Annotated in this window: 402 protein-coding genes, 21 tRNA genes, 2 rRNA genes, 12 pseudogenes, 2 riboswitches and 3 other annotated features (1 of these 442 only partly in view); of the genes and pseudogenes, 307 read left to right on the top strand and 130 right to left on the bottom strand. The window is 40.0% G+C overall.

Going from position 1 to position 428187, the window contains the following annotated elements:
• The 23 genes from AC3ISB_RS25100 to AC3ISB_RS24990 all read left to right on the top strand — a co-directional run.
• Positions 1-1749 (top strand): 23S ribosomal RNA (locus AC3ISB_RS25100); it begins 1184 nt to the left of the window's first position.
• A 118-nt stretch (positions 1750-1867) separates the two neighbouring features.
• Positions 1868-1983, top strand: a 5S ribosomal RNA gene (gene rrf, locus AC3ISB_RS25095).
• A 10-nt stretch (positions 1984-1993) separates the two neighbouring features.
• Positions 1994-2069 (top strand) — tRNA-Val (locus tag AC3ISB_RS25090).
• A gap of 10 nt (positions 2070-2079) precedes the next feature.
• A tRNA-Thr gene (locus AC3ISB_RS25085) sits at positions 2080-2155 on the top strand.
• A 20-nt stretch (positions 2156-2175) separates the two neighbouring features.
• Positions 2176-2251: transfer RNA gene (locus tag AC3ISB_RS25080), tRNA-Lys, on the top strand.
• Positions 2252-2259: 8 nt separating this feature from the next.
• Positions 2260-2341 (top strand) — tRNA-Leu (locus AC3ISB_RS25075).
• Between the two features lie 8 nt (positions 2342-2349).
• Positions 2350-2424, top strand: a tRNA-Gly gene (locus AC3ISB_RS25070).
• Positions 2425-2436: 12 nt separating this feature from the next.
• Positions 2437-2525, top strand: a tRNA-Leu gene (locus AC3ISB_RS25065).
• 9 nt (positions 2526-2534) lie between these two features.
• Positions 2535-2611 (top strand) — tRNA-Arg (locus AC3ISB_RS25060).
• Between the two features lie 11 nt (positions 2612-2622).
• Positions 2623-2699 (top strand) — tRNA-Pro (locus AC3ISB_RS25055).
• 17 nt (positions 2700-2716) lie between these two features.
• Positions 2717-2792 (top strand) — tRNA-Ala (locus AC3ISB_RS25050).
• 28 nt (positions 2793-2820) lie between these two features.
• Positions 2821-2897 (top strand) — tRNA-Met (locus AC3ISB_RS25045).
• Between the two features lie 10 nt (positions 2898-2907).
• Positions 2908-2984: transfer RNA gene (locus AC3ISB_RS25040), tRNA-Ile, on the top strand.
• A 21-nt stretch (positions 2985-3005) separates the two neighbouring features.
• A tRNA-Ser gene (locus AC3ISB_RS25035) sits at positions 3006-3098 on the top strand.
• Between the two features lie 104 nt (positions 3099-3202).
• Positions 3203-3276: transfer RNA gene (locus tag AC3ISB_RS25030), tRNA-Met, on the top strand.
• 6 nt (positions 3277-3282) lie between these two features.
• Positions 3283-3358, top strand: a tRNA-Asp gene (locus AC3ISB_RS25025).
• A gap of 23 nt (positions 3359-3381) precedes the next feature.
• Positions 3382-3457, top strand: a tRNA-Phe gene (locus AC3ISB_RS25020).
• Between the two features lie 17 nt (positions 3458-3474).
• Positions 3475-3550: transfer RNA gene (locus AC3ISB_RS25015), tRNA-His, on the top strand.
• Positions 3551-3554: 4 nt separating this feature from the next.
• Positions 3555-3628: transfer RNA gene (locus AC3ISB_RS25010), tRNA-Gly, on the top strand.
• A 5-nt stretch (positions 3629-3633) separates the two neighbouring features.
• Positions 3634-3710 (top strand) — tRNA-Ile (locus AC3ISB_RS25005).
• A 10-nt stretch (positions 3711-3720) separates the two neighbouring features.
• Positions 3721-3795 (top strand) — tRNA-Asn (locus AC3ISB_RS25000).
• Between the two features lies 1 nt (position 3796).
• Positions 3797-3887, top strand: a tRNA-Ser gene (locus tag AC3ISB_RS24995).
• Positions 3888-3890: 3 nt separating this feature from the next.
• Positions 3891-3962: transfer RNA gene (locus AC3ISB_RS24990), tRNA-Glu, on the top strand.
• Between the two features lie 41 nt (positions 3963-4003).
• Here the strand turns inward: AC3ISB_RS24990 and AC3ISB_RS24985 are convergent.
• Together AC3ISB_RS24985 and AC3ISB_RS24980 are read right to left on the bottom strand one after the other, a co-directional pair.
• Entirely contained in the window at positions 4004-4753 is a 750-nt protein-coding gene (locus AC3ISB_RS24985; protein ID WP_489274841.1) for a TraR/DksA C4-type zinc finger protein, read from the bottom strand.
• A gap of 146 nt (positions 4754-4899) precedes the next feature.
• Complete coding sequence (locus AC3ISB_RS24980; protein ID WP_489274839.1) at positions 4900-5820, bottom strand: 1,4-dihydroxy-2-naphthoate polyprenyltransferase; 921 nt, start codon at positions 5818-5820, stop codon at positions 4900-4902.
• Between the two features lie 299 nt (positions 5821-6119).
• On the opposite strand from AC3ISB_RS24980, the gene AC3ISB_RS24975 reads away from it, so the two are divergent.
• From AC3ISB_RS24975 to AC3ISB_RS24945, 7 genes are all read left to right on the top strand, one after another.
• On the top strand, positions 6120-7529 hold the full coding sequence (locus AC3ISB_RS24975) for an isochorismate synthase (RefSeq protein WP_098369233.1): 1410 nt from the start codon (positions 6120-6122) through the stop codon (positions 7527-7529).
• Complete coding sequence (gene menD, locus AC3ISB_RS24970; protein ID WP_098369234.1) at positions 7522-9273, top strand: 2-succinyl-5-enolpyruvyl-6-hydroxy-3-cyclohexene-1-carboxylic-acid synthase; 1752 nt, start codon at positions 7522-7524, stop codon at positions 9271-9273. Before AC3ISB_RS24975 ends, menD begins: the two co-directional genes overlap by 8 nt.
• Positions 9270-10091 (top strand): 2-succinyl-6-hydroxy-2,4-cyclohexadiene-1-carboxylate synthase, encoded by an 822-nt coding sequence (gene menH, locus AC3ISB_RS24965; RefSeq protein WP_489274837.1) that lies wholly within the window; start codon positions 9270-9272, stop codon positions 10089-10091. Before menD ends, menH begins: the two co-directional genes overlap by 4 nt.
• Before the next feature lie 7 nt (positions 10092-10098).
• Positions 10099-10911, top strand: coding sequence for a 1,4-dihydroxy-2-naphthoyl-CoA synthase (gene menB, locus AC3ISB_RS24960; protein WP_370662606.1), 813 nt, complete (start codon positions 10099-10101; stop codon positions 10909-10911).
• A gap of 86 nt (positions 10912-10997) precedes the next feature.
• The gene (locus tag AC3ISB_RS24955; protein WP_489274835.1) at positions 10998-12476 is read left to right on the top strand and encodes an o-succinylbenzoate--CoA ligase; all 1479 of its coding nucleotides are present in this window, start codon (positions 10998-11000) and stop codon (positions 12474-12476) included.
• The gene (menC, locus tag AC3ISB_RS24950) at positions 12473-13576 is read left to right on the top strand and encodes an o-succinylbenzoate synthase (protein ID WP_141994712.1); all 1104 of its coding nucleotides are present in this window, start codon (positions 12473-12475) and stop codon (positions 13574-13576) included. The genes AC3ISB_RS24955 and menC overlap by 4 nt, the downstream gene beginning before the upstream one ends.
• A gap of 383 nt (positions 13577-13959) precedes the next feature.
• On the top strand, positions 13960-14106 hold the full coding sequence (locus AC3ISB_RS24945; RefSeq protein WP_181762319.1) for a hypothetical protein: 147 nt from the start codon (positions 13960-13962) through the stop codon (positions 14104-14106).
• Between the two features lie 47 nt (positions 14107-14153).
• Here AC3ISB_RS24945 and AC3ISB_RS24940 read toward each other — a convergent pair whose 3' ends face one another.
• Positions 14154-14849 (bottom strand): response regulator, encoded by a 696-nt coding sequence (locus AC3ISB_RS24940; protein WP_098369238.1) that lies wholly within the window; start codon positions 14847-14849, stop codon positions 14154-14156.
• On the bottom strand, positions 14842-16452 hold the full coding sequence (locus AC3ISB_RS24935) for an ATP-binding protein (protein ID WP_489274832.1): 1611 nt from the start codon (positions 16450-16452) through the stop codon (positions 14842-14844). Before AC3ISB_RS24935 ends, AC3ISB_RS24940 begins: the two co-directional genes overlap by 8 nt.
• A 140-nt stretch (positions 16453-16592) precedes the next feature.
• Between AC3ISB_RS24935 and AC3ISB_RS24930 the strand changes: the two genes are divergently transcribed.
• Positions 16593-17657, top strand: a complete 1065-nt coding sequence (locus AC3ISB_RS24930; RefSeq protein ID WP_098369239.1) for a DctP family TRAP transporter solute-binding subunit — start codon at positions 16593-16595, stop codon at positions 17655-17657.
• Between the two features lie 63 nt (positions 17658-17720).
• On the opposite strand, the gene AC3ISB_RS24925 is transcribed toward AC3ISB_RS24930, so the two are convergent.
• The gene (locus tag AC3ISB_RS24925; RefSeq protein ID WP_144529337.1) at positions 17721-18665 is read right to left on the bottom strand and encodes a metal ABC transporter solute-binding protein, Zn/Mn family; all 945 of its coding nucleotides are present in this window, start codon (positions 18663-18665) and stop codon (positions 17721-17723) included.
• A 121-nt stretch (positions 18666-18786) separates the two neighbouring features.
• Complete coding sequence (gene yidD, locus AC3ISB_RS24920) at positions 18787-19008, bottom strand: membrane protein insertion efficiency factor YidD (RefSeq protein ID WP_377400061.1); 222 nt, start codon at positions 19006-19008, stop codon at positions 18787-18789.
• Positions 19009-19217: 209 nt separating this feature from the next.
• Here yidD and AC3ISB_RS24915 point away from each other — a divergent pair, with 209 nt between their 5' ends.
• Positions 19218-19691, top strand: coding sequence for an S-ribosylhomocysteine lyase (locus tag AC3ISB_RS24915; RefSeq protein ID WP_137019600.1), 474 nt, complete (start codon positions 19218-19220; stop codon positions 19689-19691).
• 38 nt (positions 19692-19729) lie between these two features.
• On the opposite strand, the gene ytzI is transcribed toward AC3ISB_RS24915, so the two are convergent.
• Entirely contained in the window at positions 19730-19885 is a 156-nt protein-coding gene (gene ytzI / locus AC3ISB_RS24910) for a YtzI protein (protein ID WP_098369241.1), read from the bottom strand.
• Between the two features lie 124 nt (positions 19886-20009).
• Here ytzI and AC3ISB_RS24905 point away from each other — a divergent pair, with 124 nt between their 5' ends.
• Positions 20010-20450, top strand: coding sequence for a Dps family protein (locus AC3ISB_RS24905; protein WP_098369242.1), 441 nt, complete (start codon positions 20010-20012; stop codon positions 20448-20450).
• 95 nt (positions 20451-20545) lie between these two features.
• Here the strand turns inward: AC3ISB_RS24905 and AC3ISB_RS24900 are convergent, their stop codons facing one another.
• Positions 20546-20812 carry a DUF6154 family protein gene (locus AC3ISB_RS24900; protein ID WP_370662567.1) on the bottom strand — a complete coding sequence of 89 codons (267 nt, stop codon included), beginning with the start codon at positions 20810-20812 and terminating at the stop codon, positions 20546-20548.
• Between the two features lie 226 nt (positions 20813-21038).
• Here AC3ISB_RS24900 and AC3ISB_RS24895 point away from each other — a divergent pair, with 226 nt between their 5' ends.
• Both AC3ISB_RS24895 and ytkD read left to right on the top strand, forming a co-directional pair.
• Positions 21039-21389, top strand: a complete 351-nt coding sequence (locus AC3ISB_RS24895) for a hydrolase (protein ID WP_397270710.1) — start codon at positions 21039-21041, stop codon at positions 21387-21389.
• Positions 21390-21502: 113 nt separating this feature from the next.
• Entirely contained in the window at positions 21503-21973 is a 471-nt protein-coding gene (ytkD, locus tag AC3ISB_RS24890; protein ID WP_141994708.1) for an RNA deprotection pyrophosphohydrolase, read from the top strand.
• A gap of 223 nt (positions 21974-22196) precedes the next feature.
• On the opposite strand, the gene AC3ISB_RS24885 is transcribed toward ytkD, so the two are convergent.
• Genes AC3ISB_RS24885 through AC3ISB_RS24875 form a run of 3 tightly spaced genes read right to left on the bottom strand, consistent with a single transcriptional unit; the run spans position 22197 to position 24777 of the window.
• Complete coding sequence (locus AC3ISB_RS24885) at positions 22197-22988, bottom strand: ABC transporter permease (protein WP_260398182.1); 792 nt, start codon at positions 22986-22988, stop codon at positions 22197-22199.
• The gene (locus AC3ISB_RS24880) at positions 22978-23748 is read right to left on the bottom strand and encodes an ABC transporter ATP-binding protein (RefSeq protein ID WP_098369246.1); all 771 of its coding nucleotides are present in this window, start codon (positions 23746-23748) and stop codon (positions 22978-22980) included. The genes AC3ISB_RS24885 and AC3ISB_RS24880 overlap by 11 nt, the downstream gene beginning before the upstream one ends.
• 27 nt (positions 23749-23775) lie before the next feature.
• Positions 23776-24777 (bottom strand): ABC transporter substrate-binding protein, encoded by a 1002-nt coding sequence (locus AC3ISB_RS24875; protein WP_397429092.1) that lies wholly within the window; start codon positions 24775-24777, stop codon positions 23776-23778.
• Between the two features lie 135 nt (positions 24778-24912).
• Between AC3ISB_RS24875 and AC3ISB_RS24870 the strand changes: the two genes are divergently transcribed.
• The 4 genes from AC3ISB_RS24870 to AC3ISB_RS24855 all read left to right on the top strand — a co-directional run bounded on the left by AC3ISB_RS24870 (position 24913) and on the right by AC3ISB_RS24855 (position 27534).
• Positions 24913-25704 (top strand): alpha/beta hydrolase family protein, encoded by a 792-nt coding sequence (locus AC3ISB_RS24870; RefSeq protein WP_260399859.1) that lies wholly within the window; start codon positions 24913-24915, stop codon positions 25702-25704.
• Between the two features lie 38 nt (positions 25705-25742).
• Entirely contained in the window at positions 25743-25985 is a 243-nt protein-coding gene (locus AC3ISB_RS24865; RefSeq protein WP_076370015.1) for a DUF2584 domain-containing protein, read from the top strand.
• A 272-nt stretch (positions 25986-26257) separates the two neighbouring features.
• Positions 26258-26722 (top strand): 2-thiouracil desulfurase family protein, encoded by a 465-nt coding sequence (locus AC3ISB_RS24860; RefSeq protein ID WP_480340628.1) that lies wholly within the window; start codon positions 26258-26260, stop codon positions 26720-26722.
• Between the two features lie 41 nt (positions 26723-26763).
• Positions 26764-27534: a sulfite exporter TauE/SafE family protein gene (locus AC3ISB_RS24855; protein ID WP_141994706.1), complete on the top strand. Its 771-nt coding sequence runs from the start codon at positions 26764-26766 to the stop codon at positions 27532-27534.
• Between the two features lie 167 nt (positions 27535-27701).
• Here the strand turns inward: AC3ISB_RS24855 and AC3ISB_RS24850 are convergent, their stop codons facing one another.
• Together AC3ISB_RS24850 and wecB are read right to left on the bottom strand one after the other, a co-directional pair.
• Complete coding sequence (locus AC3ISB_RS24850) at positions 27702-27890, bottom strand: Fe3+ hydroxamate ABC transporter substrate-binding protein (RefSeq protein WP_144553028.1); 189 nt, start codon at positions 27888-27890, stop codon at positions 27702-27704.
• 173 nt (positions 27891-28063) lie between these two features.
• Complete coding sequence (gene wecB, locus AC3ISB_RS24845; protein ID WP_489274828.1) at positions 28064-29206, bottom strand: non-hydrolyzing UDP-N-acetylglucosamine 2-epimerase; 1143 nt, start codon at positions 29204-29206, stop codon at positions 28064-28066.
• A 190-nt stretch (positions 29207-29396) separates the two neighbouring features.
• Between wecB and AC3ISB_RS24840 the strand changes: the two genes are divergently transcribed.
• From AC3ISB_RS24840 to AC3ISB_RS24830, 3 genes are read left to right on the top strand one after another with little or no spacing between them, the layout of a single operon-like run.
• Positions 29397-30602 (top strand): glycosyltransferase family 4 protein, encoded by a 1206-nt coding sequence (locus AC3ISB_RS24840; RefSeq protein ID WP_076370021.1) that lies wholly within the window; start codon positions 29397-29399, stop codon positions 30600-30602.
• Between the two features lie 23 nt (positions 30603-30625).
• Positions 30626-31942: a glycosyltransferase gene (locus AC3ISB_RS24835; RefSeq protein ID WP_260399860.1), complete on the top strand. Its 1317-nt coding sequence runs from the start codon at positions 30626-30628 to the stop codon at positions 31940-31942.
• Between the two features lie 41 nt (positions 31943-31983).
• Positions 31984-33285 (top strand): nucleotide sugar dehydrogenase, encoded by a 1302-nt coding sequence (locus tag AC3ISB_RS24830; protein ID WP_098369251.1) that lies wholly within the window; start codon positions 31984-31986, stop codon positions 33283-33285.
• Positions 33286-33816: 531 nt separating this feature from the next.
• Here AC3ISB_RS24830 and pckA read toward each other — a convergent pair.
• Positions 33817-35403, bottom strand: coding sequence for a phosphoenolpyruvate carboxykinase (ATP) (pckA, locus tag AC3ISB_RS24825; protein WP_377421781.1), 1587 nt, complete (start codon positions 35401-35403; stop codon positions 33817-33819).
• Between the two features lie 430 nt (positions 35404-35833).
• Positions 35834-35995, top strand: a riboswitch (SAM riboswitch).
• A gap of 164 nt (positions 35996-36159) precedes the next feature.
• Here pckA and metK point away from each other — a divergent pair.
• On the top strand, positions 36160-37353 hold the full coding sequence (gene metK / locus AC3ISB_RS24820) for a methionine adenosyltransferase (protein WP_096340908.1): 1194 nt from the start codon (positions 36160-36162) through the stop codon (positions 37351-37353).
• 136 nt (positions 37354-37489) lie between these two features.
• Complete coding sequence (locus tag AC3ISB_RS24815; protein ID WP_489274826.1) at positions 37490-37765, top strand: hypothetical protein; 276 nt, start codon at positions 37490-37492, stop codon at positions 37763-37765.
• Positions 37766-38164: 399 nt separating this feature from the next.
• Here the strand turns inward: AC3ISB_RS24815 and AC3ISB_RS24810 are convergent, their stop codons facing one another.
• On the bottom strand, positions 38165-38683 hold the full coding sequence (locus tag AC3ISB_RS24810; RefSeq protein WP_053537396.1) for a gamma carbonic anhydrase: 519 nt from the start codon (positions 38681-38683) through the stop codon (positions 38165-38167).
• A gap of 210 nt (positions 38684-38893) precedes the next feature.
• On the opposite strand from AC3ISB_RS24810, the gene AC3ISB_RS24805 reads away from it, so the two are divergent.
• Positions 38894-39697 (top strand): alpha/beta hydrolase, encoded by an 804-nt coding sequence (locus AC3ISB_RS24805; protein WP_141994995.1) that lies wholly within the window; start codon positions 38894-38896, stop codon positions 39695-39697.
• A 70-nt stretch (positions 39698-39767) separates the two neighbouring features.
• Here AC3ISB_RS24805 and AC3ISB_RS24800 read toward each other — a convergent pair whose 3' ends face one another.
• From AC3ISB_RS24800 to mnmL, 3 genes are all read right to left on the bottom strand, one after another.
• Positions 39768-40163, bottom strand: coding sequence for a hypothetical protein (locus AC3ISB_RS24800; protein WP_098369254.1), 396 nt, complete (start codon positions 40161-40163; stop codon positions 39768-39770).
• A 138-nt stretch (positions 40164-40301) separates the two neighbouring features.
• Entirely contained in the window at positions 40302-40874 is a 573-nt protein-coding gene (mnmM, locus tag AC3ISB_RS24795; protein WP_489274824.1) for a tRNA 5-(aminomethyl)-2-thiouridylate-methyltransferase MnmM, read from the bottom strand.
• A complete protein-coding gene (gene mnmL / locus AC3ISB_RS24790) occupies positions 40871-41830 on the bottom strand; it encodes a tRNA modification radical SAM protein MnmL/YtqA (RefSeq protein ID WP_141994997.1) in 960 nt (319 codons plus the stop codon). The genes mnmM and mnmL overlap by 4 nt, the downstream gene beginning before the upstream one ends.
• 168 nt (positions 41831-41998) lie before the next feature.
• On the opposite strand from mnmL, the gene AC3ISB_RS24785 reads away from it, so the two are divergent.
• The 10 genes from AC3ISB_RS24785 (at position 41999) to AC3ISB_RS24740 (ending at position 53465) form a co-directional block, all read left to right on the top strand.
• Positions 41999-42505 carry an SMI1/KNR4 family protein gene (locus AC3ISB_RS24785; protein ID WP_181762338.1) on the top strand — a complete coding sequence of 169 codons (507 nt, stop codon included), beginning with the start codon at positions 41999-42001 and terminating at the stop codon, positions 42503-42505.
• Positions 42506-42600: 95 nt separating this feature from the next.
• Entirely contained in the window at positions 42601-42864 is a 264-nt protein-coding gene (locus AC3ISB_RS24780) for a DUF2524 family protein (RefSeq protein WP_098369258.1), read from the top strand.
• Positions 42865-43019: 155 nt separating this feature from the next.
• Positions 43020-43251: a binding site (T-box leader), on the top strand.
• 54 nt (positions 43252-43305) lie between these two features.
• Positions 43306-45720: a leucine--tRNA ligase gene (leuS, locus tag AC3ISB_RS24775; protein WP_098369259.1), complete on the top strand. Its 2415-nt coding sequence runs from the start codon at positions 43306-43308 to the stop codon at positions 45718-45720.
• Between the two features lie 325 nt (positions 45721-46045).
• Entirely contained in the window at positions 46046-49213 is a 3168-nt protein-coding gene (locus AC3ISB_RS24770) for a S8 family peptidase (RefSeq protein ID WP_489274821.1), read from the top strand.
• 208 nt (positions 49214-49421) lie between these two features.
• On the top strand, positions 49422-49907 hold the full coding sequence (locus tag AC3ISB_RS24765; protein WP_489274819.1) for a DUF2712 domain-containing protein: 486 nt from the start codon (positions 49422-49424) through the stop codon (positions 49905-49907).
• Positions 49908-49977: 70 nt separating this feature from the next.
• A complete protein-coding gene (locus tag AC3ISB_RS24760) occupies positions 49978-50742 on the top strand; it encodes a DUF2705 family protein (protein ID WP_141995001.1) in 765 nt (254 codons plus the stop codon).
• Positions 50732-51463 (top strand): WxPxxD family membrane protein, encoded by a 732-nt coding sequence (locus AC3ISB_RS24755; RefSeq protein ID WP_141995002.1) that lies wholly within the window; start codon positions 50732-50734, stop codon positions 51461-51463. Before AC3ISB_RS24760 ends, AC3ISB_RS24755 begins: the two co-directional genes overlap by 11 nt.
• Entirely contained in the window at positions 51456-52178 is a 723-nt protein-coding gene (locus AC3ISB_RS24750; protein WP_489274817.1) for a DUF2705 family protein, read from the top strand. The genes AC3ISB_RS24755 and AC3ISB_RS24750 overlap by 8 nt, the downstream gene beginning before the upstream one ends.
• Before the next feature lie 11 nt (positions 52179-52189).
• Positions 52190-52831: an ATP-binding cassette domain-containing protein gene (locus AC3ISB_RS24745; protein ID WP_489274816.1), complete on the top strand. Its 642-nt coding sequence runs from the start codon at positions 52190-52192 to the stop codon at positions 52829-52831.
• A complete protein-coding gene (locus AC3ISB_RS24740) occupies positions 52818-53465 on the top strand; it encodes a hypothetical protein (protein ID WP_489274814.1) in 648 nt (215 codons plus the stop codon). Before AC3ISB_RS24745 ends, AC3ISB_RS24740 begins: the two co-directional genes overlap by 14 nt.
• Positions 53466-54105: 640 nt before the next feature.
• Here AC3ISB_RS24740 and AC3ISB_RS24735 read toward each other — a convergent pair.
• The 3 genes from AC3ISB_RS24735 to gltC all read right to left on the bottom strand — a co-directional run bounded on the left by AC3ISB_RS24735 (position 54106) and on the right by gltC (position 56337).
• A complete protein-coding gene (locus AC3ISB_RS24735; RefSeq protein ID WP_489274812.1) occupies positions 54106-54705 on the bottom strand; it encodes a hypothetical protein in 600 nt (199 codons plus the stop codon).
• Positions 54706-54834: 129 nt separating this feature from the next.
• Entirely contained in the window at positions 54835-55329 is a 495-nt protein-coding gene (locus tag AC3ISB_RS24730) for a spore coat protein (RefSeq protein WP_141995007.1), read from the bottom strand.
• A 105-nt stretch (positions 55330-55434) separates the two neighbouring features.
• Complete coding sequence (gltC, locus tag AC3ISB_RS24725) at positions 55435-56337, bottom strand: glutamate biosynthesis transcriptional regulator GltC (protein WP_098369268.1); 903 nt, start codon at positions 56335-56337, stop codon at positions 55435-55437.
• A gap of 133 nt (positions 56338-56470) precedes the next feature.
• Between gltC and gltB the strand changes: the two genes are divergently transcribed.
• On the top strand, positions 56471-61021 hold the full coding sequence (gltB, locus tag AC3ISB_RS24720; RefSeq protein ID WP_489274809.1) for a glutamate synthase large subunit: 4551 nt from the start codon (positions 56471-56473) through the stop codon (positions 61019-61021).
• Positions 61022-61037: 16 nt separating this feature from the next.
• The gene (gene gltD, locus AC3ISB_RS24715; protein ID WP_489274807.1) at positions 61038-62519 is read left to right on the top strand and encodes a glutamate synthase small subunit; all 1482 of its coding nucleotides are present in this window, start codon (positions 61038-61040) and stop codon (positions 62517-62519) included.
• Between the two features lie 182 nt (positions 62520-62701).
• Here the strand turns inward: gltD and AC3ISB_RS24710 are convergent, their stop codons facing one another.
• From AC3ISB_RS24710 to AC3ISB_RS24680, 7 genes are all read right to left on the bottom strand, one after another.
• On the bottom strand, positions 62702-62914 hold the full coding sequence (locus tag AC3ISB_RS24710; protein ID WP_489274805.1) for a hypothetical protein: 213 nt from the start codon (positions 62912-62914) through the stop codon (positions 62702-62704).
• Between the two features lie 151 nt (positions 62915-63065).
• Complete coding sequence (locus AC3ISB_RS24705; RefSeq protein ID WP_098369271.1) at positions 63066-64406, bottom strand: MmgE/PrpD family protein; 1341 nt, start codon at positions 64404-64406, stop codon at positions 63066-63068.
• Positions 64407-64411: 5 nt separating this feature from the next.
• Positions 64412-65179 (bottom strand): amino acid ABC transporter ATP-binding protein, encoded by a 768-nt coding sequence (locus AC3ISB_RS24700; protein ID WP_489274803.1) that lies wholly within the window; start codon positions 65177-65179, stop codon positions 64412-64414.
• A 4-nt stretch (positions 65180-65183) separates the two neighbouring features.
• Positions 65184-65855 (bottom strand): amino acid ABC transporter permease, encoded by a 672-nt coding sequence (locus AC3ISB_RS24695; RefSeq protein ID WP_057279163.1) that lies wholly within the window; start codon positions 65853-65855, stop codon positions 65184-65186.
• Positions 65856-65879: 24 nt separating this feature from the next.
• Complete coding sequence (locus tag AC3ISB_RS24690; protein ID WP_098369273.1) at positions 65880-66680, bottom strand: amino acid ABC transporter substrate-binding protein; 801 nt, start codon at positions 66678-66680, stop codon at positions 65880-65882.
• Between the two features lie 19 nt (positions 66681-66699).
• Complete coding sequence (locus AC3ISB_RS24685) at positions 66700-67233, bottom strand: GNAT family N-acetyltransferase (RefSeq protein WP_480340473.1); 534 nt, start codon at positions 67231-67233, stop codon at positions 66700-66702.
• 81 nt (positions 67234-67314) lie between these two features.
• Positions 67315-68643 (bottom strand): LLM class flavin-dependent oxidoreductase, encoded by a 1329-nt coding sequence (locus AC3ISB_RS24680; RefSeq protein ID WP_489274799.1) that lies wholly within the window; start codon positions 68641-68643, stop codon positions 67315-67317.
• Between the two features lie 443 nt (positions 68644-69086).
• Between AC3ISB_RS24680 and AC3ISB_RS24675 the strand changes: the two genes are divergently transcribed.
• Together AC3ISB_RS24675 and AC3ISB_RS24670 are read left to right on the top strand one after the other, a co-directional pair.
• Entirely contained in the window at positions 69087-70229 is a 1143-nt protein-coding gene (locus tag AC3ISB_RS24675; RefSeq protein ID WP_489277022.1) for an amidohydrolase, read from the top strand.
• Positions 70230-70254: 25 nt separating this feature from the next.
• Positions 70255-70683: a cytidine deaminase gene (locus tag AC3ISB_RS24670; protein WP_179890955.1), complete on the top strand. Its 429-nt coding sequence runs from the start codon at positions 70255-70257 to the stop codon at positions 70681-70683.
• A 53-nt stretch (positions 70684-70736) separates the two neighbouring features.
• On the opposite strand, the gene AC3ISB_RS24665 is transcribed toward AC3ISB_RS24670, so the two are convergent.
• The 3 genes from AC3ISB_RS24665 to AC3ISB_RS24655 all read right to left on the bottom strand — a co-directional run bounded on the left by AC3ISB_RS24665 (position 70737) and on the right by AC3ISB_RS24655 (position 72503).
• Positions 70737-71306: an MEDS domain-containing protein gene (locus tag AC3ISB_RS24665; protein WP_141994567.1), complete on the bottom strand. Its 570-nt coding sequence runs from the start codon at positions 71304-71306 to the stop codon at positions 70737-70739.
• A 145-nt stretch (positions 71307-71451) separates the two neighbouring features.
• The gene (locus tag AC3ISB_RS24660; protein WP_098369278.1) at positions 71452-72087 is read right to left on the bottom strand and encodes a FusB/FusC family EF-G-binding protein; all 636 of its coding nucleotides are present in this window, start codon (positions 72085-72087) and stop codon (positions 71452-71454) included.
• A 152-nt stretch (positions 72088-72239) separates the two neighbouring features.
• Positions 72240-72503 carry a CD3324 family protein gene (locus AC3ISB_RS24655; protein ID WP_489274796.1) on the bottom strand — a complete coding sequence of 88 codons (264 nt, stop codon included), beginning with the start codon at positions 72501-72503 and terminating at the stop codon, positions 72240-72242.
• A gap of 359 nt (positions 72504-72862) precedes the next feature.
• Between AC3ISB_RS24655 and AC3ISB_RS24650 the strand changes: the two genes are divergently transcribed.
• The gene (locus AC3ISB_RS24650) at positions 72863-73507 is read left to right on the top strand and encodes an SDR family oxidoreductase (protein ID WP_141994568.1); all 645 of its coding nucleotides are present in this window, start codon (positions 72863-72865) and stop codon (positions 73505-73507) included.
• A gap of 44 nt (positions 73508-73551) precedes the next feature.
• Here the strand turns inward: AC3ISB_RS24650 and AC3ISB_RS24645 are convergent, their stop codons facing one another.
• Positions 73552-74118 (bottom strand): sugar O-acetyltransferase, encoded by a 567-nt coding sequence (locus tag AC3ISB_RS24645; RefSeq protein WP_098369280.1) that lies wholly within the window; start codon positions 74116-74118, stop codon positions 73552-73554.
• Between the two features lie 365 nt (positions 74119-74483).
• Between AC3ISB_RS24645 and brnQ (AC3ISB_RS24640) the strand changes: the two genes are divergently transcribed.
• From brnQ (AC3ISB_RS24640) to AC3ISB_RS24625, 4 genes are all read left to right on the top strand, one after another.
• Positions 74484-75815 (top strand): branched-chain amino acid transport system II carrier protein, encoded by a 1332-nt coding sequence (gene brnQ, locus AC3ISB_RS24640; protein WP_480340476.1) that lies wholly within the window; start codon positions 74484-74486, stop codon positions 75813-75815.
• A gap of 524 nt (positions 75816-76339) precedes the next feature.
• Positions 76340-77206, top strand: coding sequence for an ATP-binding protein (locus AC3ISB_RS24635; protein WP_141994570.1), 867 nt, complete (start codon positions 76340-76342; stop codon positions 77204-77206).
• Between the two features lie 15 nt (positions 77207-77221).
• Complete coding sequence (locus AC3ISB_RS24630; RefSeq protein ID WP_480340477.1) at positions 77222-79138, top strand: vWA domain-containing protein; 1917 nt, start codon at positions 77222-77224, stop codon at positions 79136-79138.
• 216 nt (positions 79139-79354) lie between these two features.
• Positions 79355-80050, top strand: a complete 696-nt coding sequence (locus AC3ISB_RS24625) for a TrkA C-terminal domain-containing protein (RefSeq protein ID WP_489277021.1) — start codon at positions 79355-79357, stop codon at positions 80048-80050.
• Between the two features lie 52 nt (positions 80051-80102).
• Here the strand turns inward: AC3ISB_RS24625 and AC3ISB_RS24620 are convergent, their stop codons facing one another.
• Positions 80103-80222 (bottom strand): DUF4023 family protein, encoded by a 120-nt coding sequence (locus tag AC3ISB_RS24620; RefSeq protein ID WP_061465287.1) that lies wholly within the window; start codon positions 80220-80222, stop codon positions 80103-80105.
• Positions 80223-80395: 173 nt separating this feature from the next.
• On the opposite strand from AC3ISB_RS24620, the gene AC3ISB_RS24615 reads away from it, so the two are divergent.
• A complete protein-coding gene (locus AC3ISB_RS24615) occupies positions 80396-81139 on the top strand; it encodes an SDR family oxidoreductase (RefSeq protein ID WP_489274792.1) in 744 nt (247 codons plus the stop codon).
• Positions 81140-81218: 79 nt separating this feature from the next.
• Here the strand turns inward: AC3ISB_RS24615 and AC3ISB_RS24610 are convergent, their stop codons facing one another.
• A complete protein-coding gene (locus tag AC3ISB_RS24610) occupies positions 81219-82670 on the bottom strand; it encodes a YfcC family protein (protein ID WP_489274790.1) in 1452 nt (483 codons plus the stop codon).
• Between the two features lie 375 nt (positions 82671-83045).
• On the opposite strand from AC3ISB_RS24610, the gene AC3ISB_RS24605 reads away from it, so the two are divergent.
• From AC3ISB_RS24605 to eutC, 6 genes and pseudogenes are all read left to right on the top strand, one after another.
• Positions 83046-84422: a sensor histidine kinase gene (locus tag AC3ISB_RS24605; protein WP_489274788.1), complete on the top strand. Its 1377-nt coding sequence runs from the start codon at positions 83046-83048 to the stop codon at positions 84420-84422.
• Between the two features lie 9 nt (positions 84423-84431).
• Positions 84432-85016 carry an ANTAR domain-containing response regulator gene (locus AC3ISB_RS24600; protein ID WP_141994575.1) on the top strand — a complete coding sequence of 195 codons (585 nt, stop codon included), beginning with the start codon at positions 84432-84434 and terminating at the stop codon, positions 85014-85016.
• A 144-nt stretch (positions 85017-85160) separates the two neighbouring features.
• The gene (gene eutH / locus AC3ISB_RS24595) at positions 85161-86432 is read left to right on the top strand and encodes an ethanolamine utilization protein EutH (protein WP_430098506.1); all 1272 of its coding nucleotides are present in this window, start codon (positions 85161-85163) and stop codon (positions 86430-86432) included.
• A gap of 18 nt (positions 86433-86450) precedes the next feature.
• Positions 86451-87857, top strand: coding sequence for an ethanolamine ammonia-lyase reactivating factor EutA (locus AC3ISB_RS24590; protein ID WP_489274786.1), 1407 nt, complete (start codon positions 86451-86453; stop codon positions 87855-87857).
• Positions 87858-87875: 18 nt separating this feature from the next.
• On the top strand, positions 87876-89240 hold the full coding sequence (locus tag AC3ISB_RS24585; protein ID WP_489274784.1) for an ethanolamine ammonia-lyase subunit EutB: 1365 nt from the start codon (positions 87876-87878) through the stop codon (positions 89238-89240).
• Between the two features lie 32 nt (positions 89241-89272).
• Positions 89273-89998, top strand: a pseudogene (gene eutC, locus AC3ISB_RS24580) (ethanolamine ammonia-lyase subunit EutC); the annotation flags it as partial.
• Positions 89999-90734: 736 nt separating this feature from the next.
• Here eutC and AC3ISB_RS24575 read toward each other — a convergent pair.
• Positions 90735-91022, bottom strand: coding sequence for a hypothetical protein (locus tag AC3ISB_RS24575; RefSeq protein ID WP_063236593.1), 288 nt, complete (start codon positions 91020-91022; stop codon positions 90735-90737).
• A 36-nt stretch (positions 91023-91058) separates the two neighbouring features.
• Positions 91059-91946, bottom strand: coding sequence for an IS110 family RNA-guided transposase (locus AC3ISB_RS24570; RefSeq protein ID WP_489274783.1), 888 nt, complete (start codon positions 91944-91946; stop codon positions 91059-91061).
• Positions 91947-92384: 438 nt separating this feature from the next.
• On the opposite strand from AC3ISB_RS24570, the gene AC3ISB_RS24565 reads away from it, so the two are divergent.
• The 3 genes from AC3ISB_RS24565 (at position 92385) to AC3ISB_RS24555 (ending at position 93850) form a co-directional block, all read left to right on the top strand.
• Positions 92385-92825, top strand: a complete 441-nt coding sequence (locus AC3ISB_RS24565; protein ID WP_098369292.1) for a cell wall hydrolase — start codon at positions 92385-92387, stop codon at positions 92823-92825.
• Positions 92826-93076: 251 nt separating this feature from the next.
• Entirely contained in the window at positions 93077-93346 is a 270-nt protein-coding gene (locus AC3ISB_RS24560; protein ID WP_098369293.1) for a hypothetical protein, read from the top strand.
• A gap of 297 nt (positions 93347-93643) precedes the next feature.
• Entirely contained in the window at positions 93644-93850 is a 207-nt protein-coding gene (locus tag AC3ISB_RS24555) for a hypothetical protein (RefSeq protein ID WP_286178809.1), read from the top strand.
• A gap of 299 nt (positions 93851-94149) precedes the next feature.
• Here the strand turns inward: AC3ISB_RS24555 and AC3ISB_RS24550 are convergent, their stop codons facing one another.
• Positions 94150-94689 (bottom strand): ECF transporter S component, encoded by a 540-nt coding sequence (locus AC3ISB_RS24550; protein ID WP_057214942.1) that lies wholly within the window; start codon positions 94687-94689, stop codon positions 94150-94152.
• A 209-nt stretch (positions 94690-94898) separates the two neighbouring features.
• Here AC3ISB_RS24550 and AC3ISB_RS24545 point away from each other — a divergent pair, with 209 nt between their 5' ends.
• Positions 94899-95747 carry a pyridoxamine kinase gene (locus AC3ISB_RS24545; protein ID WP_057214945.1) on the top strand — a complete coding sequence of 283 codons (849 nt, stop codon included), beginning with the start codon at positions 94899-94901 and terminating at the stop codon, positions 95745-95747.
• Positions 95748-96363: 616 nt separating this feature from the next.
• Positions 96364-96513: a hypothetical protein gene (locus AC3ISB_RS24540; protein WP_048680414.1), complete on the top strand. Its 150-nt coding sequence runs from the start codon at positions 96364-96366 to the stop codon at positions 96511-96513.
• 33 nt (positions 96514-96546) lie between these two features.
• Here the strand turns inward: AC3ISB_RS24540 and AC3ISB_RS24535 are convergent, their stop codons facing one another.
• Entirely contained in the window at positions 96547-96810 is a 264-nt protein-coding gene (locus AC3ISB_RS24535; RefSeq protein ID WP_098372976.1) for a hypothetical protein, read from the bottom strand.
• A gap of 339 nt (positions 96811-97149) precedes the next feature.
• Between AC3ISB_RS24535 and AC3ISB_RS24530 the strand changes: the two genes are divergently transcribed.
• Entirely contained in the window at positions 97150-98352 is a 1203-nt protein-coding gene (locus AC3ISB_RS24530) for an IS110 family RNA-guided transposase (RefSeq protein ID WP_489274779.1), read from the top strand.
• Positions 98353-98645: 293 nt separating this feature from the next.
• On the opposite strand, the gene AC3ISB_RS24525 is transcribed toward AC3ISB_RS24530, so the two are convergent.
• The gene (locus AC3ISB_RS24525) at positions 98646-99371 is read right to left on the bottom strand and encodes a DUF4261 domain-containing protein (RefSeq protein WP_098372977.1); all 726 of its coding nucleotides are present in this window, start codon (positions 99369-99371) and stop codon (positions 98646-98648) included.
• Between the two features lie 260 nt (positions 99372-99631).
• Here AC3ISB_RS24525 and AC3ISB_RS24520 point away from each other — a divergent pair, with 260 nt between their 5' ends.
• On the top strand, positions 99632-100351 hold the full coding sequence (locus AC3ISB_RS24520) for a YebC/PmpR family DNA-binding transcriptional regulator (protein ID WP_053536610.1): 720 nt from the start codon (positions 99632-99634) through the stop codon (positions 100349-100351).
• Positions 100352-100451: 100 nt separating this feature from the next.
• Here AC3ISB_RS24520 and AC3ISB_RS24515 read toward each other — a convergent pair whose 3' ends face one another.
• Positions 100452-101858, bottom strand: a complete 1407-nt coding sequence (locus AC3ISB_RS24515; protein WP_181762311.1) for a polysaccharide deacetylase family protein — start codon at positions 101856-101858, stop codon at positions 100452-100454.
• A gap of 185 nt (positions 101859-102043) precedes the next feature.
• Here AC3ISB_RS24515 and sigV point away from each other — a divergent pair, with 185 nt between their 5' ends.
• Both sigV and rsiV read left to right on the top strand, forming a co-directional pair.
• Positions 102044-102559 carry an RNA polymerase sigma factor SigV gene (sigV, locus tag AC3ISB_RS24510; RefSeq protein ID WP_098372979.1) on the top strand — a complete coding sequence of 172 codons (516 nt, stop codon included), beginning with the start codon at positions 102044-102046 and terminating at the stop codon, positions 102557-102559.
• Positions 102544-103413, top strand: coding sequence for an anti-sigma-V factor RsiV (gene rsiV, locus AC3ISB_RS24505; RefSeq protein ID WP_489274775.1), 870 nt, complete (start codon positions 102544-102546; stop codon positions 103411-103413). The genes sigV and rsiV overlap by 16 nt, the downstream gene beginning before the upstream one ends.
• A gap of 93 nt (positions 103414-103506) precedes the next feature.
• Here rsiV and AC3ISB_RS24500 read toward each other — a convergent pair whose 3' ends face one another.
• Complete coding sequence (locus AC3ISB_RS24500) at positions 103507-103731, bottom strand: hypothetical protein (RefSeq protein WP_489274773.1); 225 nt, start codon at positions 103729-103731, stop codon at positions 103507-103509.
• A gap of 347 nt (positions 103732-104078) precedes the next feature.
• Here AC3ISB_RS24500 and AC3ISB_RS24495 point away from each other — a divergent pair, with 347 nt between their 5' ends.
• A complete protein-coding gene (locus AC3ISB_RS24495) occupies positions 104079-105572 on the top strand; it encodes a peptide MFS transporter (protein WP_430098493.1) in 1494 nt (497 codons plus the stop codon).
• Positions 105573-105813: 241 nt separating this feature from the next.
• Here the strand turns inward: AC3ISB_RS24495 and AC3ISB_RS24490 are convergent, their stop codons facing one another.
• The 4 genes from AC3ISB_RS24490 to AC3ISB_RS24475 all read right to left on the bottom strand — a co-directional run bounded on the left by AC3ISB_RS24490 (position 105814) and on the right by AC3ISB_RS24475 (position 109239).
• The gene (locus AC3ISB_RS24490) at positions 105814-106086 is read right to left on the bottom strand and encodes a YesK family protein (RefSeq protein ID WP_141994586.1); all 273 of its coding nucleotides are present in this window, start codon (positions 106084-106086) and stop codon (positions 105814-105816) included.
• A gap of 503 nt (positions 106087-106589) precedes the next feature.
• Positions 106590-107972, bottom strand: a complete 1383-nt coding sequence (gene bioA, locus AC3ISB_RS24485) for an adenosylmethionine--8-amino-7-oxononanoate transaminase (RefSeq protein ID WP_489274770.1) — start codon at positions 107970-107972, stop codon at positions 106590-106592.
• Positions 107969-108676 (bottom strand): dethiobiotin synthase, encoded by a 708-nt coding sequence (gene bioD, locus AC3ISB_RS24480; protein WP_489274768.1) that lies wholly within the window; start codon positions 108674-108676, stop codon positions 107969-107971. Before bioD ends, bioA begins: the two co-directional genes overlap by 4 nt.
• Complete coding sequence (locus AC3ISB_RS24475) at positions 108655-109239, bottom strand: biotin transporter BioY (protein WP_098372985.1); 585 nt, start codon at positions 109237-109239, stop codon at positions 108655-108657. The genes bioD and AC3ISB_RS24475 overlap by 22 nt, the downstream gene beginning before the upstream one ends.
• 380 nt (positions 109240-109619) lie before the next feature.
• Here AC3ISB_RS24475 and bioB point away from each other — a divergent pair, with 380 nt between their 5' ends.
• From bioB to AC3ISB_RS24455, 4 genes are all read left to right on the top strand, one after another.
• A complete protein-coding gene (gene bioB, locus AC3ISB_RS24470; RefSeq protein ID WP_218925128.1) occupies positions 109620-110585 on the top strand; it encodes a biotin synthase BioB in 966 nt (321 codons plus the stop codon).
• 670 nt (positions 110586-111255) lie between these two features.
• Positions 111256-111954 (top strand): polysaccharide deacetylase family protein, encoded by a 699-nt coding sequence (locus AC3ISB_RS24465; protein ID WP_141994614.1) that lies wholly within the window; start codon positions 111256-111258, stop codon positions 111952-111954.
• 17 nt (positions 111955-111971) lie between these two features.
• Positions 111972-112571 (top strand): DedA family protein, encoded by a 600-nt coding sequence (locus AC3ISB_RS24460; RefSeq protein ID WP_098372989.1) that lies wholly within the window; start codon positions 111972-111974, stop codon positions 112569-112571.
• A gap of 123 nt (positions 112572-112694) precedes the next feature.
• Positions 112695-113861: an MGDG synthase family glycosyltransferase gene (locus tag AC3ISB_RS24455; protein WP_489274765.1), complete on the top strand. Its 1167-nt coding sequence runs from the start codon at positions 112695-112697 to the stop codon at positions 113859-113861.
• A 190-nt stretch (positions 113862-114051) separates the two neighbouring features.
• On the opposite strand, the gene AC3ISB_RS24450 is transcribed toward AC3ISB_RS24455, so the two are convergent.
• A complete protein-coding gene (locus tag AC3ISB_RS24450) occupies positions 114052-114978 on the bottom strand; it encodes a substrate-binding domain-containing protein (protein WP_489274764.1) in 927 nt (308 codons plus the stop codon).
• A gap of 148 nt (positions 114979-115126) precedes the next feature.
• Here AC3ISB_RS24450 and modA point away from each other — a divergent pair, with 148 nt between their 5' ends.
• Positions 115127-115930 carry a molybdate ABC transporter substrate-binding protein gene (gene modA / locus AC3ISB_RS24445; RefSeq protein ID WP_489274763.1) on the top strand — a complete coding sequence of 268 codons (804 nt, stop codon included), beginning with the start codon at positions 115127-115129 and terminating at the stop codon, positions 115928-115930.
• Positions 115931-116161: 231 nt separating this feature from the next.
• Here modA and AC3ISB_RS24440 read toward each other — a convergent pair whose 3' ends face one another.
• Positions 116162-116944, bottom strand: a complete 783-nt coding sequence (locus AC3ISB_RS24440; protein ID WP_480340612.1) for a COG4705 family protein — start codon at positions 116942-116944, stop codon at positions 116162-116164.
• 362 nt (positions 116945-117306) lie between these two features.
• Between AC3ISB_RS24440 and AC3ISB_RS24435 the strand changes: the two genes are divergently transcribed.
• From AC3ISB_RS24435 to AC3ISB_RS24365, 15 genes and pseudogenes are all read left to right on the top strand, one after another.
• A complete protein-coding gene (locus tag AC3ISB_RS24435; RefSeq protein ID WP_452453725.1) occupies positions 117307-118005 on the top strand; it encodes a response regulator transcription factor in 699 nt (232 codons plus the stop codon).
• 3 nt (positions 118006-118008) lie between these two features.
• On the top strand, positions 118009-119370 hold the full coding sequence (locus AC3ISB_RS24430; RefSeq protein WP_480340613.1) for a sensor histidine kinase: 1362 nt from the start codon (positions 118009-118011) through the stop codon (positions 119368-119370).
• Positions 119371-119439: 69 nt separating this feature from the next.
• Positions 119440-120147: a polysaccharide deacetylase family protein gene (locus AC3ISB_RS24425; protein WP_489274759.1), complete on the top strand. Its 708-nt coding sequence runs from the start codon at positions 119440-119442 to the stop codon at positions 120145-120147.
• A gap of 19 nt (positions 120148-120166) precedes the next feature.
• Complete coding sequence (locus AC3ISB_RS24420) at positions 120167-120766, top strand: DedA family protein (RefSeq protein ID WP_489274757.1); 600 nt, start codon at positions 120167-120169, stop codon at positions 120764-120766.
• A 258-nt stretch (positions 120767-121024) separates the two neighbouring features.
• Positions 121025-122191 (top strand): MGDG synthase family glycosyltransferase, encoded by a 1167-nt coding sequence (locus AC3ISB_RS24415; RefSeq protein WP_480340616.1) that lies wholly within the window; start codon positions 121025-121027, stop codon positions 122189-122191.
• 187 nt (positions 122192-122378) lie between these two features.
• Positions 122379-122981 carry an undecaprenyl phosphate transporter UptA gene (uptA, locus tag AC3ISB_RS24410; RefSeq protein WP_480340617.1) on the top strand — a complete coding sequence of 201 codons (603 nt, stop codon included), beginning with the start codon at positions 122379-122381 and terminating at the stop codon, positions 122979-122981.
• 563 nt (positions 122982-123544) lie between these two features.
• Positions 123545-123977 (top strand): annotated as a pseudogene (locus tag AC3ISB_RS24405) (GNAT family N-acetyltransferase).
• Between the two features lie 175 nt (positions 123978-124152).
• Positions 124153-124500, top strand: a complete 348-nt coding sequence (locus AC3ISB_RS24400; protein WP_328129351.1) for a hypothetical protein — start codon at positions 124153-124155, stop codon at positions 124498-124500.
• 61 nt (positions 124501-124561) lie between these two features.
• Complete coding sequence (locus AC3ISB_RS24395; protein ID WP_098372999.1) at positions 124562-125062, top strand: hypothetical protein; 501 nt, start codon at positions 124562-124564, stop codon at positions 125060-125062.
• 111 nt (positions 125063-125173) lie between these two features.
• Positions 125174-125329, top strand: a complete 156-nt coding sequence (locus AC3ISB_RS24390) for a hypothetical protein (RefSeq protein WP_489274754.1) — start codon at positions 125174-125176, stop codon at positions 125327-125329.
• Positions 125313-126068, top strand: coding sequence for an AAA family ATPase (locus AC3ISB_RS24385; protein WP_489274752.1), 756 nt, complete (start codon positions 125313-125315; stop codon positions 126066-126068). Before AC3ISB_RS24390 ends, AC3ISB_RS24385 begins: the two co-directional genes overlap by 17 nt.
• 189 nt (positions 126069-126257) lie before the next feature.
• A complete protein-coding gene (locus tag AC3ISB_RS24380; RefSeq protein ID WP_076370154.1) occupies positions 126258-126638 on the top strand; it encodes a GntR family transcriptional regulator in 381 nt (126 codons plus the stop codon).
• Positions 126635-127321: an ABC transporter ATP-binding protein gene (locus AC3ISB_RS24375; RefSeq protein ID WP_098373004.1), complete on the top strand. Its 687-nt coding sequence runs from the start codon at positions 126635-126637 to the stop codon at positions 127319-127321. Before AC3ISB_RS24380 ends, AC3ISB_RS24375 begins: the two co-directional genes overlap by 4 nt.
• A complete protein-coding gene (locus tag AC3ISB_RS24370) occupies positions 127318-128151 on the top strand; it encodes a hypothetical protein (RefSeq protein ID WP_181762312.1) in 834 nt (277 codons plus the stop codon). Before AC3ISB_RS24375 ends, AC3ISB_RS24370 begins: the two co-directional genes overlap by 4 nt.
• Positions 128152-128179: 28 nt before the next feature.
• Positions 128180-129388: a hypothetical protein gene (locus tag AC3ISB_RS24365; protein ID WP_141994599.1), complete on the top strand. Its 1209-nt coding sequence runs from the start codon at positions 128180-128182 to the stop codon at positions 129386-129388.
• A gap of 62 nt (positions 129389-129450) precedes the next feature.
• Here AC3ISB_RS24365 and AC3ISB_RS24360 read toward each other — a convergent pair whose 3' ends face one another.
• Both AC3ISB_RS24360 and AC3ISB_RS24355 read right to left on the bottom strand, forming a co-directional pair.
• Positions 129451-130650, bottom strand: a complete 1200-nt coding sequence (locus AC3ISB_RS24360; protein WP_144529040.1) for an MFS transporter — start codon at positions 130648-130650, stop codon at positions 129451-129453.
• Between the two features lie 12 nt (positions 130651-130662).
• The gene (locus tag AC3ISB_RS24355) at positions 130663-131082 is read right to left on the bottom strand and encodes a MarR family winged helix-turn-helix transcriptional regulator (protein WP_098373071.1); all 420 of its coding nucleotides are present in this window, start codon (positions 131080-131082) and stop codon (positions 130663-130665) included.
• 778 nt (positions 131083-131860) lie between these two features.
• On the opposite strand from AC3ISB_RS24355, the pseudogene AC3ISB_RS24350 reads away from it, so the two are divergent.
• Positions 131861-132254: pseudogene (locus AC3ISB_RS24350) on the top strand (VOC family protein).
• 104 nt (positions 132255-132358) lie between these two features.
• On the opposite strand, the gene AC3ISB_RS24345 reads toward AC3ISB_RS24350, so the two are convergent.
• A complete protein-coding gene (locus tag AC3ISB_RS24345; protein ID WP_141994602.1) occupies positions 132359-133021 on the bottom strand; it encodes a DUF6944 family repetitive protein in 663 nt (220 codons plus the stop codon).
• A 130-nt stretch (positions 133022-133151) separates the two neighbouring features.
• Between AC3ISB_RS24345 and AC3ISB_RS24340 the strand changes: the two genes are divergently transcribed.
• The 3 genes from AC3ISB_RS24340 (at position 133152) to AC3ISB_RS24330 (ending at position 135440) form a co-directional block, all read left to right on the top strand.
• Positions 133152-133631, top strand: coding sequence for a DUF4306 domain-containing protein (locus AC3ISB_RS24340; protein ID WP_489274749.1), 480 nt, complete (start codon positions 133152-133154; stop codon positions 133629-133631).
• A 267-nt stretch (positions 133632-133898) separates the two neighbouring features.
• Positions 133899-134546, top strand: coding sequence for a pentapeptide repeat-containing protein (locus AC3ISB_RS24335; RefSeq protein WP_489274747.1), 648 nt, complete (start codon positions 133899-133901; stop codon positions 134544-134546).
• 207 nt (positions 134547-134753) lie between these two features.
• Positions 134754-135440, top strand: coding sequence for a VOC family protein (locus AC3ISB_RS24330; RefSeq protein WP_489274745.1), 687 nt, complete (start codon positions 134754-134756; stop codon positions 135438-135440).
• A gap of 230 nt (positions 135441-135670) precedes the next feature.
• On the opposite strand, the gene AC3ISB_RS24325 is transcribed toward AC3ISB_RS24330, so the two are convergent.
• Positions 135671-135871, bottom strand: a complete 201-nt coding sequence (locus AC3ISB_RS24325) for a nucleic acid-binding protein (RefSeq protein WP_098373010.1) — start codon at positions 135869-135871, stop codon at positions 135671-135673.
• A gap of 222 nt (positions 135872-136093) precedes the next feature.
• On the opposite strand from AC3ISB_RS24325, the gene AC3ISB_RS24320 reads away from it, so the two are divergent.
• The 9 genes from AC3ISB_RS24320 to AC3ISB_RS24280 all read left to right on the top strand — a co-directional run bounded on the left by AC3ISB_RS24320 (position 136094) and on the right by AC3ISB_RS24280 (position 144558).
• Positions 136094-137371, top strand: a complete 1278-nt coding sequence (locus tag AC3ISB_RS24320) for a family 8 glycosyl hydrolase (protein WP_489274743.1) — start codon at positions 136094-136096, stop codon at positions 137369-137371.
• A 45-nt stretch (positions 137372-137416) separates the two neighbouring features.
• Complete coding sequence (locus tag AC3ISB_RS24315) at positions 137417-137812, top strand: VOC family protein (RefSeq protein ID WP_141994605.1); 396 nt, start codon at positions 137417-137419, stop codon at positions 137810-137812.
• 322 nt (positions 137813-138134) lie between these two features.
• Positions 138135-138293, top strand: coding sequence for a hypothetical protein (locus AC3ISB_RS24310; protein ID WP_489274741.1), 159 nt, complete (start codon positions 138135-138137; stop codon positions 138291-138293).
• Between the two features lie 345 nt (positions 138294-138638).
• Complete coding sequence (locus AC3ISB_RS24305; RefSeq protein ID WP_489274739.1) at positions 138639-138839, top strand: DUF3311 domain-containing protein; 201 nt, start codon at positions 138639-138641, stop codon at positions 138837-138839.
• Complete coding sequence (locus tag AC3ISB_RS24300) at positions 138836-140311, top strand: sodium:solute symporter family protein (protein WP_141994607.1); 1476 nt, start codon at positions 138836-138838, stop codon at positions 140309-140311. Before AC3ISB_RS24305 ends, AC3ISB_RS24300 begins: the two co-directional genes overlap by 4 nt.
• A 51-nt stretch (positions 140312-140362) precedes the next feature.
• Entirely contained in the window at positions 140363-140569 is a 207-nt protein-coding gene (locus AC3ISB_RS24295; protein WP_141994608.1) for an alpha/beta fold hydrolase, read from the top strand.
• 142 nt (positions 140570-140711) lie between these two features.
• Entirely contained in the window at positions 140712-141026 is a 315-nt protein-coding gene (locus AC3ISB_RS24290; protein ID WP_048686672.1) for a thioredoxin family protein, read from the top strand.
• Between the two features lie 173 nt (positions 141027-141199).
• On the top strand, positions 141200-141706 hold the full coding sequence (locus tag AC3ISB_RS24285; protein WP_141994609.1) for an RrF2 family transcriptional regulator: 507 nt from the start codon (positions 141200-141202) through the stop codon (positions 141704-141706).
• Positions 141707-141708: 2 nt separating this feature from the next.
• Positions 141709-144558, top strand: a complete 2850-nt coding sequence (locus AC3ISB_RS24280; protein ID WP_489277019.1) for a YhgE/Pip family protein — start codon at positions 141709-141711, stop codon at positions 144556-144558.
• Positions 144559-144603: 45 nt separating this feature from the next.
• Here AC3ISB_RS24280 and AC3ISB_RS24275 read toward each other — a convergent pair whose 3' ends face one another.
• The 4 genes from AC3ISB_RS24275 to AC3ISB_RS24260 form a co-directional block, all read right to left on the bottom strand.
• The gene (locus AC3ISB_RS24275; RefSeq protein ID WP_098373017.1) at positions 144604-144975 is read right to left on the bottom strand and encodes an ArsR/SmtB family transcription factor; all 372 of its coding nucleotides are present in this window, start codon (positions 144973-144975) and stop codon (positions 144604-144606) included.
• Positions 144976-145404: an SRPBCC family protein gene (locus AC3ISB_RS24270; protein ID WP_098373018.1), complete on the bottom strand. Its 429-nt coding sequence runs from the start codon at positions 145402-145404 to the stop codon at positions 144976-144978. It lies immediately after the preceding gene.
• Positions 145405-145529: 125 nt separating this feature from the next.
• Positions 145530-145973, bottom strand: a complete 444-nt coding sequence (locus tag AC3ISB_RS24265) for a DUF6376 family protein (RefSeq protein WP_098373019.1) — start codon at positions 145971-145973, stop codon at positions 145530-145532.
• 34 nt (positions 145974-146007) lie between these two features.
• Positions 146008-146613, bottom strand: a complete 606-nt coding sequence (locus AC3ISB_RS24260) for a serine/threonine protein kinase (RefSeq protein ID WP_098373020.1) — start codon at positions 146611-146613, stop codon at positions 146008-146010.
• Positions 146614-147203: 590 nt separating this feature from the next.
• Between AC3ISB_RS24260 and AC3ISB_RS24255 the strand changes: the two genes are divergently transcribed.
• A complete protein-coding gene (locus AC3ISB_RS24255) occupies positions 147204-150299 on the top strand; it encodes an SH3 domain-containing protein (RefSeq protein WP_489274734.1) in 3096 nt (1031 codons plus the stop codon).
• A 45-nt stretch (positions 150300-150344) separates the two neighbouring features.
• Here AC3ISB_RS24255 and AC3ISB_RS24250 read toward each other — a convergent pair whose 3' ends face one another.
• Positions 150345-150779 (bottom strand): Rrf2 family transcriptional regulator, encoded by a 435-nt coding sequence (locus tag AC3ISB_RS24250; RefSeq protein ID WP_144529050.1) that lies wholly within the window; start codon positions 150777-150779, stop codon positions 150345-150347.
• Between the two features lie 310 nt (positions 150780-151089).
• On the opposite strand from AC3ISB_RS24250, the gene AC3ISB_RS24245 reads away from it, so the two are divergent.
• The 7 genes from AC3ISB_RS24245 (at position 151090) to AC3ISB_RS24215 (ending at position 161841) form a co-directional block, all read left to right on the top strand.
• On the top strand, positions 151090-151782 hold the full coding sequence (locus tag AC3ISB_RS24245) for a DsbA family protein (RefSeq protein WP_489274731.1): 693 nt from the start codon (positions 151090-151092) through the stop codon (positions 151780-151782).
• Positions 151783-151784: 2 nt separating this feature from the next.
• The gene (locus tag AC3ISB_RS24240) at positions 151785-152192 is read left to right on the top strand and encodes a disulfide oxidoreductase (RefSeq protein WP_141992527.1); all 408 of its coding nucleotides are present in this window, start codon (positions 151785-151787) and stop codon (positions 152190-152192) included.
• 939 nt (positions 152193-153131) lie between these two features.
• The gene (locus tag AC3ISB_RS24235) at positions 153132-153773 is read left to right on the top strand and encodes an NAD(P)-dependent oxidoreductase (protein ID WP_141992529.1); all 642 of its coding nucleotides are present in this window, start codon (positions 153132-153134) and stop codon (positions 153771-153773) included.
• 394 nt (positions 153774-154167) lie between these two features.
• The gene (gene galU / locus AC3ISB_RS24230) at positions 154168-155055 is read left to right on the top strand and encodes a UTP--glucose-1-phosphate uridylyltransferase GalU (RefSeq protein WP_098373027.1); all 888 of its coding nucleotides are present in this window, start codon (positions 154168-154170) and stop codon (positions 155053-155055) included.
• 155 nt (positions 155056-155210) lie between these two features.
• Positions 155211-158813 (top strand): CDP-glycerol glycerophosphotransferase family protein, encoded by a 3603-nt coding sequence (locus tag AC3ISB_RS24225; RefSeq protein WP_489274728.1) that lies wholly within the window; start codon positions 155211-155213, stop codon positions 158811-158813.
• A 103-nt stretch (positions 158814-158916) separates the two neighbouring features.
• Entirely contained in the window at positions 158917-159888 is a 972-nt protein-coding gene (galE, locus tag AC3ISB_RS24220; RefSeq protein WP_489274726.1) for a UDP-glucose 4-epimerase GalE, read from the top strand.
• A 672-nt stretch (positions 159889-160560) separates the two neighbouring features.
• On the top strand, positions 160561-161841 hold the full coding sequence (locus AC3ISB_RS24215) for a M20 family metallopeptidase (RefSeq protein ID WP_489274724.1): 1281 nt from the start codon (positions 160561-160563) through the stop codon (positions 161839-161841).
• A gap of 446 nt (positions 161842-162287) precedes the next feature.
• Here AC3ISB_RS24215 and AC3ISB_RS24210 read toward each other — a convergent pair whose 3' ends face one another.
• A complete protein-coding gene (locus AC3ISB_RS24210) occupies positions 162288-163112 on the bottom strand; it encodes an ATP-grasp domain-containing protein (protein ID WP_489274722.1) in 825 nt (274 codons plus the stop codon).
• A 64-nt stretch (positions 163113-163176) separates the two neighbouring features.
• Positions 163177-163429: a binding site (T-box leader), on the bottom strand.
• Positions 163430-163578: 149 nt separating this feature from the next.
• Here AC3ISB_RS24210 and AC3ISB_RS24205 point away from each other — a divergent pair.
• Positions 163579-164469: a PhzF family phenazine biosynthesis protein gene (locus tag AC3ISB_RS24205; RefSeq protein WP_141992534.1), complete on the top strand. Its 891-nt coding sequence runs from the start codon at positions 163579-163581 to the stop codon at positions 164467-164469.
• A 202-nt stretch (positions 164470-164671) separates the two neighbouring features.
• Here the strand turns inward: AC3ISB_RS24205 and AC3ISB_RS24200 are convergent, their stop codons facing one another.
• Complete coding sequence (locus tag AC3ISB_RS24200; RefSeq protein ID WP_098373033.1) at positions 164672-165391, bottom strand: pentapeptide repeat-containing protein; 720 nt, start codon at positions 165389-165391, stop codon at positions 164672-164674.
• 16 nt (positions 165392-165407) lie between these two features.
• Entirely contained in the window at positions 165408-165686 is a 279-nt protein-coding gene (locus AC3ISB_RS24195) for a PadR family transcriptional regulator (protein WP_370662603.1), read from the bottom strand.
• 260 nt (positions 165687-165946) lie between these two features.
• Here AC3ISB_RS24195 and AC3ISB_RS24190 point away from each other — a divergent pair, with 260 nt between their 5' ends.
• From AC3ISB_RS24190 to AC3ISB_RS24175, 4 genes are all read left to right on the top strand, one after another.
• Positions 165947-166567, top strand: coding sequence for a class I SAM-dependent methyltransferase (locus AC3ISB_RS24190; protein ID WP_489277017.1), 621 nt, complete (start codon positions 165947-165949; stop codon positions 166565-166567).
• Between the two features lie 10 nt (positions 166568-166577).
• Positions 166578-166712, top strand: a complete 135-nt coding sequence (locus tag AC3ISB_RS24185; RefSeq protein WP_339200963.1) for a hypothetical protein — start codon at positions 166578-166580, stop codon at positions 166710-166712.
• 179 nt (positions 166713-166891) lie between these two features.
• On the top strand, positions 166892-167596 hold the full coding sequence (locus AC3ISB_RS24180; protein ID WP_489274720.1) for a class I SAM-dependent methyltransferase: 705 nt from the start codon (positions 166892-166894) through the stop codon (positions 167594-167596).
• A gap of 416 nt (positions 167597-168012) precedes the next feature.
• Positions 168013-168846, top strand: coding sequence for an STAS domain-containing protein (locus AC3ISB_RS24175; protein WP_480340253.1), 834 nt, complete (start codon positions 168013-168015; stop codon positions 168844-168846).
• Positions 168847-168987: 141 nt separating this feature from the next.
• Here AC3ISB_RS24175 and AC3ISB_RS24170 read toward each other — a convergent pair whose 3' ends face one another.
• Both AC3ISB_RS24170 and AC3ISB_RS24165 read right to left on the bottom strand, forming a co-directional pair.
• Positions 168988-169644 (bottom strand): potassium channel family protein, encoded by a 657-nt coding sequence (locus tag AC3ISB_RS24170; protein ID WP_098373041.1) that lies wholly within the window; start codon positions 169642-169644, stop codon positions 168988-168990.
• 23 nt (positions 169645-169667) lie between these two features.
• Positions 169668-170999 carry a TrkH family potassium uptake protein gene (locus AC3ISB_RS24165; RefSeq protein WP_098373042.1) on the bottom strand — a complete coding sequence of 444 codons (1332 nt, stop codon included), beginning with the start codon at positions 170997-170999 and terminating at the stop codon, positions 169668-169670.
• 173 nt (positions 171000-171172) lie between these two features.
• Positions 171173-171315: riboswitch (cyclic di-AMP (ydaO/yuaA leader) on the bottom strand.
• A 331-nt stretch (positions 171316-171646) separates the two neighbouring features.
• Between AC3ISB_RS24165 and AC3ISB_RS24160 the strand changes: the two genes are divergently transcribed.
• A complete protein-coding gene (locus AC3ISB_RS24160; protein WP_076370632.1) occupies positions 171647-171838 on the top strand; it encodes a hypothetical protein in 192 nt (63 codons plus the stop codon).
• Between the two features lie 233 nt (positions 171839-172071).
• Here AC3ISB_RS24160 and AC3ISB_RS24155 read toward each other — a convergent pair whose 3' ends face one another.
• Positions 172072-172671, bottom strand: coding sequence for a TetR/AcrR family transcriptional regulator (locus AC3ISB_RS24155; protein ID WP_489274717.1), 600 nt, complete (start codon positions 172669-172671; stop codon positions 172072-172074).
• Positions 172672-172789: 118 nt separating this feature from the next.
• Here AC3ISB_RS24155 and AC3ISB_RS24150 point away from each other — a divergent pair, with 118 nt between their 5' ends.
• The 10 genes from AC3ISB_RS24150 to AC3ISB_RS24105 all read left to right on the top strand — a co-directional run bounded on the left by AC3ISB_RS24150 (position 172790) and on the right by AC3ISB_RS24105 (position 185733).
• Positions 172790-173515 (top strand): ABC transporter ATP-binding protein, encoded by a 726-nt coding sequence (locus tag AC3ISB_RS24150; RefSeq protein ID WP_098373044.1) that lies wholly within the window; start codon positions 172790-172792, stop codon positions 173513-173515.
• On the top strand, positions 173512-174528 hold the full coding sequence (locus AC3ISB_RS24145; RefSeq protein ID WP_489274716.1) for an ABC transporter permease: 1017 nt from the start codon (positions 173512-173514) through the stop codon (positions 174526-174528). Before AC3ISB_RS24150 ends, AC3ISB_RS24145 begins: the two co-directional genes overlap by 4 nt.
• 231 nt (positions 174529-174759) lie before the next feature.
• Positions 174760-175368 carry a VanZ family protein gene (locus AC3ISB_RS24140; protein ID WP_489274714.1) on the top strand — a complete coding sequence of 203 codons (609 nt, stop codon included), beginning with the start codon at positions 174760-174762 and terminating at the stop codon, positions 175366-175368.
• Between the two features lie 39 nt (positions 175369-175407).
• Positions 175408-176874 (top strand): aminoacyl-histidine dipeptidase, encoded by a 1467-nt coding sequence (locus tag AC3ISB_RS24135; RefSeq protein WP_489274712.1) that lies wholly within the window; start codon positions 175408-175410, stop codon positions 176872-176874.
• 582 nt (positions 176875-177456) lie between these two features.
• Complete coding sequence (locus AC3ISB_RS24130; RefSeq protein ID WP_489274710.1) at positions 177457-181200, top strand: glycoside hydrolase family 3 N-terminal domain-containing protein; 3744 nt, start codon at positions 177457-177459, stop codon at positions 181198-181200.
• A gap of 196 nt (positions 181201-181396) precedes the next feature.
• Positions 181397-181756 carry a PTS lactose/cellobiose transporter subunit IIA gene (locus AC3ISB_RS24125; RefSeq protein WP_141992540.1) on the top strand — a complete coding sequence of 120 codons (360 nt, stop codon included), beginning with the start codon at positions 181397-181399 and terminating at the stop codon, positions 181754-181756.
• Positions 181749-182060, top strand: a complete 312-nt coding sequence (locus AC3ISB_RS24120) for a PTS sugar transporter subunit IIB (RefSeq protein WP_098373050.1) — start codon at positions 181749-181751, stop codon at positions 182058-182060. Before AC3ISB_RS24125 ends, AC3ISB_RS24120 begins: the two co-directional genes overlap by 8 nt.
• Before the next feature lie 13 nt (positions 182061-182073).
• Positions 182074-183483, top strand: a complete 1410-nt coding sequence (locus tag AC3ISB_RS24115; protein ID WP_489274707.1) for a glycoside hydrolase family 1 protein — start codon at positions 182074-182076, stop codon at positions 183481-183483.
• A 100-nt stretch (positions 183484-183583) separates the two neighbouring features.
• A complete protein-coding gene (locus AC3ISB_RS24110; protein WP_489274706.1) occupies positions 183584-184897 on the top strand; it encodes a PTS sugar transporter subunit IIC in 1314 nt (437 codons plus the stop codon).
• Positions 184898-185028: 131 nt separating this feature from the next.
• Positions 185029-185733, top strand: coding sequence for a GntR family transcriptional regulator (locus AC3ISB_RS24105; RefSeq protein WP_141992543.1), 705 nt, complete (start codon positions 185029-185031; stop codon positions 185731-185733).
• Positions 185734-185816: 83 nt separating this feature from the next.
• Here AC3ISB_RS24105 and AC3ISB_RS24100 read toward each other — a convergent pair whose 3' ends face one another.
• Positions 185817-186365: an SMI1/KNR4 family protein gene (locus AC3ISB_RS24100; protein WP_489274703.1), complete on the bottom strand. Its 549-nt coding sequence runs from the start codon at positions 186363-186365 to the stop codon at positions 185817-185819.
• Positions 186366-186618: 253 nt separating this feature from the next.
• Here AC3ISB_RS24100 and AC3ISB_RS24095 point away from each other — a divergent pair, with 253 nt between their 5' ends.
• The gene (locus tag AC3ISB_RS24095) at positions 186619-187140 is read left to right on the top strand and encodes a hypothetical protein (RefSeq protein ID WP_141992545.1); all 522 of its coding nucleotides are present in this window, start codon (positions 186619-186621) and stop codon (positions 187138-187140) included.
• Between the two features lie 37 nt (positions 187141-187177).
• On the opposite strand, the gene AC3ISB_RS24090 is transcribed toward AC3ISB_RS24095, so the two are convergent.
• Positions 187178-187765 (bottom strand): TetR/AcrR family transcriptional regulator, encoded by a 588-nt coding sequence (locus AC3ISB_RS24090; RefSeq protein WP_489274701.1) that lies wholly within the window; start codon positions 187763-187765, stop codon positions 187178-187180.
• A 166-nt stretch (positions 187766-187931) separates the two neighbouring features.
• Here AC3ISB_RS24090 and AC3ISB_RS24085 point away from each other — a divergent pair, with 166 nt between their 5' ends.
• Positions 187932-188849 carry an ABC transporter ATP-binding protein gene (locus tag AC3ISB_RS24085; protein ID WP_489274699.1) on the top strand — a complete coding sequence of 306 codons (918 nt, stop codon included), beginning with the start codon at positions 187932-187934 and terminating at the stop codon, positions 188847-188849.
• The gene (locus AC3ISB_RS24080; RefSeq protein WP_489274697.1) at positions 188849-190453 is read left to right on the top strand and encodes an ABC transporter permease; all 1605 of its coding nucleotides are present in this window, start codon (positions 188849-188851) and stop codon (positions 190451-190453) included. Before AC3ISB_RS24085 ends, AC3ISB_RS24080 begins: the two co-directional genes overlap by 1 nt.
• A gap of 81 nt (positions 190454-190534) precedes the next feature.
• On the opposite strand, the gene AC3ISB_RS24075 is transcribed toward AC3ISB_RS24080, so the two are convergent.
• The 4 genes from AC3ISB_RS24075 to AC3ISB_RS24060 all read right to left on the bottom strand — a co-directional run bounded on the left by AC3ISB_RS24075 (position 190535) and on the right by AC3ISB_RS24060 (position 193921).
• The gene (locus AC3ISB_RS24075; RefSeq protein ID WP_144529065.1) at positions 190535-191284 is read right to left on the bottom strand and encodes a sulfite exporter TauE/SafE family protein; all 750 of its coding nucleotides are present in this window, start codon (positions 191282-191284) and stop codon (positions 190535-190537) included.
• Between the two features lie 355 nt (positions 191285-191639).
• A complete protein-coding gene (locus AC3ISB_RS24070) occupies positions 191640-192302 on the bottom strand; it encodes a methionine ABC transporter permease (RefSeq protein WP_144529066.1) in 663 nt (220 codons plus the stop codon).
• A complete protein-coding gene (locus tag AC3ISB_RS24065) occupies positions 192295-193053 on the bottom strand; it encodes a methionine ABC transporter ATP-binding protein (protein WP_098373060.1) in 759 nt (252 codons plus the stop codon). Before AC3ISB_RS24065 ends, AC3ISB_RS24070 begins: the two co-directional genes overlap by 8 nt.
• Positions 193054-193087: 34 nt before the next feature.
• Entirely contained in the window at positions 193088-193921 is an 834-nt protein-coding gene (locus tag AC3ISB_RS24060; protein WP_218925127.1) for a MetQ/NlpA family ABC transporter substrate-binding protein, read from the bottom strand.
• Positions 193922-194265: 344 nt separating this feature from the next.
• Here AC3ISB_RS24060 and AC3ISB_RS24055 point away from each other — a divergent pair, with 344 nt between their 5' ends.
• The 6 genes from AC3ISB_RS24055 (at position 194266) to AC3ISB_RS24030 (ending at position 202500) form a co-directional block, all read left to right on the top strand.
• Positions 194266-195750, top strand: coding sequence for a 4-hydroxyphenylacetate 3-hydroxylase family protein (locus AC3ISB_RS24055; RefSeq protein ID WP_144529067.1), 1485 nt, complete (start codon positions 194266-194268; stop codon positions 195748-195750).
• On the top strand, positions 195698-197134 hold the full coding sequence (locus AC3ISB_RS24050; protein WP_377414268.1) for a 4-hydroxyphenylacetate 3-hydroxylase family protein: 1437 nt from the start codon (positions 195698-195700) through the stop codon (positions 197132-197134). The genes AC3ISB_RS24055 and AC3ISB_RS24050 overlap by 53 nt, the downstream gene beginning before the upstream one ends.
• A 12-nt stretch (positions 197135-197146) precedes the next feature.
• On the top strand, positions 197147-198202 hold the full coding sequence (locus AC3ISB_RS24045; protein WP_098373062.1) for an LLM class flavin-dependent oxidoreductase: 1056 nt from the start codon (positions 197147-197149) through the stop codon (positions 198200-198202).
• A gap of 34 nt (positions 198203-198236) precedes the next feature.
• On the top strand, positions 198237-199286 hold the full coding sequence (locus tag AC3ISB_RS24040; RefSeq protein ID WP_489274693.1) for an LLM class flavin-dependent oxidoreductase: 1050 nt from the start codon (positions 198237-198239) through the stop codon (positions 199284-199286).
• A 542-nt stretch (positions 199287-199828) separates the two neighbouring features.
• Positions 199829-201241, top strand: coding sequence for a glycoside hydrolase family 18 protein (locus AC3ISB_RS24035; RefSeq protein ID WP_098373077.1), 1413 nt, complete (start codon positions 199829-199831; stop codon positions 201239-201241).
• Positions 201242-201714: 473 nt separating this feature from the next.
• Positions 201715-202500, top strand: a complete 786-nt coding sequence (locus AC3ISB_RS24030; protein ID WP_489274691.1) for a PhzF family phenazine biosynthesis protein — start codon at positions 201715-201717, stop codon at positions 202498-202500.
• A 62-nt stretch (positions 202501-202562) separates the two neighbouring features.
• Here AC3ISB_RS24030 and AC3ISB_RS24025 read toward each other — a convergent pair whose 3' ends face one another.
• Positions 202563-203147, bottom strand: coding sequence for a LysE family transporter (locus AC3ISB_RS24025; protein ID WP_480340236.1), 585 nt, complete (start codon positions 203145-203147; stop codon positions 202563-202565).
• A gap of 103 nt (positions 203148-203250) precedes the next feature.
• On the opposite strand from AC3ISB_RS24025, the gene AC3ISB_RS24020 reads away from it, so the two are divergent.
• From AC3ISB_RS24020 to AC3ISB_RS23990, 7 genes are all read left to right on the top strand, one after another.
• Positions 203251-203805 carry a helix-turn-helix domain-containing protein gene (locus tag AC3ISB_RS24020; RefSeq protein WP_098373065.1) on the top strand — a complete coding sequence of 185 codons (555 nt, stop codon included), beginning with the start codon at positions 203251-203253 and terminating at the stop codon, positions 203803-203805.
• 462 nt (positions 203806-204267) lie between these two features.
• Entirely contained in the window at positions 204268-207078 is a 2811-nt protein-coding gene (locus AC3ISB_RS24015; protein WP_489274689.1) for a bifunctional metallophosphatase/5'-nucleotidase, read from the top strand.
• A 54-nt stretch (positions 207079-207132) separates the two neighbouring features.
• Positions 207133-211464 (top strand): endonuclease, encoded by a 4332-nt coding sequence (locus tag AC3ISB_RS24010; protein ID WP_489274687.1) that lies wholly within the window; start codon positions 207133-207135, stop codon positions 211462-211464.
• 301 nt (positions 211465-211765) lie between these two features.
• The gene (gene sdaAB, locus AC3ISB_RS24005; RefSeq protein ID WP_144529073.1) at positions 211766-212428 is read left to right on the top strand and encodes an L-serine ammonia-lyase, iron-sulfur-dependent subunit beta; all 663 of its coding nucleotides are present in this window, start codon (positions 211766-211768) and stop codon (positions 212426-212428) included.
• 31 nt (positions 212429-212459) lie between these two features.
• Positions 212460-213335, top strand: a complete 876-nt coding sequence (gene sdaAA / locus AC3ISB_RS24000) for an L-serine ammonia-lyase, iron-sulfur-dependent, subunit alpha (RefSeq protein ID WP_141992553.1) — start codon at positions 212460-212462, stop codon at positions 213333-213335.
• 280 nt (positions 213336-213615) lie between these two features.
• Positions 213616-213774, top strand: a complete 159-nt coding sequence (locus AC3ISB_RS23995) for a YuzK family famiily protein (protein ID WP_472924419.1) — start codon at positions 213616-213618, stop codon at positions 213772-213774.
• A gap of 157 nt (positions 213775-213931) precedes the next feature.
• Positions 213932-214459, top strand: a complete 528-nt coding sequence (locus AC3ISB_RS23990; RefSeq protein ID WP_480340272.1) for a DinB family protein — start codon at positions 213932-213934, stop codon at positions 214457-214459.
• Between the two features lie 154 nt (positions 214460-214613).
• On the opposite strand, the gene brnQ (AC3ISB_RS23985) is transcribed toward AC3ISB_RS23990, so the two are convergent.
• Positions 214614-215954, bottom strand: a complete 1341-nt coding sequence (gene brnQ, locus AC3ISB_RS23985; protein ID WP_430099963.1) for a branched-chain amino acid transport system II carrier protein — start codon at positions 215952-215954, stop codon at positions 214614-214616.
• A gap of 296 nt (positions 215955-216250) precedes the next feature.
• Here brnQ (AC3ISB_RS23985) and AC3ISB_RS23980 point away from each other — a divergent pair, with 296 nt between their 5' ends.
• The 8 genes from AC3ISB_RS23980 (at position 216251) to AC3ISB_RS23945 (ending at position 224023) form a co-directional block, all read left to right on the top strand.
• Positions 216251-216760, top strand: a complete 510-nt coding sequence (locus tag AC3ISB_RS23980; RefSeq protein WP_480340232.1) for a hypothetical protein — start codon at positions 216251-216253, stop codon at positions 216758-216760.
• 28 nt (positions 216761-216788) lie between these two features.
• Complete coding sequence (locus tag AC3ISB_RS23975; RefSeq protein WP_480340231.1) at positions 216789-217019, top strand: hypothetical protein; 231 nt, start codon at positions 216789-216791, stop codon at positions 217017-217019.
• A 334-nt stretch (positions 217020-217353) separates the two neighbouring features.
• The gene (locus AC3ISB_RS23970) at positions 217354-218256 is read left to right on the top strand and encodes an alpha/beta hydrolase (protein ID WP_489274684.1); all 903 of its coding nucleotides are present in this window, start codon (positions 217354-217356) and stop codon (positions 218254-218256) included.
• A 140-nt stretch (positions 218257-218396) separates the two neighbouring features.
• Positions 218397-218942 carry a TetR/AcrR family transcriptional regulator gene (locus tag AC3ISB_RS23965; RefSeq protein WP_489274683.1) on the top strand — a complete coding sequence of 182 codons (546 nt, stop codon included), beginning with the start codon at positions 218397-218399 and terminating at the stop codon, positions 218940-218942.
• A 363-nt stretch (positions 218943-219305) separates the two neighbouring features.
• On the top strand, positions 219306-220244 hold the full coding sequence (gene speB, locus AC3ISB_RS23960; protein ID WP_489274681.1) for an agmatinase: 939 nt from the start codon (positions 219306-219308) through the stop codon (positions 220242-220244).
• Positions 220245-220286: 42 nt separating this feature from the next.
• A complete protein-coding gene (locus tag AC3ISB_RS23955) occupies positions 220287-221654 on the top strand; it encodes an APC family permease (RefSeq protein ID WP_489274679.1) in 1368 nt (455 codons plus the stop codon).
• Between the two features lie 43 nt (positions 221655-221697).
• Entirely contained in the window at positions 221698-223341 is a 1644-nt protein-coding gene (locus tag AC3ISB_RS23950) for an amidohydrolase (RefSeq protein WP_489274678.1), read from the top strand.
• A gap of 103 nt (positions 223342-223444) precedes the next feature.
• Complete coding sequence (locus AC3ISB_RS23945) at positions 223445-224023, top strand: TetR/AcrR family transcriptional regulator (protein WP_098373250.1); 579 nt, start codon at positions 223445-223447, stop codon at positions 224021-224023.
• 330 nt (positions 224024-224353) lie between these two features.
• On the opposite strand, the gene AC3ISB_RS23940 is transcribed toward AC3ISB_RS23945, so the two are convergent.
• Entirely contained in the window at positions 224354-224884 is a 531-nt protein-coding gene (locus tag AC3ISB_RS23940) for a PadR family transcriptional regulator (protein ID WP_141992561.1), read from the bottom strand.
• A gap of 46 nt (positions 224885-224930) precedes the next feature.
• Positions 224931-226112 carry a YhgE/Pip domain-containing protein gene (locus AC3ISB_RS23935; protein ID WP_098373248.1) on the bottom strand — a complete coding sequence of 394 codons (1182 nt, stop codon included), beginning with the start codon at positions 226110-226112 and terminating at the stop codon, positions 224931-224933.
• 798 nt (positions 226113-226910) lie between these two features.
• Here AC3ISB_RS23935 and AC3ISB_RS23930 point away from each other — a divergent pair.
• Positions 226911-227351, top strand: coding sequence for a cell wall hydrolase (locus tag AC3ISB_RS23930; protein WP_489274677.1), 441 nt, complete (start codon positions 226911-226913; stop codon positions 227349-227351).
• Positions 227352-227446: 95 nt separating this feature from the next.
• Positions 227447-227671, top strand: coding sequence for a hypothetical protein (locus AC3ISB_RS23925; RefSeq protein ID WP_489274675.1), 225 nt, complete (start codon positions 227447-227449; stop codon positions 227669-227671).
• Between the two features lie 253 nt (positions 227672-227924).
• Here the strand turns inward: AC3ISB_RS23925 and AC3ISB_RS23920 are convergent, their stop codons facing one another.
• The 3 genes and pseudogenes from AC3ISB_RS23920 to AC3ISB_RS23910 all read right to left on the bottom strand — a co-directional run bounded on the left by AC3ISB_RS23920 (position 227925) and on the right by AC3ISB_RS23910 (position 229492).
• Positions 227925-228362, bottom strand: coding sequence for a VOC family protein (locus tag AC3ISB_RS23920; protein ID WP_088085025.1), 438 nt, complete (start codon positions 228360-228362; stop codon positions 227925-227927).
• 87 nt (positions 228363-228449) lie between these two features.
• Positions 228450-228854: pseudogene (locus AC3ISB_RS23915) on the bottom strand (IS1595 family transposase); the annotation flags it as partial.
• Between the two features lie 275 nt (positions 228855-229129).
• On the bottom strand, positions 229130-229492 hold the full coding sequence (locus AC3ISB_RS23910; protein ID WP_489274672.1) for a hypothetical protein: 363 nt from the start codon (positions 229490-229492) through the stop codon (positions 229130-229132).
• Between the two features lie 367 nt (positions 229493-229859).
• On the opposite strand from AC3ISB_RS23910, the gene AC3ISB_RS23905 reads away from it, so the two are divergent.
• The 9 genes from AC3ISB_RS23905 to AC3ISB_RS23865 all read left to right on the top strand — a co-directional run bounded on the left by AC3ISB_RS23905 (position 229860) and on the right by AC3ISB_RS23865 (position 236560).
• Complete coding sequence (locus AC3ISB_RS23905; protein ID WP_141992568.1) at positions 229860-230567, top strand: DNA alkylation repair protein; 708 nt, start codon at positions 229860-229862, stop codon at positions 230565-230567.
• Between the two features lie 184 nt (positions 230568-230751).
• Positions 230752-231360 (top strand): undecaprenyl-diphosphatase, encoded by a 609-nt coding sequence (locus AC3ISB_RS23900; protein ID WP_489274670.1) that lies wholly within the window; start codon positions 230752-230754, stop codon positions 231358-231360.
• Between the two features lie 313 nt (positions 231361-231673).
• A complete protein-coding gene (locus AC3ISB_RS23895) occupies positions 231674-231940 on the top strand; it encodes a CPCC family cysteine-rich protein (RefSeq protein WP_141992570.1) in 267 nt (88 codons plus the stop codon).
• A gap of 146 nt (positions 231941-232086) precedes the next feature.
• On the top strand, positions 232087-232731 hold the full coding sequence (locus tag AC3ISB_RS23890; protein WP_489274668.1) for an HAD family hydrolase: 645 nt from the start codon (positions 232087-232089) through the stop codon (positions 232729-232731).
• A gap of 244 nt (positions 232732-232975) precedes the next feature.
• Positions 232976-233185: a hypothetical protein gene (locus tag AC3ISB_RS23885; protein ID WP_098373854.1), complete on the top strand. Its 210-nt coding sequence runs from the start codon at positions 232976-232978 to the stop codon at positions 233183-233185.
• Between the two features lie 255 nt (positions 233186-233440).
• Positions 233441-234082, top strand: coding sequence for a DUF4272 domain-containing protein (locus AC3ISB_RS23880; RefSeq protein ID WP_141992572.1), 642 nt, complete (start codon positions 233441-233443; stop codon positions 234080-234082).
• 507 nt (positions 234083-234589) lie between these two features.
• A complete protein-coding gene (locus AC3ISB_RS23875; RefSeq protein WP_076370456.1) occupies positions 234590-235387 on the top strand; it encodes a fumarylacetoacetate hydrolase family protein in 798 nt (265 codons plus the stop codon).
• A gap of 714 nt (positions 235388-236101) precedes the next feature.
• A complete protein-coding gene (locus tag AC3ISB_RS23870; RefSeq protein ID WP_056522061.1) occupies positions 236102-236305 on the top strand; it encodes a helix-turn-helix transcriptional regulator in 204 nt (67 codons plus the stop codon).
• A 48-nt stretch (positions 236306-236353) separates the two neighbouring features.
• Entirely contained in the window at positions 236354-236560 is a 207-nt protein-coding gene (locus AC3ISB_RS23865) for a hypothetical protein (protein WP_098373591.1), read from the top strand.
• Between the two features lie 365 nt (positions 236561-236925).
• Here AC3ISB_RS23865 and AC3ISB_RS23860 read toward each other — a convergent pair.
• Positions 236926-237039: pseudogene (locus tag AC3ISB_RS23860) on the bottom strand (YjcZ family sporulation protein); the annotation flags it as partial.
• Positions 237040-237440: 401 nt separating this feature from the next.
• On the opposite strand from AC3ISB_RS23860, the gene AC3ISB_RS23855 reads away from it, so the two are divergent.
• The 11 genes from AC3ISB_RS23855 to AC3ISB_RS23805 all read left to right on the top strand — a co-directional run bounded on the left by AC3ISB_RS23855 (position 237441) and on the right by AC3ISB_RS23805 (position 248282).
• Complete coding sequence (locus tag AC3ISB_RS23855) at positions 237441-237818, top strand: hypothetical protein (RefSeq protein WP_489274664.1); 378 nt, start codon at positions 237441-237443, stop codon at positions 237816-237818.
• A gap of 871 nt (positions 237819-238689) precedes the next feature.
• Positions 238690-239799: a lactonase family protein gene (locus AC3ISB_RS23850; RefSeq protein WP_489274662.1), complete on the top strand. Its 1110-nt coding sequence runs from the start codon at positions 238690-238692 to the stop codon at positions 239797-239799.
• A gap of 388 nt (positions 239800-240187) precedes the next feature.
• The gene (locus tag AC3ISB_RS23845) at positions 240188-240934 is read left to right on the top strand and encodes an alpha/beta fold hydrolase (RefSeq protein WP_489274660.1); all 747 of its coding nucleotides are present in this window, start codon (positions 240188-240190) and stop codon (positions 240932-240934) included.
• Positions 240935-241629: 695 nt separating this feature from the next.
• Entirely contained in the window at positions 241630-241983 is a 354-nt protein-coding gene (locus AC3ISB_RS23840) for a hypothetical protein (RefSeq protein ID WP_480340217.1), read from the top strand.
• 405 nt (positions 241984-242388) lie between these two features.
• Positions 242389-242736, top strand: a complete 348-nt coding sequence (locus AC3ISB_RS23835; protein ID WP_144529894.1) for a VOC family protein — start codon at positions 242389-242391, stop codon at positions 242734-242736.
• A gap of 125 nt (positions 242737-242861) precedes the next feature.
• Positions 242862-243350 (top strand): GNAT family N-acetyltransferase, encoded by a 489-nt coding sequence (locus AC3ISB_RS23830; protein WP_489274658.1) that lies wholly within the window; start codon positions 242862-242864, stop codon positions 243348-243350.
• 272 nt (positions 243351-243622) lie between these two features.
• Positions 243623-243901: an ArsR/SmtB family transcription factor gene (locus AC3ISB_RS23825; protein WP_076370470.1), complete on the top strand. Its 279-nt coding sequence runs from the start codon at positions 243623-243625 to the stop codon at positions 243899-243901.
• A 109-nt stretch (positions 243902-244010) separates the two neighbouring features.
• Positions 244011-244394, top strand: coding sequence for a VOC family protein (locus AC3ISB_RS23820; protein ID WP_098373659.1), 384 nt, complete (start codon positions 244011-244013; stop codon positions 244392-244394).
• Positions 244395-244863: 469 nt separating this feature from the next.
• Positions 244864-246126, top strand: coding sequence for a dicarboxylate/amino acid:cation symporter (locus tag AC3ISB_RS23815; RefSeq protein WP_480340216.1), 1263 nt, complete (start codon positions 244864-244866; stop codon positions 246124-246126).
• A 532-nt stretch (positions 246127-246658) separates the two neighbouring features.
• The gene (cuyB, locus tag AC3ISB_RS23810) at positions 246659-247363 is read left to right on the top strand and encodes a cysteate racemase (RefSeq protein ID WP_430100446.1); all 705 of its coding nucleotides are present in this window, start codon (positions 246659-246661) and stop codon (positions 247361-247363) included.
• A 43-nt stretch (positions 247364-247406) separates the two neighbouring features.
• Positions 247407-248282 (top strand): LysR family transcriptional regulator, encoded by an 876-nt coding sequence (locus AC3ISB_RS23805; protein ID WP_489274656.1) that lies wholly within the window; start codon positions 247407-247409, stop codon positions 248280-248282.
• A gap of 212 nt (positions 248283-248494) precedes the next feature.
• Here the strand turns inward: AC3ISB_RS23805 and AC3ISB_RS23800 are convergent, their stop codons facing one another.
• Positions 248495-249490: a zinc-dependent alcohol dehydrogenase family protein gene (locus tag AC3ISB_RS23800; protein WP_480340666.1), complete on the bottom strand. Its 996-nt coding sequence runs from the start codon at positions 249488-249490 to the stop codon at positions 248495-248497.
• Between the two features lie 264 nt (positions 249491-249754).
• On the opposite strand from AC3ISB_RS23800, the pseudogene AC3ISB_RS23795 reads away from it, so the two are divergent.
• From AC3ISB_RS23795 to AC3ISB_RS23750, 10 genes and pseudogenes are all read left to right on the top strand, one after another.
• Positions 249755-250060: pseudogene (locus AC3ISB_RS23795) on the top strand (winged helix-turn-helix transcriptional regulator).
• 398 nt (positions 250061-250458) lie between these two features.
• A complete protein-coding gene (locus AC3ISB_RS23790) occupies positions 250459-251061 on the top strand; it encodes a spermine/spermidine synthase domain-containing protein (protein WP_141993642.1) in 603 nt (200 codons plus the stop codon).
• A gap of 555 nt (positions 251062-251616) precedes the next feature.
• On the top strand, positions 251617-252141 hold the full coding sequence (locus tag AC3ISB_RS23785) for a hypothetical protein (RefSeq protein WP_141993643.1): 525 nt from the start codon (positions 251617-251619) through the stop codon (positions 252139-252141).
• Positions 252142-252210: 69 nt separating this feature from the next.
• Complete coding sequence (locus tag AC3ISB_RS23780; protein ID WP_489274653.1) at positions 252211-254190, top strand: hypothetical protein; 1980 nt, start codon at positions 252211-252213, stop codon at positions 254188-254190.
• Positions 254191-254226: 36 nt separating this feature from the next.
• The gene (locus AC3ISB_RS23775) at positions 254227-254358 is read left to right on the top strand and encodes a hypothetical protein (RefSeq protein ID WP_260398203.1); all 132 of its coding nucleotides are present in this window, start codon (positions 254227-254229) and stop codon (positions 254356-254358) included.
• 50 nt (positions 254359-254408) lie between these two features.
• Positions 254409-254600: an ArsB/NhaD family transporter gene (locus AC3ISB_RS23770; RefSeq protein WP_480340554.1), complete on the top strand. Its 192-nt coding sequence runs from the start codon at positions 254409-254411 to the stop codon at positions 254598-254600.
• A gap of 85 nt (positions 254601-254685) precedes the next feature.
• Positions 254686-255708, top strand: a complete 1023-nt coding sequence (locus tag AC3ISB_RS23765) for an ArsB/NhaD family transporter (protein ID WP_489274651.1) — start codon at positions 254686-254688, stop codon at positions 255706-255708.
• Positions 255709-255723: 15 nt separating this feature from the next.
• Complete coding sequence (locus tag AC3ISB_RS23760; RefSeq protein ID WP_489274649.1) at positions 255724-256392, top strand: DUF2642 domain-containing protein; 669 nt, start codon at positions 255724-255726, stop codon at positions 256390-256392.
• 329 nt (positions 256393-256721) lie between these two features.
• Positions 256722-258368, top strand: a complete 1647-nt coding sequence (locus AC3ISB_RS23755; protein WP_489274648.1) for a spore germination protein — start codon at positions 256722-256724, stop codon at positions 258366-258368.
• A 257-nt stretch (positions 258369-258625) separates the two neighbouring features.
• Positions 258626-259117: a GNAT family N-acetyltransferase gene (locus AC3ISB_RS23750; RefSeq protein WP_098372120.1), complete on the top strand. Its 492-nt coding sequence runs from the start codon at positions 258626-258628 to the stop codon at positions 259115-259117.
• Between the two features lie 97 nt (positions 259118-259214).
• On the opposite strand, the gene nhaC is transcribed toward AC3ISB_RS23750, so the two are convergent.
• The 3 genes from nhaC to AC3ISB_RS23735 form a co-directional block, all read right to left on the bottom strand.
• On the bottom strand, positions 259215-260666 hold the full coding sequence (gene nhaC / locus AC3ISB_RS23745; RefSeq protein WP_141993674.1) for a Na+/H+ antiporter NhaC: 1452 nt from the start codon (positions 260664-260666) through the stop codon (positions 259215-259217).
• Positions 260667-260715: 49 nt separating this feature from the next.
• The gene (locus tag AC3ISB_RS23740) at positions 260716-261882 is read right to left on the bottom strand and encodes an alanine dehydrogenase (RefSeq protein WP_489274645.1); all 1167 of its coding nucleotides are present in this window, start codon (positions 261880-261882) and stop codon (positions 260716-260718) included.
• A gap of 234 nt (positions 261883-262116) precedes the next feature.
• Positions 262117-263526, bottom strand: a complete 1410-nt coding sequence (locus AC3ISB_RS23735; protein ID WP_489274643.1) for a sigma-54 interaction domain-containing protein — start codon at positions 263524-263526, stop codon at positions 262117-262119.
• A 162-nt stretch (positions 263527-263688) separates the two neighbouring features.
• Between AC3ISB_RS23735 and AC3ISB_RS23730 the strand changes: the two genes are divergently transcribed.
• The 6 genes from AC3ISB_RS23730 to AC3ISB_RS23705 all read left to right on the top strand — a co-directional run bounded on the left by AC3ISB_RS23730 (position 263689) and on the right by AC3ISB_RS23705 (position 267878).
• Positions 263689-264129, top strand: a complete 441-nt coding sequence (locus AC3ISB_RS23730; RefSeq protein ID WP_489274642.1) for a GNAT family N-acetyltransferase — start codon at positions 263689-263691, stop codon at positions 264127-264129.
• Between the two features lie 50 nt (positions 264130-264179).
• Positions 264180-264710, top strand: a complete 531-nt coding sequence (locus tag AC3ISB_RS23725) for a PepSY-associated TM helix domain-containing protein (protein ID WP_098372114.1) — start codon at positions 264180-264182, stop codon at positions 264708-264710.
• Positions 264711-264724: 14 nt separating this feature from the next.
• Positions 264725-265147, top strand: a complete 423-nt coding sequence (gene fosM, locus AC3ISB_RS23720; RefSeq protein ID WP_489274640.1) for a FosM family fosfomycin resistance protein — start codon at positions 264725-264727, stop codon at positions 265145-265147.
• 26 nt (positions 265148-265173) lie between these two features.
• Positions 265174-265857 (top strand): aspartate/glutamate racemase family protein, encoded by a 684-nt coding sequence (locus AC3ISB_RS23715; RefSeq protein WP_489274638.1) that lies wholly within the window; start codon positions 265174-265176, stop codon positions 265855-265857.
• Between the two features lie 619 nt (positions 265858-266476).
• Entirely contained in the window at positions 266477-266674 is a 198-nt protein-coding gene (locus AC3ISB_RS23710) for a hypothetical protein (protein ID WP_480340545.1), read from the top strand.
• Between the two features lie 334 nt (positions 266675-267008).
• Positions 267009-267878 carry a DUF6843 domain-containing protein gene (locus tag AC3ISB_RS23705; protein WP_141993664.1) on the top strand — a complete coding sequence of 290 codons (870 nt, stop codon included), beginning with the start codon at positions 267009-267011 and terminating at the stop codon, positions 267876-267878.
• Between the two features lie 428 nt (positions 267879-268306).
• Here AC3ISB_RS23705 and AC3ISB_RS23700 read toward each other — a convergent pair whose 3' ends face one another.
• Entirely contained in the window at positions 268307-268441 is a 135-nt protein-coding gene (locus AC3ISB_RS23700; RefSeq protein WP_489274636.1) for a hypothetical protein, read from the bottom strand.
• A gap of 388 nt (positions 268442-268829) precedes the next feature.
• Here AC3ISB_RS23700 and AC3ISB_RS23695 point away from each other — a divergent pair, with 388 nt between their 5' ends.
• Entirely contained in the window at positions 268830-270230 is a 1401-nt protein-coding gene (locus AC3ISB_RS23695) for an MFS transporter (RefSeq protein WP_489274635.1), read from the top strand.
• A 95-nt stretch (positions 270231-270325) separates the two neighbouring features.
• Positions 270326-270418, top strand: a pseudogene (locus AC3ISB_RS23690) (amidohydrolase family protein); the annotation flags it as partial.
• A gap of 343 nt (positions 270419-270761) precedes the next feature.
• On the opposite strand, the gene AC3ISB_RS23685 reads toward AC3ISB_RS23690, so the two are convergent.
• A complete protein-coding gene (locus AC3ISB_RS23685) occupies positions 270762-273221 on the bottom strand; it encodes a SpoIID/LytB domain-containing protein (protein WP_489274633.1) in 2460 nt (819 codons plus the stop codon).
• A gap of 945 nt (positions 273222-274166) precedes the next feature.
• Here AC3ISB_RS23685 and AC3ISB_RS23680 point away from each other — a divergent pair.
• From AC3ISB_RS23680 to AC3ISB_RS23670, 3 genes are all read left to right on the top strand, one after another.
• Positions 274167-274667 (top strand): hypothetical protein, encoded by a 501-nt coding sequence (locus tag AC3ISB_RS23680; protein ID WP_489274631.1) that lies wholly within the window; start codon positions 274167-274169, stop codon positions 274665-274667.
• Positions 274668-274842: 175 nt separating this feature from the next.
• Positions 274843-275016: an anti-repressor SinI family protein gene (locus tag AC3ISB_RS23675; protein ID WP_328145900.1), complete on the top strand. Its 174-nt coding sequence runs from the start codon at positions 274843-274845 to the stop codon at positions 275014-275016.
• 933 nt (positions 275017-275949) lie between these two features.
• Positions 275950-276789 carry a tyrosine-type recombinase/integrase gene (locus AC3ISB_RS23670; RefSeq protein ID WP_098936724.1) on the top strand — a complete coding sequence of 280 codons (840 nt, stop codon included), beginning with the start codon at positions 275950-275952 and terminating at the stop codon, positions 276787-276789.
• Positions 276790-277047: 258 nt separating this feature from the next.
• On the opposite strand, the gene AC3ISB_RS23665 is transcribed toward AC3ISB_RS23670, so the two are convergent.
• Positions 277048-277665, bottom strand: coding sequence for a TetR/AcrR family transcriptional regulator (locus tag AC3ISB_RS23665; protein WP_056527673.1), 618 nt, complete (start codon positions 277663-277665; stop codon positions 277048-277050).
• 305 nt (positions 277666-277970) lie between these two features.
• Here AC3ISB_RS23665 and AC3ISB_RS23660 point away from each other — a divergent pair, with 305 nt between their 5' ends.
• Positions 277971-279665 carry a CocE/NonD family hydrolase gene (locus AC3ISB_RS23660; protein ID WP_057213747.1) on the top strand — a complete coding sequence of 565 codons (1695 nt, stop codon included), beginning with the start codon at positions 277971-277973 and terminating at the stop codon, positions 279663-279665.
• 320 nt (positions 279666-279985) lie between these two features.
• On the top strand, positions 279986-280924 hold the full coding sequence (locus tag AC3ISB_RS23655; RefSeq protein ID WP_489274628.1) for a magnesium transporter CorA family protein: 939 nt from the start codon (positions 279986-279988) through the stop codon (positions 280922-280924).
• 650 nt (positions 280925-281574) lie between these two features.
• Here AC3ISB_RS23655 and AC3ISB_RS23650 read toward each other — a convergent pair.
• Both AC3ISB_RS23650 and AC3ISB_RS23645 read right to left on the bottom strand, forming a co-directional pair.
• A complete protein-coding gene (locus tag AC3ISB_RS23650; RefSeq protein WP_489274627.1) occupies positions 281575-282717 on the bottom strand; it encodes an MFS transporter in 1143 nt (380 codons plus the stop codon).
• Positions 282718-282781: 64 nt separating this feature from the next.
• A complete protein-coding gene (locus AC3ISB_RS23645) occupies positions 282782-283378 on the bottom strand; it encodes a TetR/AcrR family transcriptional regulator (RefSeq protein WP_489274625.1) in 597 nt (198 codons plus the stop codon).
• 446 nt (positions 283379-283824) lie between these two features.
• Here AC3ISB_RS23645 and AC3ISB_RS23640 point away from each other — a divergent pair, with 446 nt between their 5' ends.
• The 4 genes from AC3ISB_RS23640 (at position 283825) to AC3ISB_RS23625 (ending at position 286671) form a co-directional block, all read left to right on the top strand.
• Positions 283825-283992, top strand: coding sequence for a hypothetical protein (locus AC3ISB_RS23640; protein ID WP_489274623.1), 168 nt, complete (start codon positions 283825-283827; stop codon positions 283990-283992).
• Between the two features lie 213 nt (positions 283993-284205).
• Complete coding sequence (locus AC3ISB_RS23635) at positions 284206-285297, top strand: GerAB/ArcD/ProY family transporter (RefSeq protein WP_489274622.1); 1092 nt, start codon at positions 284206-284208, stop codon at positions 285295-285297.
• A gap of 268 nt (positions 285298-285565) precedes the next feature.
• Positions 285566-286123, top strand: a complete 558-nt coding sequence (locus AC3ISB_RS23630; RefSeq protein WP_489274621.1) for a hypothetical protein — start codon at positions 285566-285568, stop codon at positions 286121-286123.
• A 161-nt stretch (positions 286124-286284) separates the two neighbouring features.
• Positions 286285-286671 (top strand): hypothetical protein, encoded by a 387-nt coding sequence (locus tag AC3ISB_RS23625; RefSeq protein ID WP_056529075.1) that lies wholly within the window; start codon positions 286285-286287, stop codon positions 286669-286671.
• A gap of 228 nt (positions 286672-286899) precedes the next feature.
• Here AC3ISB_RS23625 and AC3ISB_RS23620 read toward each other — a convergent pair whose 3' ends face one another.
• Both AC3ISB_RS23620 and AC3ISB_RS23615 read right to left on the bottom strand, forming a co-directional pair.
• On the bottom strand, positions 286900-287529 hold the full coding sequence (locus AC3ISB_RS23620; protein WP_056529072.1) for a YczE/YyaS/YitT family protein: 630 nt from the start codon (positions 287527-287529) through the stop codon (positions 286900-286902).
• A gap of 2 nt (positions 287530-287531) precedes the next feature.
• Positions 287532-288227 carry a YjjG family noncanonical pyrimidine nucleotidase gene (locus AC3ISB_RS23615; protein ID WP_056529069.1) on the bottom strand — a complete coding sequence of 232 codons (696 nt, stop codon included), beginning with the start codon at positions 288225-288227 and terminating at the stop codon, positions 287532-287534.
• 77 nt (positions 288228-288304) lie between these two features.
• On the opposite strand from AC3ISB_RS23615, the gene yeiL reads away from it, so the two are divergent.
• Positions 288305-288976, top strand: a complete 672-nt coding sequence (gene yeiL, locus AC3ISB_RS23610) for a transcriptional regulator YeiL (RefSeq protein WP_056529066.1) — start codon at positions 288305-288307, stop codon at positions 288974-288976.
• Positions 288977-289493: 517 nt separating this feature from the next.
• Here yeiL and AC3ISB_RS23605 read toward each other — a convergent pair.
• The 4 genes and pseudogenes from AC3ISB_RS23605 to AC3ISB_RS23590 all read right to left on the bottom strand — a co-directional run.
• Positions 289494-289610: pseudogene (locus AC3ISB_RS23605) on the bottom strand (YjcZ family sporulation protein); the annotation flags it as partial.
• Between the two features lie 309 nt (positions 289611-289919).
• The gene (locus tag AC3ISB_RS23600; protein WP_489274619.1) at positions 289920-291020 is read right to left on the bottom strand and encodes an NAD(P)H-dependent flavin oxidoreductase; all 1101 of its coding nucleotides are present in this window, start codon (positions 291018-291020) and stop codon (positions 289920-289922) included.
• 34 nt (positions 291021-291054) lie between these two features.
• Positions 291055-292257, bottom strand: coding sequence for a YbfB/YjiJ family MFS transporter (locus AC3ISB_RS23595; protein ID WP_489274617.1), 1203 nt, complete (start codon positions 292255-292257; stop codon positions 291055-291057).
• A gap of 46 nt (positions 292258-292303) precedes the next feature.
• Positions 292304-292693: a tautomerase family protein gene (locus AC3ISB_RS23590; protein WP_148357754.1), complete on the bottom strand. Its 390-nt coding sequence runs from the start codon at positions 292691-292693 to the stop codon at positions 292304-292306.
• Between the two features lie 166 nt (positions 292694-292859).
• On the opposite strand from AC3ISB_RS23590, the gene AC3ISB_RS23585 reads away from it, so the two are divergent.
• The 6 genes from AC3ISB_RS23585 to AC3ISB_RS23560 all read left to right on the top strand — a co-directional run bounded on the left by AC3ISB_RS23585 (position 292860) and on the right by AC3ISB_RS23560 (position 298192).
• Positions 292860-293750, top strand: coding sequence for a LysR family transcriptional regulator (locus tag AC3ISB_RS23585; protein ID WP_489274615.1), 891 nt, complete (start codon positions 292860-292862; stop codon positions 293748-293750).
• Positions 293751-294002: 252 nt separating this feature from the next.
• Positions 294003-294359: a DoxX family protein gene (locus AC3ISB_RS23580; RefSeq protein WP_069981781.1), complete on the top strand. Its 357-nt coding sequence runs from the start codon at positions 294003-294005 to the stop codon at positions 294357-294359.
• A gap of 30 nt (positions 294360-294389) precedes the next feature.
• Positions 294390-295157, top strand: coding sequence for a pirin family protein (locus tag AC3ISB_RS23575; protein WP_489274613.1), 768 nt, complete (start codon positions 294390-294392; stop codon positions 295155-295157).
• A gap of 44 nt (positions 295158-295201) precedes the next feature.
• Complete coding sequence (locus tag AC3ISB_RS23570; RefSeq protein WP_489274611.1) at positions 295202-295645, top strand: MarR family winged helix-turn-helix transcriptional regulator; 444 nt, start codon at positions 295202-295204, stop codon at positions 295643-295645.
• Between the two features lie 444 nt (positions 295646-296089).
• Positions 296090-297292, top strand: coding sequence for a macrolide family glycosyltransferase (locus AC3ISB_RS23565; RefSeq protein WP_489274610.1), 1203 nt, complete (start codon positions 296090-296092; stop codon positions 297290-297292).
• A 390-nt stretch (positions 297293-297682) separates the two neighbouring features.
• On the top strand, positions 297683-298192 hold the full coding sequence (locus AC3ISB_RS23560; protein ID WP_230178584.1) for a DinB family protein: 510 nt from the start codon (positions 297683-297685) through the stop codon (positions 298190-298192).
• A gap of 263 nt (positions 298193-298455) precedes the next feature.
• On the opposite strand, the gene AC3ISB_RS23555 is transcribed toward AC3ISB_RS23560, so the two are convergent.
• Together AC3ISB_RS23555 and AC3ISB_RS23550 are read right to left on the bottom strand one after the other, a co-directional pair.
• Positions 298456-298866 (bottom strand): DUF3021 domain-containing protein, encoded by a 411-nt coding sequence (locus AC3ISB_RS23555; protein ID WP_098372108.1) that lies wholly within the window; start codon positions 298864-298866, stop codon positions 298456-298458.
• A complete protein-coding gene (locus AC3ISB_RS23550; protein WP_098372107.1) occupies positions 298863-299321 on the bottom strand; it encodes a LytTR family DNA-binding domain-containing protein in 459 nt (152 codons plus the stop codon). The genes AC3ISB_RS23555 and AC3ISB_RS23550 overlap by 4 nt, the downstream gene beginning before the upstream one ends.
• A 406-nt stretch (positions 299322-299727) precedes the next feature.
• On the opposite strand from AC3ISB_RS23550, the pseudogene AC3ISB_RS23545 reads away from it, so the two are divergent.
• From AC3ISB_RS23545 to AC3ISB_RS23515, 7 genes and pseudogenes are all read left to right on the top strand, one after another.
• Positions 299728-299886: pseudogene (locus AC3ISB_RS23545) on the top strand (VOC family protein); the annotation flags it as partial.
• A gap of 206 nt (positions 299887-300092) precedes the next feature.
• Positions 300093-300464: a DoxX family protein gene (locus AC3ISB_RS23540; RefSeq protein ID WP_289321072.1), complete on the top strand. Its 372-nt coding sequence runs from the start codon at positions 300093-300095 to the stop codon at positions 300462-300464.
• A gap of 209 nt (positions 300465-300673) precedes the next feature.
• Positions 300674-300808, top strand: coding sequence for a hypothetical protein (locus AC3ISB_RS23535; protein WP_269083778.1), 135 nt, complete (start codon positions 300674-300676; stop codon positions 300806-300808).
• A gap of 470 nt (positions 300809-301278) precedes the next feature.
• Complete coding sequence (locus AC3ISB_RS23530; protein ID WP_489274606.1) at positions 301279-302157, top strand: LysR family transcriptional regulator; 879 nt, start codon at positions 301279-301281, stop codon at positions 302155-302157.
• A 108-nt stretch (positions 302158-302265) separates the two neighbouring features.
• Positions 302266-302661, top strand: a complete 396-nt coding sequence (locus AC3ISB_RS23525; RefSeq protein WP_098373771.1) for a CidA/LrgA family protein — start codon at positions 302266-302268, stop codon at positions 302659-302661.
• Positions 302637-303329, top strand: coding sequence for an LrgB family protein (locus AC3ISB_RS23520; protein ID WP_489274604.1), 693 nt, complete (start codon positions 302637-302639; stop codon positions 303327-303329). Before AC3ISB_RS23525 ends, AC3ISB_RS23520 begins: the two co-directional genes overlap by 25 nt.
• Before the next feature lie 259 nt (positions 303330-303588).
• Entirely contained in the window at positions 303589-303966 is a 378-nt protein-coding gene (locus AC3ISB_RS23515; RefSeq protein ID WP_489274602.1) for a glycosyltransferase, read from the top strand.
• A gap of 505 nt (positions 303967-304471) precedes the next feature.
• On the opposite strand, the gene AC3ISB_RS23510 is transcribed toward AC3ISB_RS23515, so the two are convergent.
• Entirely contained in the window at positions 304472-305353 is an 882-nt protein-coding gene (locus tag AC3ISB_RS23510; RefSeq protein ID WP_489274600.1) for a DMT family transporter, read from the bottom strand.
• Positions 305354-305519: 166 nt separating this feature from the next.
• Here AC3ISB_RS23510 and AC3ISB_RS23505 point away from each other — a divergent pair, with 166 nt between their 5' ends.
• From AC3ISB_RS23505 to AC3ISB_RS23480, 6 genes are all read left to right on the top strand, one after another.
• On the top strand, positions 305520-306080 hold the full coding sequence (locus tag AC3ISB_RS23505; RefSeq protein WP_063235852.1) for a helix-turn-helix domain-containing protein: 561 nt from the start codon (positions 305520-305522) through the stop codon (positions 306078-306080).
• 264 nt (positions 306081-306344) lie between these two features.
• On the top strand, positions 306345-306632 hold the full coding sequence (locus AC3ISB_RS23500; protein ID WP_489274598.1) for a type 1 glutamine amidotransferase family protein: 288 nt from the start codon (positions 306345-306347) through the stop codon (positions 306630-306632).
• Positions 306599-306979, top strand: a complete 381-nt coding sequence (locus AC3ISB_RS23495; RefSeq protein WP_489274596.1) for a Type 1 glutamine amidotransferase-like domain-containing protein — start codon at positions 306599-306601, stop codon at positions 306977-306979. Before AC3ISB_RS23500 ends, AC3ISB_RS23495 begins: the two co-directional genes overlap by 34 nt.
• 77 nt (positions 306980-307056) lie before the next feature.
• Entirely contained in the window at positions 307057-307368 is a 312-nt protein-coding gene (locus tag AC3ISB_RS23490) for a hypothetical protein (RefSeq protein ID WP_141993649.1), read from the top strand.
• Positions 307369-307406: 38 nt separating this feature from the next.
• Positions 307407-307904: an SRPBCC family protein gene (locus AC3ISB_RS23485; RefSeq protein WP_141993648.1), complete on the top strand. Its 498-nt coding sequence runs from the start codon at positions 307407-307409 to the stop codon at positions 307902-307904.
• A gap of 34 nt (positions 307905-307938) precedes the next feature.
• On the top strand, positions 307939-308358 hold the full coding sequence (locus AC3ISB_RS23480) for a VOC family protein (protein ID WP_098373419.1): 420 nt from the start codon (positions 307939-307941) through the stop codon (positions 308356-308358).
• 62 nt (positions 308359-308420) lie between these two features.
• On the opposite strand, the pseudogene AC3ISB_RS23475 reads toward AC3ISB_RS23480, so the two are convergent.
• A pseudogene (locus AC3ISB_RS23475) lies at positions 308421-308801 on the bottom strand (SDR family oxidoreductase); the annotation flags it as partial.
• A 172-nt stretch (positions 308802-308973) separates the two neighbouring features.
• Here AC3ISB_RS23475 and AC3ISB_RS23470 point away from each other — a divergent pair.
• The 5 genes from AC3ISB_RS23470 to AC3ISB_RS23450 all read left to right on the top strand — a co-directional run bounded on the left by AC3ISB_RS23470 (position 308974) and on the right by AC3ISB_RS23450 (position 312425).
• Entirely contained in the window at positions 308974-309363 is a 390-nt protein-coding gene (locus AC3ISB_RS23470) for a GNAT family N-acetyltransferase (RefSeq protein ID WP_489274593.1), read from the top strand.
• Positions 309364-310139: 776 nt separating this feature from the next.
• On the top strand, positions 310140-310403 hold the full coding sequence (locus tag AC3ISB_RS23465) for a hypothetical protein (protein WP_098373417.1): 264 nt from the start codon (positions 310140-310142) through the stop codon (positions 310401-310403).
• A gap of 61 nt (positions 310404-310464) precedes the next feature.
• Positions 310465-310680, top strand: coding sequence for a hypothetical protein (locus tag AC3ISB_RS23460; RefSeq protein WP_098373416.1), 216 nt, complete (start codon positions 310465-310467; stop codon positions 310678-310680).
• A gap of 207 nt (positions 310681-310887) precedes the next feature.
• Positions 310888-311892 carry a phosphotransferase enzyme family protein gene (locus AC3ISB_RS23455; protein ID WP_181762356.1) on the top strand — a complete coding sequence of 335 codons (1005 nt, stop codon included), beginning with the start codon at positions 310888-310890 and terminating at the stop codon, positions 311890-311892.
• An 11-nt stretch (positions 311893-311903) separates the two neighbouring features.
• Positions 311904-312425: a GNAT family N-acetyltransferase gene (locus AC3ISB_RS23450; protein WP_489274591.1), complete on the top strand. Its 522-nt coding sequence runs from the start codon at positions 311904-311906 to the stop codon at positions 312423-312425.
• A gap of 92 nt (positions 312426-312517) precedes the next feature.
• Here AC3ISB_RS23450 and AC3ISB_RS23445 read toward each other — a convergent pair whose 3' ends face one another.
• Positions 312518-313315 (bottom strand): peptidoglycan-binding protein, encoded by a 798-nt coding sequence (locus tag AC3ISB_RS23445; protein WP_480340528.1) that lies wholly within the window; start codon positions 313313-313315, stop codon positions 312518-312520.
• Positions 313316-313605: 290 nt separating this feature from the next.
• Here AC3ISB_RS23445 and AC3ISB_RS23440 point away from each other — a divergent pair, with 290 nt between their 5' ends.
• The 8 genes from AC3ISB_RS23440 (at position 313606) to AC3ISB_RS23405 (ending at position 318726) form a co-directional block, all read left to right on the top strand.
• The gene (locus AC3ISB_RS23440) at positions 313606-314259 is read left to right on the top strand and encodes an HAD family hydrolase (RefSeq protein WP_489274588.1); all 654 of its coding nucleotides are present in this window, start codon (positions 313606-313608) and stop codon (positions 314257-314259) included.
• 105 nt (positions 314260-314364) lie between these two features.
• Entirely contained in the window at positions 314365-314871 is a 507-nt protein-coding gene (locus AC3ISB_RS23435; protein ID WP_489274586.1) for a GNAT family N-acetyltransferase, read from the top strand.
• Positions 314872-314922: 51 nt separating this feature from the next.
• Positions 314923-315162 carry a hypothetical protein gene (locus tag AC3ISB_RS23430; protein ID WP_489274585.1) on the top strand — a complete coding sequence of 80 codons (240 nt, stop codon included), beginning with the start codon at positions 314923-314925 and terminating at the stop codon, positions 315160-315162.
• 363 nt (positions 315163-315525) lie between these two features.
• Positions 315526-316458, top strand: coding sequence for an ABC transporter ATP-binding protein (locus AC3ISB_RS23425; protein ID WP_489274583.1), 933 nt, complete (start codon positions 315526-315528; stop codon positions 316456-316458).
• A complete protein-coding gene (locus tag AC3ISB_RS23420) occupies positions 316455-317414 on the top strand; it encodes an ABC transporter permease (protein WP_098373408.1) in 960 nt (319 codons plus the stop codon). The genes AC3ISB_RS23425 and AC3ISB_RS23420 overlap by 4 nt, the downstream gene beginning before the upstream one ends.
• Positions 317415-317575: 161 nt before the next feature.
• Positions 317576-317728, top strand: coding sequence for a hypothetical protein (locus AC3ISB_RS23415; RefSeq protein ID WP_430100196.1), 153 nt, complete (start codon positions 317576-317578; stop codon positions 317726-317728).
• Positions 317729-317792: 64 nt separating this feature from the next.
• Complete coding sequence (locus tag AC3ISB_RS23410; protein ID WP_489274580.1) at positions 317793-318335, top strand: hypothetical protein; 543 nt, start codon at positions 317793-317795, stop codon at positions 318333-318335.
• Positions 318336-318522: 187 nt separating this feature from the next.
• Positions 318523-318726 (top strand): zinc ribbon domain-containing protein, encoded by a 204-nt coding sequence (locus AC3ISB_RS23405; RefSeq protein WP_098373407.1) that lies wholly within the window; start codon positions 318523-318525, stop codon positions 318724-318726.
• A gap of 64 nt (positions 318727-318790) precedes the next feature.
• On the opposite strand, the gene AC3ISB_RS23400 is transcribed toward AC3ISB_RS23405, so the two are convergent.
• On the bottom strand, positions 318791-319657 hold the full coding sequence (locus AC3ISB_RS23400; protein ID WP_480340646.1) for a LysR family transcriptional regulator: 867 nt from the start codon (positions 319655-319657) through the stop codon (positions 318791-318793).
• A 137-nt stretch (positions 319658-319794) separates the two neighbouring features.
• Here AC3ISB_RS23400 and AC3ISB_RS23395 point away from each other — a divergent pair, with 137 nt between their 5' ends.
• Complete coding sequence (locus tag AC3ISB_RS23395; protein WP_489274578.1) at positions 319795-320928, top strand: NADH-dependent flavin oxidoreductase; 1134 nt, start codon at positions 319795-319797, stop codon at positions 320926-320928.
• A 40-nt stretch (positions 320929-320968) separates the two neighbouring features.
• Positions 320969-321865: a DMT family transporter gene (locus tag AC3ISB_RS23390; RefSeq protein ID WP_489274576.1), complete on the top strand. Its 897-nt coding sequence runs from the start codon at positions 320969-320971 to the stop codon at positions 321863-321865.
• A gap of 31 nt (positions 321866-321896) precedes the next feature.
• Here the strand turns inward: AC3ISB_RS23390 and AC3ISB_RS23385 are convergent, their stop codons facing one another.
• Entirely contained in the window at positions 321897-323306 is a 1410-nt protein-coding gene (locus AC3ISB_RS23385; protein ID WP_489274574.1) for a LysM peptidoglycan-binding domain-containing protein, read from the bottom strand.
• Positions 323307-323836: 530 nt separating this feature from the next.
• Here AC3ISB_RS23385 and desA point away from each other — a divergent pair.
• The 3 genes from desA to argS all read left to right on the top strand — a co-directional run bounded on the left by desA (position 323837) and on the right by argS (position 327507).
• Entirely contained in the window at positions 323837-324868 is a 1032-nt protein-coding gene (gene desA, locus AC3ISB_RS23380) for a Delta(5) desaturase DesA (protein ID WP_480340649.1), read from the top strand.
• A gap of 93 nt (positions 324869-324961) precedes the next feature.
• Positions 324962-325507, top strand: coding sequence for a response regulator (locus tag AC3ISB_RS23375; RefSeq protein WP_489274571.1), 546 nt, complete (start codon positions 324962-324964; stop codon positions 325505-325507).
• Positions 325508-325574: 67 nt separating this feature from the next.
• Positions 325575-325793: a binding site (T-box leader), on the top strand.
• A 34-nt stretch (positions 325794-325827) separates the two neighbouring features.
• Positions 325828-327507 carry an arginine--tRNA ligase gene (gene argS / locus AC3ISB_RS23370; protein ID WP_489274569.1) on the top strand — a complete coding sequence of 560 codons (1680 nt, stop codon included), beginning with the start codon at positions 325828-325830 and terminating at the stop codon, positions 327505-327507.
• Positions 327508-327616: 109 nt separating this feature from the next.
• On the opposite strand, the gene AC3ISB_RS23365 is transcribed toward argS, so the two are convergent.
• From AC3ISB_RS23365 to AC3ISB_RS23350, 4 genes and pseudogenes are all read right to left on the bottom strand, one after another.
• Positions 327617-327994, bottom strand: a complete 378-nt coding sequence (locus tag AC3ISB_RS23365) for an SET domain-containing protein (RefSeq protein WP_286178904.1) — start codon at positions 327992-327994, stop codon at positions 327617-327619.
• A gap of 72 nt (positions 327995-328066) precedes the next feature.
• Positions 328067-329137: pseudogene (locus tag AC3ISB_RS23360) on the bottom strand (CotH kinase family protein); the annotation flags it as partial.
• A 698-nt stretch (positions 329138-329835) separates the two neighbouring features.
• On the bottom strand, positions 329836-331017 hold the full coding sequence (locus AC3ISB_RS23355) for an NAD(P)/FAD-dependent oxidoreductase (protein WP_377407146.1): 1182 nt from the start codon (positions 331015-331017) through the stop codon (positions 329836-329838).
• Positions 331018-331056: 39 nt separating this feature from the next.
• Positions 331057-331488, bottom strand: a complete 432-nt coding sequence (locus AC3ISB_RS23350) for a helical membrane plugin domain-containing protein (protein WP_377398718.1) — start codon at positions 331486-331488, stop codon at positions 331057-331059.
• Positions 331489-331806: 318 nt separating this feature from the next.
• On the opposite strand from AC3ISB_RS23350, the gene AC3ISB_RS23345 reads away from it, so the two are divergent.
• The 3 genes from AC3ISB_RS23345 to AC3ISB_RS23335 all read left to right on the top strand — a co-directional run bounded on the left by AC3ISB_RS23345 (position 331807) and on the right by AC3ISB_RS23335 (position 336486).
• The gene (locus AC3ISB_RS23345; protein ID WP_489274567.1) at positions 331807-331983 is read left to right on the top strand and encodes a hypothetical protein; all 177 of its coding nucleotides are present in this window, start codon (positions 331807-331809) and stop codon (positions 331981-331983) included.
• Between the two features lie 464 nt (positions 331984-332447).
• Positions 332448-334487, top strand: coding sequence for a hydantoinase/oxoprolinase family protein (locus tag AC3ISB_RS23340; protein ID WP_480339559.1), 2040 nt, complete (start codon positions 332448-332450; stop codon positions 334485-334487).
• A 16-nt stretch (positions 334488-334503) separates the two neighbouring features.
• Positions 334504-336486 carry a hydantoinase B/oxoprolinase family protein gene (locus AC3ISB_RS23335; RefSeq protein WP_480339560.1) on the top strand — a complete coding sequence of 661 codons (1983 nt, stop codon included), beginning with the start codon at positions 334504-334506 and terminating at the stop codon, positions 336484-336486.
• Between the two features lie 228 nt (positions 336487-336714).
• On the opposite strand, the gene AC3ISB_RS23330 is transcribed toward AC3ISB_RS23335, so the two are convergent.
• The gene (locus tag AC3ISB_RS23330) at positions 336715-337299 is read right to left on the bottom strand and encodes a DJ-1/PfpI family protein (RefSeq protein ID WP_489274564.1); all 585 of its coding nucleotides are present in this window, start codon (positions 337297-337299) and stop codon (positions 336715-336717) included.
• A 149-nt stretch (positions 337300-337448) separates the two neighbouring features.
• On the opposite strand from AC3ISB_RS23330, the gene AC3ISB_RS23325 reads away from it, so the two are divergent.
• Together AC3ISB_RS23325 and AC3ISB_RS23320 are read left to right on the top strand one after the other, a co-directional pair.
• Positions 337449-337880 carry an Lrp/AsnC family transcriptional regulator gene (locus AC3ISB_RS23325; protein ID WP_098373785.1) on the top strand — a complete coding sequence of 144 codons (432 nt, stop codon included), beginning with the start codon at positions 337449-337451 and terminating at the stop codon, positions 337878-337880.
• A gap of 127 nt (positions 337881-338007) precedes the next feature.
• Positions 338008-338835, top strand: a complete 828-nt coding sequence (locus AC3ISB_RS23320; RefSeq protein ID WP_480339562.1) for an STAS domain-containing protein — start codon at positions 338008-338010, stop codon at positions 338833-338835.
• A 207-nt stretch (positions 338836-339042) separates the two neighbouring features.
• On the opposite strand, the gene AC3ISB_RS23315 is transcribed toward AC3ISB_RS23320, so the two are convergent.
• Entirely contained in the window at positions 339043-339177 is a 135-nt protein-coding gene (locus tag AC3ISB_RS23315) for a hypothetical protein (protein WP_286178749.1), read from the bottom strand.
• Positions 339178-339206: 29 nt separating this feature from the next.
• Positions 339207-339731, bottom strand: a complete 525-nt coding sequence (locus AC3ISB_RS23310) for a GNAT family N-acetyltransferase (RefSeq protein WP_347940504.1) — start codon at positions 339729-339731, stop codon at positions 339207-339209.
• Between the two features lie 157 nt (positions 339732-339888).
• Here AC3ISB_RS23310 and AC3ISB_RS23305 point away from each other — a divergent pair, with 157 nt between their 5' ends.
• Both AC3ISB_RS23305 and AC3ISB_RS23300 read left to right on the top strand, forming a co-directional pair.
• Entirely contained in the window at positions 339889-340035 is a 147-nt protein-coding gene (locus AC3ISB_RS23305; protein WP_347940503.1) for a hypothetical protein, read from the top strand.
• A 115-nt stretch (positions 340036-340150) separates the two neighbouring features.
• Complete coding sequence (locus AC3ISB_RS23300) at positions 340151-341116, top strand: quinone oxidoreductase family protein (protein WP_144549202.1); 966 nt, start codon at positions 340151-340153, stop codon at positions 341114-341116.
• A gap of 397 nt (positions 341117-341513) precedes the next feature.
• On the opposite strand, the gene AC3ISB_RS23295 is transcribed toward AC3ISB_RS23300, so the two are convergent.
• Positions 341514-342905 (bottom strand): hypothetical protein, encoded by a 1392-nt coding sequence (locus AC3ISB_RS23295; RefSeq protein ID WP_480339563.1) that lies wholly within the window; start codon positions 342903-342905, stop codon positions 341514-341516.
• A 201-nt stretch (positions 342906-343106) separates the two neighbouring features.
• On the opposite strand from AC3ISB_RS23295, the gene AC3ISB_RS23290 reads away from it, so the two are divergent.
• The gene (locus tag AC3ISB_RS23290; protein WP_489274561.1) at positions 343107-344909 is read left to right on the top strand and encodes a hypothetical protein; all 1803 of its coding nucleotides are present in this window, start codon (positions 343107-343109) and stop codon (positions 344907-344909) included.
• 101 nt (positions 344910-345010) lie between these two features.
• On the opposite strand, the gene AC3ISB_RS23285 is transcribed toward AC3ISB_RS23290, so the two are convergent.
• Entirely contained in the window at positions 345011-345703 is a 693-nt protein-coding gene (locus AC3ISB_RS23285; RefSeq protein WP_339200876.1) for an FHA domain-containing protein, read from the bottom strand.
• Between the two features lie 734 nt (positions 345704-346437).
• Positions 346438-347685: a helix-turn-helix transcriptional regulator gene (locus AC3ISB_RS23280; protein ID WP_141994068.1), complete on the bottom strand. Its 1248-nt coding sequence runs from the start codon at positions 347683-347685 to the stop codon at positions 346438-346440.
• 430 nt (positions 347686-348115) lie between these two features.
• On the opposite strand from AC3ISB_RS23280, the gene AC3ISB_RS23275 reads away from it, so the two are divergent.
• Together AC3ISB_RS23275 and AC3ISB_RS23270 are read left to right on the top strand one after the other, a co-directional pair.
• Positions 348116-350917 carry a glycoside hydrolase family 3 C-terminal domain-containing protein gene (locus AC3ISB_RS23275; protein ID WP_489274559.1) on the top strand — a complete coding sequence of 934 codons (2802 nt, stop codon included), beginning with the start codon at positions 348116-348118 and terminating at the stop codon, positions 350915-350917.
• Between the two features lie 118 nt (positions 350918-351035).
• Positions 351036-352460 (top strand): glycoside hydrolase family 30 protein, encoded by a 1425-nt coding sequence (locus AC3ISB_RS23270; protein ID WP_489274558.1) that lies wholly within the window; start codon positions 351036-351038, stop codon positions 352458-352460.
• Positions 352461-352822: 362 nt separating this feature from the next.
• On the opposite strand, the pseudogene AC3ISB_RS23265 reads toward AC3ISB_RS23270, so the two are convergent.
• Positions 352823-353377: pseudogene (locus AC3ISB_RS23265) on the bottom strand (phosphotransferase family protein); the annotation flags it as partial.
• 271 nt (positions 353378-353648) lie between these two features.
• On the opposite strand from AC3ISB_RS23265, the gene AC3ISB_RS23260 reads away from it, so the two are divergent.
• From AC3ISB_RS23260 to AC3ISB_RS23235, 6 genes are all read left to right on the top strand, one after another.
• On the top strand, positions 353649-354059 hold the full coding sequence (locus AC3ISB_RS23260) for a hypothetical protein (RefSeq protein ID WP_480339565.1): 411 nt from the start codon (positions 353649-353651) through the stop codon (positions 354057-354059).
• A gap of 99 nt (positions 354060-354158) precedes the next feature.
• Positions 354159-355049, top strand: a complete 891-nt coding sequence (locus tag AC3ISB_RS23255) for an ABC transporter ATP-binding protein (protein ID WP_480339566.1) — start codon at positions 354159-354161, stop codon at positions 355047-355049.
• On the top strand, positions 355039-355827 hold the full coding sequence (locus AC3ISB_RS23250; protein ID WP_489274555.1) for a hypothetical protein: 789 nt from the start codon (positions 355039-355041) through the stop codon (positions 355825-355827). Before AC3ISB_RS23255 ends, AC3ISB_RS23250 begins: the two co-directional genes overlap by 11 nt.
• A gap of 13 nt (positions 355828-355840) precedes the next feature.
• A complete protein-coding gene (locus AC3ISB_RS23245; RefSeq protein ID WP_489274553.1) occupies positions 355841-356272 on the top strand; it encodes a hypothetical protein in 432 nt (143 codons plus the stop codon).
• Positions 356265-357023 carry an ABC transporter permease gene (locus AC3ISB_RS23240; protein ID WP_377407170.1) on the top strand — a complete coding sequence of 253 codons (759 nt, stop codon included), beginning with the start codon at positions 356265-356267 and terminating at the stop codon, positions 357021-357023. Before AC3ISB_RS23245 ends, AC3ISB_RS23240 begins: the two co-directional genes overlap by 8 nt.
• Positions 357024-357483: 460 nt before the next feature.
• Positions 357484-358941: a protein adenylyltransferase SelO gene (locus AC3ISB_RS23235; protein WP_489274550.1), complete on the top strand. Its 1458-nt coding sequence runs from the start codon at positions 357484-357486 to the stop codon at positions 358939-358941.
• An 82-nt stretch (positions 358942-359023) separates the two neighbouring features.
• Here the strand turns inward: AC3ISB_RS23235 and AC3ISB_RS23230 are convergent, their stop codons facing one another.
• On the bottom strand, positions 359024-359452 hold the full coding sequence (locus AC3ISB_RS23230) for a MarR family winged helix-turn-helix transcriptional regulator (RefSeq protein ID WP_480339570.1): 429 nt from the start codon (positions 359450-359452) through the stop codon (positions 359024-359026).
• Between the two features lie 120 nt (positions 359453-359572).
• On the opposite strand from AC3ISB_RS23230, the gene AC3ISB_RS23225 reads away from it, so the two are divergent.
• On the top strand, positions 359573-360160 hold the full coding sequence (locus tag AC3ISB_RS23225; RefSeq protein ID WP_141994074.1) for an NAD(P)H-dependent oxidoreductase: 588 nt from the start codon (positions 359573-359575) through the stop codon (positions 360158-360160).
• 572 nt (positions 360161-360732) lie between these two features.
• Here AC3ISB_RS23225 and AC3ISB_RS23220 read toward each other — a convergent pair.
• From AC3ISB_RS23220 to nikC, 7 genes are all read right to left on the bottom strand, one after another.
• Positions 360733-362061 carry a sodium:solute symporter family transporter gene (locus AC3ISB_RS23220; protein ID WP_489274548.1) on the bottom strand — a complete coding sequence of 443 codons (1329 nt, stop codon included), beginning with the start codon at positions 362059-362061 and terminating at the stop codon, positions 360733-360735.
• Between the two features lie 3 nt (positions 362062-362064).
• Positions 362065-362763 (bottom strand): response regulator transcription factor, encoded by a 699-nt coding sequence (locus AC3ISB_RS23215; RefSeq protein ID WP_098373799.1) that lies wholly within the window; start codon positions 362761-362763, stop codon positions 362065-362067.
• Positions 362760-363527: a sensor histidine kinase gene (locus AC3ISB_RS23210; RefSeq protein ID WP_283898649.1), complete on the bottom strand. Its 768-nt coding sequence runs from the start codon at positions 363525-363527 to the stop codon at positions 362760-362762. Before AC3ISB_RS23210 ends, AC3ISB_RS23215 begins: the two co-directional genes overlap by 4 nt.
• Positions 363528-363615: 88 nt before the next feature.
• Positions 363616-364605 carry an ABC transporter ATP-binding protein gene (locus AC3ISB_RS23205; protein ID WP_311625256.1) on the bottom strand — a complete coding sequence of 330 codons (990 nt, stop codon included), beginning with the start codon at positions 364603-364605 and terminating at the stop codon, positions 363616-363618.
• The gene (locus AC3ISB_RS23200; protein WP_480339572.1) at positions 364605-365627 is read right to left on the bottom strand and encodes an ABC transporter ATP-binding protein; all 1023 of its coding nucleotides are present in this window, start codon (positions 365625-365627) and stop codon (positions 364605-364607) included. Before AC3ISB_RS23200 ends, AC3ISB_RS23205 begins: the two co-directional genes overlap by 1 nt.
• A 12-nt stretch (positions 365628-365639) precedes the next feature.
• A complete protein-coding gene (gene nikB, locus AC3ISB_RS23195; RefSeq protein ID WP_144528792.1) occupies positions 365640-366560 on the bottom strand; it encodes a nickel ABC transporter permease in 921 nt (306 codons plus the stop codon).
• Between the two features lie 12 nt (positions 366561-366572).
• Positions 366573-367475, bottom strand: a complete 903-nt coding sequence (nikC, locus tag AC3ISB_RS23190) for a nickel transporter permease (RefSeq protein WP_141994079.1) — start codon at positions 367473-367475, stop codon at positions 366573-366575.
• A 210-nt stretch (positions 367476-367685) separates the two neighbouring features.
• On the opposite strand from nikC, the gene AC3ISB_RS23185 reads away from it, so the two are divergent.
• From AC3ISB_RS23185 to pdxR, 13 genes are all read left to right on the top strand, one after another.
• On the top strand, positions 367686-369242 hold the full coding sequence (locus AC3ISB_RS23185) for a glutathione ABC transporter substrate-binding protein (protein WP_489274546.1): 1557 nt from the start codon (positions 367686-367688) through the stop codon (positions 369240-369242).
• 66 nt (positions 369243-369308) lie between these two features.
• Positions 369309-370817, top strand: coding sequence for an amidohydrolase family protein (locus AC3ISB_RS23180; protein WP_141994081.1), 1509 nt, complete (start codon positions 369309-369311; stop codon positions 370815-370817).
• A gap of 1 nt (position 370818) precedes the next feature.
• Positions 370819-372318, top strand: a complete 1500-nt coding sequence (locus AC3ISB_RS23175; RefSeq protein ID WP_480339574.1) for a chlorohydrolase family protein — start codon at positions 370819-370821, stop codon at positions 372316-372318.
• 100 nt (positions 372319-372418) lie between these two features.
• A complete protein-coding gene (locus AC3ISB_RS23170) occupies positions 372419-373984 on the top strand; it encodes a glutathione ABC transporter substrate-binding protein (protein WP_489274545.1) in 1566 nt (521 codons plus the stop codon).
• A gap of 165 nt (positions 373985-374149) precedes the next feature.
• Entirely contained in the window at positions 374150-375397 is a 1248-nt protein-coding gene (locus AC3ISB_RS23165; protein WP_489274543.1) for an amidohydrolase family protein, read from the top strand.
• A gap of 24 nt (positions 375398-375421) precedes the next feature.
• Positions 375422-376672 carry an amidohydrolase family protein gene (locus tag AC3ISB_RS23160; RefSeq protein WP_489274541.1) on the top strand — a complete coding sequence of 417 codons (1251 nt, stop codon included), beginning with the start codon at positions 375422-375424 and terminating at the stop codon, positions 376670-376672.
• A gap of 28 nt (positions 376673-376700) precedes the next feature.
• Positions 376701-377948, top strand: coding sequence for an amidohydrolase (locus AC3ISB_RS23155; protein WP_489274539.1), 1248 nt, complete (start codon positions 376701-376703; stop codon positions 377946-377948).
• A gap of 457 nt (positions 377949-378405) precedes the next feature.
• Entirely contained in the window at positions 378406-379701 is a 1296-nt protein-coding gene (locus tag AC3ISB_RS23150; protein ID WP_489274537.1) for a uracil/xanthine transporter, read from the top strand.
• A 335-nt stretch (positions 379702-380036) separates the two neighbouring features.
• Complete coding sequence (locus tag AC3ISB_RS23145) at positions 380037-380312, top strand: heterocycloanthracin/sonorensin family bacteriocin (RefSeq protein ID WP_489274535.1); 276 nt, start codon at positions 380037-380039, stop codon at positions 380310-380312.
• A gap of 152 nt (positions 380313-380464) precedes the next feature.
• Positions 380465-382414: a putative thiazole-containing bacteriocin maturation protein gene (locus AC3ISB_RS23140; RefSeq protein WP_489274533.1), complete on the top strand. Its 1950-nt coding sequence runs from the start codon at positions 380465-380467 to the stop codon at positions 382412-382414.
• Positions 382411-384354, top strand: coding sequence for a TOMM precursor leader peptide-binding protein (locus AC3ISB_RS23135; protein ID WP_489274531.1), 1944 nt, complete (start codon positions 382411-382413; stop codon positions 384352-384354). The genes AC3ISB_RS23140 and AC3ISB_RS23135 overlap by 4 nt, the downstream gene beginning before the upstream one ends.
• A 23-nt stretch (positions 384355-384377) precedes the next feature.
• The gene (locus AC3ISB_RS23130; protein WP_489274529.1) at positions 384378-385943 is read left to right on the top strand and encodes a SagB family peptide dehydrogenase; all 1566 of its coding nucleotides are present in this window, start codon (positions 384378-384380) and stop codon (positions 385941-385943) included.
• A gap of 206 nt (positions 385944-386149) precedes the next feature.
• Entirely contained in the window at positions 386150-387580 is a 1431-nt protein-coding gene (gene pdxR / locus AC3ISB_RS23125) for a MocR-like pyridoxine biosynthesis transcription factor PdxR (RefSeq protein WP_480339582.1), read from the top strand.
• Positions 387581-387672: 92 nt separating this feature from the next.
• On the opposite strand, the gene AC3ISB_RS23120 is transcribed toward pdxR, so the two are convergent.
• Complete coding sequence (locus AC3ISB_RS23120) at positions 387673-387831, bottom strand: hypothetical protein (protein ID WP_489274527.1); 159 nt, start codon at positions 387829-387831, stop codon at positions 387673-387675.
• A gap of 682 nt (positions 387832-388513) precedes the next feature.
• On the opposite strand from AC3ISB_RS23120, the gene AC3ISB_RS23115 reads away from it, so the two are divergent.
• Both AC3ISB_RS23115 and AC3ISB_RS23110 read left to right on the top strand, forming a co-directional pair.
• Positions 388514-388708 (top strand): M48 family metalloprotease, encoded by a 195-nt coding sequence (locus AC3ISB_RS23115; protein ID WP_098373426.1) that lies wholly within the window; start codon positions 388514-388516, stop codon positions 388706-388708.
• Between the two features lie 299 nt (positions 388709-389007).
• Complete coding sequence (locus AC3ISB_RS23110; RefSeq protein ID WP_489274525.1) at positions 389008-389451, top strand: YfmQ family protein; 444 nt, start codon at positions 389008-389010, stop codon at positions 389449-389451.
• Between the two features lie 141 nt (positions 389452-389592).
• Here the strand turns inward: AC3ISB_RS23110 and AC3ISB_RS23105 are convergent, their stop codons facing one another.
• The 3 genes from AC3ISB_RS23105 to AC3ISB_RS23095 form a co-directional block, all read right to left on the bottom strand.
• A complete protein-coding gene (locus AC3ISB_RS23105; RefSeq protein ID WP_286178752.1) occupies positions 389593-390471 on the bottom strand; it encodes a MurR/RpiR family transcriptional regulator in 879 nt (292 codons plus the stop codon).
• A gap of 106 nt (positions 390472-390577) precedes the next feature.
• On the bottom strand, positions 390578-391270 hold the full coding sequence (locus tag AC3ISB_RS23100; protein ID WP_480339763.1) for an N-acetylmannosamine-6-phosphate 2-epimerase: 693 nt from the start codon (positions 391268-391270) through the stop codon (positions 390578-390580).
• Between the two features lie 31 nt (positions 391271-391301).
• Complete coding sequence (locus AC3ISB_RS23095) at positions 391302-392837, bottom strand: maltose/glucose-specific PTS transporter subunit IIC (protein ID WP_098373429.1); 1536 nt, start codon at positions 392835-392837, stop codon at positions 391302-391304.
• 405 nt (positions 392838-393242) lie between these two features.
• Here AC3ISB_RS23095 and AC3ISB_RS23090 point away from each other — a divergent pair, with 405 nt between their 5' ends.
• From AC3ISB_RS23090 to AC3ISB_RS23035, 12 genes are all read left to right on the top strand, one after another.
• Entirely contained in the window at positions 393243-393548 is a 306-nt protein-coding gene (locus AC3ISB_RS23090) for a DUF2294 domain-containing protein (protein ID WP_081113038.1), read from the top strand.
• Between the two features lie 192 nt (positions 393549-393740).
• A complete protein-coding gene (locus tag AC3ISB_RS23085; protein ID WP_098373430.1) occupies positions 393741-394778 on the top strand; it encodes an ABC transporter substrate-binding protein in 1038 nt (345 codons plus the stop codon).
• A gap of 21 nt (positions 394779-394799) precedes the next feature.
• Positions 394800-395729 carry a nucleoside hydrolase gene (locus tag AC3ISB_RS23080; RefSeq protein WP_098373431.1) on the top strand — a complete coding sequence of 310 codons (930 nt, stop codon included), beginning with the start codon at positions 394800-394802 and terminating at the stop codon, positions 395727-395729.
• Positions 395730-395753: 24 nt separating this feature from the next.
• Entirely contained in the window at positions 395754-396578 is an 825-nt protein-coding gene (locus AC3ISB_RS23075; protein ID WP_076372199.1) for an ABC transporter permease, read from the top strand.
• 6 nt (positions 396579-396584) lie between these two features.
• Positions 396585-397373, top strand: a complete 789-nt coding sequence (locus tag AC3ISB_RS23070; protein WP_076372201.1) for an ABC transporter permease — start codon at positions 396585-396587, stop codon at positions 397371-397373.
• 14 nt (positions 397374-397387) lie between these two features.
• Positions 397388-398452: an ABC transporter ATP-binding protein gene (locus tag AC3ISB_RS23065; RefSeq protein WP_098373432.1), complete on the top strand. Its 1065-nt coding sequence runs from the start codon at positions 397388-397390 to the stop codon at positions 398450-398452.
• A 16-nt stretch (positions 398453-398468) separates the two neighbouring features.
• Positions 398469-400184, top strand: a complete 1716-nt coding sequence (locus AC3ISB_RS23060; protein WP_339200839.1) for an adenine deaminase — start codon at positions 398469-398471, stop codon at positions 400182-400184.
• 224 nt (positions 400185-400408) lie between these two features.
• Positions 400409-400561 carry a hypothetical protein gene (locus tag AC3ISB_RS23055; RefSeq protein ID WP_155726505.1) on the top strand — a complete coding sequence of 51 codons (153 nt, stop codon included), beginning with the start codon at positions 400409-400411 and terminating at the stop codon, positions 400559-400561.
• 695 nt (positions 400562-401256) lie between these two features.
• Positions 401257-403161, top strand: coding sequence for an endonuclease MutS2 (locus tag AC3ISB_RS23050; protein ID WP_489274521.1), 1905 nt, complete (start codon positions 401257-401259; stop codon positions 403159-403161).
• A gap of 921 nt (positions 403162-404082) precedes the next feature.
• Positions 404083-404496, top strand: coding sequence for an Rrf2 family transcriptional regulator (locus tag AC3ISB_RS23045; protein WP_098373435.1), 414 nt, complete (start codon positions 404083-404085; stop codon positions 404494-404496).
• A 66-nt stretch (positions 404497-404562) separates the two neighbouring features.
• Positions 404563-405468 carry an NAD(P)/FAD-dependent oxidoreductase gene (locus AC3ISB_RS23040; RefSeq protein WP_489274518.1) on the top strand — a complete coding sequence of 302 codons (906 nt, stop codon included), beginning with the start codon at positions 404563-404565 and terminating at the stop codon, positions 405466-405468.
• 284 nt (positions 405469-405752) lie between these two features.
• Entirely contained in the window at positions 405753-406385 is a 633-nt protein-coding gene (locus AC3ISB_RS23035) for a class I SAM-dependent methyltransferase (protein ID WP_489274516.1), read from the top strand.
• A 267-nt stretch (positions 406386-406652) separates the two neighbouring features.
• Here the strand turns inward: AC3ISB_RS23035 and AC3ISB_RS23030 are convergent, their stop codons facing one another.
• On the bottom strand, positions 406653-406796 hold the full coding sequence (locus AC3ISB_RS23030; protein WP_377407248.1) for a hypothetical protein: 144 nt from the start codon (positions 406794-406796) through the stop codon (positions 406653-406655).
• Between the two features lie 36 nt (positions 406797-406832).
• On the bottom strand, positions 406833-407798 hold the full coding sequence (locus AC3ISB_RS23025) for a DMT family transporter (protein WP_489274514.1): 966 nt from the start codon (positions 407796-407798) through the stop codon (positions 406833-406835).
• A 135-nt stretch (positions 407799-407933) separates the two neighbouring features.
• On the opposite strand from AC3ISB_RS23025, the gene AC3ISB_RS23020 reads away from it, so the two are divergent.
• The 5 genes from AC3ISB_RS23020 to AC3ISB_RS23000 all read left to right on the top strand — a co-directional run bounded on the left by AC3ISB_RS23020 (position 407934) and on the right by AC3ISB_RS23000 (position 412552).
• On the top strand, positions 407934-408830 hold the full coding sequence (locus AC3ISB_RS23020) for a LysR family transcriptional regulator (RefSeq protein ID WP_141994103.1): 897 nt from the start codon (positions 407934-407936) through the stop codon (positions 408828-408830).
• 551 nt (positions 408831-409381) lie between these two features.
• On the top strand, positions 409382-409558 hold the full coding sequence (locus AC3ISB_RS23015) for a hypothetical protein (RefSeq protein ID WP_179086174.1): 177 nt from the start codon (positions 409382-409384) through the stop codon (positions 409556-409558).
• A 657-nt stretch (positions 409559-410215) separates the two neighbouring features.
• Positions 410216-410920 (top strand): hypothetical protein, encoded by a 705-nt coding sequence (locus AC3ISB_RS23010; protein WP_480339590.1) that lies wholly within the window; start codon positions 410216-410218, stop codon positions 410918-410920.
• 195 nt (positions 410921-411115) lie between these two features.
• Positions 411116-411982, top strand: coding sequence for an RNA polymerase sigma-70 factor (locus AC3ISB_RS23005; protein ID WP_489274511.1), 867 nt, complete (start codon positions 411116-411118; stop codon positions 411980-411982).
• Between the two features lie 108 nt (positions 411983-412090).
• Positions 412091-412552: a carboxymuconolactone decarboxylase family protein gene (locus tag AC3ISB_RS23000; RefSeq protein WP_489274509.1), complete on the top strand. Its 462-nt coding sequence runs from the start codon at positions 412091-412093 to the stop codon at positions 412550-412552.
• A gap of 208 nt (positions 412553-412760) precedes the next feature.
• Here the strand turns inward: AC3ISB_RS23000 and AC3ISB_RS22995 are convergent, their stop codons facing one another.
• The 3 genes from AC3ISB_RS22995 to AC3ISB_RS22985 all read right to left on the bottom strand — a co-directional run bounded on the left by AC3ISB_RS22995 (position 412761) and on the right by AC3ISB_RS22985 (position 414404).
• Complete coding sequence (locus AC3ISB_RS22995) at positions 412761-412988, bottom strand: hypothetical protein (RefSeq protein WP_489274507.1); 228 nt, start codon at positions 412986-412988, stop codon at positions 412761-412763.
• Entirely contained in the window at positions 412988-413308 is a 321-nt protein-coding gene (locus AC3ISB_RS22990; RefSeq protein WP_098373447.1) for a YbjQ family protein, read from the bottom strand. The genes AC3ISB_RS22995 and AC3ISB_RS22990 overlap by 1 nt, the downstream gene beginning before the upstream one ends.
• Positions 413309-413705: 397 nt before the next feature.
• Positions 413706-414404 carry a response regulator transcription factor gene (locus AC3ISB_RS22985; RefSeq protein WP_430099702.1) on the bottom strand — a complete coding sequence of 233 codons (699 nt, stop codon included), beginning with the start codon at positions 414402-414404 and terminating at the stop codon, positions 413706-413708.
• Between the two features lie 659 nt (positions 414405-415063).
• Between AC3ISB_RS22985 and AC3ISB_RS22980 the strand changes: the two genes are divergently transcribed.
• The 5 genes from AC3ISB_RS22980 (at position 415064) to AC3ISB_RS22960 (ending at position 421282) form a co-directional block, all read left to right on the top strand.
• The gene (locus AC3ISB_RS22980; RefSeq protein ID WP_489274505.1) at positions 415064-416179 is read left to right on the top strand and encodes a GerAB/ArcD/ProY family transporter; all 1116 of its coding nucleotides are present in this window, start codon (positions 415064-415066) and stop codon (positions 416177-416179) included.
• Positions 416180-416493: 314 nt separating this feature from the next.
• Positions 416494-418311, top strand: coding sequence for a LytS/YhcK type 5TM receptor domain-containing protein (locus AC3ISB_RS22975; RefSeq protein ID WP_489274503.1), 1818 nt, complete (start codon positions 416494-416496; stop codon positions 418309-418311).
• On the top strand, positions 418283-419029 hold the full coding sequence (locus tag AC3ISB_RS22970; RefSeq protein WP_480339594.1) for a LytR/AlgR family response regulator transcription factor: 747 nt from the start codon (positions 418283-418285) through the stop codon (positions 419027-419029). The genes AC3ISB_RS22975 and AC3ISB_RS22970 overlap by 29 nt, the downstream gene beginning before the upstream one ends.
• Positions 419030-419170: 141 nt before the next feature.
• Positions 419171-420964, top strand: coding sequence for a carbon starvation protein CstA (gene cstA / locus AC3ISB_RS22965; RefSeq protein ID WP_076372238.1), 1794 nt, complete (start codon positions 419171-419173; stop codon positions 420962-420964).
• 162 nt (positions 420965-421126) lie between these two features.
• Entirely contained in the window at positions 421127-421282 is a 156-nt protein-coding gene (locus AC3ISB_RS22960; RefSeq protein WP_065310844.1) for a DUF1540 domain-containing protein, read from the top strand.
• 331 nt (positions 421283-421613) lie between these two features.
• Here the strand turns inward: AC3ISB_RS22960 and AC3ISB_RS22955 are convergent, their stop codons facing one another.
• Together AC3ISB_RS22955 and AC3ISB_RS22950 are read right to left on the bottom strand one after the other, a co-directional pair.
• Positions 421614-422264, bottom strand: coding sequence for an O-methyltransferase (locus tag AC3ISB_RS22955; RefSeq protein ID WP_489274499.1), 651 nt, complete (start codon positions 422262-422264; stop codon positions 421614-421616).
• Complete coding sequence (locus AC3ISB_RS22950) at positions 422251-422586, bottom strand: hypothetical protein (protein ID WP_480339598.1); 336 nt, start codon at positions 422584-422586, stop codon at positions 422251-422253. Before AC3ISB_RS22950 ends, AC3ISB_RS22955 begins: the two co-directional genes overlap by 14 nt.
• A 237-nt stretch (positions 422587-422823) precedes the next feature.
• On the opposite strand from AC3ISB_RS22950, the gene AC3ISB_RS22945 reads away from it, so the two are divergent.
• Positions 422824-423384, top strand: a complete 561-nt coding sequence (locus tag AC3ISB_RS22945) for a TetR/AcrR family transcriptional regulator (RefSeq protein ID WP_489274498.1) — start codon at positions 422824-422826, stop codon at positions 423382-423384.
• Between the two features lie 36 nt (positions 423385-423420).
• Positions 423421-424776 (top strand): DHA2 family efflux MFS transporter permease subunit, encoded by a 1356-nt coding sequence (locus AC3ISB_RS22940; RefSeq protein WP_489277014.1) that lies wholly within the window; start codon positions 423421-423423, stop codon positions 424774-424776.
• A 44-nt stretch (positions 424777-424820) separates the two neighbouring features.
• Here AC3ISB_RS22940 and AC3ISB_RS22935 read toward each other — a convergent pair whose 3' ends face one another.
• Positions 424821-425264 (bottom strand): MarR family winged helix-turn-helix transcriptional regulator, encoded by a 444-nt coding sequence (locus AC3ISB_RS22935; protein ID WP_377407283.1) that lies wholly within the window; start codon positions 425262-425264, stop codon positions 424821-424823.
• Between the two features lie 132 nt (positions 425265-425396).
• Positions 425397-426488 (bottom strand): low temperature requirement protein A, encoded by a 1092-nt coding sequence (locus AC3ISB_RS22930; RefSeq protein ID WP_489274495.1) that lies wholly within the window; start codon positions 426486-426488, stop codon positions 425397-425399.
• Positions 426489-426716: 228 nt separating this feature from the next.
• Here AC3ISB_RS22930 and AC3ISB_RS22925 point away from each other — a divergent pair, with 228 nt between their 5' ends.
• Positions 426717-427277: an NADPH-dependent FMN reductase gene (locus AC3ISB_RS22925; protein ID WP_489274493.1), complete on the top strand. Its 561-nt coding sequence runs from the start codon at positions 426717-426719 to the stop codon at positions 427275-427277.
• Between the two features lie 177 nt (positions 427278-427454).
• Positions 427455-428093, top strand: coding sequence for an isochorismate family cysteine hydrolase YcaC (gene ycaC / locus AC3ISB_RS22920; RefSeq protein WP_076372250.1), 639 nt, complete (start codon positions 427455-427457; stop codon positions 428091-428093).
• The last annotated feature ends 94 nt before the right edge of the window (positions 428094-428187 follow it).

Genomic DNA, 428187 nt, shown 5'->3' with positions numbered 1-428187 from the left:
CTAAACGTATCACCGAAGCTGTGGATTGACACCATTAGGTGTCGATGGTAGGAGAGCGTTCTAAGGGCGTTGAAGTCAGACCGGAAGGACTGGTGGAGCGCTTAGAAGTGAGAATGCCGGTATGAGTAGCGAAAGAAGGGTGAGAATCCCTTCCACCGAATGCCTAAGGTTTCCTGAGGAAGGCTCGTCCGCTCAGGGTTAGTCGGGACCTAAGCCGAGGCCGAAAGGCGTAGGCGATGGACAACAGGTTGATATTCCTGTACCACCTATACATCGTTTGAATGATGGGGGGACGCAGAAGGATAGGGTAAGCGCGCTGTTGGATATGCGCGTCCAAGCAGTTAGGCCGGAAACGAGGCAAATCCCGTTTCCATTAAGGCGGAGCTGTGATGGCGAGGGAAATATAGTACCGAAGTTCCTGATTCCACGCTGCCAAGAAAAGCCTCTAGTGAGATGTAAGGTGCCCGTACCGCAAACCGACACAGGTAGGCGAGGAGAGAATCCTAAGGTGTGCGAGAGAACTCTCGTTAAGGAACTCGGCAAAATGACCCCGTAACTTCGGGAGAAGGGGTGCTTTTTAGGGTGAATAGCCCAGAAAAGCCGCAGTGAATAGGCCCAGGCGACTGTTTAGCAAAAACACAGGTCTCTGCGAAGCCGCAAGGCGAAGTATAGGGGCTGACACCTGCCCGGTGCTGGAAGGTTAAGGGGAGAGGTTAGCGCAAGCGAAGCTTTGAACCGAAGCCCCAGTAAACGGCGGCCGTAACTATAACGGTCCTAAGGTAGCGAAATTCCTTGTCGGGTAAGTTCCGACCCGCACGAAAGGTGTAACGATCTGGGCACTGTCTCAACGAGAGACTCGGTGAAATTATAGTACCTGTGAAGATGCAGGTTACCCGCGACAGGACGGAAAGACCCCGTGGAGCTTTACTGCAGCCTGATATTGAATTTTGGTACAGCTTGTACAGGATAGGTAGGAGCCTGAGAAGCCGGAGCGCTAGCTTCGGTGGAGGCGTTGGTGGGATACTACCCTGGCTGTATTGAAATTCTAACCCGCGCCCCTTATCGGGGTGGGAGACAGTGTCAGGTGGGCAGTTTGACTGGGGCGGTCGCCTCCTAAAGAGTAACGGAGGCGCCCAAAGGTTCCCTCAGAATGGTTGGAAATCATTCGTAGAGTGTAAAGGCACAAGGGAGCTTGACTGCGAGACCTACAAGTCGAGCAGGGACGAAAGTCGGGCTTAGTGATCCGGTGGTTCCGCATGGAAGGGCCATCGCTCAACGGATAAAAGCTACCCCGGGGATAACAGGCTTATCTCCCCCAAGAGTCCACATCGACGGGGAGGTTTGGCACCTCGATGTCGGCTCATCGCATCCTGGGGCTGTAGTCGGTCCCAAGGGTTGGGCTGTTCGCCCATTAAAGCGGTACGCGAGCTGGGTTCAGAACGTCGTGAGACAGTTCGGTCCCTATCCGTCGCGGGCGCAGGAAATTTGAGAGGAGCTGTCCTTAGTACGAGAGGACCGGGATGGACGCACCGCTGGTGTACCAGTTGTCTTGCCAAAGGCATAGCTGGGTAGCTACGTGCGGACGGGATAAGTGCTGAAAGCATCTAAGCATGAAGCCCCCCTCAAGATGAGATTTCCCATGGCGCAAGCTAGTAAGATCCCTGAAAGATGATCAGGTTGATAGGTCAGAGGTGGAAGCGTGGCGACATGTGGAGCTGACTGATACTAATAGATCGAGGACTTAACCAAAGCTTTAAAAAAATGAAATACCTTCTTATTATCTAGTTTTGAAGGAATGAAAATTTCTTCTTGCATTTTCTCAAAAAGACGTTATAATAATATATGTCTTGAAAAAATGTTAAAATTGTTTGGTGACGATAGCGAAGAGGTCACACCCGTTCCCATTCCGAACACGGCAGTTAAGCTCTTCAGCGCCGATGGTAGTTGGGGGTTTCCCCCTGTGAGAGTAGGACGTCGCCAAGCAGTTTCATATGGAGGATTAGCTCAGCTGGGAGAGCATCTGCCTTACAAGCAGAGGGTCGGCGGTTCGATCCCGTCATCCTCCACCATTTTACACCTGCCGGTGTAGCTCAACTGGTAGAGCAACTGACTTGTAATCAGTAGGTTGGGGGTTCAAGTCCTCTTGCCGGCACCATTTTAAGATAGTACAAGCACGAGCCATTAGCTCAGTTGGTAGAGCATCTGACTTTTAATCAGAGGGTCGAAGGTTCGAATCCTTCATGGCTCACCATTTTATATGCGGGTGTGGCGGAATTGGCAGACGCACCAGACTTAGGATCTGGCGCCGCAAGGCGTGGGGGTTCAAGTCCCTTCACCCGCATCTTTCATGCGGAAGTAGTTCAGTGGTAGAATACAACCTTGCCAAGGTTGGGGTCGCGGGTTCGAATCCCGTCTTCCGCTCCACTTTTCGTATGTGCCGGGGTGGCGGAACTGGCAGACGCACAGGACTTAAAATCCTGCGGTAGGTGACTACCGTACCGGTTCGATTCCGGTCCTCGGCACCATCATAATATGCGCCCGTAGCTCAATTGGATAGAGCATCTGACTACGAATCAGAAGGTTGTAGGTTCGACTCCCGCCGGGCGCACCATGTTTTTATTGCGGGAAGTAGCTCAGCTTGGTAGAGCACTTGGTTTGGGACCAAGGGGTCGCAGGTTCGAATCCTGTCTTCCCGACCACGTGATTTTTAATGAATGGGGCCTTAGCTCAGCTGGGAGAGCGCCTGCCTTGCACGCAGGAGGTCAGCGGTTCGATCCCGCTAGGCTCCACCATTTTTCAATCAGATACTTATATTATATTGGCGGTGTAGCTCAGCTGGCTAGAGCGTACGGTTCATACCCGTGAGGTCGGGGGTTCGATCCCCTCCGCCGCTACCAATAAATATAAGGACCTTTAGCTCAGCTGGTTAGAGCAGACGGCTCATAACCGTCCGGTCGTAGGTTCGAGTCCTACAAGGTCCACCATATTCACTTTTCAAAAGCCATGGAGGTATACCCAAGTTCGGCTGAAGGGATCGGTCTTGAAAACCGACAGGGGAGTCAAATCCCGCGGGGGTTCGAATCCCTCTACCTCCTCCATTTTTTCAAAAAAGCAACAAGTTGTTTTGAAACACCCTTACATAATGGATGTGGACAAAACGATATACACGAAAACTTGATGCAAATCGTTTCATTATTACCGTCGCGGGGTGGAGCAGTCCGGTAGCTCGTCGGGCTCATAACCCGAAGGTCGCAGGTTCAAATCCTGTCCCCGCAATTATTAGGTCCCGTGGTGTAGCGGTTAACATGCCTGCCTGTCACGCAGGAGATCGCGGGTTCGATTCCCGTCGGGACCGCCATTCTTTAAATTTGATACATATGTGGCTCAGTAGCTCAGTCGGTAGAGCAAAGGACTGAAAATCCTTGTGTCGGCGGTTCGATTCCGTCCTGAGCCACCATATTTCAAAAAATTACGGCGATTGTGGCGAAGTGGTTAACGCACCTGATTGTGGTTCAGGCATTCGTGGGTTCGATTCCCATCAGTCGCCCCATTTCGCGGGTGTAGTTTAGTGGTAAAACCTCAGCCTTCCAAGCTGATGATGAGGGTTCGATTCCCTTCACCCGCTCCAAATATGGGCCTATAGCTCAGCTGGTTAGAGCGCACGCCTGATAAGCGTGAGGTCGATGGTTCGAGTCCATTTAGGCCCACCATATTCATTGTTCCGCAGTAGCTCAGTGGTAGAGCATTCGGCTGTTAACCGAACGGTCGTAGGTTCGAGTCCTACCTGCGGAGCCATGGGGAAGTACTCAAGAGGCTGAAGAGGCGCCCCTGCTAAGGGTGTAGGTCGCGCGAGCGGCGCGAGGGTTCAAATCCCTCCTTCTCCGCCAGTTGGCCCGTTGGTCAAGCGGTTAAGACACCGCCCTTTCACGGCGGTAACACGGGTTCGAATCCCGTACGGGTCATAACAAAAAAGGAAGCATACATTCATGTATGCTTCTTTTTTTCATTTCTTTTCATTGATATAACTATCTTTTTGTTTATAGGGAATGTCTCCAAGATTGGATTCTATATTTTCTTCTTCAAGTGTATCTTCATATTCCTTTTGCTTTTTGTTCGTTATATTCACTCTATTTTTTCCTTCGATATTATTTGCGGCAAATCCTTCATAGTCTTCAGGAAACCCGTTCGTTTCATCCTCGGTTTTATAAAGGTCATTATAATTATCATGATCTCCTGTGTAATCGGATGGTGTTTCGGATGTACCGAATTTGGCAACTTCACCAAAGCTATCTTCTTTATCCACCATTTTGATTCCATGACGATTTTCAAAATGATCACCCTTGGATGGAATCAGTATTTCCTCTTCCACAGGCCGGTCTTGTGAAAGTGGCCGTTCTGGGGCGTGCTCGACACAGTAGAGGGTGCTTGGGATCGCTTCAAGCCTCTCGATGGGGATTTCCCTATTGCAGGTTTTACAATGGCCATACGAACCTTCCTCCATGGCTTTCAAAGCTTCATCGATTTTCTCCATTTCGGATTGTGCATGCTCATCGAGTGCTTGATTCCGTTCCATCTCGAATAGTTCGGTTCCTAGGTCAGCAGGATGATTATCATAGGCTGATAATTCCCCTACGGATTCGGTCTGGCTTTTCTCCAGAACGGATTGTTCATCATTTTGAATTCTATTACTTAGCTCATTTTTTTCTTGAAGCAGTTCTTTTTGAAATTTTTGCGTTTGTTGTTTCGTTGCCATATCGGATTCACTCCTTCTAAAGTCTAAATCTCATTTTATAATGGTAGGATGGTTGTATTATCTATTACCCGAATCGGGGTATAGGAAAACAATATGGAACGGATGATAGAAAAAAAGGACTGAGCGATGAGCTCAGTCCTCGGAGATTATATAAGATAGCTGATGAATAATCCAATGGCCATGAGTAAGCCAAAGAAGGTGTTCGTTTGTGCCGTGGCTTTCATTGCTGGCACCATCGTGATCGGCTGCGTTTTACCTACGAAGCCTTTGATTGCGGCCAGGGCTTTCGGGATGCTTAGGAAGGCAAGGAGGATCCACGCCGTTACGCTTCCGGTAAGGACTAGCCCAACTAGCCATAGATAAGAGAAGGCGAACATGATTGCCATGAATGTCAAGGCGTTTTTCCGACCCATGACTACCGGCATCGTTTTGCGGCCATGTGCCTTATCTCCGTCATGGTCACGTAGGTTATTGGATAAGTTGATCAATCCGACCAATATTCCACTTGGAATGGCAATTAAGATAGCTGTTGAAGAAACATCACCGGTTTGAATGAAAAAGGCGATCAGGATTATCAAAAAGCCCATGAACAATCCAGAAAAAAGTTCCCCGAATGGTGTATATGAAATGGGCAGGGGGCCGCCTGTATAAAGATAGCCGACAAGCATGCAAACCAGTCCTACTGCAGCAAGCCACCAAGATGATGCGGCACAGATATAGATTCCAACTATCAAGGCGATGGCATACATGCCAAGGGCCAAGTTCATGATTAGTTTGGGGGTCATCCCATGACGGACGATCCCGCCGCCAATGCCTACGGATTCCTCCGTATCCAAGCCTCTCTTGAAATCATAGTATTCATTGAATAAATTGGTTGCAGCTTGAATCAGGATACTTGCAATCATCATGGCAGCGAATAATAACCAATTCACTCCATCTTCCAAAAGTGCAATAACAGTTCCAAGTAAGACTGGGACAAAAGCTGCGGTTAGTGTATGTGGACGAATTAACTCCCACCAAATCTTCCAGGTCCGTTTAAGGGGAAGTCCGTCGTATTCTGTTTGCATTATTTCTCTCCTCAAAATCATTATTGGTTCTCTCGAAATTATAACAAATATTGAAATGTTGCACAAAAGGTAATCCTAATAAATACAGGAAAAGTGGGCAAGGGTGATATTTGGAATTCATGGATGGGGCATTTCCAGAATCAAGGATATTTCTCTACATTCGCTAAGATTCATATAATAAGGAAAAAAGCAGGAAAGAATCGTTTGGTAAAGGGGCGTTTTATTGACATGAGGTTCAAGGGAGGTGTATCTTTAAATAGGTTAAAAAGCTTTTAAAATGTACATTTGGGGGGATTTTTTTGGCTATCTCAGAGGAAACTGAACAGTTTCAGGGACTGGCTTCAGCTATACAAAAGGCGAAGGACTTGAATGATCAAGTTCTATTCAGTCATATTAAGAAAGTTAATTGCAACAACCCCCTTTCATTTTATCAAGCTGGAAGAGAACGGTACGCGGGTGAGCGCTTTTTCTGGGAGGACCCTGCAAAGGAAATAACCATCACCGGTTTAGGCAATGTTAAGAAACTCAAAGCGGCATCGAATGCCGAACGTTATAGAGAAGTCGAAAAGAGCTGGATCAAACTGCAGAATACTGCTGTCAAAACAGGAGTGACCGATGTAGAAGCGACAGGTCCTATACTGTTTGGGGGCTTTTCTTTTGATTATGAAACTAACAGTACACTCCTGTGGAATCAGTTCGGGGACAACCTGTTTTATATACCTGCCTTCATGCTGTCAATAGTGGGGAATCAAGCTTACTTAACGACAAACTTACTTTGTTCGCCTGATGATTCAGAAAAACTCTTCATAGATATGATAAATGAACGGGAAGCTTTCCTTTTCGAAAGCTTGGATGGCAATGGATCGGGTGCAAATTCCCTTGTTATGCAGAGGGAAGTCGAACCTGAGAAATGGAAGCGGACGGTCGAAGAGGCTGTTCAGGAAATCAAGACGACAGATCTCGACAAGATCGTTTTGGCAAGGGAGCTTAGACTTGGTTTTGAACGTTCCATCGATTCAGGGAAAGTGCTTGAACAATTGATTGCTGAGCAGCCATTAAGCTATATTTTCAGTTTGGAGGCTGGCGGTGACTGTTTTGTAGGTGCCACCCCTGAACGTTTAATTAAGAAACAGGGAAATGAAGTTTTTTCAACATGTCTTGCCGGATCGATGGGGCGAGGGAAAGATGAGCAGGAAGATGTTTGTCTTGGTGAAGAATTGCTGCATGACCAAAAGAATTTACAAGAACATCAATATGTCGTGTCGATGATATCCAATGCTTTTGATTCTGTATGCGAAAAAGTGATGGTTCCTGCCGAACCGACACTTATGAAAAACCGTCATATCCAGCATTTGTACACACCGGTCCGTGGTATATCCAAGGAAGGTGTCACGATTTTTGAATTCGTCGAGAACCTCCATCCTACACCTGCTATGGGCGGACTTCCAAAAGAAAAGGCCGTTGTCCGGATTCGGGAAATGGAAGATCTTGAACGCGGCTTTTATGCGGGTCCTTTAGGTTGGGTGGATACGTATGGAAACGGGGAATTCGCTGTAGGGATACGTTCTGCCCTAATACAGAACAATGAGGCATCCCTCTTTGCCGGATGCGGGGTAGTTGAAGATTCGACTCCCGAAAGTGAATTCCGCGAAACAGGGATTAAATTCAATCCGATGTTAAGTGCTTTAGGAGGAAATCTTAATGAATGACCGAGATGCATTGACAGCGTATGCTGCTTCATTCGTCGATGAGCTGGCACAAAATGAGGTGAAGCATGTGGTGGTGAGCCCAGGTTCACGATCCACGCCCATAGCTTTGTTGCTAGTGGAACATCCTGATATCGAAATTCATATTAATGTGGATGAGCGTTCGGCTGCTTTTTTTGCCCTTGGTTTGGCTAAGGCCTTAAAAGAACCTGTTGGACTTCTTTGTACGTCCGGTACAGCCGCAGCAAACTATTACCCGGCCGTCATTGAGGCTTTCTATTCAAGAGTGCCGCTTATTGTACTTACCGCTGACCGACCGCATGAATTGCGTGATGTCGGAGCCCCGCAGGCGATCGATCAGATACATCTTTACGGGAGACATGTAAAATGGTTTGTCGAAATGGCACTTCCTGAAAGCACGGATGGGATGATGCGGTATGCCAGAACGGTCGGTGCAAGAGCAGTGGCTACAGCGGCAGCTGGACCTGCAGGGCCTGTACATTTGAATTTCCCGCTTCGTGAACCATTGATTCCGGATCTTGAGAAAGCAAAGGAGTACAGACAAAATAAAATGACGCCTGCAGTGTTGATTGACAGTGGAGAACGGTCACTGTCCGCATCACAAATAGAAGCTGTGGCAACTACATTGTCACAAGCTAAGCAAGGTATGATCGTATGTGGCGAATTACCGCATCCAGAGATGAAGGAGGCCATCGTCGCATTAGCGGAAAAACTTGCTTTTCCTATACTGGCTGATCCCCTTTCACAGTTAAGGAGCGGAAGTCACGACAAAGCTGTCATAATTGATGCGTACGATACGTTTCTACGCGATGAAACGGCTACAGCGGCTTTCAGGCCGGAAGTGATCTTGCGTTTCGGGGCAATGCCTGTTTCTAAACCCTTATTGTTATTCATGAAAAAACAAAAACAGGCAATCACTTTGGTCGTCGATGGCGGAGCAGGCTGGCGTGAACCAGCCGGATTGGCAACGAATATGATTTACAGCGAAGAGAAAGATTTTTGTTTAAAAATTGCTGATAAAATTATTGCTTCCCCCGATGATGAATGGCTTCGCTTATGGCAGACCGTCAACGGAGCGACGAAGGATGCCCTGGCCTCCGTCAGGGATGAATCGGAGTTAAGTGAAGGCAAGCTGTTCGCCCTGCTTGCTGATATGATGCCATTGGAATCGACGCTGTTTGTCGGGAATAGCATGCCCATACGTGATTTGGATACTTTCTTTTTGAATAATGGAAAAGGAATCAAAACTATGGCAAATCGCGGTGCGAATGGAATCGATGGTGTCGTTTCAACTGCTCTTGGCGTAAGCACGGTATCGGAAAATACAGTGCTGGCAATCGGGGATTTAAGCTTTTTCCATGATATGAATGGCTTGCTTGCGGCAAAACTTCAAAAACAAAATATCACGATATTGCTGATTAATAATGATGGCGGCGGCATATTCTCCTTCTTGCCGCAGGCGAATGAGAGGGAACATTTCGAAACGCTATTCGGCACGCCTCATGGGCTTGATTTTTCCCATACTTCCCAGCTTTATGGCGGTAAATACAACAAGGTGCAAAGTTGGGATGAGTTTGAGAAGGTATTTACGGAGTCATTCGAAATGAAAGGTCTTAAAATCATCGAAGTACCGACAGAAAGAGAGTCCAATTTACAAAAGCATCGAAATTTGTGGAGCTTTGTTTCCCAGGAAATAAAAATGGTGTTAGACAGGGAAATATCATGAATATTGTCAGCAAGGATGTCAATTATGCTGTTGAAATAACGGGAAATGGAGATCCTCTTGTACTTTTACATGGATTTACGGGAAATCGGGATACATGGAAATTCCTCATTCCGCTACTGAGTGACAGGTATACCATGATAATGGTCGACATCATCGGTCATGGCATGTCTGCGTCACCAGCCGATCATCGAAGGTATGAGATGGAGCGTGTGGCTGAGGATATCAAGTATATTTTGGATGTGTTACATTTCCCGAAAGCCCATATCCTTGGATACTCGATGGGCGGAAGGCTCGGATTGGGATTTGCCTGTTTGTATCCTGAGTATGTTGATACACTGATATTGGAGAGCGCTTCACCAGGCCTATTAACAGAAGAGGAACGGGAAATCCGAAGGGAAAATGATAGGAAGCTTGCCGAACGGATTCATGTAAATGGCATGGAAGCGTTTGTGGATCGATGGGAAAACATCCCGCTATTTGAAAGTCAAAAACGGTTGTCGGCCAAAACCAGGTCGGTCATTCGGGAGCAGCGGTTGGCAAATGACCCTGCCGGCCTTTCCAATAGCCTTCTTGGTATGGGGACAGGCAGTCAGGCTTCATACTGGGAACAACTGCAAACTCTTGATTTCCCTGTGCTTCTTGTAACCGGTGAACTCGACCGTAAGTTTTGTGACATTGCGGACTCAATGAAGAGAAAGCTGAAGCGGGCTGAATGGAAAATAATAAATGATGCGGGACATGCGATTCATGTGGAAGTTGGAGAAAAGTTTGGTAAAATAATAAGTGAGTTTTTAAAGCGAAATAAAAGGAGGAATTAAGGTGACGATACAATGGGAAACAATACGTGAGTATGATGAAATTTTGTATGAAAAATATAACGGGATAGCAAAAGTGTCCATCAACCGACCACATGTACATAATGCATTCACTCCAAAAACGACAGCTGAAATGATTGATGCATTCGCAAGGGCGCGTGATGATTCAAGCATTGGTGTCATTATTTTAACGGGTGTAGGCGGCAAAGCATTCTGTTCAGGCGGAGATCAAAAAGTACGCGGAAATGGCGGATATGTAGGTGAAGATAACATTCCGCGTCTAAATGTTCTTGATTTGCAACGTTTGATTCGCGTAATTCCAAAACCGGTCGTAGCCATGGTTGCAGGATATGCAATTGGTGGCGGTAATGTCTTGAACGTGGTATGTGACTTGACGATTGCTGCTGACAATGCAATTTTCGGACAAACTGGACCGAATGTGGGAAGCTTTGATGCTGGTTATGGTTCTGGCTACCTTGCACGTATCGTGGGTCATAAAAAGGCGCGCGAAATCTGGTACCTATGCCGTCAATACAATGCACAAGAAGCATTGGATATGGGATTGGTCAACACGGTTGTACCTTTGGACGAATTGGAAACGGAAACGGTTAAATGGTGTGAAGAAATGCTTGAGAAGAGCCCGACTGCACTTCGTTTCTTGAAAGCGGCAATGAACGCTGATACGGATGGCCTTGCAGGTCTTCAACAATTGGCTGGTGACGCTACACTTTTATACTATACAACAGAAGAAGCAAAAGAAGGCCGCGATGCATTCAAAGAAAAACGCACTCCGGACTTTGGGCAATTCCCTCGTTTCCCTTAATGAAACGCGTGAATCGATGAGACTGACAGCTTGGCGGAAAATCGCCGGGCTGTTTTCTATATCAAAATGGAAGAGGGTAAGCAGCAATGGCAGAAGAAAAGTTGCCGAACTGGCTGAAAAATCGGGCGCATCTTTCACCGGATCGCCCGGCAATTGAGTTTGAAGGTCATACGTATAGCTTTCTTGAACTGCATACATTATCGGAGAAAATGGCTGGTAAGCTGGCAAGCATTGGTTTGGGCGCTGGCGATTCATGTGCGGTTTTGCTCCGTAACCATATTGATGGTGTTGTCGTTATCCATGCATTACTTTATCTCGGTGTGAAGATTGTGATGCTGAATAATAAGCTAACGGCAAAAGAGCTGTCCTGGCAGATCGGGGATAGTGAAACTGCCTTTTTGGTTTCAGAAGGCTCCTTCTCCGGCAAACTCTCTGATATTGGTGAGATTCTCCCCGAATTGAACCTTCATTTAATGGAAGAATTGCCGGATGGCACTGCTGAGATACTTCAAGAGTTTTACCTTGAGGATACCGCGACGATCATGTATACATCAGGTACGACAGGAAATCCCAAAGGGGTGATCCAAACATTCGGCAACCATTGGTGGAGTGCCGTCGGGTCTGTTCTGAACCTTGGATTGCATGAGGAGGATTCGTGGTATTGTGCGGTTCCCATCTTTCATATTAGCGGTTTATCCATCCTGATGAAAAATGTGATTTATGGCATGAAAGTCGTTTTGGCAGAACGTTTCGATGAAAGGGAGGCAAACCGGAGCATCCAGGAAAATGGCGTGACGATCATTTCGGTCGTGACGGCGATGCTGAATAGGATGGTGCAGGATATGAAGGGAACAAGCTATCCGGAAACCTTTCGCTGTTTCCTGTTGGGCGGCGGCCCTGCACCCGTCCATTTACTTGAGGTATGTAAGGAGAAAGGGATTCCCGTCTATCAATCATATGGGATGACCGAAACGTCTTCACAGATTGTGACACTGGCACCGGAGTATAGCATGACAAAAATCGGCTCGGCGGGAAAACCTTTGTTTCCTTCGCAGTTACGGATAGAGAAAGACGGAACTATGTGTGAACCGGGTGCAGTGGGCGAAATCGTGGTTTCAGGTCCGAATGTGACGAAAGGCTATTTTAATCGGGTGGACGCTACACAGCAGGCCATCACCGATGGATGGCTTTATACTGGGGACCTTGGTTATCTCGATGAGGAAGGCTTTTTATATGTGCTTGACCGACGCTCGGATTTAATCATTTCCGGCGGTGAAAATGTCTACCCGGCCGAGATTGAAAATGTCCTTAGTAAGCACCCTGATGTTTTCGAAGCGGGAGTGACGGGGACTGACGATGAAAAATGGGGACAGGTCCCACTTGCCTTTGTCGTCTTGCATCAAGGTACAGAGCTTGATGAGAGCGAACTGCTGGAATATTGCAGGGGATATTTGGCATCTTATAAAATTCCCCGGAACGTGATTTTTTGTAAGGAGCTTCCCCGGAATGGCGCAAGCAAGCTTTTGAGACGGGAACTGAAGAAGGAAATGGGGGAAGGGAAATGAAGTTATCCTCCATTTCCCTTAAGCTCATTAAGGCGCCTTTAAAGCGGTCATTCAAGACGCATCTCGAAACGGTAAGCGATCGGGAAGTGATAATTGTCGAAGCCATGGATGAAGACGGATTGATTGGATACGGGGAAGCTGTCCCTTTTACAAGTCCTTGGTATACCGAGGAAACGATCAAGACATGCTTTCATATGTTGGATGACTTCTTAATCCCGCTAACATTGGCCGGTCAGATCATGCATCCTGATGAGCTCCCGAACCTATGGAGCGGAATCAGACGGAATGCGATGGCGAAGTCAGCTTTAGAGCAGGCAATCCTCGATTTATATGCGAAGCAGAAGGGAGTCTATCTCGGACGGCTGTTTGGCGGCGAACGAAGTGAAGTGGCCGCTGGTGTAGTCGTTGCATCCAATGATATAGAAGACGCGATTCTTCAAATCGAGGATTTTTCCGGATCTGGTTATCAGCGTTATAAAATAAAAATCAATCCAGAAAATGATCTTGAGTTTTTAGGGGAAATACGTCGGGCCTATCCTGATATCCCGTTAATGGCAGATGCCAATTCAGCGTACAGTCTTGATGACATCCCACATCTTCAGAAGCTTGATGTGTTTAAGCTGATGATGATTGAGCAGCCGCTGGGACATGACGACATCGTGGAACATTCATTTTTGCAGAAACAGCTGCAGACACCCATTTGCCTTGATGAAAGCATAAATTCATTTCATGATGCCAAAAGTGCGCTGTCGCTCCAGAGCTGTGGGGTGATCAATATTAAGATGGCTAAAGTCGGCGGCTGGATGGAGGCTGTAAGAATCCATGATCTATGCCTGGGTAATGGTGTACCCGTTTGGTGCGGCGGTATGATTGAATTTGGCATATCACGTGCACATAATATCGCACTTGCCACATTAAAAGGGTTCACGATTCCCGGTGATATATCATCTTCATCTCGTTATTGGGAAGAGGATATAATCGATCCCGAAGTCATTGTTGAAAATGGCATGATCCAAGTTCCCGATAAAGCTGGAATCGGTTTTGCCATCAATGAAAAGCGGTTAAAGGAATTGACTACATATAGTAAACTGTACAAGTGAAAACATCAAAAGAGGTGCATTACCGCCTCTTTTGATCAAATATTGATAATCCTCCTTTTTACCTCCCACGGTCTATGTAACTCACCCATTTAGTATTTTTTGGACAGGAATCCCACCCTTTTGGTAAATGATTTTAATAGATAAATAACAAATATCAGTTTGAGGTTTCGATTGGCATTCCGGCTAGCCTAGGCTCTGCTGGATGCTTGTGGCGAGGCAGGCAGTCGGTCGCAACCCTAAAGATTTTAGAAAATTCATTTAAATGGCCGGATAAACCATATTTTTTTTCGGAAAATGGGGTTTTGTCTATTTTTTCTTTATTGGATTATTTTGTATAATGGAATTAAATGAATGGCAACCAAGGGAAAGGGAGGGGAGAGTGTATGAAAAAACCGTACCTAATTGCGGAAATTCTACTGAGAAGAGGCATGCCTGACTATGTTATAAAAGAAGTGACGGCTTTGCAGGAGTGCGAGCTGTTTCATTTGAAGAGAAAGTGGGGCCTCTATGACCGGAAGACAGGTGCGTAAAGAATGAAAGTAAAAAGGGAACCGTTCCGAGCCGGTCCCCATGCGTTTTAAGGTTTTTTAAGCCGGTACCTATTGACAGGGCGGCCTATGCTGCCATACTGTACGTCAAGCTGAAGGACTTCTTCGCCATGCAGGTATTCAAGATAGCGCCTTGCTGTAACTCTGGCGATACCAATCCCATCAGCCACTTCTTCTGCAGAAAGTGACCCAGGCTGGGTCTTTATGAATTTCGTCACCTGCTCAAGAGTCGCGCCATTCAATCCTTTGGGAACATCATATTTCGGACTCGCTTCAGAATGTGTTTTATTTTGAAAGAGAATTCGGTCGAGCTGGGTTTGAGAAATTTGATGGTCAGGTTCAACCTCCATCCGAAAAGCGAAGTATTGTTCCAGCGTATGTTTTAACCTATCGAATTTAAATGGCTTGATTAAATAGTCAAAAGCCCCGTTCTGCATCATTTTTCGGATCGTTTTCTGATCATTTGCCGCTGAAATGATGATGACATCCACATCAATTTGCTCTTTTCTGATTTGATAAAGTGTATCAACCCCGTTTAAAGAAGGCATGAAGATGTCCAAAATGACAAGGTCAGGATTAGACTGCCTGATTTTTACCAGACCTTCAAGCCCATTTGAAGCTGTATCAACGACTTTAAAGGCAGGCAGGCGCTCGATGAACTGTTTGTTGACCTCTTGGACCATTGGGTCGTCTTCAATTAAAAGTACACGAATTTCGTTAGTCATTTTGGTTCTCCTCTATATCGTGCATCGGAAAAGAAAGAAAAAAGCTTGTTCCTTCGTTAGGGCGTGTCGTGAATTTCATTTCGCCGTTCGCTTTTTTTACAATTTGGTCTATTAGATAAAGACCAATTCCTGATCCTTCCGCACCTTTTGTTGTAAAACCATACTCGAATATATCTTTATGAATGTCCTCGGGAATACCGGGTCCATTATCCTCAAGCACGATTTGACAATGAAGTTCATCCTGGTAGATGGATAAATAAACTTGTTTTGTTTCCTCAGAACAATGCTTTAACGCTGCGAATGAGTTTTCGATCAGGTTTCCGATTATCAAAACAAAATCGTGATGATCCAAATCAGCGGGGAAGCGGTCCAATTTCGTGTGCTTGTCCATGATGAGCTCAATTCCGAGTTCCCGTCCCAATGAGATCTTGCTTAATATCAGCCCCACTAAATTATCATCGTGAATGTGCTTCGTTAAAAACCTGGTCAATTCCTCTTGTTCTTCCGTGATTTGAAAAATGTAATGCAGCGCTTCGTCAAGATTACCTAGCTGGATCAATCCGGCTATCGTATGAAGTTTGTTCATATGTTCATGGTTTTGAACACGCAGGGCTTCAACGAATGCTTTGACACTAGTCAACTCTTCAGCTAGCTTCGTCACATCGGTGCGATCCTGGAAAATGGCCACAGCACCGATCGTTTTATCCGCAATCTTTATCGGTACCCGGTTGCTTACAATATTCCTGTTTTGAACGGAGATTTCCTGATTGAAGATGGGAGATGTCCGGTCGAGCACTTCTGGGAGACGGGTATCGTGTATAATATCATTGATATTCTTGCCTATGACTTCACCGTTGATATTGAATATTTGCTTAGCCTTTTCATTGAAAATCGTGATTGTTTCATTATTATCTATGGCGATGACCCCTTCATGCATCGCATTGAATGCGGCTGTCCTTTCAACCAACATCCGTGAAATTTCATGTGGTTCAAGTTGAAAGGTCTCTTTTTTTATCCTTTTTGCCATGAGCCATGAGCCGCATACCCCGAATAGAAGTGTAAGGACCAGGATGATCGCGATTTCGCCTTTCAGATCCTTGATTAACTCCGGTATCGTAGGCAAGATATTCCCTACAAGAACGACGCCGATTTGCTCTCTATCTTTATCAAGGATCGGGACAAAGGCGCGGACGGAAATGCCAAGTTCGCCAGCCGCCTTTGAAAGATACTCGTGCTCAGCGAACGCAGCGCTTTCATCACTGCTTTCCGAAGGGGTCCCCAATTGGCTGAACACCGGATGGGAATAACGTATATGCTGATTGTTAAGCACAACTATATAATCTGCTTGATGGATTTTCCTTAAGTTTTCAATAATCGGATTGAGCTGCGTCCATCCTTCGGGCTCACGGACCAATTTTTGTACTTCAGGGAGTTCGGCAATGGTATGGGCAGTGATCATGGATCGTTTGCCGATTTCATCTTCCCTGACCGAAACGATGTTTCCGAATATAAAAATCCCGCCTATTAGTATCGAAAAAGCGACGATTACGAATGATAGCAGGGTGATTTTAATTTGAATGGGCATATGAAAGGATTTATCCATTGTTTTTCCTCCATTACTTCTATACTTTATAGTAACAGAATTTCTATCGCTTTTCGCTATTTTTCGCGCATTGTATTACGACAGTAAAAAGCTGTGATAGAATAGTGATAATGTGAAGTGAGCGGTGAGGAGTTGTCGGTATGCGTGCATTATGGGGGTACTTATTATTAATTGGCCTGGGGCTGTTGATAGCAGTGTATATATCGTTTCAATCATTCTTTACAAGCTTCGGTTTCAATTTGCCGAAGGATGAGGAGCAGATCGGGATGAAGGATCAAATCGTGATTAAGTTCAGTCATGTCGTTGCCGAAAATACACCTAAAGGGCTAGCTGCGAACCGGTTTGCCCAACTTGTCGATGAATATACAGATCATCGGGTCAAAATTGAAGTTTATCCTAATCAGTCATTATATAGTGATCATGAAGAAATCGAAGCATTACAAGAAAACAAGGTGCAGATGATTGCTCCAACTACATCTAAAATTACGAGCATATCAAAGAAATGGATGCTATTGGACCTTCCTTACGTCTTTCCAACGGACGCTGCGTTGCAGGAAGCATTGAATGGGGAAGTGGGGGAAGAGCTGCTTAAGCAGCTGAACACCATCGATATCGAAGGACTCGCATTTTGGTCGAATAACTATAAACAGATTACAAGCAGTAAACCGATACGGCATCCAAGTGATTTTGCAGGAAAGAATTTTAGAATCATGCCAAGTGCAGTCCTGGAAAGCCAATTCAATCATTTTGGGGCGACAACTTCTGAGCTGGAGTTTAATGAAACGTTTAAAAGCCTTGAAATCAATGAAACGGACAGCCAGGAAAACACGATTTCGAATATCTATTCCAAGAAATTATATGAGGTGCAAAAATATTTAACGATCAGTGATCATGGCTATTTAGGGTATGTCGTCATGATAAACAAGCCGTTTTGGAACAAACTCCCGTTGGACATTCAACAGCAAATCCAACGGGCGATGGATGATACAACGAAATGGCTATGGATCAAATCAAATGAATTGAATCAGGAACAGCTTAAGGAAATCCAGCAAAAATCGAATATCGACATCTATAAACTGTCAGATGAAGAAAAGAAAGAATGGATGGATGAGATGACCGTCATCTATCCGGAATTCGAATCAACGATTGGAACCGAATTGATGACGAAGATGGAAAAGATCCGTGAAAAGCATTTAAAGGAATAACGAAAACACTCATTAAATAGCGGGGACAAAAAAAGAGCGGACCCAATGGGCCCGCTTTTTTTCCTATTGCAATGCAGTTTGAAGTGTCTTAACATTCTTTTCCATTAAACTGAAGTAATCTTCACCGGCTTCGATATCTTTATCCGTCAACACGGAAAGGTTATGGAGCTCAAGTGATTTCGCTCCCATTTCCTTTTGGATGATCTCGGTTAGTTTAGAACTGATATTTTGCTCAAAGATGACGTAGTTCAAGTCTTCTTCTTTAGCCATGGTTACGATTTTCCCCAGTTCCTTTTGAGAAGGTTCGTTTGAAGATGTTAGTCCTGTGACGCCAATTTGTTCCAATCCATAGCGTTCCTCCCAATAACCATATGCAGAATGGGAAACGATGATCTTATTGGTACGGCCCGACTCGATCGTCGTCGCGAATTTTTCATCAAGTGCCTCAAGCTTTTCGGAAAGCTCGTTGAAATGATTGTTGAAATATTCTTCCTGCTCCGGCATTTTTTTCGTTAATTCGTCCTTGATGGTTTTAGCCATGTCAATGGAATAGATGGGATCTAACCACAAATGCGGATTAACGCCCCCATGGTCATGACCGTCTTCTTCATGTGCATGTTCCTCTTCGTGTGCATGCTCATCAAGATGAACCGTTTCGCCCACCGCAATCGTACTGACGCCTTCTTTGCTTAGAATTGGTTCAGCCTTGGTTACAAAGCCTTCTAGATTATAGCCAATATAGAAAAATAGGTCTGACTCAGCCATTTTTACAATATCTTTTTGAGAGGGTTCGAATGAGTGTTCATCCGTTCCGGGAGGATAAACCGTCTCGACATTTACGTACTCCCCGCCAATGGCCTCCGTGAAGTACTGTAAAGGGTAAACCGTCGTATATATATTTAAGGCATCCTTGGTTTCTTCTTTACTCGATTCTCCCTTTGAGTTGCCGCAGGCTGACAGAAATACCGCAGTAACAAGGAAAAGTGAGAGCAATGCTCGGATTTTCATATGAAATGCTCCTTTATAATTCGTATTGATTACGATTTGAATGTTATGTGGTAAAAACGAAATGATTACGATTTGACTTCTGTATGATACAAAAGATTGCAAAAGAAAGCAAGGTTTTTTTCTATTGGTCCTCACTTTTTTCTTTTTTTTCAGGAACAAGGTCAATGCCCCCTGGATGAAACGGATGACATTTAAGAATCCGGATGAGTGCTAACCAGCTTCCTTTTATCGGTCCGAAACGATTGATCGCTTCCAAACCATAATGGGAACAAGTTGGGTAAAAACGGCAGGTAGGCGGTTTTAATGGAGAAATAGCAACTTGGTAAAAACGGATGATTCCCATTAATATTTTTTTCAACACAATGCTTTCATCTCTTTTCGAGTAAATTCGCTACCCTTCATTATAGCATATTTTCTAAATTTCCAATAAGGGTAAAAAAGGAATAAGTATATAGGTATTCCGATTGATATAATAAGAATTAATTTTAAAGGATGAAATATATTGTTATTCAAGGTAAAATAGAGATGACATACAATTAAGGAGTGAATTAAATGCCTTCAGTTGAAAGCTTTGAATTAGATCATAATGCTGTTAAAGCCCCATATGTTAGACATTGCGGTGTCCATAAGGTAGGAACAGACGGTGTTGTTAATAAATTTGATATCCGTTTTTGCCAGCCCAATAAACAAGCGATGAAGCCGGATACGATCCATACCCTGGAACACTTGCTTGCATTCAATATCCGTAAGCATTCCGAGCGCTACGATCATTTTGATATAATCGATATTTCGCCAATGGGATGTCAAACAGGATATTACCTTGTTGTCAGCGGTGAGCCGACAGTGACGGAAATCATCGATGTTCTTGAAGATACATTCAAGGATGCTGTTACAATTACCGAAATTCCAGCTGCAAACGAAAAACAATGCGGCCAAGCAAAATTGCATGATCTTGAAGGGGCTAAGAAATTAATGAATTTCTGGCTTGCACAAGATAAAGAAGATCTTCATAAAGTTTTCGGTTAATAAAAAAGTTCCTGTCATATTTGTGACAGGAACTTTTTTCATTTTTCGGGTTCTTCTTTTTTTCCCTCATCCTCAGGCAAAGAATCGATGGGATCGACTGTATGCTTGTAGCTGTAACCCTTTCCGATTGTTAGGACCGATAAGGCCAATACAATCAGAATCACAATAATGGATATGACTAAAACCGTAATCATACATCACAGCTCCTATCGTTCACAATTTAGATTCATTTTAGCATAAGAACCGAGTCAGAAAATGTTTCAATTTTGGAATAGAGGGAATTATAAAGGTATAACCAACTTACGGAGGTAGATATTTATGGCTCAGAAAAAATTAGGAACTTTAGTGAATAAGGAAATTGCAAACTTCAGTGTTCTTTATACGAAAATTCATAATTACCACTGGTTCGTGAATGGACCGCACTTCTTTGAACTTCACCAAAAATTGGAAGAGTTATATAAAGAAGTGACATCCAACTATGATGAATTGGCTGAAAGGTTATTGGCCATTGGTGAAAAACCGGTTGCCACCCTTAAAGAGTACATGCAATTAACGACGATCGAAGAAGCGACAGGTAATGAAAATACAGAAGATATGGTTCAAAGCGTCATCAGTGATTTTGAGAAGCTTTCCGAAGAGTTCCTGGAAATCATCGCAGTTGCCGAAGAAGAAGATCCGGTTACGGCTGATATGCTGACAGGCATGAAGAAAAGCTTAAACAAACATGCTTGGATGCTGCGAGCGTATTTAGGACATTAAGATATAGGAAATGCTCTACTTCGGTAGGGCTTTTTTTCTGGTTAAAACAATAAAAAAGGCATCCATCAAAAGAGGGACACCTGACAAGGTATGTATTAATGAATATTCCTTGGCGGAAAATGTGTAGGTTTCGTGTCGTTCAAACTATTTTGAGCGAACTTCCCTTTTAACGTTTCAATAATGTAAAGGCCCATTAAATTGGTCAGTTCTTGATCATCCATCTCTTGAAGCAATTCGAAAATTTCCTTGCGGTCAAGTTGTTCCAGAACCGCAAAAGTAAGCATATCAATATCTTCTTCATCACCAGTCATCTTATCACGGTACATATTGTATAATTCTTCAATTAACTTCAAAACTCTCACCTCACATTTATTAGAAATCCGTTATCTCTTTATATGTAGGTTATCAAAAAAACCTCTGGGTGCATATAAAAATCTTAAGGGATGCTTGGGCTTATTATATGTTTTACCCTTTGAAAGATACTTTAATCTATTATTTAACATCTTTGTTCTTCTGTAAACAAAATTTTCCATCGTATGAAGTCGGGAAATACGTGAAAAATAAGCGTAGGATATATGGAAAGGGTGGATGGATGTGTCTGAAAACAGGAAAAAATATTACATTTGGCTTCCAAATGGGCAGATAACACAAGACAGGGAAAGTTCTCCATGGAATTTCGAGATCGAGGCGACCGATAATGAAATCATCAAGTTACGTGAATTATTTGATTATAATTATTCAATAGGCGAAGAAAATTTTTACCGGGCACATGTCCCATACCTTCAATACCATTTTGACCGTGAAAATGATAAACAGGATATCACACTCCAAAAAATTTACGAAATGATTTATGCTCTAGGTACTGATGAAGGAAGACGGCATATAGAAAGCATGGGGATTTTACAGGCAAAACCAACAGACGATGGCCTCGAATATTGAGGGTCCATCGTTTTTTTGATGTGATGCAGATTCTGGCTGGATAGTGGTTTTTTTTACCCATATAATGATAGAAGGGACATAGCATTATTTCTTATATGGAGAGAAGGGGAAAAATGAAACGTTTTCTTGATAAGAACGGATATAAGGTGGAATACTCCGAGGATCCTGTCTTTGGAGAGTCTTGGCATGTTTTTGTGCTAAGCAGATATAAGGGCAGGTGGGTATTGACCAAACACAAAGAGCGGGGATTGGAGTTCCCCGGAGGAAAGCGGGAAGCAGGGGAATCGATTGAAGAAACGGCCATAAGGGAAGTGTATGAAGAAACAGGAGGCTTGGTGGGCCAGCTGCAATTTTTAGGACAATATAAAGTACATGATCCAGTGAAGCCATTCGTTAAATCAATATACTACGCTGTATTGCGTGAAGTAGAGAAGAAACAGAATTACCTGGAAACGGAGGGCCCGATCTTTTTGGAAGCATTGCCGGATGTACTCGGTGAGGAGTTTAGCTTCATCATGAAAGACGAAATTGTACCGTTGAGCTTATCAAGACTGGATGACGCCATTTTGCTGAGAAACGAGTAAATCTGCCGGAACTCACGAGTAAATGTTCGAAACTCACGAGTAAATCGCCGGAATTCACGAGTAAATCGCTGGAATTCACGAGTAAATCGCTGAAACTCACGAGTAAACGGTCGAAATTTACGAGTAAATGACCGAAACTCACGAGTAAATCGCTGAAACTCAACTAAATTCATGTTTTATCTCAGCATGAATGAAAAACTGCCGAGGGTTATCGGCAGTTTGGTTAGTCTTTGATTAATTTTCGCTCGAGCAGTTCTACTAGTTGATACATGATTGTGGCAAAGACGGCAATGATCATCAAGGCAAGCATCACAAGGGTAAAGTTGAAGACTTGAAAGCCATAAATGATGAGGTAGCCGAGTCCTTTGGCCGAAACAAGGAATTCCCCTACGATGACGCCGACCCAGGAGAGGCCGACATTCACTTTCAATGTCGAGATGATCGTTGGGAAGGAGGCGGGTAATATGGCTTCCCGAAAAGCTTGTGTTCTTGTGGCGCCAAAAGTTTGGAGTACCTTCAGGTAGTTCGGGTCGACTTCGCGAAATGCGGTGTAGACGACGATGGTGGTGATGATGATGGAGATGATCGCCCCCATCGAGATGATGGATGGAAAGCCAGGGCCGAATGCTACAATGATGATGGGGCCGAGTGCCACTTTCGGCATGGCATTTAAAATGACGAGATAGGGGTCAAGTGTTTTGGATAATCTTGGCGACCACCAAAGCAGGGATGCCAGGATCGTTCCAAGCAGTGTCCCTATGATAAAGCCGAGAACGGTCTCGAATAGCGTCACTCCGGAATGGGATAGCAGTGTTCCATCACCTAGTTTCTGTATGAAAAGATGCCATACTTTAGTTGGGGAGCTGAAGATGAGCGGATCTATCACTTCCGTTCGGGATAAAATTTCCCAACTGCTGAAAAAAACGATGAAAATCAGGATCTGATAAAAGCGGATGAGCCTGTTTTCTTTTTTTAATGAGGTTTTATATTGGTTATGAAGCTGTTCAATATTCAAGGCTCTCAAGCTCCTTCCAGATTGTTTGGAATAGCATCGGATACTGTGGATGGTTTCGTGCATGGAAAGGCGTGAGTTCACACAGTTCATCGGGCACCTTGAAGATTTTGTGCACGCTTCCCGGGTTCGCGGAAAACAGATAGATGCGGTCGCTCATTGCAATGGCTTCACCGATATCATGGGTGACGAGCACGGCTGTCTTTCCGAAGGATTTCAGGGTTTCAAAAACAAGGTCTTCCAGCTTCAGCTTCGTTTGGTAATCAAGAGCCGAAAATGGTTCATCAAGCAAAAGGATTTTTGGGTCGACCGCCAGTGTCCGTGCCAGTGCGGCCCTTTGCCTCATTCCTCCCGAGAGTTCGCGCGGATATGATTTTCCAGTGCCTCCCAATCCAACGTCACTTAAAAGTTTCAGCGTTTTTATTCTTTCAAGGCCTTCATCTTTTTTAATCAGTTTCAATCCTAATAATATATTTTCTTCTATCGTCTTCCATGGAAATAGATAATCCTGCTGCAGCATATAGCCGATTGAAAGGTCACTGTTGGCTTTCAGCGGTTTGTTTTCGAGCAGGATCTTTCCTGCAGTGGGCGGAAATAGCCCGGCGATGATGGAAAGCAGGGTGGTTTTTCCGCAGCCGCTCGGACCTAGAAAAGAGACGAATTCACCTTTTTCAATGTCGAGGGAAATGTCCGCTAGTGCGGTCGCTGCCGTCTGATTTGAAAAATAAGTATGGTGAATGTCTTGGATTTTTAAAAAGCTCATCGGACATCCTCCTTACCTTTAGCTATGCTATTTTGTGACTTCTTCAGCAAAATCGGTATTGACCAGCTCATCATGGCTTATACGTGAAGGCAGCTCGCCTGCTTCATCCATGATGTTTTGCAGATTGTTCCATTCTTCTTCATCAAGAATGGGGTCTGTGGCAAAGGATCCTTGTTCTTTGTAGCGGTTGATAACTGTTTCCATCGTCTCGATATTGGTATCTTCAAAATACGGCTGAATAACTTCGGCAATTTCGGCAGCATCATTTTCCTGAACCCAATCCTGTGCTTTCTTCAATGCCCTCGTGAATTTTTCGACAGTCTCTTTGTCTTCTTTCAAATAGCTTTCCTTAGCCATATAAACTGTATAGGGAAGATGCCCGGACTCAGTGCCGAAAGAAGCGACGATATAGCCTTTTCCTTCTTTTTCAAAAACACTGGCCGTTGGTTCGAACAGTTGAACGAAATCGCCGGTTCCGGAAGCGAAGGCAGTTGCGACATTCGCAAAATCAATATTCTGGATGAGGTTCAAATCTTTTTTCGGGTCTATGTTATGTTTTTTCAATACGAACTCGCCGGCCATTTGTGGCATTCCGCCTTTTCGCTGGCCTAGGAATGTAGAGTTTTTCAGCATATCCCAATTGAAGTTGTCAATTTTTTCACGTGAAACAAGAAACGTTCCATCCGTCTGTGTTAATTGAGCGAAGTTGATGACAGGGTCTTTCGAATCTTGTGCCTGAACGTAAATCGATGTTTCAGAGCCGACGAGAGCAATATCCGCACCATTGGACAGAAGCGCGGTCATCGTCTTGTCTCCGCCTGCCGTCGTTTTCAAATCAATGCTTAGACCCTCATCTTTAAAAAATCCCTTTTCAATCGCTACATATTGCGGTGTATAGAAAAGGGAGTGGGTCACTTCGGCAACCCTGACCTTCGTTGTTTCCTTTTCCTTGTTGCCGCATGCTCCAAGCGGGATCACCAGCATGCACAGAAGTAAAAACACGACACCTGCTTTACACCATTTTTTCAAAAGTCCTTCCTCCTTGATATATAGGTATTTTGCCTACATTATCGTATGAACAGAAGAAAAAAATGTGAATGCCTCTCAGGGGATAAAAACAAGCGGATGTTTTACAATAAGAATAAAGAGAAAGGAGAGTGGAAATTGGAGAACGGAACGATTATTTCAAAACGGCGGTTTCCATCACCGCATCCACGAATCCATCTTTATTCAGTCACATACATATCACAAGGCCTGAAGGTAAAGGGGCTTCTAGCTGAACCGGTTGATGGCGAAATACATGACGCTTTCTTATATTTACGCGGCGGGATAAAAAATGTCGGCAAGGTGAGGCCTGCAAGGATCGTGCAGTATGCTGTAGAAGGCTTCATCGTTTTTGCTCCTTTTTACCGTGGTAATCAAGGAGGGGAGGGAGATGAGGATTTTGGAGGCGAAGATAGATTCGATGCGATATCAGGATTCAATCTTCTTGAACAGCACCCCCGGGTGAACAAGGATCACATTCATATCCTCGGATTTTCCCGTGGCGGCATCATGGCGCTTTGGACTGGGATATACTGCAGGAATGCAGCGTCGATCGTCACATGGGGAGGTGTGTCGGATATGTTTTTAACATATGTCGAACGTGTCGATATGCGTCGGATGATGAAGCGGGTCATTGGCGGAACACCTAAAAAATGCCCCGAGCAGTATGAATACCGTACGCCATTGTTTGCAATTGAGGATTTGAATGTACCCGTTCTGATCATTCATGGTGAAAAAGATGACAATGTCGCCATTGAACACGCGTACCGTTTGGAAAAAAGGTTGAAAATGCACGACAAAGAGGTCGAAAGCTGGTATTTTCCTCAATTCACGCATTACTTCCCACCCGCCGTGAACAGAAAAGTAGTCGAAGATTTAACATCTTGGATGAAAAGTAAAACCGAAAAATGATAGAATGAAGTATATATTGGCAAGAGGAGGAGATACACATGGGCATGCCTATGGAGCTAAATACCATGATCGTTACAAAAGGGAACGAAACCCGTGAAGAAGAAAACATTTTTCGGCTGTCGAAAGATGGTTACAGGTTATACCCTATCGATATTCCAATCGATGTCCGCAAGACGATTCAATCTGACTCAAGCGGAACAGCCGTTATCCAAAAAATTGAATGGACAAGTGAAAAGACCATCATTACGTACCAACTACTATCACTGAACTCAACTAACTAAATAGACAAGCGCTTGCCGGGAATCGTCTCGCAGCAAGCGCTTTTTTTGATTGTGTTGCATAATTCGACCTGTGCGCCAATAATAGCACCAACGCTCCAATAATCCGACATGTGCCCAACGAAATCGGCCGTAAACTCCCATAATTCGACTTACACGCCAATATTCCAACCGACATCTTATCAGCGCGAAATCCCTTGTGGATTCAATCTTCGAAATGATTGTCATTAAAAGAATGGTAAAATGGTGTAAAGCGCATGAGGTTGGGTGATTTGATGATTTTAGTGAGTTCTTGTTTAGCGGGCCTTGATGTAAGATACAATGGTACACACAGCTTGGATGATGGAATTATGGAATTAGTGAAGGAGAAAAAGGCGATAGCGGTTTGTCCAGAGTTGCTTGGCGGTTTTTCGACACCGAGGGATCCTGCGGAGATAGTTGGCGGTGAAGGTGGGGATGTCCTTGATGGAAAAGCGAAGATCATCGAAAAGTCGGGCAGGGATGTAACGGATCTGTACATAAAGGGAGCGAATCTTACATTATTGAAAGCCCAGGAGGTAGGGGCGACGCTAGTCGTTTTGAAAGAAAATAGTCCATCCTGTGGAAGTGCCACGATTTATAATGGGGAATTCAAGGGGGAGAAGAAGGTCGGGAATGGGGTGACCGCGGCTTTGCTTAGGCGGCATGGATTCACGGTCATTTCAGAGGAAAGGTTATACGATTATCTGGATGAAAAATGAGTAAGGCATTATAGATAGTGCTTTTGAAAGAAGGGGTATACATGGAGGATATCAATCTCTATACTTTGCTATTTTTAATACTTGCGGGTTTTATTGCCGCATTCATCGATTCCGTTGTGGGCGGGGGCGGATTAATTTCCATTCCGGCTTTATTGTTCACGGGGATTTCGCCTTCAGCGGCACTTGCCACTAACAAGCTGGCGGGTACAATGGGATCTTTAACGAGTACGATTTCATTCATTCGGGCTGGAAAAGTGGATTTCAAATTCGTCATCAAGCTGTTTCCGATTACTGTGATTGGAGCGGCGTTAGGAGCATACGTTGTACATTTCGTTTCCGCAGAGATACTGAAGCCCCTCATTTTGATTTTGCTGGTCATTGTCGCGATTTATACGTTGGTAAAAAAGGATTGGGGTAAAGATGCAAAGTATAAAGGGCTGAAAAGGAAGAAAATGATTCTTTTGATAGTCATAATATTTGCGATTGGCTTTTATGATGGTTTTCTTGGACCAGGCACAGGTTCCTTTTTATTATTTTCATTTTTGATTATCGGGTTTGATTTTGTCCAGGCTGCCGGGAATGCAAGAATATTGAATTTCGGGAGCAATATTGCCGCACTTATCATTTTCTTATCTATGGGGACCGTCAATTTTGCCTATGGAATTCCGATGGGTCTGGCAATGGTCGCAGGAGCATTGGTAGGAACGAACTTCGCAATTAAGAAAGGTGCTTCCTATGTTCGGATATTATTCATTTGCGTCACGATTTTATTGATTGGAAAAAATGTCCTTAATTATTTTCATGTGTTATGATGGATGGTTTCCGCGAATGATTCCTATTAAAAATGGCCGGAGATACTAAGCGTATTTGTGGCCATTTTTACATTCATTTTGTGAAATTCAAGTCTGAGTGAACACCAAATTGATCCTTGACCTTACCTGATTTTTCATACTAATCCTCCTGTTTCGTGTCATGACTATCAATTCGGCAGGGAGATTTTATCCTCCTTATCAAAACAAACTTCGCAGATGAAGCTTCCTTCATTTTTTAAATATGCCTTTATTTCAGTCATCCCTTTACGCTTCGGATAACGCATTTTCACAAGAACGACTTCATCCCCCTTAATTTCTTTACCACATTTACCACACTTGGGATCTTCCCCGAACATCTAAACACCTCCCAGTAATTTAAAGTTATTGATCTACCCAAACTATCACATAGGTATCTAACATTTTCAAATTCAAATTAGGATTAGTTTTGTACTCATTGTTTTAATCTGGCTGAATAGAAAAAGCCTGCCGCTAACGTGACAGGCTTTTCTCATTATTCTCTTGTGCTTTTTCATAAAGGAAGGGGGGATTTCATTCCGCAATGCTTTAACAGGATTTCGACAATCCGCTGTGAAGCGAATCCATCTCCATATGGGTTGGAAGCTGTCGCCATTTTTCTATAGGCCTCTTCGCTTGTAAGCAGGTTATTGGTCAATTGATAAATTCGTTCTTCTTCAATCCCTGCCAATAAGAGAGTGCCAGCGTCGATTCCTTCCGGACGTTCTGTCGTATCGCGCAGCACGAGAACGGGAACGCCTAGTGATGGGGCTTCTTCCTGCACACCTCCGGAATCTGTCAGGATAAGATGTGATCGCGCCGCAAAATTATGGAAATCAATCACCTCTAAAGGTTCTATTATATGCAGCCTATCATTATCGTTGAAAACCTCATGAGCGATTTCGCGAACGACTGGGTTTTTATGAATGGGGAAAACAACTTGGATATCCCCGTGTTCATCAAGAAGCCGTTTCACGGAACGGAATATTCCTTCCATTGGTTTTCCGATATTTTCACGGCGGTGTACGGTCATTAATAGCATTTTATCACCATTCAACCCGGAGAGAATCGGATGAATGTAGTCTTTTTGTATCGTTGTTTTCAAGGCATCGATGACAGTGTTGCCGGTAATATGGATATAATCATTGTTTTTGTTTTCCGCTAGGAGATTTTCAGCAGCCTTCTTGGTAGGCGCAAAGTGCAAGTCAGCCAAGACTCCGGTCAACTGTCGATTCATTTCTTCAGGGAACGGTGATTGCTTATTCCAAGTACGGAGACCAGCTTCAACGTGACCAATCTGTATCTTATTATAGAAGGCGGCCAAGCTTGCGATGAAAGTTGTCGTTGTATCCCCATGAACGAGGACGATATCCGGTTTTATATCTTTCATGAGCGAACTCAATTTTTCAAGCCCTCGAGTTGTAATCTCTTCTAATGTTTGTCTATCCTTCATCATATCCAAATCGTGATCTGGCTTTATTTGAAAACATTGCAAGACTTGGTCGAGCATTTCCCTATGCTGGGCGGTGACCACCACGATGGTTTCTATTTCTTCTTGATGCTTTTTCAGTTCCAAAACGACTGGTGCCATTTTGATAGCCTCTGGTCTTGTACCAAATACGGTCATGACCTTTATACGTTGTTTAGGCATGCTCATTTCCTCCTCTTCTGAATGTCTCCCCCATTATAACGGGAAGTTCATGGGAAATATAAAAATGAAACAATAATTAACAGAATTTTTACAATATTAATAAGGACTTTATATTTCTTTAACCTTCAGTTAATATCTGGCATTTACAATATAAAGCAGGAAGCATAGCTAAGCAGAATAGAGGTGATAGGCGAATATGAAAAGCGTCCTGATGATCGTACAAAACTTTTATCCGGAAATCGGAAGTGCGGGAAATAGAATGAAAAATATATATCTCCATTTGAAAAGAAACGGATTTGAGGTAACTGTCATCACATTGAAGCCGAGTTATCCTAATCAAAGTTTATATCAAGATACAAAGTTTTGGGATGAAGAAAGCATTGAAGAAGATGTCATCAGGATTAAACCGGACAAAGTGAAGAGGTATACAAGCAATATGGGGAAGCGGTTGCTTCATTATCTTGAAGCGATGTGGCTTTTCATTTATACAATTATCCGTCTCGAAAAAAAATATGATTATGTGTTTGCCACGACCCCGCCGATCTTCCCGACATTTGCGGCGTTGATCGCCAAGAAGAAGATGAAGGCGAAACTCATTACCGATGTCAGGGATTTATGGCCGGAATCGTTGATAGGAGTTGGGGTATTCACTAATAAGTGGGTTTTGAAAATCGCTTTCTTCCTGGAAAGGAAGCTATATCGGCATTCGGATTTTATTATCATCAATAGTCCTGGTTTCAGGGATTATATCGTTGCAAAGGGAGTCAAGGAAGAGGCCATCCAATTCATCCCTAATTCGCTTACTGCGGATGAGCTGACGTTAAAGAATTTGCTTACACCCGTATCGGAAAAAGTAATCAAAGTCGTTTATGCGGGGAATATCGGACTGGCTCAGGACTTGAAAAAACTGATAGCCGTGGCTGAAAAGCTAAGGGAACATAAACGAATCGAGTTCTCGATGATTGGATATGGATACCGGATATCCGAAGTAGAGAAGGAGATAAGCTCTAGAGGGCTGACTAATATTAAGATGATTAATGCGATGAATCGAAGAGTGACCCTTCATGAAGTTTCAACGTCCCATATTGCCTATGTGAGCTTGGTTGAAAAAGAAGTCTTCAATAAGGTTTTGCCTGGTAAAATCATCGATTATATGTGTGTCGGAAAACCGATTGTCGGTGATGTGGACGGCAGGGCCAAGAAGATGCTCAAAGAGGCGAAATGCGGGTTGGTGGCAGAGAGCAGGAATGTTGATGAAATCTGTCAGCATATCTTGACCATGGCCTCAGATCCAGCTCTTCGTGAAGAACTGGGGGAAAACGGTCATCGGTATGCTAAACAACATTTTCAATGGTCTAAAAATATTAAAGGTCTCATCAATGTGATGGAGGCGTCAGGCTGAAAAATCCGGAAGTGGAGGACAACATGGCGAAGAAAGTATGTATGTTTGTGTGGAATCACTTTACAAACGATGCAAGGGTCCTAAGAGAGTGCACAGCACTTACTGAAGCGGGGTATGAAGTCGATTTAATTGCCATTCATAACTGGAAGATCAAGGATTTGCCCAAAAAGGAGAAACACCAAAATGGTTTCTCCGTCACTAGGGTGAATAACCGCTGGGAGGCTCTTCATAGGATTCTCAGGATCGTAGGCAAATTGAAGAAAAAGAAATTTGAAATCGTTCTATTGGCCTTATTGGTCTGGAATACGTTGTGGAACTTGAACTTGATCAACGGCTGGCTGGGATCGGGAATACTGTTCGGTTCCCTTGCACTCCTTGCGATGGGCACCATGATCATCACTAAAACGAAGCTGCCGACCCTATTAACAAGGAGCTATATTTTTGGTCAAATGATCTATCATGGCCGGAAAAGGAAATATGATTTTTATCATTCGAATGACTTGAATACGCTCATGCAGGGAGCGATCAGCAGTAAATGGTTGAGAAGAAAAAAGCTGATTTATGACTCGCATGAGGTACAAACGAGCAGAACGGGATATAATAGCCGAATTTACGGGATGATGGAGAAATTCCTATTAATGTTCGTCGATGAAATGATTGCCGAAAACCATACGAGAGCTAAGTATAACGAAGACTTATATGGTCTGTATCCCAAGGTGGTCCATAACTACCCGATTCCAACCAATCCTGAGGAAAGTACGGCAGTGAATTTGCATGAGCTGCTCGATTTGCCAGAGAATGAACCGATATTGTTATACCAAGGCGGCGTGCAAATGGGAAGAGGGCTAGAGCAATTGGTTGATGCTGTACCGATGATCGAAGGCGGGACGGTAGTTTTTATCGGGGATGGAAGGATCAAGGACGAATTAATGAAAAAAGTAAGCGACATGAATCTGGAGCATCGTGTGAAGTTTCTGCCGAAGGTTCCGGTCGACGAGCTGCTCCATTATACAAAAAATGCGTATTTAGGTTTTCAGATATTGAATAATGTCTGCTTTAATCACTACTCCGCATCTTCAAATAAATTGTTTGAATACATGATGAGCGGTGTGCCTGTGGTTGCCTGCAGCTTTCCTGAAATTCAAAAGGTTGTCGATACGGAAAAAATCGGTGTGTGTGTCGATTCACATGATCCAAAATCAATTGCCGAAGGCGTCAATTACTTATTGAAACATCCAGAAAAAAGGGCGGAAATGAGCAATAACTGCCTGAAGGCACGACAAAAATACAATTGGAAACAAGAGAAGGAAATCTTTATCGAAATCTATCAAACAGCCTAACAAATGTGAGTGTAGCAGAAAAATAGATAGGAGTGGTTTATATGAAACTTTGTACAATCGGACTTGGTTATATAGGACTTCCGACTTCTTTAATGTTTGCGAAACACGGTGTCGATGTTGTCGGCGTGGATATCCATCCTGAGATTATTTCCAATTTGAATAGCGGCAGGCTCCATATTGAAGAACCAGGTTTGGAAGAGGTATTGCAAGAAGTGCTTATTTCCAATAAGTTCCGAGCTGCGTTAAGTCCGGAACATGCGGATGTTTTCATTATCGCGGTGCCTACACCAAATAAAAAGGACATACACCAATCTTGTGATTTAACTCATGTCATGGATGCAACCTCCAACATTCTTCCTTTTATCAAAAAAGGGAATGTCATCATTATCGAATCGACGATTGCGCCAAGAAGCATGGATGATCATATTAAACCGATGATCGAGAGGACGGGCCTTACCATCGGAAAAGACATTTTCCTCGTTCATTGCCCGGAACGTGTTTTACCTGGAAGGATTCTTGAAGAGTTGGTTCATAATAACCGTATCGTCGGGGGCATCACGGAAACATGCTCATATAAAGGAAGTCTTGTTTATAAAACCTTCGTTCAAGGGGAGATCATTCAGACGGATGCGAAAACGGCTGAAATGTCCAAACTGATGGAAAACACCTTTAGGGATGTCAATATCGCCCTTGCGAATGAGCTGACGAAAATCTGTTTCGAGCTGGACATCAATGTTTTGGATGTCATATCGATGGCAAACAAACACCCTCGTGTCAATATACACCAACCAGGACCTGGAGTTGGCGGCCATTGTTTAGCGGTCGATCCGTATTTCGTCGTTGCAAAGGCACCAGAGTATGCGAGAATCATTAAATTGGCCCGTGATACGAACGTATCGATGCCTTATTACATCGTTAATTCCGTAAGGATGATGCTAGAGGGGATCCGGAAGCCAAAAGTAGCTGTTTTCGGTCTTGCGTACAAGGGAAATGTAGATGATATTCGTGAAAGTCCCGCCATTGATGTCGTCAATATCTTGATGGGGATGGACAACATGGATGTAGCCTTGCATGACCCTCATGTCCAATCCGGAAAGATGCCAGTCGTATCTGTGGAAGACGCTGTAAATGATGCCGACTTGATACTTGTCCTGACTGACCATGATGAATTTAAACAGATGGATTATGATAAGCTATCGAATCTCATGAGCAATAAATTGATATTGGATACACGCAATTGCATTGATGCAACTAAAACAGATGTCCCGGTGGCCAACCTGGGCAATATATATCAATACAAAACGATGTCCATGAAAAAAGCCAGGAATAAAGCGATCATCTAAAAACTTGGACAAACATCGTTAATGGAATAAGGATAAAGGGGGCGCTGACTATGACAGTGCCCTTTTTCCAATGAAGAAAAGGACCATGCAAGAGCTTGGTCCTTTCAGACTGTAGAAACGTGCCAGTTGGTTTCAGAATTCAGCTTCCTTTCCGCCGAGACTGTCCGTCTGCCAAGCCTTTCGCCGCGGGCATCTGGCGGGGTCTCGGCAAGCCCGTTATTCGACCGCAGACGCCGTCTTTCGCCATATACGGCATTAATCGACCGCAGACGCCGTGTCTTTCGCCATATACGGCATTAATCGACCGCAGACGCCGCCTTTTAGCCATATACGGCATTAATCGACCGCGGATGCCATTTTACGCCCTGCCCAGCACTATATTCGACCGTAGACGCCATTTTTCGCCCTATTTGGCTTAAAACCATGAAGAAAAACATACTCTTGTTTTAAAATCAATGTTCGGGAAGAGACATTTCTTGTCGACAAACAGAAAGGACCAAGCAAGAGCTTGGTCCTTTTGTGTAAAATTTATTAAGCTGTCGGTCCGCCAAGTTCCTCGATTTCACTTGGAACGCTTTTGAATTTCTTGAAGTTTGCACGGAATTGAGCGGCAAGGTCTGTTGCTGCTTCTTTATAAGCGGCAGGATCTGCCCAAGTCTTGATTGGTTGAAGCACTTCATCAGGAACACCAGGAACATGAAGCGGGATATCCAAACCGAAGATATCATCTTTGATCGTTTCGATGTTCGCTAATTCACCTTCAAGTGCAGCTTGTACCATTGCACGAGTGTAAGCAAGTTTCATACGGCTTCCAGTTCCGTATGCACCGCCAGTCCATCCAGTGTTGACAAGGTATACCTTTGCATTGTGCTCGTCAATTTTATCACCAAGCATCTCAGCATAGCGTGTAGCTGGAAGCGGTAAGAATGGTGAACCGAAGCAAGTGGAGAATGTAGCTTCCGGTGAAGTTACGCCTCTTTCAGTACCAGCCAATTTACTAGTGTATCCGCTTAGGAAGTGGAACATTGCCTGTTCTTTGGAAAGCTTGCTGATTGGAGGCAGAACGCCTGAAGCATCAGCTGTCAAGAAAATGATTGTATTTGGGTGTCCTGCAATACTTGGGTTCACGATGTTATCGATCGCTTGCATTTGGTAAGCAGCACGAGTGTTTTCAGTCAATGAACTGTCATCATAGTTCGCTTCACGTGTATCCGGATCAACAACAACATTTTCCAGTACGGCACCGAAACGGATCGCATCGAAAATTTGTGGTTCTTTTTCACGTGAAAGGTTGATCGTTTTAGCATAGCAGCCGCCTTCGATATTGAATACGCCGTTAGAAGACCAGCCGTGCTCGTCATCGCCAATCAGTTTACGGCTAGTGTCTGCAGACAAAGTCGTTTTGCCTGTACCGGACAGTCCGAAGAATAAAGCGACGTCCCCTTCACGTCCTACGTTAGCAGAGCAATGCATTGGAAGGATTCCAGCCTCTGGAAGTAAGTAGTTCATGATCGAGAAGATCGATTTTTTCATTTCTCCTGCATATTCCGTTCCGCCGATCAGGATGGTACGGCGTTCAAATGAAACGATGATGAAAGTTTCGGATGCAGTTCCATCAACTTCCGGGTCTGCTTTGAAGTTAGGTGCAGAAAGGATTGTGAATTCAGCTTCGTGACCTCTCAGTTCCTCTTCGTTTGGACGGATGAACAACGTATGGGCGAAAAGGTTATGCCAAGCATATTCATTAACAACACGGATAGGAAGACGTGATGATTCGTCTGCACCAGCGAAACCTTTAAAAACAAAAATCTCTTCTTTTGCTTTTAGGTAGTCAACTACTTTATTATATAGTTTATTGAACACATCTTCAGAAATAGGCTGGTTCACTGAACCCCAATCGACTTTATCTTTAACGGATGCTTCTTCAACGATATATTTATCTTTAGGTGAACGACCTGTATATTTGCCAGTTTCAGCTTTTACCGCACCGGTTGATGTTAGAACGCCTTCATTTCTGCTTAATACTTTTTCGACCAATTGAGGAACTGAAAGTTGAGTTTGCACATTGTTTCCTGTTAATAATTGGTGTAACTCATTAGAAACGTCTACAGAATTCATATATGAGATACCTTCCTTTGTTTAAGTTTTTAGATTACAATTAGTATAACACATTCATCTAATTAGTCTATACTATTTCTTTTAATTTGTGATTATTTTCAGTTGGTTGCGTTAATCATTTTAATCCGGCAGGAACCGATTCAGGATAATCGCATAAACTTTCATGAAGAAAATTTTATTTTAATAGGAAGTAAGTAAGCAATATATGTCTAAAGGGAAAGTCAGGATGTCGTTTCTTTTCGGATGCTCTTTACATTATTATTAATGGCAATTTACAACATTTCTATTCGTATTTTGCATTGTAAACCCTTCTAGGACGTTGTATCAACATGTTTTTTCAAATGAACGCCATTCTGGGTGGAAATGTTCTTTTTAGAAAAGCATTGACAAGTTCCAGCCAGATACGATAATATCTTAAATTGTACGGATTCTCTTATCCCGAGTTGGTGGAGGGACAGGCCCTTTGAAACCCAGCAACCTGCCATATTGAACTTGACTCCAAGATCGCTCGCCGAAAATAAAGCGAAGGTCTTCAAGGAATAGTGGTGATGGTGCTAACCTGAGCAAGGTAAAAACCCTTGAACGATAAGAGTGAAAGGATAGAAGACAGAATGTTAAACCTTTCCTCATTTGCCAGGGAAGGTTTTTGTGTTTTTTAGTAAGTAATTCTGTGTCTATAGTTGAAACTAATGAGGGAAACGAGTTCCGTAAAAATCAGGCTTTTGCCTGCAACATACTAACTTCCAAGGAGGAAATATGATGTCAAAGAAACGTCTATTTACTTCTGAATCTGTTACAGAGGGCCATCCGGACAAAATTTGTGACCAGATTTCAGATTCCATTTTAGATGCTATCCTAGCTAAGGATGCAAATGCACGTGTTGCGTGTGAAACTAGCGTAACTACAGGTCTTGTACTTGTTGCTGGTGAAATTACAACGTCCGCTTACGTGGATATTCCGCGTATCGTTCGTGATACGATTAAAGGAATTGGCTATACACGTGCGAAATACGGTTTCGATGCTGAAACTTGTGCCGTGTTAAGTTCCATTGATGAGCAGTCTGCCGATATCGCAGCTGGTGTCGATAAAGCATTGGAAGCTCGTGAAGGAAACATGTCAGAGGAAGAAATCGATGCAATCGGTGCAGGGGACCAAGGTCTTATGTTCGGATTTGCTTGTAATGAAACAGAAGAGCTTATGCCGCTTCCGATTTCATTGGCACATAAACTTTCATTCCGCTTAGCACAAGTTCGTAAAGATGAAACTCTTGCTTACTTACGCCCTGATGGTAAAACACAGGTAACTGTGGAATATGATGAAAATAACGTTCCTGTACGTGTTGATACGATCGTTATCTCTACACAACATGATGCAGAAATTACGCTTGAACAAATTCAAGCCGATCTAAAAGAACATGTAATCAAAGCAGTCGTTCCAGCTGAATTGATCGATGCCGATACTAAGTACTTCATCAACCCGACTGGCCGTTTCGTAATTGGCGGACCTCAAGGAGATGCTGGTCTTACTGGACGTAAAATCATCGTTGATACTTACGGCGGATATGCTCGTCACGGCGGCGGTGCATTCTCTGGTAAGGATGCTACTAAAGTTGACCGTTCTGCTGCATACGCTGCTCGTTACGTTGCGAAAAACATCGTGGCAGCCGGCCTTGCCGACAAAGCTGAAGTTCAATTGGCATACGCAATTGGTGTGGCAGAGCCAGTATCTATCTCAATTGATACGTTCGGAACTGGTACAGTTAGCGAAGAAGTCCTTGTTGACCTAGTTCGCGCTAACTTCGACCTTCGTCCAGCAGGTATCATCAAAATGCTTGACCTTCGTCGCCCGATCTACAAACAAACAGCTGCCTACGGACACTTTGGCCGTACAGATGTAGATCTTCCATGGGAACGCACGGACAAAGCAGAAACATTAAAAGCACAAGCGTAATCCATAAAAAAGGTGTCCCGCAATTAGCGGGGCACCTTTTTTATGGATTGATTTTGCCTTCTCGGGAATAATTCAAGAAATCCCAAAGAAATTCAACTTACGTGCAATACGCCGTGAGTAAGGGGCGTTTACAAGTTTGTTTGGGTCAACTACGAGTGAGTTAGAGCGGTTTACTCGTGAGTTTGTAACGTTTACTCGTGAATTAGAGCGTTTTACTGAGTTAGAGCGGTATACTCGTGAATTAGAGCCATTTACTCGTGAATTAGAGCGGTATACTCGTGATTTTGTAGCAATTACTCGTGAATTAGAGCGGTATACTCGTGAGTTAGAGCGGTTTACTCGTGAGTTTGTAGCAATTACTCGTGAATTAGAGCGGTTTACTCGTGAGTTTGAAGCTTTACTCGTGAATTAGAGCCATTTACTCGTGAGTTAGAGCGGTTTACTCGTGAGTTTGTAGCAATTACTCGTGAATTAGAGCGGTTTACTGAATTAGAGCGTTTTACTCGTGAATTAGAGCGGTTTACTCGTGAGTTAGAGCAGTTTACTCGTGAGTTTGTAGCAATTACTCGTGAGTTAGAGCGTTTTACTCGTGAAATTGAGCGGTATACTCGTGAGTTTGAAGCTTTACTCGTGAATTAGAGCCGTTTACTGAATTAGAGCGGTTTACTCGTGAATTAGAGCGGTTTACTCGTGAGTTTGTAGCAATTACTCGTGAATTAGAGCGGTTTACTCGTGAGTTAGAGCGGTTTACTCGTGAGTTAGAGTAGTTTACTCGTGAGTTTCAGTACAATACTCGTAACTTTCAGTCAATTCATTTTATTCGTTCGGCCGTTTTATAGTATTGGCCTTTTTCGGCGTATTCACGTACGATGCGTTCCATATCCTGGCGATCTTCTTCGTTGATTTCGCGAATGACTTTAGCTGGACGTCCGAATGCCAACATGTTCGGTGGTATGACTTTACCTTGGGGAACGAGACTGCCGGCACCGATGAAGGCCCCTTCGCCGATTTCGGCTTCATCTAGTACGATCGATCCCATGCCAATCAAAGCTCCTTTGCGGATTTTACAGCTATGTAAAATGACCTGATGGCCAATGGTTACTTCATCCTCGATGATCAATGGATTATTTGGGCTTTGGTGCAGGATGCTGTTATCCTGTATACTGACCTTTTTCCCAATGATGGTTGGGGATACATCACCGCGAATGACGGAATTGAACCAAATGGATGTTTCGTCGCCGATTTTGACGTCACCTGTCACGACAGCATTTTCAGCAATATAAGCGCTTTCAGCGATTTCAGGTTCTTTGCCTTTATACGGATAAATAATCATTTTCAATCATTTCCTTTCCGAAGTGAATGTTTTTATGTATTATTTTAATATACCGTATGCAAATACACTTGGCTATTTATAATAGCAATGTACAACTTGTTAGATTTCTTTTTTGTCGAAAATCACGAATATGGTTATAATTTATATATATTATTTTGACTATCATGGATCGTATACATCAAGTGAAAAGTGAAAGGGGGATTTCGTATGTGGAAATGGGAGACAGAAGGAGACGCAAAGGGCGTCATTGTCATCATTCATGGGGCAATGGAACATCACGGACGTTATAAGTGGGTAACACAAATGTGGCTTTCAGCTGGATACCATGTCGTCATGGGCGACCTTCCTGGGCAGGGTATGACAACTCGCGCCTATCGGGGACATATCGATTCCTTTGATGAGTATTTGGACGAAGTGAAAAGCTGGATAGAAGAGGCTTACGAATATTCGTTGCCGGTCTTTTTACTTGGACACAGCATGGGCGGTTTGATTTCGATACGCCTTCTTCAGGAAGAGGAATGGGACATTGCAGGGGTGATTCTTTCATCTCCATGCTTGGGCCTCGTGACGAAGCCGCGGAAGTTCCTTACAACCATCTCGCATGGTTTGAACATCGTGATGCCTATGTTCAGGGTAGATTCCGGATTGACACCTGAAATGGCGACGAGGAGTGCGGAAGTTCGTGAATCCGATAGAAACGATACATTATATATCACAAAGGTTTCGATTCGCTGGTATCGGGAGCTTGCACAGGCCATGAAGGATGCTTTTGAAGAGATTCCTGAATTTCAGGATGTGCCGCTTTTGGTCATGCAGGGCGGAGATGACCGAATCGTGAATAAGAAGGCGGTTCGTGAGTGGTTTAATTATAACTTGGCCAGTGAAAAGCAATATAAGGAATGGCCGAAGCTTTATCATGAAATCTTCAATGAACCAGAGCGTGATGATGTATTTCAATATGCGCTGAGTTTTGTTGAAAACCGTTTAAAGATATTAGGGTATGTCGTTTGATCAGTACATACTGTCACGATAAATGAAAAAGCTGCCGAAGTTAGATCTCGGCAGCTTGTTTTTATTTGGTTCAGCCTGCGTTTTTAAGCATTTCGTTCGATTTGATGACCGGTGCCCAGAAAGTAACCGGATACATAAATTGGTTTAAATGTGTAAGTTCTTTTTTATTGGATAATGCGGTCGATAGAAGATAAATGGATTTGAAGGTCAAGTCATTGGCGAATAGGTCCAAAAGCGTCGCTTTCATATTCATGATTGCTTCATGGTTTTGGGTGGAAATCATTAAATCGAGCTGTGGCAGGAACTTATCAAAATGATGATCGAATTGTTTGAGGTCCTCCATGGTTTTTTGTTTTTCTGTCAACGAGTTAAGCGAGCTGACAAAATTCCCGTATTGCTCACTTGAATCCCTTTTGATTTTTTCAGTCAGTATATCCGTCAGTATTGAAGTAGGCAAATGTTCCATCTTCTGCACCCTCTTATCTATTTTCTATCATTATAATCATTATAGACGAAAAATTCAAAAAGTTATGATTGGTAATTCTGCTGCCTGCGTGTTGGGGTTGAAAAAACACCGTTCGTATTGAACGGTGTCAAAAGTCTTTCATCTCTTTTCAATCGCGACAATGAATGGCGGATTGTTTGCTTGGTTGATGAACCCGTATTTCAGGATATGGGCTTTCTGTTGAGGGAAGTTCTCTACATAATCCATCAATGCATCCCGTTCTTCCGATCCCCCCGGATGACCATGGTAAATGACGAGGATGATGATGCCTTCAGGCGCCAGCAGTTCGAACAGCTGTTCAATGGCTGATATCGTCGTATCGGCTTGGGTGATGATTGATTTGTCTCCGCCAGGAAGGTAGCCTAGGTTGAAAATGGCACCTGTGATCTTTCCGGAATGTTCTTTCCTGATGTATTTGCTTATATGTTCATGCCCATCGTGAATGAGGGTGCAGCGCTCTTGTAAATTCTCCGCGTTCAGTTTCGCCGCTGTGGTTTGGATCGCTTCTTTCTGAATATCAAAACTATAGACATGTCCGTTTACACCTGTAAGCCCTGCAAGAAAGGCCGTATCAAAACCGTTGCCCATCGTGCCATCTATGGTTATATCCCCGGGGCGGACCGCTTTTTCCAGCAGAATCCTGGCGAATGGCAAAACTCGATCAAGCTTCATGATTGTACCTCCGTGTGATGATTTTTTCCCTGCCAGCTATTGCGGCGTTTCAATTCGGCGTCAATGGCATTCAAGACATCCCATTTATTAACGCTCCACATTGGACCGATCATCAAATCGATCGGACCGTCACCCGTAATGCGGTGAACGATCATTTCTGGAGGGATTATTTCGAGCTGGTCACATACCAGGCTGACATAATCGTCACGGTCAAGAAACTCGAGCAGGCCTTTTTCATATTGTTTGACCATCGGTGTTCCTTTTAATAGATGAAGTAAATGGATTTTTATCCCCTGCACATCGAGTTTGGCAACTTCACGGGCTGTTTCCATCATCATGCCGTAATCTTCCTGAGGAAGGCCATTGATGATATGGGAGCATATGCGGATGCCATGTTTGCGCAGTTTATCGACGCCTTCTTTGTAGCAATCGAAGTCATGGGCACGGTTGATCATCGTTGCGGTCTTTTCATGAACCGTCTGGAGACCAAGCTCCACCCAAAGGTAGGTGCGTTCGTTCAATTCCGCTAAATACTCGACTACATCATCTGGAAGGCAATCCGGGCGTGTTGCGATCGAGAGTCCGACGACACCTTCCTGGGTCAATACACTTTCATATTTCTCGCGAAGCTCTGCCACGGGTGCATGCGTATTCGTGAACGCTTGGAAATAGGCCATATATTTTCCATCTTTCCATTTATGATGCATCCGTTCGCTGATCTTCTTAAACTGGACGTCGAGGGGTTCAACCCTGTTGCCCGCAAAGTCACCAGAGCCTGAGGCACTGCAGAAGGTACAGCCGCCATGTGCGACGGTCCCATCACGGTTCGGACAGTCAAAACCGCCATCCAGGGCAACTTTAAAGACCTTATGTCCAAAATGTTCCCTCAGGTGGTAATTCCATGTATGATATCGTTTGTTATCCGTTGCATATATAAACGGGTTTGCTTGATTCAAATCAGCAACCTCCTAAATAAAATAAAGCGCAACATATATTATACAACATTCTCGCAGCTAGGTCTTTTTTTGAAAAATAAGCGTATACTGTATACTTGAAGGCTAAACATTTTGCTGCTATTTCCAGTATATCTTTGAATGACTATATCCAATCGGGAGCTGATGGACATGACCGGTCAAGTTGAAGAAGCAATTAATCAAATGAAAAAGAAATTAGCCGAAAATAATCAGGTGATCGAAGTAAATGAAGATGGGTTCATATACAAAGCCACTTGCACCTTCAATTCACCTGCTTCGGATGAACAAATTCATTCCTTTGAAAAGAAAACCGGACTGCTTCTGCCCGAGGATTATAAGGAGTTTTTAAAAATAACCAATGGATGCCGTCTGTTCGATAATGTGGAATCGGGTGGGGAAAATGATTTATACAGTCTGGATGATATTATTAATTACACATATGAAAATTCCTACGAGGGATGCTATAAAGTGGCCTGCATTTATCAAGATAATATCGTCATCGATGGGGAAGCCGTCGCTAAAGGCGATAAGGAGTATTTAATGGTAAAAGGCCATATCGATGATTTTGAAGAAGGCGAGAAACTCCATATGGGCTTTGCCGAATGGATCGAGCGGTTCATTTCACATCAAGGGGAAAAGTTTTGGGATAAAGGATGATTGCTCAAAAAAAATGATAATCCACTCGTTAATTGCTCAAACTAATGAAGATGATTCCGAATCATCCAAATGAGACGCGAAGGAGAGGGTTTGTAATGGCAACCAGACAATCCGTCGATCATTTTTTAGAGCAATGTGAAGGAGCTCTCCATTTTGCAGAGTATGAATTTAACGAAGCCTCACGGCAGGAGCATTATGATGATGAACAATTTCAAAATTCGCAGAGGTATATCGAAGAGGCATTGACGGATATGGAACGATTATACAACAGCGCTAATGCCCAACAACGGGATATGCTTACTCGGATGCAGCAGCAGTTGAATGAATTGAGGAATGAAATGATTTTACTGCGACATTAAAGGGAAGCAAGGGAGCTATGAATGAATAGCTCCCTTTTTTTGCACAATTTTTCTTGAATTCGCATATATAATGAAAAACCTGTCGATAATGTTTATGTACGGCTATTGCAATTATCGGTGAAATTGACTAGAATGAAATAAAATGCAATATTCTCATAAAGACTATGATGAGGAATAGTAGCGGTTTAAACCAGTAAAGAGAGTTGACGGGTGGTGCAAGTCAACCTGGGATGGTCGTGAACTCGCCTTGGAGTCCCGGGTGTGAAGGTGAAAAGTAATGCCTGGCGTTTCAATCCATGTTACGGATGTTTTAAGCTGGGCGGATTTTAGCTATCGCCAATGTGGGTGGTACCGCGGGAAGATATACATAATCCTCTCGTCCCTATTTTGGGATGAGGGGTTTTTTATTGTTTTTTTATACGGAAATTAGGAGGAAATCATATGAGTTTTGACCATAGAAGCATAGAAACGAAATGGCAAAAGTATTGGGAAGGCAATAAGACATTCAAAACGGGTGAAGAAAGCGGCAAACGCAAATTCTACGCCCTGGATATGTTCCCGTATCCTTCAGGGGCCGGTCTTCATGTAGGGCACCCGGAAGGTTATACGGCAAGCGATATCCTGGCACGGATGAAACGGGCGCAGGGGTATAATGTATTGCACCCGATCGGCTGGGACGCTTTTGGACTTCCTGCAGAGCAATATGCGATCGATACGGGAAATGATCCGGCTGAATTCACGGAGCACAACATCAACACGTTCCGTCGCCAAATCAAAGCCCTTGGTTTTTCTTATGACTGGGATCGCGAAATAAACACGACAGATCCCGACTATTACAAATGGACGCAATGGATCTTCTTGAAATTATATGAAAAGGGCCTTGCATATATTGATGAAGTGGCCGTTAACTGGTGTCCGGCACTTGGCACGGTATTGGCTAACGAAGAAGTCATCGATGGGAAAAGTGAGCGTGGGGGCCATCCGGTCGAGCGCCGTCCGATGAAACAGTGGATGCTTCGTATCACGGCGTATGCAGACCGCTTAATCGACGATCTGAATGATGTGGATTGGCCGGAAAACATCAAGGATATGCAGCGTAACTGGATTGGCCGTTCCGAGGGAGCAGAGGTTACATTCAATATCGATGGCTTCGATGAAACATTCACGGTGTTCACGACCCGTCCGGATACGTTATTCGGTGCAACATATGCCGTATTGGCACCTGAACATCAGTTTGTCGATAAAATTACGTCAGCTGATCAAAGGGCGGCAGTTGAGGCCTATTTAGATGAAGTGAAACATAAAAGCGACTTGGAAAGAACAGACTTGGCAAAGGATAAATCAGGCGTGTTCACGGGGGCTTATGCCATTAACCCGGTAAACGGCGAAAAAATGCCGATCTGGATTGCCGATTACGTGTTGATCAGCTACGGAACAGGAGCAATCATGGCCGTTCCTGCCCATGATGAGCGTGATTATGAATTTGCAGTCAAGTTCGACTTGCCAATCAAGGAAGTCGTAGCTGGCGGAGACGTGACAAGTGAAGCATATACAGGCGATGGACTTCATGTGAATTCGGAATTCCTTGATGGATTGAATAAAGAAGAAGCCATTACGACCATGATCAAATGGCTGGAAGAAAAAGAAATCGGAACGAAGAAAATAACATACCGCCTTCGCGATTGGTTATTCAGCCGTCAGCGTTACTGGGGTGAACCGATTCCAATCATCCATTGGGAAGACGGCACGATGTCTCCAGTGAAGGAAGAAGATCTTCCGCTGATTTTACCGAAAGCTACGGACATCAAGCCTTCAGGTACAGGCGAATCACCACTTGCGAACATATCGGAATGGGTGAATGTAACGGATGAAAACGGACGAAAAGGGCGCCGTGAGACAAACACGATGCCACAGTGGGCAGGCAGCAGCTGGTACTTCCTGCGTTATATCGATCCGGACAACAAGGAAGCACTTGCAGATCCTGAAAAATTAAAAGAATGGATGCCGGTCGACATTTATATCGGCGGCGCAGAGCATGCGGTGCTTCACTTGCTTTACGCTCGTTTCTGGCATAAATTCCTGTATGATATCGGTGTCGTGCCAACGAAGGAACCATTCCAAAACCTATTCAACCAAGGAATGATCCTTGGCGAGAATAATGAAAAAATGAGTAAATCCAAAGGGAATGTAGTGAACCCGGATGATATCGTTGAAAGCCATGGTGCCGATACACTTCGCATGTACGAAATGTTCATGGGGCCATTGGATGCTTCGATTGCCTGGTCCACAAACGGATTGGACGGTTCTCGCAGATTCCTTGACCGTATCTGGCGTTTATTGGTCAACGATGACGGTACGATCACAGATAAGATGACAGAAACGGATGACACGGGCAAGCTCGAAAAAGTCTATCATCAAACTGTTAAAAAAGTGACCGAGAACTATGAGGAATTGAAATTCAATACGGCGATTTCACAATTGATGGTATTCATTAATGATGCTTATAAAGCGGATTCGCTTCCTAAAGTATATGTCGAAGGCTTCGTAAAACTGCTTGCACCAGTTGCACCGCACATCGCCGAGGAAATTTGGTCTAAACTGGACCATTCCGAAAGCATCACATACGGAACATGGCCGGCTTTCGACGAAGCGAAGTTAGTGGATAACGAAGTCGAAATCGTCATCCAAATCAACGGAAAAGTCAAAGCGAAATTAATGGTTCCGACTGACACTACGAAAGAAAAACTGGAAGAAATCGCGATGGGTGATGATTCCATCAAAGAACAAATCGATGGGAAAACCATTCGTAAAGTGATTGCCGTACCAGGCAAATTAGTCAATATCGTCGCAAACTAAATAAAAATGATTGCAAGCTGTCCCGCATATTTTTACTGCTGGGGCAGCTTTTTTTCGCAGTCATTGGCCGGCCATAGGAAATAGGTCATGTTAGGATTTTCACCGATTTGAATCTATCGGATGTTGGCAACGACTATCGTCATGAGATGACCATCGGAACTCAAATATCTTGCTTAATTGGTACATGTGAATCATTTTTCGGCTTGATGGACAAATAAATCAAGCATTTGACATAAAAAAGGGAAAAAATTGGTTGATAAAATTTTACAGTGTGATAGTTTGGTATAGTACTGTTATTTTTTAACCAATTATTGGAGGGGAAACCGTGAAATTTAAGAATGTGAGTCGAATTACGGCGTATGTACTAATTTTTGCACTGATTTTCAGCTTGATGGTACCGCTAAATTCTCAAGCTGCACCTGCAACACCCATTGAAAATGTAAAAACGATCAAAAATGGGGACACTCTGGACGGAAAGTTTGAAAAACCGGATGTTCAATGGTATCAAATCAGTCCCACAACAGAAGAAATACAAAAGTTCTCCCATATTGAGTTCGAAGTCAATTCGGACAAAATCTTGAATATCTCCGTATATCAAGATAAAGAAAAAGCAGAAAAAGATGAGAGCAATTATATTGTCTCTTCTTATCCTGATGAAAAAGCTGTAATCGATTTCCCATATGCTTGGGAAGGCACATATTATGTTAAAGTTGAATATTTCGGCGATACGGATGATGAGGGAAATCCGATCCCGGATGCGGAAAATGTAGCTGAATACTCCATCAATGCGCATTCAGTAACATTGCCGCCATCTGCCGGGGACGAAGGGGAGGATCTCGAATCATGCCCGGTTGAAGTGAGTGTAAACGATAAGAAAACGGGAGAATCCATGTTGAAAACACTCCGCGTGTTTAGAGATGAGGTTCTCACGAAGTCGCCTGAGGGACGTACCCTTTCCTCTTTATACTATAAAGCTTCGCCATTCCTGGCTCTTCATCTTGCCGGGAATAAAACGGCAAGGGAAGCCGTTTATAATCACTTAGTCGAGGTTAAGCCCCTTATTGAGGATCTTAATGAAAATGGAGCAAGCAGTACGGCAGTCATTAGCAACAAGCAGCAAGAAGCGATTAAGGCCTTATTCAAAAAGTCGACAGACGTCGCTCCAGCCGGATTGAAAAAGGATATGGAAGCCATTGCAAAGAAAGTCAATCTTGATAAGCTTGCAGGTGAAAGAATCGTCGATATCGCAAGCAAAGCGGGAATCGAACTTCCGGCTTCGAAAAATGTAAAGAACAAATATATCGTCAAACTTAAACCAGGGAAGTCATTAAGCGCTGTCCAATCCAAGGTAAGTGGAAAAGGATATGGAACATTATCGGCACCTAAGCAACAAGAGGTTCTGTATGATGATATGTATGTAGTAGAGTTAAAGAACCAAGCTAAAATGAGCACAGCAGCACTATCCGGTATCGAAAAACTTCCAGAAGTGGAATATATCGAACCGGTAAAAACGTACAAAGCATTTTCTGCCGACATACAATCACCGTATCAATGGTCTTTAGATAATGCCGGTGGGGAGGAAGGCATAAAGGGAGCGGACATCGATAACGAAAAACTGCAGAACCTTATTAAGAAACGTAATTTAAAAGATACATTGGTAGCGGTCATCGACACAGGTGTCGATGATTCACTTGCAGATCTACAGGGTGTCGTTGAAATGGAGTCAGGTAAGAACTTCATCGATAAGAAAGAAAAAGCAATCGATGACAATGGCCATGGTACACATGTATCCGGAATCATCGCTGCCAAAGCGGATAATGGATATTCCATGCAAGGAATCAATCCAGTAGCTAAAATCATGCCTGTGAAGGTCTTGGACTCTTCAGGATTTGGAGACAATGAGAAAATTGCACTAGGCATTAAATATGCCGTGGATCATGGTGCAAAGGTCATAAACCTTAGCTTGGGCGGAGAATATAGCAGGACGATTGAATATGCCTTGAAACATGCCGCTGCCAAGAATGTAATGGTTGTCGTAGCAAGCGGTAATGATGGGATGGATGGTCTTTCTTATCCTGCATCATCTAAATACGCCATATCCGTCGGTGCAACCAATGCCCTTGATTTAGTATCCGATTATTCCAATTATGGATCGAAATTGGACATGGTCGCTCCAGGGACAGGCATCCCGAGCCTTGTGCCTAATGGGAATGTTACCTATATGGATGGAACATCAATGGCAACTCCCCATGTTGCGGCAGCTACAGCTCTGTTATTATCCGGAAACCCTGGGTTGAAAGTGAATGAAGTAAGGGAAATCCTTCATGAGACATCGGAATATGTCGCTTTTGAAGAAGAAGATAATGTAGACCCTTATGAGGACTATCAACCAGAAGATGGAGAAATCATAATCCCGGAAGAAGAACTGCCTGTCGGAAAAGATTTAGTATCTGGATATGGAAGGCTTAATGCGTACAGTGCTCTTAGTGCAGTGGATTTACAAGCTAAAGTCAACCTTGTGATGGATACGCAAACAAAGCTGACTGGTTCAGCTAAAAAAGGTTCAGTAATCGAAGTGAAAAGCGGAAACAAAACGCTTGGTAAAGGAACGGCGGCAGCTAACGGAACGTTCACCGTTACTATTCCGGTCCAAAAAGCTGCGCAGCAGCTTACTGTGAATATCTCTGATTCTTCTAAACTAGCAGTATCTTCAATCAAAGTATTCGTGAATAAGGGTGCAACCCCTAACAAACCAACTGTTAAAGCTTTGAGTGACAAAGATACGTATGTAACGGGTCAATCGCAAGCGGACATGAAAATCACGATCAAAAATAGCGCAAAAAAAGTGATTGGTTCAGGTAACACGGACAGCAAAGGGAATTTCAAAGTGAAAATCAGCAAGCAAAAGGCTGGCACAAAACTTTCAGTCACAGCTACAGACTTAGCAAAACGTGAAAGCAAGGCGGCAACCGTGACTGTTCTCGATAAAACAGCCCCAGATGCACCGAAAGTGAATGAAGTAAGCGATAAAGCTACTTCAGTAACTGGTAAAGCAGAAATCGGTTCAAGCGTAACCGTAAAGTACAGCAATAAAAACATCGGAACGGCAAAAGCTGATAGTAAGGGGAACTTCTCCATTAAAATCAGCAAGAAAAAAGCAGGGTCCGCATTATACGTCTCAGCAAAAGACAAAGCGGGCAATACAGGAAAAGCAGCAAAAGTAACGGTTAAAGATAAAACCGCTCCAGGTGCACCGAAAGTGAATGAAGTAAACGACAAAGCAACAAAAGTAACTGGTAAAGCGGAAATCGGTTCAAGCGTAACCGTGAAGTACAGCAATAAAAACATCGGAACGGCAAAAGCTGACAGTAAGGGGAACTTCTCCATCAAAATCAGCAAGAAAAAAGCAGGATCCGCATTATACGTCTCAGCAAAAGACAAAGCGGGCAATACAGGAAAAGCAACAAAAGTAACCGTTAAAAAATCTAAATAGCAGTGAAGGCCGTTTAACTTACATGTTAAACGGCTTTTTTTGTGAGAAAACGAATGAAAACACCGCTCGATGATGAGCGGTGTTTTTGCCTGTGCGTTGCCATTGCATGATTTCAGATCTGGTGTTTCGCGTTTTAATTCTGAAACTTCACATACTCGCCGTTCTTATATCATTAATCTGTTCAATAATAAATTTCAGGAGGAATTTTATGAAAAAAGGGAGAGTAATAGCAATAGGTACTATTTTAGCTTGCTCAATTGGGTTAGGAACGCTTTCGGTTGAAGCTGGGAATGAGAATTCGGGATATTCCTTTACGATTAAGAAAGAGCAAGCGAACACATCTACAGGTACAGAGTATCGCCAAACGACTACAGAACGGAATACATGGAAAGTGAGAATGTATAAATCAACAGAAGGAACTAATACGGTAACGACGTATTGGCTCGAAAAAAGCAACGGCACGAACGTATCTCCTTCAGTGAAAGCTACAGCTGGTAGCGGCGGTTTAAATAGTGGGCGCAATCATTATGTTAAAGGCAATGCAGGTGCGAATGCCGCTAATGTTAGGTTAACGGCTGAGAATAATAATGTAAGTTCTAACAGCTATTCCGTAAACGGATATTGGGATGAGGAGACAGGGAGAATATTACCTGGACAGTATAAAGAATCATACACCACGGAATATAATAAATAAAAAATGATGAGCATTGTGAAGCCACCTTGGAGGATTGTTGATTCATGGTGGCCTTATAAAGGGAGACAAAATGAATAGTTATTATTATCGATTAACAAATAATAAAAAAACAAAGTTCATCGTTTTATGTATTGTGGCGATTGTTATTATTGATATTTTTATTTTGATCGGCAATGTTTCAGAGTCATGGATCATGCCCCATCTAGCCACTTTTTTAGCGGCAAGTTCATTAGGTCATATGATGCAAATACTACTAATCTGGTTTTTGCCCATTTTTCTATTGATCATGTGCGCCGACAGCTATATTCAAGACTATAAAACAGGCTACCGTTATATCGTAGCGACCACAAAAGGGCGATATTCTTATTATAAAACGATGTTATTAGGAAATATGTCATTTTCCTTTTTAGTGATGGTTGGTTGCTTATTATTTAATATGCTCATTGCATATATGGTTTTCATGAATGGTGAATTTGACACTGGGTTGACCCCAGATTTATTTCCGGAAAATCCTTTATATACACTCGCCAACAAAATACCTTTTGTCACTAATGTGATTTATATCATCATTTTTGGATTTTTCACTAGTTTATGCGCAGGGATGGCTACCGTCCTTAGTTGGTGTTTCCCCGATATAAAGTATACGTATCCGTTAAGCTTTGTTATTTGGTTTTCACAAATTTTAGGACTGAATTATTCATTAGCAATGATCATCCAGCCTTTTAACGAAGTGACCTTGGAAGCTTTCATTTTGATTTTCTTTAAATCTACCGTTCTTTTTTTAGCGATCATCACGGTCGGGTTCATTTATAAGGTGAAACGTGATGAAGTCTAATCAAAAAAAAGTGTATGTATCACTGCTGCTTGTTCTTTTATTTGGATGTTTATGGATGACCTATAATATTCATTATTTAAAAATAAAACAGCTAGACCCAGCGTATCTATTGATCAGTGATGTAAGTGCGAGTGTAGAAGGCTATCTCTCGGTTAAAAATTTATTGATCACATATATTATTCCTTTGTTACTATTTTATCGTTTTTTTATTGAAGATGAGCATCCACACATTATCGTTCGCTTAAAATCAAGAATCGACATGTATCGGAGACGGAGCATCCAAGTTTTTATAAGTTCGTTTATCTTTGCGTTCATCATCTTAATGATTAATTTCGCAGCTGTTTTCTTATTTGATAGATTTCACTTTATATCATCAAAATATTGGAACTTATCTCTTCTTAATTTAGCCCTATTGACGTGTATATATTTCTCGATTGGCCTGCTTTATTATTTGATTTTTGATTATTCCAATTCAATCATTGCGATGGCAGCGACCTTTTGTATTTGTTTTTTCTTATATGTGATGAAGAGTCAGCTGAATATTGCTTGGGGCCCTGCCAGCTCCGCAAATGTTATCGATCCTTTATTAAGCAGCGGAATTACAGGATATTATTCGCTAATCATGATTGGAAAAGAGTTATTGCTATCAATTGTAATGATTTTACTTGGGCTATTTGCGATCGAGAAAAAAGATTTCATGTTTGGTGTTTCTGATGACTAAACGAATTTTCTTAACCATGTTGATCGTAATTTTGTTACAAATTTTATTATTTCATTATTTTGATGGCTCTAAAGCCGATCTTACGGGATATATGATCGTTAGCGGAGTTCCGATCAGTAATAAATTTGTTGTATTGGGAACATGGTATATGTTCTTTGCTGGATTGAGTTTTTTATCGTTAGGTTATTTGCGGCAGTATATTTCCGGTTATGGAATATACCTGATGATTAGGGAAAAAAGCAATGTGAAACTTGGGTTTAGAAGAATCGGGAACTTAATTAACCTTATATCTGAGTTATCTTTAATCCAACTTCTTTTCTCTATCGTATTCGCTTATATAAATAATGAGGATCAGGCCTTTTTTTATGAGGATATAAAATCATTCATCTTTATCGTAGGTCTTTATATTATGTCCAATTTTGTCCTTATTTTTATTCAAATGGCACTCGAGCTTTACTTAACGGAACAAGTATCTTTATTGTTGATAAATGTTTATGTGCTTTTTTCGGTCACTTTAGGCGGAGTTCTTTTATCAGTTCAAAAGCAGACATGGATTTTATATTTTTTGATTCCCAATTTCGGAATGTATGTAAGGGTGGATTTACCTGAATCAGCTGGATTATCGCCGGTACTTGCTTATATGGTTTTAACTGTAATAACAATCACTTTAAGTGTTTTATCATATATACGATTAAAGAAAATGGATTTAACTTAATGAGGTGCACAATGACAAAAATACAAATTAGCTCTTTAAATAAACAGATGAAGAAAAAGTCTCTCTTACATGATATTAATTATGAGTTTAGCGGCGGAAAAATATATGGTTTATATGGAAGAAATGGCTCTGGAAAAACGATGCTGCTAAGAGCTATTGCAGGGTTAATCATGCCGAGCTCAGGTGAAATTTCGATAGATGAAAAAATACTACATAAAGATATTTCATTTCCTTCTAATATCAGTGTCATTATTGAAAACACTTCCCTGTTGCACCAGTACGATGCCTATACAAATCTGAAAATATTATCAAAAATCAGGAACATCGCCACTGATGAGGATATTGAATTGGCAATAAAAAGAGTCGGTCTTGATCCTGATTCAAAAATGAAGGTAGGAAAGTTTTCGTTAGGAATGAAACAACGTTTAAGTGTCGCCCAAGCTATCTTTGAAAAACCGGATATTTTATTATTGGATGAACCAACAAATGCAATCGATGAAGAAGGCGTCACTCAAGTCTATCAAATCTTGAAAGAAGAAAAGGAGCGCGGCACACTCATCATTTTGACAAGTCATCATAAACAGGATTTAGAAATGTTAGCGGATGAATATATAAACATGGATAATGGAGGAATCGTTCTTGACACTAAATAAAAGAATGGCAGCATTAAGCTTACTCGTATTAGTAGGCGGATTCCTTATATATAAAGTGTACTTTGTTTCATCAGCAGTTAGTGCCGATAATAGAAATACGGAAAATAATGCAGCATCCTATAAGGTTTTGGAATCACAAAAAATCATTGTCGGTAAAGGTATCGATCCAGGCTATTATGATATCAAAGCCCTCGATAATGAAACGGGATTTTTTGGTGATAAAATGCACAAAAATGCCGTTTTACATGCAGTGCCCGTTCATATGAATGGGAATTTCTCGATTAAAGGAAAAATGGAATTCAGGCCTTCTGAATTTGAAAAACTAGAGAATAAGGATCAAAAAATCATCATTAAAAATCCTGGTCATTATGTGGTCGGTACAGAAATACAGGCGGGGAATTATGTACTATCAAGGACAAACGACAAAATCCGAGTGTTTGTCGATATAAAAGATGAAACGGAAACCGAAAGTTTGCAAACCATTCAATGGGAAATAGATGAAAAAGTAAAAAAGCCAATCGAAGTTGAACTGAAGAATGGGTATATCATATATATCGATAAAATGGGAAAAGATGGTTATATATCAAATGAGAGTGACCTGTTATTGGAGAGAAATAATGAGGATAGTGAGTAATTTAATGGGATTAAATACTTTAGAAAATATTAGGAATCCAGCTCAAAAATGGCGGATTCCTTTTTTGAAATGCATATACCTATGACGGGATTTTCGAGGGTCCATATATCCGCCGTTTATTTGATGTCCGAGAGAGCTTGCAATGACTACTGCTGCAAAGAGGAGGATGATTTTCTTCAATTAAATATCTTCTTTCCGGTTTTTTATTTTTAAAGATTACACCCAAATGCCTCTTCCTTCAACCCCCTTTTTATGGATGTCGAATTAATTGTGACAAACATTAAATGACCTTTTTTAACTAATGTATCAAAGATAAAGTAGCTGGTATTAATTTAGAAGTGAAAGACTTTATAGAGATGAGAATAATAAGAGGTTGTCAATTTATGGGAGTCAACCTCTTGGCGGACTCTCATTTGCTTTTGGATCGCCAAATCCACCACTTCGATCTTGAATAGCTCTTAAAGCATGAGTTTTTCTCTAGCTTGATACAGGATATATGTAATTCGTCGGGCGGCTAATTGGGATTACTGTAAGGCTAGGGAGATGACTGTAAGGGGAGGTCTTGATGCGGTAAATAGGGCGGAATGAAAAAAACAATTAAGGGGCAAGTTCGATTTAACTTGCCCCATAATTTTTCAGCTCATTTAGTGAATTCACTTCTCAGAAGATAGACGACATCGTATTTCTTCAACTCGTCCATATGGCCATCACTATCATCATAAAAATCAGTGGAAAGTGAATGTATGCCTTCATTTCCGCTTGAATAACAAATACTCGCCAATGCAAGCTTGTTGGTGCTGTTTATTTTGAGGTTCCCAGCACTGCCCCATACGCTGGACTCCATTTCACCAATGGTTTCAGGATAAGTAACTGTATCCGTACCATCGTCGTTTTGAATGCTGATGTTGAACATCGATTGATTTTGATCAGCAACCGTTTTGGAAGTCGTAAAGATGATTGTCCCATTATCTTTGATGGCAGTTGTCATGCGTCCCATTTGAGGTTCGACAAGTTTGCCAAATTCATATTTTTCGACCCAGACGGACATCTCCTCGTATGTATCATCAACATTGAAATCGATAAGAAAGGAATGTTCACTTGAATTCTCCAGGATGGCTTTTTCCCTTGCCGTCAACTCAGGAACTGAAAGGTTATTCCCGGATTTTGGCTCATTAGCCTTACAGGCGACTAACGAAAATGAGATCAGGGATAGGATGATGGATAAAAAGATCTTCTTCATGATTTTCACCTCTTGAATACTATTTGCCTAATTAAAACCAATTCTTATATATTATAACATTATAATAAAAAACGGAATCGGAACGCGGCAAAAAGGCAAGCAATCGATATGCTTGCCTTTTTGTTGCATTTAGAATGGTTGTGAAAGAGCTTTATTGGCATCATCGACGTCATTTTGAAGCAATTGGTTCAAGTCGTATGCAGGATAGAGGTTTCGTTCATAAAGGTAGTGGAATATCTTGGCATGGGTATCGATGGCTCCATATAAATGTTTCTTAAATACTTTTCGAAGGGAAGGGGTGGCTGTTTCAGTAATGGCACCTGCATAATTTTTGATGGATGATTTGGCAAAGCCAAGCAATTCCCCGGCAGCAACGGCCGATGCGTCATCCCTTGTTACATCGTCATCCCGGCCCGTCTTAGGCGTCAATGGGTAAAATTGCAGCAGCTCCATGATGTTTTGGGTAAGGGAATCGATCGTTTGCTTATATATCTTTTTTAAAATGGGGTCTTTTATTTTCGGATAAGCTTTTTTGAATTTCATAAGAGCATTGGACTGGGCGGCGACCAATTCATGAAGCTCGAGTGTTTCATGCCAAGCAAGATGTGAATGGGTGGGTTTCATGTATATTCCTCCTGAACGAATAATTGATACGTTATTCGAACAGTGGGCTATAGGTAAGTTGTCCCATCTACCTTCACATTCACAGTTTAGAAGGATCGTCATGTTTTATTGATATTGCTCGAGAACAGAGAAGAACTTCTTGGCAAATTGGTAAAAAAGTTTTTCTGATGGTGCCAAGTCCCTGTTTTTGGGAGTGATGATGCCGACAGTCCGTTTGACTTCGGGTGTATCGATCGGGATTTTGACAGTCAGTCTTGGAATGACTTCATAAAAGGTACTGTCAGGGAGCAGACTGACTCCGATTCCGGCAGATACGAGCCCTTTTATGGAATCCATGTCTTCACCTTCCGAGGCGATGTTCGGTGCGAAACCGGCCGCTTTGCACGCTTCGAGAGCGATAGTGTGAAAGATGTATCCTTTTGGAAACAAGACGAAGGGATCATTTCGCAAGTCACTTAGACGCAGACTTTTTCTTTCGGCCAATGGGTGCGTTATCGGCAGTAAAGCGGAAATGTTTTCCGTGAACAGGATATGACCTTCGATATCTGGATCGTTTGTCGGGATAGGTCCAAGGAAGGCTAATCCGATTTCGCGATTTTTGACAGCTTCCTTTAAAGAGGAATAGGATCCCTGTCTTAAGTGGAAGCCGATATTCGGCTGCTCATCTTTAAAAGCGGATATGACGGTAGGGAGTAAATGGGTGGAAAGGCTTGTCGGGAACCCGATTTTAATGCTTCCGTGTTCAGGGTCCAAAAACTCATCAATTTGATATTTGGCATATTCTATCGCCTGTATCGCCGTTTTTGCATGAATCAAGAAAATTTTACCAATTGGGGTTAGCTGGATATTACGGCCGATTTTCTCGAACAACAGAACGCCAAGCTCATCTTCCAGTCTGGAGATTTGCCGGCTGATTGCTGATTGTGCAATATGCAGGTGCTCTGCGGCCTCAGAGACGTGTTCCCTCTCGGCGACTTCAACAAAATAACGTAATTGTCGTAGTTCCATTTATTCATCCTCCTGGCATTCATCTCAAAGTGAGATAGATTCTACTAGAATTATATATTGTTTATATCGATTTGAAAACCTAGAATAAATGTAAGTGATATAACGGTGTAAGAATACGATGGGGGCGATTAATATGACATACAATCAAATACCAAAAGCACAAGGGCTCTACCATCCTGAATTTGAACATGATGCATGTGGGATCGGTTTATATGCTCATTTAAAAGGGCTTGCTACACATGACATCGTCAAACAAGGACTAAATATGCTGTGCCAATTAGATCATCGCGGCGGACAAGGCAGCGATCCCCTTACAGGAGATGGCGCAGGATTAATGGTGCAGATTCCTGATGAATATTTCAGGCTGGCATGCCCGGAAATGAACTTGCCGGCAAAAGGACGCTATGGTGTAGGCATGCTCTTTTTCTCTAACAATGATGATGAACGGAATGAAATCGAAACTCGTTTGAATGCATTTATCGAACAGGAGGGCCAAACGCTATTAGGCTGGAGAACGGTTCCAGTTGATGCAACGAAAATCGGGGAGGTCGGCAAGGAGACATGTCCGACGATCCGCCAAGTATTCATCGGGGCAAGCGTTGGGATGACAGATGATTTAGCTTTTGAGCGTAAATTGTTCATTATCAGAAAACAAGCTGAAAACTGGGCTCGTGAACGCGGCAATCGTTTTTATTTTGCCAGCCTTTCAAGTGCTACGATCGTATACAAAGGATTATTGACGCCAGAGCAGGTGGATGCTTTTTATCTTGACCTTCAACAAGAGTCTTTCGTTTCGGCTTTCGCTTTAGTGCATTCCCGCTTCAGCACGAATACTTTTCCTAGTTGGGAACGGGCACATCCAAACCGTTATCTGATCCATAATGGCGAAATCAATACGCTTAGAGGTAATGTGAATTGGATGAAAGCGCGTGAGCAGCAGTTTGTATCGGAAGCATTCGGGGATGACCTGCAAAAGGTCCTACCTATTCTGGATATAGACGGCAGTGATTCCTCGATTCTTGATAATGCACTTGAATTCTTCGTGCTTGCCGGCCGTAAACCGGCACATGCGGCGATGATGCTCATTCCTGAACCGTGGACGGAGAATCCGCATATGACGAAGGAAAAGAAGGCATTTTACGAATATCATAGCATGCTCATGGAGCCATGGGATGGTCCGACGGCCATATCCTTTACGAATGGCAAGCAAATCGGTGCCATCCTTGATCGAAATGGTTTAAGGCCGGCAAGGTATTATGTGACAAAAGATGATTACATCATTTTCTCATCCGAAGTCGGCGTGATCGATGTGGAGCCGGAGAATGTATTATATAAAGATCGTTTAAGCCCAGGCAGAATGCTTTTAATAGATTTAGAGGAAGGCCGTATTGTTTCCGATGAAGAGATCAAGTCGGAAATGGCTCAGGAAAATCCATACCAGCAATGGCTGGACGAACAGCTTGTTCAATTGCGTGACGAAGAACCTGTGCTCGAAGGGGAGCCGTTGAGTGATTTGTTATTCAGGCAAAAAGCGTTTGGATACACGTATGAAGATGTCCAAAAATATCTACTGCCGGTCATTAACGAAGGCAAAGATCCACTTGGCAGCATGGGGAATGACATTCCATTAGCGGTCTTATCAGATCGCCCGCAATCGCTATTCAACTATTTCAAGCAATCCTTTGCACAGGTAACCAACCCGCCAATCGATTCGCTTCGTGAACAGATCGTCACGTCAACGATGACATTTCTGGGTGCGGAAGGAGATTTGCTGAAACCGGATGAAACGAACAGCCGCCGCATTCAATTGGATTCACCTGTTTTGACGCCAGGTCAAATGCAGCAGTTGAAAGAAAATGCCTATCCTGAATTCAGGAGCAAAGTCATTCACACTTTATTTTCAGAAGATTTAGAGAGTGAACTCGATCGCATCTGCCGTGAAGCGGAACAAGCGATCGCTGATGGTGTCAGCCTTTTGATATTATCTGACAAGGATATGAGCAAAGAAAAAGCTGCGATTCCTTCCCTGCTGGCTGCGAGTGCCCTTCATCAAGAGCTGATCCGTCATGGGAACCGTACGAAAGTGAGCATTATCGTTGAATCGGGGGAAGCAAGGGAAGTCCATCATTATGCGTCCCTGATCGGGTATGGAGTGGATGCGATTTACCCGTACCTTGCTTATGAAACATATAAGCAGGCGGTATTGGAAGGCAGTTTGTCCATCAGCTACGAAGAGACGGTAAGGAAATATGTACGCTCGTTGACAGAAGGCATTGTAAAAGTGATGTCGAAAATGGGGATTTCAACGATTCAAAGTTATCGCGGCGCACAAATTTTCGAAGCGGTCGGAATCGGTGCTGAAGTGATCGAACGCTATTTCAGCGGTACGGCATCGCAGCTTAGCGGGATCGATTTGGAAACGATCGCAGATGAAGCGTTGATTCGTCATAGGAAAGCTGCAGTCGATTCACTTGACCAAACTCTTGAAAGCGGAAGTGATTTTCAATGGAGAAAAACAGGGGAACATCATGCTTTCAATCCTAAAACGATCCATACACTGCAATGGGCCTGCCGGAAAGGCGACTATAATTTATTTAAGCAATATTCAAACTTGGCGAATGAAGAGAGACTCGGGTTTTTAAGGAATTTATTCTCGTTCGATCAAAAACGCCAAAGCATTCCCATAGATGAAGTGGAATCCGTGGAATCCATCGTCAGCCGATTCAAAACGGGCGCGATGTCATTCGGTTCATTGAGTCAGGAAGCACATGAAACATTAGCGATTGCGATGAACCGTTTAGGCGGAAAAAGCAATAGCGGTGAAGGCGGGGAGCACCCTAGCCGTTACCAACTGGATGAAAACGGCGATGACCGCCGCAGCGGAATTAAACAAATTGCATCCGGTCGTTTTGGAGTGAAAAGCCACTACCTTGTTAATGCCGATGAACTTCAAATCAAAATGGCGCAAGGTGCAAAGCCAGGTGAAGGAGGCCAGCTGCCAGGGAACAAAGTATATCCTTGGGTCGCAGAGGTCCGTGGTTCCACACCAGGTGTCGGCCTGATTTCACCGCCTCCGCATCATGATATCTATTCGATTGAAGATCTGGCACAGCTGATCCATGATTTGAAAAATGCGAACCGTGATGCCAGGATCAGCGTCAAGCTTGTGTCAAAAGCAGGCGTAGGCACGATTGCAGCCGGTGTGGCAAAAGGAGCCGCAGATGTCATCGTTATCAGCGGGTATGATGGCGGTACGGGGGCATCACCAAAAACGAGTATCAAACATACAGGTCTTCCTTGGGAGCTGGGCCTTGCCGAAGCACACCAAACATTGATGCTGAATGGCCTGCGCAGCCGTGTAGTCCTTGAAACGGATGGAAAGCTAATGACGGGACGCGATGTGGTCATGGCAGCTATCCTTGGAGCGGAAGAATTCGGCTTTGCTACAGCACCGCTAGTGGTTCTTGGCTGTGTCATGATGCGTGCTTGCCATTTGGATACATGTCCAGTCGGGGTAGCTACTCAAAACCCTGAGCTTCGCAGCAAATTCACAGGAGATCCGGATCATGTCGTGAATTTCATGCGCTTCATCGCTGAGGAAGTGCGGGAAACGATGGCTGAGCTTGGATTTAGAACACTGGAAGAAATGGTCGGCCGCACTGATGTTTTACAAGTGAGCGAGCGGGCACAAAACCATTGGAAAGCGAAGCATCTGGACTTGACGACACTTCTTTTCCAACCGGAGGGGATACGCACGTATCAACTTCCTCAAAATCATAAAATTGATGAATCCCTGGATATCCGTGAGATTTTACCGGTTGTGGAGCCTGCTTTGAATGATCAAACCCAGGTGGATGTCAGCTTCCCGATTACAAACGTGAATCGTGTGGTCGGAACGATTGTCGGCAGTGAAGTATCCAAACGCTATGGGGAAGAAGGGTTGCCTGAAGATACGATCACACTTCGTTTTACGGGATCGGCGGGCCAGAGCTTCGGTGCGTTCATTCCTAAAGGGATGTCGATGTATTTGACAGGTGATGTCAATGACTATGTTGGGAAAGGCTTATCTGGCGGAAAGATCATTGTCACGGCACCTGCTGGCAATCAGATTGAGGCTGGGGACAATGTAATTGCCGGAAATATCGCCTTATATGGCGGAACAAGCGGCGAGGCCTACATTAATGGCCGTGCGGGAGAACGATTTGCAGTACGGAACAGTGGAGTCAACGTCGTCGTTGAAGGAATTGGAGACCATGGCTGTGAGTATATGACAGGCGGACGCGTGGTCATTCTGGGCGACGTCGGCAAAAACTTTGCGGCAGGCATGTCAGGCGGCATCGCTTATGTACTTGCTGATGATGCAAAAAAATTCAAGGCATTATGCAATGGTGAAATGATAGAATTCGAGACGCTTGATGATATGGATGATGCAAACGAGGTAAAAGAAATGCTTTACAGCCACGTTCATTATACAGAAAGTGCCAAAGCATCGTATGTTCTGGAGAACTGGGCGGATTTCGCTAAGAAATTCGTAAAAGTCATTCCGAAAGATTACAAACGGATGATCGAAAGCATCAATGAGCAGAAGCGTGCAGGGCTAACGGATGAAGAAGCGATCATGAGTGCATTTCAAGCAAATGCCGTTCAAGATAAAAAAATCACTAAACAAGCTGTGATGCAGTAAGGAAGGGGAGAGAAAGATGGGAAAAGCAACAGGATTTATGGATTACCCGCGAGAAAAACCAAAAGACCGGAATCCTCTCACTCGTTTAAGCGATTGGAGAGAATATACAGCTCCTTTCTCTGATGAAAAGTTAAGTACACAGGGAGCGCGGTGTATGGACTGCGCCACCCCTTTCTGCCATATGGGCATGGAATTGAACCGGGTCACAACAGGCTGCCCGATTCATAATCTGATCCCGGAGTGGAATGATTTGGTGTACCGCGGCAGATGGAAAGAAGCATTGGACCGTTTATCGAAAACGAATAATTTCCCTGAATTCACCGGGCGCGTCTGCCCGGCCCCTTGTGAAGGGTCTTGTACGGTAGCGATAAGCGATCCTGCCGTTACCATCAAGAACATTGAACGGAGCATCATCGACAAAGGATTTGAAAATGGCTGGATCACGCCTCGCATCCCTGAAAGCAGGACCGGCAAGAAAATTGCCATCATCGGTTCAGGCCCGGCAGGATTGGCGAGTGCCGACCAGTTGAATCAAGCAGGTCATTCGGTCACGGTTTATGAACGCTCAGACCGTGCAGGCGGGCTATTGACATACGGCATCCCGAACATGAAACTTGAAAAAGATGTCGTTGCACGCCGAATTAAATTATTGACCCAGGAAGGCATCGATTTCATTACCAATACAGAAGTAGGCAAAGATATAACTGCCGAAGAACTGCAAGATCAATATGACGCAATCATCCTTTGCACAGGTGCCCAAAAGCAGCGTGACCTGGTAATTGAAGGACGCGAGGCATCAGGCATTCACCTTGCAATGGATTACTTGACGACTTCGACTAAAAGCCTGTTGGACTCCAATTTTGAAGACGGCAAGTTTATAGACACTAAGGGGAAGGACGTCATCGTCATCGGCGGCGGGGATACAGGAGCTGACTGTGTCGCAACTGCCCTTCGCCAGGAATGTAAGAGCGTCGTACAATTCGGGAAGCATCCAATCCTTCCGACGGCACGTACATCTGATAATATGTGGCCAGCCTACCCGAATGTATTTTCCCTTGATTATGCGTATGAAGAAGCGGAAGCGAAATTCGGTGCAGATCCGCGTCAATATTCAATCCAAACAAAAAAAATCGTAGCCGATGAAAATGGCAACGTTAAAGAACTGCACACAATCTCAATGGAAAAAATCAAAGGTGAAGACGGAATGTACATTTTCAGGGAAGTTCCAGGAACTGAAAAAGTATGGCCTGCACAATTCGTTTTCATCGCAATCGGTTTTGAAGGAACCGAAATGCCGCTATTAACTCAATTTGGCGTAGAAACAGTAAATCAAAAAATTGATGCCGTCCATGGCGAATACAAAACGAATGTCGAAGGGGTTTTCGCTGCCGGAGATGCAAGGAGAGGGCAAAGCCTCATCGTTTGGGCAATCAATGAAGGCCGTGAAGTAGCGCGAGAAGTGGACCGCTACTTGATGGGCGCAACGGTATTGCCTTAATAGAAAAAAAAGAAGTGCCATATGGTGCTTCTTTTTTTATGGTGGGAAATATGGAATTCACGAGTAAATGGTCAAAACTCACGAGTAAAACACCGAAACTCACAAGTAAATGCCCCGAATTCACGAGTAAAGCGCCGAAACTCACGAGTAAATGGTCAAAACTCACGAATAAAGCGCCGAAACTAACAAGTAAGTGCACAACTCACGAGTAAAACGCCCAAACTTACGAGTAAATGCCCCGAATTCACGAGTAAAGCGCCGAAACTCACGAGTAAAGCACCGAAATTCACGAGTAAAACGCCCAAACTCACGAGTAAATGGCCGAAACTCACAAGAAAGTGCACAACTTTCACGAGTAAAGCGCCGAAATTCACGAGTAAAACGCTGAAACTCACGAGTAAAGCGCCGAAACTCACAAGTAAGTGCACAACTCACGAGTAAAACGCCAAAACCCACGTGTAAAAATACCGTATTGATGGGTATACAAATTAGGCGAGCAGTATATAAATACTGTTCGCCTAATTTACTTTCAGTCAGCTTCTATAGTCAGCTTCTATAGTCAGCTTCTTGAAGAACGCCAAGTGATGTGTGATTCAGTGCATGGACAGCTGCTATTATTTTCTCTGTCTCTACTTCATCTCCTATGGCTTTATGCAATTTTTCTATTAGCTGGGGTTTTGTTAATGGGTTTCCAGGACTTCCTTTAGGGGTATCGATTCGTTTCGATAGTACATCCCCACTCGTTGTGGTCACGGTCACAATTGTAAATCGTCCCACTGGGAGTGCTGCTTTGGAAGGCTTGATCTTTGCATCCGTCTCCCTATTTACTTTTTGAAAAGATTTTCTCCATGAATGGGGAATAGGTTTCGATTCAAAAGAAGCAAAGGTCAGGGGTTTGCCTGTAAGCGCGAGCCATACAATATACTCAATCGAAAATCTTCCTTCTTCACCGGTGGAAGGGTTATGGTGAATCAAAGCGGAATCACCATTTGGAGGAAAGCAAACACTCACCGATTCAATATCTTCTTCCGACAAATCGTACGTCTTATGTAAAAAGACAGCTGCATCAGCGCCATGTGTCGCAGCAGAACAAAAAGGGTACTGTTTAAACCATAATCCTGGTGTTACGATCCGCCATGTCTTTCCCCAATCCTCCGTCAAATCGGGAACTCCATTTTCTGCATATACCTCAAAGAATCCATTCTTATCATTCAAAAAGTCGGGGTTGCTATGTAAACCCATCCGAATCCAATCTGCGGAATCCACAGCGTTTTTAGCAGCAATCCCTACATGGAGCGGCTTTACTACAGTGCCAAATTGGAGTCGTAAACCCGCCGATTGGGTAGCGGCAAGACTCATGGTTTCAGCTATTAAGCGTGGTGAGTATTCCCGTAAATACGCAACCGCACCAGCTGCAGCTATTACGCCAAGTGTAGCTGTATTATGCCAACCTTTTGTATAATGATAAGGGTTCATTGCTTCTCCGAACCGAGCCATGATTTCCACACCAACCACATAGGCAGCTAAAAAACGTTTCCCGGTCATTTCAGGTTCTCCAACTGCTAACAAAGCAGACAAAATGACTGCGCTTGGATGACCTCGTACATCTGAATGTACATCATCATAATCTAGTAAATGAGCTTGAAAGCCATTGAAGAGTGCGGCCTGGGATCTTGTTGCATGTATGTGACTTCCAATCAAGTAACTTGTCCCATTTCCGCCTTCTTCCAAAATGATTTGCTTTAAAATCGTAATTTCCTTTTCGGATTTCGTTTGATAGGAAACAGCAAGATAATCAAGAAGTCCTTCGATTGCAGCCTGTAATACTACTTCATTTACCAACGGATTGGAATGATAAATCATTTCAGATAACCTTTCCGTGTTCATGCACTTCACTTCCTTTTTTGCCTGGCAGATCCGTCCGTTTCGTCTCCCATTTGCCGTAAAAAACGCTGAGTTCGCGGATTAAGAGAATGCTCAATCACTTGTTCTGGGGTGCCTTGTTCGATAATATGTCCGTCTGCCATGAATATGACGTGGTCAGCAACTTCCTTCGCAAATTGCATTTCGTGCGTCACGATCACCATTGTGGTATCCTCTTTCGCTAATTCCCGTATTACTTGTAAAACCTCATTAACCAATTCGGGATCTAGAGCGGAGGTAGGTTCATCGAATAAAATGGCATGTGGTTTTACAGCTAATGCTCTAGCGATACTGACACGCTGCTGTTGTCCGCCAGATAAGGTAGCGGGGTATTGGTTGGCTTGTTTTTCCAAGCCAACCCGTTTCAATAAATCCACGCCGATTTGAATGGCTTCCTCTTTTTTTACCTTTTTGCTGACAAGCAAAGCTTCAATCACGTTTTTTAAGGCCGTTTTATTTTTAAAAAGGTTATAGTGTTGGAATACCATCGCTGTTTGCTGTCTTAATTGGTACGCGTCTTTCTCTTTATATTTTTGGGTATCCAATTTTACATCCTTGATTTCGATGGTGCCGCTGTTGGGCTTTTCCAACAAGTTCAGACAGCGTAATAACGTTGATTTTCCAGAACCTGAAGGGCCAATAATGGCGACAACTTCCCCGGTTCTTATATCCAAGTCAATATCGTTCAATACTTGTTTATCATCAAAATATTTAGATAAGTTTCTTACTTTTATCATATGATCACCTTCTAAGTGGTTTGCTGAGCCAAATTTCCAGGTATTTTTGTATCCAAGAATAAAGAATAACCAATAGCCAGTAAATCAAGCCAACCACTAAATACGTCTCGAAAAAGCGCATGTTAGCGGATGCAATAATTTTTCCCTCTGCAAATAGTTCCGTAATTCCTAATGTAAAGGCAAGGGACGTTTCTTTAATCAAAGATATAAATGTATTCCCTGTTGCTGGCAATGCATTTAATGCAGCCTGTGGTAATATGATTCGCGAGTAAATCTGCACTCTTTTCATGCCAGTTGCAAGGCCCGCTTCCATCTGCCCTTTGTCCACGGAATTCAATCCAGCTCGGAAAATTTCTGCTAAATAAGAGGATTCTTTCAAACTAAATCCAATGATTGCCGCCGTCATTGCTTCCATCGTTGACAACGACGGGAATAACTGTGGTAAACCGTAATAAATGATGAATAATTGTACCAATGTTGGCATTCCTCGGAATAAAGAGATATATAAGCCTGCCAATTGTGTGATTCCAAAAATATTGCTATTTCTTATTAAGGCTACTACAAGTCCGATAATAATGGCTAAAGCCATCGAAATGATGGCTAAAACCAGAGTGATTGGAATAAATTTTGCGATTTGCAGGGAAATTTCCAACATATATTGTAAATCAAAATTCATAATGCTTTAAAACCTCCGCTATGCTTATTCGCCGGAATTCTTGGTGATGTCTTCACCAAAATATTTATTGGACAGCTTCGCTAATGTACCATCTTCTTTAAGTTTTTTGATTTCTGTCGTGAATTCATCATTTAATTTTTTGCCTTTTTCTGTTTTGGTAAATGGATACCCTACATTTTCATAGGCCACTGGATCACCGACTAGTTTTAACGGAAGATCATTTTTCTTTATTTCTGCAACCAGGATTGGGCGGGAATTGATATATCCATCTACACGGTTGTTAATGGCATCTTGCATCGCGCCATCCCGGGTTTCATAGGTTCGTATTTTGATATCGCCATTTTTATCATACTTTTCTAGGTTTGTGACATTATTAGACCCCAGCACACCGGAAACGGTTTTGCCTTTAAGATCAGCCAAACTTTTAATATCATCGTTTTTTGTGCTTGATACAATTTGTGCACCATAATAGCTATATGGCTCTGTAAAATTAAATTGCTCTTGGCGTTCTGGTGTTATAGCAACGGCATTCGCAACGGTGTCCAATTTACCTGATCCCAATTGCCCCATTATCCCACTGAAATCAGAAGTGACCCACTCTACCTTGTAACCTAAATTCTTGGCGATGAGTTCTGTAAGTTCTACGTCAAAACCTATTAATTTACCATCCTCTTGATAACCATTTGGATAGCTTTGGCCAGTGGACCCCACTTTAATTGTTTTTTGTTCGGAATCATTGGCAGCATTCTCTTGTTTTGAATTGCCACATGCCGCAAGTACTAATATGAAAAGTAAAGAGATTCCAAGGGAAAGAATTTTTTTCATCGTTATTTTCCTCCTATTATTAAGTGGTTTGATTATGTTTTTCAGTCCAAGCTTGATATTGTCCCGGATGCAAGATTTTCCTTAAATATATTGTGAGATGACCTTTGCCTAAATCTTTTTGCCCGATCTCTTCAAATCCACTTTTTTCGTACATTTCCTTTAGCCATGGATGATTATCCGCGGTTCCGAGCGTAACCGCGGGGGCTCTCAGTTGCTTCTTCAAAATTTCTTCTTCGAGCCATGACAGAACTTTTTTCCCTATGCCTTGACGCTTATATGCAGGGTTTGTAGCGAACCAGCCTATGTGTGGCAATACGAGCGGGCCAGGATTAGGGCCCCAAGGTAACCGAATCGAAACGGTCGAAATAAATGTCCCATTTTCCTCCAGAACATATACCTTATTTTCTGATATATGCTTAATCGCTTCCTCTCTCGTGGCGGTTGCCGCAGAGAAGTGAATATCCAACTCTCTTATACTCGCATAAGCATCCAATGTTAACTGGAGGAATTTATCCACATCTTCTACACGTACTTCACGAAATATTTGACTCATCTTGCGCCTCCTATACTCTATCTAGTTAATTCCTCTTCGGTTCGGTGATTCTGTCTATGAGATCAGCCAGGTGTAAGGTGTTTAAAGCTTATGGTAATATTGGTTGGCCGGTTTATCCAGGCCAAGATTCCCTCGTAATGTGTTACTTTCATATTTAGTACGGAAAATTCCTTTCGATTGCAGTTCAGGGACAACAAGTTCTACAAAATCCGTTAAAGAATCAGGCAAGAGGGCTGGCATGATATTAAAGCCGTCAGCCGCATCTCCATTCACCCAATCTTCAATCTTATCCGCAATCTGCGTTGGTGTTCCAATTGCTATATGATGTCCACGTGATCCGGCAACCCACTGATATGTCTGACGTAACGTCAAATTTTCATTGATCGCCCGTTTAACGATCAAATCATATTTACTTTGGATGCCATCTACATGTTCTGGTAGCGAAATATCAGCAAACGGAGTATCCAAAGGGATGTTCGAAAAATCCACATTTCCAAAATACCTTCCCATAACAGCCAATCCTATTTCGGGAATGATCAGCTCCTGCAATGCCTCGTACTTTTCTTGGGCTTCCTTCTCGGTCTGTCCCACAATCGGGAACAAACCTGGCATGATGCTCAAGCTGCTTTTCTCCCGATTAAAAGCGGCCAATTGACCTTTTAACTCATGGTAAAATGAGATCGCGTCCTCCTTGTTCTCCTGGGCAGTAAAGACAATCTCTGCGTGCTTTGCTGCAAGCAATTGCCCAGCGCCAGAAGAGCCTGCTTGTACAATGACCGGATGCCCCTGAGGGGAGCGGGAAATATTTAATGGTCCTTTTACATTGAAAAACTCACCTTGATGATTGATTTCATGAAACTTGCTTTCATCAATGAATTGGCCTGTTTCTTTATCGATGACCAATGTATCGTCTTCCCATGAGTCCCACAATTTCTTGGTAACTTCAACAAATTCAGTCGCCCTTTTATAACGGAGACCATGTTCTAAATGTTCTGATTTATTGAAGTTTACTGCAGTAGAGGCAAGGGACGTTGTGACTACGTTCCAGCCAGCGCGGCCGGAGGTAATATGGTCTAAAGAAGCAAATTTCCTAGCCACATTAAAGGGTTCTTCGTAAGTGGTGGAGGCCGTTGAAACCAAACCAATATTGGAAGTCGCCGAGGCTAGATAAGATAACAAGGTCAATGGCTCGAATCGAGTCAGAATATTAGGATGCGAGTCCTTTGCAACTGACAAACTATCTGCCAAGAATAATAAATCAAATAAACCTTTTTCGGCAGTCTGGGCCAACCCTTTAAAATAATCGATGCTCATATTAGCTTTCGGATTGGCGTTAGGATGTCTCCAGGAAGCAACGTGATGTCCTGTTCCGGCCAAAAATACACCAAGCTTTACTGTTTTCTTTTTCATGCGTCAATTGCTCCTTTATGTCTTCACTTTTAAACGCAGGGGATTTATAATATAAATATCCTTACTGGTTTACTATGAATTAATGCTGAAATAAAACCCGCTTCCAGTTTAGAAGAGGGTTCCTTCCGACTATATATATCCTTACTTGTTTTCTACTATAGAAATTGAATCCTTTTTTGGATTGATACGTTAATATAATATAGAAATTAAATCAAATGGTAGCATCTTATATAATAAATTGTCAATGTTAAATATTCGGAATATACACACTTATAATTTCCGGGAATTCATTGTTATGATGCTCAGGATGCGACCAAATTAGAACTCGTTCTTTACACGTTTATCAAATAGCTTATTTGATAGCTGCTTCACTTGATATTCCTTGGCTATTAGCTTTCGTTCTTTACTATTCGGATTTTTAAGGAGATGGACAACCGTTGATCATAAGCAATGTAGAATTGGAAAATTATTTATTGGAATTCAGACGCGATCTTCATATGACACCTGAATTATCAAACCAAGAATTTGAAACGACTAAAAAAATTAAAGAAGCGCTTCAATCTCAAGATATTAAGATACTTGATTTCCCATTGAAAACTGGTGTCGTAGCTGAGATAAAAGGGAGTAAGCCGGGTCCTACGATAGCACTTCGCTCCGATATTGATGCTTTACCAATTTTAGAGCAATCTGAGGTGGATTTTCCTTCAAGGCACATCGGCGTGATGCATGCATGTGGTCATGATTTTCACACTTCCGTCATTTTAGGGACTGCTTTTTTATTAAAAAAAGAAGAAAGAGATCTTTCCGGAACGATTCGTTTGATTTTTCAACCTGCGGAGGAAACGGGACATGGAGCAAGTGCTTTAATGGAAACCGGTGTGCTGGAAGATGTGGATGTGATTTTTGGCCTTCATAATGATCCGACATTGCAAGTTGGGGAGTTAGGGACAAAACATGGCGCACTGACAGCGGGAGTCGATCGCTTTGAAGTGCATGTTAAAGCAACTGGCTCACACGCGGCCAAACCGGAAGAGGGAAATGATCCTATTATCATAACAGGACATATTATCTCAACGTTGCAAACCATCATCAGCCGCAATGTGGCACCAAAAGAGTCCGCGGTTTTGAGCATCACTCAAATTCATAGCGGTTCGACGTGGAATGTTATCCCGGATAGTGCATATTTGGAAGGAACCGTCCGCACCTTCAGTAAAACTCAACGAGAGTTCATCCAGAAACGTATGAAACAAGTCCTGCACGGTATAGGTGAAACTTTTGATGCAAATGTTGAACTATCATGGCATCCTGGCCCGCCATCAGTTGATAATACGCCTGAATGGGCAGATTTGGCGCTTCAGGTTGGAGACACAGCAGGTTACACGACAAAAACCTTGGAAGCTAGCTCAATAGGGGAAGACTTCGCTTTTTACCAAGAAAAAATACCAGGTGCTTTTGTAATGATAGGGTCGGGCGGTCCATATGACCTGCATCATCCTAAGTTTATAGTAAATGAAACGGCACTTTTTCCAGCTGCGTCTTATTTCCGCTTATTGGCTTTAGAAGCGTTAAAAAAAATCCCTGAATGAAAATATTAGAAGAGAAGGAGGTCCAATCATCAAAACTTATCCATTGAACGAGTCGGATCGTGATTTAATAGAAGCTGCAAGTGCAAAAATTAGGGATCTTTACGAGGAAAATAGGCATCATGTTGGCGCTGCACTAAAAACGAGTTCAGGAAAAACCGTTGCTGCCGTACATATTGAAGCATATATTGGCCGGGTTACCGTATGTGCAGAAGCCATTGCTATCGGCAAGGCGATATCGGACGGGGAAAAGGGATTCGATACAATCGTGGCGGTTAAGCATCCCTATTCCGATGATGAAGACAGAGCTTTAAAAGTGGTTAGCCCGTGTGGGATGTGTCGGGAATTAATCTCGGATTATGCAAAAGAGTGCTTTGTCATACTGAATGTTAATGGGGAAACGGTAAAGACGAAAATCGGTGAACTGCTGCCGTATAAATACACGAGGGATTCATGATAAATGCAACGGAAACCAACACGCTTAGGAGAATTCATAAGCGTGTTGGTTTATTATTTCAAACTAGATGGCAAGTATTGTTCACAGATGATGATATCATCATCTTTTAGAACATAAGGATGTGTTTCCAACAATATGGTTTTCAGGTAGTCTGGCATCCTCTCACCTTTGTACGCACAAATTAATGGAAACGACAGCAGATTTACAGCTTCATCTACTGTTCTCTCAAAATCCTCTATGATATGCAGCGGTTCTTCCATGGTTGCCCATTCAACATGTGCCCATGATCGGAAAGAAATTTTATTTTCCACATAGTGCTGTACCGTTTTATTAAAGTATTCTTCGATTGCAGGAGGATGATAACTGCCGCTTGAACAATAGAAATCGAAGTTGTTCACAAAGTGAATGAACTCCATTTGATCTTTCGTAAACCGAGTGCTCAGTTCTTTATGAATGATGGGGTAAATACGGTCATTTTCAATAAGAATGACATAATCTCCCGCTGCGATGCCCTCTTGGATAAAATTCAAAACTTGTTTAATATAATTTTCCATTTCATTATAGGAATACAGCACATGAACGTTTTTTTTGTCTTCAAACAACTGATTCATTTTGCTTTTCAATATATCATTCCTTCTTTCATGTATCGCTTCAATTATACTTGAATTCCATAAGCAGGACAAAATGAGAATTTTTTTAACTGACGGCTTCGGTGCTTGACAAAAACAAAAAAGCAATCCTTCGCCATTGAAGGATTGCTTTTCCTAATTATTTCAGCCGCTCGATTAGGTCGGTCATTTTATCCAAAGTCGTTACGTTCTGGTTGCATTTCATACTGTCCAGACAAATATAATTACCTTTTTTTATGAATGTCCCTTGGACGGTTCCTTTTGTTTCAGACATGAACATCCCTACTTCTTCAAAGCGGCTGCATATGGCACAGATCCCTTTTTTGTTGGCAGGTTTAATGGTTCCATGCAATCCGGTGAGTTTATTATGATGGGGTGCAATGATGAATTTCTTTCCGGAACCGACATCATCCCATCCCAAGTATGAAATCTCTCTCAAATCAATGTTTTCCAACAAAGGGGCTTTTAATTTCTTTGCTTTAGGAAATAATTTTTTTATCGTTTTTTCGGTTACTTCTTTAAATGGGATTACAAATGGCTTTACCTGTAAGAGAAAGACTTCGGCTTGTGCGGGATCTTTAATGGTATCTACTGGATCCAGCAGTTGTTTTTGCTCTTCGCTCAAGGCACTGAATAAGCTTAATACTCGTTCTTTGGCGACTGTCTTCAGGGTGTTGATTACATCCTTATCGTTGGCCGTCGCGTGTCCATTTATGAGAATCTGTGTTTGGGATTTTATGAAGTTATACTGCACGCTCCTGATAAAAGGTTCCATTTTCTTCACTCCTGTTTCTGTTGCTGCGATACATATTACGTTTTTATTTACTTTACAGAAAATGCATCCTCATTAAAAGGGGGAAAACGACTAAGAAACATACTCGGCATACAAATAGCACTGATATCATTATCAGTGCTACTCATGTAATCCTATTTGGAATAAACGATTTTCTTGATGGTTTCCGCGGAGAGAAAATATTCCTCTGCTAATTGATGGATGGTATGACCGTCTTTGAATGCGTATTTTATATAGGCATTTCGGTCATCGATCAATTCCCTTGAGCCCGAACGGGTTCCCCATTTGTGATGGGCCTTTTCAGGTTTAGGGATATATATGGTTTCACCTTGCACATACTTTTGAATTTCAACGATCAGCTTTTCAGGCAAAACGGCCGTCGCTTTTACATATTTCATTTCTGCCAGCCCCTTATTCTTTTTTAAGAATGAAATAAGGTGCAAAGCCGAATATTAGAAATGATAAGGCGGGCGATTAAGTTTAGCTTAATTCAACCCCATGCAAAGTATCGCCTCCAATACTAGGCTTTGCATGAGATGCTGCAGAAGGTGGCATTAACATTCTTATTGCCATCTTTACACCTCCCCGTTATGTCCCTGAAGAACACGTATTGTTCTTATTATAAAATATATAAGGGTGGTTGCCAAACTATTTCCAATGTTAAAGATGAATCTGCGGGCTGATTGTTTGATAATGTTCTGAGTCCATGAAATAATTTGAATGGAAACCAAACTAACCATTATGGGAGCTGACCTTTATGAAAGTATTCGTAGTTGGGGCAAATGGGCAGATCGGTAAATATCTTGTAGATTTATTAAAAGATAGCCCGGAACATAGTGTACGGGCAATGGTTCGTAAAGAAGAACAAAGTAGGCATTTAGAGAAAAATGGAATTGAATCTGTCGTCGTGAGCTTAACCGGATCGGTGGAAGAGATTACGAATGCGGCAAAAGGCTGCGATGCCATCGTATTTACAGCAGGATCCGGAGGAAGCACTGGTGCTGATCAAACGCTGTTGATTGATTTGGATGGTGCTGTTAAAACGATCGAAGCGGCAGAAAACTTGGGAATCGACCGATTCATCATGGTGAGTGCTTTTCAGGCCAATAATCGCGAAAACTGGAATGAAGCCATCAAACCGTATTATGTGGCCAAGCATTATGCGGATAGGGCATTGTTACAAAGCGATTTAAATTATTCCATCATTAGGCCAGGCGGTCTGGTGAATGAACCGGGGACGGGCAAAGTGGCCGCCGCCGAAGAATTGGAAAGAGGTTCGATTGCCCGTGAAGATGTGGCTCGAACGATTTTTGCTTCTTTAACTGAAGAAAATACCTACAAGCGTTCATTTGATTTAATCTCTGGTGATACTGCAATCGCGGAAGCATTAAGGAAAATTTAACGAAAAAAAGGAGGCAGGGTCACTCAGGGGGAGTGAGCCCTGCCTTATTTAATTCCTTCAATATGCTTGATGACCTTCGCTGGGTTTCCGCCGACAACAACGCCTTCAGGAACATCCTTTGTTACGACTGCCCCTGAAGCGACAACGGAATGATTCCCTATAGTTACGCCAGGATTGATGATGGCCCCTCCGCCAATCCATACATGATCCCCGATCGTAACCGGTTTTCCGTATTCCACTCCAGAACTGCGTTCAAAGGGATCCAGCGGATGTGTGGCTGTATAGATATGCACTCCGGGAGCCAACATGCAGTCCCTGCCAATTTTCACTTCACAAACATCCAAAATGACACAATCGAAATTAGCATAAAAGTTTTCCCCGACAGAAATGTTGTAACCATAGTCACAACGGAAAGTGGGTTCAATATATACATTTAGCCCAGTGGAACCTAAAAGCTGTTTCAGCAGGGCAGTTCGTTCATCCCCTTCGCTTTCCGTTGTCTGGTTGTATAACCGGGTCAACTTTCTGGCATTTTCCCTATCTCTTACTAATTCCGGATCAGCGGCCATGTAAGGTTCCCCGCTCACCATTTTTTCTTTTTCAGTATTCATGTTAATTCCTCCTATTTTCTTGTTTTTTAGATAGTTTTAATGAATATCTGAATATTAAAATATTTTTTCTGCAAAATAAATTGCAGTACTTTTTACTCAACTTTTCCTTTGAATCTGAATGCCTCGCTCATTTTCTTAAAAAGAAGTAAGAAAAGAAAGATTTTTCCGAATAATTAATGAAATAACTTTGACAAACTTTCTGCCTGATTTTATAGTAAGGAGAGTTATGGATGATTGATAGTTTCATAAAGGTACATTTTAACAGATAGGTAGAATACGTTCGCAGTTCTTGTCACTTTTTTTACAGGAAATTGATGGACAACTCTTTTCTTCGTTAAGATAATCAACACAATGGAGGGCTCTATATGACACAGAAAGCACCACTTTCTTTTATCATTGTAACAGGGTTAATGCTTTTTGCTTTATTTTTTGGTGCAGGAAACTTAATTTTTCCTGCCATGCTCGGGCAATCCGCGGGGACTAATTTATGGTTGGCCAGTTTAGGATTCATCATTACTGGGGTGGGTTTGCCATTCATTACAATATTGGCATTTGGTTTTTCGGGAAAAAATGATGTTCAATCGCTTGCGAGCAGGGCACACCCGTTATTCGGCATCATCTTCACAGTCGTTCTTTATTTGTCTTTGGGACCGCTTTTCGCACTTCCTAGAACGGGGAGTGTATCCTATGAAATAGGGATTAAACCTTTCCTTTCTAATGATGTCGGCTTTTTACCATTGCTGATATTCACGATCATATACTTTGGAATTGCCTGTTTATTATCCATCAATCCATCAAAAATGCTGGATATCGTCGGGAAAATATTAACACCATTATTATTGATTTTCATCGGGATCCTCATTGTGGTCGCCATCATTAACCCAATGGGTGAAATCCAGTCACCAGTGGCTGATTATTCAGATAATTCTTTCTTCAAGGGATTCAAAGAAGGATATTTGACTATGGATACGCTGGCCGGATTTGCATTTGGGATCATAGTCATCAACGCAATCAAAGATAAAGGGATAACATCAAGAAAAGAAGTGTTAGGATTTTGTATGAAAGCCGGCTTAATAGCTGCCACTTTGTTGGTGATCGTTTATGCGTCTATAACTTATGTCGGGGCAACAAGTGTGGAAAAGCTCGGTCAGCTGGGTAATGGAGGAGACGTTTTGGCTCAAGCCTCGAATCATTTTTTCGGATCGGCTGGCGCTGTGTTGTTAGGGTTGATTGTGATCGCTGCATGTCTAACGACAAGCATCGGTTTGATAACGGCTTGTGCTACGTATTTCAATAAAATACTGCCTGCTGTATCGTATAAATCATATGTTGTCATTTTTTCTGTTTTTAGTGCGGCTGTTGCCAATGTAGGTTTGACCAAGCTCATTTCCATTACAGTGCCTGTGTTAACGGCTCTTTATCCCGTAGCGATCGTTTTGATTGTTCTAACATTCTTCCATTCCTTTTTCAAAGGGAAATCGGAGGTATATTTAGGAAGCTTATTATTAACGGCCATCATCAGCATAATGGATGGAATAGTGGCATCAGGCATTAAAATGGAATCTGTTTCGGACCTTTTCACTCAATACCTTCCACTATATAGTGTAGGAGTAGGATGGGTGATTCCAGCCATCATCGGCGGTGTATTGGGCTATATGATATACCTAATGAAAGGTGACCCTAAGGAAGCCTATTAAGGGTCATCAGAATGAACTTCGAATAACGTTGCCTCCAGGCACTCGCTTTCCGCGGGCGGTCCGGGAGCCTCCTCGGCGCTCTTTGCGCCTGTGGGGTCTCCCTTGGACGCGCTTTTCCCGCAAGAGTCTCGAACACCCGCTTCAATCAACTGGATTGTTTTTTAAAAAAACTGTAGTCTGGTTTCATCTCGAACCTTGATTAAGACAAGGTTACAATTTTTTTTTTTATTATTATTTTATAACCCTTATTGGATTGAAGAAATTTGCGACACTCCTGCCGAATAACTGGCTAGCCGAGACCCCACAGGCGCTTGCTTTGATGAGGCTTGGCAGACAGTCGGCGGAAAGGGAGCGGATTTCTGAATCCAAGCTGGAACGTCTTTTAAATAAAAAACTGTAGGCAAACTAGCTTTTCTTCTAGTTTGCCTGCAGTCTGGGAGCTGTCTTGATGCAGCTCCTTTTCTTAGTGTTTGTTTTTAATGGGAAAGAGCCTTAAAATGTTCAGAAAGGGGTGTAGGAACACAATGATCAATCGATTACCAATAGAAATCGCAAATATATTACAAGCAAGCAAAAAAAATCCTGCTCAATTCGAGGAATTGATCAGGAGCGGCGGATATCTGCCTCCCGAGATGGAGCTGATGGTGGATGCCATCACGGCATTAAGCATGGGGAAGAATATCCTTTTGAAGGGTCCGACAGGGGCTGGAAAGACAAAGTTTGCCGAGACATTATCGAATTTATTCAACCAGCCGATGTTCAGTGTCAACTGCTCAGTCGACTTGGATGCCGAAAGCTTATTGGGCTTTAAGACATTGGCTTACAAAGAGGAAAAACAAGTGATAGAATTCGTACCTGGACCAGTGACCAATTCGATGAATCACGGTCACTTCCTATATATAGATGAAATCAACATGGCAAAACCGGAAACTCTGCCGCTTATCAATGGTGTGCTTGATTACAGAAGGACGATAACGAATCCGTTCACGAATGAAGTCATAACGGCAAAAGATGGCTTTAATGTGATTGCTGCAATCAACGAAGGGTATGTCGGTACAGTGCCGCTGAATGAAGCGCTAAAAAATAGGTTTGTCGTAATTGAAGTTCCTTATATCGAAGGGGAGCAGTTAAAGCAATTGATAGAAACCAATACAAAGTTGAAGGATCCAAGAAGCATTGAATTGTTCGTTAAACTGTCGAGTGATTTGATAAATGCCGTGAATCAAGGGAAGGTGGCTGAAGATGCGGCATCGATCAGGGCTTTGCTTGATGCTTGCGATCTGAGTGTGTTGATCCCGCCGAAACGGGCGATTCTTCGTTCCATAGTGGATAAGTTGGACGAGGAACGGGAGCGTGAGTTTGTGAAGAACTTGGCTGACACATTATTCTAACTAGGAGAATGCCTCATGAAGTATATCCGTTTCAATGATTCAATAATAGATACGGCTCTTTTTTTACAGCTGCAGGATCTCTCGACTGTTTTATCCGGCATTCCTGAGCTGGAATTCGAATACAATTATGGTTCCTTCATTGATCTTATCGAGAATAAGGTCACAGCCAGCCATTTTTGGGAAAATGGCAATAAGGAAGTGAAGGAAGCGGGACTGAAAACGGACGTGCTCCTTAGGACGATAGGTACGCTGCATCATTCAACAATCCAGAGCATGAAGGAGTACCAGGATATCATCGGGGAAAGTTCGCTTCCGAAGTTTGCAGCCCAATTATTCGCTTTACTGGAAGACTTGCGATTGGAAGAATTGGTGAAGAAGGAAAGGCCAGGCACGAAAAAATGGTTTTCGGTAAGAGGGGCTTACCTTAAACAATATTTCGAAAGCCAATTGACGACGAATGTCACAAGAAGTTTTGCACTGGATGAATTATACTGCCTCATATATTTACTGCTTCAATCTGACAGGCCGGACCCGATTTTCCCAAGAGCCAATGTAAGGCAGCTGGAAGAACTGGAGAAACTCAAGCCGTTCATCCATTCTGTCTTTGAAGCCACTAAAACCAGTGACATCACGAGGATTTGTGAGCAAATCGTTTTCCGTGTGAACGATGGATACGAAGATACGATGAATGAATATTTCATCTTTCCCATTGCAAATGTGGAAAAGTATAAGGCAAATACCTTATTTGATGAACTGACTAGAAATGATGAACTGTTGAACGATGATACAGAAGATGCAGATGAAGAAAAAAGTGAGTTCATTGATGAAAAATTCTCGACATGGCACCGGGAGAATAAGAACGGCGAGAGTAATTCGACTTTTCTTCAATTTGAATTGGAGCAGGGAACGAAAACAAGTATGATGGGCGGAGGTGCACGGGAAGCGGAAGATGCCGACCAAGCACTGGCTTCCATCCAGGGTTCATCAGGGGAAAGTAAACAAAAGGAATACAATCAGCAGGAAACGCTGGAGAAGAAACAAACGAATATGGGCAAAAGTGGTGAACATCCATTTGGTGAAGAAAACAAAGACGTCGTTCAGGTAATTAAGGAAGCGAAAATACCAACACTTACGGAAGAGAAACGCTACCGTGAATTTGTTGCGGATATCGAACCGTTCAAGAGAAAACTCTCCAGTACAATTGAAAAGACACTGGAAAATAAAAAGAACGCACCAAGAAAAGATTTGGTTTTTGGCCGCTTATCGAAGAAATTACTGCCGCTTGTTTTTGAAGAAAATCCTCGGGTCTTTTATAAAAAGAACCAGGATTCAAATGAAATGGATGCCGTATTCACATTGCTGATCGATTGCTCCGCTTCCATGCATAACAAAATGGATGAAACGAAACGAGGGGTCGTCCTGTTTCATGAAGTACTGAAAAAATTAAAGATCCCCCACTCAATCGTTGGATTTTGGGAAGATGCAAATGAAGTGAGAGAAGGATATCAGCCGAACTACTTCCATGTGATCCAGTCCCATTCCGATTCTCTTTATCTAAACTCAGGAGCTAAAATCATGCAGCTTGAACCAGAGGAAGACAACAGGGACGGATACAGTATCAGGGTTGCCGCAATGGAATTGGAAAAAAGGCGGGAAAAGAACCGGTTCTTGCTCGTGTTTTCCGATGGTGAGCCGGCAGCAAGCGATTATGATCAAAATGGCATTGTCGATACACATCTTGCTGTTTCGGAAGCCAGGAAAAAGGGCATAGAAGTCATCGGCCTGTTTTTAGCGGATGGAGGCATCGAGGAAAGTGAAGAACTGACGATGAAAAACATCTATGGAAAAGAGCGCCTAATGATTCCGAGTGTAGCTGAATTGCCAGAGCAATTTACACCGCTGTTAAAAAAACTGCTGCTGAAGACCATATGAGAAACGAAGTTCCCCCACTCGTCATTTAAAACGGGCAAATGCATTTGATTAGAATATTAGTAAAAAACGCAATAGGATTCAATGGATCTTACTGCGTTTTTTTTTGTAATGGAAGTTATTTGAAGTAAGTGAATATATTGGTGGAAACTTGAAAGAACGAATGCGATTCTTTTGGCGGGATTAGGGTAAATCATAAATGAGGAAGTGATCGTTTTGATGAATTTACTTTTTATGTTGCTTTATTTTATAATCATCGTTCTTGTTATTGAAATATCGGTTACCTTGCTGAAATTGACTGGATTAAAAAGCACAGTGGCCAGATTTCAGGTTATCTCCATGCTGACGGGTACTGGTTTTACAACTGACGAGTCAAAATCCATCATTGATCATCCTGTTCGAAGGAAAATAAGCATGTTTTTAATTTTATTTGGTGCTTTCTCACTTGCTGTCATCATTTCATCGATCAGTACATTGCTTACGGATGATCTGCGCTTGATGGAGTTAAGCATCATTATAGGAATACTGGTGGTTCTAGTCGTATTAGTGAAATCTCCATTCCTGCATAATAGAATATCGAATAAGATGAAAAGTGAAATGTACAATCATTATGAATTATGGGAACACCCGATAGAGGAGGTCCTCTTTTTAGAAGATGAAGACGTGGTCATGGAAATCGATATTTATGAGGACTCAGAATTCATAGATGTCAAAGCCTTTGATGTCATATCACAGGGAGCGGACATCAATATCTTATTTATTGAAAGCGGAGAAGTGAAAATCAGGAAAGAGTTATATGAGTATAAAATCAAATTAGGCGATAACCTCTTTTTATATGGAAATAAAAATGAGATAGAAGACACATTCTCAAAAGAAATCGAAGAGATGAAGAAGAAAAATAGTACATCGGAGTGAAAAGAATCCCGGCCTTATATTAAGGCTGGGATTCTTTTGAAGATGGGCCTCATTAATGTTTTTTATTCGGTAATTTCTGAGCGGGATTCCCATTGCCTTGACGGCGGAAATTGCCTTCTTCCTTTTTTTGCTGCTCTTGAATGCTTTCAACAAATTCCTTAGAACTTTTCATTGAATGTACCTCCTCCGTTTATTTTCTTCTTTACTATAACCAGAAGAGGTGAAATTCATGAGTATGGGAGATAAAGGGCGACTCTAGGCTGATGGTAAAGGGAGAAAGGTGGTAAAATATGGACTGGAAGGATGTTTATTAAATCCTATCATGAAAAGAAAGAAGGGAAATGAGTGGAAAATCGGTTGGATGGAAAAGTTGCCTTGGTTACAGGTTCATCAAGAGGTATTGGTCGTGCTATAGCGGAACAGCTTGCTGATTTGGGTGCAAAAGTGGTGATCAACTATTCAGGCAGTTCTCAAAAGGCATATGAAGCGGTTGAAGGTATAAAGAAGAACGGCGGGGAAGCGGTAGCTATCCAAGCAGATATTAGCCAAGTTTCCCAAATTATAAACCTCTTCGAAGAAACGCTCCAAGCGTTCGGGAAAATCAATATTTTAGTGAACAATGCGGGACTGATGATAAATAAACCACTTTCCGAAGCAACGGAAGAAGACTTTGATAAACAGTTTGCAGTGAACGCCAAGGGGACATTCTTTGCTTGCCAACAAGCTTTGAAATATATGGAGACGGAAGGCAGGATCGTCAATATTTCAACCTCCGTAATAGGCCAGATGTTTCCTTCGTATAGTATGTATGCCGGTACAAAAGGGGCAGTTGAACAGTTCACAAGACATCTGGCAAAAGAGTTCGGCCCAAAAGGGATTACGATCAATGCAATTGCTCCAGGACCGGTTAACACAGAGCTGTTTAATGTAGGGAAATCGGAGCAGCAAATCGAAGGGATGAAAAAAATGAATGCCTTCGGACGTTTAGGTGAAACGGATGATATTGCCAATGTGGTTTCGTTTTTAGTAAGTGAACAAGCGCAGTGGGTTACGGGTCAGACGATTAGGGTCAATGGCGGATTCATTTAATTTAATTGCTTGTAATTCAACTAAAGCAACGTAATAATCCAACGTTGCTTTAGTATTTTGTAATATCTTTAATTTGAATTTAACCATTCCAGTGAATTGTTTGAGCGATGATCAAGAAAGCGCCCGATAAGATGAACCAGATAAAAAACAAGGGCAGGTAAAAGCGAACCCATTTTTGCCAGGCGACTCCTGCTAAGGCAAGGGTGGCCATGAAATAGCCAGATGTTGGATATAATATATTACCGATCCCGTCTGCCAGCTGAAAAGCTAACACGGCTGTTTGTCTTGTAACACCGATGATGTCGGCCAATGGAGCCATGATGGGCATGGTAACTAAGGCCTGACCGCTGCCGGAGGGAATTAAAAGACTACATAACATTTGTACAATGAACATGCCAAGAGCGCTAAACACAGCGGGGAAGTCGCCGACAAGATTACCGAGACTATGAACGATCGTGTCCATCACTTGACCATCCTCCATAACAACAGCGACAGCTCTTGCAACACCCACAATCATGGCACCGACCAAAACTTCTCGAAATCCGTCATTAAATCCTTCGCAAATTTCCGATAAGTTTAACCCGGCAACTAAACCGACAACGATTCCCATGATAATGAAGAGGCCTGCCATTTCCAACATAAACCAACCTTTTGCTAAAACGCCATATACGAGTAGGAACAAGAAACCGACCGTTAAAATTAATGCAATTTTCTGTTTTTTATTCACCTTATATATTTCAGATCCAGGCTTATTTAAGTATAGCGTCCGTTTGGCTTGATCCTCATCAAATACAAAACTACACTTTGGATTATTTTTAACCTTTTTAGCATACCGCATAATGTAAGCCATCCCTGCAGTAACAAAAATGATAAAAGCGATAATCCTTAGCTCGATACCGGAATATAGGGGAAGACCTGCGATTTTTTGACCTAACCCAGTGTTAATGGGGTTAAGAAAGCCTGTCATGAACCCAGCGGTAGTTGCGACTAAAGCTACAGAGACGGCAACCATAGAATCAAATCCTAAGGCAATCATTAGGGGGAGGATGACAGGTACATACACTAAACTTAATTCCTGTGTTCCAATCAAACTGCAAATAATAGCAAATACTACTGTGAGGATAGGAATTAACATCATGCTTTTTGTCGAAAATCGCCTTGCTAATCTATCCACTCCTATTTCAATAAGTCCTGTTTTCCGTAGTACTGAAAATATTCCTCCGATGATGAATGTGAAAAAAACGATCTCCCCTGCAGCTACCAAGCCTTTTGGTATAGCTGTCATGAAGTCTACTGGAGTAATAGGTGTTTGTTCAACGAGTCGATAGGAATTTGGATCAATCGTCAATCGATCCTCAGGACCTGGAATTCGCTCATAAACACCAGCAGGAACGAAATAAGTTGCGAGTGCTGCAAGGAAGATAAATACGAATAATATGACATAAATATGCGGCATATTAAACTTCTTTTTTTTGAATTTAGTCACTTCATCGATACTGACAATTTTTTTCGAATCATTTTCAAATGCCATTATTTTTCCCCCTTCATCTTTAGTTTATTAGCATGTTTATTCAGGTGTTATGTTAAGTGACATCTTATGTATCTATTTATTACATATTAATTTAATGATTATGGATTGTCATTGTTCATAATCACTAAAAATAATTTGATAAATTAGATAATATGAATAATTCGAAAATATTAGGAGATGGAAAAAATTTTGTTGAACAGAAATACAAATTAAATAAAAGGGCTAATTTAGGGATGTTTTTTTATAGGGGAATACTATTTAAATATCGCTATCTAATGTAAGAATACATCACATTAGAATATTTTGAATATTGACAAAAATAAAGGCGAAATCTATAATAATATCCATGAATAAACATTTATTGGAGTTTTGCCTATGGAACGGACAATGACTGTCCGAGAATTATGTGAGATGCATACTCATTTACTGGACAAGGATATTCAGATTCTTGAAAATCTATCAACGAATTTATCGTTAATAGCGAATTTGAATAAAGCGAATGTGTTTATCGATTGTCCGGTGCTTGAAGGGAAGCATGCCATTGTCGTCGCAGAGGCATGCGGACATTCAGTGAAATCGGTTTATGATCATCCGGTTGTCGGGAAATTTGCCTATGAGGCTTTTGAACCGGCAGTATTTTATGTATTGCGGACCGGTAAGGACATGTTCGTGAATCGGGCATTGACTCAAGAGGGAGCAATGGTCCAGCAAAGTGTCGTTCCAATCAAGGGGGAATGCAATCGGGTCATCGCCGTTTTGATCATGGAAAAGGTGATTAATGAAGAACCTGAAACTTCAAAACAGTTTGATAGGCAAGATCAACAAAATTCCTTAGTTCCTGAATTTATCGAGGAGTCCATTTTCCTGATTAATAACCAAAACCGGCTTGTCTATACGAATCCTGCTGCCATTAATCTAGTATCGGATATATGTATGACGGACTGTGTTTTAGGTGAATCCATTTTCGATTATTTTCCTGGCTTTGCCGATGTTCTTGCTTCAAAAGAGGACATTTTAATGAAGGAAATGAACATTGGTAAAAAGATTTTTCAAATAAAGAAATTCCATTTGGGCAACAAGAATTCCGATGAAACGTTCATCATCATCCGGGACCTGACAGAACTGCGGGATAAAGAGAGAGAGCTGATTAGCAAGTCAGTGGCCATTCGTGAAATTCATCATAGGGTGAAGAATAATTTGCAGACAGTCGCCAGTTTACTTCGGCTGCAAATGAGGATAGGAGCCCCTGAAGTAAGCAAGCCCCATTTATTGGTCAGTTTGAACCGGGTGTTAAGCATATCGTCGGTTTATGAAATCATTTTGGCAAGCAGTCAGGTCGATCATGTGGACCTGCTGGAGCTTATTAGGAAAATTGGCGATATGATCGTTCATACGGAGGGTCATGCCCGTCAAAGCCTGAGCATTGAATATAGTGGTGATGAGCTTCATTCCATTGATTCCGACATTGGCGTTTCTGTCGCGCTGGTTGTGAATGAGCTCATTCATAATTGTGTGAAGCATGCTTTCAAGGAAGGGACGGAAGGGAAGATTGCCGTATGCTTTCAAAAGGATGGTCCTGAATTGGAAATTCAAGTAAAGGATGATGGCATCGGATATTCACCGGCAGTGAAATCAACTTTAGGGCTGGATATCATCCGCATGACGGTGGAAAATGATTTGGATGGGGAGTTTTCGATTCATCGGATTAAAGAAGGTACCCTGGCTTCTGTAAGATTTCCATACAAGAGGTAGGTGGGAGAAGTGGTCAAGAGGATTTTGGTCGTGGAGGATGAATCGATTGTTCTGCTTGATATAACGATCATGCTCAAGGATGCAGGCTTCGATGTGGTAGGACATGCCCGTAACGGCGAGAAGGCGATTGAATTGGCACATGCACTACAGCCGGATCTCGTTTTGATGGATATCAAAATGCCAAAAATGAATGGGCTTAAGGCTAGTGATGTGATATCCAATACCTTTCAGATTCCGGTCCTGCTTTTAACTGCATTCAGCCAGCGTGAATACATTGACGAGGCGAAGCGCGCGAATATCGTCGGATATCTTGTAAAGCCAATTACGGAGGCGAATTTGATTCCGGCGGTGGAGATAGCTTTGCTGCAAGCAGCCAATACAAAGAAGCATCAGGAACGAAATGCTCAATTGGATGAAACGCTCACAAATCGTAAAGTCATTGAAAAGGCAAAAGGAATTATCATGAAAAGGAAGAATGTAACGGAAGAAACCGCTTACAATAAGCTGAGAAGGCTAAGTATGGATAAGCAGCTTTCCATGGAGACGGTGGCACGTCGAATCATTGCAAATGATCAAAAACAAGTAAATAGATGAAGCAATGGCGCTTTGATGGACCAAAATGGTTGAAGGCAGGCATTTCTGCCGAGCAACCTAAGTTTGGGCTATAAGAGGCGTCTTTTTTATACCCTTTTTTTAAGTCGATAGGCCAAAATAAATCGGAATTCAGGGGGAATATGTATGGAGATGGTTGGTAAGTTCGTTATTTATATCATTATGGTGTGTGCCGTTGTCGGTGCTATTGCATCGATTAAAGACAGTGAGCAAGGCTTGGGCAAACAGTTCATGGAAGGTTTGCATACCGTTGGCCATATATTTATCCCGGCAGCTGGAATCATGGCCTCGATCCCTTATTTATCATGGTTCATCGATAAAGTATGCGGCCCGATTTTCGCTGCGATCGGTGCAGATCCCGCCCTCGCCGCAACAACGATTTTGGCAACGGATATGGGGGGTTACCAATTAGCGGCCGAGCTGCAGCAATCATATGAAGGCTGGATCATGGCGATGATTGTTGGATTCATGTCTGGGGCAACGATTGTATTCTCGATTCCAATGGGACTTGCGATGCTGGAGAAGCGTGATCATAAATACATGGCACTTGGTGTCATGTCAGGAATCCTGACGATTCCGATTGGCGCTTTTATATCAAGCGTGCTGGTGGTGGCAACGAATTCGAAAATCCGAGAAGTGATTTCCACGAATGCGGATTCTACATATGAATTCGCGTTGAGCTATTTGAAAATTGCCCTGAATCTTTCCCCTCTTCTTATTTTTGTGGTCTTGCTCGCGCTAGGTCTTTATTTCCTGCCGGATTTGATGATCAAAGGTTTCATGTGGTTTGGAAAAATATTGGATGCCGCTATCAAACTTGTACTCGTGTTTTCAATCGTGGAAATTTTCACCGGACTGTTTTCCAATGTACTTGGTGCTTGGGGTTTCCATCCGATTATGGCCGATAAGGCAGACCAGTTCCGTGCCCTGGAAACGGCGGGGTATATCGGGATAATGCTGGCAGGTGCTTTTCCAATGATTTACCTGATTCAAAAATACGCAGGCAAACCGCTTGAAGCGATGGGCGGCAAAATCGGGCTGAGCAAAGCGGGGAGTGCAGGGATATTAGCCACGGTAGCCAATATATTAGCAATGTTCAAACTTGTTAAAGATATGCCGCCGAAGGATAAGGTCATAAACATTTCCTTCGCCGTGTGTGCGGCCTTCCTATTAGGGGATCATTTATCATTCACAGCCAACTTTCAGCCCTCCTTGATATTGCCGATCATTGTCGGCAAGCTATCTGCCGGAGCGATTGGAATCGGTCTTGCTTACTGGCTGTCCGTTCCGAAAGCTTTGGAATTGGAGGAAAAGGATCGTGAAGCAGGAATTATCGGTGTAAATGAATATAAAACGAAAAACGAGGAAGAAAACAGCAATGAAATCCAAGTGGTGTAAAACTGGGGTGTGATTTTAATGAATGAACAGGTGGAACGAATCATCAGTGCAGGAATTGATATTGGCACCAGTACGACGAAACTTGTCATCAGCGAGCTTTCGCTTAGGAATGTGGCGGGTGGCGGACAGGTGCCAAAAATTGAAATTACCGAAAAGAAAATTCTGTATCGAAGTCCCATTTTCAGGACCCCGCTTTTATCCGATACGGTAATTGATATACCTGCTGTTCAAAGAATGGTGGAAAGTGAATACCATCAAGCCGGGATCACGATCGATAACATACAAACAGGGGCTGTCATCATTACCGGGGAAACGGCAACGAAACAAAATGCAGAAGAAATGGTTTACCGGTTATCTAAAGCGGCGGGGGAATTCCTTGTAGCTGCAGCCGGTCCGGACTTGGAGGGAATCATTGCCGCCAAGGGATCGGGTGCCCATCAACATTCCATAAAGACAAGAAAGACTGTAGCGAACATAGACATTGGCGGGGGAACGGCGAATATTGCCGTATACCGTTCCGGCATGCTTTGCGGAACTTGCACACTGCATATAGGAGGCCGTTTGGTGGAGTGGGAGGGAGCGAAGGTGAAGGTTGCTCCTTCAATAGGGAAATGGCTGAAATCAAAGGGGCACTCTCCTATGAATGGTGATGGGGCAATCATTACAAATGAAATGGCGAAGGTGCTTTCGAGGTTTTTGTCTGGTTCATTCACAAAAGAAGATGAACTCCTTTTAGTGGGGAAGGAGCCATCATGGGAAGGACGAATCGATGTGTTGATGTTCTCGGGAGGTGTCAGTGATTGCATCTATCATAAAGAACGAGAGGACAAAAGCTTCCGGGATATCGGCATGATGCTTGCCGCCTCTATTAAGGAAAATGAAGAATTGGCTGCATGGGAGTGGGAACAGCCCGTTGAAACGGTTCGGGCGACTGTCCTTGGAGCAGGCGCACATACGACTGAAATAAGCGGTGCGACCATTGAGGTGAATGATTCTCATCTGCCCGTTCGCAATATCCCGGTCTATCGGGTCGATTTTCAAGGCGTGATTGATGATGTAACGGCGAGAATGGCACATGCTGTTCAGGATGCAATCACGATATACGACGCCTTGCAGGAGGGCCTGAATTTTGCCTTTTATTTAACGAATTTACCTTATCAATCATTTCGGGACATTCACCAGCTCGCAGTCGCTTTTACCGAGGCTTTGATGCAAAAACCGAATCGGCAGCAGCCTCTGATCATTGTCATGGATAGTGATTATGGGAAGGCACTTGGTCAAACCATTCTAGCGAACCAACCGGATCTGCCGGTCATCTGCATTGATCAGACAGAAGTGGAACATGGTGATTATTTAGATATAGGAAGGCTGCTGCGGACAGGGGTCGTTCCGGTTGTAGTAAAAACGCTAACCTTTCACAGTTAGGAAAAGGAGGATTATACGATGAAATTATCCACTCAATACTTTGGGGAAATCCATCAATTCAAATCGTTGAAAGAAGTCATGGCCAAAGCGAATGAAGAGAAATCAGGAGATAGGCTTGCGGGAATTGCAGCAGATTCGGTCCAAGAAAGGATTGCGGCGAAAGCGGTGCTTAGCGAATTGACCTTGGCGGACATCAGGAACTATCCCCTGCTCTCCCCGGAAGAGGATGAGGTGTCGCGGATTATAGATGGTCTCATCAATGGAACCATCTATCAATCCGTGAAGAACTGGAGCGTTGCCGAGCTGCGTGAATATATTTTGAGTGACGAAACGACCGGCGAGGATTTAAAGCGATTAAGCAGGGGATTGAATAGTGAAATGATTGCTGCGGCAGCCAAATTAATGTCGAACCTCGACCTTATCCATGCAGCCAATAAAATTGAAGTGCTCACCAAGAATAATAGCACAATCGGATACAAAGGAACGCTTGCTTCGCGCCTTCAGCCTAACCACCCTACCGACAATGTCGATGGCATGCTGGCTTCTTTAAAAGAAGGCCTCTCCTATGGAGTTGGGGATGCACTCATTGGAATCAACCCTGTCGATGATTCGGTCGAAAGCGTAAAGCGGCTGCTTCATGCGACACAGGATGTCATCCAGAAGTGGAACATCCCGACCCAAAATTGTGTGCTTGCGCACGTGACCACGCAAATTAAGGCCGTACAGCAGGGTGCGCCTGCCGATATGATTTTTCAAAGCATCGCCGGAACGGAAACGGCCAATCGCTCTTTTGGAATCAACGTACAATTGCTCGAAGAAGCTAATGAGGTCGCGAAGGCCTATGGGACCGGCACAGGTCCGCAGCATCTTTATTTTGAAACGGGGCAAGGCTCCGAGTTATCGGCTGAAGCGCATTTCGGAATCGATCAGGTGACGCTTGAAGCCAGGAACTATGGATTTGCCCGCTATTTTGATCCGTACATTGTCAATACGGTCGTCGGATTCATCGGACCTGAATATCTATATAACAGCAAGCAGGTCATCCGCGCCGGGTTAGAAGATCATTTCATGGGAAAAATGCATGGACTGCCGATGGGTGTGGATATTTGCTATACGAATCATATGAAGGCGGATCAAAATGATATCGAGGACTTGGGTGTACTTTTAGCGGCGGCTGGCGTGAATTTCATCATCGCAACTCCGATGGGGGATGACTGCATGCTAAACTATCAGTCTTTGAGTTATCACGATATAGCGACTTTAAGGCAAACGATGGATAAGCGGCCTGCCCCATTATATGAAGCCTGGTTGGAGAAGATGGGGATTATGGAGAATGGAAAATTAACGAAGCGTGCCGGTGATCCAACTATATTTAACCATTAGGAGTGGATGATATGGGAATGAATAATAAGGAAGAATTGGATGCCTTGATGGCGAAAACCCCTGCGCGGATAGGTGTGGGAAGGGCAGGGACCCGGCCGAAAACGGATTCTTGGCTAAAATTCCGTTTTGATCATGCGGCGGCCGTCGATGCTGTATATGGTGAAGTCAGTGATATTCTTTTGAAACGCTTGGATTTATTCAAGGTGAAAACGAAGGCCGCTGATAAGGAAGTCTATTTACGGCGTCCGGATTATGGCAGGAAGCTTTCGGATGAAGCAAAGCGGTTGATAGAAGCCAAATGCATAAAGGCCCCAACGGTTCAAATCATCATTTCCGATGGTTTAAGTGCCAAGGCGATCGAAGAAAATGTGGAGGATGTCTATTTATCCTTCAAACAATCTTTGGCACTGGCAGGTCTGAATACGGGTACACCTTTTTATATTGAAAAGGGCCGGGTTGCCGTGATGGATGATATCGGTGAAATCCTTGGACCTGAGGTCATTGTCCTGTTGATCGGTGAACGGCCTGGTCTAGTCAGTGCTGAATCATTGAGCGCTTATATTTGCTATAAACCACGTTTGGGCACGATTGAAGCAGAGAGGATGGTCATTTCCAACATCCATAAAGGAGGGATTCCCCCGGTTGAAGCTGGAGCGCATCTTGGCACGGTCATTCAAAAGATCCTCAAATACCAAGCGAGCGGCATGTCCCTTGTGAAGAAGGAACATGAAGAAGAAAAGCGTGAAAAACTCGGCTGAGAAATAAAGATGGAGGTGCGCATTACTCCACTCAGTTTGTAGGAAAAAGGGGGTTCGGGATGGTTCCGGATGATGATTAAGACTAGGTCGTTGGTTTCCTCTCCAGGAACTCGCCTTTCGCGGACGGTCCGGAACGCTCACATCTCGAACCATTATTTTAATACATGACTAGATTATCCTTTATGTTTTTTTACTGAAATCAACTGGAACATTTTTTTAATAGGCTCTGTTAAAGGATGTTGTTGATTTCCTTGATGAACTAACGGGGCAGGTTAGTTCATCAAGGAATTAAAGAATACCACTGTCTAATTTTTTCCTTATATGTTAAAATAAAGAAAATGAAATTATGAAAAGAAGGGTTAGTTTTGATAAAAACTGTATTTGTAGGTTTATTATCATTTATCTGTGTAAGCATAATATTTTTATCGATCGGATATTTGTTTGATTTTAAATTGTTAATGTTTAGTTTTTACGAAGAAACTTCAACAGGGTTCGAACTTGGAGGTTCAGTACTTCCTTTTATTATCGGGATAATTTGTAGCTATTTTATCGGTAATTACTATCAAAAAAAGAAAATATAATTATTAAGCTAACGGGTGCGTTAGCTGAAGATCGGAGCTGTCTATAAGGCAGCTTTTTTGTATGAAAATATATTCGTGAAAGGCCATACAAAATAAGCCCACCATATTCTAATTTTTTGAAGGACGTAAATGTGCCATGTCGTTATATTAACTGGTTATGCAGTTTGTTGTTCAGATGGAGCGATTGTATAGCCTTTCTTTTTTAGGTATTCGATCATTTTTAATTCTTTGTTATTTTGTTTTTCTTCAAGGTAATTTGAACCTAGTTCATGATAGGGTTCTCCTGTTTTTAAGATGTTGTAAGCAATCGTTAATAGTAAATGAGCAGAAGCGATTCGTCCCTTCATTTTTCCCTGCCGTTTGGTAATCCTTTTTCGATGTGAAGCAATTCGATTATTTTGCCTTGATGTAGCTAGTACACACTCTACAGCCATCGTTTTCAAAGCTTTGTTCCCTTGTGTGGTTTTACTCGTTTTTTTTTAGGGACTCACACCAGCCCAAGAGGCAAGATGTTTAGCCGACTTAAATACGGACATATCAACGCCCATCTCTGCAATAAAAGTAGCTGCGGCAGCTTTGTTCACACCAGGTATACCATCCAATAATTCTACTTCCTTACGATATGGGGACAGGAGTTGATCGATTTGTTTTTCCAATTCTTCTATGGCTTTTTCTAAATAACTCATATGTTCCCAATGGTAACGCAACATATCACGGTGATGACGGCGAATACGACCATTAATTGCACTGGCAATGTCAGTAATACTTGCTTTTGTTCGCCAATCCACCATTTTTCGAAGACCATCGGTCTCTATTTTTTCACCGTTTAGAATCGCTTCAAGGATACGGCGTCCCGATACACCAAAAATGTCTGATAATACGGATGTTAGCTTGATATTAGCATCTTGAAGAATTTTGTGAATGCGATTCTGCTCTGAAGTGCGATGATGAATCATTTTTTTTCGATAACGAGTAAGATCTCGTAAATCACGAATATCTTCCGGTGGAACAAAATTACTTTCAATAAGTCCACATCTTAGAAGCTTGGCAAGCCATTCGGCATCTTTCACATCAGTTTTGCGCCCTGGAACATTTTTGACATGTCTGGCATTGGCAAGAACAAGGTGAAAAGAACCTTCAAGTATATTCCATATTGGTTTCCAATAGACTCCGGTACTTTCCATCACAATATCGGATACCTGAAGGGTAGCTAGCCAATCACTTAAAGCCAAGAGTCCCGTTGTTGTAGTTGAAAACGTTTCAATAGAGGTTTTTGGCTTTTTATCTAATGGACCAAATAATACACAGGCTACTACTGTTTCTTGGTGTACATCTAGGCCAGCACACCGTTCAATCATTGCTTCCATAGGAGAATCACCTCAAAAAAAATTAACAATACATATGACAGGAGATTTGTTACAAAAATTTTTGTATACGTACTAGCAGTACACTAAATGGTTCTTCAATACTGTCACAACCAGTTTCTTATACAGGGTATCTTCCTTAAGATCCACCAAAAAAAGTTCAGCCTGGTTGTATTGTTATCATCCATTATCGTCAAGGAGTTAAAGGGTTAGACTCTGTTTTGAGTTTAGATTTTCGTAGTAGATGGTGGCGGCGAGGAGCGCTGCCATAGGAGTTTCTTATGGAACTAACGGGGCAGGCTAGTTGCATAAAGGGAAAAAAGAATGCAATAGTTTTCATTTTACTTAAAAGCTGTAAGTTATTATAACTAAGCATTTATATTACATAAATAATGACATGACTGTAGGATATTTTTCATACAATATTTTTGGGGTGAAAAAATGGCAAGAGCGAGTTACCGAAGTTCAGACGTTGACTTAATGGCAAGGATGATGAGAGCTGAAGCCGAAGGTGAAGGACAACAAGGAATGTTATATGTTGGAAATGTAATTGTGAATCGTCTTGTAGCTAATTGTTTAGACTTTAAAGGTTTAAGAACAATTCCACAAGTCATTTATCAAGTACAAGGAGGAAATTATTCTTTTGAAGCTGTTCAAAAAGGGAATGTATTTTATCAAAGAGCGAGAGGTATTGAAAGAAGATTAGCAGAACAGAATTTGAAGCACTGGAGACAGCATCCGGCTAGATATGCTCTTTGGTATTTTAATCCATATGCTCCATGCCCTCCAACATGGTATGATCAACCTCATACTGGTCAATTTAAAGACCATTGTTTTTATGAACCAAAACCTGGAACATGTGATAGTGTTTATAGAGGTTAAGCTTACTCTTTGAGTAAGCTTTTTTACATATTTAAAATATTTATACAATATAAAACTTTTAGTAATAGTTTTTATCTAAAAAAGTAAGATTGTGAATTATTGTACTTAAGCTAACGGGTGCGTTAGCTGAAGATCGAAGCTGTCTTTTAAGGCAGCTTTTCTTTATGAAACTAAAGGGGCAAGATAATCCAATAAAAATATACAAATTTACTATATTTGGTAAAATAGATTAAAGGAGAAGGGGGGGAATCATGAAAAAATATTTAGGGGTTATTTCGTTTGCTTTTATTATCTTAGTTATTTGTTTCTTGGCTGCAGATATAACTCGAGTAATTGAAACTGGAGTAACAACTTTTCGTGTATTAATGATATGCGGAATCATTATATCTCTCTCTTTCTCTTTTCTCAGTGAGAAAGGGATTTGGAGAAAATTAGCTCTAGGTCTCAGTATATTTGTTGGTTTATTTTACTTTATAGCCTTCGAATTAATGAGATTAGTATTCCAGGGTAATGGATTTTAAATTGTTTATTCATCTAGGTGCTTTACTTCAATAAGAGAGTTGCTTCGGCAGCTCTTTTCCTTATGGAACTATCGGGGCAGGTTAGTTCCATAAGGAGTGCTATTATAAGACCTATCGTAAAATGCCAAAAACGATGTGCATTGGTGGGCAGAATTATATCCTCTGACGTATTTATATTACCTCTCACTAAAATGCCTTACAGAGCCATTTAAGTGGTAAAACATTTCCACTTTTCAGTTTTTTATTCCAGAAAAAGTGTTATTATTTGTTAAATACATAATATGAGGCGGGATGCTTATGAATGATAAAACTCAGTTATCTTTAATTTTGCTCTTAATATCTCTGGCAATATCAATTTATTTTTGCTTTTCGGAAGGCTTATTAAGGGGTGGATATGAATTAGCTGTAGATGGTTTTGTAGTAGCCAGAGCCTTAATGATTATTTACACATTACATTTATTAGGGAAATTAGGAGATGTTATTATTAATAATAAAAAAGATTAGCTCATGGCTAATCTTTTTTTTGTTTTATAGATTGATGGATTAAATACTTCAATAAGGGAGGTTGCTGAAGCAACCTTTTTCTTAATGAACTAACAGGTGCGTTAGTTCTATAAGAAGAAGTAAAAAAAGTCGATTCCTTAACGTAGAGGAGATCGACTTTTTATCCTAGATATACCAGTATTACTTTAACAACACTTTAAATGAATCATGTTGCTGAAGAGCCTCTGACAATTAACTTTCATTCTACGTATTGTTGACTTACTTTCTATTTCAACAGAAAGCTGTGTTTTTCCGCGAATTTACTTAAAATAAGGAACCTTTTTCAAAGCCACATAAACTGGAACGGCAACGATAATTCCTAATATATTTTGAACGAGATCTCCAGGTATCGAAGCTAAAGGTGCAATCCAATTACCGTATAGAATCCCTTCACCAATATAATAAACAGCTATCATAAATGGAATGGAAACGATTGTTGCTATTACATTGAAAGCAATGCTAGTACCGTTGCGACCCTTTGACCAAGCGATTTTACCAACTATATATCCTTGCAAACCACGCGCCACAATGGTGATAGGTGCCCACAATGTCCACCCTCCAACTATATCAAATAACCCCATTCCTATCGCACCAGCAAGAGCTGCTTTTTTAGGACCAAATAAAATAGATGCAATAAAAAGCATAGCTGTTCCTAGATGAACTAACCCTCCATTTGCGGCAATTGGCAGTTTAATATTCAAAAAGAAAGTAGATAGGAACACAAGTGCAATCAACATTGCGGTAATAATTAAATCCATAGTTTTTTGACTTGACCTTGAATAACTTTGTGTATTTTGCATATCTGTAAACCTTCCTAACTAGAATTTTCCTATGATTTTAGCAAAAGACTGGTGTCTATAAAAGTGTCAATTTATTAAAAAACTATGAGGTCAGTTGATAAAAAATACAGATATTATACGTATTGAAAAGAGAGAGGAGATGACTGTTTTTAGCTGATTTATGATAAGATAAATAAAGTTTAAAGTGGATAGGCCATATGGAGGTTATTATGAAAAAAGTTGCTGTACTACAGGATTTATCATCTTTTGGAAAATGTTCATTAACAGCTGCAATTCCGGTTCTTTCGGTCATGGGCGTGCAGGCATGCCCTTTACCAACGGCCATATTGACTGCGCAAACCGGATATCCAAGTTTTTTTTGTGAAGATTTTACATCCAAAATGAAATACTTCATAGAAGAATGGAGCAAGCTTAATGTAACCTTTGATGGAATCTATACCGGCTTCGTTACTGGTGAAGAGCAAATTAATAATATTTTCCATTTTTTAGATAAATTTTATACAAAAGAAACCATTTTACTTGTTGATCCAGTAATGGGGGATATAGGAGAAGTCTATAAACTTTTTACCGATGAATTACTGGTTCTTATGAGAGAACTGGTGAAGCGTGCAGATGTCATTACACCAAATGTTACAGAGTGCTGTTTATTAACCGGATTGTCTTATGAAAAGCTGCATAGCTATTCAAACGAAGAGGACTATATTAAAGTGATAGAAGAAGCTGGGAATATGTTGCAGCAAGAAACGGGAGCTCAGGTTATCATCACTGGAATGAATCCACCTTCAGCAGATTCAGAGAAGCAGTTTATCGGAAATATGTATTTGGACGGAAGTAGAACCTTTTATAGTGCGACGCAGTATAACGGTGAAAGCTATTCAGGTACTGGTGATTTATTTGCATCTGTGATTATGGGAAGCATGATGCGTGGAGAGAACCTAGAAAAATCCGTACAGCTCGCAGTGGCATTCCTGACAGAGGCTATCAATGATTCCTCCTTGGAGCAAATTCCTAAAGTAGAAGGAGTTAACTTCGAAAAATATTTACGAATGTTATTATGAATGCTTTAAAAAATGGAGTAACAAAGTGCGTTAGCTGAAGATCGGAGCTGTCTTTAAGGCAGATTTTTCTTATGGAACTAACGGGGCAGGTTAGTTGAATAAGGTAATATTTGGATTAAGATAGATATAAGTAGAAAAGTTAATAACAAGGGGTGATTTTTTGGAGAAAAATATTGGGGATGTAGATTTTTTTTAACAAGTAGTAAAAAGACTTTGCAAAAAAAACAATATTTCCCCTCAGAAACCTAAATTTGAAATCATCGAGAACGTAATGGTTATTAGCATTAAGAACCATTTAAAAGATGGAGTAGACTTAGATTGTTTTAATATTTTAAACCTTATTTTCCGAACAATTGGACCTTTAGAAGAGAGCTGAACAAACAAGAAATAGAATTATTGAGGCTTATGCAGAGTGTCAAGGCATTTTATTTTGATTATAGCAATGAAATGAATACCATTTGGCGATGAATTATTTTACTAAGTTTTTAATGTTTTTACTGATATATGCAAAGTTAGCAGTACACTAATAAAGTAATAAGGTTTACTTCAGTAAAATAAGGTATATTATATTTGTTGAATAGATTCTCTTTAAAGACAAGAAAAGTAGGTGAAAAAAGTGGGAAAATATCAATTGGATACCAAAGGTAAGGTAGCTGTGACAAAGTTTCATGAAAAACAGAAGCCTGCCAAATTTGATAAAAAGCAGCAACTTGAAAAAATACGTGCGGAGTATTTGAAAAAGAAGCAAAAACAAACAGATAAATAATATGAACGAAAACATAGGAAGACTAAAATCTCCCTATGTTTTTCTTATTCGAAGTTCTTTTTTCAATTGATGATAGAGTTTATTATTCCCATAAATTTCAGATTCGGTGACAAAAAACTCGTCATCAGATATCCATTCCTCACTAAAAATTTCAGTAGCAGAATCAATAGACCAGCCGTTATTTTGGATACACCAGTAATCTGCAGCAGAAATTTTTAAAACATTTGGATACTCACTTGGCTTAGGCAGCTGAATAAAAAGATAAGTCTCGATCTTTTCAGCAAGATACTTTCTCAACACCCCACACTCAAAGAAAGTCAGGGAATACGTGCTTTACATCAATAAGGGAGGTTGTTGAAGCAACCTTTTCTTAATGAACTAACGGGTGCGTTCGTATTATAAGGTCGACCAGTAAAAATTACTGGTTGACCTTTTTTTAATAGAATCTATTATATCAGTAGCCAGGGTAGGACGTACGGGTGCGTGGGACTTGATCCCGTGAACTAAACTGTCCGCCCCCTACTTGTAGAAACATGTTTGAGGCTGGTTGGGACGCAGATCTCGTATAACAAGCGAAGCTATGACACTACATGGAGGACTAGGGGTACTGGTTAGTAAGTAGAGGAGGAAAAAACAATGAATCCAGTTGTTGGTTTGGATGTGGCAAAAGGAGAGAGCCAAGTTCAGGCATTTTTAGATCAATCTAAACCGTATGGGAAGAGCTTTTCAATGAAGCATATCAAAGAGGAGTTAGAGCATTTTTTAGAATTTCTAAAAGAAATTGAAGAGGTGACAGGGCAGATGCCTATGGTCATTTTAGAGTCTACAGGGCATTACCATTCTCCTGTTATTCAATACCTTGAGGAACAAGGGATTCCATATATCTTAGTAAATCCGATTATTTCTTATCAGGCAAAGAAGTCCAGCTTACGGAAGGTAAAAACGGACGCTATCGATGCGTACCAGTTGTGTGTGCTGTATTACAAAGAGGATTTAGAACCTCATAAAATTAGAGGAATTCAGCTATTAGACCTTCGGAATTTGTCCAGACAACAGGAAATCGTAACGAATATGTATGTGGAGGCTAAACTTCAGTTTCACACCATTTTAGCTCAAGTGTTTCCTGAATACCGGAAGGTTTTTGGGGATCTATATTCAAAGGTTTCTTTATTGATGTTAAAGGAATATCCTACTTCAGAGGCGGTATTAACGGCCGGAGAAAGTAGACTAGCAGAGAGTGTAATAGAGTTCTGTTCTAGCCGATCGGGTCAATGGGCATGGGAAAAAGCAAAAAAAATAATGGACTCCGCGTCTCGAAATCCATTTCAAATAAACGTGTATCAAAGTCACGTAATCAATCTTCGTATGTATATTGAGTTGCTTTTTCATTACCAGGGACACCTCTCTGAGTTGGAAGATCGTATAGTGGCCCTGGCAAATGAACTGGAAGAGTATAAGATCATCCAATCGATTCCCGGTATCGGAGAAAAAATCGCAGCCACGATTATCTCTGAAATTGGTGAAATCGATCGGTTTAATCACCCGAAAAAACTGGTTGCCTTCGCTGGAGTAGATCCAAGTGTTCACTCATCAGGTAAGTTTACGGCAACCATTAATCGTATTACGAAAAGAGGTTCGAGCAGACTACGTCATTCTCTGTATCTTGCCGTACTATGCGGCATAAGAAGTTCAAGGAACAAAAAGCTTAAAGCATTCTATGATAACAAAAAATCAGAAGGAAAACCTGCCAAAGTGTCAATCGTTGCCTGTATGAATAAGTTGCTTCATTGGATTTATGCTTTATTAAAGAGAAAAGAAACGTTCCTAGATTTAGCCTAATTAACGGTTTTGTGAAACAGAGAAAAATCCTTCCAAAAGGGTTCTGGAGGGTTATTTGGCATGGCCAAAAATAGTATATCATAAGGGAAATGAAAATATTAGAGAAAGATATTGACATCCTATTAGCTGGTTTAGTTCCATAGGATGCACTTAAGAAGACCACCAAAAGGTGGTCTCTTTTATTTGTTCAAAAATCAACATTAATCTTTTAACAAAGCCTTTAAATAAAAAAACTGCAGGCAAACTCGCTTTATGCGAATTTATCTACAGTCTGGGGGGAGCGAATCGCTCCTCTATTTACTTGTCCCTAAATTCCATAATCCTAACGGGTTGTAGAAGGGATGGTCTTCTTCATATCTAAAGTCCTGAAGGCCCGTCAATATAAAGTCGGGTGCATCTTGTTGAATGCTAAAGGTTTCGCCATTCTTAAAGAGAGGACGTTCACCTAAATGGTAATAATTAAATGTGTTAAGCAGGGCAGCCGCCTCTTTCGGACTCATCGTGTTAAGTGTCACGGCATCCGGAAGACCAAAAGCTTTCATTCCGAATGAACAATAATAATCTTCCTCTCCGATGATCGTGACAAAATGGGCATATACCGAGAGAATATCGGGGCTATGATGAAGATGCTGCCAATCTTCCTTTGAATGGGCAATTCCAGCCGTTTCTATTTTCACTGCCATTCCGCCTGCCCTTAGGATCGCTGCCCCGGCATCGATCAAATCGATAACAGTTCCGGTATCGGATACATCGGCTATTATATAAACGGTAAAGGTATGGTCATTGATCTCCTCTAATGCATTTTCCGAAAAGGCGTCTTTACTGGCGTAGGAAAAGCTTTCTTTCAAAGTGGGTTCATAATCATGGATCTCAGCCTGAAAAGTAATGTTCTTATCGCTGTTATGAAAAACATTCCCGGTTAACAGATACCCTTCGCTTTGGGAAGCGACCGTTTGAATCAATTCTGTCCGGTCCTTCCATTTACCGGGTATCCCGATGATGATTTGGTTGTCCTTCATGGATCATCTCTCCTTTCCGTTCACTTCATACTATACCAATGCTGATGTTTTCCAAAGTAATTCATATAAAATAGCGCAAGGCTCCGATAAATGCCAGTGATGGATGTGCAGGACTTTTTCAAAATTATACAATTGATGTATAATATAATCTAGTAAACGTATAGCCTATCTTCAAAGGAATTCCCCTGTTGGGTTTTCTCATAGGGCCGTATCTTAATAATCTATTCGTATATATCAATGATGAAAGAGAGTGGAATATAATGGGTCGTAAGTGGAATAACATTAAAGAAAAAAAAGCGTCAAAAGATGCTAATACTAGTCGGATTTATGCTAAGTTCGGACGGGAAATATATGTAGTGGCAAAACAAGGTGAACCAGATCCAGAGTCCAATCAGGCATTAAGGGTCGTACTTGAGCGTGCGAAAACGTACAATGTTCCAAGAGCGATCATTGACCGTGCTATTGAAAAAGCCAAAGGCGGTTCGGAAGAAAACTATGACGAACTTCGTTATGAAGGATTCGGTCCGAATGGTTCAATGGTCATCGTGGATGCATTGACAAACAACGTGAACCGGACGGCATCTGATGTGCGTGCCGCATTTGGGAAAAATGGCGGGAATATGGGAGTCAGCGGATCTGTTGCTTATATGTTCGATGCAACAGCTGTCATCGGGATTGAAGGTAAGACGGCTGATGATGTTCTTGAACTGTTAATGGAAGCGGATGTTGATGTACGAGACATCATTGAAGAAGAAGAAAGTGTCATCGTTTATGCCGAACCTGAACAATTCCATGCTGTACAACAAGCATTCAAGGATGCAGGAATCAGCGATTTTACAGTGGCCGAGCTGACGATGCTTGCCCAAAATGACCTAACCCTTCCAGAAGATGCTCAAGCACAATTCGAAAAAATGATTGATGCATTGGAAGATTTGGAAGATGTTCAACAAGTTTATCATAATGTAGATCTTGGTGAATGATAAAATGAGCAGACCTTTGCTATATGATCAAAGGTCTGCTTATTTTATTTGAAAGGAAAGAGCCTGTTTACGAATCACGAAACAGGCTCTTTCCTTTTGATTATTCTTTTATGGTGATTCCGGAAAGTTCACGGTCTTTCTGTACCTTTTCCAATTCTGAAATTGTGACCAGTTGATATCCTTGGTCATGCAGTTGCTTGATGATTTTTCCTGCAGCCTGGGCGCTAGTTTGATAGATATCATGCATTAATATGATACTGCCATCTTTGGCTTTGCTCATCACTTTGTTTACGATTTTCTTTTCATTCCGCTCTTTCCAATCTTCGGGATCTACATCCCAAAGTGTGACTTTCATATCCTCCATGAATTCACGCACATTATTGTTAATCGCTCCATATGGGGGACGGACGAGATTTGGCTCAGCACCTGTAGCTTTTTCTACAGCGTCTTGGGTCTTTTCGATTTGACTTTTGATTTTGTTCTTGCTTAAGCGCGTCAGCTGCGGATGATCCCATGAATGGTTGCCGATCTCATTTCCTTGCTGCAGCATTTTTTGCAGAACTTCCGGATAGTGCTGTACGCGGCTTCCAAGCACGAAAAACGTCGCGTGTCCATCATACTTGTTCAGGTCTTTAAGAATGGACGTGGTATAACTTGGATGCGGCCCGTCATCGAACGTCAAGGCAATGACCTTTTTTGAAGGGTCGATCCATTCATTTTGCACGGGCAGTTTGGCGACGATATGTTTCGGCTGCCATTCCTTTACACGATCCGCATTCAAATCTTGACTTTGATATGAATCTAGCAAACTATCTTTAAAAAGTTCCTTCTTGATGGCTATTGTATGGGTCTTAGTTGAATCATCAGTCTTAACGTAGAATACAAGCGTATTTTTCAAGACTGAAAAAGAATTGAAGTTGGCTGCCTTCAGTTTGTTTTCCTTTTTAATGAGACTGTTTGAAATGCCTTCTTCTTCCTTCTCCGTTAACTCTTCAAAAACAATATCGGATAAAACGGATAAATAATCAGTATCCGTGGCAAAGATGTCTTCTATGGAGAGCTTTTGCTGAGATGGAATATCATAAGTGAAGATCTGGGATCCAGACTGCTTCTTTCCTTCCACTTGCTCATATTTATCGAAGGAAATTGTAATGGTCTGTTTGCTGAAATGGAGGATCGTATAAGTGAGGTTAAGCTCGGAAGCTTTTCCATCGGATGCTTTCCATTTCTTTTCATAATCCTTAATTTCTTTCTTTATGTAGGCTTCTAGCTGCTTGTCGATATTTTCTAAATGCAGAACGGGCCTGCTGGCTGAATACCCGCCTTTCGTATTATCTTTCACATACGTTTGAATATCGGCTTCTGGGTAATTTTTATCAGTTGTATAGGCCGAAACGGTTCTTTTCTTATCAAAAGCAAGGCTTTTGATGGCTAACCCCAACGTTCCCACAGTAGCTGTTAGACAAAATAGAAAAATAAAGACTTTTTTATAATTTAATTTACTCATGATGCACTCCACCTCGATAATCATTCTACTATATAGACGCGCCAAAAGCCTTAAAAGTTTGTAAAAAATTTCATTTTTTTATATTTATATATTTCCTTGTTCATTTTCAAACTTTTATGGCTGCATAAACGTCTATCCTTAGTACCCAGGATACGTAATTTAAATGTAAGGAGCTCTTTCATGCAATGAAAAATCTAGATATGAATCAATTAATCGCGGCCCGGATAACCGAACGGCAAGAAAATTTGTACAGACTTGCTTTTTACTATGTTAAAAACCAAGAGGATGCGCTTGATATTGTACAGGAATCAATCAGGAAAGCACTGGCCTCCAGCAGCAAAATCAAAGACGCTGCTTCTATAGATAGCTGGTTATATAAGATCATCGTCCGAACGGCACTGGATGTTTTGCGGAAGAAAAAGAAACTGACCGTCGCCGATGACGAAACAATAGAATACTTACGCAGCGGTGAGGAAGATCACTATCCTGACCTGGATTTGCAAAAAGCCCTTGAAGGACTTTCGGTCAAGTACAAAACGGTAGTCGTTCTCCGTTTCTTCGAGGACCTGAAGCTGGAAGAGATAGCGGAAGTGCTGGAAGAGAACGTAAGCACGATTAAAACGAGATTATATAAAGCATTGCAACTATTGCGGATCAACATGACTGAACGGGAGGAAACGAAAAGATGGAAAAAAAACTAAAAGATCTGCGGGAAGAATATCTTAAAACACCGATACCAAAGGAATTGAATGATGTCGTTCAAGCGGCCTTGAATGAAAAGCCCAGGAAGAAGCCAAGGGTTGGCAGGAATATCCTCATGTCAGCGGCTGCAGCGATTCTGATTGTGACAGCTTCCGTAAACATCAGTCCGGCAGCGGCGAAAGCCATGAGTGAAATCCCGATAGTCGATAAGGTCATCAAAGTGATTACCTTCGTCGAATGGAAAGAAGAAGCGAATAATTCCTCGGCAGTAATCAAAACACCTGCCATATCCGGTCTGGAGAATAAACAGCTCGAAGATAGCTTGAATGAGAAATACTTATCGGAAAGCAAGCAGCTTTATAAGGAATTCACGGACTCCATGTCAAAACTGAAGGAAGGGGAAAAGGGCAATATGTCCGTGGAAAGCGGATATGTGATATTGACGGATAATGAAACGATCTTATCCGTACAGCGTTATACGGATAAGATTTCTGCTTCCAGTTCTACAGAAAGTCAATTCGATACAGTCGACAAGAAAAACGAAGTGCTATTAACACTAAATAGCTTATTTAAAGATGATCGTTATCTTCAGGTGATTAGTGAGAACATCAAAGAACAGATGAAGAGGCAGATGGCAGAAGATCCGGAAAAGATATATTGGGTCGAAGATGATGACCTTACTGCATTTAAAGGCATCGATGAAAACCAAAACTTTTATATAAACGAAGATGGCAAGCTAGTCATCGCCTTTAACAGCTATGAAGCTGCGCCGGGATATATGGGGGCCGTCGAGTTCATCATCCCGACAAAGGTGCTGTCAGACCTTCTTGTGGGCGATCAATATATCCATTAAAACGGCCTTATTTGTAATTCTTATGACGGACGGGAGTTTTTTAAAACGAGGTCCTCACAATACCCATTAAAAAGACGAACCAACGTTACTTGATCACAGTAACCTTGGCTCGTCTCTTTTTTGATCGAATTTCATCTGATCCAGCTCCAGCCTCATTTTTTTCGTCTCCATAAGAAAGTTTTCATGTTTAAGTTTTTCAAGTTCCAATTCAACTTTCAGCATATTGTGTTTGGTCTTTGACTGTTTCTCGAAATGGCTTGTCAGTATGGCGATTATAGGGATGGAAAAAATAAGCACAACAGTTATGATCCCTAGCATTATCGTGCCTCCTCATTTTTGGTTATATCTATTATACGGTGTATTTAACGGTTGAAGTTGTTTTTTTCCAAAATGGGTCTCCCCATTTTTCCGATTCTCATTGCATGTGCATGGCAAACAAAGAGATATGAAACGTAATACCATTGTTGAAGTTAGGGCAATATATCTTTGATGGCAGCTCCCTATTAGACTATATGGGGTGTTTTTAACTGCGAAATCCGGACTTTGGCTTGCATGGTGGCAACCCTCTTCTATTTATTTTGAAATTAATTATTTAAATATACTAAATATTTATTTACAACAGAGAAAATAAAAGTTATTATACAATAATAAAAGGAGGGCTAGGTATGGCAACGATAAATAAACAGAAAATTGTGGATAGTGTACCTCAAAAAGGTTTTTTTGGAAACCCTAAAGGATTATTCACCCTTTTCTTTACTGAGTTCTGGGAGCGTTTCTCCTATTATGGCATGAAGGCAATTCTTGTTTACTATATGTATTACGAAGTTTCTAAAGGGGGACTAGGTCTTGATGAACCCACAGCCCTTGCCCTTGTATCCATTTACGGATCTTTAGTATATATGTCAGGTATAATTGGCGGATGGCTTGCCGATAGGATCTTCGGGACTTCCAAAGCCGTATTTTACGGTGGTATCTTGATCATGCTCGGGCATATTGTCCTTGCTGTACCAGGCAGTCTCTCCATGTTCTTTGTTTCCATGGTACTCATTGTTCTTGGTACTGGTTTATTAAAACCGAATGTTTCAAGCATTGTCGGTGAAATTTACGCGGAAAATGACGAACGCCGGGATTCCGGTTTCAGTATATTCTATATGGGTATCAACATGGGTGCATTCCTTTCACCTTTTGTTGTCGGTACAGTCGGAATGGACTACAGCTTCCATCTTGGTTTTGGACTTGCGGCAATTGGTATGTTAATTGGACTCATCGTCTTTGTTGCAACAAAGAAAAAGAACCTGGGCCTTGCTGGAACTCTTCCTGCGAACCCATTATCACAGAATGAAAAGAAAAGCGTATTCACTAAATTGGGGATAGCTGCACTTATCATAGCTGCCATCATCGGCATCACTGCCGCTAAAGGCATCTTAACGATTCAAACCTTTATTAATCTTGTAGGTATCCTAGGGATCGTTATTCCGACCCTTTATTTCATTTTCATGTATCGCAGCCCTAAAACAACTTCTGTTGAACGTTCACGCTTGATTGCCTATATTCCTTTGTTTATAGCAGCTGTCATGTTCTGGGCGATTCAAGAGCAAGGTGCAACAATATTGGCAAGCTATGCAGACAAACGGACACAGTTGAATTTTGCTGGAATAGAAATAAACCCGGCATGGTTCCAATCTTTGAACCCTTTGTTCATCATTACCCTTGCACCAGTATTCGCATGGTTATGGATTAAACTAGGAAAGCGTCAGCCGACCATTCCTCAAAAATTCTCAATAGGCTTACTGTTCGCCGGTTTATCATTCCTGGTGATCCTGCTTCCTGTTTATTTCGGTGGATCGGACGCATTAGTCAATCCGCTATGGCTTGTACTTAGCTATTTCCTTGTAGTACTTGGAGAACTTTGTTTATCTCCTGTTGGACTTTCAGCCACTACAAAATTGGCTCCGGCCGCATTCTCGGCACAAACGATGAGCCTGTGGTTCCTGGCAAGTGCAGCAGCACAAGCACTGAACGCACAAATCGTCAGATTCTACACTCCTCAAACCGAAATGGCTTATTTTGGAGTGATCGGTATTGCTTCAATAGTCCTTGGACTGGCCCTGATGGCCTTATCACCAAAGATTCAAGGTTACATGAAAGGCATTCGCTAACACTTAGCAAGCAGTAAAAGAAAGATGACCTCCGAATTAAACGGGGTCATCTTTTTTATTATTATTTCATTCCTTCTAGCTATAGAACGAGCTGGTCCTGCTTAGCATGTATCTATTTAATATCACGGGTGGAGGGGGCAAACGCCCAACATATCCGGCTATTTTTCATTTCGGCAATTGGTCTTTTATTCGTTTTAGTCTTTGTATATATTCCTATTTTCATAGTCATTTGAATTTAACTCTATCTTTGCACACCTCTGTTTTTAATCGCAATAATTGAAGCCGCAATAGCAAAGGGAAGTAAAAAGAAAGCCAGTATTCCATATCCAGCTCCTTCAAACCCTCTAATGTTCACAAAACCAATGTAAAACAAAATAATTGAAGTTATTACGGTTAATATGCCTGGTAAAAGCCTTATAAATAAAGATAAATGTAATTTCCTAAACCACCACGCCAAAAATACTACTAACATTCCAGGGACACAAGCAACCAGGAGTGGAACTCCCAACATCATTTTGTAACCTCCTCAAATATCTTATGTAAATGATACCATAATAAGGAAGTCTTTTCTTTTTTATTTAAATAATGAAAGAGACAGCAGGGGGTAGCTGCCTTCTTCAATTTAATGTGGCTTTATAAAATAGGAAAAAACCATGAAGTATAACCTAGTCCTGTTTTAAAATCACGGTTCGGGATTAAACCATTCCGAAGTCCGCTTTGTCAACAAAAGGGTTTCTATCAAAATTTTAAAACAAAGTTGATTGGAGCGGGTGTTCGAGACTCCTGCGGGAAAAGCGCGTCCAAGGGAGACCCCACAGGCGCGTAGAGCGCCGAGGAGGCTCCCGGACCGCCCGCGGAAAGCGAGTGCCTGGAGTGGAAATCAACGTTGCGATACTCATGCCGAATAACTGGCTAGACGAGACGAGACCTCGTAGGCGCTTGCTTTGATGAGGCTTGGCCTACAGAAAGGGAAAGGAAGAAACCGGATGAGCCCTGCTCTTCCGGTTCCTTTTTGAATCAGTTTGCTGCTGGAATCAATCCTTTATGAATGGAGACTTCCTGGATGGCACGGTAGACGGTTTCGACCATGAAATCGAGTTCTTTTTCTGACATGGAAAGGATTGGCATCATCGTGATGACTGGACCAAGTTCCCGGATGATCAGGCCATTTTCCCGTGCTGTATGGATGATCCCGGAAACGACGTTCTCTTGGAGGGTGAACGTTTCTTTTGTTTCACGGTCTTTAACGATTTCCACTCCAATCATGAAGCCGCGCTGGCGAATATCGCCGACGATCGGAAGTTCGTATAGCGCTTGCAGTCTTTGTGATAGATATTTAGATCTTTTCTGGATGTCTTTAATGAGATTGCGGCTTTCCATCAGCTCGATATTCTTCAGGGCCAGTGCACAGGCTAGCTGGTTTCCTGTATAGGTGTGGCCGTGATAGAAGGTTTTATGCTCTTCCCGTTCTCCCAAGAAGGATTGAAAGATCTGCTCGTTCATGATGGTGGCTGCGAGTGGCATATATCCCCCAGTGATCCCTTTGCCCATACACATGATATCGGGGACGACATCTTCCTGTTCGCAGGCAAACATTGTACCGGTGCGACCGAATCCTACGGCCACCTCGTCACAAATTAAGAGGATATTGTACTTTTTGCATAATTGTTCGACCTCTTTCAAAAAGCCCTGGGGATGGGTTATGATGCCTGCTGCTCCCTGTACCAGCGGTTCAATGATCAATCCTGCAATTTCCTCTGATTGTTCTTGCAGTAACTTCTCCAGTTCCTTCAAGCAATGGTTTTTCACGGCTTCTTGATCCCCGTACTCAGTCATGTGATAGGCATATGGTGAAGGGGCGGAGATCCGTTGAAATAAGAGGGGCTTAAAGATTCTATGGTATAGATCCATGCCGCCCACACTCACAGCTCCGACAGTATCGCCGTGGTATGCTTCGTCAAGTGAGACGAATTTGTTTTTATTCTGATGTTTGACGGGATCGATATTCTGCCAATATTGATAAGCGACTTTAAGAGCGATTTCCACAGCGGCAGATCCCGTGTCGGAGTAGAATACTTTCGATAAAGAACCAGGAGTGATCTCTGCCAGTTTTTTTGCCAGTAAGATCGATGGTACATTCGCAGATCCAAGCAGCGTGGAGTGCGCGACTTTATTCACTTGTTCAATAAGGGCGCCGTTTAATTCCGGCTCGTTATGCCCGTGCACATTCACCCATAATGAAGCATAGCCGTCGAGGTAGCGTTTACCATCCACATCAATCAGGTAGCTGCCTTCGCCGCGCTCGATGATCAGCGGTTTACTTTCCCGATACGTTTTCATTTGCGTGAACGGATGCCATACATATTCCTTATCCCATTGTTCTAAATCCTGACTGTTCATGCTTTGAACACCTCTTTCAGTTGTTGGGTATAATTTTGATCACCAAGCAAATTAAGGATGCATTTCCTCAAGTCTTTTCTGACATCGGCCATTGTTGGGATGCAGGCGAGACCATTCAGCCCAGTCAGCTTTTCAATGGTTTCGATATTGTCTTGATGAATCCGATCTTCTGGCCGGTAATGATTATACAAAATGGTTTTCACGTTTATATGATGGACTTGGGCATAAGAATGGGTCGTCACGACATCATGAATCGCCCCTAAACCGCTTGTGGATACGAAGAGGACAGGCATGCGGCAATCCCTTATGAAATCCGCCGTCATATAGAAACCTTCCGTCCGTTCAATGAGCGGCACAGCCAATCCGCCAGCGCCCTCGACTAATACGATGTCATACATTTCCTCAAGTTCATGAACCCTTTCCACGACTTTCTTCTCATCGATTTGACTACCAGTTAATTTAATCGCCAAATGTGGGGAAGTTTCGGGCTCCAGTGTGTAAAACCCTGATTCCTTTACACCGAGCTCCTGCTCAAACCAAGATATATCCGGGTATGTATTATTTTCCTCATTGATTCCAGTTTGAAATGGCTTGAAGATCGTGACGCTTTTTCCCAATGTTTGAAGCGACAGATAGAGCGCACTCGTGACGATGGTCTTTCCAATATCCGTGCCAGTTCCGGTTATAAAGTAGGCTTGGCCCATGGATGATTCAGCTCCTTTACGTTTATATATTTTTCAATGCGCGGACGTACTTGTTGAATGATGGCAGCACATAGAATGCATAGCATTAAATCACCGGGTACAGGTAATAAGAAGCCGTAAAGAATCGTTTGGTTGATTGAAAGCGGCGTTTCCACAATCCACTTCATCGCACCATACAGCCAGATGCAGCCGAAAAAGTAAACTGTCAGCAAAGAGGCGGCATTAGCAAAGAATATGGAACGAATCGTGGAGAGGGAAAACCGGTTGATCAGCCATCCATTTACATAGGCTCCCAGTATATATCCGAGCAAATAGCCGAAAGTGGGTTTGAATATGTAGCCGAATCCCCCGCCTTCAGCAAACACGGGCACCCCGATAAGTCCGATCAGGACGTAGCATAACTGACTGAGCATCCCAAGCCGGGGCCCCAATAATGCGCCTGCCAAATAGACTGCCAGAATTTGCAGTGTGAATGGTATGTAAGGGATAGGTATCTTAATAAAGGCGCCAATGGCAGTTAACGCGGTAAAAAGGGCCACATAAGAAATCGTCCTTGCTTTCAAGTTTTCAACCTCCTTTTTAGAAATGGCTGGCAGAATGCCCACTATTAGTTTGCCTGATTCTCATTTTATATGTCAACTAATTTATATATTTAGTTAACATATAAAATGCCAGCTTTCCTAGGATTTAAAGGACAGACTAGGAAAATATTGAAAAAAGACCATTGAATAATATTTTGTATGTATGTTATTATTCAATCGATATGTTAACTTAAAATATTTAAGGTTAACATATTAAAAGTTTTATTTTGTCTTGAGTGTGCAAAATGATCCAATCCGTTCCAAGGATCAGGTAATTAATCGCGGAAGATTCATGGGAAGGAATATAGAACATTAAAAGAAAAGAGGGATTAGGTTTGGAAACATTGGTTAGGGATTGGAAGATGTTGGCGGAGAACGTTATCAAAGGATATAAAGTGACGAAGGAAGAGGCATTATCCATCGTACAAGCCCCAGACGAAGAGGTTTTGGAAATTCTGAATGCAGCCTATCTCATACGTAAGCACCATTATGGGAAAAAGGTTAAATTGAATATGATCATCAATACAAAGTCAGGATTATGTCCGGAAGATTGCGGCTACTGCTCGCAGTCAATCGTTTCGGAAGCCCCAATCGATAAATATGCTTGGCTGACTAAAGAAAAGATTGTCGAGGGAGCGCAAGAATCAATTCGTCGCAAAGCGGGTACTTATTGCATCGTTGCGTCCGGCCGACGTCCTACCAACAGGGAAATCGATCATGTCATTGAAGCGGTAAAAGAAATACGCGAAACGACGGATCTTAAAATCTGCTGCTGTTTAGGTTTCCTGAATGAGGAACATGCCGGCAAACTGGCGGAAGCAGGCGTTCATCGCTACAACCACAACTTGAATACATCACAGGAGAACTACAGCAAAATTACATCGACACATACATATGAAGACCGGGTAGATACAGTTGAAGCTGTGAAGGATGCCGGAATGTCCCCGTGTTCTGGTGCCATTTTCGGTATGGGGGAATCTGAGGCGGAAGCGGTGGAAATCGCCCTATCCTTACGAAGCCTTGATGCAGATTCCATTCCTTGTAATTTTCTTAATGCAATTGACGGAACGCCGCTTGAGGGAACTTCCGAGTTGACCCCCACTAAATGCCTGAAATTGATTTCGATGATGAGATTCGTTAATCCGAGTAAAGAAATCCGTCTGGCCGGCGGTCGTGAGGTCAATCTCCGTTCCATGCAGCCTATGGCACTTTATGCAGCCAATTCCATATTCGTCGGCGATTATTTAACGACAGCCGGTCAAGAACCCACAGCCGATTGGGGAATCATCGAAGATCTGGGATTTGAAATTGAAGAATGTGCTCTTTAATTGGATTTTTTAAAAAAAACACCCTTAGGGTGTTTTTTTCAGTTTGTCGATAAAATACTGTCTTATGAGACCCTTACTCGATTTCTGAAATGAACTGACTGTTTTTTTGAGGGTTTGTTAAAATAGAACGTTGATTTCCACTCCAGGCACTCGCTTTCCGCGGGCGGTCCGGGAGCCTCCTCGGCGCTCTTTGCGCCTGTGGGGTCTCCCTTGGACACGCTTTTCCCGCAGGAGTCTCGTACCCTTCGTTCCAATCAACTTTGTTTAAAAAATTCAGATAGAAACCCATTTTTCGACAAAAGAAGGTTCGGATTGATCTCACCCCGAACCATGATAATAAAACAAGACCAGATTATACTTAATGTTTTTTTTCTGTAACCCTTATTGGATTTCTGAAATCATCCGAACACTTTTCGTTTTCTTCGAAGTTGTCTATAGTCTGGGTGTTTTATGATTTTACTGTAAGCGGGCTATTGGTCTGTCAATCTTTACAAAAATAAAAAAATAATTGATAAGTGAAAGTAATGAAAAAAAAATGCTAAATTGTAAGGGGAGGTTTTTTAATGAATTACCTGAATACAATAACATTTGCTGCATTGTGGTAAATGATTATGATAAAGGGAAAGGATTAGTATTGGTAATATCAATAATGAGAGGATAGTTTTGTGTGATGCATATATGGCTGATTAGTTTTATTATTTTATTATTGCTATTAATCTTTTATACGATTATCCCAACGGTGGTTATTCGTGTAAGCAGTCTGGGAATAACAAAAAAAATCAATTCGAATAATGGGATTGCGCTAACTTTCGATGATGGCCCAAACCCTGAATATACAATAAAATTACTTGATCTTTTAAAAGAGTTTGAGATAAAGGCCACATTTTTTGTTGTTGGCAATAAAGTGAAAAGTAATCCTGAGATTATTAAAAGAATGAATGAAGAGGGACATACTATCGGTATCCATCATTTTCATCATGTTTCAAGTTGGGTGCTATCACCAATCCATCTACGGAAACAGTTGGAAATGACTGAAAAGGCGATAAATGAAGTTACGAATGAAAAGGTTGTTTTTTATAGACCGCCATGGGGCCATTTTAATCTATTCACCCCAATTTTCAGTAAGAAATATAGAGTGATAATGTGGTCCGGCATCTTTGGGGATTGGAAGGCCGAAAATTGCAAAAATACTCTGCTTGATCAACTGCGAAGCACTTCGACGGAAGGTTCCATCCTGTTGCTTCATGACTGTGGTGAAACCTTGGGGGCGGATAAAGAGGCACCAGGCTATATGATCGAAATGTTAAAAATTTACCTGCAGGAGAGTAAGGAAAAGGGAACACGCTTCATTACTTTAAAAGACTTATAACTAATTCTGGGGGTATTATGAATATAGATACGCTTTTACATTTTATTGATTCATATGGATACCTGATCATTTTTCTTTTTTTATTCTTCGGCATTGTGGGAGTGCCTGCTCCAGAAGAATCACTTCTATTCCTAATTGGGGTGTTGGCTGTCCAAGGTAAGCTCTCACTAGGTTTGGCAATGCTGTGTGCAATTCTCGGCGCCTTTATCGGAATGCTTGCAGCTTATGCATGCGGAAAATATGTGGGGTATCCATTTATAAATAAATATGGAAGATTCATTGGGATTACGAGTGAACGCTGGGAGAAAGCAAAGAAAAACTATACGGATAATGCACAAAAAACCTTAGTATTGGGATTTTATATTCCGGGTATAAGACAAATTAGTCCATATTTTGCAGGGATCTCATCTATACCCTTTCGGAAATACTTCCTATTTTCCCTATTAGGCACTTTACTCTGGACCGTTCCTTTTATAGTGGCCGGTTATTTTGTGGGGGATGCTTTTGATGTTAATCCTAAATATGTTCCATATTTAGGTGTTGTATTTTTAATTATTTTCGTACTATATGTTACTATCAAATACATGAAAAAGAGAAAACAAATGTCCAAAAGTTGAGTCGGCTCCTTATTATAAACCGTTGGAAATGAAAAAGGATTTGTTCAACGATATTTTAGGAGGAAGATATCATGAGCTATATATTTTCGTGTTTTCAGAATGATTTCTTAGGAGATGACACATATGAAGAAGGTTTTGTTTTTACCTCTCTTTCGAATGCAGTCGGGACATCATCAAGTTGCAGAGGCATTAATGGATATGTTAAAAAAGCATTCAAATGGGATTACTTATAAAAAAATCGATCTAATCAGTTATACCAATACTTCTTTAGAAAAAATCATTGCAAGCAGTTATCTAACATGGATCCGTTATGCGCCGGAAACCTATAATCTTGCCTATAAGAATCTGTTTTATGTGCACTCGCCAAAGGAACGGATATTTAAATGGTATCAGCAATTATTCATGAATAAACTGGAACAATTGATAGCTGAGGAAGAGCCTGATTTAATTGTGTGTACACACGGTTTCCCTTCCTACCTTTTGAGTCAGCTAAAGATAAAAGGGAAGTGCAGCACACCGGTAATAAACGTGTACACGGACTTCTTCATTAATAATGTGTGGGGAAGCGAAGGGATAGACGCCCATTTTCTTCCTAGTCAAGAAGTAAAAGAAAAGCTGATGAGCATGCGTCAAATACCAAAACAAACGATGATGGTCACTGGCATACCCGTGCACGAGGAAATCACTAAAAATGCTTCTGTTCAAAAAAACACAGAACGGCCCAAAATATTGATATCCGGAGGAAATAGCGGTCTGGGAGGGATTTTGAACTTAGGTGATGAGTTAAAGACTTCAACCGACTTTGATTATTTAGTTCTTTGCGGAAATAACAACAAGCTGTATGAAGAACTCGATACATGGAACTTACCTCATATCAAGCCATTGCCTTATATCTCCTCAAGGTCTGAAATGAATAGGCTTTATGAAGAAGTTGACGCAATCGTTACGAAACCAGGCGGTGTCACGATTAGCGAAGCATTGCGAAAAAGGCTTCCCATTTTTGTTCACTCCAGGCTTCCGGGGCAGGAGGAAATTAATCTGCAGTATTTAAAACAACAAGGACTTGTATTTAAACTTAATCAGAAAACGCCTTTTGAAAAACAATTGCTGAGTATATTGAAAGATCAGAAAAAAATGAAAAAGTGGAGCACATCCATAGAATCCTATCATAAGGAAATAGAGTTGGAGAAACCTGAGGGAATAGTGGAGGTCATGAAATTGATCCTTAACCTTAATCAAAATGGTACGCCTTCCTATCTAGCCCGACAGCCCAAACTCCTTTATAGCTGAGGTTATTGTGTTCCCCGTAAGAAAAGGCTTTTTATGCTAGTCTTCTATTTGGAATTGCCAAAGATATATGAACAGAAGAACCCGAAAAAAGGCTTCAAAGGGGGTGATTTCAAATAGAACCGTTTGAAATCATTGACCATGGCTTGATGCATACGTAACAGGAAGGCTGCTGAATCAGTAGCCTTCCTGTTTAATATGTCTCGTATATGATAGAGCCTGTCTGAGAAATATCATAATCGCCTAAAGCTTTGATTTCAGCTTGAAATGGATTCGATGATAAAATCCTCTTAACAACGTTTATGAGCTCTTCGTTTTTCGGAGATTTTAAAATAACAAGGTCATAACGTTCTGTAATTAATGGGACAAAGTCAACTCCAACGATTTTTGCAGCTTTTTCAATTCCCACACCCACATCCGCTTTCCCCGCAGAAACCGCTGAAGCCACACTTAAGTGGTTGGTCTCTTCGTTTTCATATCCCTTAAGATCTTTAGAAAATATTCTGTGAATCCTTAGCTGCTCATCAAGAAGAATTCGTGCTCCCGATCCTCTTTCCCGATTGATGATGGCCAAGTCTTTATGTTTTAAATCAGTCCAATTTGTGAGGCCAAAGGGATTTCCCTTTTTAACATATAAACCGGCTTTCCTTGAAACAAGATTAAGTAAAATATAAGGATAACCGACCAGAATCTTTTTTATATAAGGAAGATTATATTCCCCAGTATCTCCATCAAACATATGCAAACTAACGATGTCGGCATCCCCATTGTACATGGATATAAGACCGCTTAGACTTCCTGTGTTAGATCGTAATGTTTTATAGCTGGAGTGCTTTTGAATGTGCTGACCTAGTATATCCAACACCATGTCTTGCCCGCTTATGACAAGGTTAAGGGAATCCTTCACTTCGTTTCCAGGGAGTTCGGCAACAGGAGCAGGGGATTTACTGGATTTATGGTTATTAATATACAACTCCAAATCTTTTGCATCCATTCTCATCTGCCTTCCCACACGGAATACTGGGAGTTCCCCTTTTTTAACAAGATCATAAATTGTCAATTTAGATACCTTTAAAAGCTGTGCCACTTCCTCGATCGTATAGGAAAGCTCTTTTGACATGTGCATCCCTCCGTTCTTTATTGTATCTTAGAGTCCTTAAAAAAGTAAATTCACAGCAAAAAGGGCATTGATTAAAACCTTTTATACGACTTATACTAGTTATAATTAGATATAACTAATTATAACTAGTAAGGAAGGAAGAGGGACTTTGAAAAAAATATACCTTATGATTTTTTCGGTTATGATGCTTGTGATAGTGGGGGCAGGGTGTTCAAGTGATGAAGAAAAAATCGCAGAAAAGCAGACGCAACAAGCTGACGAGAAAGTGGAACTGACGATTTCGGCAGCAGCAAGTTTGCAAGATTCCTTAAATGAAATAAAGAAGTCTTTTGAAAAAGAGAATGCAAATGTGAAAGTTCATTATAACTTTGGAGCCTCTGGAGCGCTTCAGCAGCAGATATCCCAAGGAGCACCTGTTGACCTATTTTTCTCAGCTGCAGAAGATAAATTTGATAAATTAGTAGAGGAAGATCTTATTGAAGAGAAAAACGGAATCGATTTAGTCGGCAATGATCTGGTACTGGTGGTGCCAAAGGATTCCAAAAAGGGAATCGGATCACTGGAAGACCTCACTAAGGCCGCTAAAATTTCGATTGGCACTCCAGAGTCTGTACCGGCAGGGCAGTATGCGAAACAAACTTTGGAAAACATGAACCTCTTTAAAGAGGTTGAAGATCGATTGGTATATGCCAAGGATGTCCGGCAGGTGCTTACATATGTGGAAACGGGGAACGTGGACGCAGGACTTGTTTATAAAACAGATGCCTTAAGCTCAGAAAAAGTAGAAATCGTTGCAGTGGCTGATAAAGACTTGCACGATCCTATTATCTATCCGGTAGGTGTGATTAAGGAAAGTTCGCATCCTAAAGAAGCCCAACTATTTTACGAGTATCTCCAAAACAAAGATTCAAAGAAGGTTTTTGAAAAATACGGATTTGGAAATTTGAATTAATGCCGCAGTTATGTAAAATAAAGATAAATTTCATTCTATAACAAAGGCCACCAATTTGGTGGCCTTTTCTTTTGTGCGTCCGGCATGGGTGCAATCTATAGGGTGAAACCCGAATATGAAAGCTATATCAAGTAAATGTAGGAGATAGATCGGGGAAAGATTGTACTTTTTCCCAGAGGTCTGTAACCTGTTCAGTGATGGACAGCTGAATTATCAGAACTTGACCTACCTCTACTCCACAACTTTGCTCTCATCTTTTCTTGTTTTGGTCAAATAGAATACCAAGCCTAAGATAATTACGAGGAAGATCAAACTGGTTCCCGTCGTACCTAGACCAAGGCCACCCTTATCATGAGGTTGTGACAGATAGTCGCCAAGAGAGGCGCCGAGAGGACGAGTCAAGATGTAGGCAATCCAGAAGGAAAGCACTGTATTTAGTTTGAAACCGTAGTGGGCGATGGTCACCACCCCAATCAATGCCGCAAACATAAGTGCTGACTTCCAATAGCCCATGTTGAGACCTTCTGCTATGAGATCACCAGCTGCGGTACCCAAGGCGAAGGTGAACAAGATGGCCAACCAGTAGAACGCTTCTCGTTTGGACGTGTAGATAGAGTGAATGGACAGTGTCTTCTCACTCGCATACCAAGCCGCAAACGTCGCAAGCATCGCAACTGTGAAGATGATAGTTGTGGTCACCAGACTGACCCCAAGATTGTCCACGAGGTTGTCGGTAATTAGCGTGCCTACAACGCTAATCATCACTACCGTAAACCAGTAAATCCTTGGCACATACTTACTCGCTTTGAATTGGAAGAAAAGCGTTATGATCAAAAGGACACTCATGATTAAAGTTGTGTTGGTCAAGCCCAATTTCAGATTTCCAATCAGGAAGTCTGCGGCCGTCTCGCCCACAGTGGTTGCCATTATTTTGATGATCCAGAAGTAAATGATGACTTCCGGAACCTTGTTCAACATCTGACGCCCGATGGATGGGCTTTTTGTATCATTCATTTATGAATCCTCCTTATCTTCTTTTGTTTTATTTCGTTTTCGATAAAACCTTATTGGATAGTTCTTTTGTTCGATATATTCACCATATCAAGTCAACCTTAACGCAACTTGAAAAAAGGATTAAAAATCAATTAAAAGGCGAAATTAAAAGCAAAATAATGCTAAATTGTAGAAAGAGCATTTCAATAATTAGTAAAAGCGAGTAAAATGCAGGACTTTGGAGCAAATATAGAAGGGTATTGAATTATAAGCGGACGACAATTTTCTGTATTTAGGATGGAACTAATATTCCTAGCTAAATTCGATAAATACATGTGGATGTGGCTTCCTTTCCATATTGCACTCAAGTAGGAGGGTTTTAAATGAAACAGCGTATTTTGGTTGTAGAAGATGAAGTCCAGATAGCAACGATATTAAAGATAGAACTCGAGTACGAAGGGTATGAAGTGCTTGTGGCCCATACTGGTAAGGCGGGGTTGGAAGCTGCATTACAGGGGAAATTAGATTTAATACTTTTAGATGTTATGTTACCTGAGATGAATGGTATTGAAGTTTTAAGAAGAATACGAAATGAGAACACCTTACTGCCAATCATCCTATTAACAGCCCGTAATATTACGATGGATAAGGTGACGGGACTAGATCAGGGAGCCAATGACTATATAACGAAGCCTTTTGAAATCGAGGAGTTATTGGCAAGAATACGTTCTTGTATTCGTCAGAATTCAATAGCTGCCAAAGCTTCAAAAGAAGAGGAATCGATCTTATCAATTAAGGATCTATTCATTAATCTCGATACTCGGGAGGTTAACAGGGGCGATTTTTCTATAGCGTTAACCCCGAAGGAATTTGATTTACTCGTTTATTTACTATCCAATAAAAATAAAATAGTGACACGAGAAAATATCCTGATTAATGTATGGGGTTATGAGTATGAAGGGGAGACCAATGTAATCGATGTGTATATCCGTCATTTAAGAAAGAAAACGGAAGAAGGTTTTTCTGATCCGACGATTATTCAGACGGTAAGAGGAATTGGCTATACAGTAAGGGAGAATTAAGTAATGAAAATTACAACAAAAATTAACCTGATTACGACAGCTTGGATACTCTGTGTGTTGGTTGCAGTCAATGCTGTTGTATTTATTTCTTTTATGAAAATTACTGTAAATATGGAAGAGGATATATTAGTTCACAAAGCGCAAAATATTATTGCTGAAATTCAAAAGGATGATTCTCCTCAAGAGATAGAAAAAAAATTAACGACATATTTAACGAATCATTCATTTATACGGATTATTCAACCTGATTCTCAAATTAGTAGCGAAGTATCCAGTGACCCTTATTTGATTACTAAATTTAAAGGTGAATTTTCAAGCGAACAAGAATCGCAAAGAAGCACAATTAGACAAGCGAAAAAAGAAGAACAAATATTAATTGTTAGGGTACCTATTCTATCCGAAGGTAAAGTTGTTGAAACTTTAGAAATTGGTGATAGATTACTAGGACTGGAATTAGGGAAGGATGTATTACTTTCCATTCTGACATTTTGTACGCTATTAGGGGCGGGGTTATCGTTGCTAGGCGGCAGGTGGTTATCGAATGTAATTATGAGACCTATTTCCAATATGATTAATACGATGGAGGATATTGAACAAAGCGGTATACCAAAAAAAATCATCATCCAACATGAAACAAAGGATGAACTGCAAAAAATGGCTGTTACATTCAATCGGATGATGGGCAGATTGGATGCAAATTTGGATAAACAGAAACAATTTATTTCGGATGCTTCTCATGAAATAAAGACCCCGCTTACGATTATAAAAAGTTATGCTGATCTACTGCGTAGACGTCGTATACAAAACGAAGAGAAAGCATTTGATGTTATCAATGTAATTCATTCAGAGGCAACCCGTATACAGAAAATGACGGAAAGGCTGCTAGAATTAGCCGATACAGAATTGGAAAATACTTTGGATTATAAATCATTGAATGTAATAACTTTATGTCAGAACGTGTTTAATCAATTCAAAGAAGTCTATGATCGGGAAATAGATTTTCATTATCAAGAAGATTCCATTATGGTTATAGCAGATGAATTGAAGATAAAACAGGTGATCATTATCCTTTTAGATAACGCAATCAAATATAGTACAGACAAAATTGATGTGTATGTAAAGGATCAGTTAGACTCTACGGTCATTAGGGTAAAAGATTATGGGATTGGAATACCTGAGAATGAAATAGAAAATATCTTCGAACGTTTTTACCGGGTGGATAAGGCTAGAAGCCGGGAGACAGGTGGAACAGGGCTAGGTTTGTCGATAGCCAAAAATATAATGAATCAACATAATGGGGAAATTAAAGTGGTTAGTACCGATGGAAAAGGAACAGAGGTGGTATTGTCCTTACCCAAAAGGTAATCTGCTACTTGCTAAATGATTAAGAAGGCGCAAGATAATTTGCCGCTAAATACAAGAATGAGGTGTTCTGTGAGTGACATTAATATGATGATTAGCTTGAGTATCTTATTATTGCTATTTCTCGTTTATACGATTGTCCCAACGGTATTTATTCGTGTATGCGGACTGGGCATAACCAAAAATATCAAGAGGAATAATAGGATAGCCCTAACTTTTGATGATGGGCCTAACCCTGAATATACGACACAATTACTTGACCTTTTAAAAAGGTATAAGATAAAGGGTTCGTTTTTTGTTGTGGGCAGTAAAGTGAAAAATAACCCTGATATCATTAAACGAATGCATGAAGAAGGACATACAATTGGAATCCATCATTTTGATCATATTTCAAGCTGGGTCCTTTCGCCATTTCATTTAAGGAAACAGTTAGATATGACTGAAAAGGCCATAATGGAATGTACCCATGAAAAAGTCACTTTTTACAGACCTCCATGGGGCCATTTTAATATTTTTACGCAAATTGCCAGTAAGAAATTTCAAGTGATCATGTGGTCAGACATTTTCGGAGATTGGAAAGTGGAAACATGTAAAAATGACCTACTTGATCAATTGCGAAAAACGTCAACAGAAGAAGGTTCCATTCTCCTGCTCCATGATTGTGGGGAAACCTTGGGGGCGGATAAAGAAGCACCTCGATATATGATTGAAGCCTTGGAAGTTTACCTACAAGAAACAATAAAAAAGGGAACACAATTTATTACATTAAAAGACTTATAAACTGATTCGAGGGGATTTTATGAATATAGATAGTATCTTACATTTTATTGACTTATATGGCTATCTTATCATTTTTCTTTTTTTATTCATGGGCATTGTTGGAATTCCCGCCCCAGAAGAATCTCTTCTATTTCTAATCGGAGTCTTGATTGGACAAAATAAGCTCTCTTTTGGTTTAGCCATGCTGAGTGCATTTCTTGGAGCCTTTATAGGGATGCTTATCGCTTATGCATGTGGGAAATACGTTGGGTATCATTTTATAAAAAAATTTGGAAAATACGTGGGCATTACAAATGATCGCTGGGAGAAAGTACAGGGAAAGTATATGAAAAATGTCCAAAAAACAATTGTGTTTGGATTTTATCTACCAGGAATAAGACAAATTAGTCCGTATTTTGCAGGAATCAATCATATCCCCTTCTGTAAATTTCTCCTCTTTTCCCTGCTAGGCACGGTTCTCTGGACTGTCCCTTTTATAGTGGCAGGGTATTATATGGGCAATGCCTTTCATATAAATCCGGAATATGTTCCACTTTTAGGTGTCGTATTCATAGTTTTTTTATTGATATACGTTTCTATCAATTATATGAAAAAGAAAAAAAAGAATGCCCAAAAATAGGCCCACTTCGTAAGGATGATCCCCATCCCGATTGGAATAACCAGTTTCTACAATTGGTTTTCTAATCGGGCTATTTAGTTTAGAGAAGGGGACTTAAGATACCTTGAACGTATCATTAAAAATTGATTAAAAAGAAAGTTTTTAACAAAATCAGTGATATATTGTAAGAGGAAAAAAGCTCTTGAACATGCAAATAGTCTTTTTTCTTAGTATGTAATCATCGTATTAAAAGAATGATTTCTATAGGAGATGACATATATGAAGAAGATTTTGTTTTTACCTCTCTTTCGCATGCAGTCAGGACATCATCAAGTTGCAGAGGCCTTAATGGATATGTTAAAAAAACATACAAACGGAGTTACTTTGAAAAAAGTGGATCTGTTAAGTTATACAAGTAACTCTTTAGAAAAAATGATAACAACTGGGTATTTAAAATGGATCCGTTATGCACCTGAAACCTATAATCTCGCTTATAAAAACCTTTTTTACGTTTCCTTGCCGAAGGAACGTTCCTTTAAATGGTATCAATATATATTCTTGAAGAAAATGGAACAATTGATAGCGGAGGAAAAGCCAGATTTAATTGTGTGTACACACGGGTTCCCTTCCTATCTTTTAAGCCAGTTGAAAATAAAAGGGAAATGCAATATCCCAATTATCAACGTGTATACGGATTTCTTTATTAATAATGTGTGGGGAAGCAAGGAGATTGATATTCATTTTCTTCCTACCCAGGAATTGAAAGAAAAGCTAATAATCAAGAATCAAATACCGAAACATAGCATGATGGTAACTGGTATTCCTGTGCATGAGGAAATCACTAAAAGAGCCCGTGTATTAAAAAACGCAGATCGCCCCAAAATTTTAATCTCAGGAGGAAACAGTGGCCTGGGTGGGATATTGAATTTAGCTGATGAGTTAAAGAAATCAACTGACTTTGATTATTTTGTACTTTGTGGTAACAACAAAAAGCTATATGATGCAATAGATACGTGGGATTTAGCTCATATTAACCCATTACCTTATATCTCATCAAGGTCAGAAATGAACAAACTTTATGAAGAAGTGGACGCAATCGTTACGAAACCCGGCGGTGTCACCATTAGTGAAGCACTTCGAAAAAGGCTACCGATTTTTGTTCATTCAATGCTTCCAGGACAGGAGGAAATTAATCTACAGTATTTAAAAGACCATAAACTTGTATTTGAACTCAATCACAATTTATCATTTGAAAAACAAATACTCAGTATTTTAAAGGACCATAAAAAAATGGATCAGTGGGATATATCCATCGAATCTTATCAAAAGGAAATAGAGTTGGAAAAACCTGAGGGAATGGTGGAAGTAATGAAATTGATCCTTAATCTTAAACAAGCAAGTAAGCCGTCATATCTAACCAATCAGTCAAAAGTTATTTATAGCTAGGGGTAATTCAGTTCCAGTAACATGATGTTAAAATTATCTGTTCTGTATTTAATGAATCGACGGGAAGATTCGTTTAATCAGCAGCAATTTGTAGCGGGCGCCATTGGGTGATCTACAAGGGGAATTATCAACAACGGTCGAGATTTTTTTAAGAGAAAAGCTGAAAATGAAAGAGGGAAGCTGATTTATGAACGACTTTATCCAATCTATCCTACTTACACTTATGGATTATGGGTACCTTGGAATTACCCTCGGTCTTATGATTGAAATCATTCCTAGTGAAATTGTATTATCTTATGGAGGCTTTTTAGTATCCCAAGGAAACATCAGTTTTATAGGGGCGGTTATTGCCGGAACAATTGGTGGAACCATCGCTCAGATCTTTGTTTATCTAATCGGATATTATGGTGGAAGACCATTTTTAGAACGATACGGAAAGTATATTTTCATACACAAGAAACATATTGAGCTATCGGAATCCTGGTTTACTAACTATGGACCAAGTGTCATTTTTACGGCTCGGTTCATTCCGGTTGTCAGACATGCTATTTCGATACCAGCAGGGATTTCTAAAATGTCTTTAATAAAATTCACGAATTATACGCTACTAGCCGTACTTCCATGGTCTGTGCTTTTTGTATTCCTCGGGATGAAGTTAGGAAGCAATTGGGGACAGATTAATGAGATGGCCAAGCCCTATATCCAGCCAATCGCAGTAGTTGCAGTTCTTATTATTGCAGGAATGTTCATTCGCGGGTACATGAAAAAAAAGAAAAACAAAGTTTTATGAAGTTTATGGATTTAAGGAAGGGTTGTTATGAAACATAATAGGATACTTACAAAAGCCTTTATAACAACAGGAACCGAACCGATAAACGTGAAAAACTTCACAACGAATCATCGATATTGACGGTAATAGCTTTCCAAGGGGACATTCGATGGAATCAGTTGGGTTTTATAATATGAATTAATTAAAAAGACCACCAATTTGGTGGTCTTTTTTTATAATTTATGAGGAAATAGATTGGTATTTCTTCCTTTATTTTGAAACTTTATCATCCGTAATCCGTATATGATGTGAACGATAGTAGTGAAAGTGAAAAATCAACAAGGCCACATTTAAGAAAACACCATTTGAAATGGATGGGGTTAAAGGTCGTTGTTAGGTTTCCTCATAATATTAAGATTCTTTTATTTGTAAATTTGATTAAGGGAAGGAATATAGAAGCAATAGAATACTTATAAATAGTATAGAAAATGTATTAGTAATATTTTTTAATAGGACAAATATTCAAATGGCAATGGAACTACTTAACTAACATGTACTAGCCCTTAGAAAGGATGCTTTCATTCATGGAAATAAGGAAACCAACTGATTATGAACTTCAAAAGGTTGTATCACTTTCGCCACAAGCTGTTTTTGACGGCACATTAGGTGAAGTGAAGCCAACTAAACAAAAAATCAAACAACTTGTTGAACCACTGCTTGCAAAAGGGAGTTAATGTCATTGCGATAGAAGAAGATCAATTAATGTGGATTCTATTAGGAGCAAGTAAAGATCAGTTTACGGATAAGATGAATGGATTTATTTATGAACTTTTTGTAATAGAAGAATACAGAGGGAAATGTATTTCTAAGAGATTAATGGAGTCAGCAATTGATTTTCTAAAACAAGATGGGCAATCTGAAGTCCGTCTAAGTGCTTTTGCCCAGAACAAAGCTTTTAAGCTCTACGAAAAAATGGGCTTTAACATCAGAACCATTACGATGAGTTTGCCGTTATGACTCTTTCAGTGGATGTTTCGCAATAGAGGAATATGTACTTGGAGGATTCCTTAGTTGACTATGGGCTGATAATCCTGATAAAAAAGCAGATTTATTACATAAAAAAGGATAGTAATTAACCGTCCTAAAGCTTTTATCTATTAGTGTTAGACCTATTTACAGGGGGGATAAAAAAGTGAATGAAGCAATAATTAGTTTTCTTATTATTGTAATGTTGATCATTGCGTTCACATACGGTCTCATAAGACAAATACGGCAAATAGTTAGTATCAGAAAAGGAAATAAATCAGATTATGTTCATTACAAAAGAACAGTAGTTGGAAACTATCTGAGTTGCATTTCATATGCGGGTTTTCTTATTGCCTATATCTTAAATGTACTTCTTGCATCACGTATTATACCTAGTGTATTTTTTACAAGTGATAACACCAGTTTCAGTTGTTTTAGTTTTTTTGCCTTACTATTGATTGCGAAATTTGGAATTATTCCTAATGATTCAAAACAGGGGGATTTACAGAATTGATGATGTCAGAGGATGTTCAATATTCTTATGAATACAAATACGTAATTAAGAAAGAGGAAATATGAAAAAAATTCCGCTAACACTATTAATCATCGGAATATCCATTACCTTTGTCTTAAGCTTTGCCATGCCAGAGTTGGCAGGCAAAGTAAAAAACGATATAAGCTCTATGAAAATCCTATACTCCTACAGCGTTACAAAGTCATTCTTGGAACAAACCGAAGAAACAATCGAAATGGCATCTGTACCTCTGGGTAAAATAAAGACCCAAGATGTTAATATCCGCACAGATGTTCAGCTTGAAGAAACACCACTGAATATTCAGGGTGTAGTGAAGGAAAACCTAAACAAGCCAGAAGAGTACAAACACGAAGTCACCTTAACTGGCCCCGAAAAAGGGTTTACCTATCGGAAATATTATCTTACCAAAAATTACGATAAAGGAACTTACACAGTTATACGGACTAATAAAATAACTGGAAAAGAAAAGGAGTATGCCGGAACGTACTATGAACCGAGTACTCAGGATCCAATCATCGCGTGGTCACGTGACAAAAAGTAAAAAAGGTATGTGATTGATGACAGCTCTTATTACTACGCTTATTCCATTGTTACAATAGATAAAAACGATAGTCTAAAACAAGACCCCCATTCTAGGGGGATTTTTTAATTAATGAACATGATTAATATGAAAGTTGGGGGAAAAATGGAAAGACCAGTTTTGATTGAGAATTACAACCCTAATTGGGTTACTGAGTTCGAACAGGAAAAAGCAAAGATTAAGGAAGTCCTAAAGGAGAAGGTGATAACAAATGAAACTAGATTATGATTCACAGTACATCAGGGGCATCTACCTGAATAGAGACCGAATATCTTCGTATGACCATTTCCCCCTTGACCTGCCGGTTATCAAGCACCTTCAAGAAGTGGCTTTTCATCCCAGTGTTACATATGTTATCGGGGAAAATGGAATGGGAAAGTCCACTTTGCTGGAAGGCATTGCGCTTGCGTATGGCTTCAATCCGGAAGGCGGAACGTTGAATTTCAATTTTTCCAATTATGATTCACATTCCAATTTGGACGAATACCTCCGTTTGAAAAAAGGCGTGTACAAACCGAAGGATAATTTTTTCTTTAGGGCGGAAACCTTTTATAATTTAGCTACGAATATAGAGGAATTAGACAGGGAGGCATCGTTCGGTTCGAAAATCATCGATTCCTTCGGTGGAAAATCACTTCATCAGCAATCTCATGGGGAATCGTTTTTTTCAGCTTTTGTAGAACGATTTCAAGGCAATGGATTGTATATCCTCGATGAGCCTGAAGCTGCTTTGTCGCCATTGAGACAAATATCGATGCTGGCCAGGATAAATGAGCTTGTTCAACAAGGCTCCCAATTCATCATTTCCACCCATTCTCCGATCATCATGGCCTACCCGGATGCTAAAATCCTCCAAATTTCAGATGAGGGTATGAGTGAAGTGACTTTAGAGGAGTCCAATCACTATTTGCTAATGAAACAGTTTTTTGAAGATAAAGATCGGCTGCTGCATCATCTATTCGAATGAGATTTTTAGAATCTCCTTTAAAAAAACCCCGATTGCACTGCGCATTCGGGGTTTTCATTTTGTTGAAATTCATTATTGACAGTTTAAGTGTATTACGGGTATAGTACATCTATAAGGTGTATGAACCACTTAGTACATACACGTAAGACACTATGCATATCTTTTTTTAATAAATAGGGGGTGGTTTTAATGAACGTAAATACCCGGGAACCGGTATATCTGCAAGTCGTTAGGCATTTTAAAGAACAAATAGCCATTGGTAAATTCGTGGCCGGACAGGAAATTCCCTCCCGAAGAGAACTGGCGGCTACATTGAACATAAATCCTAATACTGCTCAAAAAGCGTATAAAGAAATGGAGGAACAGGGCTTGATTCATACTGAACGAAATTTTCCCAGTCAGATCACGACGAATGAAACGATTTTACAGGCTGTAAGGCAGGAATTGATTTTGGCAGCCGTCGATACGTTTGTCGATGCGATTCGTCCGATTAATGTACCAGTTGATGAACTGCTTCGTGTGGTTAAAGAAAAATACTCGGAAGAAATAAGGGAGGAGGAAGAAAAATGATAGAAGTAAAAAAGATCTCCAAGAACTATGGCCGGAAAAAGATCTTGGATAGTGTTTCATTTACAGCCAATAAAGGGGAAGTCACCTGCCTGATCGGGATAAATGGTGTCGGTAAAACGACAACACTCAAAGCGATCATGGGATTGACGCCATATAAAGGTGAAATCCTGATCGATGATCAAAAGATGACTAAGGACAGTTATGAAAAAATCACCTTCATTCCGGACGCACCGACCATGCTTCCGCAAATGACCATTAAACAGGCCATGGTTTTCATGTCGGATTTCTATACGTCCTGGAATCCGGAAAGAGCTAACCAACTGATGGGGTTTTTCAAGCTTAAAGGGGAAAATCGCATTTCGGAATTGTCAAAAGGGAATACAGCCAAGCTCAACCTGATGCTAGGTCTGTCACTTGACGTGGATTATGTACTGATGGACGAACCATTTTCGGGAATCGATATGTTTAGCCGCGAGCAAATTGCCGATGTCTTTGCGAGCCACCTTATTGAAGATAGGGGAGTCATCATCACGACCCATGAAATCGGTGATATTGAACATTTAATCGACAAGGTCATTTTATTGGATAACGGTACAGTGCTTAAAGAGTTCAATACAGAAGAAATGCGGGAAGAGGAAGGAAAATCCGTAGTCGATGTAATGAGAGAGGTGTATCAATCATGATGCGATATATAAAACTAGTGAACTTTGAAATCAATCGATTCAGTAAAATCTATATTAGCTTATTGTTGATCACCTTGGTTTCGCAATTTGCAGGAGTGATCTTCATAACGAAGAGCCTTCTTAATGATGCCAGGGAGATTATTTCAAATGAAAAACTATCGGAAGCCGCTTATATTGCCAAGTATGGAGGCATTGATTTTACCCATATCGCCAATACCCTCTTGTTTGTAGGACCGATTGCGCTTAGTGCGGTTGCCCTTATTTTTTACATTTTCCTTATTTGGTACCGTGATTGGTTTGGAAAAAATACATTCATTTATCGCTTATTGATGTTACCGACATCCAGGTTTTCGATCTTCCTTTCCAAAGCTACGGCCATCTTCCTAATGGTGTTAGGAATGATTGCTTTCCAGATCATCATTTTACCAATGGAAAATGCGCTATTTAATTCAAACGTACCGGAAGCGTTCTTGAATATGGAAATGTCAACTTCCACCATCACGAAATTCAGTCCGATTTTGGCATTGATCATCCCGAGTACCTTCACGCAATTCCTGATTTCCTATGGCATCGGTCTTATGATCATGTCGATATTATTCACGGCGATCATGTTTGAAAGGAGTTTCCGTATAAAAGGGATCATTTTGGGCTTGGTGTATTGCGGAATCGCTGCTGTGTTGTTTTTAGCTCCAGTTTTCGTAATGGAGTTTGGGGATTTCTATTTTTACCCTAATGAATTATTTGGCCTGCTGCTCGCATTGGGAATCATCGTGACGGGATCATCGGTTTGGCTTGGTTCTTGGTTATTGAAAAATCGCGTTACCGTATAACAACAACTATTAAAGGAGAGTGAACAAGGTGAAACGTTATTTATGCAGCATCATTATTGGAATGGTTGTCATCTTAAGCATCGGGACCTATTATGTCAAAGTAGCTTCCTCCGCTTCCAGCCTTCCAAAGTATACGTTCAAGACACTGGAAGGCAGTGATAAAGAGCTTGATCCGGTGATCATAAATGCTACGCTTCAAAATGGGAATTTTTATGAATCATTAAGATTTGAATCCAATACAACCACATATGCCAGTGAAAGTTCTTACTTGGAGAACTTAACTGGAGGACAAGATCATCAAATTGAAAGATTAATAAAAGAGCATCGTTCGTTTATGCGTGGCAAGGATTCGATTAGTTCTTTATATGAAGACGATGATTTTCTGGCTTACGCTTGGGTGAATAGCGAATTTACGAATAACGGGAAAATGGAAGCGGAGTTTGATATCGGTTTACTGGAGAAGAAAGACGAAGAAGAAACTTCTTTCCAAATTGAACTTCCCGATCAAGAGAGAATCATGAATGTTGATGTCAGGGATGTGCAGTTGGTCCATTCAAAACTGCAGGTGTTAACGATGATTGATGTGAATTCAAACAATGAAAAGCAAACGAAAGAAGTTCATCTGTATACGATCGATTTAGCTAATAAAAAAGTCTTGAGCGATAAAACCCTTTTATCTGAAACCTTTACTTACCCTAATCAAGTTGATTTTGAGATGCCAATTGATGTTGCTCCCTCCCGGCCAAACAACATGGTTTTAATTTCATTAATTAAAGGAGTAAATCATGAGGAGGGTCCTTATGAGGAAAAACTAAAAGAAAGCAAGCTGTTATCTTATAATTATGAAACGGAAAAATTAGAAACGGTTAAAAAAGGATCGCTTAGCCTGGACATGGCAAGATCAGGATATGCAGACGGGAAAAACCTTTATGCAGTTGAAATGAAATCAGGTAAATATCGCATTAAAACATTTGACCTCAGCAGTCAAACGTTAACGAATGATACGGAGCTTGACATAGCTGCTAATAAGGAAGAACAATATACTGCTGCCTTTAAAAACGGGCGTGTGTACTTCCTATTAAATGAAATGAATCAAGAGGGCAAATCAAGCAAGCCTGCCAAACTTCTGATAGCAGATTTAAAGACTGGAAAGACTTTATATAAAGGTGAAACAGTCATAAATAAAAAGAACAGCAAAAGTTTTGGACTTTATTTTGATGACTTGGAAATAAAATAAGGACCTATTATCAATGAAAAAAGGATATCCCCCAATGGGATATCCCTTTTTTTGATTATCATTTAAATGGAAGCCAAGTTCGTTCTGGCTGCACGTTCCTTCTTGCCGTGCAAGAAGTAGTAAAGGACGGAGGTTGCGATGACCACAACGCCCAGGATTACATAAAGTGTGCTGTAACCTGTTACTGGAATGATGAATCCGAGAATATAAGGGCCGAATCCAAGTCCTGCATCAAGCATGATAAAGAAGGTGGACGTTGCCATCCCCATTCGGTGAGGCGGTGTAAGTTTAACGGCAATCGCCTGCGAGCTTGATTGCATATTACCGAATCCAAGGCCGATGAGGAAACCAGCTGCCAGTAAAGTAAAACTATTCGTTGTGATACTTAAAAGCAGCAAGCCGATCCCGAAAAGCATGAACGCCGGATACATAATGAAGTTCGATCCTTTGCGGTCCATTAACGGTCCAGAGAAAGGACGTGATAACAATACAGCGACTGCGTAAACGACAAAGAAGAAGCTTGCTGTATTGACCAGATTGATTTCGATGGCATAGAAACTGATGAAAGAAAGGACGCTGGAATAACAGAATGCCAATAACAAAGTAATGATTGAAATGGGCAGAGCCTTAGGTTCAATGAAATTGGAAAGCTTGAATCCTTTGCTTTCCGTAACTTTTGCCGTCACTTTCAATGCCGGGACATAAAGGAAGAATGCAGTAATTAAGCTGATCACCCCTAAAGCCAGGCAGAAACTGAAAATCACTTGGAAGCTTGTATGTTGAGCCATATACAGACCGATGAAAGGACCGATTGCCGTCGCAAGTGTCGCGCTCATGCTGTAATAGCCGATGCCTTCTCCCTTTCGTGTTGCCGGGATGATCTGCGCGACGATTGTTCCTGTCGCAGTACTCGCCATCCCCATCGCCATCCCATGGATCAGGCGGTTAACAAGCAGGAAGCCAATTCCGAGGTCCACAAAATATAGAAGTGTTGTCAAAGTGAAAAAGATCAAACCTATGAATAATGTTTTCTTGCGGCCGATTGAATCAATGAAACGGCCAATGAACAGACGTCCGATTAACGTCCCGATTATAAAAATACCCGATATGAGTCCGGCTTCGCTTGTAGAAGCATCCAATTCATTAACAGCATAGATGGCAAGTGTGACCATCAGTAAATAAAAAATTAATGTGATGAAAAAATTGATGGACGAAACGATGACAAAGTCCTTCGTCCACAGTCTGGCTCTGGATTGATCCATGTTATTATCCCCTTACTTTATAATGTTATTTCTTATTTCGCCCATGATACGTATGGCTGCAAGTTGTTCCTCTTCAGTGATTCCTTTCAAGATATCCTGTTCGTATTGATCGATTGTCACGCGGACTTCGCTGTAGATCTTTTTGCCAAGCTCAGTAAGCCGCATTCTTTTCTCGCGTTTATCTTTACTGGGCACATGCTCGACATACCCCAGTTCTTCCAAGCGGGCAATGGTCCTCGTAATCGTTGGTTTTTCCACACCTTGATAATTGGCAAGCTCTACAAGCGTTGCCGAATCATAATTGAATAAGAAATGTAAAATCGACCATTGCGCCCTGTGTAAATCATGCTTGCCCAGCTGGATATTAAGATTATTTTCAAACGGACGGTACAGCAGCAAAAATTGCTGAAAGAACTTTTGGTAAGTCTCTATCAGAAACACCCCTTATACACAATATATAGTTACCTTTAGTAATTGTTACCCTCGGTAACTATAATAACAAAATAAATCCATTCTGTCCACTCGGATTTGTATTTTGTAAAATCACCAAACTCATGAGTAACGCCCATTTACAAGTAAAACGCCGAAACTTACGAGTAAAATAGCAGAATTCACGAGTAAAAGGCGGAAACTCACGAGTAAAAGCCAATTCACGAGGAAAGGCGAAAACTCACGAGTAAAAGCCAATTCACGAGGAAAGGCGAAAAATCACGAGTAAAAGCCAATTCACGAGTAAAACGTCGAAACTTACGAGTAAAACGCCAAAATTCACGAGTAAAACAGCAGAATTCACGAGTAAAACGTCGAAAACTCACGAGTAAAAGCCAATTCACGAGTAAAACGTCGAAACTCACGAGTAAAACAGCAGAATTCACGAGTAAACGCCAAACTTACGAGTAAAAGGCGTAAAACTCACGAGTAAAATAGCAGAATTCACGAGTAAAAGGCGTAAACTCACGAGTAAAGCGCCAAAATTCACGAGTAAATGCCTCAAACTCACTAGTAAAAGGCGTAAACTCACGAGTAAAACGCCAAAATTCACGAGTAAATACCTCAAACTCACTATTAGAAGGCGAAAACTCACGAGTAAAAGCCAATTCACGAGGAAAGGCGAAAAATCACGAGTAAAAGGCCCAAACTCAAGAGTAAAAGCACCAAATTCACGAGTAACGCCAATTCACGAAAAGCGATAATGAGGAGAGGAAGAGAGTTGTCAAAGGGATTTATTCATCATATTGAGCTGAATGTTTCAAATTTAAATAGGACCGTTGATTTTTGGGGCTGGTTTTTGGAGGAAATGAATTATGAGCCATTCCAGGAGTGGGAAAGCGGGAAGAGTTGGAGATTGGATGATATGTACATTGTTTTTGTACAAGCGGAAACAAGGTATCTTGACATTCCCTATCATCGGGGACAAGTGGGTCTTAACCATTTAGCCTTTCACGCCACCTCCCGTCATCAGGTTGATGAGATCACCAGGAAATTAAGGGACAGAGGAGTTACCATCCTCTATGCCGACAAGCACCCATTCGCCGGTGGGAAGGAACATTATGCTGTTTACTTTGAAGACCCAGAGGATGAAAGTTGAATTGGTGGCACCTTAAGTATTTTCGTTAGTTGGTAAGATGAAGGAAAATGGCAAAGCAACTGTACTATATGATAAATAAAAGCTAACGACATCCATCTTTAGCTAGCCCTTAATCAGGTATTAATAATTATTATATGAATAGGGATAGGAATTGCCGTTTCCATTTTTCGGATTTTCCTCATGTTTCTCTTGTTCAATGTGTTCAACCTCAAGGGTAATGGCATGAATTAATATAAATGCACCAATAACTTGAATCCAGCTACCGACCAATAGAATCTGTTCTCCAATTACACTTTTTTCGTTTAAAACGTAAATATTACCGATCGCTGCTAAAAAAGAGCCTAAAGAAATGAAGCTATTTCCTGTAATTGCAAGGGCCCTATAGGATGAATCCTCTTCAAGAAATGCACCTACTGCTTCAAAAGCTGCGCCAAGACCTTGGACTCCACTGCCAAGGGTATCTATTTTTGTTCCCTCTTCCTCAGCACCATTTAGTTCAATACTTACTCCAACTGCATTTGTACTATTACCAGCAGCCTCAAGCCAAGCACCGAAGATGGTATATATTTGTGCTAACTCCCTCTCAGGTTTAAACAGCTTAGTTCTCCCGATGGCCTGCAACGAATTTCCGAATGCTTCAATCCCATTTCCTTTTACGATTAAATCTTTCCCCTGATCGCTATGGGTGAAAGTTTGCTGGGTCTGCCCGATTGTATCAATAAGTGAACCAATACCTAGTATCCATGCTCCTGAAAGAAGGAGGTCTTCTCCACGAAATGTCATATTCCCAAACGCTCCTTAAAAGAGGTTATTTTATATTATTCATAAACCAGTGTATGTTTACATATTGCTTTAACCGGCATATTTAAACATAAACCAATTATTGGTATAATGGCAGCTGGAGGAGATGAGATTGACTTTTAATAATTTTTTGCAAATGATAATCGCTGCATTTTTCCTTTTACTTTTTTCACTTTGTACCTGGTATGAAGGAAGCGAAATTCTGGATAACCCTTGGGAATGGAAGTATTCCACGCATTTCACACAAGTAAATGATGATCATGCGATGGATGCAAATGATATTTCGAATTTCGATTATTTCGTGTATGCCGCAAAATTCAAACCGTTATTTCCATTTCTTATGGTCCTTGCAGCATCGTACTTAATCATACTTACGGGATATATCCTATTCAAAAGAAGTATTAAAAAAATGGCTCTTTTCTTGTTGGGGTTGGGTGTCCTTTTTCTGCTTTCAACTGGTTTTGTATCCAATTCCCCAACTGTGGGAGGGAATATCTTTCAAGCTTTCTTTCTGATAGGCGGTATGATGGCCATAATGGGTGCAGCGCTATATTATTTCCTGATGCCAACAGGATTACATACTGAAGTTTAAAGTTAAAAAGCTGCCGATGAGGCAGTTTTTTTTTTGCAAAATGTTGATGGAAGATGACACAAAATAACGAAAAATAATAGTCATTTTTGCGAAATTCTTAGATTGAACTTCACTGAAATATAGCTTACGGTTAGTATATTACCAGCGGTGGACCCATATCGGTTCAGACCTTTAAAATATAAATCATACCGTTTCCGGTAAAGAAGTGTGATGCAGTTGGAAAAAAGTTATCCAGTGATTGAAGAAATAAAGTGAAAAGGTGATAAGATGTCAGGCAAAATCAGAATTGAACAGCCAAAGATCCCTCAAGACTTAACTCAAACGAACTTTCAGGAAATATATTATCAAGATGAGCCTTATCTGGATTCATGTATCATATCCAATTGTACGATCGATAGAGAAAAGATGGACAAAATCGTATTATCACAGGTAGTTTTTAAAAATGTGACATTCAGCGATGTATCATTCAGGAATATCGAGCTGACGGATGTCATTTTCGATCATTGCGATTTGACAAATGCCGATTTCATGGGCGGCTCGATTCATCGGGTGGAATTCAAAGAGTCCAAACTATTAGGCATTAACCTGTCTGACGCGAGTTTAGGGAATGTCTACTTTGAGAATTGCAACTTGAATTTAAGCGCTTTTGGTTATTCCAGTTTAAAGCAAGTGAAGTTAGATCATTGCTCATTGGAAAGTGCTGATTTTTATGAGTGTAAATTCATCAAAGTGAAGTTCGAAACATGTAGATTAAATGAAGTGAACTTTTCCCGGACACCGCTCAAAGGAATTGATATTAGCAGTTCTACATTTCAAAGGCTTACCGTATCCATGGAAGATTTAAATGGATGCGAAGTTTCCCCGGACCAAGCGATAGTATTTGCAGCCATGCTGGGCCTGAAAATTAAAGAGTGAACCTTTTAAGATGAAAAAATGACTCAATGGAGCTGACACGAGTGACCACCGAATTTGGTGGTCCTTTTTGAGTTGGCATGTCGCTAATTGTTGGAGTAGTAAAAATGGGCAACGTGTATATGAATATATGATTTTGAAAAGTACGGAATGTTTGCACAAATGCAGGATTACTTTACAATATTTGTTAGGTGGAAGGGGGATTAAACGTTGATTATCAATAAGGTCACTTTGTATAGTCATGCATGGGATGAAATGCGGAATTTTTATGTTGATGTGTTAGAATTTGAGTTACTATCGCAAACTGATGATGTTTTTGAAATGAAGGCAGGGGAAAGTGTGCTTGAAATCAAAAAATATCATCACAATGAAAAGCCTTTTTATCATTTTGCCATGAACATTCCAACCAATTTATTTACTTCGGCAAAAGCATGGGCGAAATCAAAAGTGGAATTGACTATAGAAGATGATTATGACGAAGTTTATTTCAGCTATTCTGATGCACATGCTTTTTATTTTACAGACCCTTCAGGCAACATTGTCGAGTTCATATCGAGATATTCCGTATCACCCAAATCCGAAGCTAAGTATTTTTCAGCTCAAAACGTCCTGTGCATCAGTGAAATAAACATTACGACAGATGAAGTCAGGACCTTGGGAAACCAGTTGATCAGTAATGGTGTACCTGTAAGGAATGGTGAAGGAATAAGTGAAGATGGATTGAATTTCATGGGGGAACATGAAGCAGGTTCGTTTTTACTTTTAGGTCCAAGGAAACGGCGGTGGATTTTTTCGAATAAAGAGTCGGAAATCTTTCCGCTTTCGATAGTCATAAATCAGCAACTGGATATTTCAATGGATGGCAAAGGAGTTATGGAATTGAAAAAAGTGGAATGATATTTTGGTCATACACTTCATTCGACCCATTGATGTATCTCCAAACCACCATTTAATCTTATTACTGATTCAAGTATAAACTTGTTACCATTAATACCGGCTTTCTTTAAATAAGCTATGATAAAGCATAATCTGATATTTCTTCCTTAAGCGATAAGGACAAAACATAAATATATACTTGCTAACTTACTATCCTCACAAACGTCAGTTAGCTGTATATATTTATATTTTTACTTAATAAATTCTCTAAACTCATCAATATAGAAAGCTACATAACCACAATTTGGGCATACAGATGCTTTAGGGTTTGCAGAAACACTACTGAAAAGTCCTTTCTTTTGACTAATCTTTATCCCATACATTCCGCCTTGAACATTTACTTGGCAATCATCTATCATTTCAGTTTGGCACTGATTACAAATTCTTTTCATTAAAACACTCCTTTTTAAAATACTTAAGTAGAAACACTCAGAATTCGACGTTTATAATAACATAAATATCCAAAATAACTTATGATATAGTGCAATTACATAAGAAAAGTCATGTTTAATAGAGGAAGAATTGATAACATATATTTTAACAGCACCATTTTTATGTTCCTAGCCTAACATACAATAGCAGTGAATACTGCAGCATAACTCAAGGAGCCAGCCATGAAAAAAAGAAGTTTATTGATAGCATTGGGCGTGATCGTTTTTGGGATCATTGCTTCGATAGCATTGGTACCTCAAACCAAACAGAAAGAGCTTGTCGGTAAAAGGGCATTTCCTCAGCATACTGTCTATCAGGCGGGTACGATAAAACCTGACAATGTTTCACAGGAGGAGTTGGATGCTGCCGTAGCGAATTTTTATAAAGCCTGGAAAAATGAATATCTTAAGCAGCCAGCTGATGAAAATGATCAATATTATATTTTTTACAATGATAAAGGATATGCAGAGCCCAAGAATGCAGTGACCGTCTCTGAAGCGCATGGGTATGGGATGATGATAACGGCAATCATGGCAGGCAGCCAGGACAAGCATTACTTCGATGGTCTTTATCGTTTTTATAAAGCCCATGGAAGTGATAATGACCCTTCCTTAATGGCATGGCAGCAAGTTAAGGATAAGGCGGGTAAAATCATCAATACGCCAGAGGACGCCGATTCAGCAACTGATGGCGATATGGATATCGCCTATTCGTTGTTATTGGCCGATCGCCAGTGGGGAAGTGAAGGGGAAATCGACTATCTTGCCAGTGCAAAGGACATCTTGGCTGCGATCATGTCGAATGAGATAAATCGGTCGCAGTCCCTGGTTAAGCTAGGGGACTGGGTGGAAGATAAAGATGGGGTATACGGACAATCGACTCGTTCATCTGACCTTCTTCTTAATCATTTTAAGTCATTTGAGGCGGCAACCGGGACTGATGGATGGAAAGATGTAACGGATAAGGCTTATGCGGTCATTCATTCGATTTATGAGGAGAAAAGCGGCAATACAGGTCTCATGCCGGACTTCATTGTACAATCCAGGGGAGAATACCAACCGGCTCAAGCTGATTTTTTAGAAGGGGAGAATGACGGCAATTACAGCTGGAACAGCAGCAGGACCCCTTGGCGCTATACACTCGATTACTTACTGACTGGTGATGAAAGAGCCCTGCCGCAATTAAAGAAGATGAATGATTGGATTAAAGCGGAAACGGATGGCAATCCTGAAAATATCCAATCCGGCTACACGCTGAGCGGAAGAGCTGTGGAAGAAGGGAATAGTACAACCTTCGTTGCTCCATTCATGGTGAGTGCCATGGTTGATTCCTCCAACCAGCAATGGATCAACGAATTATGGGATAGGACGATACAGAAACAAGACGATGATGACTATTTTGCCAATACGATAAAATTACAGACAATGATCGTGGCTTCAGGTAACTGGTGGGCGCCGTGATTCAATGAAGAAAATTAATTAAAGAGAAACAGGAGTTTGATGAGAATGATGAAAGTCACACCTTTCTTGATGTTCGAAGGAAATGCGGAAGAAGCAATGAATTATTACACATCTTTAATCGAAGGATCGAAAATAACCAGCATGATACGGTATGGTGCCAATGAAGCAGGTACAGAGGGGAGTGTCATGCAGGCCACCTTTACCTTGAAAGATCAGGAATTTATGTGCATCGATAGCAATGTTAAGCATCAATTTACGTTTACACCTTCGTTTTCAATATTCCTTACATGTGATAGTGAAGAGGAAATTGACAGGCTTTATTCGAGCTTAGCTGATGGCGGACAAGAGCTTATGCCATTGGGTGATTATTCCTTTAGTAAGAAGTTCGGATGGATATCTGATAAATTTGGTGTTTCCTGGCAACTTACTCTCCCAATATGAATGATGTGAAAAAAGCCACTGGATAGTGGCTTTTTTTCAGTTTGTTGACCAAAGGTGTTCGTAAGGCGTGGATGGTCGAAAAATTGCAAACCATGATTTTTAAACGAGACCTGGTTGTACTACTGATTTCCACTCCAGGTACTCGCTTTCCGCGGGCGGTCCGGGAGCCTCCTCGGAGCCTTTGCGCCTGTGGGGTCTCCCTTGGACGCGCTTTTCCCGCAGGAGTCTCGCACACCCGCTCCAATCAACCTTGTTTAAAAAATCAGATAGAAGCCCTTTTTTCGACAAAAGGAGGTTCGGAAGTGTTTCAGCATGATCCATCATGTTTTTTACTGTAACCCTCACTAGATTGAAGAAATTTGCTTCACTCCTGCCGAATAACTGGCTAGCCGAGACCCCACAGTCGCTTGCTATGATGGTGCTTGGCAGACAGTCGGCGGAAAGGGAGCTGATTTCTGAAATCACCTGGAATGTTTATTAAATAAAAAAACTGAAGAGACTCTTGTTCCCTATAAGGGATGAAAAAAATTTTTACTTGTAAAATTTTTTTTACTCATTAACAAGGATTCTCCTATCAACAGCACGTTGATGCATCCTCGATAATAAGTTTTGCCCAACTGCTTTCCTTGATATATACCCCATTCACTCCGGTTATTTCTGAAAATTCCAACATTGGCATGCGGATTGCTAGATTAAAAGTAATATCACATATTGACGTCGGCAGAAAGGGGGACTATGTAACTGCGGCTACGCAGGTGATGAAGCAAAGATATCAATCTTCGTGTTACCACATTTAGTTCATATCATTAGACAAGAGGAGAATCTCATGAAACCAGTTTATTTTCTTTCTTTAATTCCTGTAATCGCCATACTTGGCGGGCCTTTTTGGGCTAATAGTATCGAACCGTATATTCTTGGCATGCCGCTATTCTTTTTCTGGAACTTTTCGTGGCTGATCTTTACCGCTTTAGTCGTTTTTATCATTTATATACTAGATCCCAAGAATAAAGAGAGGGAAGAGAAATGAATATTGCGATCATCATTATTTTCAGTTTCCTGTTGCTGTCACTTTATTTAGGGATTAGGGCAAGAAAAGGCAAGGACATGGACCTTGAACAGTGGACAGTCGGCGGACGCGGGTTCGGCCCTTTCATCATCATGATTTTACTGGCGGGAGAGATCTATTCCACCTCCACTTTCCTGGGCTCCAGCGGGTGGGCATATGGTATAGGCGGTCCGGCATTGTACGGAACGGCGTTCGCAGCATTGGGCTACCTGTTTTCTTATTGGATTTATCCTGCCATTTGGAGCTACGGAAATAAACACAAGCTCATTTCACAAGCAGACTTTTATGTTAAAAAGTACAAAAGTCCGTTATTGGGGGTACTTGTTTCAATCGTCGGTGTTTTGGCCCTGGTACCGTTTTTGGTGCTGCAATTAAAGGGTCTGGGAATCATCGTTTCGACTACTTCCTATGGTTCGATTTCCCCGACGGTCGCCGTTTGGATCGGAGCTGTTTCAGTTACCGTTTATGTGATGATTTCAGGTATCCATGGATCGGTTTGGACAGCTGTTCTCAAAGATATCATGATCGCTTTGGTCGCGTTATTTTTAGGGATTTACATTCCGCTTCATTATTTTGGCGGAATCCAGCCGATGTTCGAAGCAGTTAATGCCGTCAAGCCTGATTTCCTGACACTACCGGATATGGGGATGAGTGCTTCATGGTTTATATCCACGATCATCTTGACGACGTTAGGTTTCTATATGTGGCCGCAAACATTCGGTTCTGCATATACAGCTAAAAGTGCTAAGACATTCCGTAAAAATGCGTTCATCCTTCCGCTTTACGGAGCATTATCTGTCGGTGCGATCTTTGTCGGCTATGCCGCCATCATTAAAGTTCCTGGGTTGCAAGGGTCGGATATGGATCTTGCGCTTTTGAAGCTTTCGATCAATACCTTCGATCCTTGGTTTGTGGGGGTCATCGGGGCAGCGGGTCTATTGACCGCCCTTGTTCCAGGCTCGATGATTTTAATGAGTTCAGCGACGCTGCTTGCCAAAAACGTGTATCAGCATTTTTCTCCTTCCGCCTCGGATAAACAAATTACGACCATTGCCAAGTTGCTCGTACCTGTTCTTGCTCTCATTGCCGTGTATTTTACTTTGACAGGAGGGAATACGATCGTGGCCCTTTTATTGATGGGATACAGCATGGTGACTCAATTATTCCCATCTTTCATCGCCAGTCTCCTGCAAAAAAACTTCGTGACGAAAGAGGGTGCGTCAGCGGGCATCATTGCCGGTTTAGCCACTGTTGGGTATACAACCATAACAAGCGCTACAATTGGGACAATTTTTCCGGCATTGCCGCAGGCCATTAAAGATTTGAACATTGGTCTTGTCGCTCTCCTCATAAATGTGATTGTAATGATTGGAGTCAGTCTTATTGCAAGGAAATTTTCCAAGGATAATAAAGGTGAATTGGAAGCTGCTTGATTATTTTGGATTTTAATAAAAAGATGATCTAAAAAGAGAAGGGTCACATTAGTGGCAGGCGGCCGTCATGATTGGATCACTCCTGTAGAGGCATCCATTCTCATCGCCGAAAAGATTCCTGACAGTGAATTGATCATTTTTGAAAAAAGCTGTCATTATCTTTTCATTGATGAAAATAGGGAGTTCATTTCAAGGATTTCCTCTTTCATAAACGAGAGATTAGAACTCCAAGAAATGGCGGCTTTGCCCAAAGCATAGAAAAGGTACATGAACCGGGCAAGAGTTAGATGGATCCAAGATAAACCGTTTGTGCTGTAAAGGAATTAATTATATATTAATCCTTGAGTACATTAATTCATGGATTAAAGTATGATGATAAGAAAGCCCGGAGGAGACGATCATGAAAAATATCAATACTGAACAAGAATACCGTGAACAAATCAATCAAGAGGGACTGACGGTCGGGATTTTTACTACAACATGGTGTCCGGACTGCAAACGTTTAGACATGTTCATCGATGAGATCACTCAAGAACATCAAGACAAACAGTGGTTTACAATCGATCGTGACGAGTTCCCTGAGATTTCTGAAGAGCAAACGGTAATGGGAATTCCATCACTATTAGTATTTAAGAATGGGGAAAAGGTTGCACATCTGCACAGTGCAAATGCTAAAACTCCAGAAGCGGTCAATGAGTTTCTAAATGACCTATAAAAAACCTTGAAAGGTGAACCCCTTATTATGCTGTCATAAGGGGTTCACTTTTTTTTAGAAATTTTTTCTAGAATTAACTTGATTTCTATGATGAAACGGGTTTTAATTAGAGATACCAAATATCCATTATGGATATCAGACATCCACATAGATACTGAAAGAGGTGAACTGATTTGCAATTAACAAAAGGGGTCGAGCAAGCTATATGCATCATTGTTATCCTCTCCACCCAGGATAAAAATGTACCGCTTTCGTCTAATGAGATCAGCAGGCGATTGGAGGTGTCTCCTTCTTATTTGAAAAAAATCATAAGGAAATTGGTCGTTAAGCAGATAATCACTTCCGTTCCTGGTAATAATGGCGGCCTTACTCTTGCCAAAAGTGTAGATAAGATTAAAAACCTTGAAATTATTGAGGCGATGGAAGGCCCCATTTCGATGTTTCCGGATACGGGACTTATAGAAAAAGCGTTTAAAGATGGAGAGTATGCAGAGAAGGGGATGGACGTCCTTCGTCGGATGTTTTCTCGGGCGGATCAACTTTTGATAGAGTTCTTTTCCAGCCAGACAGTGGCAGATTTGCTGAAAGAAAGCTTTGGCACCACGGACATACCGACTCTTAATTGGAATTCAACGTCATTGAGTGATGTACTGCGTGAAAAGAAAGGTGAAATGAAGTGAACATGCTTAAACAAGAATGGAAGCTTTTCCTTACAAATCGAAAACTTGTCGGTGTCGCAATCGTTTTACTGTTCGTACCGATTATTTATGGGGGGTTATTTCTTAGTTCCGCTTGGAATCCATACGGGAATACAGGCAAATTACCTGTTGCAGTCGTGAATAAGGATGTGAAGGCGGAATATGAGGGTAAAACCTTAACAGTCGGTAATGAGCTAATCGAGAATTTAAAGGAAAATGATGATTTAGAATGGCATTTCGTAACGGAAAAAGCGGCGAAAAAAGGATTTGATGATGGTACATATTATATGGTCGTTACCATTCCTGAGGACTTTTCGAAAAATGCTGCAACCGTCATGGATGATAAGCCAAAAAAAATGAATTTGACGTATGACGTGAATCCTGGACGCAGTTTCGTTTCTGAAACGGTCGGAAAACAGGCAACGAATAATTTGAAAACGGAAATTGCCGAAAGTGTCACTAAAGAATATGCGGAAGCGATTTTCTCCCAGCTGGATGAAATCGGAGATGGATTCAATGATGCAGCAGATGGGGCATCAAAACTGGATGACGGTGCAAAAAAACTGCATGATGGAAACAAAGAAGTGACGGAAAATCTGAATAAATTAGCTTCCAGCACATTAACTTTTAAAGATGGAGCGAATAAACTTCAAATCGGCGTCGGCGAGTTTTTGGAAGGAGCCAACAAGCTTGAAAGTGGCGCGTCGGAATTAAATAAGGGAATTTCACAATATACTTCCGGTGTCGGTCAGTTACAAAAGGGTGCGGACGAACTTGCATCAGGCACAGGGGAATTAACTAATAATAGTGAAGCACTTATACAAGGTTCATCCCAACTTTCCACTGGGATCGCCAAAGTAGTTCCAGGAGCGCAAACTTTAAATACGGGATTGGCACAAGCGCAAACAGGCAGTGCGAATTTGAATGATGGGTTGAATCAATTATCACAAAATGCAAGCCAGCTGACGGACCAATCGACAGGAATTCCAAAATTGGCAGCAGGTCAGCAAAGTTTAAATGAGGGAATCAATAAACTGGCAGAAGGAGGCCAGGCGTTAAATGACGGCCTGAAAAAAATGGATGGCCAATTGCCCGCAGAAGAACAGCTGAGTCAGCTTAAGCAAGGACTGACAAGCATTCAAAGCGGTGTAAATCAATTGCAAAAAGCGGTTCCTGCAGGGAGCAGCGCGTCCGGTACCGTATCTGGCATTACTGATGACCTCAATAACAGTCAAGCGGCCTTAACGGAACTTCAATCAACAATTGCGAATAATGGTCAGAGCACGATCAATGCCGTTCAAAATACGGAAGCATTCAAAGGCATGACCAGTGAACAACAATCCGAATTAATCGGGGCCATTCAAAATGAACTTCAAAACCAAGCGGAAGCACAAAAACAAATCGCATCGACTCTTGCTGCAAGTGTATCCGACTTATCAACGCAATTAAAGGATAAAGTAATGCCTGTATTGAATGGATTAGGCCAGCTTCCAGAACAAGTGGCCAATTTAAATAATGCGGTGAATAAAGTCAATCCAAACGCCGTTTCAGCGTTAAACGGATATACGGCAATAAGGAACGCACTTGAAGAACAATTGATTCCTGGTGCAACCCAATTAAATGGCGGCTTGAATGAGGCTGTTGAAGGCAGCAATCAATTAACGGCGGCAACACAAAGTTTAAATGAACGGACACCAGAATTAGTGAAGGGAATCAACCAGTTAGCACAAGGCGGTTCCTCGTTGAATAATGGCCTATCAAAACTAACTGAGGGATCTGGTCAGCTGGTTGATGGAGTTTCACAACTTCAAGCAGGGTCAACCTCCTTTGGGGATGGTCTTGAGAAGTATGCTTTTGGTGTTAGCCAAGTTGGCGAAGGGGCAAGCAAACTTGCTAGTGGAGCCAATGAACTGAATGCCAACTCAGCTGCCTTGAACGATGGCTCATCAGCACTTGTTAAGGGCACTGAACAATTGGCAAGCAATCTGCCTACTTTAAGCAATGGAGTCATCCAGCTTGCCGATGGGGCAGGTAAGATCAATGAAGGTTCATCAGCACTTGCTGAAGGTTCCGGTAAATTGGGTGATGGCATATCCTCACTTAAAGATGGAACGGTCGAGCTATCGGAAAAACTCGGTGATGGAGCAGAAGAAATAAGTGAAAACAAAACAACCGATGATAATTACAGCATGATTGCTGAACCGACACAGGTTAAGGAACAAAAAAGCAGTGACGTGCCGAATTACGGTCATGCACTGGCTCCTTATGTATTGTCTCTTGGCTTATTTGTAGGAGCTATAGCCTTCAATATGGGATTCCCGACAGGCTTGCCTTCCACAAGGCCTACTTCAGGAGTGGCATGGTGGTTCAGTAAATTTACGGTCCTATTTATCCAAGCGACGCTTTCAGCATTAGTGTTGGATGCGATCATGATTTGGGGAATGGATTTACAGGTCGAGAACATGGGGCAATTCATTGGGGTTTCCATACTGACTTCCCTTACCTTCATGTTCATCGTCACCTTCTTGACCGTAGGATTTGGAAATCCGGGTCGTTTATTAGCGATGATATTCCTTGTATTACAGCTAGGTGCAAGTGGAGGGATGTTCCCCGTGGAACTGACCAATAACTTCTTCAGTCATGTTCACCCGTTCATACCAATGACATACTCTGTCATGGGCTTCCGTCAAGCGATGAGTACGAGCCTTGGAGCGGATGCATTGACAACGAGTATAGTGTTCCTTACTGGATGCATCATTGTCTTCAATCTACTACTATTGCTAACGATGGTCATCAGGAAGCGCAAAGAACACAATGTGGAGATGGATGTATAAACTAATGAAAAACCCCCCGGTGCAATGCGCCGGGGGTTTTCTTCATTATGATGGTTCATCCGTGTCCTTTTCTTTATCGATGACTTTCAATCCATTTTCCCCTGAATTTTCAATCACATGTTTAAGGATGGATAATTTGTTATCCCAGAATTGATCATAAAAAGAGAGCCACTGTTTCAATTCCGCTAAAGGTTCTGGCTGAAGCCGAAAGCGTTTCTCTCTGCCTACCTTCCGGCCACTGACCAATTCAGCTTCAGAAAGGATATGAAGATGCTTGGCAATCGCTGTACGGCTCATGGAAAAGTGAGAAGTGATTTTCGAAATGGGTAAATCCCCTTCAGCAAGCAATTGCAGGACCTTTCGGCGGGTTGGGTCGGCGATAGCCTGAAATACATCATGCTTTTCCGCTGCAGACACTTAGCCCTCAACAACCTTTTTAAGTTTTGCATGAACGATCTGTTCCCAGCCATGATCCATTCTATCGCGAATCACTGAGCTTTTTTCATTCGGTTTCGGAAGAATCGTTTCAGGCTCTTTCCAACCACCATGAATAAGGGTAAACTCCGTTTTGCCATCCAGTTCTTTTAAAATGAAGGAAATGAACCAACCGTCCGTATCCCAACTGAATGAAAGACGATGAGGAACATCTAACTCCGTTACCTTACAAGGAGATGGACCAAAAGGTGATTGCACATGGAACTCATGTCCCACTTTCGGTTGAAAATCATTTGGCATGAACCATGAAGCTATGCCCTCTGCAGTCGAAACTGTATCCCAAACTTGTTGGATAGGGGCTTCAAGAATAATCGTCTTCTTGATATCCTGTAGTGTATGTTGATTTTCCATACTGATTCTCCTTTTTAACTGAAAATATGAAACCAATTGGTTTTGCTTTGTTGATTATATAAAACCTTTTGGTTTCATGTCAATAATTTGTTTCAAGCGATTCGATTTTATTCATTGCAGGATGCTTAATTCCCCAATTCTTCAATTTGTTTTGCCAATCCTGTTATATTATCGATTGATTTCATTATCTCTGAATCTTCCAATGCCTTAGGGTCAATTTGGCCATTTTCAATATTATTCAGATATAATTCAATTCCATCCGAAAGCTGTTGATTCGAGCTGACGATCTTCTCATGGATGCCTTCAGCGATTTGGGGTGGTTCCGTTGCATTGAATTCTTCAATCTCCGTTTTCATCAATTCCAGTTCTTTTTCAAGATTTGCTCTTGCTTCGGCATTCGTGACGGCGTCCTGTGACAATGCAGGCACCTCATTGGAAAATTCCTTAACGGTATTTACATACTCCGTCGCATTATCTGCATACTCCAATGATGAATTGACTTCTTCTAAAGCAGAGCATCCGCTTAATGTAAGGATGGACAGCAGAGCAATGGTCATTATTTTTTTCATATATGCCTCCAATGTGATTTTTTTATAGTAAGGATCAGATGGGCAGAAATCTCTTTTTATAAATCGCTGCAATGGAATTCAGTATGAAGCTGGGGATCTTCTTCGGAAAAAATGACTTCGAATAGAAAAGGTGAAATGCACTTTTCAAGTCGTGCCACTGATTGCAGGATTTCACTTGCTTAAACCTTGCAACGTCAATGATCTTCACCTTTTTTTCGGAAGTGATGAAGATGTTTCGTAAATGGATATCCGAAGGGTTCAATCCCTCTTTCCTTGCCAATTGCAGGGCATGGTCTATCTCGGCAATGTTTTCTTCCGTTATCGGGATTCCCAATGTTAAACATTCAAAAAGAGTGTTGCCTTCAATGTGATCTATAACCAGGTAACTTACCCCCGCATCATATAGGGTTGGATAGTATTCGATGGATTGGACGGTTTTGTATATTTCAGCTTCAACTTTAGCTGTGTGAGAATGATCCGGGAAAAACACTTTTAGTGCCTTATTGGTGGAATGTATTTTGAATACATATGCGCTGCGGCCTTTTCCGATAAGTGATAAAGATGGGTCGGCATCAAGCAATATATGCTTTTTATCATCGGAAATCTTAACGCTTTGAGCTAATTCATTATAGTTCTGCATACTTTTCACCTCTATTGTGCAATTTTTCGAATCAAAAAAGACGGTATAACCGATTATTGGTCATACCGTCTTTAAAAAAATTAAAAGACCTCACCAAATAATCGGCAAGGTCTTGCAAACAACTAAAATCAGTTGCCAATAAAGCCGAGGATTCAATCCTGTACTGACGACTTTATTGTATAGCTACTCCCCTTAACAGAAGGATTCTTATAAGTTATATACAGTAATTATATAGGTTATTGCCTCGATCCGTCAAATACTAAGGATCGTGTGCTCACCTTTTATGTATATTCGGTAAATGCAGAAAGATGCTCGTCTCATAGGCATTAATTTGAGTGGTAAGTAATTATATCAATATACTTTATATTCATCATTTGCTTGCCGGGTAAGCTTCTTTGCGAATATTTCTATTTTATTACTTAAATGTCTATTAGTTTACTATTATGTTACAATCTTCTTTATCTCCCTATAGATCTAAAGGAATATGATATATTTTAGATGAATGAGCATATATGCCTATATTATTATACTGATTTTAACCGATATTTAAATAAATGTTAAAAACATAATTCTTTAGTAGGGAGAATGAGATGAAGAAATTAATTATACCAACTTTCTGTTTTGCAGTGTTGTCTACAGTTGCTTTCGAAGAAAAAATATCTGCAGCTCCACTACATGCGGAACAGGCCAGTATTGAGGACTTCATGTTTGTACATGTAAGTACCGGTTCGCTCAATATGAGAAAAGACGGGGCGGAGGATGCAAGCATAGTTGCAAAGCTGGCAAATGGCACACAGGTAACGGTGTATTCGGAGTCCAAAGGCTGGGCGAAGATCAAAGCCAATGGAAATGATGGATATGTCAGTACGAAGTATTTATCGGCAACGAAGCCAGGGACTTTAACGAAAAGTGCAGTAACGATTAAAACGACAACAAAATATGTGAATTTGAGCACAGGTTCACTGAATATGCGAAAAAACGCCAGTGATAGTGCCGGCATGGTCGCGAAGCTGACTAGGGGCACACAGGTAACGGTGTATTCGGAATCCAACGGCTGGGCGAAAGTCAAAGCCAATGGAAAAGATGGATATGTCAGTACGAAGTATCTATCGGCAACGAAGCCTGGAACGGTAACCAAAGCTGCGGCGACCGTTAAAACGACAACGAAATATGTGAATGTGAGCACAGGTTCACTTAATATGCGGAAAAGCGGGATAGAAAGTGCCAGCATAGTCGCAAAGCTGACAAGAGGCACACAGGTAACGGTGTATTCGGAGTCCAAAGGCTGGGCGAAAATCAAAGCCAATGGAAAAGAAGGATATGTCAGTACGAAGTATCTATCGGCAACGAAGCCAGGAACGGTAACCAAAGCTGCGGTAACGGTTAAAACGACAACGAAATATGTGAATGTGAGCACGGGCTCCCTCAATATGCGAAAAAGTGGAAAAGCTACCGCAAGCGTTGTCGCCATCCTTTCTAAAGGGACGAAAGTGACGGTCTATTCGGAAGCTAATGGCTGGGCGAAAATCAAAGCCAATGGTAAGGATGGATATGTCAGCGCCAAATATCTGTCTGCTTCAAAGCCAGGATCGGGAGCAACGTCAGCCACACCTGCAAAAACGACGACGAAATATGTTACGGGTTCCCTCAATATGCGAAAAAGTGGAAAAGCTACCGCAAGCATAGTCGCCATCCTTTCAAAAGGAACGAAAGTGACGGTGTATTCGGAATCCAATGGCTGGGCCAAAGTCAAAGCCAATGGAAAGGACGGGTATGTCAGCACCAAATATCTATCGATGGCAAAGCCAGGATCGGGATCAACGGCAGTAACGTCTGAAAAAACGACAACGAAATATGTAAACGTAAGCTCTGGAACGCTCAATATGAGAAAAAGCGGATCGGAAAGCGCGAGCATAGTCGCAAAGCTGTCAAAAGGAACGGAAGTGACGGTCTATTCGGAATCCAAAGGCTGGGCCAAAGTCAAAGCAAATGGAAAAGACGGCCATGTCAGTGCCAAATATCTATCGACAACAAAGCCAGGATCGGGATCAACGGCAGTAACGCCTGAAAAAACGACAACGAAATATGTAAACGTAAGCTCTACTGGAACGCTCAATATGAGAAAAAGCGGATCGGAAAGCGCGAGCATAGTCGCAAAGCTGTCAAAAGGAACGGAAGTGACGGTCTATTCGGAATCCAAAGGCTGGGCGAAAATCAAGGCCAATGGGAAGGATGGGTATGTCAGTGCTGACTTTCTTTCAACGACAAGGCCTGAAATGGACTCCAAACCATCCATACCTGAAAAAACGACAACGAAATATGTAAATGTCAGCTCGGGTTCACTGAATATGCGGAATAAGCCGTCAGAAAGTGCTTCCGTCATTGTGAAATTGGCAAGGGGTGTAGAGGTAGAAGTCATCTCGGAATCAAATGGATGGTCAAAAGTTAAAGCGTATGGCGGAGAAGGTTATGTCAGTACGCAATATCTATCAGCAACGAAGCCTGGTTCTTTACCGGGGCTGAATCCGGACGGAGAAGAAAACACGTTAGTTAAATATGTAAATGTGAATGATGGCTCCAGTCTGAATATGCGGTCACAAGCATCAGCTTCCGCTTCAATTATAGCCAAGCTTGTAAACAATACGGCCGTAACGGTGTATTCAGAATCTAATGGCTGGTCAAGAGTCACGGCCAATGGAAAAACGGGATATGTCAGTACGCAATATTTAACAGTCAAAGCACCGGAAGGTCCAGGAAGTTCGAATGGATCGATAATCAGGATCGATAAAGAGTATGATCTTACGATGGAAAAGATGGTTGAAATTCAAATGGCCGTAAATGGTCAAACGGATAAAAATTATAAAACCTACATACGTGAAGATGGATTAACTTTAATCAATTCTACAAAAGGTACGGTTAAAGGAACCGGATGGCGTGTCAGGGGCGGAGCTGGATCTAATTATTGGGTAGTCGGCCCTGTCAGCAATAATCAATCATTGAATATTAAATCAAAAGTAAAGGGCTCTGACGGATACTATTGGTATGAGGTGGACTATAACAAGACATGGGTAAATGCCAGTCCGGAAGATATAGAATATAATCTTAACCCAAATAATTTTGTGAATGATCCAGTCAAATCATTCCAATTCGTCAAGCTCTCTCAAGTCACCAACATGAACGTTTCTGAAGTGAATAATAGAATCCTTTCAGGTAAAGGGATTCTACAAGGCCAAGCTGTAACCTTCACTGCGGCAGGGGAGAAATATGGGGTCAATGAAATCTACCTGATTTCACATGCTTTGCTGGAGACCGGGAATGGCACTTCACCGTTAGCTACTGGCGTAAAGGTTAACGGGAAAACGGTCTATAATATGTATGGAGTGGGAGCATTTGACGGAACGGCGCTAAGCAGCGGCGCTCAATACGCCTATAATGCTGGCTGGTTCACTCCGGAGGCGGCCATCATAGGCGGTGCCGAATTCATCGCCAAAGGATATATCTCTGCTGGACAGGACACGCTTTACAAAATGAGATGGAATCCTACAGCCTCAGAGAAATATGGATATGCTTCACACCAGTATGCGACTGATATTGGCTGGGCAACAAAACAAGTGAAACAGATTTATAATTTGTATAGTTTACTAGATTCCTATAAATTGATGATTGAAGTTCCTAAGTATAAATAAGAAAACGGCAAAAAACACATGAGTCAGACTCATGTGTTTTTTTTGCTATAAAGTTTTATCCTTTTCCAGAATACCCCTAACGACATCTTCGATCGTTACCACTCCCAATGCCTTTTCCAAGGCAAGTTCCGCAACTGAAAAGATGGGTTCTATTGTATCTTGTATATTTCTTCCAACAGTGCATGCTGGATTAGGATTTTCATGGATTCCAAATAATTCTTTATCGGAGGCAACGTTGACAGCCTGGTAAACATCAAGCAAAGTGATATCCGATAATTCCTTGGCCAATGTTGCTCCGGCGATACCCGGACGAACGTTCACTAAGCCTGCATTCTTCAGCATGCCGGTGATTTTTCTGATTAAGGCTGGGTTGGTGTTTACACTTTTTGCAATAAAATCAGAAGTGTTAACGCCTTCTTTGTTTATTTCTAAAAGAGATAATATATGGATCCCTACGGAAAAGCGGGTACTGATGGACATCTCTTTTTTCTCTCCTTTAAAATCTCTATTCTTATATAGTATAAATTATTTAACATGTAATTCAAGTGGTTACAAGTTATAATGGCCTGCAAGAATAATATTTATCCATTAACCGTATCCTTGTCAAGTAACGCCGTTTCTGCAAAGGCAAAAATAAAAAGTATGTGTAATTGACAAACCAGCATGGTGAAACTTATATTATAACGTGTAAATGAATCAGTTACAGGTGAAAGCAACAGGAAGGGGGAATCGAAATCGGCCGCTATGGCTGGAGAAGGAATATCGACACAATTACAAGTGATGGAGGTATATGATGGCTAATAAAAAAAAGGGTAATCAAAAACAATCTTCTGCATTCACGTTTTGGATGATAGGGTTAATTGCTGTAATCATCATTGGCTTTATATTTTTGGCAAATGGGAAGGACGAAGATACAGCCGTTAATGAAATCGATTATAAATCACAGCCTTATTTGGGTGAAAAATCAGCACCTGTCCAAATAGTGGAATTTGGTGATTATAAATGTCCAGTATGTAAAACATTCGAGGAGCAATTCTTTCCTTCTATACAAAGTGAATTAATTGATACAGGAAAAGCGCAATTTTATTTCATGAATTATTCGTTCATTAACGTCGATTCAACCAGATCCGCTAAATTTGCGGAAAGTGTTTATCAGGAATTAGGAAATGATACCTTTTGGAAATTCCATGAGCTTCTGTACGATAAGCAGCCAGAGGACCTGAAATATGAAAAGGTAGATGTGTTTACGGACAAATTCTTAGAAGAAACATTGAAAGAAATCGCAAATGACAAAGATGTGAAAAAAGTAGTTTCCTCCTTTAAAGCAGGTAATTCCGAGGACCAATGGAACAAAGATATGGACTTGGCCGACGAATTGGGCGTTTCTGGAACTCCTTCCTTATTTGTCAATGGCAAGAAGTTTGAAGGAAATACAATTGATGATTTAGAGAAAATGGTTGATGATGCAGCGAAGGAGAAATAGTGATGAACAAGCCACTATTATTTTCTTGGATCCTATCGATCATCGCCACTGCCGGAAGTCTCTACTTTAGTGAGATTCTCCATTATGTACCCTGTACCTTTTGTTGGTATCAAAGGATCTTGATGTACCCGCTCGTTATTTTATTGGGCCGTGCCTTTTATGAGCAAGACCTGAAAATTTACCGATACATCCTCCCATTATCGATTTTGGGCATGTTGGTGTCAGGGTATCACTATAGTCTGCAAAAAATCCCAGCACTGAAGCATTTTGAAATGTGTCAAAGCGGTGTTCCCTGCTCAGGTGAGTATATAAATTGGCTAGGATTCATCACGATCCCGTTTTTGGCCTTTATCGCGTTTACTCTCATCACTATCTGCATGGGACTGCTAATGAAAAAGAAAAACAGCTAATTTAAGCGCACCATTCTAAAAGGAATGGTGCTTTTTTATATATATCGACGAAAAACTGCAATATATCGAAGAAAATTCAGGATATTTCTCAGGAAATAGCCATATATCGACGAAAAACCAGGATATATCTCCGGAAATTGCAAGATATCGACGAAAAACCAGGATATATCACCGGAACCTGCAATATATCGACGAAAAATCAGATATATCTCCGGAAATTGCAAGATATCGACGAAAAATCAGGATATATCTCCGAAACCTGCAATATATCGACGAAAAATCAGGATATATCTCCGGAACCTGCAATATATCGACGAAAAATCAGGATATATCTCCGGAACCTGCAATATATCGACGAAAAACCAGGATATATCACCGGAACCTGCAATATATCGACGAAAAACCAGGATATATCACCGGAACCTGTAAGATATCGACGAAAAATCAGGATATATCTCCGAAACCTGCAATATATCGGCGAAAAACCAGGATATATCTCCGGAAATTGTAAGATATCGACGAAAAACCAGGATATATCACCGGAGCCTGCAATATATCGACGAAAAACCAGGATATATCACCGGAAATTGCAAGATATCGACGAGAAAGCAGGATATATCTCCGGAACCTGCAATATATCGACGAAAAATCAGATATATCTCCGGAAACAGCAATATATCGACGAAAAATCAGGATATATCTCCGAAACCTGCAATATATCGACGAGGAAGCAGAATATATCACCGGAAACAGCAATATATCGACGAAAAACCAGGATATATCACCGGAAATTGCAATATATCGACGAAACTCGAATATATCTCCGAACTCCTCAAAATAATAAAGTTGACAAAATGGCAACCTGTAACTTATATTATTACATGTAAGCATTTAAGTTACAATTAAAGTTTCAAAAACAATATATAGGAGGAATTTAAAATGAAAATCGGTATTATTGGTGCGAGCGGAAAAGCTGGAAGTCTGATTTTAAAGGAAGCGTTGACTAGGGGACATGATGTTACGGCCATTGTCAGGGATGAAGCTAAAGTCCAAATTCAAGGAGCATCCGTACTGGAAAAAGACGTATTCGATCTGAAATCAGAAGATATTAAAGGATTCGATGTGATAGTGAATGCATTTGGCGCTGCTCCAGGGAAAGAACATCTGCATGTCGAGGCAGGAAAAATCTTGATTGAGGCTATGAAAGGGGCTCCTCAAACTAAACTGATCGTTGTTGGCGGAGCTGGAAGCCTTTTCGTTGACGAGGCAAAAACGATCCGCGTGCTGGATACGCCAGAGTTCCCTAAAGAATACTTTGCAACAGCCTATAATCAATCCAAGAACCTTGGCGATCTACAAAATGCCACAGGCATCCAATGGACGTTCATCAGTCCTTCCGCCTTCTTTGATCCGCAAGGTAATAGAACAGGTCGGTATACACTGGGTAAAGACAATCTTCTGGTAAACTCAAAGGGTGAAAGCTATGTAAGTTATGCCGATTTTGCCCTTGCAGTACTTGATGAAATTGAAAACCCGCAGCACATCAACCAACGCTTTACCGTTGTTGCCGAAGCTGAATAATTTAGTGGACGTCGCTCCTTGTGGTGACGTCCATTTTTTTACGTTGAAATGGCCGAATTATAGGCAGACCTGTTGATCGCAACAGATCCGGATGCAGACGACTCGTTAAAAACGAATGAAATGATAAGTGGAGCTAAAAAATCAGGTCCTTGGACCTACCATCTGTATAGTGAAAAAAAATAAGGCCTTTTCCTGAAATATCGGGGAATGGCTTTATTTTTAAGCGGGATATTGCATTGGATGGAAGTTTTAACTATGGGTGAATTTACAAAAGAAGGGTATTTTTTCTGTTAATATATTTACAAAAAACGAGTCTATGTTACTATAAAAAGGATGATTCAGAAAAATTTGGTGTTTTTTGTAGATTTATCTTAATATGAGGGAGTTACAAAGTATGAAAAAAGTTAAAAAGGCCATAATTCCTGCAGCGGGATTGGGAACTAGATTTTTGCCCGCAACGAAGGCAATGCCTAAAGAAATGCTGCCAATAGTCGATAAACCAACTATTCAATATATTATAGAAGAAGCTGTGAAAGCGGGAATTGAGGATATAATCATTGTCACAGGAAAGAATAAACGAGCGATAGAAGATCATTTTGATAATGCTTACGAACTAGAGAATAATTTGAGGGATAAAGGGAAATTCGATTTATTGGAGAAGGTGCAATACCCATCCAATTTAGCTAATATCCACTATATTAGGCAAAAAGAACCGAGAGGCCTTGGACATGCTGTTTGGTGTGCACGTAATTTTATTGGTGATGAGCCTTTTGCCGTCCTTTTAGGCGATGATATCGTGGAAAGTGATGTGCCCTCCCTACGTCAATTAATCAACGAATATGATGCGACAGGTTCGTCCATCATTGGAGTGCAGCCGGTAAATGAGAACGAAACACATAGATACGGCATCATTGACCCGCTTACGCAAGATGGCAGAAGATACGAAGTGAACCGTTTCGTCGAAAAACCAAAACAAGGAACGGCACCATCCAATTTAGCCATCATGGGAAGATACATCCTGACTCCGGAAATATTCGATTTCCTGGCCAAGCAGGAAACAGGAGCTGGCGGTGAAATCCAGCTAACGGATGCCATCCAAAAACTGAATGAAATCCAAAAAGTCTTCGCTTACGATTTTGAAGGAAAACGCTTTGATGTAGGTGTTGTTGATGGTTTTGTGAAAACGACCATTGAATTTGCCCTGCAACGTCCTGATTTAAGAGACGATATCATAAAAGTAATGGAAAATATCCTCGAACTGCACAAGGCAGTGGACAAATAAACTTTTACTGCCCATTCATAAACTTTTAATTTAATAGAGTAATCATTTTAAAAAATCTCCAACTATTGATCATTCATAGTTGTTATTTTGGGTTAATGAACGGCAAACATAATTTTGAATGGTGAATATAAATCGATAAAAGGGGAGCCTATTTAGTGAATAAGAAGGTAATAAAAAGAAAAGTCGATTTCCTTAAACAGCCTATCGCCAATTTCTTAATGAAGGAAAACCATCAGCGAGTAAATAGATATGCAAAGTATTATGAGAGATTAAGCGTGCAAAAAAACACAATACTATATGAGAGTCGTGATGGAAACAGTATGACTGACAGTCCATACGCGATGTTTAAATATATGCTGGAAAATCAGGACTATCAAGATTTTATGCACATTTGGTCCATCCAGGATTTCAGTGTCCTCTCAGGTGTAATGGCGAAGTATAAGGATATGCCGAATGTTCAATTTGTTCAACGTAATTCAAAGGAATATTTAAAATGGTTGGCAACGAGTGAGTATTTAATCAATAACTCCACATTCCAGTCTTTCTTCATCCCTAAAAGCGATCAAATTTACATCAATACCTGGCATGGAACGCCCCTTAAGAATATGGGCTTCGATATTCCCGGTAACCCTTCGGTCTCTCAAAACGTCGTTAGGAACTTTTTAAGTGCGGATTTCATTTTGAGCCCTAATGCCCATACTACCAACATATTTACACATAGCTATAAGTTAAATGGATTGTATAAAGGTGAAATCATAGAAGAAGGATATCCGAGGATCGATTTGACGCTGAACACGAATCCGGAGGAGTATAAGGATTATCTAAGAACGCTAGGTTTGAAAATCAGTGATGCTAAGGAAAATATTTTATATGCCCCGACTTGGAAGGGGACGAATCTGGCCAAAGTAGATAACGATCTTCTGCAAATCATTGCAGATATTAATGATTTACAAAGTCAAATCGGTGAACAATATAACCTATTCATTAAGGTGCATCCATTTTTATATAAAGAAGCTGCCAAGCATTCGGAAATCAAGGATCGACTAATACCTGACCATGTGGATACAAATGAATTGCTTGCTGCAGTCGATTTGCTTATCACGGACTATTCCAGTATCTTCTTTGATTACCTTGTTACCGATAAGCCAATTCTGTTTTACACATGGGATACGGACGTTTATGCTGAGCAAAGGGGACAATATCTCCAAAATGACGAACTCCCGGGACCGATGCTTTTTAACTCAAAAGAATTGGCACAGGCCATTAAAGATATTAAAAATGTGAAATCGAGATATTCCGAAAAATATAAAAAAATGCAGGGAAAATTCACGAACCATGAGGATGGAAAAGTAACAGAGAGAATAGTCAAAAATATTTTCAATAAGTCTACGAAACAACTGAACACAATTACCAGCCTGGATTCCGCAAAGGAAAAAATATTGATTTATCCGGGTGGATTGAGGGATAACGGAATTACATCTTCTTTCCTTAACTTAATGAATAATATTGATTACGATAAATATGATGTCAGCTGTTTTACTGCCACTCCTCACTCGCACGAGGTTTTGAAAAATATGGGCAAGGTTAATAAGAATGTACGTTTTCTATTCAAACCTGGCTTGCCTGTGTATAAATTTTTGGAAGTCTACAAAGATAAATTCATCCATAACAGAGGGGAAAGAGGGTTCTTAGGGAAGAAGCTTTACCCGGAAAATGCCTATATTAGAGAGCATGCACGTTTATTCGGTAAAACGAAGTTTGATTTTGTGATTGATTTTAGCGGTTATAGCCATTATTGGGCTAAATATCTGCTGGCGGCAGATGCAAAAAAGAAAGTTTGTTATATGCATAATGATTTGCTTTCTGATAGTGAGCGTATCATTAATGGAAAGAGACCTCACCGTATTAATCTACGAGGTATTTTTTCGGTATACAATCGATTTGATAAACTTGTAAGTGTTTCTGAGGGAACGATGGAATTAAACCGAAAGAATCTATTGGAGTATGCAGACTTCGATAAATTTGATTATGTAATGAATTCTATCAACCCGGATAAAATCCTTCAAATCGAGTCAAATGAATCTGAAGTTATCGAAAATGATGAAAAGGCATTGATCACAGAAAACTTCAAAGCAAGGGCGATATTAAGGGATGTTAAGGATAATCATGTTTGGAATACCCTTCCGGGAATTTCGAATGCCACTCAATTTCCACTGGAAGAACGATTTGAAGGTGCTGAAATCGTGATTTCGAGAAAGGCCTATGCTAATCAGAACACTTTTTACAAATTCAGCCATAACAATCAAATCATTGGCTGGATTAGTGAAGAAGCTGTGGAGCTGTTGCCAGACAGCATCATTTATGAAAAAGAAGTGGATAAAATTGCCAGGTTAGTAAGACCTCGATCAAACTATATTTGGTCGTTGCCTTATAAGGTTGAAGGAACGTACAAAATTTCTGGCAGTCATGATTTTAAAGGGATCATTGTAAACGTCGATAAGGAAGCAAAAACCCAGCATTCGATTTATAGCAGAATATCTGTAAAAGATAAGATAATAGGCTGGATAGATAATTCGGCTTTATCCATGCTTGAACATTGTACAATCAATGAAGACATGAGCTTAAATGACAAGCTGCAAATCATGATGAAAAGAAAGTATATAATATCCAGAAACTATAAAAACAATAAAAAGTTCATTGATAAGATTGAGAATAGGACGCTGAAGGAAATAAACACGGGTAATCAGAAGTACGGAAAAATAACTAATCCGGAGGAGCATACGATCTGGACGAAGGCTTATCCGAACTACAAGGCTAAAAGAGTGAGTAAGGCAATCGATTTTGAAGGGCAAATCGTCAGAATCATAAAGTATAACAGAACCAACAAAGGCGGCTATTACCTTTTCGAAATCGATAATAAGAAAATTGGCTGGTTAAATACGGGGGCATTCGAAGTCATAGAAGAGCCAATCCTGTTAAAAGAACGGGAAGTGCGCGGCACTGCCGAAATTAACTTAGGTGATTATAATATTTGGGATAAGCCTTATGGGCTTCAAGATGCCATGGTCTTGGAAAATGGGCCAAGCTTTAATGGCCGGATCGTGGAATTCGATAAAGAATCGGTTACCCAACTTGGCACTTATGCCCATATATTATTGGACGGGATATCTATAGGCTGGATCGATAAACAGGCGTTAAGCGTACAAGAGGTCCATGGATTGGAAGTGAATAATCAATTCGTTCCATATCCTGATAAAAATGATTTTAACTTTGTCAATATGGGAAGATTATCACCTGAAAAAGGCCAAGATAATTTGATTCGTGCATTCGCAGGCTTTCATGAAAAACACAAAAATAGTAAACTGTATATTTTAGGACAAGGACCTTTAAAGGAAGATTTGCAGGCAATCATTGATGAGCTGGACTTAAATCATTCCATTCATCTTTTGGGCCAGCTTGAAAATCCATTTTCGTTCATGGAAAAATGTGACTGCTTCGTTCTTTCCTCACATTATGAAGGGCAGCCTATGGTATTATTGGAGGCAATGACTTTAGGAATGAAAATCATGGCTACTGATATAGTGGCTAACCGAACCGTTTTGGAAAACGGTAAATATGGTTTACTTGTCGAAAATAGCATAGATGGACTGGAAAAGGGCTTATCTACCATGGTTAGTAATGATAATCCTAAACTAGCGAAGTTTGATTACACCCAATATAATGGATTGGCCATGGAAACCTTCAATAAATGCTTATAAAATGAGGGAGGTCCTTATAATTAGACCTCACACTAAATGCATATATAGGTTGAGAAAATTGGCAAGAATTCATTTAAGCTTAAAGTAAAAGGGGAAATTCTATATGATTTTGGTCGTTGGCGGTGCAGGATATATTGGAAGTCATCTTGTAAAAGAGTTAGTGAATACTGAAGAGGTTGTCATTCTGGATAATCTCTCAACCGGTTTTCGTTCGCTGGTCGATTCGAAGGCCATCTTGGTGGAAGGAAATTTAGGGGACGAAGCGGTCTTGAATGATATATTCCTTAAGTATCCCATTAAAGCTGTTATGCACTTTGCTGCAAATAGCTTGGTTGGGGAGTCTGTCCAAGATCCTTATAAATACTTTGAAAATAATGTAGGTGCAACTCTTACATTGTTGAATACCATGCTCAAGCATGATGTTAAGAATTTCATTTTTTCATCAACGGCAGCTACTTACGGGATACCGAATGTTGATATGATTGATGAGGATCAGCCAACCAATCCGATTAATCCATATGGCCGCTCGAAATTGATGGTAGAGCAGATCTTAGGAGACTTCGCAAAAGCATATGGACTTCATTATGTCGTCTTGCGTTACTTTAATGCGGCCGGAGCACATGCATCGGCAGAAATCGGTGAAAGCCATGATCCGGAAACACACTTGATTCCGATTATATTACAGCATTTATTAGGTCAACGTGAGAAGATTTCCGTGTTTGGTACGGACTATGACACAGAAGATGGCACTTGCATCCGTGATTATATCCATGTAACGGATTTAGCTCAAGCCCATATAATCGCGCTTCAAGCCCTTTTATCCGGAAAGAAGGATACGGCCACCTACAATCTTGGGAATGGAAAAGGATTTTCGGTTAAGGATGTAATCGACACTTGTGAAAAAGTCACGGGAGTGAAACCGACCATCGAGTATGCAGACCGTCGCCCTGGAGATCCAGCCCGTCTTGTTGCTTCGGCTAATAAGATATATGAAGAACTTGGATGGAAAGCATCGATAGATTTGGAAGAAATCATTGAAAGTGCGTGGAAATGGCATAAATCACAATTGAAATAAAGGCCCGGATAGATTAAAAGTTGTTTCAGACTGTAGACAAACTCGAAGAAAAGCGAGTTTGCCTGCAGTTTTTTTATTTGTAAAAAGGTTGCAGTTGATTTCAGAAATCCGCTCCCTTTTTGATTCTATGTTTGTTTAATTAATTATCGTTATTAAACAGACAAGTTTAGCATTAGTATTAATATCTATATAACTTTGTAAGCTCACAAATGTTTTTTAGGGGGGATAGCTTGTCCATCGAGCCTGCTTGACGGTTGCTTGATGCAACCTCTAAAACTTACAGTAGCGCCTTCGGGTAGAAGGTTCCTGAGCATAGGGGATAAGAGTGCCTTCCAGCCGTTTCAATGCTTCACCTCAGCAAGTCAAAAACCCTAAAACCAGTCAAGCATAATTAGCTAAACGGAGGTTAGGCATTACCACTACATAATCTTATATTTACTATATAAGGGTAGCTTCAGGAAAATGCGGATTTACAACGTTAAGCACATTTTCCGGACGCTACCCCTATATATCTTTGGCTCATTAAGTTTAACTATAGCATTGAACGCGACTTTAAATAACATGTATCAAATGTTTCCCCACTTTTAACCCCAGAAATATGATCTAGGAACAGCACATAGAATAGTATAGAAATACTGCAGCTAATACTGGACATGGAGGGGATGTATTTATATGAGTACCAGAATAATCCGGCAGCTGATAAGGTCAAGGCAACAGGAATTAGTCGAACTTGCTGCTTCATTTATTCGAATTCCAACTGAAAATCCATCGCCCGAGTTTATGAAGCAGTCAGCAGAAATGGGACGCCATATTAGCCGATACCTAGCAGCAAAAGGGTTCTTGATTACCGAGCACCGCCGTAGCGAAAATGCGCTGGTTACTGTGGTCTGTGATGCTCCCTTAACCAGGGTACCTGGTCCACGGCTCCTATTTTGTGGACATACAGATGTCGTACCTGCAGGCGATTGTTCACATTGGACCTTCGATCCTTTCTCAGGAGAAGTCAGAGCAGGTATGCTTTTGGGTAGGGGAGCCTCCGATATGAAAGGAGGCTTGGCATCACTGGTTTTTGTGGCTGGACTACTTCAGGAGTTCGCCCCCACTCTTAATTTGAAAGGTAGCCTAGGAGTTATTGCCTCTCCGGATGAAGAGACTGGCGGCATTGAGGTGGCCTCGCTCCTGGATCAAGGATTGATTAAGGGTGATGCTTGTCTGATTGGTGAACCAACGGACCCCCACCATCCGAATGCCGGTGAAAAGGGCAAGGCATGGATGCAGGTGATCATACCAGGTCAGACAGATCATGGCAGCCTACAACCGCTTTATGGAATCTCGGCCGTACGAAGAGGGGCAGCCGCGGTCGAAGCACTAACCAAGCTATGGGAGCTCAAGGCAACGCCTCCGGCAGAGCCTTGTCAACTTTTGTACAATACTGAGTGGCTCCTATCTCAGCGTCTAGGAAATCCCTTACTGTCACAGTTACTTTATCGTCCCTCTTACAATCCAGGTGTAATTCAGGGCGGAACAAATGTGAACGTCGTCGCAGACAAGTGTATCATTAAAGTGGATACCCGGGTTCCATTCGGTATGAAGCCCGAGTTTGTACTTGATGTCGCTAGGAATCTTGTTAGTGCTGTAGCGCCAGGTGCGGTTGTAGAGCCAATGGTACCCTGTACTAACCCGAACTGGACCTTAGAGAATCGTCCAATTGTCAGGGCCATAGAACTGGGAATCCAGAGTGTCCTTGGAATGGAGGAACCCGTCTTCAGCGTACTTTTGCTTGGTTCAAGTGATGCCAGTCACTTCCGGCGCCATGGCATTGATACCGTCCTTTACGGTCCTGGGCTGGAACACACTATCCATGGGTACGATGAGCGGGTTTCAGTGGAGAACTTAGTAGAATCTGCCGAGATATATGCTGAGGCGGCAGTCAAATATCTTAGGTCATTTTAAATCTATTTTCACTAAACTTTATGCAGGTTAATGATGCAGGGAATACTGCACGTGCTACTGTTAAGGTTCTCTTTCAAGGTGTATATGGTGGTGGTTATTGGTGGGAATATTATATACTCGTTGGTATTAATTCTTTAGTTCAATGACTAAATACTTTAATACAACTTTCATTTAACTATCTCCTTTTAGGAATTCGGTTAGTATATCAAACTTTGTTTTTCCAAATGACGGCTAAAAAGAAGAGATCGCAAACCTCGCCTGCGATTCATAAAATCGGAGCTTGCAAGTGAGATTCTTATTTGTCCATAAATAAAGTGGTGAAAGTTTAATTCTAAAACTCCACCACTCTTTTATTTTCTTCTTTGTCTTCTGTCTATTTCCAATATTTTTTCTTCTAACTTTTTTCCGCCGTTGACGCAGTTATTCGACCTACCTCGCACTTTATACTAAGCCTGAAGTGCTTTCTGTAAGGATTTTTTCATGGCTTTTACAAAATTCTGGCGTGTTTCATCGGTTAATTCCAACAGGGAAAGATAGGGGTTTAGATCTTCAAGTTCTACTAATAAAAGTTCACCTTGTTCATTCCGGCAGGCATCAACGCGTTGGATTCCCCAATCAAGATTGTTCCATTCAATAAATCGTTTAGCAAAGGCCAGATCTGCTTCAGTAGGTTTATATTCTTTTAATTCCCATCTTTTCTCTTTGTCAGGCGCATAGAGGGCATACTGAAATTCCGTATCGATAAAATAAAAAGAGACTTCATACTCAAAGTTGATAAATGGCTGCACCAATGTGTTCTTTGATTCTGAATCCATTTTATTTCCCAATTCTTCTTTCGTGGCAAATTCCAAACCGATGGAATCCGCGCCATCTTTCGGCTTAACTATATACATTTCCACATCAGGAAGTTTATTTAAGGATTCAAGTGTATCGATGGTCGGAATGACAGGGAATTGAGCATTCGTCAGTTCAATTAAGTATTCCTTCCCGTTCATATCAGCCTTTCCAACAAATGAATTGTACGTTTTCAAATAACCAGCAGCCACTCTGTTACGGAATGCTAGATACTTATCTTTAAAATTGGCGACTGGACCGGCATTTCGAAATACGATTAGGTCAAAATCCTTTTCAAACGTTTCAATGTCTTCAGGATGGCATAGTACTAATTGAAAATCTTCTCTAAGTTTCGAAGTAAGGAACAAATCCTCCTCATAATAATTTCTTCCTTTTGCTTCATAGTATAAATCTGTTACGAATAATAGTGTCTGCATTATTCCTGCACCTGCTTTTCCGTTATTTTCATTGATTATGATAAAAACAAAAAATCCCGTCTCATTAAGAGACGAGATTTTAACTCGCGGTACCACTCTTGTTTAATAAAATGCTTCGAGAGCACATTACTACCCTTTACAAACGCACAATAGTACGTTGTCCCATATAACGGGGGAAACCGGTAAAGCTTACTGAAGATTGGGCTTTACTTCTCGGGGATGATTTTCGGTTATATTCTGGACACTGGCTTTCAGCAAAGCACCAGCTCTCTTTGGAACAGAAGCTATAACGTACTCCTTCCCTTCATGGAATTTTACAATTAGATGAATTTGAGTAATTGTACAATAGTCAGAAAATAAAATCAATGGTCGTTTCACTAAGTATAGGACGAAAGAGGGATTTTGATGGAGATATAGAATTACTATTAAAAGAGAAGCACCATTCATTTAATAGGAGATGTTAGATTTGAAAATGGTAAGGGTTTTTCATTACGATGCGTTCAGTAGTAAACCGAATAAAGGAAATCCGGCAGGTGTCGTTTTAGATGCGGATGGACTGACGGAAAAGGAAATGCAGGATATAGCGCTGAAGGTGGGGTTCAATGAAACCTCTTTTCCCATGAAGTCCGATATTGCGGATCTTAGAATCCGTTATTTTACACCAGGACACGAAATGAATCTCTGCGGTCACGCGACAATGGCTACCATCCATGCACTGAAGAGCAGGGGATTATTGGATAAAGATGAGCTGATGATTGAAACAGGAGCAGGAATATTGCCAATCAAGATCCATACGACCGCGGATCAAGAGGTATACATTACGATGAAGCAGGCCGCGCCACAGTTTGAAGAGTTTAGCGGAGATAAGGTCGGCTTGGCCAGTTCCCTGGGACTTGATATAGAAGATCTGGAAAATGAATTACCTATTGTTTACGGAAGTACAGGCTTATGGACTTTACTGGTTCCGGTAAAAGAACGCGATTCATTCAAAAGGATGAAGGCGAACAATAAACTGTTTCCGCAATTATTAAAGGAAATGCCAAGAGCTTCTGTTCATCCCTTTTGCCTGGAAACGTATGATAGTGATGCCCATATGCATGCCAGGCATTTTTCCTCGCCATTTTCAGGTACGCTTGAAGACCCTGTTACGGGAACGGCTTCAGGTGTAATGGGCGCTTATTATGCAAAATACATAAAGGATGGTCTTGAAGATGAGGTGCACCTGTTAATCGAACAGGGACATGAAATCGGGAAGGATGGGAGAGTTCGCGTTACGGCTACCAAAAACCATGACATATACGATATTGAAATCACCGGGAATGCTGTCTACGTTAAAGAATTTGAAGTGGAAGTCTAAAGGTTCATGCAGAGGAGGATGGGCGGTTGAATGATAATCATATAAAAACCCTGTGCTAAGACTTTTCGTGTCTTAGCACAGGGTTCTTATTGAATCATTCTCCCATGCTCATTCCTTTTAAAACGACCGCAGTCAGAAACACGGTCACGCAAATGATTGAGGTAGATACTTACAATCGCTATCGGTAAAGTCAAACCCTCCTTTAGATGATGGTCACGCCGCTAAGATCAACCTTAGCTCCAGGTAAAAAGTTATAAGTGAGTTTATCCATCGAAGCTCCAGTAAAGTCGATTTTCTTTAAATCGGACATCCGAAATTGAACATTGATGAGTGTGGCATCGCGAAATGATGCCTTTTTCAATGAAGAACCCTCGAAAATGGTTTGTTTGAATGTTTCCTTATCAAAAATAAGACCTGATAAATTACAGCCTTTAAAATGGGTTTTATTATAAATGCAGTTCTTGAAAGTTACTCCTTTTAAATTTGCACTTTTAAATAAGGTACTGGTTAAATTGGCGTTTTCAAAGATGCAATTATTTAAGTTAGTGCTTTTAAATGTGCTGTTCGTCAGGTCGGAATGACTGAAATCAGAACGGCTTAAATCGCAGGAATTAAATTTTCCATCATGCACCGAAACCGAGCGGAAGTCGGAATCCAATAAGCGTTGCCTGGAATAGTCCATGCTTATCGCCTGCTCAAGCACATTGTATTGCAGATTGAGCGATTCCATGAGCTCTGATACTTCCCCAATCGAATCCACAGTCAGCTTATACGCTTCCTGCTCACTGGCACCATTCCTTCTATGGTCATTGTATTTTTCCAGTAAGTTTTGCAGCAGTTCTTCTTCCAATTCCTTTGCTGTTTTTGCACTTTTGTACGGGGCAAAAATGTTATGAACATGTGCATTCAGTTTTTCAATCACATTTCATCTTCCTTTCTTACAAGAGGCGCTCAAGTATTCGCTTGGCCTGCTCCCAGTCATTTTTATTTTGGATATATGTGTCTTCCCCGATCGGGGTGATTTTGTAATATTTCCTTCTCCCGCCTTGTGTGGCATCTCCCCAATAAGAGATGATGCATCCGTCCTTTTCCAGTCGTTTTAAGCTGGAATACATCGTCGCTTCCTTAATTTCATATTGCTCATCCGAATCCATATATATCAGTTTGCTGATTTCATAACCATATTTATCGCCACTTTGCAGGAGTTTTAGAATCATCGTATCTACATGTCCGCGAAGCAAGTCAGAGGATAGTTGTCGTTGAACCAAATCCTCACCTCCTTTGGTATATCTTATAGTATATTACTATGACAGTCAAGGTAATGTGTTTGAAATGAATCGCTCAGGTGTAATGTCTGCATTAAAGCGGGCAGGGAAGCGCCGCATGGAGATTAATCTTACTAATTAGCCAGATATAATATCCGCTTGAAAGGGATATTTAATGCTTTATAGAAAAAGTAAGCAAGGTGGTGGGGATGTTGAATAATTCGTGGAATAAAGTGATTTATAAGGTTTGGTCGCCGATTTATGACAAAATCTTCAATTCTTATCTCTTTTTAGATGCCAGGAAAAGAATATTTGAAGAGATGCATTTTCAAGATCATGCAAAGGTTCTGTTTGTGGGCGTAGGTACGGGGGCCGATTTGGAGGTGGTCAAGAACCTTGACCTTGAGATAACGGCGATAGACCTGTCAGCCGATATGCTAAAAAAAGCGATGGGGAAATTTGATAATACATCGATCAATTTTCTCGAGATGGATGCACAGCATATGGAATTCGATAATGAATCGTTTGACTATATAGTGGGAAGTTTGATTCTTTCCGTCGTACCTGATGCCGATGAATGCCTTCAGGAAATGATCAGGGTTTTAAAAGGCGAGGGAAAAATCATACTATTCGATAAGTTTATCTCTAAAGATGAAGTGCTTTCACTACCCAAAAAGCTTCTGAGACCCATCATAAGGTTTTTAGGAACGGATATTGGCTTGCGGTTTGAAGACTTGTTCAGTAGACATGATAAGAGTGTGAAAATTGAAGAAGATCGACCGGTCATGCTGAATGGAATGTATAGGAAGATAATCATCAGTAAACGTATGTGATGGAGGAGGCATGTTTCAGAAGTGGATCGGGAGTCAATTGAAAAATCCGAAAGGACCCCTATCCAAATTGAATAGCAATGGAAATGATACTATTCTGGAAGTCGGAATCGGAAATGGCTCCACATATCCAGATTGGCTCAAGTGAACATTCTTGGCAAAAATTAAGGTGCCGACATTTCAGAAGAGATGGTCAAAGTAGCAATGAGGAAGAATAGGGAGCGTCTGAATGCCATATGTTACGTATTTTTGATGCAGCTGTTACATAGGCACAGGCTGAAACCAGTATAATTAAATGGTGGGGTAAAATGGGAAGAGGTGAAGGTATTGTCGGAGACGATTACAACCTATGAAGATTTATTGAATATGCTGGACTCGTTATTGCGTGAGCCAACTGCATTCTGGAATGATTTTTATGAAGACCGTGAAAAGGGGGTCCCCTTTTTCGAAAATTTCCCTGATGAGAATTTGGTTACTTATTTTAATGGTGGGTTAATTGGGCCAGGAAAGGTTCTTGAGCTTGGATGCGGACCTGGGAGAAATGCCATTTACCTTGCTCAAAAGGGCTGTTCCGTTGATGCGGTGGATCTTTCGAAGGAAGCACTGGACTGGGGAAAAGAACGAGCGGCAGAAAAGAAAGTGCACGTGAACTTCATTCAAAGGAATATATTTGATTTGGATATTGATGAAGGGCAATATGACTTCGTGTATGATTCAGGTTGTTTTCACCATATTGCTCCACATCGAAGGATCAATTATTTGGAGATGGTGAAAAAGGCGTTAAGGCCTAAGGGATTGTATTCGATTACTTGTTTTGTCAAAGGCGGTATATTGGGTGGTGCAGATCTTTCAGATTGGGAAGTATATAGGCAGGGAAGCCTTAAAGGCGGATTAGGTTTTACTGAAGAAAAACTCAGAATGATCTTCAAGGAATTTGACGTGCTGGAAATACGTAAAATGAGGAAAATGGAACAATCCGATGAAACGTTTGGGGTGCAAGGCTTATGGACGGCCTTATTTATGAAAAAGTAATTCTCATAAGATGGGCGAAATGGTGATGAACGGAGGATCTGGGAGCAGGTCCTTTTTTGTTATAAAGAAAAGGGAGGATTTGTTAAAGAAATATAAAAATGGTAAACAATAATAATGAAATGCTTTTTGGGTGAACGCAGATTTACCAGAATAATAGATGTAGGTTCCTGCAAATTTTTTTAAAAAAAACAGTGGTTGTATGGTTTCAAAAACAGCTGGGAAGGTATATGGAAAGAGGGGACCATTGGGTATCAGGTCATGACATTTCATGTATTGAAGAAATTATCTTCGATGCTTACTTTGATGATATTTCAATAGCCTGACAATGCTGATTTCTGTAATTAGCTGCATTGGATTTATTGATTACTGAGACCAATTGGAATGCTATTTTATAAAAAAAATAGGTGGAGAAACTTATGCATAGAAATAAAGAACTATATTCCTTTTTATTGGGTGTGGCAGGACAATTAACTGAGGATTGGTACGCAACATTGAATAAGAACGATAAGGCGGGGGTTTATAGCTCAACCGATCTCAAAGTGATTAAAAAACTTAAGCAGCAAAATAATGAATTCCATTTACGTTTCTTTCAGGTCTTTGTTACAGAAGAGAGGGAATTCTTTAATTGGCTTGGTGATTGGATTGAAGATATCGGTCAGGATGAGCAGCATTTAAACACACCCATCTATTTTATATTGAGGGAGTTCTTTCGAACGCAAGAGCAATACCTTGATTATATTGACCGGTTTGTGGGATTGCATGGAGATAAATATACGCAGGAAGAAATAAATTCCTGGTATCGGATAGTGGTGAAGGTGTTCAGTGAAGTGATGGAGAGGTTTACGGAAGCGAATCATAGATATGCCAATAAAATCATGAAAGCCCAACAGGCAACGATCGATGAATTGAGCACTCCCATCATTTCCCTTAAAGATAACACGGCTTTGCTTCCCCTGATAGGCGATATTGACACGACTAGGGGCATGTCCTTGCTTGAAAACACATTACAAAAGTGCGCTGAAAAAAATGTCACAAGGCTTTTCATTGACCTATCGGGCGTTCATGCAATTGATGGTGCATCCGCTCACCAGCTGTCACAATTGATTGAATCCTTACATTTGATCGGTATTCAAACAACCCTTTCAGGACTTCGGCCGGAAATAGCCATGACTGCCGTTAAGCTTCATCTGCCTTTTGATAAAGTGACGATAAAGTCCACTCTTGCCCAAGCAATCAGTACGATAAAATAATACATACATATCCAGGGCATAGGGATGCTCGTTATAAATATCATCGAGAAGACCTCCATATGGCGGTCTTCTCGCATGTATAAGTGATGCTGCATTCAAATAGGTACAGGGCCCATAAAGCAAGAGCCGGAACCTGTTGGATTATTCAATATTGGCAAAGACGGCTAGATCTTCTTTATTGCCAACCACTAAAAGTATATCATTTTCATGGATATCCTGATCCGGTGAGGGGGCTATGATGATTTCTCCATTACTCACGATGGCAATGACGCTGATATTATATTTTGCCCGTAGATCAAGCTCCCTGAGGCTTTTTCCCTTCATGCTCATGGGGAGGATGATTTCCTCGATATTGTATTCTTTAGAGAGTTCTATATAGTTCAGCATGTTAGGGGACAGGAGTTGATTCGCGACCCGCTCCCCCATATCCCTCTCAGGATAGATGACCCAGTCGGCCCCGACTTTAGTGAGCACCTGACCGTGATTTTTATTAAGAGCTTTGGCAATGACCTTATCTACCCCAAGCTCTTTTAAAAGCAAGGTAGTTAAAATGCTCGATTGCATGTCATTTCCGATGGCTACGATGACACAATCGAAATTACGGATTCCGATTGATTTCAATGTCTCTTCTTCAGTCGTATCCGCCATGATAGCATGGGTAACGCTCAGTTCCGCATTCTCGACTCTTTCCTCGTTGACATCAATACCCAATACCTCTTGGCCAGCCGTATATAATCTATGGGCCACACTGGTTCCGAATCTGCCTAGACCGATCACGGCATATTGTCGTTTTCCCATCTTTTACACTCCTTCATTTATGTTTAACCAATCATGATTTTCCCTTTTGGACGTCGGAACGGATCTGGTTTGCGCCTCATAGCGATGGCAAAGGCCAAAGTCAAAGGACCCACACGGCCTGCAAACATCGTGAAAATGATGAGCATCCGGCCAACCGGTGATAATTCAGGGGTCAAACCCATTGAAAGTCCCACGGTGGCAAATGCTGAAGTGGCTTCAAATAAAATCATCAAGAAGTCACTTCCGCTTTCAGTGATGGTCAGCAGAATGGAGATGATTGAAACCATGAATACGCCAATGAATGTAACGGACAATGCTTTAAAGATCGTTTCACTCACAATGCGGTGCCGGAATAATACCACATCACCCTTTCCTTTAATCTGTGACCAAACCGTTCCGACAAGCGTTGCCAATGTAGTCGTTTTAATCCCGCCGCCAGTCGATCCGGGTGAAGCCCCGACGAACATCAAGAAAATGATGAGCAGTAATGTAGGCTGAGTTAAATCAGGGATATTCAGCGTATTGGAGCCTGCCGTCCTTGGTGATACCGATTGAAATAATGATGACAGCATTTTACCCATGAAAGATAAAGGCTGCAATGTCTTGGCATTGCCGAACTCGAATAAAAAGATTAAAATTGCGCCGGCAATCGTAAGTGCCAAGCTAGTCGTCAGAACAATCTTCGTATGTATGGATAAACGATGGGTATCACGGTATTCGTATATTTCATTCATCACGATAAAACCTATTCCGCCAAACGTGATGAGGAAGACGACCGTAAGGGTCACGAAGGGGTCCGATACATAAGGGGTCAAACTCTTGAATTCCCCCATTAAATCAAAGCCGGCATTATTGAAATTCGATATGGAATGAAAAAACCCGTAATAGATTGCTTTGCCGATTGGCATGTCAAAAGAAAAGCGAATCGATAGAATAAGGGCACCCATGCCCTCAATGATTGCCGTGAAAATTAAAAGCCGTTTCACTAACCTGACTACACCTGCCATGGATAGATTATTTAAGGATTCCTGCAAGAGTAACCTGCCTTTTAAAGAAATCTTTTTGCCTAAAAGGAAAAAGAAAAATGTCGCAAATGACATGAACCCTAAACCGCCTATCTGTATCAGTGTTAAGATGACCAACTCACCAAAAGTGGTGAAGGTCGTTCCTGTATCCACTACGACCAGTCCTGTTACACATGTAGCGGAAGTCGAGGTGAATAAAGCATCCAGAAAAGAAAGACCATTTCCATTTTCTGTGGAAATCGGCAGGGTTAATAAATAGGCCCCAATAAGTATCAGGATGGCAAAGCCTAGTACAAGTATTTTGGGCGGATCCAATAAATTTTTTTTCATTCTCAAATGATCATCCCTACCTAAAAAAATTGTGTGAAACTGTATGTGATTTTAATCATCAATCTGCTTTCAGAAATCTTTTTAAAGGCATAATAAAAAGACCAGCGAAAACTACGAACAGTTATTTTGCCACAAAAAGCGTGCAAAAAAACTCCCGAAATAGGCGGTCTTATGACCTCCTTCGCTTTAGCCGACGAAGTTAGCTGACGGGTAGGATGGCGAAAGAGCTGATCTCATCCCTTCTGCAAGGCAGAATTAACCCCAATTGATTGGGTCCTCCGTACTCAATTCCCTTGAGTTTAGGCCGAAATGCATTAAATTGATAAACGTATTCTACTCCCATCATTTAGCAGTTGTAAACCCCTAAATCGTAAAAAAATATTTCTTTAACAAGACTGAAAATTTACGTTTCATTTACATTTTAAAAACGTATTGACAAATATTAGTTAGCACATTATGATAGGTTCGATTAATCCGATTATGATAACCAGCATCGATGTACTTTATTCAATACTTTCAAGCAGAACACACTATTTGCCAATCAAAATTTGTAATATATATTATGTTTCTTTTGTAAATGATAAAGAAAAAAAGCATTGCATTCGTATTTAAAAATTCAACACATTTTATTAAAAAGGCGGGCAATTATGGAGAAGACGTTCAATAGATATGTTATTAATGCTACAGGCAAGGGTGGCCAGACATATTTAACACAATGCCAGGATAAAGATGCACTAAGGAAATGGATAGCCGATCATGAGGATCAAATCATCATGGATGAGTTAAGGATAACGGATAAGAAAAAGAATCCGTTTTTAAAATTGTTTTCCCTAAGGTAAATCAACAAAATCCTAACATCATTAGGTATTCAATTATGAAATCCCTGTGCTCTATCCGGGAACGCTGAGCGAAAAATCCATATCTTGTTTTGCTTTTAAACTCATTTATTTTAAATGAGTTTTTTTGCTATGAGCATCTCTAAGAGCAGGTATTATTCCGTTGGTGATATAGGAGCGGAAGCCAAGATGTAATCAGATTTAAAGGTATGTTGATGGAACATGCCTTTGATCGTTCATTGTATGAATGTGCGCAATTGGCTGATGAAGTTCAAGATTTGAAAATGGATTTTCGCCATTTCTTCCGCCGTCTGCTCTTCACAATTCTCCAGCCACTCCTGTATCACCCCTAAAATCGCCGATGTCATGAAGGCGTGCATATACATGCGGAATGCTTCATCTTTAGCTGCTGGATGATGGCTGATCAAACGCTCCAATAGTACTTCACCGAATACGCGCTTTATTTTTTTCGCTAAAGAAGGATCGCCCTTATCACCAAGAATGGCCCTCAAAGCGTGGGCATGCTCACTGATGAATTGAAAAATCGCTATGAAGGGCGGGTAAAGCTGTTGTTGATGAAGAGCCATAAAAGCCTCTTTCGGCAAAATGGCAGTAATGCGAGTTTGAAGTTCATTTAACAATTCCTGCTGTAAGTGATCCATCAATTCATATTTATCTGTGTAATGCAAATAGAATGTGCCCCGATTAATGTTGGCGCGCTCTGCAATTTTCTTCACTGATACATGTGAGAACCCCTCTGCTTCAACGAGTGCAATGAAATGATATTGTATCTGCATTTTCGTCTTTTGTACCATATCCTCATGAATCGATGCCATGGAATGTCTCCTTCACTGAACATTTTTCCAAATGTGTTGATTGTATTAGACCAAATGCTGCCTTAGAATGATGATACACTCAACACCGTGTTAATTAAAGAGGGAGGATGTGTGTACATTGAAAAACGCGATTTCCATTGAAGGAATTGCCAAAGGTTTTCATCAGAAAAAGGTCATTCAGCCATTGAGCCTGAATATTGAAAAAAGCGGAATTTTTGGCTTGCTAGGTCCATCCGGATGCGGAAAGACGACCTTGATTAAAATGATTGTCGGATTGATTAAGCCCGATGCGGGTAAAGTCACGGTTCTGGATCATGAAGTGCCAAATGAAGCACTGTTAATGGATGTCGGCTATATGGCACAGTCCGATGCTTTATATACAGAACTGACGGGAGCTGAAAATCTCGAATTTTTTGCGAAGCTATACCGTTTTTCGAAAAAGGAACGAAGGGAACGCATTCAATATGCAGCTGAAATCGTACAGTTGACGAATGACTTGAATGTTCGGGTTGCGCATTATTCCGGGGGAATGAAACGCCGTCTGTCACTGGCGGTTGCACTCATCCAAAATCCGGCGATTCTCATTTTGGATGAACCGACAGTAGGAATAGACCCTTTGCTGAAACAATCAATTTGGCAGGAACTTGAGCGTTTAAGTAATGAAGATCATAAGACGATTATCATCACGACGCATGTAATGGATGAAGCGGAACGATGCGATAAACTGGCGATGCTGCGTGAAGGTGAAATCATCGCGGCAGGAACCCCGGCAGCTTTAAAAACGCAATTTGCCGCGGAAACGCTTGATGATGTTTTTTTAAGGATTGGAGGTGGCCAAAAATGAGAATTGCCTCTCTAGTTACTCGAATTACACAGCAGCTGCGCCGGGATCGAAGGACACTCGCTTTATTTTTCCTGGCTCCATTGCTCATTTTAACGCTCATGTATTTTATTTTCGATACAGAAGCAAGTGATTTGAAACTCGTTGTTACAGGCAGTGATGAAACCATGGTCAAAGCATTGAAACAAGCGGATTTTCAAGTAACGGCTGCTGAGGAATTTTCACAGGAAAAAATGATTGAAAATGATTCGGATGGCTGGCTGCATATTGAAAATGGCAAAATGAAACTGACACTATTGAACGACGAACCATCACGTGCAAAGGCCATTCAAATGCAAATGATGCAGGCTTTGCAAGGGAATGAAAAAAGCACTCCTTCAATTGAGAAGCAATATGTATATGGGGATGCCAGCACAAAAGGTTTTGATACTTTCAGTCCGATGCTCGTCAGCTTTTTCGTTTTCTTCTTTGTATTTTTAATAGCGGGGATTGCGCTTTTGAAAGAGCGTACAAGTGGTACATTGGAACGGCTGCTTGCCACCCCGATTAAAAGATACGAAATTGTAGCGGGCTATGTGATCGGATATGGCTTATTTGCTCTAGTTCAAACCATAATTGTCGTCTTATATGCTGTCAATGTATTGGATATCGTCCTTGTTGGCTCCATTTGGCTCGTTTTACTGACGAATATACTGGTCGCGCTCGTTGCATTATCGCTTGGTACATTACTATCGAGTTTCGCGACATCTGAATTCCAAATGGTACAATTCATTCCGCTGGTCATCGTGCCGCAAGTATTCTTTACAGGGATTTTCCCATTGGATGGCATGTCAGACTGGCTGCAAAAAATCGGCAAGATCATGCCTCTCTATTACGCCTCGGATGCCATGAACGGCATTATGTATAAAGGCTTCACGTTCAATGAGGTATTACTGGATCTCCTCATTCTCCTTGCATTTGCAGCCGTTTTTATCACCATCAATATTATTAGTTTGAAAAAGTACCGTGCACTATGAATTTATCATTAAACAAAAAAGCGGGATTCCCGGAACATGGGGAACCTGCTTTTTTGTTTTACCGGAAGAAGGCCGAATTATCCTTCCCATCGGTTGATTTATTCGAAAAGCGTCCCCTCGACGGACGGTTTTCTACTGACAGGTTAATGCAGTATGTTGACGGGTTCTTAAAGTTGTCCTAGGATATAAGCATATGCAATGATTTGGAAAGAAATAGAAGGGGGGAGTTATATGTCTCTAAAATCGGTCATGCTTTCCCTTTTGCTGTCGCAAGCATTGTTTTTGTGCGGTTTGCCTTTTTTCCTTCAGCTCCGATTATATTTGAATCCTTTAGTAATCATCGTTGTCTGGTTTTGTATACTTCTTTTCGTTTCGTTTACGGTTCTTTTTTTTCGAGGTGAAACGGTCCGAATTCCGCGCCTTTTGTGGCAGGCAGTATTGTTTGGCTACAGTTTATCATTATTGGTTTTACTGTTCTTTCGGCCAGAAGGGCAGGTATATTCGTATAATTTGATTCCTTTTTCTACGATTCTTTTATATTTATCGAACGAAATGAACGGGCTTGTGTCATTTTATAACCTTAGCGCCAATGTGGGGCTGTTCATTCCATTCGGGCTGTATTTGTTGTCCAGGGAAGGGAAAGAGCCCTCCGCTAAAAGGAAATTGCTTTATCCATTACTTTCGATTTCGAGCATCGAAATCTGTCAGTTTGTTTTTCGGCGCGGCAGTTTGGATGTCGATGACCTTATCCTGAATATGAGTGGTGTTTATCTGGGGTACTTTCTGTATCCATTGTTCACGAGAGTAGCAGTGTTCCGTTCTGGAAAAGTAAAAGGATGAGAGGCAGTACAAATATTTTAAATGAAAGGGTGTATTTCCATGTATAGCACTTTAGAAGAATTATCGAGCCATCCGGTGTTTCATTATTTTGCAGCCATTTCCAAAATCCCGAGAGGATCGGCTAATGAAAAAGCGATCAGTGACTATCTGGTTCACTTCGCTAAGGATAGGGACCTGGAGGTGATCCAGGATGAGGCGCTGAATGTTATCATCAAAAAGCCTGCCACAATTGGATATGAAAGTGCACCTACCGTCATTATCCAGGGGCATATGGATATGGTTTGCGAAAAGAACAAGGGTACGCTTCATGATTTTGAGAAAGATCCGCTTCAATTAAGGATTGTGGGAGACATGTTGTATGCGACGGATACAACATTGGGGGCGGATAATGGAATTGCTGTTGCGTATGCTTTGGCATTATTGGATGCAAATGATATTCCGCATCCTTCTCTTGAGATAGTCATAACGACTGAAGAAGAAACGACAATGAACGGTGCTCTTGCCGTGGATCCGGCTCACTTCAAGGGAAAAATGATGATCAATATCGATTCGGAGGAAGATGGAAAGCTGCTGGTCAGCTCTGCAGGAGGAATACGCGTTCGGCAGGTCCTGCCAATCGGATGGGAATTGGCTTCTATTGTTGATGCTGTATCTTATAACATCAGGATTAAAGGGTTGAAGGGCGGACACTCCGGTATGTCCATCCATAAGGAAAGAGGGAACTCCAATAAACTTTTGGGCAGAGTATTACATGGATTAACGACAGACTTCCCTTGCTACATACAGCAAATGAACGGGGGCCTGAAAGGGAATGCAATTCCTCGTGAAGCAGAGGCAACTGTACTGATTCATGCAGAAGATGTTCAGAAGATAACGGAGAGACTCCAGCAATGGGAAAATACTTATAAAAATGAACTGCAATCTTCTGACCCTGAAGTATCGATCAGGTTTGAAAAGATTGAAACCGTTTCTTCAACCGTTTTTTCCAAAGAGACGGTGACTAAAGCCATTTCCTCCTTACTGGTAATCCCGCATGGCGTTCAAGGAATGAGCATGGGAATAGAAGGATTAGTGGAAAGTTCGACGAATCTAGGTGTCGTTACAACAAATGAAGCGGAAATGATATTCGAAAGTGAAATCAGGAGTTCGGTCAAAAGCATCAAATATAATATGGTCACGCAAGCAAAGGCGATTGCCGACATGCTTGGGTGCGAGCTATTGGTTGACGCGGATTATCCGGAATGGCCCTATAATCCTGATTCGAAACTCAAGAAATTATTTGAAGAGACATACAAAGAAAAATATCATGAAGATATTGAAATCATCGCTGTGCATGCAGGGATCGAGTGTGGGGTATTCATAGATAAGTTACCAGGATTGGATACTGTTTCAATCGGACCGGATATGTTTTCCGTACATACACCTGAAGAACACTTAAGCATCCCTTCGACCATAAACAACTGGGAATACTTTGTTTACACATTAAAGAGAATGAAGGATTTATAAACAACTGCAAGTTTGGGGAACAGGTAAAATGATAATTGAATAGATTTTGAGACATCCTATCGTAAACGATTTGATGTCTCTTTTTTTTGTTGAAATAAGGAACAGCACGAGGATATGGAACATGTTCAATTCCATAAGCCTAGGAAAAAATATAATTGAAGTTATATTAATTTTAGAAAGAGTAAGAAAGAGCCATTAAAGAGAACCAGTCTATCAAAGGCAGATATTATCCTGTTTTGTTGACTTGATCTGCAAGTGAAAAAAGCGTTTACAATTTTATGTAAACGCTTTATAATTCATTTGTACCTATAAATTCATACCAATGAATTTAATGTATACTTATCAATCTGAATTAAAAATGCCAGAATTCCCTTTAATTAAGGATGGAAGTCATTAATGAAGAGTAGCTTTTGAATTCAGAACATTCTGTTTTTTATCCGATCATCATCTTCTGAATTTTAGATTAGCAGAAACATATTTCATATCTTTCTTTAAAGGGGGTGACATGCATCTTCATTTCGTTTTGAGATTTACCTGGATCAGAAGCAAAAAGTAATTTAAATCAAATAATGGAGGAGAAAAATGAGAAAAACCATTACGATAATAATTTTGTGTATTTTTACCTTTACTTTGTTCGTCGGGAATATATCAGGGACAGTCAAGGCGAAGCAAGCAGGGAAACCATTATATATGAACGAGAAGGCACCTGATGAAGAAAGAATCAAAGATTTGTTAAAACGAATGACAATCGATGAAAAGGTCGGTCAGATGATCCAGGCTGAGCGAGCCTCAGTAACCCCAAATGATGTAAAGGAATATAAATTAGGTTCGGTATTAAGCGGGGGAGGTTCTTTTCCGGATGGAAAGGAGGAAAACAGCACCCGTGAAAAGTGGTCAAACTTAGTGGATTCATATCAATCCGGAGCTGTTTCTACCCGATTGGGCATTCCACTATTATATGGAGCAGATGCTGTCCACGGTCATAATAACGTAAAAGGCGCTACCATTTTCCCGCATAATATTGGTTTAGGTGCCACTAGGAATACAGAATTAATAGAGAAAATTGGACATGCTGCCGCATCAGAAATCAAATCTACAGGCGTGAATTGGACGTTTGCCCCGACAATGGCCAATGTCCAAAACATCCGATGGGGAAGAACGTATGAAGGGTTTGGAGAAAACTCAAAACTCGTTGCCAACATGGGTGCAGCCTATATTGACGGGCTTCAAGGCAAAAACCTTAAGAAAACGGAAAATGTTTTAGCTACCGCTAAACATTTCATTGGTGAAGGATATACAAAAGGCGGAGTCAATCAAGGTGATGTAACTGAGTATACAGAAGAAGAGATACTTAAGAATGACAAGAAGATATATGAGGAGGCTATTGAATCAGGGGCCAGAACGGTGATGGCTTCTTTTCATAGTATTGAAGGGTTGAAAATGCATGCGAACAAACGGCTGCTTACCGATGTATTGAAGAAGGATATGGGCTTTACGGGATTTGTCATTTCTGATTGGTATGGGATACAGCAAATCACGAAGGATCAAAATGGGAATGCGGTTTCCGGGTTAAAGCAGCAGATTGAAGTGGCAGTGAATGCTGGGGTCGATATGTTGATGCAGCCTGAAAACTGGAAAGAGACACTTAGGCTTACAAAAGAACTGGTGAATGAAGGTGGAATTTCAGAAAAAAGGCTAGATGATGCCGTTACACGGATTCTTCGGGTCAAGTTTGAGTCTGGTGTTTTTGAAAAACCAATGACAAATCCAAAGTTGGCTAAGTCATTTGGGTCTGAAAAGAACAGGGAAATAGCGCGTCAATCCGTCAGTGAATCTCTAGTCCTATTAAAAAATGATAAAGTGAATGGTAAACCGATTCTTTCTCAATTAAAGAAAATGGACAAAATATTTGTGGCAGGCAGAAGCGCTGATGATATCGGAAAGCAGTCGGGTGGCTGGACGATATCATGGCAAGGGAAATCAGGTGATACGACTGAGGGTACGACTATTCTAGAAGGATTAAAAGAAGTTGGTGGAAAACAAAAGAAAATCACTTATAACAAACATGGAAGAGGAGCAAAAGGAAATGATGCTGCTATCGTTGTTGTAGGTGAAGAACCATATGCAGAAACTGATGGTGATGCCACTGATCTTCATTTAAATCGAATGGATCTATTAACATTGGAGAATGTCCGCAAGGCAGATCCGAATATTCCGATCGTTGTCGTATTAGTATCCGGCCGGCCGATGATCATTACGGATGAAATGAAAGATTGGTCAGGTTTGGTTGCAGCGTGGCTTCCTGGTACTGAGGGTGCAGGAGTTGCAGATGTCTTGCTCGGTGGTGAGGAATTTTCAGGTAAATTGCCAGTCAGTTGGCCTTTCTATTTGGAAGCCTATGAAAATAGGGAAAACAAAAAGGATCATTTTATGTTTAATTATGGATATGGTCTGACGAAGAAGCAGGCCACGCCAAAGCTGCCTGAAAAACCAGAGCTCCCTGAAAAGCCTGGCTTAAAAGTACCAGGGAAAATTGAAGCAGAGGATTTTGCCGCCCAATACGGATTGCAAACGGAAAATTCATCTGAAGAGTCATTAAATATGGGGTATGCGGATGCAAGAGATTGGTTGGAGTACGAAATAAATGTTGAACAGGATGGCCTTTATCAAGCCGATTTTCGTTATGCGGCCAATCTAAGTGGTCAAACCGGGATTAATATCGTTAGCGAAGAAAAGAAGCTGCTTGGTAAGTTACGAGTCGGATCCACTGGAGGATGGCAAAATTGGGACACATCTACGGTTGATGGCGTCATCTTGAAGAAGGGTAAACAAAAGATCAAATTTGAATATATCGAGGGATCATTGAACTTAAACTGGTTCGATTTTAAGCGGGTTGGCAATATTCCGGCAACACATCCTCCGACTGAGGATGTACCCGCAGAAGTTATTAAAGCAAAGGCAGTTGAATCATGGATCACGAATGAACGGGAACCAAGTGATGTTGCTTGGTACTTTGATTCTAGGTATCAACCAGATGATAAGAAGTTATCCAAGCAGGAAAAATTGGACATCACCAAACCGGATGCATCCAATCTTACCACCATAAACATTGATCCGACCAAACAATACCAAAGCATATTGGGAATCGGTTCTTCAATGGATGAGTCGACCGTTCATAATTTGACGAAAATGTCCCCTGATAAGAGACAGGAAGTTCTCGATAAATTGATAGATCCGGATAAAGGCATCGGAATGAGCCTTATTCGAACAACGATTGGCACATCTGACTTCACGGCACAGGAATTTTATACGTATGACGACATGCCGCCAGGGAAAACGGATGTCAATCTGAAGCATTTTTCAATCCAAAAGGATATTGATTATAAGATTATTGAAACGTTAAAACAAATTAAGGAAATCAATCCGGATGTTACATTCTTTGCCTCCCCATGGAGTCCTCCAGGCTGGATGAAAACGTCTGACAGCATGATCAAAGGACAGGTGAAAGACGAATACCTGCCAATCCTGGCAAAATATTATTTGAAATACTTTCAAGCCTATAAGAAACAGGGAATCGATATAAGTGCAATGACCTTGCAAAATGAACCGATGCTGGAGATTGAGTACCCGAGTACCAATATGCCTTACAGCCAGGCAGCGGAATTAGCGGCACTCCTAAGAAAAGAGCTCGATAACAACGGTTTCAAGCATGTAAAACTTTGGGGATTTGATCATAACCCAAGTGATACAGGAGCATACGCGGAACAATTGTTAAAAGATAAGGGAGCCTATGATGCTTTAGATGGTACGGCTTTCCACGATTACGGCGGATCCTTGTCTGAAATGACTAGATTACACAACTTATTCCCACAGAAAAACGTGTATTTAACGGAGCGTGCAGTTTGGGGAACGTATGGCGCGGATCGAATTGCGCAATACATGAGAAACTGGGCGAGGAGTTATAATTCCTGGGTGGTCATGCTGGATAGCGACATTCAAACGCATCAATGGGTGGGTCAGCCGGATCCTACACTATTGATTCAAGATTCAGCAGATAGGGATAATTACTGGTTGACTCCGGAATATTATTTAACTGGGCATTTCTCCAAGTTTGTTAAGCCAGGGTTCACTCGTGTTGAAAGTGATTATGGTTCTTCGGATACGGTTACAAATGTAACATTCTTAAGTCCTGACCAAAAGACACTTGTATCTATAGTTATCAATCAATCCTATGAACCTCAAAAATTCAAGTTCATTAGCGAGGGTGAACAAATCAAGGGTGAGCTGCCGGCCAAATCCGTGGCTACTTACCAATGGCAAAGATAATGAACACCAAGATTGAAGGAAGGGGCCAATCAAAAAGATTGGCTTCCTTTGTTGCTGAATAAAAACGCAAGAAATTATTTGAATAGATAGAATATAAGCGTTTACATTTCCGTGTGTACGTTTTATACTATATTCATACCAATGAATTTGTACCAATAAATATAAATCATTCTTATGAAATGGAGGGGTATTATAGATGCCTTATACTTCTGAAGAAGATGTACAGATGATCATATTTGGCTTGATTGCTGGAGCGGGAGATGCCAAATCCAACTTTTATCAAGCGATTTCCCTTGTGCGGGACCATAAATATGAAGAAGCAGAGGAATTGATACATCAAGGGGAAGCAGCCTTAATAGAAGCACATAAAGCCCAAACTAGATTAATAACAAATGAGGCAAATGGAAACAAAACGGATATTGGCATCTTAATGATTCATGCTCAGGATCATTTAATGAATGCCATTCTAGTGAAAGAACTATTAAACAATCTAATTTCGATGCAAAAAGATATAAATGCATTAAAAGAAAAATTGGAGGGAAATGAAAATGGTTAAAATCGGTTTGTTTTGTTCGGCAGGAATGTCAACAAGTATGTTAGTGACAAAAATGAAAAAAGAAGCTCAAGCAAATAGTTTGGAAGTAGAAATCAATGCATATCCAGAATCTGAATTGGAACAGATCGCAGATTCAATTGATGTGGCTCTATTAGGACCACAAGTTAAGTTCCTTCTGTCTAAAGCAAAAGCCGTTTGCGAACCGAAATCGGTTCCTGTCGAGGTGATAAATACAATGGACTACGGCATGATGAACGGCAAGAAGGTTTTAGAAACCGCATTGAATCTAGTGAAAAAGCAATAGTGGGAGGTACAACATGAAATTTCCAAAAGACTTTTTATTCGGAGCTGCATCTGCATCATATCAAGTGGAGGGTGCCTGGAATGAAGATGGAAAAGGGCTGAGTAATTGGGACGTCTTTTCAAAGATTCCAGGTAAAACATTCGAAAATACAAACGGTGATGTAGCGATTGATCATTACCATAGATATAAAGAAGATATAAAACTAATGGCAGAAATGGGATTGGAGTCTTATAGATTTTCAGTTTCCTGGGCGCGTATCATCCCGGACGGTGACGGTGAAATAAACGAAAAAGGAATCGAATTTTACAATAATGTCATAGACGAATGCTTGAAATATGGAATCGTCCCGTTCGTTACACTATACCATTGGGATTTACCACAGAATTTAGAAGCAGACGGGGGCTGGGTGAATAAAAGAACGATACGTGCATTCGCTAAATACGCCGAGGTTTGTTTCGAGGCTTTCGGTGACAGGGTTAAACATTGGATAACTTTTAATGAAACCGTTGTATTCTGCACATTAGGATATTTGAATGGAGCCCATCCACCAGGACTTGTAAACGATCAAAAAAAATACTTTCAAGCTACTCATAATGTATTCGTGGCTCATGCTGAAGCCGTTCAAATCTATAAAAACTTAAGGCAATTCGGCGAAATTGGCATAACACATGTTTTTAACCCCGCTTTTAGCATTGACGGCAAAGAAGAAAATATTTTTGCCTCGATGCATGCGAATCACTATCAAACATTTTGGTATTATGATCCGATTTTAAAAGGGGAATATCCAAGTTATGTAGTGGATGCCTTAAAGGAAAAAGGCCTGACACCTGATTGGACAGAAGCAGAGTTGACTTTGTTGAAGGATACGGCTGATTACAATGATTTCATGGGCTTGAATTATTATCAGCCAGCAAGGGTAGCCAAAATTAATGGAACGATTGAAAGCACGAAAATTGATCGTGATAAGGCGACCGGAAAACCTGGCAACCCATCATTCGACGGTGTATACAGAACGGTCATGATGGAGGATAAAGTATATACAAAATGGGGCTGGGAAATTTCTTCTGAGGGGTTCTTGGATGGCTTAAGGATGCTGAAGGAACGTTATGGCGATGTAAAACTTTATATCACTGAAAATGGTTTAGGCGACGAAGATCCGATCATAGAAGGTGAATTTGTCGATGTCCCAAGAATCAAGTATATTGAAGAGCATTTAACAGTGATTAAAAGTGCAATAAGTGAAGGAATTAACTTAAAAGGCTATTATGCTTGGTCAGTCATTGACTTATTAAGCTGGTTAAACGGCTATAAAAAACAATACGGTTTTATTTACGTGGATCATAAAAATAATTTGGAAAGGAAGAAGAAGTTATCGTTCCATTGGTATAAGCACATTATTGAAACAAGAGGAGAAGAGCTATAACGCTTTCAGTCATCATGAAAAAGACTGACCTAATCTATTTCCAGGATAAGGTCAGTCTTACTTAGTAAGGATTATTCACTATTGACTAGGAGGGGTAGTTATGTCGCGTATTGAAAAACTATTCGAGAAAATGATGCCTGCATTCATGAAATTTTCAAATGCAAAAGCAACCGTCGCACTTAAGGATGGTTTCGTACTTACGATGCCATTGACACTTATTGGCTCCATTTTCTTATTAATAGCAAACCTGCCGATCAAGAATTGGAATGAAATCATGGCTAATTTATTTGGTGCAGATTGGATGGTGCCATTGAATCAAGTTACAGGAGCCACTTTTGACATTCTTGCTCTCATAGCCGTTTTTGGAATCGCTTACTCCTATGTGAAAACAAGCAATATTGAAGCCGTTCCAGCAGGGATAATCGGTATCATTTCATTTTTGATTCTCAGCAATTCATTTGTTGAAAGTCCTTCTGGGGAAGTGGTTGGCGGAGTCATTCCTAAAGCCTGGACAGGCGGACAAGGGATGATAACATCCATATTGGTAGGGTTGGCTGTCGGTGCGATCTACACATGGTTCATCAAAAAAAATATCAGGATCAAAATGCCGGAAAGCGTGCCATCTGGTGTTTCAAATGCCTTCTCGGCATTAGTTCCTGGATTTGTGATCATGTTATTATCGATGTTCATTTTCCTCATTTGTGATAAGATTCAAGGCGTATCAATGACTGAAATCATTTATAAAGTATTACAGATCCCCATGCAAAATCTATCAGATACATTACCTGGAATCATCATTATCATGGCATTAATCTCCATTTTCTGGTGGTTTGGATTACACGGTCCGAATATCGTGATGGGAATCATGGCACCTATTTTAACTTCAAATGCCTTGGCGAATCAAGCTGTCATAGATGCCGGTAACACGTTGGCCGTAGGCGGAAATGCAAAAATCGTTACGGTTCAGCTAGTGGATATTTACGCGAAATTCGGTGGTGCGGGCATAACATTAGGTTTAATTGCAGCAGCGCTGCTTGTCGCTAAATCACAGCAAGTGAATCAGTTATCTAAAATGTCGCTGGTTCCAGGTATATTCAATATTAATGAACCAATCATTTTCGGGCTACCCATCATATTTAACCCTTTAATGATCGTTCCATTCGTTTTGGTACCTGTCATTGCCGTATTGATGACGTATTTTTCAATTATTTTAGGGTTTATCCATCCATTTACAGCGGTACAGGTCCCGTGGACAACCCCGCCAATCATTTCAGGCTTTTTATTATCGGGATGGCAAGGGGCAGTCGTCCAACTAGCTATATTGGGTATGGCTACCGTGGTATATTTCCCATTCGTTAAAATGCTTGATAAAGTAGCGCTGGAACAAGAAACCCCAATTGAAAAAGTTAGTTGATTTAAAAAGAAACAGAGGTTTCTTTACAATCGTTATGAAATAAACTATTGTAAAGAAAACCTCTCTTTTAGTCTAAACTATTGTTCGAAAACGTTCGAAATCATTATGTATAGAGGAAGGTATATGGAAATATGGGTGTAAAGTATAGAATGGTCGTAGAACAAATGGAGAAAGAAATATTAGATGGAAAATATACATTAAATACTAAGTTACCTACTGAAGAAGAGTTGATGAAGAAGTTCGATGTCAGCAGGAATACCATAAGAAAAGCAATCAATATATTGGTTGAACAGGGTTATATATATCAAGTTCAAGGAAGCGGCATATTCCTAAGGGAATTTTCCAGACCTGGCTGTATTTCGATGAAGGATATGAATGGTTTGACCAAAGAGTTTGCAAAGGATGAAATGACAAGTAAAGTATTGAAGTTGGAATTAATAGAAGCTGATGAAAAATTGGCCGAACAAATGAAATGTAATGTGAAAACCAAAATCTATAACCTCAAACGGGTTAGGTACTTAAATGGTGAACCCATTGTAATAGAAGAGTCCTTTTTCAATAAAGACATCATTCCCATTTTAAATAAAGAAATCGCAAATGGTTCCATTTATGAATATATAGTCGAAGATTTAAAGCTGAATATTGGTTTTGCAGATAAAATCATTTCGTGTGAGAAACTAAATGACGATGATGCAAAGCTTTTGGACTTGCAACCAGGAGATCCGACTTTAATTGTTGAAAATACGGTCTTTTTAAAAGCAGGAGTCGTTTTCGATTTTTCAATTGAGAAATATAATTATACTTCCGCCAAACTATTAACATTGACCACGAATTAAAATGGGCTTTCGGGATCTGAATGGAAGAGTCGAAACAAAAAAAGAGCGACTGCATTTCTTAGCAATCGCTCTTTTTATTTATTTTACCTGGTTCTATAGTAGTTTTCAGCTGTGTATATAGGCCAGCTCCAAAACGGTACACCTTGTGAAATAATGTAGCGGTCCAAGAAGATTTCAAAATTAAGATTCAGAGAGGATAGTTCTGTAAACTCCAATATATGAAGGTAATTTGGATCCTCGGCCTTTAGTTTTTCTTTATCTAATATTAGAAAACAATCTTCCAATAAATGTCCAATCGGAATCCCCTGTTCACCTATAATCTCAAGTTCTTGAGCCTCTTTTACTTCATTTAAACTAAATAAATGAAGACCGCCCCCTATGTTAACACCGTCGTCATCGATCAATTCATATATTCTTGCCCCATTATGGAGTGTTAAGAATGCCTTATAGTCTTCAGGAAGCTTGATATTGTTTTCACTTTCAAACATTTCAACTTCAGTTGTCTTTATTGGAGCATTAAAAGAACAAGAAACGTTACCAACCTCGCCTTCGTCTGATACTGTCTTCATTTGGTCTTTCTTATTCAACAATTCTTTTAGTCCCGACAATGTATTATGTATAAAATGACTCAATTCACTAATCCCTCCATAACGAATGATTATTACTAGTTCTAATCATAATATAACAATAATTACCAATTTTATCATTGAATTATTGATATGCATCGGAAATTTCATTTAACAGAAAAAAGAAATTTATAGCGGAATTCATGAAACGGAAAACTTTGTCCATCGTATATTACATATATATGGGAAAATAAGGTGGGGTTAAGCTTCAAGAAGATTATAGATGGGAAAACTGATTAAGGGGTGAGAAGGGGAATCTATGCAAAAAAGGGTGAAAAGAAAATTATTTCATTTATATACAGGCGAATTGATGGCAACTGTGATTTTTGCTGTACTGTGGGTTTCGTTTCTGATGCAACATGATTGGACCGATTCCTACTTAACCTCATTTTCATCTGTTTATGCGTTCGTCCTGCTGGAATTTATTTTGCTTCAAGGAAGTTTATATTGGTTTCTTAAATGGAAACGGGCAAAAGAAAACGATTACGCCCATTTACCTTATACGCAATTACGGATTTTTCTATTCTTTAAAAGGGTCAACCTATTCCTTATTGCCACAGGAATAGTAGTCTTTTTTTATCAATTAAAAGCAGTTGAATCAGGAATTTATTGGTATCTATTTCTTTATGTTTTTGCCATCATCGAGCATATTAATTACTACCACTTCAGGCTTTCCTATCAAAGTCCAGATGAAATGAAAGAACTCATTCGCCAAAGAGGATTAAGGAAATCCATTTTGGCAAAGGAATTGAATGAGCTTAAAAAAGATTTTACGGTGTGAATCGATTCACACCGTTTTTTAAGTCCGCGGTTATGGTTCATTTCTTATTTTCCCCAACTATCCCATAAAATAAAATCTTCATGATATCCTCAGTCAAAGGCAGGATGCTTTGATAAACCTCTTCCCGTTGGATATATTCATTCATCGCTTTTATATAAAATAAAATCGCTTCATTGGATAAATTTGGATCAACATATCCTTGTTCCTTCCCTTGGTTAAACAGATCAATAAAGCGTGGCAGAGCCTTTTCTGTATATATTTTTTCCATGTAATTGACTCCGGAAGTGTATTCCCTCATTAAATATTGATAAAAATCTTCATGAATTTGTTTCGCAGTTTCATTCTTAGTAAACATGATTTGCTTTATTTTCTCAGGGAAAGCCATGTTGCTATTAAGTATTTGTTCAAATTCATCCAAGGCCTTATTTGTATAATGAATAAAAACCTCATGAATCAAGTTATGTTTACTTTCGAAGTAATTATATATCGTTACTTGAGATACATTTGCTTTTTTGGCTATTTCTCCAATAGAAATCTTTTGGACACCATACTCCATGAATAAAGCTAAGGCAGCCTCTAGTATATTCAGTTTTTTTTGTTCCCTGCGGCGTTGAAACCCGTCCATTTATTTCACCTCAACTTTAGTTTAATTAAAAATATGTAATAGAACAATAAAATAAGTTCATAAACTATTGTCAGGAATTATTATTTTATATATTATGAACTAAATCAATTAAAATATTTCATAATTTCTTTCGTATTTAATCCAATGAGGAAGAGGTGGATGAGGAATGTCAGTATTGAAAACAACGGATTTAACGAAAAAGTTTGGAAAGTTTACCGCTTTAAATGGGGTGAACATTGAAGTGAATAAAGGTGAGGTGTTTGGATTCATCGGTCCTAATGGTGCTGGAAAGTCAACAACGATCCGTGTGTTGCTAGGGATTTTAAAAGCGACGGATGGGGAAGCGAAGATTTTTGGTATGGATGCATGGAAAGATGCCGTTGAAATTCACAAGCGGATCGCGTATGTTCCAGGAGATGTGAACCTATGGCCCAACTTAACAGGAGGGGAAGTTATTGACCTATTTGTTGAATTACGCGGGGCAAACAATAAAAGCAGACGTGAAGAACTTATAAAAAAATTCGATTTGGATCCTTCCAAGAAATGCGGGACATATTCAAAAGGAAACCGGCAAAAGGTTGCTTTGATTGCTGCTTTCTCATCTGATGCCGACCTTTATATATTGGATGAACCAACATCAGGTTTAGATCCATTGATGGAAAGAGTTTTCCAGGAATGTGTGATGGATGCGAAAAATGAAGGAAAAAGCATATTACTTTCCAGTCACATTCTTTCTGAAGTGGAAAGATTATGCGATAAAGTGGGCATCATTCGGCAAGGACAAATAATTGAAACGGGAACATTGGATGAGTTACGTCATTTAACGAGAACAAGCTTGCTTGTCGAAACGAAGCAACCTATCCCTGCTTTAGGGAATGTAAACGGTGTTAGGGATATCGTGAAGAAAGATCAAGCACTTTCATTCCAAGTGGATACAAATGAATTGGATAATGTCATGAAGTATATAAGCCAGTTTGGAATTGTGAAATTGGAAAGCGCGCCGCCTACATTGGAAGAATTATTCATGAGCCATTATGAAGGCGAAAGGAAGACTTCTGATACTGGGGCGGGAGGTGCGTTATAATGGCGAACCAGTCCTATCATAATACAGGAAGGCTCTCCCGATTCATCGTACGGCAAGATCGGATTCGGATCCCTGTTTGGATAATTTCCCTATCGGTCCTTTCATTTATGGTTGCAATGGCATTCACCGATCTGTATCCGACTGGGATAGAAAGGCAAACCATTGCAGAAACGATGAGGAACCCTGCAATGACAGCGATGGTGGGGAAAGGTTACGGTCTGGATGACTATACAAACGGAGCGATGATGGCGCATCAAATGTTACTCTTAACTGCTATGGCTGTGGGGATAATGAGTATTTTACTTGTTACGCGCCATACACGCGCAGATGAAGAGGACGGCCGCATCGAAATGATCCGTTCTTTGCCGGCTGGCCGGTTGGCTAATTTATTTGCAACCATTTCCGTATCGTTTGGAACGAATGCATTGATCGTGATAATAACGGGTTTCGGATTGTATGCCCTGGGAATTGAAAGCATGGATTTGGAAGGTTCCCTTATGTATGGAGCAGCTTTAGGGGCAACAGGTATTTTCTTCTCGGCGATAACGGCATTATTTGCTCAGCTTACGGAGAGTGCGCGAGGTACGATTGGATATTCCATCACTGTATTGCTTCTCTCCTATCTTATTCGGGCGATTGGGGACGTTAGCAATGAAACCCTTTCCTGGTTTTCTCCATTGGGTTGGGTTTTAGGTTCAGAAGTATATGTGAAAAATTATTGGTGGCCCATCATCCTTACGATCGGTGCGGCAATCACTTTGGTTGTCCTATCTCTATATTTGAATGGCATCAGAGATTTGGAAGCTGGATTCATACCGGCTAAACCAGGCAGGAAATATGCTTCAACGTTTTTAAAAAGTCCGCTTGGCCTTGCGTTAAGGCTTCAGCGTATAGGATTAATTTCGTGGGCAGCCGGGATGTTCATTTTGGGAGCATCTTACGGTTCCGTTTTAGGTGATTTGGAATCCTTTTTTGCAAAAAATGAAATGATGGCCGAACTATTGACGCCTGTTGAAGGCTATTCGCTGACAGAACAATTTTTGACGATGTTGATGTCAGTCATCTCCATGATTTGCACCATACCGCCTTTAATGGCGATGTTAAAGCTTAAAGGGGAAGAAAAAAAGAATCGTACTGAACATTTACTGAGCCGCGCTGTATCACGTACAAGGCTTATGGGCAGCTATTTTATCATCTCCGTCATGGCCGGTTTTCTCATGATTACGCTTGCTGCAATCGGTCTTTGGGCAGTCGGGAATTCGGTGATGGATAAAGGGATTGCTTTCGGCACTTTATATAGCGCAGCAATGGTCTACCTGCCTGCAATGTGGATCATGATTGGTCTCGCTGTGCTGTTTATTGGCTTTGCACCGAAATTATCTGGCTTGACTTGGCTTTACTTGACATACTCAATCTTAGTCGTTTATTTAGGGGGAATGCTTCAATTTCCGGAATGGATGGGTAAACTAACACCATTTGGCCATATTCCGAAACTTCCTATTGAAGAGATGGACTTCATGAAGGTATTCATACTTACCATCATAGCCATAGTATTACTGACTGTTGGCTTTATCGGATATAACAAACGGGATATCCGGGGTTGACGATTCAACTATGATTCTATTAATCCTGCAAAAAGCCTGGTTTCTCGGTGTTTCAATGAGAAATCAGGCTTTTATTGGTTTTCAGCCATGGGGCAGCAATAATAGTACACCTAGCGCAATGATGATAAAGAATAAATAGCTTTCGAATTTCTTCGCAGGAATTCGCTTATTCATGAAGATTCCAAGGCCAGTCGCCAGTAATATGGCAGGAATGGAATAAACGTAGAGAATTAATGAATCGACTGTCCACAGTCCGCCTAGCGCATGCCCCATCACGACAAGGATTCCGGATATAAGAAAATGGGCTTGCAATGTTCCTCGGAATCGATCCGGACTCCATCTTCTTAAAGTTCCATAGACGACGACCGGCACCCCATTAAAGTTATATGCACTGCCAAGGACTCCCGACGCAAAACCGAACGGCCATACCCAGCCCTTCGAGGTGAGTAACGGTTTATCCACAGCCTGGAAAAGTTTTTGCTTAAGAAGGGAGTATCCTCCATATGCCATCAAAAAAACACCGAGTGCAGAAGTGATGATCATCGAAGGTGCGTAATGGAGCAAAGCGAGGCCGGCTGGTATGCCGATGACCGTTGCAAGCGCGAGCCTGATTAATACCGAACGTTCGATATGACGCCATCCGCTAACGACGGTTAGTGAGGCAACGGTAAGACCTGCCAACCCAATCAGGGAGACCGAAGTATTAAGCGGAATGTGAAGTAAGGCAAGCAAGGGCATGCTGACTATCGCTTCACCGAACCCGAACATCGTCCGCATCAAGGCGCCGATAAAGACTGCACCTACCACCAATATGATGCTGCTGATCGTCATTATTTAACCTCCTGAAGCAAAAATTCACCCTTCTGTAATTATACCATACCAATCGGGTTTGAGTTTAGTGGAACTATGTTTTGGAACAGGTTATTTCAGGCTTGGATTGCTCTCTGTGACGTGTTTGGTATGTGTTTTAATGGGGAGATACATACCGTTGTTTATGTCGCTTAGGAGTCAGAAATAGGGCTGGAAAGGCGGGTGTATATCTTGAGGTGTTGATTTATTTTACAGATTAATAGAGGTAACGAAGGATTGTTTGTTACTGGCTATACTTATTAGGTAAGCATTTTTAATTTAAAGAAAAAGTCATAGCCGTTCATTGGATTCGAACCAAGAAAGGCTATGATTGCGTTCACCTTTTATCAAGTTTAGCAGATAGATAATTTCCGGCGAATTGGACGGATTGAACAATGATGATAAGAAGGAATACGGTTGTTATCATGATGTCAGTTTGAAAACGGTAGTATCCATAACGAATGGCCAAGTCGCCAATTCCCCCGCCTCCTACGACCCCGGCAATAGCTGAATAGGATATGAAAGAAACGGCAGTAACAGTGAGGCCTAACAGGAGACCGGAACGCGCCTCTAATAATAAAACTTTGCTAATGATCTGGAAGGGAGATCCGCCCATCGCAACAGCAGCCTCAATTGTTCCTTTAGGCACCTCACGTAAAGATTGTTCAACAAGCCGAGCTAAAAACGGAATGGCCGCTATCGATAGTGGAATGGAGGCGGCTAGCGGACCTACAGATGTTCCCAATAACGTTCGTGTAAATGGAATAAGAGCAATCAATAAAATGATGAATGGGAATGAACGGACCGTGTTGATCATTGCATTTAAAACGTTATTTAAGATAGTCTGTTCGAGTAATTGTTCCTTTGAAGTCAAAAATGTAAGGAAACCAAGCGGAAGGCCCAATAAGATGGCTGCCAATATCGCTATTCCCACCATTAAAAATGTTTGGCCTACACCTAAGTAAATCTCAGGGAGTAAGGAAATGATATTATCAAACACTTACCTTCACCTCTTCAGATTCATGTTTTAATAGAATTTTACCGATTTTTGTTGTGGGTATGGTTCTATTATCCGCTAAGTTCAATTCCTCCATGATTTTCCCATTTTCCATGACCGCCACCCTATTTGCTAACCTTCGAATTACATCCATTTCATGAGTCACGATCAGGATGGTCACACCATAGGTTTCGTTTATTTTTTTTAGATAGGCCAGGATGGATTGAGTGGTTTGTGGATCAAGTGAAGAAGTGGGCTCATCACAAAGCAATACATTTGGTCTTGTGCTTATGGCACGGGCAATCGCGACTCTTTGCTTTTGTCCGCCAGAGAGCTGAGCTGGATAATGATTTGCCTTATCAGATAAATCAACGATTTGCAGGGACTCGGCAATGATTTTGGCGCGCTCATGTTTTGGTACATTGGCAAGTTCCAATGCGAGGCTGACATTTCCTTGCACCGTTCGATTTGCCAAGAGGTTGAAATGCTGGAAAACCATCCCGATTTTATTACGTGCTTCCCGAAGCTGTTTGCCAGATAAATCACTAAGGATCGAATCATTTATCGCAATCGTACCTTCCGTAGGCTTTTCTAGCAGGTTGCCCATGCGCAGTAAAGTAGATTTACCTGCCCCGCTAAAACCGATGATCCCATATATTTCATTTTCCTTAATATCAAGATTTACATGGGAAACCGCAGTGAATAATTTGTTTTTGACAGAAAAGGTTTTACAAACATTATTAAACTTTATCATTCTGAACCTCCGATCTGCATGCGTTATATATCTTTCATTTAAAATAATCAGGTCGGTGAAAGCCTTCAAACTCTTTATTGCTTTCAATCGCTTTTTGAAAGTCAGGGGATTGGTAGGCGTCAATGATTTCCTTCACGAATTGCTTGTCTTTATCTTCGGTTCTTACCGCCACAAAATTTTGGTATTCAAATGGGGGATCTTCTAAATAGATGGCAGAAGATAATTTTCGGTCGGATACCAAGATGGTATATCCATTGGCTACTGCATAATCTACATCAGGCAAGATTCGAGGAACTTGAGCCTGTTCCACCTCAACAAATGAAAATTTCACCTTTTGATCCACGATATCTTTTTTTGATACAGTCAGGGGATCGTATCCCTTTTTTAATTGAAGCCAGCCAATTTGTTCAAGCATTCTTAATGCTCGTGCCACGTTAGCGGGATCATTAGGGATTGCCACTTTTTGCCCCTCCCTCAATTCATCCTTGCTTCCATGTATGTCTGAATATAACCCCATAGGTGCTGTAGGGACTTTAATGGTTTCGGTAAGTTCCAGTTTGTTTTCATTGATGAAATTCTTGAAAAATGCAGTATGCTGAAATACATTAACATCGATTGAGCCTTCCGCTAAGGCAAAATTTGGTTGGTTCGGGTCACTGATTTCCACATACTTAACGGTATATCCTTTATTTTTCAGGTAGGGTTCTATTCCTTTTTTCACTTGGTCACTATAAGGGCCTGGAGTGAAGCCGAAAATAATTTCTTTCTTATCTTCACTCGCGGCTTTTTCACTGCCGCTGCCGTTGCAAGCTGAAAGCAACATGACGAATAATAGGGACATGATGATAAACAAAAATGAATTTCTCATCTGGAATTCCTCTTTTCTTTTTTATGGGTCCATTCTTTTTTTGGGAATAAAAAAAAGCATGAACAAGGTTTGTTCATGCCGCCGGTTATCCGGTAGGCTTTCATAGTATAGTTTTCCAATTGGAATAATTAAACTATAACAAGATTGTTGATTATTTATCAAGTATTATTTTTTTCTGGTTATTTTTGGGTAATTAGTTAAATCATACTTGACCAATTAATTTTATCGGATTATGATAATAAACATAAAAAAATAGCTTATCGGACAACCGAGAGCCCTTGTTAGGAGTCAGTTCCATACTCCTTCAAGGGCTTTTGTATTATCCAAGGAGGGGTTATTGCTTAATGAAGGTCAATAAAAGAAGACGGCTTGCCGAAAGTTTGAAAGATGGAAGAACTGTTTGGCTTGATGGAAAGAAAATAGACGATCTATATGCCCATCATGCTTTCACAGGCACCTTAGACACATTAACACATTTGTTAGATATGCTGGATTCACCTGAGGAACAAAAGATTGTCGGGTATGAAAGTCCAAAAACAAAGGAATTTGTTCACAAATCTTTTCTTATCCCCAAAGATATGGAAGAGCTGATTGCAAGAAGAAAGGCTTTTGAATTATGGTCGCGGAAAACTTATGGAGTGATGAGCCGATTATCTGATTATGCGAATTCGATGGTTACAGGCTACTACATTGATAGGGACTTCTTTAACCAATATGATTCAGGATTTTCCAAGAAAATCACGGAATACTATGAACAGGCCAGGGATGAACGACGTATTGTGATTCAGGCCATACTTGATCCTCAGATCGATAGGTCAAAGCCAGGTGATGAACAGGAAGATGCTTTATTGAAAGTCATAAAGGAAACGGAGGAAGGAATCGTTGTTAGAGGTGCGAAAATGATTGCTACAGCTTCCCCGTATGCACACGATGTCATCATCATGCCGCATCAGAAACTGACTCCTGATAAAACAGAGCAAGCAAATATGTGTATCATCCCATTGAATCTTCCTGGCCTGCAAATTGTCTGTCGTGAATCATTCGCCTCAAAAGATCAAAAGAAACATCCATTAAGTGCACAATTTGATGAAATGGACGCTGTTTTATTATTTGATGATGTGTTGATTCCTTGGGAACGTGTACTTATAAGGGGATCCGTAGAAGGGGTGTTTGAAGCGCAGCGGCACCAGCAATTAAACTGTCTCGCCCATCATCAAACGGTTGTCCGATTGCTGACGAAACTTCAATTCGTTGCAGGGGTGGCTACGGCCATCGCTCAATCTATCGGTGTCGATCAATTCTTGCAAGTGAAGGAGAAGCTTGGTGAACTATATACCCAAATCGATAGTATAGAGGCGTTGCTTATTGCCTCGGAGATTCAAGGATCACTAAACGAAAAGGGTGTTTATCTACCTGCTCTCGTACCCTTGCAAACGGCACGAAATCTTGGAACCCGCCATTATCCAAGAGCGATCGAGATTTTAAAACAAATCGGGGCAGGCGGTTTTATTCAGCTCCCTTCTACAACGATCGAGGACAGCAACGAACTCATTCCATTATTAGAAAAGTATTTTAGAGGAGCGAATGTCGATGCCGTCACTAAAACGTCTTTATTTCAAGTAGGATGGGAACTGATAGGAAGCACACTGGGATCGAGGCATGATCTGTATGAAAGGCTGTATACCGGGGATCCCATTCGAACCTTCGCTATGCAGTATGAAACCTATGATAAAGAGCCATTAAAACGAAGACTCCACCATTTTTTGGAGGAGGTAAATGGAAAGGGGAATCGTGATGATCGAAAACAATCGGTATCTTCAACGACTTAATGATGGGAGAAATATCTGGTTAGATGGAGATATCATCAAGAACGTAGGGGAACATCCTGCATTTAAAGGAACGGTCCATACGATTCAGTCATTGCTGGATTTACAAACAAAAACAGGCAGTAAATCCTTGCTGACATACAAGACGGAGGAAGGACTTGATGCGAACTTGTCATTCTTCGTTCCAAGGACACATGAGGATCTGGAAAAAAAACGTTTGGCGTATCAGCATTGGGCCGATCAGACTTTTGGAGTCATGAGCCGTCTATCTGAATATTCCCGTTCCATAATTACTGGTTGGTTCGCAAACCGTTCAGAGTATGAAGATGCACATCCAGGTTTTTCAGAAAAAATAGAAAGCTATTACTATCAATCCCGTAATCTTGATTTATTGTCAACAGTTGCAGGGCATGATCCACAAAAGGATCGCTCAAAAACATTAGTGGAAAAGAAACCGGGGATTTTACATATCAGCCGTAAAAATCGTGAAGGAATCTATGTTCGCGGTGCGAAAATGATTGCGACAGCTGCTCCATATGTTGATGAAATTTTAATCTTTTCCTATCACAAGAGAGGGGAAAATGAACGTGAATTCGCAAATGTTTTCTTTGTTCCTGTCAATGCCAAAGGTTTGCATATCGTTTGCAGGGAGTCGTTTGCTGATGAACGAGAGGAGGATCATCCGCTAAGTGCACGTTTTGACGAAATGGATGCCGTCTTGATTTTTGATGATGTATTCATCCCTTGGGAGCGGGTGCTTGTTCAAGAGGATCCTGAATTTGCATGGAAGCTTCGTTGTGATGCCCCTTCATCACTGCTTAGCCAGCATCAAACTGTAGTGAGGCTTGTCAGCAAACTGGAAAGTGTCGCAGCAATCGGAAATGAATTAGCGGAAACGGCTGGTGCTACACAATTTTTACATGTGAAAGAGAAGCTTGCAGAATTGATCATCCAGCTTGAAACCATTAAGGCATTACTACTCGCTTCGGAAAATAAAGCGAAAATGCATAATGGCATAATGCTTCCTGATCAAGATTTTTTAACGACAGCCAGAAATCTGGGAACGAGATTCTACCCAAGGGCATTGGAAATCATCCAGCAAATTGGTGCAGGAGGACTGTTACAGGTCCCATCCAGCTTGAAAGAATTGGAAGGTCCCATAGGTCCTTTGTTAAAAGAGTATTACCAGGGTACAGAGACATCTGCCGAGGATAGGACCCGATTAATTAAATTGTCGTGGGATTTATTAGGGAGTCCGCTTGCATCACGGCATGAATTATATGAACGATTTTATTCCGGTGACCCTGTCAGAACTTATGCTGCACAGTACACCAATTATAAAAAAAAGCAGAATCTCGTAGATTATGCTTATGAGATTTTAAAATAAGGAGGTTTTATAATGTCTGTGCATTTTTACTGGTATGTGCCTACAAATGGCGATGGAGAATACTTAGGACTAAACGAGCCGCAGAGGAAACCCACTTTGGATTATATAGTAAATGTTGCTAAAGCGGCAGAAGAGGCTGGTTTTGAAGGAGTTTTGATTCCAACAGGCATTCCTTACCTAGATTCATGGATAGTGGGCTCGGCCATCATTCATCATACAAGAACGATCAAGCCATTGATCGCCTTTCGCCCAGGATTCATTGCTCCTACGGTTGCCGCAAAAATGGCCGCGACCCTTGACCAATTCTCGGAAGGGCGAATGCTTGTCAATGTAGTTACTGGAGGTTCGGCAAAAGAATTGGGGCAGGATGGTGACTTCGTTGAACATAATGAGCGATATGCCAGAACAGGTGAATTCCTTGATGTGGTACAAAAATCATGGACGGAAGAAAAGGTGAATCATATAGGAGACTATTTCACGGTCAGCGATGGAGTATTGAATCCAAGCATCCACCAAAGTCCGAATATTCCGATTTATTTCGGTGGTTCATCCGATGCAGCAAAGGAAATTGCCGCGAAATCTGCCGATGTTTATTTGCAATGGGGAGAACCAGCGGAGCAAATTGAACAACAAATCAATGATGTCAAACAGAGAGCCAGGAAGTATGGTAGGCAATTGGAATATGGTGTCAGGATTCATGTGATTGTTCGGGACGAGGAGAATGAGGCATGGGAAGCAGCGAGGAAAATAATAAGCAGAGCAGGCAGGGGATCTTTGGAAAATATGAATCATTATTATGAAACGACAGATTCGGTGGCTCAAAAGCGGATGAATGAATTAACGAAGAACAAGGAACGTTTTGGAAGATATGGTTGGTCGGGAATCGGGAAAATCAGAAAAGGAGCAGGCACAGCCATCGTAGGCACCCCTGAACAAGTGAGGGAAGGCCTGCAAGAATATATCGATATTGGCGTAAAGCATTTTATCCTATCAGGTTTTCCACACTTGGAAGAGGCAGAAAGATTTGGGAGAACGGTGCGGCCATTATTTGGAGAAAAGGTTTTATGAGCAGGAAGATCCCGAAAACTAAGGAGGGAAGGATATGAAATTTTCAATCTGGGGAGCTAATTTATCCGGCGGTTTCTTACGGGCAAACGTAGAACAAAATACGGATGGAAGTATGGAATACAATCGTAAACTCGCAAAAATGGCAGACCAGCTACAAGTTGACTCCATCCTTTATGCAATTCGCTATGTTGGCAGTATTGGAGGTAGCACGGCGGATAGAGGGCAACTGGATCCTTTATCGGTTATTACTGCTTTGGCAGGGGATACCGAAAACGTTCATTTCATTGCTGCAGTTTTACCAGGTTTCATTCATCCTGCAACCCTCGCTAAAGTAGGTTCGAGCATCGATATTATCTCAAAAGGAAGATTTCACATTAATTTGGTCAGCGGCTGGTTTAAAGAAGAACAAGAAATGTTTGGGATAGAATGGATTAAGCACGAAGAGCGATATAAACGTTCAAGGGAATACCTGGAGGTTTTAAAGGGATTGTGGACGACCGATCATTTTTCTTATCAAGGAGACTATTATCAAATCAATAATGCTATATTGGCACCGAAACCTATTCAAAAACCATATCCACCAATCTATCAAGGCGGGAATTCACAGGATTCCCAAGAGATGGCGGGGGAATTATCCGACTATTACTTTATGAATGGGGCTTCCATAATAGAGTTGCAAGAACAAATGGAATATGTGAAGGCTGTAGCACGAGAACATGGTCGTGAAGTGAAATTTGCCGTTAATGCTTTTGTCATTGCCAGAAAAACGGAAGAGGAGGCAAAAAGCGAATATCAGTATATTATCGAACGCGCAGACGATACGGCAATAGCACAGTTTAAAAACCGTAAAGATACAAAAGGAATGTGGAAAAATGCGACTTCAATTAGTGATTTTGTAGCCAATAATGAGGGATTCAGGACGGGGCTAATCGGCAGTTACGAATCGGTTGCGATCAAAATCCAGGAACTTCAAGCGATCGGAATCGATAAGATCCTACTAACTTTTCGGAATGCACTACAAGAATTACCGGACTTTTATAAAAACGTAAACAATCGTTTGGAATCAGAGTTCATAAAGAAATAAATATGGACAAGGAATGTTGGGTCTTAATCGAGGACGCAGTATGGAACTTTGGGTGAATGGTAAAACACTGAAATACGAAAGACTGCCATATGGTGGTCTTTTTCATTTTAATGAGATAAAGAGAACTTAAAAACAAGACTAGATTATCTTTTACTGTTTTTTATGAAACCCTCAATGAATTGAAGAGAGTTTCCTTTGGATTCTCTGTATGCACCTAATAAATACGTTTCTCCTAATTTTAATTCTACTTTATCCTCCCCTATGGCATAATCCCATCCACTAAACACACAACAGAATGTATTTTGTCTATTTTTTGTTGGGGGTGAAGTTACATTTGGTGCATAAAGAAAACCTAAACGAGAACCATTAGTATTTATTATTCCAAATCCTGAATTTCCTTTCTCTAAAATGGGGAACAAAAGTTATACGCAATAAGAGCGAAAAAACTAAGAATACTGGAATGTTGATCGCAAAAAAACATATTAGGGCTATCTAGGGAATAAAATGAAAGGAATATTTTGAAGGAAAGTGGGGCAGTGCATGTGAAAATCCATGTGGTGAATAGGGGGGATTCTTTGTGGGGAATTTCCCAGCAATATGGTGTCAGTACCAACAGAATTGTTCGGATCAATGGCCTTGAAAATCCAGATAAGCTGGTGATTGGCCTAGCACTTTTGATTCCTGATCCTTATCTTCAGTACAGGGTTCAGGAAGGGGATACTCTAAATAAAATCGCAAATCAGTTTGGAACTACGGTACAGGAAATCATGCAATCGAATCGCATCACAAATCCTTCTGCTATCTATCCAGGGCAGAGACTAACCATCCCGGTTATTTATCATACCGTAAGGGAACGAGATACCCTTTATGATATAGCAAGACGTTATGGAACGACAGTTCAAGCCATTATGCAGATGAATCGGATTACAGATCCGTCCAATATTCATATCGGACGGATAATAAGGATTCCCCAGAAACCAAAACCCATCATTGATGTAAATGGTTTTACAAATGTTTACGGGCAAGTAGGTGCGGAGCAGGTACGTGAAGTAGCCTACGATTTGACCTATGTAAGTCCATTTGGTTATAGAATGAGGAAAGATGGCAGCTTAGAAGTCATAGATGACACCCCGACGATACGGGCGGCACAGTCAACTGGCGTCATACCCATGATGTGCATAACGAATTTTTCCGCCACGGAAGCGGGAACTCAGCTTGCACATACGATACTTTCCGATTTAAGTTTAGTGGAAAAATTATTAACCAACGTCATAAATACGATGAAAAATAAAGGGTACCGTGGATTGAATATCGATTTTGAAAGTGTAGCACCAGAGGACCGTGATTTCTATAATCGCTTTCTCCAAAGAGCGGTGGATCGATTGCATCCTGAGGGCTACTTTGTGTCATCCTCCCTTGCCCCAAAAACTAGCGCCAATCAAAAGGGAGCATTAGTTGAGGCACATGATTATCCAGTTCATGGACGGCTGCTCGACTTCGTAGTGCTGATGACATATGAATGGGGTTACCGAAAGGGGCCGCCGCAGGCAATCTCTCCCATTAATGAAATAAAGCGTGTCCTTGACTATGCCGTAACGGCTATACCAACAAATAAAATCTTCATAGGATTTCAAATTTATGCACGGGACTGGCTTGTTCCTCATGAAGAGGGGCAGGAAGCAGAGACTTTCGACATGCAGGAAGCCATCAGACGCGCCGTCCAATATAATGCAGAAATAAAATATGACGAGACAGCTCAATCACCTTATTATAGGTACAAAGATAATCAGGGGCGCACACATGAAGTTTGGTTTGAGGATGCACGCAGTGCTAAAGCCAAATTCGACCTGGTGAAGATTTACAGGTCAAGGGGTCTCAGTTATTGGGTACTTGGTTATCCTTTTCCCCAGAATTGGGAACTGCTTGGGGATACATTTATTGTACGGAAACTGTAGGGTGTTTTTTTACAGCAACGTGGATCACATATAATTAATATAGTGATGGACAGCTTTTTTTATAAAGCTGTCTCAGTTTTTATGAAGGTTTATAAAACCTCGAACGTCGATTTCCACTCCAGGCACTCGCTTTCCGCGGGCGGTCCGGGAGCCTCCTCGACGCGCTTTTCCCGCAGGAGTCTCGCACCTTACGTTCCAATCAACTTTGTTTTGAAATTTTAGGTAAAACCCTTTTACTACAAACTCGGACAGCTTTTTTTATAAAGCTGTCTATTTTAGTGATTTCGAAATGCACTACAAGAATTACCGGACTTTTATATAAACGTAAACAATCGTTTGGAATCTGAGTTCGAAAAGAAATATGGACAAGGAATTTTGGATTTTAATGAGAAAGAGATCTCTTTAAAAACAAGGAAATGTGTTCTTCATTGTGGAAATGTATTACGGACAATCCCATTTAAGGAGGCATTTTTTTGGAATTAACCATCATTAATACGTTTACAGATCAACCTTTTAAAGGAAACCCTGCTGCTGTCTGCCTTCATACCGGGGAAAGTGACAGCGAGTGGATGCAGCGAATGGCTAAAGAGATTAATATGCCTGTCACTGCGTTCATTCACCTTCATAAAGCTGAATGGCAGCTGCGTTGGTTCACACCTTCCATTGAAATCCCGATTTGTGGACATGGGACGCTGGCAAGCTCTTTCTTTTTGTGGGGTAAAGGATACACCCCAAGGGCTCGACCGATTGTCTATCAGACGAAAAGCGGGCTTCTCACTGCAAGATTCGTGGATGGAATGGTTCAATTGGAGTTCCCGTCATTAATCGAGCAGGAGACCGCTGCCCCTGAATTACTGATAAAAGCTTTAGGTGTTGTGCCTGTGTATGTTGGACAAAACAAATGGGATTATCTAGTCGAAGTTCAATCAGAGGAAATCGTAAGGAATATAAAGCCGGATATAGATTCCATTGCCCAATTGCCGATTCGGGGAATCATTGTAACGAGTCGATCGGATAGCAGTGAATATGATTTCGTTTCACGTTTCTTTTCCCCTGCCCAAGGCCTTGACGAAGATCATGTAACGGGCTCGGCCCATTGTTGCCTGGGACCATATTGGAAAAGAAAGCTGGACAAAAGTATTTTTATAGCCTATCAGGCATCGGAAAGAGGAGGACTATTGAAGGTTGAAGTAACGGAAGACACAGTTAAACTTTCTGGCCATGCCGTGACAATATTCGAAGGAAACTTAAACATTTAATGCAGGGGGAGGGAGGCTGGGTGCAATCCTTCTTAATGAAGGATCGCGCCCGTTGCCCTTTTTCATTGTACAAGAATCGAAATGGCACTATACACCAATAACAAAGCCATGACTACATTAAACTGACTTCTATACTTTGATAATAACGTTTGAAAAACCGAACCGAACATACTCCAACAGAACGTACTCATAAAACCGACAAAAGCCAGAAATAATGAAAAGAATAGTAAGCTGAAATTTGAAGAGTGATAAGGTAGGATGAAGGTCGATATTGCCGTGATGCCATAAAGAATGCCTTTTGGATTTATGAATTGTAAAAGCATGCCCGCTATAAAACTGTTGTTCTTGTCATCATTATCGTCTTTAGCTTTATTTGAACTTGAAATGATTTTTATGGCCAGATATAGCATATAAATTGCACCTAGGATAGTCATGATAAATTCAATCTTCGGTATGAAATTTTCAAGCAAAACATTAAAATAACTACACAATAACATGATTACAAAAAAACCGGCACCTACCCCGAAACAAAATTTAATCGTATTTTTTAACCCGTACTTGTTAGCAAATAGCATTGCCATGATGTTATTTGGACCTGGAGTGAAACTTGTAACGAAAACAAATAGTAAAAAAGATAGTAAATGCATGGTTGACTCTCCTTTGTATGCTATAATGACCAAAAGTGACATTATAACGACTTCCTTTTTATTGTACAATGCCGACGTTATATTGTAAATAAGGAGCATTTTTATGGAAGAAATAAATTTTATTATTGCTAACAATTTAAAAGCCATCAGGGAAAGTAAGAAATTAAGTCTGGAAAAGGTTGCAGAATTAACTGGAGTAAGTAAAACGATGATCGGACAAATAGAAAGGGGAGGATCGAGCCCTACGATTACAACAATTTGGAAAATAGCCAATGGATTGAAGATTTCATTTTCTTCATTAATAAATAGCCCGCAGCCGGATACAAAAATCATTTTAAAAAGTGAAATTCAATCTTTAACTGAAGATAACGGCAAATATCGAGTTTATCCCCACTTCCCCTTTGAAGATGAGAAGCGCTTTGAAGTATATTCAGTCGAGATAGAAAAAGGTGGATTCTTAAGTTCCGATTCGCATAGGGAAGGAACGGAAGAGTACATAACAGTTTTTGAAGGGGAACTGACTGTACGTGTAAATAACGAAGAATATACAGTAAGGAATGGTGATTCTATCAGATTCAAGGCTGACAGACCGCATGCCTACCATAATTCAGGAGAAACAATAACTCGATTAAGCATGATCCTGTATTATCCAACTTAAAAAAAGGGAGTAATGTTGCCTCTGCTTAGAAATTAGCGACACTCCTGCCGAATAACTGGCAAGCCGAGACCTCTACAGTCTGGGAGAGATTTAAATCTCTCTCTTTTTTTTGCTTTTCGACAAATCAGGTATAAAGACCATGAGTGGTCACAAGGTAAATCAGAACTATTTTACCATTAAATCATTTTATTGATATATCATCTATCAAATAATGGGTATTTTGGGGTGATTATAATGATAATATTCTGTTAATATTCCGTGTTGTATTGTAAATTTGTTTTAAAATTGGATTATTTTGTTGTAATATAGGAGATACACGAATCTTTAGAGGAAAAAAGTAGGGTGGATTTGTGGATGGATAAGTAAATTTGTCGGGATTCATTTTTGGGAAATTGTGTAAATTCTATGGATAAGTTAGCAGAATGTTATGTCAGTATATAACTTATGGGGGGATTAACTATAATGGGGAAAAAGAAAATCGTAAAAATTGCATCAGCTACCATAATGGCTGCGACAACGATCGTAGCGGTAGCGCCGGCACCTTCTGATGCTGCCACTAGCCTGAATAGTAAAATCAAAACGGCCAAGGCCGCCATCAAAAAACCATTCGATACCTATTTTTACACTTCTAAACTCGCTTCAGTGTCCACTGTTGAAAAACAAATCAAATCTGCTAAACAAGCAAAAAAAGACATCAATTCTACCATTAAAAAATCAATGTTAAGCAAAAAAGAAAAAGATGCCAAATACAAAGAAATCGAAGCTTATGATAAGTACATCACTCGTTCAGAAGGCTATGTAAAAGGATATAAAGCGGCTGAGAAAGCAAAAGCTGCACATGGCAAATCGATTGGCGCCCTTACGAATGCCATCCTTGCCAAGAAATCAATAGATATCAGGAATCAATACGAGGCACTGGATAAAGCCGTGAAAAAGGCAGATAAAGATATTAAAGATACTGTTTACGGTGCGAAAATCGAAAAGCTCCTATACGATAAATTCACTAAATCGACCAAAATAGCTTTGAACGGTGACCTGAAAGTTCCGTACTACTATGAAAAAGCTGCATACTGGGTGAAGAAAGGTGATTTAAAGACCGCGGACAAGCGGATGCAAACGGTTTCTTCGCAGTTGAAAAAGGTCAGCAAAACATCCAAGCTCGGAAAAGCCATACATGCCTATGTTAAAGAAGTGAAAGGTAAGTATGATGATGCGGTATATGCAGAAAAGAAAAAAGAAGTGGCAAAACGGGTCAATGCCTATGTAGCTCTTGCCAATGGGGAACTTAAAACGAAAGAACAGATAAATGCAGCTAAAAAGGCGAAAGCAGCCATTAATTTAAATGGAATCAAGGAGTCGGACAGAAAGGAATTCCTGGCGAAAATGGCATTGGCGGATAAGAAAGTTGCCGCAGCCGAAGAAGCCTTGAAAAATCCAGCGAAGGCGATCACCCTTTCCTTGATGCATACGAATGATACGCATGCCCACTTGGACAATGTGGCAAAAAGGGTGACGGCTGTTAAGGAAGTGCGTAAGAGTAAGCCGCAAGCTCTTTTGGTGGATGCTGGTGACGTATTCTCGGGAACTCTTTATTTTAATGAATTCAAGGGGCAAGCGGATCTTCGCTTCATGAATTTAATGAAATATGACGTCATGACATTCGGGAATCATGAGTTTGATTTGGGATCAAGCGCCGAAGGGCATCAAGCTTTGGCTGACTTCATAAAAGGGGCAAAGTTCCCATTTGTCAGTTCGAATGTAGACTTCTCCAAAGATGATAAGTTCAAGGGGTTATTCTCGGACTTGATTTCAAGTAAGCCAGAGCAAGGGAAGATATACAATGGGATCGTAAAACAAGTGGATGGCCAAAAGGTAGGGTTCTTCGGGCTTACAACTGAAGAGACGAAAGATATTTCAAGTCCTGGAAGTATAGAATTCGAAAACTATCTTGAAGAAGCCGAAAAAGCGGTCAAGGCGTTCAAAGGCATGGGAGTCAATAAGATAGTTGCCGTATCCCATATTGGTTACGATGACAATGCGGCTTATGACAATGATTTAACATTGGCTGCTAAGGTCAAGGGCATCGACGTGATCGTGGGCGGACATAGCCATACGCAGTTAGACGCCCCCGTTGTTGTTGACAAAGATGATAAAGGGAAAACGAAAGAGCCGACTGTCATCGTTCAAGGATATCAGTATAGCGACTATTTAGGAACGATCGATGTGAATTTCGATAAGGATGGCAAGATTGTCGGACAAGCCGGTAAGCTGATTAAGCTTTCTGAAAAACAGGATGATGCCGAAGCGGCAAAAGTGCTCGAAACATACTCCTCGAAGATTAAGGAGCTGAAGGAAACGAAGACTGGTGCAACAGCTGTGAAAGCCTTGGAAACACCGCGTGATGCAGGAGATGAGACGAAGCCGAGTGTTCGTAAAAATGAAACGGAACTGGGCAATTTAATTACGGATGGAATGCTAAGTAAAGCGAAAGAATTCAATAAGGATACGGCCATAGCCTTCCAAAATGGCGGGGGCATCCGCGCTGGCATCGATCAAGGTGAGATCACTTTAGGGGAAATCCTAACCGTTTTACCGTTTGGGAATACGTTAGCGACGATGAAGCTTACGGGTGCAGAAATCAATGAAGCATTAGAGCATAGTGTAAGCCTCGCTCCTAAGGAAAATGGCGGCTTCCTGCATGTTTCCGGAATGAAATTCAGCTACGACAGTTCGAAGGAAGCAGGCAATCGTGTCACAAAGGTTGAAGTCCTTGGACAAGATGGAACCTATTCCGAATTGGATGCAACGAAGGAATATGTCGTGGCGACCAATGCTTTTACAGCCAAGGGCGGAGATGGATTCACCGTTTTCAAGAAGGCTTATGAAGAAGGAAGGGTGACGGATATCGGACTCGCTGATTGGGAGAATTTACGAGATTATGTAGGCGGGCTGAAAACTGTCGATCCAAGCATTGAAGGACGCATCAAAGATGTTGCCGGAAGCAATACAGATCCGACTGTCGTATTGGCTAAAGACTTTGGCGGAACGGCTGATGCCCCAAAAACACATGAAGGTAATGTAGTTGTAGACATCACGGATATCGCTTCATTGGAAAATGCAGTCGTTAAAGGGAATCTTACATTAACAGGAACTCCTCCGGATGACTTTACTTTTTCACAGGTTACGGTCGAGGGTAATTTGGATTTATCGGGACTTAACGGTAAGACCGTGAGCATGAGCGGTGTCACGGTGAATGGCGAAACCATTCTTTAAGCGGTATTCAAATGATTGCTGAGCCTGCGAAAAAAAGTTGGAGGGGTTGAGATCTTGAAGAAGAACGGGATAAGCAAGCTTTTCTTTGCCATACTGATTGTGCTGTCAACGGTTTTGCCAAATGCAGCCGCTGCAAAAGCGGAAGGGACAATATCGGTAATGGAAGCGATTAATAATAACAGCGGAACGGCGACGGTGAAGGGATATATCGTCGGTACAGCTAAAAGCGGTACAAGCTATCAGCAAACATCGCCTTTTACTGAAAGTACCAACATAGGTATTGCGGATAGTCCGGATGAAAAAGATGTTAAGAAAATCATGCCTGTCCAGCTTCCAGCCGGAAATATCCGAACGGCTTTGAATTTGGTCGAACATCCGGAATTACTTAAAGCTCAGGTGACGATTACAGGGAAGCTGGAAAAGTACTTTTCAGTTCCCGGCCTGAAATCCGCAACGGATTACACGATCATCACTGATGGAGGAACAACTCCTGAACAGCCTGATGTGAAGGTTCTGGACTCCATTGGCGAGGCGCGCACGAATACCCAAGATGTAGTGCAGGTCGATGGAGTGGTCACCACAGGGCTTGGTTATTGGGGAGGAAAAGGCTTTTATATCCAAGATGAAACGGCTGGGCTATATGTTTATGGTTCTTCCTGGCCTGAGGATGTAAAGCAAGGGGATAAGGTTACTTTAATCGGAAAAGTATCCGCTTATAATAAGGAATTGCAAATCCAACCAACCTCCCTTGAAGTGGTTTCTTCCGGGAATGAACTTCCTGAAATCCAAAAAATTGATGCATCTGGGGTCAATGAGGAAACACAAGGTGAGCTGGTCACCATTGAAAAAGCGACCATTACAGAATTGGCTGCATCGGGAACATACGGAACATTCGAATTCAAGGCGGAAGATACTGAAGGGAAATCTGTTATCGTTCGCCATGATAACCGGACCGGTTCGAGTTATGAAGAGTTCGTGAGGAACTTTAAAGTAGGGGATGTCATTTCCGTAACCGGGATCGGATCAAAGTTCAATGACACGTATCAGTTGAAGCCGCGTGGCATTGAAGATTATGAACTGGTGAACAAACCAGCCGTATACACGGATATTTTCCCTGGTACGGTTAGTGAAAATACAAAAGTGTCACTTGAATCTGGCTGGGAAGAAGCGAAAATCCATTATACGCTGGATGGATCCTCACCGACTTCTTCAAGTGCCTTGTACACAGAACCGATTATTTTAACGAAAGATACTGTCATCAAGGCAATCGCTGTCAACGATAAGACATCGGAAGTTTTCACTTTTGCCTATACCGTTACCAAAACCAATGAAGTGAAGATTCGTGACATTCAGGGGATGAATCATTTTTCATCATATGAAAATCAACTCGTCTCAGGTGTGGAAGGTGTCGTCACTTATGTAAAGGATGCGAATAACTTTTATATGCAAGATCCCAACCCGGATAAGGACTTAACGACTTCCGAGGGAATACTTGTGTACAACAAAGCACATGGTCTGAAAGCGGGAGATCATGTCAAAGTGGCAGGTAAAGTCGCTGAGTGGTATATCGAAGGATACGCTGAAATGAAAACGACGGATCTGCCAACAACTGAATTGACCAATACGACGATTGAAAGGCTTGGCACTGCAGCGATGCCAGAACCGATCGTCATCGGAAAAGATGTCATTCCGCCTTCCGAGAACATCGATGATGATAGATTGACAGATTTTAATCCGAGCGAAGACGGCATTGATTTCTACGAGAGTCTGGAAGGAATGCTCGTTCAAGTATATAACCCGAAAGTGGTCGCTCCTCAAGACTATGGTGAATTGGTCGTGATTCCAGGGAATATGGAAACGACGACTGCAGTTGGGGGCGTCAAAATAACGGAAACGGATTTCAATCCTGAAAGAATTACCCTGGATATAAATGATGAATCATTTGCAGCGAAAACGGGTGATTTCTTTGATGGCTCGGTCACGGGTGTCATCAGCTATGGATATAGCAATTATAGGGTAGTGACGGATAAAGCCCAGCTGCCTGCGTTAAAGGATGGCGGAACGGCCCGGGAAGTGACATCCTTAGAGAAGGATGCTGATAAGCTATCGATCGCTTCCTATAATATCGAGAATTTTTCCACTCAAACAGCTAATTCTAAAGTCGAAACGATTGCAACATCCATCATTACTAATCTTAAACAACCCGATATCATCGGCGTAACGGAAATGCAAGATAATGATGGGGCAACGGATAGCGGGACAACGGATTCTGCTCAAAGTGCCAAGAAGTTAACCGACAAAATAAAAGAGCTGGGCGGACCTCAATATCAATACATCGATATCGCTCCAGAAGATAAACTTGATGGCGGGGCACCCGGCGGTAATATCCGCGTAGGCTTTTTATATAATGTCGACCGTGTCCAATTGACTGAAGGAACGAAAGGAACGGCAACACAGTCCGTGGGCTTCAAAGATGGAAAACTTACCTTGAACCCTGGACGAATTGAGCCTACCGATCCCGCCTTCACTTCAAGCAGGAAGCCTTTAGCCGCTCAATTCGAATTTAAAGGCGAAAGCGTAGTGGTGGTGGCCAATCATTTTAATTCCAAGGGCGGTGACCAGCCTTTATTCGGCAAAAACCAGCCTCCTGTCCTTTCAAGTGAAACGCAAAGGCTTCAAATTGCCTCCATTGTCAATCGGTTTGTCAGTGATATCAAGTCACAGGATGCCAAAGCGAATGTCGTCTTGCTTGGAGACTTTAATGATTTTGAATTTTCGGCTCCGCTAAAAACATTAAAGGGCAATGTTCTAACCAATATGATCGAGAAAGTCCCTTTTGAAAAACGTTATTCTTACACATATCAAGGCAATTCACAAGTACTGGACCATATCCTTGTATCGAATAATATGGCGGAGGCGACAAAAGTCGATATTGTCCATATTAACTCATCCTTCATGGAAGCTCATGGAAGAGCTAGCGATCATGACCCTGTACTGATCTCAACCTCTTTATCTGAATCAGGCGGAGTTGAAACTCCTGCTCCTGAAAAAACGTATAATTTAACAAACGTTAAAACAAAAAGACTTACGATTGCTTCACCTAGTGTTTTGATCGATCTTGATGAAACATCCAACATCGAAGAAGGTATCTGGTTAAAAGGTTCATATGCTGTACTCAAAGGCCTTGGTCTGAAGAATGCTGCAGTGACGATAAAACCGGATAAGGAAGGTGCAATCATCGATTTTGGAGGCATGGCGGTGAAGGAAGTCATCATCGATAACGCCAATGTAAAAGAAATCAGGGGCGCTGAAAATGTTCAGAAGTGGACGGTAACAGAAGGTGTCGACACATCGAATATTAAGTTTGTCAATTCGAAAGGGGAAGCGATTGCTTCCCCTTTCGACCCTAAAGAAAATCATGCGCCAGTCGTATCGAAAAACCTGGAAAATCTTGAAGTGAAAGCCGGTTCCAAGGTCACCATCGATTTGAGTGAGCACTTCTCAGATCCAGATGGAGATGAACTTACCTTTTCATCCACTATCGGTACGGTCGCCGGCCAGACATTAACCCTTCCTGCAAATGAAGCAGGAACATACCTTGTCGCAGTCAAGGCCGAGGACCAGCAATCGGAAGCGGTTGCCCGTTTCACGTTGACCGTATCGAATGATAAGCCGCTTGAAGCTTATTACGAAACGGCGGCAGGAAAAACGGGAACGGAATTGAAATCTGTTCTGCACTCGATAATTAAGGGTCATACGATGTTATCTTATGATCAAGTGTGGAATGCCCTTAAAGAAACGGATGAAGATCCGGTGAACAAACAGAATGTCATCTTGCTTTACTCTGGAAAATCCATCTCGAAGAACGCGAATGGGGGCAATACCGGACAATGGAACCGTGAACATGTTTGGGCAAAGTCCCACGGTGATTTTGGGACAAGCAAAGGTCCCGGGACAGACCTTCATCACCTCCGTCCCGCTGATGTAACAGTGAATGGTAAACGGGGCCACCTTGATTTCGACGAGGGCGGTCAAACATATAGTGGATGTGAATGTAAGTTTGATTCAGATTCATGGGAGCCGCCAGATCATGTTAAAGGCGATATAGCAAGGATGTTATTTTACATGGCCGTCCGATATGAAGGAGACGGCGAGTTGGATCTTGAATTATCCGATACAGTCAATACGTATCCTAAGCCGCTTCATGGAAAGCTATCGACACTTTTGAAATGGAATGAACTCGATCCAGTCGACGAATTCGAGAGCCATCGCAATGATGTCATTCATGACTGGCAAAATAACCGCAATCCATTCATCGACCATCCTGAATGGGCATCCGAAATTTGGGGTGCCGCTAAATCCATCGATGAGAAAAAGGCAAGTTAAAATCGGAGATAGAAGGGAAAGCAGCCTGATGGCTGCTTTTTTCATGCTTTTCTACAAATTTAATGATTAAAAGGTTAATTATCTTAATATACCGAAAAATCAAATATTGATTTCACGTTAAATGATAAATATTTTGGTAGGTATGTTATGTAATATATGTTAATATGGGATATGCAATGAAAGGGTTTTCATTGCAGGAATGATAAAAATATTTTAATATAGTAATTATGCCGCTTTTTGATCTTCATTCACCCTAAAAAGACGGTTAAAAAATATATTGCCAGAAATGGGGCATTACACGATGAAATACAGATCTGCATTCGATATAATCGGTCCCGTCATGATTGGACCTTCAAGCTCACATACAGCAGGAGCTGCCAGAATTGGCAGAGTAGCACGGACATTATTCGGAAAGCAACCGAAGAAAGCCATTATTTCTTTATATGGCTCTTTTGCAAAAACATACAGGGGACACGGTACGGATGTCGCTGTCGTAGGCGGGATATTGGATTTCGATACAGATGATGAACGAATCCCTGCCTCTTTAACGATAGCGGAAGAAGCTGGCATGGAAGTTACCTTTACAATCGAGGATACGGTGATGGATCACCCTAATACAGTCAAGATCAGGCTGTTCGACGAAGATAAAGAATTGGAACTAGTCGGGATCTCGATTGGCGGCGGAACGATAGAAATAACGGAATTGAATACGTTCAAGCTTAAATTGTCGGGTGAAAACCCAGCCATTTTAGTCGTGCATAACGATGTATTTGGAATCATATCTTCCGTTTCGACAGTATTGGCGAATCATGAAATTAACATTGGGCATATGGAAGTTTCACGGAAAGAAAAAGGTCAAATGGCCCTCATGGTGATTGAAGTCGATCAGAAAATCAAGAGCGATGTCATGAAGGAAATTGAAGGATTGGAAAACGTGTCGCAAGTCATAAGGATGGTTGAATGATAAGTGCTGGCATAGATATGGAGGTAAAAACATGTTCCGAAATGTAGCAGAGTTGGTTGAACTTGCTGAAAGTAAAAATGTAAAAATCGCGGAAATCATGATTTTACAAGAAATGGAGTTCTCGAGCCTGTCGAGAGAACAGATCATTGAAAAGATGGACAGGAATTTGACAGTGATGGAACAAGCGGTGGAAAGAGGCCTGAAAGGTGTGCAATCCGTTACAGGTCTAACGGGCGGGGATGCCGTTCTTTTGCAAAATTATATCAAGTCGGGCAAGGCGCTCGCAGGCAATTTATTATTGGATGCCGTCAGTAAAGCGGTTGCGACGAACGAAGTGAATGCAGCAATGGGAATGATTTGTGCCACTCCGACTGCCGGTTCGGCAGGCGTTGTTCCCGGGACATTATTTGCCGTGAAAGAAAAATTAAACCCGACCCGAGCAGAGATGATCGAATTTCTTTTCACTTCCGCTGCCTTCGGTTTCGTGGTCGCAAACAACGCTTCCATTTCTGGAGCGGCTGGTGGCTGCCAAGCAGAAGTGGGCTCGGCAAGTGGAATGGCCGCGGCTGCGATAGTAGAACTGGCCGGCGGTACACCGAGCCAAGCCGCAGAAGCGATGGCGATCACATTGAAAAATATGCTTGGACTGGTTTGTGATCCAGTGGCTGGATTGGTTGAAGTTCCTTGCGTGAAACGTAACGCAATGGGTGCATCCAATGCGATAACGGCAGCTGATATGGCACTTGCAGGCATTACGAGCCGCATTCCATGTGACGAAGTTATCGATGCCATGTATAAAATAGGATTGACCATGCCGGTTGCACTTCGAGAAACGGCAGAGGGCGGCCTGGCTGCGACTCCTACTGGGCGTAGATTGGCAAAGGAAATTTTCGGTTCATATAAATAAACATTCAGTCCCATTAACAACAGGTTTGTTAATGGGACTTTTAATTTGTCTTCAACGTGGTCATTTTGTAAATGAAAAAAGGAAATTAGAGGAAGATGGAGGGATTTGGCGTTTATGTACACGGAGATAGAAACAGCAGTTGAAAAGTCTGAATTATCAGTGAATATGGAGCCATAGCAACTTTGTGAGTTATCACTAACAATGATAAGATGAGTACGAAATTTACTATGGGAAGGATTGATTCTTCATTAATTTTCTCGAATTAACGTACACGTCGGCAATGGAAAAAGCGATGTTTCAGGCTCATGGAATCAGCTATGCACAATATGCTCAAAAACTGGAGCAACGCATGATGGTTGAACAAGAACGGGAACAGGATTATCTACAAAGCAGGCGTATAACAGAGGAGATGAGAGCCAATCTCTTTTTGGGGAGTTAATTTCGATCTACGATATCGATGACATAAACGAAACAATCAGGCACAAGCGAAAGGGCAATCTAAAAGATTGCTCTTTTTGTCCTGCTCTAAAAGGTAATTTCCATTTAAAAGAAGGAAACAACACTTTTAAATAGAATGTACGTTCATGAAGAGGAGGATGATCTTGGTGGAGAGAAGAGCATTACTGGTATCTGCATTACCGGGATATGAAGAGGAAATTGGGCGGTGGTTATGGTGTTTAGAAGAGGTTCGCCGTACGCTTATAGCGGAATTGACTGGAATCAGCCAAAATTTACTCGATTCGAAAATCGATGAAAGGCAAACGATTGGCTCGCTGTTATATCACATAGCGTTGATAGAGGCAGATTGGTTATACGAGGAGGTCCTTGTTACGGAATGGGATTCGGAAATACGCGCATTGTTTCCATTTGGATGCCGTGCTGAAGATGGCTCCCTAAGCCAAATTGAAGGACAAACATTGGAAGAACATTTCTACCGCCTCAATAAGGTACGTGAAGTATTTCTTTCAAACTTTCGCACAATGAATCTAACGGATTGGCGTAAACCGAGGGTGCTTGAACAATATGACGTCACACCTGAATGGGTCGTTTACCATCTGATTGAACATGAAGCACACCATAGGGGGCAGATTTTTCAATTGCTGAAGAAATTACGGAATGAATGAATCCTGCAGAATAACTGGCTTGCGAAGATGATGCTTGGCAGACAGTCGGCGGAATGGGAGCGGGTTTCGTTTTTTAAAGAAAAAAACTGTAGGCAAACTCGCTTTTCTTCGAATTTGCCTACAGTCAAATATTCCTGGACTGATTTTATATCGTTTAATCTATTTGGTGATTATGACCGAATTTCGAACGTAAGACGCTGCTGGCATACCCAATGAATCCTCCGACAATGGCTGGGATGATCCATCCTAGTCCTGCCTCATACATAGGAAGGATTGCGGTGAAGAAATCATTGATGAATGAAATGTGTACACCTGCTCCATTTAATCCATCGAATAAACTGACGATGAATGTCAAAAGTAAGCTGCCTTGATAAACTTCAGGTCTTCCTTTAAAGAAAGAATGAAGAAATGTCAAGAAGATCAAAACAATCGCTAATGGATAAATGGCTGTCATCACCGGTACAGAAATGGCAATTAACTGGGTTAGTCCAATATTGGCTATTATTGCACTAAATATGGATAAACTTATGGCAATTGTTTTGTAAGGCAGATTTGGAAATAGCTTATGGAAGTATGTCGAGCAAGATGTAATGAGTCCCACGCTTGTCGTTATGCAAGCCACTGTGATCATTAATCCTAATAATAGCCCGCCATATGCTCCAAAGTAATAATCCGAGACTTTTGCCAAGACAATGCCTCCATTATCCAAGCGTCCAAGTTCTCCAACGCTTGAAGCACCCATATAAGAGAGAGCTGTATAAATGGTAGCAAGGATAACGGCCGCAATCGCAGTCGCTTTTCCACAAACAATCATTATTTGTTTTTTTGTTTTAGCACCTTTTTCTTTAATGGCATTAATGATGATGATGCCAAAAACAAAAGATGCAAGAGTATCCATCGTCAGATAACCTTCTCTAAACCCATTGAAAAATGGTTGAACCATATAGTGCTCGGCAGGTGCTTGAAAATCTCCAATTGGATTGACGAAAGCCACTACCACAAGGATTCCTATGAATGTCAACTTGATGGGTGTCAAAACTTTCCCCACAATTTCGACAATTTTCGCAGGATTGAGCGAAAGAAGGCACGAAACCGTAAAAAAGATGATAGTGAAAATAAGTAAAGGCAGTGGACCTGAATCTTCAGGTAAAAAAGGTTTTACACCGATCTCAAAAGAAACGTTTCCTGTTCTAGGCATTGCGAATAATGGACCAATGGCTAAATAAAGAACAGTTGTGAATACAATACCAAAGACTGGATGGACGCGGCTCGCTAATGATTGTAAGTCATCTTTTCCAGAAAAACCGAGTGCCAGCACACCGAGTAACGGTAATCCTACTCCTGTGACCAAAAACCCTGCATTAGCCGTCCAGATATTCGTACCTGCTGATTGACCAAGCATTGGCGGGAAAATTAAATTCCCTGCCCCGAAGAAAAGGGCAAATAACATGAACCCAATCACAACTATAAATGATGATGGTACCTTATTAGACAAAATAAACCCTCCGAAAAAAACCAAAATTTGCTATTTTAGAAAATTATTAAATTTTCTAAAAATTATACACAGACTAATTTCAAGACCGTATCGTATTATATCTAAATTAAATTGATATTTCAATATATTTTTTGTTTTTTATTATTTCCCCTGATGATCAGTGGTCCGCCTTTACCTTATTTTGAACATTTATAGGCTGCTCATACTAATGAAATTCATTTTTTAACAAATGAAATGTAAAAGGAAATGAGGGTGCTGACATTAAAAAATTTCTTAGCTTTTTGTTGTTAATCGCAGTGTTTTCAGTTGCAGGTGCATGTAACAAGGAAGTGGTCAAAGAAAACGGTGAAATGACAGAGAGGAGCCCTGTTAAAGAGGGTAATGCGGTCAAATTGGAAGAGGCAGAAAAGTTATTTAAAGGCTATTATACTGTACGATATACCATTAAAGATCCAGCGAATCCTCCTGCCTTTAATGAAATTGCAGAAAGAATTAAAGGATATTTATCAGAAGATGAATATAATGCCCAAATTCTTAACCGTTTTTATTCTATGCCAGCACTGGTAGCCAAAGAAATCAAGAAAAGCATCGAAGTGCAAAGTGTGAAGCTTGAAGAACAAAGTATTAATGAAGATGGTACAGTAGATTACACATACACAACGGTATTTAAGGTTTATGACGAGAATTCATCCAAGATTTATAAGAAAGAAGGAGAACTCACGATAACCATCATTGATAATGAATTAAAAGTCACCCGTGATTGGAGCAGAGGGATAAAGATTGACGGTTTAGACGGCGGACTTTAGAGAGGGAAAATTAAGGGGGTGTTTTATAATGGGATCAGCTTTTGAAAAAATAGTGGGATTGTTCTTTGAAAAACGGAAACAAAGTAAAAAAGATGTTTTCTTACTAATTTTCTTATTCGGGCTTTCTATAATAAGTATGGTTGAGTTTTTCACGGATATGGACTTATTTTGGTTATCTGACATTGTATTAATTGCAATCATTATTCTTTCTGCATTCATATATTTTGAAGGAAAAAGAAACAGGGAAAATGATATATAAAATTCCAGATCTCGTGGAGTAAGGGGGCAGAAATGCTATTGAAAGCCCGGTAGCTAGGGATACCTATAGAAGAAATTAGAGAATTCTTGAATCAATCGCAATCACTGTGACCTGAATAAGGTCTTTTTTTTATTTCATTTTATAACGTCAGAATAAGTGGAAGAAGGCATATTACACAATTTCACTCGAATTGTGCACTAACGCACGAATCGTAGTCAATTGGTCATTGAAGATATCCTGTTCCTGTTTATAATGTTACACAGATGCTCCTTATTGCACATGCATGCAGTTTGTTTTTGGGGCATCGAATTCATTACAAAAAAGGGGAAAAAACATGAAAAAATCAGTAACGTTTAAAAATGGTCATTTAAAGATGTCAGGGAACCTTTATTTACCTGAGAGATTTGACGAAAGCAAAAAATATTCTGGAATTGTTGTTGTACATCCTGGTGGTGGAGTAAAAGAACAGACTGCAGGGTTATATGCACAAAAGCTTTCTGACAATGGTTTTGTTGCGTTAGCATATGACGCATCTCATCAGGGAGAGAGCGAAGGAGAACCACGTTTGCTTGAAGATCCGAATGCCAGAGTAGAAGATGTGCGTTGTGCAGTGGATTATTTGATAACTCTTCCGTATATTGATCAAGAAAAGATTGGAGCACTTGGTATTTGTGCGGGTGGCGGTTATGCCGTAGCTGCAGCTCAAACTGAACGCCGCATCAAAGCTGTAGCGACTGTGAGTGCGGTGGACATCGGTGCTATGTTCCGAGGAGAAGGTAGCATTGAAACACAATTGCAAACACTTGAGGCGGTTGCTAAGCAGCGTACTGCAGAAGCAAATGGAACAGAAGCGCATTTCCTTACTTATGCACCTGATACGCTTGAAGAAATTGATGAAAATACACCTGTACTAATGCGTGAAGCTTTTGACTACTATAGAACGCCTAGAGCACAGCACCCTAATTCTCCAAATCGATTCCTATTTACAAGCATTGACAAACTCATGGCATTCTCGGCATCAAGCCAAATTAGCACAAACCTGACTCAACCTATGTTATTGATTGTAGGAACCGAGGCCGACACACGCGGTTACAGCGAACAATTCCATGAATTGTCGAATGGACCAAAGGAATTGTTCCGGGTTGAGGGTGCAACGCATATTGCTATGTATGATATCCCAGAATATGTAGATCAAGCTGTAACTAAGTTAACAGAGTACTTTGGCAAGAATCTTTAATAAGAAAGTAGCATCCAACATGTTTTAAAAAAAACGGAAGCTTGGTATCATTAAGAATAAAGCCGTTTTCCCAGTACTTTCAGGAAAACGGCTGTACCTTATAGCACAAGGTTTTTCAAGAAAGTTTGGTGACTCTCACAATGTCTATCGTGGATAGAAGAATACTCAAATCTCAGGAAGCAATAAAAAAAGCTTTTATTGAACTGATGTCTGAAAAGAATTTTGATCAGATTACGATACAGGATATTGCCGACAAAGCGAATGTTGGCCGAAGAACTATTTACTCTCATTACCTGGATAAATATGATCTGCTCGATAAGCTCATTGAAGAGCATATTAACGAGCTAAGAAAACTTTGTGAATCCTCATCTGAATTGAGTTTTACAGATGCTCTTCTCATTTGGTTCGAATACTTTGAAAGTCATTATTCCTTCTTTTCAACCATGTTGGCAGACAAAGGGGCACCTTTTTTTCGCAGTCGCTTTCTTGAGCTTGTCATCGAAGAAGTACAGAATGAAGTAGATGTAAACAAAGGGAAAAATCAAGGATTAAGTAAAGATGTTATCATTCAATTTTTTGGAGTAGCTATTGTAGGGATAGTAGAATCTTATTTCACGAATGGAATACCTGATCCGCCTCAAGTCTTGGCAGAACAAGTGGGAATTTTGTTAGAGAGGAATTTATAATATTAGGCGTGCCTGCAGAACCGGGACGCCTTTTTTCTCTTAAACTAATGGGTGCTTTATTTCAATAAGGGAGCTGCTTTGGCAGCTCTTTTTCTTATGGAGCCATAGGGACAGCTTAGTTTAAGGGTGATGTCTAAAGGGGGCAGGTTTGGTGGATTTGATAGACAATAAAAAATAGTTTGACTTTTTTTACAACTATGTTTATATTTGGTTTAATACTAACTACCGTTAGTTAATATGGTGCAAAAAGTAGGTGTTAGAAATAAAAAGTAAACTAATGAACTAAAGGTTGTAAGCGATTACACTCTGCGTTTGTAAAATTTGTATGAAATGATTTTTATTTAAAACCAGGAGATGATACTTATGAAATATCCACTTACACCAGATGTAAAGCCAGAGTTTTGTACAACAGGAACTTTTATGCGTTTAGCTTCCCAAAAGCATGATGCAAAGCTGGCAATTGTAGGTATGCCTTTTGATACAGCAGCTTCTTTTCGGGTGGGAGCCAGGTTTGCTCCTCAAGCCATTCGCCAAGCATCCATGACCCTGTTTCCTTATCATCCTGTTCATGAGGTATATCCTTTTGAACAAATGAATGCAATTGATATTGGTGATATCCCTGTTATTCCTCATAATATTCATCGGAGTTATGATTTAATGAAGGAATCCATGTATGAATTGATGTCTAAAGGAGTCATACCTATTGGATTAGGGGGAGATCATTCTGTCACTTTAGCTAGTTTACGCGCGGCGGCAAAGGTATATGGCCCTGTAGCCATGATTCATTTTGATTCCCATACAGATACTTGGGATACATATTACGAGGAAAAATATTGGCATGGATCTCCTTTTATTCGTGCACACGAAGAAGGTTTGCTGCAGACGGATAAAGTATTTCAAATAGGAATCCGAGGCACGTTAAACCACTCTGGAGATTTACAGGCAAGCCTTGATTTAGGTTATCGTTTGATTACAACTGGTGAACTTTCCAATCGAGGATTTGAAGATGTTTTGAAAGAAATCAGAAAAACTATTGGCAACACACCTTGTTTCTTAACATTTGATATAGATTTCGTCGATCCTTCTTTTGCTCCAGGAACAGGTACGCCTGAAGCAGGTGGTTTTAGCAGCTTTGAAACACTAAAAATGATACGTTCCCTAACTGAATTTAACTTTATAGGATATGATATGGTTGAAGTGCTGCCTTCATATGATCCAAGTCAAATCACTTCACTTTTAGCAGCAACACTTGTACATGAATTTGCCAGCCTCGCTGCATTAAGTGCGAAAGAAGATAATTGATAATTCACTTCAACTATTTAATAAAGGAGGTAGCTCTTTGCGATGAAAGGATTACCCGAGCTTAAGCGTTCACTTAATACAAGATATGTAATTGTATTTGGACTTTCCTTTATGGCGCCTGTGACAGTCTTTAGCACATATGGTATCGCTATTGATCGTACCCATGGAATGGTTCCGACGGCATACATAATTGCTTTAATCGTTATGCTATTCACTTCATACAGTTACGCAAAAATGGTTCAGGTATTTCCCACTACCGGTTCAGCTTATACCTTTGTGCAGAAAGGAATTAATTCACACCTTGGTTTTCTGGTAGGATGGGTCATTTTATTGGATTATCTTTTCAGTCCTATGATCAGTGCTTTACTTTTTGGGATTATGGTGAATGCTTACTTCCCTGGTGTTCCTATCATTGCAGTTATTATTTCATTTATTATTGCTGTGACAACCATTAATATTTTTGGTATTAAGGTTGCTGCAAATGTGAATACCTTTTTGGTAATATTTCAATTTCTTTTTATCATTATTTTCAGCCTTCTTTGCATAAATGGACTTTTAGCAGGAAAAGGTACCGGGGAGTTGTTTTCTAAGGATCCTTTTTTTAGTCCTGACGTGAATTTTAATCATCTACTCTCAATTGTACCGCTATTATGTTTTAGTTTTCTTGGGTTTGATGCGGTTACAACATTAGCTGAAGAAACCAAAAATCCCAAAAAAACACTTCCTAAGGCCATTTATGCTACGACATTAATTGGAGGGTTATTATTTGTTGCATCTACCTATTTTGCACAATCGATTTTCCCGAATTTTAATGCTTTTAAGAACCCTGATACAGCTATAGTGGATATCATGATTTATACCGGAGGTAATTTACTGAATAGTTTGTTTATTTCTGTGGTAGTGACATCTGCTACTGCTTCTGCTATTGCCTCAGGAGGAAGCGGAGCAAGGATTTTATATGCAATGGGGAGAGATAGGGTTCTGCCTAAGAGGATTTTCGGGTATGTTTCCCCAAAATATCAAACGCCCATATTCAATACCTTGATCATTGCTTGTGTAGCCATGAGTGCTGTTTTTTTGGATATAGCAACAGCTACTTCTTTCATTAACTTTGGAGCCCTGTTTGCTTTTACATTTGTTAATCTTTCTGTGCTCATCCATTATTTTGTGAGACAGGAGCAGAGATCTCCTAAAAGCATCATTTTATATTTACTTCTTCCCTTAATAGGCACCGGTATAACCATATTGTTTATGACAAAGTTAGATATCCATTCTTTAGTATTAGGGATTACTTGGATGTCAGTAGGGTTCATTTACTTATTGTACTTAACAAAAATGTTTAAGGAACGTCCACCTGAACTGAATTTTGAAGAGCAAAAAGAAGAATTCGATGTAAAGCTAGTGCAATGATCCATTACTGTTTTATTATTTTGAATGAAAAGAGGTAACTACTATGGCTATTAAAAAAGCAGATATTGTTCTTTCTAGTGATGCTATTTTCACGGGGCTTACACATGAGCCAACGTCTGGTGCAATTGCTATCTTAGGTGACAAAATCATGAGTGTAGGATCAAAAGCGGAGATTGAACCTTTCATAGGAAGTACGACAAAAGTATTTAACTATGGAAATCAATTAATTATGCCTGGATTTCATGATTTTCATCTGCACATTATGTTTAGTGCACTAAGTTTAAATAGCATTAATTTATTTGATGCCAGGTCAGCCCAAGATGCAGCTGCAAAAGTACTGGAATTTTCTAAAGGTTGTTCTGAGGATGAATGGATTATAGGTATGCAATGGGACGCAGGTTATTGGCATGATAAACAAGAGCCCCATTATAAAATACTCGACGCTGTTATTCCAGATCGTCCTGTCGTTCTTTTTCATGCTGAAGGTCATTATACATGGGTAAACAGTAAAGCCATGGATTTAGCAGGAGTTACTGAGGATATACGTGATCCGGATTTTGGTCGGTATGAAAGAGATAAAGATGGTTTACTTACGGGAATTTTCTATGAAGATGCTCAACAAATCGTTTTAAAAGAGGCATTACGGTTAACACAAAATAAAAAAGAAACGATTTTAAAAAAGTTTTTACAATTGTTATCCCAATATGGAATAACTTCTGTAAACGATTTGTATGCACCGATAGATGACTTCATTCAAGACTATGACCTCTATGAAAAATTGGATAAGCAAGGAGAATTAACGACTAGATTTCATATCACTCCTGAATTGGATGGCAATTTGGAGAAAGCTCAGATACTGAGAAATAAATATGAATCAAAGAAACTTCAATTCTCAGGATTAAAGCAGTTTGTTGATGGAACAGTCACGGGTCATACAGCTTACTTCCTCAAACCTTACTCCGATCAATTGGATATCTGTGGTCATCCAGCTCTAGATCCAGAAGTATTGATTGATCGAGTTGTTAAAGCAGATGAACTTGGATTCAGAATCAGGTTTCACGCTATTGGAGATGGGGCAATTCGTTTAGCTTTAGACGCTTTTGAAGAAGCTGTACGTAAAAATGGAAAAAGGGACTCAAGGCATACAATTGAACATATTGAAGTAATCGATCCGGATGACATTGAACGTTTTTCAAAACTAGGAGTCATTGCCTCCATGCAACCTGATCACATGGCTGCTTCATCAAGAGAGGTATATTCTTCAATTATAGGTCCTGAAAGGGAAAAAAATGTTTTCCTGACGAAGTCGCTATTAAATTCAGGTGCATCCTTAGCTTTAGGAACAGATTTTCCGGTTTCTATCTCATTAAATCCAATGCGCCAAATATATACGGCAATTACAAGAGTTGATAGTAGTGGAGATCCAAAAAGCACATGGCATCGTGAACAAAAGCTTACTTTGGCAGAGGCATTGCAAGCATATACATATGGCTCAGCCTATGGATGTTTTAGAGAGCACGAGCTAGGTACAATAGAAGCGGGAAAACTTGCTGATCTTGTGGTTTTAGATAGAAATATTTTTGATATTCCTGAAAATGAAGTGCTCAAAACGAAAGTGGAACTTACAATAAACGATGGGAAAGTTGTGTATAAAAGCGAAGAATCCTCTTTATCCAGCATATTCTAATTCTCTTATCTTTTAGAGAAACAGAGGTATCAAATATTTAGTTTAAAAAAGGAAATGAGTTTATAATGATATTAACTAACGTTAGATAGTTTGGGGGCTCATTATGACAAAAAATGAAATTAAAAACATTTCCTTAACTCTTTTTACTAAGTACGGATACGAGGGAACCGCTTTATCGGAAATTGCCAAGAGGGTAGGTATACAAAAACCCTCAATCTATAACCATTTCAAGAGTAAGGATGACCTTTTCTTGTGTCTTTTTGAAGAAATTCTCGAAGAGCATATACATCAGGTCGAACAATTTGTCGAAGAAATAAATACACTCTCTTCTGAAGAAAAGTTAAAGCACATCCTTCTTGATACTTGTAACTATTATAAAAACCATGAAGATAAAGCAACTTTTTTAAAGAGAGCGATGATCTTTCCGCCGGAACATTTGAAGCACATATTAAATGATAAATTCCTTAGATCTGAAAAATCATTTTCTTCTCTCTTACATGATATCTTTTTAGAGGGAATTGACAAAAAAGAAATACGCCAAGTGAAAATCGAGAACTTAATCATGTCCTATCTCTGTTTGATTGATGGGGTATTCATGGAATTTTCTTATTATGGAAAAGAGAACATGGAACCAAGAATTCAGAATATATGGGAAAATTTTTGGTATGGACTGAGCGGATGATACGTTAATACAGCTCATACTCTAAGAACTATCAAATTGGCATACTTTACTTGCTCATTCCGATTAAGTATGTAAGGGTTTATACAATGATTGTCGTTGATTTCCACTCCAGGCACTCGCTTTCCGCGGGCTCCCCTGGACACGCATTTCCCGCAGGAGTCTCGTACCTTACAATCCAATCAACTTTGTTTTAAAATTCAGATGAAACTCCCTTTGTCTACAAACTGGAAAAAATGAATAATAAAAGCTATGTGTTTTCACATAGCTTTTATTATTGGTTATGTGATTGGGCCAATTTCGCTGCCTTCGTTGTAGTGCCGCCAAGTAAACTTACAATTCCTTTGACTTGATCCTTTTGATTAACTCTTCAAACCAATATATTGTGTGATCTGTTCTGGTCGAAAAATAACCAGCCAAAAATTCACGAATATTCTCGTTGCCTTTAGGTTCTGGCTCGAAATTCCCAAGCTGCTCCCAAATAGCCTTGATGGACTTTACTTTTTTTTCTAATATATCTACTACTTTGTCCCGATCTACATATTTGATGTTGGCTAAACAAACAATCATATCCTTGATTTCATCCGCACTTTCAAATAATTTATAGATCTTTTTGGGGAGTTCTTCGCGACCCTTATCCGTAATCGCAAATACTTGTTTATCAGGCCGATGTTCTTCTTTTATCACTTCAACTGGTTCGACTAAACCTTGTTTTACCAATGATTCGAAATGGTAGTACAGTTTACTTTCAGTTAACCCGCCTAGGCGATCCAATGGAATGGGTTCTGAAAGCTGTTTTTTTAATTTATAAGGATAGTTTTTATCCTCCATCAGCTTGCTCAATATAAAAATTTGGATGGACATTTTCTACGCTCCTTTAAGAAGTATTATCTCCTTATTGTAGCAAAACTTAAGCTGTGATTTCAGCCGCTTTCTTTTCAACTTCTGTTTCAGAAACCTGTCCTGGCATCGGTTTTTGTATAAACGCGACAATAGCCATGTTAATTACCATCGCAACGGCGCCAACCGCAGCCATTGACCAAATATACGGACTTGGACTGATGCTTCCATATAGGTTTGCAAAGTACGCTTGCACCGAGTAATACATCGGGGAAATGTGGCTCATCCATTCATATGGTAAATGCATCATATCACGTGAGATGGTGGCACCATTTGCGATTGTTTGCATTAATAAGATCGGTAAGTTTAAAATCATGCCGCCTTCACCCAATAAGAAGATTAAAATCGCGGTGAAATTAAAACATACCATATAGTTTAGTATTTGTTGACCCACTATACCGAAGAATAGGTCACCGCTTGGCTTGTCAATTAAATATGCTACACCTACAGCAATGAGTGATGAAACCACAGCAATCAATAACGCAGTTAATTGCACATAAATGAATAAACGTGTTTTACTAGCTTTTCCACGGCTGGCTCTAAATGCACCCACTATTTGCATCGCCCCGATCATCGCCCCGACATAACCGGCCATTGTCAAGAACATAGGCAGCATATTGTTATTCATGCCATCTGGTATTTCATTGATTGTAACCACATTTCCTACATAGGATTTCTCAATCTTTTCCGCTAATTCAGCGGCTTGCTTTTCAGGTACATTAAAGTTCATCAATACGCCCTTGGCAGTTTGTTGTGAGAATTGTGTGCTTAACTGATTGTTAATTTCAGTTACGACAGAATTCATGGTAGAAGAAACGGCTGTTGCCCCTGCCTCATTGATTGTAAAGTCAATGCTTGATGACGCTTCACCTTTTTGCATATTCGCAGAGAAGGTTTTCGGGATGTGTACGACTAATGCTAAGTCATTTTTCTCTAAATCTTTTAAGGCTTGTTTATTGGTTATATCCGTCTCTATTTCTTTAAAGGGTAAATTTTCTTTTAACTGATCGGCAATCATCGCACCATTTTCCCCGGCATCATCATTGATGATGGCGATAGGTAATTTATCGACATTTCCTGGAATGGCTGTATACCCAGGCAAAAAGATGCCTAGCATGGCAATTGCATAGAATATCCCCATAAAGATTGCCGCAGATGCACCTCTTGTTTTTAAGAATGCAGTAAATTTCATATGTTGAATCCACCCTTTTGATTTAATTTCAGTGTTTTACTCAATTTAAAGTACTCTAATTAAAGTAGTTTAAATGGAGTACTTTGTATTTTATTTTATTTTTTTCAAAAAGTCAATTCGAAAATTTTATGTTTTTTTATGTATATGAAAAAACTCCCAACAAAGCAGAACGTTTAAATCTTCTACTTTGTTGGGAGTAACTATTACATTCTTTGAGGAAGTTACAATAAAGTTTGCTTCAAACTGCCCCGTTAGTAACATTTTTATTCTATTGAATTTTCAAAGATTTTATTGTTCGTGAAGAAGAACTGTACTTAGTTTGGCAGATTAGCATTCCAAAAGGTTCAAAGAAGGAATCCAGAGATGTGCAGTCTTCTTTTTTATCAGATTTCGTTCTTCAAATTATCAATGTCAAAAGCATATTGTTCTATTTAACCGTGTTGAGTACGTTTATTTAACCGTTTAATGAATCGCTTAAATTCGTAGCTATCTATTTAGCCTTAACCATTTTCCTGGGATGGATGTCATTGCTTTTGTGGTCAGGATTCGGCTCGCTGTTCAAAGATTTTTTTGCTAAACATGACAAGTCATTTCGGTTAATTATGTGTTTGTTATTGATTTACTCTGCCGGTACAATTTTTCAGTGATTACCCAAAAAGGAGCAACAGTAACTCTTGCAGCTAACGGGTTTGGCTGAAGAGCGGAGCTGTCTTTATGTTTATAAACGAAGCATTCTTATTTTATAAACAATGACATTAATGCAGGCTTTTTTTCATACGATATATTTGAGGTGAAAAAATGACAAGAGTAAGTTACCGAAGTTCAGACGTTGACTTAATGGCAAGGATGATGAGGGCAGAGGCCGAAGGTGAAGGATTACAAGGAATGTTATATGTAGGAAATGTAATTGTTAATCGTGTTAAAGCAAGTTGTTTAGACTTTAAAGATTTAAGAACAATTCCACAAGTCATTTTTCATGTACAAGGAGGAAATTATTCTTTTGAAGCTGTTCAAAAAGGTAATGTATTTTATCAAAGAGCGAGAACTGCTGAAAAAAGATTAGCAAAACAGAATTTGGATTATTGGAGACAACATCCAGGGAAATATGCGCTTTGGTATTTTAATCCATATGCTCCATGCCCTCCAACATGGTACGATCAACCTTTTGCTGGTCAATTTAAAAATCATTGTTATTATGAACCCAAACCTGGAACATGTGAAAGTGTTTATACCGGTTAGGCTGTCTGGAGGCGGACTATTATTTCATTTCAAGGAGCTGATCGGCAGCTCCTTTTTTTATGCAACAAACGGGTACTTCAACAAGGAATTGTGGATTGTATGGTAAAATAAAGGAAAATAATGGCGCGTTGTTTGGGGGATTTTTAGTGAAGGATATTATATTTTTTGTTGTTGGGTTATTCATTCTCTACATAGTTATTGAAACAGCAGTAAGAAAAGGAATTAATAGTTCAATTATTGGTCAATTTCTTGAAAAAAAGTATGGAGTTAAAGCAGATAAAAGGTCTTTTCTTGATGATGATTTAGATAATGATAAATAAAACGGATTGGAGGTTGCTGCGGCAGCCTTTTTTAATTTAAGGCTCTGTTAAATTTAAATGTTGATTTTTTATATAATAAATTAGGGGAACCTTCATTTGTCAAGGTTCCCCATTTTTTTTTTAGCTAATGCCCCCGTTTGTCCAACAAGAGGAAAGAACGACTGCCCATAAAAAAGACAGCCGTCCAGTCTGAAATATCAGTGTGTTTAGTTAAGCGAAAGTGTTTCTATATATATGTCAGCATATCGTCTGTTTATTTGATTTTCTCCGCCAACTCTAAAATAATTCCCTCTGGACCACGAACGTAGCATAACTTATAACTTTCTTCATATTGCTGTATTTCACTAAAGATTTCCGTGCCCTTCTTTTTCAATTTTGCAACAATAGCTTCAATATCTTCAACAGCAAAGCAAATATGTCGGATACCCAGCGTATTTGCAAAAGGTTGCTGAATATCTTTTTCATCTGACGGCGTATAAAATTTGACTAGCTCTATCCATGCCTGACCATCTGGCATCCCCAATCCTACACATGCCGTTTTAACATCATTAAGCCCAACTATTCGGTCCAACTGTTCTCCATCCAATTCCCATTCCGCTTGCACTTCAAGTCCTAAATCAAGAAAAAACGCTTTAGCCTCTGAAAGATCATTTACGTTTATACTCACATGATCTATTCTATTGATCTTCATATCTCATACCTCCTTGAGATCAAGTGCTCATTGCAGAATTATTCAACAAACTTATTGCAAATTCCTGTCACGATTGTTAAATAAGCACTATACAGCGAATTTTGATAAGCGTAAACTATCGTAAGTATCTGTCATTTCAAAGACAAATGATGATAATTGAAAATCTTTAATATTGTGCTTTGTGTTTTCGTTACTGCGGCTATCGACAAACAAAAACCAGGCTAGGTAGTTATCAAGGTACTTCGTTGCGACACCTTTAAATCGGTTTATGAATTGTTTCAATCGGGAATGGAGACCATTAACGTTTTGAATATGATATAAGCCCTTAATAACGTGTTTACCATCGTTTGATTTAATTCTGTAATTCTCAATGCCTTTTTTTTTTGCCTACGTTTTATAGGCTCCCCAAGCATCTGTTACAAAGCGAGTCTCCCTCATTTCATTGATTAAACGTCCACCGACAGAGGAAGAAGGATCAACATAACGTTTTACCCATAGATAGACTTGTTCTTTTTATGTAAGGGTTAATTTATCAATGTGATTTAATAAATTGCTAAACGCCTTGTCCATCCTTGTAATCTCCACGAACACTTGTTCCTATGTTAATTATATAAGGGAATCAGGGAGGTTTCAATTATCAACATTTACCTTTAACACAGCCTAATTTAAAACAGTAACTAGTTAATTATGAACTCTTTTATTAAAACAAATTCAACAAGACAACAATAATCTTCCACAAACAGACGCCATTTTGTGGAACAGCACATTTATTCAGCGTCTTTCCCAGTGCGACGAAATTCGGCGTAGTACACCTTCCGTTTTTCTGGTTCGGATTCAATATTTTCGATAAAAGCTGTTTTGGCTTCCTCCAGTAACAAGCCCTTTAATACCCGAAGCTTTATTGGTCCTACTCCTGGCAACTTATCAGATATATGTACTTCGAAATCCCCCAGCCGTTTATAAAAGCGAATGCTGCCAAGCCCGATTCTTTCCACTTCCCCCAAGGTATATGCAAATTCAAATCGTTGCTGAATGTATGAAGATACCTCAGGCAGCCCTAAACCTTCATAGAGGGGAGGGAATTCGTGGGAAACTGGAGGTTTTTTGAATGATATTGAAGAAATCTTCAAATGGATACTCCTCCTTTGGTGGAATAAAGACAGACATACGTTGCTTATATTATTGTGCAATGCCAATTTTTTAAACATCCTTACAGTGGTCGTGCTTTCCTGTAGCCAGGAAGTGATGATTATCGCTTTTGAAGATAGAACAGGCATCGTGAAGAATTGTACTTAAACTGGAAGGTAATTAGATGGTTATATTACATAATTAGAAAAGAGGCCTAAATGATGACCGATTTAAACCTGCGTAACACTCATGTACTTAGACGGTAGTTTTGCTGACAAATGGTAGTTTGTTATAGTATAGGATAATGGTGATATATTTGATGGGCAAAATATTAGGGGGAAAACTCCGAAAAGAAGGAAGTGCTAAGCGATGAATTTAGAGATGGTTATGCAGGAACTTGAAGCCCTTGGCAAGGAACGAACTAAAAAAATGTACATATCCAATGGTGCGCATGAGCCGCTTTTTGGCGTGGCTACAGGCGCTATGAAACCAATTGCAAAGAAAATAAAAATAAGTCACCGTTTAGCTGAAGAGCTTTATTCCACGGGGAACTACGATGCAATGTACTTTGCAGGCATTATTGCAGATCCAAAAGCCATGACTGAGTCGGATTATGATCGTTGGATCGATGCTGCGTATTTTTATATGCTGTCCGATTTTGTAGTGGCCGTAACTTTAGCAGAGTCGGATATTGCACAAGAAGTTGCTGATAAATGGATCGCAAGCGGTGAAGAGCTGAGAATGTCAGCGGGCTGGAGTTGCTACTGCTGGCTTTTAGGGAATCGGCTTGACGTTGAATTTTCAGAAAGCAAGATTTCCAATATGCTTGATATTGTGAAAAATACGATTCACGATTCGCCAGAACGAACGAAATCCGCTATGAATAATTTTCTATACACCGTGGGGATTTCATATTTGCCACTCCATGAAAAGGCAGTCGAGACTGCAAAGGCAATAGGAATAGTAGAAGTCAAACGGGACAAGAAAAAAAGCAGTTTTCTTAATGCTTACGAAAGTATTCAAAAAGAAGTCGATAAAGGAAGGCTTGGTTTTAAACGCAAATATGTAAGATGTTAAAAAAATGGCCTCGCATAATGATTGGATACAAGAAAATATCCTTCTTAAACTAAACGTGTGCTGTACTTCAATAAGGAAGGCTGCTGAGGCAGCCTTTTTCTCTAGGTCTAATTGATGTTCATCTTATTTAAATAATGGAACTTAATAAAGTTAAAGTGCTAATACAATCAGGAGGAATTTTTCAATGGCTTTGTCCGAAATGAATAGTACATTGTTTAGAATTGTTAATAATCTAGGTAAACAATACACGGATTTAAATCCTTTCTTTGTATTCATCGCTGAATACATGATTTTTTTCTTAGTATTGGCGGTCCTGATGTTTTTGTTTTCTCGAAGAAATAAAAATAGAATCATGGTAATCTGCGCATTTATTACATTAGTTATCTCGGAACTATTGGCAAAAATAGCAGGGCAATTCCACTCGAATAATCAACCATTTGCTGAGTTGCCAAACGTTAATAGGTTAGTTGAAAAAGCAGTCAATAATTCCTTTCCAAGCGACCATACGATCATATTCTTTTCATTTTGTATAACCTTCTGGTTGTTCAAAAGGGGTTGGGGGATTTTATGGGTGATTTTGGCTGTACTTGTAGGTATTTCGCGAATTTGGGTAGGTGTCCATTATCCAGCAGATGTTCTTGTCGGAGCCATCATCAGTATCGTTTCAGCCACGATCGTTTACAAAATTGTTCTTAAGTTAAGTCTGACTAAGAAATTTTTGGGGAATCAAGACGAACCATCCATCCTATCTGCCCTATCCGAACAAAAGAAAGGTAAGTCTAAGGACTTTTAAAAAAGAGCCTTAATATACTACGAAATTAGCAGACCAAATCGATCATTGCTTCACTTGTACTTTTGGGTTTTAAGTCTAGTTTAAAGAACCGAACGGAAGAAGCAAAAAGCAAATGGAGCAGGACAGAAAATGATGCTTTTATCAAAAGAAAACGTTCTGATGTTCTTCTTGAACAATTTTTAAACTAAAAGGCTGATAGTTAAACAAAGGGTTGCTGCGGCAACCTTTTTTTTTAGGGAACTAATGGGGCAGGATAGTTGAAGAATTATGTTTAACTATAAAAAAGAATAACAAACAACTAAGAGGTGATTGTATGAAATATACTTGTCCTTGCTGTGGATATAAAACATTAGATGAAGAACCGACGGATACATATGCAATTTGCAAAATATGCTTTTGGGAAGATGATGGTGTTCAATTTCGAGACCCTGATTACGAAGGCGGGGCAAATGAAGTTTCATTATGGCAAGCACAAAAAAACTTTGTTAAGTTTGGGGCATGTGAAGAAGGATGTATTGATTTTGTAAGAAAGCCAAATAAGAAAGATATAAAAGACCCTAATTGGAAACCGTTTATTTAGATAAAGTTTTAAGCTAACGGGCACTTTACTTCAATAAGGAGTTGCCTTGGCAGCTCATTTAACAGAGCAGGTTATTGTGTGGAAAACAAAATATTGCAAGTTAATATGTTCTTGCTTAATTTTCATTTTTGTAAAGGGGGAAGAAAATGTCACAATCATTGATTTTTGATATGGATGGTACATTATTTCAAACAGATAAAATTTTAGAAATATCCCTTCAAGAAACATTTGATCATTTGAGAAATTTAAGTTTGTGGGAGCATAAAACGCCTATTGAAAAATACCGAGAAATTATGGGAGTACCTTTACCAGTTGTATGGGAAACCTTATTACCTGAACATTCGAGCGAAATCAGACAACAAGCAAATGAATTATTCCACGAGAAATTAATTACTAATATTAATGTAGGTAAAGGTGCTTTATATCCGGATGTAAAGGAAGTTTTTGACCATTTAAAAGATAATGACTGTGCAATATACATAGCAAGCAATGGGCAAATAGAATATTTAAATGCAATCGTAAAATATTATCATTTAGATAATTGGGTTACGGAAACATTTAGTATACAACAAATACAATCTCAAAATAAGTCAGATTTAGTACATACAATAGTGAACAAATATAATGTTGAAAAAGGTGCTGTAATTGGTGATCGATTATCAGATATTAGAGCAGCAAAAGATAATAGTTTAGTTGCTATAGGGTGTAATTTTGATTTTGCTCAAGAAAATGAGCTTGCACAAGCAGATATCATCATTAACAGCTTAGTTGAATTGAAAACAGTTTTATAAAAATTAAATAACAAAAGCAATAAGGGAAATAAGGCAATAAGGTGCGTTAGGTGAAGATCAGCGCTGTCCTTAAGGCAGCTTTTTCTTTTTGCAACAAATGGGGAAGGTTAGTTTAAGAAGATACATCGATCTGTATTATTGAGTGCCAGCGCATGTTATAATGAATAACTTACGATAATTACTGTTTTTGGACGGATGCCAAGTAAAGCCTCCGCATAGCGATAAAATATGGAGGTGTAAGAGATTGAATAAACAATGGACAATTGGCAAAATTAAAGAATTTGTTGAGAACAATTCGGAAAGTAAGTTGCTATCGACGGAATACCACGGTTTTTCTCAAAAGTTACTATTTAAATGTACATGTGGTAGCAATTTTGAAAAAACGTTTACGAAGTTTAAAAATAATAAACAACGTAAATGTGACGTGTGCCAACCGCCTAAAGCTGCACGATAACGGATAGTGAATAAACGAAGTGCTGATTCCTTTAAGGGAAGTTGGCACTTTTTTTAAAATAGGGTAATAGAAGTGGATTTCCTAAGGGGAGGTCTAGAAGAATTATTCCTTCTCAAAACTAGCGGGTGCGTTAGCTTTAAAAATGGGCTGTCATAAGGCAGCCCTTTTTTATGCAACTAAAGTCTCAGGAAAGTTGAGATTAATGGTATAATAAAAGATGGTGTGTGGAAAGTTTTTCTAATAGTGAGGTGCGGAATGAGAAGTTTGAAAAATAGAAAAAAAAGATCCGAAAAAATATTAAAGACCCTAAAGGTACCAATAAATAAACATTTACCCTTAACGGAAAATGAAGAAGAAGTTTCTCTTAGAACAAAGGAAGAGATCATTAACAGAATTATTCCATTAGCGATAGTCTCAGCAAAAGCGATGGAGGCTCCGCTAGAAAAAATTGAGGAATTTATTGAAAGGTATAATGCAAATGAATTATTCACAGAAGAAGAAAAAAAGTTTTTAATGAAAGAACATCTGAATCAGAACGAGCTGATCCAGTACTCTTGGAAGCTGGAATGTATTTGGCTTCTGCTTTGGTCTGTAAATCTAATATCCGATATAGATGTTCCAGCCGATACGTGTAATGCTGAATATGTTTTTGAGACGGTTTTTCTTCATTCTAAACAAGAGTTGCTTGATAAATCCTCTATAAAACCAACCAGTGATATATTAGACAGCCTTGATTTTATTTATAGAGCACATTGGGCGGTACGAGAAGCTCAAATAAATCATTTGGAAGTTCCATCATCTCTAAATGAAGGCGTTGTATATGAAAGACACTACACTCTTAATTGGCTAGTAAATTATATGGATCAAGAATGGGAAGAAATAAGTACAGATACATAAAAGCACAAATTCTTTTATGCTCTCATATCAGGGGCGAATGATCAGAGTTTACTTCAAACAAGGAAGGTTGCTGAGGCAGCCTTTTTCTTATGGCACTAACGAGACAGGTTAGCTGGATAAGGGACGAATTACCAGTACAAAAGTTTTCATATTTTGAGATAATCAATAAGCACCAAGATTTTGAATGTAATAGGGTGTATTAGTTGTAATTGTATAAATGAAATTAAGTGAACATTTCATGGGGAATGTATTACTAGGGCTACCAATCGGAAAATTTATTGCAGCCTATATAAGGCAATACACAGATAAAATTATAAATAAATTGTAGGTTCCATAAAATACATAGTTAAATAATTTAATCTTATTGAACTAAAGGTCGGTTTAGTAGAAGATGGAGTTGCGACGAGAGCTCTTTTTTCACGTAAAAGAACAGGCATGTTATAGTATAGGAGAACCGGATTTTATTTTATCTGAGGTAATCTTTATCATCAAAGGAGTTTTTTCATAATGCATGTGCTACAAAAAACACAAAAAATAGTTCGCTATCAGAATCAACAGGGCAATATACATTACGGTATTGTTGAGGATGAGATGATATTACAACTGTCTAGCAGTTTTGCTGAACTTGTCAACAAGGAAATAAAGTATGACGGGGTAGAGCTGAAATATAGTGACGTAAAAATTCTGGAACCTGTAAAACCTTCGAAAGTTGTTAATTTCGGCTGGACATATGCAGGTCATGCAAAGGAAACAGGGGGAGAGGCAAACCTTGTAGAACCATTTCTCTTCTTAAAGCCATTATCTTCGCTTATTGCAGACAAGGAGAAAATTATCCTTCCTCCAAACGAGCTATCCAACCAAGTGGAGCTCGAAGGGGAAGTAGCCTTGGTGATTGGAAAGCGCGGAAAAAACATCAAAGAAGAAGATGCGCTTGATTATGTGTTCGGTTGCACGATATTTAATGACGTCACAGCAAGAGATCTTACAAAAAAAGATCCACAGTTTACGCGGGGCAAAGGATTTGATACATTCGGACCTTTGGGACCGTGCATCGTTACCGGGGTAGATCCCACTAATTTGAGGATTGTGACCACTTTAAACGGCCGCGTTGTCCAAGACGGAAATACCAATGAAATGTCTCTAAGCATTCCGTTTCTAATCAGCTGGCTTTCACAGGTAATGACACTGGAGCCAGGTGACATTTTGGCTACGGGTTCACCATCTGGCAGCTGCCCGATCAAGTCGGGGGATGAGGTCGTTGTTGAAGTCGAGAACATCGGTCGATTAACTAATGATGTTCAGTAAGATTTGCCAGCATTCTTAATAACCACGAATGATAAATAGTTAGTAAAGATCGGAGCTGTCTTTAAGGCAGCTCTTTTTCTTATGGAACTAAAGGGGCAGGTTAGTGAGCACTCGAGAGATATAGCTATCATACTGAGGAGTTGGACACTATTAAAACTAAAATTGTTCAAATGATGAAATATTTTGCTACTTCCATTGACATTTGTTTTGAAAAAGATTAACATGAAATCAACTTCACATGAAGTTAACTTCATGTTAAAAAAACTTCACTCCAGGTGAATAAGTTGGTTAGGAGAGGTATGATTGAAAAATCTATTCATACAGCGTTTTTTAGTCTCAACTGTGATAATTATATTGGGAATCATTCAAATAATTCTCGATACATCACTAAGATCAAATTTTGGTTATATTATAGTATTCCTAGGTGGAATAATTTTGTTGTACTCAACAATTTCTTACATTACATCCCGTAAGAATAAATCACTAGAAAAGGAATTATCGAAGGAGTACGACGAAAGAGATGCTTTAATTGATGGGAAAGTTGCTCGCTTTTCCTTGCATATTCTTATGTGCGAAATTTTTATTCTTATGTTTATAACTAATTTTGTCGTTATCCCAACAAATACTGCATTATTTGTTGTCTTAGTATCATTAATGATTAGTCAAATTGGGTCTAGAAAGTATTACAATCTTGTCCTTTAATTCGGAGGATTTATGAAAAATAGAGTAAAAGAATTGCGAATAGAAAATGGAATAACGCAACAACAATTAGCTGATAAAGTAAGTGTATCTTCTAGAACAATCATCTCATTAGAAAAACAAAAGTATAATCCATCTGTGCTACTTGCGTATAAAATAGCATCAGTTTTTAATTTATCAATTGAAGAAACTTTTATTTTTGATGAGGATGACAAATAATACATTTCACCAAGATGCACATATTAAACAAACAACGGAGGAACATAAATGCTTATTGTATTATTTATTTTTGGGGCTGTTTTAATAGTTTGGGGTATTTATCGTATGAAAACAGATGATGGCTTATTTGGAAAAAACCAAAAGAGTAAAAACATATTCAATTTACTGCTAATGGGAGAAGCTTCAGGATTAGGGCAATTTTTGAGTGGAATTCTATGTATTATTATAGGGATTATCGCATTTATTTTGAAGTAGTTATATATAAGAATTTTCAATTTTTCACTGAAATATTGTGAATGAAATCACTTAAACAAACGGGTGCGTTAGTTCATTAAGATATGAGATACTTGAGGATCCTAAGCGTAGGAAATTCGGGGTTTTATTTTTCATAAAATGTATTATCATATTTTTTCGCGTTTTGTTGTCTGGACCATAATTAGAGTCCTCAAAATAGCTATCATTCCCCAGAAATAGGAATCAAATTTGAAGAAGCCGACCAATAAAGGTCGGCTTTTTTTATACTATTTTTAACAACAGGCTCCATATCCGTAACCGCCGCTGTAACCGCCGCTGTAACCGCCGCCGTAACCGCCGCCGTAACCGCCGCCGTAGCCGTCGCAGCCACCAACAAAGCTAGCTCCAACAATGATTAAGAGTATAAACAAGACGACTATAAAGGCGAAACCTCCACCAAATCCAAAACCGTCATCACAACTTGATTCACAACGTGACATATAGAAACATCTCCTTTTTGTTTTTAAGGAGGAAATTAATTAAATGGGTAATATCACTTTATGCTCTAATTAGGAAAATGACACAATAGTCTCCATCTCTGTTCATAGGATAAAATGTTGGAGGTACCTCTTATTGAGCTAACAGGTGCGTTAGCTGAAGATCGCAGTGGCGGCCTTTTGAAAGTATGATTATCTAAAATCATACTTTCAATAATATCCTCAAAAACGCCCTTGTTCCACTAACATGGCAGGTGAGAAGTTGATCCGGCATTATCAAGGCTGTTTCAGCGTGTTTTTATTGCCGTTGCGGAGTCTATATCCGGATCTAGTTAAATACCCAAGAATTCACACGAAGTCTAACATATTATTTATTATTGTGTTTAAAAAATAGAGGAGGGATTATGTTGTACACAGAATTACAATACCAATGGAATCAACCTCAACCAATAGAAAATGATGAAAGAATTATATTTGGAGGATTCGGCCCTGGCATGGGCATGGGATTCGGCCCCGGCATGGGATTCGGCCCCGGCATGGGATTTGGCCCCGGCATGGGATTTGGCCCTGGCATGGGATTTGGCCCTGGCATGGGATTCGGCCCCGGCATGGGATTCGGCCCCGGCATGGGATTTGGCCCCGGCATGGGATTTGGCCCCGGCATGGGATTTGGCCCTGGCATGGGATTCGGCCCCGGCATGGGATTCGGCCCCGGCATGGGATTTGGCCCTGGCATGGGATTCGGCCCCGGCATGGGATTTGGCCCTGGCATGGGATTTTGAGGATTTGGTTTCCCCGGCATAGGTATGGGTATTGAGAAAGTCAGTTAACATTAAAATTAACGAATTATATCTAGATGATGCTGTCCAAAAGAAAACTTTTGGGTAGCGTTTTTGCTTTAATTTTTTTATCTAGCTTATTAAGCTTACCAGTGGCGTTGATTCAAGAAGAAGACCCCGTCTTGGAAATCTTTTTAATGAACGAAAATTTATAAAATCAAACATTCATTTTGCTTATTTCATTGAATATTTTAAATATTTTGTCTTTTATACTCTAACCAGGATAAAAAATCGGTAGTTAGTCTGCCAAGCTTAAAGAAAATAAGCTCCCTTATTTTCTTTAAGCAAAGCATGTAAAAGACTATGAAGTATTTATAAAAAGTAGGTGAAAACATGACATTAGATTCTCAACGTATTATAGCCTTCCCTGGAATGGGTATGGGTGGTTTCCCTGGTATGGGTATACCAGGGTATGCTATAACCTCGATTATTTTCTACTAGTTGAGTTGAATGAATAGGTTTCGATTTATTATACATTTGACATCGATTTGCGCATTTAATGTAAAAATGAAAGAAATCATGTTACAGTCCGAAAGAAATAGTGAGAAAAATATTTAGTGTCTTTTTTTGTTTTATGTTCAAATAGGGATTACTCAGTGGAGATTGTGAAGGTTTGTGCTTAAACAAAAAGGTGCGTTAGCTTAAGATCGGAGCTGTCTTTAAGGCAGCTTTTACTTTATGCAACTAAAGGGTCAGGATAGTGGGATAATTGGGATGATAGTCCACCTCTGTTTGTAAAACAATTTACATCGATTTGTGGAATTTAAAGGGTAAAAGAATCATATTAAATTATGCAAAGGAGGAGAGTCATAAAATGCAGATTATCAACAATTATTTTCGTGAGCGTGTGAGTATGGTGTACATGATGACAAATAATGAAGTAATGAATCAAATCATTGCCTTTTACAGGGACATGAATGGAATGCTCACATTTGTGGGTGCCTACCCAACTCATGGTAGAGGTACTGGTTCAAAGGAAGTCTCCACTGCAACTGCAAACGATGGCATCGACCCTCTTGCGTCACAAGGCGCCCTTACTTTGTCTCGTGATCGGCGTTTCCTACTTGCTGTTAACGCCGGTGACAATAGTATAAGTAGTTTCATCATAACCGACTCCGGAGCACTTGTTTTCATGGATGTGAGGCCATCAGGAGGTGCTCAGCCCAACAGCGTAGATGTGTTTGGTAATATTGTCTATGTTTCCAATGTAGGGAATGCCGCTAACGATTTTGCTTCCAATATCACTGGTTTTCGCATAGATGAAAACGGACGGCTTACTCCTATTCCCGAATCCATCTATTCTCTCAGTACCGTCAATGCTCAGCCTGCTCAGGTTCTCTTCACTCCTGACGGTAGCAAAATCCTTGTATCCGAGCTTACTTCAAACCATCTAAGTGTATTTCATGTGAATCAAAAGGGTACGCTTACAGGGCCGATCGTTAATGATTCTTATGGTCAAGGGCCATTGGGTGCATATTTTCTATCGTCCGGAATCCTCTTAGTTACAGAAGCTGTTTCAAATGCGTTGTCATCTTATTCATTGAGCAATGACGGTATCCTTCAGGTGCTCAGCGGTTCTGTACCAAGCGGTTATATGACTGCTTGTTGGGTTGTAACAACGAGAGATGAACGTTTTGCATACATTACCAACACTTTAAGCGGCACCATCTCGACATACCAAATTGATCCCAATGGAGCACTGTCAGTGGTAAAGCATATTACCAGTACACCGCCAGGTACAGCACCGGGTCTTCCGATGGATGTTAGAGTGAGCAGAGATGGACGGCATTTTTACACCCTTAACGGAAATCAGGGAACCGTTTCAGTATTTAATATTCAAGATGATGGTAGTCTAGTAAGATTGCAGGTTGCTGCCTGGACTAACATTCCTTACTTTGGTTCGCAAGGTTTAGCTGTTCTTTGATTCTATTGGGTTCACCATACTGTGTGGAATAGGAAAATACAGGAGTTGCTAAAAGCAAGGATGCCGACATATTGGTAGCTTTTGTTATAAGACACCATAATTGCCGGCAAGATTGTGAAGAAATGTACTTAAACAAACGGGTGCGTTAGCTGAAGATCGGAGCTGTCTTTAAGGCAGCTTTTTCTTATGGGACGAAGGGGCAGTTTAGTTGAAGAGAGGTTTTTAACTTGTGTTCAACAATCTGGCCATATTCTAGAATAAGGAAGGAAATTAAAAGGTGCTTCTTGAATTGTAAGTCAAGCCAGAAAAAAAGCAGGATTATTTAAGAAAGATAACATAGTTTTTAATTATTAAATTATAAGATTTTGTAATGAATGGAGGGATTTCAATGGATTTGTATTACGAAGTTAATGGTAATGGTCATCCTGTGGTTCTTCTTACTGGTGGTGCTGATGTACGGAACTGGACATTTGTCGCATCTCTTTTATCGAAACACTACAAGGTCGTTGCTTTTGACGGACGTGGGACCGGGAAATCATCGTCCCCTTTAGAAGATGTCAACCCTGTTGAAGATTTGCTGTCGCTACTTGATCATCTAGAAATCAATCAGGCGACACTCATCGGTCACTCAATGGGTGGCCAAATTGCCACTGAATTCGCTCTGAATTATCCTGAAATGGTTTCAAAACTTGTTTTGCTTGCGCCTGGATTATCTGGGTTTAGCTATTCAAAGGAATTTGAAAAGAATATGAAGAAGATTCATGAAGCCGCTCCCGATATCGATAAGATGGTTGAGCTTTTGCTCAGTGATCCATCGTATCGTGTTGTAACGGTGAGTCCTCACCGGAATTTGATGGTTCAAATGCTCAGGCACCATATGAAGCGAATGTTTGATTGGCCGGCTGTTAAATTGATTTGGCCGCAACCACCGGCCATCGAAAGATTAGGAGAATTGACGGCCAAAACATTATTGATAATCGGTAAGGAGGATTCACCCGATAACCTTCGTGTTGCCAATTACTTTCGAAAGCACTCAGACGCTCGAATCATAGAAGTTCCAGGTGCTGACCATATGGTCAATCTCACCCATCCCGAGAAGCTGTATCGTCAAATTACTAGTTTTATGAAGGAATGAAAAGTTTACTATGCCAAGGACTCCGGAAAATCATTCGTCAGTTTTGTAACTTATCTAAACTATAAAACGAGCGACAATATAATAGTAACAGTTCAATTAAATGTAGTAAAAACTGATAACGATAAAGAAACTAAAAAGTTTGCATTACAGTTCAAAGGAAAAGATTATAAAGCTGTTGAAAACCTTGAATATAAGATTAATGCTCCTAATTATGCTTGGGGTATGGGCGATATTGAATTGAATAGTACTGGTGAATACAAAACACATAATAATGAAAAAGGTGAATTTTCTACGTCAAAAACTGATGTTATCGATATAGAAGTGAAGTGGAATGGAAAGGTTAAAAACTTTTCGTTAAACAATAAGAAGTAACCTCCAACCTAATACATCATGTTAATAACTTTGACTTCTACTTTTTTCTGTTCATAAGATAAGTTTTGTAGGTACCGCCTTTTAGCTTATATAAGAAAAAACCGAAATTACTGATGTTTGCGGTTCATGAACTTTATTTAAGTAAGATTGATGAAGATGTCGTAACCAAAAGATGTTTGAACATAAGAAGCTTTGGTTATTTTTAACTATTTTAATAATTAGTTTATTCTGATATTATGAAAGGGATAAAGATTGGAGGAGGAAATAACATAAAAAGCTTATTTTCAATCTTAAGTACCTTTGTGTTAGTTCTGGTAGGTGGAATGGTATTAAGTACTTCTTCTGCTCAAGCAAGTGTTCCTCAGTATTCTTTTCAAACAGAAGATGGAAAATGGGATGGTGAAATTGGAAACCCTAACAAAGGCAGTGACTTAGAGGTAGAACTAGTTTCCCCAATCTATTTAAAGACGTCTTCTGGAAGTAAGTTATTGACTAATTATAGTAACTTATGGGCTCGTCTCTGCAATGCTAGTACTGGAATGTGCACAGGCTATCATAGCCTAGCAGGTGGAAATACATTATTCACAGATATGAAAATTGGTAAATTTTATGTTGATGTGAAAGATGGATATTCCTCTGGCAAAGTATATGGAAAACTACAAATTATTTTCAAATAACTTGTATTATTTGCTACTCATTCTCAATGGGTAGCATTTTATTTGAAAAGTTTCGAAAATAAATTATATTTAAATATTTTTGTATAATTTACTATCATTGAATTTTACAACTGCCCTTTTTTCCAGAAAAGAAGGGAAGCTTAATGACATAACTAGCACGTTCACCAACGCTACAAAGGGTACGAGCCACAATAATACAAGATACAGTAAATGTTATTTGTGTGACATGAAATATAGTTTGATACTTTGTTATTGAACTAACGGGTGCGTTTGCTGAAGATCGGAGCTGTCTTTAAGGCAGCTTTTTCTTATGGCACTAACTGTGCAGGTTAGTGAAAGAAGGAATTCGCTTTCAAAACTAGAATTTAAATTAATAACTAATGGGAGAGGAAGGGGATTCTTATGATAATAAAGGGTTTTGGAGGAATCTTTTGGAGGACTAAAAATATAGAGGATATAAAAAAATGGTATAGTAAAGTCCTGAAAATGGAAATTGATAATTGGAATGGTACCATTATTACACCACAATCAGGCAATGAAACTATCTTTTCCTTCTTTTCTGAAAATGACCGCTATTTTCCAACAGAACAACAAGTGATGTTAAACTTTCAAGTTGAAAATTTGGATGACAGTATCAAACATCTAGAAAAAATGGGTGTACCCCTTGTTATGGAAAAGGCGATTAATGAATTTGGAAAGTTTATATGGATTGAAGATCCAGAGGGAAGACGGATAGAGCTTTGGGAGAAGTAAAATGAAGGTTGCTGCAGCAACCTTTTTCTTATGGAACTATCGGGTCAGTTTAGTTCATGAAGGGCAAATGAAAGTTTATGTCGAAATAATAAAGAGATTTGATTAATTGTAAAAGAGGTATGATAATGACTGTTTCCTTAAATCAAATTTCCACAGATGAAAGGCATATTCTTAAGAATTTATATTCCCTTTATTTACATGACCTTTCGGAGTATACCGAGGGTTTAAACATATCATCAGATGGTTCATTTGAATTTGATTCATTTGAATTAATTTGGAAGAGGGAAGGGTTAACACCATATTTTTTGAAAAAAGATAAGATAATTGTAGGGTTTTTATTACTCTTGGAAAGGCCGTTTTTAAATAAGGAATATGATTACAGCATTAATGATATTTTTATTTTGAAAAAATATAGAAGAAAGGGTATTTCCATTGCATTATTAAAGGAATTGTTTAAACAAAAAAAGGGTTGCTACTTTGTTGTTGAATTAGCCAAGAATATTCCTGCCGTTATATTTTGGAGGAAGATTCTTAATACGCTAAATATAGATTTTGAAGAAAAAAAGAAAATTATAGATGATGAAGCATGTTTGATGCAATCCTTTCAAATTTAAACCGGATTATTAACTAACAGGTGCTTTACTTCAATAACAAGGGTTGCCGCGGCAGCCTTTTTCTTATGGAACGGGGCAGGTGCTTAAAATGTTACTAATGTGATGAACAAATTAGGATTAATGCACTTTTTTTGAAATTATATTTCTATAATGGTTCAAACTACAATTATGTGACTTTAACTTGTTAAGAAAGCATGATACGGTTCTTTGTCATGCAACTCTACAGTTGCTTGTTATTGACAAGCAACCGTAGAGTTGCTTATACTCGATATATGAATTGGGACAAAGACGCTATATTCAAAGCACTTGGAGACTCGACTCGGCGGCTTATATTAGACGAACTGTCCGAACGCAACGAGCTGACGTTGTATGAACTTACGGTACGTCTCATTATGAAGCACGACATTTCCATTTCGCGACAAGCGATAGCTAAACATCTTTCTGTATTGGAAGATGCAGGGCTCGTAAAATCAAAACGAAAGGGAAAGTATCGAGTAGTTATATTCAACAACGAACCACTTAAAAATTTGCTAAAAGGATGGATAGAGTAATTTTATAAAATCGGAACAAGACTTCTGACAAATGTGTGGGTCCGTTTTCTTGCAGCCAGATTGTTAGCACAGGACCATGCGTCACAAATATCAAAGGAGGCAAAACATTATGAAAATCATTGTTACCAGCATATTCGTACAAGACCAAGACAAGGCACTGGAATTTTATTCAGAAAAGCTGGGATTTGTAAAAAAGCATGACGTTCCCATGGGGAAATTCAGGTGGATCACGCTTGTTTCTCCCGAAGCTCACGACGGTACCGAGCTTTTACTCGAACCGAATGAGCATCCTGCCGCACAGGAGTATCAAAAGAAGATATTTGCCGAGGGCATCCCGGCAACAATGTTTGGCGTTGCAGATATTCATAAAGAGTACAAACGATTATTGGAAAACGGCGTGAAGTTTACTATGGAACCGACAAAAATGGGCGAAGTCACAATAGCTGTCTTCGACGACACATGCGGCAACCTTATTCAGATATTGCAGCAGTAACTTTATGTAGAAATAGATGTAACCTAGTTCTATTTGTTTGTTTTAAGTTGGGTGAAGTGTTTTTATCAACAATTAAACAGTTTTATGTTAACCCTGTCCTAATTTTAGGACAGGGTTATACATGTTTAAGATATTGTTCTCATTCTGCAATAGAAATGTACCATTGTGGATCACCTAAACTAACAGGTGCGTCAGCTGATTAAGGAACAATAAAAGATGTAAACGGGATTAATAATTTATTCTTATAACTTTATAGTAATTCAGTATTTTACTGAATTGCGAAAAAGTGATACAGTTTTTGGTATAATTACAAATATTTTTAAATGGGAGGTTGTCTATGGAAATGTAGAATCAATTTTTAAAAGCCATTTCTTTTTTCTCATTCAATAGTCAAATGAGAATGGAATGATCTATTTATTGACATATTGTGTGATGAGGCTATTAATCTTTCGGTCAGGGAGGACAACATATGAAAAAGTTTTTTGCTTTTCAAGTATTAATAGCACTGTTTATTGGAGCACTTATCGGACATTTTTTTCCTGTACTTGGCCAATCCTTAAGACCAATTGGCGACGCTTTTATTCATCTTATTAAAATGATTGTTGTGCCTATTGTTTTCACCACTATTGTCATTGGGTCATCAGGTGACGGAAACATGAAAAAAATGGGTTCATTAGGACTTAAAACAATTATTTGGTTTGAATTTATTACCACTCTGATTTTAGGTTTAGGTCTTATACTAGTTAACACTTTAAAGCCTGGTGCCGGGCTCAATTTGTCCCACCTTGCTCAAAAGGATATCACACAATTAAATGAAAGCGTTACCAAAGTTGTCGATTTTAAAACGATGCTTGTTAACATCATTCCAAGCAACATTGTTGATGCGATGGCAAAAAGTGATTTATTAGCTGTTATATTCTTCGCTATTTTATTTGGTGCAGCTGCTGGAGCAATTGGCAAAAAGTCAGAGCCGGCAATGAAGTTTATGGAATCAGTTGCAAATATCATGTTTAAACTGACACAAATGGTCATGGTAACCGCACCGATTGGTGTACTCGCTCTCATGGCAGCCTCTGTAGGTCAGTATGGCATTGCCCTCTTAATCCCTATGGCAAAGTTGATTGGGGTTGTGTATCTTGGGCTTGCTATTGTTATTTTCGTTCTATTCCCAATAATTGGTTGGTTCTTGAAAATTTCTTACTTTAAAGTGTTTCGAATGGTATGGGATTTGTTCCTTATCGCTTTTTCTACAACAAGTACGGAAACCATTCTGCCTCAGTTAATGGATCGAATGGAGGCATACGGTTGTTCGAAACGCGTTGTTTCATTCGTTATTCCTTCTGGGCTATCACTGAATTGTGATGGTTCGACATTGTACCTTTCTGTTTGCTCTATTTTCTTGGCACAAGCATATGGCATCCCGATGGATTTTGGCCAACAGTTGATTGTAATGGGGGTTCTCGTTGCAACCTCAAAAGGAATTGCTGCTGTTCCATCCGGTTCGCTAGTTGTCCTTTTAGCTACCGCATCAGCAGTTGGGCTTCCTGCAGAAGGCGTCGCAATTATTGCAGGAATTGACCGTGTGCTGGATATGGCACGCACTGCTTGTAATACTCCTGGACATGTTCTCGCTTGTATTGTGGTTTCGAAGTGGGAAAAAGAGTTCCGTCAGGGAGAATGGAAAGCTCAAACCGAACAGTCAAGCATTCGGCAGGTGCCACCAACATTTTGATGATACGTTAAGCAGCATCATTACATCAGAAGAATTGGGAAAAGCAATGATACAAGTAGCAAGGCAAGGACCGAACATTCTCGCCCCATTGTTGAAAGTCATGAGTTAAAACTAATGATGGGGTCTGAATAGTCATCTTGAAGACTTTTTTTGAATTGTATAGACATTGATCAGGAAAAAACGTTAGTGAAAGTTGAGAAATAAAGTCTTCCTTCACTAACAGCTGCATTAGCTTAAAATCGGAGCTGCCTTTAAGGCAGCTTTTTCTTATGGAACTAAAGGGGAAGGATAGTTCAGGTACAGGGAACAGTTCGGATGGACTTGAGGAGGGCTACTTAATGGTCAGTAAGAAGTCCTTCGAGAATTTGAGGGGAAATGGTTCAATGGAAGCTTCATCATTATTAAAGTTCAATTTATTGTTTCTATTAGTGTATAGATTATTTCTATAATTCATCACTTCGTATAAAAATTATAATAAAGTTAAGTATTAAAAAAACTATATTATAAAATTTAAATATAAGTGGTGAAGAAAATGCAAAAAGTAGTTGGGATTATTGGAGGAATGGGACCATTAGCAACTGTTGATTTAATGAATAAAATTATTTCTTATACACCTGCAAAGAAAGACCAGGATCATATCCATATTATCGCGGACAATTATTCACAAATACCTGATCGAACAACAGCTATTTTGGGAAAGGGTACAGATCCTACTCCTTTTATTGTACAATCGGCACAAAGGCTAGAAAATGCTGGTGCGGATTTTCTGGTAATGGCTTGCAATACTGCTCACTTTTACTTTAAATCAATAAAAGAATCCGTTAGTATCCCGATTCTACATATGCCTTTACAAACAGCTCGCTTTTTACACGTAAATAATATGAGGAGAGTAGGTTTGTTGGCTACTGATGGAACAATAAATACAAAACTGTATCAACAAAGTTGTCAATCCTACGATATTAATGCCATTGAGCCTGATAAGCAAATGCAAAAAGAAGTGATGGAAGGAATATATGCTATTAAAGGGAGTGATTTGGAGAAGGGGCGTTTTTACCTTTCAAGAGTAGCTGATAAATTAATAAAAAGAGGGGCAGAAGCTATAATAGCAGGTTGTACAGAAATCCCTCTTGTACTTAAATCATCCCAAAATATTAGTATTATTGACCCAACAGAAATTTTAGCCAAATCGGCAATTAAAACAGCTACTGAGACAGAATCAGCTAAAGCAATTGGGTAAATTAGATAGACGTAATGGTGAACTAAAATAAGGAGCAGTAAATATGAATATTGAAAATATTGAAGCCTTCATTTATGTTTGTCAACTAGGTAGTTTCAATAAAGCAGCCGAGGCTCTTTATTTAACTCAACCTTCTGTAACAGCACGTATTCAATCCCTTGAACGTGAAATTAATTTAAAGCTTTTTCATCGAAATGGAAACAAAATTTCTTTAACTGAAAAGGGAGAATATTTCTTTCCACACGCACAAAAAATTCTTCAATCTTATCAGGAAGCAAAGTACGGATTACAACAAGTAACTGTACCTTTTGAGCTAGTACTTGGGAGTGCTTTGTCCATTTCCAACAACATTCTCCCTGATATTTTGCCAGCTTTTAAATCTAAGTTCAAGGATGTTAGAATCAAAATTATAACAGGACATTCTAAGGATATTCTACACAAGGTCCTTAATAAAGAGGTTGACTTTGGCATTATACGAACAGAAACCCCCCCTCAAGTAGAATCAATTCGTCTTTATAATGATCCTATTAGCCTTGTTGTACCTTCAAATCATCCTTTTTTAAAAGAAGAAAGAATAACAGTAGAGGATGTAAGTAAACAGCCTCTAATCTTTTTTGATTATGGATCTATCGATTGGCTTATCATTCATCGTCTATTTCAAAGTAATGGTGTAAATCCGAATATATATGTAGAAGTTGACAATATGGAAACGGCTAAAAATTTAGTATTACAAGGTCTAGGCATTAGCTTTTTACCTGAGCATTGTGTAAGGAAGGAAATAGAAAATGAAGAGTTATTTAGAGTAGAAATGACTCCTCCTGTGAAAACGAATATTAGTATTGACTTTATCTATTTAAAAGGTAAAACTAAATCTGTTTTTATGGATTTTTTAAAAAATAAAATGTTTGAAAAACAATAAACGAATGATGTGTCAATCATGTGCAGGAGGTTCTTCGGAGCGTATTGGACGAAGGTCCTTTAGAGTGGACACAAACCTTATGTTGAATATGCTCTACAATAATTAAAAATAAAAGAAGACGGTACAGTGAGAATCTTATAGAAATTCTCGCCGTACCGTCTATTTTAAAATGAACATAAAGTTTTTGAGGCATTTCAAATGTTTATATAATATTACCAACTATTTTTCAAAACTATTTTTCCTATCGCCTTTCCAGACTCCATGTACTCATGGGCTTTTGAAACCTCATCAAACGTAAAAATGTTTGGATCCACAAGCGGATGCAGCTGCTCTTCCTCAACCAACCGAGCAACCTTTTTCAAAATTTCTCCATAATGCTTATGCATGTCCTTGTTTAATATCTTCAACAACATAAAGGTAACATGCAGAGATAGTCCCTTTGAATGCACTGGCGAGAGGTCATGGGTCGAACGGGTAGCAATGGCTGCTACCGTTCCATGTACAGCGGCCGCCTCAAAGGAGCGATCAAGGTTTTCTCCTCCTACCGTGTCAAACACAACGTCAAATCCTTTTCCGTCTGTATATTTCTGTACATAGTCGTGAACGCTTTCTTCTCGATAATTAATAGTTACATCTGCACCAAGGCGCGTGCCAATCTCCAGCTTCTCTTGCGAAGAGGCGGTTGTATAGACTGTCGCGCCTCCCCATTTCGCCAGTTGAATGGCAATGTGTCCTACACCGCCGGTCGCTGCATGGATCAGTATATCCTGTCCAGGGACAAGATTTGCCCGATTGAATAATGCTTCCCATGCGGTAATGGCAACCAATGGTAAAGCTGCGGCTTCTTCCATCGTCAAATTTTTCGGTTTGTGAGCAAGTAAATCGACATCTGCTAGCATAAATTCTGCAAGTGCACCGCCAGTACCCCTAAAACCACCCGCGCATCCAAACACTTCATCGCCAACTTTAAACTCAGTTACTCCTTCACCGACTGCAAATACCAAACCTGCAACATCTCCATGTAACACTGCCGGAAACTCGGGGGAAACGGCTGGAACTGCACCAGCACGGACTTTCGTATCAATAGGATTTACACTTGTAGCCTTGACTTGAAGAAGTACATGTCCAGGTTTTAGTTCAGGTTTTGAAATCTCTTTAAATTGAAATACGGAGGGTTCACCAAAAGATTGAATAATTTGTGCTTTCACTTTAGTCACTCCTATTTATTTTTTTGGTATATGTCTCATCACCGATTCATGTTAAGGATGAATACACCCGGGGACATTACCATCAGACCTTTTTAGATACATCTTTAATGATTAATAGTTAAAAGAACGAATATTTAGTCTTCTCTTGCAAAACCAATGATACTTTATATAATATAAAATTAAAAGTACGTACATTTTTGTTGAATAGGATAAAATTTGTTATATAGTATACAATTTGATACTAAAAAAGATTGGGGTGTCAATATGAAGGACTTTAAAACGGAAAAGTGCCCTGATACCACTGCTTGTCCTGTTGCAGTTACTGTAGATGTGATAGGAGGCAAATGGAAAGGGATCATATTATATAACTTAATATCCGGCCCTAAACGTTTTAACGAGTTAGGGAGACTTATGCCCTATACCACAAAACGCATGATAACGTTACAACTTCGGGAATTGGAACAGGATGGTATTGTACATCGTGAAATTTATCGAGAGATTCCTCCAAAAGTTGAATAATCTCTTACTCCCTTTGGGGAAACATTAAAACCAATTATTAACCTAATGTGAGATTGGGGAGATATGAACGGAAATGAGGTATTAATGAAACGAAAGATCTCAGAAAATATGTAGCATCAATTGGGGTCTCCGCCGACCAAACCAGAAAGTTGGGCTTTCAGCATATCCATGACAAATGTTTTTTACCAAGAAGATATAAATATAAAAACGATAATAATTGGATGTAATATGAAGTTAAGAAATTATAGTCTGAAATATTGTACTTAAACTAAATGGTCAGCCAGTAATATTTTCTTGCAGACTTTATAATTTGAACTTTACTTCCTTAACAATTTTTAGTCCGCTGGGTTCTATAGTAGGATTCTCTCCTGTCTTTTGGTCCAATTCAATTTTGTTTTTATACAGCGGGTATTCGCTCTTAGGGAAAAATATATACTTTTCTAAAATAAATTTATTTAATAAGTAATACTTCTGACCATGAACGGGTTCTCATATTAGGAGGGGGAGATGGACTTGCTTTACGGGAAGTTCTTAAATATCCCAAACTAAAACATGTCGATCTTGTTGATATTGATCCTCTGGTGATTGGACTTGCAAAGACAAATCCAAAATTAATTACTCAAAATAATTGTTCTTTACTGGACGAAAGGGTAAATATTCATTCTGAAGATGCAAAGAAATTTATTTTAAGAGAATTGCAGCCCTACAAAGTAATAATTATTGATTTTCCAGATCCCGTTGACCCAGTCATTAGCTCATTATATACAATTGAATTGTTCAGTCAAACAGCAAAAATATTATCGAAACAAGGTGTGTTAGTTTGTCAGTCTAATTCACCAGAAGATACACTAACAGTATTTTGGAGTATTGGTAAAACAATTAATATGGCCGGTCTTAATACACTTGAATACAATGTTATTGTCCCCTCTTTCGGCTTATGGGGATTTCATTTAGCATCACATTTCAAGCTTCCAAGAATTATTCCGAGTATTTCTGTCCAACATCAAGCTCTAACTTCAGACATGCGCATTTGTTTACTATTCCTTCGTTAATTAAGGAGGAACGGGGAAAAGCAGTTATGAATTGCCTCAAAAATCTAAACTTACACAAGTTGTATAAAAACGAAATAGAAAAATGGTGACCAACCACCAGGTTTTTTAGAGACCATAAAAAAACACTTTTTAGTTTTGCTGCTTAAAATGACTCCGGTAATGCGCCGGGGTCTTTTTTTTTGTAACTTTCTGGGTACATTCGTTTTAATAATCCGCTAAACGGCGATCCACTCTTCAGTAAGTTCATTAAAGTTGGACTATCCATTACACCAATTCATCTGTTAGATGCTGAGCGAATTTCTCACATGGATTTAGCGCCATCTCTTTACCCCTGGCTATTCAATATCCTTCAGCTATCTTAAAAGGCGTTCTCTGCTTCGAATAAATCAGGAATTTCAGTCATTTAACTTCAGGAAATTCTAAAGGTTAGTGCATATACACATTTTTGATGAATTTCAATCTTATTGATAGAAGATGGACATTTACCACGACACAATGTCATTCCATGACACATATACATACAGGGTAAATGATTATATAGGAAGGGGCAACATTATGAATAAGGAATGGTTAACTAATTTGGTTGGGAAAGTTCTAAAGGTAGATAGAGGAGGGCCAGAATCTCGGACAGGATTATTATTAGGCGTATACGATGATCACTTAGCGATTTTAACTGAGCAAGAAGGTGTTATATATTATAAAATCGACCATATCAAAAGTATTACCGAGAATGTAAAGAAGGGGCTCCAATTTCAACTGGAAATCCCCGAAGATTTTACTTTTAAAACAGCTGCAACTTTTAAAGGCTTACTAGGTAACCTCACAAATCAATGGGTAAATATTAACCGAGGCGGTCCCGAGAAGATTGAAGGCGTACTTCATGATACTAATGATGAATATGAATTCGTAACGTTAGTACTAAACGAAGAAGTTATTCGCCTGGCAATGTTCCATATCCGCAGCATCAGTTACGGGGCAAGAGTAGAGAAACAAAAAGAAGATGAAAAATCAGAAAATAATAAAGACGGTGGAAAAGCGGAAAAAAGTAAAGATAATAAAGCAGGAGAAAAAGAAAAATAGTATATCCCATAAATGATGTGTCGCTTCTGGGCAGAAGCGGCCATCCAATTAATAAGGGGGACTCATCAGATGAAAAAACAAAATTTTCAAGAGGCACTTAATTCACTGATAGGTTTTAATATTAGTATTATTTCCGATGATAAAAACGTTCATGATGGGGTGGTACTTGATGTGAAAAGCGACTTTATTGTCATTCAAATGAATCCAGATAAACAATGTTATTTTAACTTAAATCAGGTTTATGCCTTATCAAAAAACACCAAAGAATTCCAGGCTCAAATACTTGACCACGAACCAACACAGAAACAAAGTTTTACAGAATTAATAAATGAACTCAAAGATCATTGGGTGACAGTAAACAGAGAGAACAATCTATCCTTTGACGGATTTTTAGGTACCATAACTAATAATTATATCGTTTTAATAAATAAGGATAAACAAATTTATGTCCAATTATCAAATATACTCTATATTTTCAAAGGGATAGATAATCAGGAATCTTCAGAGAACAAACAACAGGAAAATAAGGGCGAAAATAAACAGTCAGAGGCAGATCAAGTTAAGGAAAGTGATTCCGTGTTGAAGGAAGACACTGAAGTTAATTCCATAGGAGAGGAAGAGCCGGTTGAACAGAAGCAAGAACAGGACATTTTAACTATTGGAAAAGAAGAACCAGCTTCTGCGCATCCGGAAGTTTTATCCGACGTGAAAGAAGAACCGACTGTTCAATCTACAGTAAATGAAGTGAACAAAGTTCAATTCATGGTAAAGAAAAGTACGGATAAATATAAGATACAAAAATCCCCTGAAAACAAGAATAAAGAAAGTAAGAAGGAAATACCTTCAGAAACTAATCCTGAAATAAGTGCACATCCGGAAGTTTTATCCGACGTGAAAGAAGAACCGACTGTTCAATCTACAGTAAATGAAGTGAACAAAGTTCAATTCATGGTAAAGAAAAGTACGGATAAATATAAGATACAAAAATCCCCTGAAAACAAGAATAAAGAAAGTAAGAAGGAAATACCTTCAGAAACTAATCCTGAAATAAGTGCACATCTGGAAGTTTTATCTGACATGAAAGAAGAAGCAACTGTTCAATCTACAGTAAATGAAGTGAACAAAGATCAATTCATAGTAAAGAAAAGTACGGATAAATATAAGATACAAAAATCCCCTGAAAACAAGAAAAAAGAAAGTAAGAAGGAAATACCTTCAGAAACTAATCCTGAAATAAGTGCACATCCGGAAGTTTTATCCGACGTGAAAGAAGAAGCGACTGTTCAATCTACAGTAAATGAAGTGAACAAAGATCAATTCATGGTAAAGAAAAGTACGGATAAATATAAGCAACAAAAATCCCCTGAAAACAAGAAAAAAGAAAATAAGAAGGAAATACCTTCAGAAACTAATCCTGAAATAAGTGCACATCCGGAAGTTTTATCCGACGTGAAAGAAGAACCGACTGTTCAATCTACAGTAAATGAAGTGAACAAAGATCAATTCATGGTAAAGAAAAGTACGGATAAATATAAGAAACAAAAATCCCCTGAAAACAAGAAAAAAGAAAATAAGAAGGAAATACCTTCAGAAACTAATCCTGAAATAAGTGCACATCCGGAAGTTTTATCTGACGTGAAAGAAGAACCGACTGTTCATTCTACAGTAAATGAAGTGAAAAAAGATCAATCCAATGTAAAGAAAAGTACGGATAAATATAAGAAACAAAAATCCCGGAAAAAAAAGAAAAAAGAAAGTAAGAAGGAAAACACTTCAGTAACTAATAAAAAAGATATTCAAGAGTCAATCCAAGAAAACTTGACTGAAGAATTCAGGAACTCAAGCCCTCAAGAAATGAACGAACAATCCGCAAAGAAAAATGATTTAAAAGAAAAAAGGAAACTGATAGATAAGAAATGTTACGAATTAATGAAGTCCACTGAAAAAATGTATGCAGAAAACGAAATTCAAAAAACAGAATATTATTCATTGATGAAATTTGCTGAAAGAATGCAGGGGAAAGTGAAGGCAAAACGGTTAAAGCCTTAAAATACAATTCAAGGCTAATTGAAAGGAGGACATGGAATGATGATTTTGTTTTTTTCTGTACTTGGGGGAGTCTCCTATACCTTTTTTGTAAAACCTCAAAATCAAACCACTCCTGATACCGTAAAAATTACACCATCCAAAAACAAGGCGGCGGAGGTAAATGCTTAGTTCACAAATTGTCTTGATGTCAAATAATTTTTACTTTAACTATTATTCTCATGTTATGGAGACCATTTGGGATTAATGAAACTATACCTACTACAATAGGGGCATTGACAGTATTGGTTGCAGGCATTGTTCCTTGGATGGATGTTTTAAATATATTTGATATTATCAGGGGCGCTTCTTTAACCATATTATCCACCATAATGTTGTCTATTGTACTTGAAAGCATTGGTTTTTTTAGGTGATTGCTTTAAATATCATCATCAGGTCTAAGGGGGTTCAGGGGTTAGATTATTCGGCTATACTAATCTCCTATGTTTTTTCATGACAATGTTTTTCAATAACGATGGAAGTATCCTTATCACAACACCTATCATTATTCACATTGTAACGTTACTAAAGATTAAACCTCAACAAAAAATCCCCTTTCTAATATCAGGAGCTCTAATTGCAACGGCAGCGAGTGCCCCAATAGCAGTAAGCAATATTTCCAATTTGATTGCACTAAAAATTGTAGGACTGAGCCTTAATAGTTATATCAATTTGATGTTTGTTCCTTCAATGATAGGGATTTTAACAATCGGATTATTACTTTATCTATATTTTAAGAAGGACCTTCCAAGTAAAATTCCCAGTGTACCTGTAAAATGTGATAAAACCTTTTCACGCTTTGTGCAAACTCATCCACTCGATGTTAAACAACAATCCGAAGAAAATGATTGGAAGTTGTTTAAAATGAGTTTTGCAATCGTCATTTTAACTCGGGCGAGCTTCTTCGCGCTTACACCATTTGGGGTTCCCTTGGAATTGATCGGTATGGTGGGAGCGTTCCTTTTGATATTTCTGAGATGGAATAAAACCAAAACTGGTCTTAGCGATATTGTAAAGAAAACACCCTGGCATGTTCTTTTATTTGTTTTCAATATGTACGTGCTGGTATATGGTTTGAAGAATGTTGGCTTGAATGATTATATAGTCAGCAATTTAAAACCCTTAATTATGGACAGCCCATTCAACGCAACTATGATCATGGGCATATTATTAACTATCCTATCCAACTTATTCAATAATCTTCTTGAAGTTATGATAGGGACTTTGTCGATAACAGAGATGGGATTGGATCCTCACCTTGTACAAATTGCTTATCTTGCTAACGTGAATGGAAGCGATATAGGTGCTTTGTTAACGCCTGTTGGAACGCTGGCTACATTAATTTGGATGTATATATTGAAAAAACACTCCATCAATATCTCCTGGGGGAAGTATCTTAGAGTTACCTTTTTGATAATTCCTTTTGGGTTAATCGTAAGTTTAATCTCGCTGTATTTTTGGACCACTTGGTTATTAAAGTAGGAAGGAGGGGTGATTATGAATAAAATCTTACAAAAGCTCAGAGGAGAAACAATTAAAATAGAAATTTCCGGAAAAAAATATTTTTTCGGTACACTGGTTGATACTGGTATTGATGTAGTGGTTATCTTTAATGGACAGGATTTTGTGTATCTTCCAATAAATCATATTCAAAATTGCAAAGTAAATACTATGGAAAACGAGGAAATTTACCTTCCTGTAGACTCACCTGGAATTGAAGCTGAGGAAGAATTATCACTACGAAAAACTCTTTTATCCGCGAAAGGGATGTTCACGGAAATATACGTAACTGGTAACCAGCCTTTACACGGTTATATAACAAGGGTGATGAATAATTACTTTGAATTCTATTCACCAGTTTATAAGACTATGTATATACCTTTATTTCATTTAAAGTGGATTATCCCATACACAGACAATCAAACTCCTTATGGTTTAAGTAACAAGGATCTTCCTGTACATCCATCAAAACTTTCAATGGCAAGAACCTTTGACGTACAAGTGGAAAAACTGATCGGTAGCTTAATTATTTTTAATATAGGAGAAAATTCCAATTTAATTGGACAAATTAATAAGTTAGAAGATAATTTTGTTGAACTTATTACGGCAAGGGAGGAACCTGTATATTTAAATCTTCATCATATTAAAACAGTTCACCTACCCTGAATTAAAGGCAGCAAATATGCTGCTTTTTTTGATATTCCTTTTCTAAAGCGTAAACAAGGTGAGAATATTTTACGAAATCCCACTTCTGGTGCTTGAAATAAATCTCTAAATTCTATTAGTAAGCTGATTTTCTTATTGCCATAACGTGCGTTAGCTAAAAATCGGAGCTGTCTTTAAGTCAGCTTTTTCTTATGGAACCGGGGCAGGATAGTTACATAATGAATACCTAAATATTAGATCTAATAATATTGTTGGGAATGATGTTATCCATAAAAAACAATTTTTTGGGACAGAATAAAAAGAAATAGGATTGAAAGAGGACCGGTGCTATGGTTTCTTTTTTTAAACAAAAAGGACAAATGAAGAAACGCAAGAAGCAAAAGATAGACGAAAAAGAAAAAGATCAATCTATAATTAATACACCCCAAAATATTGACAGCTCTATAACAGCCAATCTGGATATCGTGAAGCAAAAAACAGGAAACAGCCCGGATATCGTTATACGAACGTTGAAAACTAGTCAAAATCCTGAGATTAAGGTGTCTATTTTGTATGTACAGGGTCTGATAGACAATCTAAGTGTTACAGATTTTTTAATTGAATCCATCATGAAAAATCCTCATCTAAAAGAAAAGTTACTTCCACATGAAGCGCTGGAAGTGATCTCTAAAGACGTGGTTTCACTCGGCGGTGTAGAACCCGTCACGGACTGGGGAAAATTATTTTTGTCATTATTATCAGGGGATAGCGTCATTTTTGTTGATGGCATAAACATAGCCCTGGTTGCCAGTACAAAAGGGGGAGAAAGGCGTTCTGTTCAGGAACCAAGCACAAATTCAGTGGTCCGTGGGTCAAGAGAAGGGTTTACTGAATCGAATGCAACAAACATAGCCCTGGTACGCCGCATCATTAACAGTCCGGATTTATGGATAGAGTCGATGAAAATAGGCACTGTGACAAAGACGGATGTTTCCATAATGTATATAAATGGGATTGCAAAAAAAGGAATCGTCGAAGAGGTCAAAGAGCGCTTAAAAGGAATAAATATCGATAGTATTCTTGAATCAGGATATATTGAACAATTGATAGAAGATCAGGTCATGACCCCATTCCCTACTCTTGATCATACAGAAAGACCTGATAAGGTCGCTGGCAATCTCCTTGAAGGAAGGGTAGCCATTTTTGTTAACGGAACGCCTTTTGTCTTGTTGGTGCCTGCGTTATTTATTCAATTCTTTCAATCTGTCGAGGACTACTATGCTCGCTTTGATATAGCCTCAGCTATACGTTTTTTACGTATTTTTATTTTCTTTATTTCGCTAATTGCCTCGTCTGTTTATGTAGCAGCTACAACGTATCATCAAGAAATGATTCCAACAAAGCTGCTCGTCATTCTTGCAGCACAACGGGATTCCGTTCCTTTTCCGGCAGTTATCGAAGCATTCATCATGGAAATAACATTTGAACTCTTACGAGAAGCAAGCTTAAGGATGCCCAAAGCCATTGGGGCGACTATGTCCATTGTTGGTGCCCTGGTGATTGGGCAGGCGGCAGTTCAGGCTGGAATTGTTTCACCGGCAATGGTCATCATGGTATCGATTACGGCCATTGCAAGTTTTGCGACCCCTTCCTATACCATGGCAACTGCTGCTCGCTTGCTGCGGTTCGTATTTATCATTTGCGCAGGTGCAATGGGTTTTTATGGTATGAATTTAATCTTTTTTGTCGTCCTAGTCCATTTATGCAGCCTGCGTTCCTTCGGAGTTCCTTATATGTCACCATTTGCTCCGCTTAATCCGGAAGGACTAGGCGATACATTCTTCAGGAGACCAATGTGGGCGTTTAAAAAAAGACCCGAATTTTTAAGCTCCAATACTAATCTGAAAAGAGAAGGCGATAATCAAAGGCCACTGCCTCCTACATCACGTGGAATGAAGACTTCTAACATGAAGAAGGGTGACAGCACTGAACCGTGATATGCTTTTACAAAACGGGTGCGTTAGCTTAAGATCAGAGCTGTCTATAAGGCAGCTCTTTCTTTATGCAACTTAAATGGAAGAAAAAATTACGACTATTAAAGTAGATGGTTCAGAGGAAATATTAAATGAATTTGAGCTTAGTTAAATAATGTATTCTTACAGAACTATCGGGCCAGGTTAGTTATAGAATTAATAAGGTGAAACTCACCTTAATGATAAAATTAGATTAGTTGCATCATTAAAGGGGGAGAAGGATGGAAATTCGTTCAGTGAAAGGGTCTGATTATTATGCAATATCGCCACTGATCAATGAGTGGTGGGGCGGAAGGCAAATGTCTGATATGTTACCGAAATTATTCTTTGATCATTTTACAAATACAAGTCTCATTGCCGAAAAGGAAGGGAAAATAGTCGGTTTCCTAATAGGGATTCTATCTCAATCTCAATCTGATGAGGCATATATTCACTTTGTTGGCGTACATCCTGAATACAGAAAAAATGATATCGGAAGACATTTATACAATCAGTTTTTTAATGTCGTTCATCAAAATGGTCGCATTATTGTCCGTTGTGTAACGTCTCCTGTCAACAAATCCTCAATTGCCTATCATCTCAAGATGGGATTTGAAATGGAAGAGGGAGATAAATTAATTGATGGTGTTTCAGTCCACTCTGACTATGACGGACTAAATCAAGATAGAGTTTTATTCATGAAACAGTTATCAAACTACGGGGACTGGCAATGAAATCCTATCCTTAATGAACGAAGGTCGGCCAGTATAAATCACTGGTCGACCTTTTTTCATAGAACTTATATAGCGGGGCTGTTAGCTAAAGTGTTTATTATTCATTGCTTATCTTTTTCTGCATGAACGTTTTTTCTTCCGGATTTTCTTTATCCTCGTTCACATTTCCTTTTTCTTTAAAGATTGCAAATCCTGTTAGTGCGTAAATGATGGCAAGAATAGGTGTTAAGACGGCTTGATAAGCATAAGGGAAAAAATCCAAAGTCGAGACTCCCAGTACCCCTGATAAATAAATGGCTGTTAACGACCAAGGAACGAGATAGGAAAACATGGTTCCGCCATCTTCTAATGTTCTGGAAAGGACGGTTAGCGATACGTTATGTTTTTTATAAGCGGATTTAAACATTTGACCAGGCAATATTATGGACATATACTGGCTTGCTGTAAGCATATCTGTCACTAATCCTGAGAATAAGGTTGTTAAAACAAGACTTCGTGCACTTTTGATCGCATTCTTAATGCTGCCTAGAATAGCACTTACAATCCCTGTTCTTTGTAATATTTCTCCAAAACCGAGAATTAAAATAGATAGAGTAACAGTCGGCATCATGCTTGCTATACCGCCTCTATTAAGTAAGTTGTCGACTTGTTCGACACCGGTTTGTATTTGGAATCCTTTAGATAGTGCGGTGAAAATGGTGTTTATATCATAATTTGTTTGAATTAAAGCAGCAGCAATCACCCCGCCTAAGGCTGATATTAATAAGGCAATTAATGGGGGAACTTTCTTGGCAGCCAATAAAATCGTTATAACCGGTACAAGCAGCAAAAAGGGGCTGATTACAAAGTGTTCAGACAATGTATCTGTAATTAAATCTATTTTGGTCACATCCAAAGAATTATGGGAAAACTTCATTCCCTGAATTCCATACAAGATGGTACTGATGACTAGTATGGGGAGAACGGAATAAAGCATGGACCGAATATGGCTCGTGAGTTCAACACCCGTAACTGCCACTGCCAAGTTAGTAGTGTCGGCAAATGGCGAGATTTTATTTCCAAATATGGCCCCCGATACAACCATACCTGCCGTTAATGCAGGTGGTATTCCCATTCCATAGCCAATGCCCATAAATGCAACCCCGAGTGTTCCGGCTGATGCATAAGCGCTGCCGATAAAAAAGGAGGTAACACATAATATCAGAAAGCCTGATACTAAAAACACGGTGGGAGACAATAATTTTAGTCCATAAAAAATAATGGAGGGAACAATCCCCGAAACAATCCAAGAACCAATAACCATACCTACACTCATTAAAATCAACACGACCAGCAATGATTTCTTGCAACCATCAACAAAATATTCTTGCAGTTCCTTGCCTTTAAATCCCTGTGTTAATAGAACGATGGAAATTGCGATCGTTGCGACAATAAATACGATATCAGTAGGCAGTTTCAAAATGCCGTTACCGATTGATAAAACCGTTATCAATACAAGAATAGTCAGCAATGCCACCTTGAGTGAAACCTTTTTTTCAACTTCATTCATGGATTTTTCTCCCCCCTTAACACTTCTTTCTTTTTAAATGGTTGATATGCTAACTCATTTTCATCGGTAATTTTGTAGTTGTAGCATTAGGTACAAAATCGAGATCATTGCGATCCTTTAAACCCAGTGCTTCTTCCGGAAATGTGAATTCCCTGCCTTGAACGACACATGTTTCTTCATGTGTAAGAATGCCTTTATAAACGGTTAAGCTTCTTCTTAAGTATCCATCTCTCCTGCATGCCTCGGCTACACCGTTGTTCGCGATGGACCTGATATGAGGCAGGACGGCTGCAGCATAGGCTTTAGAGGCAGTATGTGGTGCAGCTCCTGGTATATTATCGACTCCGAAATGTACTACGCCGTCTAACACATAAGTAGGGTCTGCATGTGTTGTCGGTTTATAGGTTTCAATTGCCCCGCCTACATCCGCACTGATGTCTACAATCACTGAACCTTTTTTCATGATCTTTAACATATCTCTAGTAATTAAATGATCTTTTCTATGTTTTGGCCATTTAACACAATTGATGACTAAGTCTATATCTTGAAGGACTTTTTTGATGCTTTGTTGATTGGAAATCATTGTGTTTACATTTTTTGGGAAAATTTCTTGGCAATGTCTTAATGCACCTATATTGATGTCCATTAAGGTAACGTCAGCACCTAAGGCGGAAACAATTTCTGTAGCTGCCTTTCCAACGATTCCAGCACCAAGGACCAGGACATTCGCTCCCGGTGCGCCGCCGACTCCGCATATAAGCTGTCCGTTTCCTCCATTAATACTAAGCAAATGATAAGCTCCCATTAAAGCGCCTAATTTGCCTGCAACTTCGCAATTCGGGGAACCGTATCTATGGGAATCCTCTGCCGTAAGCGCAATAACCTTTTTCTTCATTAATACGTCCACTTCTTCTCTGTTTGAAGCCGGATGGAGGCAGGCGAAGATCAATTGATTTTCCCTCAACAGCTCATATTCTTCGGGTGAAATTTCTTTAACTTTCACAATAAAGTCGGCTTCCTTATATATTTCGTCCATGGTCGGACTGATTTGGGCGCCTGCCTCCACATACTCCTCATCAGTGAAGCCGGCCTTCAAACCAGCTTCTGTCTCGATCAACACGCAATGCCCATCTCCGACTAACTCAGCAGTTTCTATTGGTGTAAATACAACGCGATCTTCTCCAGCCTTGATTTCCCTCGGCATACCAATTTTCATACAATACCCCTTCTTCCCAGTTTTTTATAGAGAGGAAATGCTTTTTGTTACATCTGTAAACTAAGCAAGAAGTATGCCAAGAGATCTCATCATTTTCCGCTGTTTTATGCAGGAAAATAAGAGTTTCGCATTATGATAATGTCGATTTCAGATAGTGAAAATGATTGAATTGTTAATATTTAAGCAATGGATGTTATATTTTGGGCACTTTCTACATCGTTTATTTGTCCATTGTTAGCTTTTGGGCACTATTTCGTACAATCGGATCTTATTTTGCAAAGTCTGTCTTGGTATTTCGAGTAATTTAGCTGCTTGCGATACGTTGTTTTTGGTTTCATGGATTGCTTTTTCGATCATGTTCTTTTCTAATCTGGCAACAGCATCTTTTAATGGTTCAATCTGAAACTCTTCTTCACAATGTCTAATGAAATTTTTCACACGCTCTTCAATATCTTTCATTTGAAGTGTATCTTCCCATTCATCTATTTGATTGATCGCAAATTCAACAATATGTTCCAATTCCCGTACATTCCCTGGCCAGTTGTACCTCAAGAGAAAGTCATATACTTCTTTGGATACGTTGGTAATATTTTTGTGAAGCAGCACATTATATTTAGAGATGAAAAAATCCAATAAAGGCTTAATATCATTTTTCCGTTCACGTAATGGCGGAATATTGAGCGTCATTACACATAATCTGTAATATAAATCAAGCCGCATATCTTTATCCTTTACACAATCTTCAGGGCGTTTATTGGACGCCGTGATTATACGCACATCAACCTTTCTAATATTTCTATCTCCTAATCTTCGAATATATCCGTCCTGCAGTACTCTTAATAACTTGGACTGGAGATGAATGGGCATCGAGTTGATCTCATCCAGGAAAATGGTTCCTCCTTCCGCTATTTCAAATAAACCTGGATTATTTTCTGCTCCTGTAAAACTTCCTTTTATTGTACCGAACAGAATACTTTCAATTAAGGCTTCCGGAATGGCTGCACAGTTTTGCGCAATGAAAGGCTTTTCTGCACGAGTGCTGGCATTATGCAGTGATTGGGCAAATAATTCTTTTCCTGTTCCTGTTTCACCATATATAAAGACGGGTGAGCTTCCTTTAGCGATTTTTTCGGTTAAACGCTTTAAATTCTTCATTTCCTCGTTATCAGTAATAATATCTTTTAGTGTATATTTGGCCCGTTCCGGCCGAATATTTTCCAGTAATCGTTTATCGCCTTTAAACATTTCTGAATTGATTTCGATTACATTATTAGGAGTTGAATCTTCTTTACTTCTTTCTTTCGACAATTCAATTGCTCCAATAATTTTCCCATGGGCCCTGATTGGTAAAGAAATATTTGTGGTTTCAATTTTCCGTCCCATAAAATCAACAATTTCTTGCTTGCCTTTAAAAATAGGGCGACCTGTTTTCAGGGCATTTAATAATGTGCTCGATTTTTCATTCAACGTAGGAAATACAGAAAATAAGCTTTCTCCTAATATTTCCTCCCGTTCGAGAGTTTCAGAGTGAAATCGCGGATTAAATTTGATTGTAAATAAGATTGTCCCTTTATTATCGATAATGGTAATGCCATCAATGTATTTCAGTTGATTCAGAACCTCATAATTTTCCAATCTGTTCATTGTTTTCTCCTCCATAATAGTTGTCTGGTATTGTAGGTGATTTTCTTCTGCTTAGGCAGATCTTCTTTTATGGTCCTATAGAAACAGGTTAGTTCACATAAGATAAGATATAATTTGGATTAATATACAAAATTTTAATGAAAATAGAAAGGAAGCATGAATATGATAGAAATGCTGCCACTGACATCGGAGAATTTGGAGCAATGTATTGAACTCTACATGAACGTGTTTAATCGTGAACCATGGAATGAAAGTTGGACATATGAAACGGCTAAAGAGAGACTTTCCGACTTATTGCATACGCCTAAATTTCTTGGCTTTTTATTTCAGGTTGATCACAATGCTGTTGGTTTTGTTGCTGGAAATAGTAAGGTGTCTTATCAAGGTTTAACTTTTTATTTGGCAGAACTTTGTGTAAATAATGAAATGCAAGGTAAAGGGCATGGCTCAAAGATGCTTCAATCTTTAGAAGATGAACTGCAGAAAAGAGAGATTAAAAGTCTATATTTATTAACTGCTAATGACGGGCTTGCAGAAGCATTTTATCTGAAAAATGATTATATTGTAAATGAAGATCGGGTGGTTATGAAGAAAAATTTATAATTGTATGAATATTACTGTTTTGAAAAATAGTCAAAGGATGTGATGGAACATTGTCGAAATCTGTAAAGTTGTATCAATTAAGCCGAAAAATACATAAATGGACTGGATTGGTTTTATCCGTTTTTTTTATGTTCATCGCAGTCACAGGCCTCGTGCTTGTTTATATGTTACCACTCGGAGTGGCTGATGAGTTAAGGACGGGGAAAGAGGCGGGTCCAGATCAAGCGATACCTATGGAGAAGGTCGTGTCCATTGCTACGTCTCAGGATCTTCCAGGTGCAGACTCGGTTGAAGATATATTTAGAATTGAATATAGACCAAGTGCAAATGTGTACCAGGTTCGCTTTAATAATGGTCAAAATGTTCAAATAGATGTGAGTACGGGAAAAGTGTTATCCACAAATCCAGATTACTCGACGTTCCTCATCACTTTGCATGATGGAACCTTCTTTGGTGATTGGTATAGATACAGTATCCTCACAATGACCGGTTTATCCTTAATCCTGCTGTCATTTTCAGGGTATTACATGTTCGGGTATCCTCTTTATAAGCGTCTAATGGCAAAAAAAAAGCAACCTTAATATGAGGTGGTAGAGTGTCTATAAAAGGTTTGAATCACTTTTTATTTTCAGTTTCTAATTTAGAGAGATCCATTGAGTTTTATCGAAATGTTTTTGATGCAAAATTGTTAGTTAAAGGGATAAACACTGCCTATTTTGATTTGAATGGAATGTGGCTTGCCCTGAATGCAGAAAAGGATATACCCCGTAATGAAATAAGCCAATCATACACACATATAGCATTTTCCATAGAAGAAGCTGACTTTATGAACATGTACGAGAAACTAAAGGAATTGAATGTAAACATCCTGTCAGGACGTCCAAGAGATGAAAAAGATAAGAAGTCCATTTATTTCTCTGATCCAGATGGTCATAAGTTCGAGTTTCATACAGGTACTTTACAAAACAGAATAGATTACTATAAACAAGAAAAAGCTCATATGGAGTTTTTCGACTAAATTAAACTATGAAAAGGGGAATCTTTGTGAAAACTATTGGCGGAATGAGCTGGGAATCGTCGCTGGAATATTATCGACTCATTAATGAGGAAGTAAAAGCCAAATTGGGAGGATTGCATTCAGCCAAGTGCATTTTATATAGCGTGGATTTTGAAGAGATCGAACGCTATCAAGCTGACGGAGATTGGGAAAGTTCCGGTAAATTATTAGGCGATGTAGCTCTGTCATTGGAAAAGGCAGGTGCCGAAATGATTGTGATCTGTACAAATACGATGCATAAAGTGGTTGGATATATTGAAGAAAAAGTCAGTTTACCGATTTTACACATTGCTGATTCAACCGCAAAACAAATTAAAAAGTCCAAAATCAGTACGGTTGGTTTACTTGGCACTAAATATACGATGGAGCAAGACTTTTATAAAACACGAATTGAGTCTAATGGTATCAAGGTTTTGATACCAAATGACGAGGATAGAAAAGTGATCAATAAAGTAATTTATGAAGAATTATGTTTAGGGGAAATCAAACAATCATCAAGAGATCATTACAAAAAGATTATCAAGGGGTTAGTGGATGAAGGAGCGGAAGGAATAATATTAGGCTGCACCGAAATTGGATTACTGGTAAAACCAGAGGATTCAGAAGTGCCATTATTTGATACGGCCGCAATCCATGCCGTTGATACTGTTAATATGGCATTGGAAAAATGAATTGATTAGACACTGAGCTTCAATAAAAGGGGTTGCTGCGGCAGCCTTTTTTTTTGTGGAGTTAAAGGGGAAGGATAATTCAGGTAATATGTAACCAAATAAATGGAATTATGTGTTAAAGTTTTACTAAGAAGACTGGGGACTCTGTAAAGGGAGATAAAGATGAGAAATGTAATATATATATTTATTACTAGTTTGATTTGGATATTATCAGGAACTTTTTTGTTCATCCATAGTAAGGGGATGTTGAATGTTAGTCCTTGGGGGATGCACAATTTTGTTAATATAACGATACAAATAGCAGTTATTCTATTACCGGTTATTGGGCTATTTTTATCCATTCTTATTAAGAAAAGATTCATAAAGTACGTAATGACTTTAGGATGCTTAATAAACATTTATTATCTCTCCATCCCATTTATCTTTGTCTGGTTACATTACTTTAAGGTCATTTAATACAGTAGTGATTTTCAGGAAAATTAAACTAACAGGAGCTTTTCTTCAATCTTTAAACATATTCTATAATATTGTGCTTAAGCAGCTAATGAGGCAAGTTAGTTCAACAATGGGTTAATGCATTTGAAATGAATTTATATTGCAGTAAAGGAGAAGGTTGGATTTGATTAAGATTGATACAGTTTTTTCATATGTTCTTCTCGGTGTGATAGTTTTTTACGCCTTGGAGTGGGGAGCTGCTGGTTCAGGTTTCGGGGTACTTGTTGGAGGGAGTTTTGGTTTACTTTTATATATAGCTAATCATATTAGTAAGAACCAAAAAACAATGGATAATACGGAAGAACCTGATGACAAGCAATAAATATTATTTATAAGCTAACGGGCGTTTTACATCAATAACAGGGTTGCTGTGGCAGCTCTTTTTCTTGTGGATCAATAAAGATATTGCTTAAAACCACTATCATCTGTACATAAGTAAAAAAAGTAAAAGTGGGTGTTCTAGATATATCCCATTTCGGTTATGGAAAGTAGACAGCAATGTGGATCAACCGAGATGAGGAGACAGGGTACTATATGCTGACCGAGTGTTTTCACCAATGGGGATATGACTTTATCCCTTTATAAATTGTTTGCAAAGGCTTTGATTAAGGCTCTTTGTACGAATGTAGAGATGAAAAAACAAAAGGGGAATAAAAATGAAAGATATGCTTTTCACAAAGCTTAAATCTGTTTTGATTGTCAGCATTATTTTCGGAGGATTCTTTCTCCTATTGGAACTTCGAACAGGTTTGCCAATCTATTTTATATTCGCGATGGTATATGCCTTCATAGGAAATGTTGTTTACGGGTCACCCGTTTCCTTTCTTTCGGATTTTGTAACAATGAAGATCGGAAAGAATCGATTTATTTTCGCATCCTTGTTCTACCTGTTGTTCGGTTTTCTGCCCTCCATATTTTTAGGAGAACTCGGAATTTATGCGGTCATCTGCTCTTTTCTCTTCTTCTTATCAGAAGAATGGCAGAGAATGAGAAAACACAACAGGGGGATAAAGCCGGCCAACAAGGTAATAATTACGAACACGCTATCTACTGTTATCCTATTCTCTTTAGCATTATATGGGTCAATGACTGTCTCGGGTCAATTGTTTGAAAAGCATACAAATGAATTCTATCTCATTCCAAAAGGGTATGAGGGTGAAGTTAGAGTGGTGTACAATATCAAGGATGCTCCAAGACCTAAAAAAAGTGAAGACTTTGATATTTATCGAATTAATGAAAAAGGTTACACACTCAGCCCACTTCCTGAAAGAGAAGGGATTATCAATAATCAATATTTTTATATTGATAAAGAAGGAAATAAAGAAAGAATTGATGATTCTTGCATTAATCTTGGAGGTTCGGAAGGTGTACAAATAGATGACTACGAGTACTCCAGCTCCTATTTTACTGTAACAAATACACATTGCAGTGAAACGTTTAGTACAGATGGAGACCCTAATTTACCACGGGGAATCTCGTTAGAAGGGATTATTAAAGAAGAAGGATTGGATAAACCTAAAAACTAGATGGGATTTTGTCCTGATTATGATACTTAAATATAGTCCGCTATTTAAAGAGCGGGTGCTTAATTTCAATATTGAGAGCTGCATCGGCAGCTCTTTTTTGTATGGAACTATAAGGGGCGGGTTAGTTAAAAAAGAGAAAAGCCTATTTTATGTCGCTTTTGATCATCTCGATACCAGATAGTCCTGCATTTGGATAAATATGATATAAAAGCATGGCATGGCGGATTATGAAGTCATAGTTAGGGCTATAAGAGATGGGTACCCAGTTGTCAATTGAAAGCCTTGACGACTAACCTATACATACTTTGAATTGCTTCGACTAAATGTGGTACTACCTGATCTTTAGTAAAATTTCTTAACACATCTATTGCATGATCATATACTCCATAACAATTATCTATACTGAAGGTCATCATAATAGGTTCAGTTTAACTAATATGAGGATGTTCCTCAAAATACTCAATTGCACTTGCAAACTCATTTATCATTTCCTCAGTTAAATCATTATCATCGGGCATAGGAGCGCATTTTTTAAGTATGGAAAGTGCTTGATCTTTGTTCATAATTTTCACCTCTGTTTCATTGTATCTCATATACATCCTTAGTTCACATAACGACACAAGAAGGAAGCAAGCGCAGAAAGACACCCCTTACGGGATCAGAGATTTCTTTATTCCCCTGCTTTCTTCTCTAAGCAGGGGACCTACCAACCAAAAGAGCTATTGTAAGCAAAAAAATGAATATTTTTCTGTTTTTGTATCAAAATAATTAATGTCCAAAGGCTTTTCGATTTCTGGTGAAGTTAGTCTAATGTTGTTGGAACTGTTTCCATTAGAAGACAAAATTTCATTTGGGATATAATTGAAAAAACACCCGAAATCTGCTTGTGCCTCAGTTTGACTTTATTTCTCATTCTTGAATAATGGTATCCCATGGAGATGACAAGATAAAATGAAATTTAACAAGAAAAAAATTAACTTTGTAGATATTCAAAAAGCGAAGAAAAGTGTGTTTGCTACAGGGGTAGGAAACGCTATGGAGTGGTTTGATTTTGGCTTATATTCCTATTTAGCTGTTATCATTAGTCAAAACTTTTTTAGTGCTGTTGAGAATGATGAGCTAAAATTAGTGTTCACCTTTGCAACATTTGCGATTGCCTTTTTAATGCGCCCAGTAGGCGGTATCATATTTGGTAAAATCGGAGATAAATTAGGAAGAAAAGTCGTTTTAACAACCACGATTATTTTAATGGCTTTTTCAACATTACTAATCGGTTTATTACCTACATATGATCAAATCGGTATATGGGCACCTATACTCTTATTAATAGCTAGAATTATTCAGGGTTTTTCAACTGGTGGCGAATACGCTGGTGCAATGGTCTATATAGCAGAATCTTCTCCAGACAATAAGCGTAATATGCTTGGAAGTGGATTGGAAATTGGTACGCTCATTGGTTATATATTCGCTTCAATACTTGCCAGTACACTCTTTATCACTCTATCTGATCAACAGATGGCCTCATGGGGTTGGAGAATACCGTTTCTACTGGGCTTACCTTTAGGGCTTATTGGGCTGTACTTAAGAAAAAGTTTAGAGGAATCACCGATTTTTGAAAATGAACTTTCTGATGATGAAGTCCAAGAGGAAAGCTTCCTATCTATTTTTAAAAATCACAAAAAAGATATTCTTGTATGTTTTGTAGCTGTTGCATTCTTTAATATTACAAGCTATATGCTATTATCATACATGCCTTCTTATTTAGATGAGATTATTGGATTATCTAGTACAGTAGGAACCCTATTAATTACGATTCTAATGATTATTATGGTGCCACTTACTTTAATGTTTGGAAAGCTCAGTGATAAAATTGGAAATAAGACTGTTTTCTTAATCGGAACAGGCGGATTAACCCTATTATCTGCCCTTGCTTTTTATTTAATAAACTTGAATGCTTTAGTATTTATTTCGTTAGGTATTCTAATTCTAGGTGTTCTGCTTTCAATTTATGAAGGCACAATGCCTGGATCGTTACCAACCATGTTCTATACTGATATTCGATATCGGACATTATCAGTGACCTTTAATGTCTCAGTTTCAATATTTGGTGGAACTACCCCATTAGTTTCCACATGGCTAGTTCACCAAACGGGGAATAACTTAGCACCTGGTTTCTATCTAACAGCCGTGAGTATTATTGGATTTTTAGTGATATTATTCTGGTTCAAAAGTACTTCAGGAAAATCCCTAAAAGGTTCTTACCCAACAGTTGCTTCTAAGTCTGATTATCAAGAAGCTGTTGAAAATCCAAAAGATTCCCTATGGTGGAAAACGGAACAAAGAGAAAAATAAACGGAATTAAAAAGCACATTCAATGGGATGACTACTCGAAAATACAGACACTCAAACATGAGCGTCTATATTTCGGGTTTTTGTTTTGCTTATTGTATGCAGACATTGAATTGATTTAGCGTCTATTTGATGAAAAAGCTACCGAAAAAATATTGTACACGAATGCATTAAAATGGTACTTTAAGTAATTAAGCCATAAGATTTAGAATGAAAATTTAAAGTTTGTGAGTGAGTACACTTAAACTAACGGGTGCGTTAAGTGAAATAAGAACCACTAAAAATAATAAAAATATTTTATAAAAACTTTTTAATAATTGACAAGAAAAGAATCCATTTTGATCAATCTTTTTTCAAAATGGATTCTTTTTTATTTACGTTAATATGTGAGTTTAGGGGGAACCTTTGATTAATCTTTATTACAACAGAAAACTATCGGAAATAAAAATTTATAGAAAAAGACTATCTTAAAAAAATCATGGTCTTATTCAGTGCTCACCAACTTTGATTAGGGCTTTTCACTGATTGATTTCGTTATCTGACGTTCGTTAGGTATTTTTCGTGCACATAACCTGTTCCCTTACCGTACTGAATTTTGTACCAAGAATTGCTCTTATTAATTACAGTAACAATTTGGTTTTTCTTCAAAGAGCCAAGAATTTTCCCTGATGTGGCTGGCTTGGAACGGACATTCAACTTCGTAGCATTGACCTTACCAGCCATATTCTTCGCTGCCGGTTTGTTTAAAGTGTAGGAAGTCGTCGTTGTACGTTTGTTCTTGCTTGGATCAATCGCTGTAATGGTAAACGTATACTTTCCGTTCGATACCTTTGATACATTCCATGATGCACTTTGGATACCAGCATTTTTTGTAGAATTATTGGTTAGTGTCGCCACAGTTTTGCCTTTTGCATCTTTTACTTGAACGGTTACCTTCGCCTTTTCATTAATCTCATACTTCAAAGCAACATTACTCGTTTTTGAATCATATGAGGTTTTTATATTATTAATGGAAGGTGCCGTTATATCGGGTTTCATTAAAGTAAATGGAACCGTTGCCGAGCTTTTATTTTGATTGCTGTCGATCGTTGTAATTTCAAATGAGTACTTACCGTTCGAAATCTTTGATACATTCCAAGATGTCCATTGGACACCGGCGTTTTTCTCTACATTATTGATTGGAGTAGATAGGATTTTGCCTTTTGCGTCTTTTACTTGAACGGTAACCTTTGCTTTTTCATTGATCTCATACTTCAGGAAAACTTTATTCGTTTTTGAGTCATATGAGGTATTTGTATTTTTAATAACTGGAGCCGTTGTGTCAGGCTTTGTTATTGAAAATGGAACAGATGCTGAACTAGTATTATTACTACTATCAATCGCTCTAATTTCAAAGGTGTATGAACCGTTGCTTGCCCATAAAGCATCCCAAACGGCTAATTGCGATCCTGACGGCTTTTCGTCCCCTTTAACAAGAGTAGCGACGACACGCTCTTTTTCATCCTTAACTTCCACTGTCACCTTCGCTTTTTCATTCGTGACAAAGGTTAAGTTGACTTGGTTTGTTTTAGTATCGTAATACGTTTTTATATCTTTAATCGTTGGTGCTGTTTCATCTTTAGGTGCAGGGTCTGGAACTGGTGTTGGGATTGGCGTTGGAATGACAGGTGCCGGTTCCGGCTTTACTGGTTCCACTTCCTCAGGTTCTGGCTCATAAGCTTTTCTTAAGCTTGTCCCTTCATAATAGAAAGCAAGAATCTCGCGATACGTATGTCCCTGTTCGCCAGCCTTTTTCGCGCCATACTGACTTAATCCGACACCATGGCCGAATCCCTTGCCTGAAACGTTAATCGTATCCCTTGCAGTATCCACTTTGTCTACTAAAAAGCTTTTCATGAAGCTCAGACCAATAATGTCTCTAATTTTCGAAGCCGTTACATCTTCTAATATTACACTTTGCTGTAGCGCTTTCCCCTTTTCTTTCACCATAAATTCAATTGTAATACTTCCTTTACTCATCCTGCGGCCACTTGTTGGTGCATGAAGGGAAAAGAAAGGAACAGCCGTAATTTTAATGTCTTTACCTGTATAGCCATTGGACTGTAGCCATGATCTTATATTAGAAATTTCTGGTGTTTTTTCGGCTTCCTTCGTAGTAGCCCACCATGCATCTGCATTTGTCAAATCTAAGTTTGTAAGGTCTATTTGTTGCTTTTTCACACTAAAACTCCACACAGCTTGTGGATCATATGGATCGTCTTTGACCTTTAAATATGGTAGCTCTGTGCCGACCCAAACATTTTTGTTTGATTCGGTTTTTCCTCCATTGCTAGAGGAAAAAAAAGCATCTGAGCCTATATGTAGTTTATCACGATAACCAATGACCTGACCTTCTGTTGCTTTAACAGCTTTGGTTGAATTTTCGTGCCAAGCGTAACCACCGTATACCTGGTAACTCATTGTGTCATCGGGTGTTCTGTTGATGTAGCTCATCGAATAGGTTCTTGCTGCAACAGACTGTGCCTTTAAGGCTTCTTGATTCCATAAAGCCGGCATTTCAGCTGGAACGACTCCTTTTAAGTAATCTTCAAGACCAATCGAGTTAAAAGGGCGGATGAATTTCCCATCTTCCATAATAAAACGGAAACTTCCTAAGTATGGACGGCCATTAATCGAAAGTGGACCGTTCCCTGTTTCAGGTTTCACCTCAATTTCAGAAGCTTTGCCTATTTCTTTTGAATCTGTCAGGACAACAATGTCCGTACCGCTGACCCTCAACGTGTACTTCTTGTTCGATTCTAGTTTTACATTTGCTAGATTCGTAGTGTACGTGACTTCCGGTTCGATGGTAAGCTCGGATTTGTTACCAAGATAGCCTTTTAATTTTACCTTAATGATCGGATCGGCTGCCGCCTTAACTGATATATCTGGAAGTAAAAATAGCATGAGAACGAGTGTAACAAACATCCATATTCCAAACCGTACCTTTTGCATTGAATAACCTCCTCTGAATATGAAAATGTGCAAAATAATAGTATACCATCCATAATTATACACGAGTTATATTTTACTATTTTAGGAGTCCCACCTAATGGCCATCAGAGTACAATCAGTAAAAGATGAAAAGACGGCATTTGCGTTATATTCAAATGTTTTTTTCTAAAATCTTTAAATGAGTGAGAAAAGTCTATTATTATAGGTCTTCCATATTTGCGAAAATAACTATAACCTCAATTTGTGGAATATCTGGTACCGTGGGTCTATGCAAAAGCAGGAGCTGCGATTATGGATTTAAAGTTTATAAGAGTGAAAAGGGTGAAGGGGCAACAGGCAAAGGACCAGTCAGTGGACAACTTTAAATGAAAAATGTCATTTAAAGTTGTCCATAATTTTAAGAAAGGGATAGAGGCAGTCGGATTTGAAGATTGGAGCTTATATACTCCTTATTTAAACACAAAGAAATCACCATTTTTATGAAAGGGTAGATTAAAACAAGCGTAGTGTATTCAAACTGTTCATTAAACCAAAAATCCCCTACTGCAAACCTTCATAATAACAACCTCAAATTCATAAAATTGTTTATATAGATTTATTAAAAATTAGCCATAATTAAACAACCAAGTATCAACCTAAAAGGAGCTGGTTAATTGTTAAATCTATTCCTAGAGTTTTTTGATATTTTGGTTACTATAGCTGACGCACTTATTTCTTATTTTCGGGATAAAAACAAGAAAAAAACCAGATAGTAAAATTACTCTTTTTACGTCACAATATGTGTCAGCTCTACAATAAGCCTTATTGAACTAAAGGGGCAAGATAGTTGTATAAGGAATTGGTTTATTATGGTATTATATTTAGGTTATTGTCTTTAACACTCAATGTTAGGGTGGATAATTTATTCGTTCGAAATTTACATTCATCTTTTAGGAGGACATACTTTTGTTTAATTTTAAAAAAGTCACTGTAGGACTCCTTGTTATAGGAATCCTTGCTGCTTGTGACAATGAACTAGACTTTAAAAATGAATTAGTAGATACTCCTCAACAAAACGAGGTTCAAGATTCCACCCAACAGAACACAGAGCCTTCTTACGATGCACCAAGGTATCATATGACGGGCGGTTGGACAAATGGTGAATATTACATAATGATTAATGGTAGCAGCGACATCAAAGGATCTGCTAAGTATATACTGCAAAAAATTCCGAAAGAGGGAAAAGAGAAAGTCGTAAAGCATTTACAGTTAACCGAATCAACCGGAAATAAGCTAACTGCTATAATTTATAGTGAAGATTCAAATAAAACTTCATTTCTAACGTTAGAAATGAACAAAGAAAAAACTGAAATTACTATAACGATGCCAAATGAAAAACCCGTCACTTACAAAAAAACAGATATTATGCCATTCGAATTTAATCCTGAATATGTATGGGGAGAATAAAACCAAAATAAAAAGACACCTCATCAACCATAGTGGTAAGCTTTGTTATTGAACTAACGGGGCAGGATAGTTGAATAAGCGTAGTTTCTTAGTAAGACGATGATTTTGTAGAAACGCGTAGGTAATTTTCAGAAGATTTCCATTAAAACCTCGTTGGAAAAATGTATAATTAGATATATCATTCACAAGTTTATTAAGGAGGTATAATATTATCAATCTAATTAATGAGGTTGAATCAAATATTGATTTAGATATTGAGTGGATAAATTTAATTCTTTTAGCTAAAGAATCTGGTATATCTATTGATAAAATTAAAGAATTCTTAAATCAATCTTCGGGACCTCGATAAGGTCCTTTTTATTTTCACCTTATAAGCTGTTGCACAGATTGTGTCAACTCTACAATAAGGCAGGTTGCTGAGGCTGCCTTTTTCTTATGGCACTAATGGGGCAGGATAGTTCAACAAGCATAGTCTCTTCGAATTGTGTGGATTATTTCTAAAAAAGTGTTTTAATGGTAAAATTAGTTAGGGGTGATTTTATTGAATAGTAATAAAGGTTATAAATTTAATTTTATAGTTTCTTTAACTTTTCTCATTTTAGGTTATATTTTCATAAATATCTTCACCAATATAGTACCTACCATTATTCTTTTTGGTTACTTCTTTCTGTACTACCTCATTAGTGGCCTTTATCGCTTATCCCAACATAAGAAACAAAGCAGATCGAACTCATATAATTAATTTTCATACCGTCTCATTTGCGTCACAGTTTGTGTCAACGCTTCAGTAAGTCTTATGCAACTACGGGTGCGTTAGCTGAAGATCGGAGCTGTCTTTAAGGCAGCTTTTTCTTATGGAAGGAGTGGTTTGTATTTATGGCAATAACAAAGAAAAGATTTTTCATTAGTTATATAGTGGGTTTCATACTCATGTATATTGCTAGCTCTGGTCTGCAATACTTCAGGGGGCAAACGATAAATTGGTTAGAGAATTTAGCATACGCATTCTGTTTCGTAGCATTTCATTCCCTTTTTAGTTGGTTATGGGGAGATTTTGATAAGAAAAAAGCCGATCACTAATACATAGTTTGTGTCAGCTCTACAATTAGTATTATTCAACAAACAGGTGCGTTAGCTGAAGATTGAAGCCTGTTTTAAGGCAGTTTTTCTTCTTTAGCTAACAGGTGTTATTGCTTAATATAAAAATCTACTAATCTAGTATAATAGTTCTTCTTTTGTCTATACTGTCAATTAATAGGGTATAGATTGGAGAGAAACAAATATGATCTTAACTGATGTATGGGGTTTATATAAGGCAGATAAGCAAATCCAAGGTTATTCTCCACAAACATTAAAGGCCTATTACGTCCAATTTAACTTGTTGGTGAATAGTTTTGGAAATATATCCATTCAAGAACTTTCAACTAATTCTCTTAAAGTTTATCTCGGAAAAGCAGCTGAAAAGCTTAAGCCATCCAGTCTGGGTCACAGAATTCGATTTATTAAATCTTTATTTAGATGGGCTCAGGATGAAAATTTAATTAATGGAAATCCTGCTTCCAAAATCAAGGAACCAAAATTAGAATTAAGGGTTCCAAAATACTTGTCTGAAGAAGAAATTGAACATTTGCGGGAAGCATGTCATACAACATTCGAAAATGCTTTATTTGAGTTTATGTATTCAACAGGATGCAGAATTGGTGAAGCAATAACTCTAGATAGGGCCTCAATCAACTTCTCTAATCAATCAGCAATCGTTTTAGGTAAAGGGCGTAAAGAACGAGAAGTATATTTCAATACCCGTTGTGAAATATGGTTGAAGCGATATTTAAGTGAGCGAAAAGATCATGAGGAAGCACTATTTGTGACAACACGCGCACCCCATCGAATGAGTATTTCTCAAGCGAGGAACATTTTAAAACTGGTAGCAAAGAGAACGGACATAAAAAAGAGCATTCATCCCCACCAGCTTAGACATAGTTACGCCACAAATTTATTAAATAATGGAGCCCCTCTAGAAGTGATTCAAAATTTAATGGGTCATGAAAAAAGTGAAACCACAAAAATTTATGCATATCTAAGTGGTGCAATGCGGAGAGACTTGTATAGAAAGTATTTTTAAGGGACCAAGGGTCCTTTTTATTTTGTTGTTCTTAATAAACTATCGGGGCAGGATAGTTCATTAAGGAATACTGTTAAGTGACATTAAAGTCGTTTAAAAACGTCAGTCATGTTATTCCATTAAAGGACCATTTAATCGAATAACTTATTTTAAAGTGCAGATGAGATTGTGAAGGAATGTATTTAAATTGGAAGGTTCAAGAAGAATATAAAAAAGGACAGTACATGAAAAACTTGGATACTGTCCATTTTCCTATCATTACTTTTTCAACCCAGCCGCAAAGTAGGGACCATTAGCCGTAATGGTCGTTAGGATACGAGCCATTTCTTGAGGGGATTCTTTCCTGCCACTTTCCAACCATTGTTGAATTACCCCTATTATTGCAGTTCCCATATAAGAAGCTAAATATTGTCCTGGTACAAGGAAATTTTCTTCCTTTATAAATGCGTTTGGATTATTTCCATAGAGTGTTTCCCACATAAATTCTTTCAGTCTTGTTTGAAACGATAAATCCCCTTTTGGACCTAACACAGCTTTCATAAATCCACTATTTATATTTAAATACTCAAATAATGAAACTGTTAAGGAAAATGGTGTCAAAGTCTGAGAGTCAGTTTCAAGCGCGGCAATAACACTTGGGAAGTTTTGCTTTGTAATTCTGGACATATCAAGCATAATTTCCTCCTCGCATTTAGTCATTAAATCAAATTTGTCTTGATAGTGTGCATAAAATGTACCTCTATTTATTTTCGCCCTAATTGTTATGTCTTTAACCGTAATTGCTTCGAACCCTTTTTCATTTATTAATTCTACTAATGCGTGTCGAATTGATTCTTTTGTCCGAATGACACGTAAATCAGTATTACTATTACGCAAGCAAATTCCTCCTTCCTTTTACCCAACACAATTATTAAAGGTGTTCCGTAACCAACACATTTGCCATTTTTAATTATTGAACAGAACCTAATTCAATTTTATAATTTGAAAAGTAATACACAACAGGTTGTTCTTTATTATAAGTTAACATCTAGGAGGGATACAGCCAACTTTTAACAAAAATATATGCTAAGCAAAATTCAACATCATCTAATCTGTATTTTTTCACTCAAAGTTGGGAGGCTACTTTTAAGGAAATTATAGGTTACAGCGATGAATTTTTAATGAAAGGAAGTAGATGTAAAATGAACAAATTCTTGGGTCGTCCTGATCTGAAAACGACACATCCCAATGACACTAAACCAGGTTTGAACAAAATAGTCATGACTACGGCGCATTATGGAAATCAAGAGATGATAATGGAGAAGGATGTTCCCATCAAAATGCGGGATGGGGTCACAATATACGTCAATGTTTTCCGTCCGAATAAGCCTGGGAAGTTTCCGGTGGTAATGAGCATGGATCCATATAATAAAGATGGCTTACCCCCCTATGATACTTTTCGTCAAGTCTGGCCGACGGTAGGTACTATCGTTACATCTCTTTTTGCGCCATTTGAGTCACCTGATCCCGGTTTTTGGGTGCCAAACGATTATATATTGATTAAAATCGCAACGCGGGGTAGTTCAAATTCGGAAGGTGACCTCTATCCTTGGACGAAAACGGAAACTCAAGATTATTATGAAGTCATCGAATGGGCCGGCGTTCAGGAGTGGAGCGATGGCAATGTGGGACTAAACGGTGTGTCATATCTGGCCATGACCCAATGGCGGGTGGCCGCTATGAATCCGCCTCATCTGAAGGCGATCATCCCGTGGGAAGGGACTTCTGATCTGTACCGGGAATGGTACTTTCACGGCGGAATACCGGAAACGGTTTTCTCAGCTGATTTCGAGAAGTTGCAACATACCCGGTGGCCAAATAACAACATAGAAGAAATGGTAGCGGCGCAAAAAGAACATCCGTTACTCGATGAGCACTGGGAGGAAAGACAGGTTACATTGTCCGATATCAAGGTACCCATGTTTGTTTGCGCCAGCTGGTCCACCCAAGGGTTGCATAACCGCGGTACCTTTGAAGGCTTTAAACAGGCTTCATCCAAAGACAAGTGGCTGCTGGTTCATGGCCGTAAGGAATGGGAAACCTACTATTTGCGTGAATCGCTGGAACAGCAGAAGGAGTTCTTCGATTATTTCCTGAAAGGCATTGAGAATGATTGGATGGGTACGCCTCGGGTACGCTACGAGGTCAGAGAGAAATTCTATAAGGGACACATTCGCACCGCGAATGAGTGGCCGATAGCCCAAACAAAATATTCCAAACAATATCTGAATGGCGAAGAAATGTCCCTGCAGCAAACCCCTGTTCAGAACGAAACCAGACTCACCTATAATGCCGAGCCTGGTCAGACAGAAAACAGTGATTTAAGATTTAAATTTACCGCTGACGAGGACATTGAGCTCACAGGAAATATGAAACTCAAGCTCTGGGTCTCTGCCGAAGACACGGATGATATGGATATTTTTGTTGGCATTAAGAAGTATGACAGACGAGGCAATGAAGTGTTCCTTCCAGATTTTAACCATATTGAAAACGGGCAGGTGGCCAATGGATGGTTGAGAGTTTCCCATAGAGAGTTGGATCCTGAAAGATCTACTCCTTATCAGCCTGTACTTAAGCACAAGAGATTATTGAAGCTTAATAAAGGCGAGATTGTGCCATTAGAAATTGAAATATTACCTTCAAGCATTCTCCTAAGAGATGGAGAAAGTCTGGTGCTGGTTATAAAAGGAAGCGAGATAATCATCGAAGAAAACCCATCAGGTGATACAAGGCGTTATGGGCACACGGAAACAGTGAACAAAGGAACTCATTCGATTTATACCGGTGGAAAGTATGATTCATTCCTTCTGGTACCTGTGATTCCTAAGAAAGAATAGTGAAAGGCTGAGTCCCATCAATTGTTGTAAATTCCGCTGGAGGGATTCAGTGAAACCTTCCCTGCAGGTAAGTTAAAAATACGTTTAAGCAGGTCATATCCGAAGGCTTAGCGTATTTTTTCGTTAACATGTTGACGGTATCCCTTTAAAAAAGGTGAAGGAATGTCTCGCAGAAAAAGGCGATAAAGATCTGGCTTCTATGAGTTGAATGGTTGATTTTGTATGAATCATTAATTCTTGATAGGGCATTGGGCTCTCTTAAATCTTTACGTATGTAAGACTTTAGATTATTAGATTAAAGATAGAAAGGGTGATATATCGTGTTTATTACCTATAAATCCTCTCGTGAAGGAATTCTAGAAATAATAGAAAAATTCGAGAAGGATTGCTGGATCAATATGACCGCACCGTCAAAAGAAGAATTGACAGCGGTATCTCAACTTTGTAATATCCCAATTGAATTCTTAAGAGATCCGTTAGATTTAGAAGAAAGCGCTCGGATTCAATATGATCAAGAGACGAATTGTACGTTAATTATTAATGATTTTCCAACTATTGATATGAATCACGGTCAATTTGATTCCTATATTACCATTCCTATTGGAATCATCTTAGGAACAGATTACATTGTTACGGTTTGCAACCAATCGACTAACTCTTTAGAAAATGTAATCAAGAAAAATGTTAACACTTCAATGAAGAGTCGTTTTGCATTAGAGATATTATTTTCAATTTCAACTCAGTATATAGAAAAATTAAAACAGCTCAACAAACAACGTCTTAAAATAGAGAATAATTTGCGTGATTCATTGACGAACAAGCAACTCTATGACCTAATGGAGATTGAAAAAAGTTTGGTTTATTTTCTCACATCATTGAAGGGTAATGGGGATATCATAACCAAATTATTTCGTGCGAATTCCGTAAAGTTATACGAAGATGACAAAGATCTTCTAGAAGATGTAAAAATTGAAAATAATCAAGGAATTGAGACCACAGAATTATATACAAGAATTTTGAACAGTATAACTGGGTCATATTCTTCGCTAATATCGAATGAATTGAATAATACAATGAAAACTCTTACGTTATTTACAGTCTTTTTAACACTTCCTACACTTGTATTTAGTTTTTTTGGTATGAATGTTACTTTACCTATTGCTGATCAGGATCCCTTCTCTTGGATGATTATACTGATAATAGCATTAATTTTTATTGCCTTGATCGGATTGGCACTATGGAGAAGGAGGATATCCTAATTTGTTACGTATAAGTTAAAAAAGGCAGTCGATTCAAAAATAAATCGGGCTGCTTTTTTATTTGGTCTGGCTTCAACAATAAAGCTTGTGAATAAATATACTTAAAGTAAAGGGGGCTTTAGTTGAACTAGAAATAAGTGTTTTTTAGGTTCGAGGATAAATCTAAGTTATTCAATTAAAGGGCGCGATTCTTTAATAAGAATCGCTTTTCTTAATGAACTAACAGGCTTTACATCAATAAGAGAGTTGCCTTGGCAGCTCTTTTTCTTATGGAACTATCGGGGCAGGTTTGTTCAATAAGGGACTTGAGTACAATCTGCTAAAATAGTGTTGGTTTAAAATAAAGTTTGATTAAGAAAGTGTCACGAACGTTGATTTTGTAATAGAATAAGCCCTTTTATTTTGAAAAAAGTTTGATCAAAATAAGAGGGCTACGTTTTTCTATTTAATTCATTTTTATTACAAAGTTTGATTACAATTTTTTATAAACACTACATCTTTTTTGTAATATAAGCTAACAAAAAAACTACTTTTTTTATAAGAATAATATAGCTATCGGATTGTCGACTAGATACCTAGCAAAAAACTATCATTATCAATGCATAATCAAAAAGTAAATTGCGAAAAGGTATAAAGAAACATTAAACCACTTAATTCGTCTTTCTGTAGTAAAAATATGGTAATAACGAAATTGCCCCAAGGATAGCTAAACAAGATCCAATCCATAACGGAGATACAAATCCATATCCTTTACTGATTCCAAGACCACCCAGTGACGAACCAATAACAACACCCAGAGTAATAAAAGAACTATGAACGGTATTTATCATTGTTCCATTACTAGCTGTTTTCATTACTCTCGCAACCATTGCAGGATTCAATGCTACACCAGTTAAACCAATAAAAATCATCGAAATAACCGCAATGTATTTATTCTCTGCACCTAAAGCAAATAAAGACAATGCTACTATTAATATAATCAATCCGCTCATCAGTATTTTCGTTGTATATTTATCAGCAAACTTGCCAATCACTATATTCCCAACTACCGTCGCGCTACCATAGAGAGCAAGTAAATATGGAATACTTGCACTTGTAAAGCCTGTGACATTTGTAAAGATAGGAGTGAAATAACTAAATGCTGCAAACGTACCACCAATAATAAACATACTTGTTGTGTACGCTGCCCAAAGATGTCTGTTTTTAAAATGCATAAGTTCGTCTTTCCAGTTCAGTTGCTCTTTGTTTGATAATGATGGTAGCAACCACTGAATCATAATCCCTGATACTAGCACAAGAACAGAAACAGCCCAAAAACTAATACGCCAACCAAAATATTGCGAAATAATGGTTGTTATAGGTAAACCTAATACAGTTGCAACCATTAAACCTGCAAGTACAATTGATGCAGCTTTTCCCATTGAATCAGAGTGAACCAATGTTGTAGAAAAGGAAATCGCAACTCCAAAAGCTGAAGCTGAAGCAATACCAGTTATAATACGTGAAATCATCATAATATCATAGTTCCATGCAATAGCTCCTAGCGATTGACCGATTAAAAATATAAACATTAAAAACAATAGTGCTTGTTTGCTACGCATTCGTAAGAGAATTGCAGTTAAAATGGGGCCTCCTACCACCATTGCTCCTGCATAAGCTGTTATTAAATAACCAATAGATGATACAGAAACCTGGAATGCAAGAGCAAGTTCGTTCATCATACCTGCAACCATAAATTCTGATGTAGTCATACAAAAGATTGCTAAAGCTAGTAAATAAATAATCGATGGCACAAAAAACCACTCCTAAAATATTTTTGTAATGTTCGGTACAAAAATAGTGCTAAAAAAGAGCGCACTAAGCGCCAAAAATAGACTCCAATGTTCCTTTGATAACCTGTTCAGCTAACATTCGATTTTGCATCGATACATTAAGAACACGGAATCCGTAATAACTGCTTAAAAGCAGACTTGCTAATTCTTCAGCTGATTGATTTTTTGAAATTTCACCTGTTTGCAATCCTTCCTCCATCACTGTTTCAATAGCTTGTTTAAGAAACTCAACATGCTTTGAGAAAATTTCTTGTACCATTATATCGTTTTTAGCACGTTCTACACTGGCATTAATCAATAAACATCCTTTTTGATCAATATTCTCAAAGTCTTCTTTCAATGCCCATTCAAAAAAATTACTTAATCGTTCTTTAACTGGAATTGGAATATCTAACAGTTTCTTTTGTTCCCTAATACCAATTTCATGGTAACGTTCTAATACTTGTTTATACAGTTCATGTTTACTGCCGAAAGTATTGTATAAACTTCCTTTTCCAAGTCCTGTATCATTGCATAAATCTTGCGTAGAACACCCCTCATATCCTCTTATCCAGAATGTTTTCATTGCAACATCTATAATTGAGGAATAATTAAACTCTCTGGGTCTGCCACGATTATTCAATCTTATTCTCCTCTCATTTTAAAGATAACATTAGTAGAATACACTTTTTGTACCAATTGGTCAATAAAGATATTTTATTATAACTCTAAAATAAAATTTGATTATTTTAGATTTCGAATGATTAAAATAACCCCTTATCAAATGCAAGTGTTATTTTTAATCAAACTTTATTATAAATGATCAATCTTTATTTTAAATAATCGAACTTTGTTTTAAATGATCAATCTTTTTTATAAACCTACAAATAGTTAGAAAATGGGCAGGGAAGGGTGAAGTAAATGTGTGGAATCAATTTCATTTTAGCTAACACCTATAAAGAAGCGTATAAGGAAGAAACATAGGTAGAGTTTGAAGAGGGAATACACTCATATCTTTTAAGCAGGGAAAAGGACTCTAATAATGAGTTTGGTTTACTTCTAAATCTTAATATTTATGGTGAAACAATATTGTATGGAGAAGAGATTAATGAATTAATAGGTATATGTGATAGCGTAATTAATAAATACAAAGGAGAGGACAAAGAACAAAAAGTTAGACGTTTTGCTAAAGAATTAAAATTTTTTTGCATAGAAGCGTTACAACGTAAAAAACATATATTTGTCATAGGTGATTAGTTTTAAATAGTTTTAAACTTGGTGCGTTAGCTCAAGATTGGGGCTATCTTTAAGGCAGCTCTTCCTTTATGCAACTAACGGGGCAGGTTAGTTCCATAAGCGTAGTTTATTCGTACTGTGTACTTATAGTTTGTATCATTTTGAATAAAATTCACTTATAAAAGCCAGATTATAAAAATGAGGAAAAATGAGTGATACAAATGAGGGTCCTGTATGAACCAAGCTGGTGTTAATGAAAAGTATAAGGTATCGCCATTTTATGTGTTTTTTTTAGTGCATTCTATGCAAATAGGATTAGGCGTATTAAATTTTCAAAGAGATTTAGCTAAGGCGACGGGAACGGATGGCTGGATTTCCATACTCCTAGCCAGCCTGATTGTTCATATATTAATTTGGCTTATATATAAGATTTTTAGCATTGTTCCTGGTGATATCATTTCTGCTAATAATTATGCATTGGGTAAATGGATAGGGAATTTCTTCAGTCTCTTATTCATTATTTATTTTTTTGTCCTTGGAATGACGATCATTATCGGTTATATAAATGTTATTCATGTTTGGATGTTTGATGAGGTACCTTCTTGGGCGTTTGCTTTGGCTTTCCTGATCCTGATTTATTATATAAATACGGGAGGGTTCCGAACTGTTACAGGGATCGCCTTTTTAACTGTAATCGTTTCATACTGGCTTTTATTTGTACCATTATATGGATTTAAATACTCTGATTTCTCCAATTTCCTTCCTGTTTTCGATCATACTTTAGTCGAAATAATGAAAGGAACTAGAAGCGTTTCATTATCAATGCTTGGTTTTGAAATGATCCTGATGTTTTATCCATTCATCAAGAATGCTGAAACATCAAAAAAGTATGCTCACGGAGGAGCTTTGACAACTACGTTATTGCTACTATTACTTTATTTTATTTCAACAGTCTTTTATTCACAGAAACAGTTGGCCCTTACCATATGGCCAACACTCACATTGTCTAGTGTCATTGAACTCCCCTTTCTTCAACGTTTCGAATACATAACTATTTCTTGGTGGGCCATTGTTATCATAAGCAATATGGTCATTCCTTTGTGGGCTGCCAGCAGGGGTGTCAAACGCTTATTCAATGTCCAGCAAAAGTATCCTTTATGGGTAATGTCCATAATCATAGTACTTATCAATATGTTTTTTTTCGAAGTCGATTCTTTATATATATTAAATAAAATAATCAATCCATACAGCGTGTGCTTCCTTGCTTTATACTTGCCTCTTCTTTGGGTTTTGATAAGCATAAAAAAATGGAGGCAACGTTTATGACAACGTTTTTTTATAAAAGCAGAATAAAATGCAAGATATTACTTTGATTATTCTTTTAATTGATGCTATTCCACAGAATTTCCATCATCACAGTTTGTGCCAACTCTGAGATAAGTCCTATAGAACTAACGGGTGCGTTAGCTGAAGATCGGAGCTGTCTTTAAGGCAGCTTTTTCTTTATGGAACTAACGGGGCAGATTAGTTGAACAAGGGTAATTCATAATTTGAATAGAATATGTAGAGTGTAGGTTCATTTGAAGAAAATGAGGTGGATAACATAAAGAAAATTCTTAGTTTATTGTTTTTGTTTGTATTGTTTATTGGTGTAGTTGCTTGTAACAAGGATGTGGTCAAAGAAAACGGTGTGGAAACAGAGGGGAAACCTGTTAAAGAGGAAAAAGTGGTCAATATAGAAGAGGCAGAAAAATTATTTAAAGGTTATTATACAGAACGATATACAGTTAAAGACCCATCCAATCCTCCAACTTTTGATGAAATCGCAGACAATGTTAAAGGTTATTTATCAGAAGATGAATATAAAGCTCAAATTGCGAACCGTTATTATTCATTACCAACAATGATATCCAAAGAAATTAATAAAAGTATTAAAGTACAAGATGTGAATCTTGAAGAACAAAGTAAAAATGATGATGGGACAATAGATTACACATACACAACGATATTTAAGGTTTATGACGAGAATTCATCTGAAAATTATGAGAAAGAAGGAGAGCTAACCATATCAACTACAAATAACGAATTAAAAATAACTCGTGATTGGAGTAGAGGGGTAAAAATTGACGGTTTAGAACAAGGTGGACTTTAAGAGCTAATAGAACTAACGGGTGCTTTAGCTGAAGATCGGAGCTGTCTTTAAGGCAGCTTTTTCTTATTGAACTAAAGGGGCAGAATAGTTGAAGAAGAACATAAGAAAAACAGTGCATTTGTAAAAACTAATTTCTATTACTTGAATTCTGGGTGGTTATAATGACAAAAAGATTTAAAACTATTTTAATGACGCTATTCATAATATTATTTTTATTTATGGCTGGTAAACATCTATTGGATTTCTTATTTGAGGATATGTGTGGAAACGATATTAAACAAAAAACCCCTTCTCCCAGTGGTGAGAATGTGGTTTACACTTTCGAAAGAAGTTGTGGTGCGACAACGGGATATTCACCCCAATTATCGATTTTAAATAAAGATGATGATTTCCAAAATGAATCAGGAAATACATTTAGGTCAGATAAAGATTTTTCGATTGAATGGCTTAATGAAAAGAACCTAAAAGTTATCTATGATAAATCTTCTGAAACTTCCGAAATGGATAAAAAGGTGAATGGGATTAAGATTAAATATGTAGGTAAATAAAAGCCTGGTATATTCTTTTAAGTTATTAAGCTAACAGGTGCTTTACTTCTATATGGGGCTGGAAACAGCTCCATTTTCTTAGTGAACTAAAGGGGCAGGTTAGTTTAACTGTAGTGTTACAAAAAAGATTGATCATTTAGAATAAAGTTCGATAATTTATATTAAAGTTTGATAAAAATAACCTCTTTGGATTCTCAACCGTAAGAGGTTATTTTTTAGTTATGCTATTTATTGAGTTTGGGGTTTCTGTTGATAGTTTTTAAATTTCAATCGTGTATATGAAATAATGCCGGACAATAAGAAGAAGCTGATAATCGTTCCTTCACGAATATTGATTGGTAAATTGTATAGTAGTGATATTGTTATTGATAGAATAATGGAGAATACATCGACACAATATCTGTATTGAGAGAAAGGGCGTTTTGTTAAATCAGCTATTCGTAAACATAAACTTTCAATAGGAAAAGGAATAATATCTAATGATAAAATAATGCCTGTTGTTCCACCGGCTAGTATCGCACCGAAAATAAATAGTCCGATTCTTAATAAATAATTCTCTATGTGAATCGCACCGAAAATAGTATAGAGGAAAAAATTAATGACCATTCCAAAGAACAAGATGGAAATGAACATCAAAGTAAATTTTCTAAAATCCTTTTTTTCACATAGTAAGATATATCCGATTAGAAAAATGAGATTTGCAATGATTGTAATTGTGCCAACTTTAATGGAAGTCCATTCAGATATGGATAAATTCATCGCATTAAAACTGCTGACACCAACATCAGCTTTTAATGTAAGACTAATGCCGATAGCACTTACTATATAGAATAGAATCGATTGAATTACTTTTTTCATGATTATTCCTCTAATAAGTCCATTATTTGCATTAAATTTGGTATCGTATATGTGCTCTTAGGTGAACATGATTTAGGCATGCTTCTCTTAGGGTTAAACCATACACAATCAATTCCGACATTGATAGCTCCTTGAATATCCGATGTTAAACGATCACCTATCATTAAAAATTCTTCTTTACGGCTTGTATGCAGGGCATCAAAAATATAGTAAAAGAAATGGGGATTCGGTTTTTCATAACCAATTTCTTCGGAGATAAAAAGTTGCTCAAAATATCCTTGTAGCTTGGCACCTCCTAATCTTTTTCTTTGAGTCTTTCCTACACCGTTTGTTCCAACATATAATTTATAATCTTGCTTACTTAAAGCATTTAATAATTCATGTGCATGGGTAACGGTCTTATGTCCTTGGTTTAAATGTTCACGGTACATAGCTTCAACTTTTGCTCCGTTTTCATCTATATGAAATTCCTTCAAAAAAAGTGAAAAACGCGTTGTCAGCACTTCTTCACGAGAAATCAAGCCTTCCTCTAATTGATGCCATAATCCATCATTAATGCGCTTATAACATGCAATTGTTTGTTTGTTATCGGGCAACTCGTACAGCGTAATAATTTGTTTTAAAGCCTTTTCTTCTGAATCTTGAAAATCAAGTATCGTATCATCTAAGTCAAAAATAATATGTTTGTATTTGTTCATTCCAATCCACCTCTTGGTAGTAATATATCGAAAGGAACAATATAATAATAGGAGATATCTCATATTGAGGTGATAAAATGGAAAAAATCAATTTGAAGGATTACGCTGAAAATTTTGTGGATATATATAATGATATTCAAGAAACTTTTCCGAAAGCAGTTTTACATCAGGCTTTTATTTGTAAGTTTTCTTCTAATGAATATATAGTGCGCTTTGATGAAGATATTCAGTACTTATTTTTATTATTGGATGGGCGGGCAAAAATATATATAGTACACGAAAATGGAAAACGTGCGCTGATTCAGTTTCTAAAGAAAGATGATTTTATTGGTGAATTATCCTTGATTGAGGTGGAAAAGAATTTAAAAGATGTTGTGGCAATAAATGACTGCACTTGCTTAGCGGTTCCATTGGCTTCATCGAAAGAGCATCTGTTAAATGACAATCGTTTCCTCCATAATTTATCAAAATATTTAGGTGATAAATTACTTAAAAGAACGGATCATTACACAGCTATGCAGGATTATGAATTCAAAAATCGATTGGCCAAATATATTCTTCAAATAGAAAACGATGGATGCTTTCAAGAGAAGCATACCGAAACAGCAGAATACGTGGGGGTAAGCTATCGACATTTATTATACACACTTAACCAATTCCAGGAAGACGGATTATTAGAAAAAAAAGGAAGAAAATATTTTATCATTAATAAAGAAAAGTTAGAAAGATTGAGTTCAAAAAAGGATTAATTTAGTATGATTTGATAACTTGAAATATAAACAAGTTGTTACACTTTTTTCTTATCACAGAAACGAATACTGCTTTGCTAAGATACGTTTTCAAATTTTTAAAAAAGCTAATTGAATATTTACTACCACCATTAAAATTTAAAATTAACCAAATCTTTTGCGTTTTTTCATTCAACCAAAATCTTTAACATAGCCTAATAAAATAAAAATATTATTAAGGTGAATTAATATTCTGTTTGTGATGTTCCTCACTTAAACTAACGGGTGCGATAGTTCATTAAGATATGAGATCCTTGAGGAGTCTAAGCGTAGGAAATTCGGGGCTTTATTTTTCTAAAATGTATTATCATAGTTTTTCGCGTTTTGTCGTCTGGACCATAATTAGAGTGTTCAAAATAACTATCATTCCTCAGAAATAGGAATCAAATTTGAAGCACCGACCAATAAAGGTCGGCATTTTTCATACTATTTAGCAGCAGCCTCCGTAACCGCCCCCGTAACCATAGCCACCGCCGCCGTATCCACCGACAAAGCTAGCTCCAACAATGATTAGGAGTATAAACAATACGACTATAAAGGCGAAACCTCCACCAAATCCAAAACCGTCATCACAACTTGATTCACAACGTGACATCTAGAAACATCTCCTTAATTGTTTTTAAGGAGGAAATTAAATAAATGGGTAATATCACATTATGCTCAAATTAGGAAAATGACACAATAGTTTCCACTCCATCTCTGTTCATAGGATAAAATGTTGGAGGTACCTCTTAATGAGCTAACGGGTGCGTTAGCTTAAGATCGGAGCTGTCTTTAAGGCAGCCTTATCTTTATGAAACTATTTAGGCAGTAAACACTTGCTACTATTATAGAGAAACGATGCAAAAAATGGTCACCAGGAATATCTGGTGACCTTATTGTATGAATGGCAATTTTAGATTTATTAAAGAGCAGTGAGCTGCTGCCTCAACATCTGTAAATTTATTTTAGCTTCAGACATAATATCTTTCATTAATCTTTCAACGGTTTGACTCTTGGCTAATCTTGGACTTTGTCCAGACCAGAGGGACATGAAATCTTGATTATTTTGTCCACTGGACGTTTTTCTAATTACTTGAGTTAATAGGTTTTGAACAGGAAAATCGGGTACAAGCAATTCATGCTCCAGCATATCTGCAATGAATTTGTTTTTAATACCTCTTGCCCATTTACCAGAAAAGGCACGAGTAAAGGTTGTCTGGTCTTCATCAACATTCAAAATGGCTTCTTTATGTACCTTATGTGCCCCACTTTCTATACAAGTCAAGAAAGCTGTACCCATTTGTACACCTTGTGCTCCTAAGAAGAGTGAAGCCATTAATCCTCTTCCATCCATAATTCCTCCTGCAGCAATAACAGGTATGCTTACATTGTCAACAGCCTGCGGAATAAGTGACATTAAACCTACTAGGCTCTCCTGATGACCATCAATAAAGTTCCCGCGGTGCCCGCCAGCTTCACTGCCTTGCATAACAATCATATCCATTCCCGCTTTTTCATTTTCAACGGCTTCCCTTACCGTTGTAGCTGTTCCTATAAGAGTGATGTTATGCTGTTTTAATTCATCCATCACTTCCTTAGGAGGAATACCAAATGTAAAGGAACAAATAGATACATTCTCTTCAATGACAACCTTAACTTGTTCAATGAAGCTTTCATAAATTTTTTTATACTCAGGAATGTCAAAGCTGTCTGTTTGTTCTAAATTTAATTGCTTACGAATGGTGTGTAAAAGCTGGTTAGCTGATTGGACTGCGTCAGGCGTTACGTTAAATTCGTTTGGCACGAATAGATTGATGCCGAAAGGATTTGAAGTTAACTGCTTGATTTCTCTAATCTGCTCTCTCGTTTGTATTGGTGTCTGATAGCCTGCTCCGATCATTCCAAGTCCTCCAGCATTGGATACCTCGGCTACTAAATCCGAAGTGGTGATCCCGCCAGCCATAGGAGCTTGTATAATAGGATTCTTAATCTTCAAATGCTTCATCATTTCATTATTTAACATCAATGACTCCCCCAATTTTGTATATTAATCCTAATTAATTCTCTTCTGTTTTTTTTATATTGGATGGATGAACGTTAGGGTTGATCTCGAAATGAATCCCACTTGAAAGCAAAATTGCCCCAAAGAAGACAACACTTGCTGCGCCAATAAAAGTAGCATTAAAATCATGTGTGAGTGATGATAAAACCCCAGCAAGAGTTGGTCCTATCAACTGTCCAATAGCATAAATAGCGGTCAAAATGCCAATCGTCCGACTGCTATCAGATGGATTCATTTCCCGTCCCAATGTTGTAGCCAGGGTGGTGATACCCATAAACGTGGCTCCAAATAATAAAGCACTTATGACAAAACTAGTTTTTGACATCCAAAAGGCTGGCATCGCAATACCAAAGGATTGCAGAGCCATTGCAAGCACTAAAGATTTAATGAATCCCCATTTTTTAGCTAGTAAAGACCAGATGAGACACGATGGAATCGCAGCCAATCCCACCATCATCCAAACTAAGGTAGCACCATTATGAAAGTATGTGGTCTTTTCAGCGATGGATACGATAAACGTTCCTGTAACAATGTAACCCAATCCTTCTAAACCATACGCAATAATCAACCATATAAGCCATTTAGCGGGAGGCACTTTTACAATCATAGCTTGTTTATTTTTCTTCTCGACAACGGTAGGGGTTTCATCGAGCCAGATCCATACAAAGATCGCAAGAATTCCACTCACAACAGCTAATCCTATCCATGTTCCTTCCCACCGAAATAAATGGTTTAAACTCGGAATCATTAGACTGGATAAAAAGATTCCCAAACCTACTCCCCCATAAAAAATCCCCGACCAACTGGTTTTTCTTATAGTTGCAAGTTTATCTAACACGATACCGGAGGCTAAGACCAACACAAACGCACTGGCAAACCCTGATAGAAAGCGAAGTCCATTCCAAAGTAAATGAGAGTATGAGAGACCCATTAGGGCAGTGGTTAAGATACTGATGATTAGACTTATTCTTAACAAAATGGTTCTATACTTCTTAAAAGGAATGGCACCTGCTAAAATTGCTCCAAGCAAATATCCTGCGTAATTACTGGATGCTATATAACCAGCAACTGTATTTGATAAAGAAAGTTCTTTTTGCATAAGGGGAAGGATGGGAGTATATGCAAATCTTCCAATCCCCATAGCAATGATTAAAGAAAATATTCCCCCTATTAAAAAAAGATAAGATTGATTTTTCAAAGATTCTCCTCCAATGAAATTGTATACGTTAAGCATACCTTTATAGCTATAATGAACCTGTTAGAAACTGTGCTTCCCCTCGTCCAAAACTCCAGTCAGCATCGCTGTTTTCTGTTATAGAAACCATCAAGTCCTGTGGAGAAATCCCACAGTCCGATTCAAGTTTATGAGCAAGAAGTGAGTATAAGGTTTCTTTCTGTTTTTCAGTTCTTTTTTTACTTACAATACTAATGATCACTAGGTCTCTGCTTCTTTTAAACCCCAGTCCGGTATCCTCGATTATTAGCTCATGCGGCGGGTGCTGATGAACTATTTGATAACGATCACTTTCAGGCACTTGGAAAGCTTCCACCATCGCATGGTGAGCCGAATCCAATAATTTTTTTAACGTTTCTTCGTTTCTTCCTTCTACCAAATCAAAACGTAATAATGGCATTTTGTGTATCTCCCCTCAAAAGAAATAATGGTTTTAGAGTGTCCAATTGAAATGTAGGATATTATAAGCATATCTTTTCTTTGCTATATGGTATAATACTTAAAATTTATATTTGGTATCACTCATAATGATGGCTAAAGGATAAATCAACTAAGGAGAGATTATTTTGGATTTGCATTCATTAAAAATTTTCCAGAGTGTTGCTAAGATGGGGAGCATTTCTCAAGCAGCAAGGGAACTTCAATATGCACAGTCAAATATCACGATGAAAATACAGCAGTTGGAATCGGATCTTCAAACAACTCTTTTTTATAGACATAATCGCGGCACTGCATTAACTGACAAAGGAAGCATGTTGCTAACATATACAGAAAAAATATTCGACCTCATAGAAGAAACCAAAAATATGATGAATGATGATCAAACACCTAGAGGTCCGTTAAATATTGGTTCAATGGAAACAACCGCAGCAGTTCGCTTACCAGTCTTGTTTTCAAAGTATCATAAAGATTTTTCGGAGGTCGATTTAACTTTAAAAACAGGCTCCACTGAACAAAATATTCAAGCAGTCCTTCAGAATGAATTGGACGGAGCTTTTGTGGCTGGACCCATTAATCACCCCGATCTCATTCAGAAAGAAGTATTCGAAGAGGAACTAATTCTCATTACAGATACAGTTCATCCTCCTATATCTTCTATCGAAGATATTCAAACAAGGACGCTGCTTGTCTTTCATGCAGGATGTGCTTATCGGGAAAAGTTTGAACTATGGTTAAAACAAGAGAAGATGATACCAAATAAGATAATGGAATTTGGCACTATAGATGGGATCATCGGCTGTGTCGCAGCTGGTCTAGGTATAAGTATGCTTCCACAAAGTGTTATTGCAAAGCATGAACAAGACGGCCTTAGACAACATTCAATTCCGAATCTAAACGGAAAAGTCAAAACAGTATTCATTTATCGAAAAGATAAGTATGCACCTGCGTCTTTAATGAATTTTATCAATATGTTAAGTGATGAGGAGGAATTGTTAGATAATGAAAGGTTAATTTAAGCGGGGGTTATATTAACAGGTCCATTACTTCAATAACAGGGGTTGCTGCGGCAGCCTTTTTTTTGTGGAGTAAAAGGGGCAGGTTAGTTTAATGAAAATAATCATGAATAGTAAAACAACAACTGAATAACTAAATTGGTATTTTTGTTGACATGAAACATATCCTAATGTTAGGCTATATTTATCATAATGTTAGGATAAATAATTATAGGATAAAAAATAGTGAAATAAATGGAAAAGGGGAGAGAAATAATGAGTGTATTGTCAATTATTCTTCAAGTTATATTAGGATTGGGATTCCTAATGTTTGGATTTATGAAGTTCGGATCAAAGCAAATGGTGGAAGGGTTTAAGCATTATGGGTATCCAGGATGGTTTAGAGTGTTTACAGGTATGGCAGAAGTCGTTTCAGCGGTATTGGTTATCGCAGGTATTTGGAATGAGAGTTTAGCTGCATGGGGAGGATTATTCATTGTAATAACGATGATTGGTGCCGTTTTTACTCATATTAAAATGAAAGATACTGTAAAACAAATGATGATGCCGATCATTTTATTCATTCTTGGATTAGTGGTTCTACTTATAAATTTCGGAGCTTTGCTTGGATAAATAGCCAATTGACCTATAGGAGGGTTAAAAATGGAAATTAAAATTATTAAACCAGAAGATCAAGCACACGGGCAGTTTGATGACGGAAAAATAAAAGAGCAAAAACCGATTGGCTTTTCTGGAGAAGGGTCTCTAATAAATCGACTAGGACCATTATTTTACTGGGCTTGGGGGCATTCTCAAGAACATGCAGAAATTGGGCTGCACCCACATCAAGGTTTTGAAATCATCACCTATGTGATAAAGGGTAAAGCTTATCATCGGGATACACTTGGTACGGAAAGTGTTGTAGAAGAAGGGGGAACCCAGCTCATGCAAACAGGCTCCGGTGTGTATCATGCAGAAGCATTAAAAGAACCATCGGAAATCTTTCAAATCTGGTTTGAACCGCATTTAAGTCAGGCTGTAAAACGTACACCGTCTTATTCACAATACGACTCCAATGATTTTTCTATAACGGATAAAGATGGTGTGAAAATAAAAACATTACTAGGAAATGATTCGTCAATGAAAATCGTGACAGATGCTTCGATGTGGGATGTAATCATTCCAAAGGGAACAGTATATACTCATGGCATTTCATCGGATCGTATATTAGCTGGTTTAGCCATCAGGGGCGATGGAGCATTTTCATTAGACACGAATGAACCCACTCGTGTAGCAGAAAAAGATTTTGCCATCGTTCAATCAGGACAGGGCGGAGACGTAACAATTCAAGCATTAGATAAAGACTTTAGAATCTTCCTAATTGAAGTTCCGACTGAAGTTGATTATCCTTTATACAGAAAACCAAAATAACCAATTGTAATTTCAAAAGTTAGTTGTAATAGGAGGTTCGGTGAATGTATCAAGGAGATCAACAAAGCCAGATTGATTTACGTCTTTTCCGTATCTGGCTTAAGGCAAGTAAAACTATTTTTGGTCATGTCGTTAAAGATATTGAAAGACACGGGATTAGTTCAGAGAATTTTATGATTCTGGAACTTCTTTATAATAAGGGACCCCACTCCATTCAAAAAATTAGTGAAAAATTGTCTATTCCAAGTGGGAGCATCACTTACGTTGTGGATAAACTTGAAAAAAAAGAATTCGTTAAAAGGGAGCCAAGTCCAACAGACCGCCGAGCTTCAAACGTAGTTCTAACTGACAAAGGACAAAGTTTATTTAAAGAAATCTTTCCCCAACACGTTGAAGTCATATCTAAAAATTTGTCTTTTATAAGTAATGAGGAAAAAATACAGTTAGCGAATCTGCTCAAAAGGCTTGGACTAGGTGCACAGGATTGAGATAACCAAATAAATAAAAACACACCACAGAGGAAGAAAAATAAGCGATTGTAAAGAAGCAGAAACGGTGCGTGCACCATCTTCAAAACAATACCTTACAAACAAAGACCGTTTAATTTCGGTCTTTTTTTTTGATTAGGCTAAGGTTGAATTTGTAGTTTTTGAAGCGAAGATTTTAAGTTTTGAAAGATTTAATCATTTCATCTGCTCAAGCAATTCATACCTAAAAAGACTATCATCTGTACATAAGTAAAAAAGAAAAAGAACAATCTGGCCCTTTATTTGAAGAAGAATGGTACCTAAACGATATTAATTTTAGATTACAAGGGTGATTAGGAGTTTGAGGTTTTCAAGTATTGTACTATGATAAATTTAAATTATTTGAGTTGGGAAGGGTATGGGACAGTGACCATACTCTTACAGAATTACCTAAGGAGTGATAAAATGTCACGTGTTTTATTTATTAATGGTGGATCAGAAGGACATATCAATCCAACTCTTGGAGTTGTGCAAGAGCTTATTTCGTGTGGAGAAGAGGTAGTGTACTTTACGATAGAAGCTTTTCGAGAGCGTATTGAGAAGACGGGAGCTACTGTACGAACATTTGACGGTGAAAAATTTATAAAAGCTTTTATCTCAGGTGGAAGAAATTATTTACTCGAAAGAATCAACGGTCTTTTACGTACGGTAGATATCGTCATACCTAGCGTTCTTGAACAGATCAAAGGAGGGCATTTTGATTACATCATCCACGATTCTATGTTTGGTTGTGGACATTTACTTGCCAAAATCCTTAAGCTTCCTGCAATCAATTCTTGTACTTCTTTTGCGCAGACAAAAGCATCATTCGATAAAATGTTGGAACAGCTTTCTAAAGAAATCCCTACAGAAATAGTTAAACGTATATACGATGAATTTCAAAGCCTGAAGGGAATGGTGAAGGGGAAATATGATGTGGAGATCCATTCTCCTTACGAAGTTTTTTGTAATCCTGCACCACTTACAATCGTTTATATAACTAGGGAGTTTCAACCTTTTGGAGAAGCATTCGACAAAACATACAAATTTGTAGGTCCATCCATCTCTTCACGATTAAAACAGGATAACTTTGACCTTGCTGCTATCAAAGGAAAAAGTCCCATTTACATTTCACTCGGGACAGTTTTTAACCGTGCTGTTGATTTTTATAAGCTTTGTTTTGAAGCATTTGGAAATATCAATCACACGGTTGTAATGTCGATCGGTCAACAAACCCCACTAATTGATTTAGGAGAGATCCCCCAAAACTTCATTGTGAAAAAATATGTTCCACAAACGGAAGTGCTAAAATACACTAAATTATTTATCACACATGGTGGTATGAATAGTACCAATGAGGGACTCTACTACGGGGTTCCGCTAATTGTAATCCCACAAAGCGCGGATCAGCCAATTATTGCTCAACAAGTTGCCAATATCGGAGCAGGTATTAAATTACAAATGCAAAGCTTGAATGCAAATCAACTGCGTGAGGCCGCAGATCATGTGTTAAACGACCCATCTTTCCATAAAGCTGTTTCAAGTATAAGGGAATCCTTTCAAAAATCGGGTGGATATCACAATGCGGTTGATGAGATTTTTGAATTTAAAAGTCAATATGATATCTAAATATTAAAATTTATCAGCTGCCATTATCGGTGGCTGATAAAAGGTTTTGAAAAACATCAACCGAGAATGTTTCAAAAGAAAGATATTACGTCAGGGATAATTTAAACCTTGTTAAACTAACAGGTGCTTTAGCTGATGATCGGAGCTGTCTATAAGGCAGCTTTTTCTTTATGCAACTAACGGGGCAGATTAGTGGAATAAAAAGTGAATTAATCCATTATTATCTGTATTATGTTAACTGCATAAATCAGTTGTACAGAGATAATAAAGTTGTTTAATTTGCAATTATTTTGCGGTAATGAAATTAAATATCAAATAAAGGAAATATCTTCTTGACAGTCGAATATTAGCCTAGAACCATAATTAACTATTCCGATGAGGAGGATTCTTGTGCGTCCACGCCCATTATCTATTGAAAATCCAGAGTATGATAGGTATGTTAGTCTTGTGCCAGATGGAGATATTGAAGAAATACTTAGTAAGCAACGAACTAAGACCATTACCTTCTTGAGCAGCATATCAGAGGAGTCAGCAAGGAAGGCGTACGCACCAGGGAAATGGACTTTAAAAGAAGTGATTGGGCATTTGGCCGACGTGGAACGTGTGATGTCGTATCGAATGCTTGCCATTGCACGAAATGAAAGTGCACCACTCCCAGCAATGGATCAGGATCAATACGTTTCTGCGGCAAACTTCAACAAATTATCCTGGGAGCAGCTACTAGCTGGTTTAGACATGGTACGCTCCAACACGTTAAGTCTTATTTCAACCATTGATGATGCAGCGTGGGATCGTTATGGAACTGTAATGAACAGCCCAGTTTCGATAGGTACTTTTGCATATGGCATTGTCGGGCACGAGTTACACCATATGAAAGTGATTAGTGATAAATACTTATAAGTCTTTTTCTATTAATGAAAAAACCTAATTTCTCATTTAATGCTGAGAAATTAGGTTTTTTAATATTGAAACTTCCTTAACGTTGTAAATCCGCATTTTCCTGACTCTACCCCTTAATGAACTAAAGGGGCAGTTTACTTTAATAACCACAATATTTCTGTATGGAAAATCAAACAAAAAATCTTCCAAGGCGGAAGATTTTTTTATTTTAAATTGGGATATCCTTGCTAGCCCAAAGCCCAGTACCTCATAAACATCAATTCTCATAGTTTCTTTAAATCATCATTTAATTTCCGTGCTTGATTTTTGAAGTAAAGATAAAATGCAACCCAAAAGATCGTATAGACGACAATGGAAATTAAGAGTGTTAACAAAATGTTGGTAATATTAAATGGAATCCAGCCAATCGTGAGTGCCAAGATGAGGTATAGGATTATGATGGTTAAAAAATGGAGAATCGTCTGCTGGGATAGTTTCAAATTCCTGTTTTCAAAGTATAAGGGACTGACTGTAAAAAACCAGCCACAAAGAGCGGAGCCGATGGAGTTTTTCAAAAATAATGGTCCATCTATCATTTCGAAGCCACCGAAAAGGATATATAAATTGGTGACTAAAACCGCAATAAAGCATCCGAAGAAAATACCGATAAAACTGCGGATTATAAATGTTTTCATTCTACTTTCCTCCTGTTCAATTTTAGAGCTTCTTTAATCGCAGGGACATAGGTACGAGACACATATTCTTTCTTTCCTGATTTGAAGTAAACGCAGAGTGTACCATTGAATAATGCTTCAAAACGGCTCAATTGATTCAAATTGGCGATAACCGATTTAGACAGACGGATAAATTTTTTAGAAGGGAGCATGGACTCGAGCTCATATAATTTCTCTTTTAAAATAAAAGAATCTTTTTCTGTTACGGCGATAATATGATCGTTTTCGGTATGAAAATAGTGGATGTCATCCGGTTTGAGAATATGTTGCATTTCTCCCTTTTTTCCAATCAGGAATTGTTGCTCCCTTCCATAGATGCAGTCAATTAGTTCCTGTATATTTTCATCCAACTCAGGACCTTCGATGGTAACTCTTGTTTCTTTAAATGCTTTGTCAATATTAAGGAAAAGTTTCAAATTTCAGACACCTCTTTTCACCTAAAATCCTCTCATTGACTTTCTAATTTATTGTATGATGAAATTCCTTTCTAGTCTCCGTAATTCCAGTAAGTGGAAGAAAAATGAAGGGTAACTTGTGGAAAATAGTTGGTGACTTACATAAAAGGAATCATATGATCCGTTTAACGAAAACAACAATTTGTTGAGGTAGTTATAAAGAAGGCCATAAAACCTTCAACTGTGAGAGAGGAATGGTTACAGTATTTTTTGATGAGTATTATTCATTACTTTGTGAAGTATTGTACTTAAAGTAACGGGTGCGTTAGCTGAAGATCGGAGCTGTCTTTAAGGCAGCTCTTTCTTTATGCAACTATCGGGGCAGATTAGTTGATTAAGAAAAAGAAAGAATAAAAGGAGCTATATCATGATAAAAGGTTTATACGAAGCACATTTACCAGTAAGTAATATAAATCGTTCAATTGAATTTTATGAGGGACTTGGTTTGCAATTTGATTACAAGGTTGAAGACAGATTGGCTTTTCTATGGATTGAAAAAGATAAAAGTTGGTTGGGATTATGGGAAACAGTTACATTACCTACAGGAGTTGCATTGAATGAATATGGTTGGCTACCGGCACCTATCTGTTAAACAATGATTTTGATTTTTCTTCTGACTCAGGAAGCACATTTTTGATCAAACTTTTGAAAAAGGGATTGTGTAAATATTTACCGAATATCCTGTTAAAGAACGGTCTCGATTAATTGCTATTATTCACATAACAATAAGGAGTGGTAATTATTACATTATCAATTGTACTTCAATTATTATTAAGTTTTGTGTTTTTAATGACTGGTTTCGGAAAGATTTTAGGGACTAAAATGCAAGTCGAATCTTTTGAGCATCTTAAATTTAAAAAAGAGTTCCGGGTAGTAACAGGGTTAGCGCAAATAGTTGGTGTAATCGGATTGATTATAGGTATTTGGTATCCGGGTGTTGCATCATTAAGTGGTATCTGGATTGGAATTATTATGATAGGTGCAGCCGCAGCACATATAAGGGTGAAAGACCCATTTAGCAAAGCTGTGCCTGCAGTTGTATTGTGCATAGTCGCTTTTTTTATCATGCTATTGAATATCTCCGAACTGACTAAATTGTTCTGAAATATTTCATAACTGAATGAAAACAATCTCGATTAATTAAGTAATTTCCTTAATGAACTAAAGGGTGCTTTAGCTTAGGATCGGAGCTGTCTTTAAAAGGCAGCTTTTTCTTTATGCAACTATTGGGGCAGGATAGTTGAAGAGTGCTGTTTGACCTTTATTCAACAATTGGGCCAGATTGTTTAGTAGTTTTAGGGAGGTGTTAAAAGATGGAATGGTTTACTTTTTTTGTTTTTCCAGCATTCACTTTAGGTGGAATAGCTTTAGGGCTCGCCCTTCACTCAATCAAAAAAATAAAGAACATGGAAAGGAGAGTTGAGGAATTAGAAAATAAAAATAAATAAATCTATGACTTTTGTCAATAAAGTGTCCCAGCTAAACTTTAAGTGGATTTTTACAATGATTATTCCATAAAAGGGCGCGATTCTTTAATAAGGATCGCTTTTCTTATTGAACAAACGGGGCAGGATAGTTGAAGAGTGCTGTTTGACCTTTGTTCAACAATTGGGCCATTTTGTGGAATAACTCTTTAAAAGGAAATTGAACATTTATGTAATAAGAATAAAAAGAGCACCAATAAAAATATGAAGGTTTTTAAAAACAATGAGGTATACAATTTTCATTGTATATCGAGATTTACCACTTTTAAGAATAAATGAATTTGTTAAAGGATGTCCAAAAATCATCTTCCCAATTATGTAGAATCGAACACAATAAAATATAATGAATAATTAGAAGGTTGTTCGAAATGAAAATATGGAACCATTAAGTATGACGGGAAGGAATTATAATTATAGTACCGGGGAGTTTTAAAATGGATATTCAACATCTTAAATATTTTGTAGAAGTAGCCAAACAAAAGAATTTTACGAAGGCATCTGAGAGCCTGCATGTATCTCAGCCTTCCATTAGTAAGATGATAAAAAGCCTGGAAGTGGAGCTTCAAGTGACGTTGCTAGATCGTTCGGAGAGAAAAGTGGAGCTGACAGATGCGGGCAAGATTGTTTATGATCAAGCATTGAAAATTTTGCAGATGATGGAAGATATCCATTCTTCTGTAAACGAAGTCGTTCATGTAAAAAAGGGAACCATTAAAATGGGATTAATGCCGACTTTGGGTGTAATGTTATTTCCGAACGTGTTGGCTGATTTTAGAAAGGGTTATCCGCAAATTGAAATGCAAATGGTCGAATTTAGCGGGAAACAATTAGAACGAAAAGTAGTACAAGGGGAAGTGGATGTGGGTATTACCGTATCATCAGTTGACTCTGAAGTGTTTGGATCCATCCCCTTATTCAAAGAAGAACTAGTTGTCATTGTTGACAGGGATCATTGGCTGTCGGAAAGAAAATCAGTACTTTTATCCGAATTAAAGGAGGAAGCCTTTATTCTTTTTACCGAAGACTATGTTCTGCATGATGTGGTTATGAAGGCCTGTTTGCAATCGGGATTTGAACCTAATGTAGTCTACAAAAGTTCCTTATGGGATATCGTTGGAGAGATGGTAGCGGCACAATTTGGGATATCTGTTGTTCCTAAGTCGGTAGCAAACCGATTTAAGGATCAGGTTTCTATTGTTTCTATTACTTCACCTCAGGTTGATTGGGAATTGGCATTGATTTATAAAAAGAATAAGTATCTTTCCTATGCAGTTCGGGAGTTCATTACTTATCTTCAGGAAGGAGAAACCTAACTATAACTTCATGGAATAGTTTTGATGTCTTTTATATATTTTGCGAATCGTGAATCTCCAAGTAGAATGATCTATATTACATATTGTTCTATTTCGGAGGTGTTGCTCTTGAAAAAGGGCTTAACAATTTTATTGCAAATTGGGGTTATTATTGCATTTACCTGGATCGGTGACTATATTGTCTCTCTTCTTCATGTACCTATTCCAGGAAGTATTATCGGGATGATTTTATTACTCTTCGGTCTTCATTTACGCTTGATTAAATTAAATTGGGTGCAAGCGGGGGCTACGCTTATTATTTCCGAGATGATGTTATTTTTCATACCGGCAGTCGTTGGATTTATGGAATATTCATGGATATTTGGCATCAAAGGCCTAAGTATTTTATTCATTGTTGTTAGTGGCACAGCACTTATGATGATAGCAACAGGTGTCATCTCCGATAGGATTTTAGAAAGAAAAGACGGTGAAGCAAGGAAATGGTTACCAAGATCTTTTATGTAATTATTACTGTCCTTTTTTATTTTTTGGCGAAAAAGATTAATCGGAAAAAACCAGGATTGTTATTTTCACCAATCATTCTCACTCCTGTTATGCTCATTGTTCTCCTTTTGATAATGGATATACCATACAAAGAATATGCAAATGGCACTTTTCCACTAAATAAATTGTTAGACGTTGTAACCGTTGCATTAGCCATTCCATTGTATCGAAACTGGTCGTTTCTGGCGAAAAATTGGCGCGTGATTGTATGTAGTCTTGCAGCCGGTTCCTTGATTGCTGTTGTTTCTGGCATTTTATGTACTTACCTGCTTGCAATGGGAAAGGATTATATGCTCAGTATCATTCCTCGAATTGTCACCATTCCAATTGCTGTCAGTTTGTCTGAATCCATTGGAGGGACTCCTGCCATAACTGTTCTTTTTAGTATGTTGACATGCTTTGTAGGTGTCTTCATAGGACCAGCTATAATGAAGCACTTTTCCATTAAGCATCCATTGTCTATCGGCATGATGTATGGTTTGGGTGCACAGGCACTTGGGACTGCAAAAGCGTTTAAAATCGGGGAAAAAGCGGGAACAATCTCCAGTATATCCTACATTCTGACTGCCATCTTTACAGTCATCTGGGCATTAATCCTAACACCTTTTATCCATACTTTGAACGTGTAGGAAAATTGGTGCCACCCCTTACATTAATATAATGTATTATTACATTAAAGGGCGCGATTGCTGAACAATGAGCAGTCGCTTTTTTACTAGGCGGATCCGAATAGTCCTAAAAATAATTAGATGTAAATAATTAAGAGACCCAGCTAATCTTCTGATGTGAAGGTAGCTGGGTTTTAAAGTTGGATGTGCAAAATAACACGAGTTTTGTAATAAATAATAACTTATTTATGAAATGTTTGCCAGCACTCGGGCCAGATCATTGAACAACACCTTTAAAGAAAACTGTATATTCATTGCTTCCAAAACGGAAGGGTTTTCTCTTTCTGTATTAGAGAGCATGTCTAATGCTACAGCTGTAGTGAGATATGATATAAGATATGGCCCTAATGAATTAATTGACGATGGAGAAAATGGAGTTGTAGTTCAAAAAAATAATATAGATATGCTAGCAGACGCGATGATTTCATTGTTCAATCATCCGAATGCAACCATAAAGATGGGGAAAGCTGCTTTAAAAAAGGTTGAAAGAAATTTCAACCAAGAAATTTATGCAGATTCTTGGGAACGTGTTGTTAGGGCAGCAATTGAAAATCGTCAATTGAAAAATAAAAACATACAATTAGTCAAACAAGATTAATATCGAAGTTAAACAAACAAAAAACAGCCAAGTTCATGTGAAAAGGCACGAGGAGTATCTGCAGATAAGAAAGCAGTTAAGGCAACTTTCACTAAATTGTTTGCTGCATAATCAATAGCCCTTACTCGTATTGAGTAGGGGCAATTTTTTTGAAGGCTATGTTAGTGGTGTTGTTAAATTTCTTAATGAACTAAATGGGCAGGATAGTTCCATAAGGAATACTAATATTAGATCTAACGAGGAACTTATTTTAAGGAGGAAAACATGAGCTTAGAGCATGATTTTTACCTTATTTCTAAGACAACTGATTTAAAAGTCAGTTCTATAAAAAAACGAAAAAATCTCTAATCTAATCTTTTAGAGATTTTTTAAATGCAAAAACACAACTTTTATTTAGTTAATAAGTCTAAGTGATAAAGTGTAGGAGTGATTCAATTAATGCCTCCTTTAGTTGAACAAGCTTCTAATAACTGTCCTTAAATTAAATCACTTGTACTCCAATTATTTATTTATTATTTCTTTGCTGTAGTAAAAATAATGCTAGACCAATTAAGATGAGTGCGATTCCTATACCTTGTTGTAAAGAAATGACCTCATCCAAAATGAAATATGCGAGTATACAAGTTCCGATCGTCTCTCCTAATATGCTCATTGAAATAACTGAGGTACTTAGCCATTTCAACAACCAATTAAAAACCGTTTGCCCTAATATCGTTGCAATAAACGCTAATCCAATAAAGGACAACCATGTTTGTTTGGAATAATTGACGAAAGAAGTTTGCTGGCTGAAAACAAAAATACTTAAAAATAGTGCGCTACTGGTATAACCGATGATTGAATAAGGGATAAGAGATAATCTTTTACGAACATGCTGGCCAATGAAGAAGTAGGCCGTTATAACACCTGCTGCAATAAAAGCAAGTATATCGCCAAATAATGCCTGGCCACTAATTTGAAAATCTTGCCATCCAATGACAATACTTCCTGCAATCGCTACGAGACAGCCCATTATAGCGCCTTTACTGAAGTGCTCTTTGAATAGAAAGTAACCGCCAACCATCGAAAAAAGTGGTTGTAATGTGACGATGACAGTCGAACTTGCTACTGATGTGTAATTTAATGATTCAAACCAAAATAAATAATGTGCTGCCAGAAATAAACCTGAGAGTAATCCAAGTCCCCATTGTTTTTTTGACAACGAACGTATTTCTTTACGGTTCTTTTTATTTACTAATAAAAATGGCAAAAGCATTACTGCTGTAAAAAGCATCCGATAAAATGCTGTAATTGTCGCAGGTGCATCTGCTAATTTCACAAAGATTGCTGAAGTAGACAATGCAAATACGCCCAAAAATAAGATCGTGTAAGAAATAAGTGGTGACTTCAATACTGTTCCCCCTTGACGTTTGTTTACTATAATAAAAATAATATATTATAATGTACAAATGTAAGTATAAAATATTTATGTTATTGGAAAAAGAATTATTTCTCCATGTTTAGAATGTCAGCACAAAAGACATCAAACATACATTATTTTAAAAGGGGCATATGCCATGAAAAATCATCGCTTAGGACAAACAGTATTAAACTATCGTAAGAAGAATGGTATGACAATTCGTGAGTTTGCTGATTATGCGGGAATTAGCACATCACTTATTAGCCAAATTGAAAGAGGACAAGGGAATCCGTCGTTAAGTGTACTAGAGTTAATTGCAAAAGCACTAAACGTGCCACTATTTACTCTGTTTGTTAATGAAATTGATACAGATTCCCTCATTTCCAGAAAGCAAGATCGAAAGAAAGTATATCGAGAAAATAGTGATCATATTGTATATGATGTATTAACACCAGATTTTATGAAAGCACATATTGAACTCTTAATGATGGATTTGAATGCACATTCTACTACTACTGAGAGTCATTACTCACATGACAATAAAGAAGAGATTGCTGTGGTTATGAAAGGTCAAGCATATGTTGAACTGGAAGGAACCGAATATTTTTTAGATGAAGGAGATGTCGTACGTATTCCACCAAATGTTAAACACCGATTTTTGAACAAGAGTGATGAACCTAATCATATTTTATTCGTACTAACCCCATCATTAGTTTAACACCTAAAACTTGGTAAATAGTATTAATCGGGCAGTGTGAATTTGTTAATTACTATAAATATTCCAGGATAAATTCTATCTTCTCTTTTCGCAATATTAGTTTTGTTTTTACTAATAAAACTAGTGCAATCTATTAGACGGTAAAACCGTCTTTTTTTATGTCACTATCGGGGGAGATTAGCTGAAGAGCGGTGACATATAAAGGTATTGTCCTTTTTACATAGAATATTTTAAGAATAGCAGGTGAATAAATGGGGGACATATATGGAAATTTGTTTTATCGGTGGCGGAAATCACAATAATAATGAATTAGGTGAAGTGTTTCTGGAACTTTCAAAAATGATTAAACCCGATGCTAAGATTTTAATAATCCCTTTTGCTACTGACAATTCCAGGTATGAAAGTTGGATGGCAAGTATCAAACAAGCTTTTTCAATAATGGATAATGTAAGCGTTGAATTATTAAACGAAGACCTTTCGGACAAAGAAATGAAAAGGTCTATAAAAGAACATGTATTTTGTACTTTATTGGTGGAAAGCCAGAAAGGTTAATTCATGTAGTAGAGGAAAAAGGACTTGCTCCAATTATCAAAGACTTACAAGGTTTAATCATTGGATATAGTGCGGGTTCATTAGCTTTCTGTAATGATTGCATAATAACAAAAGATAAAGACTATCCAGAAACGGTAGTGATCAAGGGCTTGGGGTTAGTTGGGTTTAGCGTTGAGGTCCATTACGAGGATAATATAGATGGAGAATTAATCCCCCTATCAAATGAACGAAAAGTATATGCAATACCGAATGGAAGTGCAATTTTCTCCAAAAACGGGGAACTATTTAAAGTAGTAAATGATATTTATTCCTTTCAAAATATGAAAAAGGAAATTGTGACCACCTAGGTCTTAAAGAACCAACAGATGCTTAATCCCCAATTGGAACAAGGGTGGCGGCGCAGATTAGAGAAAAGGAGACTGCATTGAAAATAAATTTAATGATCTTCATTACATCAGTAAAAGAACAAGAAAAGGGTATATCAATGATGAGAACATTTGAATCTGATATTCGTCCTGTTAAAGGGGATATAATCGATGATCCAGGATTCGATTCAGGATTTCATAATGGATATGAAGTTGTAAAGGTTTCGATCAATTATGCTTCGAATGAATGTTTTGTTTCGCTTCACCCGCTAGCGTTGGAAATTGAGGAAATCAAGATGGAAACTTATATAGAAAAACTGGAAGCACACGGTTGGCGTGCTGTCTCAAAAGAGGAATTGAAAAGTATGTAAAAAGGTAAACCCATAAAATTGACGTAAGGAGCATGTAAATGGAAAAATACTCAACAACCACTTTAAAGATGACAAGAAATTTTGATGTAGTGCCAGAAAGGGTTTTTGATGCATGGCTGAACCCTGAGATGATGAGACAATGGTTTTTTACATTGGAAGGGACAAATAAGGTGGCAAAAAATGATCCTCAAGTGGGAGGTACTTGGGAAATTATTGATCATCGCGATGGAAAAGATTATCGGGCGATAGGGGAGTACCTTGAAATGGACTCTCCCAATAAATTAGTGTTCACTTTTAAAATGCCGCAGTTCAGTGAATCAGAAGATACAATTACAGTTGAGCTGAAAGAACTTCAACAAGGCTGTGAAATGACATTTTATCAAAACATCATCGTTCCTCATGAAGAAAATTGGATAGAATCCGATATCGAAAAAGCTCTTGGGGAGTATCACGATGGATCTGAACATGGCTGGAACTTAATGTTTATGGGTCTGAAGGAATTAATTGAAACTGGGCAGGTTAGCTATAAAGGCTAATAGTATAATTCGATTTTCAGAGAGGGATGGGACAATGGAAAGTAAATGGCCAAATGAAATGAAAGTAGCACAAATCCGGGTTGCACGTCCTACTGATCAACTAAAAAAGGTTGTAAACTTCTATTGTGAAGGATTAGGCTTGAAAAAAATCGGTTCTTTTGAAGGGCATGAGGGATATGACGGCATCATGATTGGGCTTCCTGATTCCAGCTATCATCTGGAGTTTACTCAGCATAAAGATGGCAGTCCTTGTCCTGCCCCATCACAAGATAATCTGCTTGTCTTTTATATTCCTGAACGTAAAACCATTGAGGATATCACGAATAGATTGAAAGGTATGGGGTATGAACCGGTTTCTCCGGAAAATCCATATTGGGAAAAATCCGGTGTTACCATTGAAGATCCGGATGGTTGGAGAATAGTTTTAATGAATTCGCCCGGCATAGGAAATTAAATTTCGAATTAGCAATGGAATAAAACGACCGAAAAGCACCATGCTTTTCGGTCGTTTTGGGTTTATGAGGACATAGTAATCCCGCCATTGATGTGTATGCACTGTCCCGTTATATAAGCACCTTCATCAGATGCCAGCAGCACATATGCGCCTGCATGATCTGCCGGCTGCCCAGGGCGGCCAAGTGGTGCCTCGGTACCGAACTCGGCAACGGATTGTTCGTCGAACGTCGCCGGGATGAGCGGAGTCCAAATCGGGCCTGGTGCCACCATATTGACCCGGATTCCTTTTTTAGCCACATTCTGTGCAAGGCTGCGTGTGAATCCGACGATTGCCCCTTTTGTCGCTGTATAATCCATCAAAGTTGCATGTCCTCTATATGGGTTGATCGATGTTGTGTTGATGACTGAGTTGCCTTGTTTCATATGAGGAACCGCATGCTTGTTAAACTATTGATCTAGTCATATTTAGCCGTTAAAAAGTACGGTTAAACATCACGATTCCCATCGATTATCTCTGCAAGCGATTACAACAATATCGAAGCAATACAGTAAGGAAGGAATTACGGTGTTGGAAGTTGAAATACATTCTAATAAAACTTTCAGGGGTGTTAATGTGAATTCGATAGAAACAATACAAGAATTAACCAATAAAGAACAATGGTTAGAAGCCTTTCCAATCATGAATCAGCTTCGTACTGACTTAACTCAAAAAACATATCTGGAGTTACTTGAAGAAATGAGGAAAGATGGATACTGTTTGTTTGCTTTATATAAAGATAACCAGGTTGTATCATTGGCTGGTTTAAGCTGGAGAGTGAACTTTTATAATAAACGTCACGTGTTTATTTATGACCTTGTAACAGATTCAGCCCACCGTTCATTTGGATATGGAGAGAAGTTATTGAATTATATACATAACTGGGAGAAAACGGAGCCGCATATGTGGCATTGGAATCTGGAGTCCGGCGAAACGATGCCCACCGTTTCTATGAAGAGAAATTAGATTATAAAATAGCGATGGAAAAGAGCTGAGTAATCAGCTTTTTTTATGTTGGAGAACAAAAGTAGTAATGAAGTGAATGTAAGACACATTGTCCACTATGTGTATTGGGTTAAGAACATTTGTTAATCAGAATAGAACAATAAAAATTCGCGAGTAAACGCCGATTCACGAGTAAACAGGCGAAATTCACGAGTAAATCGCTGAAACTCACGAGTAAATCAGCGAAATTTACGAGTAAATCGTTAAAATTCACGAGTAAATTGCTAAAACTCACGAGTAAACGCAGTTTCACGAGTAAATCGTTAAAACTCACGAGTAAATCGTTAAAACTCACGAGTAAATCGTTAAAATTCGCGAGTAAATTGCTAAAACTCACGAGTAAACGCAGTTTCACGAGTAAATCGGCTAAATTCACGAGTAAATCGCTGAAACTCACGAGTAAACAGGCTAAACTCACGAGTAAATCGCAGATTCACGAGTAAATCGTTAAAACTCACGAGTAAACGATTAACGGGAGTCGTTTTTCTGAATTTTGGTTTGTTTCAATACAATTGGCTGTATAAGAGATGGAAGAAGGCAATAATTTTCCTTTCATAAGCAGTTATTGGAGCTGGCGGATTTTGTTCATCGGAATCAGTTTATGAATCATTTTTACAACTGTAAATTCATTCTTTCGCTAAAAAGACCTATTTGAAAATTTTTGTAATGATTTATTTAGCCTTGGACATACTTAATTAAGATATCAAAAAGTAACATTCATTTAAGGAGGAAACCCAATGGCTAACGAAAATATACAAATGAAAATGGAGCATATTTGGCAGGATACATGTGGATCATGGGAAAACTGTACCGAAACCACAATTCAGTCATTCTTGGCGAAATCGCAAGAAAGCAATATAGACCCGCAATATTGCATGAGCTGGGTGGAACAACATAAAGCCCAAATACCTGAGTGGAATGCCGTTTCAAAAGTGTCGCTTGACTGGGTTAATCAACATACCTCAACGGGTTCACCCATTTCAATCAAGGAAGATTTTTAAAAAGTTAATTTTTTCTGCTTATGATTGGCACGAACTCTACTATGTTTAAGAGGTGAAGATATTGTCAAATAACGAGGAACAAAACGGCAAATCAAATACTTGGCAAGGTTCAGAGCATAATAATGACCCAGATTACAGAGTTAATGCTTGGGATGAAATGAATGGTGAAGATAAATTTGTACAATCAGCCATCCAAGAGGAATTCAATAATCCAGTAATCGAAGAAACGATCTTGAAGTTCAATAAAATAGCGAATGAAGAAGAAAAGGAAACTTGATTTTGGACGCGCCCCTATAGGGCGTTTTTTTTTGAGAAGGAAGAAGGAGCCACTAATAAAAAATATCTTTACCCTTGTAACCATAAAGATTTATAAAAAAAGAATGATATACAAATAAAGGGAAAAGGCATTTTGGTATCGTATAAAGCATAGTATAAATCGTTTTTATTAATAAAGTTAGCAATATCATTAATGGGAGTGAAGATCATGGAAGCATCAGTAGAGCGGATTTTTTCTGAGGAATTGGTGAAATTGGCTGGGCATTTTTTTCAAGTGAATGCTGGGGATCCGGTTAAACTTGGAGATGCAGAGAACTATGTATTTGAGGTTTACAGGGATGGAAGTCCATACATTTTAAGGATGACACATCAATCACATCGTACAAAAGGTCAAGTGCTTGCTGAGTTAAAGTGGATTGAATATTTACAGAATAATAGTAGTGAAATTCCTAAAGTTCTCTCTTCGAAAGAAAATAACTTGGTTGAAATTGTAAAGGGTTCGGATGGTACGGAATTTTATTGTTGCCTGTTTGAAAAAGCTCCTGGTGTAAGGATGAAAGTCACCGATGAAAATTTCGATGAACCTTTATTTTTTGAATGGGGAAGAACGATTGGCCAAATGCATAAACAAACAAAAAATTATCAGCCTGAAACAAAATATAAAAGGCTGGATTGGCATGAAGAGGAACTATTGAATGCCGAACTCTATCAATCCGATGTTCCAGAGCAATTGATGCACCAACAAGAATTAATCAAGAAGAAATTAAATGCCCTTCCAGTTCATCAAGATAATTTTGGATTGATCCATTCTGATATACATAACGGCAATTTCCATTTTCATGAGGGGAAGATTCATGTTTTTGACTTTGATGACTGTTCTTATCACTGGTTTGCCAGCGATTTGGCCATACCTCTGTACTATCTGATATGGAGCTTGGAACGTGAAGGGGTAAAAGGGCTCGATGAATATGCCGCCAAGTTCATGAGGGAATTCATAAAAGGCTATGAGACGGAAAATATCCTGGCACCTGAAGAATACGAAACGATTCCTCTATTTTTAAAGTTAAGGGATATTACGTTATATAATTTTTTTCATAAAAAGTATGATTTGAAGAATGCGGATGGTCAATTATTCAAAACCGTCAAAAATATCGAACAAAGAATCATCGAAAGCCGTCCTATTGTTCACTTCGATTCGAACATGGTTCATTAAGGGGGATTGGAATGTCAGAAGTGAAAAATTACATCATTCGGACCGGTGAGTTGGAAGATGCAGAATCGGTTTTGGATGTACAGAATTCCGTTATTTCCGAAGGAGAGTATTTTATTGCGGTATCGGAAGAGTTCAATAAAACACCAGAACAACAAAGGGATTGGATACGAAGGTTATTGGAAAATGAACGAGAAACCATCATCGTGGCCGAAATAAATGGTGAAGTCATTGGATGGATAGGATTTCAATCGGAAAATAGGAAGAGAATGTCTCACAAGGGCTCATTTGGAATGATGATCAGGAAAAATTACAGAGGGAAAGGAATTGGAAAAGAGCTTTTAAAAGCGTTATTGGAATGGGCAGAAGCAAATCCGTTTATTGAAAAGGTGAGCTTGGGAGTTTTTTCAACAAATCAGCGGGCAATATCACTGTATAAAAAGATGGGATTTGTTGAAGAGGGCCGTAAAATAAAGGAATTTAAGATGAGCGAACGTGAATACGTCGATGATATTATCATGTACAAAATGGTTTGAACAGACCAAAAGAGCATGAATTAATTCAATACATGCTCTCTCGGTTTGGTTATGTATCTATTTTTATATGAAAACGATGTGTATGTCACGCATCATTTAATTATCTTCACGTTCACTTGCTTTCTTCCCCACGTTAAAGCATCCGCTTCACTCGCGATGAATACATCGATTCTGTTTCCTTTGATGGCGCCGCCCGTGTCTGCAGCGATTGCTCGTCCATAGCCTTCGACTTCAACGATGGAGCCTAGCGGAATAACGTTCGGATCGACTGCTATCAGTTTGGCATCATCATATTTTTTTAGGTCAACGCCCATTCTTGTAGTGCCTGAGCATCCCTCGCAGCTCGCTGTATATGCTGTACTTGTTACCGTTATTTCTTTAACGGCAGAGCTTGCTAAACTTGCTCTTTCTTTTAATTTACTGAAGGTCCGAGCACCGGCTATTCCATCAGCGGATAATCCCTTTTGCTTTTGAAAGTTGATGACGGCTTGCTTTGTACCTGTTCCATAAATGCCATCGATCGTTGATGTGTAAACGTCCCAGGCCTTCAATAATCTTTGCAGTTCAGCTACAGGTCTTCCCATATCCCCGCTTTTTAGTACCTGTATTTTCTGATTCGTTTGTGTTCCTGCTATTCCATCGACTTTCAGTCCTGATTTTTCCTGATATTTCTTTACGGATTCTTTTGTAATCGGTCCGTAGTAACCTGTTGCTTCGTGATAGGGAAAAACCCCTTTTGTCAGTAATAATTCTTGTAAGTCTTTAACATCACTATTACTCATTCCAAATGAAAGTGTGCGATCCAAAGCAGCGGCTTCGCCTTTTGTTGGCATGCAAACTCCTAGAATGAATACAGAAGCCGTTAGGATCGTTAATAAAATTTTCTTCATGTTTATCCTCCTCGTTGTTTCCTGCAATAAACGATTCGTTAAACTATCACTCTTTTAGGCGCAGTTAAGGAAAAACACCGCGAAGGCACTAAGTAATTGTTAAAACATGTAACATATAAAAAAGAAATGAGGCGGACATCGGGTTACCATATCCTTAGTGATTAACTAAATATGGAAAATTATCGAGCTTCCCGTGGAACGAACGGAACCGTTTGGTTGAACAAGGGAATTCATTCATGTACGTTTATGTTAATAGAAATTCCATTTCAAGGTTAAAGGGGGAAATCATTATGATTAAAGCAGTTATTTTTGACTTTGATGGTTTAATTTTAGACACAGAAACGGCTTGGTATGAGGCTTATAAAGAAACGATGGCTTTTTATAAATCTGATTTGCCTCTTGAACATTTCGTAAAATGTATCGGAACGGATAATACTGAACTTAATCAGTACTTCAAGGATCAGCTGGGGGAAATTTGTAATATTGAAGAAATTGAATCCAGAGCAAAAAGCCTTCATGAAGTCAAAATGAAAACATCACAGGCACGTGAAGGTGTAAAGGATTATTTAGAAGAAGCAAAAAACAATGGATATAAAATCGCCCTCGCTTCAAGCTCGACAAAAGAGTGGGTCACTCATCATTTGGGGGAACTTGGACTGTTAAACTATTTTGAAGTTCTTATCACAGGGGATGATGTTGAAAAAGTAAAACCTGCGCCTGATTTGTATGTAAAGGCAATTGAAGTCCTGGGCATTCGGCCCACAGAAGCCGTAGCATTTGAAGATTCGTTAAATGGGCTTCAAGCGGCCCTGACTGCAGGATTAAAGTGTGTAATCGTTCCTAACCCCGTGACGGAAGCTTTAGTTTTTGAAAATCATCATTTACGCCTCCGATCAATGGGGGATAAGAGCTTGTCTGACGTAATAAAACATATTGAGCAATAAGCGTTCGAACGAAATTATAGTATGATAAAGGAATGAAACCACGCCGAAGATGGCAGAGTCTTCGGTTTTTCCGGTTTTTAATGAATTGGTGGGGAGGGTGACATTATGGAATTGCAAACCAATGACAAAGGAGTCCGGCTGCGGGAGGTCAAGGAGAGTGATCTTCCTCTCTTTTTCGAGCAGCAACTAGATCCTGCCGCAAACTATATGGCTGCTTTCACATCCAAGGATCCATCAGACAAAGTGGCTTTTTTGACACACTGGAAGAATATCTTATCGAACCGGGATATTCAAAAAATGACCATAATCCACAACGGATGTGCAGCGGGCAGCATTCTCAAGTTTGAACAGTTCGGTAACCCTGAAGTTAGTTATTGGATCGGGAAGCAATATTGGGGTAAAGGAATTGCTACAGAAGCACTGCTCAATTTCTTGCCGAAAATCAAAGTCCGCCCTCTTTATGCTCGTGCAGCCAAGGATAATCTCGCATCCATCAGGGTGATGGAAAAATGCGGATTTGAAAGATTCGATGAAGACAAAGGATATTCCCATGCAAGAGGGGAAGAGGTTGAAGAATTCATTTTGAAACTTGAATCAGGAAACCCCAGTTAAGATAAGAATATAACAATATCGTTTAACCTATGAGGAAACGGGTGACATACAATGGGATATAAGATTTTTTCCATCATTTTTATTTTATGCGGTCTTTTTGTAATGTGGTTCGCCATTTTTGGCAAAAAGAAAGAGATCAAAGAGTTCGGCTCCGGAATACCAGTGAATTTCATCGATGTAATTTTAATGATGATATATAGGCTTTTACCATCTATTGTTAGAAAGATCCTTCTTTTTGCATTGGGGCTGGCCATTTCCATCGGCTTTACTTATATATTGCTCAACTTGTGATTATCCGTAAATTTTCCTGATTAGATAAAATAACCCTGAAACTTTATTCAAACAAAAACGTATTAAAAGAAAAAGGTACATAGGAGTTGTTGCTGTTTAGAGGAAAAAAGTGATGGCAGTGTTTATGAAAATGGGAGCGGGAAGTTGACGCCGGCGGAAGGTTTTAATGAGAGTTTGATGTTATTGCGCAATAAGGATCGGACGGGAAATGATCATGGGGTAAAAGAACGATGAAATTCAAATCTATTGATTGCAGCTGTGCATATTTCTAAATGGAAGAATATCAGTATAGTAATAATATGCATAATATGGTAATGTAGGATTTGTGTGATTTTGGAAAAAATGAAAAAAGGAAGGTATTATATGTCTGAATCGGTTCTTAAGGTTCAATCCTTAACTAAAAAAATTGGAAAAGCAACCATTGTGGACAATGTTAGCTTTGAAATAAAAAGTAATGAAATATTTGGTTTGCTTGGTCCGAATGGGGCTGGTAAGACCACTATCATCCGTATGATCACAGGTCTCATTAATCGTACGGGCGGTACTGTCATGATCAATGGCAGTGACCTCGATAATGATTTTGAAGGCGCGATGAACCAATTGGGGGCCATTGTTGAAAACCCGGAGTTTTATAAGTACATGACAGGCAGAAAGAATATCCTGCATTATGCCCGAATGTCATCCAATGACATATCCAATGAGAGAATAGAAGAGGTCATCAAGCTTGTCAAACTGGATCATGCCATCGATAAGAAGGTTAAAACCTATTCATTAGGAATGCGTCAGCGCCTTGGCGTGGCACAGGCCATTTTACATAAACCGTCGTTATTGATTTTTGATGAACCGACGAATGGCTTGGATCCACAAGGGATTCGCGAGTTTCGTGATTATTTGAAAGTACTTGCGAGTGAAGGCGTCGGGATATTGATTTCATCACATTTACTATCGGAAATGCAATTGATGTGTGATAGTTTTGCCGTTATCGAAAAGGGAAAACTGATACATACGAAAGAACATATTTTAGATGAAAAAACCGAAACGATCAATGAAGTTTCATTCACTGTCAGTGATGGGAAGCTAGCTAATAAAATCCTTCAAGAACAGTTTGGGGATATTACGATTCTGAAATATGATGCGAAGACAATCTCCGTATCGGCAACTCGAGAACAAACGGCCAAAATTAATAGGAGTTTTATTGAAAATCAACTCGATGTCTATGAAATTGGCATTACTAGAAAATCACTGGAAGATAAATTCTTTGAAATCACTGAGCAGGAAATGAGGGAGTCTGTATGATGTCCTTAGTAAAAAATGAATGGATGAAAATCTTCTCAAAAGTATCAACTTATATATTCATCGCTTTTCTTTTATTGGCAGCATTAGGGGCTGCAGTCATCGATTATAAACTAAGTCCCGAAGAATCGGGTAAAGATTGGAAGCAAGAATTAAAGGCAGATATACAAGAACAGGAAAAGGCTTTGGAAGCTAAGGAAATCAGTGAAGATGAAAAAGCCGCGATCATGGATGAAATCAATCTCAACAAGCAACTGTTGGCTGATAATATAAACCCTGACTTGAACACGAATTGGACCTATATGGCGGAATGGACTACATCATTAACATCATTTGTCACTTTATTCGTCGTTATTGTTTGCAGCTCGCTCGTTTCCTCGGAATTTTCGGATGGCACCATTAAACAACTGTTGATCAGGCCTTATAAACGTTGGAAGATCCTACTTTCCAAATATATTACTTCCTTGTTATTTGCAGCGTTATTACTTGCGAGCCTACTTATATTCAGTTATCTAATCGGAATCATATTCTTTGGCAATGGCTCGTATTCAGACAAAATCATGGATCCCGCATCTTTCGGTGAATTCAGTCCGGTGGTGGTCGGCGAATATTTCGTGGACATGATCGTTTACTGGATACCAGGATTCTTGGTCATCACGACCATCGCTTTCATGCTAAGCACATTATTTAAAAACCAAGCACTTGCAGTAGGTATATCCATTTTCATCCTATTTGCTTCCTCGACATTAAATATGGTCATTCAATCATTCATCGGCAAATACGAGTGGTTAAAATTCGTTCTATTCCCCCACCTTGATTTAAGGGGCTATATTTCCGGAACCATGGAAATGTTCGATGGAGCTACACTTGGATTTTCAATGAGTGTACTCGGCATCTATTACCTTATCTTTTTAGCGCTAACTTTCTTCTTCTTCCAGAAAAAAGATATCACTAATTAAACAGTCAATTACCGGAAAAACCGAAATCAGTAGTTGATTTCGGTTTTTCTTATGCAATATAGAATGCATGAGCCAGTTGCTGCTGGATAAAGTGAAACCTTTATCCAAATTTATCCGTATAAGATAATATGAGGATATTTAGTAGGACATAGGGGTGTAAAATGAAAAAAAATAAGGTTCTGTTAATAGGGCTTATAGGATTCTCTTTATTTCTAACCGGCATGATCATTTCACAATGGACAATTGTTGGCGTAGTGATCGGGATAGGCGGAGGATTCATAATGGGAATCAGTTCCTACCTGTTCGCTAGTTAGCAGCTCCATTTACAGAATAGTCGACCCACGGAAATAATCCGATAGAGATGGAGTAGATTCAAAGATGGGAAAAATGCATGATAAACGAAAGTTAATAATTGTACTTATTATTATTGGAACAGCATTAGGTTTCTATGTGTACTCGGCATTCTCTGAAAAATTGACAAAATCAACAGATTTGTCCGATGAATCTATCGGGGGATTTAAGGTTTTGGATAACATATCGAGTCCAGAATTTATTAGGGAATATGGAGAACCCATCGATCAAGATAATAATAATGCATATGATTATTATTATTGGAAAGGCGGGTTAAAAACGGCCTCTATCAATACAGACGAGGATAAAGGGAAAATTAAGCGGTTAATCATTTTAAGTACGGACGACGATCTATTTGAAAACTCCCTACAAACAAGCAAAGGTATTAAATTAGGTAGTAAGAAAGCGGACGTTCTTTCGAAGTATGGAGATCATTATTATAAAAGTTATGAACAGGGAGCGGATATTATCGGCTACATTGACCATAAACAGAATATTACTTTAGAATTTTGGTGTGTTCAAGGTGGAAGGGTTGCTGAAATACGATTGGATGATGCAGAGGTCATGTAATGTTTTTTCTCGAGTGTCCTCGATTAATAGGTTTGACTGTTTAAGAAAGCGATGCGATAAAGAGTAGATTATAGGAATTAATTTCCACTTTTTTATAAGTTCTGAAACCATTCATTACTTTATCCGTATATTTAATTAAGTACGGTGCTGGACCGGTATTTATATATAGATTGGGAGATGAAGGATCATGAACGAAAAGGGTTGCATGAAATGCGGAAGCAATGATGCTGCTAAGAAGGACGTAGCCATGACAGGAACAGGATTGTCAAAAATGTTCGATGTCCAGAATAATCAATTTACGGTTGTGTATTGCAAGAATTGCGGTTATTCGGAGTTTTATAATAAGCAATCATCTGCAGGCAGTAATCTGCTGGATCTATTCTTCGGATGATCACTGCACGAAAAGAATCCCCTTTTTCAAAGGGGATTCTTGTTTTTTTCATAAAGTCAGCTCATTACCCAGTGAAATGGTCTTGAACGACTTTTGAAAATTCCTTTGCGACGGGTGAAAGGTCTTTAGACGACTTCATGACCAATCCAATCTCCCGGGTAAGTTCCGGATTCAAGGGCAGGCTTTTGATCTGTTCGGGCTTTTCCGGTAATGCAAGGTCGGGCATTATCGTGATGCCTAATTTTCCTGCTACCATTGAGAGCACCGTTTGATTGTCTTTAATGTCGTATGAAATGTTTGGTTTTAGCTTGGCTTCAAGGAATCTATCTTCTATTAGTGTTTCACAGCCGGATCGCAGCATGATGAATGGTTCATCAACGAAGTCCTCTAGGTTAATTACGGTTTTCCCTGAAAGTGGATGGCCTTCGTACACGACAGCTGATAAAGGATCTGTTAGCAGATGGATGAATTCCACGTTCTTCACTGGTTTAGCTGCAAAGCCGATATCCACTGTTCCTTCTTCGATCCATTTTAAGATTTCCTCATATCCACCTTCATGAATCAGCAATTCGATATTAGGGTATTTTTCTTTAAAGGCAGAGAATAGCTGCGGTATGAATCTGGCAGTGAAGCTTGGAAAACTGCCAATCGTTATTTTCCCGATTTCCATTCCATTCACAGCTGCAATTTTTTGTTCGATATGTGCGAGGTTGGCAGCGATGGCCCGCATATGTGGAATTACCTGCTCTCCCGCAGTCGTGAGTGTTACACCTTTTCGGTCACGCTTTAATAAAGTCACACCAAGTTCCGCTTCAAGCGCTGTAATGTTATGGCTCACACCTGATTGAGTCAGTCCGATCCGGTCTCCCGCTTTCGTAAAACTTCCGTGTTCAACAACATGTAAAAACACTTCCAACTGGAAAAAATTCATATGCCCCACACCTTTCTTGTAAATAAATTATACATGAGAATCTCTAATCCAAGTAATGAAAAACATTCATTTTACTTATGATGTGACCGAGAATACAATAAGATTACAAAAATAAAATACGAATGGGTGATGGAAAAATGAAACGGAAATACGAGCGAATTTTTTCACCATACACGCTTTCTAATGGAACGGTTCTTAAAAACAGGATTGTAGTTGCGCCTATGACCACTTATTCTGGTCAAGAGGATGGCTTGGTTTCTGAGCAGGAATTGGCTTACTATAAAAGAAGGGCAGATGGACCTGCCATGTTCATTACTGCCGCTGCCGCCATTTCCCCTGTTGCTACAAGCTTTCCCCGGCAAATGAAAGTATATGATGAACAAAGCATCGCAGGACTCACACAGCTTTCAAAAACAATCAAATCAAAAGGTGCAAAAGCCATTCTCCAGCTTCATCATGGCGGAAGCGAGAGCCTTCCAAGCTGTACAGGCGGAGAAAAAATGGTTAGTCCGAGTGGCATCATCGCAAGCGTTTATAAAGAAATGGGCGGGGAATACATTCCTAGGACAATGAGCCACACTGAGATTCTATCCACTATTCAAGACTTTGGAAGAGCCACCCGCCATGCCATTCGTTCAGGATTCGATGGCGTCGAAATCCATGGAGCGAATGGATATCTCCTTCAGCAGTTTTTCTCACCACACTCTAACAGACGGAGAGATCATTGGGGCGGGAATTTGGAGAAAAGAATGCATTTTCCACTTGCCGTCATCGCGGAGGTGAAGCGGATCCGTGACCTATACGCAGACAAGGAATTCATTATTGGGTATCGCTTCTCCCCCGAAGAACCGGAAGAAGGCGGATTGAAAATGGATGACACAGCTGCATTGGTGGATAAATTGGCAAGTCAAGAGCTTTCCTATATACATCTTTCTGTTAAAAATGTCTGGTCCATCCCCAGAAGCGGATTGAACATGGGGTTAACAAGGACTGAAATCATCCGTGATATCATCGCTGGCAGGACCAGTTTCATATCACTTGGATCGATTCATACTCCAGAGGAAGCAAATGCTGTGCTTGAGAAAAATATACCGCTTTTCGCATTAGGAAGAGAATTACTGATGGAACCGGACTGGGCCGCCAAAATAAAAGAGGGCAGGGAAGACGAGATCATGACGACATTGCGGCGCGATAGCAGGTGTACATTAATGATTCCAGATCAAATGTGGGCGAATATCATCACACGTGACGGCATGCCCGAGAAATGTTAGTATGAATGTAAAAAATGGGAATTTCTTGAGGGGAAATTAAATGAATAATATAGCACTTCTTCAACTGTCTCTAGCCATGACGATCTTTGGTTCTGTCGGTTTCTTTTCAGAACTATCAGGACTTCCGGCATTGGAACTGGTTTTTGTTCGCTGCATCTGTGCTGCCATTTTCTTATGTGCAGCATGGATGATTACAGGACATTTCAAGAATGAAATATGGAATTCCAGAGAGGTAATGCTCATCATATTTTGCGCAGTGACCAACTTGTTAAACTGGATATTCCTTTTTAAATCTTTCGAACTGATATCCGTGACAATAGCCATTTCGCTCTATCATTTAGCCCCGATCATTGTACTCATTATCGGGAGCTTCATCTTCAGGGAGAAAATGAGTTTATTCTCCATCCTGGCCATTTCACTTTGCTTCACTGGCACATTATTCATTATGGGAACAGATGGATTTCGATCATCAACCCCTGAATGGGAAGGGATCATTTATGGGATCATTGCTGCATTTTTCTATGCGGCAACGATGCTTTTAGGAAAGAGCATTTCAAAGACAAGTGTATACGCGACAACTTTTCTGCAAATGTTCATTGGATTTCTATTACTGATTCCTTTTGTCGATTTTTCAGTCTACACAACGCTAAAATCTTCCGAATGGTTTTATACTGTACTTACCGGCATCATCCATACAGGCGTCGTGTATCTTCTGTTTTTTAATAGTATCCGCCATTTGCCTACAAATGTAGTATCTTTCATGATTTTTGTCGATCCGGCAGTGGCCATCCTTTTGGATATTCTGCTTTCAGGATTTCAGCCGGACAGGATTCAAATCTTGGGTATTTCATTGATATTTATTGGGGTGCTCTATTCACTTAAGACGACAAAACCGAATGAAAATGATGTCGTGCAAAAAAGGCCACACACAATGTGAGGCCTTTTTTCTTTATGGTTTTTCTATCAATCTATTGATTAAAATGATATACATCCCAAATGTCGGGGGTTTCTGATCCAAGGTACCAAGCAGATACACCGCCTAGATGATTTTGCTTTACCAGGTCAATACGGAGCTTCATCGATTTTTTATCTTCTATCCATATTTGATGCTTTTCCCCTTTGGAAGTATACTCCACGTAATTTTGTTGAGTCTTTTTATCCCATACCTTTTTAAGTTTATGAGATGAAATGATTTTGTTGACCTCTGCCATGGTACGGTCATGGCTTTTCACTTTTTTGGTCGATAAATCGGTTACCCATTCTCTCGTATAAAATGGTACAGCCAATATGATCTTATGGGCGGGTACTTCTTTCATTAAAAGCTTAGTTCCTTCTTTGATCCAAGGTAACGAGGAAACGGACCCGGCTACTGGGCTCCCTCCCCAATGCTCGTCATAACCCATTATGATGATGTAGTCTGCTATTTTGCCAAGTGCTTTCCTATCCAGACTTTTTGACCAAAAAGGGTCTTCATTTTCTCGGGTGACATCCACGGATACTTTAATTCCATGCGGTTTTAGTGCCTTTTTCAGTTCGCCTATGAAAAGTACAAAGTCCTTCTTGTTTTTTGGATCGATGTTTTCAAAATCTACATTTATTCCATCACTTTTAGTTTTAACAAGTGAATCACGTAAAGTTGATACTAATTTCTGGCGTTTTTTTGTATTGCCTAGTACAGAACCAGTTAAAACAGGGTCAAATTGATTTCCGATAAGCTGCCAAACTTGTTTTCCTTGCTTATGGGCGTTTTGGACGAATTTTGCATCCGCAGAAACGGAAACGAAATTACCGGAATCCTTCAGCGTATAGGAACGGGGAGATACTACATTTAAATTAGGTTGTTTAATTTGTTGGGTGTAGTTTTCTTTCGATCCATTATGCGTCCAGCCCATGACGATAGGTTTTTGCGCCTTTTTTTGAAGCTGGGATGTCTTTATCCATCCCTTTTTACCATCAAGCAATTGAACTTGGTAGTAATAATCAGGAATCTTCAATTTTTGGCCAACTTTAAGGGTAACCGTATGTAAGTTGTTTAATTTCGTCAAATCACTTGTGGTTACCTTATATTTAGTAGAAATCTTCCACAATATATCTCCTGATACAACCTTATGGATCTTATATTTCTGGGGAATCTTCAGGTTTTGGCCAACATTTATTTCGGTCGAAGGTAATTTATTTTCTTTTTGTAACTCACTTACTGAAACACCATATTGATTTGCTACTTTCCATAATGTGTTTCCAGCCTTTACTTTATGGATAATAGGCCCCGCGGAATCCCCAACGGAAGAAGAAATGACGGGAAACTCCTCGCCCTTTTTTAAGGGCTTTAATTGAGTGGAACCTAATTTAGGAGAACTAAAAACTTTTGTATTGTCCACTTTAACAGAACCTATGTAAAGGGTTTTGTTTGATGAATTACCATTGGTTGGAAAGAGACATGCACAAAGAAGGCTTAATATAATAAAACATCCAAAGAATTTTTTCACAATTATTTTATTCCCCTTTGTAAAATTTAACTTTACCAGTTTACTATGGAGAATCGTCATAAAATAGAGGTACATTGTGGAAAGGCTCTATATAGAAGAAAATAGGGAATCTAATTACGATTCTGTTTGTAGTTCCACTCTAGGGTAGATCGAATTATTTTTGCTTACTGCTGGGAATGTAAGCCTGATATTGACAGTCCCGTTCTTAAAGTAAGGCTACCTGTTATTTCAAGATAACGAAATCCTAAACATATGAACAGGTTAATCAGTTTTTTCTGGTTGGCCTTTTTTACGCTTGCCGTTGGAAATGACTTGTACATGACATTTGTCATCTTCTAGTCATGACACCTGGTACTAATAATTTCAGGTTGATTTCTTTATAATATGAAATAACGACAAATAAAAGGAAGTGCAATTAAATAATGACCTTGCAAAATACAAAAAACTTGAAAAAACAAATTGCTCCTTTTGAACAATCAACGACAAAGCAAAGTATATGGCAGATCGTCAATACCTTGGGGCCGTTCATTATTTTATGGTACCTAGCATATATAAGTCTTTCCGTTTCTTATTGGTTAACTTTAATTCCAGCCGTGATTGCTGCTGGCTTCTTGACAAGAATATTCATTATTTTCCATGATTGTACGCATCATTCATTTTTCAAAAGCCGCCGTGCGAATAGAGCAGTCGGTACGATCATGGGTGTTTTGACTTTATTCCCGTTTGATCAGTGGGGGCATGAGCATTCTGTGCATCACGCAACAAGCGGTAATTTGGATAAGCGGGGTACAGGAGATATTTGGACCCTTACGGTAGATGAATATTTGGCTGCACCGCTTAAAATTCGTTTTGCCTATCGTTTTTATCGCAATCCATTGGTTATGTTTGGTTTAGGTCCAATTTATGTATTCCTTCTTAAAAATAGATTTAACCGTAAAGGTGCTAGAAAGAAGGAGAAAATGAATACGTATTTGACGAATGCTTTAATCGTCGTATTAGCAACATTGCTTTGCCTGGCAGTAGGCTGGCAGTCGTTCCTTCTGGTACAAGGTTCCATTTTCATGATTTCTGGTTCAGTGGGCATTTGGCTGTTTTACGTCCAGCACACATTTGAGGACTCTTATTTTGAAGAAAATGAGGAGTGGGAATATGTATTAGCAGCAGTGGAGGGAAGTTCTTTTTATAAGCTTCCAAAACTGATGCAGTTCCTTACTGGTAATATCGGTTACCATCATGTTCACCATTTAAGTCCAAGGGTACCTAACTATAAATTGGAAATGGCTCACAATAATACGCAGCCTTTAAAGAACGTTCCAACGATTACTCTTGCGACAAGCTTGCGCTCACTCCGTTTCCGTTTATGGGATGAGGAATCCAAGAATTTTGTTAGCTTCAAAGACATAAAATATTTAACGAAAAAAAGCGTTTCCGCTCAAGTGAAATCTGAACTGTAACGTTCATGTATCATTTCAGACTCCCTTATTAATCCTTGGATTTTGGGGAGTCTTTGTTTCATATAAGGAACTCGATAAAGGAGAGAACTTAAAATGATTCGAATTGTCATTGCAGAGAATCAGCAAATGCTGTTAGAGGCAATAAGTTCTCTACTCAATCTTGAAGAAGATATAGAAATTGTCGGGCAAGCCAGTAATGGAGAAGAAGCGATGGCCCTTGTACACCAATTACAGCCTGATGTGTGTATCATGGATATGGAGATGCCTGTAATGAACGGACTTGAGGCAGCAGAAGCATTAAAGTCATTTGAATGCAAAGTGGTCATTTTAACGACATTTCGAAGGACTGGTTATTTTCAACTCGCATTAAAAGCTAATGTAAGTGGTTATTTATTGAAGGATAGCTCGGGTGAAGAGTTAGCCTGCTCGATTCGCGGCATAATGGACGGCAAGCGAATATACTCCCCAGAACTTATAGATGAGTCTCCCAGCAATAATGGCCGGGAAATGGGAGTGTTAGGGCTGTTAGCCGATGGTCAATCCAAAATGGAAGCGTCTAATAAGCAAAGCGACACAATAGGGACCGTAAGGAAATATTTTTCGACCATCAAGGATAAAATGAAGTTACCGGCTGGTTAGGATTTGTTTCCTAAATCCTGTTGACACGTTTTTTTAAATTGTGTACGATGGATTAAATTATAATATTGAAAATTCTGTGATGAAGAGAGTAGTTCATTTCGAAATGGAAAGCGAGTTAGGGATGGTGGGAGCCTAATGCAGGACGGATGAATGAAGCGCACTTTGGAGAAATTTCTTGAAACGTTTAGTAGGGAACATCGGGGAGTCACCTCGTTAACAATGGAAAGTGGTCACAATTTGTGGCAACTAGAGTGGTACCACGGGAATTCATGCTCTCGTCTCTTATTTAGAGGCGGGGGCTTTTTTGTTTAGGAGGGAAAATGTCGATGAATAAACCAATTGCAGAATTGATTTCAACTGCTTTGAACAATGAAATGCCAGCAAGTGAAATAGAAAAATTAATGGAAAAGCCTAAATTGATGGAGTTAGGTGATGTCGCCTTTCCGTGTTTTACTCTTGCAAAAAAATTCAAAAAATCGCCTCAAGTGATTGCATCTGAAATAGCCCAACAATTAAACAGTGATTTGATCCAAGAAGTAAACGTTGTGGGTGGTTATCTGAATATTTTCGTCAATCAACAGATGGTGACGGAAAACGCGCTGCAAACGATATTAAGGGAAAAGGATCAGTATGGTTCACTGCAGCCTGTACAGGAAAATGTCGTGATTGATTACTCATCCCCGAATATTGCCAAGCCTTTTTCCATGGGGCACTTACGCTCAACGGTCATAGGGAATGCACTGGCTAACATTGCCGGAAAAAATGGCTACAATGCCGTGCGTATTAATCATTTAGGAGATTGGGGCACGCAATTCGGCAAGTTGATCGTCGCGTATAAGCTGTGGGGCGACAAAGAGGCAATTGAAGCTTCGCCGATTCAGGAATTATTGAAAATCTATGTGAAGTTCCATGAAATAGCTGAAACGGATGAATCGTTGAATGAACAAGCACGCGCAAGTTTCAAGTCGCTTGAAGATGGGGATGAGGAAGCACTGGCATTATGGAAATGGTTCAGGGATGCGTCCTTAAAAGAATTTGAGACGATTTATGATTTATTGGGCATCCGTTTTGATTCCTATGCCGGAGAAGCGTTTTACAATGACAAAATGGATGCTGTTGTCGGGGAACTAAAAGAAAAGGGCTTGCTTACCCTATCCGAAGGTGCCTATGTCGTGCAATTGGAAGATATGCCGCCTTGTTTGATTACGAAAACCGATGGGGCGACACTTTATGCGACGCGTGATTTGGCTGCAGCCATGTATCGTAAAAAACAGTACGGGGCGAAGAAAACATTTTATGTTGTCGGGAACGAACAATCCCTGCACTTTAAGCAACTTTTTAACGTCGTTGAAAAAATGGGATATGATTGGTCAAAAGATTTGCAGCACGTAGCATTTGGCATGATGTTAAAAGACGGCAAGAAAATGTCGACACGTAAAGGGAAAGTCGTGCTGCTTGCGGATGTATTGGCAGAGGCAATCGAAACTGCGAAGCGCAATATTAAAGAAAAAAATCAAGCGCTTGAACAGAAAGAACTGGTTGCAAGACAGGTTGGTGTCGGAGCGGTAATCTTTAATGATTTAAAAAATAACCGCATGAACGATATTGATTTTTCATTAGAGCAAATGATGAATTTTGAGGGAGAAACGGGTCCATATGTACAGTACACATTTGCGCGAATTTCCTCATTGCTTGAAAAAGGTGAATTTAAAGAGCAGTCCATCACTTTTGAAGCTTTAGGAGAATATGCGTGGCCGGTCATCCAGATGTTGGAGCAATACCCGATCATTGTCCAAAAATCATTTGAACAAGCCGATCCATCACAAATCGCGAAATTCAGCTTGCATTTATCGCGTGCATTCAATAAGTATTATGCACATACGAAAATCTTGGTTGAAGATGAATGGAAACAAATGAAGCTCTCATTCGCTTTTTCCGTAGCGATTGTATTAAAGGATGCGCTAAGTTTATTGGGAATTTCAGCGCCGAATAAAATGTAAGTTAAAGAGTCCTTGCATTAGCGAAGAAAACTGAATAAAAAAAGAATCCATTTTGATCAATTCTCCTTCAAAATGGATTCTTTCAAAATAAAATGGAAGCAAAAAACGCCTACTCGATGACATCGAACCATAACGGGGATTTATTATCAGGTTCACCATTGTAATTGATCGTTATTTCCTCGCCAGCCTTTATATCTTTATGTGCATAAAAGTCTATCGTTAAATCTTCTAAATTATTATCGAATGTCGCATTTGGAGTGTATGAATGATTGAATAGTGAACCATTTCCTAAGGCAATGACAGTTTCATCGTCATCTCCCCAATAGAAACAGTGAGGAAAGAGTGCGGTTTTCTTTAGATATTTCCATTCATGTTTGGGTGAAATGATGACAGGTGATACCTCAATGAGTTCATCTTTTTTAATATCCCTTGTAGCATATACTCCCCTGCCATACTTCCCCGTATTTTTAATGCAGATTGGTGACACGGAAGCAACTCCCCCTTTTCGGTCCTGTTTGGCTATCAGTTGTGTCGTGGCATTTTTTTCATCTAGGCCACCAAGGTGCTTATTTAAGTAATCACTGCGTTTGCGGATGAATTCGAAGATGAATTCCGGTTCTTTGTCGAATAGATCAATCTTTTTCTTTTTATATGGATCAAGAAGGATGTGGGGGCGTATGCCCTGGTGCAGTGGTAATACTTTATTTTCCATATGCTTCACAGTAAATGTGGTTTCCAATGTTTCAACCAAGAGGTCTTTGTAGAACTTACTGTATTCCGGAACCTGCAAGAGCAGAGGAATAAGGTGGTTTGTCTTTTTCCCTCCGATAGGGACATATGTGTGCTCCATGATCCCCCCACTGACTTTGCGTCCCCAAGTGGCATCGTAATCCCAAGGAATGATTTCAAATAACTTCGTTTTACTATTGCGATATAGTGCATAGTTATGAGTGAAACCGTCGTTATTCATGGTGCAAACGGCTCCAACCAGCCAGCGTAAGTATTTATGGATATCAAGATGCTGCGAGACTACTTCAGGAAACTTTGCAAGTGGGGTGGTGTTGATTTTTTTGATGAATTCGATTAGATATTCATCATCGGCGGGTTTGCCAAACGCTTGTTTATAGCCTGACGTAAGGGAGTCTTTCGCTTTCCCGTCCCTTTCCAATGAAAAGTTGGCATTATTGTTGACAGCATAATAAATCGGGCCGGCAGGAAGTCCTCTTTTTTCTAAAAAAACCCCATCGACGGAATCCAATTGTAAATACACACCTTTAAACGTGCCATTTCGGAATAGGTTGATGTGTTGGCTATGAGGGGAAAGGACACCAAGGTCTTGAAAGAAATCGAGTGAGAGTTTATTGCGAATGAGGGAAGGATCCCTGTATTCTGCATTGAGATGGATTTTGTGGGCGCCAAAGAATCGTTCTGGCTCGATGAAATCAATCCAATAGGATCTTTTCCGGAATTTGCGGGTATAAGAGCCCCGATAGGCAATATCGATAACATAAATGTCGTTTTCTACTTTCAAATGGGCGGGAATAGGGTCATCGCTCCAAATATCCGCACGTAAATCTTCTAGATCTTCTTCTTCTATCATTAAGAAATAAGATGGAATATGATAAGACATACACTCACCTTCCTTCCTTGTATAAGTTGTTTTATGGACAGTCTTGACCTTAATGAAGCCGTAATATCATAAAATACTTCCACTTGATCAATCAGGGATTAATCAAGCTGAAGCATTTTATATTTGACTATCTATCTTCTTCTTTTTTTGCCACGTCCAGTGGACGAGCTCTTGATGAAGTAGATGTTGTTGTTGTATATGTGATACCAGTAGTTATGATACCAGTAGCTGTGTTGCCAGTAGTTGTGCTGCCAGTAGATTATTTTCCAGTGGATTTATTTCCAGTGGACTTGCTGCCAGTAGAAGTGCTACCAGTAGAAGTGCTACCGGTAGATGAACTGCCAGATGAAGCTGCTTTTCCTTTTTTCCCTTTCGGCATACAAACTCCTCCTTTAATAAGGTTAATTTTATGATATGCAGTATCGTACATACTTGAGCGTCAGTTAATGACAAACGGGCTAATAAAAATTAACGGAGAGGATTTAGGAGAGTTGCCTAATCCCAGGAGATTTATAGAATGGATAAGCAACAAAATGGAGTACCGTCCATTGTTAACATCTTTCGTCAATCATTGCATCATGATCAGGCATTATAATAAATTCATGAAAAAAATGCCCTTTAATCCCGATGACCGGGAAGAAAGGGCATGTACCGCGGACATATCAATGAACTGGATGTCACGTCACGGCTATAATAAATTAATAAGCCAAGCTGAATAGGGCTTTGATGTGTGATAGATAGCGAACATTACTTGCTTCTTTCATCAATGTAGCCGGAAGGCCTTTAAGGGAAGTGTTATTGGCCCCAACGGTTGCCACCGCATCCTTACGGCCAAGGCTCGCAAGTGTACCTGAGTTTACAGGTGAAAATTCTTCAAGTTTCTTGCCTTCAAAGGCTGCATATAGGTTGTATCCAACAAGCTCACCCATTTGCCAAGCATTTTGTGCAGTAGGAGCGTATGGACGGCCGCCTTCTGGAGGGAACGCAACGGCACTGTCCCCGACAACGAATACGTCATTATGGGATTTGGATTGCAAATACTCATTAACGGTCGCTTTGCCGCGATCCACTTCAAGGCCGGATTCGCCTACGATTGGAAGAGCCGCAACTCCGCCTGTCCAAACAAGCGTATTGGCCGTTATCGTTTGTCCATCTTTCAATTCGATTTGATTTCCTTTAACACCCGTTACAGGCAGACCTGTCAAGAATTCAACGCCGCGTGCTTCCAAGCTTGTCATCGCACGTTCGATCAAGTGGTCAGGCAGGACCGGAAGGATTTTTGGACCAGCTTCTACAAGCTTGATTTTCAAGTCCTTGAAGTCCACTCCGAATTTTTTGGCGATTTTAGGGAAATGATCCACGATTTCACCGATTAACTCGACGCCCGTCAATCCGCCGCCGCCGATCACGATAGTTGCGTCCGCTTCATTATTCGTTTGTGCAAATTCGCGGATGCGATCTTCGATATGTTTGTAAATCTTGTTTGCATCGTTTACGGATTTCAAGACCATGCTGTTTTCCTCAAGTCCCGGAATGCCGAAGAATCCTGTTTGGCTTCCTAAAGCAACAACCAGGGCATCATAAGATAAAGTGGAACCATTGGCAAGTTTCACTTCTTTGTTATCGACTGAGAAAGAATCCACTTTGGAAATGATAAGGTCGATATCTTTTCCTTTGAAAAGTTTTTCCAACGGAATGGAAACAGCTTGTTCAGAAATGGATCCGCCTGCAAGACGGTGCAATTCAGTGATGATTTGGTGTGTTGGAAATTGGTTCACCACTGTAACCTGTACTTCATCTTTTTTGTAATATTCACGTACGGATAAGGCAGATAGCAATCCAGCGTAACCTGCACCTAAGATGACGATTTGTTTTGACATAGTTAATCCCCCGTCCTTACTGATTGAAAGTTTATCAAATTATTTTTGGTTTTTACGTTCTGAAGAGACTTCAAGAAAAGCTTGGGCGAAACGGAAAAGTTTTTGTGCTTGAGGGTCTTTCATCATTCTTAACAGACCAAAAAGACCGATCACGTCATGATTCACTTCAGCACGATCCTTAGCTTCGATGGCAGTAGCCGCAAGCCCTTTCACTGAATCGACTACAGGTGTCGCGATCTCCGAAATGGCGCTGACCGTATCGTTTTTCAAAACATCATCAGTCGCAACCGATTGAGCGAAATCATAAGACTTTGTTAAAATATTCACTAACTCAGTTAGTTTTGGTAACTGCTCAACTAAAGTGTTCAATGATTCCTGAACCTCAGGGTTTAATAATTGGTCCAGTACATCTAATTGTTTTTGGCTGGCATTAAGTTGTTCAGTTTGTGATTGGGTAATCGTTTCTGACATATCCAATTCTCCTTTGCAATAAGCATTTTGTTGATGTAAATAGAAAAACTTGTAAAATATTACACAATGTGTGGCAAGAAAAAATACTAACAAAAATGTAATAAAAGCTAAACTATAGTATATCCCTTTAGTTCCATGAAAACAGCTGATTTTAAAAAAAAGATTCATAAAATAATCTTTTCTCGCTTATTTAAGTACAGATTCTGCTGGAAGGTTCCATTCTTTACCTAAAATGGACTTTGAGGGTGTCTATCATCATCGCCTGTCATACATATTTCCATCTTGATTTGCCATCCTAAATGATGGAGGTGAAAAAATGTGACTGATTCAGAATCTAAACTTACAGACGAGAATGATGATAAGAAGTTTCATAAACTGGTTGGCAGTATGGAATATACTAAAGCACAACTATCGGAAGGCATGAATGGAATTTCTGAAGTTTACCTCAAAAACAGTGAGGAAGGCACATCGGAAACACCTGATAATGTTGTGTAAGCATAGCGAAACAGTTATGGTTCCTTAATTTTACTTATTTTTGTAAACTTCTTACCCTTGTAAGTTGTTTGACTATTCTAAAAAATACCCTTGACTTTATGGTGGATTGACGTAAGATAAAGTATATAGCCATAGTGAACAGGTAGTTTTATCTAGCAAATACTACTCTGCCATCGCCTTAAATGGACTTGGTGATTTAAAAGATGAATTCTATAATAACTGTCGAATCTAATAGACTTCGCCGCCCAGCGAAGCTAAACCTAGATCAAAAACCAGTTATATCAATGATTTTTTATTGATATGACTGGTTTTTTTTATTTCATCATTCATCTTGTCCCTTTTTTGGCCTAAGAAAATCCAGCGGCTGGCTGACACTCTTTCACACAATTAAGCGGTGAAATGGGCACGAAGCAATGTCAAAAGGTATAAATTATTTTAAATCTTGTAGCAGGGGTGGGAATTAAATGATAGGTACGAAGCAAACTAGGCTCGCAATTGATGTAGGAGGAACATTTACGGATGTGTTCGTTTTTGATGAAAGCACGAAGGAAATTTCAATCACGAAAACGTCGTCGACTCCTCTGAATCCAGAAATCGGCATTTTGGATGGAATTGCAAAGGCGGAAATAGATTGTGAAAATATTAAAGTGTTTTCCCATGGTACAACAGTGGGCACCAATGCCTTGATTGAAAGGAAATTGCCAAAGACAGCATTGATCACATCCGCTGGATTTCGGGATGTATCGGAAATCCGCCGAGGAACCAAGCTTGAGTTATGGGATACATATGATGATGTAGCCAAACCGTATATCCAAAGAAGAGACCGTTTTGAAGTGGAAGAGCGCATCGATTTTGCAGGGAATGTCTTGACGGAAATCAATGAAGAGGAAGTACGGTCACTGGCAAGGAAATTAAAAAGACGCGGTACCGAATCAATTGCGGTTTGCTTCATGAACTCGTATGTAAATGGAAGCAATGAGGTGAAAGTGAAACGAATCATCCAGGAGGAACTCCCGGAAGTTTATATATGCATTTCAAGTGAAGTCCTTCCTGAGATTTTTGAGCATGAGCGCATGAGTACGACGATCGTCAATGCGGTTTTAGGACCGACTGTCAGCAACTATATTAAAACCCTTGAAGGTGAAATGAATAAACGGGGGTATGAAGATGACATATTAGTGCTTCACTCCGGCGGAGGGGTAATGACATCCCAAACCGTACCCCGTTATGCGGCAAGGCTGGCAAGTTCCGGAATCGCTGCAGGTGCTATTGCCAGTAAACATATCGCCCAGCTTTGCGGGTTCAATAATGCAATTGGGCTGGATATGGGAGGAACGAGCACCGATATTTCCTTGATGCATGAAGGTGATTTGCGGATTACTAAAGATTGGTATATCGAGTATGGATATCCGATTGGATTCCCAAGTATCGAAATCTTGACGATAGGAGCAGGAGGCGGAAGCTTAGCTTGGGTGGATGAAGGCGGTTCTTTACGCAATGGCCCTCAAAGTGCAGGCGCGGTTCCTGGACCTGCTTGCTATAGCAGGGGTGGCGTGGAACCGACCAATTCCGATGCCAATATTGTATTGGGACGGCTTGGCACAAAACTATTGGATGGACAAATGGAACTTGATAAACAAAAAGCGATTGAAGTCGTGGATAAGATCGCCAAGAAATTCGATTATACGATTGAAGAAGCGGCGAATGCCATCACACGGGTGGCCAATGCCAATATGTGTGATGCGCTAAGGCTGATTTCAGTCAGAAGGGGATACGACCCCCGCGACTTTGCACTTGTGGCTTTCGGCGGGGCTGGACCCTTGCATGGAGCGTACCTGGCCAAGGAAATGGAAATCCCGACTGTCATCATCCCGCCGCATCCGGGTGTTGCCGCCGCAATGGGATGCCTGTTGGTCGATGTTCGTCATGATATATCCAAAACCTATGTCAAGAACGTCAAGGATGTATCGTTAAAGGATTTAGAGAAGGAATTCATCGGAATGGAAAAAGAGGCAGCGGAGTTATTGCAAGAAGAAGGGGTCGCTAAGGAAGCTTCCACATTGGTGCGCTATATTGACATGAGGTATTTGGGACAGTGGCGTTCATTGGCGATAGAAGTCGATTGCCCGATTTCTTCATTGGAAGAGACCCTTGATCGTTTCCATCAAGAGCATGAACGGGAATTTTCTTTCTCCGATAAAGAACAGACTGTGGAAATCTACGGGCTGCTCGTTACGGCTATCGGAACTGTGCCAAAACCTGAATTCCCGACTTATGAACCAGGGGGCACACTTGCTGATGCCTTGAAGGAAACGCGTGATGTCTATTTCGAAGAGGAAGGGTATGTGAATACGAACGTGTATAACCGGGAACTCATTCCGGCCTTTTCTGAAATCTCGGGACCTGCCATAGTGGATCAGCTTGATACAACGACTGTCATTCCGCCAAATTTCACGGCAAAAGTTGATAAATACAGAAACTTGATTCTTTCCCAAAATAAATAAAAAGAGGTGGATTTCATTGTCGAATAAACAGTTAATTGACCAATCTGGAGTTGGAACAGGTTTAGATCCGGTGACATTTGAAGTGATAAAAAATGGCTTCGTTAACCTTGTAGATCAGATGGCTGAACAAATCCTTCGGACATGCTATTCCTTCGTCATTTATAATCGGGATTTCAGCTGTGCGCTTTGTGATGCAGAAGGAAATACAGTCATGCAAGGGACGCAGGATATTTCGGTTCATGTAGGAACACTGCATCTAACGGCAAAGGCGGTGCTCGAGGACTTCGATGGTGATATCCATCCCGGGGACGTATTCTTGGTCAATGACCCGTATCGGGGCGGTACTCATTTCAATGACACACGGGTTCTCTTGCCAGTCTTTCATGAGAACAAGCTCATTGCGTTCACGCAGACGAATGGCCACTGGGCCGACATGGGGGGCTCGACACCTGGCTCCTTTGATATCAATGCCAAGGAACATTTCGGCGAGGGAGTAAGGATTCCGCCTCTAAGGATATATAGTAAAGGAACATTTTTAAAAGATGTCGTCAATGTGCTCGTTTCGAACATGCGCGTCCCTGAGGAACGTGTCGGCGATCTTCGTGCTCAAGTGGAAGCGGCCAAGGTAGGCGAGCGCCAGTTGTTTGCCATCATCGAGAAGTATGGAATCGATACGACTTTGTCTGCCTTTGCGGAAGTTCAGAATTATGTGGAGCGATTGGCAAGGGCCAAGGTTGCGGCTTTACCGAATGGAACCTGGGAGACCGTTGATTATATTGATATGGACCCGGAAGCCGGAGACGGTCTGATCCCGATCCGGGTTAAGATGACCATCACGGATGACGAGATCCATTATGATCTTTCTGGATCGCATTCTTATATCGGATGCTTTTTGAATGCCGGTTTCGGGGCATCTTTATCAGCAGCATACTCGGGAACCAAGACATTCTTTCCTGAAATACCTTTGAACTCCGGCTTTTACAGAGTGGTGAAGATCGAACTGCCGGAAAACTCCGTCGTCAATGCCCCGGCACCGATTGCCGTAACCGGTTTTTGTTCAGGGGCCTATGAAAAAATCATGAGTGCGTGCTTCGAGCTCTGGTCCAACATCATGCCGGAAAGAGCGATCGCATGCTCATTTAACCTGGAGTATTTACTTATCGGCGGTTGGGATCAACGCCAGGAGCAAGATAAATACTTCATGTGGTATGACTGGATGGCCGGCGGTCATGGAGGACGCTATGACCGGGACGGTGTGAACGCCACTTCGCCGACATTCGGTTTGGGCCTCAGTGTACAGCCTTGCGAAGGGCAAGAAAGATTGTCACCTGTCGTGACGATGAAGCATGAAATCATCACCGACTCTGCCGGGCCGGGGAAATACCGCGGCGGGTGCGGTGTAGAAAAGGGCGGAACACTCACGAATGTCAAAAACACCGTCATGTCCTATTGCTGTGACCGTTCCCGTTCAATAACATGGGGGATTTTTGGAGGGCTTCCTTCTTCCCCGCATGGAGCATGGCTGAATCCGGGTAAAGAAGACGAACGATATTTAGGTGCGATTTTCTCAAATGTGAAGGTGCAGCAAGGAGATTCCTTTGTACGCCCATCCGCTGGGGGCGGGGGACTGGGAGATCCGCTTGAAAGAAGTCCCGAAGATGTCTTGGAAGATGTTATTGATGAGTATGTTTCAATTGAGCGAGCCAAAAAAGACTATGGAGTCGTGATCAAGGAAATCGATAAAGATCTCGATTTATTCGAAATAGATGTTGAAGCAACAGAACAAGCTAGGGCGTATATCAGGAACAACCGTAAACAATGGCTTGAGGAAAACATAGAAAGCGTGGAAGATAAATTCGCCAATGGCGAGCTGGATAGTCTGGATGTCATTCGCCAGTATGGTGCCATCATCGATTATGCAACGAATAAAATCCTGCCAGAATCAACAAAACAGTTCCGTGAATCAATGAAAACCCGTTCATTGGCTTATTGGAAGTAACGTGAAAAAGGTTCCGAATTCATTCGGAACCCCTGACTGTAGATGAACTCGAAAAAAACGAGTTTGCCTGCAGTTTTTTTAGTTGAAAAAAGTTTCAGTTGATTGGAGCGGGTGTTCGAGAACCCTGCTTAGAAAAGCGCGTCCAGGGGAGAACCCGCAGGCGCAAAGAGCGCCGAGGAGGCTCCCCGACCGCCCGAGGAAAGCGAGTGCCTGGAGCGGAAATCAACCTTAATGGAAGCCCATCAATTCCTTCACATGTTTACAATTATCTTTGGAAGTGAGCATTTCCAAGAGCGTAAATGCAACGTCAAATCCTGTGGAAGGATTGTAGGATGTAATGATATTGTCCGTGACGACAATCGGTTCATTAACGACAATCGCACCAAAATCTTTTAGCTGCCCCTGTCTCTTACTGGTTGGATGATTGTATGTAGTGGCCTTTCTTCCATTCAATATCCCGCTTTTTCCTAGTGGTAGAGAGCCTACACAAATGGTTGCTATGATTTTGTTATTATCATGAAAATACTTGATCACATCAAGAAACCTCTGATCATAAGCATCCTCATAGAAACCGGCTTCTTCAAAACCTCCTGGAATGGCCAAAGCATCGAAGTCATCAAGGTTCACTTGATCGAGGGTCAATTCCGGCTGCACGATGAAATTCCATGTGCATTTCAATTGTTCATGAAGTCCTACCGTAACCAGATCAGTCGTACCATCACCCTCTAATTTATTCCAGCCCAATACATCTGTAAACACACTTGCTTCAACCGCTTCGAATCCATTGGATAGCAGCATCAATACTTTTTTCATCGTGAATCCCCCTTATTTATATTTGTATTTATTATATAAAAAGCGAATTCCCTAATACATATTATAAATTACGTAATCATTTCTTTTCTGTTTATTTTATAATGTATTTAGGTGAATTCTATTAATAATAAAAAGTGGGAGTGATTGAATTGGATCGAACGGATAAAAAGATACTTTCCTTGCTGGAGAATAATGGGCGCATGTCCATGAAAGAACTGGCACAGGAAGTTTCCTTAACGGCTCCAGCAACGAAAGAACGTGTGAATAAATTAGAGGAAAGCGGAGTGATAAAAGGATATAAAACGGAAATATCACTTGAAAAACTTGATAGGAGCATAACGGCATTCATATTATTCGAAACGGATAGATGCAAAGACTTTTATCAATTTAGCTTGAACCATCCGGAAGTACTGGAATGCCACCGGTTAGCCGGTCAATACAGTTATTTGGTTAAAATAAGTACATTTTCCATGGAAACGCTGGAAGACTTCGTCGATGAAGCCATTAAATATGGGAAATCGTCCACCCATCTGATATTTTCTTCCGCATCGAAAAATATTTTTTCAGGTGAGGAGATGTAACCGGTTTTAACCCATTTACTATCCGTATTTTTAATATAGGAGCAATTAGCAGGAAAAAACTCCACCAATATAGAAAGTAATTAGTAACAAAAATCACAGTTGGAGTTCAAAAAGGGAGTGGGGAAGAGTGAGTTTTGTTTATGAGGAAGAAAAGATAATGGAATTCCTTTTGCAGAATAAAAGTGAGTTTGAAGAATATCTTTTATCAGAAGCTGTCAATGTCAGGGGTAAAATTGAAGAAATTCTGCTGATTGGAAATGTCGACCTTTTGAATAATGCCCATAAGCTCATCCGTTATATAGTGGAACAGAATGAAACGGATATGATTGCATTTGCCGAACAAGAGGGAGTTACGTGGGCAACCCACTCTTTGACGCTTTCATTCAAGCTGGAATGGATTCAGGCCATCCGCAGAACGCTTTGGACATTTCTTTATAAGTTCGAAAGTGCAAAAGTAGTGTTCAGTGAATCCAAAACCTTTTTTGAATTAGAGAAAAAAGTGAATGAAAAGGTTGATGTATTTCTTAAATCCTTTTTCGTCAGCTACTCCGATTACAAAGACAAATTGATTCTGGCTCAGCAAAACTTGGTGGAAAATCTATCCGTCCCGATCATTCCAGTCACTTCCACTACCTGCGTTCTTCCATTAATTGGTACAATCGATAATACACGTATACAAATAATCGAGGAAAAAGTATTGCAGGAGATAGGTAAACTGCGGATACAGACCTTGATCTTGGATTTATCCGGTATCATCGAAATGGAAGTTGAAATCATTAATGATTTATTGAAAATCCTCGATGGAACGGCAATGATGGGGTGTAAAGCTATAGTGACAGGATTACGCCCTGAAGTGGTAACGAAAATGATCCGTTCAGGGGTTCAGATCGAGAATAGAGCAGAAACAAAGGGTACGCTGCAGCAGGCCTTGAAGGACTATCTTGTAGTCACCTAATCGTGAGGTGAAGTCGCCATGTTTTGGTGACTTTTTTTTATAGGTAATTTGGAATATCAAGGAAATGGTTTTGCTGTTTTTTTCGACTCGGATAAGTAAATGGAATGGGGAAACGGATGCTCCGATGCCGTTGAACCGAATGAGCTTGGTATCAATATGAAGAGGGTTACAGACTGTAGAAGAAAATCCAGTTTGCCTACAGTTTTTTTATTGAAAAAAGTACCAGCTGTTTTCAGAAATCCGCTCCCTTTCCGCCGACTGTCTGCCAAGCCTCATCAAAGCAAACGTATCCGGGGTCTTGGCTAGCCAGTTATTCGGTAGGAGTGTCGCAAATTTCTTCAATGGAACCCTCTAAAGAGGTTTTCTTTATTTCACTTCAGCAAAGAATACACATATGTATCATGAGGGATACCGTTTTGGTAAATATAACTCCTTAATATTCCTTCCTGGATGAAGCCCAGCTTAAGCAAGAGCTCACTTGATGGCTTGTTTTCCAGGAAAACGACCGCGCCGATGCGGGTTAAATCAAGGTCGTTGAAACCGTAAGCGATAATTTCTTTAAGAGCTTCTGACGCAAATCCTTTACGCCAATGTGCTGGATGGATTTCATAACCGATTTCCGCCCGTCTGTATTTGGGACTGTGGGCATGAAAACCGATGGTACCAATCAATTCCTGTGTATCTTTTCTTTCAATCCCCCATCGGATTGCTCGTTTTTCAAGATAGTTTTTCGCAAAAGACGTTATGGTGTCCTTTGCCTGTTCGACATTTTCCAAAGAATCCTGGCCATAAAAGCGGGTGACTTCATCTTTTGATAAGCATTGGAAAACAGCTTCCGCATCACTTTCACGAATTTCCCGAAAGCGTAACCTTTCTGTGTTCAATACAGGAAACATTTTTTTCCCTCCTTATATATCAGTTTTACATCTATTCGGTCTCCGCGATGGTTTTTCCTTTATTATGAAGCGCTTATTTTGCCGGTATTTTCGGTGGTAATCGGACAAGCTAACAATAGTTCAACATAAATAGCTTTGAATGAAGGGGAGATAGATCATGGGAAAAAAACATCGTAACCGTACCGGTTCACCGAAAAAGAATAACCATATTCCGAAAGCGGACATCATTGCAGAACATGAAGCACACGGTAAGGAATATTCTGCGAATAAACGAAAGAACGGCCCTGGTACCAATACAGATTGAGTAAACTTAGTGACCGCTCTAGCCTTTAAGGGAGGGCGGTTATTTGTATTTCTTGCCAGCAAAGGGTTCATCCTATATCTTAAAGAATGAAGAAGCATTGAAGGGAGTTAGGATGATGAAAGCACTTGTCTTTGAAGATTTCGGCGGGCCGGAAGTCCTGTCTGTAAGGGAAATTGCAGAACCTGAACATTCAAAATCAGCCGTGATCGTTCGAATGAAAGCAATCGGATTGAATTTTGCTGATGTATATAGAAGGAAAGGGAATTATCATTTGGTGGGTGATCCCCCATTCATTCTAGGTTATGAGGGGGCAGGGGTCATCGAATATGTTGGGGAAGATGTCCATCATGTGAAAGTCGGTGATCGTGTCGGGTTCGCTGATGTTCCCCATGCCAATGCGGAGCTGGTTTCAGTTCCAGCTGATAAACTGTTACCGCTGCCTGAGGGCATTTCCTTTGAAACGGCCGCATCCGTTTTACTTCAAGGATTGACTGCCCAATATTTAACTCATGACAGTCATCAAGTTAAAGCAGGTGAAACCATTCTGGTCCATGCTGCTGCTGGTGGAGTCGGTCAATTACTGACACAGATGATCAAGATGAAGGGCGGTCAGGTCATTGGCTTGACCTCATCAAATGATAAAGCGGCTGTTGCTAAACAAATGGGTGCGGCTCATGTTTTCCTTTACGGATCGGACTGGGTGGATTCCATTATGGATGTAACCGGCGGTAAAGGCGTTGATGTCGTTTATGAATCAGTGGGACAAACCTTGATGGATAGTTTCAAGGCGACCAAGACTGGAGGAACTGTTGTATTTTTTGGGATGGCAGGCGGTGATCCTGAGAAAATCGATCCAAGAATGTTAATGGATACATCGAAAGCATTAATAGGTGGAGACCTTTGGAACGTCCTGACTACCCATGAAGAACGGACAAGAAGAACAGCAGAGCTGTTCCAATGGATTCTGTCAGGGGAAATCCTCATCAAAGAACCGACTCTTTTCTCGTTGGAAAATGGGGCGGATGCACATAGACTTCTTGAAAGCCGGAAAAGTTCGGGGAAAATATTATTAATGCCATAACAAGTCATGAGGGCTTTCCATTCTAAATGGGGCCCATTTCTTTTACCCGTATAGCGGCCTGCCTAGATTCAACCCCTTATTCATACTGATGATCAAAACCTTTTTCAGTTCCTTTATATAGACCCATTCTTAGACCCTTAGAATAACTCCATATAAATGCCCTCGCCCATGCAGGGGTCATGGCCTGCCGTCAAAAAAAACTTCTGCCCAAGTTCCCTTATCCACAAGATCCATATGCAACACACGAATTCAGGGGAGAAATCCACAATGTGCCAATCACTAAACTACAATCGTCATTCTGCAATTCACAGTCGGTTTTCGTTACAAGCAAAAAAAGAGAACGGATCCGTTCTCTTGGAAAACAAATGACATATTAAAAGGCTTAAACCGTGTGGTTTTAAGAGGAAATGGAGAGAACGTCGAGACGCTCCTTTTGGATAGCAAAATAGGATTGGAGGGTTTCCTTTTTCTTAGTGAGAGGGAAGTTCCGGACAGCCGGGGAAACTGCATGATTGCCGAATTTAAGCAGCAAGGTCAACAGCCTGTCCAACTGGTCATATGTATCGTTTCTAATGCGTGCCATATATTCGGCCGCGACCTGCTTATCATAATCGGTACTTTTCCTTTTTCCTTCTGCCCGGAATTCTTCTGTCACTGTCTTTACACGGGAAATGAGCCATGTTTCGCACCAGTCGTTCAGCACATGACGGATGAAGTCTGCTTGATGATACTTTTGGAGAATGGGCTTGATATGTTCAGCCATTTCCAAATCATTCACTTGCCGGCAGAGAGCTTTCTCGGAGATGTTTCTATGAAAATGAACGCGTTCAAGCAGGCTTTTGATGGATTCTGCCTGGTGGGCATACTTGACCATCTGTTCCAATGTTTCATTGTACATGATCTTGCTTAAATAAGCAGAGGCTTGTTTTGGGGCAAGAAGTAACTGCTCATTGGCAGAAATCGCCTGGCCAAATTTCTTAAGAGAATGAGAATAGACGAAACGGGCTAACTTCTGCAGTTCCTTTTGGATATCATTGGAGATGTTTTTCGTTTCCTGCAGAAATGAACGGAAAATATATTTGCCTGCCCGTTCCAATTCCTTGCATACAGAATCATTGATATGCCCAATGTAGCCAGAGTTAAAAATCGTTCTCCGCAACCATGTCCGTTCCGCCCTATTTTCCTTATATTGCTCCAAGACGCCTTCGGTAAAGGTGAATACCAGAATTTCTTTCTTTGAAAAAGCCCTGCTTGCAAAAGAAATCGTCACTAAATGGCCTAAAGCGTCATGGATGGCATCGACTGCATCCAATAAGCGCTTTCTCGTGAATGGCGAGTTGGAATCAGGAACGATTTCATTATAATCGAATAGAACTTCTTCAGACTTCAAAACAGACATTCGGAAAGCGCCCATAAGCAGCAGCCGTTTTCCATGAATTGTTAAGGCTTTGAAAGCATCGCAATAAAAGAAACGGTATTTCTTGCAATAACGGTCCGTCTTCCTGTTATAGCCAAGATTACTTGCAGGACCAAGGTTAAACTTATATAAAGTATCTTCTCCTTGATGAACAGGCACAAACACTTTTTTTAGTGATCCTTGTGGTGCGGTGAATTTATTGATGATCTGCCTTAAGTACTTTTCTGTCGTTCCTACTCCTCGGGCCATCATATGAAGCGGGCTCTGGATGACCCCGTCCCAATCACTGTGGAGCAAGGCGTACAAACACGTATCGAATTCAGTAGAAGATACATTTCTTAATAGGTATTGGTAAGTTTCTTCATAAATCATAAGGCTTCGCCCCCTTTGGCACCCATCCTTTTCTAGAGTCTATATAAACATTAAATCGATAAAAGTAGCATCGTAGGAGTAAATAATATTGGTAGTTTTCTTACGTTATTTCGATATATTTTAAAAATAGTAAATTAGTTGTACAAAAGTGATAAAATAGGTAAATGGAAACATACATGACAAGGAGAGATTTTTAAAACCATGATACTTTCACTACTCGTTTTCATCTTGAAAGGAATTTTATTGAAAATGCCATTTGCCATATTGGGACTTTCCTTGATTCCGCAGAGATGGATAAACGCAATCACCAAAAAGGAAATACCTTTTTTCATTGAACAGGTGCTGAGACTTTTAGTTTCTGCTGCCGTACTGTTTTTCGTTATCGATATCATGCTGCTGGATCTTACTGCCGCTGCATTCTTTTCGAGTTTTGCCATTATTCTAGGGCTCATTCTCATCATCGATTCAAGAATGTATATGTACAGTGCCAGTGAATCTTCAAGTACCCGACGGAATCGGAGGGGAAATGAAGCTTTGATGCAACCAAAAACACCTTGGAACGTACATTTCAACAGTTTGATAGGTGTCGTTTTGATATTAGCATGGGGCATCATGCAGTTTTACTCCATCACTTTTGCCGCTGATCTGCATGGGTTGGCGAAGGTCGATAAGAAAAAAGAGCTGGAAGAAGTTCAAGATATAAAAACCATGCCGTTTGTTACAGTGAAAATGGCTGATGCAAAAGGCGATGCAGCGATTAATAAAATAGAAAATGCATCATATTTCACTGAAGGCGAATACCGTCTAACCAATATCAATGATGAATTGGCTTATACATCACCCATTGAAATGGATGGGTTTTTGAAAGCCGGGAAAGCGGAATACACGCCAGGTTATAATCTGATTTCCGCCGTATCGACGGATAAAGGGGCGAGTACTGTCAAAGGGAAGATGCTATATGCTCCCTCACAGTACCTCGATCATGATTTGGAAAGGACCATCCGCAAGGCATATCCGAATAAAATCATCCATGATTCATATTTGGAACCGAACGAAGATGGAAAGCCTTTCTTCGTAGCTTCAGTCGGACATTATTTGAAATACCGCAGCGGTCCCGTAGTCGACGGGGTGGTATTGGTAAATCCGGAAACAGGGGACACGAAATACTATCCAAAAGGAAAAGAACCTAATTGGGTAGATCGGACTTTCACATTGGAAACAGCCCTGGAATATTGGACCTACTGGGGAAAATATGTTCACGGATGGAAAAACCAGTCCTTGATTGGGCCGAAGAAAGATGTCCTGATTCCTAATGAGGATAATATGCAAGTTACGTTTAACGAAAAAGGCGAATTGATTTATGTAGTGGACTTTACCCGGGCTAAATCAAAAGGCAACTCCAAAACCCTTGTAGGTTATGGTGTTTTCAATGCCAAAACCGGTGAAATGACGTACTATAAAGGCGTTACGTCCGTTCTGACTGGAAAGGAGGCAAAATCCAACGCAAATGCGAGTGAGTTTTTGTCTAAATATCCAGGCTGGAAAGCCACTAATGGAATTTTCTATACGATTTACGGTGCTCCCACTTATGTAATTCCGGTTACAAAGGGCAGCAAGTTCCAAGGTGTGGCGATCGTTTACGCCAATAGCGATAATCCCCAAGTGGTCTTTGGGAAAACGAAAGACGAAGCTTTCCGCAATTATAAAAAACTGATTGCCTCTTTAGGGAAAGTGAGTGGTGTGACGCCTCAAAAAGGCTTTGAGATGAAAGAAATAAAGGGGAAGGTAATAAGGATCAATGATGCCAATCTTTCAAATGGATACGTATTCCATTTGATCGTCGAAGGCAATGCCAAGAGGTTCTCGGTGGACCCTGGGGTCAACGCGCTATCTGATATTGTGTTGACGAATGTAGGAGACCGGGTTGTGCTGAAGGTGATGGATATGGAAGAAGACATCGTTCCAGTCGATGAATTCACTAATCTGGACTTGCCAAAGAAATGATAATGGACCGGGTGGATACCTGCTTGCCGTCCTCGATATAAACATGAAAAAAAAGCATTGTTATCAGCAATGCTTTTTTTCATGTCTTCGAATGATTGTCATTATAAGTCCGATAGATTGAATGAATGGATGGATTCCATATAATATCCTTTTTGAATGACGGCTTTTATTGCAAAGTGCCCATTTATCCGTTTCCGCACTCGGTACAGCAGTGAAGCGATTTCTTCTGCCGTCACAATTTGCTCGGGATCACCGACTCTCTCTGGCCATACATGCTGGACAATCTCTTCTTTTGAAATAAGGTTGTCCAAATTTTCATAAAGCAGCTTAAAGCAATTGAATTCCTTTGTCGGCATTTTAATGGGTGCTTCTTCATTGATGATCACGGTCTGAAGGTGCTCATTGATAGTGACGGTTTGCTGGAAATCGGGGTTCACCGGAGTGAAATCCCGTGTTAAATCGTTGTCGATGGAAATCATGAATTCAATCAGTCCATTGATCAAAGTAATGGAATCCCCCGGTTCAATGTGACGGGGATTTCCCGGTACGAGCGGCATCTGGTTCACCGAGGTACCGTGTTTGCTTGCCAAATCCTCAATGAAGAGTTGTCCTTCCTCCATATAAATCCGGCAATGTTCCCTGGAAACGAAGTCATTGTAAAGCTTGAAATCAGCTTTGGAGTGTTGGCTTGCACGGCCGATCAGCAAGCTTTTCCCTTCAAAAACATAAGCGAATTCCTCGGTTTGGCCTTTGTGCAAGGCTCTTAATACAACCTTGAAAGTTTTATAGATCATTCACTTCATACTCCTTAAAAAGTCTGAATATTTAAATTATTTTTATAGATTTATCATTTTGGCTACATGGCTGTTTAGTGGATTCAATTTTATAATTATAAATTATCAGTCGCTTACTTACTAACGAAAAATGAAAAAATACAAATTAGGCATAAAGCCATTATAACAAAGTGGAATGAAGGATGAAGAAGAAACTCTATTTTTGCTGATGTTGGCTTTGACTGTGGGAGGAGTGCTTCCTCAAAGCCGGCCAGACGGCACCGGAAGAAGTTTGCGATGAAAATGTACCTTACGCTTGTGGAAAAGGAGTTGACCAAAGGTGAGTATGTGGAGAGATAGGATAAATGCCTTCAGCATCCTGCTGATGATCATTAGTATGATAGTATATATTATTTTTCCCCAGCCCTTTACACTCATTCTGTACTGTATATTTGGCATTGCCTTTATCAGCCTGACTTTACTGAATTAAGTCTATCCTGGATTGGAAGAGGGAAAGAAGAAGATAGAAAAAGGTGGGGGAGCATGGTGAAAACATCAAGACCCATATTTTTTAACCTTTCAATCGCTTTTTGAGAGGTTTCTTTAATAGTATCCGCGACAGCAATCACGTTGGGTTAGCTTGATGGGCATGTGGCGGTACCCCATTATACAAAAAAGTACCCTATAGGTAGACTTTTTTAGTGTCTACTCTATAGGGTACTTTTTAGCAGAATACTCACGCTGTTTTTAGTAGGCTAGATTTCAAATTCGTGGCTAGTCCTGAACTGTCTTGGCGTAACGTCTGTATGTTTTTTGAATACTTTTGTAAAGTAACTCTGGTCATTAAAATTAAGTATGAAACTTATCTCTGATACAGTATAATCGGTAAGAATTAGAAGCCTTTTTGCTTCCTCGATACGCTGCCTCTGAATATATTCACTTACTGGAATACCCGTTTCCTTTATGAATAACTGTGACAAATAGCTTGGATTTAATCCGGTGTGCTCACCAAGGTTTTCCAGGGTTATCTTCCTATATAAATGCTTAAAAATATAATTTTGACAGGACAATACCGGTTTAGAAACAATTTGCCCCTTATTTCTTCGCTCGACATCAACAAATTCAAGAAGTACGTCAATAATGGCATTTTCTACCTTATAGATTGCTTCTAATTCTTCAATATGCTGAATGTGCATATCACTCATTGTATATGCGGTTTCCCAGTCTAAACCTCCGTTTATAGCGGCTCGTGTCCAAAGCGTAACAGCAGTTATGGCAAAATTCTTCCTGCTTCTTAAATAGCTTTGTTTGGATAAAGTTCCAATCGATTCCTTAGGGAAAGACAGATAGGCCTTTAACGCTTCATCCTTTTTTCCAACCTTAATGAGGTGGTACAAATTTTTCTCAAAACTCGGATCCATATGGAAGAATTTGTTTTCACGCTGATTCGACACTATGACATCAAGATGGTCGGTTGGGGTAACTTTGGGTGAATAGATATATGACTGCTCCAATACTTCGTTCACCTTAAGAGTTTTCCCACAAACAAGGTAATAGAGGAGCGTTCCGATATAAGCCAGCCTCTTTTGGTTAATCACTGGGATATTCTCGTAATATTGGAACCACTGATCATGATAGTTGCCTGGCACCTTGTTATCTATTATAAGGATTTTTTTGGATTCCTCGGTTAATCCTTTATAGAAAGATGGTCCAATCACAATGGTTCCCAAAGATGGATGACCAGGCAGGCGTAGAATAAGAAAGTGCTCCAAAAAATTAGTCATATGGATAGCCGGCAATAAAGTTCCTTGGTAAAAATGTGTAATTTCACCAAGAAGCTCTTCAATCCCTTCGAATAAGGGATTAGCTTTAAAAGTTTCAGGTAATTTAATTGTGACTTTTTTATTCTCATTTAAATAAAAAACAGGTAAGTCGAATGTTTTGAACATAAGATTACAAATATATGGAATATCCTTCCTGTTAACCATTCTATTCATTTTCATATCACTTGCCTTTTTTTAGATAACTTATTTGTTTTAAATAGATATATCAAAATAACATTAGCTTCCTGTAAAAGATCCAAGCCCCATAGATAATGGAATAGCCTATTATTGATTTATAGAACTCTACTTTTTCCGCGCCAATAAGTCGGAAATAATACTCTTTCTAAATTCTTCGAATGATTATTTTGACCCGTTTTTTTAAAAATCTGTATAATTTTCAACTTACTAACCTTTAATATAAAACCCTTTCATTTCACCAAAGTCCAGTTTTAACAAATAATAAGGATTATGAAGCAAAGTTAGGCATTTTCACCTGTTTCCTTCGACACCTTGAAATTATACCAAATACCTACTAATTATACCATATATATTAAATATTGTTCTGTAACATTTAGAAGGCAATAATAATTTTGAAAGAGGAGCTGGAAAAATGGTTGGTTTATTAGATGGGAAACGGAAACTTACCGTACTAAGCCTTATTTTTACTTTAGTTCTTAGTATGGTAACTATTCCACTGACGACATCTGCTGAGGCAAATTCGTTTCCGTGGATGAACAAGGAACTTTCTGCTGAAGAAAGAACTAATTTGTTGGTGGATACAATGACACTGGAGGATAAAGTACATTTTATCACCGGTAATTTGAACAATTATTATGGCTTTTATAATAAGGGAGAAGAGAAATATGGGATTCCCGCGTTAACAATGGCAGATGGGCCTGTCGGGGTCCGGATTGCAAATCCGGATGTGCAGAATAAACAATCGACTGCTTTGCCTGCTGCGATTGGATTAGCTGCAACCTGGAATACGGAAACGGCTAAAAAATATGGGGAATTACTTGGGAATGAAGCATTTAATACAACACACAATGTATTGTTAGGACCTGGATTAGATATTGCTAGAAATGCTTTTGGAGGAAGGAACTTTGAATCCTTAGGAGAAGATCCATACTTACAATCACAAATGGCTACAAATTATGTGAATGCGGTTCAAAACAACAATGTATTAGTTACAGCGAAGCATTATCTATTAAACAATCAAGAAAAAGATCGCTTCACAAGTGATTCACAAGCAAGTGAGAGAGCAATAAACGAAATATATGCAAGACCTTTCGCAAGTGTGATAAAAGATGCAGATTTAGGTAGTGTGATGTGTTCCTTTAACCAAGTAAATAGTATGTATGCTTGTGAAAATGAAGATATCCTAACGAAACTATTGAGAGGAAATCTAAATTTTGCTGGCTTTGTCATGAGTGATTACGGGGCAAACGTAAGTACTTCAGAATCAATTAATGCTGGGTTGGATCTTGAAACGCCTGGAGACCCTAATGGTTTATGGGGCGATCACTTAGTACAAGCAGTGAAGAACGGAAAGGTAAGTGAAGAAACAATAAACCAAAGTACGTATCGCATTTTATATCAAATGTTTGATAAAGGTTTATTTGATAACCCTGTGCAAAATAATGAAATTGACGCAAAAGCACATGGTGCAATTGCTCGACAAATCGCTGCAGAAGCAATGGTTTTACTTCAAAATAAAAAAGATGTCTTACCGTTAAATACGGAAAAACTAGATTCAATTGCTGTAATCGGACCGGATGCAGATACTGCTTCTGCTGCGGGTGGGGGTAGTTCTCTTGTGAATCCTACTTATACTGTAAGCCCACTTGAAGGGATTAAAAACCGTGCAGGGAAAAATGTAAAAGTAGAATATGCGGCTGGAACAGATCCAATTAGTGCGGGAGATATTCTTCCAGGACCAAATTCTGTACCATCTGCATTCCTAAAGCCATCAGCTGATGCAATAGAGAATGGATTAAAAGCAGAATACTGGTCGAATAAAAATATGGAAGGCGACCCGGTCTTTGAACATACAACAAAACAAGTTAACTTAAATCTAGGATTTTATAATTTCGAAGGCTTTAATGCTCAATCTTCTAAATTAGATAAACTTCCTACAAATTTAAATGGCATGATGTCGGCAAGCTATACAGGAGTAATCAACGTACCAAAATCTGGTGAGTACAAACTTTCTACCACTAGCTATGGTTCTAGTAAAGTATATATTGATGGCAATCTTGTTATAGATAATGCTGGAGAAGAACTTGGCACTGAAGAGAAAACTGTAACATTAGAAGCAGATAAAAACTATGATGTTAAGATTGAATATAAAACAGATTATCCAAATGCTTCTAGAAATGATGATGGCGGTCAATTACGTTTCGGCTGGGAAGCTGCTGACGATGTTGTAGATGATAATATTGCTAATGCAGTTGAGCTGGCGAAAAAATCAGATGTAGCTGTTATAGTAACAAGAACGTTTGATAGTGAAGGTTATGTAGATCGTTCCGATATGGAATTAACAAATAACCAAGAACAACTTATCAAAGAAGTTGCAAAAGTGAATAAGAATGTGGTTGTTGTAAATGAAAGTGGTATTGCTATTGAAATGGGAGCTTGGAAAGATAATGTTGCTTCTATTGTACAAGCTTGGTATCCCGGACAAGAACAGGGGAATGCTATTGCTGACGTATTATTTGGAGATGTAAATCCATCAGGTAAATTACCTGTTACTTTCCCAGTCGATGAAGATTCAACACCAGTATCATCGGAAGAACAATACCCTGGTATCGACGAAGTGTCAAAATACACGGAAGGTATTTTTGTAGGGTATCGTGGCTTTGAAAAAGCTGGGATAAAGCCAGCCTTCTCCTTTGGACATGGTTTATCTTATACAGAATTTGGCTACAAGAATTTAAAAACAAAGGTAACCTCTTCAAAAGACTCAGAAGAACCTACCTTTAAAGTATCATTAAACTTACGTAATACAGGCGATGTAACCGGATCAGAGGTTGTACAAGTGTATACTGGCAAACTGCCAACAGACGTAGAGACTGCGCCAAAACAATTAGCAGGCTTCCAGAAGGTAGAATTAAAGCCTGGTAAACAAGAAAGAGTAACTATTAAACTCGATGCAAAAGCCTTCGCTTATTATGATGAAGAGAAAAATGAATGGGTAATGCCTTCGGGTCAAGTACCTATTTACGTTGGTAGTTCTTCTGCTGATATTCGCTTAGAAGGTAGTATTACTGTTTCCAATGATAACAGTAAGAATTTTAATCAAGTGAGCAATGCAAATTCAGATAAAAATAATCTAGCAAAAGCAAACACGAATAAAGCAAACAAAAACAAACGTATTAACGCAAGTAATAGGGACAGTCTATCTAGAAGATAATCCTTTTCCCCACAATGAATTTACGTTCATGTGGGGAATTTTTTTCAGATGAGGTGAGAAAATGAATTCCTATCGGAAAAGAACGATCTTAATCCTCCTTCTCCTGGTGTTATTTATAATGTTTATTAGTCGATTCAATTCTTATCTTGAAAGGGAAGAAATTTCGCAGGAAAAAGAAGTTTCTGTTTGGCTTACGACTGGTGATCAAAAGAACTTGTTAACTAGTAAATCCCCTATTCTTTTTTCAGACAAGGAAAAAACAAATGTGCAAACTATAACAATTGATCGTAATACAACTTATCAAACAATGGACGGTTTTGGAGCAGCCATTACTGGTTCTTCTGCCTATTTGATTCAAAAAAAAATGGATGAATCGAAGCGGGAATATTTATTAAATGACTTATTCACCTCTAACGGAATTAATATCAACTATATTCGGCATACCATTGGGGCTTCTGATTTTTCTGTAGATGAGAATGGGAATCCAAGCAGCTACACATATAATGATACAAATGGTGAGCTGGATTTGGAACTAAACCATTTTTCCATCGAAAAAGATCAAGATGTAATTACTACCTTTCAGGCTGTCCTGGCAAAGAAAAGAGATATTAAGATTGTTGGATCTCCATGGACAGCCCCACCCTGGATGAAATATGGTGTAAAAATATTCAATGGCTGGTACTTAGACTATACCAATGAGGAAATATATAGAGCCTATGCTAATTATTTTGTTCGTTATGTACAGGCCTACGAACAAAAAGGGATTCCTATTGATAGCATTACCATTCAAAATGAGCCTGAATTTACTTCACCCAATTATCCGACGATGAGCATGAGTGCAGAAGAACAGGCGAAATTCATTGGACATTATTTAGGTCCAGTATTTGAGTCGAACGGTATCGAAACGAAAATCATCTCCTATGATCATAATTGGGAGGGGGCTTTAGATTATACTACAGCTTTGTTTCAAAATGAGGACGCAAAAAAATATACAGATGGTACTGCGTTTCACTGTTATGAAGGTACTCCGGCTGCAATGACCCAAGTCCATACAAATTTTCCTGATAAAAATACTTATTTTACCGAATGTAGCAGCGGGGAATGGAGCGAAGACTTTGGGGATAATTTAAGCTGGCAAATGTCCAATATTATTATTGGCGCCCCTCGGAATTGGGCAAAAAACGTATTGATGTGGAATATCGCACTCGACGAAAATGGAGGGCCCACAAATGGCGGCTGCGAGAACTGCCGTGGGGTTGTAACGATTAATCAAGCAACCGGTGAAGTTAAGAAGAATGTAGAATACTACGCCATTGGACACGCCAGTAAATTTGTTGGGTCTGATGCCGTTCGGATTGCCTCCACCACATACCTGAGAACAATTGAAACCGTAGCCTATCAAAACCCTGATCACTCTAACGTTTTAATTGCCTCAAATCCAAGTGAAAAAGATCAAGAATTTCAAGTGAATGATGGAGGGGCATTCTTTACTTATACTCTTCCTCCTAAAAGTGCTGTTACTTTTACCTGGGAGTCGAAATAATAAGTTTATTTATACTTTGATGCAATCAAGGTAATAAATCAATGGAGACAAAAAATTAATTCCTGGTACCAAGGCATTCGGATATAGATTAGTGAAAAGTGTGGATCCAAAGTTTTAAAGTAACCAACGTCAGCGTTTTTGCCTTCGTGCCAAGTTTTTAAGGTTATCCTTTTCAACTTTTAGGATTGTATCCATTTCCGGATTTAGCTTATCAAGGGGTACAGCCAACATTTTAACAAAAATATACGCTAAGACAATATTTGGAACAAAAAATCTGATTAGCCCTACTCTAAGGGCAATCAGATTTTTTAATCAAAATGAAATTACATTTAAGTAAACCATTGCAAAACTAGGAGCACATATCATCCAACAATATTTATCAATGTTTGTATATTTTCGGCAAGGAATTCTTTGTTCTTTTCAATACCACGTTTTTTGCACCAAGCTACTCCACTAAATGCGTGGTAAAAAGAATAAAAAGGTAGAAAAGTTTCTAAATTTGGCAAGGTCCGGATGCTTTTGTATCCCAATATAAAATCCTCTTTAGTCTCTGGGTACACGTCCCATACATATTGCTTTATCTTTGTGAAGTCTATTTCAGATGGACCTCCATGCGCACTTTCAAAATCAATAAGCCCAGATATCTTTGATTCATTAAGAACTAATATGTTACCTGGACGAAAGTCCATATGAACTACGCATGGACCATCCACTTCCTGATGTCGAGACAAAACTTCGTTGTAGTAAGCGATACATTTTTTCAATAAATTAGTATCCAGTATCTCCGAACATGGTGTTTCTAAATCTTCTAATTTATGACGAATATATAGCCACCAATTATTACCTTCGACATATTGAAAACCTTCTTTTGTGTCATGCCCAAACCCTGGCATTTTTATATTATGTAACCTAGCTAATAGACTTCCGAATCCTCCACTCGATTGGCAAGTTTCTGTTCACCTGTTTGGGAAAATCATAGATGATATAAAAAAGCCTGCCGAATCGACGGCAGGCTTTTTTTTACAAGCTAATTTTATAACGTTACTTTCCTTGTTTTATGATAAAAATAATACTAAAAGCACATATTTCTGTTATATTTTTAACTAAATTATGACTTTTATAATTAGAAATACCTATAAAACTAAAAAAATATGGTAATATTAATCAGCAAAGTAAGGAGGTGGAATTATGAGAGAGTTTTTTAAAATTATGAGATATTCTATGCTAGCGGTTGTTATTTTCTTATCTAGTAATTTTGTTTCAGGTAATATCAATCAGGCTTCAGCAGTGACAAAATCTACAAGTAATTACCAACAATACTATTCTTGGGTTGGAGTGAAGATTTTTAAAACCGGGGTCTTAGGCTGGTATGATTCTAATGGAAAAAAAGTTACTAAGCATAATAAAGTTTCTCAACAGCACAGTACAGGTGTAGCATGGTCTTTTAGTAATACTCAGTCATATTGGACTTCTACACTTAATACCACACAAGCTAAAGCTTATTCTCAGGCAAAGTTTGTTCTAGGAATATCATCTAGTAGTTTCTCAATTGGACTTCAAAGTACGACAAAAGGTATAACTGCTACAGGAAAACCTTAATGGATATTTAATTTCTATGGACAATTTATGCTAGATTAAAGGTATTTAATATTTAATCTACATAAGTTGTCCTATTTAATACTAAAAAAGAGGATGCTTATGAAGACAATAGAAGTGAATAATTTAAGTAAGGAATATAAAAATACTAGTGCTTTAAATGATATAAACTTAGAAATAAACAAAGGAAGGGTTGTCGGATTATTAGGCAAAAATGGGGCGGGTAAAACAACGCTAAATAAACTAATTACTGGACTGATTTTTCCTTCAGCTGGATCAATCAAAGTGTTAGGAGAAGTCCCAAAAGGGGGGCAAAAGAAAGTTGGCTTTTTATCAGAGAATATTGCCCTTTATCCCAAATTAAGTGCTAGAGAAAACTTGGAAATCTCCATATTACAAGAAGGTAATTCCCCTAAAAGAGATCAAATTTCAAAAATATTAAAAACAGTTTCAATTCAAGATACAAGAAAAAAGGCTAATGATTTTTCTTTAGGAATGAAGAGAAGATTACAATTAGCTATGACTGTGTTAGCTAACGATAGAGAGCTTCTTATTCTAGATGAACCAACAAATGGATTAGATTTAGATGGAGTTTTATGGCTGAAAAATATGATCCTAGAATTAAAAAATCAAGGGAAAACCATTTTACTTTCTAGTCATTCTATTCTTCAAATGGAGGATGTTTTAACTGACTACATTATTCTTAACAAGGGTATACTTGCTGATAGTGGTGAAATGACTATTCTAACTGAAGGGATACTTAATATTGAAATAAGAATTGAAGAAATTGAAAAAGCAAAAACCGCACTCGTGAAAAAAGGATATTTGTATAACCAACATGGTAATTTTATAGTGATTCCGTTGAAGATAGATTATATGCATTACTTAAGAGTATTAAATGAAGAAGACATATATCCTATCTCGTATAATTTAAAAAAGAAATCACTTGTAGACAGATTCCATCAGTATGCTGGTGGTGATAATGATGATTAGCAAGAAAGTGCAAGGTGAAAATTTAAAACTAAAAAAAGCAACCGAACTCATCTCTATAATCTGCTTATTTATTGTTTTTTTCTTACTTATGTTTTTCCAGAAAGCATTTAATAGTGAATCTGGATATTACACACCAGAGTTGTTGTCTATACAATATATGAGTTCGTTTAATTTATTACTGTTATCATTGGTAGGTTTTATTCCTGGATCAGTATTAGGTGCTTATATTTCAGGAGTTGATTATAAGCACAATACAAATGTTTATGTGATTATAAATATGGGCCGAGTTCAATCTGTAGTTATCAAAATAATAACATTATTATTAGGGATAATGTGCTTAGTCATACTTATGATTTGCCTTGGAGTGTTGGAGGGTTTTTTTGTAGATAATCAACGGCCTTTTTATATTGAGTGGAAAATGCTTTTTGCACAATTTTTTTGCTGTTATATTATTCTTTTGTGTTCATCTATGATCGGATTTTTAGGAGCTACATTTACTAAAAGAGTATATGGTGGAATTTTAATTGCAATAGTTTTTCCTATATTGCTCGAAAGATTTTCGCTCTATGTACCGATGCTTAAGTATTTTAATTTGAATGAATATTATGCGTCCTTGATAGGTCATTCATTTAAAAATATGGCAGGTGATCCTCAAATCCAATTTAGTAATTTAACGTCGGTTTCTTATGGGAGTAGTGTGTTTATAATTACGGCCATTATTTTATTTATTTTAATTATAAATATAATAATTGTTGTAAAAAGAGACTTCAAGGCATAGGGGATATTAAATTATGAAAAAAATTATATGGGTAATAGGTGCAATCTTGCTGCTTGGTCTAATCTTGATAAATATTTCATCAGAAGATACAGGAACAATGGCTACGGATGGAATTGAAATTAATACAACATATTTAAAAGATTCTGAAGATTTAGTAGCCGATATGAGTATATCTGGCAACCTTCGTAAAGAGAAAACGCTTGATATAAAAACTCTTTTAAAAGAAGATAATACTATTTCAATAAAGAACGATCAATCTGGTAGTGAAATCGAATGTATAGTAATTAATTCAAATGGAAAAAAAGTATTATCTGAAATAATAAAAGGAGATGCAATTTGTTCATTTAAATCATTTTCTGGAGTAGGAAATGTCAAATTAGTTTTAAATGGTGGGAAACATGACGCAATGATTATTATTAATGGGGATGAGATTAATAATGAATAACTGGTTAAAAGCAGAATCTATAAAGATAAAGAATAATATTCTGCTATGGATTAGTCTAGGTCTAACCTTTTTATTTATGATTTATATAGTTTTTGATCCATTTCCATATGTTGAATTAAAGATATCTAGTTATCTCAGTTCAGTTTTTTTATTATCACTAACGGTTTTCGGTACAATAACGTTTATTATTTTAGGTGCTTTTCTTAGTTATGAGGAGTATTCATGGAATACATTACATTTACTTATCGGTTCTTATAGTAGAATTAAGTCATTTTACTATAAATCATTATATATTTTACTAGTTAGTTTTTTTATAACTGTTTTGACTACTTTTCTTAGCTTAGTATTGCATATTTATATAGGAGTGCCTGGAGAAATATTTAGTCTTCAAGTATTTACACAAATTTTTGTAGTTAGTCTAATTTGTTTTTTTTGGGGAGAACTAGCGTTTGTTCTTTCTCTTATAACTAAAAATGTTATGTATAGTGTATTGATAGTGTTCTTTATCAGTTTTTTTGAACCCGCAATCTATAGTCACGTTAATGAGGAATTACTTAAATATTTAATTGTTTATAATCAGAAAGGTGTTTTAGCTCTAACCTTCTCTAACTTAATTGAAGGGAGTTATATCATTGTTCCTGATTTAAATTACCCTTCATTAACATGGAGTATCTTTTTTCAATTAGGTTTAATTGGTGCTATTCTTTTTATTGGGTACCAGTATATTAAGAAATGTTCAATCACTAGTTAATTTGTATTAGATTTAATGCATTTTTATATACCTAGTCCGATGGCTCACTTATAGCAGGATAACAAGTGAAATCAATCGAATGATGATAAGGATTAAAAAAAATGCAGTGCATTTTAAAGAAAATCATAGTTTTCTCCATCTTAATTTCTAAATTATCACGCTAAATCGCAAAAGTGGAAATGGTAATCGACAAGCAGGAACCCATTAAGGGGCACTGCTTTTTTTCATTCTAAGGGACCGATGAGGATATTGGCGCTTTACACAATCGTTTTATGGAATCCCGGAAGGCGCCAATGATTTTACATGACTTTAAAAGAGCCATTTTTATGCAGAAACGGTATAATTAATTGGCAGAAGTAGACATTAATATGGACTGCAACTGAGTTTTATCACGTGTTTTAATATGAATCTTGAGAGAAAGAACATTTATACAAAAGTCAAAATAAGAAAAGGAGAAACCATGACTAATGAAACAGGTTGGAATTTAGACAATAGCTATGCGCGTCTTCCGGAAAAGTTTTTCACGAGCACGAATCCGACTCCTGTACGTTCACCGGAGTTGATCATTCTGAATGAACCTTTGGCGGATTCTCTTGGTTTGAACGTTCAAAAGCTTCAAAGCGAAGATGGTGTGGAGGTGTTTGCCGGAAACGAGATTCCCGAAGGTGCTTCGCCTCTTGCACAAGCATATGCTGGGCATCAATTCGGTCATTTTAACATGTTAGGGGACGGCCGGGCGATATTGCTTGGCGAGCAGGTCTTGCCAGAAGGCGAGAGGGTCGATATCCAGCTGAAGGGTCCAGGAAGAACGCCATACTCCCGCGGGGGCGATGGCCGGGCTGCACTTGGACCGATGCTGCGCGAATACATCATCAGCGAGGCGATGCACGGGCTCGGCATTCCTACCACCCGAAGTCTGGCAGTAGTGACGACCGGTGAAACGGTAATCCGTGAAACCGGGCTGCCGGGTGCCATCATGACCCGTGTGGCTTCGAGTCACCTTCGTGTCGGAACCTTTCAATTCGCTGCAAAATGGGGCACGCTCGAGGAACTCCGGACACTTGCCGACTATGCCATTAAGCGTCATTTTCCAGACATTGAAGCCGATGAAAGCCGTTATCTCGCGCTGCTGCAGGAAGTGGTCAAGCGTCAGGCTGAGCTTATCGCCCAATGGCAGCTGGTTGGCTTCATTCATGGGGTGATGAACACCGACAACATGACGATTAGCGGGGAAACCATCGATTATGGCCCTTGCGCCTTCATGGATGCCTATGATCCTGCAACGGTATTCAGTTCAATTGATAGACAAGGCCGCTATGCCTATGGCAACCAGCCGGTTATTGGGGGATGGAATCTTGCACGATTCGCTGAGTCCCTATTGCCGCTGTTGCACGATGACCAAGATCAGGCCGTAACACTGGCACAAGATAAGATTACTGTTTTTAATGATCTGTATCACTCTAATTGGTTAGCGGGAATGAGGGCAAAACTGGGGATATTCAACGAAGAGACTCAGGATGAAGCCCTTATTAATGGCATCCTCAGTATGATGAAGAAGCATGGTGCCGACTATACTAATACGTTCCGTGCTTTGACCTTTGATAAAGTGGAGGACACGGTCCTTTTCGGTACACCGGAATTCGCTCAGTGGCAAGAGCTTTGGCAGGCAAGACTGGGCAGGCAGAAGGAATCGAAAGAATCTTCGAATCAATTGATGCAGAACAGCAATCCTGCAGTGATCCCACGGAACCACCGGGTGGAAGAGGCGTTGGAAGCGGCAGTGGAACAAGGGGACTACAATGTGATGGAACGGCTTTTGGATGTTCTTGCAAAACCTTATGCACACTGCGAGGAACAAGCTGAATACGCCGCACTGCCTGAGTCAACAAAACCATACCGGACCTTTTGCGGTACCTGATTATAATGGAGATTATGAAGGAGCTCCCGAGATTGAAGTTGATTCTTTGTCAACTTCAATCTCGGGAGCCGTTTTTGTTTATTTAGTAAAAAAGTTTTGTTTGAAGAATGTCCAGGGCACGGTCAATATCCGCTAAATCTTCCTTTGATGCATGTTGCAGCCGGCTTTGGAAACGGGATTCCACGATTGCAAAAGCCTCGTTCATCATCATTTCCCCCTCTTTGGAGAGGCGGATGTATTGTTTCCGTCTATCTTCCGAATCACTTATTTTTTCAATTAAATTCTTTTCGTTTAATTTTTTCAGTTCACGGCTCGTGTTAGGCATGGAGATGTGCTGACAGTCACTGATTTCACTTGGTGTGACAGGCTGACTGACTGTTATATATTCAAGAATTTTATATTGTACCGGCGTGATGGAATCGGATTTGGCGTTTTGGGTCAATTCGTGTGTCACTTGATGTACGGAAGTTGTAAATGTGACCATTTTTTCAAAAAGAGCTTTTTTGTCCATAACTTTCACCTCTCTTGTGAAGATATCAAAAGTGTTATCAAAATACAATTATCATTTGACAATAAAAATGGTGCTGTTATATTATTGTTATCAATTGATAAGTAAATAGGGGGGTACGTCATGAACGTGCTGGTCATCTACACATATCCAAATCATGAAAGCTTAAGCCATGCTTTTTTAGAAAAAGTCATCAAAGGCAGTAACGAGAACCCCAACATAAAGGGGCTGCAGGTCTTGGATTTATATGAAGAGGGCTTTAATCCGCTCTTGGAGTTCAATGAGCATAAACGAAGGCGTGATATGCATCGTGATCCTCAGCTTGAAAAATATAGAAATCAAATTACCTGGGCCGACAAGATTGTCTTTGTCTATCCAATCTGGTGGGGGAGGCCTCCGGCAATGCTGATGGGATACATTGATCAATTATTTTCTGCGAATTTTGCTTACAGGGATAAAAAGGGCTTGTTCCCAGAGGGTCTTCTAAAGGGAAAGTCGGTCGTATGTGTGTCCACTATGAAGGGACCTGCAAAGTATCCACTTCTCTGGTTGAATGATGCGCATAAAATCTTGATGAAAAGAGCGTTATTCAATTTTGTCGGAATTAAAAAAGTGAAGTTTTTCGAATTCGGTAATATGGAAAGCCCAAAGGGGAAACAGACTCAAAAGCTGGAAAAGGTTTATCGGTATTTCAGAAAGGTGGCAAGCTAAGTTATTCCGAGATTAATAGAGGGATTTCAGATGTAAACAAACTAGATAATAATTGATTTTGCCTACAGTTTTTTTATTTAAAAAAAGTTTCAGTTGATTTCAGAAATCCGCTCCCTTTCCGCCGACTGTCTGCCAAGCCGCATCAAAGCAAGCGGCTGTGGGGTCTCGGCTAGCCAGTAATTCGGCAGGAGTGTCGCAAATTTCTTCAATCCAATAAGGATTACAGCAAAAAAAACATTAAGGATAATCTAGTCTTGTATTAAATTCATGGTAATAATTTCGGATTCAGGATAAGATCCTTTAAGATCCCCAGTAATGGCTTGTACAATTTGTACGTTGATTGGAAGGTAGGGGCACTCTTTCCGCGGGCGGTCCGGGAGCCTTTTCTAAGCAGGAGTCTCGCACCTTCCGTTCAATTAACTTAGCTTTTTTCTACAAACTGTCTTGATCTATAAAGATTAGGCTTTTTTTATTTGTGTGATATTGAATTCTCTCAAGACCTGCGGAGCCAAATACACGCAGAGGTGATTACATAGTTTGTTATGTAACCACTTTGCCATCCGCCTTCTTAATCAATCCCGTTTTGTTTTCACGGACCTCCATTTGTTCTTGATGAGGGTAAGGATCATACAAATCACCATGATCGTCAATGAAGCCAATCCGCTAAACCATATGCTTTGGAATTCACTTACATAAGGCCGGATGATGTATGAAGCCACAATGGCCAGGACCGCGCTTATCGGTATGTAATCAGCGACTTTCCCTTTGCTGAATACGATAACCAGTATTGGGGCCAGCAATGCCGAATATATATTGCCTGAATAAAATAAGAGCTCTAATAGGTTTGGGGAATAGAAGAGTGTAGCAACGAAAACCAATCCTCCGATACAGATTGAAAGCAGGCAGGCCATCCTTATTTTTTGCTGGTCGCTTTTTTTTGTTTTTAGTGGTTCAAGAATATTGGCTACGATCAGGCTTACCAATGAATGCAGGCAGGCACCGAATGTTGAGGTGATTGCACTGAAAGCGCAGAGCACAAAAAGGATGAAAAAGAATGGTGTCGTTATTTTGTTTGCCAATCCAGCCAGGATCGAGTGTATATCAGTGAAGCCGCCCGTAAAGATAACCATGATGAACAGGGATGAAAAGGAGAGCGGGAATATGATCCAGATAAGGCCGGATAAAGAGAATGTTAAGGGAACCTTTTTCATTTCCATCATGAATAATCGCTGCCATGATGTCAGGTCAAAGAAAAACTGGCCGAACCCGACAAGAAGTCCTGCTAAAAGAAAACTCCATAGATCATACTTATTGATTACGAGCATGTATGGATGGTATAAACGAATCCCATCATAAACAGGCTGAATCCCTTCCTTGACGAAAAAGTATAAAGGAATCAAGATTACCGCGGCAAACATGAAGATGACTTGAAAAGCTGCGAGTCCATGAATGAGCTTTAACCCGCCGAATCCAGCATAAAGGACACAAAAACCGAAAAAAAAGAACAATCCGACATAGAGCGGGGTATCGAAAAGAAACTGACATAGGGTGGACGCAGCCATTCCCTGAATGAATAAGATGTGTAAACTGGTTATGACCAGAATCACGATCAATATCCAATATCCGAGGGGGTGAAGCCGGGCTTTTAAATAGTCCCCGATGGTCAACCCCACGGGGAAATCCTGCCGAACCCTTTTCCCGATGAAGCTGAACATGGACAGGGCGATCGCTCCCATCAGGGCGTATCCGATCCCTCCGAAAACTCCATACTTCACCATCGATTCAGGGGAGGATAATATTGTGGTTCCTGTCACCCAGCGTGCCAGGAGGGAGATGATCCCTAAACCCATCCCGATTTGAATGGGGCCTTGTACGTATTCTTGAAATGTACGTGATCGCAATGTTCATTTTCCTTTCTCGCGGAACTCCTTGGGCGTGATTCCCTCTATCTTCCGGAATAAAGTGCTGAAATAATGCTGGCTATTGAAACCCGAGTTTTCAGCAACGTCTGATATGCTCCAGCTGGTGTTATTGGTTAAGGCCCTTTTAGCGGCCTTTATTCTATAGTGCATTAAATATTCCGAAAAGGAAGTGCCGACTTCTTCATGGAATTTCCTGCTTAAATAAGTCGGATTGGTATGCACTTCACGAGCGATGTCCGAAAGGGAGAGTTTTTCGGCATAATTTTCATGAATGAATGAAAGCGAATGGTGAATAAGGGTTGAATAGTTATGAGAAGATTCCCTTTTGTCATACTTGGCCAGGACTTTATGCAAATCACTTTCTATTACGGGTTTCGTTAAATAATCAACAACGCCTATCCTGATGGATTGCTGGGCATAATCGAAACTTTGATGCGCGGTCACCATTATGATTTCGACTTCTTTGTTCAGTGCCCTTAGGTCTTCACCAAATTCAAGACCAGATCGCCCCGGTAGATTAATATCCAGGAAAGCGAGGTTGATTTTATGATTTTGGTTGAGGGTCAGTGCCTGACAGGCATCAGCAGCTTTGTAAAACTTCCAAAAAGGGTAGATGGACTGAATCATATATTCCATTTGTTCAAGGACCAATGGTTCGTCATCAACTAATAATACATTCATTCCGGCTCCGCCTCCTCCAATTTCTTATCAAAAACAAGTGGCCATGATACCTCTACCTTAGTTCCCGATTCATTAGAAGCTATATTCAATTGTGCACGGTCATTAAAATACAAATATAAACGTTTTTGGATATTATCCAGGCCATGGCCGCCTTCGTCCGTAACGGAAGATTCATTTCCCATTAATCCATTATCCGCCACTTCCAGATATACCATCTGCGAATCCAGATAGAACCTGATATGCAGCAGGGCTTCACCCACTTTTTTTTCCAAACCGTGTTTAAACGAATTCTCCACCAATGTCTGGAGAATGAAGGGTGGGACCAGTGCGATTGATAATGGTTCTGGGCACTCCATGTCAATCTTGAGCCGATCACCGAAGCGAAGGGTCTGGATGTCGAGATAATGCTGGGTATACTGGATTTCCTGGGAAAGGGGGATCAACGGTTCTGATGCTTTATATTTGAATTTCAGGAATTGCGAAAATGCCTCTAAGGCCCGTATCAATTCAGCCGTCCTGTTAAGGCGGGCCAAGCCCAGTATGACGTTCAGTGTATTGAACAAAAAGTGTGGCTGGATTTGCTGGTTCAATTTATTATACTGTGCTTCTTGCAGTGCTTGCTCCAGGCGGATCTCTTTGTTTTTATTTTCAAGAAGGTCGATCCTTTTCTCGAATATGAATAGAAATAAAAGAGCGATAGCTCCCATGATGGGAGCTAAAATGAAGAGCATGATAATTAATGTGAATCCTTCGTAACTTAGCATGGAGAACCTCTGCTGGTTATATTTTTAAATAACTTGAATTATTCTGTTTATTAGTATCATACTAAAGACCCCTTCGGAAATCTACAGGTTATGACACAATGTGACAAGCCACTTGATGATTTTGTGCCGATCTTTTTAGTTCAGGCAGCTGTGTTTTGCAGATATCCTGTACAAAAGGACACCGTGTATGGAAGCGGCAGCCGCTTGGAGGGTCGATGGGTGAGGGGACATCACCCGTCAATAGGATCCGTTCTCTTTCATGCACAGGATTCGGTACTGGGATGGCCGATAGCAATGCCCTTGTATATGGATGCTGCGGCTGTTCGAAAATGGACTTTTTATCGGCTATTTCGACTATCTTTCCGAGATACATGACCATTACCCGATCCGAGATATGTCTGACCACGCCTAAATCATGTGAGATGAAAAGAAAGGTAAGGTCGAACTGGCGCTGTAAGGATTTTAATAAATTCAGCACTTGCGCTTGAATGGAGACATCCAGTGCAGATACAGCTTCGTCACATATGATCAATTTTGGGTCCACTGCCAGAGCCCGCGCAATGCCGATCCGCTGTCTCTGGCCGCCGCTGAATTCATGCGGGTATCTTTCCATGGATTCCGGTCTCAGCCCGACATGTCCCAATAATTCTTCAATCCGGCTCTTTCGGTTTTCTTTAGGTACTACATTTTGGATGGCCAAAGCTTCTCCGAGAATTTTGCCGATCGTCTGTCTCGGATTAAGGGAGGCAAATGGATCTTGAAAAATGACTTGCAGATCCTTCCTGGTACGCCTCATTTCTTTTTTTCCTAAACTCAGTAAATCCTTATCCTGAAAGTGAATGCTCCCGCTTGTTGGTTCATCCAAACGAAGGATGGCCCTTCCGGTAGTCGATTTTCCGCAGCCGGATTCGCCGACTATGCTTAAGGTCTCGCCCTGATGGATATCAAAGGTAATATCATCAACGGCTTTAACATGATTGATGGTTCTTCCGAAAAACCCGCCCTTGATCGGAAAATATTGTTTCAATTGATCCACTTTAAGCAGAACCTTTTTCTCTGCAGCTGGTACACCCATCATTAAATTCCCACCTTCTCTTGAGCGTCATATTCCTTCTCCCATTGGGGGGTGAACATCCAACAGCTGACCTCGGTGCTTGGGCCGATAGCCTGGAGATCCGGTACGGCCTGTTCACAAATGCCCCTCGCATGTGCGCAGCGGGGAGCGAAGCTACAGCCCTTGGGCATGTTGTAAGGACTTGGAACGGTCCCGGGGATTGTAGTCAGCTCTTCCTGGTCCATGTCCAGACGCGGAAGGGAGTTCAATAAGCCAATGGTGTATGGATGTTTTGGGTTTGTGAATATTTCCTTGGCTAAAGTGTATTCGACGATTTTTCCTGCGTACATGACGGCAACCCGGTCACAGGTTTCGTATACGACACCCAAATCATGAGTGATCAAAATGACAGCCGTCCCGAAATCCTTTTGCAGCGTCTTGATCAGTTCGAGGATTTGAGCCTGGATCGTCACATCAAGTGCTGTTGTAGGTTCATCCGCTATTAAAACCTCAGGGTGGCAGGCAAGTGCCATGGCAATCATGACCCTTTGCCTCATTCCGCCGCTTAGCTCATGCGGCTCCTGTTTTGCCCTTTTTTCGGGTGAGGGGATGCCGACGAGCCGAAGCATGTCGACCGCTTTATTCCATGCTTCCTTTTTTCCCAGCTTTTGATGGAGCCGGATCGCTTCTGCAATTTGTTCTCCCGCTGAATATACGGGATTCAATGATGTCATCGGCTCCTGAAAAATCATCGAAATTTCATTCCCGCGTATGGACCGCATCTGTTTTTCAGACTTCGTAAGCAGGTCCTCCCCTTTAAAAAGGATGCTGCCACCGGCAATCTTGCCGGGTGGCGATGGAATGAGCCTTAATAACGATAGTGATGTTATGCTTTTCCCGCTTCCCGACTCCCCGACGATTCCAAGCGTTTCCCCTTTATTAAGGGAGAAACTGATTCCGTTGACTGCTTTACTCGTTCCTTCGTCAGTGAAAAAGTGGGTCTGCAGATTTTTTACCTCCAGAATTTTATCATCAACCTGTTTCATCATCATACCTCCTTAGTTCAAGTCTATTCTTTTGTTAAAGTATCGATAGAGGACATCCACTGCCAAGTTCATGAATACGAAGATAACGGAAGCGATGAGGACCCCGCCTTGGACCATCGGCAAATCCCTCGTTCTGATTGCATCGACTATCAATCTCCCAAGTCCATTGATGGCAAAAACGGACTCTGTCAATACGGTGCCGCCAAGGAGTGCACCGAACTGGAGGCCAACGACTGTAATGACGGGGATTAGCGCATTTTTCAGGCCATGTTTATAAATGATGATATATTCTTTTAATCCCTTGGCTCTTGCGGTCCGGATGTAGTCCTGGCGAACGACTTCAAGCATGCTCGACCTGGTCATCCTGGCTACAATGGCCGCCCCTCCTGCCCCAAGGGTTATGGCTGGGAGTATCATGTGCCTGAAAGTTCCCCAACCTGAAACCGGAAACAAATGAAGGTTAACGGAAAAGAAGTAGATAAGCATGAGGCCCAACCAAAAACTAGGTAACGAGATTCCCAGTAAAGCAACGATCATGATGGAAATGTCAGCTGCCGAGTATTGCTTGGTAGCCGAGATGATTCCTGCGATCATTCCAAGCACGACGGTTATGAAAATGCTGGCAAGTGCAAGTTCAAGGGTGATGGGCAAACGGACCATGATTTCGTCCAAAACAGGGCGGCTGCTGCGGAGTGATTCCCCAAAGTCACCTTGAACGGCATGAAGGACATAGTCAACATATTGATAGAGGATTGGACGATCCAAGCCAAGCTCATGCCGCAGCGATTCAATTGTTTCTTTAGTCGCTCCTTCACCTGCAAGCAGTGTTGCCGGATCTCCAGGTACCATTTGCATGATGAGGAAAACAACAAGACTTACTCCCAGTAAAACCGGTATGGTTTGAAGTACCCGTCGGATAATAAATACGAACATTTTCTCTCCTCCTTATTTTTTCATTCTTGGATCCAGGGCATCTCTAAGTCCATCCCCGAAGATGTTGAAACCAAGTACCAGTGTTGATATCGCTATCCCCGGAAACAAAGCGATGTGGGGGGCGCTGAACAAATAATCCCGACCGCTGCTCAGCATCGCTCCCCATTCTGGCGAGGGCGGCTGGGCTCCCAGTCCGAGAAATGATAATCCGGCTGCCGACAGAATGGCCGTTGCCAGACGTAATGTGGCTTGAACGATGACAGGTGATAGAATATTCGGAAAAATATGCTTGCATATGATTGTGAAATCAGTGGCTCCCAATGCACGAATGGCATCGATATATTCCAGCTTCCTGACTGACAATGTGGAACCGCGTACAATTCGGGCAAACATCGGTATGGAAAAGACGCCGACCGCTACCATTACATTGATTAAACTTGGACCAAGGGCACTGATGATGGCGAGAGCAAGCAATATTCCCGGGAAAGCCAGCAGAACATCGACAATCCTCATAATGACGGTATCGATCCATCTTCCGTAATAACCAGCTGTTAACCCGAGGAGTATGCCAATGAACGCCCCGAAGAATACAGAGACAAACCCGACCGTTAATGAAAGCCTTGTCCCATATAATAATCTGCTTAAAATATCCCTTCCCTTATCATCCGTACCCATCCAATGTTCGGCTGACGGAGGCTGGAGTTTGTTGACTAAATCAATTTCATACGGATCCTGCGGTGAGATCAAAGGTGCAAAGATAGCCAATAAAATATAAAAAAGTACGATGTACCCGCCTATCAATGCCAATTTATTTCGTTTGAATTTTTTATAAAAGGCTTTCCAGTGTCTTAGTTTCGGAGATTTTCTTTCGTTTACATTCAATTCGGTATTATTGATTACGACCTCTGGCTTCATTGGACTTCCTCCTTTTCTTTCATTCAATTTATTCAAAAAAGGAATTGAAGTAAATATGATGCGGAAAAGCAGTAAAGATAATTAAAAAATGAGTAAAGATTCTGAAAATATAAAATTTCATTTTTTTTTATAATTTACAGTAAGCCCGATGTACTCATAGCTGAAAGTTACTTGGAGAAACAAAGGGAGGATGAAAAGGGAGGAAATAGAATGAGAAAAGGTATGATTGGGTTGCTTTTTGCCTCTTTATTAGGCATCTCATCCGTTTTATCAGGATGTGCAACAGAACAAACCGGCAGCAAGGAAACAGAGGAAAAAGCGGAAGAAGGAGGAACGCTGATCGTCGCGCGATTATCTGACGCGACTACCCTGGACCCTCATTTCATAACAGACATTCCATCTGCAAACGTCATTTATGAAAAGGTTTATCAAACATTGGTCATTCCTGACAAAAACATGAATCCTAAACCGCTGCTCGCAAAAGAGTGGAAACAGCTGGATGATGTCACTTGGGAGTTTAAATTGCAGGAGGGAGTCAAATTCCATGATGGGGCCCCATTCAATGCCGAAGCGGTGAAAACAAATTTCGACAGGATACTGGACCCGGCAACAGCTTCGCCGCAGGCTGGTAAATTGGAAATGATCAAAGAAATTAAAGTCGTTGACGAAACGACAGTACAATTCAAGCTGAAATATCCTTATGCTCCGCTGTTATCGATTTTAGTGAGTAATGAAGGAAGCATCATCAGCCCTAAAGCGATTAAGGAAAATAGTGACAAATTGGCACAAAACCCCGTTGGTACAGGGCCATTCGTTTTTAAATCGTGGAAGCCTGGTGAAGAAATCACACTTTCGAAAAACAAGGATTACTGGGGAGATAAGCCTAAGATCGATGGGGTGGTATTCAAGGTTGTCCCTGAAGATGCCACGAGGATTGCGATGATTGAAACGGGTGAAGCACATGTGACAGATCAAGTGCCAGTTACCGAGATTGATAGGATCGAAGCGTCGGGCACGATGGATTTATATCGCACGGAGGGACTTGCAGTTGAATACTTAAGCTTCAATGTTAAGAAAAAACCTTTTGATGATGTACGGGTCCGTAAGGCGGTCGCTCATGCCATCGAGGTCGATTCCATTATCAAAGGGGTTTATAACGACGTCGGTACGAGGGCGAATTCGACAATGAGCCCAAAGGTGTTTGGTTATGATCCGGATATAAAAGGCTACGACTACGATATTAATGAATCGAAGAAGCTCTTGACTGAAGCAGGGGTCAAGGATGGTTTGGAGTTTACATTGACGACGAGTGATCGTAAGGAAAGGATCAATATGGCCGAGGTGATTCAATCCCAGTTAAAAGGAATTGGAATCAAGGTCAAGATTCAAGTCCTTGAGTATGGGGCTTACATTGACGCGACAGCCAAGGGCGAGCACCAGGTAGCGATAGGCGGCTGGGGCAATGCCACCGGGGATGGAGATTATAATCAATTCAATCTTTTCAATAGCAAATCCCAAGGTGCTGCAGGAAATAGTTCATTCTACAGCAACCCGGAAGTGGATAAATTGATTGAAAATGCACGTAAAGAATCGGATGGCGATAAACGTAAGGAACTATATTCCAAGGCACAAGCAATTGAAAGGGAAGAAGTTCCATATGTTCCTATCCGTAACTATGAACACCTGGCCGTATATGGCGAAACGGTTAAAGGACTTTGGCTGAATCCGGCAAATTATTTAATGCTTGATGACGTAACCGTGAAGTAGGAATTCATCACAAAAGGAAGGCAGCATAAGGATGTTATGCTGTCTTCTCAATTAGGAGGGAAAAATATGATAGATTTACTGCTAATCCATGGGACCGTGATAACCATGGATCAAAACAGGAGAATTCTGCCGGATGGCGCCGTCGCCATACATCAAGGAAGGATTTTAGCCGTTGATTCCACCGAAAATCTGAAATTGCAGTATGAGGCTGTAAAAGTCATCGATTGCAGCCATCAATGCATATTGCCGGGGTTGATAGATGTTCATGGTCATGGGGGACATTCCATGTTCAAAACGATCGCAATGGAGAATATTGATTTTTGGATGCCCATCATGACGAATGCGTACAAGCATTTTGTTACAGATGACTTTTGGTATTACGAAGGAAAGCTATCCTCACTTGAGAGATTAAAGGCGGGAGTGACAACTGGGGTGAGCGTGTTAGGATCCATGCCGCGGTCCGATGAACCGATTTTTGCCATCAATCATGCAAAAGCATACGCCGAAGTGGGGATCAGGGAAGTGGTATGCACGGGTCCTTGCAACCCCCCATGGCCCCATTCGTTCAGCCGGTGGATTGACGGAAAGAGAGTGGTAAAGGAAGTTTCTTATGAAGAAGTGCTACAGGGGGCGGAAGCTGTAATCGAGGCGCTGAACCATGCGAATGAAGACCGCACGAGAGCCTTCATTACACCATTTGTCATCGTGACATCCGTGGATCCCTCGAATCCCACATCTCCTGACAGGCTTTATGGGCTGACTGATCATGACCTTTATCAAGCGAAGAAAATAAGGGAGATTGCCAGGAAATATAACACACGCATTCACTCTGATGCCTTTGGCGGAATGATTCATTTAGCGATACAGGATAAGGAAAATGCCCTATTGGGTCCAGATGTCCATTTACAGCACTGTCGGGGCATTTCCTTCGATGAGGCAAGAATACTGGCAGAAACAGGTACCAACGTCAGTGCATCACCTGGATTTGGCCAGGTTCATGCCCGTACCCCGATAACTGAATTATTGGAGATGGGTGCAACTGTGGCAATCTCCACGGATGGGACTTCCCCTTCCACAAGTTTCGATATGTTTCAGGCAATGAGGAAAACACAGTTTGTTCACCAGGCAGCGCTTAGGGACTACTATTATTTACCGCCAGGCAAGCTTTTGGAAATGATCACGATAGATGCTGCGAAATGCATTGGCTGGGATGATGAAATAGGCTCCATTGAGATCGGGAAAAAAGCGGATGTCATTACGGTCAATCTGCATCAGCCTCATCTGACCCCTGAATTCATGCATGTACACAGGCTTGTATTTCAAGCAGTGGCGAATGATGTGGAGCATGTCATCGTGGATGGGAAATTGATCATGGAAGGGAGGAATGTACGGACGGTCCATGAAAGTACAGTGCTTGATGAAGCGAATGAGGAGGCCTTTTCAACGATAAAGCGTGCGGGGCTCGAAAAGTATATGCAACCGACGAAATATTTCTGGGGCCATGCCAGGGCATATGTAGATGAAAAGCGATATGACGAAAGAGAAGACGCTGCCGCAATGGTGAAAGGGGAATAAGATGAAAACCAAGCTTAAAGGAAGATATGTAATTGGGTATGATGGATGCGATCATGTCATTTTGGAAAACGCAGAAATCATTTATGAAAAAGACACGATTCTGTATGTCGGAAAAAATTATCCAGAAGAAGTGGACGAGGTAATGGATGCCGGTAACGCCATTATCAGTCCCGGGTTCATAGATTTAAATGCATTAGGGGACATTGACCATGATATTTTACATTTTGAAGCCGATGCCGACAGACAGAAAAACCTTCTCTGGTCAGAGAATTATATAAAAAGCGGACATCCTGAATTAATGACCGAGGAAGAAGAAGCTTTTAAATCACTATATGCTTATTCACAACTCATCCTTCATGGCGTGACGACGGCGATGCCCATTACTTCCGTTTTTTATAAAAGCTGGGCAGAAACCTATGATGAATTGGCAGCTGCGGCAGAACATGCAGCTGGATTGGGGTTAAGGATTTACCTTGGTCCGAGTTTCCAATCAGGAATGAGAGTCGTCCAGCCTACCGGGAATATTAAACTACATTGGGATGAAAAAGCCGGGGAAGCGGGATTAAGGAAAGCGGTCGAGTTTGTAGAAAAATTCGATGGAGCTTATGAAGGCATGGTCAGAGGGATGCTTGCCCCAGAACGTATAGAGTCCCAAACGGCAGATCAATTAAAGCAGATTAAATATTACAGCGAAAAATTGGACGTACCGATAAAGCTGCATGCTGCACAAGGAAGTTTTGAATTCAACACCATCTGGAAAGCCCATCAAGTTACACCGATCAGATATTTGTACGACCTTGGCTTTCTCGGTCCAAGAACAGGGATCCCGCATGCCCACTTTGTTTCAGGATATAGTAAAGCGAAATATGGACAGGGTGATGACTTGGCGCTGCTTGCTGAAACGAATACAACGGTGATTCATTGCCCTCTGATCATTGGGAGGCATGGGGAGGCGTTAGAATCTTTTGCTAAATATAAACGGGCTGGGATCAATATCGCCCTTGGAACGGACACATTCCCTCCTGATATGTTCCAGAATGTCAGGACAGGCAGCATGCTCTCACGGATGGTGGAAGGAGAAACGGAAGGCTCTGTCTATGCCGATTTCTTTCGGTCAGCCACAATTGATGCGGCCGCTTTTCTTGGTAGGAACGATTTAGGACGCATCGCAGCGGGGGCCAAGGCGGATATCATCGCGATTGACTTGGACAGTTTTCATATGGGGGTAATCGATGATCCCATTCGAACCATGTTCGTAAGCGGGTCTGGAAGGGACGTTAAATTATCCATCATAAATGGAAAGGTAGTCATGAAGGATCAAATAATCCCCAATCTGGATTTAACGGAAATCAAATATAAGGGACAACAATATTATAAGAAGATGAGAAGAGGATATATGGAAAGAGATTATCAGGAGCTTCCCGAGAAAGAATTGTTTAAGCCATCATTCAAGGTCGTGGAATCGTTAAGCGAGACGGAAGCGATTTATGACAACAAGTAAAGAAAATGAAAAACATAGTAAAGATATTCGAAATAAGTAGTCAGAATATTTCCTATAATTAGATAAATGTTCGAAAAATGAAATTGGGAGGTAGAAGACCATGGGGTTAAAACGTGGGACAGGTAAGCTTTTTCTAGTCATGATCATGGCTATCATCATTACGGGCTGTTCTTCTAAAAATGACGTAAACACAACGGCAAGTGATCCGAACCGGGCATCAAACAAAGGGGGGACATTGGTCATTGCCCGCTTATCCGACGCTGAGAATTTGGATCAGCAGTTCATGTCCACGATTAACGCCGCTAGCGTCACTCACCATAAAGTCTATGAAGGTCTTGTACAACGGGATGAGAATAGTGAGATACAGCCAATGCTAGCAGAAAAATGGAAGCAAATAAATGACACGACCTGGGAATTCAAGCTTAGGGAAGATGTAAAGTTTCATGATGGCACGCCATTTAATGCAGACGCAGTAAAAAAGACGTTTGATCGACTATTGAATCCGTTGGTAGCTTCTCCCAGGGCAGTAGTGTTCGAAATGGTAAAAGAGGTGAAACCGGTTGATGAATTTACCGTGCAATTCATTTTAAAGGAGCCATTTTCCCCTCTCCTTTCCATATTGGCGAATCACGAAGGCGGAATCATCAGTCCGAAAACGATTGAAAAGTATGGCAAAAAGATCATCCAGGAACCGAATGGAACCGGTCCTTTCGTTTTTGATTCATGGTCCCCAGGCCAGGAAATCACATTGACGAAAAACGACAGCTATTGGGGAGACGAGCCAAAAGTGGACAAGGTCATCTTCAAGGTCGTCCCGGAAGACTCCACGAGGATATCGATGATTGAAACCGGTGAAGCGCAAATCGCAGAGCCTCTTCCTGTAGCTGTCATGGACCAGGTTGAATCTTCACCGGCAATGGATGTTTACCGCAGTGAAGGGTATGGTACCGAATATTTAGGTTTCAATGTCAATAAAGAACCGTTCAATGATGTAAGGGTCCGTAAAGCCATCGCCCATGCCATTGAAATGGACTCGATCATCAAGGGTGTCTTTAATAATGTGGGAGTGAAGGCGAACTCCTTGATGGGCTCTAAAGTATTCGGTTACAACGAAGATCTCGAAGCCTATGATTACAACCTGAAGGAAGCGAAGAAACTGATGGCCGAAGCTGGATATTCAGAAGGCTTGGATGCAACCATCCTGACAATGGACAGTAAAGAAAGAGTTAACTTGGCCGAGGTCCTGCAATCCCAACTAAAAGGTATCGGGATTAATTTGAAGGTGCAGGTGATGGAGTACGGTTCGTTCGTTGAACAAGTGAATAAAGGGCAATCGGAAATGTTCATCATCAGTTGGAGAAACGCGACCGGGGATGCCGATTATAATCAATATAATCTATTTCATACGGAATCACAGGGAGCGGCAGGGAATACATTCTTTTACAGTAATGAAAAGGTTGATCGTTTAATAGATGCCGCCAGGAAGGAAAAAGAAGAAGGGAAACGCAAAGAACTGTACGCAGAGGCACAGGAAATCGAGATGGGTGACACCCCGTATATTCCTGTAAGGGTCATAGAAAATGTTGCTGCAGTAGCTAAAGAAGTAAAAGGATTTTCAATCAGCCCTTCAGGTTATCTGGAAATAAATGAAGTAACGATAAAGTGATGGGGAAATAAGAAGAAAAGGTTCATCCATTAGGGTGAGTCTTTTTCTTTGGCACAATAAGTAAAAATAACATAAAAACGAGTAAAAATTCTGAAATTATTTGTTGATTTTTAGAACTATAATGAAAGTGATGCATATTCAATCTGGAGTGGAAGGGTGAGTTTAATGTCTCAATCGTATTGGTTGACGAATGTACGCTTGGAAAATGGTTTTACTTATAATGAAAATGAAACGATCACCGGCACTGAAACCGGAAATTACCACATCAAGATTGAAAATGGAAAAATATCCTCGATTTTATTAGCGAAGGAATCGATAACGGATCAGGATCCACAGCATGATGTTCACGGTCTCCTGATGGTTCCCTCGTTTAAGGAAATGCATATCCACATTGATAAAACCTACTATGGCGGTCCGTGGAAGGCTTGCATGCCTGCCATTAATGGCGTGAAAACCCGGATAGAAGAAGAGCAGGTCTTACTGCCAGAATTATTGCCTACTGCTAAAGTAAGAGCGGAAAAAATGCTGGATTTATTATTGGACTTCGGATCTACCCATATACGCACACATTGCAACATTGACCCCGTTATAGGTCTGAAAAACTTGGAAGCCACCATTCAGGCACTGGAAGGATATAAGGATAAATTGTCGTATGAAATCGTCGCATTCCCACAGCATGGACTATTACGCAGCAATTCCGTCGGTTTGATAAGGGAGGCCATGAAGAATGGCGCGAATCTGGTAGGCGGCGTGGATCCCGCCACCATTGATGAAAACATAGAGCGATCACTTGAAACAATCATGGATATCGCGGTTGAATATAATTCCGATATCGATGTCCATTTACATGATCCGGATCACCTTGGACTCTTCACGATGCAGCGCCTCGCTTCACTGACTGAGGACGCAGGCTGGCAAGGAAGGGTCACGGTTAGCCACGCAAGCGGTTTGGCAGATCTTTCAGTCCCGGAGGCAACAGGCATAGCCGAAAGGTTTTCGGAAACAGGAATATCGATTACATCCACAGTGCCGATCTTCAGAACGATTCCCATCCCCCTGCTTCATGAAAAAGGGGTGAAAGTCGAATTAGGTAATGACAGCATCACTGATCATTGGACACCCTTTGGCATCGGGGACAATCTGGAAAAGGCCGGTCGCCTTGCCGAGAGGTTTCGCATGATTGAAGAACGTTCCTTAGCGCAAAGCCTGCAATTCATAACAGGAGGGAAGACCCCATTAAACCAAGACGGGGTCAAGGCGTGGCCTAATGTCGGGGATGAGGCGAATATCGTGTTGCTTGATGCCAGTTGTTCTGCGGAAGCGGTGGCTAGAAGGGCAAAGCGTGCCGCTGTCATCTTCAGGGGCAATGTTGTTAGCGGATCTATTTCATCTTTTGAGACGACAGGTGTTTAATCTTCTTTTAAAGAGAGTGATTTGATGAATGAAGCATACTGGCTTACAAACGTTACACTTGATAGTGGATTTGTTTTTGAGAATGAACGAATTGATAGGACGAAGACAGCTGCATACAACATGTATATAAAAAATGGGATCATAAAGGAATTGCAATTGGCTTCAAGTATGCCTTTGAAAACGGATGATCCTGTTCACGACGCGGGAAAGCTGCTTGCACTTCCTCCTTTCAAGGAGATGCATAACCATCTTGACAAGACTTATTTAGGACTGCCATGGAAGTCATGCACTCCGGTTCCGAATTTAATCGAACGCTTAAAGTTAGAAGCAAAAGAGCTTGCTGAACTGGCTGAAACCGGTCGGCTCCGGGCTGAACGGATGCTTCAATTATTGTTAAGCGGCGGGGCGACGCATGTAAGGACGCATGTTAACATCGATCCATACATCGGTATGAAGAACTTGGAAGAGATTCAAAGCGCATTATATCGTTTCAAAGGGAAAATGACATACGAGATCGTAGCTTTCCCGCAGCATGGACTGCTAAGAACGAATTCAAAAGGGTTGATGAGACAAGCGATGAAAGAAGGAGCGTCTTTGGTGGGCGGCCTGGATCCTGGCGGCGTGGATAATAATATAGAAGCTTCCCTATTTGAAATGGTCGATTTAGCCGTTGAATTTGATGCAGATATTGATATTCATATACATGATCCCGGTCATTTAGGTTTATATACAATCAAGAAATTGGCTTCTTTGATCGATGAAGCAGGGTGGAAAAACAGAGCGGCCATCAGTCATGCTTTTGCACTTGGTGATGTTTCAATAGGAGAATCAAATGAACTGGCCAGTGAATTATCAAATCTGGGGGTAGCCATCATGTCTACAGTTCCGATCAACAGGGTCATTCCCCCGATTGATTCACTGCATGAAAAAGGTGTCCATGTTGCTCTCGGATGCGATGGCTTTTATGACTCCTGGTCCCCGTTCGGTACAGGAGATATGCTGGAAAAGGCTGGCCGATTGGCCGAGAGGTACAACTGGAAGGACGAGTATGCATTGTCCCAATCGCTCCAATTCATTACGGGAGGGGTCAAGACACTGGACCCTGAAGGAAATCGTTTATGGCCGCAAGTGGGAAATGACGCAAGTATGGTTTTTGTGGATGCATCATGTGCTGCCGAGGCGGTTGCCAGGAGATCGAAACGTGCTGCGGTTATGGTCAATGGAAATCTGGTTTACGGCGGACTCGATCGCGAATCTGCCTTGAAGTCGAATTGAAGGTCTATTTCAAGAAGGGATGAAGATCATGAACACAATCTATTGGTTAAAGAATGTTCGTTTGGAATGTGGTTACCGGAAAGAGAATGAAAGAGTTACAGGAACGATGACCGGGCTATTTCATCTGTTGATGGAGGATGGAAGGATCACGAAGATTGTCAAAGATGGGGAAGCCATACATGAAGATTTGCCTGTGGAAGATGCAAAAGGATTGCTGGCGTTACCATCCTTCATCGAAAAGCATGTTCATCTTGATAAGACACTGATGGGGGATGTTTGGAGAGCGTGCACTCCTTCTTCAAGTGTCATTGAACGCTTTGAAAATGAGAAGAGGGTTTTGCCTTCCATTGCAACAAGCACATGTAAACGTGCTGAATCTTTACTGGAAATCCTTTTAGCTTCTGGCTCTGCACATGTACGGACTCATGTTGATATTTATCCGGAAGTGGGATTGCAAAACTTAGAGCAGGTACAACAGGCGCTTGCTGGCTATTCTCATAGACTCAGTTCAGAAATCGTCGCATTTGCGCAGCACGGATTATTGCGGTCCGGTTCTGTCAAGCTTGTCAGGGAGGCATTGCGAAACGGAGCAGGAATTGTCGGGGCGGTGGATCCAGCCACAGTCGATAACAATATTGAAGCATCGCTGGTTCAATTGATGGATTTAGCAGTGGAAGCTAACGCTGATGTGGACTTGCATTTGCATGATCCAGGCCATCTGGGCACGTTCACAATGAAGCGTTTGGCAGCTCTGACCAAGCAGGCGGGCTGGGAAGGCAGGGTAGCATTAAGCCATGCTTTCGGTATCGGGGACGTATCCAGGGAAGAAGCCTATGATCTGGCTGACATTCTTAAGGATGCGGGGATTTCCATCGTCACCAGTGTCCCTATTAACAGGCAGATGCCCCCTGTCGATTTATTACATGAAAGAGGGGTTGAAGTATCAGTAGGAAATGATAATATCTTTGATGTATGGTCCCCTCTTGGGAATGGTGACATCTTGGAGAGAGCAGGAAGGCTCGCAGAACGTTTCAAATGGATTGATGAAGTCTCACTTTCCCGGACACTCGGGTATATAACCGGCGGAAAAACCCCGTTGGATGAAAAGGGTAACCAGGTATGGCCGAAAGCGGGAGATGCCGCAAGTCTGGTGTTAGTTGACGCAAGCTGTTCTGCAGAGGCAGTTGCCAGGCGTTCTGAACGTAAAGCGGTCATTTACAAAGGAAACTTGGTTTCCGGTTCACTATATAAACAAAAGCAGTCAATTGAACGGTAAGACTAAACCAAAAAGGATTTCTGGATACTTCCGGATTTCCTTTTTCGTTTTGGTTATGGAACGGCTTCCGCATCCATGTACTTTTACTTGCTTATGTTATATGCTGTGGAAGTGATTTTTTTCTATATTGGTTAAGGACTCCCTCCCATGTCATTATCGTTATTCCACCGAAATATTTTAAACGGACTGGCTTCTGCTTGTCCATTTGCCTTCCAGCCTTAGTCAAGCAAACAATTTAGCAGGGAGCCGCAGTCTTTGTTACTATTAATGGTAACGTTATCATTTCGCATGCGTCTGCAAAGGTCATCTGACCTTGATCATGTGTCCAGCAATGGCAGCTGACCATTCTGTAACCGCGTTTATTAGCATGGTGCTTTCCTATCGCCTTTTTCAAGGGAAGGGCAATTGAAATTCACCATGAGCTTCAAAAGTATCATGTTTAAAGGAGATGGAATCTATGAAAAGTTGGAGATCTTCTGTGACTCTATTTTCTTCTTTTCAATGGTTGTTTTTTATTTTTGCAAATACGGTAGTAGTGCCCATATCGATTGGAGCAGCTTTTGATCTTCCTCCCAATGTTACGGAAATGACCATGAGAAGCTCGCTCATTTTCACCGGGATCGCTTGCGTGTTTCAGGGGTGGAAGGGGCATAAGTATCCACTTATGGAAGGTCACTCCGGTCTATTGTGGGGAGTGATGCTGAATTTAGGGTTATCAGCACCATCAATAGGGCTCGGTTATGCAGAGGTAGGAGGGGGAATTGCTACTGGCCTCATTGCAGCTGGTGTCGTGACCCTCATTATTGCTGCCTTCAACCTGATTTCTTATGTTCAGAAGATTTTTACCCCAATGGTCATGACGGTTTATTTATTCCTTCTGACGTTCCAGCTCATCTTTGTCTTTTTCAAGGGGATGCTGGGGATTACGGAGAATGGGGAAATTAACATCCCGGTCAGTTTCCTATCAGTGGGGATTGTACTTTTAGTAAGTATATTAAAGATAAAAGGACCAAGGACCATAAGCAATTTCTCCATATTGATCGGGATTATGGTGGGATGGATTTTTTACGAGCTGCTATTTCCGGAGGCCGGGGGAGAAATGGGATCGACAGGTGCCGCTTTTTCACTTTTCCCATTAGGTGCTCCAAATCTGGAATTCGGGATCATAGCGATTTCCTTTTTTGCAGGATTGCTGAATTTGTGCAACACCTTCGCTTCCATTCAAGCCGCATCGGAATTAATCGGTGATGAAGCTGAACACAAGCAGTATCGTAATTCTTTATTCATGACTGGCGGTTTTACCATTTTCGCCCCGTTGCTTGGCCTTGTTCCGTATACACCTTTTACTTCATCCATCGGATTTTTGCAGAGCACTCAAATCTATGAGCGGAGGCCCTTCTTGCTTGGAGGCATGTTATTGACCATAATTGGGCTCATTCCTCCTTTCATCTCTTTCCTGGCCACCATGCCGATAACAGTCGGGAATGCAGTATTGTTCGTTGCTTACCTTCAGCTGTTCGGTACGGCTTTCAACAGCCTCAAGGGTCAGCATTTCACTTCAGACACGATATTCAGGCTTGCCGTACCAGTATTGATTGGAGTGAGCTTGATGAACATCCTGCCTAATGCATTTTCGAATGTTCCCACGCTTTTACAGCCATTTTTGACGAATGGGCTCATAATGGGCGTCTTGATATCAATCGTGCTGGAAAAATCGGTGAACTGGAATCGTTATGAACAGCTGCAGAACTAATATGACTTCGAAAGTAATGGCTATACATAAAGGATCCTCCTATTGAAATAAGGAAAACGGAAATGCCAAGTGACTTGTAAGAACTTAATTTAAGAGGCGATCAAGAAAACCGGAAGGGTGTTAACCTTCTGGTTTTCTGTTTTTTCAGTGATCATTCAGGTATTCATCGTAAACGGTCATTGCTGAAATTAGGCGCTATAATCAGTGGCATTACCCACTCCCCTGACATATTTTGTTGGAGGAAGTATTTGACGTGGTGTTAATTCCCTGACCATTTCGTTCAGATTTCCTGTTCTAAGCACTACCTTATAAATAATAAACGGAGGTTATATAAAATGTATGAATTTCAAAATCAATTGCAAAACCTTAATGTCGATGATTTCCAGGTAAGCCAGCCAATTCTTTGGGATCAAAACCAGTTCCAGCAAGGGTATTCTGCTGACGATTCCCGACTCTTTGGTTTCGGTTTTGGTTGTTTTGGTTGCCTTGGTTGCTTTATTGGGGGCTGTGGGTTCGGTCGTTGTGGAGGTTGCGGAGGTTGCGGTTTTCGTTGCGGAGGTTGTGGTCGCTGCGGAGGTTGCGGCGGTCGTTGCGGACGTTGCGGTCAATAAGGTTTCAGGTCTTATAAAGAAAAGTCCCTGCTTTGCTGCAGGGACTTTTCTTTATAGCATTAGACATAAGGGACAAATTGTCGTACATAGGATTAAAGTGAAGTGCTGTGCTAAAAGCAGTACTTAGAATGCATCGGGTTAGGAGGAGCGGAATGGTGAATTTGACCCCTTCTATGCGTTTGAAAGTGAAGAGAGATACGTTTTTTCTTCCGGAACCGAATAGAGGTGTGTATTTCAGGAATAACATAAGTTCGTTCCGTATGGAGGGCAGTTCGATCGTCCAGTGGATTGAAAAGCTATTACCGATGTTCAACGGGAACCATACATTAAGCGAGTTGACGGATGGATTGCCTGGCCCATACCGGAACAGGGTGATGGAAATTGCCGAGGTTTTGTACGGTAATGGGTTTGTACGGGATGTAAGTCAGGACAGTCCACATCAATTAAGGAATCAAGTACTTGAAAGGTATGCTTCACAAATCGAGTTCCTGGAAAGCTGCGGCGATTCCGGGGCGTACCGTTTTGAAACTTATCGAAAGAAAAAGGCGTTGGCTATAGGCTCTGGCCCATTGTTCCTTTCATTGGTGTCCTCGCTGATTGAATCCGGATTGCCCGCATTCCATATCTTCATTACGGACACGGTACCGACCAATAGAAAAAGATTGAAGGAAATCGTGGCGCATGCGCGTAAGACGGACGACGAGGTTTCCATAGGGGAGGTCGTGCTTGAAAAGGGAGAAGAGATTGAATGGCAGGAGATCGTGCAGCCTTTTGACTCAATTTTATATGTGTCACAAGAGGGTGATATAGAGGAGTTAAGAGAACTTCATTCGGTTTGCAGGCAAGGGAAAAAGATCCTGTTTCCTGCATTGATCATCAATCAAGTAGGCATGGCTGGTCCGCTTGTCCATCCGGATTCCAAGGGGTGTTGGGAGTCAGCTTGGCATCGTTTACATCAAGCTGAGCTGGAAAAGAATCAGGCACCATCTTCCTTTTCCGCCACGGCCGGAGCGATGTTGGCCAATATAATGGTATTCGAATGGTTTAAAGACGCTACAGGCGTTACGACAGCAGAACAATCCAATCATTTTTATCTGTTGGATATGGATACAATGGAGGGAAAATGGCATCCGTTCATTCCCCACCCGGGAGTGACGGGAAAAGGGACTGCTGCATGGATTGAAGATTTTGATCAGCGGCTTGAACAGAAAGCGGACCCGAGTGAGCCGGGGAAGGTGTTTATGTATTTCAGCCGGTTGACATCCTCGGAATCCGGGATCTTTCATCGTTGGGATGAGGGAGATTTAAAACAGCTGCCGTTGGCCCAATGCCGAGTTCAGGTTGTTGATCCGCTGTCGTCCGGTCCGGCCGAACTACTGCCAGAAATTATCCGTTCAGATCTGACGCATGAGGAAGCGAGAACGGAATCCGGTCTTTCAGGAGTTGAAGCATATGTATCCCGAACACTCAGCCAGCTCATTCCGACTCTTACACCGCTTCAGGGGGCAGACGATATAAAGGAATCGGTCGGTGTCGGAGCAGGGGAAACATTTGCTGAATGTGTTTGCCGTGGACTGCAAAGCTGTTTGGATAAAGAGTTTGACAATAAGCGGTTCAACCAGGAGAAACTCGTGTCGGTGCAGTTGGCTCAAGTGGAAGATGAACGCTGCAGGTATTATCTACAAGCGCTGACCCGGCTGCAAGGAGAGCCGATCATCGCGTTGGGTGAGGAAGTGTCCGGTTTCCCGGTAGTTTGGGCAGGAACGAGCGACGGCTGGTCCGGAGCTGTCGGTTTGAATGTAACGATCGCATTACGGAATGCCTTGCAGAAGGCCGTCATGAAAGTCCAAAACCAGACCGTTTGCTTAACAGCCCCAGGTATAGTGGCATCGCCTGTTCTTGAGGAAGAAAAGATGCCCCTGAATCTTGTGATTCCTTCTTGCGAGGTGAAAGGGAATTCCGAACTAGTACAGTCGGCCATTCAAGTTTTGAAGAAGAACAGTAAGCGAATTTGTGTTTTCGAATTAAATCTGGAACCTTTCTTGAAGGAAGAAATGGCAGGAGTGTTTGGGGTGTTTTTGCGAGAGGAGGAATCAGGGTGAAAACTGACGTATTGGTTGTCGGGGAAGGAGTGTTGGCCGACCATGTTCATGGGGACCTGTCCGGCCAATATCAGGTGAATCGCCAAACCGATTTTGAGGCAGGAATACCGCAAACGACGGCTATGGTCCTTCTGCTACAAGATGCCTGGAATCCAGCTGTCCATTTAAAGGCGGAAGAGGTGATAAGGCAAGCGGGAATTCCATGGCTGCGGGGGTTCGTATCATTTGGAGAGGGAGTGATAGGTCCGTTGGTGCGCCCGGATGTACCTGGCTGCTCACAGTGTGCGGACCAAAGGCATCTCATGGCCGGGCGTGATCGAAAAGAAATGTGGGAAATCCGCAAACAGCTGGAGGAAAATGGGGGGATAGATCGTGATGCGGCTGCATCACGCACAGGCCTTTTACAGATGGCCCACTTGATTTGTGCAGAGGTAAGGAAGGCGATGAAAGGAGAATGCGCCCGTTCGGAAGGGCGTGTATCAATCATCAACTTGAAAACGCTGAATGGCTCGTGGCACTCATTTTTACCAGATCCATTGTGTCCGGTTTGCTCAACATTACCTGATGACTCGAAGGAGCGTGCTAGGATTTCGTTGCAGCCAAGTCCGAAAATCAGTCCCGACAGTTACCGTACCCGTTCAATGGAAGAGCTGAATGAAGTTCTGGCCAAGGATTACTTGGACCATCGCACAGGTTTCTTGAATAATAAAATGATCGACCTTGTGCCGCCATTTGCCGATGTAAGTGTTAATTTGCCTTTATTCATAGGAGATGAGGGGGCGGCAGGCCGTACTCTCTCATATGCGGTCAGTGAGATGACTGCCATATTGGAGGGATTGGAAAGGTATTGCGGTATGGAGCCCCGCGGTAAACGGACAGTCATGCATGACAGTTACAACAACCTTAAAGATTTTGCGCTCGATCCGATCAGGATAGGGGTACACTCGAAGGAAAATTATGCACAGCGGGATTTCCCGTTTCAACCGTTTAATCCTTACCGCTCGATAGATTGGGTGTGGGGCCACTCATTTTTGCAAGAGCGGCCGATCTTGGTCCCGGAATTGCTTTCCTATTACAGCTTGGGCTGCGGTCATGGGTTTGTCTATGAAACTTCCAATGGCTGTGCTTTAGGGGGAAGTTTGGAGGAGGCCATTTTCTACGGCATCATGGAAGTGGTCGAACGTGATTCGTTTCTTCTGACCTGGTATGCGCAGCTGCCCCTCACACGCCTTGACCCATATTCTGCAAATGACAAAGAACTTGAGCTGATGATTGACAGGGCGAGGGCGGCAGGGGGGTATGATATCCATTTGTTTAATTCGACCATGGAACATGGTATCCCGAGTGTATGGGCGTTGGCTAAAAACAGGAAACAAAAAGGATTGAATATCATATGTGCGGCAGGGGCGCATCTGGACCCGATCCGGGCCGTGAAAAGCGCGGTCTTCGAGTTGGCTGGTATGATGCTGACACTTGACGATAAATTGGAAGAGAATCAGGATGAGGTTGAGAAAATGCTGCATGATTCTTCACTGGTACGGAAAATGGATGATCATGGCATGCTGTACGGTTTACCGCAAGCCGAAGAGCGACTGCAGTTTCTGCTAGATGATGACCGCCCGATGCGAACATTCGCTGAAGAATACGGGGAAAAGGTGAACCATCCGGACTTGACGGAAGATTTGCAGGAAATTCTTCAGGAGTTTCGCCGAATGCAACTCGAGGTGATTGTGGTGGATCAGACGACACCGGAAATTGCACGGAATGGATTACATTGCGTGAAAGTGCTGATACCGGGGATGCTGCCGATGACATTCGGCCATCATCTTACCCGCATAACGGGGCTTGAGAGAATACTGAGGGTTCCGATGGAACTTGGATATGCTGAACGGCCGCTTGAATTCGAACAGCTCAATCCGCATCCGCATCCTTTTCCATAAGCGGTGATTTAGGAGGTTGGAGGATGAGTCTAGAGGCATTTTTGCACAATTTGCATTTTGATATCGAAAAGGCAAGTCCGCCAGATTGGGAAGTGGATTGGGATGATGCACCGCTGAAGTATAAGCTTTACCGTGACTTGCCTGTTTTTCCGCTATCACTGGAGGTGCCACTGACGCTAGAGGGGTGCGGCGGGTCTACAAAACAGGACCTTAAAGGAATCGGTCATTTCCTCTGGTATGCATATGGCCTGACCCAAGTCAGTCAGGTACCGAGTTCCTCGGAATCTGAGGAACTCATGCAGTCATTCCGGCGTTTTCCGCCATCAGGGGGAGCTTTGTATCCAAGCGAATTGTACGTGTACTTGAAGATGGAGGGATTACCTGATGGTGTATACCATTATGATGCGGCACACCACCGGCTGGTTTTGCTGCGGGAAGGGAATTTTGATTCATATATAACAAAAGCTTTGGGTGAAAACTTTGATATGTCCGCATGCTTTGGCACGGTTTTTGTATCGACGATGTTTTGGAAAAACTTCTACAAATATAATAACTTTTCATACCGTCTGCAAGGTCTGGATGCAGGCGTGCTTCTTGGACAGTTGCTCGAAGTGGCGAAACGGTTTGGAATCGCCGCCGGGGTGTGCTTCCAATTCCTTGATCGGGCCATCAATCATCTGCTCGGGCTTTCGGAAGAGGAAGAGAGCACGTATGCGGTGATCCCCTTATCGGCAGAACCTTCTTTTAGATTTAGAGAAGAAAGGAGTATGGACCGGCCTGTCACTTCAACGGAATTATTGCCGGAATTGACGGATATTCAGCCTGAACACTATGTTCGGTCGCAAAGGATCAGGGAATTTCCGATGCTAACTAAAATGAATGAAGCATCCATGATCGAATCCACCCAATCATTCCGGCGGATCAATCCAAAGAATGGGGCGAAATCCGAAGGACATATTGTAGCCCTTCCTATCGTGAAGCGGCTGTCCTATGACTTAGCATCAGTTTGCCGGAAGCGATTTTCACCTGAAATGGACTTCGTACTCGGAAAAGTCAGTCAATGGCAGCTGGCTGCTCTCCTGCAGGAGGCAACCGCTTCGTTCTCCTATCGAAATGACTTGGATGGAAAAAACGAGAACAACGAAAATCGCGTTTCAATATATGCATGTTTGTATAATGTGGAAGACATTCAAGATGGTGCATACCATTACGACAGCACGACACATTCATTACAACAGATACAATCAGGAGATCAGCGGCTCCGATTGCAATACGGAATGTCCCTCGATATCATGAATTTTCAGCAAGTGCCGATTTGCATACATGTAGTTGGCGAGCGGGACCATTCCAAAACGCAACTTGGATATAGAGGATACCGCATCCAGCAAATGGAGGCGGGGATGCTCGTTCAGAAATTACTGCTAGCTTCGTCAGCCCTCGGAATGAACGGGCACCCGCTGCTCGGCTTTGATGTGAATATGTGTGATGAACTTTACAGGATAGGCGGTCCGAGGAAAACGAGCCTGATCCAAATCCCGATCGGATACTATCGGGATCGCCCTTGGCTGAAGGGGAGTCTGCATAGTTGAAAAAGATGAAACGAAAGCCTCCATTTCATTTAAGGAAATGGAGGCTTTCGTTTTTATTTTGCAGTACAGCTTTTATCCTAAAAGTGCAATAATCTCGGCTGAAGATTATACTGGAATAAAAGGTTTTACTGCTTTTGGGAATGAATAGGTATATAAAGTTAATAATTTAGTACGCTTTTAACTAAACATTTTAAAGGATGTAGCTTATGGAATGGAAAACTGACAGAAAATCCAAGAAGCCTTTATATAAACAAATAGCGGCTTACATCGAGAATGGCATTGCTGATGGTACATTTTTATTGGATAAGCCGCTACCGTCCGAACGCTTCTTGGCAAGTGAACTGGGAGTTAACAGAAGCACAGTTGTTGCGGCTTATGATGAATTGGAAGCAAATGGACTGGTTGAACGAATCAAAGGTAGCGGCACGATGATCAGCAAGGATATTTGGGGAATTACACGAAAACGTATACCTAGTTGGAATAGATATATCGAAGCGGGTTCTTTTTTGCCCAATATGCCAGTAACCCAAAGAATACGTAAAGAGACGGAAGGGCATAACCTTATTAACTTAGCTAGCGGGGAGCTTTCTGAAGACTTATTTCCAGTCCACTCCTTACGTGAAATCATTTCTAATAGGTCCTTCATTGGTAGTTTGGGTTATGATCACCCTCAAGGCAATGCGGTTTTAAGGGAAACGATAACCAATCATGTTAAACAGTATAGGAGAATTGATACGCATCCATCTTCCATCCTCATTACTTCTGGTGCACAGCAAGCCCTACATCTGGTAGTCCAATGCTTGTTAAAGCCAGGAGATGCCGTTGTTTTGGAAGATCCATCATATAGTTACAACCTTCCCATCTTTCAATCCGCGGGGCTAAGAATTTTTCCTTTACCAGTTGATAAAGATGGCATCAACCCGGAGGATTTACTGGAACTCCATAAAAAACATCGGATCAGGATGATTTTTTTGAACCCTGTATTTCAAAATCCTACAGGAACTGTCCTTCATATCAACCGTCGTAAAAGGATTCTGGAACTTTCATCCGAATATGGAATACCGGTCATCGAAGACGATCCTTATAGTTTAACTTCCTTTGCCGGTGAAGAAATTTCCACTCTTAAATCGATGGACAACAACGGAAACGTTTTATATATAAGCTCTTTGTCAAAAATTGTTGCTTCCGGATTAAGAATTGGGTGGATTATAGGACCGAAACCCGTTATAGAGAGACTATCTGATGCCAAGCAGCAGGTTGACTTCGGCCATGGCTCATTCACTCAATGGATAGCAAATGATTTTTTGGATTCAGAGTATTTTCCTGCCCATATTGCCTACTTAAGGGGGCAACTGGAAAAAAGAAGGGATGCAATAGTTTCGAGTCTTCACGAATTCCTGCATAAAGAAGTTGAGTATTTTTCGCCAAATGGTGGAATTCATTTGTGGTGTAAGCTGAAGGTGCCATTGAACGAAATAAAGTTACTTGAGGAATCCATCAAAAGGGGAGTCATATACGTTCCCGGTTCAACATTAGGTACAAATAAGGAATATGTACGCTTTACTTTTGCAAGGGAAAATGAGGATTCCATTCACGAAGGCATCAAAAGGTTTGCAGAGGCTGTAAAAAGTTTATAATGATATTCTTTCATATTCACGAGAGAGAATCATGATGATTCCATGATTCCAGACTGTAGACAAACTTGTTCGGTTTGCCTGCAGTTTTTTAATTAAAAGGTTCCGGTGATTTCAGAAATCCACTCCCTTTCCGCCGACTGTCTGCCAAGCCTCCTCGGCGTAAGCGCCTGTGGTGTCTCGGCTAGCCAGTAATTCGGCAGGTGTGTCGCAAATTTCTTCAATCCAATAAGTTCGTTACAGGAAAAAAACATGAAGGATAACCTAGTCTTAAACATGGTTCAGAATGAGACCGGCCTGCAGTTGGTTCTTTTAAAAAACGTTCCAGTTGATTGGAACGTAAGGTACGAGACTCCTGCTTAGAAAAGCGCGTCAAAGGGAGACCCCGCAGGCGAGCGCCAAGGAGGCTCCCGGACCGCCCGCGGAAAGCGAGTGCTTGGAGTGGAAATCCACATCTAAATTGTAACCATACCCTAGGAGTTGAAGGTGTTGTTTTGGGTCAGTTGTTTCAGGAACATCATTTAAGTTACGTTTTCCGACCCACTTTTGTCTACTAACTGGAATCATGACAAATTCATGATTCTTTTTTTGTCTTTTTCGAGTAAGCAAGTTAGGTCAGGAGTTGCCACAAGACGTGGTATCTTAGCCATTCCTTCAGAGAAGCTGTGCACCTTTCTATGTAATTAACGGAAGAATTCAGCAAGTGGATGGTGTAAATTTCACTTGATTGGCTGGTCCTAAAATTGGTTGTTCTTTTATTATAGAGAAGTAGGGTTTTCTAATATAATTACGAAGTGCGATCTACCTGGCCTATTTAATTTTGACCTGCCAATTAGGAACGATTTTTTATGTAGTTACACTACGATATACGATGAGAATCGGAATAATTTGAAATGGTTCAAGGAAATAGATAATAATATGGGGAGGCGTTGAATCATGACGATAAGCGTAATATTAGTAGTAGCCATTAGTTTAGTTGCCCTTGTTGGCACCCTTTCGTTAGCGGGGAAGAGTGATAGTGATTATTCTGCGGCAACGAGAGGGAATTTGTTGAACCTTAGTTATATTTATATTGGTCTTGCCCTAATATTAACTGTGGGCATCATTTACTTCGTAATAAAATTAGCCTAAGATATCACGTGAATGATTATTATAAAAGCATATCAAAATGCATAGAAATATAGGCTTAGTTGTATAAAACTCATGTTTTGTACGAGTGATTTACAAGACATACTCTATTTGTAGGAAATTGTGAATTTGTTCACATATGTGGCGGAAATGTGAACGAAAAGAATCTGATTGATACGTGAAAAAATCACCATTGTAAGCTGAGTGAACAATAAGCACGTTAATAGAACGGTCATTTCAAAGCAAACTGACCGCCTCTTTCAATTAAACATTAAATTATAACGTAGCGGAGATGATGAAATATGACAGTGCCTGTATTGATTTTGACAATTATCTTAGGTTTACTTAAATTATTAGTTACCTGCCTTCCAACCGATGCAGTGAATTGGATTCTGAGTAAATTTAAAATGCATTCAGAAATTAGTGGCGCGAATGCAATTGTAACCTTTGATGGAAAACGTTTGGAAGGTGAAGACAAAATTCAAGTAATTAATTATTTTAACGAAGCTAAGTTTTTGAAAAAAATTCATATATTCCCAGGGAACGAGCAATTGTTTTTACATCCAGAGAACAGTGGGATTCCAATAATGATTGATACTAAAAGAGGAAAAAATGATGTTCGATTATTTGTGTACATTTACAACGACCATGTGGATGTAGTCAAACAGTACAAGAATAAAGTAGTTGCGTATAGTCTTCTTTCCGAAAGCCTCCAAGAACGTTCCATGCCAGTAATAGGGATTTAGTTTAAAAGGAACATAAAAATAGACGTCTTTTAAAGTGGACTGCACCCCAATTGTTAGTAACATCTAAACAATTGGAGATGCAGTTTTTTATATGATTCGTGTATGGGTAAGTAAATGTACTTTTTACGGATCGTCCGAAAGTCAGTCATTCTCGGTCAATACCTTCAAAGTCTTTTCCCTGATGCTTATCCTGTTTTTATAATCTTTAGCAACCAACTCTGTATATATTAAATCAAAAAGTAATAGCAGCGGAAGCAATGGAGAGATGTTTTGCCCCATATGCATGCTGTTCTTGCTCGTGACCAATAGCGATATATCGCCAAGCTGTGAGAGCTCGGAATTCTTATCTCCAGTAAAGATCAAGATGCGTGAGCCTTGCTTCTTTGCGATTTTAACTGCAGAAATCACTTCTTTCGTTGTTCCGGAAATGGAAATGCCGATGACAACACTATTCTCGTTACTTAAAGCTGCATCCATCATTGACTGGTGGGGATCTGTAATAGCTTCAACAGTTAAGCCGATACGGAAAAACTTTGACTTGAACTCCTGGGCCGCTATACCTGAACTCCCTATTCCATAAACATGAATCTTAGTTGCCTGTGTAAGGTAAGATACAGCTTTTTGGATATCGTCATATGTGGTTATATGAAAGGTATTATCAATGATACCTAAGTGATCTTGATACAGTTTAGCGAAATAATCCACCTGCTTGATATTCTTCATATTTTTCGGTGTATTTCGGAGATCCACGAACCGTTTTAACTCATGCCTGAACTCATTGAACCCGGAAAAGGCTAGTTTCTGGCAAAAACGCGTAATGGTTGCAGGTGAAATATGAAGCTTTTTAGCTATTTGACTAATGGTTAACTGACTTACTTCTTCAGGGCGCTGCAGAATGTAATTGGCCAATTCTTCTTCTGTTTTGGTGAATTTGTCCATGCTGCACTCAATGCCATATATGAGGTTTTCTGCGAGATATTCCATTTGATCACCCATTTCAAATTTCTTATATGTATTCATAGTTTAATGTATCCATTAGGGACGTCAATAACCTGAGGAACCATGAATCGTAAAAAAGACCCAGACTGTTGCCAGTCTGGGTCTTTTCATTACTATGTGCAACGTTCTATTCTTGGATAGCATCCACGAATCTTTTAGTGATTTGCTGCGGCCTGGTAATGGCACCGCCAACTACTACTGCATGGACATTCATATCCAATACAGAGCGGGCGATTTCCGGTGTTATGACATTTCCTTCCGCGATCACTTTCGCTTTTTTCACTGCTTTTACTATCTCTTTGAGCACTGCATAGTCATCCTGATATATTTTCTGGCCGAACGTTTTGTCCGTATAGCCGTATAAAGTGGGCGCTACAATATCGAATCCTAAATCGTCAGCGAATATGGCTTCCTCAATGGTGGATACATCCGCCATTAGTAAAACATCGGGATATTTTGCTCTTATTTCACCATAAAACTGCTTTAACGTTTTACCGTCCGGTCTTACCCGGGATGTAGCATCCGTCGCAATGATTTCCGCTTTGGTTTCCATCAATGCATCAATTTCGGCCATTGTGGGAGTGATATAGACATCGTTTTGTCCATACACCTGTTTAATGATCCCTATGACTGGAAGGTCCACATTTTTCTTGATTTCCATTATGTCAGCTACAGAGTTTGCGCGAATGCACTTCGCACCGCCTTCTTTGGCAGCAATGGCCATGCGTCCCATAATAAAAGAGCTGTGCAGCGGCTCATTCTCCAATGCTTGACATGATACAATTAAGCTTTTGTGAATTTTATCCAGCACCTGTTGCATGTTTAACACGTCCTTATCGTTATCTATGTTCTCAATGACCCAAGTATTCTTCCACTTCATTTTTGATGATCGTCACTTGGGGACCGTAAACTATTTGAATGCCATTTCCTTTTTTAACGACGCCTTTTGAACCGGTTTGTTTAATGACGTCCTCTTTCACCAATGATTCATCCTTTACCGTGACACGCAGACGGGTTGCACAGCAATCGACTATATCGATATTTTCCTGTCCGCCTAAACCATTGACGATGGTCTGGGTTCTCTCTGATGCGGTTACTTGTGTAACGGCGGCCTGTTCATCATCTTCACGGCCGACCACTTTCAAATTCTTCTTCCTGATCAAGAATTTAAAAGTGAAGTAGTATAGGAAAAACCATGGAATACCGACGAGCAGTACATAAATCCAGTTTGTTTTACTGATACCCTGGAGTATCCCGAATAAAGTAAAATCAATAAATCCTCCAGAAAAGGTTTGACCGATCGTTATATTGAATATATCTGCCATCATGAAGGCAAGTCCGTCAAACAAGGCATGAAAAACATAAAGGATCGGGGCGACAAATAAGAAACTGAATTCAAGCGGTTCGGTGATGCCTGTTAAGAAAGAGGTCAAGGCAGCTGAAAGAAGCAAGCCGGCCACGACTTTCTTATTTTTAGGTTTAGCGCAGTGATAAATGGCCAGTGCAGCGCCGGGTAAACCAAACATCATCGTGATGAACCGTCCGGACATGAACCGGGAAACACCCTCATAGTACTTGACGGTAGTCGGGTCGGCCAATTGCGCAAAGAAGATATTCTGGGTCCCGCTGACAATCTGCCCTTTAATCTCCATCGTTCCGCCTAAAGCTGTTTGCCAGAAGGGAAGGTAGAAAATGTGGTGCAACCCTAACGGCCCGAGCATTCGTAATATGAATCCGTAAAAGAAAGTCCCGATCGTACCTGTGCTCGTTACCAGCGCACCTAATTGGTTTATGAAAAGTTGGAAATAAGGCCATACGATAAAAAGCACGGCTCCAACCAAGATGGACGCGAAGGAAACGATGATCGGAATGAAACGGGAACCACCGAAAAACCCTAAAACTTGCGGAAGCTGAATTTTATTATATTTATTGTGCAAAAGTGCGGCAACGATACCTACTACGATACCGCCAAACACACCGGTCTCCAGTGTTTGGATCCCGACCGCCATTCCCTGTCCGGCACCTGCCAAATTCTCTTTGGCAAGTTCCCCGTTTATTTGAAGCAGTGCATTTATTGAACTGTTCATGACGAAGTAGCCGATCATGGCTGCCAGTGCAGCGGTCCCTTTATCCGAACGTGCCAGTCCTACTGCAACACCTACGGCAAAAATGACCGGCAAGTTGCCGAATACGATGCTTCCTGCAGAACTCATGATCGTGAAAATGGCCTGCAGCCAAGCAAAGTCTAAAAAAGGATAGGCCTCAACTGTATTTGGATTGGAAAGAGCACCGCCAATTCCCAGCAATAAACCGGCCGCTGGCAAAACGGCAATCGGGAGCATAAAAGATTTACCGAACTGTTGCGCTTTCTCAAAAGCTTTCTTCATAATAATTCCTCCCTCATTTAACGAGCCTTTGATACTCTCTATTTTTAATCGCTCTATACTAACTATATTAAATCCAGATGATAGCGTTTTCAATGCGATGCAAGGTTATATCAATTGTTTTCAATCCTGCGCTTATTTCTCTGAAAAAGTTTTCATTAATAGAAGTGCTGGATCGGATATAAAGTTATATAAATATATTGAAATCCCCATATGCTTATTTTTATAATTCGTGTATTGGTCAGTAAATGTACTATTTAATTAAAAAAAACATTTTTTTTGTGTGAAATCCGAATATTATCTTGTGCAATTAAAAAAAAGTATATATAATTACCTCAAACGATAGTTTGGCAGGTGATAGTCATCTTACCGATAAACTCTAACGAAACGAAGAAATTGCTTTCTCATATGTATAATGAGGTATCGAAGGAATTGTTCGGCTTTGGTACGACGCTGCTGAAGGTTACTGTTGAGCAGAATGTGATTACATTCCAGGCCAAACATCGACGTGCCCCGCGCTCTGAAGCTTTAGAAGGGGAAGTTCCCAGCCTGAAGCAGGAGGTTGACTTCCATATGTCCCTGCTTTATAAAAAGAAATTGAAACAAAAGCTGGAAACGCAAACAAATTGGGATATTGAAGCTGTCCTGAGGGATTATGACTCAGCGACGCAGCTGGCATTCACCAATATTGTATTGAAGGAAAAAATTATATAATCATATAAATGGATTTCCCTTCGGATTTATCTGAAGGGAACGCCACTAGAGAGCCAAATGATAAGTTTTATCTTTGTTTACAAAGAAAAGACAATCTTGGGTAGAATTTCAATTCTATTTAAGATTGTCTTTTTTTACATTTATATCAGTAAAAAGGAAATTTTAAACAATATAAAATTGGAGGTTTGAATGATGAAAAAAATATTGATGATGTTATCGCTTTTCACATTAGTTTTAGCTGCATGCTCTTCAAAAGAGGATGGAAAGGAAAAACCAGCCAAATTAGTCGTTTCCACTTGGGGATTCGCCGATGATTTCTTCCGTCCGGAAGTCTATGAGCCATTTGAAAAGGAGCACAATGTCGAGATTGTCGTTGATTCAGGAAATAATGCAGATCGATTGAACAAAGTACGCCAAGCGAATAGCGATGTGGATGTTATCTATTTATCTGATTACTATGCACAGCAGGGCATCGATGAAGGGTTATTTGAGAAAATTGACGATAGCAAAATTCCGAATATTGATAATATATACGACAAAGCAAAAGCGCCGAATGGCGATGACTTTGGACCAGCCTATACGATTGCACAATTTGGCATTGCCTATAATCCTGATGAAGTGAGTAAACCGATCACCTCTTGGAAAGATCTTTGGAGCAAGGATTTGGCAGGGAAGATCACAATCCCATCCATCACTTCAACAACTGGACCGATGTTTTTGGATGCCGCTTCAAAAGTTAGCGGAAGTGAAGAGTTCAATGAAGATAAAGCCTTCGATCAAATGAAAAAGATCATGCCGAATGCGGTTAAGGAATATGGACAAACATCAGAGTTCGTCAACATGTTCTCGCAAGGGGAAATCGCTGCAGGCCCGATCATGGAAATGTATTTTGGTGATTTACAGGAAGCCGTTCCTAATGCTAAGTTCATTTCCCCTGAAGAAGGCGGCTACGCAGTGATGAATACGGTGAATATTGTTAAAGCCAGCGATCAAAAAGAATTAGCCGGCGAATTCATGAATTACATCTTAAGCAAGGAAGTTCAGGAAAAATCAGCGAAAGCGAAAGTGGATTCTCCTGTCAATACGGAAGTCAAGCTCTCTGAAACGGAAGCGAAAGGCTTAACCTATGGAGATGACGTCATTAACAGTCTGCGTGTATTGGACATGAAGTTTGTAAATGAAGACTCTAAACAATGGATTGATCGTTGGAACCGTGAACTTACACACTAAGAAAGAAACGAGGTGTGCTTGATGAAGAGAAAAATGATTCTTGATGTGGATACGGGAATAGATGATGCGATCGGGATCATTCTTGCTGTTAAAAGCCGTCAATTCGACATATTGGCGGTAACAACGGTGAACGGGAATGTATCGCTTGATACGGCCACATTGAATACATGCAAAATATTGGATTTATTGAGTGAACAGGACATTTCAGTCATAAAAGGGGCCGATAGCCCAATTATCAGGAGCCCCTATTTTGAACACCGGATCCATGGCGAAGACGGGATTGGCGGAGCCTTGAAGGATGTGCCAGTCAAAAAGCAGCCTGATGATGGATTTGCTTCTGATTTCATCATCAATTCCATTTTGAATTTTCCTGGTGAAGTGACGCTTGTCATGACGGGACCTCTTACGAATTTGGCCTTAGCGGTGAAAAAATGTCCGCAAATCACCAAGCTCGTTAAAGAAGTCATTTTCATGGGCGGAGTTGTTCAAGGGGTTGGCAATGTCACGCCAACCTCCGAATATAACACTTATGTCGATCCTGAAGCAGCCAAAATCGTTTTACAGGCGGGATTCACATCCATCACGCAAGTTGGTCTTGATGTCACGAGAAAGGTTTTATTGGGTGAAGAGCATATCCAATTGATTCAAAACGATGCACTTGCTGACTATATAAGGGAAAGTACATCAGATTATCGGAAAAGGTATTTTGAACGTAACGGTATATGGGCCTGTGCGATGCATGATCCATTGGCTGTTGCCATTGCTTTGCAAGAAGATCTTGTCACCAGAGAAGAATATTATGTGGATGTGGAAACAAAGAGTGAGCTTTGTGACGGACAGATGGTTTGCGACTTTCAAAATAGGCTGATGAAGCCGCCAAATGCGCATGTTTGTCTGGATGTCGATGCGGAAGCGTTTTTCGACCTGTTTATTCGCATAATCAATTCATAAATAATACGAACAGGGGGTTCCGAGGTGAAAAAACGCTATCTATACCTGTTGCTGTTTCCAGGCGTTCTATTTTTAACGATTTTCATGATCATTCCGATCCTAATGACGATTGGCACGACATTTTTTAATGAAAACGGCGGCTTTTCCATACAAGGATATCTCGATTTTTTCCAAGATCGATACTTTATTGAAATTCTGCTGACGACACTTAGGGTGAGTCTGTTCACGACAATCATTTGCATTCTATTAGGATTTCCAGCAGCTTATTATATTTCAAAACTGAAACAACGAAAAAAAGCCATCATGCTTTTGCTGACGATCTTCCCGCTATTGACAAGTCCTGTGGTCCGCTCATTCAGCTGGATGGTGATTATCGGTAAAAACGGTGTGGTGAATAAATTGCTCATGGGCATGGGATTGATTGAAAAGCCGCTTGATATTTTATACACGCCTACGGCCATCATCATCGGATTGGTCCATTTATTCCTGCCATTGATCATCGTAACGCTGGTGGGTGTGATGGAGAACATCGAGACTGACTTATTAAAAGCGGCGGAGAGCCTTGGAGCATCAAGGTTGGCAGTATTCTCGAAAGTGGTCATCCCGCTTTCGGTTCCAGGTTTGGTCATTGGCAGCATCCTTGTTTTTGTAGGGAGCTTCACTGCCTATACAACGCCTGCTTTATTAGGCGGGAAACAGCGGGTCATTTCGACATTTCTTTATCAAAACGCGATTACATTGAACGAATGGCAAGTGGCATCGATTGTCGCTACCATAATGATTGCGGTGACCGTCCTTATCATATCGATCATGAATGGTTTGGCAAAAAAATTAAATCCAAAGGGGTAGAGGTGTATGCAGGAAAAAAATCGAGGATTGGCCCTGTTTACTCTCCTGGTGTTCCTTTTTTTACTAGGGCCTTTGCTTATCATATCCGTTACGTCATTTGAAGGCGGAAATATTTTGAAGTTCCCGCCAGAAGAGTTTTCTTTAAGATGGTATGAAAATATTTTTAATGTGGAAATGTTTTTGGTCGCTTTTAAAACGTCCATCCTTGTTTCACTGGCAGGAAACCTTTTGGCACTGTTACTGGGAGTGCCGGCTGCCTATGCATTAAGCCGATTCGATTTCAAAGGGAAAAGCGTGATTAATGCATTTTTCGTTTCTCCCATATTAATACCGGGAATTGTGCTTGGCTTTGCGTTTTTACGTTATATTGTGGGGACTTATCAGCTTCCGATTTATGCGGCCCTGTTTGTGGGACATACTGTTATCATGCTGCCGTTCATCATCCGCGTGATCTCTTCAAGCTTATCAAACTTTGACTTTTCCATTGAAGAAGCGGCGGAGAGTCTCGGAGCCAGTAAATTGGGCACATTCTTTACAGTCGTCCTTCCGAATATAAAATCAGGAATTCTTGCGGCAGTCATGATCGCCTTCTTGGAATCCTTCAATAATGTAGACATTTCAGTTTATATGACAGGCCCTGGGGTAAGTACGTTTCCGATTCAGATGCTGACGTATGTGGAGAACTATTTCGATCCTACCATTTCGGCCATTTCCGTATTACTCATGTTCATAACGGCTTTCTTCATGTTTATAGTAGAACGGCTCATGGGATTGTCTTATTTCACAAAACGATAAGGAGGTAATGATGGATGGCTTTATTCACTTTACAAGATATATCTGTAGCATATAACAAACAGAATATATTAAAAGATTTCAATCTTGAGATTGAAAAAGGGAAACTGGTATCCCTTCTTGGCCCGAGCGGCTGTGGGAAAACGACGACCCTGCGTTTAATTGCCGGGTTTTTACAGGCGAACGAAGGGAAGTTTTTATTCAAGGAAAAGGACTATACGAAAGTGCCCGTCAACAAGCGGAATTTTGGCTTTGTGTTCCAAAACTATGCATTATTTCCGCATTTGTCGATATTCGATAATATTGCATTCGGTCTTCGTCTGAGAAAGAATTCTAAAAGTGAAATTGAAAAAAAAGTAATGAATGTACTCGAAATCGTTAATTTAAAAGGGTTTGAAAAGAGATATCCCCAAGAGCTTTCCGGAGGGCAAAAGCAGCGGGTTGCGATTGCCAGGGCGCTGGTGATTGAACCGGACATCCTATTATTTGACGAGCCATTGAGCAATCTTGATGCCAACTTAAGGGTGAATATGAGGGTCGAGATTCGCCGTATCCAACAAGAGCTGGGGATTACAACGGTATATGTTTCCCATGACCAGGAAGAATGCTTTTCGATATCCGACCAGGTGGCGATCATGAATAAAGGGATCATAGAGCAGCTTAGTGATCCTGCGACCATTTACAAATATCCTGAAACCAAATTTGTCGCAGACTTCATCGGCTTCAAGAACTTCATTGACTTCGATAAGCGGACAGATCATCAAGGTAAAATTGAACTGAACAAATCCGGATACTCATTTGTGCTGCACAAGGATGCACAAATGACCAATACAACGGGAAAAATAGGCGCCATCAGGCCGGACGATCTGTTGATCAGGGAAAAAGATAACACTGGAGCTGTTCAGGAAAATAGTTTATCTGGCCGGGTTAAGGTAAGTACCTATCTGGGAAGAAGCTATCAATATGTCGTTGAAACTCCAATAGGGGATTTCACCGTGAACAAGGAAATGGCGGAATCCTATCGGACGGGTCAGGAAATCATCCTTGAAATTCCGAAAAACCAGATGGTGCTTGTTGACTAGCTTAGGAGGGTAAGTTATGCGAATGGATATGCTTGTAAGAGATATCAACGTGTTTAACAGCTATTTTAAAAGATTTATTAAAGGGAATGCAGCCATCAAGGATGGAAAGTTCTATTATATTGGAGACCGGGAATTGGATGCCTTCGATGTAGATCGAATCGTCGATGGGCAAGGGAAGTATATGGTTCCAGGCCTGATCGATATCCATCTCCACATTGAAAGTACGATGGTGACGCCTGCGACTTTTTCCTACGGGTTAATCAAGAATGGCGTGACGACGATCGTGCCGGAACCGCATGAAATGGCCAATGTTTTCGGAATTTCCGGTGTGAAGGAAATGATCAAAGCTAGTAAAGATTGCGTAGCGGATATGTTTTATGCCATCCCGAGTTCCGTTCCTGCCACATCGATGGAAACAACAGGCGGTTCTATCGAAATAGATGATATAGATGAATTGATGCAAACGGAGGACATTAAATGTCTCGGCGAGATCATGAATTACTATGAGGTCATAACCGACCCGGATTGCAAAACGAATAAGATTTTGTCCCATATCCGTTCCCGTTATCCAGATCTGATCATAGAGGGGCACGTTCCAAAGCTGCTCGACTTGGACTTGCAGAAGATTGTTTATGCCGGAGTGAATTCAGATCATACACACCAGACCGTGGAAGGGATGGATGCGAGGATCGCTGCCGGAATGTTCATTGAAATTCAAGAAAAATCAATGACTGAAGAAGTGATAGATTACTTGAAGGAAAATCAGGTGGATGAGCATTTCTGCTTTATCACCGATGATGTCATGACGGACTCTTTCCAAAACAGAGGACATCTGAATGTCCTTTTAAAGAAAGCCATTCAAATGGGGATGACTCCGGAAAAAGCCATTTATGCATGCACCTATACACCTGCACAGCGGATGAGGATGTATGATCGGGGCGCCATTGCACCTGGAAAAACGGCAGATTTCCTGCTGCTATCGGACTTGGAAACATTTGAAATCGAACAAGTATACAAAAAAGGTGAGCTTGTTTATGAATCTTCACGGCCATACGTGCAAGAAGTGAAAGAAAGACAATTTCCTGGGCATTTCTATCAAAGTGTGAAGCTAGCCGAACTTACGGAAAACGATTTTACCATCACAATCCCGGATATGCTTGAACGCAGCAAGTGCCGGATCATAAACGTGCAGAATGGTTCTACTTTCACATCTGAAACCCATGATCGCCTAGATGGGAAGAATGGTCAATTATGCTGGGAAGAAAGCCCTTATGGCTTAATCGCCACATTCGAACGATATGGGAAAAACGGTAATCGGGCCCACGGGTTGATCACCGGCGATGTCTTGAAGCGTGGAGCGGTAGCCACAACCTATTCGCATGATAACCATAATCTTTTGGTGATTGGCCATAATAAGCAGGATATGATGATTGCCGCTAACGAAGTCATAAGGAAGCAAGGCGGAGTCTGCTGTGTTGAAGACGGCAAGGTCCTATCCATGATTCCTCTTCCGGTAGGGGGAATCCTTTCCGAAGAGCCAATGGACATCGTATCAAGGCAGGTTCAGCACCTGACAGATGCACTTAAATCGTTAGGCTACGAACATTATAATGTCATCATGTCCTTAAGCACCTTATCACTTCCTGTCAGCCCGGCCCTGAAAATAACCGACCATGGATTGATCAACGTGAATGAAGGGAAAACAGTCCCTCTCATAATGAGTGAAGCTTAAACCGCAAAGGGGATTATCCAATGGATAATCCCCTATTTTTAATGGCTAAACAGGCGTCAAATGTTAGCTGCACTTGTAAGAAGCACACTCTCTTATCGTATTTCATTTTCATATAATTACCATATTGGGAAAAATGTGATAAAATAGAGGGACAACTGAGGATAGAGTGGTAGGTCACAGTTTTGCTTTTCCATCTAATGATTGATGGGGAAGGAGGTGGCCGCATGATTCATTTCTTATTGAACTTAATTACTGATATGGGTAAAGAGATATTTGTTGCTGTAGCAACCAGTCTTATCCTGTCTGTGTTCGCCAAGAAACGGAAAAAGAACCACTCATCCTCCCAAGATGGCAATGGTTCTTCTTCTGACGATTAATTAAGTTAGTTGTGACCAACCACTCTTGCTAGTTGTCAGCCTCATGTTAGCGCATGGGGCTGTTTTCAGTTTATGTTAATATAAGGATAACATACCCCCATTTTAAAGTAAATATTCAGACACTGAAATGGGAGTTACTTATCATTTAAAATCATGGGCTTGGCGCATTTTTGTTTTCTTGAATGGAGTGATCCATTGATCGACTCTTTTAATGAATTATACAACTTTGGAGAACGCAAAAAATAAATTGACTCTTTCTTACTGATATGGTATGTTAATTCCAATCTAAGAAAAGGTGTGGTGTTTTATGTCGGGAGTAGGTATCAACTAATTTAGTTGAATAAGGTATTTAATCACTGATATGTCAGTGGATTAAGTATGCCTTTTTTCACAGTGCAATTCTGCATTGTGAATACCTACCTTAAGACTGCTTCCTTTTCCATAAATCGTGTAACATGCAGGTGTTACGGCGAAAAGCATGGTGGGATTTGTCCTATCATGCTTTTTTGTGTACGCAGGTCTATTCGAGCTGCCCAATTTGTTATCGATTTTAGGTACTTATCTATAGATAAGGCCGTGCCCGCAGGAGCTTTCTACTCAAATGGCTTGTTCATTTGTAAAGGTAGGGGGACCATTGCGGGCATTTTTTGGATTCGGGAATTTTAATCACTCACTCATTCAAGGAGGATCATTAGATGAATACAATGACTTATGAAAAATTACAATATATCCAACTCAAGGAAATGGTGAAAAACCATTGCGTAAGCGGTTTAGGAAAAGCGTTATTGGATCAGCTTAAGCCGAGCAGCACTTTGAAAGTCGTAAAAAATCGTTTGAACGAGACAACGGAGGCAAGGAACTTACTGAATGCGGAAAGCCATATTCCCTTGAAAGGCATTTCACATATTGGACTCCATATCGACAAACTGGAAAAAGGAATGATCTTGGAGCCGTCAGAGTTAGTGGCGATAGCAGACTTCTTAAGAGGCTGCAGGAATATCAAGAAATTCATGACCGATAAAGAGTTCTTTGCACCAACACTGCATTCCTATGCCCGCTCCATGACTGAATTCAGGAGCATTGAAGAAGAAATCCAATTCACTATAAAAGGAAATGCTGTCGTTTCCGAAGCAAGCAGGGACCTGAAACGGATCAGGAACCAAATCATCAAGACAGAAAGCAAAATAGAGGAACGGCTGAATAAGTTCTTGAAGAGCGGAGCCAATAAAGAGTTCATTCAGGAATTTTTTATCAGTAAAAAGGATGATCGTTACACCATCCCGATCAAAGCCTCCTATAAAAATCAAGTGGCCGGAACGATCGTGGAAGTATCTGCAAAAGGGGCTACCGTGTTCATCGAACCTGCTTCGGTGACGAAATTGAATGTAGAATTGGCCAGTTTAAAAGCGGAGGAATCGATGGAAGAGTATCAACTTTTGGCCACATTATCAGGAACGGTCTTCGAACAGCTGAAACCGATCAAGATAAACATCGAGTTAATCAGTCAATATGACATGATCTTCGCAAAAGCAAAGTTCAGTAAAAGCATGGATGCCATCGAACCGAAAATCAATGATCATGGCTATATTCAATTAAAGGGCTGTAAACATCCCCTTTTACCTCAGGACAGCGTACCTTTGGATTTTGAAATCGGTAAGGACTATCGCAGCTTGATTATTACAGGCCCTAATGCCGGGGGTAAAACAGTCGTCCTGAAAACGATCGGCATCCTTACATTGGCCGTCATGTCAGGGCTGCATGTTGCCGGGAAAGAAGGGACGGAGCTTGCCGTCTTCGATCAGGTTTTCGTCGATATCGGTGATAATCAAAGCATCGAAAATGCACTGAGCACGTTTTCATCGCATATGAAAAACATCTCGGAAATCATGGGGGAATTAACCAATAACTCCTTACTGCTGTTCGATGAAATCGGGAGCGGAACGGAACCGAATGAAGGAGCCGCATTGGCGATCGCCATCCTTGAGGAATTTTATCAGAGGGGCTGCATAACCGTTGCGACAACCCATTATGGTGAAATCAAGCGCTATTCGGAAATACACAGTGATTTCATGAATGCAGCCATGCAATTCAACAGTGAAACACTTGAGCCAAAATACAAGCTGTTGATCGGCCAATCCGGGGAAAGCAATGCCCTCTGGATAGCCCAAAAAATGAATGTCCGTGAAAAGGTTCTGCAAAAGGCAAAGCTCTATATCGACAATAAAGACTACGACTTGGAGCGTGTCCAGGAAAGTAAAATCAAAAAAGCGAAGCCAACGGCCATTCCTAAGGAAGCATCTTATGAATATGAAGTCGGTGACAAAGTGAAGGTAAGCGAACTGAATGGATATGCAATCGTTTATAAGAAAAAGGATTCATACAATAATGTCGTCGTTCTTTTCGAAGATACCTTCAAGGAGGTTCATGCCAATAGGCTCGAGCTTGAAATAAAGGCCGTCGATTTATATCCTGAAGGCTATGATCTCAATACTTTATTTGTCAGCTATAAAGAAAGGAAATTGAACCATGACCTTGAAAGGGGATCGAAAAAGGCATTAAAGAACGTAGCAGCGGATATCCGGAAGAAGCTTGGTGAATAAAAAGAGTTGGATTTTAAACGGGAAAAACCAAATCCTGATGATTTATGAAATTGTAATATAGCGGTTGTGATAACCGTGTTCCACCAAAAAAAGTTAGACATCGGCAGGGTATGAGTTCTGTTTTAACAGGGCTCATACTTTTTTTGCCTTACTTTCTCGTGTGGAGAATGAGGATTAGGCTTTAGACGCAGATATGAAAGGCATTAAACATTCAAAAAATGTAAAGAAGGAGTTTTAATAGTAATCAAGTTTAATGGTTTATTCAAAAAACGAGAACAACAAAATTAGAGATGAACGATAAAATAAGAAAGGGATACATACAACATCTCGAAATAAGGTTGTTACTATCACCTAAATATTTAGCTTCTTACATTTTTGGAATGATCAAACATCTTTAAAATAAAAATTGCACTTAGAAAAAGTACTGGAATTCCTACAACAAAGTAATAAATACCTTTGGGCATATACATATCAAAGAAATATAAAAATAATACTACCCAGATAAATAGGACAATAAATTTTTTTGATTTTTTCATTATTAATCAATCATCCTTTGAATTTAATAAAAATCTATCCAATCAAAGCAAAGCCGATTACTCCGTTAAGGTTAAACACCCAAATACCTAGAATGAAAATTACAGTTTGCTAATCCTTGTTTCCAAAATAAACTATTTTTTTAGTCGGTGGGTTCCAAAAATGACCAGTACAATTTCAGAAATGATACGGCCCCTGTTTAGAGGGAGCGTTGTCGTCGTTACTTTCTCGTGTGGATCGTTACCAGTCAAATTATTTCAAGAAAAGATTTCGGCAGTATGATCATCGTTAGGTGAGGTGAAAAAAGTTTGCGGTTTTTCGTAGCTTGAGTTACAATCAATTACGGATATTAAAAGTCTGTAATAGTTTTAATTATGAGGTGCATCAATGAAGTATTCAAAGGCAACCAATTATGCACTACATACAATGGTGCATTTAACAATGGAACCAAAAGGTCAGGCGGTAAGCGTGGATCAGCTGGCGTACATGCAGGATTTGTCCCCGACGTACTTGTCGAAGATTTTGACGAAGCTTGTGAAGGCTGGATTAATTGAATCAGTGCCAGGGGCAAAAGGCGGCTACAGTATTTCACGCCGCGCGCAGGACATTTCGTTTCTGGATGTTATTGAAGCGGTGGAGGGACAGTCGGTGCTTTTCAACTGTGCGTTTGACCATGAAGAAAGCGAGTGTTTAATTGAGCGCGTGATGATCGAGGCGGAAGGCAACATGAAGAAAGAACTGGCTGGACGAACGATTCAAAGCATTGCGGAGCAGCGTCAGGAAACAAAAAAAGAAAAATAAATTTTTTTACACAAATTAAGGACATTAAGGGTCTTTAATAGATTTTATAAAGAAGGAGTGTTTTATGTGTTGGATTGTGTAATTGTTGGTGGAGGACCTGCAGGACTGAATGCCGCATTGGTCATGGGGCGTGCTGGACGGAAAACAATTTTGTTTGATGAGGATAAACCCCGTAACCGGGTGACGCAGGAGTCGCACGGATTTATCACACAGGATGGGGTAAAGCCGTCAGAGTTCAAGAAGCGGGCAAGAACGGATGTCCAAAAATATCCGTCCGTCTCCATTAAGGAGGAGCGGGTGGAGATTATTGAAAAATCCAGTGGTGTGTTCCGAATTCAAACGAAAGGCGGAACGGATTACATGGCGAAAAAAGTGCTTCTCGCAACAGGTCTTCGGGATGTTTTGCCGGAGATTCCAGGCATACAGAATGTATACGGAACGAGTGTTTTCAGCTGTCCGTTTTGTGATGGCTGGGAAATGCGGGGCCAAGCATTGGCGGTGATTGCAGAAAATGAACGGGCTTTTCATATGGGAAAACTGCTGTCAAACTGGAGCGGTGATGTAATTGTGTTTACAAATGGCTATCAGGTGCTTGATGAGGAGAAGGATATCTTTGCTAGGCAGCACGTAACAGTCGTGGAAGAAAAGATTGAAAGTCTTAAATCGAAAGGAGGGAAGCTGACATCGATCCGGCTGCAAAACGGACAGGAAATCAAAAGGGAGGCAGGGATTGTGGTCACAGAATTGGTGCAGTCTGCTCCTTTTGCGGAACAGCTCGGCTGCGAGATCACTCCAAACGGCGGGATTAAAGTGGATTCATTTGGACGAACAACGCTTGAAGGAGTATATGCATGCGGAGATACATCACTCAGCACGCCTTCTCAGCTGGTGATTGCGGCGGCGGAGGGCAATAAAGCGGCGGCTGGAGTCATCATGGATTTAGTTGAAGCTGCATTTCTTTTGGAGGCATAAAATCCTTGATTGCATAAGAGTATTTTTCAAAAGAAAAAGATCTTTTCGTAAAGATTGTTGTTTTTAAAACGAAACTATTTAAGGTTGATTGGAGCGGAAGTGCGAGACTCCTGCGGGAGCAGCGGGACAGGTGAGACCCCACAGGCGTTCACGCCGAGGAGGCTCACCGCCCGCCCCGCGGAAAGCGAGCAATGGAGGGGAAATCAACCACACCGCATTATTTGGTGAATAGCAACAAAGTATTCCAAAGAAAAAGAGCTAATATTTGTAAAGGAGATTGAGGTATGACAGAATTCTGGGAATCAAGTTTTATAGAAAATCAAATGATGTGGGGATTTGAACCTTCAGACTCCGCAATCTTGACAAAGGACTTTTTCCTTGAGAATAAAGTTGAGGATATTTTGATTCCTGGTATTGGATATGGCAGAAACGCAAAGGTTTTTATTGATAATGGAATAAATATAACAGGTATTGAGATTTCAAAAACAGCGATTGATTTGGCAAGGCAAAATGGGCTTAATATTAGTATTTTTCATGGTTCAGTAACCGATATGCCTTTTGATAACAAACTTTATGATGGTATATTTTGTTATGCACTTATTCACTTATTGAATAATCGTGAGAGAGAAAAGTTTATTAAAGATTGCTATAATCAGTTAAAGCCAAACGGTTATATGATTTTTACTACTATTTCAAAAGAAGCGCCGATGTTTGGAAAGGGCAAACAACTAGATAAAGACTATTTCGAGATAATGGAAGGGGTAAAAATGTTTTTTTATGATTCCGATTCGATAAAACAAGAATTTGGGAAATATGGATTGATAGAATCTTCGGAAATTGTCGAGCCGCATAAGAATATGGAAAACAAACCTCCATTTAAATTTATAATGGTAAAATGTCAAAAAGAACTATCATAAAAAATCAAAAATAGTGAATTGTTAATTGATAAGGCTTATGAAGTGCTTACGCATTAGCCATAAAAAGGGCATGTTTTGATCAATCATTTTTCAACGCATGCTCTTTTCTATTTGCTCGCGGCCGCGGAGCGAAGGTAAGCGAACTGTGGATATGCAATCGTTTATAAGAAAAAGGATTCATAGATGATGACGTCGTTCTGGTTAATCGTACAAAAAAAGCCTATCTAAATGACAGGCTTTTTTGCGTTGTATCGCCAAAAGTCTATTTTACTTAATTCTTTTACTTCTATCATGATAGAGATTAATTAATTCTGCATTTTGCTCATTCATCTTTTTCACATTCTTATTAATCGTGGCCAATTCCCACAGTACAGCTAATCCAAAGATTAGCATAAGCGTCAAGTAATCCATTGTTGTCCTCCCAATTGATGTTTTGTACCTTTATAATTAAGCGATTCTTTTTACTTTCCTTGGATTCAATTCTTCAACTTGGGAAGGCGAGTTTTTTCTTTGATAATAATTGTTTTGAATCAATGCATATATCACTAAAAAAGTTCCCAGTAATTCGAATGATGATAGTGATTTTCCTTGGATAAAAACGATGACCAACGTGGTTATTGGAACTAAATTGATGAATAGGATTCCATTGATCGGCGTTAAAAGTTTAATGCCTAAATTCCAGCTTAATAGGGCAATGGCACCGGGGAAAATAATCATGAAAATCATTTCGCCATAAATGGATTGCATAACCTCTGCTGTAGGCACGGACAGGCCCAGTACAGTTGCAAAGAATGTTATGATTCCTGATACAGATGTTCCTAAAATGCACGTTAAAGTCGAATAGCGGAGTGTTGACCATCCACTAAACTGGTTGCCGCCCATCGTATATATAACCCATCCTATAACCCCAATAAGAATGAAAAGGATAGGAATGATGCTGTCTTTCAATAAAAATAGGAATGATAAGTTTCCATTGGTAATGACAAGAATGGCCCCTATTAAGGCAAGGAGCATACTGGCGATGGTATATTTCATGGGTCTTGCATTTTTGAAAACCCACATTATCATAATTGAAATCATAGGCATTAATGATTCCATGATGGAAGCAACAATTACCCCGTTATGGCCCAGTAAGTCTTGACCTGCGAAAATGAGAAAGTTGTATACAGTGAACGCCATCGTTCCAAAAAACAATAATTTCTTTCCTTTCCCTTCCAGGCTAAAAGACTTCTTCCCCTCTTTAATTAAAAGCAATATCCCTAAAATTACGCTAACAGCTAAATATCGCAAAAAAGAGAAATAAAAAGGATCAATATACATTAAGGCCCTTTCTGCAACTGGAAACATCGCTCCCCAAGAAATGCTGGCTGTCAAACATAAAAGTGCACCGATTAAAACTTGATTTTTTTTCATAAAAGCTTCCCCTCAAAAATAATGATTGATTAAATTCCTATACACACCTTATGATAAAGTCATTATCATGTAAAATGACTTAAAATGAATATAATCATCATTATTAATGATAGTTGAAAAAGGGGGGGCACTTTTATGGAAATGCGGGATTTGCAAATATTCCAGTGTGTCGCTAAATATGGCAGCGTAAGTAAGGCGGCTGTTGAATTGAATTACGTCCAATCCAATGTAACGGCTAGGATTAAGCATTTAGAGCAGGAGTTACGGACGCCTTTATTCAATCGACATAAACGTGGTATGTCTTTAACTGCAGAGGCTAGAAAAATGCTTGAGTATGTAAACAAAATTTTGCTTGATGTGGAAGAACTCAAGCAAGTATTCCTGGATAGTGAAACACCTACAGGGATATTGAACATCGGTACAGTTGAAACGGTCAGCGATCTTCCCAAGATTCTTGCCTCTTATTATAAACAGTATCCAAATGTCGATTTATCCATAAAGGCGGGGATAACCGAGGATTTAATTAAAGATGTTATCGAACATAGGCTGGATGGCGCTTTTGTTACAGGACCGATTAAACATCCGCTCATTCAGCCATACGATGTGTGTACAGAACAACTTGTTTTAGTTACAAGAAATGAAACATTTAACCTTGAAGAAATTATAACAGAACCATTTTTAGTATTCAGTCAGGGTTGTGGCTATCGCTCTAAACTGGAACAATGGCTGAAAGAAGAAGAAGTGATGCCCAAAAGGATCATGGAGTTCAATGTATTGGAAACGATCTTAACCAGCGTGACACTCGGCCTTGGCATTACCCTCGTACCACAATCAGCGGTAAATCACCTTACAGCCACTGAAAAAGTGCACGTGCATGCAATTCCGGAAGAATACGGCAATATCTCGACTGTCTTCATTCACCGTAAAGATGCCTATATGACAAACTCCATGCGAAGCTTCTTACAAACCATTGAAGTTCATCATGACAACCGATTTAAGCAAAATCTTGGATACACTCCTGAGCTAATATGAAGGAAGGGGAGCAGCATATTCTTTACATAGAATGATGGAGGATAACTGAAACCGATTATTAGGCTGCGAAACTATTAGGGGCTTAAAGGAGTCTATTTCTTGTGTCGTTGATTTGTATGAATTTTTTACATCTTTTGAGTTACTAAAAATTTTAAAAATAAAGAGCGCACTAAAGAAAATAACCGGTATCCCTATAATAAAATAAAAAAATATGGGGATACTGGGCCAGCGGTATAGCATAGCAGTGGTATTTATTATTGCTTCGGTTTCCTTATGTTTGGTTTACTAATCTTGTTACCTCTAGAAAGTATTTAGCATTAACCATAGGTGAATCTAACGCTAACTTGGAAAAGCATTTGTGAATTATTTAGACAAAAAGCCAACGATTTCGTTGGCTTTTTGTCTGTACGTTCATTTCAATTATCATACATTCAAATTAGAGAAAAAAATACCCTTCTTAAACTAAACTGGTTGTTTAGCTAAAGAAAAATTGTATTACTTTTCATCAATTGGGAAAATATATAAATAATAACAAGAAGGAGGGAACAAAGATGGAAGTAAATATGAGTGTTGAAGAAGTCGTGAATCAAATTTCTGAATTAGTAAAAAAAGAAGGGAAGCCACCTCGAAAGAAAGAGGTAAAGAAGTCAGATCCGGAGTTAATGAAAAATGCATTGTATTATTTTCCTAGTTGGGATACTGCAGTAGAACAGAGCATTGGATCTTAACCGTAAACGATACATAAACATTTATTTTTCAATTAGTATATATAAGGCAAGGGAAGTTATGAAGGCCGCCAATTGGCGGCCTTTTGAACGTGCGATTCTTTACATTATCATACATTCAAATTGGTTTTAAAAAGTACTCCTTATTCAAACTATCTATCGAGTAGTTTAGTTGAATAAAGATATGACGCATCAAAGGATTCCTTTTCCATCCCTAAATTTGAATTGCACAGTTACACCTTAAGGAATAAGTAATTTAGCTGTTGGTCGTGTGGAATCAAAAACATGTTCAACATCAAAAAATTGTTCTAATACATCGTTTTCAACAGTTAACGCTTCACTCATCCGTAAGCCATCGACATTAATACGGGCTTGCCGGAAATAATCTTCCCTAATTGAGACCTCAATTGTGTTCACTACCTTATTGGGCAATGCAAATGAAATCAACTAACTTTGCATATATTGATTGTTCCTTTATCGGGCGCTTTTCCTGAACTGGAAAGCGTCGTCTTTGTTATAGAAAAAAGAGATATTAAATAATGCCTTATTGTGAATTGATACTTATTAACTTAAGGGTAGTTTTTCCTTGAAGCATAGAGTAACTTTTTTACATATGGAGCCGTATAATAATTTGTTAAAACACATGAAAAGAGGGTTCCAATGAAAAAGATATTGTTGATTTTGGCAACCGTTTTTTTGGTAACAGGACTTAGTGCTTGTAAAGGAGTCCAGGAGGGAAATAAGGAATCTCCACCAATTTCAGAAAAGCCAAATGATAATCCTAAGCAAACCGACGGGCAAGATGAAGATCCTCCAGGTGAATCGGTCGATGATCCGACAAAAGATCGGCCAAATACGAAAACGGATATGATCATATTAGAAGGTATGGAAGAATCATTCCAATTCACGCTTCATCATAGTCAGGCATTGGGATTCTCAACCTACATCGTGGATGACATGGTTGTTGAAGAGGCTAGTTCTGGTGAAGGAGATGCAATGATTGTTTTTGCGAATTTTGCAGGCAAGAGAAATGAGGATGCCAAAGTTCAGATATTTTCCAAAAGTGAGGGTACGAATGCGACAATAGAAGAACAGGCAGAGTTTGCGAGGGAAGTTGTGATAAGCAACGACTTTGAGATTGAACAGCGATCTGATAATGCGCCTAACCGATTTGATTGGTCTGAGGTCGAATTTGACATTAGTCAGAAGGGCAGTAATTATTCAATATTGGGTACAGTGTCGGTTTTTCAACATGGCGACCGCGTTTACTATGCGATAGTTCAATACCCGGAAGATTATGAAGAAGGCTTCATACCGCGGGTTGTAAAAATGTTTGATGATATCGTATGGTATGAAGCACCTTGATAAATGAGTATCCGAAATTGGGAATAATTATCGATTTTGTCTACAGTCTGGGAGCAGCTCTTTGGCTGTTCTTTTTAAGTTGTAGATTGTCTTCTTTAAACCGGGTGAAGAAGGATAAATGATTGGTTTAGAGAATAGTTATGGAAAGGGTCATACAGCTCAAAAAACGAATTTGATAGAAAATAGGTGAAGCAAGTGGAGTTGGATACATTATATAAGACATATCAACCTTTTCTTTTTTCCATCGCATACCGGATGCTTGGAACGGTTACCGACGCAGAAGATATCGTCCATGATTTATTCCTGCAGCTTAAGCTTGATACCGAACAAATTAAGGACATGAAAGCATATCTTGCGAAAATGACGACAAATCGCTGTCTGAACTTTTTAAATTCAGCCCGTAAGCGAAGAGAGGTTTACACAGGACCTTGGCTGCCTGAACCTCGGGTAAACGAAACAGAGCAGCCTTTAGATAAGGTTGTAACGGATGAAACGGTTGCATATGCCTTCCTCGTTTTGCTGGAACAGCTTTCACCTGTTGAAAGAGCGGTTTTCGTGCTTAGAGAAGCATTCGCTTACAGCTATGAAGATATTGCCGAAATGCTGGAAAAGAATGAAGTGAACTGCAGAAAGATCTACAGCCGGGCTAAGCGGAAATTACAGAATGATCTGCCAGTCCATCCGGAGGATACGAAACATGTCGATCTTTTGGCAAAAAAATTCATAAAAGCATCTACGACAGGAAACTTTGAGGAGTTTTTGGAAATCCTTACAGAAGATGTTGTCCTTGTTACTGACGGCGGAGGAAAAGTGCTTTCTGCATTAAATCCGATTGTAAACAAACAGCGCGTATCCTCCTTTCTTAAAGGAGTTTCTGCAAAAGGAGGTTTCATAGGAGAACTTCTTCCGGTGATGGTCAATGGTCAGGAAGGAATCTTGCAAATGAAAGAAGGAAAGCCCGTCAAAGTCATCTGCTTTGAATTGGATTCAAAACAAAAAAATATCCGAAAAATCTTTATTGTTACCAATCCCGATAAATTAAATCATATTCCTGTTCCTTAATAGGGTAGACTGAGGGCTCATAACGGGCTCTCTTTTTTGTATGTCACAAATCAAACCCCTATTTTGTCTTATAAGTGGAACCAAAAAGATTTAATGGAGGAGATAGACATGGAACAACGCATTAACTACATGAAGACAAATCGGGAAGTGGTCAAATTAATGATGGAATTGGAGGAATACAAGAAAACAACGGGAATCGATAGCAAATTAATCGAATTGATTAAAATTCGCGCTTCTCAAATCAATGGCTGTGCGTACTGCTTGGATATGCATACAAAGGATGCCCGGGCAATGGGTGAAACGGAACAAAGAATCTACTGCTTGAGTGCTTGGCGTGAATCACCATTCTATTCTGAACCGGAAAGGGCAGCGCTGGAATTGACGGAAGCGGTCACGGCCATTTCTGCAAACGGTGTACCTGATGAACTGTATGAGCGGGTCCGCCTTCATTTTGATGAAAAACAATATATCGATCTCATTACCATCATCATCACGATCAACGGCTGGAACAGATTGGCCATTTCAGCTAAAAGCATCCCCGGGCACTATAAGCCTGTAATGCAAAAATAACTTTGTTATTAAAATCCCTTGAAACCGAATCAAATGATACTTCATCATCATGTCCATTATTGTTTCGCAGAAGTTTGCTAAAAACTTAATGCTGAATTAATAGATGAATCCCGTTAAATCAACATTCATGGGTAAAAACTGAGATCAAATCGCTTAAATAAAAAACAATAAAAAGCCACGTTTCATACAAAAACGTGGCTTTTTATAATCATTTTTCTTTTTTATAAAAGCGTTCACCCGTATCAGGATTATAATACACCCTTGTTTTTTCTCCAGTCACAGGGTCTATATTTATTTCATCTGTCGAATGAAATCCATCAGGAACTTTTACACCGTGATTACGTTTGAACCGTTTATCATAGATAAAGTATCCAAGTAGAATGCATAAGATAACTATAACAATTTGTAATATATAGTACCCTATGATGAATTTCATTATATTGCCTCCACAATAACGGCAGTTCCATATGCAACAATTTCACTCATATTTTTACCGATTTCCCCAGAATCATATCTCATCATTACAATTGCGTTTGCTCCCATTTGATTGGCATTTTTAATCATACGGTCCATAGCTTCTTTTCTTGAATCTTCAAGCATAGCTGTATATTGCTTGATTTCTCCACCTACTAAGGATTTTAACCCTGCCATGATATCGCCGCCAATCCCTCTGCTTCTTACAATTAGTCCAAAGGCGGGTCCTTTCACTTCTACAATTTTGTAACCTTCAATTTTTTCTGTGGTAACTACCAACACATTAATCTCCTCCATCTTATTTACTTTATTCTTTTAAAATTTCTCTTGAAATTTCCTGAACTGAAAGTCAGTCCACAATATCATTTATATCTATGTGCTGTGAAGCCCTATTCCCATAAACAAAAGGCATATCATCAGCCATTGTTCTACCTTCATTGAATAATGATTACCTTTTTATCAAGCACAAATTTACTACCATTCCTTTAAATTTTAACATAATATAAGCTTTATCCTTTTTAACACCTAGCATATTTCGAGTAAACATAAAAAATCCCATTTCGCAGAAAAGAAATGGGATGAAATTTTGATTTAATTGTTATTTGTGTGTAGATTCAAGAAGCCAATTGGAGTATCAATGAAATGAACCCTAGTGAATAAAAAAATCTGAATCTTCTTATCATAATTCCTCTAAATAGTCGTTTTTTATCTTTATTTCATTAAGAATGTCATACAATTTATTTTCATAGTATAAGCAGATTAATTGTGATCTGGAGGTTAAATCCAATTCTTCAAACAGTTTATTTATATAATTACGAACTGTAGAAACACTTATATGCAGATTGTCAGCTATTTCTTTATCTCTGAGACCTTGAGTTATATTCTTTATGATTCGCAATTCAACTGCATGTTGATAGTCCCTGGTAATTAAAGATGATGTGTCTGTTTTTATTATTTCTTCAATTAATAGTTTCTCTCGATGCACATGTAACTCGTAGGAGATTTGAATGGCCAGCATTTCAGAAATCATTTTGAAATTTTCACTATCATCCGTTGTGATTATACCTACATAACCTTGCAATTCCTTATTTTTAATTTCATGAATCGGGGAAGATATAACACTAAAATCCTTCCCGAAGATTTGATTTTTAGTTTTTACAGTAGTATTTTGCAATGAACTTAAAACAAATGCGTTATTTTCAACAGAATCATTAATAATCAATTTACTTAAATCTTTTTTTTCAAAATTACTCTTTGAGTATAAAACATTTAGCTCTTTATCAAAGATAAAAAAAATAGTCTCAAAATTGAATTTGAAATTCTTAATACTGTTCAATACTTTTTTACTGATATAAATGATTTGATTTTTCAATTCCATATTCATACCTCATACTTGTTCCTAAAATGAAATAACTTGTTTACTCTCCTCGTTTCACAATAAACTATTTTTGGTTGTGGTGGGTTCCAAAAATGACAACTGCTGTTTCAGAAATGATACCGGGGTATGACTAACCTTTTCGGATCCCCCAAAGGTAATTTCGAGAGCGCAGTTAGGGCAATTCTATTAAATGTAAGAAGGGCTTGTTTTGATTAATCTTTTTTCAAAACATGCCCTTTATTTCATTACAAATTATTTTATTTAAATGGATATATTTGCATCCAAGGTGAAACCATAACCGTAGCATTCATCTTACCTACTATAGTTCTAACTGGCTGCGGGAACAGCAATTCGAGATTTGGAAGTGAATGTGACCGATAAAGTAAAGATAATAACCTGAGGAGTAAAATCAATGTGGGCAATGATTGGAACAGTGTTTACTGGAGCTGTTATTTCATATTTCGAATTACCTCAACTTATTAAAAATAAATGCTGGAGGGAAATCTCCATTTATGTTCTATTGCTTTTAGTTGGCATGACGTTGAGTATTTTATTAATCAAAAATATTACCATTCCTAATCCCTTAGACTGGATAACAATATTTTATGATCCCTTCACATCTTTCATGGAACGGATTCTGTCTTAGGGGGGGACTGATCATGCTCGAGAAAGGAAAAATTAGCTCCGGGGAATTTCTTATATTGGTCATCATATTTACGATAGGAGGTTCGATACTTAATGTTCCTGCTCTACTTGTCACGTTAGCAAAGCAGGATGCCTGGATTTCCTATATCATAACTACGCTCATCAGTTTGTGTTTTGTATTCTTATATAATAAATTAGCCTCTATTTATCCATCTAAAACTTACGTCGAAGTTAATGAAGAAATATTGGGGAAATGGGTTGGGAAAATCTCGGCACTGCTCTTTCTTTTTTATATTTTATACCTTTTGTCTGCTTTATTGTATGAAATAGGGAGTTTTTCCACGACACAAATTTTGGTTGGAACTCCTATCGAAATGATTATGGTTCTTTTTTTATTGACAAGCATAATCGGTGTAAGCTTAGGATTAGAGGTCATCAGCCGAACTGCATCAATCTTTTTCCCTTGGATAGTTTTTATGCTTTTCATGTTATTTTTACTTCTTATCCCTGAGATCAAATTAGAACATATACAGCCTATTTACGACGACGGCATGAAACCAATTATTAAGGGCTCATATCACATTTTAGCGCTCCCGTATGTACAGCTCGTTTTCCTTTTAATGATCATGCCATTTGTAAATGAAAAGGATGAAATGAAAAAAAACTTTTATCGGGGAGCATTATTAGGAGGCATCGTTCTATTCTTGGTGATTATTTTCAGTATCCTCGTATTGGGTATTGATATAACAGCACTGCAAAACTATCCTTCTTATAGATTAGGAAAGAGGTTGAGTGTGGGTAATTTTTTGGAACGTATTGAAGTCATTGTAGCCGTCATTTGGATTCTTTCCGTGTATTTCAAGCTAACGATTTGTTATTATGGACTGTCTCTGGGGTTAGCTCAAGTACTTGGATTAAAAAATCACAAAATTCTTCACTTCCCATTAGCATTTATCATTCTTGCCTTCTCCATCATTTCGCATCCAAATACAGTAAATAGTCGAAACTTTACTTTAAAAGCATGGACGCCATTTTCCTTAACCATTTGTTTTCTGCTCCCGGTGTTATTGTTAGTGATAGGAAGATTGAAAAAAAAGCGTTCTATTTCAAAGGCGACCAAAGGATGTTAAAAAAATTCAATTACTGCATAGCTTTCATCTGTCAGGAACTTCTATGACGATAACCTTGTTAAATGTCTACCTGAGGATGGTGACACGTTTCTATATAAAGAATCAGTGATTTCCTTCTATTGAAAAAGCCTTGGTATTTATAGGCTTTTTTTTTTGAATGATCATACCGGGATTGAACCAACCACTGCCTTCTAATGTTCCCTATGCTATTTGAAGGCGTATGTCCTAAATGTTAAATGGAGGTTCCATGTTCTTGGATTATCGGTGTTAATCGTAAAAACAAAATTCGACAAGGATTTCATGGCTGGTGTAAGATGAATGAAAAAGCCAGAAATGGGGTGAATGCTTTGGTTGATTTATTACCGTCGCTGTTTGAAAAAGTGGGAATCATCGTAATTGCCGCATTCTTGCTTTCCTATATGAAACCGTTTCGACAAATGATAGGACATGAACATGACATGTCAAAGAAAATCATGTTTATCGCACTTTTTGGGACGTTCGGCATCATTAGTAACTATACAGGGATCGAAATCGGGAATCATGCCATGCCAGAGGGGAATTGGCATGCTGAGATTGCTCCCGATAACGCGATTGCCAACACAAGGATTATGGGCGTGGCTATCGGCGGTTTGCTGGGAGGACCATTTGTTGGGTTGGGAGTAGGTTTGATTTCGGGGCTTCACCGTTATTTTCTCGGGGGTTTTACGGCGGGGGCTTGTGCGATCGCTGCGATTTTGGCTGGGGTTTTATCGGGTTTTTTGGGGAAAAGGCGGCGAAAGAATGGGACGATCACTCCTTGGTTTGCCCTTCCCATTTGCATGGCATTGGAAGCGATCCAAATGGGCATCATCCTGGTGACGGCCAAACCATTTGAAAGGGCGTGGGAGCTCGTACAAGTAATCGGACTGCCCATGATCATCATCAACGGGTTCGGGACTTTACTATTCATGCTCATCATTCAGTCGATCACGAGGGACGAAGCACGGACGCGGGCCGTACAAACCAATCTTGCGTTCCTGATTGCGGATCAGACTTTGCCCTTTTTCCGGCAAGGTCTGAATCAAACTTCATGCAAACGAATAGCCCAAATCATCTTGGGGCTGACTGAAGCCGATGCCGTGGCCATTACCAATGAACATAGCGTACTTGCCCATGTGGGTGCTGCGTCCGATCACCATGTCCCAAAGGTTGGAATAGCGACAGGCTTAACGAAAAAAGCCCTTGAACAAGGGAAAATCATCGTGGCCAAAACAAAAAAGGACATTTATTGTTTTCATGATCAATGCCCATTGCAGGCGGCAGTGGTCCTGCCGTTGCAGGTCCAACAGAAAACGGTCGGGACTTTGAAGATGTATTTCAAGCATCCGGATAAATTAAGCCAAGTGGAACAAGAGTTAGCTGAAGGGTTGGCAAAACTATTTTCCACTCAATTGGAACTCGCTAAAGCGGAAATGCAAACGAAATTATTGAAGGATGCTGAAATTAAGGCCTTACAGGCACAGGTCCATCCTCATTTTTTATTCAATGCAATCAATACGATATCCGTTCTATGCCGGACGGATGTCGAGAAGGCAAGAAATTTATTGCAGGAGCTCAGTGCCTTCTTTCGTTCTAATTTACAAGGTGCCCGACAAATACTTGTGCCGCTGGAAAAGGAATTTGAGCATGTTAACGCTTATTTATCACTGGAGCAGGCGCGTTTTCCAGATAAATATCATATCAACTTTCGAATCGAACCAAGGCTTAAGGAAGTTCTCATCCCTCCATTCACATTACAGCCACTTGTTGAGAATGCGGTACACCATGCATTTCCACCTGTGAAAGGCAAAGGTGAAATCATCATTCACGCATACTTTAAGGACGATACGATGCGCATTGTTGTGGAAGATAACGGAAAAGGGATTTCAAGCGGGAGAATAGATGAATTGGGTAAGCATGCTGTAGAATCGACTAAGGGTACAGGAACGGCCCTTCATAATATCAGTGAACGGCTGGAAGGGATCTATAAAGGGCAGGCCAGCCTCTCGATCGCAAGTGAACCGGGGCACGGAACACAAGTGAAAATATCAATACCACTCAACGAAAAAGGAGCATATGTCAACGATGATGAAAGCATTTATCGTAGAGGATGAACCACTGGCAAGAGATGAATTGAAATATCTATTGAAGAGAAGCAGGCAAGTCGAAGTCGTGGGAGAGGCCGAGGGGATAGAAGATGCCATGAGGGATATCTCCCGACTTAAACCTGAACTTGTCTTTTTGGACATTGAGCTTGCAGAAGGCAATGGCTTGCATTTGGCTAAGCAATTGGCGGAACTTGACCCTGCACCTTCGCTCATATTTGCGACCGCTTATGATGAGTTTGCCCTCCAAGCTTTCGAGTTATATGCATTTGATTATCTATTAAAGCCATTTAATGAAAAAAGGATTCGTCAAACATTGGATAAGCTCATGAAGCAGCGGCAAATCGGGAAAGATGAATCCAGTACAGCACCTCCGGCCAGCCGTACGGCGGTGGAACATACAGGTAAATTGGCTGTATCGATAGATGATCGGATCGTTTTGATCGACCGGGATAATATTTTGTTCATAGGACTCGTGGAAGGAAAGACGATCATTAAAACCGAAGAAAATGAATATAAAATCGGTGAGCCCCTCATCGTGCTTGAAAGGAAGCTCGATAATCGCTCATTTTTACGGGTGCATCGCGGTTTTATCGTGAATGTCATCCATATATCTGAAATACAGCCTTGGTTCAACTCGACTTATAATCTCATTATGAGTGACGGATCAAACATTCCGGTAAGCCGCACATATGTGAAGGAGCTAAGGCAACTTATCGGTTTTTAAAAATTTTCATAATTCTGCATTTTACCTTCTTCATAATGCAATCCATCCCTCGATATCTGCATTATAACTTGAAAACCCATTGAAGCCGCTTTCATTGTGATATCATTTTTTTACGATGTAAGAAATAGAGGGGGTTCAAATATGAATGCGGTTACAATTGTCATAGGCTCCATTTGTATATTAATGATTGCCTACCGTTTATACGGGACATTCATAGCACTCAAAGTATTAAAACTCGATGATTCCAAGCCGACTCCGGCCCATAAATTAGAAGATGGAAAAGATTATGTTCCAACAAATAAATGGGTGGCATTCGGCCACCATTTTGCAGCCATTGCAGCGGCCGGTCCTTTGGTGGGTCCGATCCTTGCTGCACAATTCGGCTATTTGCCAAGTTTATTATGGCTTTTAATCGGGGCTGTAATCGGGGGAGCCGTCCATGATGCCGTCGTGCTTTTCGCGTCGATGCGGAAAGACGGCAAATCCCTTTCGGAAGTTGCGAAAGAAGAACTTGGACCTGTAGCAGGCTTCTGTACAGGACTCGCGATGCTTTTTATCATTACGATCACGATGGCAGGACTTTCAATGGTCGTTCTGCATGCTTTGGAAAATAATCCATGGGGGACGTTTGCAGTCGGGATTACCATTCCCATCGCCATGGGTGTTGGGCTTTACCATAAAAAAACCGGCAATCTGAAAGGTGCGACCATCGTCGGGTTTGCGCTTATCATGGCCGCTATTTTACTTGGTCCGAACATTCAAGGAACGGCACTTGGTGACTTATTGACACTTGAGGCGAGCACACTTGCCATCATCTTGCCGATCTATGCTTTCTTCGCTGCCGCATTGCCTGTTTGGCTGCTGCTGGCACCTCGTGATTACTTGAGTACATTTATGAAAATCGGTGTTTTTGCCGCATTGATTATCGGCGTTTTCGTGGTGAATCCAGAAATCCAGTTTCCTGCGTTTACCGAATTCATTAATGGCGGGGGCCCGATTGTAGCCGGACCCGTTTGGCCATTCATTTCAATAACGATCGCTTGTGGGGCGATTTCAGGATTCCATGCATTTGTCGGCTCGGGCACAACTCCAAAAATGTTAAACCGTTGGAGTGATATCAAATCCGTCGGTTTCGGAGCGATGCTTGTGGAATGTGTCGTTGCCATCATGGCATTGATTGCTGCGGTTTCGCTGCAGCCAGGGGATTATTTTGCGATTAACTCTTCACCTGAAGTATTTCAAACATTGGGTATGGAAACCGTGCACCTTAACGAACTTAGTGAAGAAATCGGCATTAACCTGGAAGGACGGACAGGCGGTGCAGTTACCCTTGCTGTCGGCATGACCTATATTTTTACTGAAATTCCCTTCTTTGACAAACTGGCTTCATTTTTCTTCCAATTCGTCATCATGTTCGAGGCGGTGTTCATATTAACCGCAATCGATTCAGGGACACGTGTTGCCCGTTACTTAATCCAGGACTTCTTCGGGGAGTTCTATAAACCATTAAAAAGGGTAGACTGGCTGCCGGGTAACATCTTCGCCAGCGCGTTAGCCTGCTTTATATGGGGATACCTGCTTTACTCTGGGGACATTAGTTCGATCTGGGCACTCTTTGGCGTATCCAACCAGCTCATGGCCTCGATTGGACTCATCATCGGTGCGACCGTCGTATTGAAAATTGCAGACAAACGCTGGTATATGTGGACATGCCTCGTACCCCTTGCCTACTTATATGTAACGGTTAATGTAGCAGGGTACTGGATGGTCAGAAACGTTTACCTGAACCCGGACTCTGCAGGATTCAGCATCTTGAACGGAATATTATCGATCACCATGTTAATCCTGGGCTTGATCATTCTGGTTGCCGCCTTGAAAAAATGGCGGGAGCTTTGGAAAATCCCTCAAGCAGAACTACTGAAAAGATCAGCATGAGCATAAAAAATCCGGGCGGAAGCTGCCCGGATTTTTGTTCGCTGCGAATGTTAGAAAATGCCCTCAATACCGTTTCCTTAAAATTAGACACAAAAACCTGAAAAAGGAAAGTATCAATAACCCCAACTTTGTTAATGATAGCAAATGAGGAGGTGTGATAAGATGGCAAAAGATGTTCTATGTGAAGTAAATAATTGTAAATATTGGGATTCTGGAAACAAATGCAGTGCTGATGCTATTTATGTTGTAAGCCATAAAGGGAATCAAGCATCAAATAGCAAAGAAACGGATTGCAAAACATTTGATCCAGAAATTTAAATCATCGGGGGTAACCATCAACTGGTTACCCTTCTTTCTTTTTATTATTGATAATAAAAATCATTTTCATTCAGAATTCTAGAAATTCATTTTATTTTTCTTCCTGAAAAGGAAATTTTGGCGATAAATTTGCAAGTTTGATCGATAAATTCAAGAGTTTGATCGATATATACGTGAGTTTAGGCGAAATCCTCGAGAATTGGCGCTTTACTCGTGAGATTGAGCGCTTTACTCGTGAATTTAGCTGTTTTACTCGTGAGATTGAGCGCTTTACTCGTGAATTTAGCTGTTTTACTCGTGAGATTGAGCATTTTACTCGTGAATTCGCACATTACTCATGAATTTGAGCACTTACTTTTGAAATGGTGAGCCCATCACCGATTGGAATTAGCATGGATTCCAGTTGAGGGTGATTGGCAACCGTTTCATTGAATGCCTTCATGAATGCAGTGTGACGTTCAGGTTCAGCATCCGGATCTGCGACACTGCCCCTCGCAAGTACGTTATCCATGACGATTAGAGCATCCGGTTCTGCCAGCTTAATACAATATTGAAGGTAATTTTCATAATTGTCCTTGTCAGCATCTATAAAGAAAAAATCAAATTTCTTGTTATCATGAAAGAGTTTTTCAAGGCTTTGCAGAGCTGCTCCGGTCATATATGATACTTGATCGCCGAAGCCCGCTTTGGTTAGATTGCCATAAGCTAACTTTGCGTAATCATCCTTTAATTCAAGGGAGGTTAATTTTCCTTCGCTGCCGAATCCCCTGGCAAGGCAAATCCCGCTGTAGCCCCCAAGAGCGCCTATTTCCAAAACATTTTTAGCTCCTGAAATGGATATAAGCATTGTAAGAAGTTTCCCGGATGAGGGGGATACCGATATGGACGGCATTCCGTTTTCTTGTATGGACGTAATGACTTCTTCCAAAAGGGCATCTTTGGTATAAAACACTGAATCGATATAACTGTTAATTTGTTTCATTCATTTCCATTCCTTTCTCACTATTATTGGAAGTTTCCTTTTCTTCACTTTTCTTATCGGCTGCTTCATTTTCTTGTATTTCAAATAATTGAATGAATTCGTTGATTAACATATCAATGGCTTTTAATTCACCGACTAAGATTTGATTAATGGATTGAAACTCTGGTTTATCTAACTGTTCCTTAATGGTTGAACGTTTAACATTCATCATTTCTAAAAAAGCAATGGCCCTTCCGCGGCGAAACGTTTTTGGGCCACGATGGTGTGAACCATGGTCTTTTCCTTTGTGATGGCCTTCTTTTTTGAGTTTTTCATTTCTCATGTTAAAACCTCTTTCCGTGTATACATATGTATACACTTCTTTCTCATGTTGAATGTATACATATGTATACAAAATGTCAGCTGATAATAGAATAGAAAAATCAAATACCGTTTATAAAAAGTTTGTCTAAATTGTGAATTCGTTATTTAGAGAGGCAAAAAAGTACTTACATCCAAAGAATTTTTTTTGTTATAGTAACAAATAGACCGGTTGGTATGGTGGGGGTGTGCTACGGAAATGGATACAAAATCGTTGATAATCGAAAAAGCAACGATTCTTTTCCAACAAAAAGGATATAAAGGTGTTGGACTAAGCGAAATCTTAAAGGTATGTGATGTTACGAAAGGTTCGCTGTATCACCATTTTCCTAATGGAAAAGAGGAATTATTAATCGCTTGCCTTCATTCTTTGAATGAAGTAATTACGACGGATATCGTGGATATTTTTGAACGGTATCCGACAACGTTAGAAGCGACAAATTACATGATTGAAAAGTTAATCGTCAATTTAGAAAGGGAAGGGACGATTACGGGTTACACATTTAGCAGCATGGTAAGTGAAATGGCCACATTAAGTGATCCTGTACGAAGTGCTTGCGCCGAACTATATGTGAAAATTCAAGGGATTTATTTTAATAAGCTTATGGAAGATGGATTTTCAAAAGAGTTGGCTTCCAATATTGCATTGATGATGACAGCCTCTATCGAAGGGGCAATGATGCTTTGTTTGGCCGAAACATCGGCAAAGCCGCTAAAAGTAATTTCGCAATTGTTACCCAATATATTGAAGGAGTTTTAACAAGTGGATAATAAAAATATTAAAACAGGACCGATAATGGCTGCTCTTTTGGTAGCAGGCTTTGTTGGGCTATTTAGTGAAACCGCATTGAACATCGCCTTAGGTGAATTGAGCCATATTTTTGGCGTGGATGCGACGACGATACAGTGGCTTGCAACAGGCTACTTTTTAACGCTTGGTATTTTAGTGCCAGTAACAGGAATTTTAATGCAAAAATTCACAACACGCCAAATGTTCATGGCGTCTTTATTTTTTTCGATCATCGGAACGGTCATCGCTGCAGTAGCACCGGTTTTTAGCGTGTTATTGACGGCCCGTGTCATTCAGGCAGCTGGACTGGCGATCATTTTGCCATTGACGCAAAATGTCATTTTCACGATTTTCCCACCGAATAAACGCGGCGGGGCAATGGGTGTGATGGGCTTAGTCATCTTGGCGGGTCCAGCATTCGGTCCTACATTGGCAGGAATGATTTTAGATACGTTATCATGGCCTTGGATATTCTGGTTTACGATTCCATTCTTGTTATTCTCCCTTATCTTCGGCTATATCTATATTCCGAATGTCAATGAAACTCGACAAGTATCAATCGATATCTTGTCAGTTGTATTATCGACGATTGGCTTTGGTGGAGTTGTATACGGTGTAAGTGTAGGCGGGGATCATGGTTGGACGAGCATGACGGTAATTGTCACGATCATTGTTGGATTGATCGCCCTAATCCTTTTTGCAATCCGTCAGACAAAGATGGAAAACCCGATGTTAAATTTAAAAGCATTCAAATACCCACTATTTGTGCTAGGTCTTGCGATGAACATGATTACATTCCTTAACATGTTATCGATGCTGGTTGTGTTACCAATGTATATGCAAATGGCGTTATTGGTTTCTGCGTTCGCCACTGGGCTAATCATGCTGCCAGGCAGTCTATTAAACTGCGTTTTTGCCCCGATCATCGGCCGGCTGTTCGATAAATATGGACCTCGTGCCGTAATTACACCAGGAACGATTCTGGTTGTCATTGGCTACGGGCTATATGCAATGTATGGAACGGACACAGCACTATGGATCATGGTTGTTACGCATATCGTGATGATGCTTGGCATTGGCATGGTACTCGCTTCAGTACAAACGAATACATTGAATGCATTGCCAAAACAATTCTATCCGGATGGCATCGCGATTACGCAAACATCACAGCAAGTATCAGGGGCAATTGGGATAGCGGTCATGGTTTCGCTATTCTCTGCGAAGCAAAATGGCTACTTGACTGATGTGGCAAATGATTTACCGGCAGCAGCAGCATCAGGTTCATCACTTGTATTTAAAATTAGTTTGATTTTCGCCATCGTGAATGTGGTGCTTTCACTGTTCATGAAAAAACCGAAGTAACAAAGATAAAAAAACAGATCACCATTCTAGCAGGTGATCTGTTATTATTTTTGAACTTTACTAAGTAAGTCCAAAAGCTGTTGTTTTTCCGTCTCATTCAAGTTGGCAAACTGTGAAGCCTGAAAATGCTCTTGTTTTGGAACAACTTCATGAAAAAATTCTTTTCCTTCTTCAGTCAATGAAAGGTATTTTGTTTTCCATTCCTGTTCCCGTTTAATCAATCCCAACTCTTCCATTTTCCTTAATAGTTGAGTGATATTGCCTTTTGTCACAAAAAGCTTGTTTGCCAGTTCTTGCTGAGACAATCGTTCATAGGAACCCACTTGGACCAAGATATCGAATTGGGCTGCCGATAGATTCCATTTCTTTAAATGTTGATTGGATTCCCGGATACTCTGGTTATATATTCGTGTTATTCGGAACCATAACATTAAACCCAGTCGTTCCTCATTATTAGATGCGGAGGGATTCGCTGTGTTTTCTTTCATGAATGTCACCCCTTCTTTCTTCGTCACAATCAGTTTATGAATAAACCAATATGGTGTCAAATGCAAAAACTTCCATCTTCGAATCAAAGAAACCAGTATTATCTATTGATACTGGTTTCTTTGATTCCTTTATTATGTGGTCGTTAGTTTAGCAAAGATGATAAAAAACAGTGTTAATTCGCCTATTATCACAATATTCGGTACCACGACAAACAAATTAAAAATAAAAAAGATAGCTAAAATCCCTAAAAATAATCCTAAATGATATATTTGCAACCGCTGGTGCTTATGTCTATATTGATGGAAAACAAAAGTGGCCGACATGAAATAGAGCAATACGGAACCGAAAACAAAATAGAGGATAAATGAATAATGGACCTCATGTAAAAACAATAATCTGATGGCTGCTGCAATCATGCTTATAGACATTAAAATAAACAGATGACCGTAAATGATGATTTGGCCGGAAGATTGTACAGACTTGTCGACTTTTTTCTCCATGTTATCGAAATATTGCCACCACATGGCTATTATCAGGGCAAATGAAATGATGGAAAAGGCTATCGAATCCCAATTTCCTTGTTTAGGTTGAATGACCGCAAGAGTGCTTACAAGAGCTTCCCCAAAGAGAATGATGGTAAATAGACCAAAGCGCTCCAACAAGTGGGCCGTATTTGTAGGAACCTTTTCTAAGCACTTTCTTCCAAGGATTGGGACAATGATATCGATGAGGATGCCCAAATACAGCACTGCATATCGAAGCCAGGAATCAAAAAGGACGGAGAATAATGAAATGGCGATTCCAATCCAAAAATACCTTCCCAAAAAGAGTGCTGCCTTTTTTCGAACTCCCTCTTCTATCCGCTGTACAACAAGATATTGGATGGCAGTCACGGCTCTTAAGCCAATATAACCAATTAAAAAAGAAAGATAATAAGGATCAAAATCAACAGATAAGCTTGATGTCATAATGAGGACAAAAAACATTTGCAGTATCAAAAATAGCCGTTGATGAAATACATCCTTTCCAAACCGGTTAATAAATATGGTTTGCCCTACCCAAGCCCACCAGATAGGAATAAAAATCAACACGAACTTTAATAAATATTCTGGATGGATATATCCATCTTCAACATGCAGTAAAACATGAGTGGCGCCCGCAACGGCCGCCACAAATAACAAATCATAAAAGAGCTCTAGCCATGTAACTTTCTTTTCATCCATTTCCGCACTCCTCCCAATCGCCTTATAGTTTATAGTATGTTGTAAATATTCAGAAAATGGAAGGGGGACTTTGGTGCATGCAATTTAGAATTCATGATCCATTTTAGGAAGTTCTTTTTACCCAGCTATTATGTTTTTCCATATTTAGTGATTAGGAATAACGTCACTTTTTTGATATTGGTAGATTATGGTACTATAGGAGATGATTTCAAACAGGGAGGGAAGTAGATGACCAGAACCATCGGCCTTATTTGCGGCAGTTTACGGGAAAATTCTTATAATCGAATCATTGCTCAATCATTGACAGATATGGTTGATTCTTATCAATTTCGCTGGATCGAAATTAATGATCTTCCGTTGTTTAATGAAGACTTGGAAATAAGTGGCATTCCAGAAACAGTGACGTCATTTAAATCCGCCATTCAGGACGTTGACGGGATCATTATCGTGAGCCCAGAGTACAATTCTGGAATACCAGGCGTATTAAAAAATGCATTGGACTGGGCATCAAGACCTCGGAAGTCCGCTGTTCTTACCAAAAAACCAGTTGGCCTGATCGGAGCTACTCCTGGGGGAATGGGCACTGCATTTGCTCAAATGCAAATCAGGCAAATACTGGAGGCCATGCAAGTTCATGTTCTTCCATTTCAAAAAATGCTGATATCGCAAGTACATAAAAAGATTGATTCTGATCGGAAAGTGCTTACTGATGAACAAACAAAACGTTATCTTGAGCGTTATTTACAACAATTCATTCATTGGATCGATCACACTCCAGTTCTAGATTAATTAGCCATAATCAATGAATCTTATTATATATATGATTGACAGGCTATAAGTTTATAGATAAACTTATAAATAACAGTCAGTTAAGTTATAAACTGATTGCAACCAACGAAGGGGTTGGGGGAATTTCCCTACATATGAACTTTCTTCGATAGCTTTAATAAAAGGAGGACTTTAAAAATGTCTGATCTCTATTCTCGTATTTCCAAAGATGATGCTGCCGTTCTACTAGTGGATCATCAAACCGGTCTTATTTCAGGGCTAGTGCGTGATTATGGTGTTGATGAATTCAAGAACAATGTTATGGCTCTTGCCAACACCGCAAAGTTTTTTGATTTGCCAGTCATTTTAACAACGAGCTTTGAAAACGGACCAAACGGACCGCTCATGCAGGAATTGGAAGAACTCTTTCCGCACGCACCCAAAATAGCTCGGCCTGGACAAATTAACGCATGGGATAATGAAGATTTTGTTAAAGCAATCGAAGAAACTGGAAAAAAACAACTAATCATCGCGGGCGTGGTTACGGATGTCTGCGTTGCTTTCCCGGCACTTTCCGCTTTGAACGCTGGTTATGAAGTATTTGCTGTCACTGATGCTTCTGGAACTGTCAGCAAACAGGTAGCTGATGCTGCTTTAGCGCGTATGGCCCATGGCGGTGTGCAGCTTATGAACTGGTTTAGCGTAGCGTGCGAATTACAACGTGATTGGCGCAACGATGTCGAAGGTTTTGGTGCATTACTTTCCAGCCAGCTTCCTGGTTATCAAAATATAATCGGAAGCTATAGGGGAGCTCAGCGCGATTTCAGCAAGATATAAAGATAACGCACTGATTGAATGAAGGAGGGGACATTTGTCCTTTCTAGTTTGTAGACAAAAAGGTTTCGGAATGTTCTCATTCCGAAACCTTTTT

This window comes from Peribacillus sp. GL_122 (genome assembly GCF_057835005.1).
The sequence above is the reverse complement of the archived record's forward strand: the minus strand, read 5'-3'. Positions and strand labels throughout refer to the sequence as shown.

Excerpts from the sequence above, each read along its gene's own strand:
- AC3ISB_RS23900 (WP_489274670.1), top strand. The coding sequence starts at position 230,752 with ATGGCTTTGTCCGAAATGAATAGTACATTGTTTAGAATTGTTAATAAT.
- AC3ISB_RS24255 (WP_489274734.1), top strand. The coding sequence starts at position 147,204 with ATGAAGAAATTAATTATACCAACTTTCTGTTTTGCAGTGTTGTCTACA.
- AC3ISB_RS23120 (WP_489274527.1), bottom strand. The coding sequence starts at position 387,831 with ATGTTTTTTTCCTGTAACGAACTTATTGGATTGAAGAAATTTGCGACA.
- AC3ISB_RS23620 (WP_056529072.1), bottom strand. The coding sequence starts at position 287,529 with ATGAAAAAAGTAATTCAATCGATTCTATTCTATATAGTAAGTGCTATC.
- AC3ISB_RS23935 (WP_098373248.1), bottom strand. The coding sequence starts at position 226,112 with ATGAAATTTACTGCATTCTTAAAAACAAGAGGTGCATCTGCGGCAATC.
- AC3ISB_RS23520 (WP_489274604.1), top strand. The coding sequence starts at position 302,637 with ATGGTTACCAAGATCTTTTATGTAATTATTACTGTCCTTTTTTATTTT.
- AC3ISB_RS24155 (WP_489274717.1), bottom strand. The coding sequence starts at position 172,671 with ATGGCATCGATTCATGAGGATATGGTACAAAAGACGAAAATGCAGATA.
- AC3ISB_RS24520 (WP_053536610.1), top strand. The coding sequence starts at position 99,632 with ATGGGTCGTAAGTGGAATAACATTAAAGAAAAAAAAGCGTCAAAAGAT.
- AC3ISB_RS24980 (WP_489274839.1), bottom strand. The coding sequence starts at position 5,820 with ATGCAAACAGAATACGACGGACTTCCCCTTAAACGGACCTGGAAGATT.
- AC3ISB_RS24360 (WP_144529040.1), bottom strand. The coding sequence starts at position 130,650 with ATGGATCAATCCAGAGCCAGACTGTGGACGAAGGACTTTGTCATCGTT.
- gltC (WP_098369268.1), bottom strand. The coding sequence starts at position 56,337 with ATGGAACTACGACAATTACGTTATTTTGTTGAAGTCGCCGAGAGGGAA.
- AC3ISB_RS23210 (WP_283898649.1), bottom strand. The coding sequence starts at position 363,527 with ATGCTAAGTTACGAAGGATTCACATTAATTATCATGCTCTTCATTTTA.
- AC3ISB_RS23625 (WP_056529075.1), top strand. The coding sequence starts at position 286,285 with ATGACAAAAAGATTTAAAACTATTTTAATGACGCTATTCATAATATTA.
- AC3ISB_RS23420 (WP_098373408.1), top strand. The coding sequence starts at position 316,455 with ATGATGTCCTTAGTAAAAAATGAATGGATGAAAATCTTCTCAAAAGTA.
- AC3ISB_RS24490 (WP_141994586.1), bottom strand. The coding sequence starts at position 106,086 with ATGATGTTGGGAGTTCCACTCCTGGTTGCTTGTGTCCCTGGAATGTTA.
- AC3ISB_RS24055 (WP_144529067.1), top strand. The coding sequence starts at position 194,266 with ATGAAGGTCAATAAAAGAAGACGGCTTGCCGAAAGTTTGAAAGATGGA.
- AC3ISB_RS24250 (WP_144529050.1), bottom strand. The coding sequence starts at position 150,779 with ATGTCCATCAGTACCCGCTTTTCCGTAGGGATCCATATATTATCTCTT.
- AC3ISB_RS23735 (WP_489274643.1), bottom strand. The coding sequence starts at position 263,526 with ATGAACAGATTGGAAAATTATGAGGTTCTGAATCAACTGAAATACATT.
- menD (WP_098369234.1), top strand. The coding sequence starts at position 7,522 with ATGAATGACCGAGATGCATTGACAGCGTATGCTGCTTCATTCGTCGAT.
- AC3ISB_RS24635 (WP_141994570.1), top strand. The coding sequence starts at position 76,340 with ATGATCAATCGATTACCAATAGAAATCGCAAATATATTACAAGCAAGC.
- AC3ISB_RS23700 (WP_489274636.1), bottom strand. The coding sequence starts at position 268,441 with ATGAACAAAGATCAAGCACTTTCCATACTTAAAAAATGCGCTCCTATG.
- AC3ISB_RS23930 (WP_489274677.1), top strand. The coding sequence starts at position 226,911 with ATGACAAGAGTAAGTTACCGAAGTTCAGACGTTGACTTAATGGCAAGG.
- AC3ISB_RS23130 (WP_489274529.1), top strand. The coding sequence starts at position 384,378 with ATGAGTCTAGAGGCATTTTTGCACAATTTGCATTTTGATATCGAAAAG.
- AC3ISB_RS24530 (WP_489274779.1), top strand. The coding sequence starts at position 97,150 with ATGAATCCAGTTGTTGGTTTGGATGTGGCAAAAGGAGAGAGCCAAGTT.
- AC3ISB_RS24050 (WP_377414268.1), top strand. The coding sequence starts at position 195,698 with ATGGAAAGGGGAATCGTGATGATCGAAAACAATCGGTATCTTCAACGA.
- AC3ISB_RS23555 (WP_098372108.1), bottom strand. The coding sequence starts at position 298,866 with ATGAAAACATTTATAATCCGCAGTTTTATCGGTATTTTCTTCGGATGC.
- AC3ISB_RS23410 (WP_489274580.1), top strand. The coding sequence starts at position 317,793 with ATGGGAAAAATGCATGATAAACGAAAGTTAATAATTGTACTTATTATT.
- AC3ISB_RS24395 (WP_098372999.1), top strand. The coding sequence starts at position 124,562 with ATGAAAAAAATTCCGCTAACACTATTAATCATCGGAATATCCATTACC.
- AC3ISB_RS22985 (WP_430099702.1), bottom strand. The coding sequence starts at position 414,404 with ATGGAATTGAAAAATCAAATCATTTATATCAGTAAAAAAGTATTGAAC.
- AC3ISB_RS23285 (WP_339200876.1), bottom strand. The coding sequence starts at position 345,703 with ATGATCTATAAAACTTTCAAGGTTGTATTAAGAGCCTTGCACAAAGGC.
- AC3ISB_RS24245 (WP_489274731.1), top strand. The coding sequence starts at position 151,090 with ATGATGGCTAATAAAAAAAAGGGTAATCAAAAACAATCTTCTGCATTC.
- AC3ISB_RS24430 (WP_480340613.1), top strand. The coding sequence starts at position 118,009 with ATGAAAATTACAACAAAAATTAACCTGATTACGACAGCTTGGATACTC.
- AC3ISB_RS22945 (WP_489274498.1), top strand. The coding sequence starts at position 422,824 with ATGGATACAAAATCGTTGATAATCGAAAAAGCAACGATTCTTTTCCAA.
- bioA (WP_489274770.1), bottom strand. The coding sequence starts at position 107,972 with ATGAACAGTCAGGATTTAGAACAATGGGATAAGGAATATGTATGGCAT.
- AC3ISB_RS24375 (WP_098373004.1), top strand. The coding sequence starts at position 126,635 with ATGATAGAAGTAAAAAAGATCTCCAAGAACTATGGCCGGAAAAAGATC.
- AC3ISB_RS24735 (WP_489274812.1), bottom strand. The coding sequence starts at position 54,705 with ATGAAGAAGATCTTTTTATCCATCATCCTATCCCTGATCTCATTTTCG.
- AC3ISB_RS23890 (WP_489274668.1), top strand. The coding sequence starts at position 232,087 with ATGTCACAATCATTGATTTTTGATATGGATGGTACATTATTTCAAACA.
- AC3ISB_RS23260 (WP_480339565.1), top strand. The coding sequence starts at position 353,649 with ATGAGAGAGTTTTTTAAAATTATGAGATATTCTATGCTAGCGGTTGTT.
- AC3ISB_RS23820 (WP_098373659.1), top strand. The coding sequence starts at position 244,011 with ATGAAAATCATTGTTACCAGCATATTCGTACAAGACCAAGACAAGGCA.
- AC3ISB_RS23235 (WP_489274550.1), top strand. The coding sequence starts at position 357,484 with ATGACTAATGAAACAGGTTGGAATTTAGACAATAGCTATGCGCGTCTT.
- AC3ISB_RS24455 (WP_489274765.1), top strand. The coding sequence starts at position 112,695 with ATGAAGAAGGTTTTGTTTTTACCTCTCTTTCGAATGCAGTCGGGACAT.
- AC3ISB_RS23000 (WP_489274509.1), top strand. The coding sequence starts at position 412,091 with ATGGAACAACGCATTAACTACATGAAGACAAATCGGGAAGTGGTCAAA.
- AC3ISB_RS24305 (WP_489274739.1), top strand. The coding sequence starts at position 138,639 with ATGAAACCAGTTTATTTTCTTTCTTTAATTCCTGTAATCGCCATACTT.
- AC3ISB_RS23965 (WP_489274683.1), top strand. The coding sequence starts at position 218,397 with ATGTCTATCGTGGATAGAAGAATACTCAAATCTCAGGAAGCAATAAAA.
- AC3ISB_RS24860 (WP_480340628.1), top strand. The coding sequence starts at position 26,258 with ATGATTTTAGTGAGTTCTTGTTTAGCGGGCCTTGATGTAAGATACAAT.
- AC3ISB_RS24085 (WP_489274699.1), top strand. The coding sequence starts at position 187,932 with ATGTCAGTATTGAAAACAACGGATTTAACGAAAAAGTTTGGAAAGTTT.
- AC3ISB_RS24345 (WP_141994602.1), bottom strand. The coding sequence starts at position 133,021 with ATGACATTTCGTGGAGAAGACCTCCTTCTTTCAGGAGCATGGATACTA.
- AC3ISB_RS24495 (WP_430098493.1), top strand. The coding sequence starts at position 104,079 with ATGGCAACGATAAATAAACAGAAAATTGTGGATAGTGTACCTCAAAAA.
- leuS (WP_098369259.1), top strand. The coding sequence starts at position 43,306 with ATGAGTTTTGACCATAGAAGCATAGAAACGAAATGGCAAAAGTATTGG.
- AC3ISB_RS24865 (WP_076370015.1), top strand. The coding sequence starts at position 25,743 with ATGGGCATGCCTATGGAGCTAAATACCATGATCGTTACAAAAGGGAAC.
- AC3ISB_RS23155 (WP_489274539.1), top strand. The coding sequence starts at position 376,701 with ATGAACACAATCTATTGGTTAAAGAATGTTCGTTTGGAATGTGGTTAC.
- AC3ISB_RS24015 (WP_489274689.1), top strand. The coding sequence starts at position 204,268 with ATGGGGAAAAAGAAAATCGTAAAAATTGCATCAGCTACCATAATGGCT.
- AC3ISB_RS23100 (WP_480339763.1), bottom strand. The coding sequence starts at position 391,270 with ATGCAACAGGTGCTGGATAAAATTCACAAAAGCTTAATTGTATCATGT.
- AC3ISB_RS24625 (WP_489277021.1), top strand. The coding sequence starts at position 79,355 with ATGAATTTACTTTTTATGTTGCTTTATTTTATAATCATCGTTCTTGTT.
- AC3ISB_RS23300 (WP_144549202.1), top strand. The coding sequence starts at position 340,151 with ATGAAAGCACTTGTCTTTGAAGATTTCGGCGGGCCGGAAGTCCTGTCT.
- nikB (WP_144528792.1), bottom strand. The coding sequence starts at position 366,560 with ATGTTCGTATTTATTATCCGACGGGTACTTCAAACCATACCGGTTTTA.
- desA (WP_480340649.1), top strand. The coding sequence starts at position 323,837 with ATGACCTTGCAAAATACAAAAAACTTGAAAAAACAAATTGCTCCTTTT.
- AC3ISB_RS23760 (WP_489274649.1), top strand. The coding sequence starts at position 255,724 with ATGAATAAAATCTTACAAAAGCTCAGAGGAGAAACAATTAAAATAGAA.
- AC3ISB_RS24075 (WP_144529065.1), bottom strand. The coding sequence starts at position 191,284 with ATGACGATCAGCAGCATCATATTGGTGGTAGGTGCAGTCTTTATCGGC.
- AC3ISB_RS23010 (WP_480339590.1), top strand. The coding sequence starts at position 410,216 with ATGAAAAAGATATTGTTGATTTTGGCAACCGTTTTTTTGGTAACAGGA.
- AC3ISB_RS24140 (WP_489274714.1), top strand. The coding sequence starts at position 174,760 with ATGTCTCTAAAATCGGTCATGCTTTCCCTTTTGCTGTCGCAAGCATTG.
- AC3ISB_RS24685 (WP_480340473.1), bottom strand. The coding sequence starts at position 67,233 with ATGAGTCAAATATTTCGTGAAGTACGTGTAGAAGATGTGGATAAATTC.
- AC3ISB_RS23105 (WP_286178752.1), bottom strand. The coding sequence starts at position 390,471 with ATGAATACATATAAGAAATTTGAAATGGGTGATCAAATGGAATATCTC.
- AC3ISB_RS23905 (WP_141992568.1), top strand. The coding sequence starts at position 229,860 with ATGAATTTAGAGATGGTTATGCAGGAACTTGAAGCCCTTGGCAAGGAA.
- AC3ISB_RS24750 (WP_489274817.1), top strand. The coding sequence starts at position 51,456 with ATGACTAAACGAATTTTCTTAACCATGTTGATCGTAATTTTGTTACAA.
- sigV (WP_098372979.1), top strand. The coding sequence starts at position 102,044 with ATGAAAAATCTAGATATGAATCAATTAATCGCGGCCCGGATAACCGAA.
- AC3ISB_RS23205 (WP_311625256.1), bottom strand. The coding sequence starts at position 364,605 with ATGATGGGTGTACCAGCTGCAGAGAAAAAGGTTCTGCTTAAAGTGGAT.
- AC3ISB_RS23880 (WP_141992572.1), top strand. The coding sequence starts at position 233,441 with ATGAGAAGTTTGAAAAATAGAAAAAAAAGATCCGAAAAAATATTAAAG.
- AC3ISB_RS23670 (WP_098936724.1), top strand. The coding sequence starts at position 275,950 with ATGATCTTAACTGATGTATGGGGTTTATATAAGGCAGATAAGCAAATC.
- AC3ISB_RS23740 (WP_489274645.1), bottom strand. The coding sequence starts at position 261,882 with ATGAAAATTGGTATGCCGAGGGAAATCAAGGCTGGAGAAGATCGCGTT.
- AC3ISB_RS23405 (WP_098373407.1), top strand. The coding sequence starts at position 318,523 with ATGAACGAAAAGGGTTGCATGAAATGCGGAAGCAATGATGCTGCTAAG.
- AC3ISB_RS23570 (WP_489274611.1), top strand. The coding sequence starts at position 295,202 with ATGTATCAAGGAGATCAACAAAGCCAGATTGATTTACGTCTTTTCCGT.
- AC3ISB_RS24060 (WP_218925127.1), bottom strand. The coding sequence starts at position 193,921 with ATGAGAAATTCATTTTTGTTTATCATCATGTCCCTATTATTCGTCATG.
- AC3ISB_RS22940 (WP_489277014.1), top strand. The coding sequence starts at position 423,421 with ATGGCTGCTCTTTTGGTAGCAGGCTTTGTTGGGCTATTTAGTGAAACC.
- nhaC (WP_141993674.1), bottom strand. The coding sequence starts at position 260,666 with ATGAATGAAGTTGAAAAAAAGGTTTCACTCAAGGTGGCATTGCTGACT.
- AC3ISB_RS24095 (WP_141992545.1), top strand. The coding sequence starts at position 186,619 with ATGCAAAAAAGGGTGAAAAGAAAATTATTTCATTTATATACAGGCGAA.
- AC3ISB_RS23575 (WP_489274613.1), top strand. The coding sequence starts at position 294,390 with ATGGAAATTAAAATTATTAAACCAGAAGATCAAGCACACGGGCAGTTT.
- AC3ISB_RS24755 (WP_141995002.1), top strand. The coding sequence starts at position 50,732 with ATGAAGTCTAATCAAAAAAAAGTGTATGTATCACTGCTGCTTGTTCTT.
- AC3ISB_RS22930 (WP_489274495.1), bottom strand. The coding sequence starts at position 426,488 with ATGGATGAAAAGAAAGTTACATGGCTAGAGCTCTTTTATGATTTGTTA.
- AC3ISB_RS23855 (WP_489274664.1), top strand. The coding sequence starts at position 237,441 with ATGTTGTACACAGAATTACAATACCAATGGAATCAACCTCAACCAATA.
- AC3ISB_RS24955 (WP_489274835.1), top strand. The coding sequence starts at position 10,998 with ATGGCAGAAGAAAAGTTGCCGAACTGGCTGAAAAATCGGGCGCATCTT.
- AC3ISB_RS23660 (WP_057213747.1), top strand. The coding sequence starts at position 277,971 with ATGAACAAATTCTTGGGTCGTCCTGATCTGAAAACGACACATCCCAAT.
- AC3ISB_RS23015 (WP_179086174.1), top strand. The coding sequence starts at position 409,382 with ATGGAAGTAAATATGAGTGTTGAAGAAGTCGTGAATCAAATTTCTGAA.
- gltD (WP_489274807.1), top strand. The coding sequence starts at position 61,038 with ATGGGAAAAGCAACAGGATTTATGGATTACCCGCGAGAAAAACCAAAA.
- AC3ISB_RS24705 (WP_098369271.1), bottom strand. The coding sequence starts at position 64,406 with ATGAACACGGAAAGGTTATCTGAAATGATTTATCATTCCAATCCGTTG.
- AC3ISB_RS23975 (WP_480340231.1), top strand. The coding sequence starts at position 216,789 with ATGGGATCAGCTTTTGAAAAAATAGTGGGATTGTTCTTTGAAAAACGG.
- AC3ISB_RS23270 (WP_489274558.1), top strand. The coding sequence starts at position 351,036 with ATGTTTATTAGTCGATTCAATTCTTATCTTGAAAGGGAAGAAATTTCG.
- yeiL (WP_056529066.1), top strand. The coding sequence starts at position 288,305 with ATGGAAAAAATCAATTTGAAGGATTACGCTGAAAATTTTGTGGATATA.
- AC3ISB_RS24880 (WP_098369246.1), bottom strand. The coding sequence starts at position 23,748 with ATGAGCTTTTTAAAAATCCAAGACATTCACCATACTTATTTTTCAAAT.
- AC3ISB_RS24930 (WP_098369239.1), top strand. The coding sequence starts at position 16,593 with ATGCGTGCATTATGGGGGTACTTATTATTAATTGGCCTGGGGCTGTTG.
- AC3ISB_RS24385 (WP_489274752.1), top strand. The coding sequence starts at position 125,313 with ATGAAACTAGATTATGATTCACAGTACATCAGGGGCATCTACCTGAAT.
- AC3ISB_RS23825 (WP_076370470.1), top strand. The coding sequence starts at position 243,623 with ATGAATTGGGACAAAGACGCTATATTCAAAGCACTTGGAGACTCGACT.
- AC3ISB_RS24115 (WP_489274707.1), top strand. The coding sequence starts at position 182,074 with ATGAAATTTCCAAAAGACTTTTTATTCGGAGCTGCATCTGCATCATAT.
- AC3ISB_RS23830 (WP_489274658.1), top strand. The coding sequence starts at position 242,862 with ATGACTGTTTCCTTAAATCAAATTTCCACAGATGAAAGGCATATTCTT.
- AC3ISB_RS24160 (WP_076370632.1), top strand. The coding sequence starts at position 171,647 with ATGGAGAAGACGTTCAATAGATATGTTATTAATGCTACAGGCAAGGGT.
- AC3ISB_RS23535 (WP_269083778.1), top strand. The coding sequence starts at position 300,674 with ATGGAATGGTTTACTTTTTTTGTTTTTCCAGCATTCACTTTAGGTGGA.
- AC3ISB_RS24450 (WP_489274764.1), bottom strand. The coding sequence starts at position 114,978 with ATGTCAAAAGAGCTTTCCTATACGATCGAGGAAGTGGCACAGCTTTTA.
- AC3ISB_RS23180 (WP_141994081.1), top strand. The coding sequence starts at position 369,309 with ATGATAGATTTACTGCTAATCCATGGGACCGTGATAACCATGGATCAA.
- AC3ISB_RS23775 (WP_260398203.1), top strand. The coding sequence starts at position 254,227 with ATGATGATTTTGTTTTTTTCTGTACTTGGGGGAGTCTCCTATACCTTT.
- eutH (WP_430098506.1), top strand. The coding sequence starts at position 85,161 with ATGGAGATGGTTGGTAAGTTCGTTATTTATATCATTATGGTGTGTGCC.
- AC3ISB_RS23350 (WP_377398718.1), bottom strand. The coding sequence starts at position 331,488 with ATGTCAGAAACGATTACCCAATCACAAACTGAACAACTTAATGCCAGC.
- AC3ISB_RS24785 (WP_181762338.1), top strand. The coding sequence starts at position 41,999 with ATGACCGGTCAAGTTGAAGAAGCAATTAATCAAATGAAAAAGAAATTA.
- AC3ISB_RS23730 (WP_489274642.1), top strand. The coding sequence starts at position 263,689 with ATGATAGAAATGCTGCCACTGACATCGGAGAATTTGGAGCAATGTATT.
- AC3ISB_RS23450 (WP_489274591.1), top strand. The coding sequence starts at position 311,904 with ATGTCAGAAGTGAAAAATTACATCATTCGGACCGGTGAGTTGGAAGAT.
- AC3ISB_RS23950 (WP_489274678.1), top strand. The coding sequence starts at position 221,698 with ATGGCTATTAAAAAAGCAGATATTGTTCTTTCTAGTGATGCTATTTTC.
- AC3ISB_RS24560 (WP_098369293.1), top strand. The coding sequence starts at position 93,077 with ATGAAAAAATATTTAGGGGTTATTTCGTTTGCTTTTATTATCTTAGTT.
- AC3ISB_RS24170 (WP_098373041.1), bottom strand. The coding sequence starts at position 169,644 with ATGGGAAAACGACAATATGCCGTGATCGGTCTAGGCAGATTCGGAACC.
- AC3ISB_RS23240 (WP_377407170.1), top strand. The coding sequence starts at position 356,265 with ATGAATAACTGGTTAAAAGCAGAATCTATAAAGATAAAGAATAATATT.
- AC3ISB_RS24780 (WP_098369258.1), top strand. The coding sequence starts at position 42,601 with ATGGCAACCAGACAATCCGTCGATCATTTTTTAGAGCAATGTGAAGGA.
- AC3ISB_RS22970 (WP_480339594.1), top strand. The coding sequence starts at position 418,283 with ATGATGAAAGCATTTATCGTAGAGGATGAACCACTGGCAAGAGATGAA.
- bioB (WP_218925128.1), top strand. The coding sequence starts at position 109,620 with ATGTTGGCGGAGAACGTTATCAAAGGATATAAAGTGACGAAGGAAGAG.
- AC3ISB_RS24040 (WP_489274693.1), top strand. The coding sequence starts at position 198,237 with ATGAAATTTTCAATCTGGGGAGCTAATTTATCCGGCGGTTTCTTACGG.
- AC3ISB_RS24915 (WP_137019600.1), top strand. The coding sequence starts at position 19,218 with ATGCCTTCAGTTGAAAGCTTTGAATTAGATCATAATGCTGTTAAAGCC.
- AC3ISB_RS23245 (WP_489274553.1), top strand. The coding sequence starts at position 355,841 with ATGAAAAAAATTATATGGGTAATAGGTGCAATCTTGCTGCTTGGTCTA.
- AC3ISB_RS24460 (WP_098372989.1), top strand. The coding sequence starts at position 111,972 with ATGAATATAGATACGCTTTTACATTTTATTGATTCATATGGATACCTG.
- AC3ISB_RS23290 (WP_489274561.1), top strand. The coding sequence starts at position 343,107 with ATGATACTTTCACTACTCGTTTTCATCTTGAAAGGAATTTTATTGAAA.
- AC3ISB_RS24645 (WP_098369280.1), bottom strand. The coding sequence starts at position 74,118 with ATGAATACTGAAAAAGAAAAAATGGTGAGCGGGGAACCTTACATGGCC.
- AC3ISB_RS23060 (WP_339200839.1), top strand. The coding sequence starts at position 398,469 with ATGCGAATGGATATGCTTGTAAGAGATATCAACGTGTTTAACAGCTAT.
- AC3ISB_RS23485 (WP_141993648.1), top strand. The coding sequence starts at position 307,407 with ATGGAAAAATACTCAACAACCACTTTAAAGATGACAAGAAATTTTGAT.
- AC3ISB_RS24135 (WP_489274712.1), top strand. The coding sequence starts at position 175,408 with ATGTATAGCACTTTAGAAGAATTATCGAGCCATCCGGTGTTTCATTAT.
- AC3ISB_RS24370 (WP_181762312.1), top strand. The coding sequence starts at position 127,318 with ATGATGCGATATATAAAACTAGTGAACTTTGAAATCAATCGATTCAGT.
- AC3ISB_RS24105 (WP_141992543.1), top strand. The coding sequence starts at position 185,029 with ATGGGTGTAAAGTATAGAATGGTCGTAGAACAAATGGAGAAAGAAATA.
- AC3ISB_RS23390 (WP_489274576.1), top strand. The coding sequence starts at position 320,969 with ATGAATAATATAGCACTTCTTCAACTGTCTCTAGCCATGACGATCTTT.
- AC3ISB_RS23600 (WP_489274619.1), bottom strand. The coding sequence starts at position 291,020 with ATGTTAAATAATGAAATGATGAAGCATTTGAAGATTAAGAATCCTATT.
- gltB (WP_489274809.1), top strand. The coding sequence starts at position 56,471 with ATGACATACAATCAAATACCAAAAGCACAAGGGCTCTACCATCCTGAA.
- yidD (WP_377400061.1), bottom strand. The coding sequence starts at position 19,008 with ATGGGAATCATCCGTTTTTACCAAGTTGCTATTTCTCCATTAAAACCG.
- AC3ISB_RS24465 (WP_141994614.1), top strand. The coding sequence starts at position 111,256 with ATGCATATATGGCTGATTAGTTTTATTATTTTATTATTGCTATTAATC.
- AC3ISB_RS23185 (WP_489274546.1), top strand. The coding sequence starts at position 367,686 with ATGAGAAAAGGTATGATTGGGTTGCTTTTTGCCTCTTTATTAGGCATC.
- AC3ISB_RS24215 (WP_489274724.1), top strand. The coding sequence starts at position 160,561 with ATGAGTACCAGAATAATCCGGCAGCTGATAAGGTCAAGGCAACAGGAA.
- AC3ISB_RS23875 (WP_076370456.1), top strand. The coding sequence starts at position 234,590 with ATGCATGTGCTACAAAAAACACAAAAAATAGTTCGCTATCAGAATCAA.
- AC3ISB_RS23225 (WP_141994074.1), top strand. The coding sequence starts at position 359,573 with ATGAACGTGCTGGTCATCTACACATATCCAAATCATGAAAGCTTAAGC.
- AC3ISB_RS23175 (WP_480339574.1), top strand. The coding sequence starts at position 370,819 with ATGAAAACCAAGCTTAAAGGAAGATATGTAATTGGGTATGATGGATGC.
- AC3ISB_RS23280 (WP_141994068.1), bottom strand. The coding sequence starts at position 347,685 with ATGAAAATGAATAGAATGGTTAACAGGAAGGATATTCCATATATTTGT.
- AC3ISB_RS24130 (WP_489274710.1), top strand. The coding sequence starts at position 177,457 with ATGAGAAAAACCATTACGATAATAATTTTGTGTATTTTTACCTTTACT.
- AC3ISB_RS24175 (WP_480340253.1), top strand. The coding sequence starts at position 168,013 with ATGCATAGAAATAAAGAACTATATTCCTTTTTATTGGGTGTGGCAGGA.
- menC (WP_141994712.1), top strand. The coding sequence starts at position 12,473 with ATGAAGTTATCCTCCATTTCCCTTAAGCTCATTAAGGCGCCTTTAAAG.
- AC3ISB_RS23805 (WP_489274656.1), top strand. The coding sequence starts at position 247,407 with ATGAATATTGAAAATATTGAAGCCTTCATTTATGTTTGTCAACTAGGT.
- AC3ISB_RS24260 (WP_098373020.1), bottom strand. The coding sequence starts at position 146,613 with ATGCAGAACTATAATGAATTAGCTCAAAGCGTTAAGATTTCCGATGAT.
- AC3ISB_RS23815 (WP_480340216.1), top strand. The coding sequence starts at position 244,864 with ATGAAAAAGTTTTTTGCTTTTCAAGTATTAATAGCACTGTTTATTGGA.
- AC3ISB_RS24550 (WP_057214942.1), bottom strand. The coding sequence starts at position 94,689 with ATGCAAAATACACAAAGTTATTCAAGGTCAAGTCAAAAAACTATGGAT.
- AC3ISB_RS23995 (WP_472924419.1), top strand. The coding sequence starts at position 213,616 with ATGGAAAAAGCGATGTTTCAGGCTCATGGAATCAGCTATGCACAATAT.
- AC3ISB_RS24925 (WP_144529337.1), bottom strand. The coding sequence starts at position 18,665 with ATGAAAATCCGAGCATTGCTCTCACTTTTCCTTGTTACTGCGGTATTT.
- AC3ISB_RS23165 (WP_489274543.1), top strand. The coding sequence starts at position 374,150 with ATGTCTCAATCGTATTGGTTGACGAATGTACGCTTGGAAAATGGTTTT.
- sdaAA (WP_141992553.1), top strand. The coding sequence starts at position 212,460 with ATGTTCCGAAATGTAGCAGAGTTGGTTGAACTTGCTGAAAGTAAAAAT.
- AC3ISB_RS24935 (WP_489274832.1), bottom strand. The coding sequence starts at position 16,452 with ATGGATAAATCCTTTCATATGCCCATTCAAATTAAAATCACCCTGCTA.
- AC3ISB_RS24280 (WP_489277019.1), top strand. The coding sequence starts at position 141,709 with ATGCTTAAACAAGAATGGAAGCTTTTCCTTACAAATCGAAAACTTGTC.
- AC3ISB_RS24120 (WP_098373050.1), top strand. The coding sequence starts at position 181,749 with ATGGTTAAAATCGGTTTGTTTTGTTCGGCAGGAATGTCAACAAGTATG.
- mnmM (WP_489274824.1), bottom strand. The coding sequence starts at position 40,874 with ATGAAGCTTGATCGAGTTTTGCCATTCGCCAGGATTCTGCTGGAAAAA.
- AC3ISB_RS24390 (WP_489274754.1), top strand. The coding sequence starts at position 125,174 with ATGAACATGATTAATATGAAAGTTGGGGGAAAAATGGAAAGACCAGTT.
- AC3ISB_RS23705 (WP_141993664.1), top strand. The coding sequence starts at position 267,009 with ATGAAAGATATGCTTTTCACAAAGCTTAAATCTGTTTTGATTGTCAGC.
- speB (WP_489274681.1), top strand. The coding sequence starts at position 219,306 with ATGAAATATCCACTTACACCAGATGTAAAGCCAGAGTTTTGTACAACA.
- AC3ISB_RS22950 (WP_480339598.1), bottom strand. The coding sequence starts at position 422,586 with ATGAGAAATGAAAAACTCAAAAAAGAAGGCCATCACAAAGGAAAAGAC.
- AC3ISB_RS24210 (WP_489274722.1), bottom strand. The coding sequence starts at position 163,112 with ATGCAGACACTATTATTCGTAACAGATTTATACTATGAAGCAAAAGGA.
- argS (WP_489274569.1), top strand. The coding sequence starts at position 325,828 with ATGTCGATGAATAAACCAATTGCAGAATTGATTTCAACTGCTTTGAAC.
- AC3ISB_RS23970 (WP_489274684.1), top strand. The coding sequence starts at position 217,354 with ATGAAAAAATCAGTAACGTTTAAAAATGGTCATTTAAAGATGTCAGGG.
- pckA (WP_377421781.1), bottom strand. The coding sequence starts at position 35,403 with ATGAATTCTGTAGACGTTTCTAATGAGTTACACCAATTATTAACAGGA.
- AC3ISB_RS23840 (WP_480340217.1), top strand. The coding sequence starts at position 241,630 with ATGGTATTAAGTACTTCTTCTGCTCAAGCAAGTGTTCCTCAGTATTCT.
- AC3ISB_RS23945 (WP_098373250.1), top strand. The coding sequence starts at position 223,445 with ATGACAAAAAATGAAATTAAAAACATTTCCTTAACTCTTTTTACTAAG.
- galU (WP_098373027.1), top strand. The coding sequence starts at position 154,168 with ATGAAAAAAGTTAAAAAGGCCATAATTCCTGCAGCGGGATTGGGAACT.
- cstA (WP_076372238.1), top strand. The coding sequence starts at position 419,171 with ATGAATGCGGTTACAATTGTCATAGGCTCCATTTGTATATTAATGATT.
- AC3ISB_RS23255 (WP_480339566.1), top strand. The coding sequence starts at position 354,159 with ATGAAGACAATAGAAGTGAATAATTTAAGTAAGGAATATAAAAATACT.
- AC3ISB_RS23635 (WP_489274622.1), top strand. The coding sequence starts at position 284,206 with ATGAACCAAGCTGGTGTTAATGAAAAGTATAAGGTATCGCCATTTTAT.
- AC3ISB_RS23150 (WP_489274537.1), top strand. The coding sequence starts at position 378,406 with ATGAAAAGTTGGAGATCTTCTGTGACTCTATTTTCTTCTTTTCAATGG.
- AC3ISB_RS24830 (WP_098369251.1), top strand. The coding sequence starts at position 31,984 with ATGAAACTTTGTACAATCGGACTTGGTTATATAGGACTTCCGACTTCT.
- AC3ISB_RS23025 (WP_489274514.1), bottom strand. The coding sequence starts at position 407,798 with ATGAAAAAAAATCAAGTTTTAATCGGTGCACTTTTATGTTTGACAGCC.
- AC3ISB_RS24855 (WP_141994706.1), top strand. The coding sequence starts at position 26,764 with ATGGAGGATATCAATCTCTATACTTTGCTATTTTTAATACTTGCGGGT.
- AC3ISB_RS24590 (WP_489274786.1), top strand. The coding sequence starts at position 86,451 with ATGAATGAACAGGTGGAACGAATCATCAGTGCAGGAATTGATATTGGC.
- AC3ISB_RS24090 (WP_489274701.1), bottom strand. The coding sequence starts at position 187,765 with ATGGACGGGTTTCAACGCCGCAGGGAACAAAAAAAACTGAATATACTA.
- AC3ISB_RS24515 (WP_181762311.1), bottom strand. The coding sequence starts at position 101,858 with ATGAGTAAATTAAATTATAAAAAAGTCTTTATTTTTCTATTTTGTCTA.
- AC3ISB_RS23430 (WP_489274585.1), top strand. The coding sequence starts at position 314,923 with ATGGGATATAAGATTTTTTCCATCATTTTTATTTTATGCGGTCTTTTT.
- AC3ISB_RS23895 (WP_141992570.1), top strand. The coding sequence starts at position 231,674 with ATGAAATATACTTGTCCTTGCTGTGGATATAAAACATTAGATGAAGAA.
- AC3ISB_RS23085 (WP_098373430.1), top strand. The coding sequence starts at position 393,741 with ATGAAAAAAATATTGATGATGTTATCGCTTTTCACATTAGTTTTAGCT.
- AC3ISB_RS24565 (WP_098369292.1), top strand. The coding sequence starts at position 92,385 with ATGGCAAGAGCGAGTTACCGAAGTTCAGACGTTGACTTAATGGCAAGG.
- metK (WP_096340908.1), top strand. The coding sequence starts at position 36,160 with ATGATGTCAAAGAAACGTCTATTTACTTCTGAATCTGTTACAGAGGGC.
- AC3ISB_RS23375 (WP_489274571.1), top strand. The coding sequence starts at position 324,962 with ATGATTCGAATTGTCATTGCAGAGAATCAGCAAATGCTGTTAGAGGCA.
- AC3ISB_RS23095 (WP_098373429.1), bottom strand. The coding sequence starts at position 392,837 with ATGAAGAAAGCTTTTGAGAAAGCGCAACAGTTCGGTAAATCTTTTATG.
- AC3ISB_RS24945 (WP_181762319.1), top strand. The coding sequence starts at position 13,960 with ATGAAAAAACCGTACCTAATTGCGGAAATTCTACTGAGAAGAGGCATG.
- AC3ISB_RS23440 (WP_489274588.1), top strand. The coding sequence starts at position 313,606 with ATGATTAAAGCAGTTATTTTTGACTTTGATGGTTTAATTTTAGACACA.
- AC3ISB_RS23030 (WP_377407248.1), bottom strand. The coding sequence starts at position 406,796 with ATGGATTACTTGACGCTTATGCTAATCTTTGGATTAGCTGTACTGTGG.
- AC3ISB_RS24165 (WP_098373042.1), bottom strand. The coding sequence starts at position 170,999 with ATGAAAAAAAATTTATTGGATCCGCCCAAAATACTTGTACTAGGCTTT.
- AC3ISB_RS23580 (WP_069981781.1), top strand. The coding sequence starts at position 294,003 with ATGAGTGTATTGTCAATTATTCTTCAAGTTATATTAGGATTGGGATTC.
- AC3ISB_RS24185 (WP_339200963.1), top strand. The coding sequence starts at position 166,578 with ATGTTTCAGAAGTGGATCGGGAGTCAATTGAAAAATCCGAAAGGACCC.
- AC3ISB_RS24435 (WP_452453725.1), top strand. The coding sequence starts at position 117,307 with ATGAAACAGCGTATTTTGGTTGTAGAAGATGAAGTCCAGATAGCAACG.
- pdxR (WP_480339582.1), top strand. The coding sequence starts at position 386,150 with ATGGAATGGAAAACTGACAGAAAATCCAAGAAGCCTTTATATAAACAA.
- AC3ISB_RS22975 (WP_489274503.1), top strand. The coding sequence starts at position 416,494 with ATGAATGAAAAAGCCAGAAATGGGGTGAATGCTTTGGTTGATTTATTA.
- AC3ISB_RS23785 (WP_141993643.1), top strand. The coding sequence starts at position 251,617 with ATGAATAAGGAATGGTTAACTAATTTGGTTGGGAAAGTTCTAAAGGTA.
- AC3ISB_RS23765 (WP_489274651.1), top strand. The coding sequence starts at position 254,686 with ATGTTTTTCAATAACGATGGAAGTATCCTTATCACAACACCTATCATT.
- AC3ISB_RS23590 (WP_148357754.1), bottom strand. The coding sequence starts at position 292,693 with ATGCCATTATTACGTTTTGATTTGGTAGAAGGAAGAAACGAAGAAACG.
- AC3ISB_RS24110 (WP_489274706.1), top strand. The coding sequence starts at position 183,584 with ATGTCGCGTATTGAAAAACTATTCGAGAAAATGATGCCTGCATTCATG.
- AC3ISB_RS24760 (WP_141995001.1), top strand. The coding sequence starts at position 49,978 with ATGAATAGTTATTATTATCGATTAACAAATAATAAAAAAACAAAGTTC.
- AC3ISB_RS23080 (WP_098373431.1), top strand. The coding sequence starts at position 394,800 with ATGAAGAGAAAAATGATTCTTGATGTGGATACGGGAATAGATGATGCG.
- AC3ISB_RS23045 (WP_098373435.1), top strand. The coding sequence starts at position 404,083 with ATGAAGTATTCAAAGGCAACCAATTATGCACTACATACAATGGTGCAT.
- AC3ISB_RS24650 (WP_141994568.1), top strand. The coding sequence starts at position 72,863 with ATGAAAGTATTCGTAGTTGGGGCAAATGGGCAGATCGGTAAATATCTT.
- AC3ISB_RS24300 (WP_141994607.1), top strand. The coding sequence starts at position 138,836 with ATGAATATTGCGATCATCATTATTTTCAGTTTCCTGTTGCTGTCACTT.
- AC3ISB_RS24380 (WP_076370154.1), top strand. The coding sequence starts at position 126,258 with ATGAACGTAAATACCCGGGAACCGGTATATCTGCAAGTCGTTAGGCAT.
- AC3ISB_RS24700 (WP_489274803.1), bottom strand. The coding sequence starts at position 65,179 with ATGATAAAAGTAAGAAACTTATCTAAATATTTTGATGATAAACAAGTA.
- AC3ISB_RS23160 (WP_489274541.1), top strand. The coding sequence starts at position 375,422 with ATGAATGAAGCATACTGGCTTACAAACGTTACACTTGATAGTGGATTT.
- AC3ISB_RS24660 (WP_098369278.1), bottom strand. The coding sequence starts at position 72,087 with ATGGAACCTTTTATCAGGAGCGTGCAGTATAACTTCATAAAATCCCAA.
- AC3ISB_RS23415 (WP_430100196.1), top strand. The coding sequence starts at position 317,576 with ATGAAAAAAAATAAGGTTCTGTTAATAGGGCTTATAGGATTCTCTTTA.
- AC3ISB_RS24905 (WP_098369242.1), top strand. The coding sequence starts at position 20,010 with ATGGCTCAGAAAAAATTAGGAACTTTAGTGAATAAGGAAATTGCAAAC.
- AC3ISB_RS23310 (WP_347940504.1), bottom strand. The coding sequence starts at position 339,731 with ATGTTTCCTGTATTGAACACAGAAAGGTTACGCTTTCGGGAAATTCGT.
- cuyB (WP_430100446.1), top strand. The coding sequence starts at position 246,659 with ATGCAAAAAGTAGTTGGGATTATTGGAGGAATGGGACCATTAGCAACT.
- AC3ISB_RS23940 (WP_141992561.1), bottom strand. The coding sequence starts at position 224,884 with ATGTCCATCCAAATTTTTATATTGAGCAAGCTGATGGAGGATAAAAAC.
- AC3ISB_RS23035 (WP_489274516.1), top strand. The coding sequence starts at position 405,753 with ATGACAGAATTCTGGGAATCAAGTTTTATAGAAAATCAAATGATGTGG.
- AC3ISB_RS23230 (WP_480339570.1), bottom strand. The coding sequence starts at position 359,452 with ATGGACAAAAAAGCTCTTTTTGAAAAAATGGTCACATTTACAACTTCC.
- AC3ISB_RS23065 (WP_098373432.1), top strand. The coding sequence starts at position 397,388 with ATGGCTTTATTCACTTTACAAGATATATCTGTAGCATATAACAAACAG.
- brnQ (WP_480340476.1), top strand. The coding sequence starts at position 74,484 with ATGACACAGAAAGCACCACTTTCTTTTATCATTGTAACAGGGTTAATG.
- AC3ISB_RS24850 (WP_144553028.1), bottom strand. The coding sequence starts at position 27,890 with ATGTTCGGGGAAGATCCCAAGTGTGGTAAATGTGGTAAAGAAATTAAG.
- AC3ISB_RS22925 (WP_489274493.1), top strand. The coding sequence starts at position 426,717 with ATGACCAGAACCATCGGCCTTATTTGCGGCAGTTTACGGGAAAATTCT.
- AC3ISB_RS23330 (WP_489274564.1), bottom strand. The coding sequence starts at position 337,299 with ATGAAAAAAGTATTGATGCTGCTATCCAATGGATTCGAAGCGGTTGAA.
- ycaC (WP_076372250.1), top strand. The coding sequence starts at position 427,455 with ATGTCTGATCTCTATTCTCGTATTTCCAAAGATGATGCTGCCGTTCTA.
- AC3ISB_RS24025 (WP_480340236.1), bottom strand. The coding sequence starts at position 203,147 with ATGCATTTACTATCTTTTTTACTATTTGTTTTCGTTACAAGTTTCACT.
- AC3ISB_RS23110 (WP_489274525.1), top strand. The coding sequence starts at position 389,008 with ATGACAGTGCCTGTATTGATTTTGACAATTATCTTAGGTTTACTTAAA.
- AC3ISB_RS24020 (WP_098373065.1), top strand. The coding sequence starts at position 203,251 with ATGGAAGAAATAAATTTTATTATTGCTAACAATTTAAAAGCCATCAGG.
- AC3ISB_RS23530 (WP_489274606.1), top strand. The coding sequence starts at position 301,279 with ATGGATATTCAACATCTTAAATATTTTGTAGAAGTAGCCAAACAAAAG.
- AC3ISB_RS24895 (WP_397270710.1), top strand. The coding sequence starts at position 21,039 with ATGGATGTGTCTGAAAACAGGAAAAAATATTACATTTGGCTTCCAAAT.
- AC3ISB_RS24695 (WP_057279163.1), bottom strand. The coding sequence starts at position 65,855 with ATGAATTTTGATTTACAATATATGTTGGAAATTTCCCTGCAAATCGCA.
- AC3ISB_RS24630 (WP_480340477.1), top strand. The coding sequence starts at position 77,222 with ATGAAGTATATCCGTTTCAATGATTCAATAATAGATACGGCTCTTTTT.
- AC3ISB_RS23215 (WP_098373799.1), bottom strand. The coding sequence starts at position 362,763 with ATGAATGTATTATTAGTTGATGACGAACCATTGGTCCTTGAACAAATG.
- AC3ISB_RS24325 (WP_098373010.1), bottom strand. The coding sequence starts at position 135,871 with ATGAAAAGAATTTGTAATCAGTGCCAAACTGAAATGATAGATGATTGC.
- AC3ISB_RS24570 (WP_489274783.1), bottom strand. The coding sequence starts at position 91,946 with ATGGAAGCAATGATTGAACGGTGTGCTGGCCTAGATGTACACCAAGAA.
- AC3ISB_RS22995 (WP_489274507.1), bottom strand. The coding sequence starts at position 412,988 with ATGAAATTCATCATAGGGTACTATATATTACAAATTGTTATAGTTATC.
- AC3ISB_RS24730 (WP_141995007.1), bottom strand. The coding sequence starts at position 55,329 with ATGAAACCCACCCATTCACATCTTGCTTGGCATGAAACACTCGAGCTT.
- AC3ISB_RS23295 (WP_480339563.1), bottom strand. The coding sequence starts at position 342,905 with ATGATTTATGAAGAAACTTACCAATACCTATTAAGAAATGTATCTTCT.
- AC3ISB_RS24335 (WP_489274747.1), top strand. The coding sequence starts at position 133,899 with ATGTCAGGCAAAATCAGAATTGAACAGCCAAAGATCCCTCAAGACTTA.
- AC3ISB_RS24840 (WP_076370021.1), top strand. The coding sequence starts at position 29,397 with ATGAAAAGCGTCCTGATGATCGTACAAAACTTTTATCCGGAAATCGGA.
- AC3ISB_RS24805 (WP_141994995.1), top strand. The coding sequence starts at position 38,894 with ATGTGGAAATGGGAGACAGAAGGAGACGCAAAGGGCGTCATTGTCATC.
- AC3ISB_RS23250 (WP_489274555.1), top strand. The coding sequence starts at position 355,039 with ATGATGATTAGCAAGAAAGTGCAAGGTGAAAATTTAAAACTAAAAAAA.
- AC3ISB_RS23990 (WP_480340272.1), top strand. The coding sequence starts at position 213,932 with ATGATCTTGGTGGAGAGAAGAGCATTACTGGTATCTGCATTACCGGGA.
- AC3ISB_RS23780 (WP_489274653.1), top strand. The coding sequence starts at position 252,211 with ATGAAAAAACAAAATTTTCAAGAGGCACTTAATTCACTGATAGGTTTT.
- AC3ISB_RS23750 (WP_098372120.1), top strand. The coding sequence starts at position 258,626 with ATGGAAATTCGTTCAGTGAAAGGGTCTGATTATTATGCAATATCGCCA.
- AC3ISB_RS24145 (WP_489274716.1), top strand. The coding sequence starts at position 173,512 with ATGAGAATTGCCTCTCTAGTTACTCGAATTACACAGCAGCTGCGCCGG.
- AC3ISB_RS23170 (WP_489274545.1), top strand. The coding sequence starts at position 372,419 with ATGGGGTTAAAACGTGGGACAGGTAAGCTTTTTCTAGTCATGATCATG.
- AC3ISB_RS23770 (WP_480340554.1), top strand. The coding sequence starts at position 254,409 with ATGTTATGGAGACCATTTGGGATTAATGAAACTATACCTACTACAATA.
- AC3ISB_RS23480 (WP_098373419.1), top strand. The coding sequence starts at position 307,939 with ATGGAAAGTAAATGGCCAAATGAAATGAAAGTAGCACAAATCCGGGTT.
- AC3ISB_RS24420 (WP_489274757.1), top strand. The coding sequence starts at position 120,167 with ATGAATATAGATAGTATCTTACATTTTATTGACTTATATGGCTATCTT.
- AC3ISB_RS23020 (WP_141994103.1), top strand. The coding sequence starts at position 407,934 with ATGGAAATGCGGGATTTGCAAATATTCCAGTGTGTCGCTAAATATGGC.
- AC3ISB_RS23340 (WP_480339559.1), top strand. The coding sequence starts at position 332,448 with ATGATAGGTACGAAGCAAACTAGGCTCGCAATTGATGTAGGAGGAACA.
- AC3ISB_RS23425 (WP_489274583.1), top strand. The coding sequence starts at position 315,526 with ATGTCTGAATCGGTTCTTAAGGTTCAATCCTTAACTAAAAAAATTGGA.
- rsiV (WP_489274775.1), top strand. The coding sequence starts at position 102,544 with ATGGAAAAAAAACTAAAAGATCTGCGGGAAGAATATCTTAAAACACCG.
- AC3ISB_RS24270 (WP_098373018.1), bottom strand. The coding sequence starts at position 145,404 with ATGGAAAATCAACATACACTACAGGATATCAAGAAGACGATTATTCTT.
- AC3ISB_RS23200 (WP_480339572.1), bottom strand. The coding sequence starts at position 365,627 with ATGAAACAGGTTGATGATAAAATTCTGGAGGTAAAAAATCTGCAGACC.
- AC3ISB_RS23845 (WP_489274660.1), top strand. The coding sequence starts at position 240,188 with ATGGATTTGTATTACGAAGTTAATGGTAATGGTCATCCTGTGGTTCTT.
- AC3ISB_RS24690 (WP_098369273.1), bottom strand. The coding sequence starts at position 66,680 with ATGAAAAAAATTCTTTCCCTTGGAATCTCTTTACTTTTCATATTAGTA.
- AC3ISB_RS23070 (WP_076372201.1), top strand. The coding sequence starts at position 396,585 with ATGCAGGAAAAAAATCGAGGATTGGCCCTGTTTACTCTCCTGGTGTTC.
- AC3ISB_RS24310 (WP_489274741.1), top strand. The coding sequence starts at position 138,135 with ATGTTTTTTACTGTAACCCTCACTAGATTGAAGAAATTTGCTTCACTC.
- AC3ISB_RS23090 (WP_081113038.1), top strand. The coding sequence starts at position 393,243 with ATGTATAATGAGGTATCGAAGGAATTGTTCGGCTTTGGTACGACGCTG.
- AC3ISB_RS24800 (WP_098369254.1), bottom strand. The coding sequence starts at position 40,163 with ATGGAACATTTGCCTACTTCAATACTGACGGATATACTGACTGAAAAA.
- AC3ISB_RS23870 (WP_056522061.1), top strand. The coding sequence starts at position 236,102 with ATGAAAAATAGAGTAAAAGAATTGCGAATAGAAAATGGAATAACGCAA.
- AC3ISB_RS24835 (WP_260399860.1), top strand. The coding sequence starts at position 30,626 with ATGGCGAAGAAAGTATGTATGTTTGTGTGGAATCACTTTACAAACGAT.
- AC3ISB_RS23305 (WP_347940503.1), top strand. The coding sequence starts at position 339,889 with ATGGGAAAAAAACATCGTAACCGTACCGGTTCACCGAAAAAGAATAAC.
- AC3ISB_RS23505 (WP_063235852.1), top strand. The coding sequence starts at position 305,520 with ATGAAAAATCATCGCTTAGGACAAACAGTATTAAACTATCGTAAGAAG.
- ytkD (WP_141994708.1), top strand. The coding sequence starts at position 21,503 with ATGAAACGTTTTCTTGATAAGAACGGATATAAGGTGGAATACTCCGAG.
- AC3ISB_RS22935 (WP_377407283.1), bottom strand. The coding sequence starts at position 425,264 with ATGAAAGAAAACACAGCGAATCCCTCCGCATCTAATAATGAGGAACGA.
- AC3ISB_RS23140 (WP_489274533.1), top strand. The coding sequence starts at position 380,465 with ATGGTGAATTTGACCCCTTCTATGCGTTTGAAAGTGAAGAGAGATACG.
- AC3ISB_RS24655 (WP_489274796.1), bottom strand. The coding sequence starts at position 72,503 with ATGAAATATGTAAAAGCGACGGCCGTTTTGCCTGAAAAGCTGATCGTT.
- AC3ISB_RS24315 (WP_141994605.1), top strand. The coding sequence starts at position 137,417 with ATGATGAAAGTCACACCTTTCTTGATGTTCGAAGGAAATGCGGAAGAA.
- AC3ISB_RS24240 (WP_141992527.1), top strand. The coding sequence starts at position 151,785 with ATGAACAAGCCACTATTATTTTCTTGGATCCTATCGATCATCGCCACT.
- AC3ISB_RS23500 (WP_489274598.1), top strand. The coding sequence starts at position 306,345 with ATGGAAATTTGTTTTATCGGTGGCGGAAATCACAATAATAATGAATTA.
- wecB (WP_489274828.1), bottom strand. The coding sequence starts at position 29,206 with ATGAGCATGCCTAAACAACGTATAAAGGTCATGACCGTATTTGGTACA.
- AC3ISB_RS24525 (WP_098372977.1), bottom strand. The coding sequence starts at position 99,371 with ATGAAGGACAACCAAATCATCATCGGGATACCCGGTAAATGGAAGGAC.
- AC3ISB_RS23955 (WP_489274679.1), top strand. The coding sequence starts at position 220,287 with ATGAAAGGATTACCCGAGCTTAAGCGTTCACTTAATACAAGATATGTA.
- AC3ISB_RS23755 (WP_489274648.1), top strand. The coding sequence starts at position 256,722 with ATGGTTTCTTTTTTTAAACAAAAAGGACAAATGAAGAAACGCAAGAAG.
- AC3ISB_RS23435 (WP_489274586.1), top strand. The coding sequence starts at position 314,365 with ATGGAATTGCAAACCAATGACAAAGGAGTCCGGCTGCGGGAGGTCAAG.
- AC3ISB_RS23695 (WP_489274635.1), top strand. The coding sequence starts at position 268,830 with ATGAAATTTAACAAGAAAAAAATTAACTTTGTAGATATTCAAAAAGCG.
- AC3ISB_RS22980 (WP_489274505.1), top strand. The coding sequence starts at position 415,064 with ATGCTCGAGAAAGGAAAAATTAGCTCCGGGGAATTTCTTATATTGGTC.
- AC3ISB_RS22955 (WP_489274499.1), bottom strand. The coding sequence starts at position 422,264 with ATGAAACAAATTAACAGTTATATCGATTCAGTGTTTTATACCAAAGAT.
- AC3ISB_RS24195 (WP_370662603.1), bottom strand. The coding sequence starts at position 165,686 with ATGATTCTAAAACTCCTGCAAAGTGGCGATAAATATGGTTATGAAATC.
- AC3ISB_RS24290 (WP_048686672.1), top strand. The coding sequence starts at position 140,712 with ATGAAAAATATCAATACTGAACAAGAATACCGTGAACAAATCAATCAA.
- AC3ISB_RS24045 (WP_098373062.1), top strand. The coding sequence starts at position 197,147 with ATGTCTGTGCATTTTTACTGGTATGTGCCTACAAATGGCGATGGAGAA.
- AC3ISB_RS24235 (WP_141992529.1), top strand. The coding sequence starts at position 153,132 with ATGAAAATCGGTATTATTGGTGCGAGCGGAAAAGCTGGAAGTCTGATT.
- AC3ISB_RS24125 (WP_141992540.1), top strand. The coding sequence starts at position 181,397 with ATGCCTTATACTTCTGAAGAAGATGTACAGATGATCATATTTGGCTTG.
- AC3ISB_RS24555 (WP_286178809.1), top strand. The coding sequence starts at position 93,644 with ATGAATGATAAAACTCAGTTATCTTTAATTTTGCTCTTAATATCTCTG.
- AC3ISB_RS23395 (WP_489274578.1), top strand. The coding sequence starts at position 319,795 with ATGAAACGGAAATACGAGCGAATTTTTTCACCATACACGCTTTCTAAT.
- bioD (WP_489274768.1), bottom strand. The coding sequence starts at position 108,676 with ATGGGCCAAGCCTACTTTATAACCGGAACTGGCACGGATATTGGAAAG.
- AC3ISB_RS24745 (WP_489274816.1), top strand. The coding sequence starts at position 52,190 with ATGACAAAAATACAAATTAGCTCTTTAAATAAACAGATGAAGAAAAAG.
- AC3ISB_RS23465 (WP_098373417.1), top strand. The coding sequence starts at position 310,140 with ATGGCTAACGAAAATATACAAATGAAAATGGAGCATATTTGGCAGGAT.
- AC3ISB_RS24080 (WP_489274697.1), top strand. The coding sequence starts at position 188,849 with ATGGCGAACCAGTCCTATCATAATACAGGAAGGCTCTCCCGATTCATC.
- galE (WP_489274726.1), top strand. The coding sequence starts at position 158,917 with ATGATTTTGGTCGTTGGCGGTGCAGGATATATTGGAAGTCATCTTGTA.
- AC3ISB_RS24545 (WP_057214945.1), top strand. The coding sequence starts at position 94,899 with ATGAAAAAAGTTGCTGTACTACAGGATTTATCATCTTTTGGAAAATGT.
- AC3ISB_RS23400 (WP_480340646.1), bottom strand. The coding sequence starts at position 319,657 with ATGAATTTTTTCCAGTTGGAAGTGTTTTTACATGTTGTTGAACACGGA.
- AC3ISB_RS23615 (WP_056529069.1), bottom strand. The coding sequence starts at position 288,227 with ATGAACAAATACAAACATATTATTTTTGACTTAGATGATACGATACTT.
- AC3ISB_RS24320 (WP_489274743.1), top strand. The coding sequence starts at position 136,094 with ATGAAAAAAAGAAGTTTATTGATAGCATTGGGCGTGATCGTTTTTGGG.
- menH (WP_489274837.1), top strand. The coding sequence starts at position 9,270 with ATGAATATTGTCAGCAAGGATGTCAATTATGCTGTTGAAATAACGGGA.
- AC3ISB_RS22960 (WP_065310844.1), top strand. The coding sequence starts at position 421,127 with ATGGCAAAAGATGTTCTATGTGAAGTAAATAATTGTAAATATTGGGAT.
- AC3ISB_RS23565 (WP_489274610.1), top strand. The coding sequence starts at position 296,090 with ATGTCACGTGTTTTATTTATTAATGGTGGATCAGAAGGACATATCAAT.
- AC3ISB_RS23145 (WP_489274535.1), top strand. The coding sequence starts at position 380,037 with ATGTATGAATTTCAAAATCAATTGCAAAACCTTAATGTCGATGATTTC.
- AC3ISB_RS24985 (WP_489274841.1), bottom strand. The coding sequence starts at position 4,753 with ATGGCAACGAAACAACAAACGCAAAAATTTCAAAAAGAACTGCTTCAA.
- AC3ISB_RS23115 (WP_098373426.1), top strand. The coding sequence starts at position 388,514 with ATGACGATAAGCGTAATATTAGTAGTAGCCATTAGTTTAGTTGCCCTT.
- AC3ISB_RS24440 (WP_480340612.1), bottom strand. The coding sequence starts at position 116,944 with ATGAATGATACAAAAAGCCCATCCATCGGGCGTCAGATGTTGAACAAG.
- AC3ISB_RS24585 (WP_489274784.1), top strand. The coding sequence starts at position 87,876 with ATGAAATTATCCACTCAATACTTTGGGGAAATCCATCAATTCAAATCG.
- AC3ISB_RS24500 (WP_489274773.1), bottom strand. The coding sequence starts at position 103,731 with ATGCTAGGGATCATAACTGTTGTGCTTATTTTTTCCATCCCTATAATC.
- AC3ISB_RS24620 (WP_061465287.1), bottom strand. The coding sequence starts at position 80,222 with ATGAAAAGTTCTAAGGAATTTGTTGAAAGCATTCAAGAGCAGCAAAAA.
- AC3ISB_RS23275 (WP_489274559.1), top strand. The coding sequence starts at position 348,116 with ATGGTTGGTTTATTAGATGGGAAACGGAAACTTACCGTACTAAGCCTT.
- uptA (WP_480340617.1), top strand. The coding sequence starts at position 122,379 with ATGAACGACTTTATCCAATCTATCCTACTTACACTTATGGATTATGGG.
- nikC (WP_141994079.1), bottom strand. The coding sequence starts at position 367,475 with ATGAAGCCAGAGGTCGTAATCAATAATACCGAATTGAATGTAAACGAA.
- AC3ISB_RS24415 (WP_480340616.1), top strand. The coding sequence starts at position 121,025 with ATGAAGAAGATTTTGTTTTTACCTCTCTTTCGCATGCAGTCAGGACAT.
- AC3ISB_RS24680 (WP_489274799.1), bottom strand. The coding sequence starts at position 68,643 with ATGAAAAAGAAAACAGTAAAGCTTGGTGTATTTTTGGCCGGAACAGGA.
- AC3ISB_RS24940 (WP_098369238.1), bottom strand. The coding sequence starts at position 14,849 with ATGACTAACGAAATTCGTGTACTTTTAATTGAAGACGACCCAATGGTC.
- AC3ISB_RS23355 (WP_377407146.1), bottom strand. The coding sequence starts at position 331,017 with ATGTCAAAACAAATCGTCATCTTAGGTGCAGGTTACGCTGGATTGCTA.
- ytzI (WP_098369241.1), bottom strand. The coding sequence starts at position 19,885 with ATGATTACGGTTTTAGTCATATCCATTATTGTGATTCTGATTGTATTG.
- AC3ISB_RS24765 (WP_489274819.1), top strand. The coding sequence starts at position 49,422 with ATGAAAAAAGGGAGAGTAATAGCAATAGGTACTATTTTAGCTTGCTCA.
- AC3ISB_RS23445 (WP_480340528.1), bottom strand. The coding sequence starts at position 313,315 with ATGAAGAAAATTTTATTAACGATCCTAACGGCTTCTGTATTCATTCTA.
- AC3ISB_RS23920 (WP_088085025.1), bottom strand. The coding sequence starts at position 228,362 with ATGAAGATCAATAGAATAGATCATGTGAGTATAAACGTAAATGATCTT.
- AC3ISB_RS24605 (WP_489274788.1), top strand. The coding sequence starts at position 83,046 with ATGGAACGGACAATGACTGTCCGAGAATTATGTGAGATGCATACTCAT.
- AC3ISB_RS23055 (WP_155726505.1), top strand. The coding sequence starts at position 400,409 with ATGATTCATTTCTTATTGAACTTAATTACTGATATGGGTAAAGAGATA.
- AC3ISB_RS23685 (WP_489274633.1), bottom strand. The coding sequence starts at position 273,221 with ATGCAAAAGGTACGGTTTGGAATATGGATGTTTGTTACACTCGTTCTC.
- AC3ISB_RS23850 (WP_489274662.1), top strand. The coding sequence starts at position 238,690 with ATGCAGATTATCAACAATTATTTTCGTGAGCGTGTGAGTATGGTGTAC.
- AC3ISB_RS23050 (WP_489274521.1), top strand. The coding sequence starts at position 401,257 with ATGAATACAATGACTTATGAAAAATTACAATATATCCAACTCAAGGAA.
- AC3ISB_RS24265 (WP_098373019.1), bottom strand. The coding sequence starts at position 145,973 with ATGAAAAAAATAATGACCATTGCTCTGCTGTCCATCCTTACATTAAGC.
- AC3ISB_RS24065 (WP_098373060.1), bottom strand. The coding sequence starts at position 193,053 with ATGATAAAGTTTAATAATGTTTGTAAAACCTTTTCTGTCAAAAACAAA.
- AC3ISB_RS23455 (WP_181762356.1), top strand. The coding sequence starts at position 310,888 with ATGGAAGCATCAGTAGAGCGGATTTTTTCTGAGGAATTGGTGAAATTG.
- AC3ISB_RS24610 (WP_489274790.1), bottom strand. The coding sequence starts at position 82,670 with ATGGCATTTGAAAATGATTCGAAAAAAATTGTCAGTATCGATGAAGTG.
- sdaAB (WP_144529073.1), top strand. The coding sequence starts at position 211,766 with ATGAAATACAGATCTGCATTCGATATAATCGGTCCCGTCATGATTGGA.
- AC3ISB_RS23865 (WP_098373591.1), top strand. The coding sequence starts at position 236,354 with ATGCTTATTGTATTATTTATTTTTGGGGCTGTTTTAATAGTTTGGGGT.